Origin of the sequence: Amycolatopsis vancoresmycina, from assembly GCF_000716785.1 — a bacterium.
GTDB lineage: Bacteria > Actinomycetota > Actinomycetes > Mycobacteriales > Pseudonocardiaceae > Amycolatopsis > Amycolatopsis vancoresmycina.
Genome location: NZ_JNYY01000005.1, coordinates 277,709 through 652,363, shown reverse-complemented (window position 1 = coordinate 652,363; position 374,655 = coordinate 277,709). Strand labels below are relative to the sequence as shown.

Annotated in this window: 319 protein-coding genes, 4 tRNA genes and 1 pseudogene (1 of these 324 running past the window's edge); 235 read left to right on the top strand and 89 right to left on the bottom strand. The window is 71.3% G+C overall.

What is annotated here, in order from left to right; all coding sequences use genetic code 11:
* Positions 1 to 366 precede the first annotated feature (366 nt).
* From OO60_RS14900 to OO60_RS14885, 4 genes are all read left to right on the top strand, one after another.
* Entirely contained in the window at positions 367 to 1,281 is a 915-nt protein-coding gene (locus OO60_RS14900) for a redox-sensing transcriptional repressor Rex (protein ID WP_033261472.1), read from the top strand.
* Entirely contained in the window at positions 1,278 to 2,585 is a 1,308-nt protein-coding gene (locus OO60_RS14895) for a glutamyl-tRNA reductase (RefSeq protein WP_003081930.1), read from the top strand. Before OO60_RS14900 ends, OO60_RS14895 begins: the two co-directional genes overlap by 4 nt.
* 20 nt (positions 2,586 to 2,605) lie before the next feature.
* Positions 2,606 to 3,535: a hydroxymethylbilane synthase gene (gene hemC / locus OO60_RS14890; protein WP_003081928.1), complete on the top strand. Its 930-nt coding sequence runs from the start codon at positions 2,606 to 2,608 to the stop codon at positions 3,533 to 3,535.
* 79 nt (positions 3,536 to 3,614) lie between these two features.
* On the top strand, positions 3,615 to 5,147 hold the full coding sequence (locus OO60_RS14885; RefSeq protein WP_003081926.1) for a bifunctional uroporphyrinogen-III C-methyltransferase/uroporphyrinogen-III synthase: 1,533 nt from the start codon (positions 3,615 to 3,617) through the stop codon (positions 5,145 to 5,147).
* A gap of 39 nt (positions 5,148 to 5,186) precedes the next feature.
* Here OO60_RS14885 and OO60_RS14880 read toward each other — a convergent pair whose 3' ends face one another.
* Positions 5,187 to 5,507: a hypothetical protein gene (locus OO60_RS14880; RefSeq protein WP_003081924.1), complete on the bottom strand. Its 321-nt coding sequence runs from the start codon at positions 5,505 to 5,507 to the stop codon at positions 5,187 to 5,189.
* Between the two features lie 89 nt (positions 5,508 to 5,596).
* Here OO60_RS14880 and OO60_RS14875 point away from each other — a divergent pair, with 89 nt between their 5' ends.
* From OO60_RS14875 to OO60_RS14795, 17 genes are all read left to right on the top strand, one after another.
* Positions 5,597 to 6,460 (top strand): helix-turn-helix domain-containing protein, encoded by an 864-nt coding sequence (locus OO60_RS14875; protein ID WP_003081922.1) that lies wholly within the window; start codon positions 5,597 to 5,599, stop codon positions 6,458 to 6,460.
* Entirely contained in the window at positions 6,457 to 6,672 is a 216-nt protein-coding gene (locus tag OO60_RS14870) for a DUF397 domain-containing protein (RefSeq protein WP_003081920.1), read from the top strand. Before OO60_RS14875 ends, OO60_RS14870 begins: the two co-directional genes overlap by 4 nt.
* A 49-nt stretch (positions 6,673 to 6,721) precedes the next feature.
* On the top strand, positions 6,722 to 7,693 hold the full coding sequence (gene hemB, locus OO60_RS14865; RefSeq protein WP_003081918.1) for a porphobilinogen synthase: 972 nt from the start codon (positions 6,722 to 6,724) through the stop codon (positions 7,691 to 7,693).
* Between the two features lie 17 nt (positions 7,694 to 7,710).
* The gene (locus tag OO60_RS14860) at positions 7,711 to 8,247 is read left to right on the top strand and encodes a hypothetical protein (RefSeq protein WP_003081916.1); all 537 of its coding nucleotides are present in this window, start codon (positions 7,711 to 7,713) and stop codon (positions 8,245 to 8,247) included.
* Positions 8,244 to 8,684, top strand: a complete 441-nt coding sequence (locus OO60_RS14855; RefSeq protein ID WP_003081915.1) for a hypothetical protein — start codon at positions 8,244 to 8,246, stop codon at positions 8,682 to 8,684. The genes OO60_RS14860 and OO60_RS14855 overlap by 4 nt, the downstream gene beginning before the upstream one ends.
* A gap of 13 nt (positions 8,685 to 8,697) precedes the next feature.
* Positions 8,698 to 9,036, top strand: a complete 339-nt coding sequence (locus OO60_RS14850) for a hypothetical protein (RefSeq protein ID WP_003081914.1) — start codon at positions 8,698 to 8,700, stop codon at positions 9,034 to 9,036.
* A gap of 62 nt (positions 9,037 to 9,098) precedes the next feature.
* Complete coding sequence (locus OO60_RS14845) at positions 9,099 to 10,373, top strand: efflux RND transporter periplasmic adaptor subunit (RefSeq protein WP_003081913.1); 1,275 nt, start codon at positions 9,099 to 9,101, stop codon at positions 10,371 to 10,373.
* Positions 10,370 to 11,074 (top strand): ABC transporter ATP-binding protein, encoded by a 705-nt coding sequence (locus OO60_RS14840; protein ID WP_033261470.1) that lies wholly within the window; start codon positions 10,370 to 10,372, stop codon positions 11,072 to 11,074. Before OO60_RS14845 ends, OO60_RS14840 begins: the two co-directional genes overlap by 4 nt.
* Positions 11,071 to 12,273, top strand: a complete 1,203-nt coding sequence (locus OO60_RS14835; RefSeq protein ID WP_003081911.1) for an ABC transporter permease — start codon at positions 11,071 to 11,073, stop codon at positions 12,271 to 12,273. Before OO60_RS14840 ends, OO60_RS14835 begins: the two co-directional genes overlap by 4 nt.
* An 11-nt stretch (positions 12,274 to 12,284) precedes the next feature.
* Positions 12,285 to 12,797: a hypothetical protein gene (locus tag OO60_RS14830; RefSeq protein WP_003081910.1), complete on the top strand. Its 513-nt coding sequence runs from the start codon at positions 12,285 to 12,287 to the stop codon at positions 12,795 to 12,797.
* Between the two features lie 187 nt (positions 12,798 to 12,984).
* Complete coding sequence (gene hemL, locus OO60_RS14825; protein WP_003081909.1) at positions 12,985 to 14,286, top strand: glutamate-1-semialdehyde 2,1-aminomutase; 1,302 nt, start codon at positions 12,985 to 12,987, stop codon at positions 14,284 to 14,286.
* Positions 14,283 to 14,909: a histidine phosphatase family protein gene (locus tag OO60_RS14820; protein WP_003081908.1), complete on the top strand. Its 627-nt coding sequence runs from the start codon at positions 14,283 to 14,285 to the stop codon at positions 14,907 to 14,909. The genes hemL and OO60_RS14820 overlap by 4 nt, the downstream gene beginning before the upstream one ends.
* Positions 14,906 to 15,466: a TlpA family protein disulfide reductase gene (locus tag OO60_RS14815; RefSeq protein ID WP_003081907.1), complete on the top strand. Its 561-nt coding sequence runs from the start codon at positions 14,906 to 14,908 to the stop codon at positions 15,464 to 15,466. Before OO60_RS14820 ends, OO60_RS14815 begins: the two co-directional genes overlap by 4 nt.
* Before the next feature lie 163 nt (positions 15,467 to 15,629).
* A complete protein-coding gene (locus OO60_RS14810) occupies positions 15,630 to 16,403 on the top strand; it encodes a cytochrome c biogenesis CcdA family protein (protein WP_033261469.1) in 774 nt (257 codons plus the stop codon).
* Positions 16,400 to 17,992: a cytochrome c biogenesis protein ResB gene (resB, locus tag OO60_RS14805; protein WP_003081905.1), complete on the top strand. Its 1,593-nt coding sequence runs from the start codon at positions 16,400 to 16,402 to the stop codon at positions 17,990 to 17,992. The genes OO60_RS14810 and resB overlap by 4 nt, the downstream gene beginning before the upstream one ends.
* Positions 17,993 to 17,995: 3 nt before the next feature.
* Positions 17,996 to 18,964, top strand: coding sequence for a c-type cytochrome biogenesis protein CcsB (ccsB, locus tag OO60_RS14800; protein WP_003081902.1), 969 nt, complete (start codon positions 17,996 to 17,998; stop codon positions 18,962 to 18,964).
* Between the two features lie 77 nt (positions 18,965 to 19,041).
* Positions 19,042 to 20,358, top strand: coding sequence for a MinD/ParA family ATP-binding protein (locus OO60_RS14795; protein ID WP_003081900.1), 1,317 nt, complete (start codon positions 19,042 to 19,044; stop codon positions 20,356 to 20,358).
* A gap of 76 nt (positions 20,359 to 20,434) precedes the next feature.
* Here OO60_RS14795 and OO60_RS14790 read toward each other — a convergent pair whose 3' ends face one another.
* Both OO60_RS14790 and OO60_RS14785 read right to left on the bottom strand, forming a co-directional pair.
* Complete coding sequence (locus OO60_RS14790; RefSeq protein WP_003081898.1) at positions 20,435 to 20,620, bottom strand: hypothetical protein; 186 nt, start codon at positions 20,618 to 20,620, stop codon at positions 20,435 to 20,437.
* A gap of 146 nt (positions 20,621 to 20,766) precedes the next feature.
* Positions 20,767 to 20,979 carry a BldC family transcriptional regulator gene (locus OO60_RS14785; protein WP_003081896.1) on the bottom strand — a complete coding sequence of 71 codons (213 nt, stop codon included), beginning with the start codon at positions 20,977 to 20,979 and terminating at the stop codon, positions 20,767 to 20,769.
* 279 nt (positions 20,980 to 21,258) lie between these two features.
* On the opposite strand from OO60_RS14785, the gene OO60_RS14780 reads away from it, so the two are divergent.
* From OO60_RS14780 to cds1, 3 genes are read left to right on the top strand one after another with little or no spacing between them, the layout of a single operon-like run.
* Positions 21,259 to 21,732 (top strand): Lrp/AsnC family transcriptional regulator, encoded by a 474-nt coding sequence (locus OO60_RS14780; RefSeq protein ID WP_033261536.1) that lies wholly within the window; start codon positions 21,259 to 21,261, stop codon positions 21,730 to 21,732.
* A gap of 11 nt (positions 21,733 to 21,743) precedes the next feature.
* Positions 21,744 to 22,031: a DUF4229 domain-containing protein gene (locus OO60_RS14775; protein WP_003081885.1), complete on the top strand. Its 288-nt coding sequence runs from the start codon at positions 21,744 to 21,746 to the stop codon at positions 22,029 to 22,031.
* On the top strand, positions 22,028 to 23,107 hold the full coding sequence (gene cds1 / locus OO60_RS14770) for an L-cysteine desulfhydrase Cds1 (RefSeq protein WP_003081884.1): 1,080 nt from the start codon (positions 22,028 to 22,030) through the stop codon (positions 23,105 to 23,107). Before OO60_RS14775 ends, cds1 begins: the two co-directional genes overlap by 4 nt.
* Here cds1 and OO60_RS14765 read toward each other — a convergent pair.
* The 4 genes from OO60_RS14765 to OO60_RS14755 all read right to left on the bottom strand — a co-directional run bounded on the left by OO60_RS14765 (position 23,104) and on the right by OO60_RS14755 (position 26,264).
* Positions 23,104 to 23,976, bottom strand: coding sequence for a 1,4-dihydroxy-2-naphthoate polyprenyltransferase (locus OO60_RS14765; RefSeq protein WP_003081883.1), 873 nt, complete (start codon positions 23,974 to 23,976; stop codon positions 23,104 to 23,106). The genes cds1 and OO60_RS14765 overlap by 4 nt on opposite strands.
* A 49-nt stretch (positions 23,977 to 24,025) precedes the next feature.
* A complete protein-coding gene (locus OO60_RS47155; protein ID WP_003081882.1) occupies positions 24,026 to 24,163 on the bottom strand; it encodes a hypothetical protein in 138 nt (45 codons plus the stop codon).
* A gap of 66 nt (positions 24,164 to 24,229) precedes the next feature.
* Entirely contained in the window at positions 24,230 to 25,339 is a 1,110-nt protein-coding gene (gene menE / locus OO60_RS14760) for an o-succinylbenzoate--CoA ligase (RefSeq protein ID WP_155848893.1), read from the bottom strand.
* A gap of 1 nt (position 25,340) precedes the next feature.
* Positions 25,341 to 26,264, bottom strand: coding sequence for a 1,4-dihydroxy-2-naphthoyl-CoA synthase (locus tag OO60_RS14755; protein WP_003081878.1), 924 nt, complete (start codon positions 26,262 to 26,264; stop codon positions 25,341 to 25,343).
* A 51-nt stretch (positions 26,265 to 26,315) separates the two neighbouring features.
* On the opposite strand from OO60_RS14755, the gene menD reads away from it, so the two are divergent.
* The 3 genes from menD (at position 26,316) to OO60_RS14740 (ending at position 30,093) form a co-directional block, all read left to right on the top strand.
* The gene (gene menD, locus OO60_RS14750; RefSeq protein ID WP_003081877.1) at positions 26,316 to 27,992 is read left to right on the top strand and encodes a 2-succinyl-5-enolpyruvyl-6-hydroxy-3-cyclohexene-1-carboxylic-acid synthase; all 1,677 of its coding nucleotides are present in this window, start codon (positions 26,316 to 26,318) and stop codon (positions 27,990 to 27,992) included.
* Between the two features lie 120 nt (positions 27,993 to 28,112).
* On the top strand, positions 28,113 to 29,633 hold the full coding sequence (locus OO60_RS14745) for a M1 family metallopeptidase (protein ID WP_003081875.1): 1,521 nt from the start codon (positions 28,113 to 28,115) through the stop codon (positions 29,631 to 29,633).
* Positions 29,634 to 29,655: 22 nt separating this feature from the next.
* On the top strand, positions 29,656 to 30,093 hold the full coding sequence (locus OO60_RS14740) for a DUF3592 domain-containing protein (protein WP_033261468.1): 438 nt from the start codon (positions 29,656 to 29,658) through the stop codon (positions 30,091 to 30,093).
* 63 nt (positions 30,094 to 30,156) lie between these two features.
* On the opposite strand, the gene OO60_RS14735 is transcribed toward OO60_RS14740, so the two are convergent.
* Entirely contained in the window at positions 30,157 to 30,987 is an 831-nt protein-coding gene (locus OO60_RS14735) for an inositol monophosphatase family protein (RefSeq protein WP_003081871.1), read from the bottom strand.
* 177 nt (positions 30,988 to 31,164) lie between these two features.
* Between OO60_RS14735 and OO60_RS14730 the strand changes: the two genes are divergently transcribed.
* The 18 genes from OO60_RS14730 to nuoN all read left to right on the top strand — a co-directional run bounded on the left by OO60_RS14730 (position 31,165) and on the right by nuoN (position 51,631).
* The gene (locus OO60_RS14730; protein ID WP_276204574.1) at positions 31,165 to 32,235 is read left to right on the top strand and encodes a glycosyltransferase family 4 protein; all 1,071 of its coding nucleotides are present in this window, start codon (positions 31,165 to 31,167) and stop codon (positions 32,233 to 32,235) included.
* A gap of 2 nt (positions 32,236 to 32,237) precedes the next feature.
* Positions 32,238 to 33,341, top strand: coding sequence for a glycosyltransferase (locus OO60_RS14725; RefSeq protein ID WP_003081867.1), 1,104 nt, complete (start codon positions 32,238 to 32,240; stop codon positions 33,339 to 33,341).
* A 23-nt stretch (positions 33,342 to 33,364) separates the two neighbouring features.
* Positions 33,365 to 34,054 carry a class I SAM-dependent methyltransferase gene (locus OO60_RS14720; RefSeq protein WP_003081865.1) on the top strand — a complete coding sequence of 230 codons (690 nt, stop codon included), beginning with the start codon at positions 33,365 to 33,367 and terminating at the stop codon, positions 34,052 to 34,054.
* A 10-nt stretch (positions 34,055 to 34,064) separates the two neighbouring features.
* Positions 34,065 to 35,351 carry a geranylgeranyl reductase family protein gene (locus tag OO60_RS14715; protein ID WP_003081863.1) on the top strand — a complete coding sequence of 429 codons (1,287 nt, stop codon included), beginning with the start codon at positions 34,065 to 34,067 and terminating at the stop codon, positions 35,349 to 35,351.
* A gap of 467 nt (positions 35,352 to 35,818) precedes the next feature.
* Positions 35,819 to 36,238 carry an NADH-quinone oxidoreductase subunit A gene (locus OO60_RS14710; RefSeq protein ID WP_003081861.1) on the top strand — a complete coding sequence of 140 codons (420 nt, stop codon included), beginning with the start codon at positions 35,819 to 35,821 and terminating at the stop codon, positions 36,236 to 36,238.
* A gap of 4 nt (positions 36,239 to 36,242) precedes the next feature.
* On the top strand, positions 36,243 to 36,791 hold the full coding sequence (locus OO60_RS14705) for a NuoB/complex I 20 kDa subunit family protein (RefSeq protein WP_003081859.1): 549 nt from the start codon (positions 36,243 to 36,245) through the stop codon (positions 36,789 to 36,791).
* A gap of 4 nt (positions 36,792 to 36,795) precedes the next feature.
* Positions 36,796 to 37,545: an NADH-quinone oxidoreductase subunit C gene (locus tag OO60_RS14700; protein WP_003081857.1), complete on the top strand. Its 750-nt coding sequence runs from the start codon at positions 36,796 to 36,798 to the stop codon at positions 37,543 to 37,545.
* A gap of 61 nt (positions 37,546 to 37,606) precedes the next feature.
* On the top strand, positions 37,607 to 38,986 hold the full coding sequence (locus tag OO60_RS14695) for an NADH-quinone oxidoreductase subunit D (protein ID WP_003081856.1): 1,380 nt from the start codon (positions 37,607 to 37,609) through the stop codon (positions 38,984 to 38,986).
* Positions 38,983 to 39,840, top strand: a complete 858-nt coding sequence (nuoE, locus tag OO60_RS14690) for an NADH-quinone oxidoreductase subunit NuoE (RefSeq protein WP_003081854.1) — start codon at positions 38,983 to 38,985, stop codon at positions 39,838 to 39,840. Before OO60_RS14695 ends, nuoE begins: the two co-directional genes overlap by 4 nt.
* Positions 39,840 to 41,120, top strand: a complete 1,281-nt coding sequence (gene nuoF, locus OO60_RS14685) for an NADH-quinone oxidoreductase subunit NuoF (RefSeq protein ID WP_003081852.1) — start codon at positions 39,840 to 39,842, stop codon at positions 41,118 to 41,120. The genes nuoE and nuoF overlap by 1 nt, the downstream gene beginning before the upstream one ends.
* Positions 41,117 to 43,588, top strand: coding sequence for an NADH-quinone oxidoreductase subunit G (locus tag OO60_RS14680; RefSeq protein ID WP_003081850.1), 2,472 nt, complete (start codon positions 41,117 to 41,119; stop codon positions 43,586 to 43,588). The genes nuoF and OO60_RS14680 overlap by 4 nt, the downstream gene beginning before the upstream one ends.
* Positions 43,585 to 44,934, top strand: coding sequence for an NADH-quinone oxidoreductase subunit NuoH (gene nuoH / locus OO60_RS14675; RefSeq protein WP_003081848.1), 1,350 nt, complete (start codon positions 43,585 to 43,587; stop codon positions 44,932 to 44,934). The genes OO60_RS14680 and nuoH overlap by 4 nt, the downstream gene beginning before the upstream one ends.
* The gene (gene nuoI / locus OO60_RS14670; RefSeq protein ID WP_003081846.1) at positions 44,921 to 45,445 is read left to right on the top strand and encodes an NADH-quinone oxidoreductase subunit NuoI; all 525 of its coding nucleotides are present in this window, start codon (positions 44,921 to 44,923) and stop codon (positions 45,443 to 45,445) included. The genes nuoH and nuoI overlap by 14 nt, the downstream gene beginning before the upstream one ends.
* Positions 45,442 to 46,299: an NADH-quinone oxidoreductase subunit J gene (locus OO60_RS14665; protein ID WP_003081844.1), complete on the top strand. Its 858-nt coding sequence runs from the start codon at positions 45,442 to 45,444 to the stop codon at positions 46,297 to 46,299. The genes nuoI and OO60_RS14665 overlap by 4 nt, the downstream gene beginning before the upstream one ends.
* The gene (nuoK, locus tag OO60_RS14660) at positions 46,296 to 46,595 is read left to right on the top strand and encodes an NADH-quinone oxidoreductase subunit NuoK (protein ID WP_003081840.1); all 300 of its coding nucleotides are present in this window, start codon (positions 46,296 to 46,298) and stop codon (positions 46,593 to 46,595) included. The genes OO60_RS14665 and nuoK overlap by 4 nt, the downstream gene beginning before the upstream one ends.
* Before the next feature lie 10 nt (positions 46,596 to 46,605).
* On the top strand, positions 46,606 to 48,507 hold the full coding sequence (gene nuoL / locus OO60_RS14655) for an NADH-quinone oxidoreductase subunit L (RefSeq protein ID WP_003081831.1): 1,902 nt from the start codon (positions 46,606 to 46,608) through the stop codon (positions 48,505 to 48,507).
* Positions 48,507 to 50,057, top strand: coding sequence for an NADH-quinone oxidoreductase subunit M (locus OO60_RS14650; RefSeq protein WP_003081827.1), 1,551 nt, complete (start codon positions 48,507 to 48,509; stop codon positions 50,055 to 50,057). Before nuoL ends, OO60_RS14650 begins: the two co-directional genes overlap by 1 nt.
* 2 nt (positions 50,058 to 50,059) lie before the next feature.
* Positions 50,060 to 51,631 carry an NADH-quinone oxidoreductase subunit NuoN gene (gene nuoN / locus OO60_RS14645; protein WP_003081820.1) on the top strand — a complete coding sequence of 524 codons (1,572 nt, stop codon included), beginning with the start codon at positions 50,060 to 50,062 and terminating at the stop codon, positions 51,629 to 51,631.
* A gap of 33 nt (positions 51,632 to 51,664) precedes the next feature.
* On the opposite strand, the gene OO60_RS14640 is transcribed toward nuoN, so the two are convergent.
* From OO60_RS14640 to OO60_RS14630, 4 genes are read right to left on the bottom strand one after another with little or no spacing between them, the layout of a single operon-like run.
* Positions 51,665 to 52,339, bottom strand: coding sequence for an ESX secretion-associated protein EspG (locus OO60_RS14640; protein WP_003081818.1), 675 nt, complete (start codon positions 52,337 to 52,339; stop codon positions 51,665 to 51,667).
* Positions 52,339 to 53,592: a PPE domain-containing protein gene (locus OO60_RS46450; RefSeq protein ID WP_033261533.1), complete on the bottom strand. Its 1,254-nt coding sequence runs from the start codon at positions 53,590 to 53,592 to the stop codon at positions 52,339 to 52,341. Before OO60_RS46450 ends, OO60_RS14640 begins: the two co-directional genes overlap by 1 nt.
* Positions 53,592 to 54,209: a DUF3558 domain-containing protein gene (locus tag OO60_RS45835; protein WP_081655838.1), complete on the bottom strand. Its 618-nt coding sequence runs from the start codon at positions 54,207 to 54,209 to the stop codon at positions 53,592 to 53,594. The genes OO60_RS46450 and OO60_RS45835 overlap by 1 nt, the downstream gene beginning before the upstream one ends.
* On the bottom strand, positions 54,209 to 54,619 hold the full coding sequence (locus OO60_RS14630) for a hypothetical protein (protein WP_003081812.1): 411 nt from the start codon (positions 54,617 to 54,619) through the stop codon (positions 54,209 to 54,211). Before OO60_RS14630 ends, OO60_RS45835 begins: the two co-directional genes overlap by 1 nt.
* Before the next feature lie 225 nt (positions 54,620 to 54,844).
* Here OO60_RS14630 and OO60_RS46445 point away from each other — a divergent pair, with 225 nt between their 5' ends.
* The 3 genes from OO60_RS46445 to OO60_RS14615 all read left to right on the top strand — a co-directional run bounded on the left by OO60_RS46445 (position 54,845) and on the right by OO60_RS14615 (position 57,901).
* A complete protein-coding gene (locus OO60_RS46445; RefSeq protein WP_156081307.1) occupies positions 54,845 to 55,543 on the top strand; it encodes a hypothetical protein in 699 nt (232 codons plus the stop codon).
* 75 nt (positions 55,544 to 55,618) lie between these two features.
* Positions 55,619 to 56,671: a polyprenyl synthetase family protein gene (locus OO60_RS14620; RefSeq protein WP_003081807.1), complete on the top strand. Its 1,053-nt coding sequence runs from the start codon at positions 55,619 to 55,621 to the stop codon at positions 56,669 to 56,671.
* 24 nt (positions 56,672 to 56,695) lie between these two features.
* On the top strand, positions 56,696 to 57,901 hold the full coding sequence (locus OO60_RS14615) for a sunset domain-containing protein (protein ID WP_033261467.1): 1,206 nt from the start codon (positions 56,696 to 56,698) through the stop codon (positions 57,899 to 57,901).
* On the opposite strand, the gene OO60_RS14610 is transcribed toward OO60_RS14615, so the two are convergent.
* From OO60_RS14610 to OO60_RS14590, 5 genes are all read right to left on the bottom strand, one after another.
* Positions 57,894 to 58,235 carry a VOC family protein gene (locus OO60_RS14610; RefSeq protein ID WP_240490677.1) on the bottom strand — a complete coding sequence of 114 codons (342 nt, stop codon included), beginning with the start codon at positions 58,233 to 58,235 and terminating at the stop codon, positions 57,894 to 57,896. The two genes, OO60_RS14615 and OO60_RS14610, sit on opposite strands and share 8 nt — an antisense overlap.
* Before the next feature lie 95 nt (positions 58,236 to 58,330).
* A complete protein-coding gene (locus OO60_RS14605) occupies positions 58,331 to 59,395 on the bottom strand; it encodes a 2-oxoacid:ferredoxin oxidoreductase subunit beta (RefSeq protein ID WP_033261466.1) in 1,065 nt (354 codons plus the stop codon).
* Between the two features lie 34 nt (positions 59,396 to 59,429).
* Positions 59,430 to 61,355 carry a 2-oxoacid:acceptor oxidoreductase subunit alpha gene (locus OO60_RS14600; RefSeq protein ID WP_003079444.1) on the bottom strand — a complete coding sequence of 642 codons (1,926 nt, stop codon included), beginning with the start codon at positions 61,353 to 61,355 and terminating at the stop codon, positions 59,430 to 59,432.
* Between the two features lie 259 nt (positions 61,356 to 61,614).
* A complete protein-coding gene (locus OO60_RS14595) occupies positions 61,615 to 62,379 on the bottom strand; it encodes an enoyl-CoA hydratase (RefSeq protein ID WP_003079443.1) in 765 nt (254 codons plus the stop codon).
* A 23-nt stretch (positions 62,380 to 62,402) separates the two neighbouring features.
* Positions 62,403 to 62,849, bottom strand: coding sequence for an Lrp/AsnC family transcriptional regulator (locus OO60_RS14590; protein WP_033261465.1), 447 nt, complete (start codon positions 62,847 to 62,849; stop codon positions 62,403 to 62,405).
* A gap of 83 nt (positions 62,850 to 62,932) precedes the next feature.
* On the opposite strand from OO60_RS14590, the gene ddaH reads away from it, so the two are divergent.
* The 15 genes from ddaH to OO60_RS14515 all read left to right on the top strand — a co-directional run bounded on the left by ddaH (position 62,933) and on the right by OO60_RS14515 (position 83,337).
* Positions 62,933 to 63,760, top strand: a complete 828-nt coding sequence (gene ddaH, locus OO60_RS14585; protein WP_420835557.1) for a dimethylargininase — start codon at positions 62,933 to 62,935, stop codon at positions 63,758 to 63,760.
* Positions 63,761 to 63,841: 81 nt separating this feature from the next.
* Entirely contained in the window at positions 63,842 to 64,498 is a 657-nt protein-coding gene (locus OO60_RS14580; RefSeq protein WP_081655818.1) for a polysaccharide deacetylase family protein, read from the top strand.
* Between the two features lie 389 nt (positions 64,499 to 64,887).
* Positions 64,888 to 65,583: a glycoside hydrolase family 75 protein gene (locus OO60_RS14575; RefSeq protein WP_003079427.1), complete on the top strand. Its 696-nt coding sequence runs from the start codon at positions 64,888 to 64,890 to the stop codon at positions 65,581 to 65,583.
* A gap of 193 nt (positions 65,584 to 65,776) precedes the next feature.
* A complete protein-coding gene (locus tag OO60_RS14570; protein WP_003079424.1) occupies positions 65,777 to 67,087 on the top strand; it encodes a nucleotide sugar dehydrogenase in 1,311 nt (436 codons plus the stop codon).
* Positions 67,068 to 68,258, top strand: coding sequence for a glycosyltransferase family 4 protein (locus tag OO60_RS14565; RefSeq protein WP_003079406.1), 1,191 nt, complete (start codon positions 67,068 to 67,070; stop codon positions 68,256 to 68,258). The genes OO60_RS14570 and OO60_RS14565 overlap by 20 nt, the downstream gene beginning before the upstream one ends.
* A 109-nt stretch (positions 68,259 to 68,367) precedes the next feature.
* On the top strand, positions 68,368 to 69,726 hold the full coding sequence (locus OO60_RS14560; RefSeq protein ID WP_003079403.1) for a hypothetical protein: 1,359 nt from the start codon (positions 68,368 to 68,370) through the stop codon (positions 69,724 to 69,726).
* The gene (locus OO60_RS14555; protein WP_003079400.1) at positions 69,723 to 71,480 is read left to right on the top strand and encodes a Wzz/FepE/Etk N-terminal domain-containing protein; all 1,758 of its coding nucleotides are present in this window, start codon (positions 69,723 to 69,725) and stop codon (positions 71,478 to 71,480) included. Before OO60_RS14560 ends, OO60_RS14555 begins: the two co-directional genes overlap by 4 nt.
* Before the next feature lie 31 nt (positions 71,481 to 71,511).
* The gene (asnB, locus tag OO60_RS14550) at positions 71,512 to 73,422 is read left to right on the top strand and encodes an asparagine synthase (glutamine-hydrolyzing) (protein WP_003079396.1); all 1,911 of its coding nucleotides are present in this window, start codon (positions 71,512 to 71,514) and stop codon (positions 73,420 to 73,422) included.
* Positions 73,419 to 75,596, top strand: coding sequence for a bi-domain-containing oxidoreductase (locus OO60_RS14545; RefSeq protein ID WP_003079392.1), 2,178 nt, complete (start codon positions 73,419 to 73,421; stop codon positions 75,594 to 75,596). The genes asnB and OO60_RS14545 overlap by 4 nt, the downstream gene beginning before the upstream one ends.
* Before the next feature lie 196 nt (positions 75,597 to 75,792).
* A complete protein-coding gene (locus OO60_RS14540; RefSeq protein WP_003079387.1) occupies positions 75,793 to 77,886 on the top strand; it encodes a heparinase II/III family protein in 2,094 nt (697 codons plus the stop codon).
* Between the two features lie 9 nt (positions 77,887 to 77,895).
* Entirely contained in the window at positions 77,896 to 79,422 is a 1,527-nt protein-coding gene (locus OO60_RS14535; protein ID WP_033261464.1) for a right-handed parallel beta-helix repeat-containing protein, read from the top strand.
* 1 nt (position 79,423) lies between these two features.
* Positions 79,424 to 80,677 (top strand): hypothetical protein, encoded by a 1,254-nt coding sequence (locus tag OO60_RS14530; RefSeq protein ID WP_003079380.1) that lies wholly within the window; start codon positions 79,424 to 79,426, stop codon positions 80,675 to 80,677.
* Positions 80,674 to 81,843, top strand: coding sequence for a glycosyltransferase (locus OO60_RS14525; RefSeq protein WP_003079377.1), 1,170 nt, complete (start codon positions 80,674 to 80,676; stop codon positions 81,841 to 81,843). The genes OO60_RS14530 and OO60_RS14525 overlap by 4 nt, the downstream gene beginning before the upstream one ends.
* Positions 81,840 to 82,487: a phosphatase PAP2 family protein gene (locus OO60_RS14520; RefSeq protein ID WP_003079374.1), complete on the top strand. Its 648-nt coding sequence runs from the start codon at positions 81,840 to 81,842 to the stop codon at positions 82,485 to 82,487. Before OO60_RS14525 ends, OO60_RS14520 begins: the two co-directional genes overlap by 4 nt.
* A 235-nt stretch (positions 82,488 to 82,722) precedes the next feature.
* Positions 82,723 to 83,337, top strand: coding sequence for a maleylpyruvate isomerase family mycothiol-dependent enzyme (locus OO60_RS14515; RefSeq protein ID WP_003079371.1), 615 nt, complete (start codon positions 82,723 to 82,725; stop codon positions 83,335 to 83,337).
* A gap of 195 nt (positions 83,338 to 83,532) precedes the next feature.
* On the opposite strand, the gene OO60_RS14510 is transcribed toward OO60_RS14515, so the two are convergent.
* The 11 genes from OO60_RS14510 to OO60_RS14460 form a co-directional block, all read right to left on the bottom strand.
* On the bottom strand, positions 83,533 to 85,014 hold the full coding sequence (locus OO60_RS14510; protein ID WP_240490676.1) for a right-handed parallel beta-helix repeat-containing protein: 1,482 nt from the start codon (positions 85,012 to 85,014) through the stop codon (positions 83,533 to 83,535).
* Positions 85,015 to 85,107: 93 nt separating this feature from the next.
* Entirely contained in the window at positions 85,108 to 86,424 is a 1,317-nt protein-coding gene (locus OO60_RS14505; RefSeq protein ID WP_003079365.1) for a glutamate-1-semialdehyde 2,1-aminomutase, read from the bottom strand.
* Between the two features lie 8 nt (positions 86,425 to 86,432).
* Positions 86,433 to 86,981 (bottom strand): dTDP-4-dehydrorhamnose 3,5-epimerase, encoded by a 549-nt coding sequence (gene rfbC / locus OO60_RS14500; RefSeq protein WP_033261463.1) that lies wholly within the window; start codon positions 86,979 to 86,981, stop codon positions 86,433 to 86,435.
* Complete coding sequence (locus OO60_RS14495) at positions 86,978 to 88,162, bottom strand: polysaccharide pyruvyl transferase family protein (RefSeq protein WP_003079357.1); 1,185 nt, start codon at positions 88,160 to 88,162, stop codon at positions 86,978 to 86,980. Before OO60_RS14495 ends, rfbC begins: the two co-directional genes overlap by 4 nt.
* Positions 88,159 to 89,103, bottom strand: coding sequence for a glycosyltransferase family 2 protein (locus OO60_RS14490; protein WP_003079355.1), 945 nt, complete (start codon positions 89,101 to 89,103; stop codon positions 88,159 to 88,161). The genes OO60_RS14495 and OO60_RS14490 overlap by 4 nt, the downstream gene beginning before the upstream one ends.
* 7 nt (positions 89,104 to 89,110) lie before the next feature.
* The gene (locus tag OO60_RS14485; protein WP_033261462.1) at positions 89,111 to 90,436 is read right to left on the bottom strand and encodes an MATE family efflux transporter; all 1,326 of its coding nucleotides are present in this window, start codon (positions 90,434 to 90,436) and stop codon (positions 89,111 to 89,113) included.
* A gap of 5 nt (positions 90,437 to 90,441) precedes the next feature.
* Complete coding sequence (locus OO60_RS14480; protein ID WP_003079348.1) at positions 90,442 to 91,716, bottom strand: DUF4910 domain-containing protein; 1,275 nt, start codon at positions 91,714 to 91,716, stop codon at positions 90,442 to 90,444.
* Complete coding sequence (locus OO60_RS14475) at positions 91,716 to 92,735, bottom strand: NAD-dependent epimerase/dehydratase family protein (RefSeq protein ID WP_003079345.1); 1,020 nt, start codon at positions 92,733 to 92,735, stop codon at positions 91,716 to 91,718. The genes OO60_RS14480 and OO60_RS14475 overlap by 1 nt, the downstream gene beginning before the upstream one ends.
* Before the next feature lie 4 nt (positions 92,736 to 92,739).
* Positions 92,740 to 93,387, bottom strand: coding sequence for a PIG-L deacetylase family protein (locus tag OO60_RS14470; RefSeq protein WP_003079341.1), 648 nt, complete (start codon positions 93,385 to 93,387; stop codon positions 92,740 to 92,742).
* A complete protein-coding gene (locus tag OO60_RS14465) occupies positions 93,384 to 94,175 on the bottom strand; it encodes a sugar phosphate nucleotidyltransferase (protein ID WP_003079338.1) in 792 nt (263 codons plus the stop codon). Before OO60_RS14465 ends, OO60_RS14470 begins: the two co-directional genes overlap by 4 nt.
* A 1-nt stretch (position 94,176) precedes the next feature.
* Positions 94,177 to 95,409 (bottom strand): class I SAM-dependent methyltransferase, encoded by a 1,233-nt coding sequence (locus OO60_RS14460; protein WP_033261461.1) that lies wholly within the window; start codon positions 95,407 to 95,409, stop codon positions 94,177 to 94,179.
* Positions 95,410 to 95,607: 198 nt separating this feature from the next.
* On the opposite strand from OO60_RS14460, the gene OO60_RS14455 reads away from it, so the two are divergent.
* A complete protein-coding gene (locus OO60_RS14455) occupies positions 95,608 to 95,976 on the top strand; it encodes a YrdB family protein (RefSeq protein ID WP_003079334.1) in 369 nt (122 codons plus the stop codon).
* Positions 95,977 to 96,030: 54 nt separating this feature from the next.
* On the opposite strand, the gene OO60_RS14450 is transcribed toward OO60_RS14455, so the two are convergent.
* Together OO60_RS14450 and OO60_RS14445 are read right to left on the bottom strand one after the other, a co-directional pair.
* Positions 96,031 to 96,906 carry an LLM class F420-dependent oxidoreductase gene (locus OO60_RS14450; RefSeq protein WP_003079331.1) on the bottom strand — a complete coding sequence of 292 codons (876 nt, stop codon included), beginning with the start codon at positions 96,904 to 96,906 and terminating at the stop codon, positions 96,031 to 96,033.
* 40 nt (positions 96,907 to 96,946) lie between these two features.
* The gene (locus OO60_RS14445) at positions 96,947 to 97,915 is read right to left on the bottom strand and encodes a hypothetical protein (RefSeq protein ID WP_003079328.1); all 969 of its coding nucleotides are present in this window, start codon (positions 97,913 to 97,915) and stop codon (positions 96,947 to 96,949) included.
* Between the two features lie 134 nt (positions 97,916 to 98,049).
* Here OO60_RS14445 and htpX point away from each other — a divergent pair, with 134 nt between their 5' ends.
* From htpX to OO60_RS14430, 3 genes are all read left to right on the top strand, one after another.
* Complete coding sequence (gene htpX, locus OO60_RS14440) at positions 98,050 to 98,901, top strand: zinc metalloprotease HtpX (RefSeq protein ID WP_003079326.1); 852 nt, start codon at positions 98,050 to 98,052, stop codon at positions 98,899 to 98,901.
* A 74-nt stretch (positions 98,902 to 98,975) separates the two neighbouring features.
* Positions 98,976 to 99,986: an ArsR/SmtB family transcription factor gene (locus OO60_RS14435; RefSeq protein ID WP_003079324.1), complete on the top strand. Its 1,011-nt coding sequence runs from the start codon at positions 98,976 to 98,978 to the stop codon at positions 99,984 to 99,986.
* A 96-nt stretch (positions 99,987 to 100,082) separates the two neighbouring features.
* The gene (locus OO60_RS14430; RefSeq protein ID WP_003079321.1) at positions 100,083 to 100,574 is read left to right on the top strand and encodes a hypothetical protein; all 492 of its coding nucleotides are present in this window, start codon (positions 100,083 to 100,085) and stop codon (positions 100,572 to 100,574) included.
* 2 nt (positions 100,575 to 100,576) lie between these two features.
* Here OO60_RS14430 and rfbA read toward each other — a convergent pair whose 3' ends face one another.
* Both rfbA and OO60_RS14420 read right to left on the bottom strand, forming a co-directional pair.
* Positions 100,577 to 101,458 carry a glucose-1-phosphate thymidylyltransferase RfbA gene (gene rfbA / locus OO60_RS14425; protein ID WP_003079318.1) on the bottom strand — a complete coding sequence of 294 codons (882 nt, stop codon included), beginning with the start codon at positions 101,456 to 101,458 and terminating at the stop codon, positions 100,577 to 100,579.
* A 51-nt stretch (positions 101,459 to 101,509) separates the two neighbouring features.
* Complete coding sequence (locus OO60_RS14420; RefSeq protein WP_003079315.1) at positions 101,510 to 102,634, bottom strand: sialidase family protein; 1,125 nt, start codon at positions 102,632 to 102,634, stop codon at positions 101,510 to 101,512.
* Between the two features lie 146 nt (positions 102,635 to 102,780).
* Here OO60_RS14420 and OO60_RS14415 point away from each other — a divergent pair, with 146 nt between their 5' ends.
* Positions 102,781 to 103,443, top strand: a complete 663-nt coding sequence (locus tag OO60_RS14415) for a hypothetical protein (protein WP_003079313.1) — start codon at positions 102,781 to 102,783, stop codon at positions 103,441 to 103,443.
* Between the two features lie 38 nt (positions 103,444 to 103,481).
* Here the strand turns inward: OO60_RS14415 and OO60_RS14410 are convergent, their stop codons facing one another.
* Positions 103,482 to 103,973, bottom strand: coding sequence for a YajQ family cyclic di-GMP-binding protein (locus tag OO60_RS14410; protein WP_003079311.1), 492 nt, complete (start codon positions 103,971 to 103,973; stop codon positions 103,482 to 103,484).
* Positions 103,974 to 104,102: 129 nt separating this feature from the next.
* Here OO60_RS14410 and OO60_RS14405 point away from each other — a divergent pair.
* Positions 104,103 to 104,185: transfer RNA gene (locus OO60_RS14405), tRNA-Tyr, on the top strand.
* A 494-nt stretch (positions 104,186 to 104,679) separates the two neighbouring features.
* A complete protein-coding gene (locus OO60_RS14400; protein ID WP_033261460.1) occupies positions 104,680 to 105,510 on the top strand; it encodes a class I SAM-dependent methyltransferase in 831 nt (276 codons plus the stop codon).
* Positions 105,511 to 105,576: 66 nt separating this feature from the next.
* Here OO60_RS14400 and lon read toward each other — a convergent pair whose 3' ends face one another.
* The 3 genes from lon to OO60_RS14385 form a co-directional block, all read right to left on the bottom strand.
* Positions 105,577 to 107,982 (bottom strand): endopeptidase La, encoded by a 2,406-nt coding sequence (lon, locus tag OO60_RS14395; protein ID WP_003079303.1) that lies wholly within the window; start codon positions 107,980 to 107,982, stop codon positions 105,577 to 105,579.
* 100 nt (positions 107,983 to 108,082) lie between these two features.
* Positions 108,083 to 108,937 carry an SAM-dependent methyltransferase gene (locus tag OO60_RS14390; protein WP_003079300.1) on the bottom strand — a complete coding sequence of 285 codons (855 nt, stop codon included), beginning with the start codon at positions 108,935 to 108,937 and terminating at the stop codon, positions 108,083 to 108,085.
* Positions 108,938 to 109,008: 71 nt separating this feature from the next.
* Entirely contained in the window at positions 109,009 to 109,947 is a 939-nt protein-coding gene (locus OO60_RS14385) for a GNAT family N-acetyltransferase (protein WP_003079298.1), read from the bottom strand.
* A gap of 237 nt (positions 109,948 to 110,184) precedes the next feature.
* Between OO60_RS14385 and OO60_RS14380 the strand changes: the two genes are divergently transcribed.
* From OO60_RS14380 to OO60_RS14355, 6 genes are all read left to right on the top strand, one after another.
* Complete coding sequence (locus OO60_RS14380) at positions 110,185 to 112,824, top strand: putative bifunctional diguanylate cyclase/phosphodiesterase (protein ID WP_003079294.1); 2,640 nt, start codon at positions 110,185 to 110,187, stop codon at positions 112,822 to 112,824.
* Between the two features lie 80 nt (positions 112,825 to 112,904).
* Positions 112,905 to 112,977 (top strand) — tRNA-Thr (locus OO60_RS14375).
* A gap of 50 nt (positions 112,978 to 113,027) precedes the next feature.
* Positions 113,028 to 113,100 (top strand) — tRNA-Met (locus OO60_RS14370).
* 49 nt (positions 113,101 to 113,149) lie between these two features.
* Positions 113,150 to 113,314 carry a 50S ribosomal protein L33 gene (gene rpmG, locus OO60_RS14365; RefSeq protein ID WP_005152047.1) on the top strand — a complete coding sequence of 55 codons (165 nt, stop codon included), beginning with the start codon at positions 113,150 to 113,152 and terminating at the stop codon, positions 113,312 to 113,314.
* Positions 113,315 to 113,391: 77 nt separating this feature from the next.
* Entirely contained in the window at positions 113,392 to 113,841 is a 450-nt protein-coding gene (locus OO60_RS14360) for a MaoC family dehydratase N-terminal domain-containing protein (protein ID WP_033261459.1), read from the top strand.
* The gene (locus OO60_RS14355; protein ID WP_003079283.1) at positions 113,838 to 114,236 is read left to right on the top strand and encodes a MaoC family dehydratase; all 399 of its coding nucleotides are present in this window, start codon (positions 113,838 to 113,840) and stop codon (positions 114,234 to 114,236) included. The genes OO60_RS14360 and OO60_RS14355 overlap by 4 nt, the downstream gene beginning before the upstream one ends.
* A 78-nt stretch (positions 114,237 to 114,314) precedes the next feature.
* Here OO60_RS14355 and OO60_RS14350 read toward each other — a convergent pair whose 3' ends face one another.
* Both OO60_RS14350 and OO60_RS14345 read right to left on the bottom strand, forming a co-directional pair.
* Positions 114,315 to 115,220, bottom strand: coding sequence for an SGNH/GDSL hydrolase family protein (locus OO60_RS14350; RefSeq protein ID WP_003079280.1), 906 nt, complete (start codon positions 115,218 to 115,220; stop codon positions 114,315 to 114,317).
* A gap of 59 nt (positions 115,221 to 115,279) precedes the next feature.
* Complete coding sequence (locus tag OO60_RS14345; RefSeq protein ID WP_003079278.1) at positions 115,280 to 116,200, bottom strand: TIGR03619 family F420-dependent LLM class oxidoreductase; 921 nt, start codon at positions 116,198 to 116,200, stop codon at positions 115,280 to 115,282.
* Between the two features lie 206 nt (positions 116,201 to 116,406).
* Here OO60_RS14345 and OO60_RS14340 point away from each other — a divergent pair.
* The 6 genes from OO60_RS14340 (at position 116,407) to OO60_RS14315 (ending at position 119,986) form a co-directional block, all read left to right on the top strand.
* Positions 116,407 to 116,479: transfer RNA gene (locus OO60_RS14340), tRNA-Trp, on the top strand.
* Positions 116,480 to 116,505: 26 nt separating this feature from the next.
* A complete protein-coding gene (secE, locus tag OO60_RS14335; RefSeq protein WP_033261458.1) occupies positions 116,506 to 116,946 on the top strand; it encodes a preprotein translocase subunit SecE in 441 nt (146 codons plus the stop codon).
* 64 nt (positions 116,947 to 117,010) lie between these two features.
* Positions 117,011 to 117,832: a transcription termination/antitermination protein NusG gene (nusG, locus tag OO60_RS14330; protein ID WP_003079270.1), complete on the top strand. Its 822-nt coding sequence runs from the start codon at positions 117,011 to 117,013 to the stop codon at positions 117,830 to 117,832.
* A 75-nt stretch (positions 117,833 to 117,907) separates the two neighbouring features.
* On the top strand, positions 117,908 to 118,345 hold the full coding sequence (gene rplK / locus OO60_RS14325) for a 50S ribosomal protein L11 (protein WP_003079266.1): 438 nt from the start codon (positions 117,908 to 117,910) through the stop codon (positions 118,343 to 118,345).
* A gap of 77 nt (positions 118,346 to 118,422) precedes the next feature.
* Positions 118,423 to 119,142 (top strand): 50S ribosomal protein L1, encoded by a 720-nt coding sequence (gene rplA / locus OO60_RS14320; RefSeq protein ID WP_033261457.1) that lies wholly within the window; start codon positions 118,423 to 118,425, stop codon positions 119,140 to 119,142.
* Between the two features lie 70 nt (positions 119,143 to 119,212).
* Entirely contained in the window at positions 119,213 to 119,986 is a 774-nt protein-coding gene (locus OO60_RS14315) for an alpha/beta fold hydrolase (RefSeq protein WP_003079255.1), read from the top strand.
* A 1-nt stretch (position 119,987) separates the two neighbouring features.
* Here OO60_RS14315 and OO60_RS14310 read toward each other — a convergent pair whose 3' ends face one another.
* Positions 119,988 to 120,929: a hypothetical protein gene (locus tag OO60_RS14310; RefSeq protein ID WP_003079253.1), complete on the bottom strand. Its 942-nt coding sequence runs from the start codon at positions 120,927 to 120,929 to the stop codon at positions 119,988 to 119,990.
* A gap of 279 nt (positions 120,930 to 121,208) precedes the next feature.
* Between OO60_RS14310 and rplJ the strand changes: the two genes are divergently transcribed.
* The 33 genes and pseudogenes from rplJ (at position 121,209) to OO60_RS14155 (ending at position 196,832) form a co-directional block, all read left to right on the top strand.
* Complete coding sequence (gene rplJ / locus OO60_RS14305) at positions 121,209 to 121,763, top strand: 50S ribosomal protein L10 (protein ID WP_003079250.1); 555 nt, start codon at positions 121,209 to 121,211, stop codon at positions 121,761 to 121,763.
* Positions 121,764 to 121,812: 49 nt separating this feature from the next.
* A complete protein-coding gene (rplL, locus tag OO60_RS14300) occupies positions 121,813 to 122,199 on the top strand; it encodes a 50S ribosomal protein L7/L12 (protein WP_033261456.1) in 387 nt (128 codons plus the stop codon).
* Between the two features lie 113 nt (positions 122,200 to 122,312).
* On the top strand, positions 122,313 to 122,456 hold the full coding sequence (locus OO60_RS46440; RefSeq protein ID WP_156081306.1) for a hypothetical protein: 144 nt from the start codon (positions 122,313 to 122,315) through the stop codon (positions 122,454 to 122,456).
* Between the two features lie 287 nt (positions 122,457 to 122,743).
* Entirely contained in the window at positions 122,744 to 123,940 is a 1,197-nt protein-coding gene (locus OO60_RS14295; protein ID WP_003060271.1) for an ABC transporter ATP-binding protein, read from the top strand.
* 38 nt (positions 123,941 to 123,978) lie between these two features.
* Positions 123,979 to 124,731, top strand: a complete 753-nt coding sequence (locus OO60_RS14290) for an MlaE family ABC transporter permease (protein ID WP_003060268.1) — start codon at positions 123,979 to 123,981, stop codon at positions 124,729 to 124,731.
* A gap of 4 nt (positions 124,732 to 124,735) precedes the next feature.
* Entirely contained in the window at positions 124,736 to 125,572 is an 837-nt protein-coding gene (locus OO60_RS14285; protein ID WP_003060266.1) for an MlaE family ABC transporter permease, read from the top strand.
* Complete coding sequence (locus OO60_RS14280; RefSeq protein ID WP_003060263.1) at positions 125,569 to 126,894, top strand: MCE family protein; 1,326 nt, start codon at positions 125,569 to 125,571, stop codon at positions 126,892 to 126,894. The genes OO60_RS14285 and OO60_RS14280 overlap by 4 nt, the downstream gene beginning before the upstream one ends.
* On the top strand, positions 126,891 to 127,919 hold the full coding sequence (locus OO60_RS14275) for an MCE family protein (protein WP_003060260.1): 1,029 nt from the start codon (positions 126,891 to 126,893) through the stop codon (positions 127,917 to 127,919). The genes OO60_RS14280 and OO60_RS14275 overlap by 4 nt, the downstream gene beginning before the upstream one ends.
* Positions 127,916 to 128,902: an MCE family protein gene (locus tag OO60_RS14270; protein WP_003060257.1), complete on the top strand. Its 987-nt coding sequence runs from the start codon at positions 127,916 to 127,918 to the stop codon at positions 128,900 to 128,902. The genes OO60_RS14275 and OO60_RS14270 overlap by 4 nt, the downstream gene beginning before the upstream one ends.
* Complete coding sequence (locus OO60_RS14265) at positions 128,899 to 130,083, top strand: MCE family protein (protein ID WP_003060254.1); 1,185 nt, start codon at positions 128,899 to 128,901, stop codon at positions 130,081 to 130,083. The genes OO60_RS14270 and OO60_RS14265 overlap by 4 nt, the downstream gene beginning before the upstream one ends.
* A complete protein-coding gene (locus OO60_RS14260; protein WP_003060251.1) occupies positions 130,080 to 131,252 on the top strand; it encodes an MCE family protein in 1,173 nt (390 codons plus the stop codon). The genes OO60_RS14265 and OO60_RS14260 overlap by 4 nt, the downstream gene beginning before the upstream one ends.
* A complete protein-coding gene (locus tag OO60_RS14255) occupies positions 131,252 to 132,517 on the top strand; it encodes an MCE family protein (RefSeq protein WP_003060248.1) in 1,266 nt (421 codons plus the stop codon). The genes OO60_RS14260 and OO60_RS14255 overlap by 1 nt, the downstream gene beginning before the upstream one ends.
* 36 nt (positions 132,518 to 132,553) lie before the next feature.
* Entirely contained in the window at positions 132,554 to 133,114 is a 561-nt protein-coding gene (locus tag OO60_RS14250) for a hypothetical protein (RefSeq protein WP_003060245.1), read from the top strand.
* A gap of 171 nt (positions 133,115 to 133,285) precedes the next feature.
* Positions 133,286 to 134,224: a prolipoprotein diacylglyceryl transferase gene (locus OO60_RS14245; protein WP_003060242.1), complete on the top strand. Its 939-nt coding sequence runs from the start codon at positions 133,286 to 133,288 to the stop codon at positions 134,222 to 134,224.
* 62 nt (positions 134,225 to 134,286) lie between these two features.
* On the top strand, positions 134,287 to 135,279 hold the full coding sequence (locus OO60_RS14240; protein WP_240490590.1) for a Gfo/Idh/MocA family protein: 993 nt from the start codon (positions 134,287 to 134,289) through the stop codon (positions 135,277 to 135,279).
* Complete coding sequence (locus tag OO60_RS14235) at positions 135,276 to 136,043, top strand: Gfo/Idh/MocA family protein (protein ID WP_003060236.1); 768 nt, start codon at positions 135,276 to 135,278, stop codon at positions 136,041 to 136,043. Before OO60_RS14240 ends, OO60_RS14235 begins: the two co-directional genes overlap by 4 nt.
* 186 nt (positions 136,044 to 136,229) lie before the next feature.
* Positions 136,230 to 136,445, top strand: a complete 216-nt coding sequence (locus OO60_RS14230) for a DUF5988 family protein (RefSeq protein WP_033261526.1) — start codon at positions 136,230 to 136,232, stop codon at positions 136,443 to 136,445.
* A gap of 33 nt (positions 136,446 to 136,478) precedes the next feature.
* Positions 136,479 to 137,669: a cytochrome P450 gene (locus tag OO60_RS14225; RefSeq protein ID WP_003060232.1), complete on the top strand. Its 1,191-nt coding sequence runs from the start codon at positions 136,479 to 136,481 to the stop codon at positions 137,667 to 137,669.
* 41 nt (positions 137,670 to 137,710) lie between these two features.
* A complete protein-coding gene (locus OO60_RS14220; protein ID WP_003060229.1) occupies positions 137,711 to 151,963 on the top strand; it encodes a type I polyketide synthase in 14,253 nt (4,750 codons plus the stop codon).
* Between the two features lie 33 nt (positions 151,964 to 151,996).
* On the top strand, positions 151,997 to 167,164 hold the full coding sequence (locus OO60_RS14215) for a type I polyketide synthase (protein WP_033261454.1): 15,168 nt from the start codon (positions 151,997 to 151,999) through the stop codon (positions 167,162 to 167,164).
* Between the two features lie 12 nt (positions 167,165 to 167,176).
* Positions 167,177 to 172,597: pseudogene (locus OO60_RS14210) on the top strand (acyltransferase domain-containing protein); the annotation flags it as partial.
* A 28-nt stretch (positions 172,598 to 172,625) separates the two neighbouring features.
* Positions 172,626 to 178,100 carry a type I polyketide synthase gene (locus OO60_RS14205; protein ID WP_003102381.1) on the top strand — a complete coding sequence of 1,825 codons (5,475 nt, stop codon included), beginning with the start codon at positions 172,626 to 172,628 and terminating at the stop codon, positions 178,098 to 178,100.
* Between the two features lie 52 nt (positions 178,101 to 178,152).
* Positions 178,153 to 188,499, top strand: coding sequence for a type I polyketide synthase (locus OO60_RS14200; RefSeq protein ID WP_033261452.1), 10,347 nt, complete (start codon positions 178,153 to 178,155; stop codon positions 188,497 to 188,499).
* A 17-nt stretch (positions 188,500 to 188,516) separates the two neighbouring features.
* Complete coding sequence (locus OO60_RS14195) at positions 188,517 to 189,293, top strand: arylamine N-acetyltransferase (RefSeq protein ID WP_004559807.1); 777 nt, start codon at positions 188,517 to 188,519, stop codon at positions 189,291 to 189,293.
* A gap of 18 nt (positions 189,294 to 189,311) precedes the next feature.
* A complete protein-coding gene (locus OO60_RS14190) occupies positions 189,312 to 189,500 on the top strand; it encodes a hypothetical protein (RefSeq protein ID WP_004559806.1) in 189 nt (62 codons plus the stop codon).
* Positions 189,497 to 190,552: a 3-dehydroquinate synthase family protein gene (locus OO60_RS14185; protein WP_004559805.1), complete on the top strand. Its 1,056-nt coding sequence runs from the start codon at positions 189,497 to 189,499 to the stop codon at positions 190,550 to 190,552. The genes OO60_RS14190 and OO60_RS14185 overlap by 4 nt, the downstream gene beginning before the upstream one ends.
* Entirely contained in the window at positions 190,549 to 191,805 is a 1,257-nt protein-coding gene (locus OO60_RS14180) for a 3-deoxy-7-phosphoheptulonate synthase (protein WP_004559804.1), read from the top strand. The genes OO60_RS14185 and OO60_RS14180 overlap by 4 nt, the downstream gene beginning before the upstream one ends.
* On the top strand, positions 191,802 to 192,590 hold the full coding sequence (locus OO60_RS14175; RefSeq protein ID WP_033261524.1) for a shikimate dehydrogenase family protein: 789 nt from the start codon (positions 191,802 to 191,804) through the stop codon (positions 192,588 to 192,590). The genes OO60_RS14180 and OO60_RS14175 overlap by 4 nt, the downstream gene beginning before the upstream one ends.
* Before the next feature lie 84 nt (positions 192,591 to 192,674).
* Positions 192,675 to 192,881 carry a hypothetical protein gene (locus OO60_RS46435; RefSeq protein WP_155848838.1) on the top strand — a complete coding sequence of 69 codons (207 nt, stop codon included), beginning with the start codon at positions 192,675 to 192,677 and terminating at the stop codon, positions 192,879 to 192,881.
* Between the two features lie 42 nt (positions 192,882 to 192,923).
* Positions 192,924 to 194,084 (top strand): 3-amino-5-hydroxybenzoate synthase, encoded by a 1,161-nt coding sequence (gene rifK / locus OO60_RS14170; protein WP_003062304.1) that lies wholly within the window; start codon positions 192,924 to 192,926, stop codon positions 194,082 to 194,084.
* Positions 194,085 to 194,157: 73 nt separating this feature from the next.
* Positions 194,158 to 195,231, top strand: coding sequence for a Gfo/Idh/MocA family protein (locus OO60_RS14165; RefSeq protein WP_033261451.1), 1,074 nt, complete (start codon positions 194,158 to 194,160; stop codon positions 195,229 to 195,231).
* A gap of 12 nt (positions 195,232 to 195,243) precedes the next feature.
* A complete protein-coding gene (locus OO60_RS14160; RefSeq protein WP_003062302.1) occupies positions 195,244 to 195,942 on the top strand; it encodes an HAD-IA family hydrolase in 699 nt (232 codons plus the stop codon).
* Between the two features lie 5 nt (positions 195,943 to 195,947).
* On the top strand, positions 195,948 to 196,832 hold the full coding sequence (locus tag OO60_RS14155; protein WP_003062299.1) for an ROK family protein: 885 nt from the start codon (positions 195,948 to 195,950) through the stop codon (positions 196,830 to 196,832).
* Here OO60_RS14155 and OO60_RS14150 read toward each other — a convergent pair.
* Complete coding sequence (locus tag OO60_RS14150) at positions 196,822 to 198,018, bottom strand: cytochrome P450 (protein WP_003062297.1); 1,197 nt, start codon at positions 198,016 to 198,018, stop codon at positions 196,822 to 196,824. The genes OO60_RS14155 and OO60_RS14150 overlap by 11 nt on opposite strands.
* 157 nt (positions 198,019 to 198,175) lie before the next feature.
* On the opposite strand from OO60_RS14150, the gene OO60_RS14145 reads away from it, so the two are divergent.
* From OO60_RS14145 to OO60_RS14130, 4 genes are read left to right on the top strand one after another with little or no spacing between them, the layout of a single operon-like run.
* The gene (locus OO60_RS14145) at positions 198,176 to 201,388 is read left to right on the top strand and encodes a S41 family peptidase (protein ID WP_156081305.1); all 3,213 of its coding nucleotides are present in this window, start codon (positions 198,176 to 198,178) and stop codon (positions 201,386 to 201,388) included.
* Positions 201,388 to 202,149 carry an NAD-dependent epimerase/dehydratase family protein gene (locus tag OO60_RS14140; protein WP_004562644.1) on the top strand — a complete coding sequence of 254 codons (762 nt, stop codon included), beginning with the start codon at positions 201,388 to 201,390 and terminating at the stop codon, positions 202,147 to 202,149. The genes OO60_RS14145 and OO60_RS14140 overlap by 1 nt, the downstream gene beginning before the upstream one ends.
* Before the next feature lie 29 nt (positions 202,150 to 202,178).
* Positions 202,179 to 203,240 (top strand): aldo/keto reductase, encoded by a 1,062-nt coding sequence (locus OO60_RS14135; protein WP_004562643.1) that lies wholly within the window; start codon positions 202,179 to 202,181, stop codon positions 203,238 to 203,240.
* Between the two features lie 18 nt (positions 203,241 to 203,258).
* Complete coding sequence (locus tag OO60_RS14130; RefSeq protein ID WP_004562642.1) at positions 203,259 to 204,026, top strand: class I SAM-dependent methyltransferase; 768 nt, start codon at positions 203,259 to 203,261, stop codon at positions 204,024 to 204,026.
* A gap of 60 nt (positions 204,027 to 204,086) precedes the next feature.
* Here OO60_RS14130 and surE read toward each other — a convergent pair whose 3' ends face one another.
* Genes surE through OO60_RS14115 form a run of 3 tightly spaced genes read right to left on the bottom strand, consistent with a single transcriptional unit; the run spans position 204,087 to position 207,712 of the window.
* The gene (gene surE / locus OO60_RS14125) at positions 204,087 to 205,067 is read right to left on the bottom strand and encodes a 5'/3'-nucleotidase SurE (protein ID WP_004562641.1); all 981 of its coding nucleotides are present in this window, start codon (positions 205,065 to 205,067) and stop codon (positions 204,087 to 204,089) included.
* A gap of 25 nt (positions 205,068 to 205,092) precedes the next feature.
* Entirely contained in the window at positions 205,093 to 206,244 is a 1,152-nt protein-coding gene (locus OO60_RS14120; RefSeq protein WP_004562640.1) for a glycosyltransferase, read from the bottom strand.
* A gap of 43 nt (positions 206,245 to 206,287) precedes the next feature.
* A complete protein-coding gene (locus OO60_RS14115; RefSeq protein ID WP_004562638.1) occupies positions 206,288 to 207,712 on the bottom strand; it encodes an NDP-hexose 2,3-dehydratase family protein in 1,425 nt (474 codons plus the stop codon).
* Between the two features lie 232 nt (positions 207,713 to 207,944).
* On the opposite strand from OO60_RS14115, the gene OO60_RS14110 reads away from it, so the two are divergent.
* From OO60_RS14110 to OO60_RS14100, 3 genes are all read left to right on the top strand, one after another.
* On the top strand, positions 207,945 to 209,111 hold the full coding sequence (locus tag OO60_RS14110) for a cytochrome P450 (RefSeq protein WP_004562636.1): 1,167 nt from the start codon (positions 207,945 to 207,947) through the stop codon (positions 209,109 to 209,111).
* Positions 209,112 to 209,301: 190 nt separating this feature from the next.
* Positions 209,302 to 210,567 carry a cytochrome P450 family protein gene (locus OO60_RS14105; RefSeq protein WP_004562634.1) on the top strand — a complete coding sequence of 422 codons (1,266 nt, stop codon included), beginning with the start codon at positions 209,302 to 209,304 and terminating at the stop codon, positions 210,565 to 210,567.
* 106 nt (positions 210,568 to 210,673) lie between these two features.
* A complete protein-coding gene (locus tag OO60_RS14100) occupies positions 210,674 to 212,269 on the top strand; it encodes an acyl-CoA carboxylase subunit beta (RefSeq protein ID WP_004562633.1) in 1,596 nt (531 codons plus the stop codon).
* 69 nt (positions 212,270 to 212,338) lie between these two features.
* Here OO60_RS14100 and OO60_RS14095 read toward each other — a convergent pair whose 3' ends face one another.
* Positions 212,339 to 214,318: a multicopper oxidase family protein gene (locus OO60_RS14095; RefSeq protein ID WP_244885523.1), complete on the bottom strand. Its 1,980-nt coding sequence runs from the start codon at positions 214,316 to 214,318 to the stop codon at positions 212,339 to 212,341.
* Between the two features lie 225 nt (positions 214,319 to 214,543).
* On the opposite strand from OO60_RS14095, the gene OO60_RS14090 reads away from it, so the two are divergent.
* From OO60_RS14090 to OO60_RS14070, 5 genes are all read left to right on the top strand, one after another.
* Positions 214,544 to 216,313, top strand: a complete 1,770-nt coding sequence (locus OO60_RS14090) for an ABC transporter ATP-binding protein (RefSeq protein WP_051767685.1) — start codon at positions 214,544 to 214,546, stop codon at positions 216,311 to 216,313.
* The gene (locus tag OO60_RS14085) at positions 216,313 to 218,097 is read left to right on the top strand and encodes an ABC transporter ATP-binding protein (protein ID WP_003071800.1); all 1,785 of its coding nucleotides are present in this window, start codon (positions 216,313 to 216,315) and stop codon (positions 218,095 to 218,097) included. Before OO60_RS14090 ends, OO60_RS14085 begins: the two co-directional genes overlap by 1 nt.
* A gap of 69 nt (positions 218,098 to 218,166) precedes the next feature.
* A complete protein-coding gene (locus OO60_RS14080) occupies positions 218,167 to 219,744 on the top strand; it encodes a methylmalonyl-CoA mutase family protein (RefSeq protein WP_033261449.1) in 1,578 nt (525 codons plus the stop codon).
* Complete coding sequence (locus OO60_RS14075; protein ID WP_003071791.1) at positions 219,744 to 220,139, top strand: cobalamin B12-binding domain-containing protein; 396 nt, start codon at positions 219,744 to 219,746, stop codon at positions 220,137 to 220,139. Before OO60_RS14080 ends, OO60_RS14075 begins: the two co-directional genes overlap by 1 nt.
* A complete protein-coding gene (locus OO60_RS14070; RefSeq protein WP_003071788.1) occupies positions 220,136 to 221,170 on the top strand; it encodes a CaiB/BaiF CoA transferase family protein in 1,035 nt (344 codons plus the stop codon). The genes OO60_RS14075 and OO60_RS14070 overlap by 4 nt, the downstream gene beginning before the upstream one ends.
* Here OO60_RS14070 and mhpA read toward each other — a convergent pair.
* Genes mhpA through OO60_RS14050 form a run of 4 tightly spaced genes read right to left on the bottom strand, consistent with a single transcriptional unit; the run spans position 221,167 to position 225,890 of the window.
* A complete protein-coding gene (gene mhpA, locus OO60_RS14065; RefSeq protein ID WP_003071786.1) occupies positions 221,167 to 222,621 on the bottom strand; it encodes a bifunctional 3-(3-hydroxy-phenyl)propionate/3-hydroxycinnamic acid hydroxylase MhpA in 1,455 nt (484 codons plus the stop codon). The genes OO60_RS14070 and mhpA overlap by 4 nt on opposite strands.
* On the bottom strand, positions 222,618 to 223,823 hold the full coding sequence (locus OO60_RS14060) for a phthiocerol/phthiodiolone dimycocerosyl transferase family protein (RefSeq protein WP_033261516.1): 1,206 nt from the start codon (positions 223,821 to 223,823) through the stop codon (positions 222,618 to 222,620). Before OO60_RS14060 ends, mhpA begins: the two co-directional genes overlap by 4 nt.
* A gap of 17 nt (positions 223,824 to 223,840) precedes the next feature.
* On the bottom strand, positions 223,841 to 224,578 hold the full coding sequence (locus tag OO60_RS14055) for a thioesterase II family protein (RefSeq protein ID WP_003071782.1): 738 nt from the start codon (positions 224,576 to 224,578) through the stop codon (positions 223,841 to 223,843).
* Between the two features lie 43 nt (positions 224,579 to 224,621).
* A complete protein-coding gene (locus tag OO60_RS14050) occupies positions 224,622 to 225,890 on the bottom strand; it encodes a cytochrome P450 family protein (protein ID WP_003071780.1) in 1,269 nt (422 codons plus the stop codon).
* A gap of 198 nt (positions 225,891 to 226,088) precedes the next feature.
* Here OO60_RS14050 and OO60_RS14045 point away from each other — a divergent pair, with 198 nt between their 5' ends.
* A complete protein-coding gene (locus OO60_RS14045; RefSeq protein ID WP_003071778.1) occupies positions 226,089 to 226,784 on the top strand; it encodes a thiamine pyrophosphate-dependent enzyme in 696 nt (231 codons plus the stop codon).
* The gene (locus OO60_RS14040; protein ID WP_003071776.1) at positions 226,781 to 227,692 is read left to right on the top strand and encodes a transketolase family protein; all 912 of its coding nucleotides are present in this window, start codon (positions 226,781 to 226,783) and stop codon (positions 227,690 to 227,692) included. The genes OO60_RS14045 and OO60_RS14040 overlap by 4 nt, the downstream gene beginning before the upstream one ends.
* Positions 227,693 to 227,760: 68 nt before the next feature.
* On the opposite strand, the gene OO60_RS14035 is transcribed toward OO60_RS14040, so the two are convergent.
* The gene (locus OO60_RS14035; RefSeq protein ID WP_003071775.1) at positions 227,761 to 229,020 is read right to left on the bottom strand and encodes a cytochrome P450; all 1,260 of its coding nucleotides are present in this window, start codon (positions 229,018 to 229,020) and stop codon (positions 227,761 to 227,763) included.
* Between the two features lie 243 nt (positions 229,021 to 229,263).
* Here OO60_RS14035 and OO60_RS14030 point away from each other — a divergent pair, with 243 nt between their 5' ends.
* From OO60_RS14030 to OO60_RS14010, 5 genes are all read left to right on the top strand, one after another.
* Positions 229,264 to 229,713, top strand: coding sequence for a type II 3-dehydroquinate dehydratase (locus OO60_RS14030; protein WP_003071773.1), 450 nt, complete (start codon positions 229,264 to 229,266; stop codon positions 229,711 to 229,713).
* A 564-nt stretch (positions 229,714 to 230,277) separates the two neighbouring features.
* On the top strand, positions 230,278 to 231,492 hold the full coding sequence (locus tag OO60_RS14025) for a helix-turn-helix transcriptional regulator (RefSeq protein ID WP_003071771.1): 1,215 nt from the start codon (positions 230,278 to 230,280) through the stop codon (positions 231,490 to 231,492).
* Between the two features lie 790 nt (positions 231,493 to 232,282).
* Positions 232,283 to 235,786, top strand: coding sequence for a DNA-directed RNA polymerase subunit beta (gene rpoB, locus OO60_RS14020; RefSeq protein WP_003071769.1), 3,504 nt, complete (start codon positions 232,283 to 232,285; stop codon positions 235,784 to 235,786).
* Between the two features lie 93 nt (positions 235,787 to 235,879).
* Positions 235,880 to 239,791: a DNA-directed RNA polymerase subunit beta' gene (locus tag OO60_RS14015; protein ID WP_003071767.1), complete on the top strand. Its 3,912-nt coding sequence runs from the start codon at positions 235,880 to 235,882 to the stop codon at positions 239,789 to 239,791.
* A 159-nt stretch (positions 239,792 to 239,950) separates the two neighbouring features.
* Positions 239,951 to 241,654 carry an SdrD B-like domain-containing protein gene (locus OO60_RS14010; RefSeq protein WP_240490645.1) on the top strand — a complete coding sequence of 568 codons (1,704 nt, stop codon included), beginning with the start codon at positions 239,951 to 239,953 and terminating at the stop codon, positions 241,652 to 241,654.
* A 46-nt stretch (positions 241,655 to 241,700) separates the two neighbouring features.
* On the opposite strand, the gene OO60_RS14005 is transcribed toward OO60_RS14010, so the two are convergent.
* Positions 241,701 to 242,486 (bottom strand): M15 family metallopeptidase, encoded by a 786-nt coding sequence (locus OO60_RS14005; protein WP_003071761.1) that lies wholly within the window; start codon positions 242,484 to 242,486, stop codon positions 241,701 to 241,703.
* A 58-nt stretch (positions 242,487 to 242,544) separates the two neighbouring features.
* On the bottom strand, positions 242,545 to 243,045 hold the full coding sequence (locus OO60_RS14000) for an Lrp/AsnC family transcriptional regulator (RefSeq protein ID WP_003071759.1): 501 nt from the start codon (positions 243,043 to 243,045) through the stop codon (positions 242,545 to 242,547).
* A gap of 95 nt (positions 243,046 to 243,140) precedes the next feature.
* Here OO60_RS14000 and OO60_RS13995 point away from each other — a divergent pair, with 95 nt between their 5' ends.
* The 7 genes from OO60_RS13995 to OO60_RS13965 all read left to right on the top strand — a co-directional run bounded on the left by OO60_RS13995 (position 243,141) and on the right by OO60_RS13965 (position 249,688).
* The gene (locus tag OO60_RS13995) at positions 243,141 to 244,313 is read left to right on the top strand and encodes an MFS transporter (protein ID WP_033261447.1); all 1,173 of its coding nucleotides are present in this window, start codon (positions 243,141 to 243,143) and stop codon (positions 244,311 to 244,313) included.
* A 61-nt stretch (positions 244,314 to 244,374) separates the two neighbouring features.
* Entirely contained in the window at positions 244,375 to 245,016 is a 642-nt protein-coding gene (locus OO60_RS13990; RefSeq protein WP_240490839.1) for a zinc ribbon domain-containing protein, read from the top strand.
* Positions 245,017 to 245,313: 297 nt separating this feature from the next.
* A complete protein-coding gene (locus tag OO60_RS13985; protein ID WP_051767684.1) occupies positions 245,314 to 247,161 on the top strand; it encodes a hypothetical protein in 1,848 nt (615 codons plus the stop codon).
* Between the two features lie 67 nt (positions 247,162 to 247,228).
* Complete coding sequence (locus OO60_RS13980; RefSeq protein WP_033261446.1) at positions 247,229 to 248,932, top strand: hypothetical protein; 1,704 nt, start codon at positions 247,229 to 247,231, stop codon at positions 248,930 to 248,932.
* A 26-nt stretch (positions 248,933 to 248,958) separates the two neighbouring features.
* A complete protein-coding gene (locus tag OO60_RS13975) occupies positions 248,959 to 249,165 on the top strand; it encodes a hypothetical protein (RefSeq protein ID WP_003102128.1) in 207 nt (68 codons plus the stop codon).
* 12 nt (positions 249,166 to 249,177) lie between these two features.
* A complete protein-coding gene (locus OO60_RS13970; protein WP_003102126.1) occupies positions 249,178 to 249,405 on the top strand; it encodes a hypothetical protein in 228 nt (75 codons plus the stop codon).
* A 58-nt stretch (positions 249,406 to 249,463) separates the two neighbouring features.
* Positions 249,464 to 249,688 (top strand): hypothetical protein, encoded by a 225-nt coding sequence (locus OO60_RS13965; protein ID WP_003102124.1) that lies wholly within the window; start codon positions 249,464 to 249,466, stop codon positions 249,686 to 249,688.
* Here the strand turns inward: OO60_RS13965 and OO60_RS47760 are convergent.
* The 4 genes from OO60_RS47760 to OO60_RS13945 are packed head-to-tail and all read right to left on the bottom strand — an operon-like array spanning position 249,669 to position 252,378.
* Entirely contained in the window at positions 249,669 to 250,274 is a 606-nt protein-coding gene (locus OO60_RS47760; protein ID WP_003102123.1) for a hypothetical protein, read from the bottom strand. The two genes, OO60_RS13965 and OO60_RS47760, sit on opposite strands and share 20 nt — an antisense overlap.
* Positions 250,275 to 250,276: 2 nt before the next feature.
* Positions 250,277 to 251,503 carry a hypothetical protein gene (locus OO60_RS13955; RefSeq protein ID WP_003102122.1) on the bottom strand — a complete coding sequence of 409 codons (1,227 nt, stop codon included), beginning with the start codon at positions 251,501 to 251,503 and terminating at the stop codon, positions 250,277 to 250,279.
* A 9-nt stretch (positions 251,504 to 251,512) separates the two neighbouring features.
* Positions 251,513 to 251,845 (bottom strand): hypothetical protein, encoded by a 333-nt coding sequence (locus OO60_RS13950; RefSeq protein ID WP_003102120.1) that lies wholly within the window; start codon positions 251,843 to 251,845, stop codon positions 251,513 to 251,515.
* Positions 251,845 to 252,378: a YbaB/EbfC family nucleoid-associated protein gene (locus OO60_RS13945; RefSeq protein WP_003102119.1), complete on the bottom strand. Its 534-nt coding sequence runs from the start codon at positions 252,376 to 252,378 to the stop codon at positions 251,845 to 251,847. The genes OO60_RS13950 and OO60_RS13945 overlap by 1 nt, the downstream gene beginning before the upstream one ends.
* Positions 252,379 to 252,535: 157 nt before the next feature.
* Between OO60_RS13945 and OO60_RS47150 the strand changes: the two genes are divergently transcribed.
* From OO60_RS47150 to truA, 39 genes are all read left to right on the top strand, one after another.
* On the top strand, positions 252,536 to 252,691 hold the full coding sequence (locus OO60_RS47150) for a hypothetical protein (protein WP_003102117.1): 156 nt from the start codon (positions 252,536 to 252,538) through the stop codon (positions 252,689 to 252,691).
* A 717-nt stretch (positions 252,692 to 253,408) separates the two neighbouring features.
* Positions 253,409 to 253,783 carry a 30S ribosomal protein S12 gene (rpsL, locus tag OO60_RS13940; protein ID WP_003102113.1) on the top strand — a complete coding sequence of 125 codons (375 nt, stop codon included), beginning with the start codon at positions 253,409 to 253,411 and terminating at the stop codon, positions 253,781 to 253,783.
* Positions 253,783 to 254,253, top strand: a complete 471-nt coding sequence (rpsG, locus tag OO60_RS13935) for a 30S ribosomal protein S7 (RefSeq protein ID WP_003102106.1) — start codon at positions 253,783 to 253,785, stop codon at positions 254,251 to 254,253. Before rpsL ends, rpsG begins: the two co-directional genes overlap by 1 nt.
* Positions 254,254 to 254,316: 63 nt before the next feature.
* Positions 254,317 to 256,416: an elongation factor G gene (gene fusA / locus OO60_RS13930; protein WP_003102103.1), complete on the top strand. Its 2,100-nt coding sequence runs from the start codon at positions 254,317 to 254,319 to the stop codon at positions 256,414 to 256,416.
* Positions 256,417 to 256,546: 130 nt separating this feature from the next.
* Positions 256,547 to 257,740, top strand: coding sequence for an elongation factor Tu (gene tuf / locus OO60_RS13925; RefSeq protein ID WP_003102101.1), 1,194 nt, complete (start codon positions 256,547 to 256,549; stop codon positions 257,738 to 257,740).
* Between the two features lie 394 nt (positions 257,741 to 258,134).
* The gene (gene rpsJ / locus OO60_RS13920) at positions 258,135 to 258,440 is read left to right on the top strand and encodes a 30S ribosomal protein S10 (protein ID WP_003102098.1); all 306 of its coding nucleotides are present in this window, start codon (positions 258,135 to 258,137) and stop codon (positions 258,438 to 258,440) included.
* Between the two features lie 33 nt (positions 258,441 to 258,473).
* Positions 258,474 to 259,130 carry a 50S ribosomal protein L3 gene (gene rplC, locus OO60_RS13915; RefSeq protein WP_003102093.1) on the top strand — a complete coding sequence of 219 codons (657 nt, stop codon included), beginning with the start codon at positions 258,474 to 258,476 and terminating at the stop codon, positions 259,128 to 259,130.
* Positions 259,127 to 259,816, top strand: a complete 690-nt coding sequence (rplD, locus tag OO60_RS13910) for a 50S ribosomal protein L4 (protein ID WP_003102090.1) — start codon at positions 259,127 to 259,129, stop codon at positions 259,814 to 259,816. The genes rplC and rplD overlap by 4 nt, the downstream gene beginning before the upstream one ends.
* Positions 259,813 to 260,124: a 50S ribosomal protein L23 gene (gene rplW, locus OO60_RS13905; protein WP_003102087.1), complete on the top strand. Its 312-nt coding sequence runs from the start codon at positions 259,813 to 259,815 to the stop codon at positions 260,122 to 260,124. The genes rplD and rplW overlap by 4 nt, the downstream gene beginning before the upstream one ends.
* A gap of 15 nt (positions 260,125 to 260,139) precedes the next feature.
* Positions 260,140 to 260,976 (top strand): 50S ribosomal protein L2, encoded by an 837-nt coding sequence (rplB, locus tag OO60_RS13900; RefSeq protein ID WP_003102084.1) that lies wholly within the window; start codon positions 260,140 to 260,142, stop codon positions 260,974 to 260,976.
* A gap of 18 nt (positions 260,977 to 260,994) precedes the next feature.
* On the top strand, positions 260,995 to 261,276 hold the full coding sequence (gene rpsS, locus OO60_RS13895) for a 30S ribosomal protein S19 (protein ID WP_003102083.1): 282 nt from the start codon (positions 260,995 to 260,997) through the stop codon (positions 261,274 to 261,276).
* A 31-nt stretch (positions 261,277 to 261,307) separates the two neighbouring features.
* The gene (gene rplV / locus OO60_RS13890) at positions 261,308 to 261,724 is read left to right on the top strand and encodes a 50S ribosomal protein L22 (RefSeq protein ID WP_003102079.1); all 417 of its coding nucleotides are present in this window, start codon (positions 261,308 to 261,310) and stop codon (positions 261,722 to 261,724) included.
* The gene (rpsC, locus tag OO60_RS13885; protein ID WP_013222607.1) at positions 261,724 to 262,563 is read left to right on the top strand and encodes a 30S ribosomal protein S3; all 840 of its coding nucleotides are present in this window, start codon (positions 261,724 to 261,726) and stop codon (positions 262,561 to 262,563) included. Before rplV ends, rpsC begins: the two co-directional genes overlap by 1 nt.
* A 3-nt stretch (positions 262,564 to 262,566) precedes the next feature.
* Positions 262,567 to 262,986, top strand: a complete 420-nt coding sequence (gene rplP / locus OO60_RS13880) for a 50S ribosomal protein L16 (RefSeq protein ID WP_004558864.1) — start codon at positions 262,567 to 262,569, stop codon at positions 262,984 to 262,986.
* Positions 262,986 to 263,234: a 50S ribosomal protein L29 gene (rpmC, locus tag OO60_RS13875; protein WP_004558865.1), complete on the top strand. Its 249-nt coding sequence runs from the start codon at positions 262,986 to 262,988 to the stop codon at positions 263,232 to 263,234. Before rplP ends, rpmC begins: the two co-directional genes overlap by 1 nt.
* Entirely contained in the window at positions 263,231 to 263,509 is a 279-nt protein-coding gene (rpsQ, locus tag OO60_RS13870) for a 30S ribosomal protein S17 (RefSeq protein WP_004558866.1), read from the top strand. The genes rpmC and rpsQ overlap by 4 nt, the downstream gene beginning before the upstream one ends.
* A gap of 78 nt (positions 263,510 to 263,587) precedes the next feature.
* Positions 263,588 to 263,956 carry a 50S ribosomal protein L14 gene (gene rplN / locus OO60_RS13865; RefSeq protein ID WP_004558867.1) on the top strand — a complete coding sequence of 123 codons (369 nt, stop codon included), beginning with the start codon at positions 263,588 to 263,590 and terminating at the stop codon, positions 263,954 to 263,956.
* Positions 263,956 to 264,270: a 50S ribosomal protein L24 gene (rplX, locus tag OO60_RS13860; RefSeq protein WP_004558868.1), complete on the top strand. Its 315-nt coding sequence runs from the start codon at positions 263,956 to 263,958 to the stop codon at positions 264,268 to 264,270. The genes rplN and rplX overlap by 1 nt, the downstream gene beginning before the upstream one ends.
* A complete protein-coding gene (gene rplE / locus OO60_RS13855) occupies positions 264,270 to 264,833 on the top strand; it encodes a 50S ribosomal protein L5 (RefSeq protein ID WP_004558869.1) in 564 nt (187 codons plus the stop codon). Before rplX ends, rplE begins: the two co-directional genes overlap by 1 nt.
* 4 nt (positions 264,834 to 264,837) lie before the next feature.
* Entirely contained in the window at positions 264,838 to 265,023 is a 186-nt protein-coding gene (locus tag OO60_RS13850) for a type Z 30S ribosomal protein S14 (protein WP_004558870.1), read from the top strand.
* Positions 265,024 to 265,107: 84 nt separating this feature from the next.
* Entirely contained in the window at positions 265,108 to 265,506 is a 399-nt protein-coding gene (gene rpsH, locus OO60_RS13845) for a 30S ribosomal protein S8 (protein ID WP_004558871.1), read from the top strand.
* 16 nt (positions 265,507 to 265,522) lie between these two features.
* The gene (rplF, locus tag OO60_RS13840; protein WP_004558872.1) at positions 265,523 to 266,062 is read left to right on the top strand and encodes a 50S ribosomal protein L6; all 540 of its coding nucleotides are present in this window, start codon (positions 265,523 to 265,525) and stop codon (positions 266,060 to 266,062) included.
* A gap of 2 nt (positions 266,063 to 266,064) precedes the next feature.
* Complete coding sequence (rplR, locus tag OO60_RS13835) at positions 266,065 to 266,463, top strand: 50S ribosomal protein L18 (protein WP_004558873.1); 399 nt, start codon at positions 266,065 to 266,067, stop codon at positions 266,461 to 266,463.
* 34 nt (positions 266,464 to 266,497) lie between these two features.
* Positions 266,498 to 267,142: a 30S ribosomal protein S5 gene (rpsE, locus tag OO60_RS13830; RefSeq protein ID WP_004558874.1), complete on the top strand. Its 645-nt coding sequence runs from the start codon at positions 266,498 to 266,500 to the stop codon at positions 267,140 to 267,142.
* A 1-nt stretch (position 267,143) separates the two neighbouring features.
* Positions 267,144 to 267,329 (top strand): 50S ribosomal protein L30, encoded by a 186-nt coding sequence (gene rpmD, locus OO60_RS13825; protein WP_004558875.1) that lies wholly within the window; start codon positions 267,144 to 267,146, stop codon positions 267,327 to 267,329.
* The gene (gene rplO, locus OO60_RS13820; protein ID WP_004558876.1) at positions 267,326 to 267,772 is read left to right on the top strand and encodes a 50S ribosomal protein L15; all 447 of its coding nucleotides are present in this window, start codon (positions 267,326 to 267,328) and stop codon (positions 267,770 to 267,772) included. The genes rpmD and rplO overlap by 4 nt, the downstream gene beginning before the upstream one ends.
* Before the next feature lie 594 nt (positions 267,773 to 268,366).
* The gene (locus tag OO60_RS13815; protein ID WP_004558877.1) at positions 268,367 to 268,915 is read left to right on the top strand and encodes a hypothetical protein; all 549 of its coding nucleotides are present in this window, start codon (positions 268,367 to 268,369) and stop codon (positions 268,913 to 268,915) included.
* A 265-nt stretch (positions 268,916 to 269,180) separates the two neighbouring features.
* Positions 269,181 to 270,488 (top strand): preprotein translocase subunit SecY, encoded by a 1,308-nt coding sequence (gene secY / locus OO60_RS13810; RefSeq protein WP_004558878.1) that lies wholly within the window; start codon positions 269,181 to 269,183, stop codon positions 270,486 to 270,488.
* A complete protein-coding gene (locus OO60_RS13805; protein ID WP_004558879.1) occupies positions 270,485 to 271,039 on the top strand; it encodes an adenylate kinase in 555 nt (184 codons plus the stop codon). The genes secY and OO60_RS13805 overlap by 4 nt, the downstream gene beginning before the upstream one ends.
* 44 nt (positions 271,040 to 271,083) lie before the next feature.
* On the top strand, positions 271,084 to 271,860 hold the full coding sequence (map, locus tag OO60_RS13800; RefSeq protein WP_033261511.1) for a type I methionyl aminopeptidase: 777 nt from the start codon (positions 271,084 to 271,086) through the stop codon (positions 271,858 to 271,860).
* 304 nt (positions 271,861 to 272,164) lie between these two features.
* Positions 272,165 to 272,386, top strand: a complete 222-nt coding sequence (gene infA, locus OO60_RS13795; protein ID WP_004558881.1) for a translation initiation factor IF-1 — start codon at positions 272,165 to 272,167, stop codon at positions 272,384 to 272,386.
* A gap of 33 nt (positions 272,387 to 272,419) precedes the next feature.
* Positions 272,420 to 272,533 (top strand): 50S ribosomal protein L36, encoded by a 114-nt coding sequence (gene rpmJ, locus OO60_RS13790; protein WP_004558882.1) that lies wholly within the window; start codon positions 272,420 to 272,422, stop codon positions 272,531 to 272,533.
* A 206-nt stretch (positions 272,534 to 272,739) separates the two neighbouring features.
* Complete coding sequence (gene rpsM / locus OO60_RS13785; protein ID WP_004558883.1) at positions 272,740 to 273,120, top strand: 30S ribosomal protein S13; 381 nt, start codon at positions 272,740 to 272,742, stop codon at positions 273,118 to 273,120.
* A complete protein-coding gene (locus OO60_RS13780; protein ID WP_004558884.1) occupies positions 273,117 to 273,302 on the top strand; it encodes a hypothetical protein in 186 nt (61 codons plus the stop codon). The genes rpsM and OO60_RS13780 overlap by 4 nt, the downstream gene beginning before the upstream one ends.
* 18 nt (positions 273,303 to 273,320) lie before the next feature.
* Positions 273,321 to 273,728, top strand: a complete 408-nt coding sequence (gene rpsK, locus OO60_RS13775; RefSeq protein WP_004558885.1) for a 30S ribosomal protein S11 — start codon at positions 273,321 to 273,323, stop codon at positions 273,726 to 273,728.
* A 23-nt stretch (positions 273,729 to 273,751) separates the two neighbouring features.
* On the top strand, positions 273,752 to 274,357 hold the full coding sequence (rpsD, locus tag OO60_RS13770; protein ID WP_004558886.1) for a 30S ribosomal protein S4: 606 nt from the start codon (positions 273,752 to 273,754) through the stop codon (positions 274,355 to 274,357).
* A gap of 150 nt (positions 274,358 to 274,507) precedes the next feature.
* Positions 274,508 to 275,578 carry a DNA-directed RNA polymerase subunit alpha gene (locus OO60_RS13765; protein WP_004558887.1) on the top strand — a complete coding sequence of 357 codons (1,071 nt, stop codon included), beginning with the start codon at positions 274,508 to 274,510 and terminating at the stop codon, positions 275,576 to 275,578.
* 41 nt (positions 275,579 to 275,619) lie between these two features.
* Positions 275,620 to 276,168 carry a 50S ribosomal protein L17 gene (rplQ, locus tag OO60_RS13760; RefSeq protein ID WP_004558888.1) on the top strand — a complete coding sequence of 183 codons (549 nt, stop codon included), beginning with the start codon at positions 275,620 to 275,622 and terminating at the stop codon, positions 276,166 to 276,168.
* Positions 276,169 to 276,241: 73 nt separating this feature from the next.
* A complete protein-coding gene (truA, locus tag OO60_RS13755) occupies positions 276,242 to 277,072 on the top strand; it encodes a tRNA pseudouridine(38-40) synthase TruA (protein WP_081656002.1) in 831 nt (276 codons plus the stop codon).
* Between the two features lie 48 nt (positions 277,073 to 277,120).
* On the opposite strand, the gene OO60_RS13750 is transcribed toward truA, so the two are convergent.
* Both OO60_RS13750 and eccE read right to left on the bottom strand, forming a co-directional pair.
* Positions 277,121 to 277,840: a hypothetical protein gene (locus OO60_RS13750; RefSeq protein WP_004558890.1), complete on the bottom strand. Its 720-nt coding sequence runs from the start codon at positions 277,838 to 277,840 to the stop codon at positions 277,121 to 277,123.
* A complete protein-coding gene (eccE, locus tag OO60_RS13745) occupies positions 277,837 to 279,072 on the bottom strand; it encodes a type VII secretion protein EccE (protein WP_051767683.1) in 1,236 nt (411 codons plus the stop codon). Before eccE ends, OO60_RS13750 begins: the two co-directional genes overlap by 4 nt.
* Before the next feature lie 591 nt (positions 279,073 to 279,663).
* Here eccE and eccB point away from each other — a divergent pair.
* The 3 genes from eccB to OO60_RS13730 all read left to right on the top strand — a co-directional run bounded on the left by eccB (position 279,664) and on the right by OO60_RS13730 (position 282,681).
* Positions 279,664 to 281,304 carry a type VII secretion protein EccB gene (gene eccB / locus OO60_RS13740; RefSeq protein WP_081911197.1) on the top strand — a complete coding sequence of 547 codons (1,641 nt, stop codon included), beginning with the start codon at positions 279,664 to 279,666 and terminating at the stop codon, positions 281,302 to 281,304.
* A gap of 64 nt (positions 281,305 to 281,368) precedes the next feature.
* Entirely contained in the window at positions 281,369 to 281,683 is a 315-nt protein-coding gene (locus OO60_RS13735; protein WP_244885522.1) for a hypothetical protein, read from the top strand.
* A complete protein-coding gene (locus OO60_RS13730; RefSeq protein ID WP_004558896.1) occupies positions 281,680 to 282,681 on the top strand; it encodes a WXG100 family type VII secretion target in 1,002 nt (333 codons plus the stop codon). Before OO60_RS13735 ends, OO60_RS13730 begins: the two co-directional genes overlap by 4 nt.
* 176 nt (positions 282,682 to 282,857) lie before the next feature.
* On the opposite strand, the gene mycP is transcribed toward OO60_RS13730, so the two are convergent.
* Together mycP and eccD are read right to left on the bottom strand one after the other, a co-directional pair.
* Positions 282,858 to 284,453 (bottom strand): type VII secretion-associated serine protease mycosin, encoded by a 1,596-nt coding sequence (gene mycP, locus OO60_RS13725; protein WP_004558895.1) that lies wholly within the window; start codon positions 284,451 to 284,453, stop codon positions 282,858 to 282,860.
* Positions 284,454 to 284,473: 20 nt separating this feature from the next.
* Positions 284,474 to 285,838 carry a type VII secretion integral membrane protein EccD gene (eccD, locus tag OO60_RS13720; RefSeq protein WP_004558894.1) on the bottom strand — a complete coding sequence of 455 codons (1,365 nt, stop codon included), beginning with the start codon at positions 285,836 to 285,838 and terminating at the stop codon, positions 284,474 to 284,476.
* A gap of 313 nt (positions 285,839 to 286,151) precedes the next feature.
* Here eccD and OO60_RS13715 point away from each other — a divergent pair, with 313 nt between their 5' ends.
* From OO60_RS13715 to OO60_RS13695, 5 genes are all read left to right on the top strand, one after another.
* Complete coding sequence (locus OO60_RS13715) at positions 286,152 to 290,165, top strand: type VII secretion protein EccC (protein ID WP_033261442.1); 4,014 nt, start codon at positions 286,152 to 286,154, stop codon at positions 290,163 to 290,165.
* A 103-nt stretch (positions 290,166 to 290,268) separates the two neighbouring features.
* Complete coding sequence (locus OO60_RS13710; RefSeq protein WP_033261508.1) at positions 290,269 to 292,245, top strand: type VII secretion-associated protein; 1,977 nt, start codon at positions 290,269 to 290,271, stop codon at positions 292,243 to 292,245.
* Positions 292,246 to 292,259: 14 nt separating this feature from the next.
* Positions 292,260 to 292,598: a hypothetical protein gene (locus OO60_RS13705; RefSeq protein ID WP_033261441.1), complete on the top strand. Its 339-nt coding sequence runs from the start codon at positions 292,260 to 292,262 to the stop codon at positions 292,596 to 292,598.
* Positions 292,599 to 292,853: 255 nt separating this feature from the next.
* Entirely contained in the window at positions 292,854 to 293,180 is a 327-nt protein-coding gene (locus tag OO60_RS13700) for a WXG100 family type VII secretion target (protein ID WP_051767682.1), read from the top strand.
* Positions 293,181 to 293,239: 59 nt separating this feature from the next.
* Positions 293,240 to 293,533: a WXG100 family type VII secretion target gene (locus OO60_RS13695; protein WP_004559383.1), complete on the top strand. Its 294-nt coding sequence runs from the start codon at positions 293,240 to 293,242 to the stop codon at positions 293,531 to 293,533.
* Positions 293,534 to 293,617: 84 nt separating this feature from the next.
* Here the strand turns inward: OO60_RS13695 and OO60_RS13690 are convergent, their stop codons facing one another.
* Both OO60_RS13690 and OO60_RS13685 read right to left on the bottom strand, forming a co-directional pair.
* Entirely contained in the window at positions 293,618 to 294,361 is a 744-nt protein-coding gene (locus OO60_RS13690; protein ID WP_033261440.1) for a DUF4333 domain-containing protein, read from the bottom strand.
* A gap of 26 nt (positions 294,362 to 294,387) precedes the next feature.
* Entirely contained in the window at positions 294,388 to 295,281 is an 894-nt protein-coding gene (locus OO60_RS13685; protein WP_004560143.1) for a hypothetical protein, read from the bottom strand.
* A 258-nt stretch (positions 295,282 to 295,539) separates the two neighbouring features.
* On the opposite strand from OO60_RS13685, the gene rplM reads away from it, so the two are divergent.
* From rplM to glmM, 3 genes are all read left to right on the top strand, one after another.
* A complete protein-coding gene (gene rplM, locus OO60_RS13680) occupies positions 295,540 to 295,992 on the top strand; it encodes a 50S ribosomal protein L13 (RefSeq protein ID WP_004560141.1) in 453 nt (150 codons plus the stop codon).
* A 14-nt stretch (positions 295,993 to 296,006) separates the two neighbouring features.
* A complete protein-coding gene (gene rpsI / locus OO60_RS13675) occupies positions 296,007 to 296,507 on the top strand; it encodes a 30S ribosomal protein S9 (protein ID WP_004560139.1) in 501 nt (166 codons plus the stop codon).
* Between the two features lie 188 nt (positions 296,508 to 296,695).
* Entirely contained in the window at positions 296,696 to 298,030 is a 1,335-nt protein-coding gene (gene glmM / locus OO60_RS13670) for a phosphoglucosamine mutase (protein WP_004560136.1), read from the top strand.
* Positions 298,031 to 298,056: 26 nt separating this feature from the next.
* On the opposite strand, the gene OO60_RS13665 is transcribed toward glmM, so the two are convergent.
* On the bottom strand, positions 298,057 to 298,941 hold the full coding sequence (locus OO60_RS13665; protein ID WP_004560134.1) for a cytochrome P450 family protein: 885 nt from the start codon (positions 298,939 to 298,941) through the stop codon (positions 298,057 to 298,059).
* A 30-nt stretch (positions 298,942 to 298,971) separates the two neighbouring features.
* On the opposite strand from OO60_RS13665, the gene OO60_RS13660 reads away from it, so the two are divergent.
* The 5 genes from OO60_RS13660 (at position 298,972) to OO60_RS13640 (ending at position 304,228) form a co-directional block, all read left to right on the top strand.
* On the top strand, positions 298,972 to 300,498 hold the full coding sequence (locus tag OO60_RS13660) for a fatty acyl-AMP ligase (RefSeq protein ID WP_004560132.1): 1,527 nt from the start codon (positions 298,972 to 298,974) through the stop codon (positions 300,496 to 300,498).
* Complete coding sequence (locus tag OO60_RS13655; RefSeq protein ID WP_004560129.1) at positions 300,491 to 300,751, top strand: acyl carrier protein; 261 nt, start codon at positions 300,491 to 300,493, stop codon at positions 300,749 to 300,751. The genes OO60_RS13660 and OO60_RS13655 overlap by 8 nt, the downstream gene beginning before the upstream one ends.
* Before the next feature lie 153 nt (positions 300,752 to 300,904).
* Positions 300,905 to 301,219 (top strand): hypothetical protein, encoded by a 315-nt coding sequence (locus tag OO60_RS13650; protein WP_240490879.1) that lies wholly within the window; start codon positions 300,905 to 300,907, stop codon positions 301,217 to 301,219.
* Positions 301,219 to 303,750 (top strand): WXG100 family type VII secretion target, encoded by a 2,532-nt coding sequence (locus OO60_RS13645; RefSeq protein ID WP_004560125.1) that lies wholly within the window; start codon positions 301,219 to 301,221, stop codon positions 303,748 to 303,750. The genes OO60_RS13650 and OO60_RS13645 overlap by 1 nt, the downstream gene beginning before the upstream one ends.
* Before the next feature lie 19 nt (positions 303,751 to 303,769).
* Positions 303,770 to 304,228 (top strand): hypothetical protein, encoded by a 459-nt coding sequence (locus tag OO60_RS13640; RefSeq protein WP_004560122.1) that lies wholly within the window; start codon positions 303,770 to 303,772, stop codon positions 304,226 to 304,228.
* 7 nt (positions 304,229 to 304,235) lie between these two features.
* Here OO60_RS13640 and OO60_RS13635 read toward each other — a convergent pair whose 3' ends face one another.
* Positions 304,236 to 305,060 (bottom strand): dienelactone hydrolase family protein, encoded by an 825-nt coding sequence (locus tag OO60_RS13635; protein WP_004560121.1) that lies wholly within the window; start codon positions 305,058 to 305,060, stop codon positions 304,236 to 304,238.
* A 319-nt stretch (positions 305,061 to 305,379) separates the two neighbouring features.
* Between OO60_RS13635 and glmS the strand changes: the two genes are divergently transcribed.
* From glmS to tsaE, 8 genes are read left to right on the top strand one after another with little or no spacing between them, the layout of a single operon-like run.
* A complete protein-coding gene (gene glmS, locus OO60_RS13630; protein WP_004559947.1) occupies positions 305,380 to 307,242 on the top strand; it encodes a glutamine--fructose-6-phosphate transaminase (isomerizing) in 1,863 nt (620 codons plus the stop codon).
* 17 nt (positions 307,243 to 307,259) lie between these two features.
* The gene (locus tag OO60_RS13625) at positions 307,260 to 308,699 is read left to right on the top strand and encodes a bifunctional ADP-dependent NAD(P)H-hydrate dehydratase/NAD(P)H-hydrate epimerase (protein WP_004559946.1); all 1,440 of its coding nucleotides are present in this window, start codon (positions 307,260 to 307,262) and stop codon (positions 308,697 to 308,699) included.
* A 56-nt stretch (positions 308,700 to 308,755) separates the two neighbouring features.
* Positions 308,756 to 309,589 carry a DeoR/GlpR family DNA-binding transcription regulator gene (locus OO60_RS13620; RefSeq protein WP_004559945.1) on the top strand — a complete coding sequence of 278 codons (834 nt, stop codon included), beginning with the start codon at positions 308,756 to 308,758 and terminating at the stop codon, positions 309,587 to 309,589.
* Positions 309,579 to 311,009 carry a xylulokinase gene (xylB, locus tag OO60_RS13615; RefSeq protein WP_004559944.1) on the top strand — a complete coding sequence of 477 codons (1,431 nt, stop codon included), beginning with the start codon at positions 309,579 to 309,581 and terminating at the stop codon, positions 311,007 to 311,009. Before OO60_RS13620 ends, xylB begins: the two co-directional genes overlap by 11 nt.
* A 3-nt stretch (positions 311,010 to 311,012) precedes the next feature.
* Complete coding sequence (locus OO60_RS13610; RefSeq protein WP_004559943.1) at positions 311,013 to 312,101, top strand: ABC transporter ATP-binding protein; 1,089 nt, start codon at positions 311,013 to 311,015, stop codon at positions 312,099 to 312,101.
* Positions 312,102 to 312,130: 29 nt separating this feature from the next.
* Positions 312,131 to 313,246 (top strand): alanine racemase, encoded by a 1,116-nt coding sequence (alr, locus tag OO60_RS13605; protein ID WP_004559942.1) that lies wholly within the window; start codon positions 312,131 to 312,133, stop codon positions 313,244 to 313,246.
* Positions 313,243 to 314,340, top strand: coding sequence for an alpha/beta fold hydrolase (locus tag OO60_RS13600; RefSeq protein WP_004559940.1), 1,098 nt, complete (start codon positions 313,243 to 313,245; stop codon positions 314,338 to 314,340). Before alr ends, OO60_RS13600 begins: the two co-directional genes overlap by 4 nt.
* Positions 314,337 to 314,801 carry a tRNA (adenosine(37)-N6)-threonylcarbamoyltransferase complex ATPase subunit type 1 TsaE gene (tsaE, locus tag OO60_RS13595; protein WP_033261439.1) on the top strand — a complete coding sequence of 155 codons (465 nt, stop codon included), beginning with the start codon at positions 314,337 to 314,339 and terminating at the stop codon, positions 314,799 to 314,801. The genes OO60_RS13600 and tsaE overlap by 4 nt, the downstream gene beginning before the upstream one ends.
* A gap of 51 nt (positions 314,802 to 314,852) precedes the next feature.
* On the opposite strand, the gene OO60_RS13590 is transcribed toward tsaE, so the two are convergent.
* From OO60_RS13590 to OO60_RS13580, 3 genes are all read right to left on the bottom strand, one after another.
* The gene (locus tag OO60_RS13590; protein WP_004559938.1) at positions 314,853 to 315,815 is read right to left on the bottom strand and encodes a serine hydrolase; all 963 of its coding nucleotides are present in this window, start codon (positions 315,813 to 315,815) and stop codon (positions 314,853 to 314,855) included.
* Between the two features lie 78 nt (positions 315,816 to 315,893).
* The gene (locus OO60_RS13585; protein WP_004559937.1) at positions 315,894 to 317,225 is read right to left on the bottom strand and encodes a carboxyl transferase domain-containing protein; all 1,332 of its coding nucleotides are present in this window, start codon (positions 317,223 to 317,225) and stop codon (positions 315,894 to 315,896) included.
* Positions 317,218 to 318,642, bottom strand: coding sequence for an acyl-CoA synthetase (locus OO60_RS13580; protein WP_004559936.1), 1,425 nt, complete (start codon positions 318,640 to 318,642; stop codon positions 317,218 to 317,220). Before OO60_RS13580 ends, OO60_RS13585 begins: the two co-directional genes overlap by 8 nt.
* 99 nt (positions 318,643 to 318,741) lie before the next feature.
* Between OO60_RS13580 and tsaB the strand changes: the two genes are divergently transcribed.
* From tsaB to OO60_RS13560, 4 genes are all read left to right on the top strand, one after another.
* Complete coding sequence (gene tsaB / locus OO60_RS13575; protein WP_004559935.1) at positions 318,742 to 319,407, top strand: tRNA (adenosine(37)-N6)-threonylcarbamoyltransferase complex dimerization subunit type 1 TsaB; 666 nt, start codon at positions 318,742 to 318,744, stop codon at positions 319,405 to 319,407.
* The gene (gene rimI / locus OO60_RS13570) at positions 319,404 to 319,883 is read left to right on the top strand and encodes a ribosomal protein S18-alanine N-acetyltransferase (protein ID WP_004559934.1); all 480 of its coding nucleotides are present in this window, start codon (positions 319,404 to 319,406) and stop codon (positions 319,881 to 319,883) included. The genes tsaB and rimI overlap by 4 nt, the downstream gene beginning before the upstream one ends.
* A complete protein-coding gene (gene tsaD, locus OO60_RS13565; RefSeq protein ID WP_004559933.1) occupies positions 319,883 to 320,929 on the top strand; it encodes a tRNA (adenosine(37)-N6)-threonylcarbamoyltransferase complex transferase subunit TsaD in 1,047 nt (348 codons plus the stop codon). Before rimI ends, tsaD begins: the two co-directional genes overlap by 1 nt.
* 163 nt (positions 320,930 to 321,092) lie before the next feature.
* Positions 321,093 to 322,244, top strand: coding sequence for an IS481 family transposase (locus OO60_RS13560; RefSeq protein WP_004559932.1), 1,152 nt, complete (start codon positions 321,093 to 321,095; stop codon positions 322,242 to 322,244).
* A 75-nt stretch (positions 322,245 to 322,319) separates the two neighbouring features.
* On the opposite strand, the gene wecB is transcribed toward OO60_RS13560, so the two are convergent.
* The 3 genes from wecB to OO60_RS13545 form a co-directional block, all read right to left on the bottom strand.
* Positions 322,320 to 323,465 (bottom strand): non-hydrolyzing UDP-N-acetylglucosamine 2-epimerase, encoded by a 1,146-nt coding sequence (wecB, locus tag OO60_RS13555; protein ID WP_004559931.1) that lies wholly within the window; start codon positions 323,463 to 323,465, stop codon positions 322,320 to 322,322.
* Between the two features lie 97 nt (positions 323,466 to 323,562).
* A complete protein-coding gene (locus tag OO60_RS13550) occupies positions 323,563 to 323,742 on the bottom strand; it encodes an LPXTG cell wall anchor domain-containing protein (protein WP_004559930.1) in 180 nt (59 codons plus the stop codon).
* A gap of 11 nt (positions 323,743 to 323,753) precedes the next feature.
* Positions 323,754 to 324,524, bottom strand: a complete 771-nt coding sequence (locus OO60_RS13545) for a choice-of-anchor protein CoaP (RefSeq protein WP_004559929.1) — start codon at positions 324,522 to 324,524, stop codon at positions 323,754 to 323,756.
* A gap of 360 nt (positions 324,525 to 324,884) precedes the next feature.
* Here OO60_RS13545 and xrtP point away from each other — a divergent pair, with 360 nt between their 5' ends.
* Positions 324,885 to 325,394, top strand: coding sequence for an exosortase P (gene xrtP, locus OO60_RS13540; RefSeq protein WP_205624262.1), 510 nt, complete (start codon positions 324,885 to 324,887; stop codon positions 325,392 to 325,394).
* Positions 325,395 to 325,438: 44 nt separating this feature from the next.
* A complete protein-coding gene (locus tag OO60_RS13535; protein WP_051767695.1) occupies positions 325,439 to 326,767 on the top strand; it encodes an XrtP-associated glycosyltransferase in 1,329 nt (442 codons plus the stop codon).
* A 22-nt stretch (positions 326,768 to 326,789) separates the two neighbouring features.
* On the opposite strand, the gene OO60_RS13530 is transcribed toward OO60_RS13535, so the two are convergent.
* The 3 genes from OO60_RS13530 to OO60_RS13520 all read right to left on the bottom strand — a co-directional run bounded on the left by OO60_RS13530 (position 326,790) and on the right by OO60_RS13520 (position 329,531).
* Positions 326,790 to 328,655: an N-acetylmuramoyl-L-alanine amidase gene (locus OO60_RS13530; RefSeq protein ID WP_004559926.1), complete on the bottom strand. Its 1,866-nt coding sequence runs from the start codon at positions 328,653 to 328,655 to the stop codon at positions 326,790 to 326,792.
* Positions 328,656 to 328,743: 88 nt separating this feature from the next.
* The gene (locus OO60_RS13525) at positions 328,744 to 329,184 is read right to left on the bottom strand and encodes an arsenate reductase ArsC (protein ID WP_004559925.1); all 441 of its coding nucleotides are present in this window, start codon (positions 329,182 to 329,184) and stop codon (positions 328,744 to 328,746) included.
* Positions 329,181 to 329,531: an ArsR/SmtB family transcription factor gene (locus tag OO60_RS13520; protein ID WP_004559924.1), complete on the bottom strand. Its 351-nt coding sequence runs from the start codon at positions 329,529 to 329,531 to the stop codon at positions 329,181 to 329,183. The genes OO60_RS13525 and OO60_RS13520 overlap by 4 nt, the downstream gene beginning before the upstream one ends.
* 71 nt (positions 329,532 to 329,602) lie before the next feature.
* On the opposite strand from OO60_RS13520, the gene OO60_RS13515 reads away from it, so the two are divergent.
* The 3 genes from OO60_RS13515 to groL all read left to right on the top strand — a co-directional run bounded on the left by OO60_RS13515 (position 329,603) and on the right by groL (position 332,214).
* On the top strand, positions 329,603 to 330,016 hold the full coding sequence (locus OO60_RS13515) for an ArsI/CadI family heavy metal resistance metalloenzyme (RefSeq protein ID WP_004559923.1): 414 nt from the start codon (positions 329,603 to 329,605) through the stop codon (positions 330,014 to 330,016).
* A 198-nt stretch (positions 330,017 to 330,214) separates the two neighbouring features.
* Entirely contained in the window at positions 330,215 to 330,508 is a 294-nt protein-coding gene (groES, locus tag OO60_RS13510; protein ID WP_004559922.1) for a co-chaperone GroES, read from the top strand.
* A 92-nt stretch (positions 330,509 to 330,600) separates the two neighbouring features.
* A complete protein-coding gene (groL, locus tag OO60_RS13505) occupies positions 330,601 to 332,214 on the top strand; it encodes a chaperonin GroEL (protein WP_004559921.1) in 1,614 nt (537 codons plus the stop codon).
* A 136-nt stretch (positions 332,215 to 332,350) separates the two neighbouring features.
* Here the strand turns inward: groL and OO60_RS13500 are convergent, their stop codons facing one another.
* Positions 332,351 to 332,653 carry a WhiB family transcriptional regulator gene (locus OO60_RS13500; RefSeq protein ID WP_033261506.1) on the bottom strand — a complete coding sequence of 101 codons (303 nt, stop codon included), beginning with the start codon at positions 332,651 to 332,653 and terminating at the stop codon, positions 332,351 to 332,353.
* A 209-nt stretch (positions 332,654 to 332,862) separates the two neighbouring features.
* Here OO60_RS13500 and OO60_RS13495 point away from each other — a divergent pair, with 209 nt between their 5' ends.
* From OO60_RS13495 to OO60_RS13475, 5 genes are all read left to right on the top strand, one after another.
* On the top strand, positions 332,863 to 333,828 hold the full coding sequence (locus OO60_RS13495; protein WP_033261438.1) for a MerR family transcriptional regulator: 966 nt from the start codon (positions 332,863 to 332,865) through the stop codon (positions 333,826 to 333,828).
* 109 nt (positions 333,829 to 333,937) lie between these two features.
* A complete protein-coding gene (locus OO60_RS13490) occupies positions 333,938 to 334,966 on the top strand; it encodes a hypothetical protein (protein WP_033261437.1) in 1,029 nt (342 codons plus the stop codon).
* 131 nt (positions 334,967 to 335,097) lie between these two features.
* Complete coding sequence (locus tag OO60_RS13485) at positions 335,098 to 335,694, top strand: response regulator transcription factor (RefSeq protein WP_003073605.1); 597 nt, start codon at positions 335,098 to 335,100, stop codon at positions 335,692 to 335,694.
* Between the two features lie 386 nt (positions 335,695 to 336,080).
* The gene (locus OO60_RS13480) at positions 336,081 to 336,653 is read left to right on the top strand and encodes a sigma-70 family RNA polymerase sigma factor (protein ID WP_026468912.1); all 573 of its coding nucleotides are present in this window, start codon (positions 336,081 to 336,083) and stop codon (positions 336,651 to 336,653) included.
* Complete coding sequence (locus OO60_RS13475; protein ID WP_033261436.1) at positions 336,654 to 337,589, top strand: anti-sigma-D factor RsdA; 936 nt, start codon at positions 336,654 to 336,656, stop codon at positions 337,587 to 337,589.
* 215 nt (positions 337,590 to 337,804) lie between these two features.
* Here the strand turns inward: OO60_RS13475 and OO60_RS13470 are convergent, their stop codons facing one another.
* Positions 337,805 to 338,200: a DUF5319 domain-containing protein gene (locus OO60_RS13470; protein WP_003073549.1), complete on the bottom strand. Its 396-nt coding sequence runs from the start codon at positions 338,198 to 338,200 to the stop codon at positions 337,805 to 337,807.
* 129 nt (positions 338,201 to 338,329) lie between these two features.
* Here OO60_RS13470 and guaB point away from each other — a divergent pair, with 129 nt between their 5' ends.
* From guaB to OO60_RS13450, 4 genes are all read left to right on the top strand, one after another.
* Positions 338,330 to 339,841: an IMP dehydrogenase gene (gene guaB, locus OO60_RS13465; RefSeq protein ID WP_033261435.1), complete on the top strand. Its 1,512-nt coding sequence runs from the start codon at positions 338,330 to 338,332 to the stop codon at positions 339,839 to 339,841.
* Between the two features lie 69 nt (positions 339,842 to 339,910).
* The gene (locus OO60_RS13460) at positions 339,911 to 340,369 is read left to right on the top strand and encodes a DUF3574 domain-containing protein (protein WP_033261434.1); all 459 of its coding nucleotides are present in this window, start codon (positions 339,911 to 339,913) and stop codon (positions 340,367 to 340,369) included.
* A gap of 74 nt (positions 340,370 to 340,443) precedes the next feature.
* Positions 340,444 to 340,971 (top strand): hypothetical protein, encoded by a 528-nt coding sequence (locus OO60_RS13455; RefSeq protein ID WP_003073535.1) that lies wholly within the window; start codon positions 340,444 to 340,446, stop codon positions 340,969 to 340,971.
* A 77-nt stretch (positions 340,972 to 341,048) separates the two neighbouring features.
* The gene (locus OO60_RS13450) at positions 341,049 to 342,182 is read left to right on the top strand and encodes a GuaB3 family IMP dehydrogenase-related protein (protein ID WP_003073532.1); all 1,134 of its coding nucleotides are present in this window, start codon (positions 341,049 to 341,051) and stop codon (positions 342,180 to 342,182) included.
* On the opposite strand, the gene OO60_RS13445 is transcribed toward OO60_RS13450, so the two are convergent.
* Complete coding sequence (locus tag OO60_RS13445) at positions 342,166 to 342,360, bottom strand: DUF397 domain-containing protein (RefSeq protein ID WP_003073529.1); 195 nt, start codon at positions 342,358 to 342,360, stop codon at positions 342,166 to 342,168. The two genes, OO60_RS13450 and OO60_RS13445, sit on opposite strands and share 17 nt — an antisense overlap.
* Positions 342,361 to 342,515: 155 nt before the next feature.
* Here OO60_RS13445 and OO60_RS13440 point away from each other — a divergent pair, with 155 nt between their 5' ends.
* The 3 genes from OO60_RS13440 (at position 342,516) to OO60_RS13430 (ending at position 346,518) form a co-directional block, all read left to right on the top strand.
* Complete coding sequence (locus OO60_RS13440) at positions 342,516 to 344,225, top strand: GMC family oxidoreductase (RefSeq protein ID WP_033261433.1); 1,710 nt, start codon at positions 342,516 to 342,518, stop codon at positions 344,223 to 344,225.
* A gap of 10 nt (positions 344,226 to 344,235) precedes the next feature.
* On the top strand, positions 344,236 to 344,943 hold the full coding sequence (locus OO60_RS13435) for a maleylpyruvate isomerase family mycothiol-dependent enzyme (RefSeq protein WP_003073524.1): 708 nt from the start codon (positions 344,236 to 344,238) through the stop codon (positions 344,941 to 344,943).
* 72 nt (positions 344,944 to 345,015) lie between these two features.
* On the top strand, positions 345,016 to 346,518 hold the full coding sequence (locus tag OO60_RS13430) for an FAD-binding oxidoreductase (protein WP_003073521.1): 1,503 nt from the start codon (positions 345,016 to 345,018) through the stop codon (positions 346,516 to 346,518).
* Here OO60_RS13430 and OO60_RS13425 read toward each other — a convergent pair.
* From OO60_RS13425 to OO60_RS13415, 3 genes are all read right to left on the bottom strand, one after another.
* Positions 346,515 to 347,960 carry an aldehyde dehydrogenase family protein gene (locus OO60_RS13425; protein ID WP_003073519.1) on the bottom strand — a complete coding sequence of 482 codons (1,446 nt, stop codon included), beginning with the start codon at positions 347,958 to 347,960 and terminating at the stop codon, positions 346,515 to 346,517. The two genes, OO60_RS13430 and OO60_RS13425, sit on opposite strands and share 4 nt — an antisense overlap.
* 55 nt (positions 347,961 to 348,015) lie before the next feature.
* The gene (locus OO60_RS13420) at positions 348,016 to 349,050 is read right to left on the bottom strand and encodes a zinc-dependent alcohol dehydrogenase family protein (RefSeq protein ID WP_003073516.1); all 1,035 of its coding nucleotides are present in this window, start codon (positions 349,048 to 349,050) and stop codon (positions 348,016 to 348,018) included.
* Between the two features lie 129 nt (positions 349,051 to 349,179).
* The gene (locus tag OO60_RS13415) at positions 349,180 to 349,728 is read right to left on the bottom strand and encodes a DinB family protein (RefSeq protein WP_003073513.1); all 549 of its coding nucleotides are present in this window, start codon (positions 349,726 to 349,728) and stop codon (positions 349,180 to 349,182) included.
* 109 nt (positions 349,729 to 349,837) lie between these two features.
* Here OO60_RS13415 and guaA point away from each other — a divergent pair, with 109 nt between their 5' ends.
* Positions 349,838 to 351,394: a glutamine-hydrolyzing GMP synthase gene (guaA, locus tag OO60_RS13410; protein ID WP_003073509.1), complete on the top strand. Its 1,557-nt coding sequence runs from the start codon at positions 349,838 to 349,840 to the stop codon at positions 351,392 to 351,394.
* Positions 351,395 to 351,458: 64 nt separating this feature from the next.
* Here the strand turns inward: guaA and OO60_RS13405 are convergent, their stop codons facing one another.
* Together OO60_RS13405 and OO60_RS13400 are read right to left on the bottom strand one after the other, a co-directional pair.
* Positions 351,459 to 351,698, bottom strand: coding sequence for a hypothetical protein (locus tag OO60_RS13405; protein WP_003073507.1), 240 nt, complete (start codon positions 351,696 to 351,698; stop codon positions 351,459 to 351,461).
* On the bottom strand, positions 351,691 to 352,968 hold the full coding sequence (locus OO60_RS13400) for a PspC domain-containing protein (RefSeq protein ID WP_003073504.1): 1,278 nt from the start codon (positions 352,966 to 352,968) through the stop codon (positions 351,691 to 351,693). Before OO60_RS13400 ends, OO60_RS13405 begins: the two co-directional genes overlap by 8 nt.
* 110 nt (positions 352,969 to 353,078) lie before the next feature.
* Here OO60_RS13400 and OO60_RS13395 point away from each other — a divergent pair, with 110 nt between their 5' ends.
* On the top strand, positions 353,079 to 354,383 hold the full coding sequence (locus tag OO60_RS13395) for an ATP-binding protein (RefSeq protein WP_003073501.1): 1,305 nt from the start codon (positions 353,079 to 353,081) through the stop codon (positions 354,381 to 354,383).
* A 19-nt stretch (positions 354,384 to 354,402) separates the two neighbouring features.
* Positions 354,403 to 355,071, top strand: coding sequence for a response regulator (locus tag OO60_RS13390; RefSeq protein ID WP_476726792.1), 669 nt, complete (start codon positions 354,403 to 354,405; stop codon positions 355,069 to 355,071).
* On the opposite strand, the gene OO60_RS13385 is transcribed toward OO60_RS13390, so the two are convergent.
* Positions 355,068 to 355,973 carry a DMT family transporter gene (locus OO60_RS13385; protein ID WP_003073497.1) on the bottom strand — a complete coding sequence of 302 codons (906 nt, stop codon included), beginning with the start codon at positions 355,971 to 355,973 and terminating at the stop codon, positions 355,068 to 355,070. The genes OO60_RS13390 and OO60_RS13385 overlap by 4 nt on opposite strands.
* Positions 355,974 to 356,076: 103 nt before the next feature.
* On the opposite strand from OO60_RS13385, the gene OO60_RS13380 reads away from it, so the two are divergent.
* Positions 356,077 to 356,979 (top strand): LysR family transcriptional regulator, encoded by a 903-nt coding sequence (locus OO60_RS13380; RefSeq protein WP_003073494.1) that lies wholly within the window; start codon positions 356,077 to 356,079, stop codon positions 356,977 to 356,979.
* On the opposite strand, the gene OO60_RS13375 is transcribed toward OO60_RS13380, so the two are convergent.
* From OO60_RS13375 to OO60_RS13345, 7 genes are all read right to left on the bottom strand, one after another.
* Entirely contained in the window at positions 356,976 to 358,082 is a 1,107-nt protein-coding gene (locus tag OO60_RS13375; RefSeq protein WP_003073491.1) for a serine/threonine-protein kinase, read from the bottom strand. The two genes, OO60_RS13380 and OO60_RS13375, sit on opposite strands and share 4 nt — an antisense overlap.
* A gap of 13 nt (positions 358,083 to 358,095) precedes the next feature.
* A complete protein-coding gene (locus OO60_RS13370; RefSeq protein ID WP_003073488.1) occupies positions 358,096 to 359,724 on the bottom strand; it encodes a serine/threonine-protein kinase in 1,629 nt (542 codons plus the stop codon).
* Between the two features lie 215 nt (positions 359,725 to 359,939).
* A complete protein-coding gene (locus OO60_RS13365; RefSeq protein ID WP_003073485.1) occupies positions 359,940 to 360,800 on the bottom strand; it encodes a hypothetical protein in 861 nt (286 codons plus the stop codon).
* Positions 360,801 to 361,059: 259 nt separating this feature from the next.
* Positions 361,060 to 362,601: a hypothetical protein gene (locus OO60_RS13360; protein WP_244885521.1), complete on the bottom strand. Its 1,542-nt coding sequence runs from the start codon at positions 362,599 to 362,601 to the stop codon at positions 361,060 to 361,062.
* Between the two features lie 334 nt (positions 362,602 to 362,935).
* Positions 362,936 to 363,250: a hypothetical protein gene (locus OO60_RS13355; protein ID WP_033261432.1), complete on the bottom strand. Its 315-nt coding sequence runs from the start codon at positions 363,248 to 363,250 to the stop codon at positions 362,936 to 362,938.
* Between the two features lie 64 nt (positions 363,251 to 363,314).
* Positions 363,315 to 363,611 (bottom strand): chorismate mutase, encoded by a 297-nt coding sequence (locus OO60_RS13350; protein ID WP_013222709.1) that lies wholly within the window; start codon positions 363,609 to 363,611, stop codon positions 363,315 to 363,317.
* 161 nt (positions 363,612 to 363,772) lie between these two features.
* Complete coding sequence (locus OO60_RS13345) at positions 363,773 to 364,198, bottom strand: DUF1707 SHOCT-like domain-containing protein (RefSeq protein WP_003054987.1); 426 nt, start codon at positions 364,196 to 364,198, stop codon at positions 363,773 to 363,775.
* Between the two features lie 221 nt (positions 364,199 to 364,419).
* On the opposite strand from OO60_RS13345, the gene pcrA reads away from it, so the two are divergent.
* The gene (pcrA, locus tag OO60_RS13340) at positions 364,420 to 366,834 is read left to right on the top strand and encodes a DNA helicase PcrA (protein WP_033261431.1); all 2,415 of its coding nucleotides are present in this window, start codon (positions 364,420 to 364,422) and stop codon (positions 366,832 to 366,834) included.
* Positions 366,835 to 367,737: 903 nt separating this feature from the next.
* Here the strand turns inward: pcrA and OO60_RS13335 are convergent.
* Positions 367,738 to 368,418, bottom strand: a complete 681-nt coding sequence (locus OO60_RS13335; protein WP_003054990.1) for a M23 family metallopeptidase — start codon at positions 368,416 to 368,418, stop codon at positions 367,738 to 367,740.
* A 1,056-nt stretch (positions 368,419 to 369,474) separates the two neighbouring features.
* On the opposite strand from OO60_RS13335, the gene OO60_RS13330 reads away from it, so the two are divergent.
* The 5 genes from OO60_RS13330 to OO60_RS13310 all read left to right on the top strand — a co-directional run.
* Positions 369,475 to 371,310 (top strand): hypothetical protein, encoded by a 1,836-nt coding sequence (locus OO60_RS13330; protein WP_033261430.1) that lies wholly within the window; start codon positions 369,475 to 369,477, stop codon positions 371,308 to 371,310.
* A complete protein-coding gene (locus OO60_RS13325; protein WP_033261429.1) occupies positions 371,300 to 371,623 on the top strand; it encodes a hypothetical protein in 324 nt (107 codons plus the stop codon). The genes OO60_RS13330 and OO60_RS13325 overlap by 11 nt, the downstream gene beginning before the upstream one ends.
* A 117-nt stretch (positions 371,624 to 371,740) precedes the next feature.
* Complete coding sequence (gene sucC / locus OO60_RS13320) at positions 371,741 to 372,910, top strand: ADP-forming succinate--CoA ligase subunit beta (RefSeq protein ID WP_003091568.1); 1,170 nt, start codon at positions 371,741 to 371,743, stop codon at positions 372,908 to 372,910.
* 1 nt (position 372,911) lies between these two features.
* On the top strand, positions 372,912 to 373,802 hold the full coding sequence (gene sucD, locus OO60_RS13315; RefSeq protein WP_003091570.1) for a succinate--CoA ligase subunit alpha: 891 nt from the start codon (positions 372,912 to 372,914) through the stop codon (positions 373,800 to 373,802).
* A gap of 206 nt (positions 373,803 to 374,008) precedes the next feature.
* Positions 374,009 to 374,655, top strand: the 5' portion of a protein-coding gene (locus OO60_RS13310; RefSeq protein WP_003091572.1) for a DUF5336 domain-containing protein. Its footprint extends 133 nt past the window's final position; only the first 647 of its 780 coding nucleotides appear in the window; the start codon lies at positions 374,009 to 374,011; its stop codon lies beyond the right edge, outside the window.

Genomic DNA, 374,655 nt, shown 5'->3' with positions numbered 1-374,655 from the left:
CCCCCCGCCCCCCGCCGCCCTGCCCCGGATGTCGCGAATGACTCATTCGGGACCTCCGACGTCCCGAATGAGTCATTCGCGACATCCGGGCGGGGGTGGAGGGGTGGTGACCGGTCCGCCGGAGCCGGCGCGGGCCCGTGCCGGAAGCGGTTGGCGGGCAAGGATTCTGACGCCCCGTCATGATCGTGGGGCCGCCGGAACCGCCTCCGACCTGTGACTTTGTGCGTGCGTTCACAAGTGGTCTACCGTAGGGCCATCGCCCCCGGGGGCCCGGCATCGAACCGGACTCCGAGACCGGGGTCAAGACACAGTTCGGTACGGCCGTGGCGATGGCCGCCGGGTGCACAGCGGGCAGGAGACGACGGCGTGGTGACACAGCGGGGGAGGCGCGACGCGGCGGACTCCCCGGGCCGGGCACCGCGACGGCCCCGCCGTCCGGCCACGCCGGACGCCGACAACGCCCCGACCGCCGAAATGCCCGCGGTACCCGCCGGGGAGCCGGGCCGCAACGGGGATGCTCCCGAGGCCGTCCGGGCGAAGTCCATTCCCGAAGCCGCGGTCGCCCGGCTCGCCGTCTACCTCCGGGTTTTGTCCGGAATGTCCGAACAAGGCGCCACGACCGTTTCGAGTGAAGAGCTGTCGCAGGCCGCCGGGGTCAATTCCGCGAAACTGCGCAAGGACCTCTCCTACCTGGGCTCCTACGGCACCCGCGGCGTCGGCTACGAGGTCGGCGTCCTGGTCAGCCAGATCGAGCGCATCCTCGGCCTGACCCGGCAGCACAAGGTGGCCGTGGTCGGGATCGGCAACCTGGGCCACGCGCTGGCCAACTACGGCGGCTTCCCGGGGCGCGGCTTCCCGGTCGAGGCGCTGTTCGACCTGGACGCGGACCTGATCGGCGTGCCGGTCGGCGGGCTGCCGGTGTCGCACATGGACGACATCCCGCGGATCTGCGCCGAGCGGGGCATTTCGATCGGCGTGATCGCCACCCCGCCGACCGCCGCGCAATCGGTGTGTGACCGGCTGGTCGCGGGCGGTGTCCAGTGCATCCTCAACTTCGCGCCCGTCGTGCTGCAGGTTCCCGCTCACATTGAGGTCCGGAAAGTGGATTTGGCCGTGGAGCTGCAGATACTCTCGTTCCATGTGGCCCGCCGCGCGGACGACGCCGCCGGGAATCAGGGCAATTCCGGGTTACCCGGTGCGGTGGTGCCCGCCGAGAACGGCAACGGCAGGCGGAACGGTACGGGTCCGGACGGCGGACGGGGAATGGTGGTGCGCTCATGAGCGTGTTGGCGGTCGGTCTCTCGCATCGCAGCGCGGAGCTGAGCACGCTCGAGCGGGTCGCGGTCCCCGCGCCCGAGGTCGGCAAGGTCCTCGACGAGCTGCAGCAGGCCGAGCACGTCAGTGAGGTCATGCTCGTCTCGACCTGCAACCGGATCGAGGTCTACGCGGTCGTCGAGACCTTCCACGGCGGCCTCGACGACGTCAGCCGCGTGCTCTCCCGCCAGGCCGGGATGGAGCCGGCGGAGCTCTACGACAGCCTGTACGTGCACTACGCCGGTGCCGCCGTCGAGCACCTGTTCTCCGTCGCCTCGGGCCTGGACTCGATGGTCGTCGGCGAGACGCAGATCCTCGGCCAGGTCCGCTCCTCCTACGCCACCGCGCGCGAAGCCGGCACGGTCGGCCGCACGCTGCACGAGCTGATCCAGACCACCCTGCGCGTCGGCAAGCGCGTGCACACCGAGACCGGGCTCGACCAGCTCGGTGCCTCGGTCGTGTCCGAGGCGCTCGCCGCGGCCGGGGACGTCACCGGCAAGCACGCCGTCATCGTCGGCGCCGGCTCGATGGGCGCGCTGAGCGCGTCGCAGCTGCGCAAGGCCGGGATCGGCGAGATCACCGTGGCCAACCGCACCGACGCCCGCGCCCGCCGGCTGGCCGCGAACGTCACCGAGCAGGGCGTCCCGGCCCGTGCGATCCCGCTGTCCGGGGTCGCCGACGCCGTGCGCGACGCCGACGTCGTGATCTGCTGCACCGGCGCGCAGGACGCCGTCTTCGCACCTGGTCACGTGCTCCCGCGCGGCGGGCGCACCCTGGTCGTCTGCGACCTGGGCCTGCCGCGGGACGTCGACCCGGCGGTCGGCGAGCTGGCCGACGTCCGGGTCGTCGACCTGGCCACCATCCAGCGCCGGATGCGCGAGGCGGGCACGCCGACCACCGAACGCCAGACCGCCAAAGCGACCGGGATCGTCCTCGACGAGGTGCGCGACTACCTCGCCGGGCAGCGCAGCGCCGAGGTGACGCCGACGGTGACCGCGTTGCGCCGCCGCGCGGCCGAGGTCGTCGACGCCGAGCTGCTCCGGCTGGACAACCGGCTGCCGGAGCTGGACAGCGCGGTGCGCGAAGAGGTCGGCCGCACGGTCCGCCGGGTGGTCGACAAGCTGCTGCACGCGCCGACCGTGCGCGTCAAGCAGCTGGCCGCCGAGACGGCCGACACCGACTACGCGAACGCGTTGCGCGAACTGTTCTGCCTCGACCCGCAGGCGCCCGCCGCGGTGGCGAGCCCGAAGCCCCCTTCAGAGAAGAAGTAGTAGTGACCAGAGTCATTCGAATGGGTACGCGCGGATCGAAGCTCGCGCTCACCCAGACCGGGACCGTCGCCGACGCCCTGCGCGCCACCGGCGTCGAGGTCGAGATCGTCAAGGTGACCACGCCCGGCGACAAGTCGCTCGCGCCGATCGCCACGATCGGCGTCGGCGTGTTCACCTCCGCGCTGCGGGAAGCCTTGCTGCGCAACGAGGTCGACGTCATCGTCCACTCGTACAAGGACCTGCCGACGGCGCCGGAGCCGGGCATCACGCTGGCCGCCGTGCCGCCGCGCGAAGACCCGCGGGACGCGCTGATCGCGCGCGACGGGCTCACGCTGGGCGAGCTGCCGCCGGGTTCGACGGTGGGCACGGGCGCCGCGCGGCGCACCGCGCAGCTGCGTGCGCTGGGTCTCGGTTTGGAAATCGTGCCGATTCGCGGCAATATCGACACCCGCATGCGCAAGGTGACCGACGGCGAGCTCGATGCCGTGGTGCTGGCGCGTGCCGGACTGGCCAGGGTCGGTCTGGTCGAGGCGATCACCGAGACCCTCGACCCGATCCAGATGCTGCCCGCGCCCGCTCAGGGCGCGCTGGCGGTGGAGTGCCGGACCGCCGACGTGGACCTCGAGCAGCTGCTCCGGTCCACTTTGGACGACGAGGGCACGCGGGCCGCGGTGACGGCCGAGCGGGCCCTGCTGGCCGCGCTCGAGGCGGGGTGCAGCGCGCCGGTGGGCGCGCTCGCCGAGATCGTCGAAGATCTCGACGCCGAGGGCAAGGTCGTGGAACGGATTTCGCTGCGCGGCACCGCCGCCGCGGAAGGCGAGAACGGCGCGGTGGACATGGTCCGGGCCTCCGCGCTGGCCGACAAGGACCAGGCCGCCCAGCTGGGCAAGGACCTGGCCGCCGAGCTGCTGGACCTGGGAGCCGGGACGCTTTCCGGCTCCACCGAGTGACCTGGGCGTCACAACCCGCACGTAGGAGACCTGTGGCCGCGCGATCCGGCGTGGCCGCCGCAAGAGGAGAAACGCACAGATGACCCCCGCGCGAAAGACCACCGGGCGCGTAGCGTTCGTGGGCTCCGGGCCCGGCGACGCCGGCCTGCTCACGGTCCGTGCCCAGGAGCTGCTGACCAAGGCCGAGGTCGTGGTGACCGACCCCGACGTGCCCCAGGCCGTGCTGGCCATGGCCGCCGAGGGCGCCGAGGTCCGGCCCGCCGTCGGCGAGGCCGCCGAGGTCGCCAAGGACCTGACCACCGAGGCCAAGGCCGGCCGGCTGGTGCTGCGCCTGGTCGCGGGCGACCCGCTGACCACCCCGGCCGTGGTGGCCGAGGTGCAGGCGGTCGCGCGCACGAGCGCCGTGTTCGACGTCATCCCGGGTGTCTCCCCGGCCGCGGCCGTCCCGGCGTACGCGGGCGTCGCGCTGGGCGGCACGCACACCGAGGTCGACGTCCGCGGCGACGTCGACTGGGCGGCACTGGCCGCCGCGCCCGGCCCGCTGGTGCTGCACGCGACGTCGGCGCACCTGGCCGAAGCCGCGTCGGCGCTGACCGGCAACGGCGTCCCGGCGTCGACCCCGGTCGCGGTCACCGCGAACGGCACCATCAACACCCAGCGCACCCTCGACACCACGCTCGAGAAGGTCGCGAACGACGCCGGCGAGCTCGTCGGGCCGCTGATCGTCACGATCGGCCAGGCCGCCGGGCACCGCTCGAAGCTGTCGTGGTGGGAGTCGCGCGCGCTGTACGGCTGGAAGGTCCTGGTGCCGCGCACCAAGGAGCAGGCCGGCGAGATGGCCGAGCGCCTGCGCGGCCACGGCGCGACCTCGCACGAGGTCCCGACGATTTCGGTCGAGCCGCCCCGCAGCCCGGCGCAGATGGAGCGCTCGGTCAAGGGCCTGGTCGACGGCCGCTACCAGTGGATCGTCTTCACCTCCACCAACGCGGTCCGCGCGGTGTGGGAGAAGTTCGAGGAGTTCGGCCTGGACGCCCGCGCGTTCTCCGGCGTGAAGATCGCCTGCGTCGGCGAGTCGACGGCGGCGAAGGTGCGTTCGTTCGGCATCATCCCGGAGCTGATCCCCTCGGGTGAGCAGTCGTCCGAGGGCCTGCTGGCCGAGTTCCCGCCGTACGACGACGTGCTGGACCCGGTCGACCGCGTGCTGCTGCCGCGGGCGGACATCGCCACCGAGACGCTGTCGGCGGGCCTGCGTGAGCGCGGCTGGGAGATCGACGACGTGACGGCCTACCGGACCGTCCGGGCCGCCCCGCCGCCCGCCGAGACCCGCGAGATGATCAAGACCGGCGGCTTCGACGCGGTCTGCTTCACCTCGTCCTCGACCGTGCGGAACCTGGTCGGCATCGCCGGCAAGCCGCACACCCGCACGCTGGTCGCGTGCATCGGCCCGAAGACGGCCGAAACGGCGGTGGAGTTCGGCCTCCGGGTCGACGTCCAGCCGGAGAAGGCGGACGTCCCGCACCTGGTGGACGCGCTCGCCGAGCACGCGGCGCGCCTGCGTGCGGAAGGCGCCCTGCCGCCGCCGCGGAAGGCCAAGCGGGCCCGCCGCTCCTGATCGGTCGTGAAGGCCGCCCCGGTTCGCCCGGGGCGGCCTTCACGCTTCGCGGGGCAGCCAGACCAGCCGGGGGTGGACGTGCGGGCCGGCGCGGAATCCCCGCAGGGCGTGCTCCGGCGCGGTCAGGCTCATGCGGAGCCGGCCGCCGACGCTGATGACGTCGGCGCGGTCTTCGAACGCCAGCCCCCAGCCCGCGATCCTGGCGTCCACCCGCACGCCGTACTCCTGGACGACGGCGAACAGGCGGGGCGCTTCGGCGAGGGCCAGCTCGGTGACCAGGGTGGAAAACTCCGGTTCGCCGCACAACGGCGGGAGCTGCGAAGGATCGTCGATGTCGTGGAACTGTGTGAGCGGGGGCATGACGTCGAGGCTAGAGTGTTGAGTGAAAATTTTGAATTAACAGGCGGACATCCGATCGGGTGAACTCGGGAGTTCGCGGAGGGAGCAGCGTGGTCGAGACGGCAAGCCCGACCGTGTGGCGGCGCTGGCTGGCGTTCGAACTGGTCCGGCTCCGCAAGGAGGCCGGGCTGGAGCAGAAGGACGTGGCGAAGGCGCTGCGCTGCACGGTCGCCAAGGTCTCCTACTACGAGACCGCGGAGCGGCCGGTCGTCCTGCGCGATCTCGACGAGGTCCTGCTGCCGTTGTTCAAGGTGCCGAAGAGCCAGTGGCCGGACTACATCGACGCGGCGAAGCATTCGCGGACCAAGGGCTGGTGGGAGAGCTACTCCGAGATCGTGCCGAGCTGGTTCTCGCTCTACGTCGGCTTGGAGCAGGGCGCGAACCAGGTGCAGACCTACGCGGCCCAGGCTGTGCCGGGGTTGTTGCAGACCAGCGACTACGTGCATGCACTGCTTCGGCGCGGCACGACCGAACGCACCGACGACGAGATCGAGCAGATGGCGACCGTGCGGCTCGCCCGGCGAGCCGTCTTGGAGCGCGAGCCCGATCCCCTGCGGTTGTGGGCGGTGCTGGACGAGGCTGTCCTGCGTCGGCTGGTCGGTGGCCGGGAGGTCATGCGCGGCCAGCTGGAGCATCTGGTGAAGATGGCCGGCAAGCCGAAGATCACCATCCAGGTGCTGCCTTTCGACCGCGGTGCTCATCCCGGCGTGATCGGCCCCTTCACGGTGATAGGTTTCGCCTGGTCGGGTGATCCCGGTGTCGCGTATGTCGAGCACCGCGCCGGTGGGTTCTATCTCGAGCAGCCCCATGAGATCGAAGCGCACGAGGTTGCCTTCGCCCACCTCAGCGCACTGGCTCTGGCGCCGGACGAGTCGGTCACCTTCATCGAGCGGTTGGCAGAGGAGTATCGATGAGCTTTGAGGGTCTTGCCGATGTCGTGTGGCGCAAGTCGAGCTTCAGCGGGGATACCGGTGGCGAGTGTGTCGAGGTCGCGGCGCTGGGGGACGGTTCGGTGGCCGTGCGCAACAGCAAGGCGCCGGAGGCGGGCACGATCTTCTTCACCCGCGAGGAAATGGCCGCCTGGGTGCAGGGCTGCCGCGCGGGCGAGTTCGACGACCTGACCTGAGGCACCCTTGCGGAATCCCGGCGATCAGCGCCGGAGTAACTTGGTAAGGGTGTTCCCCGAGCATCGTCCCCGCAGGCTTCGCACCACCCCGGCCATGCGCAGGCTGGTGGGCGAAACGACGCTGCGGCCACGCCAGCTGATCCTCCCGATGTTCGTCGCCGAAGGGATCGACGCGCCGCGGCCGATCTCGAGCATGCCCGGCGTCGTCCAGCACACCCGTGACACGCTGCGGAAGGCCGCCGTCGACGCGGTCAACGCCGGTGTCGGCGGGCTGATGCTGTTCGGCATCCCCAAGACCCGGGACGCCGAGGGCTCCGGCGCGGTCGACGAAAAGGGCATCCTCAACGTCGCCCTGCGCGACCTGCGGCACGAACTCGGTGACGCCACCGTGCTGATGGCCGACACCTGCCTCGACGAGTTCACCGACCACGGCCACTGCGGCGTCCTCGACGCCGACGGCGGGGTCGACAACGACGCCACCCTGCGGATCTACGCGCAGATGGCGATCGCGCAGGTCGAAGCCGGGGCGCACGTGCTCGGGCCGTCCGGGATGATGGACGGCCAGATCGGCGTCATCCGCCGCGCGCTCGACGAGGTCGGGCACAAGGACGCGGCGATCCTCGCGTACGCCGCGAAGTACGCCAGCGCCTTCTACGGTCCCTTCCGCGAGGCCGTCGATTCGCAGCTCAAGGGCGACCGCAAGACCTACCAGCAGGACCCGGGCAACGCCCGCGAGGCGCTGCGCGAGATCGAGCTGGACCTCGCCGAGGGCGCGGACATGGTGATGGTCAAGCCCGCCCTGTCGTACCTGGACGTCATCAAGGCGGCCGCGGACATCTCCCCGGTCCCGGTGGCGGCCTACAACATCTCGGGCGAGTACGCGATGGTCGAGGCCGCGGCCGCGAACGGCTGGCTCGACCGCGAGCGGACCGTCCTCGAGGTGCTGACGTCCATCCGCCGCGCGGGCGCCGACATGATCCTCACCTACTGGGCCGCCGAAGCCGCTGCCTGGCTGGACTGACCCGTTAGTCTCTGCGCGTGGAAGACAAAGAGGACCTCACCGGTCTGACCGACGACGAACGGCGCAAGCTCGGCCGGTCGCCCGATCCGGTGCTGCCCGGTGCGAAGGCCCCGAAGGCGAAGCCGCCGCGTCCGGTGGCGGTGTCGTTCTGGCTGTGGCTCGCCGGCGGGGTGCTGCTGGTGCTCGGGTACGTGCAGCTGATGGTGGGCAAGTCGGCTGTCATCGACCGGTACGTCAAGGGGACCACCGACCCGAAGATCTCGCCGCAGATGATCGCGGACGGCGTCACGGCGATGCTGTGGTTCCTGCTCGTCGGGTCGGCCGTGTTCACGCTGCTGTTCCTGCTCTTCGCGTACAAGGCGCGTGAAGGCACCCGCTCGGCGCGGACGGTGCTCACCGTCCTGCCGATCGTGATGGTGCTGCTGATCTTCACGTTCGCGCCGGTGCTCACCTACCTCACGCTGGTCGCGGTGCTGCTGTTCGTCATCGCGCTGGTGCTGCTGTACCTGCCGTCGGTGAGCGGTTACTTCCCCAAGGTCGGCAAGAAGCTGTGAGGCTCTACGCCGAGTCCGGCGTGAGCTGGGCGGCGATCGGCTGGGGCCCGGTGTTCGCGCTGGTCGGCGCCCTCGCGGAGCTCGTCACGGGCGGGCCGGTGCACGTCGTCGGCTGGCTGCTGGTCGGGCTCGGGCTGTGCGTCATCACGATGCCGTGGGTGTACGCCCGGCGCCGGTTCCTGTCGCTGGAAGTGACGACCGAGCAGCTGCGGCAGGGCCGCGAGAAGGTGCCGGCCGCGGACATCGCGTCGGTGACGGACGTCGGGACGCCGGTGGGCGCCCGAGTCCTCGGGGGCGGCTGGTCGGTGCCGCGGAAGTACGACTCGCTGCCGGTGCAGCTGGCCGACGGCACGGTCGTGCTCGCCTGGGCGAAGGACGTCGAGGCGCTGCGGGACGCGCTGGACCGGCTCGTCCGGGCAACGCCGCGCGAAGCATGAGAAAATCGGCGCCGTGATCGACCTTCCGCAGCCCACCGGGGCCGAGCTCTGGCCGCCGGAAGAACCCGGCCCGCGCGCCCGGCTGCACAAGCCGTGGCGGACGCTCGTCGCCGTCGTGGAGGTGCTGCTCGCCGTGGCCGCCGGCTGGGCCGCCTACGCGTGCTGGCACAGCAGCGTCGCCACCGTCGTCACGCGCACCGATGACGGCGCCGTGCTCGAGTCGCACCGGTACTTCGGCGGACTGCTCGCCGCCGCCATCGGGCTCGGCACCGTGACCGCGTTGCTGCTGGTCGACGCGGTGCGTCAGCTGTCGCTCGCGATCCGTGCGCGCGGCCCCAAGCCCCGGGGCTGATACACAGCTGACGCACAGGGAACCAACAGTCAATTGCTAAGCAGCGGCACCAAGGTTGCCGCATGACGCGCGTGCGTGCCTCGAAGGCATGGGTGATCAACGGTGCTCTGGTCGTACTGCTGGCCGGGGCGGGATTCGGGATATACCAGGCATTCAGCCCGGCCCCGAGCTCGGCGCAGGCCCAGAGCCGCAGCACCCCGGTCCGCCGGGCGACGGTCACCGAGACGGTCTCCGCCGCCGGCACCCTCGCCAGCAGCTACACCGGCGCGGCGAACTTCGCGACGGCCGGCAAGGTCACCTCGATCGACGTGAAGGTCGGTGACGTCGTCAGCGCCGGGCAGAAGCTCGCCACCGTCGACGGCACGCAGGCGGCGAAGCAGCTTCAAGTCGCGAAGGCGAACCTCGCGGTCGCGCAGGACAGCCTGGACACCGCCGAGACGGCCGAGAACACCCCGGCCACCGGGCCGAACGCCCAGAACGCCCAGACCAGCGCCGCCAACAGCGTCACCTCGGCGCAGGCGAAGCTCGACCAGGCCCAGCTCGACGTCCAGACCGCGCAGCAGGCCCTCGACAACACCGTCCTGTACGCGCCGGGCGCCGGCACGGTCACCGCGATCAACGGCGCGGTCGGGCAGCAGTCCTCGAGCGGCTCGTCCGCCAGCTCCCAGACGTCGAGCAGCCAGGGCGGCCAAGGTTCGGCGAACTCGAGCGCTGCCGCGTCGAGCAGCAGCAGCTCCGGCAGCGGGTTCATCACCATCACCAACATGACCGGGCTGATCGTCAACACCTCGGTCGCCGAGATCGACGTCAGCAAGGTCAAGGCGGGCCAGAAGGCCACCGTCACGCTCAACGCGCTGCCGGACAAGCCGGTCCAGGCCACCGTATCGAGCGTCAACCTGACCCCGACCACGAGCGGCAGCGTCGTCTCCTACGGCGCCCAGCTGGCGCTGACGAGCCCGCCGGACGGGCTGCGGCCCGGCCAGTCGGCGAGCGTCGTGATCACCGTCGCCGAGGCGGACAACGCGCTGAGCGTGCCGGCCGCGGCGGTGCAGACCGCGGGCGGCACCAACCTCGTCACCGTGCAGGAGAACGGCCAGAACGTCACGCGCCCGGTGCAGGTCGGCCTGCGCGGCGAGTCGACGGTCCAGATCACCTCCGGGCTGACCGAGGGCGAGAACGTCGTGCTCACCGGGACGGCCACCGGGACCACCGGCGGGACCGGCCGCACCGGCGGGACGGGCGGCTTCCCTGGTACTGGGGGAACCGGCGGGTTCCCGGGCGGCGGCCAGCGCGGCACGGGCACCGGCGCCGGCGGCGGCTTCGGCGGGCGCGGATGAACCCGGTGATCGCGGTCTCCGGGCTGCGCAAGACCTACGGGGCCGGCGAGACGGCGGTGCACGCGCTGCGCGGCGTCGACCTCACCGTGTACCCCGGCGAGTACGTCGCGATCATGGGCGCCTCGGGCTCGGGCAAGTCGACGCTGCTGAACATGCTCGGCTGCCTGGACGTGCCGACGTCCGGCCGGTACCTGCTCGACGGGTTCGGTGTCGGAAAGCTGAACGAACGGCAATTGGCGTTGCTGCGCAACCGGAAGATCGGTTTCATCTTCCAGTCGTTCAACCTGGTGCCCCGCACCTCCGCTTTGTCCAATGTGGAGCTTCCCTTGGTCTACAGTGGACTACGGCGGTCCGAACGGCGGCGCCGGGCCTTGGCGGCGCTGGAGATGGTGGGCCTGTCCGACCGGGCCAAGCACCTGCCCAGCGAGCTGTCCGGTGGTCAGATCCAGCGCGTCGCGGTGGCGCGGGCGCTGGTCACCGGCCCGGCGATGCTGCTGGCCGACGAGCCGACCGGCAACCTCGACCGGCGCAGCACCGAGGACGTCCTCGGCGTGTTCGACCGGCTCAACTCCCTCGGCCGCACCATCGTCGTCATCACGCACGAAGACGAGGTCGCCGAGCACGCGCACCGCGTGGTCCGCGTCGACGACGGCCTGATCGTTTCGGACGAGGTCACGCGCGCGGTGGGGGCGGTCTCGTGAACCTCCTGGAAATCCTGCGCTTCGCCGTCCGCGGCCTGACGGCGAACAAGCTGCGCTCGGCCCTGACCACCCTCGGCATCACCATCGGCGTCGCCGCGGTGATCCTCCTGGTCGCAGTGGGCAACGGCGCGTCGGCGGCCATCGCGGCCAGCATCCAGGGCCTCGGCACCAACGTCGTCAACGTCTCCCCGGCGCGCGGCGGCGGGCAGGGCGCGACCGCCCGGCCGCTGACCGTCCAGGACGCGCACGCCCTCGTCGACCCCGTCGGCGCCCCGGACGTCAAGGCCGCGTCGCCGGTGGTGAACACGACGGCGACCGCGACCTACGGGCAGACGTCGTACGACATCTCCAGCGTCGCCGGCACCGAACCGGCGTACTTCACCACGACCAACCGCGAGCTCGCCCAGGGCCAGCTGTTCACCGCCGAAGACGTCACGGCCGCGCGGAAGGTCGTCGTGCTCGGCCCGACGACCGCGGAGTCGATCTTCGGCACCGCCGATCCGGTCGGCAAGAACCTGCTGCTCAACAGCATCCAGTTCACCGTGATCGGGGTGCTGCAGGCCAAGGGCAGCACCGGGCTGCAGAACGCCGACGACGTCGCCATCGCGCCGATCTCGGCCGTGCAGAACTCCCTCGCCGGGTACGGCAACCTCAGCCAGATCGCCGTCCAGGCCACCAGCGCCGACTCCGTCTCGCTGGCCCAGTCCGAGATCACCGCGATCCTCAACGCCCGCCACGGCATCCGGCTCGGCGGCACCCCAGACTACCAGATCCAGAACTCCGAACAGCTGCTCGCGACCCGGACGTCGGCGACCGAGACGTTCACCGTGCTGCTGGCCGCCGTCGCGGCGATCTCGCTGCTGGTCGGCGGGATCGGCGTCACCAACATCATGCTCGTCACGGTCACCGAGCGGATCCGCGAAATCGGCATCCGCAAGGCGATCGGCGCCCCGCGCTCGGCCATCCTCGGCCAGTTCCTCGCCGAAGCCACCATGCTCAGCCTGTTCGGCGGGCTGCTCGGCGTCGCCATCGGGGTGATCGGCAGCCGGTTCACGATTTCCGGGATCAAACCCGTCGTGGTGCCGTCCTCGATCCTGCTCGCCTTCGCGGTGTCCGCCCTGATCGGGCTGTTCTTCGGCAGCTTCCCGGCGAACCGGGCCGCCAAGCTCCGGCCCATCGACGCGCTGCGTCACGAATAAGGAGTCTTCGCATGTCTTCGTCCACCACGACCCCGCCGAACGCGGAGGACATCATCGCCAGCCCGGCGGTCGACGGTGACCTGAACGCCGAAATGCGGCACGCGGCGAAACCGTTTTCCCGCACGACGCTGGTGCTGGCCGGGCTGGTCGTGCTGGCGATCGCGTTCGGCGGCGGCGCTTGGACGCACGCGGCGTTCGGCTCGTCGACAGCGTCGACCCCCACCCGCCCGGCGGGTGGCACCCAGGGCGGCCAGCAGGCGGGCACCGGCCAGCAGGGCGGCGGGTTCCGCGGCGGCCGCGGCACCACGGGCACGGTCGACCGCGTCGACGGCACCACGGTGTACGTGAAGACCGCGCAGGGCACCGACGTCAAGGTGTCCACATCGGACGACACCACGGTCGGGGTCACCCAGCCGGGCAAACTGGCCGACCTCAAGCCGGGGGCCACCGTGGTCGTCCAGGGGCAGGCGGGCGACGACGGCACGGTGTCCGCCCAGGCCATCACCCAGCAGGCCGCGCGCTAGCGCGATGACCACGAAGGTTCACCGGGTCGGGGTCGTGAGTGGTAAGGCGGGTTCTAACCCGCCTTACCACTCACGACCAGCCGCGGCAGACCACCAGGGTTCCGGCGAACGTATCCGGTCACCGCACTAGGCGGTTCCCTCCCGGGCGGCGTCCGGTCAGCTAGCGGGGGTTTGCGAGACTGGACGGGTGAGCACTGGAACCGAGCAGTCCAAGGCGTGGTTCGACCGCGCGAAGACAGCCATCCCGGGCGGGGTGAACTCGCCGGTCCGGGCGTTCAACTCGGTCGGCGGCACCCCGCGGTTCATGGTCCGCGGCGAGGGCCCGCACCTGTGGGACGCCGACGGCAACCGCTACGTCGACCTGGTGTCGTCCTGGGGCCCGATGATCCTGGGCCACGCGCACCCGCACGTCGTCGAGGCGGCGCGCGCGGCGGCGACGTCCGGGCTCTCCTTCGGCACGCCGACGATCGGCGAGGTCGAGCTGGCCGAGGAGATCATCGGCCGGGTCGGGCCGGTCGAGCAGGTCCGGCTGGTCAACTCGGGCACCGAGGCCACGATGAGCGCGATCCGGCTGGCCAGGGGGTTCACCGGCCGGACGAAGATCGTCAAGTTCGCCGGGTGTTACCACGGTCACGTCGACGCGCTGCTCGCGCAGGCCGGCTCCGGCGTCGCGACGCTCGGGCTGCCGACGTCGCCGGGCGTCACCGGCGCCCAGGCCGCGGACACGCTGGTGCTGCCCTACAACGACCTCGACGCCGTCCGGAAGTCCTTTGTGGACAACCCGGGCGAGATCGCCGCGGTGATCACCGAGGCGGCGGCCGGGAACATGGGCGCGGTCGCGCCGGACGAGGGCTTCAACGCGGGCCTGCGCGAGCTCGCCCACGAGCACGGCGCACTGCTGATCATGGACGAGGTGATGACCGGGTTCCGCGTGTCGAGCGCGGGCTGGTTCGGCCTCGAAGGTGTGGCCGGCGACCTCTACACGTTCGGCAAGGTGATGTCCGGCGGCCTGCCGGCGGCGGCCTTCGGCGGCCGCGCCGACGTGATGGCCAAGCTCGCCCCGGGCGGGCCGGTCTACCAGGCCGGGACGCTCTCCGGGAACCCGGTGGCGGTGGCCACGGGCCTCGCAACGCTGCGCGCGGCCGACCACGCCGTGTACGCGGCTCTCGACGCCAACGCGAAGCGCCTCGGCAATCTCTTCCACGCCGCGCTGAGCGAAGCGGGGGTTGCGCACAACGTCCAGTACGCGGGCAACCTGGTAAGCGTGTTCTTCGGTGAGACGCCGGTTCGCGACTACGCGGGCGCGCAGGCGTCGGAGACGTGGCGCTTCCCGCCGTTCTTCCACGCGTTGCTGGACGGAGGCGTGTACGCGCCTCCGAGCGCGTACGAGGCGTGGTTCGTCAACGCGGCCATGGACGACGAAGCGTTCGCTGTGATCGAAGCGGCTCTGCCCGCTGCGGCGCGCGCGGCGGCTGGGGCCGTCCAGTGACCACCGTCGTCCACATGCTGCGTCACGGCGAAGTGCACAACCCCGCGAAGATCCTGTACGGCCGCCTGCCCGGCTACCGGCTCTCGGAGCGCGGGCAGCGGCAGGCGCTGACGGTCGCGGAGGCCGTCGCCGGGCACGACCTGGTGCACGTCGTCGCGTCGCCGCTGCAGCGGGCGCAGGAGACGGCGGCCCCGATCGCGGCCGCGCACCGCCTCGACATCGCGACCGACGAGGGCCTGATCGAGGCGGGCAACCAGTTCGAGGGCCTGCAGGTGGCAGTCGGCGACGGCGCGCTGCGGGAGCCGCGGCACTGGCCGAAGCTGGTGAACCCGTTCAAGCCGTCGTGGGGCGAGCCGTACATCGAGATCGCCCACCGGATGCTGGGCGCGGTCCACCGGGCGCGCTCCGCCGCGGAGGGTCATGAGGCGCTCTGCGTGTCCCACCAGCTGCCGATCTGGACGTTGCGGCGGTTCCTGGAGGGCAAGCGCCTGTGGCACGACCCCCGGCGTCGCCAATGCTCGCTGGCGTCGCTGACGTCCCTGGTGTTCGACGGCGACGAGCTGCGCGAGATCGTCTACAGCGAGCCCGCGGGGGCGACCGACCCGAAGGTGACCGGGGCATGAGGTTCCTGTGCGCGGTGCTCGCCGTGCTGGCGCTGGCCGGGTGCAGCGCGGGCAAGGACGCGGTGGTGCAGGGGAGCAGCTTCAACTTCGTGTCCCCGGGCGGCAAGATCGACATCACGTACGAGGCCGCGGACCGCCAGACGGCCCCGGTCCTGGCGGGCGACGACCTGATGAACGAGGGCAAGCAGCTCTCGCTGGCGGACTACCCGGGCAAGGTCGTGGTGCTCAACCTGTGGGGCCAGTGGTGCGGCCCGTGCCGCACGGAGGCCCCGGAGATGGAGACGGTGGCCCGCCAGGGAGTCCAGGTGGTGGGCATCGACGTCCGCGACCCGGCGCGCGAGGTGGCCCAGGACTTCGTGCGGGACAGGCAGCTGACGTACCCGTCGATCTACGACCCGGACGGGCGGGTGCTGCTGAAGCTGAGCGGGTACCCGCGGAACATCATCCCGTCGACGATCGTGCTGGACAAGCAGCATCGGGTGGCGGCGGTGTTCCTGCGGCAGGTGCTGGCGCAGGACCTGCTGCCGGTGGCGCATCGATTGGCCGCGGAAGCCTGATCGCCGAGGTTTTCTGCCGCGGCCGGTCGTGAGTGGTAAGGCGCGTTCTAACTCGCCTTACCACTCACGACGGCCGGGACCAAGGTCCTGAACTGCTGTGACCGAGGTCCTGTGAACCAGCCCCGGCGTTCTCACCAGGACCTCACTGCCTACCCTCAACGGAGTGAACTCCGTGACCGAGCTGGCGATCTCCGGACCGCTGCTGCTCGCGGCCGGGGTCGCCCTGCTGGCCGGGGCCGTCTCCTTCGCCTCGCCGTGCGTCGTGCCGCTCGTGCCCGGGTACCTCGCCTACCTCGCCGCGCTCGTCGGGGCCGATGCTCCCGCCGTCAAGGCCGATGAGGGGCGCAAGCAGGGCCGGTGGGCCGTTGTCGGGGCCGCCCTGCTCTTCGTTCTCGGGTTCACCGTCGTCTTCGTCGCCACCCTCGGCACGCTCGTCTGGCTCGCCGACACGCTGGTCCTCAACCAGAACCTCCTGCAGCGCCTCGGCGGCGTGCTGACCATCGCCATGGCCCTGGTGTTCCTCGGCTGGATCCCCGGCCTGCAGCGCGAGGTCCGCTCGCACCACGTCCCCCGGGGCGGGATCTGGAGCGCTCCGCTGCTCGGCGCGATCTTCGGGCTCGGGTGGACTCCGTGCATCGGCCCGACCCTGTCCGCCGTCATGACGCTGGCCAGCGCCACCGGGGGTGCCGAGGCCCGCGGGTACCTGCTGATCGCCGTCTACTGCCTCGGGCTCGGGGTGCCGTTCCTGCTCATCGCGCTCGGTGCCCGCTGGGCCGTGCGCGCCACCGACTGGGTTCGCCGGCACGGCCGGCAGGTGCAGGTCTTCGGCGGCGTGCTGCTGCTGGCCGTCGGAATCCTGCTGGTCACCGGCGTCTGGGGAGATCTGATGGGCTGGCTCCGCAACGAGCTCACCGGCAACCTGGAGCTGCCGCTGTGACGATCACGGAAGCGCCCCCGGAACCGCCGCACAACCGGCCCGCCAAGCGCACGCTCGCCTTCCTGCGCAACACCTGGCGCGGCCTGACGTCGATGCGGACCGCGCTCGTCCTGCTGTTCCTCCTCGCCCTGGCCGCGCTGCCCGGTGCGCTCCTGCCGCAGCGGAAGCTCAACGCACCCAAGGTCGACGAATACATCACCGCCCACGGCTGGTGGGGGACGCTGCTCGACAAGCTCGAGTTCTACGACGTCTACTCCAGCATCTGGTTCTCCGCCATCTACCTGCTGCTGATGGTCTCCCTCGTCGGCTGCCTCACGCCGCGCAGCTTCGAGTACGTCAAGGCGATGCGCGCCAAGCCCGTGCTGACCCCGCGCAACCTGGCCCGGATGCCGCACTACCGGCTCGGCCGCGGCAAGGCCGACGTCACCGCCGAGATTGCCGCCGTCCACAAGCAGCTGTCCGGCTGGCGGCGCGTCGAGCGCGAAGAGGCCGACGGCGTCCGCACGATCTCCGCCGAGCGGGGCTTCCTGCGCGAGACCGGCAACCTGCTTTTCCACTTCAGCATGCTCGGCCTGATCGTCTTCTTCGCCCTCGGCAAGCTCTACGGCTACGAAGGCCAGGTCATCGTCCAGGCCGACGGCAGCACCTTCTGCAACGCCGGCATCTACAACTACGACTCCTTCAACGCGGGCCTGCGGGTCGACGGCACCGACCTCAACCCGTTCTGCGTGAAGGTGAACGACTTCACCGCGCGCTACACCGCCTCCGGCCAGCCCGACTACTACCACTCGAACATCCAGTACCAGTCGGGCGAGGACCTGGCCACGAACACCTGGCGCCCGTACGGCCTCGAGGTCAACTCGCCGCTGCGCACCGCCGGCGACCGCGTCTACCTGCTCGGGCACGGCTACTCGCCGAAGTTCACCGTCACCTTCCCGGACGGCACGCAGCGCACCCAGAACACCCAGTGGCGCACCGTCGACCCGAGCACCATGCTCGCCGAGGGCGCGACGAAGTTCGACCAGCCCGGCATCACCGACGAGGTCCAGCGGCGGACCCGGCAGCTGGCCATCACCGGCCTGTTCGCCCCGACCGCGTTCCTGCACGGCAGCGTCCTGACGTCGTCGGCGCCCGAGGCGAACGACCCCGCCGTCGCCGTCGACGTCCTGCGCGGTGACCTCGGCCTCGACGCCGGGCGCGGCCAGTCCGTCTTCGAGGTCGACCAGTCGCTCGTCGCCGACGGCCGGCTGAAGAAGGTCGCCCGGCAGAACCTGAAGGTCGGCCAGGAGCTCAAGCTCGACGACGGCACGAAGGTCCGCTTCGACGGCGTCGGCCAGTGGGTCTCGATCCAGATCTCGCACGACCCGACGCAGGGGTTCGTGCTCGGGTTCGCCATCGCGATGTTCGTCGGGCTCGGCGCGTCCCTGCTGGTCAAGCGCCGCCGGCTGTGGGTGCGGGTGAAACCGGGGACGCCGGACCAGCCGGGTACCGTGATCGAGGTCGCCGGGCTGGCGCGCACCGACCAGGCCGGGTACGGCGAAGAGTTCCACCGGGTCAGTGAACGCCTGATCAGTGGGCAGAAGGGCTGAGGCATGCCGATCGACGAGACGCTGTCGACCTACAGCGACTGGCTGTACACCACCGCCGCGGCGATCTACGTCGTCGCGCTGATGTTCACCCTGATCGAGCAGGGGTTCGGCGCCAAGGGGCGGCTCGCCACCGAGCGCGCCAAGCTGCGGGCCCGTGAGCTGGTCGGCGCCGGCGGGCCGCCGGTCGAGGACGTCCCAGCCGCGCAGCGCGAGGTCGGCCGCCCGGAGCGGATCGGCCGGATGGGCGCGTCGCTGCTCGTGCTCGGCGCGCTGCTGCAGCTGACGGCGATCGTGCTGCGCGGGCTCGCCGTGCACCGCGCGCCGTGGGGCAACATGTACGAGTACGGCATGGCCGTCACCTTCATCACGGTGCTGACCTGGCTGATCGTGATGTGGAAGTTCCCGGTCCGGCACCTCACCGGCTTCCTGCTGCTGCCCGTCGTGATCCTGATGTTCATCAACGGCACGCTGCTGTACACGACGGCGGCGCCGGTGCAGCCCGCGCTGCAGTCGTACTGGCTGGTCATCCACGTCTCGGCGGCCATCATCGGCTCCGGCGTCTTCCTGGTCCCCGGCGTCGCCAGCGTGCTCTTCCTGTTCCGCTCGGCCCACGAGAAGGACCCCACGAAGTTCGCGCGGTTCGCCTCGAAGCTGCCCGCGGCCGACGTCCTCGACCGGATCGCCTACCGGACGACGATCTTCGCGTTCCCGATCTTCACCTTCGGCGTGCTCTGCGGCGCCGTCTGGGCCGAGTCGGCGTGGGGCCGGTTCTGGGGCTGGGACCCCAAGGAGACCTGCGCGTTCATCGCCTGGGTCGTCTACGCGGCCTACCTGCACTCGCGGGCGACGGCCGGCTGGCGCGGCGCCCGGGCCGCGGTCATCAACATCGTCGGGTTCGCCGCGATGATCTTCAACCTGTTCTTCGTGAACCTCGTCTCCGTCGGCCTGCACTCCTACGCCGGGGTGGGCTGAGCAGCCCGCGCATCCGCCGACTACCGTCGACATCGGGGGACTGATGTGACAGGCGGAGCGCGCGGAGGTTTTCACCGGTGACCGGACCCAGCGAAGAATCGGCTCCTGGCCACCCCGAACAGGCCGCTGCGCCAGCGCAGCCGGGCCTGTTCGCCGACGACCGGACGGACTCACACCCGCACCCCGACACGTCGGGGGCGTTCGACGTGCAGCCGACGCAGGCGGTGGCGCCGCCGCCCAACCCGGCGGTTTCGGGCCCGCACCAGGTGCCCAACCCCGCCGTGTCGGGGCCGCACCAGGTGCCGCAATACGGCTACGACCAGAACCTGCCGCCGCTGCAGCCGCAGTACGACCCGGCCCAGCAGTACCAGGCCCACGCCCAGTACCCGCAGCAGCCGCCGTCGTCCGGCCTGCCGCAGCCCCAGGGCGGCCGGCACGCGGCGCCGCCGCAGCCGGGGCACGGGCACGACCTGTCGACCGCGCACCTGGTCAAGCAGACCAAGCGGCCCCCGCAGTCCGGCTGGCGCAAGGCCCTGTACGTCGGCACCGGGAAGCTGCTCAACCCGGGGGAAAGCCCGGCGGACACCCGGCGCCGGGAGCTCATCGCCCGCGTCAACCAGCCGCTGCGCGGGTGCTACAAGATCGCGATGCTGTCGCTCAAGGGCGGTGTCGGCAAGACCACGGTGACCACGACGCTGGGCTCGACGTTCGCGTCCCTGCGCGGTGACCGCGTGGTCGCCGTCGACGCCAACCCGGACCGCGGCACGCTGTCGCAGAAGATCCCGCTGGAGACGACCGCGACCGTGCGGCACCTGCTGCGTGATGCGGCCCGCATCACGCGCTACAGCGACGTCCGGTCCTACACGTCACAGGGTTCGAGCCGGCTGGAGATCCTGGCCAGCGAGCAGGATCCAGCCGTGTCGGAGGCGTTCTCCGAGGACGACTACCGGCGCACGGTCAACCTGCTGGAGCACTTCTACAACATCGTGCTCACCGACTGCGGGACCGGCCTGATGCACTCGGCGATGAAGGGCGTCCTGGACGGCGCGGACGCGCTGGTCGTGGTCTCGTCCGGCTCGGTCGACGGCGCCCGCAGCGCCTCGGCGACGCTGGACTGGCTTGAGGCCCACGGCTACGGCGAGCTGGTCAAACGCTCGGTGGCGGTGATCAACTCGGTCCGGCCCAAGGGCGGCTCGGTCGACCTCGACAAGCTGTCGGCGCACTTCGGCGCTAAGGTCCGGGCGGTCTGCAAGGTGCCGTTCGACCCGCACCTGGAGGAAGGCGCGGAGATCGAGCTGGACCGCCTGTCCGGCGACACCCGCCTCGCCCTCCTGGAACTGGCGGCCACGGTCGCCGACGGCTTCGCCACCCCGCTCTCCCAGGGCTACCGCTGACCCGGCCTCGTGAGTGAGAAACAGTGTTAGAACACTGTTTCTCACTCACGAGGCTGTGGTGAAGGTAAAGGTGGGGTCAGCCGTCTTCGTCCCGGCGTTTGCGCTGCTGTTCGGCCAGCTGGCGCAGGAAGTCGGGGTCGTCGTCCGGGGCGAGGGGGGCCCGGCGTGGAGCCGACGTCACCCCGATCCGCTGGCCGGCGAACGACCGCCACAGGAGCAGGGCGACGACCAGCGCGCCGACCGCCGCGAGCAGAGCGAGCATGCCGGATCCTTCCGTATGGCTGCCTGTCCACCGAGGTTAACCCGTGCGGCCGTGTGGTGGGTCTGAAGCCGGGCCGGGAAAATGCCCGGGGGCCGCGCGGGACGGGGTTGGTTCCCGTACCCACACGGCCCCCGTGTGCGGATGGTTCAGGCGTTGCGCGCCGGTTCGCTGGCGTCGGTGGTCAGTTCGGCGAGGAGCTCGTTCACCTCGGACTCCCGGAACCGCCGGTGCCCGCCCGGGGTGCGGATCGAGCCGATCCGGCCCGCGGTCGCCCACCGCGTCACCGTCTTCGGGTCCACCCGGAAGAGCGCTGCCACCTCGCCAGGGGTGAGCAGGCGTCCGCCCATCGTCGCGGTCATTTTCCGCCTCCTTAACGAACTCACTGCTATACCGGAGGCGTCCGGGCCCTTCTGCCCGTCGCGCCGGGGTAGCCAACAAGGCAATCGTTGCACTTCACCCGTCGGGTACTCGAACGGTTGTCCACGAGTAAAGAGCCCTTAAAGGTCAAAACGGACAGATTGTTTACCCTCGGCAACTACCCTGCGGTGACCTGACGTGCGGAGACACCGCCGCGGCCGGTCAGCGGCCGCGAGGCGTGGTGCCAATGGGGGATTGTCCAACCGCATAGAGTGATCCTCGTGGATCAGTTGGACCGGAAGATCATCGCAGCGTTGCGCATCAACGGACGGGCCACTTACGCCGACCTCGGGCGAGCCGTCGGGCTGTCCGCGTCGTCGGTGCACGAACGGGTGGGCAAGCTGGAAGCCGCCGGCGTGATCACCGGCTACCACGCGGTCGTCGACCCGAGCTCGGTCGGCCTCGGCGTCACCGCTCTCGTCAGCATCCACCCGACCGACACCGCGACCGAGGACGACGTCGCCGCCGCCCTCGCCGAGCTCGACGAGGTCGAGAGCTGCTACGCGGTGGCCGGCGACGAGGCGTTCGTCGTCAAGGTGCGCGTGCCGACCGTCGACGAGCTGGAGCGGACGCTCGGCCGGCTCCGCCGCATCCCCGGCGTCGGGCGCACGAACACCACCGTGGTGCTCTCGACGCGCTTCGAGGGCCGCCCGAACAACGCGGGCCTGCAGAAGGACCGCCCGGGCGGGGCGTAGCCTGCGTTGATGTGAGCGACGTGAAAGCCGGCCACCTGCCCCGTGACCTGACGCTGTACCTGCTGGCACGGTTCGTGCTGGTCGGGGTGATCGCGTGGGCGCTGACCCTGGCCGGGGTGCCGCTGCTGGTCGCCCTGGTCATCGGCCTGGTCGTCGGGCTGCCGCTCGGCCTGCTGCTGTTCCGCCCGCTCAACGCCCGCGTGACCGCCGGGCTGGCGAAGCGCAACGAGAAGCGGGCCCGCGCCCGTGCCGAGCTGCGCGCGCAGCTGCGGGGCGACGCCACCGGGCAGTCCGAGTGAGCCGGCCGCACAGCCGCAGCTGGGTCCGCGAGGCCGTCCGGATCATCGAGGCCGACGCCAACCGCAGCGCGGACACCCACCTGCACGTCTTCCCGCTGCCCCCGGAGTGGGGCATCGACCTCTACCTCAAGGACGAGTCGGTGCACCCGACCGGCTCGCTCAAGCACCGGCTGGCCCGGTCGCTGTTCCTGTACGGCCTGGTCAACGGCCAGATCGGGCCGGACACCGTGCTCGTCGAGGCCTCCAGCGGGTCGACGGCGGTGTCCGAGGCCTACTTCGCCCGCATGCTCGGCCTGCGCTTCATCACCGTCGTGCCGCGGCGCACGTCGAAGGAGAAGGTCGCGCTCATCGAGTTCTACGGCGGCGAGTGCCACTTCGTCGACGAGGCCCCGGCGATGTACCCCGAGGCCGAGCGGCTCGCGGCCGAGTGCGGCGGCCACTACCTCGACCAGTTCACCTACGCCGAGCGCGCGACGGACTGGCGCGGCAACAACAACATCGCCGAGTCGGTGTTCGCGCAGATGCGCTCGGAGCGCCACCCGATCCCGCGGTGGATCGTCGTCGGCGCGGGCACCGGCGGCACGAGCGCGACCTTCGGCCGGTACGTGCGCTACAAGCGGCACACGACGAAGATCTGCGTGGTCGACCCGGAGAACTCGTCGTTCTACGGCGCCTGGGAGACCGGGGCGATGGACTACGCGACCGGCATGCCGTCGCGGATCGAGGGCATCGGGCGGCCGCGCTGCGAGCCGTCGTTCGTCCCCGGTGTCATCGACGAGATGTTCCGGATCCCCGACGCCGGCTCCCTGGCGGCGATCCGGCTGCTGCGCGAGCGGACCGGCCACTGGGCGGGCGGCTCGACCGGCACCAACCTCTACGGCGCGTTCCGGCTGATTTCCCGCATGGTCGAGGACGGCCAAGCGGGCAGCGTCGTGACGCTCCTCTGCGACGGCGGCGAGCGGTACGCGCACACGTACTACAACGACGAGTGGCTGGCGCAGCAGGGCCTGGACCTGGCGCCGCACACGGCGTTGTTCGAGGAGTTCCTGGCCACCGGGAAGTTCCCGGAGGTCTAGAGGTTCAGGCCGACCGCGGCCAGCACGGCCCAGGCGAGCATCGCGAGCCCGGTGTCGCGCAGGGCCGGGATGAGGGCGCGGCCGGTCGCGTTCCCCAGGATCGCCTTGACGGACTGCGGCAGCAGGGCCGCGCTCAGCACCGTGAGCGCGGCGAGCGAGTGCGTGGTGAACTGCAGCACGCCGCTGAGCACGTACGGCACCGCGATCAGCGCCAGGTACAGCCGCCGGGTGCCCTGGTCGCCGAGGCGGGTGGCCAGGGTGCGCTTGCCGGACTCGATGTCGGTCGGGATGTCACGCAGGTTGTTGGCCGTCAGGACCGCCGTCGAGAAGCAGCCGACCGCGATCGCGCACGCCAGCGCCGGCCAGCTGACCCGGCCCGCCTGGACGTACACCGTGCCGAGCACGCCGGCCAGGCCGAAGAACACGAACACGGCGATCTCGCCGAAGCCGTAGTAGCCGTAGGGCTTCTTGCCGCCGGTGTAGAACCACGCGCCGAGGATGCACAGCGCGCCCATGCCGAGCAGCCACCAATGGCCGCTGACGGCCACCAGGACCAGCCCCAGCACCCCGGCCAGGCCCAACGCGACCAGCGCCGCGGCCAGCACGGCCTGGGGGGCGGCGACCTTCGAACCGACCAGCCGCAGCGGGCCGACGCGGTTCTCGTCCGTGCCGCGGATGCCGTCGGAGTAGTCGTTGGCGTAGTTGACGCCGACGATCAGCGAGAGGGAGACCAGCAGCGCCAGCACCGAACGCCACCACGAGAACGCGTCCAGCGCGATCGCCGCGCCGACCCCCGCCACCACCGGCGCCACCGCGTTGGGCAGCGTCCGCGGCCGGGCCCCTTCGATCCACTCGCTCAAGCTCGCCATGGCGCCATTCAACGCCATGGTGATCAGCGGCGAGCGGGAACCCGGGAACTCAATCCGAGGTCGGCAGCTGCCAGACGAGCGAACCGCTGTTGGGGTCCACGCTGTCGGCGAGAGCCGCGCTGGCGGGCAGGAGGACGCCCAGCGTGACGGCGGTGGCGGCGAAGGCGATTCTGATCCAGCGCGTCATGGTGAGTAGCCAAGCGGGCGCACCCTGTGCGTGTCAACGAAGTACCGCCATTCAGCCGCGCAAACGCTACTGAAGACGGATTTTCACCGCCGCCCGGTCGATCTTTCCCGGTCCGCGCAGCGGCAGCTCCGTCGCGAATTCGATGCGCTTGGGGGCCGCCGCCGCGCCCAGCTCCGCCCGGACCGCCGCTCGCAGGTCGCCGTGCCCGCCGTCCGGGACGACCAGCGCGACCACGGCCTCGCCCCACTCCGGGTCCGGCAGGCCGACGACGCACGCGTCCCGCACGCCCGGCTGGGCGCACAGGCAGCGTTCGATCGCGTTCGCCGACACCTTCACGCCGCCCGTGTTGATCATGTCGTCGGCCCGGCCGAGCACCTCGATCCGGCCGTCGGCGTGCCGGACCCCGCGGTCGGACGTGGTGAACCAGCCGTCCCGGAACGCCTCCGCGGTCAGGTCCGGCTGCCGCCGGTAGCCGTGCGCGAGGACGTCCCCGGCGATCCGGATCCGGTCGCCCGAGACGTCGACGCGGACGCCGTCGAGGGGGACGCCGTCGTAGACGCAGCCGCTGGCCGTCTCGCTCATGCCGTACGCGGGCACGATCCGGACACCGGCGTCGGCGGCGCGGTCCCGCAGGCCCGCGGAGGTCGCCGCGGCGCCGACCACGATGGCGTCGAACGTCTTCGCCGCGGCCAGGCCCGCGCCGCCGTCGTCGAGCAGGCGGACCAGCTGGGTCGGCACCAGCGCCGTGTACCGCGGACTGCCGGTCAGCCGGGCCGCCGCGGCGGCGAAGTCGTCCGGGCGGAAGCCGGTGCCGGTCAGCAGCGCCGGTGCCGTCCCGGCCAGCAGCGACCGGACCAGCACCTGCAGGCCGCCGATGTAGTGCGCCGGGGTGGCCAGCAGCCAGTGGCCCGGGCCGCCGAGCCGCGCGTGCGTGGCCTCGGCGGACGCGGTCAGCGCGCGGGCCGACAGCAGCACGCCCTTGGGCGCGCCGGTCGAACCCGACGTGGCGATGACCACGGCGGTACCCGGCTCGGCGGGCTCGTCCGGCGCCATGGCGTCGCGCAGCGCGGGGTCGGTGAACGGCAGCACCGCCGGGCCGCCGCCCAGCGCGTCGGCGACGGCGTTCTGCAGGGTCTCGAGCGCCTCGGGCGAGCCGTCGAGGTGGACCGGGAGCAGCTCAGTAGTAATAGGGGACGTCCTTGAAATCGGGGTCGCGCTTCTCGAGGAACGCGTCACGGCCTTCGACGGCTTCGTCCTGCATGTACGCCAGGCGGGTGGTCTCGCCGGCGAACAGCTGCTGGCCGACCAGGCCGTCGTCGGTGAGGTTGAACGCGTACTTGAGCATCCGCTGGGCCGTCGGGGACTTGCGGGTGATCTCCCACGCCCAGGTCAGCGCCTCTTTTTCCAGGTCGGCGTGCGGGACGACGGCGTTCACCGCGCCCATGTGGTGCATCTGCTCGGCGGAGTACTCGCGACCGAGGAAGAAGATCTCGCGGGCGAACTTCTGCCCGACCATCTTCGCCAGGTACGCCGAGCCGTAGCCGCCGTCGAACGAGCCGACGTCGGCGTCGGTCTGCTTGAACTTCGCGTGCTCGGCCGAGGCGAGGGTGAGATCGCACACGACGTGCAGGGAGTGCCCGCCGCCCGCGGCCCAGCCCGGCACCACCGCGATCACCGGTTTCGGCAGGAACCGGATCAGCCGCTGGACCTCGAGGATGTGCAGCCGGCCGGCCCGCGCCGGGTCCACCGTGTCGGAGGTCTCCCCGCTCGCGTACTGATACCCGGAGCGTCCGCGAATACGCTGGTCACCACCGGAGCAGAACGCCCACCCGCCGTCCTTGGGCGACGGGCCGTTCCCGGTGAGCAGGACACAGCCGACGTCGGCGCTCATCCTGGCGTGGTCGAGGGCCCGGTAGAGCTCGTCGACGGTGTGCGGCCGGAAGGCGTTGCGGACCTCCGGGCGGTCGAACGCGATGCGCACGACGCGTTTGCCACCCCGGCTCTCGGCGGAGCGGTGGTAGGTGATGTCGGTGAAGGCGAAACCTTCGACCTCGGTCCACGCGGCGGGGTCGAACAGCTCGGAAACTCGGGCGTCATCCACGTTTGGGAGAATAGGACCTGTGGACATTTGCGATCAGTCTGGAGCCTGCCGGTGAACCCTTCCACCGCGCAGGCCAGGGTCATCGTCGACGAACTCGTCCGCAACACCGTTTCGCACGTCGTCCTCTGCCCGGGCTCCCGCAACGCGCCGCTGTCGATCGCGCTGTACGACGCGGCCGCGGCCGGGAAGCTGCAGCTCCACGTCCGCATCGACGAGCGCGGCGCCGCCTTCCTGGCGCTGGGCATCGCCGCCCGCACCGGCCGCCCGGTGGCCGTGCTGTGCACGTCCGGCACCGCGGCCGCGAACTTCCACCCGGCGGTCCTGGAGGCCGACCGGGCCGGCGTCCCGCTGATCGTGCTGACCGCCGACCGGCCGCCCGAGCTGCGCGCGGCCGGCGCGTCGCAGGTCATCGACCAGCACCAGCTCTACGGCGACGCCGTCCGCTACTTCGACGAGCTGGCCGTCGCTGAGCGGCGGGCCGGGCAGAACTCGTACTGGCGCAGCCAGATCTGCCGGGCCTGGAACGCCGCCTACGGCGAGTGGCGCTGCGGGCCGGTGCACCTGAACATCCCGTTCCGCGAGCCGCTCGTGCCGGACCTGGACGACGACGGCGAGTGGTACGAATCCCTCGACGGCCGCCCCGACGGGTCCCGCTGGACCGAGCTGCCGGACTTCGGCGCGCTGCCGTCGTTCGTGGTGCCGTCGGCGCGGCACGGCCTGGTCATCGCGTGTGACACCGGTGTGCAGGCGGCCAGCGAATGGGCCGAGCAGCACGGCTGGCCGGTGATCTCCGAGACCGGCGGGATCGGGCTGTCCGGCGGCACGGCGATCTCGTCCGGCGCGTGGCTGCTGGGCGTCGAGGAGTTCATCTCGAAGCACAAGCCGGAGCAGGTGCTCTGCCTGGGCCGTCCCACGGTGTTCCGGCAGATCCAAAAGGTGATCTCGGACGCCGACGTCGAGGTGCTGCTGGTGCGCCCGGACTCGGACTGGCCGGCGCCCGCGCACAACGTCCGGCAGGTCGGCCAGTGGTTCGACGAGCCGACCAAGCCCGCCGACCCGGAGTGGCTGGCGAGCTGGCGACGGGCCGACGAGGCGGCCGCCTCCGCGGTGGCGTCGACGCTGGCTTCGGAAGCGTGGCCATCGGGGCTGCGCGTGGCGACCGAGCTGGTGGACGCGCTGCCGCCGGACTCGCTGCTGGTCGTCGGCTCGTCCAACCCGACCCGGGACGTCGCGCTGGCCGGCCGGCTGCGCCCGGACGTCCTCGTGCACCGCAACCGCGGCGTCGCGGGCATCGACGGAACGGTGTCAACAGCCATCGGGGCCGCGTACGTGCACCGCGGTCCGTCGTACGCGCTGCTGGGCGACCTGACGTTCCTGCACGACGCGTCGGGGCTGCTGACCGGGCCCGCCGAGCAGCGGCCCGACCTGACGATCGTGGTGCTCAACGACGACGGCGGCGGCATCTTTTCGCTGCTCGAGCAGGGGGCGCCGGAGCACTCGGCGAGCTTCGAGCGGGTGTTCGGCACCCCGCACGGCGCCGACCTGGGCGCGCTGTGCGCGGGCTACCGCGTCCCGCACGTCGTCGCGGAGACGCTGACGGAGTTCCGGGCGGCGCTGGCGCCCGCGCCGGGGCTGCGGGTGGTCGAGGTGCGGGTGGACCGGTCGCGGCACCGCGACCTGCACGCCCGCCTGCGGGCGGCGGTGTCCGCGGCCGTGTCGGCCGCCTGATGTCAACCGCTTTCCGGGCGTAATCCCAGAAAGCAAGAAACCTCCCTTCGGCTGTTCCTGGGGTGTTGTCGGCTGGCTACGTTCGAGCGCGCTGATCCCACTCCTCCTGGAGGAAATCGAATGCGTGCAAGAACGCGTACCGGCCTCGGTGCGCTCGCGGCCGGCGTCGTCTCGGTGCTGCTGGCGGGCACCGCGAGCGCGGCGCCCGCGCCCGGCGCCCCCGGTGCCGGCGACCCGTACTACCCGAACGCGGGCAACGGCGGCACGGACGTGCTGCACTACGACATCCGGCTCACCTACCAGCCCGCGACCGACGTCCTGGCGGGCACGACGACCCTGCTGCTGACCGCGACGCAAGACCTCTCGCGGTTCGACCTGGACTTCGCGCTCAAGGCGTCGAGCGTCCGGGTGAACAACCGGCCGGCCCAGTTCACGAACCAGACCGGCAACGGCGAGCTCGTCATCACGCCGGCGCAGCCGCTGCTCAAGGGCCAGACCGCGACCGTCGTCGTCGCGTACTCGGACACGCCGTCGACCGAGACGGTGGACGGCCTCAACGCGTGGAAGAAGGGCGCTTTCGGCGCGCTCGGCATCGACGAGCCGCAGAGCTCGGCGTGGTGGTTCCCGGCCAACGACCACCCGACCGACAAGGCGACCTACGACGTCTCGATCGAGGCGCCGGACGACAACGCGGCCATCTCCAACGGCACCCTCGTCCGCAAGACGAAGAGCCGCGCGGGCTGGACCCGCTGGCAGTGGCGCAGCACGCACCCGCAGGCCACGTACCTGACGTCGTTCATCGTCGGCAAGTACGAGGTCGTCGAGTCGACCACGCCGGACGGCAAGCCGTTCATCACGGCCTACGGCGCCGACCTGGGCGACTCGCTGTACGCGGCGAAGGCCAGCGTCGAGCGGACGCCGGAGATCGACGAGTTCCTGGCGACCCAGTTCGGCCCGTACCCGTTCGAGGCCGAGGGCGGCGTCGTGACCAGCGGCATCGGCTTCTCCCTGGAGAACCAGACGCGCCCGACGTACGGCGTCCGCAACTTCCGCGCGGGCTCCAACACGACGCTGATCGCGCACGAGAACGCCCACCAGTGGTTCGGCGACAACGTCTCGCTGGGCCGGTGGAGCGACATCTGGCTGAACGAGGGCTTCGCGTCGTACGCGGAGTGGCTGTGGTCGGAGCACGAGGGCGAGGGCACGGTCGCGGAGCTGGCCCAGTACACGTACGACTCGAACCCGGCCGACGGCGACCTGTGGAAGCTGGTCCCGGCCGACCCCGGCGCGGACAACCAGTTCGACAACGCGGTGTACGACCGGGGCGCGCTGACGCTCCAGGCGTTGCGGACGGCGGTCGGTGACCAGGCGTTCTTCGCGATCCTGAAGACGTGGCAGGCCCAGCGGGCGGGCTCGAACGGGCGGATCCTGGACTTCATCGCGCTGGCGGAGAAGATCTCGGGCAAGCCGCTGCACGACCTGTTCCAGACGTGGCTGTACACGGCGGGCAAGCCGGCGGTGGGCCCGAACGGCGCCGCTGCTGCCGTTTCGCGGGTCGCGGCTCCGGCTGTCGCCAAGCCCCGGTCGTTCGACCAGATCCAGGCGAACCACCGGTTCCTCGCCGCCGGGCACGCGGGCTGAGCGGGACCGCTACGCTCGCGGCGTGAGCACGAGAAGTGAGCGGGTGAGGCGCGTCGGGTGGTGGGTCACCCTCGGCGCCGCCTCACTCCTCACGGTGATGTGCGTGTGCCTGCTGTTCGCGGCGATCCGCAACGACAGCGCGATCTCCTCGCAACTGGGCACGGCGACGGCGACCGTGGATTCGGTGGCCTTCGACCGGACGATCATCCACTTCGAGACGCCGGACGGGATCGTGCACAGCCCGGCGAACGGGGTGTTGTACCCGGATGGGCTGGCGGCCGGGCAGCTGGTGCGGATCGAGTACGACGCTTCGGACCCGGAGCTGGCGCGGGTCGCTGGGCGGTCGGCGACGCTGACTTTGCTGCCGTTGGGGAGTTTTGTGTTTTTCACCTGGCTGGTGGCGGGGCCGGTTCTGTGGTGGATCCGGCGGGTGAATCGGCGGGCTGCTGTTGCCGTTTGAGGGGCCTTTTGTGGGTTCCCGCTCCTCGTCTTCGACCCGCCGGTCAGGCTGTGGGCAACCCGATCAACCCGCCGTCTCCTGCCACCAGCCCAGTACCTCGTCCGCCACCCCCGGCGCCGCCACCAGCAGGCCGTCCGTCGGCAGCGCCGTGTCCTCGCCGTGCCGGTCCAGCACCACCGCCCCCGCCTCGATCGCCATCGCCACCGACCCGGCCACGTCCCACTCGTGGTAGCTGTGCAACACCGCCGCCGCCGCGTGGCCCAACGCCACCTGCGCGATCGACAACGCCGCCGAGCCCAGCACCCGTACCCCCGCATGCGCCGCCGCTGCTCGCTCGATGAACCCGCCCATCCCCGGCCATGGACCGCGCCGGGCGAACTCCGTGCACACCAATGCGCCCGCCGTCACGCAGCGGTCCTGCAGCTTCACCGGTTTGCCGTTCGCGCGGGCTCCCCGGCCTCGGGCCGCCGCGTAGATCTGGGCTCGGTACGGGTCCGCCACCACCCCCACCACCGGGCCCGCCGCGTCCACCAGCGCCAGGCTGTACGCGCACCACGGGACTCCGGCCACGTAGTTCGCCGTGCCGTCCACCGAGTCCACCACCCAGCGGTACTCGGCCACGTCCGCGCCGTGGTCGGCGCCGAACTCGTGGCCCACCACCGGGATGCCCGGGAACTCCGCCGTCAGCACTCGTCTGGTGTGGCGCTCCAAAATGCGATCCGTGTCGGTGACCCAGTCGAACGGCGAATCCAGGGTCGACGGGTGGGCGCCGCGGCCGGCGGTCGCGGTGATCACGTCGGTGGCGTCGTTGGCCAGCCGCCCGGCCACTTCGAGCGCCCTCGACAGCAGGCCGGGCTCGACGGGCCGCGGCGGCCGTGAGGACAAGAGGGTCATGCCTGCTTAGTCTGGGCCACCCTGGTTTCCGGCGGACGACCTTGAGATGACATGTCGTAGCCGATCTGTTCCGGCAGCGTTGGCCGCCGTGTCACGCGGTCGCCAGGATCGGGTGCGATCGTCCAGGACGTGCGAGTCGCCATAGTCACCGAAAGTTTCCTGCCCCAGGTGAACGGCGTGACCAACTCCGTCCTGCGGGTCGTCGAGCACCTGCGCGAACGCGCGCACGACGTGCTGATCATCGCTCCCGGCGCCGGCCCGGACTCCTACCGGGGCGCCCCGGTGGTCCGGATCCCCGCGCTCGACGTGCCCGGGGTGAACTCCCTGCCGATCGGGCTGCCCACGCGCACCGTGCTGAACGCGCTCACCGCGTTCGGCCCGGACGTCGTGCACCTGGCCTCGCCGTTCGTGGTCGGCGCGCGCGGGCTCGCCGCGGCGAGACGGCTGCGCGTCCCGTCGATCGCCGTCTACCAGACCGACATCGCCGGGTTCGCGGCCGCGTACGGCTTCGGCATCGCCGCCCGCGCCGCGTGGCGCTGGGTGCGGCGGCTGCACTCGCGCGCCGACCGGACGCTCGCCCCGTCGAGCGACTCGGTCGAGCAGCTCGAGCTGCACGGCGTCCCGCGCGTGCACCGGTGGGCCCGCGGGGTCGACATCGAGCGCTTCTCCCCGGAGCACGCGGACGCGGCGCTGCGGGCCGAGCTGGCGCCGGACGGCGAGCTGCTGGTCGGGTTCGTCGGCAGGCTGGCGCCCGAAAAGGAGGTCGACCGGCTGGCCGCGCTGGCCGGGGTGCCGGGGATCCGCGTGGTCGTCGTCGGCGACGGGCCCGAGCTGCCCGCGCTGAAGGAGCAGCTGCCCGGCGCGGCCTTCCTCGGCGCGAAGTACGGCGAAGAGCTCTCGAAGGCGTACGCGAGCTTCGACGTCTTCGTCCACACCGGCCCGCACGAGACGTTCTGCCAGGCGGTGCAGGAGGCGATGGCGTCCGGCCTGCCGGTGCTCGCGCCGGACGCGGGCGGCCCCAAGGACCTCGTCCTGCCCGGCCGCACCGGCTACCTGCTGCCCGCGGACCGCGAGCTGTTCGGGCCGGCGCTGGTCGCGAAGGTCGACGCGCTGCGCGACGCGGCGTTGCGGGCGAGGCTCGGCGAGAAGGCCCGCAAGGTCGTGCTCGGCCGGACCTGGCCGGCCGTCTGCCGCGAGCTGATGGGCCACTACGAAGCCGTGCAGGGCCGGGCCGCCCGCGCGGCCTGACCATGCACATCGTCCAGCTCGCCAACTTCTACGGGCCGCGCTCGGGCGGGCTGCGCACCGCGCTGCACCACCTCGGCGCCGGGTACGTCGCCAGCGGGCACGAGGTGACGCTGGTGGTGCCCGGCACCCGCTACGCCGACGAGGTCCTGCCGACCGGGGTGCGCCGGTTCTCGCTGCCCGCGCCGAAGCTCCCCGGCACGGGCGGGTACCGCGCGGTCGACCCGCACCGCGTCCGCGCGGTCCTGCGAAGACTCGAGCCCGACCGGCTGGAGGTGTCCGACCGGCTGACGCTGCGGGGCATGGGCGGCTGGGCGCGGCGCCACGGCGTCCCCAGCACGGTCATCTCCCACGAGCGCCTCGACCGGCTGCTGGAGCAGTTCCTCCTGCCCGAACCGGTGGCGCGCCGCGTCGCCGACGCCGCCAACCGGCGGATGGCCGCCAGCTACGACACCGTCGTCTGCACGACGGCGTTCGCGCGCGCGGAGTTCGACCGGATCGCCGCGCCGAACGTCCGCCGCGTGCCGCTCGGTGTCGACTTGGCGACCTTCCGGCCCGCCCGGCGCGACGACGGCTGGCGCACGGACCTGGCCTCCGGCGCGGACGCCCTGCTCGTCCACTGTGGACGGCTGTCGCCGGAGAAGCACGTGGAGCGCAGCGTGGACACCGTCGCTTCGCTGACCGAGGCCGGGGTGAAGGTCCGGCTGGTCGTGGCGGGCGACGGGCCCCGGCGGCGGGCGCTGGAACGCCGGGCGCGGGGGCTGCCGGTGACGTTCCTGGGGTTCCTCTCCGGCCGCGGTGACGTCGCGAGACTGCTGGCCAGCGCCGACGTCTCCCTGGCGCCGGGGCCGCACGAGACGTTCGGGCTGGCCGCGCTGGAAGCCCTCGCCTCGGGGACGCCGGTGGTGGTGTCGGCGTCGTCGGCGCTGCGGGAGATCGTGCGGCCCGGGTGTGGTGCGGCCGTGGACGACTACGCGCCCGCCTTCGCGAAAGCAGTGACCGGGCTCCTGGACAGTCCGGAGGAGGCCCGCCGGGCGGCGGCGCGAGCGCGGGCGGAGGAGTTCACCTGGCCCGCGGCGGTGGCGGGCATGCTGGCGACCTTCCACTGACCCCGCGGGACTAATCTCAGGTCATGTCACGCGCAAGCCTGGACAAGGACCCGCACGAAGTCGCCGCGATGTTCGACGGCGTCGCGTCCGGGTACGACCGGGCGAACTCGTTCATGACCTTCGGCTTCGACCGCCGCTGGCGCACGACGACCGCCCGCGTGCTCGACGCCCGCCGCGGCGAGAAGGTCCTGGACCTCGCCGCCGGCACCGGCGTGTCCACCGTCGAGTACGCCCGCGGGGGCGCCTGGTGCCTGGCCGCGGACTTCTCGTTCGGCATGCTGCACGCCGGGCTGCACCGGAACGTGCCGATGGTTGCGGCCGACGCGCTCAACCTGCCGTTCGCCGACGAGAGCTTCGACGCCGTGACGATCTCCCTCGCGCTGCGCAACTTCGTCGACCCGAAGGCCGCGCTCACCGAGATCGCCCGGGTGGTCAAACCCGGCGGCCGCCTGGTCATCTGCGAGGTCTCGACGCCGCCGTTCGCGCCCATCCGGTTCGTCCACCGGCGGTTCGTCCTCAAGCTGCTGACCTGGGTCGGCAGCCGGACGTCGTCGAACCCGGAGGCGTACAAGTACCTGGCCGAATCCATGCTCACCTGGCCCGACCAGCGCACCCTCGGCGAGATCATCGCGAGCGCCGGGTGGACCGACGTCGAGTGGTTGAACCTCACATTCGGGGTCGTGGCCATCCACCGCGCCCGAAAGCCTGCCTAAACTCGCGACTATGACGCGACGCACCGCAGACCAGGACGCCGAAGTCATCGTCGTCGGCGCCGGACCCGCTGGGTCCACCGTGGCCACCTACCTGGCCCGCGCGGGCGTCGACGTGCTGCTGCTGGAGAAGACCGAGTTCCCCCGCGAGAAGGTCTGCGGCGACGGCCTGACCCCGCGCGGCGTCAAGCAGCTCATCGACCTGGGCATCGACACCAGCGAGGACGCGGGCTGGGTGCACAGCCGCGGCCTGCGGATCCTCACCGGCGACCTCACGCTGGAGCTCGACTGGCCGGACCTGACGAGCTACCCGCCCTACGGCGTTTCCCGCACCCGCCACGACTTCGACGACCTCCTCGCGAAACTCGCGGTCAAGGCGGGCGCGCGGCTGTACGAGCGCACCACCGTCACCAGCGCCATCACCAACCCCAGCGGGCGCGTGGTCGGCGTCGAGGCGAAGGTCGGCCCGGAGAAGACGCCGGTGCACTACCGCGCGCCGCTCGTCCTGGCCTGCGACGGCGTGTCCGCGCGGCTCGCGCTGAGCGCCGGCATCCAGAAGAACGAGAAGCGCCCGATGGGCGTGGCCGTGCGGCAGTACTACAAGAGCCCGCGCCACGACGACCCGTTCATCGAGGGCCACCTGGAGCTGTGGGACAAGTCCGACCCGCGGAACCCGAAGCTGCTGCCCGGCTACGGCTGGGCGTTCCCGCTCGGCGACGGCACGGTCAACGTCGGCCTCGGCATGCTGTCGACGTCGGCCTCCTTCCGGAACACCGACTACCGCGCGCTGCTGCGCCAGTGGCTCGACGGGACGCCGGAGGAGTGGGGCTACCGCGAGGAGAACGCGATCGGCAAGGTGGGCGGCGCGGGGCTGCCGATGGGCTTCAACCGCACCCCGCACTACCGCGACGGCCTCCTGCTGCTCGGCGACGCGGGCGGCATGGTGAGCCCGTTCAACGGCGAAGGCATCTCGGCCGCGATGGAGTCCGCGCAGATCGCCGCGGAGGTCGTCGTGCAAGCGCTTGCGCGCCGCGAAGGGCCTTCGCGGGAGCGGGCGCTGGAGGCGTACCCGCGCGCGGTCGGCGAGCTCATGGGCGGGTACTACGCGCTGGGCAACGTCTTCGCGAAGATCATCGGCAAGCCGAAGATCATGCACGCGTGCACCAAGTACGGGCTGCGCATCAACAAGCTCCTGCCGCTGGTCTACAAGGGCCTGTCCGGCTGCTACGACGCCAAGGGCGGCGACGGCGTCGACCGGCTGATCGCGGCACTGGCGAAGGTCACGCCGAGCCCGCGCTGAGCGGATTTTCGAGAGCCCGGCACGGCTTCCGTGCCGGGCTCTTTCGCGCGCGGACACACGAGTGGCCTAACAAGTTGGCCGTGCGGTCAGTGGGATAGATCACAGGTCAGCGCCCGTTTTGTCCGGCCGAATCGCGATCTTGAAGGTCTTTCGCGCAGGTCGCGCGCGCGGTGTTGCCGACCCGTGACAACGATGGCGGCAGAACTTAGGCGACCCTTATAACACGGGGTACTAGGGACAAGAGTGTGAGTCGCGTCCTAGACTCCCTCCATGCTTTGTGAATCGCTTCACATCCGCGACGAGTGGCTTGTGAACTATTTCACAAGCTACCCCCGGCCCAGCCACGGGCCGTAAGGAGACCCTGACCCTCGGCGGTGTGACCCAGGTCCCTTAGGGTGCCGACGAGGCCCAGCGGTTCCCCACCACAAGCACAACCGCAGCGGCGCGGAAAGGATGGCGAAGACCCCGTGCTGACGTTGCTGACCCGGACCGACACGGTGCAGCTGGCCCAAGAGGCCCCGAGCCTGAAGCCCTACCTGCCCATCGTGATCTTGTTCGTCCTGGCGCTCGGGTTCGCCGTGCTGTCGGTCCTGCTCGGACCGCTCGTCGGCCCCAGCCGGTACAACAAGGCCAAGCTCTCCGCCTACGAATGCGGCATCGAGCCGTCACCGCAGCCGCTCGTCGGCGCCGGGCGGATGCCGGTCGCGTACTACATCACCGCGATGCTGTTCATCCTGTTCGACATCGAGATGGTCTTCCTCTACCCGTTCGCCGTGCAGGCGAACGCGCTGGGCACGTTCGGCCTGGTGGAGATCCTGCTGTTCATCGCGACGGTCGGCTTCGCGTACGCCTACGTGTGGCGGCGCGGCGGCCTGGATTGGAACTAGACCCATGGGCCTGGAAGAAAAACTCCCCAACGGCATCCTGCTGGCCAGCCTCGAAGGCCTCGTCAACTGGGCGCGCAAGAACTCGCTGTGGCCCGCCACCTTCGGCCTCGCCTGCTGCGCGATCGAGATGATGACGGTCGGCGGTTCCCGCTACGACATCGCCCGCTTCGGCATGGAGCGCTTCAGCGCGACGCCGCGGCAGGCCGACCTGATGATCGTCGCCGGCCGGGTCACGCAGAAGATGGCGCCGGTCCTGCGCCAGATCTACGACCAGATGGCCGAACCGCGCTGGGTGCTCGCGATGGGCGTCTGCGCCTCCTCCGGCGGCATGTTCAACAACTACGCCGTGGTCCAGGGCGTCGACCACATCGTGCCGGTCGACATGTACCTGCCCGGCTGCCCGCCGCGGCCGGAGATGCTGCTGGACGCGATCCTCAAGCTGCACGCCAAGATCCAGGACGAGCCGATCAACGCCCGCCGCGCCGCCATCCGCGCCGCGAGCGGGGAGCGCACCGAGCTCGTCGCGTCGTCGATCAAGTACGCGAAGAAGTAGAGCGATGACTGAGAACCCCCAACCCGGCGACGAGCAGTCCAGCGCCGAGCGAGCCGAGACCGGCCTCACGGCCGCGGGACCGGGCGCGGCCGAACCGGTCGTCACCGGCCGCGAACGCCAGGGCATGTTCGGTGTCCACGGCACCGGCGACACCTCCGGCTACGGCGGCGTCCGGCTCCCGGCCTACAGCCCGGCGCCGGCCGAACGCCCGTACGGCGGCTGGTTCGACCAGTTCGCCGACGAGTTCTACGCCGCGCTGGCCGAGCGCAAGATCCCCGCCGAGGCGATCCTGCAGACCACCGTCGACCGCGGCGAGATCACCTTCTACGTCGCCCGCGAGCACCTCCCGGCGATCGCGAAGACGCTGCGCGACGACGGCGGCCTCCGCTTCGAGCTGCTGTCCTCGGTGTCCGGTGTGGACTACGGCGTCGACGTCCCGCAGCGGCTGCACGCGGTCTACCACTTCACGTCGCTGACCTACCGGCGCCGGATCCGCCTCGAGGTCACCCTCGACGTCGAGGACGCGCACGTGCCGTCGCTGGTGGAGACGTACCCGACCGCCGACTGGCAGGAGCGGGAGACCTGGGACATGTTCGGGATCGTCTTCGACGGCCACCCGGCGCTGACCCGGATCCTGATGCCGGACGACTGGGACGGCCACCCCCAGCGCAAGGACTACCCGCTCGGCGGGATCCCGGTCGAATACAAGGGCGCGGAGATCCCGCCGCCGGACCAGCGGAGGTCGTACTCGTGAGCAGCTACGGCCGCCGGTCGCGGACATCCCGGCCAAGTCATAACCAGCGGAGGTCGTACTCGTGAGCACCGAGAACCTGTCCGACGTCACCACCGGGACGGACACGAGCGCGCCGGGGTCCGACAGCACCGACAACGCGAACTACGCCGATTCCCGCGACACCACCGAAGGCCGCGTCTACACGGTCTCCGGCGGCGACTGGGACGACGTCATCGCCGACGCCCAGCACGACGAGCGCATGGTCATCAACATGGGCCCGCAGCACCCGTCGACGCACGGCGTGCTCCGGCTCGTGCTGGAGATGGAGGGCGAGACCGTCACGCAGCTGCGGTCGGTCATCGGCTACCTGCACACCGGCATCGAGAAGAACTGCGAGTACCGGACCTGGACCCAGGGCGTCACCTTCGTGACGCGCATGGACTACCTGGCCCCGCTTTCGACGGAGATGGCGTACTGCCTCGGCGTCGAGAAGCTGCTGCAGATCGAGGCCCCGCGCCGCGCGCAGCTGCTGCGCGTGCTGCTGCTGGAGATCAACCGGATCGGCTCGCACCTGGTCTACATCGCCACCGGCGGCATGGAGCTCGGCGCCACCACCGCGATGACGCTCGGCTTCCGCGAGCGCGAAGAGGTGCTGCACCTGCTGGAGCACCTGACCGGCCTGCGGATGAACCACGCGTTCATCCGGCCCGGCGGCCTCGCGCAGGACATGCCGGCCGACTACCACGAGAAGGTCAGCGAATTCATCAAGACGATGAAGAAGCGCCTTCCGCTGTACGACAAGCTGTTCACCGGCCAGCCGATCTGGCGGAACAGGCTCAAGGGCGTGGGCTACCTGCCGGTCGACGCGTGCCTCGCGCTCGGCGTCACCGGGCCGGTGCTGCGGTCCGCCGGCCTGCCGTGGGACCTGCGCAAGACCGAGCCGTACTCCTGCTACGACGAGTTCGACTTCGACGTGCCGGTGGACAACGGCGCCGACTGCTGGTCGCGCTACCTGATCCGGGTGCACGAGATGCACGAGAGCCTCAAGATCATCGAGCAGTGCCTCGAGAAGCTCGAGCCGGGCCCGGTCATGGTCGAGGACAAGAAGGTGGCGTGGCCCGCGCAGCTGTCCATCGGCAGCGACGGCATGGGCAACTCCCTCGAGCACGTCAAGAAGATCATGGGCCAGTCGATGGAGTCCCTGATCCACCACTTCAAGCTGGTCACCGAGGGCTTCAAGGTGCCGGCCGGGCAGGTGTACACCTCGGTCGAGTCGCCGCGCGGCGAACTGGGCGCGCACCTGGTTTCCGACGGCGGCACCCGGCCGCTGCGGGTCCACGTGCGCGAACCGAGCTTCGTGAACCTGCAGTCGATGCCCGCCATGGCCGAGGGCGGCCTGGTCGCCGACGTGATCGCCGCCATCGCCTCGATCGACCCCGTCATGGGGGGAGTGGACCGATGACCACAGCAGTTCCCGAGCCGGGCCCGAACTACTCCGCGACGACGCACGCCGCGGCCGGCCCGGACACCGACGTCGTCGCCATCGCGCCGGATCCGGCAGTGGCTGCCGGGATCATCACCGAGACTCCGCTGGAAGACATCTTCGACGCGGACATCCACGCGAAGGCGCAGAACCTGATCGAGCGCTACCCGCAGTCCCGCTCGGCGCTGCTGCCGATGCTGCACCTCGTGCAGTCGGTGCAGGGGTACGTCAGCCAGGAAGGCATCGCGTTCTGCGCGAAGCAGCTCGACCTGTCCGACGCCGAGGTCAGCGCGGTCGCGACGTTCTACACGATGTACAAGCGCAAGCCGTGCGGCGAGCACCTCGTGAGCGTCTGCACCAACACGCTGTGCGCGGCCATGGGCGGCGACGCGATCTACAAGCGGCTCCAGACGCACCTCGGTTCCGAGTCGGAACCGCTGGGGCACAACGAGACCGCGGGCACGCCGAACGAGCCGGGCTCGATCACCCTCGAGCACGCCGAGTGCCTCGCGGCCTGCGACCTCGCGCCGGTCATCCAGGTCAACTACGAGTACTTCGACAACCAGACCGAGGACAAGGCCGTCGCGCTGGTCGACGCGCTGCAGGCGGGCAAGAAGCCGGCCCCGACGCGCGGTGCCCCGCTGACGAACTTCAAGGGCGCCGAGCTGCAGCTCGCCGGGTTCTTCCCGGAGGACGAAGCCGCGTACCGCCGGGACGTCGACGGCCCGTCGCAGGCCGTCGAGACGCTGCGGGGCGCGAAGCTCGCGCAGGACCGCGGCTGGGTCGCCCCGGTGGCGTCCGATGTCCCGCTGCCAGAAGTGGAGAAGAAGTAGTGGCTGACCCCATCACTCCGGTCCTCACCAAGCGCTGGCTGTCGCCGAACTCCTGGCAGATCGGGCAGTACGAGGCCCTCGAGGGCTACACCGCCGTCCGCAAGGCGCTGGCCGGGACGCCGGAGCAGCTCGTCCAGCTGGTCAAGGACTCCGGCCTGCGCGGCCGCGGCGGCGCGGGCTTCCCGGCCGGCATCAAGTGGTCCTTCATGCCGCCGAACTTCGACAAGCCGCACTACCTGGTGATCAACGCCGACGAGGGCGAGCCGGGTACCTGCAAGGACATCCCGCTGATGATGGCGGACCCGCACTCGCTCATCGAGGGCTGCATCATCGCCTCCTACGCGATGCGGTCCAACCACTGCTTCATCTACGTCCGCGGGGAAGCGCTCCACTGCATCCGCCGGCTCAACGCGGCCGTGCGCGAAGCCGAAGCGGCGGGCTACCTGGGCGAGAACATCCTCGGCTCCGGCTTCGACCTCAAGATCACCGTCCACGCGGGCGCGGGCGCGTACATCTGCGGCGAGGAAACCGCGCTGCTGGACTCGCTCGAAGGCCGCCGCGGCCAGCCGCGGCTCAAGCCGCCGTTCCCCGCGGCCGCCGGTCTCTACGCCGCGCCGACCACGGTCAACAACGTCGAGACCATCGCGAGCGCGCCGTTCATCGTCAACGGCGGGTCGAGCTGGTTCCGCGAGATGGGCCGCGAGAAGTCGCCCGGCCCGAAGATCTACTCGATCTCCGGCCACGTCGAGAAGCCCGGCCAGTACGAGTGCCCGCTCGGCACCACGCTGCGCGAGCTGCTCGACATGGCGGGCGGCATGAAGGACGGCATCCCGCTCAAGTTCTGGACCCCGGGCGGCTCGTCCACCCCGATGTTCACCGCCGAGCACCTCGACGTCCCCCTGGACTTCGAAGGCGCGGCGGAAGCCGGGTCGATGCTGGGCACCACCGCCGTCCAGGTCTTCAACGAGACCGTGTCGGTGCCGTGGGCCGTGATGAAGTGGACCCAGTTCTACGAGCACGAGTCCTGCGGCAAGTGCACGCCGTGCCGCGAAGGCACGTACTGGCTGGCGCAGATCCTCGAGCGGATGGTCGAGGGCCACGGCACCGAAGAGGACATCGACACCCTCCTCGACGTCTGCGACAACATCCTCGGCCGGTCGTTCTGCGCCCTCGGTGACGGCGCGGTGTCGCCGATCCAGAGCGGCATCAAGTACTTCCGGGACGAGTTCCTCGCCCTGTGTGAGTCGAACAAGCGTGAGCTGGTGGGAGCAGAGGCATGACGATCGCCCCCGACAAGCCCGAGACCACCGAGACGCCGGTCCCCGAAGGCCACGTCAAGCTGGTCATCGACGGCGAAGAGGTCATCGCCCCCAAGGGCGAGCTCCTCATCCGCACGGCCGAACGCCTCGGCACGGTCATCCCGCGGTTCTGCGACCACCCGCTCCTCGACCCGGCGGGCGCCTGCCGCCAGTGCCTGGTCGAGGTCGAGATGGGCGGCCGCCCGATGCCGAAGCCGCAGGCGTCCTGCACGATGACCGTCGCCGACGGCATGGTCGTCAAGACCCAGCTGACGTCGGCGGTCGCGGACAAGGCCCAGCAGGGTGTGATGGAGCTGCTGCTCATCAACCACCCACTGGACTGCCCGATCTGCGACAAGGGCGGCGAGTGCCCGCTGCAGAACCAGGCACTGGCCCACGGCCGCACCGACTCCCGGTTCGTCGACACCAAGCGGACGTTCCCGAAGCCGCTGCCGATCTCGACGCAGGTGCTGCTGGACCGCGAACGCTGCGTGCTCTGCCAGCGCTGCACCCGGTTCTCCCGCGAGATCGCCGGCGACCCGTTCATCGAGCTCCTCGAACGCGGCGCCCACCAGCAGATCGGCACCGCGGAGACGGCGGACGTGCTGGACCTGGCCTCGCGGACGACGTCCGGTCAGCCGTTCCAGTCCTACTTCTCCGGCAACGTCATCCAGATCTGCCCGGTCGGCGCGCTCACCAGCGCGGCCTACCGCTTCCGGTCGCGGCCGTTCGACCTGGTGTCCTCGCCGAGCGTCTGCGAGCACTGCTCGTCCGGCTGCGCCGAGCGCACCGACTTCCGCCGCGGCAAGGTCCAGCGCAAGCTGGCCGGCGACGACCCGGAAGTCAACGAAGAGTGGATCTGCGACAAGGGCCGGTTCGCCTTCCGCTACACCGGCGCCGACGACCGCATCCGCCGCCCGCTGGTCCGGAACAAGACGACCGGTGAGCTGGAAGAGGCGTCCTGGACCGACGCACTGCGTGCGGCGGCGGCGGGCCTGCTCGAAGCCCGCGCAGAAGGCGGCGTCGGCGTCCTGCCCGGTGGCCGGCTGACCGTCGAGGACGCCTACGCGTACTCGAAGTTCGCCCGGGTCGCCCTGCGCACCAACGACGTCGACTTCCGCGCCCGCCCGCACTCGGCCGAGGAACTCGCGTTCATCACCTCGCACGTCGTGGGCGTGACGCCGGAGTCCGGTGTCACCTTCGGCGAGATCGAGCGGGCCCGCACGGTCCTGTGCGTCGCCTTCGAACCCGAGGACGAAGCGCCGATCGTGTTCCTGCGGCTGCGCAAGGCGGCCCGCCGGAACCGCACCCGGGTCGTCCACTTGGGACAGTGGACGACGTCGTCGGTCCGCAAGACGTTCGGCGAACTCCTCGCCTGCGTCCCCGGCCAGGAAGCCGCGGCCGTCGAAGGCATCGCCAAGCACGCGCCGGACCTCGACGAGGCCCTGCGCGGCGAAGGCGCCGTGGTCCTGGTCGGCGAGCGCGCCGCCGCGATCCCCGGCCTGTTCGCCGCGCTGCACGACCTGGTCGAGCGCACCGGCGTCCGGCTCGCGTGGATCCCGCGCCGCGCCGGCGACCGGGGTGCCCTGGAGACCGGCTGCGTGCCGTCGCTCCTGCCCGGCGGCCGCCGGGTCGGCGACGACGCCGCCCGCGTCGCGGTCGAAAACGCCTGGGGCGTCCCGCTCCCGGCCACGCCGGGCCGCGACACGACCGACATCCTGCTGGCCACTTCGGCCCGCGAGCTCGGCGGCCTGGTCGTCGGCGGCGTCGACCCGTACGACCTGCCGGACCCGGACCTCGCGCTGCGCGCGCTGGACAGCGCCGGGTTCGTCGTCAGCCTCGAACTGCGGCACAGCGCGGTGACCGAGCGCGCGGACGTCGTGCTCCCGGTGGCGGCGTCGGACGAGAAGTCCGGCAGCTACCTCAACTGGGAGGGCCGCACCCGCCCGTTCGACACGACCATCGAAGGCACCGGCGCCCTGCCGGACTGCCGGGTGCTCGACACCCTGGCCGTCGAGATGGACGCGGACCTGTTCACGCAGACGCCGGCCGCCGCCCGCGGTGACTTCGAGAAGCTGGGCCAGGCTTCGGCGCTGCGCTGGAGCCACGTCGCCGCCGAGGTCGCGCCGCCCGCGACGCCGGGTGCCGGCCAGGTGGTCCTGTCGACCTGGCGCCAGCTGATCGACAACGGATCGCTGCAGGACGGCGAGCCGCACCTCAAGGGCACGCAGCGCACGCCGGTCGCGCGGCTCTCCGCCAAGACCGCCGAGGGGCTGGGCACGACCGTGCGGGTCAGCACCGAACGCGGTGCGATCACGCTGCCGGTGGAGATCGCCGACCTGCCCGACGGTGTCGTGTGGCTGCCGGGCAACTCGGACGGCTCGGCTGTGTTCAAGACGCTCGGTGCCGGGCACGGCGCCGTCGTGAACCTCGCTGGAGGTGGGCAATGACCCCGCTGCTGACCGAAGCTGCCGTCGGGAGCGTTCCCGACGCGGCGACGCGGGCGGCACTGCTGGCCGACGACCCGTTGTGGCTGATCCTGCTCAAGTGCGTGGTCATCCTGCTGATCGGGCCGATCCTGACGATCTTCCTGATCGTCTGGGAGCGCAAGGCGGTCGGCCGGATGCAGAACCGGCCCGGCCCCAACCGGGTCGGCCCGGGCGGTTACCTGCAGTCCCTGGCGGACGCGATCAAGCTGCCGTTCAAGGAACAGATCATCCCGGACACCGCAGACCGCAAGGTGTACTTCCTCGCCCCGGTCATGTGCGTGGTGCCGTCGCTGATCGCGCTGTCGGCCATCCCGTTCGGCCCGGTGGTGTCGATCTTCGGCGAGCGGACCGTGCTGCAGCTGCTGGACCTCCCGGTCAGCGCGCTGGTGATCCTGGCCTGCTCCTCGATCGGCGTCTACGGCATCGTGCTCGCCGGCTGGTCGTCCGGCTCGCCGTACCCGCTGCTCGGCGGCATGCGCAGCGCGGCGCAGGTGATCTCCTACGAGATCGCGATGGGCCTGTCGATCGTCGCGGTGATCCTGCAGGCCGGTTCGCTGAACCTGGCCGACATCGTCGGCGCGCAGCACAAGGTGTGGTTCCTCTACCTGGTCCCCAGCTTCGTGATCTACCTGATCTCGATGGTCGGCGAGACCAACCGGGCGCCGTTCGACCTTCCGGAGGCCGAATCGGAGCTGGTCGGCGGCTTCCACACCGAGTACAGCTCGATGAAGTTCGCGATGTTCTTCCTCGCCGAGTACGTCAACATGGTGATCGTCTCGGCGTTCGCGACGACGCTGTTCCTCGGCGGCTGGATGGCCCCGTGGCCGCTGTCGCTGATCGGGAACAACGTGCTGAACACCGGCTGGTGGCCGGTGCTGTGGTTCTTCGCGAAGATGTTCATCCTGCTCTTCGGGTTCATCTGGCTGCGCGGCACGCTGCCCCGCCTGCGCTACGACCAGTTCATGCGGCTGGGCTGGAAGGTCCTGGTCCCGCTGAACCTCGTGTGGATCATCATGGTGACCTTCGCGAAGGTCATCGCCTGGAACACCGCGACCATCATCATCGCCGCGGTCGCCATCTTCATCGTCGTCGCGCTGTTCTTCTACGTCCGCGCGTCGGGCCGGGAAGAGGAGAGCGAGTCCATCCCGGTGACCGGCGGCGGCTTCCCGGTTCCGCCGCTGGACCTCAAGGTTCCGCAGACCACCCCGCGTCAGAAGGCTTTGGCCAAGGCCGAGGCGAAGGCGGCCCGCCGCAAGCCGGCGGCCGTCGGTACCGCAAAGGAAGGAGCGCAAGATGGGGTTTCTTGATCCCGTCAAGGGCTTCGGCGTCACCTTCGGGATGATGTTCAAGAAGGTCGCCACCGAGGAGTACCCGGAGGCCGGCGCGCCGGCCGCACCGCGGTACCACGGACGGCACCAGCTGAACCGCCACCCGGACGGCCTCGAGAAGTGCGTCGGCTGCGAGCTGTGCGCGTGGGCGTGCCCGGCGGACGCGATCTTCGTCGAGGGCGGTGACAACACCGAGGAAGCCCGGTACTCGCCGGGCGAGCGGTACGGCGCGGACTACCAGATCAACTACCTGCGCTGCATCGGCTGCGGCCTCTGCATTGAGGCGTGCCCGACCCGGTCGCTGACAATGATCAACTTCTACGAGCTGGCCGACGACGATCGCCAGCGGCTGATCTACACGAAGGAGGACCTGCTCGCCCCGCTGCTGCCCGGCATGGAGCAGCCGCCGCACCCGATGCGGCTGGGGGAGAACGAGCAGGACTACTACGTGAACGGTCCCGAGCTGGCACGCGGGGAGGGCGTCAAGTGATCGCCGCAGTCCTGGCCGCCGCGCCCGACGCGTCGGCGGGTGTCTCCACCGGGGAGGCCATCGCGTTCTGGGTGCTCGGGCCGCTGTCCCTGCTCGGCGCGCTCGGCATGATCTTCTCCCGCAACGCCGTCCACTCGGCGCTGTGGCTGGTCCTGACGATGTTGAGCCTGGGCGCGCTGTACATGATCCAGTCGGCGCCGTTCCTCGGCTTCACGCAGATCATCGTCTACACCGGCGCGATCATGATGCTGTTCCTGTTCGTGCTGATGCTGGTCGGCCGCGAAAGCTCCGACTCCGTCGTCGAAGTCCTGCGTGGACAGCGGCTCGCCGCGACGGTGCTCGGGATCGGGATGGCCGCGCTGCTGGCCACCGGCATCTACCGGGCGCTGGAGAACGTCACCCCGGCCACGCCGCTCGACTCGACGACGTCGGCCGGCGGCGGCCCCAAGGGCCTCGGCAAGCTGATCTTCACCGACTACCTGTTCCCGTTCGAGCTGACGTCGGCGCTGCTCATCACCGCCGCGATCGGTGCGATGGTGCTGGCCTTCACCGACCGCCACGCCAAGGGCGGGAAGCTCACGCAGAAGGAGCTCGTGCTGCTGCGCTTCCGCGGCGAGCACGACCGGCCGTCGCCGCTGCCCGGCCCGGGTGTCTTCGCCACCGCCAACTCGGTGGCCACCCCGGCGCTGCTGCCGGACGGCTCGGTCGCCCCGGAGTCGCTGTCGGCGATCATCGAGTCCACCTCGGCGATCGAGCTGGCGAAGGAACGCAAGCTCGTCGCCGACGAGGGCCCGAAGCCGGACGCGCACGCGCTGGTCGGTTCCGAAGGCACTTCGGAAGGGGAGAAGGAATGACCCCGACGTACTACCTGCTGCTGTCGGCGCTGCTGTTCGCGCTCGGCGCGGTCGGCGTGCTGGTGCGGCGCAACGCGATCGTCGTGTTCATGTGCATCGAGCTGATGCTCAACGCGGTGAACCTGTCGCTGGTCACCTTCGCCCGGATCAACGGCGGGCTCGACGGCCAGATCATGGCGTTCTTCGTCATGGTCGTCGCGGCCGCCGAGGTCGTGGTCGGCCTGGCGATCATCATGGCCATCTTCCGCACCCGGCGCTCGGCCTCGGTCGACGACACCAACCTGCTGAAGTACTAGGAGACACCGAGTGACCGCATCATCGTGGCTGCTGGTGGCCCTTCCTGGCCTCGGCGCCCTGATCCTGCTGCTGGCGGGGAAGCGCGCCAAGGCGTGGGGGCATCTGCTCGGCTGTGCCACCGTCACCCTGGCTTTCATCTACGGGCTGATCCTGTTCTTCAGCGCCGACACCGGCACCACGACCGACACGAAGGTCTACTCGTGGATCCCGGTCGGCCAGCTGCAGATCGACTTCGGGCTGCGGATCGACGCGCTGTCGCTGACGTTCGTGCTGCTCATCACCGGCGTCGGCATGCTGATCCACTACTACTCGATCGGCTACATGGCCGACGACGAGGGCCGGTACCGCTTCTTCGCGTACCTCAACCTCTTCGTCGCGTCGATGCTGATCCTGGTGCTGGGCAACAGCTTCGTGACGCTGTACCTCGGCTGGGAGGGCGTGGGTCTCGCGTCCTACCTGCTCATCGGCTGGTACCAGGGCCGCCCGTCCGCCGCCACCGCGGCGAAGAAGGCGTTCCTGATGAACCGCGTCGGTGACGTCGGGCTCGCGCTGGCGATCTTCATCATGTTCAAGTACGCGGGCTCGACCGGCTACGCCGAAGTCTTCAAGGCGGTCGGCGACGGCAAGTTCTCCACCGGCGCGATCACCGCGATGGCGATCCTGCTCCTGCTGGGCGCCTGCGGTAAGTCCGGCCAGTTCCCGCTGCAGGCGTGGCTCCCGGACGCGATGGAGGGCCCGACCCCGGTGTCGGCCCTGATCCACGCGGCAACGATGGTCACGGCCGGTGTCTACCTGGTGGCCCGCTCCAAGGACATCTTCAACGCCACCGAAGACGGCCGCCTGATCGTCACCCTGGTCGGCACGGTGACCCTGTTGCTGGGGTGCATCATCGGGTGCGCGTACGACGACATCAAGAAGGTCCTCGCGTACTCGACGGTCAGCCAGATCGGCTACATGATGCTCGCCGTCGGCCTCGGGCCGATCGCGTACGCGCTGGGCATCATGCACCTGGTCGCGCACGGCTTCTTCAAGGCCGGGCTGTTCCTCGGGGCCGGGTCGGTGATGCACGGCATGAACGACGAGGTCGACATGCGGAAGTTCGGCGGCCTGCGCAAGCACATGCCGATCACCTTCATCACCTTCGGCCTCGGCTACCTGGCCCTGATCGGCATCCCGCCGCTGTCGGGCTTCTTCACCAAGGACGCGATCATCGAAGCGGCGTTCGGCCAGGGCGGCTGGCGCGGCTGGGTGATGGGCGGCGCGGCCCTGCTCGGCGCCGGGCTCACCGCGTTCTACATGACCCGCCTGATGGTGATGACGTTCTTCGGCAAGGAACGCTGGAAGGACCTCAAGAGCACCGACGGCCACGACTTCCACCCGCACGAGTCCAAGGCGGTCATGTGGGTCCCGATGGCGGTGCTGGCCGTCGGCTCGGTCGGCGCCGGTGCGTTCTTCGCCCTCGGTGACCGCTTCGCCCACTGGCTGACCCCGTCGGTCGGCGAGCTGGAGGAGGCGCACAACTCGCCGCTCGACGCCTCGGTGATCTCCATCGGTGCGATCGTGTTCTCGCTGCTGGGCGTGGCGATCGCGTACCTGATCTTCCGCCGGGACGTCCCGGTCGAGCGGCCGGAGCGGGTTTCGTTCGTCACCCGCGCGGCTCGCAAGGACCTGTACGGCAACGCCCTCAACGAGACGCTGGTCGCCCGCCCGGGCACCTGGCTCGCGCGGGCGCTGGTGTTCGTCGACAACCGCGGCGTCGACGGCGCGGTCAACGGCCTGGCCGCCGGCCTCGGCGGCGGGTCCGGCCGGCTGCGGCGGCTGCAGACCGGGTTCGTCCGGTCGTACGCGCTGTCGATGCTGGGCGGCACGTTCCTGCTTCTGGCGGCTCTCCTGCTGGTGAGGTTCTCCTGATGACCTGGTTGCTCATCCTCATCCTGGTGCCGCTCGCCGGCTCCCTGGTGCTGGCGTTCCTCAAGGGGAACGACCGCGCCGCGGTGCTGGCCGCGCTCGGGTTCTCCGTCCTCGAGTTCCTGCTGGTGATCCCGTTCTGGCTCAGTTACAACGCATCCGGGCCCCGGCTCCAGATGACGTCGAGCTTCGACTGGATCCCCAGCTTCGGCGTGCACATCGCGTTCGGCACCGACGGCATCGCGCTGATCATGATCGCGGTGATCGCGCTGCTGGTGCCGATCGTCGTCGGCGGGCTCGGCACGATGGACAAGCTCCCGGCGGGGCGCAGCGCGGGCGGGTTCCTGTCGCTGATCCTGCTGCAGGAGGCGCTGACGATCGGCGTGTTCGCCGCGACCGACGTCTTCCTGTTCTACGTGCTGTTCGAGATCATGCTGATCCCGATGTACTTCCTCATCGGCGGCTACGGCGGCGCGAACCGGCAGTACGCGGCGGTGAAGTTCTTCCTGTACTCGTTCCTCGGCGGCCTGATCATGCTGGCGTCGGCGATCGGGGCGTACTCGCTGGCGTCGGACAAGCTCGGCAAGGGCACGTTCGACTGGGCCACGCTGGTGACGGTGGTGCGCGACGCGCCGCTGTCCACGCAGATCTGGCTGTTCCTCGGGTTCTTCCTGGCCTTCGCGATCAAGGCGCCGCTGGTGCCGTTCCACACCTGGCTGCCGGACGCGGCGGGGGAGGCGCCGATCGGCGTCGCCGTCCTGCTGGTCGGCGTGCTGGACAAGGTCGGCACGTTCGGGTTCCTGCGCTACTGCCTGCCGATGTTCCCGGAAGCGAGCAAGACCCTGGCGCCGCTGGTCCTGGTGCTCTCGGTGATCGGTGTCCTTTATGGATCGATCCTCGCGGCGGGGCAGCGCGACATGAAGCGGTTCATCGCCTACGTGTCGATCGCCCACTTCGGGTTCATCTCGCTGGGCATCTTCTCGTTCAACGAGCAGGCGATGGTCGGCTCGGCGACGTACATGCTCAACCACAGCCTGGCGACCGGCATGCTGATCGTGGTGATCGGCCTGGTCGTCGCGCGCGGCGGGTCGACGCGGATCTCCGACTACGGCGGCATGGCGAAGGTGACGCCGTTGCTGGCCGGGCTGTTCCTGCTCGCCGGTCTGTCCACTTTGTCCCTGCCGGGCACCAACTCGTTCGTTTCCGAGTTCCTCGTGCTCATCGGGTCCTTTGTGGACCAGCCGGTGTACACGATCCTCGCCACGGTGGGCATGGTGCTGGCCGCGGCGTACGTCCTGTGGCTCTACCAGCGGGTCTTCCAGGGCCCGGTCCGCGGTGACGCGCTCGTGGGCGTCGGCGGGGGGCCGGGCACGGCGATCGCGCCGGAGCTGGGCGCGAAGAAGGCCATCCGCGACCTCGGCGGTAAGGAGATCGCGATCCTCGCGCCGCTGGTCGTGCTGATCATCGTTCTCGGCTTCTACCCGAAGCCGGTGCTCGACACAGTCACCCCGACGGTGCAGCAGACGCTGTCCGCGGTCCAGGGAGGCAAGTAGAAGTGCTCGACATCCTCCTGACCCAGGCACCGGAACCGCCGGTGCAGGTGCCGTCGGTCGACTACCCGGCGGTGCTGCCGGTGCTGATCGTGTTCGGCGCGGCGTGCGTCAGCGTGCTGGTCGAGGCGTTCGCGGCGAAGCGCTCGCGGTTCGGCATCCAGGTGGGCCTGAGCCTGGCGTCGATCGTCGCGGCGGGCGTCAGCCTGATCATCTACGCGACGGGCAGCGCGCCCGCGGGCGGCGTGACGACGTTCAGCGGCGCGATCTCGATCGACCGGCCGGCGCTGTTCCTCTGGGGCACGCTGCTGGCGCTGGCGGTCGGCGCGGTGCTGCTGATCTCCGACCGCGTGGTCGAGCCGGGCGGCGCGCTGGTCGCCCAGGCGGGCATCCGCCCGGGCACGGTCCAGGACCGCGCCCAGACGGCGACGGTGATGCAGACCGAGGTGTTCCCGCTGACGCTGTTCGCGCTCGGCGGCATGATGGCGTTCACCGCGGCGAACGACCTGCTGACGATGTTCATCGCGCTGGAAGTGCTGTCGCTGCCGCTGTACCTGATGTGCGGCCTGGCCCGGCGTCGTCGCCTGCTGTCCCAGGAAGCGGCGGTCAAGTACTTCCTGCTGGGCGCGTTCTCGTCGGCGTTCTTCCTGTACGGCCTGGCGCTGCTGTACGGCTACGCGAACTCGGTGAAGCTGGGCGAAATCGCCGCGGCGGCGGCCGGTTCGGACCGGTCGGACACGCTGCTGTTCGCCGGCCTGGGCCTCCTGGTGGTCGGCTTGCTGTTCAAGGGTTCGGTGGGCCCGTTCCACACGTGGACCCCGGACGTGTACCAGGGAGCCCCGACCCCGGTGACGGCGTTCATGGCGGCGTGCACGAAGGTGGCGGCGTTCGGCGGCATTCTGCGGGTGCTGTCGGTGGCGTTCTCATCGACGTCGTGGGAGTGGCGTGGGGTCCTGTGGGCCGTGGCGATCATCTCGATGGTGATCGGCGCGGTGCTGGGCCTGACGCAGACGGACGTCAAGCGCATGGTGGCGTATTCGTCGATCGCCCACGCGGGCTTCCTGCTGGTGGGCGCGATCGCGATGACCCGCGACGGGCTGTCCAGCACGCTGTTTTATCTTCTGGCGTACGGCTTCACGACGCTGGCGGCGTTCGGCGTGATCAGCCTGGTCCGTGATTCTTCGGGCGAGGCAACGCACCTGTCGGCGTGGGCGGGGCTGGCGAAGCGTTCCCCGTTGTTGGCGGGGGTGTTCACGTTCCTGCTGCTGGCTTTGGCGGGTATCCCGTTGACATCGGGTTTCGTGGGCAAGTTCGTGGTGTTCTCGGCGGCGTTGTCGGACGGAATGGCCCCGCTGGTGGTGGTGGCCCTGGTGTTCAGCGCGGTGGCGGCGTTCTTTTATCTCAGGGTGATCGTGTTGATGTACTTCTCGGAGCCGGCGGCCGACGGACCATCGGTATCGGTCCCGGGCTTCGGCACGGGAACGGCGATCTTCCTGGGCACGGCGGTGACGCTGGTGCTGGGCCTGGTCCCGGCGTTCGCCCTGTCATGGGCAGGTGCCGGCGGCTTCGCGTTCTGATTCGGTTTGTTTCCGGGCCGCCACCCCTTCAGCTCAGCGAGGGGTGGCGGCTTTCAGTTTTCGGGCGAGGAGTTCCGGGTCCCCCGGGAGGACGCTGATGTATCCGTCGGCGAGGGCGATCCCGACCCGGCCGTGCTGGAGGTCGAGGTAGTTGAGGGTGTTGGTTCCGGTTTGGAGCTGTCCGAGCCCGAAGTGAGGCTGCTTGAAGAGGGCGTCGAGCTCCTGCGCTTCGCGGCTGCCGGTTTCGTCGAAGATGTCGCTTTCCTTTTGGAAGTCCTGCTGGGGGACTGAGAAGGGCTTGATGTCGGCGGGTCGGCAGGGTGGGAGCTTCGAGACCAGGGCGTCGGCGGGGTGGGTGTCGGGGGAGACGCTCTCGAGTTCTATTTGCTCGCCGCGGCAGACGACGCTGATTGTCGAGCGGTCTCGGTTTGCTACGAGTACGCCGACTTGTTCGTTGGTGTCGCGTGCGTAGGCGACGAATTCTTCGGCGGGGTTGCCGATGAGGTGGAGTGCGTCTTCGAATTCGGGGGTGAAGCCGTCGCCTTGGGTGAAGCCGTATTGGCTGAGTTCTTCGAAGGCTTCCCGGTCGACTTGTTTTTTGGCTGACGGCGGGATGTAGCGCAGTCCTTTGGCGAGGACGGGGTGTGGGTCGCCGCTGCCGACGTTGCGCATGGCGGTGAGGAGGGTGGTGAGGGAGAAGGTGGCCATTACTTCTTCTCGCCGATCACGGGTGGCATTGGCTTTTCGGTGAAGCCGCCGAAGGTTTCGTCGGGATCGGGGTTTTGCAGGTAGGGGGCGCGTTTCTTCTCGCGGTCTTCGTCCTTGCCACGGCCGGCGGCGGGGGTGCCCATGGGGGCGATGTTGGTGCCGCGGGAGCCGGTGGTGCCGCGGGCGGGGGTGGCGCCGGGGAGGCGTTCCTCGGGGAGGCGGGTGCCGGAGGCGTTGCCGGGGGTGCGTGTTCCCGGTGGGGTGGTGCCTGGGCGGTTCGGTCCGGTCCCTGGCCCGGTTCCGGTCCCTGGCTCCGTTCCGGGGTAATACCCGCCGGTTCCGATTCCGGTTCCGGGCCCGAAGTCGCCGGAGAAGCTGCCGCTGCCGGGCCAGTTCGTGTTGCTACCACCGGTAGGCCCGAACACATATCCGCCCTGAGCGGCGGGTGGCGTGACGGGCTTGGGGATGTAGCTGTTGGCGTGGGTGGTCCCGGGGTCGCTCGGCGGATTCTGTACCTGGTGGTAGCTCGGGGGCCGGTACGCCGTCTGATCCGGGTTGTTCGTCTGCTGCTGCGTGGTGAGCTGCTTCTGGTCCTGCCCGGTGATCCGGTCCTGCCCGGGCCGCACGGTCTGCCGGTCCTGGGCGGGGACCTGGTTGTCGCGAGGGTTCCGGGCCCATTCCCCGGTATCGGTGGGCCCGGGCGTCGCCCGATCGGTCATGGAGACGGCGGCCCCGGAGTCGGCGAGCTGGGCGTACTGCGCGGGCATCCGTCCGCCGTTGTCGGTACTGGCGGCGTGATAGGCGCTGAAGGCATCGATGTTGCCTTGGCTATCGGCCTGCCACCCGGCAACCTTGGCGGAGTAAGAATCCCAGCCGCGCCCGGCAAGGACGTTCCGGACATCATCAATCCCCAGTTCGGGAGGCTGAGGCGGCACGGGCTTGACGGAGTGCTTGGCGGTCCCGAAGGCATCCATTTGAGCGCCAACGGCGGACTGAGCATTCCGAAGGTGAACAGCGTCGTCAGCAGCGGCTTGAACAAGGGGAAGAGTGGAATCGGCGGCGGCATCTCCGGCACGTCCTCGCCAGCCGGACATGGTTTTGGCGCGAAGGGCACTGATCCGCTGAGCCCGCTCAACCATCCGGTCGGTCAGCTGCATGGCCCCATCCTGCGCATCGGCCAGCGAACCGGTGCCTTCACCCCCGGTGATCTGCTCATAGATCTGCGCTGCCGTCAGCGGCCCCTCAGATGCCATCATTTCACCCCGCGGAGGTTGCTCAGGACATACGAAGCGACGCCACGGGCTGCTTCGCATGGATCCTTGTGGCCGATATTCTCTTCGGACTGGGTGACACCGATGTCCACAGTCTGCTTGTCACTTGTTCCGACTGCAATTTGGCACCCGCCTCGACTGGTCCGTTCGTCAGTGAGCCCATAGGCGGCCACCGGGTAACCATCGACAGGTTTCAGAGGGAGAAAGAACGAGTACTGAGCCTGGTAAACGCCGGTCAAACCGCGATCGTCAACGTTGTTGAAGATCACGAGTACTGCGGCTTGGGTAACTTGAGGCGGGTGGAAGCTGCAACTGGGGCCACCAGGAGCGTTCAGCTCCGCCTTCGGCGTTACGCCTGTCCCAAGGAGTTCACTCACTTGACTCGGAGTCAACGAGTCGCACGGTGCCTGTTTGAACCGACCGATGTCGATTGGTGTCTCGACCTTCGGTACACCTGGGCCGGGTAGGCCCTCGTCGGGAGCCGAAGTCACCGCCGAACTGGAGCTGGAACTCGAGGGCGATGCCGTTCCGACGGTGGACGTGGTACATGCGCCGAGAAGCAGTAATAATGCGCTCAGTGCAGCGACAACGCGACGCATCAGAGACTGCCTCCAGTTCGCTTCACTTCTGTGGCGCTCGACTCTTCGGCGGTCGCGTACTTGCCCAAGGCTGTCTTGAAGCGCTGCGCCATCGAGCGGCAATACCGTGCGCGTGCAACAAGCGTTTCGTACAAGGCGTCGCCAGATGCCCTCACCTGTTCAGCGTTGCCGCTGCTGGCGTACTCCGCGCCGGGGCCCTGGGCGCGCTGCAGCAGGGCGGCTCGCTGGAGATCGTCTTCGAACTCGTTCGCCAGGTCGTTCCACTCGTGCATCAGCTCACGCAGCGTCTCCTCGTCGTACTCGAAGCCCGCACCGCCGTCACCACCCCCATACGACCCGGAAACCCGCACCCCATCCGGCCCCGGCAGCACCCAATCCCCACCAGGCTCGTAAACCGGCCCCTCTATCATCTGCTCTCCCCTAGCTTGCAGTGTGCTCCACCCCGGGCACTCTGCGTATCCGACGCGGCAAACCCTACCAAAGTTCCCGCGCCGGAAAACCAAGGTCACGAGGGCCGCGGCGGTCCTCTCGGTGTTCTCCCAAGCCGCGGCCCTCGTGACGTCTACGGGGTTGGCGAACAGCTCGTTTCGCCCACGCGCACCGATCCGCTCAACCCCGATGCCGGCAGGAAATCGATGCGCAACATCGTCAATTCGATGCTTCCGTCGCCCGGCAGGGTCTGGACGTTGAACACCGCGTTCGCCAACGTCGTTCCGTCCGTTTTCCGGATCGGGGACACGTACGACGGCGGTACCGGGCTCGGGGGGTTCGGGATGCCCGACAGGCCGCCGTACGTCCAGTTCGCGTTCGTCTGCGTCTGCGTTGCTGTGCACGTCACCGTGTACGTCGACAGCTTCACCCTCGGGCCGCCCGCCGGTACCAAGGCCGACAGCTCGAAGTTCTTCCCCGCAGCCGTCGAGGTAGCCGAGGTCGTCGTTGTCGTGCACGACGACGTTCCGCCGCCGAACGTGATGCCCGGGCGGGACACCGCTTCGGCCGTTGCCGTCGTCGGGCCGTCGATCGAACACGCTGCTTGTGGCGGGATCGCGACCTTCGTGAACGACGCCGAGCCGATGTTCGCCACGCCCGGCTTCGGGTCCGCCGCCGCGGGGAACGCGGCCAAGCCCGTCACCACCACCGCCATGACGATCGCGCTGCGCATTCAGTGTCCTCCTCGGCCCGCGGAGCGCTGCCGGACGGCTGCTCCTCCTCGTCTGGATATCCGCCCGCCGGAGACGTCCGTTGCGCCCGGAATCTCCGATCACCCTTTCGAGGATCGGGAACCACCCGGGGCGGTGTCATGTTCGTCACCGTTTCCGCTGGACAGCGGGTAAACGACCGCGCGGGCGAGCCACTACGCTCAAGGGGCAACCCGACCGGTGCACGAGTAGAGCGGAGCCGACGTGTCTGTGCCTTCCCCAGCCCCCGGGGCGGGATCCCTCCCCGCTGCGCCGGGTGGCGCCCTCGACGACCTGCGGGCGTCGGTCGGCCTGCAGATCGGCGACGAAGCCCTGCTGCGCTCCATCGCCGGTGGGCTGGCCGAGGTCGAAAAACTCCTGCGGGACGTCGTCCGCAGCGATGTCCAGGCCGTCAACGACGCCGCCCTGCACCTGGTCGAGGCCGGGGGCAAACGCTTCCGTCCCCTCTTCACGCTGCTGTCCGCGCAGTTCGGGCCCAAGCAGGACGACCACGTCGTGATCGCCGCCGCCGCGGTCGAGTTGGTGCACCTCGCCACGCTCTACCACGACGACGTCATGGACGAGGCCGACATGCGGCGCGGCGCCGAGAGCGTCAACGCGCGCTGGGACAACACCATCGCCATCCTCACCGGCGACTTCCTCTTCGCGCACGCCTCGCGCCTGGTCGCCGACCTCGGCACCGACGCCGCGCGGATCATCGCCGAGACCTTCGGGGAGCTGGTCACCGGCCAGATGCGCGAGACCGTCGGCCCCGGTCCCGGCGATGACGCCGTCGCGCACTACCTCACCGTCATCGCGCAGAAGACCGGGTCGCTGATCGCCACCTCCGGGCGGTTCGGCGGCATGATGTCCGGCGCCGCCGAGGAGCACATCGAGGCGCTGCGCCGGTTCGGCGACATCATCGGCACCGCCTTCCAGATCTCCGACGACATCATCGACATCGCCTCGCCGTCCGACGAGCTCGGCAAGGCGCAGGGCACCGACCTGCGCGAAGGCGTCCGGACGCTGCCGATGCTGTACGCGCTGGCCGACCCGGGCACCGACCCGCGGCTGGTCGAGCTGCTGTCCGGCCCGATCGCCGACGACGCGCTCGTGCGGGAGGCGCTGGAGCTGCTGCGGGTCAGTAGCGGACTCGAACGCGCACGCGTCACCCTTTCCGACTACGCTCAGCGCGCGCGAGCCGAGCTCACCGCGCTGCCCGCGTCACCCGCCCGGGACGCCTGCGAGTCGGTGGCCGACTACCTGGTCGCGCGTACGCGCTGATGCACTAAACAGGGGCAGGAAAAGATGTCCATATTCGGACAGGTCTGGCTGTGGAGCCTGGCGGCGTTCTTCGTCGGGGCAGTCCTCACCTGGCTGGTGCTCGTGCTGCCGCTCCGCAAGAGCGTCCGCAAGCTGGAGAGCTCCCTGGCGCAGGCCCACGCCGACGCCGCGCGCACCCCCGCCAACGCGGGGACCGAGGCGTTCTCGCGGCCCGAGCCGCGCTTCGAGCCGGAGTCGCGCTTCGAGCCGGAGCCGACGCGCCAGGAGACCTCCTACCCCGGCACGCTGGTCGCCGCGCCGCCGATCCACCGCGACGACGTCCACGACGACATCGACGAGGACTTCGCCGAGCTGGACGCCCAGGTGCCGACGCGGGTGCCGCCGGAACCCGAGCCGGAGCCGCAGCTCGACGAGGACGACCCCTACCGGACCGCGGCCACCCAGTTCCTGACGCCGGTGGCCGAGCCGGAGCCGGCGGACCCCTACCACGCCCCGGCGACCGAGTACCTGGTTCCGGACGAGGAGCCCGAGCCCGTCTCCCCGGCCCTGTCGCAGCTCGACCCCGAGTCCTCGGCGGGCTCGCTGTTCCAGCCGCCGGGTGCGGAAGCGCCCGCGCCGGACTGGTTCGACCACGAGCCGCGGAGCGAGCGGTCGGCGTTCGAGGAGCCGGTCGAACGCACGCGCTACCTCGGCTCGGTGGGCAAGGACGAGCCCGAAGAAGAGGACGAGACACCGCAGTACGCGTTCGGCGGCGACATCGCCGACGACGAGCTCGACGTGCCGGCCGAGACCCCGGCCGAGGCGACCCAGGTGCTGCCGAAGCGGCAGCCGCGGGAGGCGGTGCGCGGCGGGTTCGACGCGCCCCAGCCGATCCAGCCGTCGATGCGCACGGTCGAGCGGCGCGAGCCCGACCTGTCCGGCGCGCACAGCGGCTCCCTGTTCGAGCCGTCGGTGCAGCCGAACCAGGCGGCCGCCGCGGTCGCCGCGCCCGAGCCGCCCCCCGCGCGGCAGGCGGCGGGCGACTCGGTGCCGCCCGGCCCGTTCGGCCCCGGTTCGGCGATGCCGCGCCCGGGCGGCGGGGCGCCGAGCGACAGCTTCGCCGTGAAGGCCAGCGTCACGGCGTTGCGCTACTGCACCGAGGATTCCGCGCAGTTCCCGAAGATGGTCGCGGAGGTGTGGTTCCGGACCGCCGAGGACGCCGAACGCGTCGGGTTCCGCCCCCTCAGCTGAGTTCCTGGAACAGGACGAGCGCGGCGCCGCCGGGATCGGTGACCACCACCAGGGAGCCGAACGGCAGGTCGGTGCGCTCGCGCACCAGGGTGCCGCCCAGCCGCACCGCCTTCGCCGCGGTGGCGTCCACATCGGACACCGCCGCGTAGGGCAGCCACTGGGGTGCCCGGTCGTCGCCAGGGGCCAGTTCGGTGAGGCCACCCCACGGCGCGCCGCCCGCCGTCAGCAGGGTGCCGTCCGCCTCCCAGCCGAGCAATTCGGCGAAGAACCGCTTGCTGCCCGCCGCGTCGGCCGTGCGGACGTCGAAGAACACGAAAGGTAAGTCAGGTCGCATGACCTGAAACTTAGGACACGTGTCCCAAGTCGCGCAACCCCGGAAACGCCGAAGGCCGCCATGCACCGGGCATGGCGGCCTTCGAAAAGCAGCGGTTACGCGACCGTCCAGGTGTCCTTGCCGCGCAGCAGGCCCTGCAGGTCCGGCTTGCGGGCCGCGCGGGCCTCCTCGACCTGGGCGCGGGCGCCGTCGTCGTACGTCGGGCGCTCGACCTGGCGGAGGATGCCGGTCGGGACGTGGTTGAGGTTCTGGTCGCCCAGCCGGGACAGCGCGAACGCGTACGACGTGTCCACGATCGACGGGTCGTGCACCACGATGTCGTCCTCGCCGATGTCGGCGACCTTGGCGACGTCCAGCCCGCCCCAGTCGCCGCGCTTGACGCCGAACTCCTGGTTCGGGCCGAAGCGGATCGGCTCGCCCGCGCGCAGCGGGATCAGCCGCGTGGCGGCCTCGTCGGCGTCCTTGAGGACGTCGAACGCGCCGTCGTTGAAGATCGGGCAGTTCTGGTAGATCTCGACCAGCGCCGAGCCGCGGTGCTGCGCCGCCGCCTGCAGGACCTCGGTCAGGCCCTTGCGGTCGGAGTCCAGCGCCCGGCCCACGAACGACGCCTCCGCGCCGATCGCCAGCGACAGCGGGTTGAACGGCGTGTCCACCGAACCCATCGGCGTCGACTTGGTGACCATGCCCTGGCCGGACGTCGGGGAGTACTGGCCCTTGGTCAGCCCGTAGATCCGGTTGTTGAACAGCAGGATCTTGATGTTCACGTTGCGGCGCAGCGCGTGGATCAGGTGGTTGCCGCCGATGGACAGCGCGTCGCCGTCACCGGTGACGACCCACACCGACAGGTCCGGGCGCGTCGTCGCGAGGCCGGTCGCGATCGACGGCGCGCGGCCGTGGATCGAGTGCATGCCGTAGGTGTTGAGGTAGTACGGGAAGCGCGACGAGCAGCCGATGCCCGAGATGAAGACGATGTTCTCGCGCTTGAGGCCGAGCGTCGGGAGGAACGACTGGACCGCGTTCAGCACGACGTAGTCGCCGCAGCCGGGGCACCAGCGGACTTCCTGGTCGGACTTGTAGTCCTTGGCCTTCTGCGGCTCGTCGGTGGTGGGCACAAGGTCCAGGCCACCGACGGTCGGGAGCCCGATATCGACTGTAGTCATGCCGCCTCCGCGGTGAAGAGTGCGTCGGCGGTGGTCATCGTGCCGCCTCCGTAGCAACGCTGGTGATGATCTCCGAGAAGACGTTCTGCAGTTCTTCGGCCATGAACGCCATCCCGGCGACCTTGGTGTGCGAGTGGACGTCGACCAGGTACTTCGCCCGCAGCAGCAGGGCGAGCTGGCCGAGGTTCATCTCCGGCACCACGACCTTGTCGTAGCTGCGCAGGATGTCGCCGAGGTTGGCCGGCAGCGGGTTGAGGTGCCGCAGGTGCGCCTGCGCGATCGGCAGGCCGAGCTTGCGCACGCGCCGGCAGGCCGCGCCGATCGGACCGTAGGACGAGCCCCAGCCCAGCGCCAGCACCCGGGCCTTGCCGCCGGACGGGTCGTCGACGACGAGGTCGGGGACGTCGATGCCGTCGACCTTCGCCTGCCGCAGCCGGACCATCTTCTCGTGGTTGGCCGGGTCGTAGGAGATGTGGCCGGTCTTGTCGGCCTTCTCCAGCCCGCCGATGCGGTGCTGCAGCCCGGGCGTGCCCGGGATGGCCCAGGCGCGGGCGAGCGTCTCGGGGTCGCGGACGTACGGCCAGAACTCGCCGGAGTCGTTGTCCGCGTTGGGTTCGGTGGCGAACTCGACGCGCAGGTCGGGCAGCTCGTCGACGTCCGGGATCAGCCACGGCTCGGAGCCGTTCGCGATGGCGCCGTCCGAGAGCAGCAGCACCGGCGTGCGGTACTTCAGCGCGATCCGGGTCGCCTCGACGGCCGCGTCGAAGCAGTCGGCGGGGGACAGCGGCGCGACGATCGGGACCGGCGATTCGCCGTTGCGGCCGAACATCGCCTGCAGCAGGTCCGCCTGCTCGGTCTTGGTCGGCAGGCCGGTGGACGGGCCGCCGCGCTGGACGTCGATGACGACCAGCGGCAGCTCCACCATCACGCCGAGGCCGACGGCTTCGGACTTCAGCGCGACACCGGGCCCGGACGTCGAGGTGACGCCGAGGGCGCCGCCGTAGGACGCGCCGAGCGCGGCGCCGATGCCGGCGATCTCGTCCTCGGCCTGGAAGGTGATGATGCCGAAGTTCTTGTGCTTGGACAGCTCGTGGAGGATGTCCGACGCCGGGGTGATCGGGTACGTGCCGAGCAGGATCTGCAGGCCGGAGCGCTGCCCGGCGGCCACGATCCCGTACGCCAGCGCGGTGTTGCCGGTGATCTGCCGGTAGGTGCCCTGGGTCAGCTTCGCCGGGGCGACCTGGAACGTCGTCGCGAACGACTCGGTGGTCTCGCCGTAGTTCCAGCCCGCGCGGAAGGCCAGGATGTTCGCCTCGGCGATGTCCGGCTTCTTGGCGAACTTCTCGCGCAGGAACCGCTCGGTGCCCTCGGTCGGCCGGTGGTACATCCACGACAGCAGGCCGAGCGCGAACATGTTCTTGCAGCGCTCGGCGTCCTTCTTGCCGAGGCCGGTGTCGGCGAGCGCGCCCTGCGTGAGCGTCGACATGGCGACGCGGTGCACCTGGTAGGGCGCGAGCGTGTCGTCGTCCAGCGGGTCCGTCGCGTAGCCGACCTTGGTCAGGTTCCGCTTGATGAACTCGTCGGTGTTCAGGATGATCGTGCCGCCGTGCGGGACGTCGCCGAGGTTCGCCTTGAGCGCGGCCGGGTTCATCGCCACCAGCACGTCCGGCCGGTCGCCGGGGGTGAGGATGTCGTAGTCGGCGAAGTGCACCTGGAAGCTCGAGACGCCGGGGATCGTGCCCTGCGGCGCGCGGATCTCGGCGGGGAAGTTCGGCATCGTCGACAGGTCGTTGCCGAACGCGGCGGCCTCGGACGTGAACCGGTCGCCGGTCAGCTGCATGCCGTCACCGGAGTCGCCCGCGAACCGGATGACCACCCGGTCCAGCTTGCTGACCTCGGTCGGCCTGGTTGCGGCGAGCGAGCCGTGACCAGCGCCGTTGCCGTTCGCACTCGTGCTCATGGGTCAGGGATTCCCTCTCTCCCGGCGGTACGGCTTCCGTTCGCCTGCCGGTGCCGCGGCTGCGCTCACCAGGTCTACTCCCGAGGTTAGCTCGCCCCCAACACCGATGTTGGTAGTGTCCCGGGTGTTGGGCGACCTCATCGGTGCTGTCTCATGTCTCTTCGCTGGTCCACCGAATACCTGTAACCGATGGTAACGGGTAGCCGCCGTGGTGCGTTGTGACGCGTGTCTCCCGTGACGGTAAGAGGCGCGGATCGAATCACGGCCGAGAACGGATCCGGGCCCGGATCAGGGAAAGCCGTTCGGCGAACTCCGGCGAGGCGAGCGACGCCAGCTGCGGCCGGATCTCGACGTCGACGGCGTCCGCGTGCTCGGCGAGGCTCGCGGTGGTGCGCAGACTGCGCTTGGTGGCGATCAACGCTTCGCGCGGCGCGGCGACGGCACTGTGCGCGAGGTCACGTGCGGCGGTCAGCAGTTCGTCATGTCCGCCGTCGACCACGCGCAGCGCCAGCCCGGCCCGCACCGCCGCCTCCGCGTCGAGGGGTTGCCCGAACAACGTCATGGCGGCGGCCTGCTGCGGGCCGGCGAGCCGCTGCGTCATCCAGGTCATCCCGCCGCCGGGGTGCAGGCCGAGCTCGAGGAACCGGGCGACGAACTTCGCCCGCGGCCCGGCCAGCCGCACGTCGGCGGCGAGGGCGAGGTTCAGCCCGGCCCCGACGGCCGCGCCCCCGACGGCGGCGATGGTCGGCAGCGCGCAGCGGGCCACGGCGAGGAAGCCTTCGTAGATGGCGCGCAAGCCGGCTTCGTCGGCCTCGGCCAGCGCGGACAGGTCGGCCCCGGCGCAGAAGGCGGGCGGGGTTCCGGTGACGACGACGGCGTGCACGGACTCGTCCCGTTCCGCGGCCGCGACGGCTTCGGCCAGCTGGGCGGAAAGGTCGAGGGTCAGCGCGTTGCGGCTGCCGGGCGCGTCGACGGTGAGGAGGGCGACGCCGCCGGCGTGCTCGCTGACGATGCTGTCGGTCATCGGCTCAGGGTGGCACGCCGCCCTCACTGCTCCGGCGTCGGCGGCCGTTCCAGCAGCCGCGAGAGCACCACGGTCGACACCGTCCGGTCCACGATCTCCAGCCCGCGCAGCCGCTCCAGCGCCGTCTCCAGGTGGTGGATGTCGGCCGCGCGCAGGTGGACGATCGCGTCCGCGGCGCCCGACACCGTGTACGCCGCCACCACCTCCGGGAGCGGCTCCAGCCGCGCGCGGATCCGGGCCGGCGTGATGTTGCCCTGGCACGTGACCTCGACGAACGCCTCCGTTCCCCAGCCCAGTGCCTCCGGGTCGACGACCGCCGTGAAGCCCCGCAGGATGCCCGTTTCGAGCAGCCGGTCGACCCGCCGCTTCACCGCCGGGGCCGACAGGCCGACCACCTTGCCGATCTCCGCGTAGCTGGAGCGCGCGTTCGCCACGAGACACGAAACGATTCGCTGGTCGATGGTGTTCACACGCAACATTTAGCACAGATACGCGCAGCGAACAGCGATTGATTGCGATATTAGGCGCCCCTTACCCTGCAGTCATGCAGGCGATGCGCGTACCGACCACCCGTCGATACCTCATGTGCTCCCCGCGCCACTTCGCGGTGGACTACGTGATCAACCCCTGGATGGACCCGACCCAGCCGGTCAGCGCCGACGTCGCCGTCGCGCAGTGGACCGAGCTGCGCGACACCTACCGCCGCCTCGGCCACACCGTCGAGGAGATCGAGCCCCAGCCCGGCCTGCCCGACATGGTCTTCGCCGCCAACTCCGGCACCGTCGTCGACGGGCGCGTGCTCGGCTCCCGGTTCCGCGCCCCACAGCGCGCCGCCGAAGCCGAGCACTTCCGCCGCTGGTTCGTCGAGCACGGCTACCGCGACATCACCATGCCGGAGAAGGTCAACGAGGCCGAAGGCGACTTCGCCTGGACCGGCGCGCTGCTGCTCGCCGGCACCGGCTTCCGCACCGACCCGGCCGCGCACGCCGAGGCGCAGGAGGTCCTCGGCGTCCCGGTCGTCTCGCTGCAGCTGGTCGACCCGCACTACTACCACCTCGACACGGCGCTGTTCGTGCTCGCCGAGGCGACCGACACGACCCGCGCGCAGATCGTCTACTACCCGGAGGCGTTCTCCGCGGGTTCGCGCCGCGTGCTGGAGCGGCTGTTCCCGGACGCCGTGCTCGCCACCCGCGAAGACGCGGAGTGTTTCGGCCTCAACGGCGTGTCCGACGGACGCAACGTCGTGCTGCCGGCGGAGGCCACCCGATTGGGTGAACTTCTGGCCGAGCGCGGTTACGAGCCGGTCTACGTCGACATCTCTGAGCTGCGGAAAGCCGGCGGCGGACCCAAGTGCTGCACGCTGGAGATCCGCAAAGGCTAAATAACGGCAAAAAACTGTAACTCACCCGTTTGCCAGTGCGATTAATCGAAGTAACAAATCGACTACTCGCAGTGGCAGGCGGTGGGAGTGGTGACAGTGATCCTCGCCATGCACGGAGCCGGGCGCCCGGCTCGCCAGCTCGACCCGGGCGAGGACGAGCGCTGGCTGACGGTCGACCAGCTCGAGGAGGTGCTCGACCGCGCGGCGGACCGCGAAGACGTCCACCTCACGTTCGACGACGGCAACGACTCCGACGTCGAGGTGGTGCTGCCGCGGCTGGTCGAGCGCGGGCTGACGGCGGAGTTCTTCCCCCTGGCCGGCCGGCTCGGGCAGCGCGGGTACCTCGACCGCGACGGCCTGTGCGAGCTCACCCGCGCGGGGATGGAGATCGGCTCGCACGGCTGGGAACCGCGTGACTGGCGCCGGCTCGACGACCGCCACGCCCGCCGCGAGCTGACCGACGCGCCGAAGCTGCTCGGCGACCTGTGCGGCCGCCCGGTCCGGCGGTACTCGCTGCCGTTCGGCGCGTACGACCGGAGGGTGCTGGCCCGCCTGCGGCAGGCGGGCGCGACGAGGGTGTACTCGAGCGACGGTGGAGCGGCCCGCCGTGACGGCTGGCTGCAGGCGAGGACGGAACTCCGCCACGACCTCGACGGCGAACGGCTTGACGGGGTGCTTTCGGCCGGGGCCCGGCGGGGGCACTGGGTGAACCGGTTGCTGCGGCGGCCTGCGCGGTAGGGATCGGGTCGCCCGGCATCGGACTGGGTGACCGGGTTGCCCCGGCGGCGTGGCCGAGCCGGGTGGCCGGAAGCGCTGGCGGGCCGCCGCCCAAAGGGCCGTCCGTGGCTGCTCGGCGGATCCGGCCGGGACGGCGGCCGCGGACCTGCCCCATCGCCTGTCCGTTGGATGCCGTTCGCCGGATCCGTCCGCGCCGGCCCCGTCCCGGCGAACGGGACACCCGCGAAACCCGTTCCGCCGACCCCGCCCCGATGAGCAGCCTTTTCGTCAAATCCGGCCACCTGATGGGAAATTCCCGCACCCCGAGGGCTTGAACGCGCTCTCGCCGGGGTGCATCCTGGTGCCCCGCCGCCGTAAGGAAAGTTTCCTAACTAAAGGGAGCACCAGGAATGCGGAAACTGATCCTGCTCGCGACTCTCGCGCTGGCCGCGGCCGTGATGCCGTCGGCCCTCGCGTCGGCGTCGCCGGCCCCGGCCGCTGCGCCGGCCACCGTGGATGCCGCCCCCACCGCGGCCCAGCTGCTCGCCAAGACCACCGGCTGCAAGCAGATCTCGAACGGCAAGTACAAGACCGACGAGGACGTCTCGAGCAAGACGGTCGCCATCTGCGACGCCAACGGCGCGGTCTTCTGGAAGGCCGACATGGACATCGACTGCGACGGCCAGCGCACCTCGCAGTGCAACGAAAACACCGACTGCTGCTACCAGGACGACACTGCGTTCCACCAGTCCGACGGCAAGCCCCTCAACGCCGCGAAGCTGCCCTACATCGTCGTGCCGAGCTCCAGCAGCATCTGGAAGTACTCCTCCTCCGGCCTCAAGGGCGGCGGCTCCTGCGCGGTGATCTACAACGGCAAGGTCGAGTACGCCGTCATCGGGGACACCGGCCCGACGCAGATCATCGGCGAAGCCTCCTACGCGACCGCGAAGGACCTCGGCATCAACCCCGACCCGTCCAACGGCGGCACCGACTCCGGTGTCACGTACATCTGCTTCAAGAACTCGACCGTTTCGCCGATCGAGAACCACTCCAACGCGGTGAGCAAGGGCCAGAGCCTCGCCACCACCTTCGTGAACAACAACTGACACCGATTCACCGTCCGGCGCCGGATCGTGGTTTCCGTCCACGGTCCGGCGCCGGATCGAGACGGTAATTTCACCTGAATCCCTTGCGCCTCACGGCCGTTTCACGCCGTCCCCCGTTCGCCGCGCCCGCGGTAACGATCCAGGGGTGCCCGCCGACCAACTTGAGGGTCGCGCGGAATAGCGGAGGTTTGGCGTGAAGATCAGTGTCTTCGGGCTCGGTTACGTCGGTTGTGTCTCCGCCGCGTGCCTGGCGGGGCAAGGGCACCGGGTGGTCGGCGTGGACGTCAACCCGGTGAAGATCGACCTCATCACCCAGGGCAACGCCCCGGTGGTCGAAGAGCGGATCGGCGAGCTCACCGCCGAGGTCGTCGCGAGCGGGGCGCTGAGAGCCACGACCGACGTCGCGGAGGCGGTCGCGGACAGCGAGATCTCGCTGGTCTGCGTCGGGACGCCGTCGGCGCCGAACGGCAGCCTGTCCACGGTCTACCTCGAGCGGGTCGCCGAGGAAATCGGCGAGGCGCTCGCGAAGAAGAGCGAACGGCACACCGTCGTCTTCCGCAGCACCATGCTGCCCGGCACCTGTCTCGACCTGCTGGTCCCGATCCTCGAAAAGGCCTCGGGCCGCACGGCCGGCGTCGATTTCGGCGTCGCGGTGAACCCCGAGTTCCTGCGCGAGGGCACCAGCGTCCGCGACTTCTTCGACCCGCCGAAGACGGTGATCGGTGAGATCGACGAAGCCAGCGGCGACGCCGTCGCGGCGCTCTACGAGGGCCTGCCCGGCCCGGTCTTCCGCGTGCCGATCCCGGTCGCGGAAATGACGAAGTACGCCGACAACTCCTTCCACGGCTTGAAGATCGGCTTCGCGAACGAGCTCGGCGCCGTCTGCCGCGCGCTGGGCCTCGACTCGCACCAGGTGATCGACGTCTTCCTCGCCGACACCAAGCTCAACATCAGCCCCGCCTACCTGAAGCCGGGCTTCGCCTTCGGCGGCTCGTGCCTGCCGAAGGACCTGCGCGGGCTCGTCTACGCCGCGCACCGCGCCGACGTCAGCGTGCCGATCCTGTCGCACGTGCTGGCGTCGAACTCCGAACACCTGCAGCGGGCGTTCGACCTGGTCGCGCGCACCGGCAAGCGCAAGGTCGGGCTGTTCGGGCTGTCGTTCAAGCCCGGCACCGACGACCTGCGCGAGTCGCCGCTGGTCGAGCTGGCCGAACGGCTGCTCGGCAAGGGCTACGACCTGAAGATCTACGACGCCAACGTCAGCCTCTCCCGGCTGATGGGCGCCAACCGCGAGTACATCGAGAGCCGGCTCCCGCACCTCGGCCAGCTGCTCGCCGGGACCGTCGAAGAGGTCGTGGACCACGCCGACGTCCTGCTCGTGGGCACCAAGGACCCGGACGTGCTGGCGGCCCTGCCGCACGGCCGGGCGATCGTCGACCTCGTCCGCCTGCCCGACGCCGCCGAGCGTCGCCTTGAAGAGGGATATGCCGGCCTTGCCTGGTAAAGCGCTCATCCTCGTCGAAAACCTCTCCGTCCCCTTCGACCGGCGGGTGTGGCAGGAGTCCACGACCCTGCGCGACGCCGGGTGGGAAGTCCACGTGATCTGCCCGCAGGGCACGAAACGCGACACCGAGGCCGAAGCCGTCGTCGACGGCGTCCACATCCACCGCTACCCGCTCACGGCGGCGACCGGCGGGCCCGCCGGCTACCTGCAGGAGTACGGCAGCGCGCTGTGGCACACGCTGCGGCTGGCCCGCAAGGTCGGCCCGGTCGACGTCGTCCACGCCTGCAACCCGCCGGACCTGCTCTACCTGGTCGCGAAGTACCTGAAGCGACAGGGCGCCCGGTTCATCTTCGACCAGCACGACCTGTGCCCCGAGCTGTACCTCTCGCGGTTCGACCGCGGGCAGGACCTGCTCTACCGCGGGGTCTGCGCCCTCGAACGCGCCACCTACCGCGCGGCCGACGTCGTCATCTCGACGAACGAGAGCTACAAGGAGGTCGCCCGGATCCGCGGCGGCAAGAAGCCCGAAGACGTCTTCGTGGTGCGCAGCGCGCCGGTCGTCGAGCGGTTCCACGAGGTGCCGGCCGAGCCCGAGCTCAAGAAGGGCAAGCCCTTCATGCTCGCCTACCTCGGCGTGATGGGCCCGCAGGACGGCGTCGACTACGCCCTGCGCGCGCTCGCGAAGCTGCGTGACGAGGTCGGGCGCACCGACTGGCACGCGGTGTTCGTCGGCTCCGGCGACGCGTTCGACGACATGGTGGCGCTCTCGGCGAAGCTGGGGCTGGCCAACCAGGTCGAGTTCACCGGCCGGATCTCCGACGAGGACCTGGTCCGCTACCTGTCGACGGCCGACGTCTGCCTGTCGCCGGACCCGCTCAACCCGCTCAACGACGTCTCCACGATGAACAAGGTCATGGAGTACATGGCGATGAGCAAGCCGATCGTTTCGTTCGAACTGCGCGAAGCGCGCGTTTCGGCCGGCGAGGCGGCGGTCTACGCGCCGGCGAACGACGAATCGGCGTTCGCGAAGCTCGTCGCCCAGCTGCTCGACGACCCCGAAGAGCGGGCCCGGATGGGTAAACTCGGCCAGGCCAGAGTGGCGGGTCCGCTCTCGTGGGAGAACTCGGCGAAGGCGCTCCTCGCTGCGTATGAGCACGCTGTGAAGTCTTGATCGCCGTTCGGTCAAGAACCCACCGAACGTGTAACCAATGCTCTCGGTCTTACGACGGATCGGGTAACCGGCCGATCAACTGAACCCGTTCGGCGTACCCGTCTCAGGAATGGAGATCCCGCCGTTGACTGACGACACGGTGCGCCTGGCCCTGGTCGGGCAGGTCCTGCGACGGCGATGGCGGCTGCTGGCCGCCCTCGCCGTCCTGGGCGCGCTGGTCGGCGCCGGAGCGTCGATCCTGTTCTCGCCCGGCTACAAGACCACCTCGGGTGTGCTGCTCCAGGGTCCGCGCCAGGCCGACGAGCTGCTGACCCAGGCCGAGATCGCGACCGCCTCGGTCGTCCTCGACCGCGCCGCCGCGGTGCTGCCGTGGCACCCCAGCGGCGCCGACCTGAAGAAGCAGGTCAGCGCGGCGGTGGCGCAGAGCAACGTCGTGACGATCACCGCCTCCGCCGACACCGCCGAGCACGCCCAGCAGCTCGCCGACCAGGTCGCGCAGCAGTACGTCAAGTACTCCACGCAGCTGGCCAGCAACTCCGCCGACGCCTCGGTGCAGCTCGCCCAGGAACAGCGGGAGTCGCTGCGCCAGCAGGTCAAGCTGACCACGGAGAAGATCAGCGACCTCGCCAAGAACGTCGGCGGGAACCTGACCGTCGAGAGCGTGCAGGTCCGCACCCAGCTCGAAGGCCTGAAGACGTCGCTGGAGCAGGCCATCAACGACCTCAACCAGGCCGACCTGGCCACCGGCATCGGCAACACCGTGGTGCTGGGGCCGTCCCAGCGCCCGACGTCGCCGGCGGCCCCGACGATGACGCAGTTCGTCGCCGGTGGCGCGGTGCTGTTCTTCCTCGTCGGCGTCTTCGGCCACCTGTTCACCGCCCGCGCCGACCGGCGCCTGCGGGGCGAGCCGGAGATCGCGTCGGCGCTCGGCGCGCCGATCCTCGCCGGGGTCGACGTCGAGACGCCCCAGGGCGACCGCCTCCCGGCGACCGGCCTGTTCGGCAAGGTGCGGCGGCTGCTCGGCGGCGACCGGCCGTGGGTGCTGCCGCCGGTCGCGACCTCGGCCGACGAGGTCAACCGCGACATCCGCTACCGCCGGGTGCTGGCCCGGCTGGCCACCGGCCCCGCCGACGTCCTGCTGCTGGTGGCCGACGACGACGAGACCGGCCGGCTGGCCGCCGGGCAGCTCACCGAGCTGGCCGACCGGCTGTCCGTGCCGCTGCGGATCTTCGAGTACTCGCCCGAGCGGCCGACGGTGCCGGACGCGACCGCCGGCTCCGGGGTGCTGGTCGTGCTCGCGTCCGGGACGCGCACGGCCTGGCAGCTCGTCCGGCTCGCCGAAGCCTGCACCGACGGCGGCCAGGAGATCGTCGGCGCGGTCCTCACCCACGCCGTCCGGCCGGCTGAGCCAGAGAAACCCGAACCTGCGGCGGAAGCCCCCGAGAAAGCCCTGGCAGGTTCGGCGTGACGACTACCCCCGAAACTCCGGCGGCGCCGCTGTTCGACCTCTCGCGGCTGTTCATCGCCATCCGCCGCCGCAAGCGCACCTGGCTCGCCACCGCGCTGCTCGGTCTCATCGCCGGTGCGGCGGTCGCGGTCGCGCTGCCGGCGCCGCCGACCGCGGTGGCCAAGGTGATCGTCGTCCACCAGGACGACTCGCCGACCGACAGCGGCACGCTGATGCGCACCGACGTCGCCGTGCTGCAGACGACCGCGATCGCCGAAGGCGCGCTGAAGAAGCTGCGCAGCACCGACACGCCCGAAAACTTCATGAAGAACTACGCGGGACTGGGCCTGACCAACAACGTCCTGCAGATCACCGTCAAGGCGAAGAGCAACGAAGAGGCCGTCGCGCAGGCGCAGGCGCTCGCCGACACGTTCATCGCCGACCACGTCAAGCGCAGCCAGGCGGCCGCGGCCGCCCAGTCGCAGGCCATCCTCGACCAGCGCAAGAACGCCCAGGACGAACTCGGCAAGGTCGAGCAGCAGATCGTCGAGGAGGAGGGCAAGGGCCGCCAGGCCAGCCAGCCCACCCTCGAGAACCTCTACAGCCGCCGCGCCGCCCTCACCGCGCAGATCTCCGACTTCACCTCGCGCGCCCAGCAGGCCGGCATCGGCAGCCCGCAGGTCGCCGCGGGCACCCAGATCGTCGACGCGCCCCGCGCGCTGCCCAAGGCGTTCCTCAAGACCACCGCGACCGACGCCGGTGTCGGCTTCGCGCTCGGCCTGTTCCTCGGGCTCGCGCTCGTCGCGGTCAGCGCGGTGTCGCGCGACCGGCCGGTGCTGCGCCGCGAAATCTCGACGAACCTCGGCGCGTCCGTGATCGCGCAGCTGCCGTCGAAGCTGCGCGGGCCGGCCCGGCTGTGGCGGCGCTCGCGCGCGGTGTCCGAACGCAAGCGCGTCGCCACGACGCTGGTCCGCCTGGTCAAGAAGGACCCGCGGCCGGTGTCGCTGCTCGAACTCGGCGCGCCCAAGGTCGTCGCCGCGCTCGCCCTCGACATGGCCGGGGAGCTCGCCGCCGACGGCGCTGTGAGTGTCATCGACGACCTGCCGGGGGAGGACGTCCGCAAGCTGGCGCAGGAGACCAAGAGCGAAGTCACCGTGGTGGGCGCCGGGGACGAGGCCGGCGAGCTGAGGATCGGCGTCGGCACGGTGTCGCCGGGCACGGCGTGGACCGACCTGGAGCACCTCGGCAAGGAGACCGTGCTGGTCGTCAAGGCCGGGCACGCGAACACGCTGTGGCTGCACACGGTCGCCCGGCAGCTCGCCGACCAGGGGATCCCGGTCATCGGCGTGGTGGTGGTCGACCCCGATCCGCGTGACAAGTCCGACGGCACGCTGTGGGACGGCCTGCACACGGCCCTGCGCGGCCGCGGCGGCGAAACGCCCGCCCCGGCTCCGGTCGAGCGCGAAGACCGGCTGGACGAGCTGGTCGCCCGCGTCGCCGAGCGCGTCGCCAAGACCGAACAGCCGACGCGCCGGTTCGCGCCGGTCCGGCCGGTGCTCCCGCCGGCGCTCGCCACCCCGAAGCCGCCGTCGTCCCCGCTGCCGGCCCCCGGCACCGTGAGCGTCCCGGACCACCTGAACGCACCGACGAAGAAGTTCGCCCCGGTCAAGCCCCCGAAGCGGCCGACGCCGTTCAAGCGCGACCACGGCGAACCGAGCCACAAGGGCGATCTCGACGCCGACCTCGAACCCGAAAAGAGCGCGGAGGTCTCCTGACCCGCGCATTGACCGAAGGGGAACGCACTCCATGTGCGGCATCGCAGGCACCTACCTCTGGCCGGACGGCGGGCCGCTCACCGACCGGCTGACCAAGACACTGGCCCACCGCGGCCCGGACGGCTCCGGCCGCTACGAGCACACGGTCGGCGCCGGTTCCGTGCACCTCGGCCACCGGCGGCTGTCGATCATCGACCTGTCGGAGACCGGCGCCCAGCCGATGGTCCTCGACGGGCTCGCGCTGAGTTACAACGGCGAGCTGTACAACGCGCCCGAGCTGCGCGCGGAACTCGAGTCCGCGGGCGTCCGCTTCCGGGGCACGTCGGACACCGAGGTGCTGCTGCAGGCGTGGCGGCGCTGGGGCACGGACTGCCTGCCGAAGCTGCGCGGGATGTTCGCCTTCGCGCTGTTCGAGGAGGGCACCGGCGAGCTGTTCCTGGTCCGCGACCAGCTGGGCATCAAGCCGCTGTTCTTCGTGCAGCGGAACGGCGGCGTCGTGTTCGCCTCCGAGCTGAAGGCGATCGCCGGTGAGCTCGGCGGGTCCCTGCAGATCGACAGCGGTGCGCTGATCGCGTCGCTGCTCTACTACTGGGTGCCGGACAGCCGCTGCGCCTACCAGGGCGCGGAGAAGCTGCCGCCGGGCACCTGGCTGCGGTGCCGTCCGGACGGCCAGGTCGACCGCGGCCGGTTCTGGTCGTTGCGGGAGGTCGCCGAAGAGGGCGCGGCCTTCGACGGCGAGGTCGACCTGCACTCCGTCATCGCGGAGTCGACGGCCAAGCACCTGCTTTCGGACGTCCCGGTGGCGACGTTCCTTTCCGGTGGCCTGGATTCGAGCTACCTGACGGCGCTGGCCGCGCGGTCGCAGCCGGGGATTTCGGCCTACACCATCGGGTTCCGGGCCGAGGACGCGAAGTTCGAGGCGATGCCGGACGACCTGAAGTACGCGCGGATCGTGGCGCAGCAGTTCGGCGTCGACCTGCACGAGATCGAGATCGCGCCGCAGGTGCTCGACCTGCTGCCGAAGATGACCTACCACCTCGACGAGCCGATCGGCGACCCGGCGGCGATCAACTCGTTCCTGATCTGTTCGGCCGCGCGCGAGGCCGGCGTCAAGGTGATGCTGTCCGGAATGGGCGCCGACGAGCTGTTCGCCGGGTACCGCAAGCACCTCGCGAACCTGATCGCGCTGCGCTACCACAAGGTGCCCGGCGCGGTCCGGCGGCCGGTCGAGTCCATTGTGGACCGCCTGCCGGTGGCGTCGGCAACGCGCGGGTACCGGTCGGTGCGGTTCGCCAAGCGGTTCCTGTCCTTCGCGGGCCTGCCCGAGGAGACGGCGTTCCGGCGCAGCTACACGATGTACGACCGCGCGGAGCTGCTGGCGCTGGTCAACCCGGACCTGGCGTCCTCGGTGGACGACGTGCTGACCGAGCACGCGGACACCTACCACGACCAGGCGCTGGACGACTTCGTCAACCGGATGTGCCTGGCCGACTCGCGGATGTTCCTGCCGGGGCTGAACCTGACCTACACCGACCGCTCGACGATGGCGGCGTCCACCGAGGTGCGGACGCCGTTCGTCGACGTCGAGGTCGTGCGGGCGGCGTTCAAGATCCCCGGGAACAAGAAGATCGTCGGCCGCGCCGGGAAGGTGGCGCTGAAGAACGCGGCGCTCAACATCCTGCCCAGCGAGATCGTGCACCGGCCGAAGGGCCTGTTCAGCGCGCCGCTGCGGGCGTGGATGAGCCGCGACCTGGCGCCCCTGGTGCGCGAAGTCGTCAACGAAGGGGTGCTCGTTTCGTCCGGCTTCCTGCAACGGGAGGCGTTGCAGCGCATGGTCGCCGAGGACGCCGCCGGTCAGGAAGACCGCGGCAAGCACCTCTGGCACGTCTTGACCCTCGAGTATTGGTACCGGAACGCGATGTCTGGAGCGGGAGCGAAGTGAAGCAGGTAGTCCAGAACTACAAGAGCGGTGAGCTGGCGCTCCTCGACGTGCCGGAACCGGCCTGCAAGCCGGGTGGCGTGCTGGTGCGGACGGTGTACTCGCTGATCTCGACCGGCACCGAGATGATGAAGGTGTCCGAGGCCAGCATGTCACTGGTGGGCAAGGCGAAGGCCCGGCCCGACCAGGTGGCGAAGGTGATGCAGAGCGTCGCCACGAACGGGCTGTCGGCGACCTACCGCAAGGTGACGTCCAAACTGGACTCCTACACCCCGCTCGGCTACTCGCTGTGCGGCATCGTGGAGCAGGTCGGCGACGGCATCACCGACGTGGCCGTGGGCGACCTCGTCGCGTGCGCGGGCAACGAGCACGCGCTGCACTCGGAGCTCAACTGGGTGCCCAAGAACCTCTACTCGCGCGTCCCGGCCGGCGTCGACCCGCGGCACGCGGCGTTCGGCACGGTCGGGTCGATCGCGATGCAGGGCGTCCGCCGCGGCGAACCGCAGATCGGCGACGTCGCCCTGGTCATCGGGCTCGGCCTGATCGGCCAGCTGGTCGTGCAGCTGCTGACCGCGTCCGGCGTGCGCGTGGTCGGCGTCGACCCGGACCCGGATCGCTGCAAGCTCGCCGAGAGCCTCGGCGCGCTGACCTGCGCGCACCCGGCGTCCGGCATCGTCGACACGGCGGTGGACGAGCTGACCCACGGTGCGGGCGTCGACCAGACGTACCTGGCGGCCGGCGGCAACACGAACGACCCGGTGGAGCTGGCTGCGAAGCTGTCGCGCGACCGCGGCCGGGTGATCGACATCGGCAAGTGCAAGCTCGACCTGCCGTGGAACGCCTACTACGAGAAGGAACTGGACGTCCGGTTCTCGCGCTCGTACGGCCCGGGCCGCTACGACCCGTCGTACGAGCTGGAGGGGCGTGACTACCCGATCGGCCAGGTCCGCTGGACCGAGCGCCGCAACCTCGAGTGCGTGCTGGACCTGATCGCGCGCGACCGGCTGGACGTCGAGCCGCTGATCACGCACGTCTCGGACTTCTCGGACGCCGTTTCGACGTACCAGTCGCTGAACGAAGGTGTGCTGAAGGCCGTCGCGGTCCTGTTCCGCTACCCGGACGCGGTCGCCCGGACGGAACCGGTGGTCACCTCGGCGCGGGTGGGGGTCGCGTCGTCTCCGGCCGCCGCGCTCCCGGCCGGCCAGCCGGTGCGCCTGGGCTTCATCGGGGCGGGCAACTACGCGTCGTCGATGTTGCTGCCGCACCTGGTCGAGCGCGACGACGTGCAGCTGAAGCACGTCGCGACGACGTCGGCGCTGTCCGGCGCCAACGCGCGCCGCAAGTTCGGCTTCGCCGCGGCGTCGACGGACATCGACAACGTCCTCGGCGACTCCTCGATCGACGCGGTGTTCGTCGTGACGCGCCACAGCTCGCACGCGGAGCTGACCCGGCAGGCGCTGCTGGCGGGCAAGACGGTGTTCGTCGAGAAGCCGCTGGCGTTGTCGCCTTCGGAGCTGCAGAAGGTGTTGGACGCGATCGAGGAGTCCGGCAACGACCGCCTGCAGGTCGGCTTCAACCGCCGCTTCGCCCCGCTGCTGCACGAAGCCCGCGAACAGTTCGGCCCGCGCGTCGGCCCGGCCACGGTGCGCTACCTGGTCAACGCGGGCCGCCTCGACCACGGCAGCTGGTACAACCAGACCGCCACGGAGGGCAGCCGCTTCGCGGGCGAGGGCGGCCACTTCATCGACACGGTGAGCTGGCTCCTCGACGCCGACCCGGTGTCGGTGTACGCCACCGGAGACGTCCAGGTGACCCTGGGCTACCCGGACGGTTCGACGGCGGTGATCACGTACGCCGAGACGGGCTCGTCGGGCTTCCCGAAGGAGACCCTGGACCTGACGGCGGACGGCAAGGTCCTGAAGTTCGACGACTTCGTCCGCGCATCGGTGTACTCGCGCAAGAAGTGGGCGAGCTCCCGCATCCCGAAGGGCCGCGACAAGGGCCAGGCGGCCGAGGTCAACGCGTTCCTGGAGGCGGTCCGAACGGGCGGCCCGATGCCGATCCCGGTGGCGTCCCTGGCCGCCACGACGTTGGCGACGCTGGCCGCGCAGACGAGCGTCGCGAACGCGGCCCCGGTGCGGATCGAGCTGCCGCGGAAGACGGGCGCCCCGGCATGACGAGCCGAGCAGGGCTGGTGCGGAAGGCAGGTGCCGGGCCGGTCGTGACGCCGACCTGGCCGGAGCCGTCGAGGAAGGCGGGCGCCGGGCCGGGCGCCTGGCGGGGCATCGCGCCGGTCCGGTCGTGGCCGATGGCTGGTGCCGGGTCGGTCGGGCCGGTTGTCTTGCCGGTCCGGCCGGTGCTGGGGAGCGCGGCATGATGGGGCCCGGCTGGTACCTGCGGCGGCTGTCCCGGATGGGGCCGGCGGAGGTCGTCGGGCGTGCGCGGCATGCCGTTGTCCAGCGGCAGTGGCGGACCTCCCTGCCCACTCCGCCCGACTGGCCTTCGCACCCGCGCTTCACCGCGGCGCTGCCCGCCGGGGTGCTGGGCAAGGTGTCCGGCGAGGCCGTTTCGCGCCTGCTGGCCACCGCCGACGAGCTGATGGCCGGCCGCGCCGAGTTCTTCGGTGTGGTCCGGTCCGACTTCGAGGCGCCGGACTGGTTCCTCGACCCGAAGACCGGCCGCAGCGCGCCTTCGGCCGTCTACGCGTTCGACGTGCCGTACCGGTCGGAGGACACGGTCGGGGACATCAAGCAGATCTGGGAGCCGTCGCGCCACCAGCACCTCACCGTGCTGGCGGCGGCCTACGCCCTGACCGGAACTCCGGCGTACGCCACGCGCGTCGCCGAGCACCTGCGGTCGTGGTGGGCGGCGAACCCGCCGTTGCAGGGCCCGCATTGGGTGAGCGGCATCGAGCTGGGCATCCGGCTGCTGTCGTGGGTCTGGACGCGCCGGCTGCTCGACGGCTGGCCCGGCGTCACGGAGCTGTTCGAGGAGAACCCCGACTTCCAGCTCCAGCTCTGGCACCACCAGAACTGGCTCGCGACCCTGCGCAGCCACGGATCGTCGGCGAACAACCACGTGATCGCGGAGGACGCCGGACTGCTCGCGGCGGCGTGCGCGTTCGGCTGGTTCCCGGAGTCGGCGGGCTGGCGCTCGGCGGCGATGCACTCGCTGGACGCCCAGCTGGCGCGCAACACCTTCGCCTCGGGCCTCAACGCCGAACTGGCGTCCGAGTACCACGGCCTGGTGCTGGAGCTCGGCCTGGCGGCGGCCGTCGAGGCCGACGCGGCGGGCACGCCGGTGCCGGAGTCGACGTGGGACGTCCTGCTCCGGATGACGGACGCCCTGGCGTCCATTGTGGACAACCGGCTGCGCCCGCCCCGCCAGGGCGACGCCGACGACGGCTTCGGCCTGATCGTCGACGGCACCTCGACCGACCGCTGGGCGTCGCTGCTGGCGTCGGGCGAAGTCCTGTTCGGACGGTTGAACTGGTGGCCTCCGGTGCCGGGCGACGACGTCCGCACGGCGCTGCTGGCGTCCCTGGCTTCGCGCACCCCGCGGATCTCCGGCGCCCGCCCCGGCCGCCGGCCGGCGCACCTGCGGGACGCGGGGATGACGATCCTGCGTTCGGACCGGCTGTGGGTCCGCTGCGACGGCGGCCCCCACGGCTTCCTGTCGATCGCGGCGCACGCCCACGCCGACGCGCTGTCGCTGGAGGTCCGCCACGACGGGGTCGACATCCTGGCCGACCCGGGCACGTTCTGCTACCACGGCGAGCCGCAGTGGCGCTCGTACTTCCGGTCGACGCTGGGCCACAACACGCTGGAACTGGGCGGACGCGACCAGTCGGTCTCGGGCGGCCCGTTCCTGTGGACCCGCCACGCGGAGACGCGGGTGCTCGACGTGCACACGCCGGACACCGGACCGTCCCGCTGGTCGGCGGCCCACGACGGGTACGCACCGGCCCTCCACCGCCGCACGGTCGAGCTCGACGGCGACGTGCTGAGGATCGTGGACGAGGTCCTGGGACAGGGCGACCCGGGTGGCGCGCGGCTGGCGTTCCACTTCGGCCCGGCCGTGACGGTGATGCTCGACGGCACCACGGCCCGGCTCCGCTGGGTCGCCGAGCCCGATCCCGCCGCCGGCGGCGGCAGCGGGTCCCCCCACAGCCGGCCCGGCGCCTCGGCCCCGCAGCGCACGCTCGAGGTCGTCGGCCGCGGACGCTCGGCCGCCGGAGCGGACGATCCGCTGGTCGGGCGGGTTTCCGGGTCGCTCAGCGCAACCGCAGGCGCCCTGCGCACCGCCGTCATGGAGTTGCCGGCCGGACTCTCGTGGACCGTGCACCGCGGCGACACCGAGCCGCCGCTCGGCTGGTACTCCGCGGGCTTCGGCCGCAAGGAACCGTCCACCACGCTTGTCGGCTCCGGGGCTCCCGGACCCCTCACCACCCTGCTCCGCTTCAGTTAGGACCCGCCCGTGACAGCCCGCCGCTTCCGACTCCGCCGTGCAGTTCCGCTGCTCGGCGTCCTGCTCACGGCTGTGGCGTGCTCGGGCGGGCCGGACTCCGAGACCGGCCCCGCCCAGGCCACGGCCGCGCCCAGCGGGTCGGTGGCCGCGGTGTGTGACAAGGAACCGGCCGGGCCCGCCACCGCCCCGGCGGGGGCGGTCGTGGTCGATCCGGCCGTGCCCGGCGACCTGGCGGCGAAGACGCGCTCGGCCGGCGCCGGCACGACCTTCTGGCTCAAGCCGGGCAAGCACATCCTCGGCGACGACCGGTACGACCAGGTGTCCCCGAAGGACGGTGACGTCTACCTCGGCGCACCCGGCGCGGTCCTCGACGGCCGGAAGATCAACCAGTACGCCTTCACCGGCCACGCGGTCAACGTCAAGATCAGCTACGTGACCGTGCAGGGCTTCGCCGCCCCGCGCGACGAAGGCGTCGTCAACCACGACTCCGGCGACGGCTGGGTGATCGAGCATTCGACCATCCAGGACAACGACGGCGCCGGGCTGATGGCCGGCGCGCGCCAGCAGGTGCGCGGGAACTGCCTGCGCCGCAACGGCCAGTACGGGATGAACGCCTACTCCGGCGGTTCGCCGCTCACCGCGCTGGTCGTCGAGGGCAACGAAATCGCCGGCAACAACACCGGCGACTGGGAAGCCAAGGTCGACGGCTGCGGCTGCAGCGGCGGGGTCAAGTTCTGGGCGGTGAACGGCGCCGACGTGCGCGGCAACTGGGTGCACGACAACCACGGCACCGGCCTGTGGGCCGACACCAACAACAACGACTTCCTCATCGAGGGCAACCTCATCGAGAACAACGACAGCGCCGCGCTCATCTACGAGATCAGCTACAACGCGATCATCCGCGACAACACGATCCGCAAGAACAACTGGGTCGACGGCCGCCGGAAAGCCGACAAGAGCGACAACTTCCCGACGCCGGCGATCTACATCTCCGAATCCGGCGGTGAGCCGCGGATCAAGGCCCGCACGGCGAAGATCGAGATCTCCCGGAACTACCTGGAGAACAACTGGTCCGGGATCACGCTGTGGGAGAACGCCGACCGGTTCTGCAACAGCCCGGCCAACACGTCCTCGGGCGACTGCACCCGGCTGGTGCCGTCCGTCAAGCAGTGCGCGGCCCCGGCGATCACCAGCGGCGCGCTCCTGGCCGACTGCCGCTGGCGGACCCAGCACGTCGACATCCACGACAACAAGTTCGTCCTCGACCAGGCCGTCGTGGGCTGCCAGGCGTCCTGCGGCCGGATGGGCCTGCTGTCGAACTTCGGCACCTACCCGGAGTGGTCGCCGTACCGGGGCGACAACGTCCAGGAAGCGATCACCTTCAAGCAGGACAACCACTGGCACGACAACAGCTACGCCGGCCCGTGGACGTTCATCGCCTACTCGGCCGACCGCGTCCTCGAGATCGGCGAATGGGAAGGCGCGCCGTACTCCCAGGACACCGGCAGCACGTACACCGCGCAGGCCGGGGGCTGACATGGCAGCGCACACCGGAACGGCCGGCATCCGCGGCGAAGCGACGCCCGAACCCGCGTCCTCGACGCCGAAGTGGGCGGGCCTGGCGTGGGCGCTGCTGATCCTCAACACCCTCGGGTCGACCGGCGCCAAGACGGTCATCCCGCTGCCGCGGTCGGTCAGCCAGCTGGTCACCATGGGCTCGCTGATGACCGCGTTCGTGATCGCGCTGGTGCTGAACAAGCACCTGCGGATCCGGCCGAGCGCGTACCTGCTGCTCCTGACGGCGCTGCTGGTGTCGAGCATCCTCTCCAGCGCCGACCTCCAGGAGGGCGCCGGCGCGTTGTTCCGGTGCTTCCGCCTGACGGTGTTCGTCTCGACGCTCTGGTTGCTGACCCGCTGGTGGGACGGTGGGTTCGCCTTCGTCCGCTACCACATCCGCACCTACGCGGTCGTGCTCGCCTCGGTGGCGATCGGCCTGGTGATCTCCCCGGGCAACGCCATGCCGGACATCTACGGCGGGCGGCTGTCGGGCGCGATCTGGCCGCTCACGCCGCCGCAGATCGGCCAGTACGCGGCCGTCATTTCCGGGCTCACGCTCCTCCTCTGGTTCGGTCGCCGCACGACGTGGCGCAGCGCGCTGGCCATCGTGGTACCGGTGGTGGGCCTGCTGATGCTCACGCACACGCGCACGGCAACGCTCGGCCTGATCGCCGGCCTCGCGGTGGCCTTCCTGTCGATGGTGCTGACCAGCGCCCGCGCGCGGAAGGTGTTCGCGTGGACGGTCGGTGTCGGCGGAGTCGCCGGCGTCGTGCTCGCGGGTGCGCTGCAGACGTGGTTTCTCCGCGGGCAGAGCGCGGACAACTTTTCCAGCCTGACCGGCCGCGCGAAGGTGTGGGACGCGCTGCTGGACGCACCGCGAACGCCGTTGGAGTACATCTTCGGCGTCGGGCTGACGGACAAGTCGTACGACGGCCTCCCGATCGACAACAGCTGGCTCGCGATCTACCACGAGCAGGGGTTCGTCGGCATCGCGCTGGTCGCGGGGTTCCTCCTCACGCTGGTCGTGGTGGCCGTGCTGCGGCCGCCGTCGCTGGCTCGCGCGTGCGCGATCTTCCTGATCACCTACTGTATTTCGGCCTCCTACACCGAAGCGGGTCTCGGTGACGCGTCGCCGTACCTGCTGCACCTGGCGGTCGCCGCGTCGCTGCTGGTCCGCGGGGTGCCGCAGTCCGACGAACAGGCATTCATCCCGGCGAAGGGGGCAGGCACGTGAAGGTGCTCGTGGTGCACAACCGCTACCGGTCCGAGCAGCCGAGCGGGGAGAACAACGTCGTCGACGCCGAGGTGACGCTGCTCGCCGAGGGCGGTCACCAGGTGTCGTTGTTCGAACGCCGCAGCGACGACATCGCGGCGATGCCGCTGCCCCGCAAGGCGGCGGTGCCGCTGATGGTGCCGTGGAACCCGGCGGTGCGGAAGGAGCTCGCCGCCCGGCTGCGGGCGTCGCGCCCGGACGTCGTGCACATCCACAACACGTTCCCGCTGCTGTCGCCATCGGTGGTCGCCGCGTGCGCGGACGCGGGGGTGCCCGCGGTGGCGACGCTGCACAACTACACGATGGTCTGCCCACCCGGCACGCTCCACCGCGACGGCCACATCTGCACCGAGTGCGTCGGCGGCTCACCGCTGCCGGCGGTGAAGCACGGCTGCTACCGCGGTTCGGCCGCGGCCACGGTCCCGATGGCGGCGAGCATGGTGGCGAACCGACGCCGGTGGTGGACGGGCGTGTCCCGGTTCTTCTGCATTTCGGCGGCGCAACGTGACCTCCTGGTGTCGGCCGGGATGCCCGGCGAGCGGATGGCGGTGAAGCACAACTTCGTCACCGATCCCGGCGTCCGCCGCACCGGCGACGGCAAGCACGTGCTGTTCCTCGGCCGCGTCACCGAGGAGAAGGGCGTCGGGCTGCTGATGCAGGCCTGGGACCGCCTCGGCGGCGCTCTCGGCGTACCGCTGGTCATCGCCGGCACCGGTCCGATGCAGGACGAGGTCGCGACCTGGGCCGCCGGGCGTTCGGACGTGTCGTACGTCGGCCTCCAGAACAAGGCGGAATGCCGGGCTCTGACCGCCGACGCGGTCGCGGTGGTCGCGCCGTCGACGTGGCTGGAGGCGTTCGGCCTGGTGGTGGTCGAGGCGATGGCCGCCGGAGTACCGACGGTGGCGGCGGCGCACGGCGCGTTCCCCGAGCTCGTCGACGACGGTGTCACCGGACTCCTGCACGCACCGAACGACCCGGCTTCGCTGGCGGAACGCCTGCGTGCGGTCGTCGGCGACCGCAACCGGGAGATGGGCGACGCGGCCCGGGTCCGGTACGAGAAGGACTTCACGCCGGCGGTGGGGCTGGACCGGCTGATCGCCGGGTACGAGGCGGCGATCGCCGGGTGAGGCAGCTGGTCCGGACGGCACCCGCGGCCCTGCCGCCGGTGCTGCGAACTCCGCTGGCGATGTCGGCGGCCCTGGCGACCGCGGTCGTCCTGGCGCTGGGCATCCTCCACTTCCACGACTCGGGCCTGACCGGGCTCGACGCGGCGATCCTGCCGTCGATCGACGGGGTCCAGCCGCCGTGGCGTTATGTCGCCTTGGTCTTCGACTTCGGCGGCGAGCCGGTGGGGTCGGTGATCCTGGTGGCCCTCCTCGCGGGGGTGTGCGTCCTGGCCAGACGGCTCCGGACGGCGGTGCTGACGGTGCTCGGCGTGGTGGTCACGGTGGCGGTGACAACGGTGCTGAAGCCGATCGTCGGCCGCAACATCCACGGCGAGTTCCTGTCGTACCCGAGCGGGCACACGGCCCTGGCCACGGCGCTCGCGCTGGTCGTCGGGCTGCTGCTGACCGACCGGCTGAGTCTCGGGCGTGGGGCCGCGGTGGTGCTCGTCCTGGGGTTGGCGGTGGTCGCCGGGGTGGCGATGGGGTGGGCTGAGGTGGCGTTGGGTGCGCACTACCCGACGGATGCGCTCGGCGGGTTCTGCGCTGCGTTGGCGACGGTGCCGGCGACCGCCTGGCTGCTGGATCGGGTCGCCGACCGCCTCTGACGATGGATAGGCAGGGCTGGCCGGCTCGGTGGGGCGGGGTGGCCGCGCGGGAGCTGATGGCCGGTGTGCAGGGGTGGTCGGTACCTGCAGCCGCGCCGGCCGGGGGAGCGGTTCGCGATGTCCCTCGGGGCGAGCGTGGGCCCGGTCGCGCGGCCGGGGAATCCTTGCCTGGCGGGTGTCGGTTGCTGCGCGGGCCGTTCGTCGGTGGGGTGACCTACCTTCGAAGGAGACCCGCATGATCCAGGACATGATCGCTGCCGAGCGGCGGGAGCTGGCCGCTCTCCTCGGTGCCTTGCCTCTGTCCGCTTGGGACTCGCTCACCCTCTGCGCCGGGTGGCGGGTGGCCGAGGTCGTCGCCCACATGACCATGCCCTTCCGGTTCTCCTCCGGGCGGTTCCTGCGGGAATTGCTCAAGTCCGGTGGCCGCTTCAACGTCATGGCCGACCGGGTGGCCCGGCGTGAGGCCGCCGAACTCTCGCGCGATGCGCTCGTCTCCTCGTTGCGGGACAACGCCGACCACCCCTGGCGGCCGCCGGGCGGTGGGGCCGTGGGGGCGCTGAGCCACGACGTGATCCACGGCCTGGACATCACGACCGCCCTGCGGCTCGATCGGCGGGTTCCGCCGGAGCGTCTGCAAGCCATCTTCGCCGCGATGAAACCGAAGCAGGTCAAGTACTTCGGTGCCGACCTCAACGGGATCACCTTGCGGGCCGACGATCTCGACTGGTCGTACGGCAGCGGCACACCGCTTACCGGTGCAGCGCAGGATCTTCTGCTTGTCCTTTCGAACCGGCGGTTGCCCGCCGGGCGTCTTCGTGGCGAGCCGAGTGCTCGCTTCACCGCGGCCTGAAGGGATCGCGGGGGATTCGGTGCTGTCATGTCTCCGACGGTACCGAACACCCGTGCGAACGCCATCGCTGAAAAGGGTGATGTGTTCGCTGTCCGAAATTCTCCGTTCGCGACTTTTTCCTTTGCTGCCAATGGAAGCGGCGCCCAAGAGGGCGAATCGCAGTGGAAACTGTCGGACCCCGCGGGCAAGCTCGAATCAGCAGCCGGCAGTTCCGCCGGTGAACGAAGAGCACTCGTCCTGCGAGTAGGGCTTTGCCTGCCAGCCCGCAGCGTCGACCGTCTTGGAGGTGTCATGCACGACGAACGCCCACGGCCCCGCGTACGAGTTGTCGTGCCAGCGGTTGCCCTGGTGGAAGGTGATGGCGTCCTCGACCACGGTTCCCTTGTAGGGCGACCAGTCCGGGAACGTCCCGTAGTTGGACAGCAGCGCCATCCGGCCGCACAGGCTCGTGCAGCCGATCCGGCCCGCGTCGAACCGGAAGGTGTTCCCGTGGATCTCCACCCGCTGCGTCTTCCAGCGGCAGTCGTCGTACACCGGGCTCTTCTCGATCTTGCCCGCGGCGCACGAAGACTTCGGCGCCGTCTTGGTGCAGTAGCCCGAAGACGTGTTCGCCGGGCTGTTGCAGAACCGGTCGGCGTTCTCCCACAACGTGATCCCGGCCCAGTTGTCCTCGAAGGTGTTCCCGGTGATGTCGACGGCCGACGTCCTGGCCGGCACGCGCGGCTCGCCGCCCGATTCCGACAGGTACACCGTCGCCACCGGGAAGTTGTCGCCGCGCGCCGCGAACGCGCGGCCCTGGACCAGGGTGTTGCCGCGGAACGTGTTGCCGCGCAGCACCAGGTTGTAGCTGATCTCGTAGAACAGCGCCTCGGCGTCGTTGGCCTCGAACAGGTTGTCCTCGACCAGGAAGTCGTTGTTGTTCGTGTCGGCCCACAGGCCGGCGCCGTGGTTGCCGTGGACCCAGTTGCCGCGGATGTCGGCGCCGTTGACCGCCCAGAACTTGGCGCCGCCGCTGCACCCGCACCCCGGCACCTTGGTCTCCCAGTCGCCGGTGTTGTTGCCGGTGATCTCGTTGCCCTCCAGCACGAGCCCGGTGATGCCGTCGCCCGCCTGGTACGCGTTGAGCCCGTACTGGCCGTTGTCGCGCAGGCAGCTGTGCCGCACGACCTGGCCGGCGCCGGCCATCAGCCCCGCGCCGGCGTTGTCCTCGATCGTGGTGTTCTCGATCAGCCAGCCGTTGCCGGAGTCGTGGTTGACCACGCCCTGGTCCTGCAGCGCGGCGAACCCGCGGATGGTGAGGCCGTGGAGCTCCACCTTGCTCGCCTGCTGGGTGAAGGCCGCGCGGTTGACGCCGCGGCCGTCGACGACCGCGCCCGGTGCGCCGAGGTAGACGTCGCCGTCCTTGGGGGCGACCTGGCCGTACTCGTCGCCGCCGAGCGTGTGGGTGCCGGGCTTGAGCCAGAACGTCGTGCCTGCCGGGTTGGCGGCCGTCTTGGCCGAGAGGTCGCTGTCGACGCCCGGGTCGACGATGACGGCTCCGGGGGGCGGTGCCTCGTACTCCGTGGGCTGGTGGCCGCACACCGGGCCCGGGCCGTCCGCGCCGCGCGCGAGCCCGGGGCTCACGACGGCGATCAGGAGCGAGCAAGCAGCGACCATTACCACACGAGATCTGCCCATGGCAGGAAGTTACGCACGAACGGGCCGGAAAACAGTCACCCTCAAGTGTCCTCATCGGACCCAACGGGTGATTCCGGCCCGTCCGTGCGGGGTTCAGGCGTGTTTGCGGAACACGGGCTGCACCGGGCGCCCGCCCATCCACGGCACCGGGTCGTTGGCGTCCAGGGCCTTCCGGTAGACCGTGCAGGCCTGCGCGACGACGTCGATGGTCTTGTCGATGTCCGCTTCGGTGAGGGCGGCACTGACCACGAAGGACGGTCCGAGCACCCCGCCGCCGATCAGCTCGCGCAGGAACAGCGTCCGGTACGGCTGCGACGGCCTGCCCTGTTCGTCGAGCGTGCCGAAGACGAGGTTGCTGGCCCGGCCGCGGACGACCACGTGGTCCCCGACGCCGATCCCGGCCGCCACCTCGCGGACACCGGTGGCGAGCCGGTCGCCGAGGGCGTGCAGGCGGCCGATCACGTCCTCTTCGCGGTACACGTCCATGACCGCCATCGCGGCGGCCAGCGAGTGGGTTTCCGCGCCGTGCGTGGTCGAGAGCAGGAAGACCCGCTCGCGGTCGGTGCGCAGGCCGCCGAGCTCCATCAGCTCCCGCTTGCCGGCCAGCGCGGAGACGGCGAAGCCGTTGCCGAGCGCCTTGCCGAACGTCGAGAGGTCGGGCGTGACGCCGTAGAGGCCCTGCGCGCCGTGGGCGGACCAGCGGAAGCCGGTGATCATCTCGTCGAATATCAGGACGACACCGTGGCGGGTGGTGAGCTCGCGCAGGCCCTGCAGGTACCCCGGCGGCGGTTCCACCGCCGCGGCCGCCTCCAGGATCATGCACGCGATCTCGCCGTCGTGGCGTTGCAGCAGCTCCTCCGCGGCCTTCAGGTCGCCGTACGGGAAGGACACCACCGCTTCCGTCGTCTCGTCCGGGATGCCCGCGTTCATCGGCGTGGTGCCGATGAACCAGTCGTCGGTCGAGAAGAACGCGTGGTCGGCGCACTTGGCGACGAGGTTGCGGCCGGTGGCGGCGCGGGCGAGCCGGACCGCGGCGGTCGTGGCGTCGGAGCCGTTCTTGGTGAACTTGACCATGTCGGCCGTCGGCACGTTCTCGAGGAACCGCTCGGCGGCCTCGGCCTCGATGATCGACGGCCGGATGAAGTTGCTGCCCTTCTCCAGCTCGCCGCGCACCGCTTCGACGACCCGCGGGTGCGCGTGGCCGAGGCTCACGGCTCTCAGGCCCGCGCCGTACTCCACGTACTCGTTGCCGTCGACGTCCCAGACGTGGCCGCCGCGGCCGTGCGAGATGACCGGGGCCATCCCTTCGGGATACTGATCCGAGCCCTTTGCGTAGGTGTGCGCACCCCCGGGGATGACCCGGTGCAGCCGCTCGTTCGCCTCTGTGGAGCGGGGCAGGTTCGTTCCCATGTCTTGGCTCACCTCGTTGGTTTCAACGCCTCTCCGAGAGTCGGCGCCCGTTCGTCCCGGTCGCTGACCATTGTGACCGACAGTGGCCACGAAATGTCCAATTCAGGGTCTTTGTACGAAATCGTAATGTCTTCTTCAGGATCGTGCGCTCGATCGATACGGTACGAAACATCAGAGGGATCCGTGAGTGACTGGAATCCGTGGGCACACCCCGCGGGGATGTACACGGACACCTGAGTGTCCCCCGAAAGTTCGAATGTTTTGATGTTCCGGAATGTCGGCGAATCCGGTCGGAGATCCACCACGACGTCGAAGATCGCGCCGTGTGAACACCGCACCAGCTTCGCTTCGCCGGCCCCGCCGCGCAGGTGCATCCCGCGGACGACACCCTTGCGGGACCGGGAAACGCTGTCCTGGACGAAGCCGTCCGGGTCGATGCCCACCGACGCGACGACGTCGCGGTCGAACGTCCGGCTGAAGAAGCCGCGCTGGTCCGCGTGCGGGGTGGGTTCGAACAGGTACGCACCGTCGATCTCGGGCACCGGAATCGCCTTCATCGCGCACCCCCGAAGAGGGCCGCCGAAAGGGCGGCGAACTGGTCCTTGAGCCGCTGTGCGTTCATCTGGTTCCGTTCCAGGAGCGTCTGGCGAAGTTCTGCCGAACGGCTCTCGAGTTCCGTGAATTGTTCGACGAGCCGGTCGAAGGCGACCGTCTTCGCCCGCTGGGTGAAGCCGTCGAGGCCCATCTCCGCCATGAGCACGTCGTTCTTCGGTGCGTACCCGATCGCCACGGTCGGTTTCGCGACCTTCAGGGCGCAGAGCACGTTGTGGTAGCGCGTGGCCACCACGCTGTCCACCGCGGCCATCTCCTGCATCAGCTCGTCCAGGGTCTCCGCCGAAGCCGCCGTCACCAGCGGGGAGTCGGTCTTCTCGATGATCTCGTCCACGACCTGCCGGTCGATCTGGTCGCCGATGAACAGCCGGACGGGTCTGCCCTGGTCAACGAGCCACGCGACGAAACGGTTCATCGTGTCCGCGTAGTGGCGGTAGATGCGGTCGGCCTCGGCCCGGTCGTCGTTGCCGCCGTAGTAGGCCATCACGCCGACGCCGACGGTGCCCGGCTTGCCGTCGGCGGCCGGAGTGGGGAGGGAGAACGCGAGGTCGGGGTAGACCTGGTCGGCACTCGTGTCGACGCCCATGGCGCGCATGGCGTCGCGCGAGATGTCGTCGCGGTAGGAGCGGTAGGCGGCGAGCCGGCCGGACCAGCGGACCAGGGTCCGCGTCGCCCGGGCGCTGATGTGGTTCGCGCCGACGCAGACGAGCGCCACCTTGGTGCCGAACAGGCGCCCGGTGGCGGAAAGGAGGAGGAGCGAATACGGGAAACCCCAGGGACGCAACGGAAGCGTCGCTTCGAGCACGCCCATGCCGGGCACGATGACGACGTCCTGCTTGCGGACCCAGGCCGCGGTGCGCGCGATGTCGACCAGCTTGCCGAAGCCCTTCAGGGCGATCGAGCGCAGGCCGGACGCCGTCTCGTACTCGGACTGGTTCCAGTGCAGCGGCGTCGCGTCGAGGCCGTACCGCTCGCGGACGAGCTCCGGGCCGCCGACCAGGGCGCCCAGCACCGCGTCCGGGTACTCGGCGCGCAGGTAGCCGAGCACGGCTTCGAGGGAACCGTCGTTGCCGAGGTTCCCCGAGCCGAGCAGCCCGAACACGCCGACGCGTGGCGCACGCTTCACGCGAGCCTGCCTTCCCGGCCGGCCACGATCTCGTTGACCGTGGCGACGTCGGAGGCGGTCGGTGCGCGGTCCTCGACGCGCTCGCCGTGGCCGGAGCGGGCCCGGTTCGTCAGCCAGGCGCCCAGGTGACCGAAGCACTCGCGCTTGTCGGCGGCCGAGATCGGTGCGCGCCGGATCAGGTCCGCGAACCCGTAGACGTACTCGCCGAGCAGGCGGACGGTGGGATTCCGGAGCCGGTTCGCGCGCCGCGGGTCCAGATTCGCGCACCGGCTCCGGATGGTCGGGTTGGCCCGTTCCGCGCGGCCGGGGTGGTCGCGGCGGAAGTAGAGCAGCTCGGGCACCTGGTGGAACGGGCCGTGCAGGGCCATCTCCGCCGAGTACGTGCGGTCGGCGTGGTGGTAGCTGTCGAGCGGCTTGACGCGGCGGAGGACGTCGGCGCGGATGACACCGTAGAAGTCGTCGCCGCCGGGCTCGAACAGGATGCTGCGGAAGCGGTCCGGCGCGTGCCGGGACGCGGTGTCCAGCGTGTACTGGAGGGGCTGGACGATGCGGCCGTCGCCGTCGATGATCGCCTGGTCGCAGTGGGCCAGGATGACGTCCGGGCGCTCGTCGAGGGCCTCGACGCACCGCTTGAGCAGGTCGCGGGCGTAGAGGTCGTCGTGGGAGACCCACTTGAAGAGCTCGGTGCGGGACACGTCGAACACGAAGTTGTGGTTCGGCGTCGCGCCGATGTTCTTCGGCTGGCGGACGTAGGTGATCCGCGAGTCCTTCTCGGCGTAGCGGCGGCAGATCTCGTCGGTGCCGTCCGTGGAGGCGTTGTCCGAGATGATCAGCTCGAAGTCCTCGAAGGTCTGGCCGAGCAGGGCGTCCAGCGACTCGGCGAGGTACTCCTCGCCGTTGTACACCGGGAGGCCGAGGCTCAGCCGCGGGACGGTGGTCATGGAGTCCTCATTCCTTGATCGGCTCTTTGATCGGCTCGAACACGACGGTGGGCTCGTCGGCGCCCGGCGGCACGTAGTCGCGCAGGCCGAGGCGCAGCTGGAACCACCAGACGACGGAGCCGCTGAGGGTCGCCGTCGCGACGCCCCACGCGGATCCGGCGGCGCCGCCGAGGAACGCGCCGGCGATGCCGAAGGTGACGTAGAACAGGGAGGCGACCAGCTGGGAGCGCAGGCTCCGCTTGGCCGCGCCGAGCGCGCGCAGGCCGGCGGCTGCGCCCGTGGCGAAGCTCGCGCCGACCACGGCCAGGGTGACCGGGAGGATCAGCGGGGACGACGAGTCCCACACCGAGCCCATCACCCAGCGGCCGGCGCGGTCGGGCACCAGGAACAGCAGGCCGAGGCCCCAGCACAGGGCGGCGCCCGCCTGGCCGCCGCCGAGGATCATGCAGAAGTGCTTCAGCCGGTGCGGCGCCCGCTGGAGCACCCGCGCGCCCTCGGCGACGGTGACCAGGGACAGCCCCATGAGCAGGGCCAGGAACGGCCCGAGGAGCTGCTCGGCCCCGCGGACCGCGCCGACGGCGGTGATCCCGGCGATGGCGCCGAGGCCGTACGCCCGCAGCTGCGAGGCGCCGCTGTTGCTGACGTTCTCGACGAGGTAGCGGACGCTCAGGTCGCGCTGCGTCCGGAGCCAGCCGACCATCTCCCGCGGGTGCGGGAGGATCCCGGTCTGGAACCAGCCGTACAGGGCCGCGACCGCGCCGGAGAGACCCCAGGCCAGCACGAACGCGACCACGGTGTGGATCTGCGCGGCGATGTACAGCGCCGGGAGCAGGGCCACCCCCCAGACGCAGTCGTTGACGAAGGCCCGCTTGCCCTGGCCGCGGGCGAAGAACGCGAACCGCCAGGCGTCCTGGAGCAGCAGGCCCGGCAGGACGACGGCGAGCGCGACGAACGCGCTGCCGAGCGGGCCGCCCGTGGCCAGCCCGCCGACCAGGCTGACCAGCCCGGTGGCGAAGCCGACGCCGATCGCGGTGCCGGACGCGCTCGCCACGCCCGTGCGCCACCGGTCCTCCGGCACGGCGCTGAACCGCACCATCAGCGGGTCCGTGGCCAGGCCGCGCGAGACGTTGAGCACCACGCCGTAGGTGACCCAGGCGAGGCTGAAGATGCCGAAGGCGAACGTGCCGAGTGAGCGGGCCACGTACAGGCCGACGGCGAAGTTGGTCAGGCTGGACACCGCCTGGTCGCCGAGGCCCCAGCTGAGGCGCCCGGCCATCGCGCGAACCGCGCCCGACCGGAAGATCGAGCGCGGTGCACGGCGGTGGTTGGCCACGTCGTTCACTCCTTGACCAAGCCGGCGTCGTGGAGCGCACGCGCCGCGACGTCGACGATGTCGAACGGCAGGCCGGCGCGCTCGGCGATGTCCAGGAGCGAGTGCGAACCGTCGGAGAGGTTGAGCACCCACAGCATCGCCATCTGGGCCTGCTTGGCGTCGCTGCGGCCGCCGAGGGAGTCGTACAGCCCGCGCTTGCCGAGCTGCGGCTCGCCGTACGGGCTGAGGTTGACGTACCGGCGGTTGCGGTCCAGGACGCCGAACGCGTCCCGGAGAGCGCCGAGCGTGTCCTCCATGGCCGCGGGCGAGACGAAACCCGGGTTGTCGGCCGAGGTGTGGTACTCGGGGTAGCCCGCGTACGGCGTGCGCGTCAGCGAGCCGACGCCCAGGTTGAAGCCCGGCGAGCAGAACTGGCGCTCGTCGTAGCCGTACGGCGAGAAGTCGACGACGCGGTGTTCGCGCGACCGGAGCACGTGCTGCATGACCCGGTCGATCTCGGCGTCGTCGCGGCGGGATTTCTTGTACGTCAACGGTCCCGGGTCGCCCGCGCACGCCAGCACCAGCCCGTGCCGCACCTTCTCGATCCGGGACGCGTTGCGGGCCAGCCAGGTGATCGAGCCGATCGTCCCCGGCATGAACAGGAAGCGGTAGGTGTAATACGGGTCGACGAGCTGCTGGGCCAGCGAAATCGCCACCGCGATGCCGGCCAGGTTGTCGTTCGCCAGCGACGGGTGGCACACGTGGCAGGACACGATGACCTCGTCGGTGACGCGCCCGGGGACGACGTGCTCGCCGTAGGTCAGCGAGCCGTCGGCCAGCGTCGAGTCGATGACGACGTCGTAGTCGCCGTCCGGGAGGGTGTCGAGCTTCTCCTGCGCGAGGCAGAATCCCCAGGCCGGGGCGTAGTAGCTGGTCCGGTAGGGCACCCAGGACGGCTGGTCCGGCAGCGTGTGCAGGTGCTCCCGCAGCTCGCTCAGTGACATCCGCTGCCGCACCGGGACGCTGTACCCGACGACGTGCAGGTTCAGCTCCTGGAAGTCGATCACGCGCTCACCGGACGGCGTAGCGACGTACGCGTCCCGGATGTTCCACTCCTGCGGGATCGTCCAGTCGAGCACCGCCGTGCCGGTCGGGACTTCGTGCCGCTCCAGCGGGATGTGCTCGCCGATGATGTCCAGGGTCTGCCGCACGCCGTCGCCGGTGATGCTGCGGCAGATCGGGTACAGCCGCTCGACCAGGGCGTGCAGTTCCGCCCCGGTCCGCAGCTGCGGGGCCGCCACTACCGCCGCCGGAGGGTGTCGTCGACGCGGCCGGCTTCGCCCTCGCTCTTCAGCCAGGCGAGCCGGGTGAACAGCTGCTGGAACGACTCGCGGGTGAGCCCGAACTTGCGGTAGGCCTCGATGAGCTCCACGGCGCCGTCCTTGACCGACCACTCGCAGGCGAAGCCCGGGATGGCTTCACGGAAGCGCGAGAAGTCGACGCGGTAGGAGCGCGGGTCGGCGCCCGCCTCGCCGGTGATGTTCAGCGTCGAGCCCGGCACGGCCTCGACGACCTCCTGGGCGATCTCGGCGACGGTGACGTTGTTGTCCTCGGTGCCGATGTTGAACGCCTTGTTGTGCACGGCCTCCTTGGGCGCCGTCAGGGCCGCCGTGAACGCGCGCGCGATGTCCTGGGCGTGCACCAGCGGCCGCCACGGCGTGCCGTCGGACAGGACCAGCACCTCGCCGGACAGGTGGGCGTGCGCGGTCAGGTTGTTCAGCACGATGTCGCCGCGCAGCCGCGGCGAGTAGCCGAACGCCGTCGCGTTGCGCATGTACACCGGCGTGAAGTCGTCGTCGGCCAGCTCGTGGACGTCGGCCTCGACGCGCACCTTCGACTCCGCGTACGGCGTCACCGGCCGCAGCGGGGCGTCCTCGTCGACCAGGTTGTCGCCGCCCGCGCCGTACACCGAGCAGGTCGACGCGTAGATGTACCGCTGCACGCCGGCGTCCTTCGCCAGCTTCGCGAGCTTCACCGACGCGTGGTGGTTGATGTCGTAGGTCAGCTCCGGTGCGAGCGAGCCCAGCGGGTCGTTCGACAGCGCGGCCAGGTGGATGACCGCGTCGAAGCCCTGAACGTGGGAAGCGTCCACGTCCCGCAGGTCGACGACGTGCCCGGCCGGGTCGGCGGGGGCGGGCCCGAGCAGGCAGTCCTCGAACAGCCCGGAGTCGAGGCCGACGACTTCGTGGCCGGCGGCGGCGAGCACCGGGGCCATCACCGTCCCCAGGTAGCCCTTGTGCCCCGTCAGCAACACCCGCATCGGATCAGCCCTTCAGATCTAGAGTGAGTTTTTTGACGAAAAACGCTTCGGCGTACTTCGCGGCGGCTTCGATCCCGCGGATCCGGGCCAGCCCGAGGAACGCCTCGCGGTCGTACCAGGGCCGGTGCCGCTGCGAGGCGTAGTGCTCCTGCAGCAGCCGGACCTTCTCTTCCGCGACGTCGTCGTCGAGCGGCTGGTACACCGACGGGCTGCCGAGGTCGCCGTCCCACTTGACGATCTCGTAGCCCAGCGCGAGGTGGTCGCGGAAGGCCGTCGGCACCAGCTTGGCCAGGCCGCGGTGGTCCTGGTGGGCGTCGTCGGTCCGGGGCGCCAGGATGACGTCCGGGTCGGTCCGCCGCCGCAGCTCCTCCAGCGCGTTCTTGGCCTCTTCCCAGTGCGCCGGGAAGCGCCCGTCCGGAAGCTTGAGCACCGTGACGTCGACCTGCGCGCCCGGGCAGAACGCCGCCAGCGCCGCCCGCTCCTCGTCCTCGCGGGGCGTGCCGCCGCCGGACAGGACCAGCGCGTCGACCCGCAGGCCGGGGCGCCCGGAACAGAGCGTCAGCAGCGTGCCGCCGGCGCCGATCGCGATGTCGTCGCAGTGGGCACCGAGCGCGACGACGCCGCCGAGCCGTCCCGGCCGCAGGCCGATCACGCGGTGCTCGCGACGGGCCGCTCCCAGAGCGCCCAAGGCTTCTCGCCGTGCGTGTACGCGTTGTCGAGAGCCGCGCGCTCCTTGACCGTGTCCGTCGGCTTCCAGAAGCCGCGGTACGGGTAGGCCAGCAGCCGCCCGCGCTTGGCCAGCTCGCCGCAGCCGTCGGCGACCAGGTCGCCGTTCTCCGGGATGTGGTCGAACACTTCCTGCCGCAGCACGAAGTACCCGCCGTTCTCCCACAGCGGCATTTCGCTGACCGCGGTGATCGAGCCGACCATGCCGCCCTCGTCCATTTCGACGCAGTGGAACGACGACTGCGGCGGCACGACCATCATCGACGCGCCCGCGTCGGTGTTGCGGAAGCGCTCGATCATGTCCGGCAGCGGGACGTCGGACAGCACGTCGGCGTAGTTCGCGAGGAACATCTCGTCGCCGTCGAGGTAGTCGCGGACGCGGCGCAGGCGCTCGCCGATCGGCGACTCGATGCCGGTCTGCACGAAGGTGATCGTCCAGTCGGCGATGTCGGTCGACAGCAGTTCCGCCTGCCCGTTGCGCAGGATGAAGTCGTTGGAAATGGTTTCCTGGTAGTTCAGGAAGAAGTTCTTGATGTGCGCCGCGCCGTAGCCGAGGCACAGGATGAATTCGGTGTGGCCGAAGTGCGCGTAGTAGCGCATCACGTGCCAGATGAGCGGTCTCGGACCGACCATCGCCATCGGCTTCGGGACGTCGTCGGCCGCGCCGTTGCGCATCCGCATCCCGTAGCCACCGCAGAACAGAACGACCTTCACTTCACTGCACCTCGACGATTTCCAGGTGGGGGATCGGGAACACGAGCTTGCCGCCCCACGCCCCGATGTAGGAGAGCTGTCCGGTCAGTTCCTCCCGGAGGTTCCACGGGAGGACGAGCACGTAGTCGGGCCGGTCGGCTTCGATCCGTTCCGGTGGCAGCACGGGGATGCGCGTCCCCGGGGTGAACCGGCCGTGCTTGTACGGATTGCGGTCGACCGTGTACTGCAGCAGGTCCGTCCGGATGCCGCAGTGGTTCAGCAGGGTGTTGCCCTTGCCCGGGGCGCCGTAGCCGACGACGGTCTTCCCGTCGTTGCGCGCCTCGATGAGGAACTTCAGCAGGTCCAGCCGCACGCGGGTGACGCGCTCGGCGAACTCGGTGTACCCGGACAGCTCGTGCAGCCCGGCGGACTTTTCGCGCTCCAGCACGTCGGTCATCCGCTCGCTGGGCTCGCCCGCCACCTCGGCCGGACGCGCCCAGAGCCGGATCGAACCGCCGTGCGTCGGCACGAGTTCGACGTCGACCACGGTCAGGCCGCCGGTCGCGAGGGCCCGGCGCGCGGATTCGACGGTGTAGTACTGGAAGTGCTCGTGGTAGATCGTGTCGTACTGGTTCTTCTCGATCAGCGTGAGCAGGTGCTGGACCTCGATGGAGACCCAGCCGTCGTCCGCGACCAAGGCGCGCAGGCCCTTGGTGAAGCCGAGGACGTCGGGGATGTGCGCGTAGACGTTGTTGGCGGCGACGAGGTCGGCCGGCCCGTGCTCTTCGCGCACCTTCAGGCCGGTTTCCTCGGAGAGGAAGGCCGTCAGGGTGGGCACGCCGGCGTCGCGCGCGGCCTGCCCGACGTTCACCGAAGGTTCCACGCCCAGACACCGGATACCGTGCCCGACGACGTGCTTGAGCAGGTACCCGTCGTTGCTGGCCACCTCGACGACGAACGACTTCTCGCCGAGCCCGAGCCGCTCGACCGCGCCGTCGACGAAGCGCTTCGCGTGCTCGACCCACGACGTCGAGAAGGACGAGAAGTACGCGTACTCGGTGAAGGTGTCGTCGGGGTCGATCAGCGGCGGGATCTGGGCCAGCCAGCAGTCGGTGCACACCCTCAGGTGGAGCGGGAAGGTGGCTTCCGGCTCGTCGAGCTGCTCGGCCGTCAGAAATCGCTCACATGGGGGAGTCGCGCCGAGGTCGACGACGCCGGCCGTGTTTGTCGAACCGCAGAGTCGACATGTGGTCATCTACCAGGCTCCTTGGCTCGCGGTCGCGATATGCACCTGACACGTCGACCGGCGCCGGAAGGTCGTTACAGCGACGCGGGAGCCGCTGGTGGACCGATTCGGAACCGCAACCTGAATGGCCTAAGTGTGGTAGGGATCACCATCTGTGCCCGGTCGTACCCGTAACGTCCACTGTGGACGCGGCCCTAGGCTGGCGGGATGACTTCGGAGCCGACTCCCCGCCTGAGCGGGGTCGCGGGCGTGGTGCTGACCGTCCGCTTCCTCACCGAGCTGGCGCTCCTGGGCGGATTGGCCCTGGCGGGCACCCAGCTCGGCAGCGGCGTGGCGCTGGCGGTCGTCGACGCCGTCCTGCTGCCGGTGGCCGCCGCCGCGCTCTGGGGCCTGTTCATCGCGCCGCGGGCCCGCCGCCGGCTCCCGGAACCGGCCCGCTTCCTGCTGGAGTTCGCGCTCTTCGCGGTGACCGGCGTGGTGCTCGCGCTGGTGGGCTGGTTGGTTGCGGGCATCGCGGTGGCCGTCGTGGGAATCGGCGTAGCGGCGCTGACCCGGGTGGTCGCGAAGGACGGCTGACCGCACCGGAGCCCTCCCCACCAGGCGGCAGGAAGGGCTCCGGCGAACGGGCGGTCAGGCGATCTTCTCGGCCGCCGGGATCACGTCGGTGGCGAACTTCTCCAGGATCGCCGGGTTGTGGACGTGCGGCACCATGCCCAGCGCCACGTGGATGCCCAGGCCGTTCAGCCGCTCCAGCTCGGTCACGAGCTCGCCGGCTTTCTCGCCGCGCTCGCCGATGTCGAGGATGTGGTAGACGGTCTTGGTGATCGAGTCGTAGTCGCGGCCCTCGTTCTCGCAGTGCTGCCGCAGCACGTCCAGCTTGCGTTCCAGCTCCGGGCCGTTGAACAGGTTGCACTGGTCGGCGTACTTGGCGACCAGCCGCAGCGTCTTCTTCTCGCCGCCGCCCCCGATCATGATCGGCGGCCGCGGCTTCGACAGCGCCTGCGGCACGTTCAGCAGCCGGGAAGCGTCGAAGTGCTTGCTCTTGAACGGCGCGTCGCCGTCGGCCCACATCTGCAGCACGTACTGGAGGTTCTCCTCCAGCAGCTCGAACCGCTCGCTCACGGAGGGGAAGGGGAAGCCGAGCCCGCGGGACTCCTCTTCGTTCCAGCCCGCGCCGATGCCGAGGATGGCCCGGCCGCCGGAGAGCACGTCGAGCGTCGTGATCGCCTTGGCCAGCAGGCCGGGGTGCCGGTAGAGGACGCCGGTGACGACGGTGAGCAGCTTGGCGCGCTCGGTGTGCGCCGCGATGAAGCCGAGGGTGGTGTACGCCTCGAGCATGTCGTTCTCGACCGGCCCGACGCCGCCGATCTGGAAGAAGTGGTCCATCACGGCGATGGAGTCGAAGCCGGCCTGGTCGCCCGCGCGGACGACGGCGGCCAGGTCGGCGCCCAGCGCGGAGGCGCCGTTCGGCCAGGTGAAGTCGGGGATCTGCAGTCCGAGTTCCATGCTTCCCGACCGTATACCTGGAGTCGCCCCAGCTGCGGGGTCAGAAGTCGCGGACCACGAAGACCCGGCCGTGCAGGGGGTCGGTGACCCACACCGCGCGCGTGCGCTGGTCGACGGCGACGTCGCCGGGGTTGACGCCCAGCGACAGCTCGCCGCTCAGCGCGCCCGCGGCGCCGTCGACGCGGGTGAGCCCGTTCTGGCCGCCGTTGGTGTACACCGTGTTCGTGCCCTGGTGCACGGCGAGGGCGGAGGATTCACTGCGCAGCAACACGGTCTTGCGCTCGGCGTGCGTCACCGAGTCCACAATGGACATGTGGTGGATGCCGGAGTTCGCGACGTAGACCGTGCCGCTCTCGTGGTGCACCGCGACGGCGGTCGGGTTGCGCCCGACCTTGGCCGACGCCACGAACTTGCCGGAGTCGATCGAGAACACCTCGACCGAGTCGGTGCTGGTGCTCGCGCAGTAGGCGAGCTTGCGGCCGGGGTCGACGCCGATCCCGGCGAGGCTCGGCTTCGGGCCCGGCACGAGCGCCGTCAGGGTGCAGCTGACGCCGTCGAGGACGGCGAGCGTTCCGGTGCCGCCGCTGACGGCGTAGACGCGGTCGGCCTCCTCGTCGACGGCCAGCGCCGACGCGCCGGCACCCGCGCCGACCACGCTCACCAGGTCGTGGGTGCGCCCGTCCAGCACCACCACGGTGCCCCCGGGCGGGTTCGCGACGTAGATCCGGCCGGCGGTCGCGTCGACGGCGACGTCGCCGGGCTCGCCGCCGACGTGGACGACGTCGACGACCGATGCGCTGCGCGGATCGAGCACGGCGAGCGTCCCGGCCTGGGGATCGGTGACGTACCCGAGCCCGGTGACCGGGTTCACCGCGACGGCGGCCGGCGCTCCGCCGACGTCGATGGACCGGACGTCCGACGCGTGCGCCGTCCCGGGCCGCACCAGGACCCCGGCACCCGCGGTGACCAGCGCGAACAGCGTCCTCCGGGGTAGCCGGCGACCTGGCATCGGCGCCTCCGCTCCTGATCAACTGCTCTTCCGAGGGTAACCCGCGCCATCCCCGCGTGAAGGAACTTCGCGTCGCCCGATCGCGTTGTTTCCACTGGGTAAACCACTGCGAAGGCGGACGGAGGCGAGCGCGCGTGCACGGGCACCAGAACGGACTCAAGACGGCGATGCTGCTCGGCCTGCTGTCGGCGATCATCATCGCGATCAGCGGGCTCTTCGGCCGCGGTGCCCTGGTCATCGGCCTGGTCATCGCGCTCGGGATGAACGCGTTCGCGTACTTCAATTCGGACAAGCTGGCGCTGCGCGCGATGCGGGCGCGGCCGGTGTCCGAGGTCGAGCAGCCCGTGATGTACCGGATCGTCCGCGAGCTCGCGCAGGTCGCCCGCCAGCCGATGCCGCAGCTCTACCTCAGCCCGACGGTCGCGCCCAACGCGTTCGCCACCGGCCGCAGCCCGCGCCACGCCGCCGTGTGCTGCACCACCGGCATCCTCGAGCTGCTGGACGAGCGCGAGCTGCGGGCCGTCCTCGGCCACGAGCTGTCCCACGTCTACAACCGCGACATCCTGATCTCGTGCGTCGCGGGCGCGCTGGCCAGCGTGATCAGCGTGCTCGCGAACATCGGCCTGTTCTTCGGCGGCAACAACCGCGACGGGAACCCGCTGCTCAGCCTGCTGCTGATCTTCGTCGGCCCGATCGCGGCGGCGGTCATCCGGATGGGCGTGAGCCGGTCGCGGGAGTACCAGGCCGACGCGTCCGGCGCCGAGCTGACCGGCGACCCGCTGGGCCTGGCGTCGGCGTTGCGGAAGCTGGAGGCCGGCACGCGGGCGCGTCCGCTGGTCGCCGAGCCGCAGCTGGTGTCGCAGTCGCACCTGATGATCGCGAACCCGTTCCGCCCCGGCGAGGGCCTGAGCAAGCTGTTCTCGACCCACCCGCCGATCGCCGACCGCATCGCGCGCCTCGAAGAGATGGCGCGCCGTCAGTTCTGACCCCGGCCGCGTAGCAATTCGGCGCTCGGCGGCGATTCCCCCACCGACGGTGGGATCGCTCAGGGGGAGAGCCGATGAACGTCGAAGGGTTGCTGCGCATCCATTTCACGTCCGAAGACCTGGGCCGGCTGCGGCTCGCGGGGGCCACGGACTGGTTGTGGGAAGTGGTGCTGAGCCTGCACGTGCTGCAGAACCGGCAGTCGGACCTGGTGTTCGGCCGCTGGCGGCAGCACTCGGCTTCGACGGTTTCGCCGGACCTCACCGGCTTTCTCAACGCGGTCAATCCCTGCGCCCGCTACTTCCCGGACTTCCTCACGCCGATGACCCGTACGGGGGATATCGCCGCCGGGATCGACGCGGTGCGGTGCACGCCACGGACGCAGTTTTCCGCTCAATTGACAGAATTGGCGAGGACGCGGGTGCTGCCGTCGAGTGTGCAGCTGCTTTCCACCGGCGACAAGGACGCGGTCGCGCACGTTTGCCGGGCGTTGCGCAGCTATTACGACGCCGCGATCGCCCCGTTCCGGCCGCGGATCGACCAGCGGCTGGCGGAGGTCCGCGCCGGGTACGCCCGGACCATGGCCACCGGCGGCAGCGAGGCGTTGCTGCGCTCACTCGGACCCGGCTGCGACTGGCGGCCGCCGGTGCTGCTGGCCCGCTACCCGCACGACGCCGACCTGCACCTCGACGGCCGGGGGCTGCTGCTCATCCCGTCCTTCTTCTGCGTCCGCACGCCCGTCACGCTCGTCGACCGCGAGCTGCCGCCGGTGCTGGTCCTGCCGGTCCCGCACGACCCTCGGTGGGTCTCCGGTGGCCCGTGCGCGGCGGGTGCCGGCACGCTCGGCGAGCTGCTGGGGGACACCCGGGCGCGCATCCTCGGCCTCGCCGGGACCGACGCGCTCGCCACCGGGGCCATCGCCGGGCGGCTGCGGATTTCGGCGCAGACCATCAGTTACCACACGCGGATCCTGCGTGACGCGGGGCTGATCGCCAGCCACCGCGAAGGCGCTTCGGTCGTACACCACCTCACGCCCATGGGCCTCGCGCTGCTGAACGGCCTGCCGGCCCCGGTCCGGCACTGGTGACGGACTACGAACCTGGTCGAAATGTCTGGTGCCGACCGGGTGCGTGGTGAGGATCGAGCTGTCCGGTTACGACACCTCGACGATGGGGAGAAGTCCATGGTGAAACATCGGCCGATCGCCGTGCTGCTCAGCCTGGCCGCCGGTCTGCTGCTGGCGGCAGGGCTGGTGGCGCCCGCTTCCGCGGCGACCCTCCGGAGCCAGGCCTGCACGATCGAAGCCACCGCCTACGTCCAGCAGGGGAACACGAACGTCGTCACGGCGGCGCGCACCACCTGCCGCACCGCCCAGGCGGCCCCCGATTCGGTGGCCGCGAACGTGCACGTCGGCTACGGGTGCCGGGACAGCAACTTCGAAGGCACCTGCTGGTGGTTCGACGTGGCGAGCCCCGGCTGCTCGGGCGGCCGGGTCTGGACGTGGAGCAGCATCGTCCAGAACAACGTCCTGTCGTCCTGGGAGGCGGTCGGGACCTGCAGCCACGGCATCCTCTACGACCTGCCCGGCCCCGGTGGCGCCAGCATCACCTGCTACACGTGCTACGGGCTCGGCAGCATGAACGACAAGACCTCGGCGCTGCGGGTCTACCCGTAACGCTAGGCCGAAGCTCCCGCCGCTACGGCGACTGCCTTGACGTAGTCGCCGTAGCCGGACTTCGCCAGCTTCTCGCCCAGCGCGTAGCACTCGTCGGCGCTGATGAACCCCATGCGCAGCGCGATTTCCTCGAGGCACGCGATGCGCACGCCGGTGCGGTGCTCCAGCACCTGCACGAACTGGCCGGCTTCGAGCAGCGAGTCGTGCGTGCCGGTGTCGAGCCACGCGAACCCGCGGCTGAGCTCGACCAGCGTCGCCCGGTCCTGGCGCAGGTAGGTGAGGTTGACGTCGGTGATCTCCAGCTCGCCGCGCGCCGACGGCTTCAGCGCGCGGGAGATGTCGACGACCTCGTTGTCGTAGAAGTACAGCCCGGTGATCGCCTTGTTGGAGCGCGGTTTCGCGGGCTTCTCCTCGATGGTGAGCAGCTTGCCCGACTCGTCGACCTCGCCGACGCCGTAGCGCTCGGGGTCCTTGACCGGGTAGCCGAACAGGACGCAGCCGTCGAGCTCGCGCACGGCCTGCTGCAGGCGGCCGGAGAAGCCCTGGCCGTAGAAGATGTTGTCGCCGAGGACGAGCGCCACGTCGTCGTCGCCGATGAAGTCCGCGCCGATCACGAACGCCTCGGCCAGGCCGTTGGGGCTGGCCTGCTCGGCGTAGGAGAACGAGACGCCGAACTGGCTGCCGTTGCCCAGCAGCCGGCGGAACATCGGCAGGTCGGTGGGGGTGGAGATGACGAGGATCTCGCGGATCCCGGCCAGCATCAGCACCGAGACCGGGTAGTAGACCATCGGCTTGTCGTAGACCGGCAGCAGCTGCTTCGACACCGCCTGGGTGATCGGGTGCAGGCGTGTCCCGCTGCCTCCGGCCAGCACGATGCCCTTCATGGACGGCCTCCCTCTCCTCGGCGAACTCGGGCCCCACCCTACGGGCCGCCGCTAGAAGCCGGATCCCTTACCGAAGTAGGCCTTGCACCCGGAATTGTCCTCCGTGGCGATTTCGAGCACGTTCCGGCCGTCGTCGACGGGCAGCAGCGTCGAGGAGTAGTTGGGGCAGAAGTTGTTGTAGATGCCGGTGATGTGCACCGGAGCGGGCAGTTCGTACCAGTCACCGCTGCCGAAATCGTCGTTGGCCAGCAGCACCTGCCCGTTCTGCGGCTGCGGCCGGCCCCGCGCGTCGGTGTAGATCTGCCCGACCATGACGATCCGCACACCGTTCGGGCCGCCGGGGAAGAGCGTGATGGTTTGCGCATGCTGGAAGTAGTTGCCGGAGGCCGTCTCGACGCGGGTGCCCGGGTCGGCGGGGTCGCCCCAGTTGGCGCCGTCGGCGGAGATCCGGAAGTACGGGTCGCAGTAGCGGTCGCGGTAGTTGCAGATCTCGTAGGCGAAGTAGTAGCGCCCGTCGGGCAGCCGCCGGACGATCGGCATGCCGGGCCGGACGCGGTCCGGCGGGATCGCCACGGTGAGCTGCTTGGTGCCCCAGGTCACCCCGTCGGTGGAGGCGACCCGGTTGAGGACCTGCGCGTACTTCGGCGCCTGCGTCTCGTCGGCGAAGTGAAGCCAGAGGGTGCCGCCGGCGTCGACGGTGAACTCGGGTTCCCAGATGCCGTCGATGTTGTGCGAGCGGGCGGCTTCGGACAGGAAGGTCCAGGAGTGCCCGCCGTCCTCGCTGGCCCAGACGCGGATCCCGACGCGGCGCTGCGGACCGGCGTCCTGCCGGTAGGACGCGGCCCACAGCAGCGTGCCGGCCCGCAGCTCGCCCACGCGTTCGGGCAGCTCGAAGACGGTCCCGCAGCACATCCCGGACCGCCCGTCGGGGTCCCGGATCTCCCCGATCCGGTGAAAGGATTCGCCTTCGTCGGTGCTTTCGAGCACCGGCGCGAACTTGCCGCCGGCGTCTTCGCTGGTCAGCGTGGCGATGATGCGGCCGGAGTGTTCGAGCCGGATCAGGCGCGGGTAGGCACCGAAGCCGGGGACGAGCAGCTGCCGCTCGGCCGCACGGGCGGGGGTGAGCAGGGAGGCGACCGCCGTGAGCGAAAGCACGACAGAGAGCAGGCGGCGCATCTCGACCCTCCTCGGTGACTGCGCGATTACAACACGCACGCACCGGGCGGACGGGGCCCCTTCCGGGCGCGTCCGGGTGACGTAACGCGGCGGCCACGGGTGTCGAAAGATCACTGGGGCCTGCTCGCGGCCCACGAGGGGGAAGAATGAAAATCCGGCTGGGCTGCCTGCTGCTCTTGGCGCTGACCTCGGCGTGCACGCCAACGACGACGGGCTACGGAACGATCGTCGCGGACCCGACGCACGCGATTCCGACACCGACGACAACGGCACCCCCGGCCCCACGGGACGTGCCGACGGAGACGCACACGGGCAAGGGCAGCGGCGAGTTCCAGACGAGCTGGCCCCCGGACCAGCTGGGTTTCTTCACGTTCGACTGCCCGAAGTGCCGCGACAACGTGATCATCGACACAGACGGCGGCGAGCACGGCCTGGTCAACGCCATCGGCGCGTACCAGGGCACGACGTGGATGAACACGGACCCGGACCGCCCGACGAAGAGGGTGACGGTCCACGCGGACGCGGCCTGGACGGCCACGATCGCGGACTACCGGAGCATCGCGACCGCGGAAACCGGCAAACCGTCCTCGGGCAAGGGCGACGCGGTCCTGAAGCTCCCGGCGGGGGTGACGCGCATCCAGTTCACGGCCAGAACGAAGGGCAACATCGCGATCTGGTGGATGTCACCGGACGACCGCGACCTGATCCTCAACCAGATCGGCGACGTCCAGGTGGAGCGCGACGTGACGGGCCCGGCGTACGTGATGGTGGAGGGCTACGAAGCAACCTGGACGTTGACGCCCGGTTGAGAAGGGAGAGCGGGCACCCGAAGATGCCCGCCCATCGATCACCGGTAGTTCGTGAACTGCAGGGCGATCTCGAAGTCCTTGCCCTTCAGCAGCGCGATGACGTCCTGCAGCTGGTCCTTCTTCTTCCCGGACACCCGCAGCTGATCGCCCTGGATCTGCGCCTGGACCCCCTTCGGGCCCTCGTCCCGGATGAACTTGGCGATCTGCTTCGCCTTGTCCGACGCGATCCCCTGCAGGATCTTCCCGCCGATCTTGTAGATCTTGCCCGACAGCGCCGGCTCACCCGCCTCGAACGCCTTCAGCGAGATGTTCCGCTTGATCAGCTTCTCCTTGAACACCTCGACCGCGGCCAGGGCGCGCTCCTCGGTCTCGGACTCGATCGTGAGCGCCTCCTCACCGGCCCAGTTGATCGTCGTGCCGGTGCCGCGGAAGTCGAACCGGGTGCCCAGCTCCTTGCTCGCCTGGTTGAGCGCGTTGTCCACCTCCTGGCGGTCGACCTTGCTCACGACATCGAAAGAGGGATCCGCCACGTGTCCTCACACCTCGTACTCGCTCGTCAGAGGCCACCCAGCCTAGCCCCTGCCACCCGACGGGTAACCCGGTTGACCCCCGCTCTACTCCGTTGGGTAAGCTTCTCCACGGCCGGTGAGACCGGCCTGGGCGGGTTACCCGAGTGGCCAAAGGGGACTGGCTGTAAACCAGTTGGCTTACGCCTACGGGGGTTCGAATCCCTCACCCGCCACGTTCGTTCGTAGGAGAGCCCTGTCTGCGGAATGCGCAGACGGGGCTCTCTTCCGTTGTGTCTTTTGGGGGTCGAACCCCCAAACCCCCGCCAGGGGGCTCCGCCCCCTGGACCCCCGGGTGTGGTCACCCGCCGCCCGAACGGCCCAGTCGGTTTACCCGTTCTGGTGCGGTCAATTCCAAGATTGGTTTCGGACCGTGACCGTGTCCATTTTCGACTGCCCGGAAGTGCTGCATTCGGATATGTGAACCTGGTGTCTTCCCTGTTCGTCGGCTATGTGTTATTTGGGAGATATCGTCCGGTGATCGGTGTGCTGTCCTGGTGAATCCGCGCCTTGGGGGACTCGGCTGGACGATTCGGGGGAATGTCCACTGCGCCTTTCGATGTGACTCCTGAAATTCACCTTGCCGGGGGTAACGCATTTCTTGAGCGACTCGACCCCAGTCTGGGGCACAGGCTTCCGGGGAAATTTCACCGAGCCGTTGGAGGAGCACATGTCCATTCCCGTGACGTTGCGACCGGCCCGTGAGGAGCTGGTCCGGGTGCAGTACGCCGAACCCGAACTCGTCGCCGGGTACGCGAACGACCACGCCGGATGGGGACCCACCGCGCGTTACCACCATTCGCGGCGCTACGCCATCGACCAGGTGCTGGCCGGCTGCCCCGGCGGCGACCTGCTCGACGTCGGCTGCGGGCCCGGGATGATGGTGCGCCACCTGCTCGACACCCGGCCCGGCGACTTCCGCATCACCGCGTGCGACCAGTCGCCCGCCATGATCGAAGCCGTCGCGGCGCGGGCCGGCGCCAACGTGAAGGTCTCCGTCGGTGACATCCAGGAGATGCCGTTCGGCGACCGGCAGTTCGACGTCGTCCTCGCGATGGGCGTCCTCGAATACACCGACGCCGTCCTGGCGCTGCACGAGATCGCCCGTGTCACGCGGCCCGGCGGGCTCGTCGTCACGACGATGCTCAACCCGAGAAGCCCCTACCGGCTCTTCGAATGGGGCGTCTTCTGGCCCGCCCGCCGCACCCTCGGCGCCCTGGAACGGCTCGTCGGCGTCCCGCCCTCGAGACGGCACGGGGCCCGGCGCACCGGGATCGTCGCGCTCACCCCGCGGCGCCTGCGGGAACTCCTGTGGCGCGCCGGCCTGCAACCGGAGGAGGTCATCGCCTACGACGTCACCGCGTCGGTGCCGCCGTTCGACCGGCTGGCCCGCCGCCGCGACCGCTCGTGGCGGGCGCACCCGGAGACGACGATCGCGCGCGGCGCCAAGCGCTGGCTGGGCACCGGCTACCTGGTCTCCGCCCGGAAGCTCCACGGATAAGGGGGAACGGCCGGTTTCCCTTGCGGGAGAGGGAAACCGGCCGTCCTGGGGTGGCTGCGTCCGGGGTTACGCAGCCTGGGAAACCGGCGTCGAAGCCGGGGTCAGAGCGAGGTCGAGGACCTCGCGGACGTTGGCCACCGCGTGCACGTCCAGCTGGGCCAGCACCTCGGCCGGGACGTCGTCGAGGTCCGGCTCGTTGCGCTGCGGGATGATCACCGTCTTCATCCCCGCCCGGTGCGCCGCCAGCAGCTTCTGCTTCACGCCGCCGATCGGGAGGACGCGCCCGGTCAGTGACACCTCGCCGGTCATCGCGACGTCGGCGCGGACCACGCGGCCCGACAGCAGGGACGCCAGCGCCGTCGTCATCGTGATGCCCGCCGACGGCCCGTCCTTCGGGACCGCGCCCGCCGGCACGTGGACGTGGATGCCGCGCTTGCGCAGGTCGCCCACCGGCAGCTCCAGCTCCGCGCCGTGCGACCGCAGGTAGGACAGCGCGATCTGCACCGACTCCTTCATCACGTCGCCGAGCTGGCCGGTCAGCTGCAGCCCGGACGCGCCGGACTCCTCGTCGGCCAGCGACGCCTCGATGTAGAGGACGTCACCGCCGGCGCCGGTCACCGCCAGGCCGGTCGCCACGCCCGGGGTCGCGGTCCGCTGGGTCGACGCGGGCAGCGACGACTCCGGCAGGTGCCGCGGACGGCCCAGGTAGGTCTCCAGGTCTCCGGCGTCGATCGACAGCGGCAGCGAAACCTCGTCCAGCGCCACCTTGGTCGCGACCTTCCGCAGGACCTTGGCGATCGTCCGGTTCGCGTCGCGCACGCCCGCCTCGCGGGTGTACTCGGCGGCGATCCGGCTGAACGCCGCGTCGGTCAAAACCACGTCCGAAGTGCCCAGGCCGGCGCGCTCCAGCTCGCGGGGGAGCAGGTGGTCGCGGGCGATGGTGACCTTCTCGTGCTCGGTGTAGCCGTCCAGCGTGACGAGCTCCATGCGGTCCAGCAGCGGGCCGGGGATGGTCTCCAGCGCGTTGGCCGTGGCCAGGAACACGACGTCGGACAGGTCGAGCTCGACCTCGAGGTAGTGGTCGCGGAACGTGTGGTTCTGCTCCGGGTCCAGCACTTCGAGCAGCGCCGCGGTCGGGTCGCCGCGGTAGTCGGCGCCGACCTTGTCGATCTCGTCGAGCAGCACGACCGGGTTCATCGAGCCGGCTTCCTTGATGGCGCGGACGACCCGGCCCGGCAGCGCGCCGACGTAGGTGCGGCGGTGACCACGGATCTCCGCCTCGTCACGGATGCCGCCCAGCGCCACGCGGACGAACTTGCGGCCCATGGCCTTGGCGACGGACTCTCCCAGCGACGTCTTGCCGACCCCGGGAGGGCCCGCGAGGGCGAGCACGGCACCGGAACGACGGCCGCCGACCGGGCCGAGACCCGATTCCGCACGGCGCTTCCGGACGGCCAAGTACTCGATGATGCGTTCCTTGACGTCGTCCAGGCCCGCGTGGTCGGCGTCGAGCACCGCCCGCGCGGCCGCGATGTCGTAGACGTCCTCGGTGCGCTCGTTCCAGGGCAGCTCCAGGACGGTGTCCAGCCAGGTGCGGATCCAGCCGCCCTCCGGCGACTGCTCGGACGTGCGGTCCAGCTTGTCCACTTCGGCCAGTGCGGCCTTCTTGACGGCGTCGGGCAGCTCGGCCGCCTCGACGCGGGCGCGGTAGTCCGTCTCGTCGGCGGTGCCGTCGAGCTCGCCGAGCTCCTTGCGGATCGCTTCGAGCTGGCGGCGCAGCAGGAACTCCTTCTGCTGCTTCTCCATGCCCTCGGCGACGTCCTTGCGGATCGTGTCGGTCACCTCGAGCTCGGCCAGGTGCTCCTTGCTCCACTCGAGGGCCTTCTCCAGGCGGGCACTGACGTCCAAAGTGGACAGCAGCTCGAGCTTCTGCTCGGTGGACAGGTACGGCGCGTTGCCGGACAGGTCGGCGACCGCGGAGGCGTCCTCGACCTGCTGGACGGCGTCGATCAGCTGCCAGCCGCCGCGCTGCTGCAGGATCGAGATGACGACGGCCTTGTACTCGGCCGCGAGCTGCGCGGTGCGGTCGTCCGTGGTCTCGGTGGCGTCCTCGGCGTGCACCCAGCGGGCGGCGCCGGGGCCGTCGGCGATCCGGCCGACGAGCGCGCGGCCGGTGCCGCGCAGCAGGACGGCGGCCTTCCCGCCGGGCACGCGGCCGATGCGCTCGACCGTGGCGACGGTGCCGAAGCCGGCGTATTCGCCGTGGGCGCGGGGGACGATGAGGACCTCGGCCTTCTTGGTGGCCGCGGAAGAGCGGATGCCGGGGAAGGACGCCTGGCTCGGCGTCTTGGCCTGGGCGGACTCCACCGCGGCCCGCGTCTCGGTGTCGCTCAGGTCGAGCGGGACGACCATGCCCGGCAGCACGACGTCGTCATCGAGCGGGAGCACGGGCAGGAGGCGGGTGTCGGACATGTGCACTCCTCGGTTAGTTGAGTCTGCCTAGCTCAACTCTCCGATGGGTGTGTTTGTTTCCGATGGTGCGTTCGCCCACAGCGATCAGGGAAACCGCAGGTCAGAGCCCTGGTTTCGCGGCGACGGCGCACCAGGCGAACGGCCGCGCCTCCGCCTCCAGTGCGTTGATCTTCCGGTCCGGCCGCCAGTCCGGCAGGTGCACGATGCCCGGCTCCAGGAGCCGCCAGTCGCCGAACAACGGCTCGATTTCTTCGCGGTTGCGCAACCAGACCGGGTTGCTCGTCTTGCGGTACTGCTCGACGAACCAGCGCAGCCCCTCCAGGTACTGGCCGCTGCCGTCGCCCTCGCTCATCTGCGAAATCGCCAGCCAGCTGCCCGGCGCGAGCGCGTCCCGGTACGCCGCCAGCAGGCCGTCCGGGTCGTCGTCAGGGCCGACGAAGTGCAGCACCGCCGCCATGATCAGGCAGACCGGCTGGGAGAAGTCGATGAGCCGCCGGGTCTCCTCGGCGCGCAGCACGGACTTCGCGTCCCGCATGTCGGCCTGCACGATGCCGGCCCAGTCGGTCGCCATGCCCTCTTCGAGGATGAGCGTCGCGTGGGCGACGGCGACCGGCTCGTAGTCGACGTATACGACCTTCGCGTCGTGGTCCTCGGGCAGCTCGGCCTCGACGACCTCGTGCACGTTGCCGGCCGTCGGCACGCCCGAGCCGAGGTCGATGAACTGCCGGATCCCGGCCCGCAGCGCCGCGCGCACCGCGCGGTTCATGAACTCGCGGTTCTGCTTGGACCCCGGGCGCACCAGCGGCCACTGCTGCTCCATGCGCCTGCCGAACTCGCGGTCCACGGCCCAGTTCTGGGTACCGCCCAGGTACCAGTCGTAGATCCGGGCCGCGGACGGCTTCTCGGTGTCGACACCCTCGGGCGCTCTCGGCGCGGAATCCCGCTGGTCGGTCACTTCTCGGCTCCCCTCACTGGCGGCGGGGCCAGCCTATAAGCCCTGGGCAGCGCCGGTAATCCTCCAGTAGTTCACCGAACAGCCGGTCGACGCTGCCAGTACGTCCACAGGGGGCGGTAGCCCTGGGCGTACCAGAACGGCGTCGACAGCGGGTTCGCCGCCGCGTGGTGCAGCAGGACGACGTCCGCGCCCTCCTCGTCGAGGACGTGGTGGGCGTGGGTGGCCAGCGCGGTGCCGACGCCGGAGGACCGCGCCGCCTCCGCCACGGCCAGCGACGACAGGTAGCCGACGCGCGAAGCGGCGACGCGGCCGCTGATCCAGCCCGTCTCGCCCGGGTGCTGGACGCTCACCATGCCGAGCGGGCGGCCGTACAGCTCGGCGATCCACAGCGGCGGCTCCGGCCGCTTCAGCTGCTCGGCGAGGTCCTTGGCCAGGATGTCCTCGACGCCGGTGCGCCAGTTCACCGTGCCGTACTGGGCGTCGTAGGAGTGCAGTTCCATGCCGAGCGCCACGGCGGTTTCGAGGTCATCGGGCTCGGCGCGGCGGATCTTGACGCCCGGCGTCCCGAGCGGGGTCGCCGGGACGAGCCGCTGGGCCGGCCGGACCGCGACCACCCGCAGCGGCGCGAACCCGTGGTGCAGCATCTCGCGCGCGCCGGCGGCGTCCCGGCTCGCGCGCGGCACGATCGCCGCCGTCTCCGTGTCACCCGGCTCGGCGACCGCGCGCAGATGTTCATCCCAACGGGTGAGGAGGGCGTCGAGGACGGCCGCCGGCTGCGGGCCGGCCAGCTGGAGGTCGAGGCGGTGCTCGGTCAGCGCGCGCCACGGGGCGTTGGGGGCGTCGCGGTCGACCTGGACGCGGGACGCCAGCCCGGACGCGGCGGAGTCGCCCGTCGCCACCTCCAGGACCACGGCGTTTTCCGCCGCCTCGAAGGGAGTCGAACCGGGGAGCAGGGAGTCCACCGCCGCGAGCCGCGCCGCGTGTTCGGTGGCAATCACGTCGCTGTGCATGGGCCCATTGAAGCGCTACCCGCGCCGCCGTGTGCAGGGGAACTCCCGGAGTTACGACACCTGCCGTTTCACCCCTTGGTCCACGCAGGTCAGCGCGTTCGAGGCATTGTTAACCCTGGGGTGATCTCTTACTGTCTCGAAAGGGACACGGGTACGCCCTACGGGGTACGGTATGGCCCTTGTCCACACCCGAAGTCACGGATCAGCACCGGTGGACAAGCCGGGAGGGAAGGTCGGATGCCGGACACCAACGCCCACGGCGACGCCGTCGCGCAGGCGCAGCCCGGGCCGGGAGCCGCTTCCGGGACACCACCCGTCTCCGCCGAAGCCCGCACCGACGAGCGCCGCTTCCGCGTGTACACCTTCGCCGTCCTGAGCCTCGGGCTCGTCGCCGCGTTCGCCGTCGGCTCGTGGCTGCCGTTCGAGTGGAACGACCGGCTGCTGTGGATCGGGCCGGTGCTCGCGGTCGCCTTCCTGCTCGCCGAACAGCTCGGCATCAACGTCGACGTCCGCAGCGGCATCTCCTGGACCATCTCCTTCACCGAGATCCCGCTCGTCATCGGCTTCTTCATTGCGCCGTTCGAGGTCGTGCTGGCCGCGCACCTGATCGCCGGGATCGGCACGCTGCTGGCCAGGAAGGTCGCCGGCCGCGTCCTCTACAACGCGGGCGCGTTCCTGCTCGAGATCACCGGCGCCTTCGCGGTCGCCGGGCTGGTCAAGCACGCCGTCGGGACCGGCGACAAGATCCCGTGGGTCGCCGCGCTGGCCGGCACCCTGACCGCGCCGCTCGTGAGCACGCTGCTCGCACTGGCCGCGGTCCGCGTGCTGCGCCGCCGGATGCGGGTCAGCACCGCGGTCCGGCTCACCGCGCGGATCCTGGTCGTCGGCTTCGTCAACGCGTCTGTCGGCCTCTCCGGCTACCTCGTCATCTCCAGCACGCCCAAGGCGTGGCCGCTGGTGCTCGCCGTCTTCCTCGGCCTCACCGCGCTGTACTGGGCGTACTCCGACCTGCTGCGCGAGCAGCGGGACATGGAGGCGCTCTCCGACGTCAGCCTGATGGTGGCCCGCTCCGGCCAGCAGGCCGCGGCCCGCCCGGCCAGCCGCGCGGACGAGCTCGTCGGCGGCGTCGACGTCCGCGAATGGGCGACGATCGCCGAGCGGATCAAGGACCAGCTCGCCGCCGGCCGGGTCGTGCTGAGACTCCGGCTGGAGCCGAAGGACACCATGCGGGTCGTGGTCGCCGGCGACGACCTGCCGCCCGCCGACCCGGCCGCCGACGACCCGCTGCTGCGCCTGCCCGGCGCGCACGTCCGGCACTTCCGGATCACCGAGGCCAACCCCGACGTCCGCGCGGCGCTGCTCGACCGCGGCGCGCAGGAGGCGCTCGTCGTGCCGCTGCGCAGCGCGAACCGGCTGCTCGGCGTGGTCGAGGCGCACGACCGGCTGTCCCGCTGGCGCGGCTTCGGCAAGTACGACGTCCAGCTGCTCGGCACGATGGCCAGCCACCTCGCGACGTCGCTGGACAACCGGCGCCTGCTGGCGACGCTGCGCCACGACGCCTACCACGACCCGCTCACCGGGCACCTCAACCGGCCGGGCTTCCGGCAGGTGGCGAAGGAGCCGCTGCGGGACTTCGCCAACGCCGTGGTGCTGCGGATCGACCTCGACGTCTTCTCGACGGTCAGCGACGCGCTCGGCTACGCCTGGGCCGACCGGATGGTCGTCGCGGCCGGCCGCCGCATCCGCGACGCGCTCGGCCCGGACGTCCCGCTGGCCCGGCTGGAAGGCGCGTCCTTCGCGGCGCTGCTCGTCGGCTGCCCGCCGGAGGACGCCCACCGCGCGGCCGAGCGGCTGCGCGAAGAGCTGTCGGCGCCGTATCCGGTCGACCGGCTGTCGGTCGAGGCGAACGCGATGATCGGCTACGCGACGACGTCCGCGGAAGAACCCGGCGACGTCGTCGACATCGAAGGCCTCTTGCAGCGTGCTGATGTGGCGGTGCGGGCCACGAAGGGCGGCGAAGAGGTGCGCGGCTACGTGCCGAGCATGGGCCAGATCTTCCTGCGCCGGTTCCAGATGGTGACGCAGTTCCGGCAGTCCCTCGAGGACGGCCAGGTCAGCGTGCACTACCAGCCGAAGATCACGCTGCCGAACCGGCAGGTGCAGGGCGTCGAGGCGCTGGTGCGCTGGGTGCACCCGGAGTTCGGCAGGCTCGGCCCGGACGAGTTCGTCCCGGCCATCGAGGCGGCCGGCCTGATCGGCGTCCTGACGGGATTCGTGCTCGGCGAGGCGCTCAAGCGCTGCCGGAAGTGGCTCGACGAGGGCCTGCGGATCTCGGTGGCGGTCAACCTGTCGGTGCGCAACCTGGCCGACGAGGACTTCCCGAACAAGGTCGCCCGCGAGCTGGAGCACCACGGCATCCCGCCGGAGCTGCTGACGTTCGAGCTGACCGAGTCCGGCGTGATGTCCGACCCGCAGAAGGCGCTGCCGATCCTGCGCGAGCTGCACTCGCTCGGCATCACGCTCGCCGTGGACGACTTCGGGACCGGGTACTCGTCGCTGGCCTACCTGCGGCAGCTGCCGGTCGACCAGGTCAAGATCGACAAGAGCTTCGTCCTCGGGATGGGCACGGACCTCGGCGACCTGGCGGTCGTGCGGTCGATCGTCGAGCTGGGCCACTCGCTCGGGCTGACGGTGGTGGCCGAGGGCGTCGAGGAGGACGTGGCGCGTGATCAGCTCGAGGCGATGGGGTGTGACGTCGCCCAGGGCTACCTGATCTCGCGGCCGCTGCCGGAGGACCGCCTGGAGGCGTGGCTGCAGGCCCGGACGGCGCGCTCGCCGGGGCGGCACTCGGAGACGGTGTTGACCCTCCTGACCTGAGGTTTCGTGGTTTGGGGACCCCGGTTGCACGGCCGGGTGAAGCCCCTTGCTAATCTTTCCAAGTCCTCGCGAGAGGCCAGGCCCCTTTAGCTCAGTCGGCAGAGCGTCTCCATGGTAAGGAGAAGGTCTACGGTTCGATTCCGTAAAGGGGCTCTCGACCTCAGCCGCGTCACGCCTGCGTGTCGCGGCTTGGGTCATGTAAGGGCGGTGTAGCTCAGTTGGCAGAGCAAGCGGCTCATAATCGCTGTGTCGCCGGTTCAAGTCCGGCCACCGCTACGCGGTAACGACGGGGCTGGCCCCCGGACCTGAGAGAGAAGGAAACGCTGTGGCTGCCACCGACGTGCGACCCAAGATCACGCTGGCGTGCGAAGAGTGCAAGCACCGCAACTACATCACCAAGAAGAACCGGCGCAACAACCCGGATCGCCTGGAGATGAAGAAGTTCTGCCCGAACTGCGGTACGCACCGGACTCACAAAGAGACCCGCTGAGTAGCGCGTTCTCACCAGCTTCGAAGGGCCGCCCCGGATCTCCCGGGGCGGCCCTTCGCTGTTGGTAGCCTCTCCGGGTGCCCTTGGACCAGTCGTTCACCGGGCGGAGCTATCCGCCGGAGACCAGTTACGAAGTGAGCCGGGAGAAGATCCGGGAGTTCGCCGACGCGATCGGCGACCCCAACCCGGTCTACCACGACCCGGAGGCGGCCCGCGCGGCGGGCCACCCGGACGTGATCGCCCCGCCGACGTTCCTCACGATCATCAACCTCGCCTCGATCAACGCGATCGTCGCCGACCCCGAACTGGGGCTCGACTACTCGCGGATGGTCCACGGCGACCAGGGCTTCACCCACACGCGCCCGGTGTTCGCCGGCGACGTGCTCGAGGTGACGACCCACATCGACGGGATCATGGCCCGCGCCGGCAACGACTTCATCAACCTGCGCGCCGACATCACCGACGCCGCGGGCCAGAAGGTCTGCACCACCCGCGCGCAGCTGGTGGTCCGAGGGGAGACCGCGTGAACACTGGTGACGAGCTGCCCGCCCTCGAGGTCCGGATCACCCGCGAGCAGCTGGTCCGCTACGCCGGGGCGGCGCTGGACTTCAACCCGATCCACTGGAACGAGGCGTTCGCCAAGGAGGTCGGCCTCCCGGACGTGATCGCGCACGGGATGCTGACGATGGCGGTGGCGGGCCGCGTGGTGACGGACTGGCTCGGCGACCCGGGCCGGCTCGTCGACTTCAGCGCCCGGTTCACCCGGCCGGTCGTGGTGCCGAACACGCCCGAGGGTGCCGTGGTGGAGGTGACCGGGAAGGTCGCGGACGTCAAGGACGACGGCATCGCGCGGATCGACCTGGTGGTGAAGTTCGACGGGAAGACCGTGCTGGGCAAGCCACAGGCCCTGGTCCGCACTTGACCTCCCGCCCGCCGGGTCGTGAGTGGTAAGGCGAGTTCTAACTCGCCTTACCACTCACGACCAGCCGCGGCAGGCTCGCTACGGGAGCTTCAGCAGGGACACCACCGCGTCGGCCATGCCTTGTTCGCCCCGCGCGTTCGGGTGCAGCGGGGCGGCCGGTGACGCCGGCAGCAGCCCTTCCACCCAGCGCTTGTCCGAGGCCGCACACACGTCGTGGCCCTTCCCCGGCGTTGCCGTGTCCGCGTAGCCCGCGCGGTGGGCGTCCGCCTGGTCCTCGAGCATCTTGTTCAGCTTCTCCAGCTCGCCGCGGAAGTACGCGATGTCGCCCGCGCCGAACGGGAGGGCGGGCCAGCAGCCGTCGCCGTCCGGGAGGACCGTCGGGTAGCCGACCACCACGACCTTCGCCTTCGGGGCCTTCGTGTGGATGCGGTCGAGGATCGCGCCGACCTTCGGGGCCGTCGCGTCGATGCGCTCGGCCAGCTGGTCGTGGCCGCCCGCGGTCAGGCGGTCCTTGCACGGCGAGCCGTTCGGGTGCGTGGTCGCGCAACCCGACGCGTACGAGAAGAACCCCACGTCGTTGCCGCCGATCCCGAGCGTAACCAGGGTCGTGTCCGCGGTCACCGCGTCCAGCTGGGGCGGGTTCGTGCCGTTGTCCGTCTTCTGGGCCGCCGTCAGGTGCGCTGTCGTCGCGCCGCCGCAGCTGACGTCGGCGAACGCGGCCGGCTTCAGCTTCGCCGAGACCAGGTGCGGGTAGTTGTCGTCCGACCGCTCGCAGCCCGCCGGCGTGCCCGCCTGGCGCCCGGTCCGTGGCGAGGACGTGTACGAATCGCCGAGGGCGACGTAGCGGCCGGAGCCGCCGCCGGTGTCCGCGCCGTCCGGGGGCGCCGACGACGAGCCGTGCTGCCACTTGTAGTACCCGTAGACCAGCAACCCGACCACGAGCACGACCACCAGGCAGCCGCCGCCACCGCTCTTCTTCGCCACTTCTTCGTTTCTACCGAAACCGGTCCCGCGGCGAGCTAGCCAATCCGGGTGACGCGGGGTCAGCTCGCGATGAGCTCCGCCGCGAGCTCCAGGGCGTGGTCGACATCCTTCGCGACGTAGTGCAGGTCGAGGAGCACCTCCGTGATGCCCGCTTCGCGCGCCACGTCGAGGCACGGCGGGACGTCGGCGACCGTGTCGACGCCGGTGCCCGGCCGCGGGTTGATCCGCAGCACGCGGCGCAGGGCGCCCGGGTCGCGGCCGGCCTTCTCCGCCGCTTCGAGCGCAACGGACCAGAGGCCGTCGAGGTACTGCTTCGGCATCCAGCCGGCCAGCCAGCCGTCCGCGCGGCGCCCCACCCTGGCCAGCGCCGCCGGCGAAAACCCGCCGAGCAGCACCGGCGGGCGGGGCTCCTGCGCCGGGCGCAGGCCGACCGTCGACGGCGCGATCCGCCACTGCGGGCCCGCGTGCTCCACCGGGTCGCCGGTCCACAGCGCGTCCAGCGCGTCGAGCAGGTCTTCGAGCCGCTTGCCCCGGCCGGCCCACGGCACGCCGGTGGCGAAGTACTCCTCGCGCAGCCAGCCGAGCCCGAAGCCGACGTCGAGGCGTCCCGCGCTGGCCAGGTCGAGCGAGGTCAGGGCCCTGGCCAGGAGCACCGGGGAATAGACCGGGCCGGTCAGGGCGCTCATCCCGAGGCGGGTCGTGCTCGTGACGGCGGCCGCGGCCGCCAGCGTCGTGAACGGGTCGGCGAAGCTCTCGAACTCCTTGGGGTACGGCTGCTCCGGCGTCCCGCCGCCCGGGTACAGGTCCGACGGCTCCAGGGGCGTCAGGATGCGGTCGCCCACCCAGAGCGACGCGTAGCCGAGGCCCTCGGCGGCGGCCGCGAAGCGCGGCACGGCGGCCGGGTCGGCGAGCGGGCCGTACTGCGGGAGCGCGAGCCCGAGCCGCGTCGGAGCCCCCGCCGGACGGGGGGTGGTCGTCATGGCGGACATCCTGGCATGATCAGGAGGTCGGCGGGGAGTTTTCCGCAGGCCGGCCGGGGTGCGGTGGTCGATCGGGGGGCGCGGTTGCGGGCCCCCGCGAGGCTTGCCGTAGACTTCGGGACTTGGAACGCACTACGGTCATCCCCGCCTGGATGGTGGGGACGGTCGAATGCGTCCTCCGGGGCTCCGAGCGATCGGGGCTCCACAGGGGTGTAGCTCAATTGGCAGAGCAGCGGTCTCCAAAACCGCAGGTTGCAGGTTCAAGTCCTGTCACCCCTGCGTAACGGAACTGGTGGAGCGGAGGAGTGGTCGTGAGCGACAGCGACGCCAGCGGCGGCGAGCAGGAGCAGGACGGCGCCGGGCAGAAGCCCGAGAGCCCGTCCCGTCCCGTCACAGCTGCCGCCCGGCGTGAGCGCCGTGCGACCGCTCGTCCGGCGGGGAAGTCCGCGGCACGTGCGGACGACAAGACCCGCCCGGCCGGGAAGTCGGGGGAGAAGACCGCCCCCGACGCCAAGGGCGCGCCGACTCCGAAGCGGGACCAGAAGCCGAAGAAGGCCTCCGTGTTCGCGCGGCTGGTGCGCTTCATCCGCGAGGTCTGGGCGGAGCTGCGCAAGGTCATCTGGCCGAACCGCAAGCAGATGGTCACCTACACCGCCGTCGTGCTGATCTTCGTGGTGTTCATGGTGGCCCTGGTGAGCGTCTTGGACTTCGCGTTCAAGAAGGGCATCGGCGCGATCTTCGGCTGACCCGCCGCCGAGCCGCGCGGGCCGGCCCGGCCGACCCGGCAATGATCAACTGAGAGGACGGAACGTGACCTCCGACAACGGCACAGCAGCCGGTCACGACCTGACCGAGCTTTCCGACGAGCAGGTGCACACGGCACTCGGTGACGAGGAGTCGGAACACCTCGAGCCCGTCGACGTGTCGGACTCCGAGGTCGACGACGACGCTTCCGATGACGGCGACGCTTCCGTCGACGTGGACGAGACCGAGGCCGAGCCCGCCGCGGACGACGAGGACCCGGTCGCCAAGCTGCGTTCCGAGCTGCTCGCCGCGCCCGGCGAGTGGTACGTCGTGCACTCGTACGCGGGTTACGAGAACAAGGTGAAGACCAACCTCGAGACCCGGACGCAGACCCTGGACGTCGAGGACTACATCTTCCAGATCGAGGTCCCGACCGAAGAGGTCACCGAGATCAAGAACGGCCAGCGCAAGCAGGTGCAGCGCAAGGTGCTGCCCGGCTACATCCTGGTCCGGATGGACCTGAACGACGCCTCGTGGAGCGCGGTGCGCAACACGCCGGGTGTCACCGGGTTCGTCGGCGCCACCTCGCGGCCGTCGCCGCTGACCGTGGACGAGGTGCTGAAGTTCCTCGCGCCGCAGGTCGAGAAGGAAGCCCCGGCCAAGGCCAGCAAGGGCGAAGCGGCCGCCACGGCGCCGCTCGGCGGCCCGGCCGTCGAGGTCGACTTCGAGGTCGGCGAGTCGGTCACGGTCATGGACGGCCCGTTCGCGACGCTGCCGGCGACGATCTCCGAGGTCAACGTCGACGGGCAGAAGCTGAAGGTCCTGGTGTCGATCTTCGGCCGGGAGACCCCGGTCGAGCTGTCGTTCAACCAGGTCTCCAAGATCTGACGGCCGGCCGTTCCGGCCGCAGTCCCCGCGTCCACGGCAGGTACGCGGGGAACGTAGTACAGGACAGGAAAAGAAATGCCACCCAAGAAGAAGAAGCTTGCGGCGATCATCAAGCTGCAGATCAAGGCGGGTGCGGCCAACCCCGCGCCGCCGGTCGGCCCCGCGCTGGGTCAGCACGGCGTCAACATCATGGAGTTCTGCAAGGCCTACAACGCCGCGACCGAGTCGCAGCGCGGGGACGTCGTCCCGGTCGAGATCTCCGTGTACGAGGACCGGTCGTTCGACTTCAAGCTGAAGACGCCGCCGGCCGCGCGACTGCTGCTCAAGGCCGCTGGTGTCGAGAAGGGCTCCGGCGAGCCGCACAAGACCAAGGTCGCCAAGGTCACCTGGGACCAGGTCCGCGAGATCGCCAAGACCAAGGAGACCGACCTCAACGCGCACGACATCGACCAGGCCGCGAAGATCATCGCCGGCACTGCTCGTTCGATGGGCATCACGGTCGTCGACGCCTGAGTCTCTGAAGTACCCGTGGGAGAGCCAGTGCTGGCTCGCACCACACTGATCCGTTTTCGAAGTTAAGGACAGAAGCAATGCCCAAGCACAGCAAGGCTTACCGCCAGGCTGCGGAGCTCGTCGACAAGGCGCGTCTGTACGCGCCGCTCGAGGCCGCGAAGCTGGCGAAGGAGACCTCCAAGACCAAGATGGACGCGACCGTCGAGGTCGCGATGCGTCTCGGTGTGGACCCCCGCAAGGCCGACCAGATGGTCCGCGGCACCGTGAACCTGCCGCACGGCACCGGTAAGACCGCCCGCGTCATCGTCTTCGCCGTCGGCGACAAGGCCGCCGAGGCCGAAGCCGCCGGCGCGGACGCGGTCGGCACCGACGAACTGATCGAGCGCATCCAGGGTGGCTGGCTCGACTTCGACGCCGCGATCGCGACGCCGGACCAGATGGCCAAGGTGGGCCGCATCGCCCGCATCCTCGGCCCGCGCGGCCTGATGCCGAACCCGAAGACCGGCACGGTGACCCCCGCGGTCGCGAAGGCCGTGCAGGACATCAAGGGCGGTAAGATCAACTTCCGCGTCGACAAGCAGGCCAACCTGCACCTGGTGATCGGCAAGGCTTCCTTCGACACGGAGAAGCTGGTCGAGAACTACGCGGCGGCGCTGGACGAGATCCTGCGTGCCAAGCCGTCGTCGGCGAAGGGCCGCTACCTGAAGAAGGTCACCTTCACCACGACGATGGGCCCGGGCATCCCGGTCGACCCGCTGCGGACCCGCAACCTCCTTTCCGAGGAAGCGGCAGTCTGAGGCTGAGATCACCAGAAAGGGCGTCCCCGCGTGCTGCGGGGGCGCCCTTTCTTCGTGTCTTATTGACAGCATGCCGACTTTCGCGTCGTTCGACGGCCTCCGGTTGAACTACACGGTGTGGGAGGGCGACGGCGCCCACCGCCCGGTGCTGCTGCAGCACGGGTTCGCCGCGGACACGAACGCGAACTGGATCTCGACCGGGGTCGTCGCGGCCCTGCGGTCGGCGGGCTTCACGGTGATTTCGCTGGACGCGCGCGGCCACGGCCGGTCCGAGAAGCCGCACGACGAGTCCCGCTACACGTCGGACAGCATGGCCCGGGACGTCTCGGCCTTGCTGGACGAGCTGCGCCTCGACGAGGTGTCGATGGTGGGCTACTCGATGGGCGCGATCATCGCGTTGACGGTGACGGCGGCGGACAAGCGGATCCGCTGCCTGGCCACGGGCGGTGTGGGCTCGGGGATCGTCGACTTCGGCGGGGTGGACCTGCGCGTGGTGAAGCCGGCGGACATCGCATCGGCGCTGCTGGCTGAGGACCCTTCCACGGTGCCTCCTTCGGGCGTGCCGTTCCGGTTGCTGGCCGACGCGACAGGTGGGGATCGTCAGGCGCTGGCGGCGGTCGCGCTGGCTTCGCGGGAGGGGCGCTTGGACCTGTCGTCGATCGGGGTGCCGACGCTGGTGCTGGCGGGCGAGCAGGACCAGCTGGCGGCGGAGCCGGAGAGGCTGGCGGCGGCGATCGCGGGGGCGCGGCTGGTCCGGATCCCGGGCGACCACATGACGGCGGTGATGTCACCGGCGTTCGCGGAGGCGCTGGTTTCGTTCCTCTCGGCGCCGCACCCGCGCTGAGTCAGCCGGTCGGGGCGGTGGTGGGTGTCCCGCTGCACTTCGCCGGGCCGGGCGCGTGGCCGGTGATGAGCCACTGGCCCAGTTCCACCTTGGACACCGTGAAGACCCCCAGTGCGGGGCCGCCGGTGATCGGGAACGAGCAGGAGTCGATCGTCACCACGTCGCCGGGCAGGGGTTCGGAGACGTACGACGGCACCGATTCGGCGTAGTCGTTGCGGTTCTTCGGCTGCACCTGCGCGTGGATCGCCTGGACCGCCTGCCGGCAGTCGTTCTGCCCGAGGTCCTGGGCGAACTTGCTCTGGATGTCGACGCCCTTCGTCGCGTCGTAGGCGAACCGGCCGCAGGCGTCATCGACGCTGCCCTGGGCGATGTCCTGGTACACGAAGCGAACGGCCTCGTACGGGTTCTTCGAGAACACGTGGTTCGTGTGGTACTTCCCGCCGCCCTCCTGGGCCAGCTGGGCCGAGGACTTGCCCGAGTCGCTCGGGAAGAAGTGGTTGTACAGCAACGTGGCGGCGATGCCCAGGATGACGATCGCCAGCACCCAGGCGAGGACCTTCTTGCCGAGCCAGGTGGCCCACTTCGGCGCGCGACGGCGTTCGGTGGGGACCAGCTGGTAGCCCGGCGGGATCATCGGCGGCTGGCCGCCCTGTTGGGGGACTGGCTGCGACGGCGGGGCTTGGACCACCCCTGCGTCCGCGACGGGCGCCGGCTGGTTGCCCTGCTGGGCCTGGGTGAACCGCAGGTAGTCCTGGAACTGCTGGAACTGGCGGAACTGCTCCAGCTCCGCCGGGTCCACCGGCGGCTGCGCGGCCGCGCCGGAGGGCTGCGGGAGGGCGGGGGCGGATGGCTGGGGCAGCGCCGGGGGGCCGCCCGTGGGCGTGTTCGGGCCCGCCGGTTCGATTTCCGAGCCCGGCTTTCCGTCATCGCGCTGCTCCGCCACGTGACTATGATGCCCCACTCCGCCGCGTAGGTGGGGGGTGGAGAAGGCTTGCCGACTTGACAAGGTATTCTTGACGACGTTCTACCGAAGACCGCTGGTTTTCCCCGCTCCAACGGGGAACGAAGGTCCCGCAGCACGCCGGGCGGCCCGCGCAGGAGGAACGAGGCCGGGCACCCAGGTGCCCGATGACGCCCCGCGCCTGCTTGCGCGAGGGCGTTTCGTCGTTTGGGGGGCTCCTCGAAAAGCCAGTGGACACACTAGCCAAGAGAGGAGGCGACCATGGCGAAGCCCGACAAGGTGGCGGCCGTCGCCGAGATCGCGGAGAGCTTCCGCACCAGCTCGGCCACCGTCGTTACCCAGTACACCGGCCTCTCCGTGTCCCAGCTGTCCCAGCTGCGCCGCGCTCTCGGCACCAGTGCCAAGTACCGGGTCGCGAAGAACACCCTCGTCAAGCGGGCGGCCGAGGACGCCGGTGTGCAGGGTCTCGAGGACCTGTTCGTCGGTGCCACCGCCATCGCCTTCGTCGAGGGTGAAGCGGTCGACGCCGCCAAGGCGCTTCGCGACTTCGCGAAGGACAACAACGCGCTTGTCATCAAGGGCGGCTACATGGACGGCAAGCCGCTGTCCGTGGACGAGATCAACCGGATCGCCGATCTCGACAGCCGTGAGGTCCTGCTCGCCAAGGCGGCGGGCGCGTTCAAGGCGAAGCTTTCCCAGGCCGCCGCGCTGTTCCAGGCGCCGGCGTCCCAGGTCGCCCGCCTGGCTGCCGCGCTGGAAGAAAAGCAGCGCGAAGCCGCCGGTACCGAAGCAGCCGAAGCACCCGCCGAGAGCTGAACCACCCCCACCCCGAACGTCTAGTTCGTTTTTCTGAGAGGAAGCCATCATGGCGAAGCTGAGCACCGCCGAGCTGATCGACGCCTTCAAGGAGCTGACCCTCCTCGAGCTGTCCGAGTTCGTGAAGGAGTTCGAGGAGACCTTCGACGTCACCGCCGCCGCGCCGGTCGCCGTCGCCGCCGCCGGCCCCGCCGGTGCCGCCCCGGCCGCCGTCGAGGAGCAGGACGAGTTCGACGTCGTCCTCGAGGGCGCCGGCGACAAGAAGATCCAGGTCATCAAGGTCGTCCGCGAGGTCGTCTCGGGCCTGGGCCTGAAGGAGGCCAAGGAGCTGGTCGAGGCCGCTCCCAAGGCCCTCCTGGAGAAGGTCGACAAGGAGGCCGCCGAGGCCGCCAAGGAGAAGCTCGAGGCCGCGGGCGCCAAGATCTCCATCAAGTGATTTCCGGCGCGCAAGCGCCCACCGCGAACGGGCGGGTACCCACCAGGGTGCCCGCCCGTTCCGTTTTGCCGGAAGTGCCCGGATGTTGCGGCAGCGCACCCGGCAGCGACTCGATGACCATGACCGACCCCGAACACCTCGAGCTCCTCGCCCGCCGGCTGACCGACCGCGAGCCGCGGCTCGCCCTGTCCGTGGCGGCCGTGGTCGCGCCCGTGCTGTTCCTCCTGGTCGTCGCCGCCTTCGCGGTGATCCCCTAGGGCCGGTGTCCGAATAGCCCCGGTCCCCTAAACAGCGGGATCCGGGGCCGCAAGAACTGCGCTGTTGCCCCGTTTGGGCTACCGTGCTGCCCATTGGCGATCACGGCGGGATGACGATGGGCCCGGGGCTGGCCAGAAAAGAAAACTGGTGAGTAACCTGTTCGCACTCAGCTCGTTGCACCTGGTTGACGCGGGTTCGTGGGCGCCACCGGCCCACATCCGCCGCCGGCGTGGGTGGCAGGGTGTGGCAGCGGGCGCAATGACGCGGAACAGCTCCTGGAGGTGCGATGGGTGCCGAGGTGGTCATCGAAGGTCTGACCAAGTCCTTCGGTAAGCAGGCCATCTGGCGGGACGTCACGTTGACGCTGCCCCCGGGCGAAGTGTCGGCGATGCTCGGACCGTCGGGAACCGGCAAGTCGGTGTTCCTCAAGTCGATGATCGGGCTGCTCAAGCCCGACCGCGGCCGCTGCGTGATCAACGGTGTCGACATCGTCACCTGCTCCGAGCACAAGCTCTACGAGATCCGGAAGCTCTTCGGCGTCCTCTTCCAGGACGGCGCGCTGTTCGGCTCGATGAACCTCTACGACAACGTCGCCTTCCCGCTGCGCGAGCACACGAAGAAGTCCGAGACGGAAATCCGCCGGATCGTCCTCGAAAAGCTCGACATGACCGGTCTGAACGGCGCCGACAAGAAGCTCCCGGGCGAGATCTCCGGCGGTATGCGCAAGCGCGCCGGCCTGGCCCGCGCCCTGGTGCTCGACCCCGAGATCATCCTGGTCGACGAGCCGGACTCCGGCCTCGACCCGGTCCGCACCACCTACATCTCACAGCTGTTCCTCGACGTCAACGCGCAGATCGACGCCACCTTCCTGATCGTCACGCACAACATCAACCTGGCCCGCACGGTCCCGGACAACCTGGGCATGCTCTTCCGCAAGGAACTGGTCATGTTCGGCCCGCGCGAGGTGCTGCTGACCAGCGAGGAGCCGGTCGTCAAGCAGTTCCTCAACGGCAAGATGCAGGGCCCGATCGGCATGTCCGAGGAGAAGGACAGCGCCCAGATCGCCGCCGAGCAGGCGATGTTCGACGCCGGCCACCACGCGGGCGGGGTCGAGGACGTCTCCGGCGTGCCGCCGCAGATGCAGCCGACGCCCGGCGTGCCCACCCGGATGGGGGCCGTCCGCCGGAAGGACCGCGTCATGGAGATCATGCACCGGCTGCCGCCGGCCGCGCAGGAGAGCATCATCGCCTCGCTGAGCCCCGAGGAGCAGCACCACTACGGCGTGCACCCGCGGCGGGTCGCGCAGGCCCAGCAGCAGGTGCAGCAGCAGGTCCCGGCCGGGATGCGGCCGCCGGGTGACGGCGTCCCGAACCAGCACCACGGCCAGCTGCCCGCCGACCAGGTCGCCCGCATCCCCGGCGGCCAGCCGCCCAGATCCGGCACGCACCGGATGCCACCGAACAACGGGCCAGGTGGCCGGTGAGCTCTCCCGCAACACAGGCGAAGATCCCCGGGATCGGCATGCTCCGCGAGACCGGGAACCTGTTCGCTCTCGGCCTGGACATCGTCCGCGGCCTGTTCCAGCGGCCCTTCCAGCTGCGGGAGTTCATCCAGCAGTCCTGGTTCATCGCGAGCGTGACCATCCTGCCGACGGCCCTGGTGGCCATCCCGTTCGGCGCGGTCATCTCGCTGCAGTTCGGCTCGCTCGCCCGCCAGCTGGGCGCGCAGTCCTACACCGGCGCGGGCTCCGTGCTCGCCACCGTGCAGCAGGCCAGTCCGCTGGTCACCGCGCTGCTGGTGGCGGGCGCGGGCGGCTCGGCCGTCTGCGCCGACATCGGCGCCCGGACCATCCGCGAAGAGATCGCCGCGATGGAGGTGCTCGGCGTCTCCGCGGTCCAGCGGCTGATCGTGCCGCGCACCCTCGCGATGATGCTGGTCGCGCTCCTGCTCAACGGCATGGTCAGCGTCATCGGCGTGCTCGGCGGCTACTTCTTCAACGTCGTGCTGCAGGGCGGGACGCCGGGTGCGTACCTGGCCAGCTTCTCGGCCCTCGCGCAGCTGCCCGACCTCTGGGTCGGTGAGATCAAGGCGCTGATCTTCGGGTTCATCGCCGCCGTCGTCGCGTCCTACCGGGGCCTGAACCCCTCCGGCGGCCCGAAGGGCGTCGGGGACGCGGTGAACCAGTCGGTGGTCATCACGTTCCTGCTGCTGTTCGTCGTGAACTTCGTGATCACCCTGATCTACCTGCAGATCGTGCCCGGAAAGCTGGACTAGCGCCATGACGTTCCTCCAGGGCGCGAAACGCGTCGCCAACCGTCCGTTGCAGACGCTGGACACCCTCGGTGACCAGATGTCGTTCTACGGCCGCGCTCTCCTGTGGACGCCGCGGACGCTGCGCCGCTACACCAAAGAGGTGCTCCGGCTGCTGGCGGAGGTGAGCTTCGGCTCCGGCTCGCTGGCGGTCATCGGCGGCACGGTCGGCGTGATGGTCGGCCTGACGCTGTTCACCGGTGTCCTCGTCGGCCTCCAGGGCTACTCGGCGCTGAACTCGATCGGGACGTCGGCCTTCACCGGCTTCCTGACCGCGTTCTTCAACACCCGCGAGATCGCGCCGCTGGTCGCCGGCCTCGCGCTGAGCGCCACCGTCGGCGCCGGGTTCACCGCCCAGCTGGGCGCGATGCGGATCTCCGAGGAGATCGACGCGCTGGAAGTCATGGGCGTGCCGAGCCTGCCGTACCTGGTGACGACGCGGATCATCGCCGGGTTCGTCGCGGTCATCCCGCTCTACATCATCGGCCTGCTGAGCTCGTACCTCGCGTCACGACTGGTCGTCATCTACATCTACAACCAGTCCGCGGGCACCTACGACCACTACTTCGACCTGTTCTTACCACCGCAGGACGTGCTGTATTCGTTCATCAAGGTGCTGCTGTTCAGCGTCCTGATCATCCTGTCGCACTGCTACTTCGGGTACCGGGCGACCGGCGGCCCGGCCGGTGTCGGCGTCGCGGTCGGCAAGGCCGTGCGGCTGTCGATCGTCACGGTGTCGATCATGAACTTCTTCATCGGGTTCGCCATCTGGGGAACCGACGTCACGGTAAGGATCGCGGGATGAGGGTGCTCCGGCGCAGGCTGCTCGGCCTGCTGCTCATCGCCGTGATGGTCGGCGGGGTGGCGCTGTCCATCGCGCTCTACGACAAGGCGTTCACGCCCGTCGTCACGGTCAAGCTGCAGGCCGACAAGATCGGCAACCAGCTGATCAAGCAGTCCGACGTCAAGGTGCGCGGGCTGATCGTCGGCTCGGTGCAGGACATCGTCGCCACCGACCACGGCGCCGAGCTCACGCTCGCCCTCAAGCCCGAGTCGGCGAAGCTGATCCCGGAGAACGTCTCGGCGCGGTTCCTGCCGAAGACGCTCTTCGGCGAGCGGTTCGTCTCGCTGGAAATCCCGAAGGACCCTTCGGCGAAGACCCTGGCCACCGGCGACGTCATCCCGCAGGACCGCACGTCCAGCGCGGTCGAGCTGGAGCAGGCGTTCTCCCACCTGATGCCGGTGCTGCAGGCGGTCCAGCCGCAGAAGCTGTCGGCGACGCTCACCGCGATCTCGACGGCGCTGTCCGGCCGCGGCGACCAGCTCGGCGACACGCTGTCGCAGCTGGGCACCTACATCGGCGAGCTGAACCCGCACGAGCCGGAGCTGCAGCACAACCTCAAGGCGCTCGCCGAGTTCTCCGACCACCTCAAGGACGCCGCCCCGGACCTGGTGCAGAGCCTGGACAACCTGAGCACGACGACCCGGACCGTGGTCGACGAGCGGCAGAACCTGGCCGACCTCTACGGCAGCCTCACGCAGGCGTCGGTGGACCTGCAGACGTTCCTGCAGAACAACAAGGACAACATCATCTCCCTCGTCGACACCGCCCGGCCGACGGCCGAGCTGCTGGCGAAGTACGCGCCGGAGTACCCCTGCGTGATCTCCCAGATGGCGAAGAACGTGCCGCTGATCGACCAGGCGCTGGGCGCGGGCACCAACCAGCCCGGCCTGCACGCCACGATCGAGATCATCGTGCCGCGCGCGCCCTACCAGGCCGGCAAGGAAGAGCCGCGGTTCGAGGACAAGCGCGGCCCGCGCTGCTACGACATCAAGGACATCCCGAAGCCGTTCCCGTCCGAGCCGCCGGACGGCGCGTTCAAGGACGGCACGCTGCACCAGGCCGCGCCGAAGAGCGTCGGCGAGGGCCTCAACCCGGCCAAGTTCAAGGCCGACGCGGCCGGCAACGGCGGGTCCGGCGGTGACCTGGCGTACTCGACGGCGGAACAGGGCTTCCTGGCCGACCTGCTCGGCCCGCAGCTGGGCATGACCGCGGCCGACGTCCCGGGCTGGAGCTCGCTGCTCGTCGGCCCGCTGTACCGGGGTGCGGAGGTGACGGTCAAGTGAGGGGCCTGCTCGCGCCGCTGATCAAGCTCGGCGTCTTCGTGGTGGTCACCGTGCTGTTCACGACCATCCTCGGGATCAGCATCGCCAACATCAACACCACCAGCACCAACGCCTACAACGCGCGGTTCACCGACGCCACGCTGCTGCTGCCCAACGACGACGTCCGGATCGCCGGCGTCCGGGTCGGGCAGGTCAAGGACGTCAAGATCGTCGACAAGCGCCAGGCCGAGGTCGAGTTCGAAGTGGACGCCGGGCGGACGCTGCCGGCCGGGGTGACCGCGCAGATCAAGTTCCGCAACCTGGTCGGCCAGCGGTACGTCTCGCTCGGCGAGGGCGACGACACCTCGGGCAAGACGCTGCAGCCCGGCGGCACCATCCCGCTGGAGCGGACCACACCGGCGCTGGACCTGACCGAGCTGTTCAACGGCTTCAAGCCGCTGTTCACCGCGCTCAACCCCGAGGACGTCAACAAGCTGTCCTACGAGGTCATCCAGGTCCTGCAGGGCGAAGGCGGCACCGTGGAGAGCCTGCTGTCGCACACGGCGTCGCTGGCCACCACGATCGCCGACAAGGACCAGGTGATCGGCGAGGTCATCGACAACCTCAACTCGGTGCTCGACACGGTCAACGCGCACACCCCGCAGCTCAACGACCTGATCGTGAAGCTGCAGCAGCTGGTGTCCGGGCTGGCCGCCGACCGCAAGCCGATCGGCGACGCGATCGAGAGCCTCGGCAACCTGGCCGAGACGACGTCCGGGCTGCTCGGCCAGGTTCGCGAGCCGCTGAAGAACGACATCAGCGCGCTCGGCAACCTCACCCAGCAGCTCAACAAGAACGAGCCGGAGCTGGAGCACTTCATCCAGTTCCTGCCGACCAAGGTGAGCACGCTGACCCGCACCGCGGACTACGGCTCCTGGTTCAACTTCTACGCCTGTGAGTTCTCCGGGAGCGTGAGCTTGCCGCCACTGATCAACGACGTCGCCCTGCCCCTGCTGCCGGCGAACCGGGCGAGGTGCCAGGGATGAAGTCCTTCCAGAAGCGCAACCCCGTGCCGATCGCGCTGGTCGGGATCGTCGTGCTGGCGCTCGGCTTCATCGCCGCGCTCAACTCCGACGACCTGCCGGTGATCGGCGGCGGCACCACCTACAGCGCCGAGTTCAGCGAGGCGTCCGGGCTGCAGAAGGACAACGACGTCCGGATCGCCGGGGTCAAGGTCGGCAAGGTCAGCGACATCGAGCTCGACGGTGCGTCGGTGAAGGTGTCGTTCAAGGTCAAGGACGCCTGGCTGGGCGACCGGACCAGCGCCGCGATCAAGATCAAGACGCTGCTCGGGCAGAAGTACCTGTCGCTGGACCCGCAGGGCGAAGCCGCGCTGAACCCGGGCACCGGCATCCCGCGGGACCGCACGATGGCGCCCTACGACGTGCTCGACGCCTTCCGCGGGCTGTCCCAGACCGTCGACAACATCGACACGAAGCAGCTGGCGCAGAGCTTCGACACGATCTCGCAGACGTTCGCGAACACGCCGCAGGACGTGAAGGGCGCGCTTTCGGGGTTGTCGAAGCTGTCGGACACGATCGCCTCGCGCGACCAGCAGCTGTCGAACCTGCTGGCCAACACCCGCGAGGTGTCGCAGACGCTGGTCGACCGCGACGCCGAGGTCCAGAAGCTGCTCACCGACGGCAACAAGCTGCTCGACGAGCTGTCGAAGCGCGAGGACGCGATCACCGCGCTGCTGAACGGCTCCCGCGAGCTCGCGACCCAGCTGCAGGGCCTGATCGACGACAACGGCAAGCAGCTCGACCCGGTGCTGACCCAGCTCGACCAGCTCACGTCGATGCTGCAGCGCAACCAGGACTCGCTGGCCGAGGGGCTCAAGAAGTTCGCGCCCTTCATCCGCGTCTTCACCAACACCATCGGCAACGGCCGCTGGTTCGACAACTACATCTGCGGCCTGCTGCTGCCGTCGATGGGCCCGATCAACGAAGAGGGGTGCTACACGAAATGAGTGACACCCGCTTCGGAGCGGCCTTGACCAGGGGCTTCACCATCGCGATCGTGCTCGCGCTCGTCGTCGCCGGCGGGATCTGGTGGACCCTCAAGGACGCCGGCCGCAACCACCTGACCGCGTACTTCGCCGGCGCTGTCGGCTTGTACGAGGGCAACAGCGTGCGGATGCTCGGCGTCGACATGGGCACGGTCACCAAGATCCAGCCCATGGGCAACCAGGTGAAGGTCGACTTCGAGTACGACCGCTCGGTGCCCGTCCCGGCGGACGCGAAGGCGCTCATCGTGGCGCCGTCGCTGGTGTCCGACCGCTACATCCAGCTGGCCCCGGCCTATACCGGCGGCCCGCGGATCTCCGACGGCGCGGTCATCGGCCTCGACCGCACCGAGGTTCCCCTCGAGGTCGACCAGCTGGCTTCCAGCCTGGCCAGGGTCAGCGAGACCCTCGGCCCGAACGGCGCCAACAAGTCCGGGTCGCTGTCGAACCTGCTGAACACCGCGGCAGCCAACGTCGACGGCAACGGCCAGGCCCTGCACGACACGATCACCAAGCTCGGCCAGGCGGCCGGGACGCTGGCCGGCAACAAGGACGACCTGTTCAACACCGTCCAGAACCTCGGCAAGTTCTCGCAGACGCTGGCCGACTCCGACAAGTCGGTCCGCAGCTTCGAGAGCCAGCTCGCCGACGTCAGCGGCTACCTGGCGTCCGAAAAGGACAATCTGGCCGCGACCGTGCAACAGCTGGGGACCACGCTCACCTCGGTGCAGACGTTCATCGACGCCAACCACGACCGGCTCAAGTCCAATGTGGACAAGCTGGCCGGGATCACCAAGGTGCTCGTCGACCAGCGCAGCTCGCTGGCCGAGATCCTGGACGTCGCCCCGGTCGGCCTGAGCAACCTGGTCAACACCTACAACGGCGCTTCGGGCACGCTCGACGCCCGGCCGAACCTCAACGAGCTGACCCAGCCGCCGCTGGTGATGATCTGCCGGCTGCTCAAGCAGGTCGGCACCAACAGCATCCCCGACGTGCTCGGCAACGCCTGCGAGAGCATCGCCGGCGTGGTCGACAAGGTGATCCCGCTGCCGTCCGTGGCGCAGACCGTGCAGGCCCTGCAGTCCGGTCAGCTGCCGCCGCTGCCGCTGCCCATCGCCGGGCAGCTCTACGGAGGTGGCCAGTGAAGAAGCTCCTGACCGTCGGGGCCCTCGCCACCGTGTCCGCGCTGACGCTCTCCGGCTGCGCGTTCAACGGCATCTACGACCTGCCGCTGCCCGGCGGCGCCGACCTCGGCGACCACCCGTACACGGTGAACGTCGAGTTCCGGGACGTGACCGACCTGACCCCGCAGGCCGGGGTGAAGGTCGACGAGGTGCCGGTCGGCCGGGTCGAGAACGTGGGCCTCACGAAGGACGGCTGGCACGCGCTGGTGACGTTGAAGGTCAACGGCGGCATCAAGCTGCCGGCCAACGCGATCGCCAACGTCAAGCAGTCCAGCCTCCTCGGCGAGAAGTACATCGAGCTGGCCTCGCCCGGCACCGACCAGGCCCAGGGCAAGCTCGCCGACAACGCGACCATCCCGCTGGCCCGCACCAACCGCAGCGTCGAGGTCGAAGAGCTGCTCGGCGCGCTGTCGCTGCTGCTCAACGGCGGTGGGATCGACCAGCTCAACACGATCACCAAGGAACTCAACAAGGCCACGTCCGGCCGCGAGCCGGACATCAAGGCGCTGCTGGACAACGCGAACCAGCTGGTGACGAACCTGGACCGGCAGTCGCAGAACATCACCCGGGCCATCGACGGGCTGAACCGGCTGTCCTCGACCCTGAACGACCAGAAGGACAAGCTGGTCGGCGCGGTCGACAACCTCGGGCCCGGGCTCGGCGTGCTGGAGCAGCAGCGGGGCCAGCTGGTCACGATGCTGCAGGCGCTGGACAACCTCTCCGGCGTCGCCACCGACACGGTCAACAAGTCGCAGAAGGACCTCGTCGCCGACCTGAAGGCGCTCACGCCGACGCTGCAGAAGCTGGGCGAGGCGGGCAACGACCTGCCGAAGGCGCTGCAGATCCTGCTGACGTTCCCGTTCAGCGACCAGGCCGTCAACGGCGTCAAGGGCGACTACTTCAACCTGTACGCGAAGGTGGACCTCAACCTGAAGACGATCGTCGAGAACCTGGGCAACAGCCGGCAGAACGCCCTGGCCGGGCAGCTGCCGCTGGCCGGGCTGACCGGCGGTGTCACGGGCACGCCGGCCAACCAGCCGCCGCCGCTGCCCATCCCGGGCGCCGGGCAGCAGTCGTCGAAGCCGGGCCTGGGCAACCTCTTCGGGCTCCTCTCGGGAGGTGCGGGCTGATGCTGATCCGCCGGACGAAGATCCAGCTGGTGGCCTTCGCGGTCATCTCCGTCGTCGCGATCGTGTACGCGCTGATCCGGTTCGCCGGGCTCGGCAGCGTGTTCGGCAACGACGGCTACACGGTGAAACTGCAGCTCAACGAGTCGGGTGGCATCTTCACCAACGCCGAAGTCACCTACCGCGGCTACAACATCGGCCGGGTCGGCGAAATGCGGCTCACCCCGACCGGGCTCGAGGCCGACCTGAACATCGACCCGTCGGCGCCGAAGGTGCCCGCGGACCTCGACGCCGTCGTCGCCAACCGGTCCGCGGTCGGCGAGCAGTACGTCGACCTCAAGCCGAAGGCCGACCAGGGCCCGTACCTGGCGGCGGGTTCGGTCATCCCGGCGTCGAAGACGACCACCCCGGTCAGCACCGACCGGCTCATCGGCGACCTCGACTCGCTCGCCGCGTCGGTCCCGGTCGACTCGCTGCGCACGGTCGTCGACGAGTCCTACGACGCCTTCCGCGGCACCGGCGGCGACCTGCAGAAGCTGCTGGACACCGCGCGCAGCTTCACCACCACCGCGCAGCAGTACCTGCCGCAGACGATCCAGCTGCTGGACGCCGGCGGCCAGGTGCTCGACACGCAGAACGCCGAGGCGAAGAACTTCGCGTCGTTCAGCAAGAGCCTCAACGAGCTCACCGGCACGCTGAAGAACTCCGACGGCGACCTGCGCAAGCTGATCGGCATCACGCCGCAGGTGGCCGCGCAGGTCAGCCAGGTGCTGCAGGAGTCGGGGCCGGGCCTGGGCGCGCTGACGGCGAACCTGCTCACCACGGCGAACCTGACCGTGACCCGGCTCGACGGCATCGAGCAGGGCCTGGTGACGTACCCGGCGCTGGCCGGCGCGGCGAGCAGCGTGGCGCCCGGCGACGGCACCGCGCACCTCGGCCTGGTGCTGAACCTGTTCAACCCGCCCTCCTGCACGAAGGGGTACCTGCCGTACTCGCAGTACCGCACCGGGAACGACCTCTCGGCGAAGCCGGCGAAGGAAGACGCGTACTGTGCCGAACCGAAGGGCAGCCCGATCAACGTCCGCGGGGCGCAGAACGCGCCGTACGGCGGGGTGCCGGTCGCGCCGTCGGACAGCGACGTCTCGGCCAACGCGAACCGGCCGGCCCAGGAGCTGGCCGACGAGCGGGACACCCGGGGCGTGCCGGGCATCGTCGGCAGCCCCGGCGTCAGCCTGACCAGCCTGGGCTCGCTGCTCGGCCTGTCCTGACGTGGATTTGATGACCGTTACCTACTCTGGAGTGTCATGAGCACGGACGAGCCGGCCACGGAGGCCTCCGCGGCGCCGCCGAAGGACCCCTCGCGGACCCTGGTGCTCGGCGCCGGGGCCCTGGCGCTGGCCGCCCTGATCGCCGCGGCGTTCTTCGGCATCCAGTGGTGGGCGGCGGCGGCCGACGACAACGCCGGCCTGGCGGCCTCCCGCGAGGCCGTCGTGAAGGCGGGCACCAACGCGCTGAAGGCGTACACCGAGGTCGACTACAACGACCTCGACGGCTTCTTCGCCCGGCAGAAGGCCGTGTCGGACGACAAGATGGCGCAGCAGATCGACCAGTCCGCGCCGACGTTCCGCAAGGCGCTCACCGACGCCAAGACGAAGGTCACCACGGACGTCCAGGACATCGCCGTCGAGGAACTGGACGACCACGAAGGCAAGGCCAGCTTCCTCGCCGCCATCGCCACGACCGTCACCCAGGGCGACAAGAGCAGCGCGAAGCCGCTGCGCCTCGAGGTGTCGATGACCCGGGTGGGCGACGATTGGAAGCTGTCCGGCATCGACAGCGTCCCGCTCGTCGCGGCCGGCCAGTGAGGCTTATTCTGGCTAGCCCGGCGCAACCCGCCCGCAGCCGCCTGACCAGCAGTTACCTAGCGCCGGGCGACGGCTGAATAAGCCTCACTAGCGTCACCTTAAGGAGCTGTAGTGCCCCCCTCCCGCCGCCAGCCGCCTCGCAGCACTCCGACGCCGTCGCGGCGTCCCCGCGTGGCCGGGCTGCGCAAGCCCTCGACGGACGAGACCGCCGCCGAGCGGACCGGGCAGCTGCCCGCCGTCCCGGCCAAGCCGCGGCCGCGTCCCCGGCCGGTGCCGCGCCCGGAGCCGCGGCCGGTCGACGAGCCCGCTTCGGGGCAGCTCGACACCTCGCCGGCCGAGGACACGCAGGTGTTCGCGGCGGTCGAGACCGAGGAGCCGCAGGTCGACGCGCTCACCGGCGAGCCGTCGGCGGACGAGGAGGAGGCTCCCGCGCGGCCGGCGCCGCGGCGGAAGCAGCGGGACACCGGGATCGCGAAGCCGACGGAGGAGTCCGAGGTCCCGGTCACGGACTCGGCGTCGGAGTCGGAAGAGCCCGCGAAGCCGAAGGGGGACCGGACCTACGTGGTCGCGGGCGCGCTGGTGCTCGTGGCGCTGATCCTGGGCGGCCTGGCGTACTGGTTCCACAGCAAGGAATCCGAGATCTCGTCGGCGACGAGCAACACGGCGCTGCTGGACGTGGCGAAGACGGCACAGGTCAAGGACGCGGTGTCGAAGGCGGCCGAGTCGCTGTTCTCCTACGACTTCAGCAACATCAAGAAGACCGAGGACGCGGCGAACGACCTGCTCGCCAACGACGACGTCAAGAACAAGTACAACTCGCTGATGGGCGAGGTGAAGCGGCTGGCCCCGCAGCAGAAGATGATCGTGACGTGCAAGGTGACGCGCGCGGCGGTGATCATGCTGAACGGCGACCTGGCGAAGGTGATGGTCTTCGTCGACCAGACGTCCACCCGCACGGACACGAAGAAGACCACCGCGGGGACCGCGCAGCTCCACCTGAACGCCCAGCTGCAGGGCGACAAGTGGAAGATCACCGACATGGACACCTACAACGCGCCGAAGGTGCCGGCGGCGTCGCAGGCGCCCGCTTCCCCGTCGCCGTCCAAGTAGGGGTTCCCGAACTACCCACGTTGGTTATGGCTCCGGCCCGCGGTGTGGGCGAGTCTCGGTACGTGACGACGTTGCGGCAGCTCGAGGTGGCTCTGATCGGGGCCGGGCTCATCGCCCGGCTGCACCTGGAGGCGTGGCTCGGCGCCGGAGCCGCCGTGCGCGTCTACGCCGACGACGGCCGCAGCGCCGAGCTCGCGAAGGAGTTCGGGGCCACCGCGGCCGGGTCGCTGGCCGAGGCCCTCGACGGCGCCGACGCCGTCGACATCTGCACCCCGACCGGCACGCACCACGAGATCGCCATGACCGCCATCGCCGCCGGAGTCGGCGTCGTGTGCGAGAAGCCGCTGACCGCGGACGCCGACGAGGCCGCCGAGATCGTCGCCGCGGCCGAGCGGGCCGGGGTCCGGCTCTACCCCGCGCACGACGTGCGGTTCGCCGAGCCCTACGCGCGGCTGCACGATCTCGTCGCGAGCGGGCGGCTCGGGGACGTCGCCGTCGGGCGGTTCTCCTTCTCCGCCTACCACCCGCGGCCGTGGACCGGGCGCGCCTCCGCTCGTTCGGGCGGCATCCTCACCGACCAGTTCCTGCACGGCGCCGACCTGGCCCACTGGGTGCTCGGGGACGTCGTCCGGGTGCACGCCTGCTACCAGGGTGAGATCGCCACGCCCGCGCCGGAAGGCGCCGTCGCCGCCGGCACCGTCGTGCTCACCCACGCCAGCGGGGCCGTCAGCCAGGTCGTCAGCCGGTGGACCGCCACGCCGAAGCCACCCGTGCGCGTCACCTACCACGTCACCGGGACCGGTGGGAGCGTCGCCTACGACTCCGAGTGGCCGCAGGAAGTCCGGGTCGTCGACGGCGAAACCACGAACTTCGGCTACTACGGGCCGTCGGTGTTCGCCACCGAGATGCGGGAGTTCGCGACCGCCTTCGCGGGCGGCCCCGAGCCGCGGATCGGCGCCCGGGACGCGCTGGCCGCCGTCCGGATCACCCAGGCCGCCGCCGAGTCCGCGTGGACCGGACGGGCCGTCGAACTTCCGGTGGAGGGAGCAGCGTGAAGGTCGCCATCCTGTCGTCCGCGCCCGAGGTCTACGCCGAGGGCCTGCGTGACCTGCCGGACGTCGAAGTCGTTGCCACGGCGGGCTGGGACGCGTTCGAGCCGGTTCTGCGGGCGGCCGAGGCGGGCGCCCGCGTGCTCTGCGAATACCCGTCGGCGGCCAAGGAAGCCGACCTGAAAGCCGTGGTCGACGCCGGTGGTGACCGGCTCACCTTCGCGTCCCCGGCCTGCCATGGCGAGGCGTTCGCCGTGGTGCGCAAGGGAATCGCGGACGGCGGTATCGGCGAACTGACGACGGTTCTCGGCTCCTTGGCCACCAGCGCGGAGGGTGGGGTGCTGGCTGCGGCCGCGCCGTACCTGCTCGACCTGGCGGACGCCGTCCTCGGCGAGCCCGCGCAGCAGGTGTACGCCCAGACCAACACCGTCCTCAATGGACACGGTGCGGAAAGCGCGGCGGTGCTCACCGTCCGGTACCGGAGCGGGAAGGTGGCTTCGTTCGACCTCCGCCGGGACCCGGCTGGGACGGATCGGCCTGCCGTCACCTTCATCGGGGACAAGGCGAGCGTGCAGTACGACGCCGGCCCGAAGCTGCTCGACGGCGTCGGCACCCTCGGTGGGGAGGACCTGCTTTCCCTGCTGCTGAAGGACTTCCTGAACGACGGGGACACACCCGGGCCGGACGGCGAGGCTGCGCTGCGGACGTTCCGGATCGTCCAGGCGGCCTACGAATCGGCGCAGACCGGGCAGCCCGTCGACCTGGCCTGACGACGGCTCCACGGGGGCTTCTTTCCTTTCCGGGGAAGGAAGTCCCCGTTTTCGTGCGCCCGCGTAGTGCCCCGGACCGCTCTACCAGAGTGAGGGATGCCGCCTGGTGGTGGCTCGCCTAGCCTGAATCGAGAATGAAGAGACCGGTCTGTGCTGGGAGAACCGGCGAAACAGGTGGAGGCCGCGATGAGTGTTACGCAGGTGAAAATCGCGTTGAGCGGTGGGCCGTCCGAACTGGCGGCGACGGAACGCAGTGTCCTGGCCTCCGCGCTGGACCGCACGCTCAAGATCCGCCACGGCGCCGGCTACGAGCATTTCGTGCACGGCGGGGAATTCCAGGCCGCCGACGGCTGCGAGATCGCGGTCTTCCGGTGGTCGCACCGGACGAAGATCGCCGAATAAAAAAGCACCGATCTCTCCTTTCGAAAGGTTTCCATGACCGAGGCAATTTCCTTCGAGGAGCCGTGGGCGCGGATTGACAAGTTCGACCCGCCCGCGATATTCGACACCCTCCGCGAAGAACGGCCGCTCGCGAAGATGGTTTATCCGGACGGGCACGTCGGCTGGATCGTTTCCAGCTACGAGCTGGTGCGCGAGGTGCTCAGCGACCCGCGGTTCAGCCACAGCTGCGAGGTCGGCCACTTCCCGGTGACGCACCAGGGTCAGGTGATCCCGACCCACCCGCTGATCCCCGGCATGTTCATCCACATGGACCCGCCGGAGCACACCCGCTACCGCAAGCTGCTGACCGGTGAGTTCACCGTCCGCCGCACGAGCCGGCTGATCCCGCGCGTCGAGGCCGTGGCCGCCGAGCAGATCGAGGTCATGCGCGCGAAGGGCGCACCGGCGGACCTGGTGCACGACTTCGCCAAGCCGCTGGTCCTGCGGATGCTGGGCGAGCTGGTCGGCCTGCCCTACGACGAGCGCGACCGGTACGTGCCCGCGGTGACCCTGCTGCACGACGCGGAAGCGGACCCGGCGGAGGCGGCGGAGGCCTACGGGCAGGCGCAGGCCTTCTTCGACGAGGTCATCGAGCGGCGCCGCGAGGAGCCCCAGGACGACCTCATCAGCTCGCTCGTCAATGAGGACCTGACGCTGGAGGAGCTGCGCAACATCGTCACCCTGCTGCTGTTCGCGGGGTACGAGACCACCGAGGGCGCGCTGTCCGTCGGCACGTTCGCGTTGCTGCACCACCAGGACCAGCTGGCGAAGCTGCGCGCGGAGCCCGCGAAGCTCGACGCCGCGATCGAGGAACTCCTCCGCTACATCACCGTCAACCAGTACCACACCTACCGGACCGCGCTGGAGGACCTGAAGCTCGACGGCGAGCTGATCAAGAAGGGCGACACGGTGACGGTGTCGCTGCCCGCCGCCAACCGCGACCCGGCCAAGTTCGGCTGCCCCGCGGAGCTGGACATCGAGCGTGACACCTCCGGGCACGTCGCCTTCGGGTTCGGCATCCACCAGTGCCTCGGCCAGAACCTCGCGCGCATCGAACTGCGGGCCGGGTTCACCGCGCTCCTGCGGGAGTTCCCCGGCCTCCGCCTGGCCGTCCCGGCCGACGAGGTTCCGCTGCGGCTGAAGGGTTCCGTCTTCTCGGTGGAGAAGCTCCCCCTCGCCTGGTGAGCGTTCTTCCCTCCGAAATGTCCGAAAGGATCTGCGGCACGGTGCGCACCGATCTCATCAAGCCACTTCACGTCGCACTCCTGGAGAACGCGACCCGTTTCCCCGACAAGGTCGCCTTCGCCGACGACCACCGGGCGGTCACCTACGGCGAGCTGGCGGCACGGACGCGCCGGCTCGCCGGGCACCTGGCCGCGCTGGGCGTGGCCCACGGCGACCGGGTGGCGATCTGCCTCGGCAACCGCGTGTCCACTGTGGAGAGTTACTTCGCGGTGCTGCGCGCAGGAGCCGTCGGCGTGCCGCTCAACCCGGGCGCGGCGACGGCCGAACTCGAGCACCCCCTGGAAGACAGCGGCGCGGTGGCCGTCATCACCGACGCCGCGCAGGCGGCGCGGCTGGCGTTCGCGCCGCACGTCCGGCTGCTGGTGACGGGCGACGACGTCCCGGCGGGGGCGCACGCGTACGACGAACTGGCGGTCACTGAACCGGCCACCCCCGCGCCGGACGACCTCGGGCTCGACGAACCGGCGTGGATGTTCTACACGTCGGGGACGACCGGGCGGCCCAAGGGTGTCCTGTCGACGCAGCGCAACTGCCTCTGGTCCGTCGCCTCCTGCTACGTGCCGTTCCCCGGCCTGTCCGATGCGGACCGGGTGCTGTGGCCGCTGCCGCTGTTCCACAGCCTTTCGCACATCGCCTGCGTGCTGTCGGCCACCGTCGTCGGCGCCACCGTCCGGATCGCGGACGGCAGCTCCGCCGACGACGTCATCCGGTTGCTGCGCGCGGAGGGCACGACGTTCCTGGCCGGGGTGCCCACGACGTACCACCACCTGGTGCGGGCCGCGCGGCAGAGCGGGTTCTCCGCACCGAGCCTGCGCATCGGCCTGGCCGGGGGAGCGGTCCTCGGCGCCGGGCTGCGCAGCGAGTTCGAGGAGACCTTCGGCGTCCCGCTGATCGACGCCTACGGCAGCACCGAGACCTGCGGCGCCATCACGATGAACCCGCCGGACGGCGCCCGCGTCGACGGGTCCTGCGGCTTGCCCGTGCCGGGCGTCGGGGTGCGGGTGGTCGATCCCGACACCGGGCTCGACGTGCCCGCCGGCCAGGAGGGCGAGGTCTGGGTCAAGGGGTCGAACGTCATGCTCGGCTACCACAACAGCCCGGAGGCGACCGCCGCCGCGATGCGCGACGGCTGGTTCCGCACCGGCGACCTGGCCCGCCGCGACGACGCCGGCTACTTCACCATCTGCGGCCGGATCAAGGAGCTCGTCATCCGGGGCGGGGCGAACATCCACCCCGGCGAGATCGAGGCGGTCCTGCGCACCGCCGACGGCGTCGCCGACGTGGCCGTCGCCGGAGCCCCGCACGACTCCCTGGGCGAGGTCCCGGTCGCCTACGTGATCCCCGGGCCGTCCGGGTTCGATCCCGCCGCCCTCGTCGAGCAGTGCCGCGAGCGGCTTTCGGCGTACAAGGTGCCGGAGCGGATCGTCGAGGTCGCCCACATCCCGCGGACCGCCTCCGGCAAGATCCGGCGCGGCCTGCTGGCCGACGAGCCGGGCGAGGTGCGGTACACCGCGGCCGAACACGAGGAAGAATCCCGGCAGGCCGACGAGGCCGTGGCCGCCGCCCTGCGCGCCCGGCTGTCCACTTTGGACGAGCGGGCGCAGCGGGAACTCCTGGAGGACCTCGTCCGTGCCGAGGCCGCCGACGTCCTCGGCGAGCCGGTCCCGGCCGATCGCGCCTTCCGCGACCTGGGCTTCACGTCGCTCGCCATCGTCGAACTGCGGAACCGGCTGACCGGCCGCACCGGCCGGTGGCTGCCCGCCGGCGCCGTCTTCGACCACCCGACACCGTCGGCGCTGGCCGCCCGCGTACGGGCCGAGCTGCTCGGCACGAGCCAGGACGTCACCGAGCCGGTGGTGGCGGCCGACCCCGGCGAGCCGATCGCGATCGTCGGGATGGCGTGCCGCCTGCCCGGCGGGATCGCCTCCCCCGAGGACCTGTGGCGGCTGGTGGCCGAGGGCGGCGACGCCGTTTCCGAGTTCCCCGGCGACCGCGGGTGGGACCTGGACGACCTGGTCGACCCGGACCGGGCGCGCCCCGGGACGTCGTACGTCGGCCACGGCGGGTTCCTGCACGACGCCGGGCTCTTCGACGCGGGCTTCTTCGGCATCTCGCCGCGGGAGGCCGTCGCCATGGACCCGCAGCAGCGGCTGCTGCTCGAGACGTCGTGGGAGGCCCTCGAAAACGCCGGTGTCGACCCGGTCGCGCTGAAGGGCACCGACACCGGGGTGTTCTCCGGGCTGATGAACCAGGGCTACGGCTCCGGCGCGGTCACCCCGGAGCTGGAGGGGTTCGTCACCACCGGGGTCGCGTCGAGCGTGGCGTCCGGCCGCGTTTCCTACGTGCTCGGGCTGGAAGGCCCGGCCGTCACCGTCGACACGGCGTGTTCGTCGTCGCTGGTCGCGATGCACCTGGCCGCGCAGGCGCTGCGGCAGGGCGAGTGCTCGATGGCACTGGCCGGCGGCGTCACGGTGATGGCGACACCGGGTTCGTTCGTCGAGTTCTCCCGGCAGCGGGCCCTGGCGCCCGACGGCCGGTGCAAGGCGTTCGCGTCGGCGGCCGACGGGACCGGCTGGGCCGAAGGCGTCGGCGTGGTCGTGCTCGAGCGGCTGTCGGTGGCGCGGGAACGCGGGCACCGGGTGCTCGCCGTGCTGCGCGGCAGCGCGGTCAACCAGGACGGCGCGTCCAACGGGCTCACCGCGCCGAACGGCCGGTCGCAGCAGCGGGTCATCCGCCGCGCGCTGGCCGCGGCCGGGCTGGCACCGTCCGATGTGGACGTCGTCGAGGCGCACGGGACCGGGACGACCCTCGGCGACCCGATCGAGGCGCAGGCCCTGCTCGCGACCTACGGCCAGGAGCGGGAGACGCCGTTGTGGCTGGGCTCGCTCAAGTCGAACATCGGCCACGCGCAGGCGGCGGCCGGGGTCGCCGGTGTCATCAAGATGGTGCAGGCGCTGCGGCACGAAGTCCTGCCCGCGACGCTGCATGTCGACAAACCGACAGCTGAAGTGGACTGGTCGGCCGGTGCGGTTTCGCTGCTGACCGAGGCCCGCGAGTGGCCGCGGACCGGCCGTCCGCGCCGGGCCGGGGTGTCCTCGTTCGGCGTCAGCGGCACCAACGCGCACCTGATTCTCGAGGAAGCCCCGGATGAGGGTCTGCCGCGGCTTGTCGTGAGTGGTAAGGCGAGTTCTAACTCGCCTTACCACTCACGACCGGGTGTGGTGCCGCTGGTGGTGTCGGCGCGGAGTGGGGCGGCGCTGGCCGGGCAGGCCGAGCGGCTGGCGGAGTTCCTCGAAGGGGACGTCTCGCTGACCGAGGTGGCCGCCGCGCTGGTGTCGCGCCGGGCGGTGCTGGACGAACGCGCGGTCGTCGTGGCCGGTTCGCGTGAGGAAGCCGTCGCCGGGCTGCGGGCGCTGAGCCCGGCCGGTTCGGGGACGCCGGGCAAGGTGGTGTGGGTGTTCCCGGGGCAGGGGACGCAATGGGCCGGGATGGGCCGGGAGCTGCTCGAAGCGTCGCCGGTGTTCGCCGAGCGGATCGAGGAGTGCGCGGCCGCGCTGGAGCCGTGGATCGACTGGTCGCTGCTCGACGTCCTGCGCGGTGAAGGCGAGCTGGACCGGGTGGACGTGCTGCAGCCCGCGTGTTTCGCGGTGATGGTCGGGCTGGCCGCGGTGTGGGAGTCCGTCGGCGTGCGCCCGGACGCCGTGGTGGGGCACTCGCAGGGTGAGATCGCGGCCGCGTGCGTGTCGGGTGCGCTGTCGCTGGAAGACGCGGCGAAGGTGGTGGCCCGGCGCAGCCAGGCCATCGCGGCGGAGCTGTCGGGCCGCGGCGGGATGGCGTCGGTCGCCCTGGGCGAGGACGACGTGGTGCCGCGGCTGGCCGGCGGGGTCGAGGTGGCCGCCGTCAACGGGCCGGCGTCCGTCGTCATCGCCGGGGACGCCCAGGCCCTCGACGAAACGCTGGAAGCGCTGTCCGCCGACGGGATCCGCGTGCGGCGGGTCGCCGTGGACTACGCCTCACACACCCGGCACGTCGAAGACATCGAGGCGACCCTCGCCGAGACCCTGGCCGGGATCCGCGCGCAGGCACCGGCCGTGCCGTTCTACTCGACCGTCACGAGCGGGTGGGTGCGGGACGCCGGTGTGCTGGACGGCGGGTACTGGTACCGCAACCTGCGCAACCAGGTCCGGTTCGGCGCGGCCGCGTCGGCCCTGCTCGAGCAGGGGCACACGGTTTTCGTCGAGGTCAGCGCGCACCCGGTGACGGTCCAGCCGCTCAGCGAGCTCACCGACGCGGTTGTCACCGGGACGCTGCGGCGCGACGACGGCGGCCTGCGTCGCCTGCTGACCTCGATGGGCGAGGTGTTCGCCGGCGGCGTCGACGTGGACTGGACCGCGGTCGTGCCGGCGGGCGGCTGGGTGGACCTGCCGACCTACGCCTTCGACCACCGGCACTACTGGCTCGAACCGGCCGAACCCGCGTCGGCCGGCGACCCGCTCCTGGGCACGATCGTCAGCACGCCCGGCTCGGACCGGCTCACCGCCGTGGCCCGGTGGACGCGCCGGACGCACCCCTGGGCCGTGGACGGCCTGGTGCCGAACGCGGCGCTGGTCGAGGCGGCCATCCGGCTCGGCGACCTCGCCGCCACGCCGTTCCTCGCCGAACTGACCATCGACACGCCCGTGCTGCTGCCGCCGCGCGGCCGGGACGTCCAGCTGATCGTCGGCGAACCCGGCGAGCGGGGACGTTCGATCGAGGTCTTTTCCCGCGAGGCCGACGAACCGTGGACGCGGCACGCCCACGGCACGCTTGCTCCCGCCGCCGCCGCGGTACCGGACCCGGCGGCGGCGGGAGACGCCATCGACGTCACCGTCGACGGGCTGCGGGACGCGGACCGGTACGGGATCCACCCCGCGCTGCTGGACGCCGCCGTCCGCACGATCGTCGGCGACCTGCTGCCGTCCGGCTGGACCGGGGTGTCCCTGCTGGCTTCCGGGGCCACGGCCGTCACGTGCACGCCGACGGCGACCGGCCTGCGGCTGACCGACCCGGCGGGGCAGCCCGTCCTGACCGTCGAATCCGTGCGGGGCACGTCGTCCGCCCCGCAACCGGCGGCCACCGACGCCCTCTTCCACGTCGGCTGGACGGAAATCCCGCTGCCCGCCGCCGAAACCGCGGACTTCGAGCCGTACGAAGCCACCTCGGTCGAGGCGACCCTGGCCAAGCTCCAGGACTGGCTGGCCGAGCCCGCGGAGACCCGGCTGGCCGTGCTCACCGGGGACTGCGAGAAGCCCGGCGTGGCCGAGATCTGGGGCTTGGTGCGCTCGGCGCAGTCGGAGCACCCGGGCCGGATCGTCCTGGCCGATCTCGACGACCGCGCCGCGCTGCCCGCCGTCGTGGCGACCGGCGAACCGCAGGTGCGGCTGCGCAACGGCGTCGCGTCGGTGCCCCGGCTGGCCCGGGTGGCGCCGCAGCGGGACGCGCGGCCGCTCGACCCCGAGGGCACCGTCCTGATCACCGGCGGCACCGGCACGCTCGGCGCGCTGACCGCCCGGCACCTCGTCACGGCCCACGGCGTCCGGCACCTGGTGCTGGTCAGCCGCCGCGGCGAGGCTCCCGAGCTGCAGGAAGAGCTCACCGCGCTGGGGGCGTCCGTCACCATCGCCGCCTGCGACGCGGCGGACCGGGCCCAGCTCGAAGCCGTCCTGCGGGCCATCCCGGCCGAGCACCCGCTCACCGCCGTCGTGCACACCGCCGGTGTCCTGGCCGACGGCGTCGTCACCGAGCTGACCCCGGACCGGATCGGCACCGCGCGGCGGCCGAAGGTGGACGCGGCCCTCCTGCTGGACGAGCTCACGCGGGACGCCGACCTCGCCGCGTTCGTGCTGTTCTCCTCGGCGGCGGGCGTACTGGGCAATCCCGGCCAGGCCGGGTACGCGGCCGCCAATGCCGGGCTGGACGCGCTGGCCCGCCGCAGGAACAGCGAAGGACGGCCCGCGGTGTCCATCGCCTGGGGCTACTGGTCGGCGGTCAGCGGGATGACCGAACACCTCGGCGCCGCCGACCTGCGGCGCAACCAGCGGATCGGGATGTCCGGCATCGAGGCCGGCGAGGGCATGGCCCTGCTGGACGCCGCCATCGGCACCGGCGGCGCCCTGGTCGCGGCCAAGTTCGACGTCGCCGCGCTGCGGGCGGCGGCGAAGGCCGGTGGCCCGGTTCCGCCGCTGCTGCGCGGCCTGGCCCCGCTGCCGCGCCGGACCGCGGCCAAGACCGCGTCCCTGACCGAGCGGCTGGCCGGGCTGGACGAGACCGGGCAGACCGACGCGCTGCTGGACCTGGTGCGGCGGCACGCCGCCGAGGTGCTCGGCCACGACGGCACCGCGTCCATCCACATCGGACGGACGTTCAAGGACGCCGGGTTCGACTCGCTGACCGCGGTCGAGCTGCGCAACCGCCTGGCCGCCGCGACCGGGCTCACCCTGTCCCCGGCGATGATCTTCGACTACCCGAAGCCCCCGGCGCTCGCGGAACACCTGCGCGCCAAGCTCGTCGGCGACCGGACACCGCGGAAGGCCGAGATCGGCACCGCCGCGGCCGACGAGCCGATCGCCATCGTGGCGATGGCCTGCCGCTTCCCCGGCGGCGTGCACAGCCCCGAGGACCTGTGGCGGCTGGTCGCCGACGGCGTCGACGCCGTCACCGAGTTCCCCGCCGACCGCGGCTGGGACACCGACCGCGTCTACCACGAAGACCCCGACCACGAAGGCACCACGTACGTCCGGCACGGCGCTTTCCTCGACGACGCCGCCGGGTTCGACGCCGCCTTCTTCGGCATCTCGCCCAACGAGGCACTGGCCATGGACCCGCAGCAGCGGCTCCTGCTGGAGACGTCCTGGGAGCTGTTCGAACGGGCCGCGATCGACCCGACCACCCTGGCCGGGCAGGACATCGGCGTCTTCGCCGGCGTCAACAGCCACGACTACAGCGTGCGGCTGCACCGGGCCACCGGGGTCGAGGGCTTCCGGCTCACCGGCGGTTCCGCGAGCGTGCTCTCCGGCCGCATCGCCTACCACTACGGCGTCGAAGGCCCGGCCGTCACGGTCGACACCGCGTGCTCGTCTTCGCTGGTGGCGCTGCACATGGCGGTCCAGGCCCTGCAGCGCGGCGAGTGCTCGATGGCCCTGGCCGGCGGCGTGATGGTGATGGGCACGGTCGAGACGTTCGTCGAGTTCTCCCGGCAGCGCGGGCTGGCCCCCGACGGCCGGTGCAAGGCGTTCGCCGACGCCGCGGACGGCACCGGCTGGTCCGAGGGCGTCGGGCTGCTCCTGGTGGAGCGGCTGTCCGAGGCGCGGCGGCGGGGGCACCAGGTGCTGGCCGTGGTCCGCGGGTCGGCGGTCAACTCCGACGGCGCGTCCAACGGCCTGACCGCGCCGAACGGCCCGTCCCAGCAGCGCGTGATCCGCAAGGCGCTGGCCGCCGCCGGACTGTCCACATCGGACGTCGACGCGGTGGAGGCGCACGGCACCGGCACGACCCTCGGCGACCCGATCGAAGCCGAGGCCCTGCTGGCCACCTACGGCCAGGACCGCGAGCGGCCGCTCCTGCTCGGGTCGGTGAAGTCGAACCTCGGGCACACGCAGGCCGCGGCGGGGGTCGCGGGCGTGATCAAGATGGTCATGGCCATGCGCCACGGCGTGCTGCCCAAGACGCTGCACGTCGACCGGCCGTCGTCCCACGTGGACTGGGCTTCCGGTGCGGTCGAGCTGCTGACCGAGGCCCGCGAATGGCCGGTCAACGGCCACCCGCGGCGGGCGGGCGTGTCGTCCTTCGGCATCGGCGGCACCAATGCGCACGTCGTCCTCGAAGAGGTTCCCCAGCCGGTCGCGGCGCCGCAGCCGGAGCCCGCCGAGTTCCTGGTGCCGGTGCTCCTCTCCGCGCGTTCGGCGGCCGGACTGCGCGGGCAGGCCGCGCGGCTCGCCGGCTTCCTCGACGCCGACGTCCGTGTCCCCGATGTCGCCCACGCACTGGCCACGACCCGGGCGCAGCTCGACCACCGGGCCGTCGTCCTGGCCGCCGACCGGGACCAGCTCCGCGCGGACCTCGCCGCGTTCGGCCCCGGGGTCGTGACCGGGACGCCGGTCGACGGCAAGCTGGCCGTCCTCTTCACCGGCCAGGGCAGCCAGTGGGCCGGGATGGGCCGCGAACTCGCCGAGACGTTCCCGGTGTTCCGCGACGCCTTCGAGGCCGCGTGCGACGCCGTGGACGCGCACCTGGGCGGCCGTCCGCTGCGCGAGGTCGTCTTCACCGATCGCGAGCTGCTCGACCAGACGATGTACACCCAGGGCGCGCTGTTCGCCGTGGAGACCGCGCTGTTCCGGCTCTTCGAGTCCTGGGGCGTGCGGCCGGATCTGCTGGCGGGCCACTCGATCGGCGAACTCGCCGCCGCGCACGTGTCCGGCGTGCTGGACCTGGCCGAAGCGGGCGAACTGGTCGCCGCGCGCGGCCGGCTGATGCAGGCCCTGCCCGCGGGCGGGGCGATGGTGGCCGTCCAGGCGACCGAGGACGAGGTCGCGCCCCTGCTCGGCGACACCGTCTGCGTGGCCGCGATCAACGGCCCGGACTCGGTCGTGCTGTCCGGCGCCGAGGACGCCGTGCTGGCCGCGGCGGCCGAGCTGGCGGGCCGCGGCCGCAAAACGAAGCGGCTGACCGTCAGCCACGCCTTCCACTCCCCGCTCATGGAACCGATGCTCGACGACTTCCGCGCGGTCGCGGAAAGCCTGACGTACCGGCCCGGTTCCGTGCCCGTGGTCTCGACGCTCACCGGCGAACTCGCGCCGCTCGACAGCCCGGACTACTGGGTCGATCAGGTGCGCAACGCGGTGCGGTTCGGCGACGCCGTCACCGAGCTGGCCGCCCAGGGCGCGACGACCTACCTCGAACTCGGCCCGGGCGGCGCCCTGGCCGCGATGGCCCTCGGCACGCTCGGCGGGCCGGAGCAGAGCTGCGTCGCCACGCTGCGCAAGAACGGCGTGGAGGTCCCCGACGTCCTCACCGCGCTCGCCGAGCTGCACGTCCGCGGCGTGGCCGTGGACTGGACGGCGGTGCTCGGCGAGCCGGGTGCGGCGGTCGGGACCGTCCTGCCCACCTACGCGTTCCAGCACGAGCGGTACTGGGTCGACACCGACGGAACGCCGGAGGTCACCCCGCCCGCCGCGCCGATCCTGGCCCAGCCGGTGGCGGACGTCCTCGAGCTGGTCCGGGAGAGCGCCGCGGTGGTGCTCGGGCACCGGGACACCGGCGCGTTCGACCTCGACCGGTCCTTCAAGGACCACGGGTTCGACTCCCTCAGCGCGATCAAGCTCCGCAACCGCCTGCGCGACTTCACCGGCGTCGACCTGCCCAGCACGCTGATCTTCGACTACCCGAACCCGGCCGTCCTCGCCGATCACCTGCGGGCCGAGCTCGCCGGCGAGCGCCCGGCCGCGCCGGTCACGGTGACGCGGGACGTCTCCGACGAGCCGATCGCGATCGTCGGCATGAGCACCCGGCTGCCGGGTGGCGCGGACAGCCCCGAAGAGCTGTGGAACCTGGTCGCGGAAGGCCGGGACGCGGTGTCCGGCTTCCCCGTCGACCGCGGCTGGGACCTGGACGGCCTCTACCACCCGGACCCGGCCCACGCCGGGACGAGCTACACGCGTTCGGGCGGCTTCCTGCACGACGCGGCCCAGTTCGACGCCGGGCTCTTCGGCATCTCGCCCCGCGAAGCCCTGGCCATGGACCCGCAGCAGCGGCTGCTGCTGGAGACGTCGTGGGAGGCCCTCGAACGCGCAGGCGTCGACCCGCTGTCCGCGCGCGGCAGCGACGTCGGCGTCTTCACCGGGATCGTCCACCACGACTACGTGACGCGGCTGCGCGAAGTGCCCGAAGACGTCCAGGGCTACACGATGACCGGCACGGCTTCGAGCGTCGCGTCCGGCCGGGTGGCCTACGTGTTCGGCTTCGAGGGCCCGGCGGTCACCGTCGATACGGCGTGCTCGTCGTCGCTGGTGGCCATCCACCTGGCGGCGCAGGCGCTGCGGCAGGGCGAGTGCTCGATGGCACTGGCCGGCGGCGCGACCGTGATGGCCAGCCCGGACGCCTTCCTGGAGTTCTCCCGCCAGCGCGGGCTTTCCGCCGACGGCCGGTGCAAGGCGTACGCGGAAGGCGCGGACGGCACGGGCTGGGCCGAGGGCGTCGGCGTGGTCGTCCTCGAACGGCTTTCGGTGGCCCGCGAACGCGGCCACCGGGTCCTCGCGGTGCTGCGCGGCAGCGCGGTCAACCAGGACGGCGCGTCCAACGGCCTGACGGCGCCGAACGGGCCGTCGCAGCAGCGGGTGATCCGCGGCGCGCTGGCTTCGGCCGGGCTGGCACCGTCCGATGTGGACGTCGTCGAAGGGCACGGGACCGGCACGGCGCTGGGGGACCCGATCGAGGTCCAGGCGCTGCTGGCCACCTACGGGCAGGAGCGGGACCAGCCGTTGTGGCTCGGCTCGCTGAAGTCGAACATCGGGCACACGCAGGCCGCCGCGGGCGTGGTGGGCGTGATCAAGATGGTCATGGCCATGCGCCACGGCGTCATGCCGGCCACCCTGCACGCCGACGAGCGCACCAGCCAGGTCGACTGGTCGGCGGGCGCGATCGAGGTGCTCACCGAGGCACGGGAGTGGCCGCGGACCGGCCGTCCGCGCCGGGCGGGCGTGTCCTCCTTCGGGGCCAGCGGCACCAACGCGCACCTGATTCTCGAGGAAGCCCCTGATCCGGGTCTGCCGCGGCTTGTCGTGAGTGGTAAGGCGAGTTCTAACTCGCCTTACCACTCACGACCGGGTGTGGTGCCGCTCGTGGTGTCCGCTCGCAGTGCCGGGTCGCTGGCCGGGCAGGCCGGGCGGCTGGGCGCGGTTCTTGAGGATGAGTCGTTGGCGGGGGTGGCCCGCTCGCTGGTGACGGGGCGCGCGACGCTGAACGAACGCGCGGTCGTCATCGCGGGCTCGGCCGGTGAGGCGCAGGCCGGGTTGCAGGCGCTGGCCCGTGGTGAGAATGCGCCCAGCCTCGTGACCGGGACCGCGGGCAAGCCCGGCAAGGTCGTGTGGGTGTTCCCCGGCCAGGGCTCGCAGTGGGCGGGCATGGGCCGGGAGCTCCTGGATTCGTCGCCGGTGTTCGCCGAGCGGATCAAGGACTGCGCCGCCGCGCTGGAGCAGTGGACCGGCTGGTCGCTGCTCGACGTGCTGCGCGGCGAGTCCGACCTTCTCGACCGGGTCGACGTCGTGCAGCCCGCGAGCTTCGCGATGATGGTCGGCCTCGCCGCGGTGTGGACCTCCCTGGGTGTGGTGCCGGACGCGGTCTTGGGCCACTCCCAGGGCGAGATCGCCGCCGCCTGCGTGTCCGGTGCGTTGTCGCTGGACGACGCGGCGAAGGTGGTCGCGTTGCGCAGCCAGGCCATCGCCGCCGAATTGGCCGGCCGCGGCGGCATGGCGTCGGTCGCGCTGAGCGAGGCAGATGCGGCCGCCCGGCTGACGCCGTGGGGGGACCGGGTCGAGGTGGCCGCGATCAACAGCCCGTCTTCGGTGGTGATCGCCGGGGACGCCGAGGCCCTCGACCAGGCCCTCGCCGCCCTGGAAGCCGACGGCGTCCGGGTGCGGCGGGTCGCGGTGGACTACGCCTCGCACACGCGGCACGTCGAGGCCATCGCCGAAACCCTGGACAAGGCCCTGGACGGCATCACCGCGCAGGCACCGGCGATCCCGTTCTACTCCACCGTCCTCGGCGCGTGGATCGAGGACGGCGTCGTCGACGGCGGCTACTGGTACCGGAACCTGCGGCAGCAGGTGCGGTTCGGCCCGTCGGTGGCCGACCTGGCCGGGCTGGGGCACACGGTGTTCGTCGAGATCAGCGCCCACCCGGTGCTGGCCCAGCCGCTGAACGAGATCAGCGACGACGCCGTGGTGACCGGGTCGCTGCGGCGCGACGACGGTGGTCTCCGGCGCCTGCTGACCTCGGCGGCCGAGCTGTACGTCCGCGGCGTGGCGGTGGACTGGGCCGCGACGCTGCCCGCGGCCGGTCCGGTCGACCTGCCGACGTACGCCTTCGACCGGCGGCACTTCTGGCTGCACGAAGCCGAAACCACGGAAGCCGCCGAAGGTGCGGACGGCGAGTTCTGGACCGCGGTCGAACAGTCCGATGTGGACAGCCTGGCCGAGCTGCTCGACCTGGTGCCGGAGCAGCGCGGGGCGCTCAGCACCGTCGTGCCCGTGCTGGCCGGGTGGCGCGACCGGCGCCGCGAACGCTCGACCGCCGAAAAGCTGCGGTACCAGGTCACCTGGCAGCCCCTGGAGCGCGAAGCCACCGGGGTGCCCGGCGGCCGCTGGCTGGCCGTCGTCCCGGCCGGCACCACCGACGCGCTCCTGGACGAACTGACCGGCCAGGGCCTCGACATCGTCCGGCTGGCGATCGAGGAACCTTCGCGGGAGCAGCTGGCCGGGCGGTTGCGGGAGGTCCTCGGGGAGCACGACCTCACCGGCGTGCTGTCGCTGCTCGCGCTCGACGGCGGCCCCGCGGACGCGACCGAGATCACCGCCTCGACGCTCGCGCTGGTCCAGGCCCTCGGCGACACGAACGCCGCCGCGCCCCTGTGGTGCCTCACCTCCGGCGCGGTGAACATCGGCATCCAGGACGCCGTCACCGCACCGGCCCAGGCGGCCGTGTGGGGCCTCGGCCGCGCCGTCGCGCTGGAGCGCCTCGACCGGTGGGGCGGCCTGGTCGACCTGCCCGCGGCGATCGACGCGCGCACGGCTCAGGCCCTGCTCGGTGTCCTGAACGGCGCCGGCGGGGAAGACCAGCTCGCGGTCCGGCGGTCGGGCGTGTACAGCAGGCGGCTGGTCCGCAAGCCGGTGCCGGAGTCCGCGACGGGCAAGTGGGAACCGCGGGGCACGGTCCTGGTCACCGGCGGGGCCGAAGGGCTCGGCAGGCACGCCTCGGTCTGGCTCGCGCAGTCCGGCGCCGAACGGCTCATCGTCACCGGCACCGACGGCATCGACGAACTGAAGGCCGAGCTGGCCGGGTTCGGCACCACGGTCCTGTCCTGCGCCGACACCGACCGGGACGCGATCGCGCGGCTGGTGGCGGACGCCGAGGTCACCGCCGTCGTGCACGCCGCGGACATCGCGCAGACCAGCTCCGTCGACGACACCGGTGTGGCCGACCTCGACGAGGTGTTCACCGCCAAGGTGACCACCGCGGTGTGGCTGGACCAGCTGTTCGAGGACACCCCGCTCGACGCCTTCGTCGTGTTCTCCTCGATCGCCGGCATCTGGGGCGGCGGCGGGCAGGGCCCGGCGGGTGCGGCGAACGCCGTCCTCGACGCCCTGGTCGAGTGGCGCCGGGCCCGCGGCCTCAAGGCGACGTCGATCGCCTGGGGCGCTCTCGACGAGATCGGCATCGGCATGGACGAGGCCGCCCTCGCCCAGCTGCGCCGCCGCGGTGTGCTCCCGATGGCGCCGCCGCTGGCGGTCACCGCGATGGTGCAGGCCGTCGCCGGCAACGAGAAGGCCGTGGCGGTGGCCGACATGGACTGGGGTGCCTTCATCCCCGCGTTCACGTCGGTCCGGCCCAGCCCGCTGTTCGCCGACCTGCCCGAGGCGAAGGCGATCCTGCAGGCCACCCAGGACGACGGTGAAGACGGCGACACGGCGTCGTCGCTCGCGGATTCGCTGCGGGCGGTCCCGGACGCCGAGCAGAACCGCATCCTGCTGAAGCTGGTCCGCGGGCACGCCTCGACGGTGCTCGGCCACAGCGGCGCCGAAGGCATCGGCCCGCGGCAGGCGTTCCAGGAGGTCGGCTTCGACTCACTGGCCGCGGTCAACCTCCGCAACAGCCTGCACGCGGCCACCGGGCTCAAGCTGCCCGCGACGCTGATCTTCGACTACCCAACCCCGGAGGCGCTGGTCGGCTACCTGCGCGTCGAGCTGCTCCGGGAAGCCGACGACGGCCTGGAGGGGCGGGAAGACGACCTCCGGCGGGTCCTCGCGGCCGTGCCGTTCGCCCGGTTCAAGGAAGCGGGCGTGCTGGAGGCCCTCCTCGGCCTGGCCGACGCGGAAGCCGGTCCGGAGCCGGAAGTCCCCGCACCGGCCACCGGCGACGCAGAACTGATCGACGCACTGGACATCTCCGGTCTCGTGCAACGGGCCCTCGGGCAGACGAGCTGACCGCCGATGGCGAACGAATCGTGGAGGAAGAACATGTCCGCGCCGAACGAGCAGATCGTTGACGCACTGCGCGCCTCGCTGAAGGAGAACGTCCGCCTCCAGCAGGAGAACGCCGCGCTCGCCGCGGCCGCGGCGGAGCCCATCGCGATCGTCTCCATGGCCTGCCGCTACGCCGGCGGGATCCGCGGCCCGGAGGACTTCTGGCGGGTCGTGTCGGAAGGCGCCGACGTCTACACGGAGTTCCCCGGCGACCGCGGCTGGGACGTCGAGGGCCTCTACCACCCGGACCCCGACAACCCCGGGACGACGTACGTGCGCGAGGGCGCCTTCCTGCACGACGCGGCCCAGTTCGACGCGGGCTTCTTCGGCATCTCGCCGCGCGAGGCCCTCGCCATGGACCCGCAGCAGCGGCAGCTCCTGGAGGTGTCCTGGGAGACCCTCGAGCGCGCCGGGATCGACCCGCATTCGGTGCGGGGCAGCGACATCGGCGTGTTCGCCGGGGTCGTGCACCAGGACTACGCCCCGGACCTCAGCGGCTTCGAAGGCTTCATGAGCCTGGAGCGGGCGCTGGGCACCGCGGGCGGGGTCGCCTCCGGCCGGGTCGCCTACACGCTCGGGCTCGAAGGTCCCGCCGTCACCGTCGACACCATGTGCTCGTCCTCGCTGGTGGCGATTCACCTTGCGTCGCAGGCCCTTCGCCGCGGTGAGTGCTCGATGGCCCTGGCCGGTGGCTCGACCGTGATGGCCACGCCCGGCGGGTTCGTCGGCTTCGCGCGGCAGCGGGCGCTGGCCTTCGACGGGCGCTGCAAGTCCTACGCCGCGGCCGCCGACGGCTCCGGCTGGGCCGAGGGCGTCGGCGTGGTGCTGCTGGAGCGGCTGTCGGTGGCGCGCGAGCGCGGGCACCAGGTCCTCGCCGTCATCCGCGGCAGCGCGGTCAACCAGGACGGCGCCTCGAACGGCCTCACCGCGCCGAACGGCCCCGCCCAGCAGCGCGTCATCCGCAAGGCACTGGCCGCCGCCGGGCTGTCACCGTCCGATGTGGACACCGTGGAGGGCCACGGCACCGGCACCGTCCTCGGCGACCCGATCGAGGTGCAGGCGCTGCTGGCCACCTACGGCCAGGGCCGCGACCCGCAGCAGCCGCTCCTGCTCGGCTCGGTGAAGTCGATCGTCGGGCACACCCAGGGCGCGTCCGGCGTGGCCGGCGTGATCAAGATGGTCCAGTCGCTCCGGCACGGGAAGCTCCCGGCGACGCTGCACGTGGACGCGCCCACCCCGCAGGTCGACTGGACGGCGGGCTCGATCGAGCTGCTGACCGAGACCCGCGAGTGGCCGCGCGGCGACCACCCCCGCCGCGGCGGCATCTCCTCGTTCGGCGCCAGCGGCACCAACGCCCACATGATCCTGGAGGAGGCCCCCGAAGACCTCGTGAGTGGTAAGGAGGGTTCTAACCCGCCTTACCACTCACGACAGTCCGTGGTGCCGCTCGTGGTGACGGCCGCTACCGAGGGTTCGCTGGCTGCTCAGGCGGGGCGGCTGGCGGAGGTCGGGGACGTTTCCCTGGCGGACATGGCCGGGACTCTGGTGTCCGGCCGCGCGACGCTCAGCGAGCGCGCGGTCGTCGTGGCGGACTCGCAGGAAGAAGCCGTGGCCGGGTTGCAGGCATTGGCCCGTGGGGAAAGCGCGCCCGGCGTGCTCACCGGCCGCGGCTCGGGTGCGCCGGGCAAGGTCGTCTGGGTGTTCCCCGGCCAGGGGACGCAGTGGGCCGGGATGGGCCGGGAACTGCTGGACTCGTCGGAGGTGTTCGCCGCGCGGATCGCCGAGTGCGAGACCGCGCTCGGGCGGTGGGTCGACTGGTCGCTGACCGACGTCCTGCGCGGCGACGCCGACCTGCTCGACCGGGTCGACGTCGTGCAGCCCGCGAGCTTCGCCGTGATGGTCGGGCTCGCCGCGGTGTGGGCGTCGCTCGGCGTCGAGCCCGAGGCCGTCGTGGGGCACTCGCAGGGCGAGATCGCGGCTGCGTGCGTGTCGGGGGCACTGTCTCTTGAGGACGCGGCGAAGGTGGTGGCCCTGCGCAGCCAGGCGATCGCCGCCCAGCTGGCCGGCCGCGGCGGCATGGCCTCCGTGGCGTTGAGCGAAGAAGACGCGGCCGCGCGGATCGAGCCGTGGGCGGGCCGGGTGGAAGTCGCGGCCGTCAACGGGCCCCGGTCGGTCGTGATCGCCGGGGACGCCGAAGCGCTGGACGAAGCCCTCGACGCGCTCGACGACCAGGGTGTCCGGATCCGGCGGGTGGCAGTGGACTACGCGTCCCACACCCGGCACGTCGAAGCCGCGCGCGACGCGCTGGCCGAGATGCTCGGCGGGATCCGCGCGCAGGCCCCGGAAATCCCGTTCTACTCGACCGTCACCGGCGAGTGGGTCGAAGACGCCGGGGTCCTCGACGGCGGCTACTGGTACCGCAACCTGCGCCGCCAGGTCCGGTTCGGCCCGGCGGTGGCCGGGCTGATCGAGCAGGGCCACCGGGTGTTCGTCGAGGTCAGCGCGCACCCCGTGCTGGTCCAGCCGATCAACGAGCTGGTCGACGGCACCGAAGCCGTCGTCACCGGGACGCTGCGGCGCGAGGACGGCGGCCTCCGGCGCCTGCTGGCCTCGGCGGCCGAGCTGTTCGTGCGCGGCGTGACCGTGGACTGGACCGGCGTGCTGCCGCCGTTCCGGCGCGCCGACCTGCCGACGTACGCCTTCGACCACCAGCACTACTGGCTGCAGCTCGGCGAATCGGCGAAGGACGCCGTGTCGCTCGGCCTCGTCGGCGCCGACCACCCGCTGCTGGGCGCGGTCGTGCCGCTGCCGCAGTCCGACGGCCTGGTCTTCACCTCCCGGCTGTCGCTGCAGTCGCACCCGTGGCTGGCCGGGCACGCGATCGGCGGGGTGGTGCTCATCCCGGGCACGGTCTACGTCGACCTCGCGCTGCGCGCCGGGGACGAGCTCGGCTTCGGCGTCCTGGAAGAGCTCGTCATCGAGGCACCGCTGGTGCTGGCCGAGCGCGGCGGCGTCCGCGTGCAGGTCGCGGTGAGCGGGCCGAACGAAACCGGCTCGCGCGCGGTGGACGTCTTCTCCATGCGGGAAGACGGCGACGAATGGGTCCGGCACGCCACCGGTCTCCTCGGCGAGTCGGCCTCGCGGGAGCCGGACCGCTTCGACTTCGCTGCCTGGCCGCCCGCCGGGGCGGAGCCGATCGACGTCGAGAACTTCTACTCCGACCTCACCGAGCGCGGCTACGCCTACAGCGGCGCGTTCCAGGGCATGCGGGCGGTGTGGCGGCGCGGCGAGGAGGTCTTCGCCGAGGTCGCGCTGCCCGACGACCACCGCGAGGACGCCGGCAAGTTCGGTCTCCACCCGGCGCTGCTGGACGCGGCCCTGCACACGAACGCCTTCGCCAACCCCGGCGACCAGCGCAGCGTGCTGCCGTTCGCGTGGAACGGCCTGGTCCTGCACGCCGTCGGCGCGTCGGCGCTGCGGGTGCGGGTCGCCCCGGGCGGCCCGGACGCGCTGACGTTCCAGGCCGCCGACGAGACCGGTGGCCTGGTCGTCACCATGGATTCGCTGGTGTCCCGCGAGGTCTCCGCCGAGCAGCTGGAAACGGCGGCGGGCGAGGAGCGCGACTCGCTGTTCCAGGTCGACTGGATCGACCTGCCCGCGGCCGAAAGCGTGGCCACGGACCACGCCGAGGTGCTCGAAGCCGTCGGCGGCGAGGCCATCGACCTGACCACCCGGGTGCTGGAAGCCGTGCAGGTGTGGCTCGAAGGCGCGGCAGAGGAAGCCCGGCTGGTCGTGGTGACCCGCGGCGCTGTCCGCGAGGTGACCGACCCCGCCGGAGCCGCCGTGTGGGGCCTGGTCCGGGCCGCCCAGGCGGAAAACCCCGGCCGGATCGTCCTCGTCGACACCGATGGCGAGCTGCCGCTGGGTGCCGTGCTGGGCACCGGCGAGCCGCAGATCGCCGTGCGCGGCGGCACGTTCTCCGTCCCGCGGCTGTCCCGAGCCACCGGCCGCGTGCCGGACGCGCCCGCGGTGTTCAGTCCGGACGGGACGGTCCTGCTCACCGGCGGCACCGGCTCGCTCGGCGCGCTCGTGGCCAAGCACCTGGTCGCCCGGCACGGTGTCCGGCGTCTGGTGCTCGCGAGCCGCCGTGGGGTGGCCGCCGAAGACCTGCTGACCGAGCTGGCCGAGCAGGGCGCGAGCGTGTCCGTGGTCGCCTGCGACGTCTCCGACCGGGACCAGGTGGCCGCGCTGCTGGCCGAGCACCGCCCGACCGGCATCGTGCACCTGGCGGGCCTGCTCGACGACGGCGTCATCGGGGCACTGAACCGGGAGCGGCTGGCCGGGGTGTTCGCCCCCAAAGTCACCGCCGCGAATCACCTCGACGAACTCGCCGGCGACCTCGACGCCTTCGTCGTGTTCTCCTCCGCGGCCGCGCTCATGGGCTCGGCCGGGCAGGGCAACTACGCGGCGGCGAACGCCTACCTCGACGGCCTGATGGCCCGGCGCCGCGCGGCGGGCCTGCCGGGCGTGTCGCTGGCGTGGGGCCTGTGGGAACAGGCCGACGGCCTGACCGCGCACCTGTCCGCCACCGACCAGGCCCGGATGAGCCGCGGCGGCGTGCTGGCCATGACACCCGCCGAAGCGCTGGACAGCTTCGACATCGGCCTGGCCGCCGAGCAGGCCCTGCTCGTGCCGATCAAGCTCGACCTGAAGACCCTGCGCGGCGCGGGGGAGGTCCCGCACCTGCTGCGCGGCCTGGTCCGCGCGAGCCGCCGGGTCGCGCGGACGGCCGCCGCGAGCGGCGGCGGGCTGGTCCACAAGCTCGCCGGGCTGTCCACGGCGGACCAGGACGGCGTCCTGCTCGGCATCATCCAGGCCGAGGCGGCCGCGGTGCTCGGCTTCAACGCCCCCGAGCTGGCCCAGGGCACCAAGGGGTTCAGCGACCTCGGCTTCGACTCGCTGACCGCGGTCGAGCTGCGCAACCGGCTCAGCGCGGCGACCGGGGTCAAGCTGCCCGCCACGCTCGTCTTCGACTACCCGACGCCGGTCGCGCTCGCCCGGCACCTGCGCGAGGAGCTGGGCGAGACGGTGGCGGGCACGCCCGCCGCGCCGGTCGCGGCCGCCGCGGACGCGGGTGAGCCGATCGCCATCGTCGGCATGGCCTGCCGCCTGCCGGGCGGGGTGATGAGCCCCGAGGACCTGTGGCGGATGGTCGCCGAGGGCCGCGACGGCATGTCGGCGTTCCCCGAGGACCGCGGCTGGGACCTGGACGGCCTGTTCGACTCCGACCCGGAACGCCCGGGCACCGCCTACATCCGCCAGGGCGGGTTCCTGCACGAGGCCGCGCTGTTCGACCCCGGCTTCTTCGGGATCTCGCCGCGCGAGGCACTGGCCATGGACCCGCAGCAGCGCCTGCTGCTGGAAGCGTCCTGGGAAGCACTGGAACGCGCGGGGATCGACCCGACGAAGACCCGCGGCGACGCCGTCGGCGTGTTCTCCGGCGTCTCGATCCACGACTACCTCGAGTCACTCGGCAACATGCCCGCGGAACTCGAAGGGTTCGTCACCACGGCCACCGCGGGCAGCGTGGCCTCGGGCCGGGTGTCCTACACCTTCGGGTTCGAGGGCCCGGCGGTCACCGTGGACACCGCGTGCTCGTCGTCGCTGGTGGCGATTCACCTTGCCGCACAGGCACTTCGGCAGGGCGAGTGCACGATGGCGCTCGCCGGCGGCGTCGCCGTGATGGGCTCGCCGATCGGCGTGATCGGCATGTCGCGGCAGCGCGGCATGGCCGAGGACGGCCGGGTCAAGGCGTTCGCGGACGGCGCCGACGGCACGGTCCTGTCCGAGGGCGTCGGCATCGTCGTCCTCGAACGGCTTTCCGTGGCCCGCGAGCGCGGCCACCAGGTGCTCGCCGTGCTCCGCGGCAGCGCGGTGAACCAGGACGGTGCGTCGAACGGCCTGACCGCGCCCAACGGGCCCTCGCAGCAGCGGGTGATCCGCAGCGCGCTGGCCACGGCCGGGCTGCAACCGTCCGATGTGGACGCTGTCGAGGCGCACGGCACCGGGACCGCGCTGGGCGACCCGATCGAGGCACAGGCCCTGCTCGCCACCTACGGCAAGAACCGCCAGACGCCGCTGTGGCTCGGGTCGCTGAAGTCGAACATCGGCCACACCCAGGCGGCCGCGGGGGTCGCCGCCGTCATCAAGATGGTCCAGGCGCTGCGGCACGACGCCCTGCCGCCCACCCTCCACGTGCAGGAACCCACCAAGCAGGTGGACTGGTCCGCGGGCGCGGTCGAGCTGCTGACCGAGGGCCGCGAGTGGGCGCGCAACGGCCACCCGCGCCGGGCCGGCGTCTCGTCGTTCGGCATCAGCGGCACCAACGCGCACCTCATCCTCGAAGAAGCCCCCGCCGGCGACGCTCCCGAGGCGGACGTGCCCGACGGCGTGGTGCCCGTGGTGGTGTCCGCGCGCAGCACCGGATCCCTGGCGGGCCAGGCCGCGCGGCTGGCGGAGTTCCTCGACGGGGACGTCTCGCTGACCCGCGTGGCGGGTGCCCTGCTGTCGACCCGCGCGACGCTGGCCGACCGAGCCGTCGTCGTGGCGGGCTCGGCCGAGGAAGCACGGACCTCGCTGACCGCGCTGGCCCGCGGCGAGAGCGCGCCCGGCCTGGTGACCGGCACCGCGGGCCTGCCGGGCAAGGCCGTCTGGGTGTTCCCCGGCCAGGGGACGCAGTGGGCGGGCATGGGCCGGGAGCTCCTGGACGCGTCGCCGGTGTTCGCCGAGCGGATCGAGGAGTGCGCGGCCGCGCTGCGGCCGTGGATCGAGTGGTCCCTGGTGGACGTCCTGCGCGGCGAAGGTGACCTTTCGCTGATCGAGCGGGTCGACGTGCTGCAGCCCGCGTGTTTCGCGGTGATGGTCGGTCTCGCCGCCGTATGGGCCTCGGTGGGCGTGGTACCGGACGCCGTCCTGGGGCACTCCCAGGGTGAGATCGCCGCGGCCTGCGTGTCGGGCGCCCTGTCCCTCGAGGACGCGGCGAAGGTGGTCGCGTTGCGGAGCCAGGCGATCGCGGCCGAGCTGTCCGGGCGCGGCGGCATGGCGTCGGTCCAGCTGAGCCACGACGAGGTCGCCGCCCGGCTCGCGCCGTGGAGCGGCCGGGTCGAGATCGCCGCGGTCAACGGCCCGTCGTCGGTGGTCATCGCGGGCGACGCCGAAGCGCTCACCGAGGCCGTCGACGCCCTCGGCGGCCGCCGGGTAGCGGTGGACTACGCGTCCCACACCCGGCACGTCGAGGACATCGGCGAGATCCTCGCCGAGACGCTGGCCGGGATCACCGCGCAGGCCCCGGTGGTGCCCTTCTACTCGACCGTCACTGGCGAGTGGATCACCGAAGCCGGGGTCGTCGACGGCGGCTACTGGTACCGGAACCTGCGCAACCAGGTCGGGTTCGGCCCGGCCATCGACGCGCTGCTCGAGCAGGGTCACGGGGTGTTCGTCGAGGTCAGTGCCCACCCGGTGCTGGTGCAGCCGCTCAGCGAACTCTCCGACGCGGTCGTCACCGGCACCCTGCGGCGCGGCGACGGCGGGGTGCGGCGGCTGCTGACCTCGATGGCCGAACTGTTCGTCCGGGGCGTCCCGGTCGACTGGGCCACGACGGCACCGCCCGCCCGCGTCGAACTGCCGACCTACGCCTTCGACCACCAGCACTTCTGGCTGAGCCCGCCCGCCGCGGCCGACGCGCCTTCACTGGGGCTGGCCGGGGCCGATCACCCGCTGCTGGGGGCCGTGGTGACGCTGCCGCAGTCCGGCGGCCTGGTGTTCACCTCGCGGCTGTCGGTGCGGACGCACCCGTGGCTGGCCGACGGCGTCCCGAGCACGGCCTTGGTGGAGCTGGCCGTGCGGGCCGGTGACGAAGCCGGCTGCCCGGTTCTCGACGACCTGGTCGTCGAAGCTCCGCTGGTGCTGCCGGAGACCGGTGGCTTGCGGGTGCAGGTCGTCGTGAGCGGCGAGCGCGCGGTCGAGGTGTATTCGCAGCGCGAAGGCGACGAAGACTGGACCCGGAACGCCACCGGGCACCTGTCCGCCACGGCTCCTGCGCACGAGCCGTTCGACTTCACCGCGTGGCCGCCCGCCGGGGCGCAGGAGGCCGACGGCGGCTGGCGGCGTGGCGAGGAGGTCTTCGCCGAGGTCGCGCTGCCCGGGGACCTGGACGCCGGCGCGTTCGGCATCCACCCCGTGCTGCTGGACGCCGCGGTGCGCCCGGTCCTCGCGGACGACGAGCAGCCGGCGGAGTGGCACGGCCTGGTCCTGCACGCCGCGGGTGCCTCGGCGCTGCGGGTGCGGCTGGTGCCCGGCGTCTCCCTCGAAGCGGCCGACGAAACGGGCGGCCTGGTCCTCACGGCCGGTCCGGTGGCGGCACGGGAACTCTCGGCCGCGCGAACCCGCGCCGGCTCGCTGTACCGCGTCGACTGGACCGAAGTGTCCATTGCGGACAGTGCGGTGCCGGAGCAGGTCGAGGTGCTCGAAGCCGCCGGCGAGGAGCCGCTGGACCTGACCGCGCGGGTGCTGGCCGCCGTGCAGACGTTCCTCGCCGACGCGCCGGAGGACGCCCGGCTGGTCGTGGTGACCCGCGGCGCCGTCCGCGACGTGACCGACCCGGCCGGGGCCGCCGTGTGGGGCCTGGTCCGGGCCGCGCAGGCGGAGAATCCCGACCGGATCGTGCTGCTCGACACCGACGGCGACGTGCCGCTCGGCGCGGTCCTGGCGGCCGACGAGCCGCAGATCGCCCTCCGTGGCGGCAAGTACTTCGTGCCCCGCATCGCCCGCGCGGAGCAGAGCGGCGATGCCGTGTTCCGCCCGGACGGGACGGTCCTGATCTCGGGCGCCGGTGCGCTCGGTGGCCTGGTGGCCCGGCGCCTGGTCGAGCGCCACGGCGTGCGGAAGCTCGTCCTGGCGAGCCGCCGGGGCCAGGAGGCCGATGGCGTGGCGGAGCTGGTCGCCGAGCTGGCCGCGGACGTCTCCGTCGTCGCCTGCGACGTCTCCGACCGCGCCCAGGTGGCCGCGCTGCTCGACGAGCACCGGCCGACCGCCGTGGTGCACACGGCCGGTGTCCTCGACGCGGGTGTCATCGGGACGCTGGACCGGGAGCGGCTGGCCCGGGTGTTCGCCCCGAAGGTCGAAGCCGTCCGGCATCTCGATGAGCTGACTCGCGACCGGGACCTCGACGCCTTCGTCGTCTACTCCTCGGTTTCCGCGGTGTTCATGGGCGCGGGCAGCGGCAGCTACGCCGCCGCGAACGCCTACCTGGACGGCCTGATGGCGAACCGCCGGGCGGCGGGCCTGCCGGGCCTGTCGCTGGCGTGGGGCCTGTGGGAGCAAAGCACCGGCATGGCCGCCAACACCGACGAGGCCACCCGCGCCCGGATGAGCCGCCGCGGCGGCCTGCAGATCATGACGCAGGCCGAGGGCATGGACCTGTTCGACGCGGCCCTCGGCTCGAGCGAGTCGCTGCTGGTGCCCGCGAAGCTGGACCTCCGCGCCGACGGGACCGTGCCGCACATGCTGCGCGGCCTGGTCCGGGCCAGGCGCGCCCAGGCCCGCACCGCGTCCACAACGGACAGCGGGCTGGCGGGACGGCTGGCCGGGCTGACCCCGGCGGACCAGCTCACCCTGCTCCTGGACCTCGTCCGGGCGCAGGTGGCGGCCGTGCTCGGGCACGCCGACGCGAGCGCGGTCCGCGTCGACACGGCGTTCAAGGACGCCGGGTTCGACTCGCTGACCGCGGTCGAGCTGCGCAACCGGATGCGGGCCGCCACCGGGCTCAAGCTGCCCGCGACGCTGGTCTTCGACTACCCGAACCCCCAGGCACTGGCCCGGCACCTGCGCGAGGAACTCGGTGGCGCGGCGGAGACGCCCGTGACCGCGGTGGCCGCGAAGGCCGACCTCGACGAACCGATCGCCATCGTCGGCATGGCCTGCCGCCTGCCCGGCGGGGTCACCGGCCCCGAAGACCTGTGGCGGCTGGTGTCCGAGGGCCGGGACGCGGTCTCGGGCTTCCCCACCGACCGCGGCTGGGACCTGGAGGGCATCTACGACCCGGACCCGGCCCGCCCGGGCAAGACCTACACCCGGCACGGCGGCTTCCTGCACGAAGCGGGCCTGTTCGACGCGGGCTTCTTCGGCATCTCGCCGCGTGAGGCCGTCGCCATGGACCCGCAGCAGCGCCTGCTGCTGGAGACGTCCTGGGAGGCGATGGAAGACGCCGGCGTCGACCCGCTTTCGCTCAAGGGCAACGACGTCGGGGTGTTCACCGGCATGTTCGGCCAGGGCTACGTCGCCCCGGGCGACAGCGTCGTCACGCCGGAGCTGGAGGGCTTCGCGGGCACCGGCGGGTCGTCGAGCGTGGCGTCCGGCCGCGTGTCGTACGTGTTCGGGTTCGAAGGCCCGGCGGTGACGATCGACTCGGCGTGCTCGTCCTCGCTGGTCGCGATGCACCTCGCCGCCCAGTCCCTGCGCCAGGGCGAATGCTCGATGGCGCTGGCCGGCGGCGCGACCGTGATGGCGAACCCCGGCGCGTTCGTCGAGTTCTCCCGGCAGCGCGGCCTCGCCGTCGACGGGCGCTGCAAGGCGTTCGCCGCGGCGGCCGACGGCACCGGCTGGGCCGAAGGCGTCGGCGTGGTCGTGCTGGAGCGGCTGTCGGTGGCTCGCGAACGCGGCCACCGGATCCTGGCCGTGCTGCGCGGCAGCGCGGTCAACCAGGACGGCGCGTCCAACGGCCTCACCGCCCCGAACGGGCCTTCGCAGCAGCGGGTGATCCGCCGGGCGCTGGGCAGCGCCGGGCTGGGACCGTCCGATGTGGACGCCGTCGAGGCGCACGGCACCGGGACCACCCTCGGCGACCCGATCGAGGCGCAGGCCCTGCTCGCCACCTACGGCAGGGGCCGTGAGACGCCGTTGTGGCTGGGGTCGCTGAAGTCGAACATCGGCCACGCGCAGGCCGCGGCGGGGGTCGCGGGCGTGATCAAGATGGTCCAGGCGCTCCGGCACGAAGTCCTGCCGCCCACGCTGCACGTCGACGAGCCGACCCCCGAAGTGGACTGGTCCGCCGGCGCGGTCGAGCTCCTGACGGAGGCCCGCGAGTGGCCGCGCAACGGCCGTCCGCGCCGGGCCGGCGTGTCCGCGTTCGGCGTCTCCGGCACGAACGCGCACCTCATCCTGGAAGAGGCCCCGGAAGACCTCGTGAGTGAAAAGGCGAGTTCTAACCCTCCTTACCACTCACGACAGTCTGTGGTGCCGGTGGTGGTGTCCGCGCGGAGCACGGCGTCGCTGGCCGGGCAGGCCGGTCGGCTCGCCGACGTGGTCGCGGGTGACGCGCCGCTGGCCGGGGTGGCCCGGGCGCTGGTGACGGACCGGGCCGCGCTGACCGAGCGCGCGGTCGTGGTCGCGGGCTCTCGCGAAGAGGCCGTGACGGGTCTGGAAGCGTTGGCTCGCGGGGAAGACACGGCTGCGGTGGTCACCGGCCGGGCGGGTGCGCCGGGCAAGCTCGTCTGGGTCTTCCCCGGCCAGGGCTCGCAGTGGGCGGGCATGGGACGGCAGCTCCTCGACGAGTCCCCGGTGTTCGCCGAGCGGGTCGCCGAATGCGCGGCCGCGCTCGAACCGTGGGTCGACTGGTCGCTGCTCGACGTGCTGCGTGGCGAATCCGATCTCCTGGACCGCGTCGACGTCGTGCAGCCCGCGAGCTTCGCGGTGATGGTCGGCCTCGCCGCGGTGTGGCAGTCGGCGGGCGTCCGGCCGGACGCCGTGGTGGGGCACTCGCAGGGCGAGATCGCCGCGGCCTGCGTGTCGGGGGCGTTGTCGCTGCCGGACGCGGCGAAGGTGGTCGCGCTGCGCAGCCAGGCCATCGCCACCCGGCTGGCCGGGCGCGGCGGCATGGCTTCCGTGGCGCTGAGCGAAGAAGAGGCGGCCGCGTGGCTGGCGCCGTGGGCCGACCGGGTCCAGGTGGCCGCGGTCAACAGCCCCACGTCCGTGGTGGTCGCCGGGGAGGCCAACGCGCTCGACGAGGTCGTCGAAGCGTTGTCCGGCCGGGAAGTGCGCGTCCGGCGGGTGGCTGTGGACTACGGGTCCCACACCAACCAGGTCGAAGCCATCGAGGACCTCCTGGCCGAGACCCTCGCCGGAATCGAGGCGCAGGCGCCGGCGGTGCCGTTCTTCTCCACCCTCACCGGCGACTGGATCACCGAAGCCGGGGTCGTCGACGGCGGTTACTGGTACCGGAACCTGCGCAACCGGGTCGGCTTCGGCCCGGCCGTTGCGAAGCTCGTCCGCCAGGGCCACGGCGTGTTCGTCGAGGTCAGCGCGCACCCGGTGCTGGTCCAGCCGCTCAGCGAGATCAGCGACGACGCGGTGGTGACCGGGTCGCTGCGCCGCGACGACGGTGGCCTGCGCCGCCTGCTGACGTCGATGGCCGAGCTGTTCGTGCGGGGCGTCCCGCTCGACTGGACCGCGGTCCTGCCGCCGGCCGCCCGGGTGGACCTGCCCAAGTACGCCTTCGACCACCGGCACTACTGGCTGCGGCCCGCCGAGTCCGCGACCGACGCGGCCTCGCTGGGCCAGGCGGCGGCCGACCACCCGCTGCTGGGCGCGGTCGTCGAGCTGCCGCAGTCCGACGGCCTGGTCTTCACCTCGCGGCTGTCGGTGCGGACGCACCCGTGGCTCGCCGACCACGCGGTCGGCGGCGTGGTCATCCTCCCCGGCGCCGGGCTGGCCGAGCTGGCCGTGCGGGCCGGCGACGAAGCCGGCTGCACCGCCCTCGACGAGCTGGTCATCGAGGCCCCGCTGGTCGTGCCCGCCCAGGGCGGCGTGCGGGTGCAGGTCGCGCTGGGCGGCCCGGACGACACCGGCTCGCGCACGGTGAACGTCTACTCCCGGCGCGACGGCGGCACGGGACCGTGGACCCGGCACGCCACCGGCCTGCTGTCCTCGGCCCCGGCCCCGGACACCGGGTTCGACTTCCACGCCTGGCCGCCCGCGGGCGCCGAGCGCGTCGACGTCGAGACGTTCTACACCGGCCTGGCCGAACGCGGGTACGGCTACGGGCCGGCGTTCCAGGGCCTGCGCGCGGTGTGGCGGCGGGACGGCGAAATCTTCGCCGAGGCCGCCCTCCCCGAGGACCTCGGCAAGGACGCGGGCCGGTTCGGCGTCCACCCGGCGCTGCTCGACGCGGCCCTGCAGGCCGCCACGGTCGGCGGCGGGGACGAGCCGGGCGAGCCGGTGCTCGCGTTCGCGTGGAACGGCCTGGTCCTGCACGCCGCGGGCGCTTCGGCGCTGCGGGTCCGGCTCGCGCCGAGCGGCCCGGACGCGCTGTCCGTCGAAGCCGCCGACGAGACCGGCGGGCTGGTCCTGACCATGGAATCGCTGGTGTCCCGGCCGGTTTCGGCCGGTCAGCTGGGTGCCGCGGCCGACGCGGGCCACGACGCGATGTTCCGCGTCGACTGGACCGAGCTGCCTTCGGTGCCCCGCGCGGAGATGCCCGCGTGGGCGCAGGTGGGCAGCGCCGACGACGTCGCGGCCCTCGCGGAGAAGACGGATGGGCCGCCGGTGGCGGTCGCCGAGGCCGACGGCGACACGGCGCTGGCCGTGAGCTCCCGGGTGCTGGAAATCGTGCAGACGTGGCTCGCCGCCGCCGCGCTCGAGGAATCGCGGCTGGTCGTGGCGACCCGCGGGGCGGTCCCGGCCGGCGGCGACCACACGGTGACCGGCCCGGCCGCGGCCGCGGTGTGGGGCCTGGTGCGCTCCGCACAGGCCGAGCACCCGGACCGGATCGTCCTGCTCGACACCGACGGCGACCTCGCGCCGGTCCTCGGGCCGGTGCTGGCCACCGGCGAGCCGCAGGTCGCGGTGCGCGGAACCACCTTCCACGTGCCCCGCCTGGCTCGCGCCGGCCGGACTTCGGCCGCGCCCGCGGTGTTCGGCCCGGACGGCACGGTCCTGGTCTCCGGCGCCGGTTCGCTGGGCACGCTGGTGGCCCGGCACTTGGTGACGCAGCACGGCGTGCGGAAGCTCGTGCTCGCCAGCCGCCGGGGTCCGGACGCCGACGGCGCCGCCGACCTGGTCGCCGAGCTGGCCGATGCGGACGTGTCCGTGGTGGCCTGCGACGTCTCCGACCGCGACCAGGTGGCCGCGCTGCTGGAGTCGCTGCCCGACCTGACCGGGGTGGTGCACACCGCCGGGGTCTTCGAGGACGGCGTGATCGACGCGCTGACCCCGGAACAGCTGTCGAACGTGTACGCGGCGAAGGTCGACGCGGTCCGCCACCTCGACGAGCTGACCCGCGACCGCGACCTCGGCGTGTTCGTCGTGTTCTCGTCCGTCGCCGGCGTGATGGGCGGCGGCGGCCAGGGCCCGTACGCGGCGGCCAACGCCTTCCTGGACGCGGCCATGGCCGGCCGCCGGGCCGCCGGCCTGCCGGGCCTGTCCCTGGCCTGGGGTCTCTGGGAACGCAGCAGCGGCATGGCCGCCCACCTCAGCGAGATCGACCACGCACGGGCGAGCCGCAACGGCGTGCTCGAACTGACCCGGGCCGAGGGCCTCGACCTGTTCGACCTCGCGCTGCGGACCGAAGAATCCCTGCTGGTGCCGATCAAGCTCGACCTGGCGGCGATGCGGTCCGGCCCGGTCGGGGTCCTGTTCCGCGGCCTGGTCCGGCCGAGCCGCACCCAGGCGCGCAAGGCGTCCACTGTGGACACCGGGCTGGCCGCCCGGCTGACCGGGCTCGACCCGGACGGCCGGGAGGAACTCCTGGTCGACCTGGTCCGCGGCCAGGTCGCGGTGGTGCTCGGCTACGACGGGCCGGAGGCGGTGCGCCCGGACACGGCGTTCAAGGACACCGGCTTCGACTCGCTGACGTCGGTGGAACTGCGCAACCGGCTGCGCGAGGCGACCGGCCTGAAACTGCCGGCCACGCTCGTCTTCGACTATCCGAACCCCCTCGCGGTGGCCCGCTACCTGGGCGCGCGGCTGGTCCCGGAAAGCAACGGGCACAACGGGAACGGGCACGACCGGCTGCGGCAGGCGCTCGTGGCCGAGGACGCGGGCGAGGAGCGGTCGATCGCCGAACTCGGTGTCGACGACCTCGTGCAACTGGCTTTCGGCGACGAGTGATTGGGGCAAGTGGTGAGTGCGTCGTATGAAAAGGTCGTCGAGGCGCTGCGGAAGTCCCTCGAAGAGGTCGGCACGCTGAAGAAGCGGAACCGGCGCTTGGAGGGCGCGTCCCGCGAGCCGATCGCCATCGTCGGGATGGCCTGCCGGCTGCCCGGCGGCATCGCCGGTCCCGCGGACCTGTGGCGGCTGGTGTCCGAAGGCGGCGACGCGGTTTCGGGGTTCCCCACCGACCGCGGCTGGGACCTGGACACCCTGTTCGACCCGGACCCGGACCACCCGGGCACGTCGTACGTCAGCCAGGGCGGCTTCGTGCACGACGCGGGGCTGTTCGACGCAGGGTTCTTCGGGATCTCGCCACGGGAAGCCCTCGCCATGGACCCGCAGCAGCGGCTGCTGCTGGAGACCTCGTGGGAGGCGTTCGAGAACGCCGCCGTCGACCCGACGACGCTGAAGGGCGCCGACGTCGGCGTGTTCGTCGGCGCGGCCCCGCAGGGGTACGGCTCCGGGCCGATCGGGCCGGAGATGCAGAGCTTCGCGGGCACCGGTGTGGCGTCGAGCGTCGCTTCGGGCCGGCTGTCCTACGTCTTCGGCTTCGAAGGACCCGCGGTCACGATCGACACGGCGTGCTCGTCGTCGCTGGTCACCATGCACCTCGCCGCGCAGGCGCTGCGGCAGGGCGACTGCTCGATGGCCATCGCCGGTGGCGCGATGGTCATGTCGAGCACCAACTCCTTCGTCGTGTTCTCCCGGCAGCGCGGGCTCGCGGCGGACGGCCGCTGCAAGGCGTTCGCGGACGCCGCCGACGGGATGGGCATGGCCGAGGGCGTCGGCCTGGTGGTCCTCGAACGGCTTTCGGTCGCCCGCGAGCGTGGCCATCGCGTGCTGGCGGTCCTGCGGGGCTCCGCGGTGAACCAGGACGGCGCGTCCAACGGCCTGACCGCCCCGAACGGGCCGTCGCAGCAGCGGGTGATCCACAGCGCGCTGGCGAACGCCGGGCTGGCACCGTCCGATGTGGACGTCGTCGAAGGCCACGGCACCGGGACCGCGCTGGGCGACCCGATCGAGGCACAGGCCCTGCTGGCGACCTACGGCCAGGAGCGGGAAACGCCGCTGTGGCTGGGCTCGCTGAAGTCGAACATCGGCCACGCGCAGGCGGCCGCGGGCGTCGCGAGCGTCATCAAGATGGTGCAGGCGCTGCGGCACGGCGTCCTGCCCGCCACCCTGCACGTCGACGCGCCTTCGTCGGCCGTGGACTGGTCCGAGGGCGCGGTCGAGCTGCTGACCAGCGCCCGCGACTGGCCACGGACGGACCGGCCGCGCCGGGCCGGCGTGTCCTCGTTCGGCGTCAGCGGCACGAACGCCCACCTGATCCTGGAGGAAGCCCCGCCCCAAGACCTCGTGAGTGAAAAGGAGGGTTCTAACCCGCTTTTTCACTCACGACCGGGGGTGGTGCCGCTGGTGGTTTCGGCGCGCAGTGCGGGGTCGCTGGCGGGGCAGGCCGAGCGGCTCGCCCGGTTCCTCGAGGAGTCCGGGGAGCCGCTCGCGGCGGTGGCCGGGGCGTTGGTGACCGGGCGGGCGGTTCTGGACGAGCGGGCCGTCGTGGTGGCGGAGTCGCGGGAAGAAGCCGTGACCGCCTTGCAGGCACTGGCCCGCGGGGAAGACACGGCCGCGGTGGTCACCGGCCGCGCGGGCGCGCCGCGCAAGGTGGTGTGGGTGTTCCCGGGCCAGGGCACGCAGTGGGCCGGGATGGGCCGTGAGCTGCTGGAAGCGTCGCCGGTGTTCGCCGCGCGGATCGAGGAGTGCGCGGCCGCACTGGACCCGTGGACCGACTGGTCGCTGCTCGACGTCCTGCGCGGCGAAGGCGACCTGGACCGGGTGGACGTGCTGCAGCCCGCGTGTTTCGCGGTGATGGTCGGGCTGGCCGCGGTCTGGGAAGCCGCCGGGGTCCGCCCGAGCGCCGTCGTCGGGCACTCGCAGGGCGAGATCGCCGCGGCCTGCGTGTCGGGCGCACTGTCTCTTGTGGACGCTGCCAAGGTGGTGGCCCTGCGCAGCCAGGCCATCGCGGCGCAGCTGTCCGGCCGGGGCGGGATGGCGTCGGTCGCGCTGAGCGAAGAAGAGGCGGCTGCCCGGCTTTCGCTGTGGGACGGCCGGGTCGAGGTGGCCGCGGTCAACGGGCCCGCCTCGGTCGTGATCGCCGGGGACGCCCAGGCCCTGAACGAATGCCTGGAAGTGCTGGCAGGCGACGGCGTCCGGGTCCGCCAGGTCGCGGTGGACTACGCCTCGCACACCCGGCACGTCGAGGACATCGAGGACACCCTCGCCGAGGCACTGGCCGGGATCGACGCGCAGGCGCCCCGGGTGCCGTTCCTCTCGACCGTCACCGGCGAGCGGATCACCGAAGCCGGTGAACTGGACGGCGATTACTGGTACCGGAACCTGCGCAACCAGGTCCGGTTCGGCCCGGCCATCGACGCGCTCCTCGAGCAGGGCCACGGGGTGTTCGTCGAGGTCAGCGCGCACCCGGTGCTGGTGCAGCCGATCAGCGAGGTCACCGACGCGGTCGTCACCGGCACCCTGCGCCGCGACGACGGCGGCCCGCGGCGGCTGCTCACGTCGATGGCCGGGCTGTTCGTCCGCGGCGTGGCCGTGGACTGGACCCCGGTGCTGCCCGGCGGCGCGGCGGCCGCCCGGGTCGACCTGCCCACCTACGCCTTCGACCACCAGCACTACTGGCTGCCCTCCACCGAGTCCGCGTCCGACGCGACGGCGCTGGGCCAGGCGCGGGCGGACCACCCGCTGCTGAGCGCGGCGGTGCGGCTGCCGCAGTCGGACGGCCTCGTCTTCACGTCGCTGCTTTCGCTGCGGACGCACCCGTGGCTGGCCGACCACGCGATCGGCGGCGTGGTGCTCTTCCCGGGCACCGGCCTGGTGGAACTGGCCGTCCGGGCCGGCGACGAGGTCGGCTGCCCGGTGCTCGAAGAGCTCGCGACGCAGACCCCGGTCGTCGTGCCCGAGCACGGCGGCGTGCGGATCCAGGTCGCGGTGGGCGGGTCCGGCGAGAACGGCTCCCGCACGGTCGAGATCTACTCCCAGCGCGAAGACGGCGGCGAAGAGTGGACGCGGCACGCCACCGGCGTCCTGGCCGCGACCCCCGTGAAGGCCGCGGGGTTCGACTTCACCGCGTGGCCGCCGCCGGACGCGCAACCGGTCGAGGTGGGGGACTTCTACGACGGCCTGATCGAGCGCGGGTACGCGTACGGGCCCGCGTTCCAGGGCGTCCGAAACGTGTGGCAGCGCGGTGAGGAGGTCTTCGCCGAGGTCGCCCTGCCCGAGGAACTGCGCGAAGACGCCGCCGCGTACGGCCTCCACCCCGCGCTGCTGGACGCGGCCCTGCAGACCGGCACCATCGCGGCCGCGGCGGCCGGGGAACCGGGCCGGTCGGTGATGCCGTTCGCGTGGACCGGGCTCGCGCTGCACGCCGTGGGCGCGCCGGCGCTGCGGGTCCGGCTCGTGGCGGGTCCGGAGTCGATGACCGTCGAGGCCGCCGACGAAACCGGCGGCCCGGTCCTGTCGATGGATTCCCTGGTGCTGCGGGAGGTGTCCACCGCTCAGCCGGCGGCCCGGACCGGATCGCTGTACGAGGTGGTCTGGACCGAGCTGCCGCCCGTCGCCGCCGGGCCGGCGCCGTCGTGGGCGGCGGTGGCCACCGCCGGCGACGTCACGGCCCTGGCCGACGTTCCCGCGGCCGTCGTGCTGGCGGCGGCCGGAGACGGCGACGCGCTGACGTTGACCTCGCGGGTCCTGGCGGTCGTGCAGGCGTGGCTGACGGCCGAACAGGACGAGTCCCGGCTGGTCGTCGTCACGCGGGGCGCGATGGCCGCCGGCGACGGCGTGGTGACCGACCCGGCCGCGTCGGCGGTGTGGGGCCTGGTGCGGGCCGCGCAGACCGAGAACCCGGACCGGATCGTGCTGCTGGACCTCGATCCCGCGGCCGGCGACGGCCCGGAAACCGTGCTGGGCGCGGTCCTGGCGACCGGCGAGCCGCAGATCGCGGTGCGCGGGACGACGTTCTCCGTGCCCCGCCTCGCCCGGGTCACCGTCCCGGCGGCGGACCCCCCGGCCGGGTTCGGCCCGGACTCGACCGTGCTGATCTCGGGCGCCGGGACGCTCGGCGCGCTCGCGGCCCGGCACCTGGTCGCCCGGCACGGCGTGCGCCGCCTGGTGCTCGCCAGCCGCCGGGGCCGGGAGGCCGGCGGGGTGGCGGAGCTGGTCACCGAGCTCACCGGGCTGGGCGCCGACGTCTCGGTGGCCGCCTGCGACGTCTCCGACCGCGAACAGACGGCGACCCTGCTCAAGGAGCACCGGCCGACCGCGGTCGTGCACACGGCCGGCGTGTTCGACGCCGGTGTCGTCGGGGCGCTGACCCCGGAGAAGCTGGCCAAGGTGTTCGCCCCGAAGGTCGACGCGGCGACCAACCTCGACGAGCTGACCCGGGACCTCGACCTCGACGCGTTCGTCGTGTACTCGTCCGCGTCGTCGATCTTCATGGGCGCGGGCAGCGGCGGCTACGCGGCCGCGAACAGTTTCCTCGACGGGCTGATGGCCCGGCGGCACGCGGCGGGCCTGCCGGGCCAGTCGCTGGCCTGGGGCCCGTGGCAGGAGCTCACCGGCATGGCCGACACCATCGACGACCTCACCCTGAGCCGGATGAGCCGTCGCGAGGGCCGCGGCGGTGTCGGCGGGCTCGGCGCCGAGGACGGCATGGAGCTGTTCGACGCCGCCCTCGGTTCGGGGCGCGCGCTGCTGGTGCCGGTCGAACTGGACCTGCGCGAAGCCCGGGCCGACGCGGCGACCGGGACCTCGGTGCCGCCGCTGCTGCGCGGGCTGGTCCGCCTCGGCAGGCAGCAGGCCAAGGCGGCGGCCGGCGGCGAAGACGGGCTCGTCGGACGGCTGGCCAAGCTCGCCCCGGTCCAGCAGGAAGCGCTGCTGCTGGACGTGGTGCGCACCCAGGTCGCGGTCGTGCTCGGGCATTCCGGCGCGGGTGCCGTCCGGGCGGACACGGCGTTCAAGGACTCCGGGTTCGACTCGCTGACGTCGGTGGAACTGCGCAACCGGCTGCGGGACGCGACCGGCCTCAAGCTGCCCGCGACGCTGGTGTTCGACCACCCGACCCCGCAGGCGCTCGCCCGGCACCTGCGCGACGAACTCGCCGTCGGCGAGGTGTCCGCCACCGACTCGGTGCTGGCCGGGCTCGCCGGCCTGGACGCGGTCATCGGAGCCGCCGACGCGGCGGCGCGGGACCGGATCACCGCGCGCCTCAAGGAGCTGCTGACCGCGGCGGAGACGGCGGGCCGCGACCCCGGCACGCCCGACGAGGATCTCGACACCGCCAGCGACGAGGAGCTGTTCGCGCTCGTCGACGGGCTCAACTGACAGAAAGCTTCCAGGGAGGAAGAGTCCAGTGGCTGATGAGACGCAACTCCGCGATTACCTGAAGCGGGCGATCGCGGACGCCCGCGACGCCCGCAAGCGGCTGCGCGAGGTCGAGGACGACGCCCGCGAGCCGATCGCCATCGTCTCCATGGCGTGCCGGTACCCCGGCGGGGTGTCCTCGCCCGAACAGCTGTGGCAGCTGGTGGCCGACGGGGTCGACGCCGTCGCCGACTTCCCCGCCGACCGCGGCTGGGACCTGGACAGCCTGTTCGACTCGGACCCCGACCGCGCCGGGACGTCCTACACCAGCCAGGGCGGCTTCCTCGAAGGTGCGGGCCTGTTCGACGCGGGGTTGTTCGGCATCTCGCCGCGCGAGGCCGTCACGATGGACCCGCAGCAGCGGCTGCTGCTGGAAACGTCCTGGGAGGCGCTCGAACGCGCGGGCGCCGATCCGTTTTCCCTGAAGGGTTCCTCGGTCGGTGTGTTCTCCGGCCTGTCGACCCAGGGCTACGGTGCCGGCGGCGGCGTGGTCCCGCCGGAGGCGGAGGGCTTCGCGGGCACGGGTGCGGCGACCTGCATCGCGTCCGGCCGCGTGTCGTACACCTTCGGGTTCGAGGGCCCGGCCGTCACGATCGACACCGGGTGCTCGTCGTCGCTGGTCGCCATGCACCTTGCCGTGCAAGCACTTCGGCAGGGTGATTGCTCGATGGCGCTGGCCGGCGGCGCGATGGTGATGGCGACGCCCGGCTCGTTCCGGTCGTTCTCGCGCCAGCGCGCGCTGGCCGCGGACGGCCGCTGCAAGGCGTACGCCGAGGGCGCGGACGGCACCGGCCTGGCCGAAGGCGTCGGCGTGGTCGTGCTGGAGCGGCTGTCGGTGGCGCGGGAACGCGGGCACCGGGTGCTGGCCGTGATCCGCGGCAGCGCGGTGAACCAGGACGGCGCGTCGAACGGCTTGACCGCCCCGAGCGGCCCGGCGCAGCAGCGGGTGATCCGCAGCGCGCTGGCGAACGCCGGGCTGGCACCGTCCGATGTGGACGTCGTCGAGGGTCACGGCACCGGCACGGCGCTGGGCGACCCGATCGAGGCGAACGCGCTGCTGGCCACGTACGGCAAGGACCGCGACCCGGCGAAGCCGCTGTGGCTGGGGTCGCTGAAGTCGAACATCGGCCACACGCAGGCCGCGGCGGGCGTCGGCGGCGTCATCAAGATGGTGCAGGCGCTGCGGCACGGCGTGCTGCCCCCGACCCTGCACGCGGACGAGCCCACCAAGGAAGTGGACTGGTCCGCGGGCGCGGTCGAGCTGCTGACCGAGGCCAGGGAGTGGCAGGCCGACGGCCGCCCGCGCCGGGCCGCGATCTCCTCGTTCGGGATCAGCGGGACCAACGCCCACCTGATCCTGGAAGAAGTCCCGGAGGCGGATCTGCCGCGGCTTGTCGTGAGTGAAAAGGAGGGTTCTAACTCGCCTTTCCACTCACGACCGGCTTTGGTGCCGCTGGTGGTTTCCGCGCGCACCTCGGGTTCTCTGGCTGGGCAGGCGGAGCGGCTGGCCGGGTTCCTGGAGCAGGCCGAGGTGCCGCTCGAGGACGTGGCCGGGGCGCTGGCCGCGGGCCGGGCGGTGCTGGACAAGCGGGGTGTCGTCGTGGCGGGCGATCGCGAGGAGGCGATTGCGGGCCTGCGGGAAATCGCGGCGGGCCACGGGGTCGTGGGCGACGGCGCCCGTGACGGCGGAGTCGTCTTCGTGTTCCCCGGGCAGGGCACCCAGTGGGTCGGCATGGGCCGGGAGCTCCTCGCGGAGTCGCCGGTGTTCGCGGCCCGGATGGCCGAGTGCGACGCGGAGATCGCGGCGCTGACCGGCTGGTCCGTGCTCGACGTCCTGCGCGCCGACGAGGGCCTGGAACGCATCGAGGTCCTGCAGCCGGTGCTGTTCGCGGTGATGGTGTCGCTGGCCGCGGTGTGGGAAGCGGCCGGGGTCCGGCCGGACGCCGTCGTGGGCCACTCGCAGGGCGAGGTCGCGGCCGCGCACATCGCGGGCGTGCTCAGCCTGGCCGACGCCGTGCGCGTGGTCGTGCTGCGCAGCGACCTGTTCGCGCGGCGGCTGGTCGGCCACGGCGCGATCGCGTCCGTGGCGCTGTCCGCCGACGACGTCCGGGACCGGCTCGCCGGGCACCCCGGGCTGGGCATCGCCGGGCGCAACGGGCCGGGCGCGTGCACCGTGGCCGGCGACGACGAGTCGCTGCAGCGGTTCCTGGCCGAGTGCGCCGCCGCCGACGTGCGGGCCCGGATCGTGCCCAGCACCGTCGGCTCGCACACCGCGCAGGTCGAGCCGCTGCGCGACGAGCTGCTGGACCTGCTGAAGGACGTGCGGCCCGAGCCGGGCACCGTGCCGTTCTACTCGACCGTCAAGCCCGGCGTGCTCGACGGCGAACGCCTGGACGCCACCTACTGGTACGAAAACTGCCGCCAGATGGTCGACCTGCACGGCGCGGTCGACGCGCTGCTGGACGACGGGCACCGGTTCTTCGTCGAGGTCAGCCCGCACCCGGTGATGGTGCAGCCGATCACCGGCATCGTCGACGACGCCGGTGTGGACGCCGTGGTGGGCGGCTCGGTCCGGCGCAACGACGGAGGCCTGCGGCGGCTGCTGACGTCGACGGCCGAGCTGTTCGTCCGCGGGGTCGCGGTGGACTGGCGCGGCCTGCTGCCCGCCGTCCCGCCCGGCCGCGTCGCCCTGCCGACCTACGCCTTCGACCAGGAGCACTACTGGCTGCAGGCCGCCGACGCGGACTCCGACGCCGTGTCACTGGGCCAGGCGGCGGCCGAGCACCCGATGCTGGGCGCGGTCGTGTCGCTGCCGCGGTCCGAGGAGATCGTGTTCACCTCGCGGCTGTCGGTGCGGACGCACCCGTGGCTGGCCGGCCACGCGATCGGCGGTGCCGTGGTCCTGCCCGGCAGCGGCCTGGTCGAGCTGGCCGTGCGCGCCGGTGACGAAGCCGGGTGCTCGGTCCTCGAGGACCTGACGATCGAGACGCCACTGGGCGTGCCCGAGAGCGGTGGCGTCCGGGTCCAGGTCGTGTTGGGCGCGCCGGACGAGCGCGGTGCCCGAAGCGTGGAGGTCTACGCCCTCGGCGACGAGGACGCCGACGTGTGGACCCGGCACGCCACCGGCACCCTGTCCGCGACGCCGGTCGCGGCCGCGGACTTCGACTTCACCGCGTGGCCGCCGCCGGGGGCGCAGCCGGTCGAGGTGGACCCCGGCCTGCTCTACGACGACCTGGCCGAGCGCGGGTACGCCTACGGCCCCGCGTTCCAGGGCCTGCGGGCGGTCTGGCGGCGAGAAGACGAGGTCTTCGCCGAGCTCGCGCTGCCCGAGGACCTGCGCGAGGACGCGGCCGCGTTCGGCGTCCACCCGGCGCTGCTCGACGCGGCCCTGCACGCGGCCGTGCTGACCGACGGCGGTGACCTGGACGAGCAGGCCCTGCGGCAGGCGACCGGGTGGCGTGGGCTGGTGCTGCACGCTGCGGGCGCTTCGGCGCTGCGCGTGCGGCTGGCGCCCGCCGGGCCGGACAGCGTCTCGCTGGAAGCGGCGGACGGCACCGGGGCCCCGGTGCTGTCCGCCGACGAGCTGGAGCTGCGGCCGGTGGATCGCCTCCCGGCGGCCCCGGCCCGTGCGGGCTCGCTGTTCGAAGTGGCCTGGACCCCGCTGTCCGCGCCCGCCGGACTGCCCGCCCCGCTGTGGGTTGAGGTGGCCGACGCGGAGCAGGTGACGGCGTTCGCCGAAGACGTGCCGCCGGGTGCGGTGGCGGTCCTCGAGGCGGTCGGTTCCGACGGCGCCGTGCTGGAACTGACGAGCCGGGTGCTGGCCGTCGTGCAGGCGTGGCTGGCCGCTCCGGACGCGGACTCGCGGCTGATCGTGGTGACCCGCGGTGCGGTCGCCGCGGGCGGCGGCCCGGTCACCGATCCGGTGGCGTCGGCGGCCTGGGGCCTGGTGCGGGCCGCCCAGTCCGAGAACCCGGACCGGATCGTGCTGCTGGACCTCGATTCCGCGGTGGCCGAAGGACTGGAGGCGGTACTGGGTGGCGTGCTGATGACCGGGGAGCCGCAGATCGCGGTGCGCGAGGGAACCCTGTCCGTGCCGCGGCTGGCGCGCGCCGGCGAGCAGCCGGAGCCGTCCGCGGTGTTCGGTCCGGAAGGGACAGTCCTCGTCTCCGGCGCCGGGGCGCTGGGCGGGCTGGTGGCCCGGCACCTCGTCGAGCGGCACGGTGTGCGCCACCTGGTGCTGGCCAGCCGGCGGGGTCTGGACGCCGAAGGCGCGAAGGACCTCGTCGCCGACCTCACCACCCTGGGCGCCGACGTCTCGATGGCGGCCTGCGACGTGTCCGACCGGGACCAGGTGGCGGCGCTGCTCGCCGCGGTGCCTGCCGAGCACCCGCTGACCGGCGTGGTGCACACGGCGGGCGTCCTCGACGACGGCGTGATCGGGACCCTGACCGAGGACAAGCTGGCCCGGGTGTTCGCCCCCAAGGTCGACGCGGTCCGGCACCTCGACGAGCTGACCCGGGGCATGGACCTCGGCGCGTTCGTCGTCTACTCGTCCGCCTCGGGCGTGCTCGGCGCCGCCGGGCAGGGCAACTACGCGGCGGCGAACGCGTTCCTGGACGGCCTGATGGCCCACCGGCGGGCGGCCGGCCTGCCCGGCCTCTCGCTGGCCTGGGGCCTGTGGGAGCTGGCCACCGAGATGATCGCCCACCTCGGCGGGGTCGACAAGGCGCGGATGAGCCGCGGCGGTGTCCTGCCGATCACCGCGACCGAAGGCATGGACCTGTTCGACGCAGCACTGGCGTCGGGACAGCCGCAGCTCGTGCCGGTCAAGCTGGACCTGCGTGAGGTCCGGGCCGGCGCGAAGCACGGTGGCGCGATCCCGCCGCTGCTGCGCGGACTGGTCCGGGCGGGCCGGCAGCAGGCGAAGGCGGCGTCGGCCGGTGACGGCGAGCTGGTCCAGCGGCTGGCCGGGCTGGCCGCCGCCGAGCAGGAGGCCCTGCTCGTGGACCTGGTCCGCGAACGGGCGGCGGCCGTGCTCGGGCACGGCGGGTCCGAGGGCGTGCCGGCCGAGATGGCGTTCAAGGACGCCGGGTTCGACTCGCTGACGTCGGTGGAGCTGCGCAACCGGCTGCGCGAAGGCACCGGCCTGAAGCTGCCCGCCACCCTGGTCTTCGACTACCCGACCCCGCTGGTCCTCGCCCGGCACCTGCGCGCCGAGCTCGGCGTCAGCGAGGACGCGCTTTCCCTGGTGCAGGCGAAGATCGAGGACGTCGAGTCGCTGCTCAGCGGCCTGAGCCTGGACGACTCCACGAAGGCGGGCATCACGCTCCGCCTGCAGGGCCTGGTCGCGATGTGCAACGGCGTGCTCGACCAGGACGGCACCGCCACGGCGGCCGACCACCTGGAAGCCGCCTCCGCCGACGAGGTCCTCGAATTCATCCACGACGAGCTCGGGCTCGTCTGACGCACCGGTTCGAGACGTCTGTCCCGGCAACCCCTCCGTGAGGAATCGAAGAATGGCTACGGACGAGAAACTCCTCAAATACCTCAAGCGCGTCACGGCCGAACTGCACGACCTGCGCAAGCAGGGCTCGCGGCACGCTGACGAGCCGCTCGCCATCGTGGGGATGGCGTGCCGGCTGCCGGGTGGGGTGGCCTCGCCCGAGGAATTCTGGCAACTGGTGGTCAACGGCGTCGACGCCCTGTCGGACTTCCCCGACGACCGGGGCTGGAACCTGGAGGGCTTCTTCGACCCGGACCCCGACCACCCGGGCACGTCCTACGCCAGCCAGGGCGGCTTCCTCGACGGGGCCGGGCAGTTCGACGCCGGCTTCTTCGGCATCTCGCCGCGCGAGGCGCTGATGATGGATCCGCAGCAGCGGATGCTGCTGGAAGCGTCGTGGGAGGCGTTCGAAGACGCGGGCGTCGACCCGGCCACGTTGAAGGGCACCGACGTCGGCGTCTTCTCCGGCCTGTTCACCCAGGGCTACGGGACCGGCGCCGGGACGATCCCGCCGGAACTGGAGGGCTACGCGGGCACGGGCAGCGCGTCGAGCGTGGCGTCCGGGCGCGTCTCCTACACCTTCGGCTTCGAAGGGCCCGCGGTCACGATCGACACGGCGTGCTCGTCGTCGCTGGTCGCGATCCACCTCGCCGCGCAGGCGCTGCGGCTCGGCGAGTGCTCGATGGCGCTGGCCGGCGGGGCGACGGTGATGCCGACGCCGGGCACGTTCGTGGCGTACTCGCGGCAGCGGGTGATGGCGGTGGACGGGCGCAGCAAGGCGTTCTCCTCGACGGCGGACGGCACCGGCTGGGCCGAGGGCGTCGGCGTGGTGCTGCTGGAACGGTTGTCGGTGGCGCGGGAACGCGGGCACCGGGTACTGGCCGTGTTGCGGGGTTCCGCGGTGAACCAGGACGGTGCTTCGAACGGCCTGACCGCGCCGAACGGGCCGTCGCAGCAGCGGGTGATCCGCAAGGCGCTGTCCGGGGCCGGGCTGTCACCGTCCGATGTGGACATCGTGGAGGCGCACGGCACGGGCACCGCGCTGGGCGACCCGATCGAGGCGCAGGCGCTGCTGGCCACCTACGGCAAGAACCGGGACCCCGAAAAGCCGTTGTGGCTGGGCTCGGTGAAGTCGAACGTCGGGCACACGCAGGCCGCGGCCGGGGTGGTCGGGCTGATCAAGATGGTGAAGGCGTTGGAACACGGCGTCATGCCGCCCACCCTGCACGTCGAAGAGCCGACGCCGCAGGTGGACTGGTCGGCCGGCGCGGTCGAGCTGCTGACCGCGGCGCGGGAGTGGCCGTCGGACGGCCGTCCGCGCCGGGCCGGGGTGTCGGCGTTCGGAATCAGCGGCACGAACGCCCACGTCATCATCGAGGAAGCCCCGCCCCAAGAGGTCGTGAGTGGTAAGGAGGGTTCTAACGCGCCTTACCACTCACGACCAAGCCGCGGCAGCCTCGACGACGGTGTGGTGCCGCTGGTTGTGTCGGCGAAGAATCCGAGTTCCGTGGCGGCGCAGGCCGGGCGGCTGGCGGTTCTGCTTTCGGGCGACGACGTGTCGTTGGCGCGGGTGGGCCGGGCGCTGGTTTCGAAGCGTGCCACCTTCGGCGAGCGCGCGGTCGTGGTGGCCGGTTCGGACGAGCAGGCCGTCGCCGGGCTGACCGCGTTGTCCGAGGGGGCGAGCGCGCCCGGTGTGGTGACCGGCAGCGCGGGTGCGCCGGGCAAGGTCGTGTGGGTCTTCCCCGGCCAGGGCTCGCACCGGTCCGGAATGGGCCGCCGGCTGTACGAGCGGTACCCGGTGTTCGCGGCCGCGCTCGACGAAGCCTGCGCGCAGCTGGACGAGCACCTGGCGGGCTGGGTCGACCACCCGGTCCGGGAAGTGGTGCTGGGCACCGCCGCCGGCAGCGCCGAGCTGCTCGACCTGACGGTGTTCACGCAGGCGGGGCTGTTCGCGATCGAGACGGCCCTGTTCCGGCTGGTCGAGTCGTGGGGCGTGCGGCCGGACCTGGTGGCCGGGCACTCGATCGGCGAGGTCGCCGCCGCGCACGCCGCGGGCGTGCTGTCGCTGCGGGACGCGGCGCGCCTGGTCGCGGCCCGGGGCCGGCTGATGCAGGCGCTGCCGCCGGGCGGGGTGATGGTCGCCGTCGCGGCGAGCGAGGACGAGGTCGCCGAGCTGCTCGGCGACGGCGTCGAACTCGCGGCGATCAACGGCCCGGCCGCCGTGGTGCTCTCGGGCGAGCACGACGCCGTCCTCGTCGCGGCCGACCGGATGCGCGAGCGCGGGCACAAGACCAAGCAGCTCACGGTGTCCCACGCCTTCCACTCGTCGCTGATGGAACCGATGCTGGCCACCTTCACCGCCGAGCTCGCCGGAATCGACTGGCAGGAGCCGGAAATCCCGGTGGTCTCCAACGTGACCGGCCGGCTGGCCGGACCCGGTGAGCTGACCGGCCCGCAGTACTGGGCCGAGCACGTGCGGCGGCCGGTCCGGTTCGCCGACGGCATCGCGGCCGCGGCCGGGCACGGCGGCACGCTGTTCGTCGAACTCGGCCCCGGCGCGGCCCTGAGCTCCCTGGTCGAGGAATCCGCCGGCGCCCCGTGCGTCGCGGCGCTGCGTGACGACCGCCCGGAAGACCAGACGCTGCTGGCGTCGGTCGCCGGGCTGTTCGTGCGCGGGGTGGCCGTCGACTGGGACGCCGTGCTGCCGGCGGCGGCCGGCTGGGTGGACCTGCCGACCTACGCCTTCGACCGGCGGAACTACTGGCTTTCCGGCACCGGCACGGCGACCGACGCGACATCGCTCGGGCAGGCCACGGCCGGGCACCCGATGCTCGGCGCGGTGGTGCGGCTGCCGCGCTTCGACGGCCTGGTGTTCACCTCGCGGCTGTCGCTGCGGACGCACCCCTGGCTCGCCGACCACGCCATCGGCGGGGCCGTGCTCGTCGCCGGGACCGGCCTGGTCGAGCTGGCCGTGCGGGCCGGTGACGAGGCCGGCTGCCCGGTGCTCGAGGAACTGGTGATCGAGGCCCCGCTGGTGGTCCTGGAGCAGGGCGGCGTGCGGGTGCAGGTCGCGGTGGGCGCGCCGGGGGAGACCGGCGTCCGCACCGTGGACGTCTACTCCCTGCGCGAGGACCAGGAGGGCGACGAAACCTGGACGCGGCACGCCACCGGCACCCTGACGCCGACCGCACCGGCCCCGCGCCCGGGGTACGACTTCACCGCGTGGCCGCCGCCCGGCGCGCAGCGGATCGAGGTCGGGGACTTCTACGCCGACCTGGCCGACCGCGGGTACGCGTACGGGCCGGTGTTCCAGGGCCTGCACACGGTCTGGCAGCGCGGCGACGAGGTCTTCGCCGAAGTCGCGCTGCCCGAGGACCGGCACGAGGAAGCTAGCCGGTTCGGCATCCACCCCGGCCTGCTGGACTCGGGGCTGCACGCGGGCATGCTCAAGGTCGCGGCCACCCCGGAGGACGAGCTCGGCCCGCCCGCGCTGCCCTTCGCGTGGAACGGCCTGGTGCTGCACGCTGCCGGTGCTTCGGCGCTGCGGGTGCGGCTGGCGTTCGGCGGCCCGAACACCGTGTCGCTGGAGGCCGCGGACGCGACCGGCGGTCTCGTCGTGACGGCGGACTCGCTGGTGTCCCGCCCGGTCGCCGTCGAGCAGCTGGACGCCACGCCTTCGGTGACGCGTGACGCGTTGTTCCGGGTGGTGTGGACCGAACTTTCCCCGGCCGCCGCCGAAGCCCCGGCCGTCGAGGTCTTCGAAGTACCCAGCGGTGCCGACGCCCTCGACGTGACGTCCCGGGTGCTGGAAGTCGTGCAGGAGTGGCTCGCGTCGACGCCTGGCGGCGACCCGCGGCTCGTGGTCGTTACCCGCGGTGCGGTGCCCGCCGGTGGCGGCGAGGTGCTCGACCCGGCCGCGGCCGCCGTGTGGGGCCTGGTCCGCTCCGCGCAGGCCGAGAACCCGGACCGGTTCGTGCTGCTGGACCTCGAGTCCGACACCGATGTGACGACGGTGCTCGGCGCGGTGCTGGCCACCGGCGAGCCGCAGGTCGCCGTCCGGGGCACCACGTTCACCGCACCCCGCCTCGCCCGGGCCGAAGCCACCGCGGCCGCCGCGCGGTTCGACCGGGATTCGACGGTCCTGGTGTCCGGCGTGGGCTCCCTCGGGGCCCTGGTGGCCCGGCACCTGGTCGCCCGGCACGACGTCCGGCGGCTGGTGCTCGCCAGCCGCCGCGGCCCGGACGCCGAGGGCGTGGCCGACCTGGTCGCCGAGCTCACCGGCGCGGGCGCGGCGGTCTCCGTCGTCGCGTGCGACCTGGCCGACCGCGACCAGGTCGCGGCCCTGCTCGAAACCCACCGCCCCACCGGGGTCGTGCACACCGCGGGTGTCCTGGACGACGGCGTGATCGAGGCGCTGACCCCGGAGCGGCTGGCGAAGGTGTTCGCGCCCAAGGTCGCCGCGGTCCGGCACCTGGACGAGCTGACCCGCGACGGCCAGGTCGGCACCTTCGCGATCTTCTCGTCGGCCTCGGGGGTCTTCGGCTCCGCGGGCCAGGGCAACTACGCCGCCGCCAACGCCTACCTCGACGCCGTGGTGGCGAACCGGCAGGCCGCCGGGCTCACGGGGACGTCGCTCGCCTGGGGCATGTGGCAGCAGGACGACGGGATGACCGCGCACCTCGGCCAGTCCGACCAGGCCCGCGCGAGCCGCAGCGGCGTCCTGGCCATCACGGCGACCGAGGGCATGGACCTGTTCGACGCCGCCGTGGGCTCCGGGCAGGCCCTGCTGGTGCCGCTCAAGCTCGACCTCAAGAGCACCCGGGCCGCCCGCGCGGACGTGCCGCCGCTGCTGCGCGGCCTGGTCCGCGCGGGACGGCAGCAGGCGCGCGCGGCCGCCACGAGCACCGGCGGCCTGACGCAGGACCTCGCCGGACGCACCCCGGCCGAGCAGGAGGCGCTGCTGCTCGACCTGGTCCGCGGGCAGGTCGCGCTCGTGCTCGGGCACACCGGACCCGAGAGCGTCCTGGAGCACACCGTCTTCTCGGACGCCGGGTTCGACTCGCTGACGGCGGTGGAACTGCGCAACCGGCTGCGGGAGACGACCGGGCTGAAACTCCCGGCGACGCTGGTGTTCGACTACCCGACCCCGGTGGCGCTCGCCCGCCACCTGCGTGACGAACTCGGCGACACCCTCACCGGCAGCGAACCGAACCGCGCGGCGCCGGTGGTGGCCGCGGCGGCGAACGAGCCGATCGCGATCGTCGGCATGGCGTGCCGGCTGCCCGGCGGGGTCGCCGACCCCGAAGACCTGTGGCGGCTGCTGGTCGACGGCCGCGAAGGACTGTCTCCGTTCCCCGAAGACCGGGGCTGGGACCTGGACAACCTGTTCGACGCGGATCCGGACAGCTCCGGCACGACGTACACCAGCCAGGGCGGCTTCCTCGAAGGCGCCGGGCTGTTCGACGCGGCCTTCTTCGGGATCTCGCCCCGCGAGGCCGTCGCCATGGACCCGCAGCAGCGGCTGCTGCTGGAGACGTCCTGGGAGGCGCTGGAGAGCGTGGGCATCGACCCGCACGCCTTGAAGGGCACCGACGTCGGCGTGTTCGCCGGGGTGTCCAACCAGGGCTACGGGATGGGCGCGGACGCGTCCGAAATGGAGGGTTACGCGAGCACGGCGGGCGCGTCGAGCGTCGTGTCGGGCCGGGTTTCGTACGTGTTCGGCTTCGAAGGCCCGGCGGTCACCATCGACACGGCGTGCTCCTCGTCCCTGGTGGCGATGCACCTGGCCGGGCAGTCGCTGCGGCAGGGCGAGTGCTCGATGGCGCTGGCCGGCGGCGTGACGGTGATGGGCACGCCCGGCACCTTCGTCGAGTTCTCGCGGCAGCGCGGGCTCGCCGGGGACGGGCGGTGCAAGGCGTACGCGGACGGCGCCGACGGCACCGGCTGGGCCGAGGGCGTCGGCATCGTGGTCCTGGAGCGGCTGTCGGTGGCGCGCGAGCGCGGCCACCGCGTCCTCGCTGTGCTGCGGGGTTCCGCGGTGAACCAGGACGGCGCTTCGAACGGCTTGACCGCGCCGAACGGGCCCTCGCAGCAGCGGGTGATCCGGCGGGCTCTTTCGGGGGCCGGGCTCTCACCGTCCGATGTGGACGTTGTCGAGGGCCACGGGACCGGGACGGCGCTCGGTGATCCGATCGAGGCGCAGGCCCTGATCGCCACCTACGGCAAGGATCGCGAGACGCCGCTGTGGCTGGGGTCGCTGAAGTCGAACTTCGGGCACACGCAGTCGGCCGCGGGTGTGGCGAGCGTGATCAAGATGGTGCAGGCGCTGCGGCACGGCCTGATGCCGCGCACCCTGCACGTGGACCGGCCGACCACGCAGGTGGACTGGTCCGCCGGTGCGGTCGAACTGCTCACCGAAGCGCGCGAGTGGCCGTCGAACGGCCGTCCGCGCCGGGCCGGCGTGTCCTCCTTCGGCATCAGCGGGACGAACGCCCACCTGATCATCGAGGAAGCCCCCGACCCGGGTCTGCCGCGGCTGGTCGTGAGTGGAAAGGCGAGTTCTAACTCGCCTTTCCACTCACGACCGGTGGTGCCGCTGGTGGTGACTGCACGCGGTGGCGGGTCGCTGGCGGGGCAGGCGGGCCGGCTGGTGGAGTTCGTCGGCGAGCCGCTCGACGCCGTTGCCGGGGCGCTCGCGAACGGGCGGGCCGTGTTCGGCGAGCGCGCGGTCGTCGTGGCGGAGTCCGCCGAGGAAGCGCGGGACAGCTTGTCGGCGCTCGCTCGTGGCGAAGACGCGCCCGGTCTAGTGACCGGCCGCGTCCCGGCTTCCGGGCGGCCGGGCAAGGTCGTGTGGGTGTTCCCGGGGCAGGGGACGCAGTGGGCCGGGATGGGCCGGGAGCTGCTGGATTCGTCGCCGGTGTTCGCCGAGCGGATCGCCGAGTGCGCGGCCGCGCTGGAGCCGTGGATCGACTGGTCCCTGCTCGACGTCCTGCGCGGCGAGGGTGACCTGGACCGCGTCGACGTCCTCCAGCCCGCGAGCTTCGCGATGATGGTGGGCCTGGCGGCGGTGTGGTCCGCGGCCGGCGTGGTGCCGGACGCGGTGCTCGGGCATTCCCAGGGTGAGATCGCCGCGGCCTGCGTGTCCGGCGCACTGTCCCTTGTGGACGCCGCCAAGGTGGTCGCCCTGCGCAGCCAGGCGATCGCCGCGAAGCTGTCCGGGCGCGGCGGCATGGCGTCGGTCGCCCTGAGCGAGGACGAAGCCGTCATGCGGCTGGTGCCCTGGGCGGGCTGGGTCGAGGTGGCCGCCGTCAACGGACCCTCGTCGGTGGTGATCGCCGGGGACGCCGAAGCCCTCGACGAAGCACTGGAATGCCTGGCGCGCCAGGGCGTCCGCGTCCGGCGGGTGGCCGTGGACTACGCCTCGCACACCTGGCACGTCGAAGACATCCGCGACACCCTGGCCGAGACGCTGGCCGGAATCGAAGCGCAGGCGCCGCTGGTGCCGTTCCGCTCGACCGTGACCGGCGAGTGGATCACCGAAGCCGGGGTCCTGGACGGCGGCTACTGGTACCGGAACCTGCGGCAGCAGGTCGGCTTCGGCCCGGCCGTGACCGAGCTGCTCGGCTCCGGCCACGGCGTGTTCGTCGAGGTCAGCGCCCACCCGGTGCTGGTCCAGCCGCTCAGCGAAATCAGCGACGACGCGGTGGTGGCCGGGTCGGTGCGGCGGGCCGACGGCGGGCCGCGGCGGCTGCTCACCTCGATGGCCGAGCTGTTCGTCCGCGGGGTCGCGGTCGACTGGAGCGGGTTCGTGCCCGCCCCGGCCGAGCCGGTGGACCTGCCGGCCTACGCCTTCGACCACCAGCACTACTGGCTCAGCCCGGCCGAGCCCGCCGCCGACGCCGTCTCGCTCGGCCTCGCCGGGGCCGACCACCCGCTGCTCGGCGCGGTCGTGCCGCTCCCGCAGTCCGACGGGCTCGTCTGCACCTCGCGGCTGTCCCTGCGGACGCACCCCTGGCTGGCCGACCACCTGGTCCGGGACGTCGTGATCGTGCCCGGCACCGGCCTGGTCGAGCTGGCCGTGCGGGCCGGTGACGAAGCCGGTTGCCCGGTGCTCGACGAGCTGGTCATCGAGGCGCCGCTCGTGGTGCCCCGCCGGGGCGGGGTGCGCGTGCAGGTCGCGCTGAGCGGGCCGGGCGAAGACGGTTCGCGCACGGTCGACGTCTACTCCCTGCGCGAGGACGCGGACACCTGGACGCGGCACGCGACCGGCGTGCTGGTCCCGGCGGGCCGGCGGACCGCCGCGTTCGACTTCACGGCCTGGCCGCCGCCCGGCGCGCAGCCGGTGGACATCGGCGGGGCCTACGACGTGCTCGCCGACGTCGGCTACGGGTACGGCCCGGTGTTCCGGGCCGTGCGGGCGGTGTGGCGGCGCGGAGACGAGACCTTCGCCGAGATCGCCCTGCCCGAAGACCACCGCGAGGAAGCCGCCCGGTTCGGCATCCACCCCGCGTTGCTGGACGCCGCCCTGCACTCGACGATGGTGGCCGCCGCCTCCGGCGATGCCGGGTCCTACGGCGACGAGGTGCGGCTGCCGTTCGCGTGGAACGGGCTGCGGCTGCACGCGGCCGGTGCTTCGGCGCTGCGGGTGCGGGTCGCCAAGGCCGAAGGGGACGACCTGTCCCTCGAAGCCGTCGACGAGACCGGCGGCCTGGTCGTCACCCTGGACGCGCTGATCGGCCGTCCGGTGACCGACGACCAGCTGGCCACGGCGGAGGGCAACGGCTCCCTGTTCCGCGTCGGCTGGACCCCGCTGTCCCGAGTGGACAGTGCGCGGCCGGTGCCGTCGTGGGTGCCGGTGGCCACCGCCGAAGACGTGGCGACCCTGGCCGACGACGTGCTGTCCGGCGTGATCGCCGCCCCCGAGGTGGCCGTCATGGAAGCCGGCGGCGACGGGCCGCTGGACCTCACCGTCCGGGTGCTCGACGTCGTGCAGTGCTGGCTCGCCGGCGGCGGCCTGGAGGGCGCGAAGCTGGCGATCGTGACCCGGGGCGCGGTGCCCGCCGGCGACGGCGTGGTCACCGACCCGGCCGCGTCCGCGGTGTGGGGCCTGGTCCGGGCCGCCCAGGCGGAGAACCCGGACCGGATCGTCCTCGTCGACACCGACGCCGACGTGACCCCGGCCCTGAGCGCGGTGCTGGACAGCGGGGAACCGCAGGTCGCCGTGCGCGGCACGACCCTGTCGATCCCGCGGCTGGCCCGCGTCGCCGCGCCGGGTGCGCCCGCGGCGTTCCCGGCCGACGGGACGGTGCTGGTCACCGGCGGTACCGGGTCGCTCGGCGGCCTGGCCGCCCGGCACCTCGTCGAGCGGCACGGCGTGCGGCAGCTGCTGCTGGTGAGCCGCCGCGGCCTCGACGCCGAAGGCGCGAAGGACCTGGTCACCGACCTCACCGGGCTGGGCGCGGACGTTTCGGTCGTCGCTTGCGACGTCGCCGACCGCGCCCAGGTGGCGGCGCTGCTCGACGAGCACCGGCCGACGGCCGTGGTGCACACGGCCGGCGTGCCGTCCGCCGGGGTGATCGGCACGGTGACCCCGGAGCAGCTGGCCGAGGTGTTCGCGGCCAAGGTCACCGCCGCCCGGCACCTGGACGAGCTCACCCGCGGCACGGACCTGCGGGCGTTCGTCGTCTACTCCTCGGTTTCGGCGGTGTTCATGGGCGCCGGCAGTGGCGGCTACGCGGCGGCGAACGCCTACCTGGACGGCCTGATGGCCGCCCGGCGCGCGGCGGGCCTGCCGGGCCAGTCGCTGGCGTGGGGCCTGTGGGACCAGACCTCCGGCGGCATGGCGGCCGGTTCCGACGAGGCCGCCCGCGCCCGGATGAACCGCCGGGGCGGGCTGGTGGCCATGCAGCCGGAAGAGGGCATGGAACTCTTCGACGCCGCCCTCGCCGCCGGAGCGGCGCAGCTCGTGCCCGCCCGGCTCGACCTTCGCGGGCTGCGGACCGCCGGTACGCCGGTGCCGCACCTGCTGCGCGGCCTGGTTCCGGCCGTCCGCCAGCAGGCCCGTGCTGCGTCCACTGTGGACAAGGGGCTGGCCGACCGGCTGGCCGGGCTGACCCCGGACCAGCGGGTCGCGGTCCTGCTCGACGCGGTGCGGACCCAGGTGGCCGGGGTGCTGGGCTTCAGCTCGGCCCACCAGATCGACGAGGACCAGGGGCTGTTCGAGATCGGCTTCGACTCCCTCACGGCCATCGAGCTCCGCAACCGCCTGCGCGCCATGACCGAACGGAAGATCGCGCCCAGCGTCGTCTTCGACCACCCGACGCCGAAGCTGCTCGCCGCGCACCTGCACGAACTCGTCTGAAAGAAAGGTGGTGAACCGTGTTCGACGTGAGTACCTACCTCCGGCGGATCGGCTGTGCCGGAGTCACCGGCAACGACCTGGAAACGCTGCGGCAGTTGCAGAAGAGCCACCTCATGACGATCCCGTACAGCAGCGTCGCCTACGGGCTGCGGGACGCGACCGACGTCGTCGACCTCGACGAGGACGCCGTCTTCGAAACCAGCATCGCGCAGGGGAAGGGCGGGGCCTGCTACCACCTGAACCGGCTGTTCCACCGGCTCCTGACCGAACTGGGCTACGACGTCTCGCCGCTCGCGGGCAGCACCACCGAAGGCCGCGAGACCTTCGGGACCGATGTCGAGCACATGTTCAACCTGGTCACCCTGGACGGCCGCGAATGGCTCGTCGACGTCGGCTACCCCGGCCCGACCTACCTCGAGCCGCTGCCGGTCGGCCCCGGGGTGCAGACCCAGTACAGCAGCCAGTTCCGGCTGGTGGAGAAGGAAGCCGGGTACGCGCTGCAACGCCGGGGCGCGGTCACCCGCTGGAGCGTCGTCTACACCTTCACGACGCAGCCCCGCCAGTGGAGCGACTGGAAGGAACTGGAGGACAACTTCCGGGCCCTGGTGGGGGACACCGCCCGCACCGACCTGCAGGAGGTCCTGTGCGGCCGGGCGTTCGAAAACGGCCAGGTGTTCCTGCGGCAGCGCCGGTACCTGACGGTCCGGGACGGCCGCGAGCAGGTGCGCACGATCACCGACGACGACGAGCACCGCGCGCTGATCGACCGCGTGCTGTCCGGCGAGCTCGGCTGAACCGGGGAAGGGAAGACGATGACGGAAAACGACGGCCTGCTGGCCCGGTTCGCCGGCCTGTGCAAGTCCGCCTACGCGCACCACTACATCCCGTACCTCAATTTCTTCTACGGCGGCGAATACCTCCACCACGGCAGCGAGCCGGTCGCCCGGATCGCCGACCTGCCGTACCGGACGCTGCCGGAGCCGCGGGAGAAGGCGCCGTGAGCACCACGATCCCGGTCCGCCTGAACGAGCGGTCCTACGACGTGCTGGTCGGCCCCGGGGTGCGGCACTCGCTGCCCGGGGTCGTCCGGCGGCTCGGCGCCCGGCGGGCCGCGGTCGTCTCGGCCCGCCCGCCCGACTGGGTGCCGGACACCGGCGTCGAGACGCTGCTGCTGCCGGCCCGCGACGGCGAGCAGGACAAGCGACTGTCCACTGTGGAGGACCTGTGCGGCGAGTTCGCGAGGTTCGGGCTGACCCGGTCCGACGTCGTCGTCTCCTGCGGCGGCGGCACGACCACGGACGTCGTCGGGCTCGCGGCCGCGCTGTACCACCGCGGGGTCGCCGTGGTCCACCTGCCCACGACGCTGCTGGCCCAGGTGGACGCCAGCGTCGGCGGGAAGACCGCGGTGAACCTGACGGCGGGCAAGAACCTCGTCGGCGCGTACTGGCAGCCCAGCGCGGTCCTGTGCGACACCGACTACCTGACCACCTTGCCGCGGCGGGAGGTGCTGAACGGCCTCGGCGAGATCGCTCGCTGCCACTTCATCGGCGCGCCGGGCCTGCGCGGGCGGTCGCTGCCGGAGCAGATCGCGGCCAGCGTCACGCTCAAGGCGGGGATCGTGGCGCAGGACGAGCGGGACACCGGGCTGCGGCACCTGCTCAACTACGGGCACACCCTCGGGCACGCGCTGGAGATCGCGACGGACTTCGCGCTGCGCCACGGCGAGGCCGTGGCCATCGGCACGGTGTTCGCGGGGCGGCTGGCGGGGGCGCTGGGCCGCATCGATCAGTCCCGGGTGGACGAACACCGGGCCGTCGTCGAGTACTACGGCCTGCCCACCGCGTTGCCCGACGGCGTCGATCCGGCGGTCCTGATCCGGCAGATGCACCGGGACAAGAAGGCGATCACCGGGCTCGCCTTCGTCCTGGACGGGCCCCGCGGCGCGGAGCTGGTGAGCGACGTGCCGCCGGAGCTGGTGGCGCGCGTCCTCGGCGAGCTGCCCCGTGAGCGGCTGACGGACCTGGTCGCGGCCACCGATGCGGCGCCGGCATGAGAAGACTGCTGCACGGACCTGCCGAGCCCGGCGGCCCGATCCACCGCCGCGCGGTGGACCGGGCGCTGGGCCGCAGGCTGGACGAGGCACTGGCCCGGCCCGCCGCGCAACAGCCGGACTGGCCGGACCCCGCGCGGGCGGCCCGGGTGGCCGGGCAGCTGCACGACGCCGAACCGGTCGTCGCACCGGCCGAGACGGCCCGGCTGGCGGCCCGGCTCGCGTCGGTCGCCCGCGGCGAGGCGTTCCTGCTGCAGGGCGGCGACTGCGCGGAAACGTTCGACGGCAACACCGAGAGCCACCTGCGGGGCAACCTGCGGCTGCTGGAGGAGATGGCGGACGTGCTCGCGGCCGCGGCCGGCCTGCCGGTCGTCAAGCTCGCCCGGATGGCCGGGCAGTACGCCAAGCCGCGGTCGAACACCGTCGACGCGCTGGGGCTGCCGGTCTACCGCGGCGACATCATCAACGCCCCGGAACCCACGGCCGAGGCCCGGACCCCGGACCCGCGCCGGATGCTGCGGGCCCACGCCAACGCGCTCGAGGCGATGGACCTGGTCCGCAAGTTCTGCGCGGACGACGTGCACGTCAGTCACGAAATGCTCCTGCTCGACTACGAACGGGCCGTGCTGTGGGCGGACGCGAGCGGTCCGGAACCCCGGTTGTCCAGCGGGCTGGCGCACTTCCTGTGGATCGGCGAGCGGACCCGCCAGCTCGACGGGGCCCACATCGCCTTCGCGGAGCTGCTGTCCAACCCGATCGGCCTCAAGCTCGGGCCGAGCGTGACGCCGGAACAGGCCGTCGAGTACGTGGAACGGCTCGACCCGCACCGCACGCCGGGCCGGCTGACGCTGGTCAGCCGGATGGGCCACGACCTGGTCCGCGACGTGCTCCCGCCGATCGTGGAGAAGGTCGCCGCGTCCGGGCACGAGGTGATCTGGCAGTGCGACCCGATGCACGGCAACACCCGCCGGTCGGGCAACGGGTTCAAGACCCGCCACCTCGACCACGTGCTCGACGAGCTCGCCGGCTTCTTCGAGGTCCACCGCGTGCTCGGCACCCACCCCGGCGGCGTCCACGTCGAGGTGACCGGCGAGGACGTGACCGAATGCCTCGGCGGTTCCCCGGGCGTCGCCGAAGCCGACCTGCCCGCCCGCTACCTGACCGCCTGCGACCCGCGGCTCAACGCCGGGCAGTCGGTGCAGCTCGCTCGTTCGGTCGCGGAACTGTTGTGCGGCAGGCGGGTGGAGGCCCGGTGATCAGCGGGGCCACCCGGCTGTACGTCGTCCTGGGCGATCCCGTCACCCAGGTCCGGTCGCCCGGGTTGCTGAACCCGCTGTTCGCCCGGCTGGACGTCGACGCCGTGCTCGTTCCGGTGCACGCGAAACCCGCGGACCTCGCCCGGGTCGTCGGCGGCCTGCAGGCCATCGGCAACCTCGACGGCATCTTCGTCACGGTGCCGCACAAGACGGCCGCCGCCGGGCTCGCCGCCCGCCGCAGCCCGATGGTCGAGATCACCGGCAGCGCCAACGCGCTCCGGCGGGAAGCGGACGGCAGCTGGTACGCGGAGAACTTCGACGGCCTCGGCTTCGTCGCCGGCCTCGTCGCCGCGGGCCACGACCCCAAGGGGCAACGGGTGGCGCTCGTCGGCGCCGGCGGGGCGGGCAGCGCGATCGCGGCCGCCCTGCTGGCCGCCGGGGCGGACCGGCTGGCGGTGTGCGACCCGGACACCGCGAAGCTGCACGCCCTCCGCGACCGCCTGGACGCGCACTGGCCGGGCCGGACCGCCACCTCGGCCGAGCCGGACACCGGCGGCGCCGGCCTCGTCGTGAACGCCACCCCGCTCGGCCTGGACCCCGGCGATCCGCTGCCGTTCCGGCCGCGCCTGCTGCCACCGGGCTGCGTGGTGGCCGACATCATCATGAAACCCGCGGAAACGCGGCTGCTGCGCGAAGCGGCGGAACTCGGTCATCCCGTCCATTACGGAATGCACATGCTCGACGGGCAACTGGACTCCTACCGGGCCTTTTTCGGGTGGCCGTGAACGGCCGGACTACTACCAGGCCGGGGGATGCGGCCCGGCCGGGCGCCGCCATATTTTGGGAACCGGGCGAAGATTCGGAGAAATATGGACGCGCGACAGCCTGCAGAACTCCCGCGGCCGGCTGACTACGTCGAAGCCGCGTGGAATGACCTGGTGAAACACCTTGAGCACGAGTTCGCGGACCGTCGCGGCACCGACCCGACACCGCCGTCGGCGAACGAAACGAACACGGTGGATCGCATCCTGCAATGCCTGATGGATTCCTACCGCGCTTTGTTCGGTCTTTGGTGAACAACAGCCTCAACTGGACCCACAGCGGAGAATCGGAGAGACATGAACGCGCGACAGGCACCGGTGTTCCCCCAGTGGCCGCACTACGACGAGGCCGAGCGGGAAGGCCTGATCCGGGCGCTGGAGCAGGGCCTGTGGTGGCGGATGGGCGGCGACGAGGTCAACTCCTTCGAGCGTGAGTTCGCCGAGCACCACGGCGCCGAGCACGCGCTCGCGGTCACCAACGGCACGCACGCGCTCGAGCTCGCCCTGCAGTGCATGGACGTCGGGCCGGGCACCGAGGTCATCGTCCCGGCCTTCACCTTCATCTCGTCGTCGCAGGCCGCCCAGCGGCTCGGCGCGGTGGCGGTCCCGGTCGACGTCGACCCGGACACCTACTGCATCGACGTCGCGGCCGCCGCCGACGCGATCACCCCGCGCACCAAGGTGATCATGCCGGTGCACATGGCCGGGCTGATGGCCGACATGGACGGGCTGGCGAAGCTCTCCGCCGACACCGGCGTGCAGATCCTGCAGGACGCCGCGCACGCGCACGGCGCCCAGTGGCAGGGCAAGCGGGTCGGCGAGCTGGGCACGGTCGCGACGTTCAGCTTCCAGAACGGCAAGCTGATGACCGCGGGCGAAGGCGGCGCCGTGCTCTTCCCGGAGAAGGAGATGCACGAGCGCGCGTTCCTGCGGCACAGCTGCGGCCGTCCGAAGAACGACACCCGGTACCTGCACCTGATCGCCGGCTCCAACATGCGGCTCAACGAGTTCTCGGCGTCCGTGCTGCGCGCGCAGCTGAGCCGGCTCGACGCCCAGATCGCCCTCCGCGACGAGCGCTGGGCCCTGCTGTCCCGGCTGCTCGCCGGGATCGACGGCGTCGTCCCGCAGGGCGACGACCCGCGCGCCGACCGGAACTCGCACTACATGGCGATGTTCCGCGTCCCCGGGATCACCGAGGAGCGGCGCAACGCGCTGGTCGGCCGGCTCGTCGAGGCGGGCCTGCCCGCGTTCGCCGGGTTCCGCGCGATCTACCGCACCGACGCGTTCTGGGAGATCGGCGCGCCGGACGAGAGCCTCGACGCGGTCGCGAAGCGCTGCCCCAACACCGAAGCCATCAGCGCGGACTGCGTGTGGCTGCACCACCGCACCCTGCTGGCCGGCGAGGCGGAAATGCACGCGACCGCCGAGATCATCGCCGAAGCGGTGGCGGCTGCATGAGCGAGCCTGCGAGCGAATCATTCAACACTGCGTTTGCCGCTCAGGCCGCGCCGAGCGTCAGCGAGGCGGGCGCATGAGCGTCCGGGTCGCCCTGGTCGGGCTCGGCTGGGCCGGCCGGGAACTGTGGCTGCCGCTGCTGCGCGAGCACGCGGACTTCGACGTGGTCGCCGCCGTCGACGCCGATCCGGCGTCGCGCGCGGCCTTCGCCAAGACGGCGGGCATCGCCGTCCACGCGGGTGTGGAAGCGCTCTCCGCGCGGGCGGTCGACCTGGCCGTCGTCGCCGTCCCCAACCACGTGCACGCCGAGGTGGCCGGTTCGCTGATGGCCACCGGCATCCCGGTCTTCCTGGAGAAGCCGGTGTGCCTGACCTCGGCCGAGGTCGACGTCCTGGCGGCGGCCGAGCGCAGCGGCGGGATGCTGCTGGCCGGCAGCGCCGCGCGGTTCCGCGGTGACGTCCGGACGCTGGCGCAGGTCGTGCCCGACCTCGGCGACGTCCGGCACGTCGACCTGGCCTGGGTCCGGTCGCGCGGCGTGCCGCGGTCCGGCTGGTTCACCCAGCGCGACAAGGCGGGCGGCGGGGTGCTGTTCGACCTCGGCTGGCACCTGCTCGACACGCTCGCGCACCTGCTCGGCCCGGGCCGGTTCACGCAGGTGACGGGGGCGACCTCGGACGACTTCGTCAACGTCGGTGCGTGGAGTGCGGCCTGGCGCAAGGACTCCACCGGCGCCGGCGCCGCCGACGTCGAGGACACCGCCCGCGGGTTCCTCGTCCGCGACGACGGCGTCTCCGTTTCGCTGCGGGCCAGCTGGGCCTCGCACGAGGCACGGGACGTCACCCTGATCCGCGTCGAAGGCAGCGCCGGCGTCGCGGAGCTGCGGTGCACGTTCGGCTTCAGCCCCAACCGCCAGCCCGAACCCGTGCTGACGCTGACCAGCGAGGGGACCACCACCCCGATCGCCCTGCCCGCCGAGCCGATCGGGACCGAGTACCGGCGCCAGCTGGACGGGCTCGCCGCGAGGCTGGCCGACCCCGGCAACCGCGGCGTCGCGGTCGCCGAGGCCCGGCCGATCGTCCGGATGATCGAAAACTTCTACGCCTCGGCCCGTTCGGCGCGCGATCCGCGCCCGGTGCCGGCGTACCAGTAGAGAGGGTGCTCCATGGCTTTCCCGATCGTCGACCGGCCCGGCACCGAGGCCGATCCCTCGGTGTCCGCCCGGCACGCGGTCATCTTCGACCTCGACGGGGTCGTCGTCGACAGCTTCGCGGTGATGAGTGAGGCCTTCGCCATCGCTTACGCCGAAGTCGTCGGGGACGGGCCGGCGCCGTTCGAGGAGTACCGGCGCCACCTCGGCCGGTACTTCCCCGACATCATGCGGATCATGGACCTGCCGCTGGCGATGGAGGAACCGTTCGTCCGCGAGAGCTACCGCCTCGCCGACCAGGTGACGGTTTTCGACGGTGTCGTCGAACTGCTGCTGACCCTCCGGACGCGGGGGCTGCGGCTCGCCATCGCGACCGGCAAGAGCGGTCCGCGGGCGCGTTCGCTGCTCGACAAGCTCGGTCTGCTCCCGTTCTTCGCGCACGTCATCGGCTCGGACGAGGTCGCCCGGCCGAAGCCGGCGCCGGACATGGTGCTCAAGGCCCTCGACCTGCTGGACGTCCCGGCCGAGCGGGCCATCATGGTCGGCGACGCGCCGACCGACCTGGCCAGCGCCCGGGACGCGGGCGTCGCTTCGGCCGCCGCGCTGTGGGCGCCCCCGGACGACATCGGCGAGCTGCTCGCGGCCGGTCCCGACGTGGTGCTGCAGCGGCCGGCCGACCTGCTCGCCATCTGCCCGGCGCTGTCGCTCCGCTGAAGCCCGTGTACCTCGGGATCGACGTCGGCGGCACGAAGGTCGCCTTCCGTGTCGAGACCGACGACGGACTCGTCGGCGAGACCGCGTTCGCGTGGGGGCCGCGGCACGGCGCCGCGGCGGACCTCGCCCAGCTCGCCGGGCACGTGGCCGGGCTGCGGCTCGGCGCGCCCCTGCGGGCGGTCGGGGTCGCCATGCCCGGCACGGTCTCGCCGGACGGCCGGGTCACCGCGTGGCCCAACCGTCCGGAATGGACCGGACTCGATCTGCATTCCTCGCTGCAAGAGCTGTTTCCCGAGGCGATCGTCGCCTGGGCGGACGACGGCGACCTCGGCGCGCTCGCCGAGGCACGGGCCGCGGACTGCGAGAACCTGCTCTACGTCGGCGTGGGCACCGGCATCGGCGGCGGCCTGGTGCTGCACGGCGAACCCTGCCCCGGGACGGCCCGCGGCTCGTTCGAGCTCGGCCACGTCGTGGTCGAGCTGGACGGCCCGCCCTGCGTGTGCGGCCGGTGCGGCTGCCTGCAGGCCATCGCCTCCGGACCGGCCACTTTGGACCGTGCCGCCCAGCTGCGGGGAGCGCCGGTGACGTTCGACGAGCTCCGCCAAGCCCTCGCTGACGAACAGCCGTGGGCCGTGAACGCGCTCCGCCGGACGGCTCGCGCGCTGGCCGCCGCGGTGACCGGCGTGCAGGAGCTGGTGCACCCGGACCGCGTGGTGCTCGGCGGCGGCTTCGCGGCGGGCGTTCCCGAGCTCGTCGGCCGGGTTTCCGAGCACCTCACCGAGTTCGCCCGGCCCGGTCAGCCGCCGCTGCCGGCGACACCGGCCGCGCTGGGAGGGCTGTCTTCCCTGCGCGGCGCGGTATCGCTGGCCCGCCTGATCGCTACCAGGTGACCGGCAGCTTGATCATGCCCTGCACGGCGTGACCCGGCCGGAAGGGGATCTCCGCGACCGCGGTCGCCAGGCGCAGGTCCGGCAGCCGCTCGAACAGCTGCTGCAGCGCGATCTCCTGGATGATCCGGGCCAGGTTCTGGCCGAGGCACTGGTGGGCGCCGAACCCGAACGCGATGTGGTTGCGGGTCGGGCGGTGCCAGTCCAGGACGTCCGGGTCTTCGCGGACGTCTTCGTTCCGGTTGAGCACCGACGTCAGGAAGATGATGCCGTCGTCCTTGCGGATGGTCACCCCGCCGATCTCGATGTCCTCCGTCGCCACCCGCGTGATGCCGTCGGTGATCGACGTGTAGCGCAGCAGCTCCTCACCGGCCGCGCCCCACAACGACGGGTCCGCGCGGAGCTCGGCGAGCCGCTCCGGGTTGTCCAGGAGCGTGAAGATGCCGAGCGAAAGCATGCTGGCCGTGGTCTCGAAGCCGGCGCCGAGGATGACGATCGTCAGGTCGACCAGGTCGGCGCGGGACACCTCGCCTTCGGGTGCTTCGACGAGGTCGCCGAACAGGCCCTCGTTCAGCTTGTGGCGGTTCTCGCCGGCCAGGGCGAGCAGGTACTCCCGCAGCTCGCCCATGGCGATCGCCGGGTTCTCGCCGGACAGCATCCGGGTCGTCCGCTGCTCGAAGTGGTCGTGGTCCTCGTACGGCACGCCCAGCAGGTGGCACATCACCATCGACGGCAGCGGCTGCGCGAAGTCGGTGACGAGGTCCGCGGGCGGGCCCTTCTCGACCATCGTGTCGAGCACCCGCCCGGCGATCTCGTGGATGCGCGGCCGCAGGGCGTTGATCCGCCGGTGCGTGAAGCTCGGGATCAGCCGCCCGCGCTGCACCTTGTGCACCGGGTCGTCCACACCGACCAGCGGCGGGGTGAGGCGGTTGCGGATGCGGCCGACCACCTCGGTCGTCGCGGGGAAGGCCGGGTTCCGGCGGTCGGTGGACAGCCGCGGGTCGGCCAGCAGCCGCCGCGCCTCGGTGTGGCCGGTGACGCCCCAGACCACCCGGCCGTCGTACAGCTCCAGCTGGGAGATCGGGCCGCGCCCGGCCGCGGCCCGGAACCCGGACGGCGGCTGGTACGGGCACGTCCGGTCCTCGGGGAAGGCGGCGATCTCGGTCACGGGTTCCTCGGTGGCGGTCATGGGCCGTCCCTTCCGGGCGGAAAAAGCCTGCTACGACGTCGTTTCGCGCCCACGTTAGGGAAGGACCGCGCCGCCGAGCATCCTGCAAGCTGGTAGGCGTGGGCGCTATCAGATCGGGGGATGCCCGCCCGATCACCGGTGCCCTAGCGTCCCGGGGGTGACTGCTGACACTTACCTGAGGCACCCCCACGTCGCCGGTGACGTGCTCACGTTCGTGGCCGAGGACCGGGTGTGGCTGACGTCGGTCGCGGACGCCCTCGCGGGCACCGCGACGGCGCGGTGCGTGGTCGAGGACGCCGGCCCGGGCGGCGCGCGCGTGTCGCTGCCGCGGCTGAACCCCTCGGCGACGCGGCTCGCGTGGACGTCGGTGACGGGTGGCAACACGGTGGCGTTGCGCGGCGGCTCGCGCGAGGTCTGGGTCACCGAGCTCGACGGCGGCCGGCCGCAGCAGTTGACGCACTGGGCCGACCGCAACACCGCGACCTGCGGCTGGCTGTCCGACACGGAGGTGCTGGCCCGGTCCGGCTACGGCCGCGCCGCCGACCGGCGCGCCTGGATGTTCGCCGTCCCCGTCGCGGGGCCGCCGCGCGAGGTGCCCTGCGGGCCCGCCGCGGAGCTCGCGGTGCGCGCCGACGGCGCCCAGCTGGTCGGCACGATGACGGTGTTCGAACCCGTCTACTGGAAGCGCTACCGCGGCGGCTGCGCCGGCAAGATCTGGTACTCCCCGGACGGCAAGACGTTCGAGCCGGTGCTGCGGTCACTCGGCGGCAACCTGACCAACCCGGTCTGGGCCGGTTCGCGGATGGCGTTCCTCTCCGACCACGAAGGCGTCGGCGCCCTCTACTCCGCGGAGATCGACGGTTCGGGCCTGCGCCGCCACGGCGACCTCGGCGAGTTCTACGCGCGCAATGCGACTTCGGACGGCAACCACGTCGTCTACGAGCAGTCCGGCCGCCTCTTCCTGCTGGCGCCCGGCAGCGACCAGCCGGTGCGGCTGCGGATCCGGCTCGCGGACGCGGGCCGCAACCGGCTCCCGCGCACCTGGTCCGGGTCGACGGCGGCCGGCTTCGCGCTCGACCCGGCGGGCCGGCACCTGGTCGCCGAGGTGCGCGGCACCCTGCACCTGCTCCCGGCCGAGGGCGGCGAGCCGCGGCCGGTCTTCGCCGTCCCGGGCGCGCGGGCGCGGCTGCCCGTCGTCACCGAGGACGCCACGACCGTCGTCTGCGTCAGCGACCAGGGTGGCGAGGAGGGCATCGACGTCCTCGCCCAGGACGGCTCCCCGGCCCGCCGGCTGGCGCACGGGGAGCTGGGCCGGGCCCGGGAACTCGTCGTCGCGCCGGACGGGCGGACGGCCGCGGTCGCCACGGACGTCCGGCTGCTGACCGTGGACCTGGCTTCCGGCGCGCTGACCGAACTGGTCCGCACCGACCAGGCCCACGGCCCCTGCTCCGGCCTGGCCTTTTCACCCGGCTCCGACCTGCTCGCCTGGGCGCAGCCGACGGTGTCCAAGGGCGGTGGCCGCAGCCGGATCCGGCTCGCCCGGCTGGCCGACGGCCAGGTCGCCGACGTCACCCGCGGCCGGTTCCAGGACGCCTCCCCGGCCTTCACCACCGACGGCCGGTACCTCGCCTTCCTGTCGGGCAGCACGCTCGACCCGACCGGCCCGAACCTCAACGGGCAGCTGCAGCAGGCCGGGTTCGTCCCGGGCGTGCGCCCGCACCTGGTGCCGCTCGACGGGCGGGCGCCGTCGCCGTTCGACGCGAGCTACGGCGGCTGGCTGGAGGACGCGCCGAGCGCGAGTGAGACCGTGACGGCCGACCTCGAGAACCTGCCCGAGCGCGTGGTGCCGTTCCCGGTCGAAGCAGGCACCTACGAGTCCCTGGTGGCGATCGAAGGCGGCGTGGCCTGGCTGGACCGGCCCTCCCACGGCGTCCTCGGGGAAGCGACCCGGCACGCGCCCGGCCCGCCGCCGATGCCGCGGCTGGTGGGCTACCGGATCGCGGACGGGAGCCGCCCGACGCTGCTGGAGAAGGCCGTGGGCCCGTACGCGGTCGCCGCGAACGGCGGCCGGCTCGCGTATCGGGCCGGTGGTGCCGTGCACGTCAAACCCCTCGGCGACGACGGGACCGAGCTGGTCGCCGACCTCGGCGCGATCCAGGTCGAGACCGACCCGGCCGCCGAGTGGGGCCAGATGTTCGACGAGTCGTGGCGGCTGGTGCGCGACCGGTACTGGCGCGCCGACGTCGACGGCGTCGACTGGCCGTCGATCGGCGCCCGCTACCGGAAGGTGCTGGACCGGATCGGCTGCAGCCACGACCTGTTCGACGTGATCATGGAGATGCACGGCGAGCTCAGCGTCTCCCACGTCGGCGTGTTCTTCATCGGCGGCCAGGGGCGGCCCGCGCCGCCGCCCGGCTACCTCGGCGCGGACCTGGCGCCGACGGCCGGGGACGGCTGGCGGATCGAGCGGCTGCTGACCGGCGACACGTCGTCGAGCATGCACCGCACCCCGCTCACCGGACCCGGCGTGACGGCCCGGCCCGGGGACGTCATCACCGCCGTCGACGGCGAGCCCGTCGACCCGGCGTACGGGCCGATGCCGCAGCTCGCCGGGAAGGCGGGCCGCCCGGTCAAGCTGAGCCTGCGCCGGGACGACACCGAGTTCCGCCTCACCGTCGTGCCGACGCCGCACGAATCCCGGCTGCGCCACCACGACCTGACCGTCCGCCGCCGGGCCCGGGTGGCCGAGCGGACCGGCGGGCGCGTCGGCTACCTGCGGATCATCGACATGGTCGCGGCCGGGTGGGCCGACCTCAACCGCGACCTGGGCGAGGAACTCGAGCGGACCGGGCTGATCCTGGACCTGCGCGGCAACCACGGCGGCGACCTCCACCCGCTGCTGGACCTGCTGACCCGGCGGGTCACCGGCTGGCACCGGCCGCGGTTCGCCCAGCCCTACACCTGGCCGTACGACACCGTCCGCGGCCCGGTGGTGGTGGTCGTCGACGAGTTCACCACCTGCGGCCCGGAAAACCTCGTCGTCTCGCTGCAGTTGCTGGGCGCGGCAACGCTCGTCGGCACCCGCACGCACGGCTCGATGACCGGCTCGATCCCGGCCGACCAGGCCCTCCTCGACGGTTCGCGGGTCTCCCAGCCGACGGTGTCGAAGTGGTGGGACGGGCCGGGCTGGCTGGACGGCCACGGCGTCACGCCCGACGTCGAGGTGGAGATCACGCCGCAGGACTGGGCCGCCGACCGCGATCCGCAGCTGGACACCGCGATCGACCTCGTCCTCGGCTCCCTGGACCGCACCGGCTACCCGGTGCCGCCGGAGCTCGGCCCGCCCACCCGCGGCCGGCTGGAGCGTTGATGGAGGTCATCGGCAGCGGCTTCCTCGCCCGCAACTTCGCGGCCCTCGCGGACTCCCACCCGGGAGTCGTGCTCGCCGCGTTCGGCGTGTCGGTCGCTTCCGGGATCCCCGAAGCGGATTTCGCCCGGGAAGCCATACGCTTGTACGAGCTGATCGACCGCTGCGAGCGGCGGCAGGAGAAACTCGTGTTCTTCTCCACCGCGTCGGCGGCCATGTACGCGGTGCCCGGGGAACTGGGCCGGGAGGACGGGCCGGTCTTCCCCTCGACCGCCTACGGACGGCACAACCTGGCGCTGGAAGCGGTCCTCGCCGCCTCTCGCGCCGACTACCTGGCCCTCCGGCTGGCCCACGTCGTCGGCCCGGCGCAGCACGCGCGGATGCTGGTGCCCGCCCTGGTGCGGCAGATCGAGTCGGGCGCGGTCCGGCTCTACCGCGGTGCGCGGCGGGACCTCATCGACGTCGACGACCTGGTCGACGTCGTGGACAAGCTGCTCGCCACCGGCGCGAGCCGGACCGTCGTCAACGTCGCCACCGGCACGGCCACGCCGATCGAACGGATCGTGGACCACCTCGAAGCCGGGCTCGGGATCCGGGCCGAGCGCGAGTACGTCAGCGAGGTGGCGAGCCAGCCGGTGTCGGTCGCCCGGCTGCGCCGGCTCGTGCCGGAGTCCGCCCGGCTCGGCGGCGACGGCTACTGCCGCCGCGTGCTGGGCAAGTACTTCCGGGAGTACGCCGGCCGCGCGCCGGCCGCGACCGGCTGACCGCACCGCCGACACCGAGGGAACCCTTCATGACATTCGCCGTCGAAGCCAAGCCTCGTGAAACCCTCCTGGACCGGCTCGGCACGCCGGCCGAGCCCGACCGGTTCTACACGCAGCTGGGCCGGACCGGGCTGCGCGTCAGCCGGCTCGCGCTGGGCACGGTGAACTTCGGCGGCCGGGTCGAGGAGCTGGAGTCCCACCGCCTGATGGACCACGCGCTGGCCCAGGGCATCAACTTCGTGGACACCGCGAACATGTACGGCTGGCGTGTCTACAAAGGATACACCGAAGAGGTCATCGGGCGGTGGCTGGCGGCGAGCCCGTCGCGGCGCGACGACGTCGTCCTGGCCACCAAGGTCGGCAACGAAATGGGCCCCGGCCCCAACGAACGCGGCCTGTCCGCGCGGCACATCGTCGCCGCGTGCGAGGCGTCGCTGCGGCGGCTGGGCACCGACTGGATCGACCTGTACCAGATGCACCTCGCCGACCACACGAGCAGCTGGGACGAGGTGTGGCAGGCGATGGAGCAGCTCGTCGGCCAGGGCAAGGTCCGGTACGCCGGCTCGTCCAACTTCGCCGGCTGGAACCTCGCGGCGGCCCAGGAAACGGCCCGGCACCGCCACTTCCTCGGCGTGGTGGCCGAACAGTGCGGGTACAACCTGGTGACCCGGTTCCCGGAGCTGGAGGTGCTGCCCGCGGCGCAGGCGTACGGGATCGCGGTGTTCGCCTGGTCCCCGCTGCACGGCGGCCTGCTCAGCGGCGTCCTCCGGAAGCTGGCCGAGGGCACCGCGGTGAAGTCCGCGCAGGGCCGTGCGGTGCCGGCGCTGGAGGAGTGGCGCGACACCATCGCCGAATACGAACGGTTCTGCCGCGAGATCGGCCGCGAACCGGCCGACGTCGGGCTCGCGTGGGTGCTGGGCCGGCCCGGCGTCACCGGGGCGGTCATCGGCCCCCGCACGGAAGACCACATCGACGGCGCGATCGGCGCACTGGGCGCGCCCCTGTCCGAGGCGGAGACCGCCCGGCTCGACGCCCTGTTCCCCCCGGCCGGGCGGGGCGGGCCCGCGCCGCAAGCCTGGATGTCGACCTGACACCTGAGAGGAAAGCTGATGTCGCAACACAAGAACCCGGGAATCCTCCCGCACGAGTCGCCGGTGGAGAAGGAGGTCCGGGAGCGGCTCACGAAGCTGCTGACCGAGACGCCGATGCCGCCGGTGTACCTGATCGACAACCTCCCGGTGTACCTGCGGCGCCACCAGCTGGCGGACCTGCTGACGATGGACGCGCTCTACCGCGAGCTGGTCGACCTCCCCGGCGTGATCATGGAGTTCGGCGTCCTGCACGGCCGCCACCTGGCCACCCTGGCGGCCCTGCGCGGCATCCACGAGCCGTACAACTCCTTCCGCCGCATCATCGGGTTCGACACGTTCACCGGTTTCCCGGACCTGAACGAGATCGACGAGGTCAGCCCGAGCGCGGCGGTCGGCCGGTTCGCGGTGCCCGAGGACGAGGTGGACCACCTGCGCGAGGTCCTGGCGGCGCACGAGGCGGGCGACCCGGTGTCGCACGTCCAGCGCACGTTCGTGGTGCAGGGTGACGTCCGGGAGACGGTGCCGCAGTACCTGGCGGAGAACCCCGAGACGGTGATCGGCATGGCGTTCTTCGACCTCGACCTGTACGAGCCGACGCGTGACGTCTTCGAGGCGATCCGCCCGCACCTGACGAAGGGCAGCATCCTGGCGTTCGACGAGCTGGGGCACCCGCGCTGGCCGGGCGTCACCAAGGCGCTGCGGGAGACGCTGGGGCTGGAGAACCTGAAGCTGCGGCAGCTGCCGCACCGCGAGCAGCCGGTGATCTACGCCAAGTGGGGCGAATAGCCTACCGAGCAACGAAAAGGGGCGCGCCGCTCGCGGCGCGCCCCTTTTCGGCGTAAACCCTCAGCGGTGCCGGGTCAGCGATCCCGTGAACGTCCGGTTCACATCCACCGCCGAAACACTCACATACCCGTCCAGCAACGCCTTCGTGTCACTACCCGGCTCGAGCACCGGCGGCGGCGTCACCGCGTTGTACCCGACCTGGTAGGTCCCGTCGCCCGTCGGCGTGTACGCGATCCGCCCCTGCACCACGCGGCCCACCGAAGTCCAGCGCACCGGCGACGGACCCGCGCCGGGCTGGACGTCCGGCTGGTTCACGTTCACCAAAGCCATGTCCTTCACGAACGTCCACGTCCGCGGCGAAGCGAGCAGCCGGACCACGACGTCCGCCGCGGCCTTGTACGTGTCGTTCGACGGCGGGGGCGAGACCTGCGTGCCGGCGCTGACCGCCACCGCGGGCACCCCGCGCTCGACCGCGACCGTGGCCGCGCCGATCGTGCCGGAGCCGTTGACCGCGATGTCCGTGTTGGGCCCCGAGTTGATGCCCGAGACGACCAGGTCCGGGCCGTTCGTCCAGCCGAGGCGCTGCGGAAGCACGCCGGTCAGGGCGATGTCGACCGAATCCGCCGGGGTCACCGACGGGCTGTCCGCCGCACACGGGCTCGTCGCCTGGCACGCGCCCAGCACCAGCCCGTGGCCGGGCGCGTTCGCGCAGTCGGCGGCGAACTCGGCGGGCACCGCCAGTGGCGGGGCCACGGCGACGAAGGGCGCGCCCGACACCGCCCGGCTCTTCCCGCTCTGCTGCCCCCACGGCCCGACGACGGCGACGTCGGCTCCGGCCTGGCACAGGGCCTGGCGGAGCACGTAGATCCCGCGCCCGTCGGATCCGTTGGCCTTCGCGGCCTGCACGCCGTCGTCGTTGACCAGCACGACCTTCTTGCCGGCCAGGGAAACCCCGTCTTCGCGCGCGCTGGCCTGGGCCGGCACCGCGACCGCCGTCACCACCGCCGCGGCGATCGCGACCCGCAGAACTTTGGACAGCATCGTCCTCCTCTTCCGATTCTTCCGCTCAGTTGTGTGCGTGGACGAGCCATTCGATGCGCCGGACCACTTCGGACGGCAGGGGCAGCGCGGCGATTTCCCGGGCCAGCCCGGCCGCGGCCGCAGCGTAGCGGGGATCCGAGATGATCTGCTGGCACTTTTCGGCAATCGCCTCGGTGGTGGCCTGCTCGTGCGTGAGCATCACCGCCGCGCCCGCTTCGACGAGCCGGCGGGCCATGTCCATCTGGCGGAACTGCCCGGCGTCGGGCAGCAGCACCTGCGGCACGCCGAAGCTCAGCGCCGTCATCATCGTGCTGCCGCCGCTCTGGTGCACCAGGACGTCACAGGTGGGGGCGAGGATGTCGAGCGGGATCCAGCCCACCTCGACGTTCTTGTCGTCCAGCCGCTCCCGCAGCGTGGGGACGGCCTCCTCGGGCACCGCCACCGCCGCCTCCACGTCGAGCGTGGTGACGTTCTTGACGATGCCCTGGACGAAGTCGTACTGGTGGTAGTCGGCGACGCCGGTCCCGACCGTGATGCCGACCCGGGTGTCCGCGCCCTTGGTGTACATCCACGGTTCCAGGCGGCACTGCGAGTTGCCCGCGATCCACCGCATCATCTGCCCGTGCTTCGACCCCGGCTCCCGCAGGCTCGGCGGCATGACCTCGACCAGCAGGTCGGGCTCGGGCAGCGCGGCCAGGCCCAGGTCCGCCAGTTCCTTCTGCAGCTGGGCGGTCGCCCCGGCGTCGAACAGCTTCGGGTCGTGGATGTCCCACGCCTGCCGCACGTACGGGACGCCGAGCCGGGCGGCCAGCAGCGGCGCGCCGTAGGCCAGCATGCCGCCGATGACGACATCCGGGCGCCAGCTCTCGCCGAATTCCACCAGGCTGTCCATCGGCAGGGTTTCGATCACCGCGAACAGCCGGCCCGCCCAGTGCTCGCGCTCGACGGCGTCGGCCGGCACCTCCGCCAGCCCGTGTTCGGCGCGGATCTGTTCCCGGGTCAGGTTCGGCTGCATGACCGGCACCGCGGGCAGCCCGGCCGCGGCGATCGCCGGGACGACGTCGTCGGCGGCCGCGGTCACCATCACCTGGTGCCCCGCGTCGCGCAGGGCCGTGGCGAGCGAAACGTGGGCGAAGAACGTCGACGGGGTGATCCCGGCGAGCACGATGACCTTCAAGTGTCCTCCTGGCTCCGATCCGTCCTGAGTGGACGGTGGCTGTTCACCACAGCGTGTGCAGGCCCGTCAGCAGGCTGCGCGCTTCGACGTTGAAGTAGTTGCTGTACCGCACCAGGTTCGTGGCCTGCTGCGCGGTCATCCAGATGAAGTCCGGCGGCACCTCGACCGGGAAGTCGTCGCCCACCTCGGCGACCACGTAGCGGTTCTCCGCGTGGTGGAAGCGCCCGCCCTCCTCCGAGTGCACGACGTCGTGCTTGATCGCTTCGGGCGGGGCGTCCAGCACCTGCCGCAGGTACCGCGGCGGCTCCGCGCCCTCGTAGTTCTCCGGCGTGCAGTGCACGGTCGGGGCCATCTCGATGACGTCGAACGTGCCGGCCTGGGTGCGGGCCTGGACGAGGACGTGCAGCACGCCCCCGATCCGCTTGGCCAGGAAGGCCAGCAGCCCGCGGCCGACCGGCGCCAGCATCGGCTGCGTCCAGTGCGCCACCTCGCGGTTGCTCGCCTGGACGTCGACGCCGATCACCGAGAAGAACCGGCCCTTGTCGTGGCTGATGTGCTTGTCCGTGGAGTACCAGCCGTCCACCTGGTTGAGCGGGATCCGCTGCTGGTCGAGGGTGTGCTTGGTCTTGGCCTCGGTGAACCAGCTCAGCACCGACGGCAGTTCGTGCAGCGCGCCCTTGCGCTCGGCTAGCGACCGCAGGAGCGCGCCGCGGAACGAGTCCTCGTCGAGGATCGACGGCCGGTCGACCGGCGCGGCGAACGGGATGCCCGAGAGCACCGTCCGCGAGTCCATGTTGACCAGGTTGTCCACGTGCAGCAGCTCGTGCAGCTGCGCCAGGGTCAGCCAGCAGAAGTCCTCGAGCACCGGGATGTCGTCGGTGACCTCGATGACCATGTTGCGGTTGCGCTTGTGCAGGAACCACGCGCCCTGCTCGGACTGCAGCACGTCGACCAGCACCCGGCCGCGCCAGGGCGCCGTGAAGTACTCCAGGTATGGGATGGGCTTGCCCTTGTGCACCCGGGTGTAGTTGCTGCGGGTCGCCTGCAGGGTGGGGGAGAGCTGGGTCAGGTTGACGTTGCCCGGCTCCATCTTGGCCTGCATCAGGCAGTGCAGGACGCCGTTGAACTCCTTGACGAGGATGCCGAGGATGCCGGTCTCCGGCTGCCGGATGATCGGCTGGGTCCAGTGCGCGTGCTCGCCGTGGTCGGTGTGCACCGCGAGGCCTTCGACCGCGAAGAACCGGCCGCTGTCGTGGACGAGGTTGCCGCTGCCGGGCTGGAACCGCCAGCCGGCCAGCTCCTCGAACGGGACCTGGGTGACCTGGTAGCTGTTGGCCGCCTGGCGTTCGGCGAACCACTCGTGGAACGCCGGGGTCGGCACCACCACGCGGTCGTGCGTGTTGGCCGACTCGGTGAACCGGCGCAGCAGGTCGTCGTCGGTCGTGGTCAGCAGCCCGGCAGTGGACATCGGCGCGCGCCCTCTTTTCCTTCGACCGTGGGAACAAGCCGCTGTCGGCCGCATGAGTCGTCCCGGATTCGTCCGTAGGCTAGGGCGGCGGCCGCCGGCCGGACATCCCCCGTTCTGATAGCGGAACCCGGTTGCGGAGAGCGAACGACCAGCCTGAGGGATTCCGCCGTCACCCGTGCTCCCGGTAAGTAACTGACTGGCCGAGCAGAACCGCGCAAACCTAGGGAGACCGGTGTTCGAGACACACGAGCAGCACGTCTGGATGCGCGGGGAAGTGCCGCCCGCGAAGGTCCGGTACGACGAGGAAACGCGGATCCACCACGTGTACGGGTACGACGACGCGCTGGCGGTCATGATGGATCCGGCGACGTTCTCCAGCAATTCCCAGCGCCTGATGCCGACCAAGTTCAAGTTCGCGACGGAACTGACCGACGGCAACATGGTCCGGCTCGACCCGCCGGAGCACACCCAGCTCCGCAGCATCGTCAACCGCGGCTTCACCCCGCGGATGATCGACAACCTGGACGGGCGCATCGAGTCGCTGACCCACGAGCTGCTCGACGAAGCCGAAGACGGCGACCGGATGGACCTGGTGGAGGCGCTCGCGTATCCGCTGCCGGTGATCGTGATCGCCGAGATGCTCGGCGTGCCCGGGTCGGACCGGGTCTGGTTCAAGCAGCTGATGACCAAGCACCTCAACAGCGACAAGGACGCGCTGGAGGACGTGGCGGCCGCGATGGAGCAGCGGGTCGCCGACATCCAGCAGCTGCGGGCGTACCTGGCCGAGCACACCGCCGAACGCCGTCGCACCCCGCGCGAGGACCTGCTCACCGCGCTGGTCCAGGCCGAGGTGGACGGCGACCGGCTGACCGACGCCCAGGTGGTCAACTTCGCCAACCTGCTGCTGATCGCCGGGCACGTGACGACCGCGTCGATGCTCGCCAACACCGTGCTGGCGCTGGACATCAACCCGGTGCAGGCCAAGCGGATCCGCGAGGACCGCGAGCTGGTGCCGGGCGCGATCGAGGAGTCGCTGCGGATGTACCCGCCGTTCCAGCGCATCATCCGCGCGACCATGGTGGACACGGAACTCAGCGGGCACAAGATCCCGAAGGACCGGCTGGTTTCGGTGTGGATCGGTGCGGCCAACCGCGAGGAACGCATTTTCGCCGACCCGCACAGCTTCGACCCGACCCGCGACTACAAGCTGCACCTTTCGTGGGGCCACGGCGTGCACTTCTGCCTGGGGACGCCGTTGAGCCGGCTGGAAGGCCGGATCGCGCAGAACATCCTGTTCGACCGCTACCCGGAACTGCGCACCGACCCGGAACGGCCGCCGGTTTCCCAGCCGTCGCCCGATTTCACCGGCCTGCAGTCGCTGCCGGTCATCCTTCGCTAGCCCCGGTCGTGAGTGAGAAACAGTGTTAGAACACTGTTTCTCACTCACGACCGCCGGGGCAAGCCGTCGCCGGGCCTATCAGGTTGGGGGATGTTCGCCGGGGGCCGTCTCCCTATGTTCGAAAACGGGCCTCGGCGCGTTCCGGCCCCGGGCCGGCGAATCGCCCGCATTCCGACTCGAGGAGAGGTTCATGACCAGCACCGCCGAGACTTCGGCCGAAAAGGTGGATCTGTTCGCCCCCGACGTGATCGCCGACCCGTGGGGTGCGCACGCCAAGGTGCGGGAGGCACCGACCCTGCAGATCGGCGGGTTCATGGGCGGGCCGCCGATGTTCCTGGCCGCCCGCTACGAGCACGTGAAGAGCGTCCTCACCGATCCGCGGTTCCTCACCAACCCGCCCGAGGACGCGGACATCGAGGACATCCGCAACGGCGTGTTCCAGCACCTGGAAATGCCGGAGGAGCTCATCCCCTGGCTGAAGAACCTCATCAACGCCTCCGACGGCGACGACCACGCCCGGCTGCGCAAGCTGGTCTCCTACGCGCTCACCAACCACCGGGTGAGCAAGTTCCGGCCCCGCGTCGAGGAAATCGCCGCGAAGCTGCTCGACGACCTGGTCGAGGCGACCAAGGACGGTTCGCCGATCGACCTCGTCCAGGCGTACTGCTACCCGCTGCCGATCCAGGTGATCTGCGAGCTGGTCGGCGTCGACGTCGAGGACCGGCCGATCTGGAAGACCTGGAGCGACGCGATGGCGACGCTCGACGGCAAGACGCTCCCGGGCGCGGTGCGCGCGGCCCTCGCCGGCGCCCGCTCGCTCATCGCGCGCCGCCGGGCCGAGCCGAAGGACGACCTGGTCACCGCGCTCGTCCAGGCGCAGACGAACAACCCGGAGATCGTCACCGACGACGAGCTGGTCGGGATCCTGTTCAGCCTGGTCACCGCCGGGCACCAGACGACGACGTACCTGATCGGCAACTCGGTGCTCGCCCTGCTGGAGCACTCCGACCAGCTCGCGCGGCTCAAGGCCGACCCGTCGATGTGGGCGCAGGCCGTGCGCGAGCTGCAGCGCCTCGGCCCGATCCAGTTCGGGCAGCCGCGGTTCGGCACCGAAGACATCGAGCTGGGCGGGGTGCTGATCCCGCGCGGGATGCCGGTCGTGCCGATGATCATGGGCGCGAACAGCGACCCGCGGAAGTTCCCCGAGCCGGAGAAGCTGATCGTCGACCGGCTGAGCGTCGGCAGCGAGAGCCACCTCGGCTTCGGCAAGGGCATCCACCGGTGCCTGGGCCAGCACGTCGCCTACCTGGAGGCGGAGGTGGCGCTGCGCGGCCTGTTCACCCGGTTCCCCGACCTGTCGCTGGCGGTGCCGCGCGACGAGGTCCCGTGGATCCTGCGGCCCGGGTTCACCCGGACCAAGGACCTCCCGGTGCTGCTGGGCAAGCCGTCGTCCTGAACCCGCGGTGTCGCGAATGACTCATTCGGGACGTCCGGCGTCCCGAATGAGTCATTCGCGACCTTTGGGGGGCCCGTCGGCACGCGCACCGACCTGAGGAGTCACCATGGAATCCGGACCGGGCGCCGGCTTCGCCGCGCCGACCACCACCGCCGACCGGCTCAAGGAACTGCGCCGCCGCACCGAAGAAGTCGTGGCGCACGGCTCCGTCCGCGCGGCCGAACGCCAGCACCCCCGCGGCCGGCTGACCGCGCGGGAACGCATCGACCTGCTGCTCGACCCCGGTACGTTCGTGGAGCTCGACAGTTTCGTCCGGCACCGCTCGACCAACTTCGGCCTGGAGCACAACCGCCCGCTCGGCGACGGCGTCGTCACCGGGTACGGCGAGGTGGACGGCCGGCCGGTCTGCGTGTACAGCCAGGACGCCAGCGTGTTCGGCGGCTCGCTGGGCGAGGCGCACGGCAGCAAGATCGTCAAGGTGATGGACCTGGCGGTGAAGACCGGGCGGCCGATCGTCGGCATCAACGACGGGGCAGGCGGCCGGTTGCAGGAAGGCGTGGTCGCGCAGGCGATCTACGGCGAGATCTTCCGCCGCAACGTCCGCACGTCGGGCATCGTCCCGCAGATTTCGCTCATCCTCGGGTCCTGCGCGGGCGGTGCGTGCTACTCGCCCGCGCTGACCGACTTCGTCGTGATGGTCGACGGCAACTCGCACATGTTCCTCACCGGTCCGGACGTCATCCGCGGCGCGACCGGGGAGCAGGTGGGCATGGAGGAGCTGAGCGGCGGCCTGACCAACAACACCCGGTCGGGCAACGCGCACTACCTCGGGTCGAGCGACGAGGACGCGATCGGGTACGTCCAGCAGCTGCTGTCGTACCTGCCGTCCAACAACCTCGCCGACCCGCCCACGTTCGCGCCCGGCCGGGTGTCCGCCGGCGCCGCCGACCTCGACACCCTGGTCCCGAACCTGGCGACGCAGCCCTACGACATGCGGGAAGTCCTGCGCGCGGTGGTCGACGAGGGCGAGCTCGACGAGGTGCAGGAGCTGTACGCGCCGAACGTCATCGTCGGCTTCGCCCGGATCGAGGGGCAGAGCGTCGGGATCGTGGCCAACCAGCCGCTGCAGCTGGCCGGCTGCCTCGACATCAACGCGTCCGAAAAGGCCGCCCGGTTCGTGCGCACCTGCGACGCGTTCAACGTCCCGGTGGTCACCTTCGTCGACGTCCCCGGCTTCCTGCCCGGCACCGAGCAGGAGTGGAACGGCATCATCCGGCGGGGCGCGAAGCTCATCTACGCCTACGCCGAAGCGTCGATCCCACTGGTCACCGTGGTGATCCGCAAGGCGTACGGCGGCGCGTACGACGTCATGGGGTCCAAGCACCTCGGGGCCGACCTGAACTTCGCCTGGCCCACCGCGCAGATCGCGGTCATGGGCGCGAGCAACGCGACCGACGTGCTGTACCGCAAGACGATCGCCGAGGCGGCCCGCCAGTCCGCCGACGTGGAGGCGCTGCGCGCCAAGCTGGCCAAGGAGTACGAGGAAACCCTGCTGACGCCGTACCTGGCGGCCGAGCACGGGTACGTCGACGCCGTCATCGAGCCGTCGCAGACCCGCGAGTACGTCGCCACCGCGCTGAAGAGCCTCCGGGGCAAGCGAGAGCTGCGGCTCCCGCGCAAGCACGGCAACATCCCCCTCTGACATGTGGCCGGGGCTCGTGAGTGGTAAGGCGGGTTCTAACTCGCCTTACCACTCACGAGGGTCAGGCCGTCAGTGGCCGCTGTGCCCCGTCATCGGCTGTCCACTGTGGACATCGATGTGCGGGTGCATGTGGAACCGGGCGATCTCCGGCGGGTGGACGACGAACGGGCGCATCATGCCCATGTCCTCGTGCTCGAGGATGTGGCAGTGGTACATGAACTCGCCGCTGGCGCCGTCGAACTGGCCGGCCACGGTGATCCACTCGCCCTGCCGCGCCTGGAAGGTGTCCTTCCAGCCCTCTTCCCACTTCTCGATCGCCGGCCCCGCGTTCGGCGCCGGCAGCGGCCGTGAGGTGCCGCCCACCGGGACGTTGAACGCCGTCAGGTCGGTCCACGTCGTCCGCGACAGCAGCTGCAGCCGCGTCATGTGGATGTGCATCGGGTGCGGCGACCCGCCCAGCTGCAGGAAGTGCCACACCGCCCACCGGCCGCGGTTGATGAAGATCGTCCGCGTGTCGTCGAACAGGCCGGCGACCTTCTTGAACGACCGCACGTTCCCGGTGGCCGGGTCGGTGAGCTGGATGATCCCGGTCGCCGGGAACACCGCCGGCAGCTCGGCCGGGTCGGTGATCTCCCGCAGCTCCCACATCGTCGGGTCCGGTTCCCCGGCCACGGTCCCCGGCAGCAGCGCCACGTAGACCTCGTCGTGGTCCGCCGGGACCGTGGTGCCCGGCGCGAGCCGCACGTAGGACTTCGACAGCTTCGGGGGCACCACGACCGCCCGGGCCCGGGACGCGACCCGGAACTCCATGATGTCCGGTTCGCCGACGCTGCCGGTGTTGGACAGCCGCAGGCGCTGGCCCGGGAACTTGCTGAAGTCGACGAGCAGGTCGACGCGTTCGGCCGGGCTGATGGTCAGGCCGCCCGCCGGCATCGCGACCGGCGCGGGCAGCAGACCCGCGTCGGTGCCCGCGATCTTGATCGCGTCGTTGTGCAGGACGCCCGCCTCGTCGATCAGGTCGAGGCGGAAGAACCGCGAGTTGGCCGCGTTGAGCACCCGGAAGCGGTACAGGTCCCCGGTCACGTCGAGGTGCGGCCAGATGACGCCGTTCACCAGCTGGAAGGGGCCGGTGACCGGAGCCGTCGTGCCGGACGCCGGGACGTACGGCAGCTTGTACAGCAGCTGGCCGGTGAGCGCGCCGGTGGCCGGGTCGGTGTCGAGGTTGCGGTCGCTGATGATCAGCGGGATCTCCCGCTCGCCCCGCGGCAGCCCGGCCGCGTCCTCTTCGGCGTCGCGGATCAGGTACATGCCCGCCAGGCCGGAGTAGACGGTGAACCGCGTGACGGCCATCGCGTGGTCGTGGTACCAGAGCGAAGTCGCCGCCTGGCGGTTCGGGTACTCGGTCAGCTGCGCGTCCCCGGTCGGCACGCCGTTGTGCGCCCAGCCGTCGTTGTGGGCGGCCGTCACCGCGCCGTGCAGGTGGACCACGTTCCACGGCGGGATGTCGGCGACGCCGTCGTAGAGGGAAACGCCCGACGGCAGGCTGCCGTCCGGATTGCGGTAGCCGGGTGTGTAGGCGGGTGACGGTTTCGCGAACGGCACGCGCGCCGCCACCAGGGGAATTTTGCCGGTCAGTTCGTTGCTCCACGCGACGCGCGTGCGTTTGCCGCTTCGCACCTCGATGGTCGGGCCGGGAAACGACCCTTCGAAGGTCCACAGTGCCGTTTCGGGCAGCTGGGAATGCAGTTTCACCCGCGCGTTCGTCATCCGCACGGTGATCAGGTCCTGCTGCGGCCGCAGCACCGGCGGGATCCGCAGCGGGTCGAGGAACTTGGTCAAGCCGAAATTCGGGGCCCCAGGCCCGAGCGGCTGGGCCGGAGGGGCCGCCGCCGCTTCGGGTGCGCCCGAGCCGAACAGGCTCGGGCCGAACATGTTCACGCCCACCACCAGACCCGCCGAACCGAGCATGGCGGAGGTGAGGAACGTGCGGCGGCCGACGGACTCGTCGGGCTCACCGTCCACATCATCCAACGGATAAGCATCGTTCACGCGGGCATCATCAGCCACCGGATGCCCGGTTTGCCAGGGTAATAGGGGTCCGGGCCGCGGAACTACTCATGTTGGTAGTGGCCCCGCGCCGCGGCGTCCGAAATCCTGGCGGGGCGCGTTGCATCGCACGCTGACTGGAGGGCTTTTCGTGCCGACGGCTCTGTTCCCGGCCTTGCTGTACACGGGGGCGGAATACACCGCCGTGAACCTGGCTAGGGTGGCGCCATGACCGCACCCGCCGAACCGGCGTCGCCGCCGTCTTCGTTGCTGGCCCTCCTGAAACCGCGGCTGGGCCGCTACCGCCGCCAGCTGACCACCATCGTCGTGCTGCAGATCGCGCAGGCCGTGGCGTTGCTGTACTTGCCGACGCTCAACGCCGACGTCGTGGACTACGGCGTGCTGACCGGCAACACCGGCTACATCCTCGGGCACGGCGGGATCATGCTGGCCGCCACGCTGGCGCAGATCGCCTGCGCGGGCGGCGCGGTGTTCCTGGGCGCGCGGGTCGCGATGGGACTCGGGGCGGACCTGCGGACCGCGCTGTTCGACCGCGTGTCGGGCTTTTCCGCGCGGGAAATGGCCCGGTTCGGTCCCTCGTCGCTGCTGACCCGCAGCACCAACGACGTCCAGCAGGTGCAGCTGATCCTCTACACCACGCTGGCGATGCTGCTGACCGCGCCGTTCGTCGGGATCGGCGGGATCGTGCTGGCCGTGCGGCAGGACGCACCGTCCTCACTGGTCCTGCTGGTGGCGGTGCCGGTCGGCGCGCTGACGATCGGCCTGCTCATCCGGCAGATGGTGCCGGCGTCCCGGCTGCTGCAGCGGTTCGTGGACGCGGTCAACCGCGTGATGCGCGAGCAGATCACCGGCATCCGGGTGATCCGGGCGTTCGTCCGCGACGAGAACGAGCGGCTCCGGTTCGCCGAGGCGAACACCGACCTGATGGGCGTGGGCATCCGGCTGGGCCGGGTGCAGGCGTTCTTCGGTGCGACTTCGCTGTTCATCTCCAACGTGGCCGCGGTCGCGGTGCTGGCGATCGGCGGCCACCGGGTCGTCGAAGGCGGCCTGCAGCTGGGTTCGCTGATCGCGTTCCTGACCTACCTGACGCTGACGCTGGGCGCGGTGACGCAGGGGCTGAGCGTCTTCATGATGGCGCCGCGGGCGAAGGTGAGTGCCGGCCGGATCACCGAGGTGCTGGTCACCGAGCCGAGCATCGCCGAGCCGGCCACGCCGGTCACCGTCGAGCACTGGCGCGGGGACCTGGAACTCGACGGCGTCACGTTCGGCTACCCGGGCGCCGAGGTGCCGGTCCTGCGCGGGGTGAGCCTGGCCGCCCGGCCCGGCCGGACCACCGCGATCATCGGCTCGACCGGCAGCGGCAAGACGACCCTGATCAACGTGATGGCCCGGCTGCTCGAAGTCGACGAGGGTGCGGTGCGCATCGACGGCGCCGACGTCCGCGAGGTGGCCAGGCGCGATCTGTCCGAATTGGTCGGGTTGGTGCCGCAGCGGGCCTACCTGTTCGCCGGGACGGTCGCGGACAACCTGCGCTACGGCAACCCGGCCGCCGACGAAGCGCAGCTGTGGCACGCGCTGGAGGTCGCGCAGGCCGCCGAGTTCGTCCGGGCCATGCCCGAGGGGCTCGACACGGTGATCGGGCAGGGCGGCAGCACGGTGTCCGGCGGGCAGCGGCAGCGGCTGGCGATCGCCAGGGTGCTGCTGGCCCGGCCGCGGGTCTACCTGTTCGACGACGCGTTTTCCGCACTGGACAACGCGACCGAGGTGGCGGTGCGCAGCGCGCTGGCCCGCGAGATCGGGGACGCCACCCAGGTGATCGTCGCCCAGCGCGTGTCCACCATCCGCGCAGCGGAGACGATCGTGGTGCTCGAAGCCGGCCGGGTCGAGGCCACCGGCACCCACGAGGAACTGCTGGCCACCAGCGCCACCTACGCGCAGATCGTCGACTCGCAGCTCACCGTCGGGGAGGCGGCCTGATGACCACCGCAAAACCGGCGGCCGGCCGCGGCACCGCACTGCGGCTGCTCGGCACGATGCGCCCGGACTGGGCGCGGATCAGCGCCATGGCCCTGCTGGCCATCGTCAGCAACGCCACCCTGGTGATCATCCCGTCCCTGCTCGGCGACGCCACCGACGCCATCGTGGACGGCATCCGTGGCGGCGGCGTCGATTTCGCCGCGGTCAACCGGTTCCTGCTGTGGGCCGCCGTGCTGGCCGTGCTGTCCGGGACGAGCACCGTCGCCCAGGGCCGGCTGACCGCGACCGTCGTGCAGCGGATGGCGTTCCGGCTGCGCGAACGCACCAACGTGACGCTGTCGCGGCTGCCGCTGTCCTATTTCGACACGCAGTCCCGCGGCGACCTGCTGTCCCGCACCACGAACGACATCGACAACGTGTCGCAGTCGGTGCAGCAGACGGCCAGCCTGCTGCTGACGTCGGTGTTCCTGTTCATCGGGTCGCTGGTGATGATGCTCCGCATCTCGCTGCTGCTGACCGTGGTCGCGCTGGTCGTGCTCCCGGTGACGGTGTGGGCCGCCAAGGCGCTCGCCCGCCGCGCCAAACCGCAGTTCGCGCAGCAGTGGAAGGCCACCGGCGCCCTCGGCGGCCACCTGGAGGACGTCTACACCGGGCACGACCTGGTCACCGCGTTCGGGCGCTGGGGACAGGCGCGGGAGAAGTTCACCGCGTACAACGACGACGTGCGCACGGCGGCTGCCGGGGCGCAGTTCCGCGCCGGGCTGGTCGCGCCGGCACTGACCTTCCTCGGCAACGTCGGGTTCGTGCTGATCGCGGTGGTCGGCGGGGTGCGCGTCGCGGGCGGGGCGCTGACGATCGGCTCGCTGCAGGCGTTCATCCAGTACGTCCTGCGGTTCAACCAGCCGATCTCGCTGATCGCGTCGCTGATCGGCCCGATCCAGTCGGCGCTCGCCTCGGCCGAGCGCGTGTTCGAGCTGCACGACGCCGACCCCCAGCGGCCCGACCCGGAGCACCCCCAGCGGCCGGCCACCATCACCGGCCGGGTCGTGTTCACCGACGTCTCGTTCCGCTACGTCCCGGACCGCCCGCTGATCGACGACCTGTCCCTGACCGTCCAACCAGGACAGACGGTGGCGATCGTCGGGCCCACCGGAGCGGGCAAGACGACGCTGGTCAACCTGCTGCTGCGGTTCTACGACACGGACGCGGGCACGATCGCGGTCGACGGAGTGGACATCACCGACATGACCCGCGACGACCTCCGCCGCCGGATCGGCATGGTGCTGCAGGACACCTGGCTCTACGGCGGCACGATCGCCGACAACATCGCCTACGGCCGCCCGGCCGCCACCCGCGAGGAAGTCGTGGCGGCGGCGACGGCGGTGCACGCGGACCACCTGATCCGGACGTTGCCCGAGGGCTACGACACGGTCCTCGACTCGGAGGCCGACGGCCTGTCGGCGGGGGAGCGCCAGCTGATCACGATCGCCCGCGCGTTCCTGGTCGAGCCGGCGATCCTGGTGCTCGACGAGGCGACGAGCGCGGTGGACACCCGCACGGAGATGCTGGTCCAGCAGGGCCTGGCGGCGTTGCGCGAGGGCCGGACGAGCTTCGTGATCGCCCACCGCCTGTCCACGATCCGCGACGCGGACGTCATCCTGGTGATGGAGGCGGGCAGCATCGTGGAGCAGGGCAGCCACGCGGAGCTGATCGAGGCGGGCGGGGCGTATGCGCGGTTGCACGCGGCGCAGTTCACGGCGAGCCCGGCGGCGTCCGAAGCCTGACGGCGTTCAGCCGGAACTACCAACGATTGGTATGGGGCTGCCGGTCCGTTTTCCCTAGCGTGGTGATCGATGAGCGACAGCATGCGCACCCCGTCCGGCATCCCGGTGCGGGCGGTCTACGGGCCGGCGGACCGGCAGGCCGATCCGCCCGATCCCGGCGCGTTCCCGTTCACCCGCGGGAACTTCGCCACCGGCTACCGCAAGAAGCTGTGGACCTTCCGGCAGTACTCCGGGTTCGGCACGGCCGAGGAGTCGAACCGCCGGTACCGCTACCTGCTGGACCAGGGCGGCACCGGCCTGTCCGTCGCCCTCGACCTGCCCACGCAGTGCGGGTACGACTCCGACGATCCGGAGGTGAGCGAGGAGGTCGGCCGGGTCGGGGTGGCCGTCGACACGCTCGCCGACGCCGAGATCCTGTTCGCGGGCATCCCCTTGGACCGGATCAGCACCAGCTTCACCATCAACGGCACCGCCGCCATCCTGCTGGCCTTCTACGTCGCCGCCGCCGAACGGGCCGGGGTCTCGCGGGAAAAGCTCACCGGCACCATCCAGAACGACATCCTCAAGGAGTACGCCTCCCGCGGCACCTGGATCTGGCCGCCGGAGCCGTCGCTGCGGCTGATCGCCGACACCATCGAGTTCTGCGCGGCCGAGGTGCCGAAGTTCAACGCCATTTCCGTGGCCGGCGCGCACTTCCGGGACGCCGGGGCGACCGCGGTCCAGGAGCTGGCCTTCACCCTCGCCGACGGTGTCACCTACTGCGACACCGTGCTGGCCCGCGGCCGGATGACGATCGACGAGTTCGCCCCGCAGATCTCCTTCTTCTTCTACACCCACGGCGACTTCTTCGAGGAGATCGCCAAGTACCGGGCCGGACGGCGGCGCTGGGCGACGATCGTCCGCGAGCGGTACGGCGCCAAGACGGACAAGGCCGCGATGTTCCGGTTCGGCTGCGTCGCCGGTGGCGCCTCGCTGTACGCGCCGCAAGCGCGCAACAACGCGGTCCGCGTCGCCTACGAGGCCATGGCGTCCGTGCTCGGCGGTGTCCAGTCGATGTTCACCGCCGCCTGGGACGAGCCGTTCGCGCTGCCCAGCGAGGAGTCCGCGACGCTCGCCCTGCGGACGCAGCAGATCCTCGCGCACGAGACCGGCGTGGCCCGGGTCGTGGACCCGCTCGGCGGCTCCTACTTCGTCGAGGCGCTCACCGACGCCACCGAGGAACGCGTCATCGAAATCATGGCGGACCTCGACGCGCACGGCGGCATGGTCCAGGCCATCGAGGACGGCTACCTCCAGGGCCTGATCGCCGACGAGGCCTACCGGCTGCACCGGGACGTCGAGGCGGGCGAGCGCCCGGTGGTCGGGGTCAACCGGTTCATGTCGGCCGAAGAACCGCCCGAGATCTCGATGTACGAACTCGACGCCGAAGGCCGGGAACTGCAGCTGAAGCGCCTGGCGCGGGTGAAGGCGGAGCGGGACGGCACGGCCGTGCGCGCGACCCTCGCCGCGCTGGCGAAGACCGCGGAAGGCGACGGGAACCTGATGGGACCGCTGATCGACTGCGCCAACGCCTACTGCACGGTCGGCGAGATCGTCGCCGAGCTCAAGAAGGTCTGGGGCGAGTTCCGGCAGCCGGTGGTGTTCTGATGCCGGCCCGGGTGCTGATCGCCAAGCCAGGCCTGGACGGCCACGACCGCGGCGCGAAGATCGTCGCCCGCACGCTGCGGGACGCCGGGTTCGAGGTGATCTTCACCGGGATCCGCAAGCGGATCGAGGAGATCGTGACGATGGCGCTGCAGGAGGACGTCGCCGTGGTGGGCTTGAGCATCCTCTCCGGCGCGCACCTGTCCCTGACCACCCGCACGGTCGACGCGCTGCGGGCCGCCGGCGCCGGGGACATCGCGGTGATCGTCGGCGGCACGATCCCGCCGTCGGACGTGCCCAAACTGGAGGCGGCGGGCGCGGCCGCGGTCTTCCCGACCGGGACGGCGCTGGACGTGCTGGTGGCCGAGATCGGCAAGCTGACGGCGAGCCCGCGGTGACCGGCGGCCCGCTCGCGGGCATCCGCGTGCTCGAAGCCGGGCACATCCTCGCGGGCCCGTACGCCACGATGCTCCTCGCCGACCTGGGCGCCGAGGTCATCAAGATCGAGCCGCCGTCCGGGGACCTGTCGCGGCAGGTGAGCGACGCCTACTTCGCCAGCATCAACCGGAACAAGCGCAGCCTCTGCCTCGACCTCACCACCGCGGACGGCCGCCGTCGCCTCGGCGAGCTGGTCGCCGGGTCGCACGCCCTGCTGGTCAACCTGAAGCCGTCGGTGATCCACCGGCTCGGCCTCACCTACGAGTCGCTGCGGCGGTGGAACGAGCGGATCGTCTGCGTCGCGATCACCGGCTACGGCCTGGACGCCGGCGACGAGCCCGCCTTCGACTACGTGGTCCAGGCGGCGACCGGGGTCGCCGCGCTCACCGGCGACCCCGCCGGGCCGCCGACCCTGCCGGGCTATTCGGCGGCCGACAACTCCGCCGGGCTGGCCGCCGCGCTCGGCCTGCTCGCCCAGATCGTGTCCGGCCGCGGCGGCCAGGTCGAGGTGACGCTGCGGGACGTCATGCTGTCCCAGCTCAACTACCGCGCCTCGGCCTACCTCAACGAGGGCACCGAGCCGCGCCGCCTGCCGTCCGGCGCGCACTCGTTCTACGTGCCCGCCCAGCTCTTCGCCACGGCCGAGGGCCACCTGGCGCTGTTCGTCACGCACGACGGGTTCTGGAAGTCGTTCGCCGCGGAGGCGGGCATCGACGGCTTCGAGACGATGGCCGAGCGCGTCGCCCGGCGGGACGAGGTCCTGGAAGTGGTGTCCGGCGTCCTCGCGACCGACACGGCGAAATCGTGGGAAGCCCGGCTGCGTCCGCTCGGCGTCCCGGCGTCGGCGGTGCGGACGCTGCCCGAGGCGCTGGCCGCGACCCCGGAGGCGATCGTGCACGCGGGGGACTTCCGGCTGGTCGGCAGCCCGGTCCGGATCGCCGGGTACGAGCCGGAGCACCGGCCGCCACCCCGGCTCGGCGAATACGCCTAACGCGCGGGAACCGGGGCCTGCAGCAGGTTCCGAAGCTCGTTCACCAGGTCCTCGAGCCCCTGCGGCCCGCTCGCGGTCCCGAAAACGTGGTAGTCCGGCCGCACCAGCACCGAAGTCGCCCCGTACCGCGCCAAGAACGGCCGGAGCACGTCGTCAGGCTGCACTACCTGGGTACCGAGCGAGGCGAGGAACGACGAGTCGTGCTCCTCGGTGGTGATCAGCACGAAACCCGGTCCGACGCCCGGCCCGTGCGGCACCACCACCCCCGCTCCCGGGCTTTCGTGCAGCAGCCCGCCCGTCAGCGGCGAAGCCGGTTCGGGACGGCCCGCCGGCTTCCCGCGGCGGTTCGCCAGCACCGTTTCGTCCCGCTCGGCGGCCGCCGCCGGGTCCGTCACGCAGATCACCCGGCCCAGCTGGACCGACGCCAGGATCGCTTCCTTCGCCGCCTCCCGGCGTTCCTCGCCATACGAGTCCACAATGGACTCATCGGCCAGGCCGCCGAGCACCAGGTCCAGCTTCCACGCCAGGTTCGTGACGTCGCGGATGCCGGAGCACATGCCCTGGCCCGCGAACGGCGGCATCAGGTGCGCCGCGTCGCCGGCGAGCAGGACGTGCCCCACCCGCCACCGGTCGGCCCACCGCGCCTGGAAGATGTACGTCGTGCTGCGCAGCAGCGTCGCCGTTTCCGGGGTGACGCCGAACGGCGCCATCAGCCGCCACGCCGTCTCGTCCTTGTTCAGCTCCGCCGCGCTTTCTCCGGGCAGCCGCATGAACTCCCAGCGACGGCGGCCCGGTCCGCTGCCGACGAGCGTCGTCGGCCGGGCCGGGTCGCAGATCTGGACGTTCGTCGGCACGAACTCGCGCGGCTCGTTCAGCCGGACATCGCAAAGCAGCCATTCGTACGAGAAGCCCAGGTCGGTCACCGGCACGTCGAGGTGCTCGCGGACGAAGCTGTTGGCGCCGTCGCAACCCACCACCCACCGGGCCGAGATCGTCCGCGGTACCTCGTCCTCGTCGACGGCGGTCACCTCGACGTGCGATTCGCCGTCGGCGATGGCCACCACCTCGTGCCCGCGCAGGACCGTGATCCCGGGGAGGGCCTTCGCCCGGGCCGCGAGCAGCTCCTCGAGGGCGGGCTGGTGCATCGTGTTCGCGTCCGGCCAGCCGTACCGGCCGGTGGTCGAGAAGGCGATGTCCAGCAGCGTCCGGCCGTCGGCGGTCTGCCACTGGTAGCCGTTGGCCGGCGCGGTGATCGCGCCGAGGTCGCCGCCGATGCCGGTGGCGGCCAGCAGCCGGGCGGTTTCGCCGTCGAAGCTGGTCGCCCGGGGCAGCTTGTACGGCCGCGGACGGCGTTCGAGCACCGTCACCCGGCGGCCGCGCTGCGCCAGCAGCACCGACAGGGTCGCGCCGATCGGGCCGTTGCCGACGATGACGACGTCCGCGTCCGTCACGGGAGCTCGTTCCGGAGCACGTGGTTCACCCGCTCGCGGACGCAGGCGACGCGGTCCGGCAGCGACGGATCGCCCTCGGGCCACACCAGGTCGATCCCGACCCGGCCGCCGAACGTGCTCATGACGTAGCCGCCGAGGGCGAGGGTCTCGCGCATCCGGGACGCGGAGTGCAGGTTGGTCAGCCGCAGGCCGGCCGGGGTGCGCATCGGCGGCGCCACCCCCCAGTTCATGATGCTGACCACGGCGAGCGCGAGCTTCGGGTCCCACGGCTTCGCGGCGGCCGGCCGCGAGAACATGTCCAGGATGCTGCGCTGCACGGACCCGTCGGCCAGCCCGGCCCGCAGCTGGTCGCCGATCGCGCGGCCGATCACCACGGCGTCGGGCGCCATCCCGTCGGACACCTTGAACCCGACCCCGCCGAGCACGTTCGTGCCCTCGGTCGCGCCGACCGGGGGCGTCAGCCGGCTGCGGAGGTTCACCGAGTACCGGTAGACCAGGTCGGTCAGCGGCATGTCCCGGAGTTCGGCCTCGGCGAGCAGGATCGCGCCGGACACCAGACCGTTGATCGTCACCTTTTCGCGGTGGCCGAGGTCGGCCAGCGCCGCCGTTTCGGCCTCGCTCAGGCGGTGCTGGACGACGTGCCGGACGACCGGGTCCGCGGGGGACACCGCCGGCGGCGGCCCGGCGGGCGGGGGACCGTCGGCGTGGATGCCCCGCTCGGCCAGCAGGTCCTCCAGCGACCGCGGGTACGGCTGCCGGGGCAGGTCGAAGGACACGCCTTCGACGATGTCGGTGTAGCACGACCAGAGTGTCGAGAGGATCGCGGTGGCGTGGTGCGCGTCCCCGACGCTGTGCTGAAGCGCCAGGCAGACACTGGCTTCGTCGCCGTCGCGGACGACGTTGAGCGCGCTCAACGCCCGGCTCTGGTCGAGATCCAGCCCGTCCAGCGGCCGGCCGGGATCGCCGTCGGCGAACCGGATCTCCGGCCGCGAGTCCGACTCGGTGAGCACGACGCCGTCTTCGCCGGCTTCCACCCGGGCCGCGAGGTGCGGGTAGGCGCGGTACACCGCTTCGAACGCGGTGGTCAGCGCTTCGGGGTCCAGCCGGCCGGTCGCGCGCACGGTGTAACCGATGTACGCCTCCTTGACGGCGTGGATCCGTTCGCTGGGCGCCAACGCCCGCCGGACACCAGCTCGCGTCACGGGTTCCTCCAGAGCGGTCACGGCCGGCTCAGTGCGGCGCCGGCCAGTTTTTCGGTCATCGTCGCGATCATCGGGGCGGCCTGGTCGACGAGGAAGAAGTGGCCGCCCGGCAGGACGTGCAGGTCGGCGGGCCCGGTCGTGTGCTCCGCCCAGGCGCGGGCCTCGTCGACGGACACCCGCGGATCGCGGTCGCCGGTGAACGCCGTGACCGGGCAGGCCAGCCGCCGTCCCGGCTCGTTCCGGTACTTCTCCACCGCCCGGTAGTCGCTGCGGATGGCGGGCAGGATCATCGCCAGCAGCTCGGGGTCGGCCAGCATGGCCGCGTCGGAACCGCCCAGCTTCCGCAGCTCGGCCACGAGCCGCTCGTCCGACACCCCGCGAAGGTCGTCGTCGCGGTAGCGCGACGGGGCCCGGCGGCCGGACGCGAAAAGGTGCACCGGCGCAGGCAGCCCGGCATCGGACATCCGCAGGGCGATTTCGTAGCCGATGAGCGCGCCCATGCTGTGCCCGAACAGCGCCAGCGGCCGGTCGTCGAACGGGCGCAGCACGGCGAGGATCCGCTCCGCCAGCCCGCCGATGCTGTCGACGGGCGGTTCGTGGCGCCGGTCCTGGCGCCCCGGGTACTGGACCGCCAGCACCTCCACCGCGGGCGCGAGGGCCTTGGCCAGCGGGAAGAAGAAGCTGGCCGAGCCGCCGGCGTGCGGCAGGCACACCAGGCGGACCCGGGCATCCGGGGCCCGCTCGAAACGGCGCAACCACTTCTCGGCGTCTGGTCGGAGCACGAGCGGCCTTTCGCGGTCAGGCGAGGTTCAGGGGGAGGGTCTTGGTCCGGGTGAACGCGGGCCGCAGGATCCACGGGAGCTCGTCCCGCGGCACGGCCAGCGACAGGTTCGGGAACCGGGTGAACAGCGCGTGCAGCGCCACCTCCGCTTCCTGGTAGGCCAGGTGCTGGCCCAGGCAGCGGTGGATGCCCTTGCCGAAGGACAGGTGCATCTCGTTGGCGACGGTCAGCCGGTCGACGATCAGCTTGTCCGGCTCCGGGAACTTGCGCGGGTCGGTGTTGGCCGCCAGCAGCAGCGGCGCCACCGGCGCGCCCCGCGGGATCGTGACGCCGCCCAGCTCGATGTCCTCCGACGGGAACCGCACCTGCGTGAACTGCAGCGGCCCCAGCCGCTGCAGCTCGCGCACCGCCTGCGCCCACAGCGACGGGTCGGCCTTCAGCCGCGCCAGCTGCTCGGGGTGTTCGAGCAGGAAGAGCACGGAGTTGCCGATCAGGTACGTCGTCGTCTGGTGCCCGGCGGTGACCAGGCTGAACAGGATGCCGACGATCTCGTCGTCGGAGACGCGCGAGGGGTCTTCGGCCTGCGCCTGCACGAGCGCGGTGACCAGGTCGTCCTTCGGTTCGACGCGACGGCGGGCCATCAGCTCCCGCGAGAGGGCGATGCACTTGCGCAGCGCGGGCGGGATGTTGGGGGCGTCCATGGTCGCCATCGCGTTGCCCCAGGCGTGCCAGGCGGCGCGGTCCTCCTCGTCGATGCCGACGAGCTCGCAGATCACCGTGACCGGCAGCGGGAAGCAGAACTCCTCGACCAGGTCGACCGGCGACCCGTCGGCGCTCTGCGCGACCATCTTGTCGATCAGGTCCTCGGTGATCTTCTCGACGCGGGACCGCAGCGCGTTGACGCGGCGCGCGGTCAGCAGGTACGAGACCAGCTTGCGCAGCCGCGTGTGCTCCTCGCCGTCGGCGGAGTTGAGCTTGTTGGCCATCCACGGGATGAGGTCTTCGGGGAAGTTCATCCGCTTGAAGATGCCGTCGCGGATGTCCGCCATCGGCGAGTCCGCCGGCGGGTTCGTGAGGAACCGCGGGTCGGTGAGCACCTGCAGCACGTCGTCGTAGCGGGTGGCCAGCCACATGTCCGGCCCGCCCATCATGGTGCCGAGGTTCAGCGTCCCGTGCCCGGCCAAGGGTTCTTCGCGCAACCGCGCGTACCAGCCGAACGGGTCGGCGACGACCTCCGGCGACAACAGGTCGACCGGTTCGGCCTTCGGCCCGGCAGTGGCGGTCATGGACCTCCCCTTTCCTGGTGGCGGACGTTCGGAGCGTAGGAAAGCGGCGGCCGGTCGAACATCCCCCAACCTGACAGTGCTCATAGTGTCCTTTGTGGACTCTGGAGGTCCGGTGCTATCAGGTCGGGGGATGTCCGGGCCCCGGCGTGCGACCTAGCCTGCGGAAGACTCGTGCCCGCTGCGACCGAGGAAGCGCGAATGCTGACGACAGAAGAGACGATAAAAGGCCTGTTCGCCAGGTTGACCGGGGACGACAAGCACCTGGCGGCCGCGACATCCACGCTGGACGTCCTCTGGGTGCTCTACGACCGCGTGCTGAACGTGTCGCCGGAGAACATCGACGACCCCGGCCGGGACCGGTTCTACCTGTCCAAGGGCCACGGGCCGATGGCCTACTACACGATGCTCGCCGCGAAGGGCTTCATCGAACCGGAAACCCTGGACACCTGGCGGACGTTCGGCTCGCCGCTCGGCATGCACCCGGACCGCAACCTGGCGCCCGGCGTCGAGATCAGCGCCGGTTCGCTCGGCCACGGCCTCCCGCTCGGCGTCGGCACCGCCCTCGCGCTGCGCGCGCAGGGGCACTACGACGCCCGCGTGTTCGTGCTGCTGGGCGACGGCGAGTTCGACGAAGGCAGCAACCACGAGACGATGGCGATCGCCGGCCGCCTCGGGCTGGACCGCCTCACCGCGATCGTCATCGACAACAAGACGGCGAGCCTCGGCTGGCCGGGCGGGATCGCCGCCCGCTTCGCCGGCGAGGACTGGCGGGCGTCCACGGTGAACGGCCGTGACCACGACGCCCTGTACGAGGCACTCACCAGGGAGCCCGACGGGCGGCCGCAGGTCGTCGTGGCGGAGATCCTCCCGTTCGCGGAAGGGGGCGCGGCATGACCGCCCAGCTGACCAGGAAGCAGATGCGGACCGTCTGGGCCGAGACCGTGGTCGAGTCGCTCGACGCGGACCCCCGGCTGGTCGTGCTGACCGCGGACATCTCGTCGTGGTTCTTCTGGGAAGCCAAGAAGGAGCACCCGGACCGGGTGGTCAACCTCGGCATCCGGGAGCAGGCGATGATCGACATCGCCGGCGGGTTCGCGCTGGCCGGGATGCGGCCGATGGTGCACACCTACGGGCCGTTCCTGATCGAGCGGCCGTTCGAGCAGATCAAGATCGGCCTCGGCCACCAGGACGTCGGCGCGGTGCTGGTCAGCGTCGGCGCCTCCTACGACGACCCGTCGTGGGGTCGCACCCACCAGGCCCCCGGCGACGTGGCGCTGCTCGACACCCTGCCGGGCTGGACCGTGCACGTGCCGGGCCACGAGGACGAGGTCGCCCCGCTGCTGCGCCAGGCCATCGCCGGCGACGGGCGGGTCTACGTCCGGCTGTCCGAGCGCGCCAACAGCGAGGCCGTGCCGGTGTCCGACGGCTTCACCGTGCTCCGGCGGGGCAGCCGCGGCGTGGTGCTGGCGGTGGGCCCGGTGCTGGACCAGGTGCTCGCGGCGACCGAGACGCTGGACGTCACCGTGCTGTACACGTCGACGATCCGCCCGTTCGACCACGCCGGCCTGCGCGACGCCGTGGCCGGGGCCCGGCCGGACGTGGTGCTGGTCGAGCCGTACCTGCGCGGCACCTCGGCGTTCGAGGTGGGCGAGGCCCTCGCCGACGTCCCGCACCGGCTGCGGTCGTTCGGCACCTGGCGCGACCGCGAGGCCCGCGTCTACGGCACGGCCGAGGAGCACGACCGGCTGCTGGGCGTGGACGCCGAGAGCCTGGCCGCGTCGATCGGCGACTTCATCAGCTGACCGCACGCCGAAAGGGCCGGTCCGGGGAACTCCCGGACCGGCCCTTTTCGGCACACACTATTAATAGGTCAGGGGGCGTCCCAGACGACCGGCAGGGTGTGCACGCCGAAGGTCAGCATGTCGTTGCGCAAGGTGACCTCTTCCGGCGCCACGGCGAGCCGGAGGCCGGGCAGCCGGCGCAGCAGCTCGGGGTAGCCGATCTGCAGCTCCATCCGGGCCAGCTGCTGGCCGAGGCACTGGTGCACGCCGTGGCCGAAGGCCAGGTGCGGCCCGCGGGCCCGGGTCACGTCCAGCTCCTGCGCGTCCGGCCGGTGCTGCGCGTTCCGGTTGGTGGCCAGCACCGAGACGACCACGGTCGAGCCGGCCGGGATCTGCTCGCCGAAGAACTCCAGGTCCTCGGTCGCGAACCGGAAGAGCCCCGGGTTGATCACCGACAGGTAGCGCAGCATCTCTTCGACGGCGTCCTCGGTGCGGGACGGGTCGTCGCGCAGCGCGGCGAGCTGGTCCGGGCGCTGCAGCAGCACGAAGATGCCCAGCCCCAGCATGCTCGCCGTGGTGTCGTAGCCGGCCAGCAGCAGCAGGTTGGCGATGTTGACGAGCTCGTCGTCGGTGAGCGCGGGATCGGCCCCGGCGTGGTGGATCAGGCCGGAGAGCAGGTCGTCGGCGGGGTTCGCGCGCTTCTCGTCGATCAGCCGCTGGATGAAGGCGCGCAGCGCCTCGAAGTTCTCCATCCCCTCCTTGACCGGCAGGTCCATCCGCAGCAGCATTTTGGCCCGCTCCTGGAACTCCCCGCGGTCGGCGTAGGGCACCCCGAGCAGCTCGCAGATCATCAGGGAGGGGACCGGGAAGGCGAAGTCGGCCATCAGGTCGGCGGTGGTGCCCTTGGCCAGCATGGCGTCCAGCTGCCCGGCGACGATCTCCTCGATCCGGGCACCGAGCTCGCGGATCCGGCGGACGGTGAACTGCCCGGTCAGCAGCTTGCGGTACCGGGTGTGCTCGGGCGGGTCCATGTTGATGAACGACCCGGCCCGCGCCTTGTCGTTGCGCAGCCGGTCCCGGACCTCTTCGGGCAGCTCCTTGAACCGGGGGTGGTAGCTGAACCGGTCGGAGGAGAAGCGCGGGTCCGACAGCACCGCGCGGGCCTCATCGAACCCGGACACCAGCCAGAACGGGTCACCGCCGGCCAGCTGCGCCTTGGCGATCGGGCCCTGCCCCGCCGCGGCCACCAGTGCGGCAGGCACGGTGAACGGGTCCTCGCGCCGGACGTACTGCTCGGGAAGGGGCGAGCGCATCGATTCGTTGCCGGTCTCGGTCACCTTGGTCGTCACTGCGGCGGAACTCCATTCCCGGTCTCGCGCGGGCCGGACGGGGGGCGACGCCGGGCAGGCGGCGATCCCGCGACCGGCCTGGTCAAGTCGGAGCCTAGGTCGGCGAACGCGGGCCGGGCATCCCTCGGTCTGATAGGTCTGCGTGGCGGGGGAGGCGCGACTATCAAGGTAAGGGTGGTCCGGGGTGACCGGCGCCGACAGCATGGGGTGGTCCGACTGGCCCATGGCTGAGCGAGGTGTCCCGTGAGCGTCGTCCTTCTCCTGAACGGTCCGAATCTGGGTGTGCTGGGCCGGCGCGAGCCCGAGATCTACGGCACCGACACGCTCGCCGACATCGAGAAGGCCGTCGCCGAAGAGGTGAGCGCCCGCGGGTGGGAAGTCGTGTCGATCCAGCGCGAGGGCGAGGGCGAGCTGGTCAGCGCGATCCACGAGCACCACGGCGCCACGGTGGGCGCCATCGTGAACCCGGGTGCCCTGATGATCGCCGGCTGGAGCCTGCGTGACGCGCTGGCGAGCTACGAGCCGCCGTGGATCGAGGTGCACCTGAGCAACGTGTGGGCACGCGAGCAGTTCCGGCACGAATCGGTCATCGCGCCCTTGGCCAGCGGCGTGGTGGTCGGTTTGGGGGCCTTCGGGTACCGCCTGGCGGCGCAGGCGCTGCTGCATCTGGTCGCGGGCAATCCGGCTCGGTGAGTCTTTCGCGGTAGCGCGTCCCCCGGCTGGCTCAGAGTGCGAGGCGGGCCAATACGACATAGCGCCTGAAGATGGTTGGTTGACTACTAACCGAATACGCCCCTAGGCCAGTAGGCTGATTCGAACACCTCCACGGAAGAGAATCTTGTTGTCGCGCAAGGGGAACCGAACGTAGAGAGCATTCCGGAAGACTGTGACTGTAGTCACAGTGGTGCCAGGGAAGGCTCGTGGCGAAGCTATCGTGAGCGAAGCAAACAGGTTAATTGTTCACAAGCCAACTGGGAGGTGGCTGTGGCGCGCTCATTTTCGTCCTGCTTGCGCGCCCCTGAATGTTGATCATCCGGTGCGCCGTGCACAGCGATTTGACGCGGTGCGCATTAATCTGGCTCGACTGGGCGGCTCTCTGCGGCCAATGCCGTCCGCAGCCGGTGGGATGAAATTCGCGGCAGCACGGCGCGCCGCAAGATCGATTCTGCTTCGTCTATTTTCTGGGGATGGCCGATGTTGGACGTATCAACCTTGCATGTGCCGAGAAATCCATTCACCGGATTCGGCGACGATTTGATGCAGCGATCCTGTGACACCGCGGGATTCCTTCGCAGGTCCGCCTCTTCGTGGTTCGACGGGCGGCTCGACCGGGGCCTGGAGTGCGCCAAAGCGGCGGCCGCGGGCCGCCGCCAGGACGCGCCCGAGCTCTACGACCTGGCCCAGTTCTGGTATGTCGGGCTGCTCATCAAGGCGCGGGAGCTCGAATCGGGCCGCCGGGTGCTCGACGCGGTCGAGGCGACCAGGAGCGGGGCGCCGTCGGAGCGCATGACCGCGGTTTCGCACAACGTCCGGGGCAGCCTGCTGTTCGCCATGGGCAGCGTCGACGGGGCGATGGCCGAGATCAGCACGGGTCTGCGGATCGCCGAAGGGTGCGGCGACCGGTCCCTGCGGCCACCCAGTTACGTCGTGCTGGCGCTGGGCGCACTGCGCCGGGCGGACATGCGGGCGTGCCGTCACTTCGTGGACAAACTGGCGGACGAGGCGCTGCTCGGGTACTTCGGGCAGGCACCGGGCGCGTGGGTGGCCGCGCAGGCCGTGGAGGCCCGCAGCGGGGTGGAGAGCGCGGCGAGCCTCATCGCCGGCATCGTCACGAACCCCGTGGTGCTCCGGCAGCTCCTGGTCTCGGAGCCGGCGGCGGCGTCCTGGCTGGTTCGCGTCTGCGGCAAACTGGGTGCGGACGACCTCGCGAAGATCGCGGTGGACGCGGCCACCGCGGTGGCCGCCGAGCAACCGGAATTCGACGTCATCCGGGGATCGGCCCGGCACGCGGCCGGTTTGCTGGAAAAGGACGCCGTCAAATTGCGCGAAGCGGCCGAAATCCACCCCGACCGGTGGTGTGCGGCCTCCGCGCGCGAAGACCTGGCGAGCTTGCTGGCCGCCCGCTCTTCGGAACGGGACCGGACGATTCGCATTCTCGAATCGGTGTTGGACACGTATGCGGCGGTGAGCGCCACCCGCGACGCGGCCCGGGTGGTGAACAAACTCCGCGAATACGGCGTACGGCGGCGTACGGCGCGAAACGTCGAATGCGAAGGAGTGGTACCGCACGGACTGACGAGCACGGAGTTCGCGGTGGCCGAACTGGTGAGCCAGGGCAACACCAACAACGAGGTCGGCAGGCAGCTGTTCATTTCCCGGCACACCGTGGCGTTCCACCTGAAGAAGGTCTTCCAGAAGATGAACATCACGTCACGAGTCGAGCTGGCGGCCGCGTGGAAGATGGTTTCCTGACGCGGTGACCGAGCGGTCACACCTGGTGACGGTTCGATGTGGTGTCCGGTGGGAACACTGAGGCACCGGCGTCGTGCAGGGCAGCGCAGCCCGCGACGCCGGTGACGCGTTCGGTGCGCGCCGCTGCCCCGGTGCCGTGGCAGTGGTGGTCACCGGCGCACCCCGGGAGCCGGGGTGCGAGGTCGTGCCGTCCGGCTCCGGCAAGCCGCTCCTTGTGTACTGCGCGCTCGTCGCGGTCCACCTCCGGCGTGCTCCGCCGCGGGCGCCGGACCAACCGATCCACCGGCCGTCCCCGACCCGAAAACCCGTCCACCCCGCGCGGCACCGGTTCCACACCGTGGCCTGCGCCATACCCCCGCTCCGCCGCAAAACCCCTGCTAGAGACCCTCGAGGTGGCGTTACCGACCAGTAGCTGGAATGATATTCGGCCGCTCACGCTCCGCTGAACCTCTTCCACGCTGCGCCAACCGGCGGGACCCCCGTGTGGCATCTTGACTGGAAGCGCCGGTGGGGTCACGCTTACTCCCGACGGCGAAACCGGGGCCCTTGCGGGAGGGACCACCGGGTCGCCCGGAGGCATACCTGAAGACGTTGCGAAGCAGGCTGGGCCCCATCGGGAGCGCCCCCTGGACAAGCCGCGACGTTCGGGCTAGACTGCCTCTTTGCGCTGCCCTCTTTCAGGCTGCCCGGAGCCGGTAGTTAGGATAGTGGGCACACGGCACCCTTGACAGTCGCTGATAGCTGTTGCTATGGCGGCCGTCACCGCTCATTGTCCCCGGAAGGACGCATCTTGGCAGTCTCTCCCGCGAACCAGGCCACTGCTGCGACCAACTCGGCTGAATCTCGCTCGGAGGCCACGGGAATCCCCGGCGCGCCCAAGCGGGTTTCCTTCGCAAAGATTCGCGAACCCCTGAACACCCCCAACCTGCTCGACGTCCAGATCCAGTCGTTCCAGTGGTTCACCGGGGACGAAGCGTGGTTCCAGCGCCGTGTCGAGGAGGGTGAGGAGAACCCGGTCGGCGGCCTCGAAGAGGTCCTCAACGAGATCTCGCCGATCGAAGACTTCTCCGGCTCGATGTCCCTGTCCTTCTCCGCCCCGCGCTTCGACGAGGTCAAGGCCTCGATCGAGGAGTGCAAGGACAAGGACATGACGTACGCGGCCCCGCTGTTCGTCACGGCGGAGTTCGTCAACAACAACACGGGCGAGATCAAGAGCCAGACGGTCTTCCTGGGCGACTTCCCGGTGATGACCGACAAGGGCACCTTCGTCATCAACGGCACCGAGCGTGTCGTGGTGTCCCAGCTGGTCCGCTCCCCGGGCGTGTACTACTCGAAGGACATCGACAAGACCTCCGACAAGGACGTCTTCAGCGTCCGGGTCATCCCGAGCCGGGGTGCCTGGCTGGAGTTCGACGTCGACAAGCGCGACACCGTCGGCGTCCGCATCGACCGCAAGCGCCGCCAGCCGGTCACCGTGCTGCTGAAGGCGCTCGGCTGGACCACCGAGGCGATCCGCGAGCGCTTCTCCTTCTCGGAGACCCTGCTCGCCACCCTCGAGAAGGACCACACCGCCGGCACCGACGAGGCGCTGCTCGACATCTACCGCAAGCTCCGCCCGGGCGAACCGCCCACGAAGGAGAGCGCGCAGACCCTGCTGGAGAACCTGTTCTTCAAGGCGAAGCGCTACGACCTGGCCAAGGTCGGCCGGTACAAGGTCAACAAGAAGCTGGGCCTGTCGACGCCGATCGACAACGGGACGCTGACCGAAGAGGACATCGTCACGATCATCGAGTACCTGGTCCGGCTGCACGCCGGCGAGGACAAGATGGACGCGGCGAACGGGACCGAGATCCCGGTCGAGACCGACGACATCGACCACTTCGGCAACCGCCGCATCCGCACCGTCGGCGAGCTGATCCAGAACCAGATCCGGGTCGGCCTGTCGCGCACCGAGCGCGTCGTCCGCGAGCGCATGACCACGCAGGACGTCGAGGCGATCACCCCGCAGACCCTGATCAACATCCGCCCGATCGGCGCGGCGATCAAGGAGTTCTTCGGCACCTCGCAGCTGTCGCAGTTCATGCAGCAGACGAACCCGATCGACGGCCTGACCCACAAGCGCCGCCTCAACGCGCTGGGCCCGGGTGGTCTGTCGCGTGAGCGCGCCGGCATGGAGGTCCGGGACGTCCACCCGTCGCACTACGGCCGGATGTGCCCGATCGAGACGCCGGAAGGCCCGAACATCGGCCTGATCGGCTCGCTCTGCTCCTACGCGCGGGTCAACCCGTTCGGCTTCATCGAGACGCCGTACCGCAAGGTCGTCGAGGGCCGGGTCACCGACCAGATCGACTACCTGACCGCGGACGAGGAAGACCGGTACGTCAAGGCGCAGGCGAACGCCCCGATCGAGGACGACGGCACGTTCGTCGAAGACCGGGTCATGGCGCGGCGCAAGGGCGGCGAGGTCGAGCTGATCGACCCGCTCGACATCGACTACATGGACGTGTCGCCGCGGCAGATGGTGTCGATCGCGACGGCGATGATCCCGTTCCTCGAGCACGACGACGCGAACCGCGCGCTGATGGGCGCGAACATGCAGCGTCAGGCCGTGCCGCTGCTCCGCAGCCAGGCGCCGTACGTCGGCACCGGCGTGGAGCTGCGCGCCGCGATCGACTCGGGCGACATGCTGGTCGCCGAGCAGTCGGGCGTGGTCGAGGAGCTCTCGGCCGACCTGATCACGGTCATGCACGACGACGGGACGCGGAAGGCCTACAGCCTGTACAAGTTCCGCCGCTCGAACCACGGCACCTGCTTCAACCACCGCCCGATCGTCAACGAGGGCGACCGGGTCGAAGCAGGCCAGGTCATCGCCGACGGCCCGTCCACCGAAAACGGTGAGGTCGCGCTCGGCAAGAACCTGCTGGTCGCGGTCATGCCGTGGGAGGGCCACAACTACGAGGACGCGATCATCCTCTCCGAGCGCCTGGTGCAGGACGACGTGCTGACGTCGATCCACATCGAGGAGCACGAGATCGACGCCCGCGACACGAAGCTGGGCGCCGAGGAGATCACCCGGGACATCCCGAACGTCTCCGAAGAGGTCCTGGCCGACCTCGACGAGCGCGGCATCATCCGGATCGGTGCCGAGGTCCGCGACGGCGACATCCTGGTCGGCAAGGTCACGCCGAAGGGCGAGACCGAGCTGACGCCGGAAGAGCGCCTGCTCCGCGCGATCTTCGGTGAGAAGGCCCGCGAAGTCCGCGACACCTCGCTGAAGGTGCCGCACGGCGAGACCGGCAAGGTCATCGGCATCCGGGTGTTCTCCCGCGAGGACGACGACGAGCTGCCGCCCGGTGTCAACGAGCTGGTCCGCGTCTACGTGGCCCAGAAGCGCAAGATCCAGCCGGGCGACAAGCTCGCCGGCCGGCACGGCAACAAGGGTGTCATCGGCAAGATCCTGCCGGTCGAGGACATGCCGTTCATGGAGGACGGCACCCCGGTCGACATCATCCTGAACACCCACGGTGTGCCGCGACGGATGAACATCGGCCAGATCCTCGAGCTGCACCTCGGCTGGCTGGCCTCGCAGGGCTGGACGATCGAGGGCGACCCGGACTGGGCGAAGAACCTTTCGCCCGAGCTCCGCGACGTCGCGCCGGGCACGAACACCGCCACCCCGGTGTTCGACGGCGCGAAGGAGGAGGAGCTCACCGGGCTGCTCAGCAGCACGAAGCCGAACCGCGACGGCGAGCGGATGGTGAAGGAGAACGGGAAGGCCAACCTGTTCGACGGCCGCTCCGGCGAGCCGTACCCGTACCCGGTGTCGGTCGGCTACATGTACATCCTGAAGCTGCACCACCTGGTCGACGACAAGATCCACGCCCGCTCCACCGGTCCGTACTCGATGATCACGCAGCAGCCGCTGGGTGGTAAGGCGCAGTTCGGTGGCCAGCGCTTCGGTGAGATGGAGTGCTGGGCGATGCAGGCGTACGGCGCCGCCTACACGCTGCAGGAGCTGCTGACGATCAAGTCGGACGACGTGGTCGGCCGCGTCAAGGTGTACGAGGCCATCGTCAAGGGCGAGAACATCCCCGAGCCGGGCATCCCGGAGTCGTTCAAGGTGCTCCTCAAGGAGCTCCAGTCGCTGTGCCTCAACGTCGAGGTGCTCTCCAGCGACGGCGCGGCGATCGAGATGCGCGACTCCGACGACGAGGACCTCGAGCGCGCCGCGGCCAACCTCGGCATCAACCTGTCCCGCAACGAGTCGCCCTCGGTGGACGACGTCGTGCACTGATCGCGAGCTGAGCGAGGGGGACCGGCCTCCCGCAGGGCCCCCTCGCTCGCCCGCCAACCCCTCTAGCCGAAACAACCCCAAGGGGATCTAGACGTGCTGGACGTCAACTTCTTCGATGAGCTCCGCATTGGTCTCGCCACGGCCGACGACATCCGTCAGTGGTCGTACGGCGAGGTCAAGAAGCCGGAGACCATCAACTACCGGACGCTCAAGCCCGAGAAGGACGGCCTCTTCTGCGAGAAGATCTTCGGCCCGACCCGGGACTGGGAGTGCTACTGCGGCAAGTACAAGCGCGTCCGCTTCAAGGGCATCATCTGTGAGCGCTGCGGCGTCGAGGTGACCCGCGCCAAGGTGCGCCGCGAGCGGATGGGCCACATCGAGCTGGCCGCCCCGGTCACCCACATCTGGTACTTCAAGGGTGTTCCCTCGCGCCTCGGCTACCTGCTGGACCTGGCGCCGAAGGACCTCGAGAAGATCATCTACTTCGCGGCTTACGTCATCACCGGCGTGAACACGGAGCTGCGGCACAACGACCTGCCGACCCTCGAGAACGAGATCGGCGTCGAGCGCAAGAACCTCGAGACCAAGCGTGACGCGGACATCGAGGCGCGCGCGCAGAAGCTCGAAGCCGACCTGGCCGCGCTGGAGGCGGAGGGCGCCAAGTCCGACGTCCGCCGCAAGGTCAAGGAGGGCGGCGAGCGCGAGATGCGCCAGCTGCGCGACCGCGCCGGCCGCGAGCTGGACCGCCTCGAGGAGGTCTGGACGACCTTCACGAAGCTCGACACCCGCCAGCTGATCGCCGACGAGCTGCTCTACCGCGAGCTCGTCGACCGCTACGGCGAGTACTTCACCGGCGGCATGGGCGCGGAGGCCATCCAGAAGCTGGCCACCGAGTTCGACGTCAGCGCCGAGGCCGACAACCTGCGCGACACCATCCGCAACGGCAAGGGGCAGAAGAAGCTCCGCGCGCTGAAGCGGCTCAAGGTCGTCGCGGCCTTCCAGGCCACCGGCAACGACCCGCGCGGCATGGTGCTCGACGCCGTCCCGGTGATCCCGCCGGACCTGCGCCCGATGGTGCAGCTGGACGGCGGCCGCTTCGCGACCTCCGACCTGAACGACCTGTACCGCCGGGTGATCAACCGGAACAACCGCCTCAAGCGGCTGATCGACCTCGGCGCGCCCGAGATCATCGTCAACAACGAGAAGCGGATGCTGCAGGAGGCCGTCGACGCGCTGTTCGACAACGGCCGCCGCGGGCGTCCGGTCACCGGCCCGGGCAACCGGCCGCTGAAGTCGCTGTCCGACCTGCTCAAGGGCAAGCAGGGCCGGTTCCGCCAGAACCTGCTCGGCAAGCGCGTCGACTACTCGGGCCGTTCGGTCATCATCGTCGGCCCGCAGCTGAAGCTGCACCAGTGCGGCCTGCCGAAGGACATGGCGCTCGAGCTGTTCAAGCCGTTCGTCATGAAGCGGCTGGTCGACCTGAACCACGCGCAGAACATCAAGTCCGCCAAGCGGATGGTGGAGCGCTCGCGGCCGCAGGTGTGGGACGTGCTGGAAGAGGTCATCACCGGCCACCCGGTGATGCTGAACCGCGCGCCGACCCTGCACCGCCTCGGCATCCAGGCCTTCGAGCCGCAACTGGTCGAGGGCAAGGCCATCCAGCTGCACCCGCTGGTCTGCGAGGCGTTCAACGCGGACTTCGACGGTGACCAGATGGCGGTGCACCTGCCGCTGTCGGCCGAGGCGCAGGCCGAGGCCCGGATCCTGATGCTGTCGGCGAACAACATCCTGTCGCCGGCGTCGGGCCGTCCGCTCGCCATGCCGCGGCTGGACATGGTGACGGGTCTGTTCCACCTGACCCGCCTCACCGAGACGGCCGAGGGCGCGGGCAACGCGTACTCGTCGCCGGCCGAGGCCATCATGGCCTTCGACCGCAAGGCGCTGAGCCTGCACGCCCCGGTCAAGATCCGCATCACCGACCGGCAGCCGGCCAAGGCCGACGAGCCGCGGCTCGCGGAGAAGGGCTGGGAGCCGGGCAAGGCGTGGCTGGCCGAGACGACCCTGGGCCGCGTGCTGTTCAACGAGCTGCTGCCGGCGGACTACCCGTTCATCAACGAGCCGATGCCGAAGAAGCGGCAGGCCGCGATCGTGAACGACCTCGCCGAGCGGTACTCGATGACCCAGGTCGCGCAGACCCTGGACCGCCTGAAGGACGCCGGGTTCTACTGGGCGACCCGTTCGGGCGTCACCGTCGCCATCTCGGACGTGCTCACCCCGGTGGGCAAGAAGGCCATCCTCGACGAGTACGAGGGCAAGGCCTCCCAGGTGGAGAAGCGCTACCAGCGCGGTCAGCTGTCGCACGCCGAGCGCAACAACGAGCTCGTCAAGGTGTGGACGCAGGCCACCGAAGAGGTCCACAAGATCATGGAGACGGCGCTGCCGGACGACAACCCGATCGCCATGATCGTGAAGTCGGGCGCCGCCGGTAACATGACGCAGGTCCGGTCGCTGGCCGGGATGCGTGGCCTGGTGTCGAACCCGAAGGGTGAGTACATCCCGCGTCCGATCAAGGCCAACTTCCGTGAGGGCCTGTCGGTGGCGGAGTACTTCATCGCGACGCACGGTGCCCGGAAGGGTCTGGCGGACACGGCGCTGCGGACCGCCGACTCGGGTTACCTGACCCGGCGTCTGGTGGACGTCTCGCAGGACGTCATCGTCCGCGAGATCGACTGCGGCACCACCCGCGGCATCATGATGCCGATCGGCGAGGACATCGGCGAGGGCAAGGTCCTGCGCGACCAGCACGTCGAGACCTCCGTGTACGCGCGGAACCTCGCGACGGACGCGGTGGACGCCAAGGGCAACGTCGTGCTCAACGCCGGCGACGACCTGGGCGACCCGGCCATCGAGAAGCTGCTCGGCAGCGGGATCTCGAAGGTCAAGGTCCGCTCGGTGCTGACCTGCGAGTCGGCCGTCGGTATCTGCGCGACCTGCTACGGCCGCTCGATGGCGACCGGTCAGCTCGTCGACGTCGGCGAGGCGGTGGGTATCGTCGCCGCCCAGTCGATCGGTGAGCCGGGTACGCAGCTGACGATGCGTACGTTCCACCAGGGTGGTGTCGCCGGTGACGACATCACGACCGGTCTGCCCCGTGTCCAGGAGCTGTTCGAGGCTCGGGTGCCGAAGGGCAAGGCGCCGATCGCCGACGTCGATGGCCGCGTGCGCATCGAGGAGAGCGAGCGGTTCTGGAAGATCACGCTGATCCCGGACGACGGCGGCGAAGAGATCGTCTTCGACAAGCTGTCCAAGCGTCAGCGGCTCGCGAACACCCCGAACGGCCCGCTCGGCGACGGCGACCACGTGCACGTCGGCCAGCAGCTGCTCGAAGGCACGCCGGACCCGCACGAGGTGCTGCGGGTCATGGGGCCGCGTGAGGCGCAGATCCACCTGGTGGACGAGGTCCAGAAGGTGTACCGGGCGCAGGGTGTGTCGATCCACGACAAGCACATCGAGGTCATCGTCCGGCAGATGCTGCGCCGGGTGACGATCATCGACTCCGGGGCCACGGACTTCCTGCCGGGCGAGCTGCCCGAGCGGACCAAGTTCGAGGCGACGAACCGGGCCGCGGTCGCCGAGGGCGGCGAGCCGGCTTCGGGCCGTCCGGTGCTGATGGGCATCACGAAGGCGTCGCTGACCACGGACTCGTGGCTGTCGGCGGCGTCGTTCCAGGAGACCACGCGAGTCCTGACCGACGCGGCCATCAACGGCCGCTCGGACAAGCTCGTGGGCCTCAAGGAGAACGTGATCATCGGTAAGCTGATCCCGGCCGGTACGGGCATCAACAAGTACCGCAACATCCAGGTGCAGCCGACCGAGGAGGCCCGGGTCGCGGCGTACGCGATCCCGTCCTACGACGACGGCTACTACACCCCGGACGTGTTCGGTACGGGCACCGGTGCCGCGGTCCCGCTGGACGACTACGACTTCGGCCGCGACTTCCGCTGACGAGGTTTGTGACGAGAAAGGCCCCCGCCGGGTTTCCGGCGGGGGCCTTTCCCGTTTTCGCAAACGGCTATTCACCCCGTCCGTACTTCGCTACAGTTACCCGGTTCACGCGGTTCGGGGGCTTTGCGCGTATCAACGGGTAATCAGGGGTGACTGTTCGTGAACAAAATCGTAAGAGCGCGCTGGTTCGCCACGCTCGCGACCGCAGCCGTGCTGACCGGCGGGTTCGCCGGCCCGGCGGCCGCGGAGCCGGCGCCGGAGTCCGGCGCACCGGCCACGTCGGCGGCGCCGTCCACATCGGAGGCGCCGGCGAGTTCGACGGCACCGGAGCCGAGTTCCACCCAGCCGGAGAGCAAGCCCGCGGTGCAGCCGCGGGCCGAGCGGGCGCAGGTCGCGGTCTCGGTCGTCTTCGACAAGGACTCCTACCGGACCGACGAGGACATCCACTTCACCGTCAAGCTGACGAACACCGGCGAGACGACGGCGGCCGGCCTGACGATGTACCAGATGGTGATCGACTCGACCGACGTGCAGGTGCTGTACGGCGGCTGGGGTCAGCTCCAGAACAAGCCGGGCGTCACCCTCGAACCCGGGCAGTCGTTCGAGGTGGCGGTTTCGGCGCAGGTCCGGGACCTCGAGGCGACCACCGCGGCCGTGCGCGGCATCGTGTTCGACGGAAGCGGGAACAGCGCCGGGCCGCAGTTCGGGTTCAGCGTTCCGGTGACCAAAGCGGCCGGGCACGCGACCGGCACGGTGTACGGAGACAAGAACGGCAACGGGGTTCTCGACGCCGGCGAGCAGCTGGCCGGCATCAAGGTCACGCTGCGGTACACCCACGGGACGGGTACCTACTCCGCGACGACCGGCGCCGACGGCAAGTTCGCGCTCGACGTCCCGGCCGCGGAGTACTACGTCGGCGGCGACGTGGTCGACGGCTGGCTGTTCCCGTGGCGGACCGTCCGGATCGGATCGGACACCGACCTGCTCTTCCGCGGGGCGCCGCCGTTGAACGGCGCGCTGAAGGCGACGATGGCCTTCACCCAGGACACCTACGCGGTCGGAGACCTCGCGCACGTCACCGTGACGCTGGCCAACTCCGGCCCGATCCCGCTCACCGGCATCGTGGCCGAATGCAACCGCGTCGGCAGCGACCACGTCCTGAGCGGCCGCGGCCCGGGGTGGGGCGAGCTCGCCGCGGGCGGCGTGACGATCGAGCCGGGGCAGACCCGCACGTTCGACGTGTCCGAAACGGTGCCGAAGGCCGCCTTCAACCGTGGCTACGTCCTCGCCGCGTGTGACTTCGGCTATCCCGAGGTCGACATCGAAAACCACGCGCAGGCCGAGGACCGGGCGGCGGTGCCGGGGGCCAAGGGAACCGTCGTGGGCGACGTGAAGCAGGGGCAGCAGGGCGTCGCCGGGGTCAAGGTCGTCCTGGTGTCCGACCAGCACTGCCCGGTCACCGGTGAGCAGACGACCGACGCGAACGGGCACTTCGAGTTCCACGACGTGGTGCCCGGACCCGAGTACCGGCTGTACCTCTTGCCGCCGGCGGGCCTGAAGGTCAAGTACGAGAACCCGACCTCCATCGACGTCTGGGGCTCGGGCGAGTCCCGCGTCGGGATCGACGTGGAGCAGGGCGACGCACCGCTGCCGTCGGTGCCGGTCAACCCCGCGGACTGCACAGCCGGCGCCCCGACGTCGACGACCGGTGCGGCCGGCGGAACCGGTGGTGGCGGCCAGAGCGGTGGCTCCGGCCTGGCCAGCACCGGCGTCGACGCGATCGGCCTCGGCGCGCTCGCACTGCTCGCCCTCGCACTCGGCGGTGGCCTGGTGTTCGGCGCCCGGCGCCGCCGCGCGGCCTGACGATCGGCACTGAGCGCCCCTGGTCCACAGTGGACCGGGGGCGCTTTCAGCGCAGGCTGCCGCGGGACACCGGGAAGTCGAAGTAGGTGTCCGGGAACGGTTCGTCGTTCAGCGTGTAGTGCCACCACTCCTCCGGCAGGTTCCGGAAGCCCGCCGCGGCCATCGTGGACCGCAGCAGGTCGCGGTGCTGCCGGGCCGCGCCGGTGATCGCCGGGTTGTCGGTGTGGGCCAGCGGGTCGAAGCAGTCGTAGCCGGTGCCCATGTCGACGGTGTTGTCCGGGAACCGTTGCTCCCGCGGCGCGAAGCACGCCTCGAGCGGCTCACCCGGGACGTACGGCCGCTGGAACCGCGGCGGGATCCGCACCAGCGTGAGGTCCATCGTGCTGCCACGGCTGTGCCCGGACTTCTCGGCGATGTACCCGTCGGCGAAGAGCCGGTTCTTTTCGACGTCCGGGTAGAACTCCGCCTTCATCTTCTCGTCGGCGAGGTCCTTCGCCCACCGCACGAAGTGGTCGACGGCCCGCTGCGGCCGGTAGCAGTCGTACACCTTGAGCGTGTAGCCCAGCCGGACCAGCTGCGCCTGCGCCTTCCGCAGCCCGTCGGCGGCCTGCCAGGTCAGGATGCACAGCGGCTGCCGGTACCCGTCGATGCGGCGGCCGACGAAGTTGTGCCGCGTGTCGTAGCGGATGTCCTGCAGGATCGACGGCGCGACATCGGCCAGCGCGACGAACGCGCGGGACGCGGTCGCTTGCGCGGGCGTGGGCACGGCGAGGCCGCCCAAAGCGGCGAGGGTGACGGCGAGCGCGCGCACCCGGCGAGTGAAGATCGGCATCCCTCTCGTCTATCAGCTCGGCCCCGGGCAAACAGCCGCTTTCCGGGCGGCTCTTCGGTCAGGACCACCCTTCGGACGTCGTCGCGCGGAGGAAGTCGTCCGACGGCGGTTGCACGGGCCGTCCCTCGAACTGCGTCGACAGCACCACCGACGACCGCAGCTCGCCGTGCTTGCCCAGCCGTTCCAGCAGCCCCTCGAAGTGCTCGAGCGACGCCGCCCGGATCTTCAGCATCGTGCAGTGGTCGCCGCTCAGCCGGTGGATCTCCACGACCTCCGGGTAGTCCTCGGACTTCGATGTCTTCAGCAGGCAGCTGCTCAGCGCGCAGCGCATCTCGACGAACGCCTGCAGCGGCTGGCCCGCGCGCCGCGCGTCGACCTGCGCGCGGTAGCCGGTGATCACCCCGGTCTCCTCCAGCCGCCGGACCCGCTCGGCCACCGCGGGGGCCGACAGGTTGATCCGGCGCCCGAGTTCCTTGAACGAAAGCCGCCCGTCGGCCTGCAGGAGGTCCAGCAGCCGCCAGTCGACGTCGTCCAGCGGCTTTTCCGAACGGAAGGTCATGGGCCGCATTTTCCTTCCGTTGCGCGGGGATGGCGACCGATATTCCGTGCTTCGGCCCTTCGAACGGCGGCTGGAAATCCCTAACGTTGCTGGTCATGGGGATTTCGACGGCGACCGGCCGGGCCCGGTCCACGGGGGTGTTGTTCGCCGGCGTCGCGTTGCTGAACACGGCCACGGTCGGCCTGGGCACGGCGGCCACGCTGATCGTCGCGGCCGGCAGCGGTGCGGTCTGGAGCGGGCTGCCGAGCGTGGCGAACGTGCTCGGCACCGCGGCGGGCGCGCTCGGCGCCGGGACGCTGCTGCCGGTCCACGGCAGCCGCCGCGTGCTGACCGGCGGCTACGGTGTCGCCGCGGCCGGTGCGCTGGTGGCGTTCGCCGGTGCGCTGGCGACCTCGGTCGTGCCGCTGCTGCTCGGCATCCTGCTGGTCGGCCTGGGCAACGGCGGCGCGCAGCTCTCGCGGTACCTGGCCGCTGACCTGTACCCCGAGGACCGCCGGGGCCGTGCGCTGTCGATGGTCGTCTGGGGCGGGACCGTCGGCGCGCTCGCCGGGCCGGCGCTGATGGCCCCGGCGGCGAGCGCCGCGGCCGGCTTCGGCTGGCCGTCGCTGTCCGGCCCGGCCGCGGTGGCGGTCCTGGCCACGGCGGGCGCCGCGCTGGCGGCGGTGTTCCTCCCGCGGCACGTGCCCGTGCCGCGGAAGCCGGCCGCTCGCGGCCCGGTGCGCTCGGCCAGTGTCGCGCGGCCGCTGGTCGCGATGGTCGCCGCGCAGCTGACGATGGGGGCGGTGATGACGATGACGCCGGTGCAGCTGCAGGAGCACGGGCACGGCCTCGGCGTCGTCGGCTGGGTGCTGAGCGCGCACCTGTTCGGGATGTTCGCGCTGGCCCCGCTGTCCGGCCGGATCGCCGACCGCTGGGGTCCGCACGTCACGATCAACGCCGGCCTCGGCGTCCTCGCCCTGGCGACGGCGACCGCGCTTGCGGCGCCGACGGCCCACACGTCCGGCCTGCCGATCGCGCTGTTCCTCCTGGGCTACGGCTGGAACCTCGTGTTCGTCGGCGGTAGCGCGCAGCTCAGCCGCAACCTTGCCCCGGAGACGCGCAGCCGGGTGCGGGGCACCGTCGACGCGGTCGTCTGGGCGGCCTCCGCGCTGGCCGGGCTGGGTTCCGGGGCGCTGTTCGCCGGCGGCGGGTACGCGCTGGTCGCGGTGGTCGGCGGCGTGCTGGCCCTGCTCCCGCTGGGCTTCTCCGTCGCCCGTGACGGCCGGTAGCCGGGTCGTTGTCGGCAAATCTCTCGTCATGGCGACCGCGGCCGACCGGCCAGAATGGGCCGTGGCTGACTCTGTGCCCTTCACGGACAACTTCTCGGACCTCTCGAACACGCAGGGGTACCAGTTCGAGTTCCGCTGCGAACGCTGCGGCAACGGCTTCCGCTCCGCCTTCCAGCGCGACAACGTCGAGACCGGCCGAAGCGTGCTTCGCGCCGTCGGCTCGTTCTTCGGCGGAACCCTGCGGGACCTGAGCAATTCGGCCGACCAGTGGCGCTACGACCGCGCGACGAACTCCCCGGCCAAGGACCGCGCGCTCGCGGCGGCGGTCGAGGAGATCACCCCGAGCTTCCGCCAGTGCCGCGGCTGCGGCGACTGGATGTGCCACGACCAGTGCTGGAACGAGGAGATCGGCCAGTGCCTGCGCTGCTCGCCGAGCGTGGCGGAGGAGATCTCGCGCGCCCAGGCGTCGGCCCAGCGCGACCAGATCTGGGAGAAGGCCCGCGAGAAGGACTGGACGTCGAACCTGGACATCGACACCCGCGCGAAGGTCACCTGCCCGGGCTGCGGCCTGAAGGCGGACGGCGGCAAGTTCTGTTCTTCCTGCGGAACGTCGCTGGCGCTGAAGGTCACCTGCGGCGGCTGCGGCAGCGAGAGCAACAAGCCGGGCGCGATGTTCTGCTCGGACTGCGGCGCCAAACTCTGAGCCCACATAACGAATTCATAACTCGCAGCCCCGGCGTTCAGGCGCCGGGGCTGCGCCGTTGTGACCAACCGTGACACCGCCGGTTGGTCCAGCGTGGCCCGCTCACTCGTTCGGTGCAGCGGTGCCCGTCAACTCGGCTCACTTCGTGGGAGATTAACCCTTTCGGGGTGAATCTCATTCTTTGATCACGGCTGGTCTGTTCGCCCGCTTGGCGCGAATATCCCGTTCGGATTCGCTGACGTCAGCATTCCGTTGTGTCCCAACGGTTTCCGTCCGTGCGAAAGAACAGGGAGAACCATGCGACCCACTCCGTTGCGCCCGGGCCGGTGGCGAAAGGTGGTGACCGGCGCCGCCGCGCTCGCCCTCGCGGCCGGCGCGGTCACGTACACCGGTTCGGCCACCGGCGCCTACGCCGACGTCCAGACCGTCACCGACGCGAAGACCGCGTCCGACGGCAAGCAGTACTGGGTGCAGAACCACCTGGTGACGAAGGACCTCGCGCGTGCGGAGAGCGGCACGCCGAAGAAGTGGCTGCTCGTCTGGGCCGGTGACGAGAACATCGCCGACACGCTGGTCAAGGACGTCAAGAACCTGCCGGGCACGCTCGGCGGTGGTCTCAACAAGATCAAGAACGCCCTTCCCGGGCCCGACTTCCTCGCCGTCATCGACGCCACTCAGGGGTCGCCGACCTACGGCAAGGTGGTCAACACCGCCACCGTCGGCCCGCTCGTCGAGAACGAGCCGCACCACATGCAGTACGTGTGGCACAAGGGCGACACCATCTACGCCGGGGCGCTGTTCGCCGCGGCGACGTACGCCTTCGACGTCAGTGCGCTGCCGCAGCTCAAGCTCAAGGGTGTCAGCCTGCCGACGAACACCCTCGGCGGCAGCGTCCCGGACGCCTACTGGGTGCTGAAGGACGGCACCGCGTACGGCACGTACATGGGTGGCCCGGTCGTGCCCGGCCCGCACGCCTATGCCGACGGCTCCACGCAGGTCGGCAACGGCTTCGCGGGCAGCCCCGGCGAGGTCGTCCACTTCGGACAGAACGCGCAGGTGCTTTCGGAGTCCCCGGCGGCCACCCCGCAGGGCGACAACCAGAAGCTGTGCGACAACCTGCCGCAGCTGGGCAAGCCGACCTGCGCCAACCCGCACGGCATCCAGGCCCGCGAGGACCTGAACACGCTCGTCACCAGCGACTACGCCGAGCCGCGCAACATCATCCTCGACCCGGTGAAGCAGCCGTCGCCGTACCTGCGCCGGCCGACCGTGCGGACCTGGGACATCGCCGACCGCAACCACCCGAAGCTGAAGTCGGTGTCCTACCTGCAGGACGGTCCGCGTGCCGACCCCGCCGACCCGCTGCACGCCGAGAGCCGCGCGGTCATGGAAACGACCGTGACCAACCTGCCGGGCCACAAGGGCGCCTTCGCCCAGACCATGCAGGGCGGCGCGGTGTTCTACACGCCGGACATCACCGCGGCCGAGCCGCACTGGATCGAGGTGTTCGACGACGGCGCCGCCAACAAGGCGATCTACGCGAACAACGACTCGAACGGCGCCAGCTCCAACGGCGGCTGGATCCAGACCAGCCCGGACGACAAGTACCTCTACCGCGCGATCGTCGGGCGGCAGAAGGGCACCCTCTCGGCCGACGACCCGGGCACCACCGGTGGCGTCTACGTGCTCGACATCCAGAAGCTGGTCAACGCGGGCGACCGGATCGAGGACATCCAGGGCCGGGTCGACACCAAGGCGAAGGCGCAGCAGGGCGGGGGCGGCGACCTGCCGGTCGTCGTCGGCGCGGCCCCGATCAACCCCGGCACGCCGGGCGCGGGCCCGCACTGGGGCGCCTACGACAACCTCGTGCTGGGCGACGACGGCTTCTACCACGAAACCACGGCACCGCAGCACCTCGCCGTGTCGAACTACTTCGTCGCGCGGTCCGGTTTGGACGGTGACCACAAGGTCAACCTGCTGAACCTCGGCCCGGACGGGAAGGTCTCGGTCGACCAGAACTTCCGGGACGAGTTCACCGGCCAGGTCGGCATCAACTTCAACCGCAAGTCGTGGCCGCACGGAGCTTTCGGCAACGCCAAGCCGCACTCCGAGCTGTTCGTGGCCGCGGACGCGGACGTCAGGTAACCCCTCGTGAGTGGTAAGGCGGGTTCTAACCCGCCTTACCACTCACGACCCCGAGCTGGGAGTCTTGATGGAACACGACCACTCCGTGCCAACCGGGGCGTCCACAGTGGACGTCCTTGCGCTCGGGCTCCGGCTGGCCCTGCTGCTGGTCACGGCGTTCCTCGCGGGCGGCGGGCTGCTGCGGCCGCTGGGCGAGCTGACGCGGAAGCGGAAGCTCACGCTGTTCGGCCTCGGCGGGCTGTCGGCGCTGCTCGCCGTCGCTTCGGCGTTCGCGGTCGACCTCAACGCTGTCGCGCTCGCCGGGCACGTCGTGCTCGCGGTCGCGGTGCCGCTGCTGCTGCGGTGGCCGCGGGGCGGGCGCTGGGCGTCGGTCGCGTTGCTGGCGCTGGTCGTCCTCGAGACCTCGCTCGGCGGCACGGGCGTCGGCTTCGCGCTCGACTCGGTGTTCGCCGCCGGGGCGGCCGTGTGGTTCGGCTTCGCGCTGTTCGGCCCGGTGGCGACGGCGGCGGTCCGGCCCGGGCCGCTCGCGATCACCCTCGGCGGCCTGTTCGTCGTCGCCGGCGCGACGCGGTTCGGGCTGTCCGGCCTCGGGTTCGACCGGCGGCTGGGCACGACGGTCTCCGGGGTCGTGGTGGTGGCCGTGGTGGTGTTGCCGCTGGTGGTGGGCGGGCTCGCGGTGGTGCTGCGGGCCCGCGCCTACCGCTTCGGCGCGGCCGGGGTGGCGCTCGCGTTCGTCGCCTGGAGCGCGCTCGGCGCGCTTCCGGCGCCCCCGCCGCTGCCCGTACCGGGCGTGCCGCTCCTGGCCGAGGAGCCGGGGTTCCCGGTGCTGGTCAGCCCGCAGCGGCCGGGGCACAACGTCGTCCACTTCCCGGCGAGCGCGGGCGGCGACCTCGCCGCCGGCGTGCGCGGCGGGCCGACCACCAAGGCCGTCGCCCGGCCCGGCGCCGAGGGCACCTGGGCCGACGTCGACCTGCCGCCCGGCCGCAGCGACCTGGAGATCCGCCGCGGCGGCACGACGACGGTGGTCGAGGTCGATGCGGGCACCGCACCCGGCCCGGCGATCGCCGGCGCGGACGCGCCGGAATGCGCGTCGGCGGCACTCGGCGGCCTGGTCGCCGGCCGCGCCGACGTGCTGACGGCGTGCCCGTCCGACGCGCTGGCGCCGGAAGACGGGGGAGCGCTGGTCAAGCTGGTCGAGTTCCTGGCCGGCCGGAAACCCTCGGCCGTCACGCTGGTCTCGGACGACTCACCGCGCGGTGTCGCGGCCGCGAAGCTGGTCCGCGAAACCGCGGCCCGCACCGGCTTGGCGGTGCGGCCGGACGCCGGGCCCGACACCGCCCTCGTCGTCGTCTCCGGCTGGGGTCCCGGCTACACGGTGATTACGCGGGCGGCCGAGCGGCAGCGCCGGGAACCCACCCACCAGTACGGGCTGTACCTGGCGCCGTGGCTGCTGAACGGGCCGATCGTCAACGCCGTGGCCAGCGCCTCGCTGCCGCTGCGGTTCGACCCGCGGGAGGCGACGGCGGTCGGGTACGCCGTGGCCGTCGGCAACCGCTTCGGCGGCGAAAGCCCGACCCTCGGCGGCTTCCGGAACTGGCTCGGCGCGGACCGCCCGGCGGGCGACGTGCAGGTCTACGCCGCCGCCCAGGTCAACGCCATGCCGATGTACCCCACCGAACCCCACGCCACCGGAATGGTGCTGGACCGCGACTACGCGGGCCAGTGGGTCCCCGACGGAACCATCGTGCCGATCACGGCGGTTCTCCGCTGAAACCCCTGCTGCGAAAGGAAAGAAGCATGAAACGTCTCGCTGCCCGCGTGCTGCTGCCGCTGGCCGCGGCCGCGGCGCTGACCGGACTGACCGGCGGCGTCGCCGGTGCCGACCCGGTCCAGGGTCCGGTCTGGCTGGTCCCCGGCGCCGACCTCGGCGGGGTGCTGGGCCCGCTCGGTCAGCCGGTCGGCCTGCTCGCGCCCGTGTTCGACCTCATCACCGCCGTCTCCTGAAAGGTGCGCACCATGAAGAAGAACCTCGCCCGCGCGGCCGGCGCCGCGGTCCTCGCCGGAGCGGCCCTGTTCGCCGCGACGGCCCCGGCGCTCGCCGACACCCCCGGTGTCGTCGTGGTCGACGAGCCGGACACCAGCGGGCTGACCAACATCTGGACGTTCGCGCCGCTCGGCGTCCCGGTGCTCGGCCTGATCCAGTCGGTCAACGGCGTACCGGGCAAGCTCCTGCCCTCCTTCTGACCCCCCGGCGCGGTTCCGCTGTCCGGCGGAACCGCGCCGCCCCGGGCACCATGGAGGCATGACGCCCGTCACGAAGCGCCTCACGGTGGTCGCCGTCGTGCTGATCACCGCGGGGGCCGTCCTGCTGTCGGTGGGGGCGATCGGCTTCCGGGCCACGTCCGACCAGCCCGACGCCAACATCGGCGCCGGGTTCGCCCTCCTCGCCGGGCCCTACGTCGTCGGTCTCGGACTGGTGTTCGCGATCTCGGCGGTCCTCACGCACCTCACGACGCGCCGCCGCTGACGTTCCACAGCGTCGCCGGCAAGTGGTCGGCCAGGTCCGCGAGGTACTGCGCCTCGGCGGTGACGTTCTGCCGCGTGGCGCAGCCCGGCCCCCAGATCCGCGCGGCGCCGTTCTCGACGACGACCTCCCGCTGCCCGAACCGCGGGTTCGCCGCGAGCCACCGCGCCAGCTCGGCGTCGAGCGGCGAGTCCGGTGGCAACGTCGGCATCGACACCGGCCGGCCCGGGACGATCCGCAGCTCCGGGCCCGGCGGCACGCGCACCTGGGTGACGTGGAGGTCGCGGAAGTAGACGTGGTCGTCGAAGTGCCGGTACGACTCGCGCGTGTCGATCGCGAGCACCGGCCGGTCGCCGAGGCGGAACTCGACCCAGGGATCGCTCGGAGCGCTCGTCAGCGGCCGCCCGGTCGGGTGAACCACGCCGAAGGTGGGGGAGCCGCTGCCGAAGGTGCCGCCCCGTTCGGCCGCGAACGCCTTGAACCAGTGACCCTCGCGGTTCGCGGTGGCCCGCCGCTGCGACCGCCACCAGATCGCGACGGCGACCGCGGCCACCACCACGAGCACGCCGATCGTGAAGAGCGTCTGCATCGTCAGAAGTCCAGGTCCTCGCGGGTTTCCCCGACGGACTGGTCCCGGCCCGTCCCGTCGTAGTCGCTCGTCTTCTTGGCGTTCTTGACGTGGCTGGTGACCTTGCCGAGGTGGTCGTTGACCGTCTTGGCCGGGTTGTCGCCGGGGTCGGCCGGGTGGTATCCGAGCACGCCCTTGACCGCCGCCTCGCCACCCTTCTTCAGTGCTTCGGTGGCGCCCGCCTTCAGCATCGTTTTCCGGTAGTCGACCTTGCCGGCGGCGTCGAGGACGGGGTTCTCGAAGGCTTTCGCCCAGCGCTTGCCGATCAGGCCCTTGTCGCCGGCGGCCTTCTGGAGCAGGTCCTTGCCCTCGTTCTCCTCGGCGATCTTCGTCAGCGACTTGCCCAGCGTCGTCGAGGCGAACTTCTGCTGCAGCGTCCGGAGCCAGTCGAGCACCTTCTGCAGCAGCTCGCGCAGCTTGTTCACCTTCTGGGTGGTCTTCGCGGTCGTCTGGGCCGCCTTGACCTCGGTCACCGGGGCGGCGGCGGACAGCGAAGCCCCGCAGGTCGGCACGGCGGCGGCCAGCGCGGGCACCCACAGCAGGATCAGCCAGGTCACGAACTCCGTGAGGATGGCCTTGATCAGGTCCTCGGCGAAGCTCATCAGCATGCTGTTCAGCTGCAGCATCCGGGCCAGGTCGCCGGACTTGCCCGCGACGCCTTCGATGCCGTGCGCGAACTCGCCCAGCGCGGCCTTCGCCGCGTTGCTCGCGTCGCCCTCCCAGTCCTTCAGCGACTCGTCGGCGACCTCGGCGAAGTTCTTGGCCAGCTGGTCGAGCCCGGTGGCGATGGCGCCGAAGTTCTCCGCGGCGATGCCCAGCGCGGGCCCGTCGCCGCTGACGAAGTGGATCGCGTCCTGGATCGGCTGGACGGCGTTGACCAGGAAGTTCAGCCCCTGCCCGACCAGCCAGCCGAGCGGGTCGGTGGCTATGTCGGTGATGGTGCTGGAGCTCGACTGGATGAAACCGGCGGTGTCGGTGGCGATCGTGCCCAGCGCGAGCGTGATGTCGGCGCCGTCGGGGTGCGGCGCGAAGACCGCCTTCGTCACCGAGACCGCGTCCTTGCCGACGGTGACGGCGCCGCCGACGAACGGCGTCGCCTTCACCGCGTTGCCGGTGTTGACGCCGAGCACGGTCTTCGGGTCAGCCGACTTGACGGTGATCCCGCCCGCGACGTCCTCGACCTCGGTCATGGGTCCCCCTCAGTGCTTTTCCGGGCCGTCGAGCAGCACCTCGACCTGGCCGAAGAAGGTCTTGTGGTCGTCTTCGACGCCTTGGTAGACGTTCGCCGCGTCGGTCAGCTTCGCCTGCGCTGAGGCCAGCCCGTCCGCGATGGACGCCAGCAGGGACTGCAGCTCGCGCAGGGTGTCGTCGTAGCCGCCCTTGGTGAAGACGCCGACCACGCCCCACGACTTGCCGCCGACGTCGGACCGGCTCACCTGCTCGGTGATCTTCGCGCCCTGCTCGCGGTATTTGCCCAGGTCACCGACGTACTTGTGCAGCGCGTCCACCTGGACGCGGTAACCGCCGCCCATCAGTCCTCCTCGTCGAACAGGTTCCGCAGGAATCGATCGCCCGCCGACGGGCCCGTGGCGGGCGGCGACGGCGGCGGATCGGCCGGGCGCAGCACCCGCTGCTCCGAGAAGTCCTCGGGCGCCCGCTCGTCCGGCAGCTTCGCCCGCAGTTCTTCGACGGTGGTCCCGAACGCGACGGCCTGCGTCTCCAGGACCTGGTCGACGAGGCCGAGGTCGTCGCCCATGTTCTCCTCGACGATCACGGCCTGCCGCCGCGCGGCCTCGCCGACGGCTTCCCGGAGCGTGGCCAGCAGCGTCGCCGACAGCGCTTGGGGCCCCTTGGCGAGCGCGGCCTCGGTGAACCGGACGTCCAGGACGGCCCCGCCGGGCCCGGTGACGACGGTGACACCCCCGTCCGGCGACGCCGCGCTCGCCCGCAGCCCGGTCAGCTGCTGCTGCATGGCGCCGAGCCCGGCGAACCGGTCGTCGGCGCTGCGCACCCCCGCCTGAAACCGTTCGAACTCGGCCACCAGGTGCTCGAACTCGGCCGTCATGCCCTGTTCCTCCCGCTGCGTTGTCGACCCATCGTGACGCCTCGACCGCACTGTGACGCACGGAACGTCCGATCCGATCCCACTGCATCACCCGACCGGGTAATGGGTAGGTTTCGGCCGGAGAGGGAAGCAGGGGACAACGCGCGAGGAGTGTGTGATGACCAGCACCGAAGGGGCCGGCGGCCCGGCCGAGGAACCGAAGTCGACGGGCAGCCACGCGGCCCCGGAGGGGGCGGGCGTCCACCCGCTGATCGACCTGTCCCGCGACCCCAACCCGGGCAAGCCGGACCACGCGAAGCCCGACGAGGACTGACCCCGCGCGCGTCGCGAATGACTCATTCGGGACGCCCGACGTCGCGAATGACTCATTCGCGACCTTCGGGGGCGCGGCCGGCTTGCCTGGAGCCCTTCGGCGCCGCGGGTGGCCGGTCCGGAGCCGCGCGCCGCGGGTGGCTGGCCAGGAGCCGCGCGCCGCGGGTGGGCTGGTCCGGAGCAGCGCGTCGCGAATGACTCATTCGGGACCTCCGACGTCGCGAATGAGTCATTCGCGACATCCGAATGCCCGCCAGGGTTGGCCGGCGGCCGAGACCGGCCCGAGCCGCTGGGGAATGCGCCGTACCCCCGTGGCGTTGGAAGTGCCGCGAGGAGTCCCGCGCCGGTGAAGCCGTTGCGCCGCCGGCCGCCCGTGCCGGGGGTCGGCCCCGCCACCCGAGGCGTGGGAATGTCCCGCAGCCCGGGGGCGTTGAGAGGTACGCTGGAGGTTCGTCGACCTACAGACCCCCCGCCGCGCTCCTCCCGGACCCGGGCGGGTATCTTTGGAGACCGTGCCCGGCATGCGTCGGGCCGCTCCGCGTGCCGTGCGCATGGGCGGGGTGCTCAGGCACCTGGTCACCGGCTTCGGCAGGTCGGGGTTCCGACGGAAATCCCTCCGGGAAGTTACCGGTCGCGAGACCGTGACGCGGGCCGACACGCCCGACCGCGGGGGCCGGTGAAGACACGAAGAAGCAGATCACGACAGGAAGCTGGTCCATTGCCCACGATCCAGCAGCTGGTCCGCAAGGGCCGCCAGGACAAGGCTGCCAAGCAGAAGACGGCGGCCCTCAAGGGGAGCCCGCAGCGGCGCGGCGTGTGCACTCGCGTGTACACCACGACCCCCAAGAAGCCGAACTCGGCGCTGCGCAAGGTCGCGCGTGTGAAGCTGACCAGCGGCATCGAGGTCACCGCCTACATCCCCGGTGAGGGCCACAACCTGCAGGAGCACTCGATGGTGCTCGTGCGCGGTGGTCGTGTGAAGGACCTTCCGGGTGTCCGTTACAAGATCATCCGCGGTTCGCTCGACACCCAGGGTGTCAAGAACCGCAAGCAGGCGCGCAGCCGGTACGGCGCGAAGAAGGAGAAGAGCTAATGCCCCGCAAGGGTCCGGCCCCGAAGCGGCCGCTGATCTCCGACCCCGTCTACGCCTCCCCGCTGGTCACCCAGCTGGTGAACAAGGTGCTGAAGGACGGGAAGCGGTCCCTGGCCGAGCGCATCGTGTACGGCGCGCTCGAAGGCGCTCGCGAGAAGACCGGCACCGACCCGGTCGTCACGCTGAAGCGCGCCCTCGACAACGTGAAGCCCACCATCGAGGTGAAGAGCCGCCGCGTCGGTGGTGCCACCTACCAGGTGCCGATCGAGGTCAAGCCGGGCCGCTCCACCACGCTGGCCCTGCGCTGGCTGGTCTCCTTCTCGCAGGCCCGCCGCGAGAAGACGATGATCGAGCGCCTGCAGAACGAACTGCTGGACGCTTCCAACGGCCTCGGTGCCTCCGTGAAGCGTCGCGAAGACACGCACAAGATGGCCGAGTCCAACCGGGCCTTCGCGCACTACCGCTGGTGATGACCGCCCGGCTGTCGACCAAGCCATGCCGGGCCCCAAGCTTGAGAACAGGGGAACACTCTCGTGGCACGTGAAGTGCTGACCGACCTGAACAAGGTCCGCAACATCGGCATCATGGCCCACATCGACGCCGGCAAGACGACGACCACCGAGCGGATCCTGTTCTACACCGGGGTCAACTACAAGATCGGTGAAGTCCACGACGGCGCCGCCACCATGGACTGGATGGAGGAGGAGCAGAAGCGGGGTATCACCATCACCTCGGCTGCCACCACCACCTTCTGGGACGACCACCAGATCAACCTGATCGACACCCCCGGGCACGTCGACTTCACCGTCGAGGTGGAGCGCAACCTGCGGGTGCTCGACGGCGCGGTCGCCGTCTTCGACGGCAAGGAAGGTGTCGAGCCGCAGTCCGAGCAGGTCTGGCGGCAGGCGGACAAGTACGACGTCCCGCGCATCTGCTTCGTCAACAAGATGGACAAGCTGGGTGCGGACTACTACTACACCCTGCGCACCATCGAGGAGCGCCTCGGCGTCAAGCCGCTGGCGATCCAGCTGCCCATCGGCGCCGAGAACGACTTCGAAGGCGTCGTCGACCTGGTCCGGATGAAGGCCCTGGTCTGGCGCGGCGAGGTGCAGAAGGGCGAGGACTACACCGTCGAGGAGATCCCGGCCGACCTGGCCGACCGGGCCGCGGAGTACCGCGAGAAGCTGATCGAGACCGTCGCCGAGACCGACGACGCCCTGATGGAGAAGTTCCTCGAGGGCGAAGAGCTGTCCGAGGCGGAGATCAAGGCGGGCATCCGCAAGATCGTGATCACCCGCTCGGCGTTCCCGGTCCTGGCCGGTTCCGCGTTCAAGAACAAGGGCGTGCAGCCCATGCTCGACGCGGTCATCGACTACCTGCCGTCGCCGCTGGACGTCCCGGCCGTCGAGGGCCTGCTGCCCGACGGCGAGACCGTGGCGACCCGCAAGGCGTCGGTCGACGAGCCGTTCGCCGCGCTCGCGTTCAAGATCGCCGCGCACCCGTTCTTCGGCAAGCTGACCTACATCCGGGTCTACTCGGGCAAGGTCGCTTCCGGCGCGCAGGTCATCAACGCGACCAAGGAGCGCAAGGAGCGCATCGGGAAGATCTTCCAGATGCACTCCAACAAGGAGAACCCGGTCGACGACGCCCAGGTCGGCCACATCTACGCGGTCATCGGGCTGAAGGACACCACCACGGGTGACACCCTGGCGGACCCGCAGAACCCGATCGTGCTGGAGTCGATGACGTTCCCCGAGCCGGTCATCCGGGTCGCGATCGAACCGAAGACGAAGGCCGACCAGGAGAAGCTGTCCCTGGCGATCCAGAAGCTGGCCGAAGAGGACCCGACGTTCCAGGTCAAGCTGGACGAGGACACCGGCCAGACGATCATCGCGGGCATGGGCGAGCTGCACCTCGAGGTGCTGGTGAACCGGATGAAGTCCGACTACAAGGTCGAGGCGAACATCGGCAAGCCGCAGGTCGCCTACCGTGAGACGATCAAGAAGACGGTCGAGAAGCTCGACTACGTCCACAAGAAGCAGACCGGTGGTTCCGGCCAGTTCGCGAAGGTCATCGTGAAGCTGGAGCCGCTCGAGCGCACCGACGGCGCGCTCTACGAGTTCGACAACAAGGTGACCGGTGGTCGCGTGCCGCGGGAGTACATCCCGTCGGTGGACGCGGGCGCGCAGGACGCGATGCAGTACGGCGTCCTGGCCGGCTACCCGCTCGTCGGGTTGAAGTTCACCCTGTTGGACGGTGCTTACCACGAGGTCGACTCTTCGGAGATGGCGTTCAAGATCGCCGGTTCCATGGCGATGAAGGAAGCCGCGAAGAAGGCCGGCCCGGTGATCCTGGAGCCGATGATGGCGGTCGAGGTGACCACGCCCGAGGACTACATGGGCGACGTCATCGGTGACCTCAACTCCCGCCGTGGTCAGATCCAGGCCATGGAGGAGCGGTCCGGTACCCGCGTCGTGAAGGCGCTGGTTCCGCTGTCGGAGATGTTCGGCTACGTCGGCGACCTGCGGTCCCGCACCCAGGGCCGGGCGAACTACTCCATGGTGTTCGACTCCTACGCCGAGGTTCCCGCGAACGTCGCGAAGGAAATCATCGCGAAGGCGACGGGGGAATAACTCCCCCCAGCGCTCGCGGGCATTAAGGGACTCTCCTGAACGTCCGCAGCACCGACGAAGGAACAATCGTGGGGCGGCAGCCACGCCGCCCCACGAGCACAAAGCGAAATCAGTCCAGGAGGACATTCCAGTGGCGAAGGCGAAATTCGAGCGGACCAAGCCGCACGTCAACATCGGCACCATCGGCCACGTTGACCACGGCAAGACGACTCTGACCGCGGCCATCACCAAGGTGCTGCACGACAAGTACCCGGAGCTGAACGAGTCGCGGGCGTTCGACCAGATCGACAACGCGCCGGAAGAGAAGCAGCGCGGCATCACGATCAACATCTCGCACGTCGAGTACCAGACCGAGAAGCGTCACTACGCGCACGTGGACGCCCCCGGTCACGCGGACTACATCAAGAACATGATCACCGGTGCCGCCCAGATGGACGGCGCGATCCTGGTCGTGGCCGCCACCGACGGCCCGATGCCGCAGACCCGTGAGCACGTGCTGCTCGCCCGCCAGGTCGGCGTGCCCTACATCGTGGTCGCGCTGAACAAGGCCGACATGGTCGACGACGAGGAGATCCTCGAGCTCGTCGAGCTGGAGGTCCGCGAGCTGCTGTCCTCGCAGGAGTTCCCGGGCGACGACGCGCCGGTCGTGCGCGTCTCCGGCCTGAAGGCCCTCGAGGGCGACGAGAAGTGGTCCGAGGCCGTTCTCGAGCTGATGACCGCCGTCGACGACAACGTGCCGGACCCGGTGCGCGAGCTCGACAAGCCGTTCCTGATGCCGATCGAGGACGTCTTCACCATCACCGGTCGTGGCACCGTGGTGACCGGTCGCGTCGAGCGCGGCCAGATCAACGTCAACGAAGAGGTCGAGATCGTGGGTATCCGCGAGAAGTCGACCAAGACCACCGTCACCGGTGTCGAGATGTTCCGCAAGCTGCTCGACTCGGGCCAGGCGGGCGACAACGTCGGCCTGCTGGTCCGCGGTATCAAGCGCGAGGACGTCGAGCGCGGCCAGGTCGTCGTGAAGCCGGGCACCACCACCCCGCACACCGACTTCGAGGGCCGGGTCTACATCCTGTCGAAGGACGAGGGTGGCCGTCACACCCCGTTCTTCAACAACTACCGCCCGCAGTTCTACTTCCGCACCACCGACGTGACCGGCGTCGTGACCCTCCCCGAGGGCACCGAGATGGTCATGCCGGGCGACAACACCGACATCTCGGTCCAGCTGATCCAGCCGGTCGCGATGGACGAGGGTCTGCGCTTCGCCATCCGCGAGGGTGGCCGGACCGTCGGCGCGGGCCAGGTCACCAAGATCAACAAGTGATTTCGACGCCCCACCCGGGGGCAATACACCCCCGGGTTCGGGGCGTCAAATCACGTGTGCGACACTATTCAGGTTGCTCGTCCTGGGGCGGCCGATCCCTTCGAGGGTCCGGCCGCTCCGGTGCGAGTGGCCACGGTCCGCCGAGCTCTTCCTTCGGGTTGCAGGCGAGCGGGCAAAGGCAGTGAGACGGTCAGCCGGCTCATAGCCTCCTCACGTTGAGGAAGACCAGGCAAGACGACGATCCCGCGGGATCCGTCTGTGCGTCGGGCGCGACACGCCCGACCGCGTGGACCGGGGACAGGGCCGTTGAACTGCGGAAACCCAGCCAGGGTGGCGACATCCGGGCGGGGTTTGTGAGATAGCGGCACGAGACGACAAGGAACGAGCAGCCACCATGGCGGGACAGAAGATCCGCATCCGGCTCAAGGCCTACGACCACGAGGCGATCGACACCTCGGCGCGCAAGATCGTGGAGACGGTCACGCGCACCGGCGCCCGGGTTGTCGGGCCGGTGCCGCTGCCCACCGAGAAGAACGTTTACTGCGTCATCCGCTCGCCGCACAAGTACAAGGACTCGCGCGAGCACTTCGAGATGCGCACGCACAAGCGTCTGATCGACATCCTCGACCCGACGCCGAAGACGGTCGACGCGCTCATGCGCATCGACCTGCCGGCGAGCGTCGACGTCAACATCCAGTAAGCGTTGGGCGAGCGGCGGAGATAAGAGACTCACATGTCTGACAGGCAGATGAAGGGCATCCTGGGCACCAAGCTCGGCATGACCCAGGTCTTCGACGAGCAGAACCGGGTTGTCCCGGTCACCGTCGTGAAGGCCGGTCCGAACGTGGTCACCCAGGTTCGGACCCAGGACAAGGACGGCTACGCGGCCGTGCAGCTGGCGTTCGGCGCGGTCGACCCGCGCAAGGTGAACAAGCCGCGCACCGGCCACTTCGACAAGGCGGGCGTGACCCCGCGCCGGTTCCTCGCCGAGCTGCGCACCACCGACGCCGAGACCTACGAGGTCGGCCAGGAGATCACCGCCGAGGTGTTCGCCGCCGGCGTCGAGGTCGACGTGACCGGGACCAGCAAGGGCAAGGGCTACGCGGGTGTCATGAAGCGCCACGGCTTCAAGGGCCAGGGCGCGAGCCACGGTGCCCAGGCCGTGCACCGCAAGCCGGGTTCGATCGGTGGCTGCGCCACCCCCGGCCGCGTCTTCAAGGGCCTGCGGATGGCGGGCCGGATGGGCAACGACCGGGTCACCACGCAGAACCTGACCGTGCACGCCGTGCGTGCCGAGGACGGCCTGCTGCTGATCAAGGGCGCTGTGCCCGGTCCCAAGGGCGGCCTGCTGTTCGTGCGCAGCGCCGCGAAGGGTGGTAACTCCGAATGACAAGCGTCGAGCTGAAGACCCCGGCCGGTAAAGCCGACGGCACGGTCGATCTCCCCGCGGAGATCTTCGACGTGCAGGCCAATGTCGCGCTGATGCACCAGGTCGTGGTGGCCCAGCAGGCCGCCGCGCGCCAGGGCACGCACGACACGAAGACCCGTGGTGAGGTTCGCGGTGGCGGCAAGAAGCCGTACCGCCAGAAGGGCACCGGCCGTGCCCGCCAGGGTTCGACCCGCGCGCCGCAGTTCGCCGGCGGTGGCGTCGTCCACGGCCCCACGCCGCGTGACTACTCGCAGCGCACCCCGAAGAAGATGAAGGCCGCCGCCCTGCGTGGCGCCCTCTCCGACCGGGCCCGCGCCGGCCAGCTGCACGTCGTCACCGAGCTGGTGACCGGCGAGAAGCCGTCGACCAAGGCCGCCAAGACCGTGCTCGCCGCCGTGACGGCCGCGAAGCGCGTGCTCGTGGTGCTGGACCGGGCCGACGAGCTGAGCTGGGTTTCGCTGCGGAACCTGCCCGAGGTGCACATCCTCTGGGCGGACCAGCTCAACACCTACGACGTGCTGGTCAACGACGACGTCGTGTTCACCAAGGCCGCGTACGACGCGTTCGTCGCCGGCCCCGCCCGCGGCAAGACCGTCAAGGCTTCCGCGCGGTCGGGCGAGGTCACGGAAGGGAGTGACGAGAAGTGAGTTCGGTCGCCATTCCGGACCCCCGCGACATCCTGCTCGCGCCGGTCATCTCCGAGAAGTCCTACGGGCTGCTCGAGGACCACAAGTACACGTTCATCGTCCGCCCGGACGCCAACAAGACCCAGATCAAGATCGCGGTCGAGAAGGTGTTCGGCGTCAAGGTGGTCAGCGTCAACACGGCCAACCGCCAGGGCAAGCGGAAGCGGACTCGCGCCGGCTTCGGCAAGCGCAAGGACACCAAGCGCGCCATCGTGACTCTTTCGCCCGAGAGCAAGGCGATCGAGATCTTCGGCGGACCCACCGCGTAAAGGACTGAGCTGACAATGGGCATCCGCAAGTACAAGCCGACGACCCCGGGTCGTCGCGGTTCGAGCGTCTCGGACTTCGCCGAGATCACCCGCTCCACCCCGGAGAAGTCGCTGCTTCGTCCGCTGAGCGGTTCGGGCGGTCGCAACTCGTCCGGCAAGATCACCACCCGGCACAAGGGTGGCGGCCACAAGCGCGCCTACCGCGTCATCGACTTCCGTCGCAATGACAAGGACGGCATCCCCGCCAAGGTCGCGCACATCGAGTACGACCCCAACCGGTCCGCTCGCATCGCGCTGCTGCACTACGCCGACGGCGAGAAGCGCTACATCATCGCGCCGGAGAAGCTGAAGCAGGGCGACACCGTCGAGAACGGCCCCCGGGCCGACATCAAGCCGGGCAACAACCTGCCGCTGCGCAACATCCCGGTCGGCACCGTGATCCACGCGATCGAGCTCCGCCCCGGTGGCGGCGCGAAGATGGCGCGGTCCGCGGGCGCGAAGGTGCAGCTCGTCGCCAAGGACGGGCCGTACGCCCAGCTGCGTCTCCCCTCGGGCGAGATCCGCAACGTGGACGTGCGCAACCGCGCCACGGTCGGCGAGGTCGGCAACTCCGAGCACGCCAACATCAACTGGGGCAAGGCCGGCCGCAACCGCTGGCGCGGCAAGCGCCCCACGGTCCGCGGTGTCGTCATGAACCCGGTCGACCACCCGCACGGTGGTGGTGAGGGCAAGACCTCCGGTGGTCGCCACCCGGTCAACCCGAACGGTAAGCCCGAGGGCCGCACGCGTCGCCGCAAGGCGTCCGACGCCCTCATCGTCCGCCGCCGTCGCACCGGCAAGAACAAGCGCTGAGCAGGGAGGTAGAAGCACATGCCACGCAGCCTTAAGAAGGGCCCGTTCGTGGACGACCACCTGCTCAAGAAGGTGGACGCGCTGAACGAATCGGGCAAGAAGACGGTCATCAAGACCTGGTCGCGCCGCTCGACGATCATCCCGGACTTCCTGGGTCACACGATCGCCGTGCACGACGGGCGCAAGCACGTCCCGGTGTTCGTCACCGAGGCCATGGTGGGTCACAAGCTGGGCGAGTTCGCCCCGACGCGGACCTTCAAGGGCCACATCAAGGACGACCGCAAGTCGCGCCGCCGCTGAGCGGGCACGAGAAGAGACAAGGGAAGTAGCGATGAACGCCCAGAACGACGCGACGACCGAGGCCCTGCCTACGGCGTACGCGCGGGCTCGCTTCGTCCGGGACTCGCCGACCAAGGTGCGCCGGGTGATCGAGCTCATCAAGGGACGTAGCGCCGCCGACGCCTTGGCCGTGCTCCGGTTCGCCCCCCAGGCGGCCAGCGAGCCGGTCGCGAAGGTGCTTGCCAGCGCTGTGGCCAACGCCGAGAACAACCTTCAGCTGGACCCGGAGACGCTCTGGGTCAAGAACGCGTACGCCGACGAGGGCCCGACCCTCAAGCGCATCCGCCCGCGGGCCCAGGGCCGCGCGTACCGGATCCGCAAGCGGACCAGCCACATCACCGTCGAGGTGGAGTCGCGTCCGGCCGTCGCGCAGAAGGCTCAGAGCAAGAAGAAGGCAGGTGGCCGGTAGTGGGCCAGAAGATCAACCCGCACGGTTTCCGCCTGGGTATCACCACGGACTGGAAGTCGCGCTGGTACGCCGACAAGCAGTACGCCGAGTACGTGGCCGAGGACGTCAAGATCCGCAAGCTCCTCGCCACCGGCATGGAGCGCGCGGGCATCTCCAAGGTCGAGATCGAGCGCACCCGTGACCGCGTCCGCGTGGACATCCACACCGCCCGGCCGGGCATCGTCATCGGCCGCCGCGGCGCGGAGGCCGACCGGATCCGCGGCGCGCTGGAGAAGCTGACCAAGAAGCAGGTCCAGCTGAACATCCTCGAGGTCAAGAACCCCGAGGCCGACGCCCAGCTGGTCGCCCAGGCGGTCGCGGAGCAGCTCTCCAACCGCGTGGCGTTCCGCCGCGCGATGCGGAAGGCGATCCAGACCTCCATGCGCTCGCCGCAGGTCAAGGGCATCCGCGTGCAGTGCGGCGGTCGTCTCGGCGGTGCCGAGATGTCCCGCTCAGAGCACTACCGCGATGGCCGCGTCCCGCTGCACACGCTGCGCGCCGACATCGACTACGGCTTCTTCGAGGCCAAGACGACGTTCGGTCGCATCGGCGTCAAGGTGTGGATCTACAAGGGTGAGCTCGTCGGTGGCCTGAAGGCCCGCGAGGCCCGCGACGCCGCCGAGCGCGCGCCGCGCGGTGGCCGCGACCGCGACCGCAGCGACCGGCCGTCCCGCCCGCGTCGTTCCGGCGCCTCGGGCACGACCGCCACCTCGACCGAAGCCGGTCGGGCGGCCGCCGCCGCCACGACCGAGGCCCCGGCGGCCCCGGCCACCGAGACCGCAGAAAAGACGGAGGGCTGAGACGTGCTCATCCCGCGCAGGGTCAAGCACCGGAAGCAGCACTCCCCGAAGCGCCACGGCGCCGCCAAGGGTGGCACGAAGGTCAGCTTCGGCGAGTACGGCATCCAGGCGCTTGAGCACAGCTACGTGACGAACCGGCAGATCGAGTCCGCTCGTATCGCCATGACCCGTCACATCAAGCGTGGTGGCAAGGTGTGGACGACCATCTACCCGGACCGCCCGCTGACCAAGAAGCCGGCCGAAACCCGGATGGGTTCCGGTAAGGGTTCGCCCGAGTGGTGGATCGCCAACGTGAAGCCGGGCCGCGTGATGTTCGAGATCTCGTTCCCGAACGAGGAGACGGCTCGCGAGGCGCTGCGCCGCGCGATCCACAAGCTGCCCATGAAGTGCCGCATCGTGACCCGTGAAGGTGGTGAGTTCTGATGGCGAAGGCAGGTGCCGCCCAGGCATCGGAGCTGCGTGAGCTCACCGCGGAAGAGCTCGTCCTGCGTCTGAAGGAGTACAAGGAGGAGCTGTTCAACCTCCGCTTCCAGATGGCGACCGGGCAGCTCGACAACAACCGCCGTCTGCGCACCGTCCGCACGGACATCGCGCGGATCTACACGGTCATGCGCGAGCGCGAACTCGGCCTGTCCGTTGCCCCCGACGCCGAGAGTGAAGGTGCCGCATGAGCGAGCCCACCACCGAGACGCCGGCCCGGAACGACCGCAAGGTCCGCGAGGGCTACGTCGTCTCGGACAAGATGAACAAGACGATCGTGGTCGAGCTCGAGGACCGCAAGAAGCACCCCCGTTACTCGAAGGTCGTCCGCACCACCTCCAAGGTGAAGGTGCACGACGAGAACAACGAGGCGGGCGTGGGCGACCGGGTCACCCTGATGGAGACCCGCCCGCTGTCGGCATCGAAGCGGTGGCGCCTGGTGCAGATCGTGGAGAAGGCCAAGTAAGCAGGGCTCTTCGGAGTTCTTAGTTCCGCAAGGCTCGCGGGTCCCCCGCGAGAACCGGCGCGACATACAGGAGTAGACGTGATCCAGCAGGAGTCGCGGCTTCGGGTAGCCGACAACACGGGTGCGAAGGAAATCCTCTGCATCCGGGTTCTCGGTGGCTCCGGGCGGCGCTACGCCGGCATCGGCGACATCATCGTCGCCACCGTGAAGGACGCCATCCCGGCCGCCGGGGTGAAGAAGGGCGACGTCGTCAAGGCCGTCATCGTCCGCACGGTCAAGGAGCGCCGTCGTCCGGACGGTTCCTACATCCGGTTCGACGAGAACGCCGCCGTGCTCATCAAGAACGACAACGAGCCCCGCGGCACCCGCATCTTCGGCCCGGTGGGCCGCGAGCTGCGCGACCGAAAGTTCATGAAGATCATTTCGCTCGCGCCGGAGGTGCTGTGATGAAGGTGAAGAAGGGCGACACGGTCGTCGTCATCGCCGGCAAGGACAAGGGCGCCAAGGGCAAGGTCATCCAGGCTTACCCGGAGCGCGAGCGCGTGCTGGTCGAGGGCGTGAACCGGATCAAGAAGCACACGCGGATCAGCCAGACCCAGCGCGGCGCGCAGTCCGGCGGCATCGTCACGCAGGAGGCGCCCATCCACGTCTCGAACGTGATGGTCGTCGACTCGGACGGCAAGCCGTCCCGGGTGGGTTACCGCATCGGCGAGGACGGCAAGAAGGTCCGGATCTCGCGCCGGAACGGTAAGGACATCTGATGACCACCGCAGAGAAGACCTCGCCGCGCCTCAAGGTGCGCTACCGCGAGGAAATCAAGGGCCAGCTGCAGGCTGAGTTCTCCTTCGCCAACGTCCACCAGATCCCGGGCGTCGTGAAGGTCGTCGTGAACATGGGCGTCGGCGACGCCGCCCGCGACAGCAAGCTGATCGAGGGCGCGGTCCGCGACCTCGCCGCGATCACCGGCCAGAAGCCGGAGGTCCGGAAGGCCCGCAAGTCCATCGCGCAGTTCAAGCTGCGCGAGGGCCAGCCGATCGGCGCGCGCGTCACGCTGCGCGGCGACCGGATGTGGGAGTTCCTCGACCGGCTGCTGACCATCGCGCTGCCGCGTATCCGCGACTTCCGCGGGCTTTCGCCGAAGCAGTTCGACGGCCACGGCAACTACACGTTCGGTCTCAACGAGCAGTCGATGTTCCACGAGATCGACCCCGACTCCATCGACCGCCCCCGCGGCATGGACGTCACCGTCGTCACGACCGCCACGAACGACGACGAGGGCCGGGCGCTGCTGCGCAAGCTCGGCTTCCCGTTCAAGGAGAACTGAGCCGATGGCCAAGAAAGCACTGGTCCACAAGGCCGCGAAGAAGCCGAAGTTCGCCGTGCGCGCCTACACCCGCTGCCAGCGGTGCGGCCGCCCGCACGCCGTGTTCCGCAAGTTCGGGCTCTGCCGGATCTGCCTTCGCGAGATGGCGCACGCGGGCGAGCTGCCCGGCGTCCGCAAGTCCAGCTGGTAAGAGCTTCTTTTTAACTCCAGATTCGCCACAGGCCCCGCTCCTTCTGGGAGCGGGGAACCAGGCGAGAAAGGTTGACAGGTCACCATGACGATGACCGACCCCATCGCAGACTTCTTGACGCGTCTGCGCAACGCGAACTCGGCGTACCACGACGAGGTCAAGCTCCCGCACTCGAAGCTCAAGGCGAACATCGCCGAGATCCTCAAGCGCGAGGGCTACATCGCGGGTTACCACGACGAGCCGGGCGAGAAGCACAAGAACCTCGTCGTCGAGCTCAAGTACGGCCCCAACCGTGAGCGGAGCATCGCCGGCCTGCGGCGCGTCTCCAAGCCCGGTCTGCGGGTCTACGCAAAGTCCACCGAACTGCCGTCGGTCCTCGGCGGTCTGGGCATCGCGATCATTTCGACGTCCGGCGGCCTGCAGACGGACCGGCAGGCCAAGCGCAACAGCGTGGGCGGCGAAGTCCTCGCCTACGTCTGGTAAGGGAAGGGGAACAGGCATGTCACGCATCGGAAAGCTGCCGGTCGCCGTCCCTTCCGGGGTCGAGGTGACCATCGACGGTCAGCTGATCAAGGTCAAGGGGCCGAAGGGCACCCTCGAGCACACCGTCGCCGAGCCGATCACCGTCGAGCGCGACGAGGACGGCACGCTGCTGGTGAAGCGCCCGGACGACGAGCGCACCTCCAAGGCGCTGCACGGGCTCACCCGCACGCTGGTGAACAACCTCGTCGTCGGCGTCACCGCCGGCTACGAGAAGAAGATGGAAATTCACGGCGTGGGTTACCGCGTGCAGGCCAAGGGCGCGGACCTCGAGTTCGCCCTGGGCTACTCGCACCCGGTCAAGATCGAGGCCCCGGAGGGCATCACCTTCAAGGTGGAGACCCCGACCCGGTTCTCGGTCTCGGGCATCGACAAGCAGAAGGTCGGCCAGATCTCGGCCGTCATCCGCAAGCTGCGTCGCCCGGACCCGTACAAGGGCAAGGGCCTGCGCTACGAGGGTGAGAAGATCCGCCGCAAGGTCGGAAAGACGGGTAAGTGATCATGAGCGACACGACTACGAAGCGCAAGCCGGTGGGCAAGGACATCTCGACCCGCCGCCGCGTCGCGAAGGCCCGTCGGCACTTCCGGCTCCGCAAGAAGGTCTCGGGCACCGAGCAGCGCCCGCGCCTGGTCGTCAAGCGGTCCTCGCGGCACATCGCCGTGCAGGTGATCGACGACCTGGCCGGCCACACGCTGGTGTCGGCGTCCACCCTCGAGGCGGACGTCCGGGCGGTCGACGGCGACAAGAAGGCCAAGGCCGCCAAGGTCGGGGCCCTCGTCGCCGAGCGGGCCAAGAACGCCGGGATCTCGGCTGTGGTGTTCGACCGTGGGGGCAACGCCTACCACGGCCGCATCGCCGCGCTCGCCGACGCCGCCCGTGAGGCGGGGTTGGAGTTCTGACGATGCAGAAGCTTGTTAACGGAAGGAAAGCCTGATGCCGGGACGTACACGGCAATTCGGCGGCGGCCAGGGTGGACCCGGCGGGCAGGGCGGCAACGACCGCGGTGACCGTCGCGACCGCCGCGACCGGCGCGACAGCGGCCGTGGCGGGGCGGCCCAGGACAAGACCCCGCACCTCGAGAAGGTCGTGACGATCAACCGCGTCGCCAAGGTCGTCAAGGGTGGTCGTCGCTTCAGCTTCACCGCCCTGGTGGTCGTCGGCGACGGCGACGGTCAGGTCGGCGTCGGCTACGGCAAGGCCAAGGAAGTTCCCGCGGCCATCGCCAAGGGCGTCGAGGAAGCGAAGAAGAACTTCTTCCGCGTTCCCCGCGTCGGCGGCACCATCCCGCACCCGATCCAGGGTGAGGAGGCCGCCGGTGTCGTGCTGCTCCGTCCGGCGTCCGCCGGTACCGGCGTCATCGCCGGTGGCCCGGTGCGCGCGGTGCTGGAGTGCGCGGGTGTCCACGACGTGCTGTCGAAGTCGCTCGGCTCCGACAACGCGATCAACATCGTGCACGCGACCGTGGCGGCCCTGAAGGGCCTGCAGCGTCCCGAAGAGGTCGCGGCCCGCCGCGGTCTCCCGCTCGAGGACGTCGCTCCGGCCCGGATGCTGCGCCAGCGCGCGGGCCAGGGGGTCTGACATGGCTCAGCTCAAGGTCACCCAGGTCAAGAGCAAGATCGGCACGAAGCACGCTCACCGCGAGTCGCTGCGCACCCTCGGGCTGCGCAAGATCCGCCAGAGCGTCGTGCGTGAAGACACCCCCCAGGTGCGCGGCCTGATCCACACCGTCCGCCACCTGGTGGAGGTCGAGGAGGTTCAGGCATGACGGCCATCAAGATCCACCACCTGCGTCCGGCTCCGGGCGCCAAGCGCGACAAGATCCGCGTGGGCCGTGGTGAGGGTTCGAAGGGCAAGACGGCCGGCCGCGGTACGAAGGGCACCAAGGCCCGGAAGAACGTGCCGGCCCGGTTCGAGGGTGGGCAGATGCCCATCCAGATGCGGCTCCCGAAGCTCCGCGGCTTCAAGAACCGCTTCCGCACCGAGTACCAGCCGGTGAACGTGGGCGACATCGCCCGCGTCTTCCCGGACGGCGGCAAGATCGGCGCCGAAGAGCTCGCCCAGGCCGGCCTGGTCCGCAAGGGCAAGCTGGTCAAGGTCCTCGGCAACGGCGACGTGAACGGCGTCAAGCTGGACGTCACGGCGGACGCGTTCTCGGGTTCGGCCAAGGAGAAGCTCGAAGCGGCCGGTGGCTCCGCCACCGCCAACTGAAGTTCGCAGTAACCGGAAGGCCCGCCTGGTCCGCCAGGCGGGCCTTCCGGCGTCCGGGGTGCAGTTGGCCGGCCGGATTCCTTGCCGCGGCGGGGGAGCCCGACGCAGGATCAAGAGGTGGACAGACCGTCGCAGAAGCCACCCGATCAGGTGGGATCGCCGCCCGACGCCGCGGAGTCGCCGCTGAGCTTCCCCGTGGAGGCCCCACGGCCCGCGGGTCCGGAGCCGGGTGCCGGGGCGCGGGATTCTGTCGATGTGCCGCAGCCTGGTGAGCCGTTGAGCTTTCCCGTGGAGGTTCCGAGGGCTGTGGGTCCGGAGCCGGGCGCTGTCGACGTGCCGCAGCCTGGTGAGCCGCTGAGCTTCCCCGTCGAGGCCCCACGTCCCGCAGGTCCCGAGCCGGGAGCGGGCGCACCACCGCAGCCCGAGCCGCCCGCACCCCTCCAGCCCGCCGCGCAGCTCCCGTTCCCCGTCGCGCACCTCCCCGGTACCCCCGCCGCCCCTCCACCGGCCCCTGAGCCGCCGCAAACCGCCTCCCCGGCTCCCAACCCCGTCCCGCGTCTCCTCCCGCCCCTCCTCGCCCTCGTCGCCGCTCTCATGACCGCCCTCGGGGCCTTCCTGCCCCTCTTCCGGATCCGGCAGAGCTTCGGCCCGGTCCAGCGGTTCCTCGACGCCCAGCTGACCGTCACCGAAACCGCGTGGGGCAGCTCCTTCGACGTGCCCGGCCAGGAGGTCGCCGAGCAGACCGGCTCGCCCGTCGGCGTCCCGCTGCTCCTCGCCGTCGCGGTGCTGGTCGCCGGGGCTCTCCTCGCCTTCCTGCGGCCGGACCGCGGGCGGTGGGTGGTCGCCGGCGGGGCCGTCTTCGCCGCCGGGGTGGTCGTCACCGTCGGCATGGACGGCATCGGGTGGTCCGTCTCCACCGGCGGCGAGAACCTCGACGTCACCCTCGCCCCCGGGATGTGGCTGCTGATCGGCGGGGTCGTCGCCGCGGCGGCCGCCGCGGTGCTGGCCTGCCTCCCCGGCCGGCGGCCCGGCTGGGCCGATCCGGCCGTCGCCTACGCCGACACCCCCACGCCACCCTCAGGCGTCGCGATCACCGTCCTGCCGCCCGACGAGCCGGAAGAGCCCGCCGACCGGGGTCCCTGACGGTCGGCACTTGATCCACATCTGTCAAGCAATACCGCCAAGACGGCGATGTGGATCAACCCGCCGGAGCAACCTTGGTACGGAAAACCCACACGGACTGCGGACACGCCCGGTGAAGCTGTTAGAGTCGGCGACACGCTTCGGGACGAGTGTGCCCCGAAGCGTTCCTGGCTTGCGTGCCAGTAGTGCTGTGTTCCTGCCGGCCCCGTGCCGGCCAAGCCGATCGTCGGTTAGGACAGCCGACGACGCCGAGGAGGTCCCCCGCGTGCTCAGCGCCTTCCGCTCGGCTCTCGCGACGCCGGATCTACGCAAGAAGATCCTGTTCACGCTAGCCATCGTCGCGGTTTACCGAATCGGTGCGACCATTCCGGCGCCCGGCATCTCGTACGGTGCCGTACAGGCTTGTAGCTCCCAGGCGCAGCAGGAGGGCGTCTACCAGCTGCTGAACCTGTTCAGCGGTGGTGCGCTGCTGCAGCTGTCGCTCTTCTCGACCGGCATCATGCCGTACATCACGGCGAGCATCATCATCCAGCTGCTCACCGTGGTCATCCCGCGGTTCGAGGAGCTGAAGAAGGAAGGGCAGTCCGGCCAGGGCAAGCTGACCCAGTACACCCGGTACCTGACGGTCGCGCTGGCGATCCTGCAGGCCACCGGTGTGGTCGCGCTCGCGGACCGCAAGCAGCTCTTCCCCGACTGCCAGTCGCCGATCATCCCGGACAACAGCGTCTACTCGCTGGCCATCATCGTCATCACGATGACCGCGGGCACCGCCGTCATGATGTGGCTGGGCGAGCTGATCACCGAGCGCGGCGTCGGCAACGGCATGTCGGTCCTGATCTTCCTGAACATCGCGGCCCGCATCCCGGTCGAGGGCGGCAACATCCTCAGCAACGCTGGTGGCCTCGGCCTGGCGATCGTCTGCGTCTTCGGCCTGGTGATCATCGCCAGCGTCATCTTCGTCGAGCAGGGGCAGCGCCGGATCCCGGTGCAGTACGCCAAGCGCATGATCGGCCGCCGGATGTACGGCGGCACGTCGACGTACCTGCCGATCAAGGTCAACCAGGCCGGTGTCATCCCGGTCATCTTCGCGTCGTCCCTGCTGTACCTGCCGGACCTGATCAGCCGCCTCGTCGGCGACCAGAACAGCAACTCCGGCTGGCAGGTCTTCATCAAGAACTACATCGTGAACCAGTCCAGCTGGGTGCACATCGCGCTGTACTTCGGCCTGATCATCTTCTTCACGTACTTCTACATCACGATCACGTTCAACGTGGACGAGCGTGCGGAAGAGATGAAGAAGTTCGGTGGCTTCATCCCGGGCATCCGCCCCGGCCGCCCGACCGCCGAGTACCTCAGCTTCGTCCTCGGCCGGATCACCCTGCCGGGCTCGCTGTACCTGGGCATCATCGCGATCCTTCCGAACTTCTTCCTGTCGGTGACCGGGAGCGGGAACAACCAGAACTTCCCGTTCGGTGGCACGGCTGTGCTGATCATGGTCGGTGTCGGCCTCGACACCGTGAAGCAGATCGAAAGCCAGCTGATGCAGCGCAACTACGAAGGGTTCTTGAAGTGACGCGCCTGGTTCTCGTCGGCCCGCCCGGTGCGGGCAAGGGCACGCAGGCGGTGGCCCTGTCCGAGCAGCTGCGCATCCCGCACATCTCCACCGGTGACCTGTTCCGCGCGCACGTCGGCCAGGAGACCCCGCTGGGGCAGGAGGCGAAGCGCTACCTGGACTCGGGTGAGCTCGTGCCCGACTCGGTGACCAACGAAATGGTCCGCGAGCGGCTCGCCGAGCCGGACGCCAAGATCGGCTTCCTGCTCGACGGCTTCCCCCGCAACACGAAGCAGGCCGAGGTCCTCGGCGAGATCCTGGGCGACTCGGACGTCTCGCTCGACGCGGTGATCCAGCTGCAGGTCCCGGAGGACGTCGTCGTGGCCCGGCTCATGTCGCGCGGCCGCGCGGACGACACCGAAGAGGTCATCCGCCGCCGTCAGCAGATCTACGTCTCGGACACCGCGCCGCTGCTGGAGTACTACGCCGACATCCTGCGGACCGTCGACGGCGTCGGCAGCGTCGACGAGATCTCCGGGCGGGTACTGGCCGCCCTGCGCGACCGCACGTGAACCTCGGAGGGCTGCGTGTTCTGCAAGTGCTCCGGCGCGGGCGCATGATCGAGGTCAAGACCCCGGACGAGCTGCAGGCGATGCGGGCGGCCGGCCTGGTCGTCGCCCGCACGCTCGCCGCGGTCCGCGCCGCGGCGAAGCCGGGGGTCAGCACCGCCGAGCTCGACGAGCTGGCCGAGCAGACGATCCGGGACGCCGGCGCGGTGCCGTCGTTCAAGGGCTACCACGGCTTCCCGGCGTCGATCTGCGCGTCGGTGAACGAGCAGATCGTCCACGGCATCCCGGCGAAGACCCAGGTGCTGGCCGACGGCGACATCATCTCCGTCGACTGCGGCGCGATCCTCGACGGCTGGCACGGCGACTCCGCCGTCACGCTGGCCATCGGCGGGGTCGCCGACGCCGACCTCGCGCTGTCCGCGGCGACCGAGGCGGCGATGTGGGCCGGCATCGAGGCGGTCACCCCCGGCGGCCGGCTGACCGACATCTCCTTCGCCGTCCAGTCCGCCGCTGAGCGCGCGGGCCGCGACGACGGCATCGAGTACGGGATGATCGTCGAGTACGGCGGCCACGGCATCGGCCGCCAGATGCACATGGACCCGTTCCTGCCGAACGTCGGCAAGCCGGGCAAGGGCCCGCGGCTCAAGCCGGGTATGGCCCTGGCGATCGAGCCGATGCTGACCGGCGGTGGCGGCGAGACCCGCGAGCTGGACGACGGCTGGACGGTCGTCACGGCCGACGGCTCCCGCGCGGCCCACTGGGAGCACACGGTGGCGATCACCGAAGACGGCCCCTGGGTGCTCACCGCCCCAGAAGACTCCTGACCTGCGCAAACACCCTCGTGAGTGGTAAGGCGGGTTAGAACCCTCCTTACCACTCACGACCGGTGTCGCCCGTTCGCTTACCATGGTCACCCCCGGTTTGGGGGTCGCGACACGACATGCGTACACTGTCAAGTCGGCGCACTTATCGCGCCCGGATCCTGCGCGCTCGTGAATTCACGGTCTTGGGAGCCGGGCACCAGTGTGCCACGCAACACCCCAACCGGCACTAGTGCTCAGGTTGATCACGGGTGTGGCGACAGACGCTGCTGACAAGGCAGAGTTCGACAAAGGAAATGCGGAGGACATGGCGAAGAAAGACGGGGCCATCGAGGTCGAAGGCCGCGTAGTCGAGCCGCTCCCCAACGCGATGTTCCGCGTCGAGTTGGAGAACGGCCACAAGGTCCTGGCTCACATCAGCGGCAAGATGCGGCAGCACTACATCCGCATCCTGCCCGAGGACAGGGTTGTCGTGGAGCTTTCGCCCTACGACCTCTCTCGTGGTCGCATCGTCTACCGCTACAAGTGATCACGAAGAGCGGCTAACAGGAGAGCAGAAGACGTGAAGGTCCAGCCGAGCGTCAAGAAGATCTGCGACAAGTGCAAGGTGATCCGCCGTCACGGCCGGATCATGGTGATCTGCGAGAACCTGCGGCACAAGCAGCGGCAGGGCTGATCATCCAGCACTCGACCAGAGTGGATTGACGGCTACACAACCTCCCCGCACCTGCCGGTTCACGTGAGTGAACCGGTTCACCCCCGGACTTCAGGCCGGGGCTGGGACACCCGAGGCGCAAGCCGAGGGCACGACAGGCGAGTCGGTCCCGGAACCGGACGGGGAGCAGACCTGGAGATGAATTCAATGAAGGAGCATCAGCGCCAATGGCACGACTCGCTGGCGTAGACCTCCCCCGCGAAAAGCGGTTGGAGATCGCGCTTACCTACATCTACGGCATCGGCCGTACCCGCTCGAAGCAGCTCATCAAGGCTGCCGAGCTCAACGCGGACACCCGCGTCAAGGACCTCAGCGATGACGACCTCGCGAAGCTGCGTACGTACATCGAAGAGAACTTCAAGGTCGAGGGTGACCTTCGCCGTGAGGTGAACGCCGACATCCGTCGGAAGATCGAGATCGGGTGCTACGAGGGCCTTCGCTGGCGCCGCGGACTTCCCGTCCGTGGTCAGCGCACCAAGACGAACGCCCGCACCCGCAAGGGTCCGAAGAAGACGGTCGCCGGCAAGAAGAAGGCTGGCAAGAAGTGAGCGTCCAGGGCAAGAAGGTCGTGCAGATGGGTGGCGTTCACCGCCGCGGCTCGGCTTGTGTCTCGCCCAAGGCGCTCTACGCCCGCCCGATGGCGCTCCGCAACCTGTACACCGACGCCGGTTCGATCATCCGGCGCGGCCAGGCCGAAGCGGTCGCCGCTCACCAAGAGAACGCGCGCTAACAGGAGAACCCTCAGAACATGCCACCGAAGTCTCGTACTGCGGCCGGGGCCAAGAAGGTCCGCCGCAAGGAAAAGAAGAATGTCGCGCACGGTCACGCGCACATCAAGAGCACCTTCAACAACACCATCGTCTCGATCACGGACCCGACCGGTGCCGTGATCGCGTGGGCGTCGAGTGGGCACGTGGGCTTCAAGGGCTCGCGCAAGTCCACCCCGTTCGCCGCGCAGATGGCCGCCGAGAACGCTGCCCGCAAGGCCGCCGAGCACGGCATGAAGAAGGTCGACGTCTTCGTGAAGGGCCCGGGTTCGGGCCGCGAGACGGCGATCCGCTCGCTGCAGGCGGCCGGCCTCGAGGTCGGCACCATCCAGGACGTGACCCCGCAGCCTCACAACGGCTGCCGCCCGCCCAAGCGGCGCCGGGTCTGAGGAACGGGGAGGAGTAAGAAGAAATGGCTCGTTACACCGGCCCCGCGACGCGTATTTCGCGTCGCCTCAAGGTTGACCTCATCGGCGGCGACCAGGCTTTCGAGCGTCGCCCCTACCCGCCGGGCCAGCACGGCCGCGGGCGCATCAAGGAGTCCGAGTACCTCCTGCAGTCGCAGGAGAAGCAGAAGGCTCGCTACACCTACGGCGTTCTCGAGCGTCAGTTCGTCCGGTACTACAAGGAAGCCGTCCGGCGTCCGGGCAAGACCGGTGAGAACCTGCTGCAGATCCTCGAGTCCCGCCTGGACAACGTGATCTACCGCGCCGGCATCGCCCGCACGCGCCGCCAGGCGCGCCAGCTGGTGAGCCACGGCCACTTCCTGGTCAACGGCGTCAAGGTCAACGTTCCCTCGTTCCAGGTCTCGAAGTGGGACATCATCGACGTGCGGCCGAAGTCGTTCGCGATGCTGCCCTTCGTCGTGGCCAAGGAGTCCTTCGGCGACCGCCCGATCCCGGCGTGGCTGCAGGTCGTCCAGTCCAACCTCCGCGTGCTGGTCCACCAGCTCCCGGAGCGTGCGCAGATCGACGTTCCGGTTCAGGAACAGCTGATCGTCGAGCTCTACTCCAAGTAGTTTTTAGATTTGGGGTCTGGGGCTTGCCCCAGAAAGCAGAGTAGTCCGGCCCTGGCTGGAGTACGGGCGGCGGCGCAACAGGTGCGCCGCCGCCGCGCCATCCCTTCGACGTCATATGGCGGGCGTCGTCTGGAAAGGAATTAGGAAGAAATGCTGATTTCCCAGCGGCCGGCTCTCGGCGAAGAGACGGTCAACGAGACCCGCTCCCGGTTCACCATCGAACCGCTGGAGCCCGGCTTCGGCTACACGCTCGGCAACTCGCTGCGTCGTACGCTGCTGTCGTCCATCCCGGGCGCGGCCGTGACGAGCATCCGCATCGACGGCGTGCTGCACGAGTTCACCACCGTTCCCGGGGTGAAGGAAGACGTCACCGACATCATCCTGAACCTCAAGGAGCTCGTGGTGTCCTCGGAAGAGGACGAGCCGGTCACCATGTACCTGCGCAAGCAGGGCCCGGGTGAGGTCACGGCGGCCGACATCGTGCCGCCGGCGGGTGTCACCGTGCACAACCCGGATCTGCACATCGCGTCGCTGAACGGCAAGGGCAAGCTCGAGATCGAGCTCGTCGTCGAGCGCGGCCGCGGTTACGTTCCGGCCCTGCAGAACAAGCAGGCGGGCGCGGAGATCGGCCGGATCCCGGTCGACTCGATCTACTCGCCGGTGCTCAAGGTGACCTACAAGGTCGAGGCCACCCGTGTCGAGCAGCGCACCGACTTCGACAAGCTGATCCTGGACGTCGAGACCAAGCCGTCGATCACGCCGCGCGACGCGGTCGCGTCGGCCGGCAAGACGCTGGTGGAGCTGTTCGGTCTCGCCCGCGAGCTGAACGTCGACGCCGAGGGCATCGAGATCGGCCCGTCGCCGCAGGAGGCGGACACCATCGCCGCCTACGCGATGCCGATCGAGGACCTGGACCTCACCGTCCGGTCGTACAACTGCCTCAAGCGCGAGGGCATCCACACGGTGGGCGAGCTCGTCTCGCGCAGCGAGGCGGACCTGCTCGACATCCGCAACTTCGGCGCCAAGTCGATCGACGAGGTCAAGCTCAAGCTCGTCGGCCTCGGCCTCGCGCTGAAGGACAGCCCGCCCGGGTTCGACCCGACCGCGGCGGCCGCCAGCTACGACGGTGAAGGCTGGTCGGAGGGTGTCGGTGGCATCGCCGACGGGATTTCGGACGGCCACGACGATGGCCAGGACTACGCAGAGACCGAGCAGCTCTGAGGCCGTGTGCCTGGACGCTGTGAGCTGAACTAGGAGAACCAATGCCCACCCCTACCAAGGGAGCCCGGCTCGGCGGGTCGTCCGCGCACGAGCGGCTGATCCTGGCCAACTTGGCCACGCAGCTGTTCGAGCACGGCAAGATCACGACCACCGAGGCGAAGGCCCGCCGGGTCCGCCCGCTGGCCGAGAAGCTGATCACGAAGGCGAAGCGGGGCGACCTGCACAACCGTCGTCAGGTGCAGAAGGTCGTCCGTGACAAGGACGTCGTGCACAAGCTGTTCGCGGAGATCGGTCCGCACTTCGCGGAGCGCGCGGGTGGCTACACCCGGATCACCAAGACGATGCCGCGCAAGGGCGACAACGCCGCCATGGCCGTCATCGAGCTGGTGGCCGAGAAGACGGTGACTTCGGAAGCCGAGCGTGCTCGCAAGACGAAGTTCGCGAAGGACGAGAAGGCCGCCGCCCCGGTGGCCGAGGAGACCACCGAGGCGCCCGCCGCCGAGGAGGCTCCGGCCGAGGACACCGCCGCTGCTGCCGAGACCGAAGCCCCGGCTTCGGACGACGCGGACGCGGACGCCAAGAAGGACTGACGTCCTGACGGCCGATTCGACACCGGACGAGCCCGCCACTCCCCTCGGGGAGGGCGGGCTCGTTCGTCTGCGCCTGGACGTCTCCTACGACGGCACGGACTTCTCGGGCTGGGCCCGCCAGCCGGGCCGCCGGACGGTCCAGGGGCTGCTGGAGGAGGCGCTGCAGAAGCAGCCGCCGGGAGCCGCGGTCCCGAAGTCCGTCGTCGTGGCGGGCCGCACGGACGCCGGCGTCCACGCGACCGGCCAGGTGGTGCACGTCGACGTGGTGCCCCTGTCTGCGCCTTCCGGCCGGATTCCCGTGTCGGCGGAGGGCATCCCGGACCTGACGCGGATGGCGGGCCGCTGGAACCGCCTCCTGCCGGGTGACGTCCGGGTGTTGGGCGCCCGGATCGCCCCCGAGGGGTTCGACGCCCGGTTCTCGGCGATCCGCCGTCACTACCGCTACCGGGTCTCCGACGCGCCCTGGGGGGTGGACCCGTTGCGCCGCAACGACACCCTCGCCTGGAACCGTCCACTGTCGACGGACGCGATGAACGCGGCGGCGGCGGAACTGCTGGGCTTGCACGACTTCGCGGCGTACTGCAAGCAGCGCGAGACGGGCACGACGATCCGCGAGCTGCAGCGCCTGGAGTGGGAGCGGGTGGACGACCACCTGCTGGAGGTCCGCGTCTCGGCGGACGCGTTCTGCCATTCGATGGTCCGCAGCCTGGTGGGGGTCCTGCTCCTGGTCGGCGACGGCCGCCGCTCCGACGCTTGGCCGTCGAAGGTCCTGGAGAGCGGCATCCGCGACAGCGCGGTGGCCCCGGCCCACGGCCTCACCCTCACCGCGGTCGACTACCCCCCGGACACCGAACTCGCCGCCCGCGCCGCCCAAACCCGCAACATCCGCACCACCCCGTCGTGAGTGAGAAACAGTGTTAGAACACTGTTTCTCACTCACGAGGGGTGAGGGTCAGTCGCCGCGGCGGACCGGGCCCAGGAGCTGTTGTTCCTTGCTCGTCGTGACCAGGCGCAGGGGGCGCCAGAGGTTGCGGCCCAGAGCCACCACCTGGTCGTCCTTCAGCATCGTCAGCTGGCGCATCATCTGCGGCGGCAGGTTCCAGATCCGGCCCGCCAGCTCGGCCTGGCCGGCCGGGAGGCGCTGCATCAGCACCAGGTCCGCCGCGTTGGCCGTCATGCCCGCCTGCGGGTGCAGGTACGGCAGCACGTACACCGTCGTCTGCCACGGCGAGCGGGGCGGGAACAGGTCCTGCGGCGTCGGGCCGCCGTCCGTCACCACGAGCAGCGGCGCGTCCTCCGACGGCCGGGGCAGCTCGACCGGCGAGAGCCGGCGGATCTGCACCAGCGGCGACGGCCGCCCGTCGCGGCTGCCGGCCGCCCGTGACAGCACCTGCCACTCCGTCGGGCGCCCGGTGGCCACCACGACCCACGCGCCGACGGCCATCGCGCGCAGGGCGACCTGGCGGGCCAGGTACAGCCCGCCCACCAGCACGATGCGCGTCGGCGTCGAGCGCAGCGCCGAGATCGTCAGCGGCTCGCCCTTCAGGCCCGAGCCGAGCACGATGCCGCCGCGGTCGCCCGACGGGCTGATCGCGTCGAGCATCGCGGGGTCCACCGTGAACTCCGGCGCCACCCCGCTGTTCTGCCCGGCGTCGCGGACGCGGGAGCTCATGCCGTACCTCCGATCGGCAACGTCGCGGCGAACGCGGAGACCTGCAGGCCGCGCAGCGGGGTCAGGTCCACCCCCAGCCGCTCGGACAGCCCGTGCAGCCGCTGGTCGGCGGCGTCGAGCTCACGCGGGTTGCGGGCGCTCAGCCGGACCACGCCGCGCAGCCCGATCTTGCCTTCGTCGGACGCCGGCGAGATCGACATCGCCAGCGTCGCCGACAGCGCGCGGACGCTCGTCAGCGCGTTCAGGCTGCTGCTGACCTTGCCCTTCGGCCAGCCGGTGATGGCGTAGCTCGCGTGCCCGATCCCGGCCGCCGTCACGCCGGACCAGCGTTCCTGCAGCGTCACCTTGGCGGGCGAACCGGCCACGGCGGTCAGCTCGGCGGCCGAGATGCTCGCCCGCAGCAGCTCGTCGGGGTCGAGCGGCCGCGTGGGCACGCCCTGGGACTCCAAGGCGTTCCGGACGCGGGACAGCGCGCCGATCAGCGCGCGGTGGGCGCCGACCACGCCGCCGCCGCGTTCCCGGATCGCCGCCGGGCAGCGCCGCGGGTCGAGCCGGATCGCCACCCACGTCGTTCGCCGCGCCGCCGCGGGCAGCGGGCCCAGCACCTCCATGTAGGAGCTGAGCGCCGGCGAGTCCGACGGCAGCGCCGCGCTGCCCGGGTAGCAGTGCCAGATCATCTGGATGGAGTCGAGGACCACGCCGCGGTCCTCGAGGCAGGGGGCGAGCGCCGACAGCGGCAGGCTCGGGGCCCCGTCGGCCTGGGTGATCAACGCCGGTGCCGGCTCGACGAGCAGCACCGCCGTCCACGTGCCGTCGTTCCAGGCGAGCCCGACCTGCTGGCGTTCGTGGTCGACGCCGTGCGCGACGACGAGGTCGGGCACGGCGAGGCGCAGCAGGTTCACGCGGGCGTCGTCGGGGCCGGTCACCGTGGTCTCTTCGGCGGCCAGCTCCTCGACGGTGCTCGGCGGCAGCGGGTTCGCGACCCGGTCGTGCGAGCGGAAGGAGTAGCGCAGCGTCAGGCCGACCCACTGGGTGAACCAGCGGCCGCGCCAGCGCAGCAGCGCGACGATGAGGGCGAAGCCGACGATGCCGACGCCGATCCACTTCAGCTTCATGTCGATGGCGAGCAGCACCAGGCCGATCGCGAGGCCGACTTCGAGCACGACGAGGTTGGCCACGGGCAGCGGGCCGAGGGTGACACCGGAGGAGCGGCGCCGCGCGGGCGGCGCCATCCGGGTCGCGCCGCCGGCCGGGGGAGCGGCCGGGCTGCTGTCGTCGGGCCCCTGCGGGCCGCCGGAGCCGCCGCCGGGTCCGCCCGGGCCGCCAGGCCCACCAGGACCACCAGGCCCACCGGGGCCACCAGGACCGCCGCCGCCGGGACCGCCGGGACCGCCGGGCACGGGACCGCCGGGCCCATTAGGACGTCCGCCCGGGCCGGGTACGGGGCCGCCGGGACCGCGCGGGGGCATTCCGGGTGCGCCGGGGACGGCGTGTGGTCCGCTCGGGCTTCCAGCCGGGCCACCGGGAACGCCACCGGGGCCGCCGGGTCCGCCCGGCACCCCGCCCGGACCACCGGGTCTGCCCGGCCGCGGCGGCGGGCCCGGCTGGCGTCCGGGCGGCGGGGGCCCGGGCGGGCCGGGCGGGCGTGGCGGGTTGGTGACGGACATCGCCGCTTTCTCTTCCCCTCGTGCTTGCTGCATACCCGGAAGCCGGGTCCCGGGGTGCCCGACCCTAGCCTGAGTTGGTAGAAACCCCACACCAGACGGTCCCCGTACGGCTATCCTGCGGAACCGTACCGCGACGGGGAGAGCTGTAGGTCGAGAATGCCATCAACACCCACGACTAAGTCTCAGGTCCAGGCGTACCAGTTCGTCCTGCGGCGGATGCAGTCGGCGCTGGTCCGGCGGGACGCGGTGATGCTGCACGACCCGATGCGCACCCACACGCGGGCCACGATCGTCGGTGTCGTGCTGGGGGCGCTGGGCATGATCGTGTTCGTCGTCTGGGGGCTGCTCAGCCCGGCGCCTTCGGTGCCGGCGGCCGGGAACATCGTGATCGGCGAGCAGTCCGGCACGGTGTACGTCGTCACGGGCAACCCGAAGAAGCTGATCCCGACCTTCAACCTCGCTTCGGCGCGGCTTCTCCTGCTGGCGCAGTCGAAGCAGCCCGGCGGCGGCACCGGTGGCGCGACCGCGGCGCCCGCCCAGCCCGCCGCGGCGGGCGCGGCGAGTGTGAAGAATCCCACGGTCGTTTCCGACGAGCAGCTGAAGGACATTCCCCGCGACAAACTGACCGGTATTCCGGACGGCCCGCAGCTGATCCCGACGGATTCCCAGCGGATTTCCGCGAATTGGGCCGTCTGCGACCAGGTGCAGCTCGATCCGTCGCTGCCGAACCCCGACACCGGCCGGACCAACACCTACGTCTTCGGCGGCGTCGCGCCCGGCGGCCTCGGCGCCGAGCTGGGCGAGAACGAGGCGCTGCTGGCGAAGGCCGACAACGGCAAGACCTACCTCGTCTACCGGCTGCCCAGCTCGCGGAACCGGCCGAACGCCAACACCGTGCGCGCCGAGATCGACGTCGACAACCCGAACGACGCCGTCCGGACGGCGCTGCAGCTGCCGCCGGCGCCGCGGAAGATCACGCAGGGGCTGCTGAACGCGATCCCCGAGGTCGCGAAGCTGAGCCCGCCGAAGATCGCGAACGGCCAGACCCCGGCGGACTTCGACGGCCTGACGGTCGGCGACGTCTTCGCGACGCAGCAGGCCGGCGAGACGACGCTGAACTACTGGGCGATCACCCGCAGCGGCATCCAGCGCGTGTCGAACGCGGTGGCCGACATCATCCGCGTGGCGAAGAACGGCAGCTCCGGCAAGATCCAGACGCTCGGCCTCGACAAGCTCGCCGGGGTGCACGTCATGCAGCCCGCGGATCCCGACTACATCCCGGTCGACGACTTCCCGCGCTCGGTGCCGACGGTCCTCGACGCGACGAAGAACTCGTCGGTCGCGTGCCTGGGCTGGTCGCTGGTCGGGTCCGGCCCGGACCAGGACGGGCACACCTCGGTGTACGTCGACACGCAGCTGCCCGGCCAGAAGAGCGCCGGCGACCGGTTCACCCCGATGACGGTGACCACGCCGGGCCCGAACCGGGTGCCGCTCAACGGTTTCTACCTGAAGCCCGGCTTCGCCGCGGTGGTCCAGTCGGCCACCGGCAAGGCCAGCTTCGGCAAGGGGCAGATCCAGCTGATCTCCGACCGCGGCGTCCGCTACAGCGTCCCGGACGCCCAGACCGCGGACGCGATCGGCCTGAACAACCGGCAGCCCGCGCCCGAGTCGATCATCGGGCTGCTGCCGACCGGGGCGTCGCTGAACACCCAGGACGTGCTGCGGCAGTTCGACTCGGTGCCGATCGACCCGAACGCGGGCACGTACCCGACGGCGGCCGCGCAGCCGGGGAACTGAGCGGAACCGCCGGGCCCCGGCGGGCGTCCCACGCTCGAGAGTGGGGTTGGCGAGCGGAGGTGCCGTGGCCGGTTTGAGGATGGACGCCGTCGTGGTCGCCGGGTACGCCGTGACGGCCGAGGCCGCCGCGGACGACCTGGACGCGGCGGCGGCCGAGGTCGGCGGCGACGTCACCGACGAGTCCTACGGGACACTGGGGGCGCAGATCGGCCTCGGCGCGTCCTACGGCCGGGCCGCGGGCGCGTTGCGGCGGCAGCTGGCCGACGGCGCGGAGGCGCTGCGGTCGGCCGCGGAGGCGCTGCGGCAGGTGACGGTCCGGCACGGCGGCCAGGACGCCGAAGCCGCCGAACTGATCAAGCGCGCCGGGCGGCTCGGATGACGGCCGTGGCCCCCGGCGGCGAGGACCTCACCGCGGCCGCCGAGCCCTACCTGGGGTACCTGTCGGACCTCGCGCAGCAGCTCGGCCTGATCGACCCCGTCGAGACGTACTTCCGCCCGCTGCTCGGCCGCTGGGCCGACCTCGGCGCCGAAGCGGACCGGCTGCGCGAGGCGGCCTCGGCCGCAGCCGACGTCTCCACCCGCCTCGACGACCAGCTCGGCCGCCTCGACGCGGGCTGGGAAGGCCGCGACGCGGACGCGTTCGTGACGTACATGCGCGAGATCGGCGCGGCGGGCGGCGACCTCCAGGAGGCGCTCACCACCCTGGCGGCTGCGCTCGACGAGCTGGTGACGACGCTGCGCCACATCGTCGTGGACCTGGTGGAAGTGCTGGTGGACGCGGCGGAGCTGACATCGGAGACGATGCTCCTCCCGAGCGGCGGCACCAAGCGGGCGCGGGCGCAGCTGCAGGAGACGCAGGACTCGGCGAAGGCGCTGTTCGAGACGGCCCGCGACGTGCTGGAGGCGTTCGACCGCCTCTGCGACGGCGTCGACGATCCCGACGCGGCGTCCCGCACCATCGAGATCCGCCACCGCTACCCGCAGGAGAAGTTCAAGCTCCACGACGACGCGCTGAACGACGCAGCCTCGGCCGATGCTCCGGCCGACGAGGTCATGACGCCGTCTTCGGCGAGCGGCCCGGCGGAAGGCCGCCACACGGGCGCGGGAACCGTCGACCCCGCCCAGCCCGCCGACGCACCGCCTGCCCCGCCCGCGGCGGACGACCACCCCAGCTCGTCGTCGGGAATGCCGATGATGCCGATGATGGGCTTCGGCGCCATCGGCATGGGCGGCGGCCAGGGCCGCCGCGCGTCCAAAACCCGCCCGGTCACGAAGCCGTCGGAGCTGCTGGGCGAGCCCGGCCTGGTCGCACCCCCGGTCATCGGCGAAGACGAGAACCCGCCGCCGAAGAAACCCCCAGCCCCACCCGCGAAGTAACCCGGCCCCCAACGGGCATCACGCGGGCTTGCAGAGGCATCGCGCGTGTCTGAAGGGGCTTTACACGTGTCTGGAGGGGCATCTCGTGTGATGCCCGCCCAATCACGCGTGATGCCCCTCCGATCACGGGTGATGCCCGCTCAATCACGCGAGATGCCCGGCTGATCACGGGTGGGTCAGCGGCGGCGGGTGTCCGTCTCCGCCGGGCGGTTGCGGCGGATCGTGTGCATCACGAACAGCGTGATCAGCAACGCCAGCACGCCGCCCGCGGTGCCGGCCAGTGCCACGATCACCGGGGTCGAACTGTGGTCGTTGGCCGGGGGGAGCTGGGCCAGCTGCGGGGCCGGGATCGGGGCCTGGTTGCCCACCTCCGACGGCAGGACCTGCGTCAGGGCCGCCACCGGGTCGACCACGCCGGCGCCGACGAAGTTGTCGCGGCCGCCCGGGGCCGCCGGGTGCTGGGCCGTCTCCTTGATCCGGTTGATGATGCCCTTGGCGTCGAGCTGCGGGTACTTCGCCTTCACCAGCGCCGCCAAGCCCGCGACGTACGGCGCCGCGAAGCTCGTGCCCTGGATTTCGCTGGCCTTGTCGCCGTTTTCGAACGTCAGGTTCGCCAGGCTGCCGGAGCCCTCGGCCGGGTCGAGGGAGATGATCTTCGTGCCGGGGGCCGCGACGCCGACCCACGGGCCGTGCACGCTGAACTGCGCCACGCCGCCGGTCTCGTCGATCGCGCCGACCGACAGGACGTCGTCCGCGAACCACGGCGGCGTCACGATCGTCTTCGGCTTGCGCGCGTCCGGCTGGTCGTTCTGCGGGCAGGTGTCCGTCGCGTTGCCGGCCGCCGCGACGACCACGATGCCCGCCTGCGCCGCGAGGTGCACGGCCGCCTGGACCTGCTGCTCGCCTTCGGTGATCGAGCCGGTGGCCGGGCGGCAGTTGTCGACCGACATGTTGATCACGTCGGCCTCGTGCCGGTCGGCGATGCCGCGGATGATCTCGGCCAGCGTCTTCAGCGTGCCCGCGGTGCCCGCCTTCTCCAGCTGGCGGCCGCCGTTGGACTGCCCGGGCGAGGTCCGGTCGCCTTCCCCGCTGCCGCCGCCACCGCCCGGCGGCGGGCTGGTGCTCGACGACGGCGTGCCCCCGGTGCTGCTCGCCGGCGGCGTCGAGGTCGACGTGTCCGGCTCGTAGTTCTCGCTGAGCTGGCGGTAGGACACGATCGTGGCGTCCGGCGCGACGCCGACGAACCCGACCTCGGGGTTGTCCGGCTTCGCCCCGATGATCCCGGCGACCTCGGTGCCGTGGCCGTCGCAGTCCTCGAGCCCCGGCTGCTGGCCCTTCGTCGGCGTGGCCACGTAGTCGCCGCCGGACTTGAGCCGGTCCTGGAACCACGGGTGCTTCGTCACGCCGGTGTCGATCACCGCGACCTTGACGCCGCCGCCGGCGCTGCCGGTGGCCGCCTTGACGATGTCCTGCGCCTTGGAGATCTGCAGGTACTCCTGGCCCCACGGGCGGTTCTTGATCTCGATGTTCTGGCCGAGGGTGCTGCGCTGCACGCAGCCCTTCGTCTGCTTGTACTTCTTGTCGGGCTGGCCCGAGTCCGGGATCAGCTTGCCCATGTCGACCGGCGGGGGCGTCGCGAAGTAGCCGTCCGCCGGCGCGGCCTGCGCCCACGCCGGCACCGCGAGCGTCAGCGGCGACAGGAGGCCGATCGTGCCGGCCAGCAGGGCCGTCGTGGTCCGCCGGGTGGCGCCGGGACGCCGTGCTGCTGCCATCGGAGATTCACCCGATCCGGTCACTTGAAGTTCAGGTGCCGCAGGGTGGTGTAGAGGTCCATCACACCCAGGGCGAGGGGCAGCACCGAGGCGATGCAGACCGCTTCGATGATTTCCACGGTGCGCCGCAGCGGCGGCGAGAACCGCTGGTTCGGGAAGATCACGCCGACCACGAGCGCCCCGGCGGCCAGCAGGATCAGCACACCGAAGACGTAGAGCAGGCGGTACTGCGCGCCGGCCGAGACGAGCCAGCCGACGGCGATCCCGGTGGCCGAGACCAGGCCGGTGGTGAGCAGCGCGATCGCCTGGCTGCCGTTGGCGTACGCGCGGGCGCGCAGCAGCAGGACGAGCGTCGCGACGACGCCGAGGATGATCCCGAACGCGCCGGGCGCGGTGGCGGCGATGATCGCGGCCACCGCGACGGTGGCCCCGCAGCCGACCATCAGGCCGGTCATGTAGTTGTGCGCCACCGCCGTGCGGCGCTCGATCGCCCGGTAGTCGGGGAAGCCGGAGTCTTCCTTCAGCTCTTCGGCGTTGCTCGGGACGTGCGGCAGCGGCAGCTTCGCGAGCCAGATCGTGGCCCGCGGCAGGATCGAGATGCAGGCGAGGGCGACCGCGACCGTGCCGGCCGCGATCCCGGCCGCGGGGTGCGCGACCAGCGTGCCGAACAGGAAGGCCAGGCCGCCGAACGTGCCCGCGGTGGCCGCCGCGATGAACGTCGTGATGCCGGCCCCGATCACCATGATGCAGACCGAGGCGACGATGATCACCAGCACCGCGCCGAGCAGCAGGTTCGCCCGCATCGACAGGCCGGGCACGATGTAGAAGCCGCTGACGAAGGCCAGCGGCAGGCCGCCCGCCGCGGCGATCAGCACGCCGGTCTGCTCCGCCTGGTAGCCCTTGGCGAGCGTCGCGCCGACCGCGACGCACGCGACGGCACCGATGCCGCCGGCGATGGCCGCGCCCAGCGCGCTGCCGCCGTAGAGCGAGCCGCTCATGAACAGCGCGACGGCGGCGGCGAACAGCGCCAGCCCGCCGGCGATGTGCCCGAACCGGTTCGCGGTCTCCTTGGTCCACGGGCGGAAGCTGTCGGGGGAGGACTCCGCGATGGCGTCGACGACGTCGTCGTACAACGGCGGCGGCGGGTTCTCGTTGCGCTTGCGCAGCTGCAGGAGCTCGCCGTCGACCACGCCGAGCGAAGCCAGCGTCCGGCTGGGGTCGAGCGGGGCGTCGCCGAGCTTCGCCAGCGCCCAGCCGCCGTGCCGGGCGCCGCCGTCGGGCGAGGTCTCCTTGGCCATGTCCAGGAGCATCGGCAGGAGGTCGGCCACCGCGACGTCGGCGGGCAGCGCGACGTCGATCCGCGTGGAGGGCGCGACGACCGTCACCCTGCTGAAAACTGTCGTGCCCGTAGCCACTGCACTGCCCCCGCTCTGATGAGACGTCTCCCGGGGGAACTTATACCGAAGCACCCCGCGGGCAGCACCGAACGTCCGAAAATCACCGTCGGCCGCAGCTCACCGGCCCGAGGACGCCGTTACTGTCGGTGGCCCGTCGTACACTCGCGAGGCGAGGTCGTCACGGGTTCACGAGGTGTTCCGGCATCCGCCGGAATTCGCCCGCGGCGTTCGATAGGTTGTTCCGCGCACCTTGCACCCAACGCGGTGGCCGCCATCGTCGAGTTTGAAGAGGGGTCCTTCGATGAGCACGCTGCAGTTCAAGAAGTCGCCGCGGCTGGCGGCACCGCGGCCGCCGGGCGGTGAGGTGCACCTCGAGCCGCCGCCCGAGGTGCCCCGGGTCATCCCCGGCAACATCGTGATGAAGGCGCTGCCGATCGTGATGATCTTCGCGTCGATCGGGATGATGGTCTTCATGTTCACCGCCAGCGGGCGGAACCCGATGATGATGGCCATGGGCGGCATGATGGTCGTCGGGACGCTCGGGATGATGGCGGGCGGTGGCGGCAAGGGCGGCGGCGCCAAGCGCGCCGAGATGGACGAAGACCGCAAGGACTACCTGCGTTACCTGGGCCAGATGCGCGACCGCGCCCGCGAGGCGATGGTCGACCAGCGCGCCGCACTGGAATGGGTCCACCCCGACCCGCAGTCCCTCTGGTCGCTGGCCGCCAGCCGCCGCATGTGGGAGCGCCGCCAGAACGACCAGGACTTCCTGCACCTGCGCGTCGGGCGCAGCTCGCACCGCCTCGCCACGCGGCTGGTCCCGCCGCAGACCGGGCCGGTCGACGAGCTGGAGCCGATCGCCACCCTCGCGCTGCGCCGGTTCGTGCGCGCGCACTCGATCGTGCCGGACCTGCCGACCCAGATCACCCTCCGCGGGTTCGCCGCGGTCAGCATGCAGGGCGAGCGCGCGCTGACCCGCGGCCTCACCCGCGCGATGCTCGCGCAGCTGGTTTCCTTCCACAGCCCCGACGACGTGCTGATCGCGGTCGCCACCGCGGGCCGCGCGAAGGAGGAGTGGGAGTGGGCGAAGTGGCTGCCGCACGTCCAGCACCCCACGCTGTCGGACGGCATCGGCCAGCTCCGCATGATGGCCGGTTCGCTGGCCCAGATCGAAGACTGGCTCGACGAAGAACTGCGTGACCGCCAGCGTTTCTCCCGCAACGCCACGCCGGCGCCGGACCAGCCGCACGTCGTCATCATCATCGACGACGCCGAGGTCACCCGCGAAGAACAGATCGTCCTGGAGGAGGGGCTGGTCGGCGTCACGCTGATCGACCTGTCCGACTCCCTCGGCAACCTCGCCGCCCGCCGCGGCCTCCGGCTGGTCGTGGAGCCCGACAGGCTGGGCGCGCGCAGCGCCGGCGGTGTCGAGTGGTTCGGCCGCCCGGACACCCTCAGCCTGGTCGAGACCGAGTCGCTGGCCCGGCTCATTTCGCCCTACCGCGTCGGCGGTGCCGCCGGCCAGGACGTCGGTGACGAAGAGCCGCTGCTGTCCAACCCGTCGCTGCTGGAGCTGCTCGGCATCCCGGGCGACCCGATGACGTTCGACGTCCAGCAGGCGTGGCGGCCGCGGCCGATCCGGGACCGCTACCGCGTGCCGTTCGGCGTCGGCGAGTACGGCCAGCCGGTCGAGCTGGACATCAAGGAAGCCGCCGCCGAAGGCATGGGCCCGCACGGCCTGTGCATCGGCGCGACCGGTTCCGGCAAGTCCGAGTTCCTCCGCACCCTGGTGCTGGGCCTGCTGGCCACGCACTCGTCGTCCACGCTCAACTTCGTCCTGGTGGACTTCAAGGGTGGCGCGACGTTCCTGGGCCTGGACAAGGCCCCGCACGTCTCCGCGGTCATCACCAACCTCGCGGACGAGGTCACGCTGGTCGACCGGATGAAGGACGCGCTGGCCGGCGAGATGAACCGCCGCCAGGAAGCGCTGAAGAACGGCGGCAACTTCAAGAACGTCTGGGAATACGAGAAAGCGCGCGAGAACGGCGCCGACCTCGACCCGCTGCCCGCGCTGTTCATCGTCTGTGACGAGTTCTCCGAGCTGCTGAGCGCGAAGCCGGACTTCATCGACCTGTTCGTCGCCATCGGCCGGCTGGGCCGGTCGCTGCAGATGCACATGCTGCTCGCCTCGCAGCGCCTCGAAGAAGGCAAGCTGCGCGGCCTGGACTCGCACCTGTCGTACCGGATCGGCCTCAAGACGTTCTCGGCCGCGGAATCCCGCGCCGCGATCGGCGTGCCGGACGCGTTCGAGCTGCCGTCGGTCCCCGGTGGCGGGTACCTCAAGTACGACACGTCGACGCTGGTGCGGTTCAAGGCGTCCTACGTCTCGGGCCCGTACCGGCCGGCCGGGTTGAAGGCGGCCGGTCCGGCGGCGACCGTGGTCCGCGCGGACAAGCGGCCGCAGCTGTTCGTCCCGGACTTCGTCGAGCTGCCCAAGGAGCCGGAGCCGCAGCAGGTCGAGGCCGCCCCGGTGGCCGCGGCGCCGCAGTCGGAGGAGGCGGTCGAACCCAGCGAGCTGGACGTCATCGTGTCGCGGCTGGTGGGCCAGGGCCCGCCGGCGCACGAGGTGTGGCTGCCGCCGCTGAAGGACCCGAACTCGCTCGACACCCTGCTGCCCAACCTGAACCCGACCGACGACCGCGGCCTGTCCCCGGTGGGCTTCTTCGGCAACGGGCGGCTGCAGGTGCCGCTCGGCATCATCGACCGGCCGTACGAGCAGCGGCGTGACCCGCTGTGGGCGGACTTCTCCGGCGCGGCCGGGCACGGCGTGATCGTCGGCGGTCCGCAGACCGGCAAGTCGACGATGCTGCGCACGCTGATCATGTCGATGGCGCTGACGCACACGCCGGAGGAAGCGCAGTTCTACTGCCTCGACCTCGGTGGTGGCACCCTGGCCGGGCTCGCGGACCTGCCGCACGTCGGCGGGGTCGCGGTGGCCCGGCGCGAGCCGGACAAGGCCCGCCGGATCGTGGCCGAGCTGACCACCCTGCTCACCGAGCGCGAAGGCCGGTTCGGGGCGATGGGCATCGACTCGATGACCGAGTTCCGCAACCGCAAGCGCCGCGGCGAGATCCGGCCGGAGCAGGACCCGTTCGGCGACGCGTTCCTGATCGTGGACAACTGGCGGGCCCTGCGCGACGACTTCGAAGAGCTCGAGGCCACGATCACCCGGCTCGCCACGCAGGGTCTGTCCTACGGCGTGCACGTGGTCATCGCGGCCAACCGGTGGGCCGACATCCGCCCGGCGATCAAGGACATGATCGGCACCCGGTTCGAGCTGCGCCTCGGTGACCCGACCGAGTCGGACATCGACCGCCGCATCGCGGTGAACGTGCCGGCCGGGCGGCCGGGCCGCGGCATGACCCGCGAAAAGCTGCACATGCTGGGCGGCCTGCCGCGGATCGACGGTTCCAGCGACCCGGAGACGATCGCGGCCGGCGTGGCCGACGCGGTGGCGAAGATCAAGGGCGCCTGGCGCGGCCGGGTCGCGCCGCAGGTCCGCCTGCTGCCGGAGCTGATCACCTACGAAGAGGTGCTCAAGCTCGACTCCGCGCGGGACTCCAAGCTGATCCCGATCGGCGTCAACGAAGAGGACCTGCAGCCGATCTACCTCGACTTCAACGCCGAGCCGCACTTCTACGCGTTCGCGGACGGCGAGTCGGGCAAGACGAACCTGCTGCGGCAGATCGCCCGGGGCATCTCCGAGCGGTACACCGCCAAGGAAGGGCTCATCCTGCTGGTCGACTACCGGCGCACGATGCTCGGGTTCGTCCAGGGCGACTCGCTGCTCGGGTACGCGGTTTCGGCGGCACAGCTGGAAAGCATGATCAACGACGTCTTCAACTCGATGACCCGGCGCCTGCCGGGCCCGGACGTCACGCAGGAGCAGCTGAAGACGCGGTCGTGGTGGAAGGGCCCGGAGCTGTTCATCCTGGTCGACGACTACGACCTGGTGGCGACGTCGAGCACCAACCCGCTGCGGAAGATCTCCGACTTCCTGCCGCAGGCCAAGGACGTCGGCCTGCACTTGGTGGTCGTGCGGCGCACCGGTGGCGCGAGCAAGGCGATGTACGACCCGATCATCGGCAAGCTCAAGGAGATCGCGGCGCCGGGCATGGTGATGAACGGCTCGCGGGACGAGGGCGCGCTGGTCGGCAACATCAAGCCGTCCGCGATGCCGCCGGGCCGGGGCAACATGCTCACCCGCAAGTTCGGCAAGCAGCTCATCCAGGTCTCGTGGATCCAGCCCGACTGAACACGACGACGGGGCGCCCCGGTGCGGGAGGTAGGTTCCTCCCCATCGAGGCGTTCCGCGGGCGGGGCGCGGGGGAGCGCGACGAAATGTGCGGGAGCTGCTGGTGACGGTCCGGGTTGCGGTGGACTTCGGGACCTCGAGCACCTGCGTCGTCGCCTCGGTGAACGGGCGCGAGCCGCAGGTCGTGGTGATCGACGGCCAGCCGCTGATGTCCTCGGCGGTGTACGCGGCGGCGGACGGCACGCTGTTCGTCGGCCAGGAGGCCGAGCGGCAGGCGGCCGTCGACCCGTCGCGGTACGAGCCGAACCCGAAGCGCCGGATCGACGAGGGCGAGCTGCTGCTCGGCGAGTCCGTCCTGCGGGTCACCGACGTCGTGCACGCGGTGCTGGGCCGCGCGGTGGCCGAGGCGCGCCGGCTGGCCGGTGAGGCCGAGGTCGACCTGCTGGTGCTGACCCACCCGGCGGACTGGGGCGCGATCCGCACCCGGCTGCTGCGGCAGGCCGCGGGCGGGCTGGCGCGCGAGGTCGCGCTGGTGCCGGAGCCGGTCGCGGCGGCGGTGTACCACGCGGCGACGTTCGCGCCGCAGGAAGTGACGAACGACCGCACCGTGGAGTTCAGCGGCCGCCCCGGCGACGCGCTTGCCGTGCTCGACCTCGGCGGCGGCACGGTCGACGTCAGCGTGGTGCGGCGGCTGCCGCCGGACACCGGGCGGGACCGCGCCGGCCGTCCGCAGCGCGGCGGCTTCCAGGTGCTCGCCACCCGCGGCGACCCCGGTTTCGGTGGCGCGGACATCGACCAGGCGCTGCTGGAGCACATCGGTTCCCTGGTGGCCGCGGCGGACCCGGACGCGTGGCGCCAGCTCGTCGAAGGGCGCGAGCTGGTGGACCGGCGCCGCCGCCGCGTGCTGCGCCAGGACGTGCGGGGCGCGAAGGAGACGCTGTCGCGGCACGCCTACACCGACGTGCCGATGCCGCCGCCGTTCGCCGACGCGCACGTGACCCGGGAGGACCTCGAACGGCTGATCGCGGCGCCGCTGGGCCGGGCCGTCGAGCTGACGGTCGCCGCGATCGGCGACGCCGGCCTGCGGCCGAAGCAGCTCACGGCGATCTTCCTGGTCGGCGGGTCCAGCCGGATCCCGATGATCTCGCGGCTGGTGCACGAACGCACCGGCGTCGTGCCGACGAGCCTCGACCAGCCCGAGACGGTGGTCGCGCGCGGCGCGCTGCGGGCGGTGCTGGTGGACCCGGACCGCACCGGCGCGCTGCCCGGCGAAGCGATGGCGCGGCTGGGCGCGGCGGCGGCCGGCCCGGCGGCCCAGCGCACGGAGGTCGTCCGGCCCGGCGACGTCGCCCCGCGCCCGGCCCCGCCGCGCACGCCGCCCGCACCGGGCGGGTTCCCGCCGAACGCGAACCGCCCGGCACCGCCGCCCGGCCGTCCGGCGGCCCGCCCGTGGACGCCGCCCGCCGGCCAGCCCGCCCAGCCGGGCCCGAAGTCCGGGGTCCGGCCGGCACCCGAACCGGCCGGGAAGAGCCGCCGGAAGCTGTGGGGCGCCGCCGCGGTCGCGGTGGTCGTCGTGGCCGCGCTCGTCGTCGCCGGGATCTTCGTGTTCCGCGGCTCGGGGGACCAGGGCGAGACCGGCCGGACGCTCTCGCAGTACAACTTCAAGTTCGTCGCGCCACTGGACTGGGTGCAGACCGACGACCGGGTCGCCGAGCGGCAGGTCGTCATCCACCCGCAGGAGTCCCCGGGCGGCAACGACCTCCTGGTCGCGCAGGAGTACGTGATGGACTACGACGCGACCGCGGACCCGCAGAAGCTCGTCGACGAGCTCAAGCGCAGCGCGGACGGCGACCCCACCCGCTGGAGCGCGTTCGACCCGAACCTGGCCTACGCCGGCAAGACGGTGATCGGCTACCACGAGAGCAAGCCGGACCGGCCCGACCTCCAGGTCGACTGGTACGTCGTGGCGAAGGGCCGGATCCGGGTGCACGTCGGCTGCCAGTACGCCACGGCCGGGCTGCGGAGCCGGGTCGGTACCGCGTGCGCGCAGGCCGTGCGCACCGTCGAAATCCTCAACTGAGAGGCGGGCACGCGGTGCCGTCCGGAGAGTTCGAAAGCGCCGCGGCGTCCTTCCGGCGGGCCGGCCAGGACGCGGTGACGCACGCGCGGCGGGTCGCCGGGACCGCGAAGGCGCGGAACCAGCGTCACCACAGCGAAAACGCCGACCTCCTGAAGCAGAGCGGCCGCGGCGCGAAGTCTGGCGACCCGACACCGGGCACGCTGCGCGCGGCCGCCGAACGGTTCCGCCGCGCGCGCGGGCTGGCGGTTCCCGATCCGGTTCCTTCGCGTTCGCAATCTCCCGCGCGAGCCCCTCGATCGGGTGACGACGACGAAGACTTTTCCCAGATGCGAATTCTGCAGCGCGATCAGTGAAACCGCGCCGCGGTCGCTGTGCGCGTGCTAATCCCGCTGGTAGCGAACGCATTTCCGGGTGACGCCCCACCGGTTCGGGGACACCTCCGGATACCCGCGGCGATCGGTTCCCGGCGCGGGCGTTAACGCAAGCAACTACTTCCGGGCAAACCACGACAAGGGGGAACCGGACATGGCAGTGTCTGCGTCGTAGGGCCGTACGAACGAACAAGCTTGGTTGCGGCCAAACTCCACATCACAGAAGGGGGTCCCGACATGAGCGGTGGGCCTGGTTTTCAAGGGACAGTTGCCCAGTTCACCGACGCCGAAGGCAAGGTGACCGAGGTCCGGGCGCAGATGGACCAGAACCTCGCGACCCTGCGCGACCGCATCGAGGCTACCCGCGCCGGCTGGCAGGGTGAGGCGAAGAAGGCGTTCGACCACGTGATGATGCGGTTCGACGACGACGCCCGCGGCATGGCGCAGGCGCTGCAGCGCATCGGTGAGCTGCTCCGCGAGGCCGGTTCGAAGTACGAGCGTTCCGAGCAGCAGCAGCAGGAGATCCTCAGCGCCGTCAACGCGGGCTTCGACCAGCTCGGCTGAGTGCCACCCCGATCTTTCCCGAACACCCCTGAACTTCCTCCGCACAAAAGGAGCTCATCATGCCCGATGCCCCCGGCATTCTCGTCAATTACGCCACCATCCGCGCGGCCGCCGACGACTGCACCCAGACCGGCGGCGAGCTGCAGACCGCCTTCGACCGCCTGAAGGACGACCTCAAGCCGCTGGTCACCACGTGGACCGGTTCCGCGAAGGAGCAGTACGACGCGGCGCAGCGCACCTGGGACCAGAAGTTCGAGGACCTGAAGCAGGTTCTGGCGCAGATCGCCGCCGCCCTGCCGCAGATCGCCGACGGCTACCAGGCCACGGACAACGCCGTCGAAGGCCTGTTCTGAGCCGCTAGCCCCGGAAACCACGGCGGGCCCGCACTCCGGTGCGGGGCCCGCCGTTTTCTGTTGCGGGGCAAGGGATCGCGAACCTCAGTGCGGCGCGCCGACCTCGTACTCCGGCCGGTCGTTGAGCACCCGCACGGTCACCTTCTTCTGCTGCCCGCCGATCGTCACCGTGCAGTCGAACGTCGTCCCGTTCTGCGCCGCTTCGTTCGACGGGCACTGGGCGTTCTTCACGTCCGGCTCGCCGTAGTTCTCGTTCAGGACCTTCACCACACCGTCCTCAAGGGACTGCTGGTCCAGCACATCCCCGCGGAACACCCCCGCCATCCACGCCGCACCGCCGCCGAGCCCGAGGACCAGGAGCGCCGCCACCGCGATCAGCGCCGGCTTCTTCGACCGCGGCTTCTTCTCCGGCGTGAACGCGCCCAGGCCGCCGTACTGCGCTTGCTGGAACCCCTGGAACCCGCCGCCGTACTGCGGCTGGCCGTGGCCGGGCGTAGGCGGCGCCTGCTGCGGCGACGGCTGGGACGGTGGCTGCCACGGCCCGCCGCCCTGCCCCGGTTGCCACGGGCCGCTGCCCTGCCCCGGCTGCCACGGCCCGGAGAACGAGCCCGACGGCCCCGGGGGCCACGGGCCGGTGGCCGACCCGGCCGCCGCTGGCCCCGCCGCCGGCCCGGCCGCCGGGTCCGCGGTCTGCTGCCACTGCCCGGGGTGCGGGCCGGTCGCCTGCTGCTCCGGCTGCCACGCGCCAGGCTGCGGCGCCTGCCCGGCGCTGCCCGGTGGGTTCGACGGCGGCTGCCACCACTGCTGCGGGTCGGGCTGCTGGGTCATCGGAGATCACCTCGGGTCGTGGTCACTCAGCTGCCCTGCGCTTCGCCGAGCCTGCGGTAGAAGTCGTCCATCGCCGCCCGGTCCGGCAGCACCGTGATCTGGCTCGCGTCCGGCAGCTTGGGCATGTCCTGCAGGCTCGCCTTGCCGGTGAACCGGAACTCGTACTTGAGCTCGATCTGGTGCCCGTCGCCGGCGAACTTGGCCTCCATCACGAAGGAGGCGAGGCTGCCGTCCGGGTTCAGCGTGATCGTCGCGGGGACCGCCGCCTTCTTCAGCTCCGGCCCGACCTGGCCGGTGATGCTCGGCGGCAGGATCTCGACCTTGTCCTTGACGAAGATCCCGAACGGCACGTTCACGGTCAGCGCGGTCTTGCCGTCGCCGAGGCTCTTCGCCCCGCGGACCGCCCGCTTGTCGGCCTCGTACGCCTCCACCGTCGAGTCCGCCATCCGGCACGGCGTCAGCACCCCGCCCCAGGCGCACGGCAAGACCAAGCCGCCCTCCGGCTTCGGCATCGACACCCACGCCGTCGGCGAGACGCCCTTCTGCACGTACATCGGGCCGAGGTAGGTGTACTCGACCGCGCCGTCCGCCGGCGTGTACGTGTCGATGATCTCGTCCGGGTTCTTCTGCGACCGGTGCCGCACCGCGCGGCTCTCCGGGCTGCCGGTGCGCGCCGACGTCACGGTGCTGTGGATCCACTTGTCGTCGAACTTGAAGTAGGCGTCCAGCGAGTTGGTCACGTCGCGCGAGCCGGTGATGGCGTCCGACAGCTTGCCGATGACCTGCTCGAACTTGGCCCCGACGTAGTCCGCCGCGTCGTCGCCCTTCGGCAGGGCGGTGCCCGCCTTCGCCGTGCCGCAGGCGCTGACCAGGGCCAGCACGGCGCCCAGGACGAAGATCGCCGTCGGTCGTCTGCTCATGCCGTCCCCTGCTCGCCTGGTCGTGGATGGCCCCATCCTCGCCTGCCGCGGCGGCGCGTGCAGGCGCTTCGGCGGGAAAATTCCGGTAGAGTCCCCGCTGCGCCCGGGCCGCTCGGAGCCTAATATGGGCGCTTCCACCACCCCCGATGCGCGGGTGCGGTGACCGTGGGGGTATCTTCATATGTCGTTGTGCGCTGCGGCGCGTAAGCGCTAGGCCCGCACAGAACCCACACGCAATGTTGACGACGAGGTAGACCCTTGCCCACGTACAGCCCCAAGCCCGGCGACGTCACTCGTGCCTGGCACGTGATCGACGCCGAGGATGTCGTGCTCGGACGGCTGGCGACCGAGGTCGCCACGCTGCTGCGCGGCAAGCACAAGCCGACCTACGCCCCGCACGTGGACACCGGTGACTTCGTCATCATCGTCAACGCCGAGAAGGTCGCGCTCACCGGAAACAAGCGCGAGCAGAAGTTCGCGTACCGGCACAGCGGTTACCCGGGCGGTCTGCGGAAGCGCTCGTTCGGCGAGCTGCTGGACACCAAGCCCGAGCACCTTGTCGAGAAGGTCGTCAAGGGCATGCTGCCGAAGAACAAGCTCGGCCGCGCCCAGGCGAAGAAGCTGAAGGTGTACGCCGGCCCGCAGCACCCGCACGCCGCGCAGCAGCCGCAGGCGCGCGAGATCACCAAGATCGCGCAGGTCGCGCAGTGAGTGAGGAACAGTCTGTGACCAGCACCGAGACCGAGACCCCCGAGGTCGTCGAGGCCACCGAGGCGACCGAGACCGGCGCCGTCGCGACCAGCGAGACCCCCGCCGCGCCGCGTCCGTCGCGTGCCGCCGGTGGCAACGCCCAGACCGTCGGCCGCCGCAAGGAGGCCGTCGTCCGCGTGCGGGTCGTCCCGGGCACCGGTGAGTTCAAGCTCAACGGCCGCACCCTCGAGGAGTACTTCCCGAACAAGGTGCACCAGCAGCTCATCCGCGAGCCGCTGGTCACGGTCGAGAAGCCGGACTCGTTCGACATCTTCGCCAACCTCAAGGGCGGCGGCGTCTCCGGCCAGGCCGGTGCGCTGCGCCTGGCGATCGCCCGCGCGCTCGTCGAGGTCGACGCCGACGACCGCCCGGCCCTCAAGAAGGCCGGCTTCCTGACCCGTGACGCGCGCGCCACGGAGCGGAAGAAGTACGGCCTCAAGAAGGCCCGCAAGGCCCCGCAGTACAGCAAGCGCTGATCGCGCCCTTGGCGCAACCCACCGGAGCGCCCATCCGTCCTCGGATGGGCGCTCCGGCGTTTTTCACGGGATGATGTGTTGTTTCCGCCGGTCGGAGCGACATTCAGGGGTGGGGGAAAGCGACCCGGAAGGGTCGCTAGGTTGTCGTGGTGGTCACGCGGTCGTGACCGCGCAGAGGAGGTCGATCGATGGCACGCCTGTTCGGGACCGACGGGGTCCGTGGCCTGGCCAACGCCGAGCTGACGCCGGAGCTCGCGCTGGCGCTGGCGGCCAGCGCCGCCCGCGTGCTCGCCGCGCACGACCGTTCGCACCGGCCGGTCGCCGTCGTCGGCCGCGACCCGCGGGCCAGCGGCGAGATGCTCGAAGCCGCGGTCGTCGCGGGCCTCACGTCCGCGGGGGCCGACGTCCTGCGCGTCGGCGTGCTGCCGACGCCGGCCGTCGCCTACCTGGTCGGCTCGCTCGAGGCCGACCTCGGCGTGATGATCTCCGCGTCGCACAACCCGATGCCCGACAACGGCATCAAGCTCTTCGCCGCGGGCGGCCACAAGCTCCCCGACGGCATCGAGGACGAGATCGAAGCCGGGCTCGCGGACGGCAAGGTCCGCCCGACCGGCGCCGGTGTGGGCCGCGTCACCGACGTCGAGGACGCCCTCGATCGTTACGCCGGCCACCTGGTCGAAGCGACGCCGCACCCGCTCGCCGGGCTGAAGGTCGTCGTCGACTGCGCGAACGGGGCGTCGTCGGCCGCCGCGCCCGAGATCTACCGCCGGGCGGGCGCCGAGGTCGTCGCGCTGTTCGCCGACCCGGACGGCGTCAACATCAACGAGCACTGCGGCTCGAACCACCCGGAGAAGCTGCGCAAGGCCGTCGTCGAGCACGGCGCGGACCTCGGCATCGCCCACGACGGCGACGCCGACCGCTGCGTGGCCGTCGACTCCGCCGGCGAGCTGGTGGACGGCGACCAGATCATGGCGGTCCTGGCGCTGGCCCTGGCCGAGGCGGGCGAGCTGGCCAAGGACACGCTGGTCGCCACCGTGATGAGCAACCTGGGCCTGCACCTGGCCATGAAGGCCCACGGCATCAACGTCGTGACGACCGCGGTCGGCGACCGGTACGTCCTCGAGGAGCTGCGCGCGAGCGGGTTCGCCCTCGGCGGCGAGCAGTCCGGCCACGTCGTGCTCCCGGCCCACGCCACGACCGGCGACGGCCTGCTGACCGCGCTCCGCCTGATGAGCCGCATGGCCGCGACGGGCAAGTCGCTGGCCGACCTGGCGGCCGTGATGAACCGGCTGCCGCAGGTCCTGGTGAACGTCCCGGTCGCGGACAAGACGGCGGTCGCCCACTCCGCGGAGGTCCGTGACGCGGTCGGCGCGGTCGAGGCCGAACTGGGCGAGGAGGGCCGGGTGCTGCTGCGCCCGTCCGGCACCGAGCAGCTGGTCCGCGTGATGGTCGAGGCCCCGGCGCAGGCAACGGCCCAGGCCGCGGCCGACCGCCTGGCCGGCGTCGTCTCCGCCGTCTCCTGACTCGGTCGTGAGTGGTAAGGCGGGTTCTAACCCGCCTTACCACTCACGACAACTTGCGCCGAGTCCAGGCCGTGGAAGACCGCGTGGGTCTTCCAACGCACGTCCCGCACTTCGCACCCGCCGCCGAGGTGCTTCGCCAGCGCGGTGAGCGCGATCTCGGCTTCGGCCAGCGCGACCCCGGAGCCCGGGCACGCGTGGCGGCCGAGGCCGAAGGGCAGGCCGTCGGCCAGGGAGATCGCCACCGGGCCGTCCGGGCCGAACCGCAGCACGTACCGGGCCGGGCAGACCGCCGCCACCAGCTCGCGCACGGTCCGCGGGCCCGAGGTCGCGAGTTCCAGGCCCGCGCAGGCCAGGAAGTTCAGCGAGTTCTCGTAGACCGCGTGCGCCAGCACCACGGCGTTGATCACCAGCTCGTCCTCGTCGAGCCGGCCCGCCGCGTGGGCCTTCCGCAACGCCGTCAGCCCGCCCGGCCCGGCCGGGGTCCGGCTCAGCTGCACCGCCAGCCGGAACGCCGACGCCTGCCCGGCCCGGTCCGCGCCGCCGAAGACGTCGAGGTTCGCCGTCGTCGCTTCGAGGTGGTCCAGGAAGACGTCGTCGAGGGGCACGCCGAGCACCGCCGACGTCACCGCGCCCGCCACCGGCCGTGCGAAGTCGCGCACCAGGTCGAAGGACATCCCCAGCCCGGCCACCGTTGCCTCGATCGCCGCCTGCAGGGCAGCCGGGAACGGCTCCAGCCCGGCGATGATCTCCCGCAGCACCGCCCGCACGCGGGTGTGGTCGTCGCCGTCCCGCAGCAGGACGCTGGGGGAGCCGCCGCCGGGATCCGACGTCAGCCCGGCCGACCGCAGGGCCCGCGCACACGCGTCCCGGCCGGAGACCACCGCGATGCCGTGCCGTTCGAACTCGTCCATCGCTTCGACACGGTAGGGCAGGATGGGGCCGTGCCGCCCGCAGCCGTCCCGGATGACGTCCTGACCACGCCGTTCACGGACTACCTGCTCCGCAACGCGCGCGAAGACCGGCCCGCGTTCACCTGCCGCACCTTCCCCGGCCCGGCCGACCACACGCTGACCTGGCCGCAGCTGCTCGCCCGCGTCCGCGGGGTCGCCCGCGAGCTGCGGCGGGTCACCCGGCCGGGCGACCGGGTGGCGATCGCCGCCCGGCAGGACCTCGGCTACGTCACCGCCTTCCTCGGGACGCTCTACGCGGGCCGCATCGCGGTGCCGCTGTCCGTCCCGACCGGCCGCACGAACCGCGCCCGGCTCGAGGCGGCCTTCGCGGACGCCACCCCGGCGGTGTGCCTCACCTCCGAAGACTTCGCGGACCGGGTTCCGGTGGCCGCGCGAGCCCTCGAGGACATCGAGCCCGATGACGCCGAGCCGCCCGCCACCGTGGCGATGAGCGATCCGGCGTACCTGCAGTACACGTCCGGCTCGACGCGCCGCCCGGCCGGCGCGGTGATCTCGCACCGCGCGCTGGTCGCCAGCTGCTGGCAGACCACGCAGTGCTATCGCGCCGACGCGTCGACGCCGCTGGTGGGCTGGGTGCCGTTCTTCCACGACATGGGCCTGGTCCTGCTCCTCGCCACCCCCGTCTTCCTCGGCTCGCGGTCGGTCTTCTGCACGCCGATGGAGTTCGTGCGCGACCCGCTGCGCTGGATCCGGCTGCTGGCGGAGCACCCGGGCGCGGTCACGGCCGCGCCGAACTTCGCCTTCGACCTGGCCGCCGAGGCGGCGGGGGAGCTGGCCGACGTCGACCTCTCGCACGTCAACTCGCTGCTCAACGGCAGCGAGCCGGTCCGCGCGGACACCGTCGAGAACTTCGCGCGCGCCTTCGCGCCCTTCGGGCTGCCGCGGGCCGCCCACAAGCCGTGCTACGGGCTCGCCGAGGCGACGGTATTCGTCACCAGCGCCGGCGACGAAGGCGCGACGATCACCACGTTCGACGGCAAGCCGCACGTGTCGGTGGGCAAGCCGTACGGCCAGCGGATCCGCATTGTCGACAAGGAGATCCAGGTGTCGGGCCCGAACCTCGCCGACGGCTACTGGGGCCGCGACGACGTGCTGGCCCCGGATGGCTGGCTGCGCACCGGCGATCTCGGGTTCGTCCACGAAGGACAGCTCTACGTCACCGGCCGCCTCAAGGACCTGATCATCGTCGACGGCCGCAACCACCACCCGCAGGACATCGAAGCCACCGTGGAGGCCGCGCACCCGAGCGTCCGGCGTGCCGCCGCGTTCGGCGTGCGGGACGGCCGCGGCGAAGGCGTCGCGGTCGTGGCCGGCTGCTCCGCTCCCGGCGAGGAAGTCGAGACGGCGGTGCGGCGGGCCGTCTCGGCGGGACACGACCTGCCGCTGCGCGCCCTGTGGCTGGTGCGGCCGGGCGAGGTGCCGCGGACGTCCAGCGGCAAGGTGGCCCGCGCCGCGGCCCGGGAACGCTGGTGGGGCGAGAATGGGCGCCATGACTGACCCGGGGGCCTACGTCGAGGAGATCCGGCGGATCATCGCCTTCGCGCTGGAGATCCCGCCGGAGCGGCTCGCCGACACCACGCCGTTCGACGACCTCGGCATGACGTCCCGGCAGCGAATCCAGCTGCTGGCCCGGGCCGAGGTCACCTACGGCGTCTCGGTCGACATCGACGAGCTCGACCGGCTGGTCGACATCCGCGGCGTCGCCGAGGTGATCGCCGAGGCGGTCGCGGCGCAGCGCCCCCGGGCGTAGCTCCCGGGCGGGTGCACTTCGCGGAAGCCCAGGTCCGCCGCCCGGCCGGACGCTAGACTCTGTGTGCATCTGCGACGGCACCGAACGGGGTCCGGGCGCGTCACAGTCCCGGAACGTGAGCCAGGGACTGTGGGATCGAAGGGGGCAGCGACCATGCCGGACGGGTATGCAGCGAGTTCGGAGGCGATGACGCGGGCGCAGATCCGCCTGGCGGACGTCGCCGACGACCCGGCGGCCGAAGCCAAGAAGGTCGCGCCGACCGAGATCGTCGCCGCGGACTTCGGCCGCGTGCACCAGGAAAGCTTCGGCAAGTACAAGGCCGGGATGGACGAGATCGGCGCGGGACTGACCGGGCTGTCGAACGCCCTGCTGAACCTGGGCAGCGGAATCGGGACCGCCGGCGGCAAGTACACGGCCCAGGAAGCGAACGCCGGGGCGACCGCGAACCAGGCCGGGGGTAACCGCTGATGGCTGACTGGGCCGAAATCAAGAAGGTCCTCGATGACCCGAACGTGTCCATGGACACGAAGACGAAGCTCATGGAGGAGTACGACCGCAACACCTTCAACTTCAACGACGAAGAAGAAGAGTACGCGAAGAAGTACATCGAGAACTATTCCGACGGCGGTGGCGGGTACGACGTCTTCGACTCGGACGACACCGACGAGATCGTCTCGGAGGCGAAGCAGGAGTCGGCGGCCAAGAACCAGGAACACCAGCGCCAGACCGCCGAACGCGACCAGGCGAAGAAGAACCTCGACGGAATCGCCGCGCCGACGCTGGGGGCCGGCGCGAAGAGTTCCGACGAACAGCTCGACCAGGGCAATGTGGCGGTCGACCTGCTCGCGAAGTGGACCGACGAGGTCTGGAACCAGATCAAGGGCGGCGAGGGCGAAAAGAAGAACTCGCAGACCGACCTCAAGGACAAGTTCCACGAGAACCGCGGGATCCAGTACCAGAAGTTCCTGAGCGACGCCGACGACCTCGGCAAGGCGCACAAGGTCGTCGAGGACACCCTCACCAAGAGCGACACCGAGCTGCAGACCCTCTTCGGCGAGTGGAAGGGCAAGGGCGCCAACGCGGCGGAGATCAAGTACGACGAGACGCTCAAGCCGCACGCCAAGGAGCTGTCGCAGCAGATCGACGGGGCGGCGAAGCTGATCCCGGAGACCGTCTCGCAGGTCTACACCGCGGTGAAGAAGAAGGTCGACGAGGTCCTGCAGCTGCACCGCCCGGTGATCGCCGAGGCGGACATCCCGATGGCCAAGGACGTCCTCAAGATCGCCAACGGCGACACCGGGGAGTTCGACGACTTCATGAAGGTCGCCGGCTGGATCGACGCCGTCAACGCGAAGAACGGCAATCCGTCGAACCTCGCCGAGCGCCTGCAGAACGACGACTGCGGCTTCAACGACGAAAACAAGGAATACGGCCGGAACGTCTGCCGCTACTGGCGGGACGGCGCTTTCTCGACCGAGTACAAGAGCCTGATCACCGCGTTCGACGGGTCGTGCAAGGCGGCCAAGCAGACCATCGACCAGCAGTTCGGCGCGCTGGCGCGGTACATGGACGGCTACCGCAACCAGCTGACCGAAGCCAAGAACACCGGGAACACGGGCAATACCGGGAACACCGGCAACACCGGCAACACCGGGAACACGGGCAACACCGGGAATACCGGCAGCACCGGGACCGGCAGCACGGGGAGCACCGGGACGGGCAGCACCGGGACCGGGGGCGGCGGCACGACGACGCCGTCGGCGGCCGAGCCGCCCAAGGCCGAGGAGCCGCCGAAGCCGGACGAAGGCAAGAACCCGATCACCGGGAAGCCGCTGGAGGTCGACCCGGCGACCGGGCAGCCGTACCCGATCGACCCGAAGACCGGCGAGGCCATCAAGGACCTCGACGACACCGACACGGTGTCGGTCAAGAAGGGCGACAACACGATCTCGATGTCCGAGCCCGACAAGGAGGGCAAGCAGGACATCTCCGTGGACGACGGCCACGGCCACAAGAAGGACTACCACCTCGACTGGGGTGACGACGACAAGGCCGAGGCGGGCAAGGACGGCGCGGGCAAGGACGGCGACAAGGCGTCCTTCGGCCCGCAGGGCAGCCAGGCGGTCAAGGAGGGCCAGCCCGGCGCGGACGGCAGCTACAAGCCGGGCCCGGACGGCAAGATCCACATCCAGGACGGCAACCTCAAGATCACCGCCGAGCGGCCGGAGGGCCCGGACGGGCCGACGATCGTGACCGTCGACGACGGCAAGGGCGAGCCGACCACGTACACGCTGGACGAGAAGGACGACCCGAAGGCCGCCGACCTCAAGGGCGACGGCCTCAAGGCGGACGGCAAGCCGGTGCCCGACGGCCCGGCCGGTTCGGACGTCCGGCACGACCCGAACGCCGAGTCCCCGCTGACGAAGGACCCGGCGCCGGCCACCCCCGACCCGGGCTTCACGCGCAGCGAAGGCGTGTCGGGCTTCACCGCACCCGGTGGCTTCGAGGGCGACCTCGGCGGCAGCGCCGGAGCCGAGCCCGCGGTGGCCACGGCCGACGTGGGCGTGGGCGCTGGCGGCGGCGCCGGTTCCGGGGACGCGACCACGACGGCCGGCGCGAGCGACTTCGGCTCCGCCGTCACCGGCGGCGGGTCGCCGGACTTCGCGGGCGCTGTGTCGCTCGACCCGGGCGTCCAGACCGGCAGCGACGCCTCGCTGCCGATGTCCGACGGCGGCGGCGGGCTCGGCGCCACGCCGGTCGACCCCGGCCTGCACCAGGCGGCCGCGAGCTCGTCGAGCGCGAGCGCGATGTCGGGCATGGGCGGCATGGGCATGATGGGCGGCATGGGCGGCGCCCCGGGCGGCGGTGGCGGCGACCAGCAGCGCGGGCCCAGCCAGTACCGCATCGAGGGTGGCGTGTTCGAGACGTCCGGCGCGAAGGGCCGGATCAGCGGCTCGCTGGACGACGAGGGTGACCGTTCGATCCGGTACGACCGGTGACGAGGGCCGAGGAGGGCCGATGAGCAGCGCCGAAGACCGGTATCGCGCGGCGATCTCGACGATGGAAGCCGCCGCCCGCGAGCAGGACGAGCAGCGCGGGCTGCGCGAACGCCGGCTCGCCGAGGCCCAGCAGCAGGCCCGCGAGGGCATGCGGCAGGAGCTGGCCGCGGCGCAGAAGTACGCCGAGCACATGGACGAGCTCAACAAGCGCAAGCAGAGCGCGGGCGGCTGGGCGACGGAGAAGACGCTGGCCGACAAGTCCCGCGAGTCGCTGATGGAGTTCGGCGTCCACGACGAGGAAGCGGACACCGGCTACACGAACTACCCGACGCCGAGCTACGGCACCCCGGCGGTTTCACCCCACCCGGAGCCGGCCCCGGAACCGCCGGCGGCGGCCCCCGAGCCGCCGCGGCGCGGGCGGCACGCGCGTCAGCCCGACGACGAGGACGACTTCTCCAGCACGAGCTGGCTGGTCTGAGGCCGGCTCAGCGGGCGGGCTCTTCCTCACGCTCGATCGGGGCGCGCTTGACGTCCGCCTCGAGCAGGGGCCGGTACTTGTCGGTGCCGGTCAGGTGGGTGAGGAAGAACGCGGTGAACAGGGCGCGCGTGAGCTGCTGAGTCTTGCGGTGCGGCTTGCCGTGCATGATCAGCTGCGACCAGTGCCTGCCCTCGGTGACGCCCAGGTGGGACGCCTTGCCGAGGAAGCGCAGCTGGACGTCGTCGCCGCCCCAGGCCCCGGCGATGGCCTCGGCGTGCGCGACGGACGGCGCGACCAGGTCCTCCTCCGCGGCCAGGTGCAGGCCGGGCACGGTGATGGTCTTCGCGGCCTCGGACGCCGGCGGAAGGGTCTGCGCGGCGGTGATGGTGGCGACGGCCTTGATCCGCGGCTTCTCGCTCTGCGCGTCCTGAGCGGCGGCGAGGACGGCGGAGCCACCGCCGGCCGAGTGCCCGGCGAGGCCCAGCTTGGCGGGGTCGACGCTGATGCCGTCCGGCCCGAGCCGCACGGTGGTGACGACGTCGAGGGTGGTCAGGAGGTCGGCGGCGAGCAGCCGGTGCGACGGCAGCGGCCCCCGCTGCGTGGCCGGCGCGGCGGCGACGATGCCCCAGCTGGCGAGGTGCCGCAGCAGCTGCCGGTACCGATCGGGCGGCTGCAACCACCCGTGCCCGAAGGCGACGGCCGGCAGCCCGAGCCCGGCCCGGGGCGTGTAGACGACGCCCGGCAGCCCGACCAGGGCGAGATCGCCCCGCAGGACCTCGTGCGGACCGGGGTGCGTCAACTCCGCGAGCAGCTGCTTGGGCTTGCTGGCCATGGCCGGAACCCTACTGTGCGCGCCCGCCCCCGGCTCGCCCGCGCCCCGGCGCGCCGCCCGCGGCATCCAGCCGCCCGCGGGGGCGCCCCCCGTTTTCCACGTTACCGGCAGGCACCGACAGTTTCGGCTGCCCAAGCCGTCCGACCGTCCAGGCACGCGGGCCGACCGGCCGGGTACGCGAGCCGACCTTCCAGGTGCGCGAGCCGACCGTCCGAGTGCACCGCATTGGTTTGAACCACCCAGTCGGGTGTTCGCCCTGGTTGGAGGCGGTTCACGGACCCCGTCAACCCGCCGAATGTCCCTCGTTAGGCTGGTGTGCGTGTGTGGAATCGTGGGATATGTCGGGCACCGCCCGGCTCTGGACGTCGTCCTCGGCGGGCTCCGGCGCATGGAGTACCGCGGTTACGACTCGGCCGGTGTCGCGGTCCTCGACGGTGCCGGTGCGCTGACCGTCGAGCGCAAGGCGGGCCGGCTGGCCAACCTGGAAGGCCGGCTCGACGAGGTCGGCCGGGAGCGCTTCGGCGGCACCGCCGGCATGGGGCACACCCGCTGGGCCACTCACGGTGCCCCCATCGACCGGAACTCGCACCCGCACCGCGACGCCTCCCAGCGCGTCGCCGTCGTGCACAACGGCATCATCGAAAACTTCGCCACCCTCCGCGCCGAGCTCGAGGCCGACGGGGTCGAGATGGCCAGCGACACCGACACCGAGACCGCCGCCCACCTGGTGGCCCGCGCGTACACCGAAGGCGACACCAAGGGCGACTTCACCGCCAGCGTCGCCGCCGTCTGCCGCCGGCTCGAAGGTGCGTTCACCCTGGTCGTGACGCACGCCGACCACCCGGACACGATCGTGGCCGCGCGCCGGTCGTCGCCGCTGGTCGTCGGGGTCGGCGAAGGCGAGCACTTCGTCGCCTCCGATGTCGCCGCCTTCATCGAGCACACCCGCGAGGCCGTCGAACTCGGCCAGGACCAGCTCGTCGTCATCACCCGCGAGGGCTACGACGTCCTGGACTTCCACGGCGACGCCGCCCAGGCCAAGCCGTTCACCGTGGACTGGGACCTCTCCGCCGCCGAGAAGGGCGGCCACGAGTACTTCATGCTCAAGGAGATCGAGGAGCAGCCCGAAGCGCTGGCGAACACGCTGCGCGGGCACTTCGAGTCCGGCCGGATCATCCTCGACGAGCAGCGCATCTCCGACCAGGACCTCCGCGACGTCGACAAGGTCTTCGTCGTCGCCTGCGGTTCGGCCTACCACTCCGGCCTGGTCGCGAAGTACGCCATCGAGCACTGGACGCGCCTGCCGGTCGAGGTCGAGCTGGCGTCCGAGTTCCGCTACCGCGACCCGGTCCTCGACCGCGACACGCTGGTCGTCGCCGTGTCCCAGTCCGGCGAGACGGCGGACACGCTCGAAGCCGTCCGGCACGCGCGGGAGCAGAAGGCCCGCGTCCTCGCCGTCTGCAACACCAACGGCGCGCAGATCCCGCGCGAGTCCGACGCCGTCCTCTACACCCACGCCGGGCCCGAGATCGGCGTCGCCTCGACCAAGGCGTTCCTCGCCCAGATCGCGGCCAACTACCTGGTCGGCCTGGCGCTGGCGCAGGCCCGCGGCACGAAGTACCCGGACGAGGTCGCCCGCGAGTTCGCCGAGCTGGAGGCCATGCCCGCGGCCGTCCAGAAGGTACTGTCCACTGTGGACCAGGTGCGGGACCTCGGCCGCCGGATCGCCGACTCCAAGGCCGTCCTCTTCCTCGGCCGCCACGTCGGCTTCCCGGTCGCCCTCGAAGGCGCGTTGAAGCTCAAGGAACTCGCGTACATGCACGCCGAGGGCTTCGCCGCCGGCGAGCTCAAGCACGGCCCGATCGCGCTGATCGAGGACGGCCTGCCGGTCGTCGTCGTGATGCCGTCGCCCAAGGGCCGCGCGGTGCTGCACTCGAAGCTCGTGTCGAACATCAGCGAGATCCAGGCCCGCGGCGCCCGCACGATCGTGATCGCCGAAGAGGGTGACGAGACCGTCCGGCCGTTCGCCGACGAGCTCATCGAGGTCCCCGCGGTGCCGACGCTGCTGCAGCCGCTGGTCTCCACCGTGCCGCTGCAGGTGCTGGCCGCGGAGATCGCCCGCACCCGCGGGTACGACGTCGACAAGCCGCGTAACCTGGCGAAGTCCGTCACAGTCGAGTAATCGCGGGAGGCCCCGCCGTGCAGGGAATCTGGACCACGGAACGGATTCGCGAGGCGGAGGGGCGGGCGTTCGCCGTCACGCCGGAAGGCGAGCTGATGCGGCGGGCGTCCTTCGGGCTCTCGGTGCAGATCGCGGACTTCCTCGAGGATCACACCGGCAGCGTTTCCGGCCGCCGGGTGGTGCTGCTCGTCGGCTCCGGCGACAACGGCGGTGACGCGCTCTGGGCCGGAGCGTTCCTGCGCCGCCGCGGAGTGGCCGTCACGGCGATCCTGCTCAACCCCGCGAAGGCACACGCGAAGGGTCTGCAGGCGCTCAAGCGGGCAGGCGGCCGCGCGGTGCCCGCCGCGGACGGTCCACAGTGGATCGCGAAGGCCGACGTCGTGGTCGACGGGATCGTCGGCATCTCCGCGAGCGGCTCGCTGCGGCCCGACGCCGCCCGGCTCGTCGAGCTGGTCGAGGCCCCGATCGTCGCGGTCGACCTGCCCAGCGGCGTCGACCCGGACACCGGCGCGGTCGACGGCCCGGCCGTGCAGGCCGCCAAAACCGTCACGTTCGGCGCGCTCAAGCCGGTGCACGCGCTCGCGCCCGTCCACTGCGGCGAGGTCGTCCTCGTCGACATCGGCCTCGAGTTGTCGGACCCCGACCTCCGGCGCCTCGACATCGTGGACGTTGCCGCGGCCTGGCCGGTGCCCGGCCCGGACGACGACAAGTACAGCCAGGGCGTGGTCGGCATCGCGGCGGGCTCGGCAACCTACCCGGGTGCGGCGGTGCTCGCCGCGGGCTCGGCGGTCCGCGCGACCTCGGGCCTGGTGCGCTACGCGGGCCACGCGGCCGACGTCGTCCGCGGGCAGTGGCCGGAGATCATCGCGACCGGCACGGTCGCGGACGCCGGCCGGGTGCAGGCGTGGTCGGTCGGCCCCGGCATCGGCACCGGCTCCGAGGGCCGTGACGTGCTGCGGTACGTCCTCGGCCAGGGCGTCCCGGTGTGCGCGGACGCCGACGCGACGACGATCATCGCGAAGAACCCGGACGTCCTCGACGCCCGCGACCCGGACACGCCGCTCGTCCTGACCCCGCACGCGGGCGAGTACGAGCGCCTGATGGGCCACAAGCCGGGTCCGGACCGCGTGACGGCCGCACGTGAAGCGGCGAAGAAGTACGACGCGGTGGTCCTGCTGAAAGGTCACTGCACGGTGATCGCGGCCCCGGACGGCCGCGTCGCGATCAACACGCCCCGGGGAGCCTGGCTGGCGACGGCGGGCTCGGGTGACGTCCTGTCCGGCCTGGTCGGCGCCCTGCTGGCGGCCGGGTTGGACCCCTGGCTGGCCGCGGCCGCCGCCGCGAACGTGCACTCGCTGGCGGGGGCGATCGCCGCCCAGAACGCTCCGACCTCGGCCTCCGGGCTGGTCCACGCCATCCCCGAAGCCATCCGGTCGATCCGCTCGCTCACGTCCTGAGAAGACTTATCGAGTTCTCTGTTAACTTCGCGCACCAAATCTGGTAAGAATGCCGTGTGAGCGGCGGCACAGCACCCGGAGACCGGAAGACCCGGCCCTCCGACGCTGCCGTCGAGCAGCGGCGGCAGGACATCCTCGACCACGTCATCGAGCAGGGTGAAGCCCGGATCGACGACCTGACGACGAGGTTCAAGGTCAGCCTGATGACCATGCACCGCGACCTCGACGACCTGGCCGAACGCCGGCTCCTCCGCAAGCTGCGCGGCAAGGTCGAGGCCTACCCCGCGCTCACCATCGAGACGGCCGCCCGCTTCCGCGACACGCTCCACCACGGCGAGAAGGAAGCGCTCGGCGACGCCGCCGCGAACCACGTCCAGCCCGGCCAGACCGTCTTCGTCGACGACTCGACCACCCTCCTCCCGCTGGTCCGGCGGCTGGCCGAGATCGACGCCCTCACCGTCGTCACCAACTCGCTGCACGCCGCCCGGCTGCTCGGGCCGAAGGTCGACGTCGTGCTCGCCGGCGGCCGCTACAGCCACGAGTACGACTCCTGTGCCGGCCCCGAGGTCATCAACCTGCTCGACAGCATCCGCGCCGACGTCTCGTTCGTCTCGGTCACCGCGGTCGCCGTCGGGCGGCTCTTCCACCCGGACCGCGACTACGCCGAGCTCAAGAAGGCCGCCCTCAAGGTCGCGAACCACAACGTCCTGGTCGTCGACCACTCGAAGTTCGGCCGCACCGCCACCTACGCCCACGGCGACGTCGGCGACTACGACCTGCTGATCACCGGCCAGGCCACACCCACCGAGGAGATCGAGGCCGCGCTCAACGCGGGCACCGCGATCGAGATCGTCGAACACGTCGCAGAGGGGCAGCCCTATGACAGCTGAGCTGGTCGCCGGCATCGACTCGTCCACGCAGTCGACCAAGGTCGTCGTGTGCGACGCCGAAACCGGCGAAATCGTCCGCACCGGCCGCGCGCCGCACCCCGAGGGCACCGAGGTCGCTCCCGCCGCCTGGTGGGACGCCTTCCGGGAGGCGGCGAACGGCCTGCTCGACGGCGTCCGGGCGATCGGCGTCGGCGGGCAGCAGCACGGCATGGTCACCCTCGACGAAGCCGGCGAGGTCGTCCGGCCCGCGCTGCTCTGGAACGACACCCGGTCCGCGCAGGCGGCGCTCGACCTCATCGACGAGCTCGGCGGGCCGTCGGCCTGGGCGAAGGCCGTCGGCTCGGTACCGGTCGCAAGCTTCACCGTGACGAAGCTGCGCTGGCTGGCCGAAAACGAGCCGAAGCTCGCCGACCGCGTGGCGCGCGTGCTGCTCCCGCACGACTGGCTGACCTGGAAGCTCACCGGCGGCGACCCGGTCACCGACCGCGGCGACGCGTCCGGCACCGGCTACTTCTCGCCGTCCGACAACGCCTACCGTCTCGACGTCCTCAGCCACGCCTTCGGCGGCCGGACGCCGGAGCTGCCGACCGTGCTCGGCCCGGCCGACGCCGCCGGCCACACCCCCGACGGCGTGCTCGTCTCGGCCGGCACCGGCGACAACATGGCCGCCGCGCTCGGGCTGGAGCTCAAGCCCGGTGACGCCGTCGTCTCGCTCGGCACCAGCGGCACCGTGTTCGGCGTCGCCGAGACCGGCGCGGCCGACGTCAGCGGCGAGGTCGCCGGGTTCGCCGACGCCACCGGCCGCTTCCTCCCGCTCGCCTGCACCCTCAACGCCGCCCGCGTCCTCACCGCGACGGCCGCGATGCTCGGCGCGACGCTCAGCGAGTTCGACCGCCTCGCCCTGACCGCCGAACCCGGCGCCGGCGGGCTGACCTTCCTGCCCTACCTGGACGGCGAGCGCACCCCGAACCTGCCCGGCGCCACCGGCTCGTTGTCCGGGCTGACCAGGGACAACATGACCCCGGAGAACCTCGCCCGCAGTGCGGTCGAAGGCATGCTCTGCGGCCTGGCCGCCGGCCTCGACGCGGTCCGCGCGCACGGCCTCGACGTGCAGCGCGTGCTGCTGATCGGCGGTGGCGCGCAGTCGCGGGCCGTCCGCGCGGTCGCGCCGCTGGTCTTCGGCGTGCCCGTGCAGCTGCCCGAAGTCGCCGAGTACGTCGCGCTCGGCGCGGCGCGGCAGGCGGCGTGGGCCCTGGCTTCCAGTGCGGAACCCCCGTCCTGGCAGGAGAACCAGAAGCTCCGGCTCGAGCTGGACGAGCCGACCGAGGCGCAGCGCGCCGAGGGCCACCGGATCCAGCAACGCCACCTCGAAGCCCGCGAAGCGGCGTACGGGGTCCGGCGGAATCTCGGAGAGGACTGACCGATGGCTTCCATCACCTACGACAAGGCGACCCGCCGCTACCCGGGTGCCGAGCGGCCCGCGGTCGACGCGCTGGACCTGCAGATCGAGGACGGCGAGTTCCTCGTGCTGGTCGGCCCGTCCGGCTGCGGCAAGTCGACCAGCCTGCGCATGCTCGCCGGCCTGGAGGACATCGACGACGGCGCCGTCTGGATCGGCGACCGCGACGTCACCCAGCTGCCGCCGCGCTCGCGCGACATCGCGATGGTGTTCCAGAACTACGCGCTGTACCCGCACATGACGGTCGCGCAGAACATGGGCTTCGCGCTGAAGATCGCCGGCCGCCCCGCGTCGGAGATCAAGCAGAAGGTCCTCGAGGCGGCGAAGCTGCTGGACATCGAGCAGTACCTCGACCGCAAGCCGAAGGCGCTCTCCGGTGGTCAGCGCCAGCGTGTCGCGATGGGCCGCGCGATCGTCCGCGAGCCGCAGGTCTTCCTGATGGACGAGCCGCTGTCGAACCTCGACGCGAAGCTGCGTGTCTCGACCCGTACGCAGATCGCCGCGCTGCAGCGCCGCCTCGGCGTCACGACGGTGTACGTCACGCACGACCAGGTCGAGGCCATGACGATGGGTGACCGCGTCGCGGTGCTCTCGGACGGCCTGCTCATGCAGTGCGACACCCCGCGCGCGTTGTACGACAAGCCCGCAAACGCTTTCGTCGCCGGGTTCATCGGCTCGCCGGCGATGAACCTCGTCACCGCGAAGCTGACGGCGGACGGCGCCGAGGTCGGTGGCGCGCGCGTGCCGCTGACCCGCGAGACCATCGCGGCGGCCGACGGCGACACCGTGACCCTCGGCTTCCGGCCGGAGGCCCTCGAGGTCGCCACCGGTGAAGGCACCCTGCCGATCAAGGTGGAGCTGGTCGAGGAGCTCGGCTCGGACGCCTACGTCTACGGCAAGCTCGCCGAGACCGACGCGGCCGACAACAAGTCGAACGTCGTCGCCCGGGTCGACCCGCGCACGCCGCCGGCCATGGGCGACACGCTCAACCTGCGGATCCGCCCCGACGAGCTGCACGTGTTCTCCGCCACGTCCGGGCTGCGCCTGCCCTGACCTCGGGTCATGGGAAACTGGAGGGCGCCATGACCTCCAGTTTCCCCCGCGCCCAGGTCGACATCGACCTCGACGCGATCCGCCACAACCTCACCCTGCTGGGCGCCCGCGCGCCCGGTTCCCAGGTGATGGCCGTGGTCAAAGCCGACGCCTACGGCCACGGCGCGCTGCCGGTGGCGCGCGCCGCGGTCGAGGCCGGGGCGTCCTGGCTGGGCACGTGTTCGCTCGGCGAGGCCCTCGCTCTCCGCGAAGCCGGCATCGAGACCCGGCTGTTCAGCTGGCTGGACACCCCGGACGTCGACTTCGCCGCCGGGATCGAGGCCGGCGTCGACCTCGCGGCCAGCTCGCTGGGTGAGCTTCGCCGCATCGCCGCGGCCGCGAAACCGGGTACCCGGGCGCGTGTGCACCTCAAAATCGACACCGGGCTCTCCCGCAACGGCTGCCCGCCGTCCGCCTGGGCCGAGCTGGTCGACGCGGCGGCCGCCGAACCGCGGGTCGAGGTCGTCGCGATCTGGTCCCACCTCGCGTGCGCCGACGAACCGGACCACCCGGCCACCGACGAGCAGGCCAAGCGCTTCGCCGAGGCGTACGACACCGCCCGTTCCGCCGGGCTCGACCCGATGCGGCACCTGGCGAACTCCGCGGCCCTGCTCACCCGCCCGGACCTGCACTTCGACGTCGTCCGGCCCGGCATCGCGATGTACGGGCTCAACCCGGTCCCGCAGGCCGAAGACCTGCGGCCGGCCATGACGTTCCGGTCGGCGGTCGCGCTGGTCAAGCGGATCGAGGCCGGGGAATCGGTGTCCTACGGGCACACCTGGACCGCGTCGCGGGACACGAACCTGGCGCTGGTCCCGGCCGGGTACGCCGACGGCGTCCCGCGGTCGCTGTCCGGCCGGATGGACGTCTGGCTCGGCGGGCGGCGGCGGCCGGTCGCCGGGCGGGTCTGCATGGACCAGCTCGTGGTCGACTGCGGTGACTACACCCCGGCCGTCGGCGACGAGGTCGTCCTGTTCGGCGCCGGCACGCACGGCGAGCCGACCGCCCGGGAATGGGCCGGCAAGCTGGGGACCATCGACTACGAGATCGTGACGTCGATGTACCGGCCGCGGGTCCGGCGCCGGTATCTGGGGGAACGCTCGTGACACCTTCACGACGACTGCTGGCCATCGCCGGCGGGGTCGGGGCCGTGGCCACCGGGACCGCCGCCGCCATCGCCGTCGCCGCGCAACAGCGGCGGCACAGTGAGGATCCGTACGTGGACGAGCCGCTGGGGGAGCTGAAGCCCGACCGTACGTCGACGGTCGCGGCCGAGGACGGCACGCCGCTTTCGGTCGAGGAAATCGACCCGGAAGACGGCGGCGAACCGGAACTGACCGTCGTGGGGGTGCACGGCTTCGCGCTTTCGCGGCGCTGCTGGCACTTCCAGCGCCGCGACCTCGCGTCGCTGCGGCTGCCGCGCGTGCGTCAGGTGTACTACGACCACCGCAGCCACGGCCTCTCAGGCGCGGCTTCGGCCGAGACGTCGACGATCGAGCAGCTGGCCCGCGACCTGGACTGCGTGCTGCGGTCCGTGGTGCCGGACGGCCCCATCGTGCTGATGGGGCACTCCATGGGCGGCATGGTCATCATGGAGCTGGCCGCCGAGTTCCCTTCGCTCTTCGAAGACCGCGTGTGCGGGGTTGCCTTCATCGCGACCGCGGCGGGCGAAGTCGGGGCACGCGGGTTGCCGCGTTCGCTGCTCTCGAAGTACAACCCGCTGACGCGCGCGGCGGGCGGCCTCGCGGGGTGGCAGCCGGGGTTGGTGGAGTTCGTCCGCGCGGCCGGCGGGCAGCTGACGCGGCAGGCCGTGCGCCGGCTGGCGTTCGGCAGTCGTGACGTCGCACCCCGGCTCGTCGACTTCATGCTCGAGATGCTCGAAGTGACGCCGGTGCGCGGGCTCGTCAACTTCGTCGACACGCTCGGCAGTCACAACCGCTACGCGGCGCTGGCCGGGTTGAAGCACGCCGAAGTGCTGGTCATCGGCGGCGATTCGGACCGGTTCACGCCGTTCGCGCACGCCGAGCGGATCGCGGCCGAGCTGCCCGACGCGGAGCTGGTGCGCGTCCGCGGCGCCGGCCACATGGTCCAGCTCGAGCAGCCCGAGCTGGTGAACAGCCATCTGATCGATCTTCTGCAACGCTGTTCCGGTGTGGACGGCGAATCCTCGTCCCGGCGAACCTGGTGGTGGCAGCGTTGAGTTTCGTGTTCCCGACCCCCGAAGAGACCATGGACTTCGGGCGCGCCCTCGGCCGCGCGTTGCGCGCGGGTGACCTGGTCTTGCTGGCCGGGCCGCTCGGCGCGGGCAAGACGACGCTGACCCGCGGCATCGCGGACGGCCTCGGTGTCGGCGGCCGGGTGAGTTCGCCGACGTTCGTGCTGGCTCGGGTGCATCCGGCTGGTACTTCGGGCGTGCCGTTGGTGCACGTCGACGCGTACCGGCTGGGCGGCGATCTCTCGCAGCTGGATGACCTCGACCTGGACACGGACCTCGAGCGCTCGGCGATCGTGGTCGAGTGGGGCGAGGGTTCGGCGGAACGGCTGTCTTCGGACTACCTGGTGGTGCGCCTGGACCGCCGTGAGGACGACGTCCGCGAGATCACGCTGGAACCGCACGGCACGTGGGCCGACCGCACTCCGGACCTCGCCCAAGCGTCGTGAGTGGTAAGGCGCGTTAGAACCCGCCTTACCACTCACGACCTCGGTAGCTGCTCAGCCGCCGTTGTACTGCTGGTAGGTCGGTGCTCGGAATGTCCTGGTGCCCGCGCCTGCGATCTTGTCCACCGCTCGCAGGAATTTCGGCCCCATCTTCGCCGCGGCCTGCCGGACCGGGTGCGTTGCTCCGAAGTCCTCCGGGTTCGGCTGGCCGTGCGCGAACATCGAGTAGATCAACACCGGCTTGCCCGCTGCGTCGAACATGATGCCCGCTTCGTTGCGGCCGTCGTTCAGCCAGCCCGCCTTCGTTGCGATCCTTGCCCGGTCGATCGATGACATCTCGCGCCGGATGCCGTCGGTGAACGCCACCTGCGACCGCAGGATCGACAGCAGGTAGTCCGTCGACGCCGGGCTCAGCAGGGTGCCTGCGACCAGGGCCTTCAGCAGGTCGTGGGTCTCGCGCGGGGTGGTCTGGCCGAGGAAGTAGCGGTTCGGGTTCGCCACCGGCGTCACCTGGGTCTTGGGGAAGCCCTTGGCCACCAGGATCTGGTTGATCTCGGCCGCCGGGACCACGAGCCCCGCCAGGCGGACGCACGTGTCGTCCGAAACCGTGAGGAACAGCGACAGGACGTGGCCCAGTGTGAACGCGCTCGGGTACGCCTTGTCCAGGATGATGATGCCGTCGCCACCCGGTACGACGATGCTCTCCGGTACCTGGACCTGCTGGTCCAGCGTGAGCAGGCCGCGGTCGATCTTGTCCATCAGGGTGACCGCGACGGCCACCTTGTTGACGCTGTACGCCTCGACGACCTCGTCGGACGCCACGTCGACGGCCACCCCGTCGGCCACGCTGATGTAGGAGTTCCAGACGCCGCCCGCCTCGGCGGCCGCGGTGTCGTAGACGCGCTGCACTTTCTGCCTGGCCCGGTCCGGTGTGGCCGGGCTGGCCTCGATGTCTGCTTCCTGCGCGTACGCGGGAGAGCCGGCCAGAACGCTTCCGGCGGCGATGGCGGTCCCCAAACCGAACGCCGCTCGCCTGTTGAGTCGATACCCCATCGCAAGATCCAACCACGGACCTCGTGAGTGAGAAACAGTGTTCTAACGCTGTTTCTCACTCACGACCGCGCGGGCGACGCCCAGATCCACCAGGTCCTGGGGACGCAGGTGCAGCTGGTTGGCGATGTCCGGCACCTCCGACGCCGGGCGCTTGAGGATCGCCGCCGCGGCTTCCGGGGACGTCACCGAGAAGTACGCGTCCGGTGTCACCCACGTCGATCCCGCCGCGGCGAACGCCAGTGCGCCGCCCGAGCCGCCTTCGCCGATCACCAGTGTTGTCACCGGGACCGACGCCGTCGCCACCGCCTCGAACAGCTCCGCGATCGCGCCGCCCGCGCCCGCCTGCTCGGCCGCCGCGTCGTTCGCCGCGCCCGGGGTGTCGACCAGCGTCAGCACCGGGATGCCGAGCCGGGACGCCAGCCGGACCAGGCGGGCCGCCGTCCGGAAGCCCGAGGGCAACGTCGGCGTGCCGCACTGGGCCGCGTACGCGATCGTCCGGCCGTCGCGCCAGCCGAAGCCGCACGCGACGCCGGGGTCCGCGCCGCCCACGCGGTCGCCGCTGATGTCTTCCCGCCAGTCGAAGTACGCGTCGAGGTACTCCGCGGCCCGGGCCCGCTCCGGCGAGCGCGCCGCCTGGACCGCCTCCCAGCCGGTCGAAGGCAGCGAAGCGGCCCGCAACGCCGAAGGCGGGGGAGCCGCCGCCGACGAACGCGCGGTCAGCAGCCGCAGCCACCGCTCCAGCGTCACGCCGAGTGCGTCCGGCTCGACCACGGCGTCGACCTGACCCCAGGCGAAATGCGCCTCCGCGGTGTACGCCTCCGGCGAGCCCGGCGGCCGCACCCGCGAGCCCGCGAAGCCGACCTGCGCCTCCGGCAGCGCGAGGACGACGTCGGCGCCCGCGCCGAGCGTCGCCCAGCCGCCGCCGGTCGTCGGGTCGCGCAGCACCGCGAGCTGCGGGATGCCCACCGACCGCGTCAGCGCCGACGCCCGCGCCACCCGCTGCAGCTGCATCAGCGCCCGCATGCCCTGCTGCATGCGGCTGCCGCCGGTCGCGACCAGCGACACCACCGGCAGCCGCGCGTCGCGGGCGTGCGCGAACGCCGCTTCGATCCGGTCGCCGGTCCGCTGCCCGAGCGACCCGCCGAGGAAGCCGAACTCGAACGCGATCAGCACGGCTTCGACGTCGCCGATCTTGGCCGTGCCGCAGACGACCGACTCTTGCTCGCCGGTGCGTGCTTCCGCGGCGGACCGCGCTTCCCGGTAGCCCGGCCAGCCGATCGGGCCGTCGGCGGGCTCCTCACGCAGCGGCGTGGCGAACTCCGTGAAGCCGTTCGCGATCGCGCCGACGACCTCGCGCGCCGGCAGCCTAGGCACCGAGCGCCCGCTTCATGACCTTGCCCATGTCGTTGCGCGGCAACGCATCCAGGAACCGGACGACCCGCGGGCGCTTGTGCGGCGCCAGCAGCCTGGCCACGTGGTCGGCCAGTTCGGTCTCCGAAGGTGGCGGCCCGGCAGGCACGATCCACGCCACGATCCGCTCGCCGAGGTCGTCGTCCGGCTCACCGGTGACGGCCGCTTCGGCGACGCGCGGGTGTTCGAGCAGCGCGTTCTCGATCTCGCCCGCGCCGATCTTGTACCCGCCGCTCTTGATCAGGTCGGTCGCCTTGCGCCCGACGATCTGGACGTACCCGTCGGCGTCGCGGGTGGCCATGTCGCCGGTGCGGAACCAGCCGTCGTCGAACGCCGCCGCGGTCGCGTCCGGCCGGTTCAGGTACCCGGTGAACATGTTCGGGCCGCGGACCTGGATCTCGCCGACGGTTTCGACGTCGTCGATCACTTCGCCGGCGTCGCCCACCAGCCTGAGGTCCACCCCGCGCAACGGGACGCCGACCGTGCCGGGTTTGCGCTCGCCGTCCGCGCGGACGCTCGTGTTCATCAGCGTCTCGGTCATGCCGTAGCGCTCCACGACCTGCTGGCCGGTCGCCGCGGTGATCCGCTGGTGGTCGTGCACCGGCAGCGCCGCCGACCCGGAGACGAGCAGCCGGGCCCGCTTGAGCGCGTCGGCCAGCGCCGGATCGGAGCCGACCTCGCCGGCGATGCGGTGGTACATCGTCGGCACGCCGAACAGCATGGTCGCGCCGGCGTCGAGTTCCCGGGCGACGCCCTCGGTCGAGAACCGGCCGAGGTGGCGGACCGAGCCGCCGCGGCGCAGCGGGCCGAGGATGCCGAGGATCAGGCCGTGCACGTGGAACAACGGCAGCGCGTGCACCAGCACGTCGGCGGCGGTCCACGCCCAGGCGTCCTCCAGGGCGTCCAACGTGGTCGCGAGGGCGCGGCGGGGGAGCACGACGCCCTTCGGCGGGCCGGTGGTGCCCGAGGTGTAGACGATCAGCGCCGGGCTTTCGGGGTCGGCCTCCGGCGGGATCGGCGCGCCCTCGCCGGTGAGCGGGATGTCGCGGCGCGGCAGGGCGGCGAGCCCGGCGGGCAGCTCCGCGCCCGGCTCGGCCAGGACGAGGGCCGGTTCGCTGTCGGCGAGGATGTGCGCCAGCTCGCGTTCGCCGATCTTCGGGTTGAGCGGCACCGCCGGCACCCCGGCGAGCAGCGCGGCGACGACCGCGACGCTCGTGTGCACGGTCGGCGTCGCCCACACCGCCACCCGGCCGGGCGGCAGCTCGCGGGCGAGGCCGCCGGCGACGGCGGCGAGGGCGTCGTAGGACAGGGCGTGGTCGCCGAAGCGCAAGGCTTCCTTCGCGGCACCGGCGACGATCGTGGGGAACAACGGGTCGGGCACCGCGGGGACCTCCCAGTGTCGGACTCGAAACGCACGTTACCGTGCTGATCGGTCCCCTGCAGCAAGCAGGCGAAGACGCTGGTCGTAGGCTGGGACACCGTGTTGGTACTGGCGATCGATACCTCGACCCCGGCGGTGACCGCCGGCGTCGTCGCGCTCGACGGCGATGCGGTCGTGACCCGCGGTGACCGCGTCACGGTGGACCCCCGCGCCCACGGCGAGCTGATCATGCCGCACGCCTTGGCCGCCGCCGAAGCCGCCGGCGTGACGCTGAAGGACCTCGACGCGATCGTCGCCGGCGTCGGCCCCGGGCCGTTCACCGGCCTGCGCGCCGGAATGGCCACCGCGGCCGCGCTCGGCCACGCCCTCGGCCTCCCGGTGCACCCGGTCTGCAGCCTCGACGCGCTGGCCGCCGACGTCACCAGCGGTGGCAGCCCGTTCCTCGTGATGACCGACGCCCGTCGCCGCGAGGTCTACTGGGCGGCCTACGACGCCGAGGGGCGGCGCACCGACGGCCCGCAGGTCCAGCGGCCCGCCGACGTCGAGACCGACGTCAAGGCGGCGGCCGGGGACGGCGCGCTCCTCTACGCCGCCGCGCTCGACGTCCAGCCGATCGAACCGCGGTTCCCGTCGCCGGCCGGGCTGGTCAAGGCGGCTCGGCGTGCCCTGCTCGCTTCGGAGCCGCCGGCCCCGCTGACGCCGTTGTACCTGCGGCGTCCCGACGCCGTCGAGCCCGCCGCGCCGAAACGGGTGACCACCCCGTGAGACTCGGGCCGCTGCGCCGCATGGACATCGCCCGGTGCGTGGAAATCGAGCAGATCCTCTTCCCGGGCGACGACCCGTGGAGCGCCCGCGCCTTCCACTCCGAACTGGACGCGGGCAACTTCTACCTCGCCGCGCGCCCGGACGAAGGCGACGAACTGCTCGGGTACGCCGGGCTGGCCGTCGTCGGGCGCCGCCGCGGCGAGTACGAGGCGACCGTGCACACCATCGGCGTCGCGCCGGAACACCAGGGCCAGGGCATCGGCAAGGCGCTGCTGCAGGCGCTTTTGGTGCGGGCCGACGAGTTCGAGGCGCCGGTCTTCCTCGAGGTCCGCACGGACAACACGACGGCGCTCGCCCTGTACGAGCGCCACGGCTTCGAACGGCTCGGCATCCGGAAGCGCTACTACCAGCCTTCCGGCGCCGACGCGTACACGATGGTCCGCCCGGCGCGGACGCGGGACGGGGTGGCGGGCTGATGGCACGCATCATCATGGGTATCGAGAGCTCGTGCGACGAGACCGGCGTCGGCTTGGTCCGCCTGCACGACGACGGCACGGTCGAGCTGCTGGCGGACGAGGTCGCGTCCAGCGTCGAGCAGCACGCTCGGTTCGGTGGCGTGGTGCCCGAGGTCGCCAGCCGGGCGCACCTGGAGGCGATGGTCCCGACCACTCAGCGTGCGTTCGCCACGGCCGGGTTGTCGATGTCCGATGTGGACGCCATCGCCGTGACGGCGGGGCCGGGTCTGGCTGGTGCGCTGCTCGTTGGTGTCTCGGCGGCGAAGGCGTACGCGACGGCGCTGGACGTGCCGCTGTACGGCGTCAACCACCTGGCCGGGCACATCGCGGTCGACACCCTGCAGCACGGGCCGTTGCCTACGCCGTGCCTGGCGCTGCTGGTTTCGGGTGGACACACGCAGCTGCTGCGCGTCGACGACATCGCGTCGTCGATCGTCGAGCTTGGGTCCACTGTGGACGATGCGGCCGGGGAGGCGTACGACAAGGTCGCGCGGGTGCTCGGGCTGCCTTATCCGGGTGGGCCGCCGATCGACAAGGCGGCGCAGAACGGCGACTCGGCCGCGATCGCGTTCCCCCGCGGCATGACCGGCCCGCGCGACGCCGCGTTCGATTTTTCCTTCTCGGGCTTGAAGACCGCGGTCGCCCGGTGGGTCGAAGGGGCGGCCCGGCGCGGCGAGGGGATCCCGGTGGACGACGTCGCGGCGTCGTTCCAGGAGGCGGTCGTGGACGTGCTGACGGCGAAGGCGATCCGCGCGGCGAAGGAGCAGGGCATCACCACCATGGTGATTTCCGGTGGGGTGGCGGCTAATTCGCGGCTCAAGGAGCTGGCGGGGGAGCGTTGTGCGGCGGCGGGCATCGAGCTGCGCGTCCCGAAACCCCGCCTGTGCACGGACAACGGCGCGATGATCGCGGCGCTGGGCGCGCACGTGGTGGCGGCGAAGCGCCCGACCGCACCACTGGACTTCAGCGCGAACCCGGCCCTGCCGGTGAACGTGGTGTCCCTCTAGCTGCCGGGTCGTGAGTGGTAAGGAGGGTTAGAACCCTCTGTTGAGTCTCAGGACATCGCCGACAGTTGATGTCTCAGGACATCGCGGACACTGACCGGCCTGTCAGTGTGATGACCAGCAGTTTTGTGGTGATCATGCAGCGATGGGCAGAGCAGGGTTTTCGATGGATCCTGAGTTCGTCGCCGCGGTCGCCCGGACCGCTCACGGCGAGAAGATCAACGTGGCATGGTTCTGCCACGAACACGGCCTATCCCGCGACACCTTCTACAAATACCTCAACCGGTTCCGGGCCGAGGGCACCGACGGGTTCACCCGCCGCAGCACCGCCCCGCACCACCACCCGAGCGCACTGGGCCCGGAGGTGGCCGAGGCGGTGCTGCGAGCCCGCAAAGAACTCGCCGAGGCCGGCCTCGACAACGGCCCAATCTCCATCCGCTGGCGCCTGGAAGACACCGGCATCACCCCCGTGCCCTCCCGCGCCTCGATCCACCGGATCCTGCGCGCCCACGGCCAGATCACCCCCCAGCCCCGCAAGAAACCGAAAACGCGGCGGCGGTTCGAATACGCCGACCCCAACGGCTGCTGGCAGATCGACGGCATGGAGCACTACCTCGCCGACGGCACCAAGGTCTGCATCATCCAGATCCTCGACGACCACTCCCGCCTCGACGTCGGCACCTACGCCGCGGACGGGGAAACCACCACCGCCACCTGGGCCGCCCTGCAACAGGCCTTCGCCGGGCACGGCCTGCCCGTCAGGCTGCTCTCGGACAACGGGCTGGCCTTCACCGGCCGACACCGCGGCCGGATGGTGGAGCTGGAACGCCGCCTCGCCGCCCTCGGGATCACCAGCATCGCCGCCACTCCGCACCACCCGCAGACCTGCGGGAAGAACGAACGCGTCCACCGGACCCTGCAGAAATGGCTCGCCGCGCGGCCGCCCGCCGACACCCTCGCCCAGCTGCAGCAACTGCTCGAGGAGTACCGGCAGATCTACAACCATCGCCGCCATCAAAGCCTCGGTGGTGACACGCCTTGGCAGCGTTACCACGCCCGGCCGAAAGCCATCCCCGCCACCAGCCCGCGCCGGCCCAGCGGTGTCACCACCCGGCCGGTCTCGGCCACCGGCGTGCTCGCCTTCTCCGGCTGCTCCATCGTCCTCGGCCGCCGATGGGCCGGGCACACCGCCACCGTCTACTGGCAAGGCGACCGCGTCACCGTCATGATCGGCGACACGGTCGCCCGCCAGCTCACACTAGACCGATCGGTACGCTACCAACGCCTCACCAACCACACACTGTCCGCGAACTCCTGAGACAGATCTGTCCGTGAGGTCCTGAGACATGACAGAGGGTTAGAACCCTCCTTACCACTCACGACAAGTCTGGGCCTACGAAGCCGCTGCTGGGGCCACTGCCCGGACGCCCAGCAGTTCCTCGATCGCCGCGACCGCCAGTACCGCCGCGTTCCCTTCTCCGTATGGGTTTCCGGCCTGCGCCGGGTGCAGCTCGCCGCTCAGGAGGCGGGCTGCCAGGTCTGCTATTCGCTCGGTGTTCGTGCCTGCCAGCCATGCCGAGCCCGCCTCGACCGCCTCCTGGCGCTCGGTCACGTCGCGCAGGACCACCACCGGGGTGCCGAACGTCGGGGCCTCCTCCTGGATCCCGCCCGAGTCCGTCAGCACCAGGGATGCCAGGCGCAGCGCCCGGATCAGGTCCGGGTACTCCAGCGGGTCCGTCACCGTCACCCGGGGCAGGCCGCCCAGTGCCGCCTCCACCTGGGTGCGGACCTGGGGGTTCGGGTGGGCCGGGAACAGCACCTGGATGTCCGGGTGCTCGGCCACGATCAGCTGTACCGCCGCCAGGGTCCGCTCCAGTGGCTCACCCCAGGACTCGCGGCGGTGGGACGTCACCAGCACCAGCCGTTCGCCGGCCTCCGCGATCTCCATCTCCAGCAACGCCAGCGCCGTGTCGCGGGCCGGGAGGTCGCGGGCCGCGATGGCCAGCGCCGCGTCGACCACCGTGTTGCCCGTGACCGCGATCTGCCGGCGCGCCACGCCTTCTGAGCGCAACGCCGCCGCCGCGCCGAGCGTCGGGGTCAGGTGCAGGGCTGCCAGGCGCGACACCATCTGGCGGGCGCCCTCCTCCGGGAACGGGGCCGTGAGGTCGTTCGTGCGCAGGCCGGCCTCCAGGTGGACCACCGGGATGCCCAGCCAGAACGCCGCCAGCGCGCCCGCGAGCGTCGTCGTCGTGTCGCCCTGGACGACCAGTGCGGCCGGGGCGTGGCGGCGCAGCGTTTCGTCGAGCGCGGGCAGCAGGCTCGCCACCAGTTCGGCCTGGCCGCCGGTGATGCGCGGGGGCACGTCCAGCCACACGTCCGCCGTCAGGCCGAACGGTTCCAGCGCCTGCTCGACCATCCCCGCGTGCTGGCCGCTGTGGACCAGGACCGGGCGCAGCACCGGGTGCGCCGCCAGCGCCAGCGCCAACGGCGCGAGCTTGACGGCTTCGGGCCGCGTTCCGGCCAGCAACATCACTTCCACCCCGGGCCGCCCCTTCTCCGCATCACCCAGTATCCGGCAAATTTCCGCCGACGGGGGCCGCCGGCGTGCGAGGGGCACACGCCGGCGGCCCGGTTTCTCACTCCCGCGCCCGGGAGAGACGGCGGTTGCGGCGGTGGACGGCGATCAGCGCGACGGTCCCGAGCAGGACCAGGAGCACGCCGACGGCCAGCCACCACCCGACATCGGCACCGGTGGCGGCGAGGGTGCCCACCCCGCCACCGGCCACCCCGATTCCGGCGCCCGGCATCCGGTACATCCCGACCTCGCTCAGGCCTGCGCCGAACGGCGGCGGAGGACGCGGGTGCCGACCGGCACCGCGATGGCGCCGAGCAGCCCGAGCCCGATCCACAGGCCCGCACCCGACGCCAGCGGCATCGGCGGCGCGGCCGGGCCGCAGGTCGCCGACGACACGACGACGTCGCCCGAGCCGAGCGCGTTCAGGCCCTCGCCGAGCAGCTTCACGTGGACGGCGTTGACCGTGAGGCTGCCGTCGGGGTTCTTGACCTGCTCGTTCAGGATGATCGTGGCGACGTTCAGCGTGCCGAGGCCGACCTTGATCTGCGTGTTCGCCGCCGGGGCCGCGTCGACCGCGCCGACGCTGCCGAGGTCGGCGCCGACCAGTTTCGTGCTGCCTTCGACGCCCTTCTGCGTCGCGGTGCAGACGGCCTCGACGAGCTTGATGCCGACGTTGCCGAGCGCCGCCTTCAGCAGGGGCAGGGTGACGTCGGCGGTGCTCGCCTTCGCCGTCACCGCACCGGAATTGTCGTCGCGCTTGGCCTCGGCGTTGATCGCGCCGGCCTTGAGGATGCCGGTGAGGTCGACCTTCGCCAGGCTGCTGCTCGTCGGGCCGGCGGTGTTCGCGGCCGCGAACGGGCCCGCCTTCACCGCGTCCTGGCCGAGCAGCTTGACGTCGACCTTGACGCCGTAGGCGGATCCGTCGCCGGGGGCCGCCGAAGCGGGGGCCGCGCCGGCGAGCACGACGCTCGCCACGACCGCGGCGAGCAGCCCGCCACGGCGCACGAGGGAGCTCTTCTTCAAGGGGTCCTCCGAAATTCGCTGGATTCATCGGGGGGTGCGTGACGGCGGCGCGGATCGAACTCGCTTGCCTCGACTCGCCACGCGGATCGACTATCGCGAAGACCGCGCCGAATAGCACACAATATTTCCCGAATCACCGGATCGGGTAAAGCTGGACGCGGTTTCCGCAGGTCGTTCCGACGTCACCTGGATGGCGTAACAAGTTCGCGAGTGTGTCAGCCGAATGGGACGGCGTTTCCACCCCTCCGAGTGGAAACGTCCGGCGCAGGTGTTCTACGCTCGCCCGTGCCCCGCAACTTGCGTCGGAAAATCGGCACCGAGAGGAACGTCGTGGCGGTAGCGAGCGCTCCGAACTCAGGAATGACAAGGTTTCCGCTGGTGGTGGCGTTGAGTGCGCTGGCCGCCGCGGGGGTCGTGGTGGTGCTGGCCGAGCGGCTCTACCGCGAGCTGGAAGTGCGGCTCGCCGGCGCAATACTCGACGTGATCACTACATCGGGTGTTTATGTGTCACCCGATCGGGAGTCCGTTTACTTTGGGTTGACAAGTGCTACTCCGTTCGGGTTGAGAATGACGCCGGAATGCTCTTCGGCGTTCCTTTTGCTCCCGCTGCTCGTTGTGACGATGGTCATGCTGTACTTCCGCCCGTCGAATGCGCGGCGGCTCTTCTTTTCGCTCGGCATTTCGGCACTCGTCGTCGTGCTGGTGAATCAGCTGCGCATTTTCACGATCGTCGGGCTCGTGCACGGCCTCGGCACCGACGAGGGCTACTACTGGGGCCACACGCTGCTCGGCTCGATGGTCAGCGTGTTCGGCGGCGCGGTCTCGATCGTCCTGTTCGTCCGGCTCGCCACCCGGAAGAAGAAGCCGTGAACGTCAAGGTCCTGCTGGCGATCACGCAGGCGTTCGCGCTCACCATGAGCGTGGCGTTCCTCGTGTACGTCGTCGTGATCGTGGTGCCGTACCTGCGCCGCCGGCCCGGCCCGGCCGGCGACCCGGCCGAGTTCACCTGGCACTTCTTCGTGCCGTGCCGCGACGAGCAGACGGTCATCCGCGAGACGATCCGCTACCTGCGCACCACGTTCCGCCGGGCGCACGTCTGGGTCGTCGACGACGACTCCGAGGACCGCACGGCACGGGTCGTCCGGATGCTGTGGCGGCGGCACGGCGGCTACGACCCGTACCTGCACCTGGTGCCGCGTACACGCCCCGAAGCCCGGACCGGCAAGGGCGACGCGCTCAACGCGGCCTACCGCGCCCTGACCGACTGGATGGGCCCGGACGCGAGCCGCGACGACGTCGTCGTGGTGGTCGTCGACGCCGACGGCCGCCCGGCGCCGAACTGCCTGGCGGTCTGCGCGGCGGACCACCTCTTCGGCGACCCGGAGGTCGGCGCGGTCCAGCTGGACGTCCGGATGAGCAACGCCGGGACCCCGCCGCCGTCGCGCAACCCGGCCGGCCGTTGGTTCGGGCTGAAGCTCGCGCAGCTGCAGGACCTGGAGTTCCGGACGGCGATCGCGGCGATCCAGACCTCCCGCGGCCTCACCGGCACGATCTCGATGGGCGGCAACGGCCAGTTCACCCGCCTCACCGCGCTCGATTCGATCGCGGGCGAGGCCGGGCAGCCGTGGCGCGGCTCGCTGCTGGAGGACTTCGAACTCGGCGTCCACCTGCTCACGGCGGGCTGGCGCACCGGGTTCACCCCGGATTCCCACGTGGCGCAGGAAGGGCTGTACAGCCTGCGGCGGTTCCTCGTGCAGCGCACGCGGTGGGGCCAGGGCACCATGCAGTGCGCCCGGTACCTGCGGCGGATCTGGGATTCGCCGCACGTCAGCACGCTCGGCGCGGCGGAGATGACGTACTACCTGGCCCAGCCGTGGCTGCAGCTGCTGGGTTCGCTGCTGTACCCGATCCCGTTCGTGCTGCTGGTGCTCGGCACGGCGGGCGACCCGGCGCAGGTGTGGACGTGGTTCACCGGCGGCGCCTGGATCCTGTTCGCCATCTACGGGTCGTTCGGGCTGCTGCCGTTCCTCGTCTGGGGCCCGATCTACCAGCTGAAGTGCCTGCGCAGCCGGAACGTCCTGCGCGGGCTGGGGATGGGCCTCGCCTACGCGGCCTACATCTACACGTTCTACGTGACGTCGTGGCGCGCGCTGTTCCGGCTGGTCCGCGGGCGCAACGGCTGGGCGAAGACGCGCCGCAACACCGAACGGGCGAACGGGGTGGAGGTCGCGCTCGACGCGTGAGCGCGACCGCCACCCCGGCCGGTCAGAACGCGGGGAGGAACCGGACGTCGTCCGCCTTGACGAAGGCGATCCGGTGCCCGAACTGGATCTGGACGTACTTCAGCTTGCCCTTCACCACCACGTGGTCGGCGACGTCGAAGGTGGTCGCCCAGTAGTACTCCGACCCGACCACACCGCCCGACGAGTACTTCTGGCCGGCGGAAAGCGGGTAGGGCAGCGGGGTGATGGCCTGCACGGTCACGCCGGCCGGGTAGGCCTCCGGCTCGGGGTAGGCGCGGCCGTACACCGGCACGGACGCGAGGCCGGCCTTCGGCGTCACGACCCAGCCGAACGCGGGCTTCGCGACCCGGGCGTTGCGCGGGTTGTGGAACCAGCCCTTCTGCCCGAGGTACCAGATCGCCGTCCAGTCGCCCCGCACTTCGGCGACGGCGTACTGCTGCCCGGTCGCGACGCGGCTGCCGACGTCGGCAACGTCCATTGTGGACGCCGTGCCCTTCGGGTGCAGCCCGATGTCGACCAGCAGCGGCGACGTCTCACTGGGCTCCGAGTGCAGCACGACGGCTTCCGAGCCCCGCGGCGTGCACGGCGTTCCGGGGCTGTCGCAGCCGGTGAACGCGGGCTGGTTCTTCGCGAAGTCCGGGTCGATGGTGACCAGCGACGAGCCGGGCAGCCCGAACCCGCCGAGCGGCGCGCCCAGCAGGTCGAAGTAGTGCGACCAGTCCCAGTAGGGGCCCGGGTCCCAGTGCATGCCGGCGATCGTCGACGGGACCGTGCCGGGGACGTTGTCGTGCCCGATGATGTGCGCCCGGTCGAGCGGGATGCCGTACTTGCGCGCGAGGTAGCCGACGAGCTTCGCGCTCGAGCGGTACATGGCCTCGGTGTACCAGGTGCCCTTCGCGGCGAAGCCCTCGTGCTCGATGCCGATCGACTTCGCGTTGACGTACCAGTTCCCGGCGTGCCACGCGACGTCCTTTGTCGGCACGTGCTGCGCGATCAGGCCGTCGTTGGAGCGGATCGTGTAGTGCCAGCTGACGTACGTCGGGTCCTGGGCGAGCTGCAGGACGCTGGCCCAGTAGCCCTCGGTGTCGTGGATGACGATGTGGTCGATCTTCTGGCTCTCGGGCCGGTTCGCGAGGTCGTGGTTGCCGTAGTCGTTGCCCGGCAGTTCCTGGTAGGGCGCCGGGACGGACTCGCAGGTGACCCGCCGCGGGCACTCGACGTTCGCGGGGTTCGCGTCGGCGTGCTGCGGAATGACGAGGTCCGGCGTGGCGGCGAGGGTGACCTGCTGGCCGTCGTCGGTGGTCCGGGCGGTGCCGGCCTTGACGGTCTCGAAGACCTCGTCGGCGAAGGTCTGCGCGGCAGCCTGGTCGGCCGAGCCGCTGTAGCGCGCGACGGCGTGGTACCAGTCGCCGTCGGTGTGGTACTTCGCGAGCAGGGCGGCGCCGCCGCGGATGTTCTGCGCCGGATCGGTGCGCAGCGTTTCCGCATCGGTGTGGAGCAGCTGCGCGGCCTCGTCGACGGTCTGCAACGCGGGCGGCGGGGCAGCGGGCCCGGCCTGCGGGAGCCGGGCCGGCCGGGCGTCGTCGCCGCGGGGGTCTTCGGTGCCTTCGTCGTGGTGGCTGGTGGCCACCCCGGCCGCGCGGAGGTCGGTGAGGTGCATGGGGCCGTACCCGGCCGAGGTGCTGGGGGTGCCGGCGTTGGCGTCCCAGCGCGATTCGAGGTAGGAGACGCCGAGGAGGATGTTCTCCGGGACACCGAACTCGCTCGCCGCGGCGGTGAAGTCGCGTTGGCGCTGGGAGGTGGTGTCGGCGTGCGCCGGAGTGGCGAGGCCGGTCAGGAGGGCGACGGCGGCGGCTGCGGCCGCCGTTCTCGGGATGGGGCGGGACATGGGCATGAACCCCCAGGGTGCAGGTGCCAGAGGTGAGAACCTAACCAGAAACTCACGCCGGGGGTAAGGCCGGTTCGGTGGATCCCTTTCAGTGCTCCCCGCTGCTCCTCGGCGCTGCTGGGGCGGGCCTGGCGCTGGTGAGTTCGGCGAGGAGGGCCCGGACCCGGCGGTCGATCTCGTCACGGATCGGCCGGATCCGCTCGGCCGCAAGCCCCGCGGGGTCGTCGAGCTGCCAGTCGAGGTACCGCTTGCCGGGGAAGACCGGGCAGGCGTCGCCGCAGCCCATCGTGATCACCACGTCGGCCGCCTCGACCGCGCCGGTCGTCAGGCGCTTGGGGAACTCGCGGGAGACGTCGATCCCCAGCTCGGCCATGACCGCGACCACCGCCGGGTTGACCTCGCTCGACGGCGCCGACCCGGCCGAGCGGACGGTGACGCGGCCGGCGGCGTGGTGGTGCAGCAGGGCCGCGGCCATCTGGGACCGGCCGGCGTTGTGGACGCAGACGAACAGCACCTCCGGGGCGTTCACGCGACGACCGCGTCGCCGGGGGCCAGCACGGCCGAAAGGTGGGCCAGGGCTTCGGGGTGGACGCGGTAGTAGACCCAGGTCCCGCGCCGCTCGCCGGTGATCAGGCCGGACTCGCGCAGCACCTTCAGGTGGTGGGAGATCGTCGGGCCGGTCAGGTCGAAGGCGTCGGTCAGGTCGCACACGCACGCCTCGCCGCCGGTGTGGGAGGCGATCAGCGACAGCAGCCGCAGGCGGACCGGGTCGGCCATCGCCTTGAACCGCTTCGCCAGCTCGGTGGCCTGCACCTCGGTCAGGGGGTCGCGGGCCAGCGGGGAGCAGCACTTGGCGATCGGCAGCTGTTTCGACACCCCTCTATCTTGACATCCATCTATCCAGTGGGCAAACCTGCTTAGACAAACGTCTATTCAAGGAGGCCACGATGTCACGGGTACAGCTCGCGCTGCGGGTGGGCGACCTCGAAGGCTCGGTCGAGTTCTACTCGAAGCTGCTCGGCGCGGAACCGGCCAAGCGCCGTCCGGGCTACGCCAACTTCGCCATCGCCGAGCCCGCGCTCAAGCTCGTGCTGCTCGCGGGGGAGCCGGGCCAGGCGACGGTGCTGGACCACCTCGGCGTCGAGGTCGAGTCGGCCGCCCAGGTCGGCGAGGCGAGCAGGCGGCTCACCGGCGAGGGCCTGGAGACGCTGACCGAGGACGACACCACCTGCTGCTACGCCGTCCAGGACAAGGTGTGGGTGCACGGCCCCGGCGGGGAACCGTGGGAGGTCTACACGGTGAAGGCCGACTCGCCGACGTTCGGCGCGGCGGGCGCCCGGCCCGAGGGCTGCTGCTCCTGACCGCGGGCGCATAACGGCCGGTCAGGCGAGGTCGGGTGGCTTTTCGGCACGCCGGGTGGACCCTCCTTGCGAGACTGGCACTCACGTGGATAGAGTGCTAATCGCACGGCCCGACAGCCCCGGCACCCGCGACGGCGGGGGTGGTAGAGCCGTAACCACATCCTGCCAACGCTTTCGACGACCGTGGAGGTCAACCCGGTGAGCGTGAACATCAAGCCGCTCGAGGACAAGATCGTTGTCCAGACGAGTGAGGCCGAGGAGACGACCGCTTCCGGCCTCGTCATCCCCGACACCGCCAAGGAGAAGCCCCAGGAGGGCAAGGTTCTGGCCGTGGGCCCGGGCCGGATCGACGACAAGGGCAACCGCGTCCCGCTGGACGTGAACGTCGGCGACGTCGTCATCTACTCCAAGTACGGCGGCACCGAGGTCAAGTACAACGGCGAGGACTACCTCATCCTGTCCGCCCGCGACGTGCTGGCCGTCATCAACTGACGTCCGCTCGCAGCGCATGACGCCCCGGGCCCCTGCAGAACGCCGGGGAGCGGGGCGTTCTTGCGTCCAGAGAAAGGTAAGCGGAACACGCTATGCCCAAGCAGATCAGTTTCGACGAGGACGCTCGTCGCGCGCTGGAGCGCGGGGTGAACAAGCTCGCCGACGCCGTCAAGGTCACCCTCGGCCCGCGCGGTCGCCACGTCGTGCTCGACAAGAAGTTCGGCGGCCCGACCATCACCCTCGACGGTGTCACCGTCGCCCGTGAGGTCGAGCTCGACGACCCGTTCGAGAACCTCGGCGCGCAGCTCGCCAAGAGCGTCGCCACCAAGACCAACGACGTCGCCGGCGACGGCACCACCACCGCGACCGTGCTCGCGCAGTCGCTGGTGAAGGTCGGCCTGCGCAACGTCGCGGCCGGCGCGAACCCGACCTCGATCGGCCGCGGCATCGAGGCCGCCGCGGAGAAGGTCATCGAGGTCCTCAAGGCCAAGGCCACCCCGGTCAAGGGCCGCGAGAACATCGCCCAGGTCGGCACCGTGACCTCCCGTGACGCCAACATCGGCGCCCTGCTCGGCGAAGCCGTCGAGAAGGTCGGCGAGGACGGCGTCATCACCATCGAGGAGTCGTCGACCCTGGCGACCGAGCTGGTGATCACCGAGGGCGTCCAGTTCGACAAGGGCTTCCTCTCGGCGCACTTCGCGACCAACCCGGAGGAGCAGAAGGCGATCCTCGAGGACGCCTACGTGCTGCTGCACCGCGAGAAGATCTCGGCGCTGGCCGACCTGCTCCCGGTGCTGGAGAAGGTCGTCGAGGCCAAGAAGCCGCTGCTGATCATCGCCGAGGACGTCGACGGCGAGGCGCTGTCCACCCTCGTGGTGAACTCGCTGCGCAAGACGATCACCGCCGTCGCGGTCAAGGCGCCGTTCTTCGGCGACCGCCGCAAGGCGTTCCTGGACGACCTCGCGGTCGTCACCGGCGGCGAGGTCATCTCCGCGGAGATCGGCCGCAAGCTGTCCGACGTCGACCTCGGCGCGCTGGGCAAGGCCCGCCGCATCGTCGTCACCAAGGACGACACCACGATCGTCGACGGCGACGGCGCCAAGGACGCGATCGCCGGCCGGGTCGCGCAGATCCGCAAGGAGATCGAGACCACGGACTCCGACTGGGACCGCGAGAAGCTGCAGGAGCGGCTCGCGAAGCTCGGCGGCGGCGTGGCGGTCATCAAGGTCGGCGCGGCCACCGAGACCGAGCTGAACGAGCGCAAGCACCGCATCGAGGACGCCGTGGCTTCGACCAAGGCGGCCGTCGAGGAGGGCATCCTGCCCGGCGGCGGTTCGGCGCTGGTGCACGCGGTCAAGGAGCTCGAGGGCGGCCTCGGCCTGACCGGTGACGAAGCCACCGGCGTCCGGATCGTCAAGGACGCGCTGGTGGCCCCGCTGTTCTGGATCGCGACCAACGCGGGCCACGAGGGCGCGGTCATCGTCAACAAGGTCCAGGAGCAGGGCTGGGGCCAGGGCTTCAACGCCGCCACCGGCGAGCTCACCGACCTGCTGGCCGCCGGCATCGTCGACCCGGTCAAGGTGACCCGGTCCGCGGTGGCGAACGCCGCCTCGATCGCGCGCCTCGTGCTGACGACGGAGTCGTCGGTCGTCGAGAAGCCGGCCGAGGAAGAGCCCGCCGCGGCGGGCCACGGCCACTCGCACTGACGCAGTTCCACGAAGACGGGGCGGTACCTCTCGCGAGGTGCCGCCCCGTTTTTCCTGCCTTCGAACGGCACGGAGGGCGGCACCCCACCCGGTGCCGCCCTCCGATGTCTGTGGTTGTGTCCAGCCTGTGGCGCGCTCAGCCGCCGGACATGCTGAGCGCGCGTTTGTCCGACTTGATGATGTGCTCCCGCTCGGACTCCGAGAGCCCGCCCCAGATGCCGTACGGCTCGTGCACCGCCAGCGCGTGGCTGCGGCACATCTCCAAGACCGGGCAGCTCAGGCAGACGGCCTTCGCTCTGGCTTCCCGTCGTGCCCGCGCCGGGCCGCGCTCGCCGTCCGGGTGAAAGAAGGACGCGCTGTCCATCCCCCGGCACGACCCTTCGAGCTGCCAGTCCCACATGTCGGCGTTGGGTCCTGGGAGCCTGCGCGTGTCTGCCATCCTGACCGCCTCCGTCATTCGGTCGATGCCGCTAGCTGCTCTGCTGTGGTGTCGATACTCCATTCGGTGCAACGGCGGTAACGTTAGAAGCGCGCCAATAGTTGTTCAAGCGATTCGGTTCGATTCAGCCGTTAGGCATCCCCCGGATGTGTGAGCAGGGCTTTCGCCTCCGGTTGCCGACTGCGCTGGGTGCCTGGATATTGAGGCTCGTGGGAGCTGGGTCGGGCACCGAAGAACCCACCCTGCCGGTGGCCTCGGTCGCCCGCCGGCTCGGGGTCGCGCCGTCCACCCTCCGAACCTGGGACCGCCGCTACGGACTGGGCCCCAGCAGGCACACCGACGGCCGCCACCGCCGCTACGGCACCTCCGACATCGGCCGCCTCGAACTGATGCAGCGCGCGCTCCTCAGCGGCGCGTCGACGGCCGAGGCGGCGCGCTACGCCCTGGAGCAGATCCCGCGTTCCGGGCCACCGCAGCCGGAGGAGCCCGCCTCGCCGTCCGAGTCCGCGGTCGGGGACGACGGCCACGAGGTCCGGTCCCGCCTGGCCCGCCGCCTGAGCACGGCGGCGCTGGCCATGGACGTCGGCGCGGTCCAGCGGATGCTCGCGGACACCATCGCCGAGCTCGGCGTGCTCCCGGCGTGGACCGGCGTGGTCGAGCCGGTGCTGTCGGCCCTCGGGGCCCGGTGGCGCGGCGCGAGCGCGGGGGCGGAGGTCGAGTACCTGCTTGCGGAGTGCGTGTTCGCCGCGCTCGTGCGGGCGACGCCGGTGCTCGACGAGCCGCGCAACACCCGCCCGGTGCTGCTCGGCTGCGTGCCGGACGAGCGCGACTCGATGCCGATGTACGCGCTGGCGGCGTCCCTGGCCGGACGGCGGATCGGCGCGCAGCTGTTCGGCGTGCCGCTGCCGGCCGAGGTGCTGGCGGTGGCGGTCCGCCGCAGCGCACCGGCGGCGGTGGTGCTGTGGGCGCACGGCCGAGGGGTCGCCGACACCCGGCTGTTCGCGAGGGTCTCCCGCGGCCGCCAGCGCAGCCGCCTGTTCGCCTGCGGCCCGGGCTGGGACCCGGCGGGGCTCCCGGACAAGGTGGAGCTGCTGACGGACCTCCCGTCCGCGGCGGACCGCATCGAGCACGTCCTGGTCGGCACCCGCCACCAGCTCCCCGAACGTCGCGAATGACTCATTCGGGACGTCCGAGGTCCGCAATGAGTCATTCGCGACCTCCGGCGCGGGCGGGGTGACGGTAGTTCGATCAGTTTTTGTCGGACCCACCCGCTAGAAAGGACGGGTGCACGAACCCGCCCTGAGGGCCGCCGCGTTCGGGAGCGACCCGCTGCCCGCGCCGGCCGTCGTGCGCGGGGCCGCCCGCCCGCGGGAACGGCTGCTCGCCGCCATCGTCCTCGGCGCTCAGGGCCGCTACGCCGCCGCGGCCACCCTCCTCGACGCCCTTCGGCTCGAGCGCGACCCGGTGACGGCCTCGCTCGCCGCCAGCACCCTCGCGTCCCACCGGCGGCAGCTGGGCGGGCACGCCTTGGCCCGCGCGCTCGACGGCGAGGCCTTCGCCAAGGTCGCTCTGCTGGGCGCCGGGCCCGACCCCACCGGTCCCGGAGCCGGTCGCGCCGCCACCGGCGAGGCGTTCGTCAAGGTCGCTCCGCTGGGCACCGCGTCTGCCCCTGCCGGTCTCGGAACCAGTCGCGCCCCCATCGGCGAGGCCTTCACCGAGGCCGCTCCGCGTGCCGCGTCAGACCCGCTCGGCCCCGAAACCGATCCCGACGGCCTCGACGCCGCCGGCGCCCGAGCCGACGCCCTGCTCGGCCTGGCCGCCGACAACCTCGCCCTCGGCCGCCTCGCCGCCGCCAGGCGGCTCGCCGAGCAGGCCGCCGCCGCCGACAGCCGGTGGCGGGCGCGGGTCCGGGGTGGCTGGGTCGGCGCCGAAATCGCTCTCGCCGCAGGTCACGGCGCCGCCGCCGTGCCGCACGCCGAGCGCGCTTTGGAAACCGCGCTCGCGCGGGGTGCTCGGCGGCACGTCGTGAAATCCCGGATTGTGCTGGCCGTGGCCCTGCTGGCGGCCGGGGCTCCCGATCACCGGGAGATTTCGGACGACCTTGTCGGAAATGCAATGGCCGCCGCGGAGGAATGCGAACTGCTTTCACTTTCGTGGCCGGCGGCGCTCGTCGCGGCCGACCTGCGCCCAGGACACGCCGAGGAGTATCGATTCAGAGTGGCGCAGGTGTTGCACGCAGTGTTACGAAGCGCAGATCCTTGCGGGAGGAGGGTTGCGGGGGAATCACCATGGGTCCCCGTCCCGGGTGGTTGAGCCGTCGGAATGGGGTGTTCCGGCATCCGGGCTAAGAAGTTTCAAAAAAAGCCACCGGATCGTGTCAAGGTTCGGGCTAAAGCGTCCGATAGGGGAAGAGGAATGTCACCCGGCTGCAGGAAGGAAACCCCGTGACGACGGTCTTGATCTGCGACGACCGACGCAGTGTCCGTGAAGGGCTCACCCGAGTGATGTCCGCGGTCCCTGGGGTCAGTCGCATCGACTGCGTAGCGCACGGTGACGAGCTGCTGGCCCGGTACTCCCGTCAGCCCGTCGACGTCGTGCTGGTCGGAACGCAACGCGCGGTTCCGACGGGTGTCGAAGCCACCCGGCGGCTCGTCTCGGCCAACCCCCAGGCGAACGTCATCGTCTTCGGCGCCCCGGACGACGCGGGCAGCATCGCCGCCGCGATCGCCGGCGGTGCCCGCGGCTACCTCCGCTGGGACGCGTCCCGGCCGGAGCTGGTCGCCGCGCTGGCCCACACCCTGGCGAGCACCTCGGTGCCCGCGCCCCGTCAGCCGTCCGACCCGGGCGTCCAGCTGACCGAGCGCGAGCTTCAGGTGCTCCGCGGGATGAGCCAGGGCAAGAGCAACGGCCAGATCGGCCGCGAGCTCTACCTGTCCGAGGACACGGTCAAGACCCACGCCCGGCGGCTGTTCCGCAAGCTCGGCGTGCGCGACCGCGCGCAGGCCGTCGCCCACGGCTTCCGCCGCGGCCTGGTCAGCTGACCTGCTGCTCTCCCCGTTCCTGACACGGCCGGTTCACAGGTGACGACGGGCCAGGGCGCACCCGCCCTGGCCCGTACCTGTGTGGTCCCCATCACATTCCGGCGCCCGTCAGGGCCGCCCGGCGGCTGATCACCGCCGGCACCCGTCCCTCCGACGGTTCTCGTACCCGCACCGCCGTCCCGTCGTTGAAACCGACGATGCCGGCCACGGGTCTGCACGACAATCCGTATTCACGCGGCTACGCACGCCGCGGCGCGCCGGGGAGTACCGCGCGCGCCGCACCGGACCGGGCCGCAGGTACGGTAGCGGTCTCCGGCGCGCGGTGGAGGCGACCACGGGCCGGGTTCTTTGCCCACCTACACGTAACACTGGGACTGTTGTCTGCGATGGCCAATGTGGGGGATGGACTGGATGAGCCGGTCGCCGCTGCTGTCGAGGGAGATCCCCAGGCAGTGGAGCGGCTGCTGGCTGCTATCCGTCCACTGGTAGTGCGGTATTGCCGCGCCCGGGTTGGCAGGCAGGAGCGATCCTTCGCTTCGGCGGACGACGTTGCGCAGGAGGTGTGTCTCGCGGTGCTAACGGCATTGCCCTCGTACCGCGACCAAGGCCGCCCGTTTCTGGCTTTCGTCTACGGGATCGCCCAGCACAAGGTGGCCGACGCGCACCGCGCGGCGGCACGCAACCGAGCCGAACCGGTGGCCGAGATCCCCGACGAGGTCGAGGGCGGGGTCGGTCCCGAGCAGCGGGCGCTGCAAGGTGAGCTGAACGAGCGGATGTCCCAGTTGTTGCAGGTGCTGCCGGACAAGCAGCGGGAGATCGTGGTGCTGCGCGTGGTCGTCGGCCTGTCGGCGGAGGAGACCGCGGATGCGGTGGGCTCCACCCCCGGCGCCGTCCGCGTCGCCCAGCACCGCGCCCTCGCGCGGCTGAGAAAGGTCCTGGCCGCGGAGGAGGTGATCTGAGTGACCGGTCACGAGAAGAGATTCGAGCCGGACGACGTCTTCGGCAGTGGCCTGACGGCGTCGGAGGCGGAGTTCGCCGCCGACCTGTCGGCCGTGCAGGCCGACGACGCGCTGCTCGATGCGCTCGGCGGGTCCGACCCGGCGCTGGCCGACGGTCTCGGCGACCAGGAGCTCAATGCGTTGCTGGTGGCTTGGCGAAGAGACATCGACAGCGAGCCCCTGGCCGAGCTCGTCGACGTCGACACCGCCGTGCGCACCGTCAGCACCGCCGCGCTGGCGAAGCGGCACGCCGCGGGCGGACGCCGCCGCAGGCTGCTCGTCCCGGTCGCCGTCGCCGCCGCCGTGCTGGCGATCGCGTTCACCGGCACCGGGCTGGCCGCGCGCTCCGCGCAACCCGGCGACACGCTGTGGGGCCTCGCCAAGGTCCTGTACTCCGACCACACCCGCTCGGTCGAGGCGGCCGCGACGGCCAAGCTCGACCTCGAGAAGGCCAACCTCGCCATCGCCGGCGGCAACCTCGACGCCGCCCGCCAGGCCCTCCAGGACGCCCAGGCCGCGCTGTCGCAGGTCACCGACGAGGAGAACCGCGACCAGCTGATGGAGCAGCACCGGCAGCTCGCCGCCCAGCTCCAGAACCCCGAGGCGCCGGTGCAGGGCCCGATCCAGACCTCGGTCCCGCCGGCTTCGCCGGGCGCGCCGACGAGCCAGGCCGCGCCGGCCGGGTCGGCGTCGTCCCTCCCGGGCAGCGGCAGCGGCACGACGAGCCTGCCGGGCAGTGCGACCCCGACCCCGACGCCCCCGCCGCCGACCACGACCCCGCCACCGACCACCACCCCGCCGCCGCCGACCACGACCGGCGCAACCGGGAACGAGCCGGGCACGCCCCGCAGTGAGTCCGCGGGCGGCGCACCGCAGGGTGTCGGCGAGACGACGTAGCACGGCCGCCGCGAGTACGGCTCCGGGAACTGACGGTGCGCCAACAGGCATCTCACGTGACCGGAGGGGCATCACCCGTGTCTGGAGGGGCATGTCGTGTGATGCCCGCCTGATCACGCGAGATGCCCGCTCAATCACGCGAGATGCCCGCCTGATCACGTGAAAAAGCCCTGGTGAGCAAACTCACCAGGGCTTTTTCGTGGTCTCGTGGGCGCTCAGTAGGCGCTTTCGTTCGCCGTCACGCCGTCGGCGAAGCCTCGGCAGTAGTCCCAGCTGACGTAGTCGCCGGGGTTCGGGTCGTAGGCCGGCTCGTGCGGGCGCATCCGGCCGTCGGCCAGGAGCTGCTCCAGGCTGGCGCGCAGCAGGTGCCAGTCGTGGTAGTGCGGTTCGTCGCATTCGCCGCAGTCGACGACGATCCCGCGGACCCCGCGGGGCTCGAGCAGGGCCTGGTAGACGGCCAGATCCGAAAGGTCGGCCAGCAGTTCGGTGCGTTCGGAGTCGCTGATCGGCTCGTCCAGCCGGTCCTCCGGGTCGCCGAAGGCGCGGGCCGGGTCGTCCGGGTCGTCCGCGAACGGGTCTGGGGGCAGGACATCGTGCGCCACGGCCTGCACGGTACCGGGCGGCCCCGCCGGCTCGCCCACCGCCCGGGGCGGGCGGCGCGCGGTGGATATCATGAGGGGAAGGCTCCGAGTCGCCACAGCGACACGCTCATCCCGCGCCAGGAAGGCCCTTCACCCGCTATGACCAGCGACGGCACCACCGCCCCCGTTCCGGCCAAGTTCGCCATGCTCGGCCTGACCTTCGACGACGTGCTGCTGCTGCCGGCCGAATCGGACGTCGTCCCCAGCGCCGTCGACACGAGCTCCCGGCTGACCCGGAACATCACCCTCGGCGTCCCGCTGGTGTCCGCGGCCATGGACACCGTCACCGAAGCCCGGATGGCCATCGCCATGGCCCGCCAGGGCGGCATCGGCGTCCTCCAGCGCAACCTGCCGATCGACGAGCAGGCCGCCGCGGTCGAGGTCGTCAAGCGGTCCGAGGCCGGCATGGTCACCGACCCGGTCACGTGCGCGCCGGACGCGACGCTGGCCGAGGTCGACGCCCTGTGCGCCAAGTTCCGCATCTCCGGCGTGCCGGTCACCGACGCCGCCGGGACGCTGGTCGGCATCATCACCAATCGCGACATGCGGTTCGAGGTGGACCACAGCCGCCCGGTGTCCGAGGTGATGACGAAGCCGCCGCTGGTCACCGCGCAGGTCGGCGTCTCGGCGGACGCCGCGCTCGGCCTGCTGCGCCGGCACAAGATCGAGAAGCTGCCGATCGTCGACGGCGCGGGCAAGCTCCGCGGCCTGATCACGGTCAAGGACTTCGTCAAGACCGAGCAGTACCCGAAGGCGACGAAGGACCCGGACGGCCGCCTCATCGTCGGCGCCGCGGTCGGCGTCGGGCCGGACGGCCACCAGCGCGCGATGGCGCTGGCCGACGCGGGCGTCGACGTGCTGATGGTCGACACCGCCCACGGGCACTCCCGCGCGGTCGTCGAGACGGTCGCGCTGCTGAAGAAGGAGCTGGGCGACTCGGTCGACATCGTCGGCGGCAACGTCGCGACCCGGGCCGGCGCCCAGGCGCTGGTCGACGCGGGCGCGGACGGCATCAAGGTCGGCGTCGGCCCCGGCTCCATCTGCACCACGCGGATCGTGGCGGGTGTCGGCGTGCCGCAGATCTCGGCGATCTACGAGGCCGACCAGGCGGCGCGCCCGGCGGGCATCCCGGTGATCGGCGACGGCGGCATCCAGTACTCCGGCGACATCGCGAAGGCCATCGCGGCCGGCGCGTCCACGGTGATGCTGGGCAGCCTGCTCGCCGGCACCGCCGAGTCGCCGGGCGACCTGATCCTGGTCAACGGCAAGCAGTTCAAGGTCTACCGCGGCATGGGCTCGCTGGGCGCGATGCAGTCCCGCGGCCAGGGCAAGTCGTACTCGAAGGACCGCTACGCCCAGGACGACGTGCTCAACGAGGACAAGCTGGTCCCGGAGGGCATCGAGGGCCGCATCCCGTTCCGCGGGCCGCTGGCCAACGTCGTGCACCAGCTGGTCGGCGGCCTGCGCGCCGGCATGGGCTACGCCGGTGCCGAGACGATCGCCCAGCTGCAGGAGGCGCAGCTGGTCCGGATCACCGCGGCCGGGCTCAAGGAGAGCCACCCGCACGACATCACGATGACCGTCGAGGCCCCGAACTACACCACCCGCTAGTCCGCCCCTTCGTTCGTTCCGCCCTCGGTCACGGGCCGCCAGAATCGGCCCGTGACCAGGGAGGGACGAATGTCGATTTCTCGGCGAACGGTCGCTGCGGTGGCCGCGGCGGCAGTACTCGGTCTCGGCGGCGGCCTCACCGCGGCCGCCGCCGACGCCCCGGCCGGTACGGCACAGGCACAGGCACAGGCGCAGTCGCCCGGGGACGTCTGGAAGCGCACCGAGCTGTTCTTCGGCACCGGCAAGCCGGACGGCACCGAGGTGACCGACCGGGAGTTCGCTGCGTTCTCCGACCGGGAGATCACGCCGGCGTTCCCGGACGGCTTCACCCGCCTCGACGGCAGCGGCCAGTGGCGCGGCGGGTCCGGCGCGATCGTCCGGGAGCACACCCACGTGATCGTGCTGCTGTACCCGTTCGGCAACCGCGACGCCGAACGGCAGATCGAGGAACTCCGCGCCGACTACAAGAAGCAGTTCCAGCAGGAGTCGGTCCTGCGTTCGGACTCCGTGGAGCGCGTGTCATTCTGAGTTACGGTGACCTAGCGTGCTTACGGTGATCGGCCTATCGCCTTGCGTGGCTGTCGTGGTGTGCACTAGGACACATGACGGTCGACCGCGCCACCCGCGTGCTGCGCAAGGTGTTCTTCACGGCCGTCGCGCTCGTGTCGCTGTTCCTCGGCGGCGTGGTCTGCCTGATGTGCCAGGTCCTGGCCGGCCGCGACGCACCGACGTACCGCGTCGAGGGGCACGTGACGGCCCACGAGCGCGGCGCGCTCCCGGTCGGCGGGAACGAGGACGCGGTGAGCCACTCCATCGCGGTCGACGCCGGCGGCAGGCAGTACCGCGTCACCGCGGTGGACTCCGGCCTCGACCTGCCGCCCGGCCAGCCGGTGACGCTCGACGTGTCGACGGCGGACGGCGGCATCGCCTACCTGCACGCCGGCGGCGGCGTGGTCGACCTGCGCTCCGGCGTGGTGCGGCCGGTGCTGCTGATCATCGCCAGCCTGCTGGCCTTGGGCGCGGTGTACTTCGGCGCGGTCCGGCTGAACGTCTACCCGCCGGTGGCGACCTGGCTGGCCCTCACGCTGGGGGCAATGCTGGCGCCCGTCGCCGTGTTTGTGCGGGTGTAGACCCCCGTGCGCGGGTCACCCACGCGGCCTAGCGACAATGGGGCACGGCAGATTGTCGTCGGCGGAGGAGGCTTCACGTGCGGGACCTGGTCGAGATCGGGATGGGCCGCACCGCGCGGCGGGCGTATGACCTCGACGACGTCGAGATCGTGCCGTCGCGGCGGACTCGGTCGTCCTCGGTGGTGTCCACCGCTTGGCAGATCGACGCGTACCGGTTCGACCTGCCGCTCGTCACGCACCCGACCGACGCGATCGTCTCGCCCGGCACCGCGGTCGCCGTCGGCGAGCTCGGCGGGCTGGGCGTCCTCAACGCCGAAGGGCTCTGGGCGCGGCACGCGAACGTCGAAGACGCCATCTTCCAGCTGGTCCGCGCGGCCGAGGACCTCGAGGACCCGACCGCGGTCGGCCGCGTGCTGCAGGAGCTGCACGCCGCGCCGATCCGGCTCGACCTGCTCACCGAGGCGATCAAGACGGTCCGCGAATCGGGTGTCACGGTGGCCGCGCGCGTCAGCCCGCAGCACGCCGCCGAGCTGACGCCCGACCTGATCGCGGCCGGCGTCGAGATCCTCGTCGTGCAGGGCACGATCATCTCCGCCGAGCACGTGCAGCGCGACGCCGAGCCGCTGAACCTCAAGGAGTTCATCGGCCGCCTGGACGTGCCGGTGATCGCCGGCGGCGTCAGCGACTACCGCACGGCGATGCACCTGATGCGCACCGGCGCCGCCGGCGTCATCGTCGGCCACGGCTACACCCCGGGCGTGACCAGCACCGACCGCGTGCTCGGCATCGGCGTCCCGATGGCCACCGCGATCATCGACGCCGCGGCCGCCCGCCGCGACTACCTCGACGAGACCGGCGGCCGGTACGTCCACGTGCTCGCCGACGGCGGCATGACGGTGTCGGGTGACATCGCCAAGGCCATCGCCTGCGGCGCGGACGCCGTCATGCTCGGCTCCCCGCTGGCCGCCGCGTCGGACGCGCCCGGGCAGGGCCTGTACTGGACGGCGGCGGCCGCGCACCCGTCGCTGCCGCGCTCGCGCGTGGCGGCCGGGCCGGACTACGCCGTGGACCTCAAGACCCTGCTGTTCGGGCCGTCGTCCGACGCGGAAGGCGTGGTGAACCTCTTCGGGGCGCTTCGCCGGGCGATGGCGAAGACGGGCTATTCGGACCTCAAGGAGTTCCAGCGGGTGGGGCTCACCGTTCGCCGGTGAGCTGCGCGAGGAACGCCGCGAAGGCGTGCGGGGAGTAGACGAGCACCGAGCGGGGGGCCGCCTGCTTGGTGTCCCGCACCCCGACGAGACCGGGTGCGGTGCCGACCTCGACGCACGCGTTCTCCTCGAAGTGGCTGTGGCTCGACTTGCGCCACCCGGTGAGCGTTCGTGGGCTCATCGTGGTGCCTCCTGGAAGTGGTGTCCCGCCCAGCGGTGAATCGCCGACGTGGACATCGGGCACCTTGGTAGGTACCCACCGTTGTCATCGGACAAGCGTGACTGGCCGGTAACTTACCTCTGGTCAGAACCTGGACCCCGGGTTACGCTCAAGGTGTGACTGCCAGTAACACCACCACCAGCGCGGGTGACCCCGACTACGACGTCGTCGTGGTGGGGTCGGGGTTCGGCGGCAGCGTCGCGGCGCTGCGGCTCACCGAGAAGGGCTACCGGGTCGCCGTCGTCGAAGCGGGCCGCCGGTTCGCCGACGACGAGTTCGCGAAGACGTCGTGGGACCTCAAGCGCTACCTGTGGGCGCCGCAAGTCGGCTGCTACGGCATCCAGCGCATCCACATGCTCAACGACGTCATGGTGCTGGCCGGCGCCGGGGTCGGCGGCGGTTCGCTGGTCTACGCGAACACGCTGTACCGGCCGCTGAAGCCGTTCTACCGCGACCGGCAGTGGGCGCACATCACCGACTGGGAGGCCGAGCTCGCGCCGCACTACGACCAGGCGAGCCGGATGCTGGGCGTCGTCACGAACCCGACCATGACGCCGTCGGACGTCGTGATGCGCGACGTCGCGAAGGACATGGGCGTCGCCGATTCGTTCCACCCGACGCCCGTCGGCGTCTACTTCGGCAAGCCGGGGGAGAGGGCGGCGGACCCGTACTTCGGCGGGGCGGGCCCCGAGCGCACCGGCTGCACCGAGTGCGGCTCGTGCATGACCGGCTGCCGGGTCGGCGCGAAGAACACGCTGGTCAAGAACTACCTGTACCTCGCGGAGCAGGACGGCGCGAAGGTCATCCCGCTGACGACGGTGACGTCGGTGCGGCCGATCGACGGCGGTTACGAGGTTTCGCTGAAGAAGACCGGGACCACCTCGAAGCGGTTCCGGACGACGATCACGGCCGGGAAGGTCGTCTTCGCCGCGGGCACGTGGGGCACCCAGAACCTGCTGCACAAGCTGAAGGACACCGGCACGCTGCCGCGCCTGTCCCGCCGGCTCGGCGAGCTGACCCGGACGAACTCCGAGGCGATCATCGGCGCGGCCCGCACCGACGTCGACGAGAGCCGGAACTTCAGCCGCGGGGTCGCGATCACGTCGTCGATCCACCCGGACGAGAACACCCACATCGAGCCGGTCCGGTACGGCAAGGGCAGCAACGCGATGAGCCTGCTGCAGACGATCGCGACGGACGGCGCCTCGCCGGTGCCGCGCTGGCGGCAGGCCGTCACGTTCATGGTGAAGCACCCGGTCCAGGCGGCGAAGCTGCTCAACGGCTACCGCTGGTCCGAGCGCACGGTGATCCTGCTGGTGATGCAGAGCCTGGACAACTCGATCACGACGTACACCCGCCGCGGGTTGTTCGGGCGCCGCAAGTACACGTCCAAGCAGGGCCACGGCGAGCCCAACCCGAGCTTCATCCCGGCGGGCCACGAGGCGAACGAGCGCACGGCGGACCGCATCGGCGGCATCGCGGGCGGCACGTGGGGCGAGATCTTCGACATCCCCCTGACGGCCCACTTCATCGGCGGCGTCCCGATCGGTGCCACGGCCGAGGAAGGCGTGATCGACCCGTACCACCGCGTGTTCGGCTACCCGGGCCTGTCGGTGGTGGACGGCGCGGCGATCACGGCCAACCTTGGCGTGAACCCGTCCCTGACGATCACGGCCCAGGCCGAGCGCGCGTTCTCGTTTTGGCCGAACAAGGGCGAGGAGGACCAGCGGCCCCCGCAGGACGCGGGGTACGTGCGGTTGGAGGCGATCGCGCCGAAGAACCCGGCGGTCCCGGCGGACGCCCCGGCAGCCCTGCGGCGGTCCTAGACTCGGGGCCGTGACGGCATCCGAGAAGGCACACGCCCTGCTCGACGGGGTCAGGAAGCTCGACGACGAATGGGCGCGGGCCATCGGCAGCCTCGGTGAACCCGAGCTGCGCGCCCCCAGCGCCCTGCCCGACTGGTCGCGGGCCCACGTGCTCGCGCACGTCGCCCGCAACGCCGATGGCCTGCGCAACCTGCTGACCTGGGCGAACACCGGCGTCGAGACCCCGATGTACCCGAGCGCCGAGGCGCGGGAACGGGACATCGAAACCGGCGCCCGGCACGCGGCCGCCGACCTCCTCGCCGACTTCGTCGCTTCGGCCGGGCGGTTCGAGCAGTACGCCGCCGGGATGCCCGAGGACGCCTGGGCGCGCGAAGCCCGCAACCGGCAGGGGCAGCCCGTCACCGGGGTTGTCGTCGCGCGGATGCGGTTGTCCGAACTGACCATCCACCTCGCCGATCTCGGCCGCGGCTACGACCTCGACCGCGTGCTCGGGCTGCTCGGGCCGCTCGCCGAGGACGTCGTCCAGCACGCCGTCATCTCGCGCGGGGCGCACCTGCCCGCCCTGCGGCTGGTCGCCGACGGCTTCGAATGGACGATGGGCACCGCGCCGAAGACCACCGTGCGCGGGTCGGCCGGGGCGCTGCTGGCGTGGCTCAGCGGGCGCTCCGACGGGGCCGCCCTCGACGGTGCCGTGCCCCGGCTGCCGGCCTGGGCGTGACCGGTCCGCTCCGCCCGGTGAACGCCTTGCGCCCGCTCTACACTGGGCGTTCCCGGCACCGAGGAGTCCGCTGTGGACAGTGAGCACGACCAGGGGCGGCCCGGCGTCCCCCGGAGGGCGTTCCTGCGGATCGCGGGGGTCTCCGCGGCCGGCGCCGTCGCCGCCGCGTGCGGGCCGGAGACGCCGTCGGTGCCGGTTGCCTCGACCGATCCGGCCGTCACGTCGTCCGTGCCGCCCGCCAGCAGGCTGCCGACCGGTCCGCCGAACTGGGACGACCTGCGCAGCCAGCTGACCGGCAGCCTGGTGCGGCCGGGCGCCGCGGGGTACCCGGCCGCCAAGCACGGGTTCAACCAGCTCTTCGACGGCAACAACCCGGTCGCCGTGGCGACCGCGGCGACCGTCGAGGACGTCCAAGCCTGCCTGAAGGCCGCCGCCGGGCGGGTGACCATCGCCGCGCGCAGCGGCGGCCACAGCTACGCCGGCTACTCGGTGCCCGAGGGCGGGCTGGTCGTCGACGTGGCCGCCCTGAACAAGGTCGACGTCCAGGGCAGCAAGGCCGTGATCGGCGCCGGCGCCAAGCTGGGGGACGTCTACGCCGCATTGGCGCAGGCCGGGCGCGCGCTGCCCGCCGGGTCCTGCCCGACGGTCGGGATCGCCGGGCTCACCCTCGGCGGCGGCATCGGCGTGCTCGCCCGCAAGTACGGCCTGACCTGCGACCACCTGAGCTCCGCGCGGGTCGTCACGGCCGACGGCCGGGCGCTCACCGCGTCCGCGGACTCCGAACCGGACCTGTTCTGGGCCCTGCGCGGCGGGGGCGGCGGCAACTTCGGCATCGTCACCGAGTTCACCTTCGACACCGACCCGGCGCCGGACCTCACGGTGTTCACCCTGCGCTTCCCGGCCGGCTCCGCCACCGGCGTGTTCGCCGCGTGGCAGCAGTGGATCGCCGCGATGCCGCCGGAGCTGTGGGCGAACCTCGTGCTCTCGGGCGGGTCACCGGTCCAGTGCCGCGTCGCCGGCTGCTACGTCGGCGGCGCCGCGGGGTTGACCACGCTGCTGAACAACCTGACCACCAACGCCGGCGTGCGCCCCACGCAGCGGGTGGTGAAGAGCCTGGACTACCTGGCCGCCATGAAGTTCTTCGCGGGCAGTTCGGCCCGCCAGTCGTTCGTCGCGTCGTCGCGGATCATCACCACGCCGGTCGACGCCGCGAAGGTCGTCGCGGTCGCCGACGGCCGGTCGGGCATGGACCTGCTCATCGACGGCCTCGGCGGCGCGGTCGCCGGCCCGGCCAAGGACGCCACCGCGTTCTGGCACCGCGACGCGCTGGCCAGCGTGCAGGTCTACGCGCCGGCGACGGCGAAGACCCGGACGAAGGTCGCGCAGTCGGTCGGCGAAGCCGTCGCCGGGCTCGCCGCGGCGGGCGCGGGCGGCGGGTACGTCAACTACATCGACCCGGCCCTGCCCGACTGGAAGGCCGCCTACTACGGCGACAACGCGAAACGCCTCGTGGACGTCTCGCGGAAGTACGACCCGCAGAACGTCTTCCGGTTCGGGCAGGGCGTCGTCAGTTAGAGGTCGATGCCGGTGAAGACCGTGACGCGCTCTTCGGTCAGGTCGTGCATCGCGGCGAGCACGCCTTCGCGGCCGACGCCGGAGCCCTTGACGCCGCCGTAGGGCATCTGGTCGGCGCGGTAGGACGGGACGTCGCCGATGATCACGCCGCCGACCTCGAGTTCGGCCGCCGCGTGGAAGGCCAGCTGGACGTCGGTGGTGAACACCCCGGCCTGCAGGCCGTACGCGGATTCGTTGACCGCGCGGAAGGCGTCGTCCACACCGTCCACAATGGACACCGCGAGCACCGGGCCGAAGATCTCCTCGTTCCACGCCCTGGTGTCCGGCGGGACGTCGGAAAGCAGCGTCGGGGCGACGGTCGCGCCCTCGCGCGTGCCGCCGGTGAGCACCTTCGCGCCCGCCGCGACGGCTTCGTCGATCCACGCGACGATCCGCTCGGCGGCGGCCTCGTCGACCACCGGGCCGACGTCGGTGTTGCGGTCGTACGGGTCGCCGGTCCGCTGCGCCTCGACGGCTTCCACCAGCGCGGGCACGAACTCCTCGGCCACGGCGGCGTCCACGATCACCCGCTGCACCGCGATGCAGGACTGGCCGGCCTGGTAGTTGCCGAAGGTGGCGATCCGGTGCGCCGCGCCTTCGGGGTCGGGCCAGTCGCGCAGCACGACGGCCGCCGCGTTGCCGCCGAGTTCGAGCACGACGTGCTTGCGCGGCGCGGCGTCCTTGAGCGACCAGCCGACCGGGCCGGAGCCGGTGAACGACACGACCGGCAGCCGCGGGTCGGCGACCAGGGCCTGCGTCTCCTCGTTTCCCAGCGGCAGCACGGAAAACGCGCCCTCCGGCAGGTCCGTCTCGGCCAGGATCTCGCCGAGGATCAGCGCCGACAGCGGCGTCCGCGGCGCCGGCTTGACGATGATCGGCGCGCCGATCGCCAGCGACGGCGCCACCTTGTGCGCCACCAGGTTGAGCGGGAAGTTGAACGGCGCGATGCCGAGCACCGGTCCGCGCGGGACGCGGCGGGTCAGCGCCAGCCGCGCCTCGCCCGCGGGGTCGGTGTCGAGGCGCTGGACCTCGCCGGTGAAGCGGCGGGCCTCCTCGGCGGCGATCCGGAACACCGACACCGCGCGCTTGACCTCCGCCTCGGCCCACTTGAGCGGTTTGCCGTTTTCGGCGGTGATCACCTCGGCGATCTCCTCGGCCCGCGCGGCGAGCACGCGCGAAACGTGGTCGAGCGCGCCCGCCCGCAGGTGCGCGGGGGTGCGCCGGAACTCCTTGGCGACCGACGCGGCGGCCGAGACCGCGCGTTCGACCTGGTCCGGCCCCGGCACGGCGACCGTGGCGACCTCGCTGCCGTCGTACGGGTGGTGCACGACGAGGGTGGTGGCGCCCGCCTCGGGGCGGCCGGCGATCCAGGCGGGGCGCGGCTCGGGGGTGATCATGTCCATGCGTACCAACGTAATGCGGGCGGGGGCGCGAACGGGTGACCCCCACCCGGACGGGTCACGGCTTGATGAGCACCTTCAGCGCTTCGCGGTCCGCCATCGCGCGGTAGCCGTCCGGCACGCCTTCGACGTCGATGGTGCGGTCGAAGACCTTGCCCGGCTGGACCTTGCCGTCCAGGACGTCCGGCAGCAGCTCGGGGATGTAGTGCCGCGCCGGGGCGACCCCGCCGGTGACGGTGACGTTGCGCCGGAACACGCCCACCCCGATCGGCCCCTCTTCGTACTGCGGCAGGCCGACCCGGCTCACCGCGCCGCCCGCGCGGACGACGCCGATGCCCATCTCGAACGCGCCCCGGGTGCCGACGCACTCGAGCACGGCGTGCGTGCCCCGGCCGCCCGTCAGCTCGCGCACCTTCTCGATGCCTTCCTCGCCGCGTTCGGCGACGACGTCGGTCGCGCCGAACTCGCGGCCGAGGTCGGTCCGCGCCCGGTGGCGTCCCATGAGGACGATCCGCTCGGCGCCCAGGCGCTTCGCCGCCAGCACGGCGGACAGCCCGACAGCGCCGTCGCCGATGACCGTGACGTTCTGGCCTTCGCGCACTTGCGCCTTCACCGCGGCGTGGTGCCCGGTGGAGAAGACGTCCGACAGCGTCAGCATCGACGCGAGCAGGTCTTCGTCCTCCGTGTGCGGCAGCTTGACCAGCGTGCCGTCGGCCTGCGGCACGCGGACCGCTTCGCCTTGGCCGCCGTCGACCCCCGGGGCGCCCCAGCCGCCGCCGTGCAGGCAGGAGGTCTGGAGCCCTTCGCGGCAGAACTCGCAGGTGTTGTCCGACCAGACGAACGGCGCCACGGCGAGATCACCCTTCGCGAGGGTGGTGACCTCGGCACCGGCTTCCTCGACGATCCCGAGGAACTCGTGCCCGATCCGGCGGCCGTGCTCGCTCGGCTCCATGCCGGCGTACGGCCAGAGGTCGCTGCCGCAGATGCAGGACCGCACGACCCGCAGGACGACATCGGTCGGCTCGGCCAGTTTCGGGTCGGGAACGGTCTCGACCCGCACGTCGCCGGCACCGTAGATGACTGTCGCTCGCATACTGGGGCCTTCCCTGGGCTGAACGGGACAAACGGCGGGGCGCCCCCGGATTCTCGGTCATGCCGCCGCCCGCCGCACCTCCTCCCGCGGGTCGTGAGTGGTAAGGCGGGTTCTAACTCGCCTTACCACTCACGACCGGCTGCGGTAGAGGTCGCGCAGCAGGAGGACTTCGGCGCAGTGGTGGATCAGCTCGCGGTGGATGTGCAGCACGAGTGTCGCCATCGGGTACTCCGCGTACGGGCCCTCCGCCGGTCCGCACGGCCGCGCCAAACCCTCCTCGTCCAGCGACTGCACCCCGGCGATCCACTGCCCGTAGAACTTCTCGAGCTCCGACAGCGCTTCGGCCGCCGTGCCCGGATAGGGGTAGCTGTCGTAGCCGACCGGCGCGCCGCCGAAGTGGGACCCGATCCGCGCGCCCAGCACGCCGACCAGGACGTGGCCGAGCCGCCAGGCGATCGTCGTGACCGGCGGTGGCGTCGGTTCGGGGTAGGCCCAGTCGATCGTGAACGGCCCCGAGCCGGGCTCGTCGGCCGACTTCCGCGGCCGGACCGTCCAGCAGCCGGGGACCGGCTCCCAGAAGTACTCGTCGTCGGTGAGGCCGTCGAGCTTCGGGCGCGTGTGCACCTCCCAGTGGAAGGCGAGCTGGTCGGTCAGTTCCTTGGTCCAGTTCACAGCCATACCGGGCACCGTAGGGCCGATCGCGGACAGGGACGGCCCTGAATCCCGGGTGACCCGGCCCACCTGGGACGATGGTGGGGAATCCCGCTTCTCGCCAGGAGGTCGCCAGGTGCCCAACCCCACCGGTCCGGTTCTCGTCGTGGACTTCGGGGCGCAGTACGCGCAGCTGATCGCCCGGCGCGTCCGCGAGGCACAGATCTACTCGGAGGTCGTGCCGCACAGCGCGTCCACCGAGGAGATCCTCGCGAAGAACCCCGCGGCCATCATCCTTTCCGGTGGTCCTTCGAGCGTGTACGCCGAAGGCGCGCCGGGCATGGACCCGAAGCTCACCGAAGCCGGCGTGCCGATGTTCGGCATCTGCTACGGCCACCAGCTGCTGGCCAGCGCGCTCGGCGGGGTCGTCGAGCCGACCGGGGTCCGCGAGTTCGGGCGCACCGAGGTCCGCGTCACCGGCGACGGCGGTGTCCTGCACGCCGGCCTGCCCGCGCACCAGCCCGCGTGGATGAGCCACAACGACAGCGTCACCAAGGCCCCCGAGGGCGCGGTCGTCACCGCTTCTTCGGACGGCGCCGCGGTCGCCGGCTTCGAAGACGTCGAGCGGCGCTTCGCCGGCGTCCAGTACCACCCGGAGGTCGCGCACTCGCCGCACGGCCAGGAGGTGCTGCGCCGGTTCCTGCACGACATCGCGGGCATCAAGCCGCAGTGGACGACGTCGTCGATCGTCGAAGACCAGGTCAAGCGGATCGGCGACCAGATCGGCGACGGCCGGGCGATCTGCGGCCTGTCCGGCGGCGTCGACTCCGCCGTGGCGGCCGCGCTGGTCCAGCGGGCCATCGGGGACCGGCTGACCTGCGTGTTCGTCGACCACGGCCTGCTGCGCGCGGGGGAGCGGACGCAGGTCGAGCGCGACTTCGTCGCCGCCACCGGCGTCAACCTGGTCACCATCGACGCGCGCGAGCGGTTCCTCGACGCGCTGGCCGGCGTCACCGACCCGGAGCAGAAGCGCAAGATCATCGGCCGCGAGTTCATCCGCGTGTTCGAGCAGGCCGAGCGCGACCTCAAGGCCGAGGGCGACTACAAGTTCCTGGTCCAGGGGACGCTGTACCCGGACGTCGTCGAGTCCGGCGGCGGCGAGGGCACGGCGAACATCAAGAGCCACCACAACGTCGGCGGCCTGCCGGAGGACCTCGAGTTCGAGCTGGTCGAGCCGCTGCGGCTGCTGTTCAAGGACGAGGTCCGCCGGGTCGGCCTGGAGCTGGGCCTGCCCGAGACGATCGTGCAGCGCCAGCCGTTCCCCGGTCCCGGCCTGGGCATCCGCATCATCGGCGCGGTCGACCAGGAGCGTCTGGACACGCTGCGGGCCGCGGACCTGATCGCCCGCGAGGAGCTGACGGCAGCCGGGCTGGACCGCAGCATCTGGCAATGCCCGGTGGTGCTGCTCGCCGACGTCCGCAGCGTCGGCGTCCAGGGCGACGGCCGGACGTACGGGCACCCGGTGGTGCTGCGGCCGGTGTCGTCGGAGGACGCGATGACCGCGGACTGGACGCGCCTGCCCTACGACGTCCTGGAGCGGATCTCCACGCGGATCACCAACGAGGTCGCGGAGGTCAACCGGGTGGTGCTGGACGTGACGTCCAAGCCGCCGGGCACCATCGAGTGGGAGTGAGCCTCCCGTAGACAAGGCTCGAGGCCCCGGCGTGGGATCCGGGGCCTCGAGGGATTTCGGGCGGTCAGCGCCGCCGCTTGCCGAACGACGCGGCGAGCAGCAGCACGCCGACGAACACCGCACCGCCGGCGATCACCCAGCGGAAGTCGAACGAGGGCAGCCAGCTCGCGCCGTCCGAGAGGACGTACGCCGACACCAGCAGCGTCGCGACGCCGACGATCAGGGTGAAGGCGTCCACGCCGCCGCGCCGGGCGGGCTGGGTGTCGGCCGGGTTGTCGTAGGCGTAAGGGTTCTGGTCAGCCACGCCGCACCTCCACGTTGCCCACACTGTTCGACACGTGCAGGGTGATCTTCTGGCCGCCGACGCCGTCGGGGCCGTTGTCCGTACCGGTCAGCGCGGGCTGGCTGATGCCGTCGGTCGAGCGGCCGAAGCACGACGCCTCGCCCGCCCCGGTGCGGCAGTCGAAGGTGACGTCCGCGTTCGCCGGCACGGTGACCGTGGTGTCGCCGGCGCCGTTGGACACGTTCGTCGAGTACGGCGCTCCTTCGGGCAGCTCGGTCAGGTCGAGCCGGATGTCGCCGGCCGCGTGCTGGTAGAGCGGCTTCAGCTCGGTCGACGTCTGCGGCGTCTCCCGGATGTCGCCGACGCCGCCGCGGACCTCGAAGTTCTTGAACGGCGCCGTCGTGAGGACCATGCCGACGATCGCCAGCGGCACCGCGAGCCCGATCAGGCCGCGCCCGCCCCCGGCGAACGCGCCGGCGACCAGGCCGATGCCGACCACGCCGAGCACCAGGCCGATGATGTGCTGCGCGTCGAACCAGGTGGCACCGTTGAGCCCGGCCAGCACCGCGCCACCGGCGGTCACCACGGCGAGGGCGAACGTGGCCGAGCCGACCTTCGACCGCGGGCCACGCTGCGAACCGTGGTGCCGCGGCCGCGGCGGCGCTGCGGGCGGGGGCTCCGGGGCGGGCGTCGCGTCGGGCAGGTCCCAGCCGGCCGGGTCGGCGGCCAGCGGGTCCCAGCCGCGGGCCGGCGTCGGCGCCTCGGCGGTGTCGGTCATGGTGAAGGCTCCGTTTCCGGTGAAGGCCGGGTGGGACGTCCGCACGGCGACGGGCGCGGGCCGGTTCAGGTGGCCGCGGCTGCGGTGCAGCAGGTAGAGCGCGGCGGCGATGAGCGCGCAGCTGATGAGGCCGCCGCCGTCGAACCACGAGCCGGTGATCGACCCCCCGGTGCTGACGACGGTGAGCACGAGCAGCACGACGGCGAAGGCGGGCGACACCGACGACCGGCCGCGCCCGATCAGCCCCTCGAAGCCGGAGACCTCGTCGCTCTCCCCGGGGAAGAACAGCCACCCCAGCAGGTAGAAGGGCACCCCGAAGCCGCCGAAGATCGTCGTCACGACGAGGGCGATCCGCACGACGACGGGATCGACCCCGTACCGGTACCCGATGGCGGCGGCCACGCCCGCGAGCTTGCGCCCGGCGTGCGGCCGCCGCGGCCGGCTGGCCCAGAAGTCCTTCACGGTCTCCTCGAAGCCGTTCAGGACCCCCGGCTTCTCGCTCGCACCACTCATACCGAGAAGCATGCGGCACCGAGGCCGGCCGGACATCCGGGATGGTCCCTGAGGTTTCCCCTGGCTCTCCGGATCAGGGGTTTCCCGGATGGAACCGCATCCGCGTGCGTGTGACCATGGACGGCGTGCAGGAGTCCCTCGACCACGTCACCGCCGAGCAGGCGATCACGCCCGCGGACCCGAGCAGGCCCAAGATGTTCCGGCGCCGGTCCGGGCGGGCCATCGCCGGGGTCGCCGGGGGGCTCGCCGATCACCTCGGCGTGCCGGTCCTCTGGGTGCGGACGGTGTTCGCGCTGCTCGCCGCGCTCAACGGCGCCGGGCTGCTCGCCTACGGCCTCCTCTGGGTGTTCGTCCAGCAGCAGTCCGAAGAAGCCGCGGAAGCGCCGAAGCCGAAGGAACGCCAACAGGCGTTCGGCCTGATCGCGCTGGGCGTCGGGCTCGCGGTCGCCAGCGGGACGCTCACCGGGTTCATCAGCGGCTGGGTCGCCGTGCCGCTGGCCGTCGCCATGATCGGTCTCGCGGTCGTCTGGCGGGAGGCCGACGAGTCGCAGCGCCGTCGCTGGCGCGTCGGGGCGAAGGACGGCTTCGCGGGCGCCTTCCTCGGCGGGGGTGGCTGGTCGGCCGCCATCCGGGTCGTCGCCGGTGTCGCGCTGGTGATCACCGGCATCACCGTCGTCGTGCTGCGCAGCGGCACCCTCGACCAGGTCCAGTTCGCGCTCATCGCGGTCCTCGCGACGCTGATCGGCGTCGCCGTGCTGACCGTGCCGTTCTGGCTGCGGCTGGTCCGGGACCTTTCCGACGAGCGCAAGGCCCGCATCCGCACCGACGAACGCGCCGAGATCGCCGCCCACCTGCACGACTCGGTCCTGCAAACCCTCGCGCTGATCCAGAAGCAGAGCGAGCAGCCCCGCGAGGTCGCGCGGCTGGCCCGCAGCCAGGAGCGTGAGTTGCGCGGCTGGCTCTACGGCGCAGGCGGCTACGGCAAGCCCTCGGAGAAGCCCGAAGAATCGACGGGCCAGCTCTCCGAAGCCCTCGCCACGGCGTGCGGCGAGGTCGAGGACACCTTCGCCATCTCGGTCGGGCAGGTCGTCGTCGGCGACGCCGAGCTGGACGAATCGCTGGCCGCGCTCGTCCAGGCCGCCCGCGAGGCCATCGTCAACGCCGCCAAGCACGCCGGGGTCGACGAGGTCAGCGTCTACGCCGAGGTCGAGCCGACGTCGGTCACCGTGTTCGTCCGCGACCGCGGGAAGGGCTTCGACCCCGACCTCGTCCCGGACGACCGCCACGGGCTCGCCGACTCGATCCGCGGCCGGATGACCCGGCACGGCGGCACGTGCAAGGTCCGGACCGCGCCGGGGGAAGGCACCGAGGTGCAGCTCGCCATGCCGGTGAAAGCGGGCAAGGGAGCGGCGTGAGGCGGCTATGCTCGACGACGTGACGGACAGCCAGCGCGAACCGGTCAAGGTGTTCCTCGTCGACGACCACGCGCTGTTCCGCGCGGGCGTGCGCACCGAGCTCGACTCGATCACCGACGAGGTCCGCGTCGTCGGCGAGGCCGGCTCGGTCGCCGAGGCGGTCGCCGGGATCGCCCGGACGAAGCCGCAGGTGGTACTGCTCGACGTGCACATGCCCGACGGCGGCGGCGCCGAGGTGCTGCGCCGCGTCCGCCCCGAGCTGCCGGACGTCGTGTTCCTGGCCCTCTCGGTTTCCGATGCGGCCGAGGACGTGATCGCGGTCATCCGCGCCGGCGCGCGCGGGTACGTCACGAAGACGATCTCGTCGAAGGAGCTGGTCCGCGCGGTGGTCCGCGTCGCGGACGGCGACGCGGTGTTCTCCCCGCGGCTGGCCGGGTTCGTGCTGGACGCGTTCGCCGACCGCCCGGGTTCGGCGCCGATCAACGACCCCGAGCTGGACCTGCTGACCCCACGCGAGCGCGACGTCCTGCGGCTGCTGGCCCGCGGGTACGCCTACAAGGAGATCGCGTCCGAGCTGTTCATCTCGGTGAAGACGGTCGAGACGCACGTGTCGAGCGTGCTGCGGAAGACCCAGCTGTCGAACCGCTACGAGCTCTCCCGCTGGGCCTCCGACCGCCGCCTCGTCTAAACCCGTTCCAGCGCCGGCTCCACGGCCGGCACGCGCTTCGGGATCCGCGTCAGCGCCACGCCGCCGAGTACGACCACCATGCCCGCGATCACCCGCAGGTGCAGCTGCTCGCCCAGGAACACCGCGCCGAGCAGCACGGACACCACCGGCAGCAGGTAGCCGACCACGGACGCCGCCACCGCGCCTTCGCTCGCCAGCAGCTGGTAGTTCAGCGCGAACGCGATGCCCGTCGACCCGATGCCGAGGACCAGGACCGAGAGCAGCGGCCCCGCGGACACGTGGACCGGCGTGAACCCGCCCGCCGGCAGGGCCAGCACCAGCATCCCGCTGGCCAGCAGCATCTGGCCCGCCGAAGTCGCGTACGGCGACAGCGAGGGGTCCGACAGGTACTTGCCTTCGTAGACGAACGCGAAGCCGTAGCTGGCCGCGGCCGCGAGGCACGCCAGCGCGCCCCAGCTCAGCAGGCCCGATGCCTGCCACGGCGCGAAGATCAGCAGGATACCGCCGAGGCCGACGACCAGCCCGGCCAGCCGCGCCCCGGTCATCCGCGACGACGTCCCCATCAGCGGCGCGGCGAGCAGCACCCACAACGGCGTCGTCGAGTTCAGCACGCCGGTGATCCCCGAATCGACCGTCGTCTCGCCGATCGCGAACAGCAGGAACGGCAGCGCGTTGTGGAAGAACGCCGCGACGGCCAGGTGGCCCCACATCCGGCGGCCGCGCGGCAGCCGCGCCCGATGCAGCCGGCACAGCACCAGCAGCATGGCCGCGCCGAGCACCAGCCGCGCCAGCACGAGCTGGACCGGCGAGAACATCCCCAGCCCCAGCTTGATCCAGAAGAAACTCGAGCCCCACATGAGCGCCAGCGCGGCGATCCTGAGCAGGGTCTTCGTTTCGCCCACCCCAGTCCTCCTTCGATACCAGCGCCAGCTTCACCCGCGGCAGACGTAAGGACAAGCGAAAATAACTGCAGGGACACTTAAGCTGAGCTGTACGATCAGCGGCATGCTCGACGTCCGCCGCATGCAGGTCCTCCGCGCCGTGATCACCAGCGGGTCGATCACCGCCGCGGCCCGCAACCTCGGGTACACGCCGTCCGCGATCAGCCAGCAGCTGTCCGCGCTGGAGCGCGAAGCCGGCACCGAGCTGCTCGAACGCGTCGGCCGCGGCGTCCGGCCGACACCAGCGGGCGCGCTGCTGTCCGAACACGCCGAGACGCTCAGCGCCGAGCTCGCCAAGGCCGAAGCGGCGTTGACCGAGCTCAAGGAGGGCCGCACCGGCCGCGTCGCGATCCGCTACTTCGCGACGGCGGGCGCGTCGCTCGTCCCGCCCGCCATCGCCGCCGTCCGGCGTGAGCACCCCGGCGTGCACCTGGACCTCAAGCTGGTCGAGCTCGACGACCCGATCCTGGACGTCGAATCGGGCGACGCGGACGTCGCCATCACGGTCTTCCCGCGCAAGACCCCGCCGGGCAAGGGGGTCGAGCTGGTGCACCTGCTCGACGACCCGTACCGGGCGGTGCTGCCGAAGGCCCACCCGCTGGCCCGCAAGCGCGTGCTGGACCTGACGGAGTTCGCCGAGGAGCCCTGGGTCGGCGTCGACGGCCTGCCCGGCGTCTGCCGCGACATCCTGCAGGGCGCCTGCGCGTCCGCCGGCTTCGCCCCGAACATCGTGGTCGAGTCCGAGGACTACCAGACGGCCCAGGGTTTCGTCGCGGCCGGCATCGGCGTCGGCCTGATCCCCGAGCTGGGGCTCGGCGCCCAGCACCCCGGGGTGGTGGTCCGCCGGATCCGGCACCCGGAGCCGGTGCGCGCGATCCACGCCGCGGTGGCGTCGCGGGCGTGGGGTCACCCGGCGGTCCGCACGCTGCTGGAAGCCATGCGCGCGGCGACCGCCAAAGTGGCTTAGACGAAGAACAGCTCCGACACCAGGATGCCGACCAGCACGGCCGCGAGGATCGCGGCCACGGTGATCAGCGCCTTCTTCGACACCGGCAGGTTCCACGCCTGGTCCTGGCCCTGAACCGCGGGCTGGGCGCCCGGCGCGAGCGGCGGCGCGTACTGCGTCGGCGGCGGAACCGGCTGCATCCGCTGCGTCTGCTCCGCCGCGGAGAAGCCGGGCGCGGAGACCGGGAGCTGCTGCTGGAACTGCGGTCCCGACGGCGGCATCGGCGGCCCCGCGGGCGCCAGCCCCGGGTTGAAGGGCGGGGGCGGCGGTGGCGGCATCCCGGGCGCGGTCGGCGGGATGAACGCCGTTTCGCGGCCTTCGGTGATGGCCTTCATCGAGTTGACGGTGTCCGCCATCGTCGGCCGGGTCGTCGGGTCCGGGCGCAGCATCTTGCGCAGCGCCTCGGTGAGGACGCCGGAGTTCTGCGGCGGGCGCTCGGACGACTGGCCGTCGTCCCCGAACGGTGGCACGCCCTCCACCGACGTGTAGAGCGTCGCGCCGAGGGAGAAGACGTCGGCGGCCGGTGTGGGCGGCAGCCCCCGCGCGACCTCGGGCGCGACGTACGCCGCGTGCGGCCCGCCACCGCTGATGCCGATGTCGGTGAGCTTCACGCCGCCGTCGTCGGCCAGGAGCACCGTGCCCGGTTCCAGGGTGCGGTGCACGAACCCGGCCGCGTGGATGGCCGCCAGCGCGTTGCCGAGCTGGATGCCGAGCTGCGCCGCCTGGTCGGGGGTCAGCCTGCCGTGCTCGGCGAGGAACGTCGCCATGCTGCGCGACGGGATGTACTCCATCACCAGCCAGACGTCCTGGCCGTCGGGCAGCACGTCGAACACCTTGATCGCGCACGGGTGCTCGATGCGCGCCGCGTCCTTGCCCTCCTGCATGGCGGCCGCGCGCGCCTGCTCGGCGCGGTCGCCCGCGCCGACCGGCAGGTACATCCGCTTCATCGCGACGGTCCGGAACAGCCGCGTGTCGAACGCCAGCCAGACGATGCCGGCGCGGCCGCGGCCGATCGGCTGGTCCAGCCGGAACCGGCCGCCGACGATGGTTCCTTCAGAACTCAAAACTGACCTCGGGTCACGGCGTCGAAGGAGTGGTTGGCGTCACCGGCGTGGTCGTCGGCGGAGCTTCACTACTGGTTTCCGGCGGGGTCGTCTTCGGGGTGGTCTTCGGCGTAGTGGACGTCGGCGGTTCGGAGCTCCGCGAGGTCGTCGCCTTCTTCGACGACGAGCTCGACTCCGTCGCCGGAGGCGGCACGTCCGCCGTGCTGAACGGCGTGTCCGTCGTGGACGGCACCGACTCCGACGTCGCGGCGGGCGACGGCTTGGTGCTGGAGATCTGCGTGGCCGGGGCCTCCGGGTTGTTCGGGCTCAGCAGCCACACGACGAGCGCGACCAGGCCCACCACCACGACCCCGCCGATGATCGCCGGGCGCTTCCACGCGCCGGGCTTGCCCTCGTCCTCGTCGACCGGGCTCATCTGCGGGCGCGACCGCGCCGGGGGCGGCGGGGCGGGCTCGTCGTCGTAATCGTCGTAGTCGTCCTCGTAGCCGCCCTGCTCGTGCGGCGGCACCGGCACGGCGCGGGTCGCGGCCAGGCCGGGCGGCACGCCTCCGGCGGCGTGGTGGTCGTCCTCGCGGTAGTGGCCGTACCCGTCGTAGTCGTCCTCCGGGTAGCCGGTGGCCTCCGGGTAGTCGTCCTCGTCGTAGTACGGCACGGCCTGCGTCGGAGCTGCGCCGCCGCCGCCGAGCAGCGTGCCCGAGTGGCCGGCCGGGATCTCGTCGAACATCTGGGTGGCGTTCGGGTCCGCGACGGCGGCCGCGCCGAGGACGCCGGCGGACGGCGCCAGCATGGTCTCGTCCGCCGGGCCGCCGAGCGGGGTCTCGCCGCGCGCGACGGCCGCGAGCAGCTCCTCGCACTCTTCGGCGGTCGGCCGGTGCTCGACGTCCGGGTGCAGCAGCACGGCCAGCACGCTGGCCAGCGGCCCGGACTGGCGCGGCGGGTTGATCTGCCCGGCCGCGACCGCGTGCAGCAGGCTCAGCGTGTTCTCGGACAGCCCGAACGGCGGCTGGCCCTCGCACGCCGCGTACAGCGTGGAGCCGAGCGAGAAGACGTCGGACTCCGGACCGGGCTCGCCGCCGATGGCCACCTCGGGGGCCAGGTAGGCGGGCGTGCCGGCGATCATCCCGGTCTTGGTGACCGTGACGTCGTCCTTGGCCCGGGAGATGCCGAAGTCGGTGATCTTCACGACGCCGTTACCGCCGAGCAGGATGTTGCCCGGCTTGATGTCGCGGTGCACGATGCCGACCGCGTGCGCCTCGCGCAGCGCCGCGGCGACCTGGGCGCCGATGCGCGCCACCTCGGTCGGCGGCAGCGTGCGGCGTTCCTGCAGCACGGCGGCCAGGCTGGTGGAGTTGAGGTACTCCATGATCAGGCACGGCTGCCCGTTGTCGTCGGTGACGACGTCGAACACCGAGATCGCGTTGGGGTGGTGCAGGCGGGCCGCGATCCGGCCCTCGCGCATCGTCCGCTGCCGGGCGTCCTCGGCGTCGTGCTCGTCCAGGTGGGGCTGGAGCAGGAGCTGCTTGATGGCCACGGTGCGGCCCAGGACCTCGTCGTGCGCCTGCCAGACGGCCCCCATCGCGCCCGTGCCGATCCGGCCGACGATGCGGTACCGATCGGCGACCAGACGACCCTCGTCGCTCACGCGACCTCCCTTTGGGCTCCGACTTCACCAGGGCGTGAGGATCGGTGCCTGGTGACGCGGCCACGTGTACGCCGCTTCGCTGGAGCGTATGCACATGTCGTGGGCTGCGTGCCGGCTTCACGGAGACCGGCCCGTGACAAGGCTAGGCGCTCACTCTGCGCACACGAATCCGGTACGGGCACTTGAACCACGGGTGAAGGGGTGATCGCCGAGGGCTACATGTACTGGGCCGAGACGAGCTCGGCTTCGGTGATCAGCCCACCGGTGTCGGCGACCCGGAACAGCTGGGTGACCCGCACCAGTGCGCCGTCCGGCCGGTGCAGCGTGGCGACCGCGAGGATCGAGCCGTCCGGCTTGATCTGCGTGTCGGCCTCCTGGACGTCGATGGCGTCCATCGCGCTCCACGTGCGGACCAGCTCACCCGCCGAGCCGCCGGCCAGCGAAGGGCTCAGCAGTGCCAGCGCGCCCGCCGAGTTCCGCGCGATGGCGGCGTAGAAGTCCTTGACGGCCTGGATCTTGCGGCTCGCGCTGCGCGCGTCGGCCGCCGTGTCCGGGATCGAGGTGGCCGGGGCGGGCGCCGCCTGGGCTCGCGGGGTGCCGCTCGCCGTCCGGTCGTCCGCGGGCTGGTCGTCGGCGTGCGTGCCGGGCGCTGTCGTCCCGCGCTGCTCCGGCGCGCCGCCACCGGCCTGGTGCTGCGGCACGGCGAGGCCGCCGAGCTCGGCGGCGCCGGTGAACCCGGCGGGCGTGGACTGGCCGCCCGCGGAGACGGCGCGGTGCGAGCTGGTCAGCATCGGCGCGGCGATCACCGCACCGGCGACGAGCGCACCCGCGCCGACGAGCCCGGCCAGCTTCGCGCGGCGGGCGAGCCGGCTTTCCGGTTCCCCGGCGTCGTCGGCCTGCTCCGGCTCGCGGGCCGGCTCGGTCCGCCGCGGCAGGAACCGCTGCGGGTCGCGGACGACCTGCTCGAGGTGGTCGCGGTCGGCGTCGGCGACGCCGTCCAGGATCTCGGCCGGGATGATGTCCTCGACGCGGACGGCGTGCGGTGACTCACGCCGTGTGCGCTGCCGATCAAGCACGAAAGTCCTCGCTCTGGGGTTCCGGGGACGGGCGTCCGCCGTTCGGCCGGTGCCCGTTGGTCCGGTTGGCCGGTTCGTGGCCGGCTCCGGATCCGCTAGTCGTCAGGTAACCCTGTGCGGACGGCGACCACCAGGCTCTGTCGCCGGAATGCCGTCGCGATACGACGAGCGGCAGCTTATGTCACCCACCCGGACCAGGCATAACCGCTCGGCGCACCGCACGTGCATCAGAACGGGCGAACGGCACGTGCAGGCGTGGCTACTGACCGTCAGCGGTGATCTTGTCGCCGTCGCCGAAGGTCAGGGTGCGCTGCTCGACCGTCTTGGTCCCGTCGGTGTGGGTGACCTCGACGGTGTTGACGGTGACGCCGCGCTGCTGGTCGATGCTGACCTTCTTGACTTCGAAGTACGCGATGCCCTCGTAGCGGCGGGCGAGGGCCTGCGGGCCCTGGTCGTGCAGCTCGCCGGTGGTCACCGAAGACGCCGCGGCGGGGTCGGTGGTGACGGTGTTGAAGAACTTTTCCGAGTTGTCCCCCATGGTCTGGGCGTCCGGCGGGAAGGAGTACCACCACGGCGGCTTGACCGGGGTCTCCCGCTGGGCGGGCGTGACGGGCGGCTTCCGCGGCGTCCGGTCGGCGGTGGCGGGCCCGGTCGTCGCGGTGGACGGCGCCTCGGTGCTCCCGGCGGGCGGGGGAGCGACGCCGTCGACCGGCCCGGCCCCGCCGCCACCGCTGGTCTTCCCGGGAGCGCTCGCGGAGGAGGAGGCGGCGGTTTCCGGCCCGGCGGCGGAACCGCCCTCGGTGGGCGCCCGGTGCCCGGAGGTGGGATCGGCAACGGCCGGCGCGCCCTGGTAGCCGGGCCACGCGCCCTGCACGGCCTGGTCGACGGGAGGTTTCCCGACGAGGAAGGACCCGGCGCACAGCAGCCCGACGACGACGGCCCCGGAGGCGCCGGTGGCGAACCAGGCGGCCTTCCGCCAGGTCTTGGGCGGCGTGACGGAGGCGGGCACGGACCCGATGGTGAAGCCGCCGAGCCCGTCGATCGGCGGAGCGGAGTAGATGCGGGCGTCGTCTTCGTCGACGTCCACCCCGCGCGGCGCGGGGGAGGCGAGCGAGACCCGGGTCCGCCGGGCGGCCTGGTCGGAGGGGGATTCGACGGGCGCCTCGGCCGGGTCGTCTTCGAAGTCTTCGTCCAGGTCCTCGAAGGCATCGAGGGGAAGGCTCCCGCGCACGGCCGGGAAGAGCGGAGCGGGCCGCCCGTCCCGCGGCTGCGGCAGGGACGGCAGCGGGAGGCAGCCGGACAGCACCGGTTCGGCGGCGGCGGGACCGTCGGTGTGGCGCCGGCTGAGCGGGAGCGACCCGGACAGCGCCGGATCAGCCGCGCCACGGTCGGTGGGCCGGATGGAGTGGGACTGCGTGATCGGGCCGGCCGACCCGGACAGCGCGGGATCGGCCGCCAGATCACCGGTGTGCCGCATGGTCTGCGGCACCGGGTCGGCCGCCGGCCGGGCCGCGTACTGCGGCGCGAGCGACCCCGTCAGCACCGGATCGGCCACCGCCGCGTCGCCGGTGTACGGCACGGAATAGTCCTGAGGGCACGAGCCTGCGGCCGCACCACCGCGGTGTTCGGCCTGCGGCGGGACCCCGCCCACCGGCGGCTCGGTCACCCGGCCCGCCGCGTGGTGCCGCACCGGGCGGTGCTGCGGGAGCGGCGGCGTCCAGCTCTCCGCGCCGCCGCGCCGGTGCCGTCCGGGGTGCGCGGGCGCTGTCGCGCGTCCGGGGAACTCCGTTCCTTGGCTCATGTGGGCTCGACCACCCGGCGGAGCACTCCTGACGCCATCCGGCGGCCGGAAGACCCGATCGGAGCACCCTCACGCGCGGAATCTCGTTCGGAATCCTGCGCAAATGCACGCGCACGCAACAGTGGGCGCGCGGGGCCAGTGCCCCCGCGCGTCCTACGGGCGTTGCCCGACCCAGACGCAAGGGTCCTCACGCCGTCAACCCTAGGAGCATCCGGCGGAGAAAGTCGCCCCCAAACCTGCAAGTTGCAGAGGTTTCACTCGGTCGGGCGCGACCGAACGGGCGATGGTCACGCTGCGAAGTTTCACGCAGGGAAATCGGCCCTGATCAGGCCGTTCAGCCTCCCGAACGGTAACGCTCCCGCGTGGACTGCAGCGCCTTCGTCGCCACGACGCCGCTACCCGCGGCGACGATGATCGCGAAGATGTCCAGCGTCGGTCCCCCGGCCGTGAGCAACCAGGCGAACAGCGAAGCCGCGGTCGTACCCCCGGCAACGGCCCACCGGCTGCGGACGTACTGCGCGACCGGAGCGCCCCCGGCGCGCTTACCCGCCGCGTTGTTGAGCAACGCCAGATACCCCACATGGCCCAGCGCGGCCAGCACGCTCGCGAGCGCGACGATGACGGCGATGAGGTTCACGAGCCAGTCCATGTCCCCAGTCTGCCTGCACCGGGGCCGCGGGTGCCTCGGGGAAGACCCGGAATTCGGGCAACCGTTACCGGCCGAGCCGCCCGCGCCCCAGGTTCAGCAGCGCCATGGCCAGCTGCCTGCCGTCCGGGCCGAGTTCGCGGTAGCGCGCCAGCACGTCCATCTCGCGGTTGTAGACGATGCGCGTGCCGCCGGCGGCCATCCGCGCGGCGCCGATCGTCTTGGACACCTCGACCCGGCGTTTCACCAGCCGCAGGATCTCCTTGTCCAGCCAGTCGATCTCCTCGCGCAGCGACGCGATGTCGTCGCCCGCGGGGGTGTGCTCGGCGGGCTGGCCGTCGGCGTTCGTGGCGTGTGCGTTCATCGGGACCTCTTTCTCGAAGCCCGGACCCGGTCCCAGGGACGGCGACAGCCCCGGGTCCGCGGACTCCGGGGCTGGCGTGATGGCGGTTCGGGCACTACGCGATCACGGGAGCCGGAGTCCGGGTCCCGTAAAAAAATCGCTCAGCGTGGTGCCGCACCCGGTCAGTATGGCACAGCGGCACCGGGCCGCTCCCGGAACGCGCGCACCCGAGCATGAACCAAGAGGCTCACCGCGAGCCAGAACATCGGGAAGCCCGGCCAGAAGAACCCGGCGCCCAGCACGACCCACCGGACGATCATCACGGCCGCGATGGTCACCGCGACGGCGAGGTGCAGCCGCAGCGCGGGGTGCCGCCGCAGCGCGTCTCGGGTGAGCGGGAAGCCGGGCCGCGGCGGCGCCGGCCGCGGCAGGTCGGCGGTGAGCGCGGTGAGTTCGTCGGTGAACCGCGCGGCGTAGACGTGGGTGAGGCGCTCTTCGACCTCGTCGAGGGTGAGCCGGCCTTCGGAACCGGCGTGCTGGACGGCGGTGGCGACGCGTTCGCGATCGGCGTCGGCGGCCCGGATGCGGGCGGGGTGGGTGTCTTCCATGTCCGCCGATGCTCCGCGCGCCGGGCCGGTGGCGCGTCGGACGGCAGGCGACACCTGCCACTACGCCCGCCGCAGTAGCCACGCCCGCCCCGGCCTCGTGAGTGAGAAACAGTGTTCTAACCCTGTTTCTCACTCACGACTGGCTGCGGGAGACCTCGGATCCGGCCGCGTCGGCACGCTTCTGCCGGATCCCCGCCCACCCGGGGTAGCGTGGACGCACGATGGACACCCTCTTCGATCTCCCCGCCGCGACCCCTGTGCGCAAGCCCGCCGCCGGCGGGCAGGCCGAGCTGCTCGACGACCTCAACCCCGCCCAGCGCGAAGCCGTCACCCACGCCGGTGGCCCGCTGCTGGTGGTGGCGGGCGCGGGCTCGGGCAAGACGCGGGTGCTGACCCGCCGGATCGCGTACCTGCTCGGGCAGCGCCGCGTGCACCCCGGCGAAATCATGGCGATCACGTTCACCAACAAGGCCGCCGCGGAAATGCGCGAGCGCGTCGCCGCGCTCGTCGGGCGCCGGGCGAACGCGATGTGGGTGTCGACGTTCCACTCGATGTGCGTGCGGATCCTGCGCCGTGAAGCCAAAACGCTGGACATGTCGTCGAGCTTCTCCATCTACGACTCCGACGACACCAAGCGGCTGATCACCCTGGTGGCCCGGGACCTCGACATCGACCCGAAGCGGTACGCCGCCCGCACCCTCGCCGTGCACATTTCGAACCTGAAGAACGAGCTCACCGACCCGGAGACGGCGGCGGCGAACGCGGGCAACGACCTCGAGCGCCGCGTCGCCGAGGTCTACGGCGAGTACCAGCGGCGGCTCAACCAGGCCAACGCCTTCGACTTCGACGACCTCATCATGCGCACGGTCTCGCTGCTGCAGGCGTTCCCGGACGTGGCCGAGTACTACCGGCGGCGGTTCCGGCACGTGCTGGTCGACGAGTACCAGGACACGAACCACGCGCAGTACACGCTGGTCCGCGAGCTGGCCGGGACGGCGCCGAACGAAGCCGGTGTCGAGCCGGCCGAGCTGGTCGTGGTCGGTGACGCGGACCAGTCGATCTACGCCTTCCGCGGCGCGACGATCCGCAACATCGAGGAGTTCGAGCGGGACTTCCCGAACGCGCACACCATCCTGCTGGAGCAGAACTACCGCTCCACGCAGACGATCCTGTCCGCGGCCAACGCCGTCATCGAGCGGAACCCGAACCGCCGCGCCAAGCGGCTGTGGACGGATTCGGGCGACGGCGAGAAGATCGTCGGCTACGTCGCCGACAACGACCACGACGAAGCCGCGTTCGTCGCGGGCGAGATCGACGCGCTGGCGGAGAAGGGCGAAGCCGACTACTCCGACGTCGCCGTCTTCTACCGCACCAACAACCAGTCCCGCGTCTTCGAAGAGATCTTCATCCGGCTCGGCCTGCCGTACAAGGTCGTCGGCGGCGTGCGGTTCTACGAGCGGCGCGAAGTCCGCGACATGATCGCGTACCTGCGCGTGCTGGCGAACCCGGAGGACACGGTCAGCCTGCGGCGCGTGCTGAACGTGCCCAAGCGCGGCATCGGCGACCGCGCCGAAGCCGTCGTGGCGACGCACGCCGAGCGCGAGCGGATCTCCTTCGCGCAGGCGCTGCGGGACGCCGTCGAAGGCAAGGTGCCGCTGCTGAACCCGCGCTCGGTCAAGGCGATCGGCGGGTTCGTGGCCCTGCTCGACGAGCTGGGCGTGCTGATCTCGGAGGGCGCCGAGGTCCACGACGTGCTGGAAGCGGTGCTGGAGAAGACCGGCTACCGCGTCGAGCTCGAGGAGTCGGACGACCCGCAGGACCACACGCGCGTGGAGAACCTGGACGAGCTCGTCACGGTGGCGCGGGAGTTCACCGAGATCACCGCCGAGGTCGTCGCGGACGAGAACGCCGAACTGGTCGTGGAGGACGGCGTCCCGGCGCCGGGCTCGCTGCCGGCGTTCCTCGAGCGCGTGTCGCTGGTCGCGGACGCCGACTCGGTGCCCTCGCCCGACGGCGGCGAAGAAGGCGATGGCGGCGCGGGCGTGGTCACGCTGATGACCGTCCACACCGCGAAGGGCCTGGAGTACCCGGTGGTGTTCTGCACCGGCTGGGAGGACGGCGTCTTCCCGCACATGCGGGCGCTGGGCGACCCGACGGAACTGGCGGAGGAGCGGCGGCTCGCGTACGTCGCGATCACGCGGGCCCGGAAGCGGCTGTACGTTTCGCGCGCGATCACGCGCTCGGCGTGGGGCCAGCCGTCGATGAACCCGGCTTCGCGGTTCCTCGACGAGCTCCCGCCGGACCTGGTCGACTGGCGGCGGCTGGAGCCGTCCAGCAGCGGCTTCGGCTCGTTCGGCTCCGGCTCGCGCGGCACGCCGCGGGCGGCGACCACCTGGGGCGGCCGGCGGTCGTCTTCGCCGTCGTCGTCGGGCACGCCGTCGTTCGGCAAGGGCTGGAAGGACACGGTGGCGCTGAAGCTGGACGTCGGCGACCGCGTCAGCCACGACAAGTACGGCCTCGGCACGGTGATCTCCTGCGACGGCGTCGGCCCGCGCGCCACGGCCACGATCGACTTCGGCGCGGCGGGCAAGGTCCGCCTGATGCTGATCGGCAGCGTGCCGATGGTGAAGCTCTAGGCCCACCCGGTCGAGTGAATCCGGCGCCGATCCCACCGATCGCCACCGGAATCGTCGGACCCACCCGGTACAACTGACCCTGCGATCGAACAAAGGTTCGACGGAGGGGGTAGTGTGGTGTGGACGCGGTGCTGTTTGGGCTTCTCGCCGAAGGGGTACGAAATTACCTGCGGGGAGTCCTGGAGACGATGGTTCCGGATCGGGGTCGGGAGCCGTCGGGGGCTTCGGGAACCCCTCCGCTCGCGGGAGCGGAGGCGTGCCGGCTGGCCGCCGCCTGGCGAGCGCTGCTCAGGCAGCACGAGCTCGGCGCGGACGGGCGTTGTGTCACCTGCGGCCGGGGACGCCGCTGGACGACCAGGGCCCGGAGCGCCGCGCGTGTCCGCTCCGCGGGGGGCGCGGTGCACTGGGGCTGGCTGCCGGTCCGGCGGCCGGCGGAGCTGTGCACGGTGTGGCAGGTTGCGGTGGCTTACTTCATCCGCCGGTTACCGGGCGGACAGCGGTAGCCGGTTTCGGGCGCTGAGCGGCCTGTGGGCGGCTCTTCACGGCCTCTGTGCGGTTCTGGGTGTCCGGCGGGTTCTGCTGCGGCGCAGGGCGTTGTCGGCGGCGAGTTCCCGCGGAGAAGTGGTCGCCTCGGAGCGGCTCGGTGGCGTCCCGTGGTGTTCGCCGGGGCGCGAAGGGTCACCCGATGTGGGTGTTTGCGTCCGGCCCTCAGCGGTGAACCCTGATCTTGTGACCGGTACCAGCTCGCGAGCGGCTCGGCGGAGCGTGCGCCTTCGGCGTTCTTCGCCGGTGGTGGCTGCCCGGGTGGTGACTGCCCGCCGCGTCCCGGCCGGAGCGGGGATCCGCTCTACGGCCGGGTTTCCGCTGCCGGGCGTGCCGGCTCGGGGGCGTACTCGGGGTGGATCAGATGACGATGCCGCGCGCGGCCAGCCAGGGCCGGGGGTCGATCTTCTTGGTGCCGTTCTGCCACACCTCGAAGTGCAGGTGCGGGCCGGTGCTCTGGCCGCGGTTGCCGATCTCGGCGATCTGCTGGCCGCACTTGACCTTCTGGCCCTCCTTGACGGAGAAGCTGTTCATGTGGCCGTAGACCTGGATCGTGCCGTCGTCGAGCTGCACTCGCACCCAGAGGCCGAAACCGCTGGCGGGGCCGGCCTCGATCACGGTGCCGTCGGAGGCGGCGTAGATCGGGGTGCCGATGGCGTTGGCGATGTCGATGCCGAGGTGGCTCGTGCCCCACCGGGCACCGAAGCCCGAGGTGAAGGTGCCGTGCGCGGGCAGGCAGGTCTTGGGCCGAGCGGCTTCTTCGGCGGCCTTCTTGGCGGCGTCGGCTTCGCGCTGCTCACGGGCCTGCGTGACAGAGGCGCTGTCAGCGAGCTTCGCGGCTTCGGCGGAGGCGTCGACGGCGTGGCCGGTCGGCAGGAGTTCCGGGGCGCCCCCGGAGCCCGCACCTCCCGCGGTCAGCGAAGCGCTGGCGTCCTGGCTGTTGGCCAGGGGGGTGAAGGCGGCGTCGGAATCGGTGACCGTCTTGAGGGTCGAACCCGCAGCAGCGGCAGCGAACGCACCAGCCGCAACAGCGGCAACCACGACACGGCCGCGAAGGGCCGAAGAGGGCGGGGCGATGCGGTGCGCACCCCGGACACGAACGACCGCACCTTCCAGTGCGTCCTTCAATGCCGGGGAAGGAGCTTGGCCGCCGGGGGAGCGGTGTGAAGCCAAGACAGGGCCTTCCATCGTCGGGGAGCCGGGTCGAGGACTGCGGGCGGGGGAACCCGGTGAGCCAACCTCGGGGGTGGTTTGCTCGGCGTCCTACTTCGTGACCTGACTGTAATGGGGACCCCGGGACAGTAACGAAGGGGTACCGCTGTCGGCAAGATGTGCCCCCGCTGTCGGCCGATCGGGTGGAGTCGGCAAGCCGCTCACCTGTGGAAATCACCCAAAGTTAGAGGGGGTTTACGGCGTTCGGTGTGACTTCCCTTACAGGGTTCAGGGTCCGTGAAGGCCTATCGAGAGCCCGGAAACGGTCTCGGGAGGGGTCACGGCCGGGAATAAGAGATTGCGACAGGAGGTTGAGGCGCTTTCGACGACTCGCGCCCGTCGGCGGGTCCGGAAGGGCCCGAACTTGCTAGCGTCGCGGGCAATATGCCCCCACGCTCAGAGCCCCCCACCGGAAGCACCCCCGGCCCCCCGGAAGACCCGGCCCCCGGCAAGCCCACGCCGAAGTCCGGGATCGGCCAAGCTGCGCAGGAGCCCACCGAGCAATTCCCCGCCGCGGCCCCCTCCGGCGAGCCCACGCCGCAGTTCGGCATCGGCCGGGCCGCGCAGAGCTCTGCTGAGCCGCCGCACCGGGAGCCGGCTGGCGCGGGTGGCTCCGGCGAGCCGACCCCGAAGTCCGGCATCGGCGAGGCCGCGCAGAGCTCTGCTGAGCCGCCGCACCGGGAGCCGGTCGGCGCGGGTGATTCCGGCGAGCCGACCCCGAAGTCCGGCATCGGCCGGGCCGCGCAGAGCCCCGCCGAGCCCCCGCCACGAGAGCCGGCCAGCGCGGCTAGCTCCGGCGAGCCGCTGCGATCCGACCCTGCCGGCGCGCCTCGCTCCGCGCCTGCTGCCGCCGAGCCACCTCCGAGCGAGCCTTCCGCTGCGAGCATGCGTGGCTCCGCCGACCCAGCCCAGCCCGAGCCTGCCGCCGCAAAGGTGGCCTCGTGCAGGGCCACCTCGAATCCCCCCGGCAAGGTCCGCACCGCCAACCCGCCGCAGTCCGCCCCTCCCACCGACCCCGCACCCTGGGCCGACGACACCGAAACCCGCCCCGCGCTCGCCCTGGCCATCCTCGGCGCCCTAGCCCTCACCGCCGGTGCCATCGTCCCGGTCTCCCCAGCCGCCGGCCCCGGCTTCACCGCCTGGCCCTGGCTAGCCCTCCTCGCCCTCGGCCCCGTCGCCGTCGCCGGCTGGCTCGCCTCCCGGAAACCCGCCCTCGCCGGTGGCCTGATCCTCGGCCTCGCCGCCCTCGCTCCCGGGCGGCTCGTGCTCGACCTGCAGTTCGCCGTCAACGGGCCGCTCACCATCCGGCCTGAGCTCTACCTCCCCGACCGGTTCCTCGGCAGCTCCGCCGTCGGTGCCGGGTTCTGGCTGCTCGTCGCCGGGCACGTCCTCACCCTCGGTGCCGGCGTTCTCGCCTGGCGGGCCCTCCGCAGCCACGACGAACCCGAACGCCGGCGCTGGCGGCTGCTCGTCCCGCTGCTCGCCGTCGTCGCCGCCGTCGGGCTGCTCACCGCTCCCGTGCACTCCGAAAACGGCTTCCTCCTCGCCCGCGCCGCCTTCGAAGGGCCGTGGCCCGCCCTCGGCGGCTACCTGCTGCTCGCCGCCGCCCTGTCGCTCGCCGCCGTTCTCGCACTGGCCGCTCCCTCCGAGGACGTTGCCCGCGGTGCGCTCGGCGGGCTGGCCGCCGGGGCCTTCGGCGTTGCCCTGCCGCCCGTGCTCGCCGGGCTCTTCCGGGACGACCTGGACGTCACCTGGGGACCCGTGCTCGCCCTCGCCGCCACGGCGGTCGTCGCCGGGCTCGCGACCACGAAACTCACCGAAAAAGCCGAACCGGACCTGGCGGGCCACGCAACACTGCCCGGCCTCTTCTGGTGGCGGCTCACCACCGGCCTCCTCGGCCTGGCCACCGCGCTCGCCGCGCTCATCGGCGCCTTCGCGCCGCAGGTCGCCGTCACCGCGCTGAACCCGGGCGCCGCCGCGCCCGTCAGCGCCGCCGCCGACAGTCCCGCCCGGTGGTTCCTGCTCGCCGCCGCGCTCGTGCTCGCCGTGCTCGCCGGCGGGGTGCTCGTGCCGAAGGCCGCCGCCGTCGCGCGGCCCGTGCTCGGGGTTGCCTGGGCCGGGATCGTGCTCGCCGGCACCGCCGTCCTCAACACCGCGCTCACCGCCACCCAGGCCGGCAACCTCGCCGGCTTCGGCGGCGCGGCCGCCCCCGTCTTCACCTACGACCTCGGGGCCGGCGCCGCCTGGACCTTCGCCGCGCTCGTGCTCGCCGTCCTGGCCGCGCTCGCCGCCGCCGGGACCGGGGTCGTCGAACGCGAAGACGCGGGAGACGGAACACCCCCGAGCAAGAACCTCACCCTCGTCACGGCCGGCGCGGTGCTGGCCGTCGCCGCCTTCGGGCTGCCCGTCTTCGGCCTTCCCGGTTACGTCGCCCCCGGCCTCTGGTCCCGCTTCGACACCCCGTCGTGGGGACTGCTGACCGCCGCCGTGGTCGTCGTCGGGGCCGCCGCGCTCGCGACGCGGTCGCGGCCCAAGCCGGCCGCCGCCCTGCTCGCCGGTGCTGCCCTGCTCACCGCGCTGCACGCCGCGGAGCTGCCGCTCGTCGGCGGTGCGCTCGGCGGCGCGAGCCCGGCCACCGGATTCTGGCTCGCCCTCGCCGCCACGGCCGCGTTGCTCGCCGCCGCCGTCCTGGCAGCCGCCGGGGGACGTCGTGGGGCGTGACCGGCCCCGGGTGCTGCTCGTCGAGTTCGCGCGGCCCGACCCGGCCGCCGTCGCCTGGGCGCGGCGGCTGCGCGACGACGGCGCCGAGGTCGTCCACGCCGGCCCACTGGACACCGCCGAGCAGATCCTCCGCACCGCCGAACAGGAGGACCCGGACGCGGTCGGCGTGCTCGGCGCCGCGCCGCCCGAGGGCCTCGAAGCCGCGCTCGGGGACGTCGTCCTCTTCACCGCCGAGACCGCCGCGAAAACGCTGGAATCCCTCTCCGGTGGGCGGTCTCACACCACTGGAGCACCGTCTGACCGCGCACGGTGACCGACTTCACCAGGTGCGGAGTCCCCTGCGTCTGCGCAGGTCGCTAACCTCGACAGGTCCGACAGCGCGGTCCGGCAACGGACCACCACAGTGGCGTGTCGTCAGGAGACTGGAGTAGTGGACCTCTACGAGTACCAGGCGAGGGATCTCTTCGCCGCCCACGGAGTACCGGTTCTGCCGGGGGCCGTGGCTAGCAACCCCGAAGAAGCCAAGACCGCCGCGGAGCAGATCGGCACCCAGGTCGTCGTCAAGGCGCAGGTGAAGGTCGGCGGGCGTGGCAAGGCGGGCGGCGTCAAGCTGGCCCAGACGCCGGACGAGGCGAAGGAGAAGGCGGAAGCCATCCTCGGCCTCGACATCAAGGGCCACATCACGCGCCGCGTGCTCGTGGCGGAAGCCTCGGACATCGCGTCCGAGTACTACTTCTCCTTCCTGCTGGACCGGGCGAACCGCACCTTCCTGGCGATGGCCTCGTCCGAAGGCGGCATGGAGATCGAGCAGCTCGCGGTCGAGCGCCCCGAAGCGCTCGCCAAGATCCCCGTCGACGCGATCGCCGGCGTGGACAAGGCGAAGGCGCTCGAGATCCTGAAGGCCGGCAACTTCCCGGCCGAGATCATCGACGAGGCCGCCGACGTCGTCGTGAAGCTCTGGGAGACCTTCGTCTCCGAGGACGCCACCCTGGTCGAGGTCAACCCGCTGGTCCGCGACCCGCAGGACAAGATCATCGCCCTCGACGGCAAGGTCACCCTCGACGAGAACGCCTCCTTCCGCCAGCCGGGCCACGAAGCCCTGGTGGACAAGGACGCCGAGAACCCCCTCGAAGCCAAGGCCAAGGCCAAGGACCTCAACTATGTCAAGCTCGACGGCGAGGTCGGCATCATCGGCAACGGCGCCGGCCTGGTCATGTCCACTTTGGACGTCGTGGCCTACGCGGGCGAGAAGCACGGCGGCGTGAAGCCGGCCAACTTCCTCGACATCGGCGGCGGCGCGTCGGCCGAGGTCATGGCGGCCGGCCTGGACGTCATCCTCAACGACACCGACGTGAAGAGCGTCTTCGTCAACGTCTTCGGCGGCATCACCGCCTGCGACGCGGTGGCGAACGGCATCGTCGAGGCCCTGAAGATCCTGGGCGACGAGGCCACCAAGCCGCTGGTCGTCCGCCTGGACGGCAACAACGTCGTGGAGGGTCGCAAGATCCTGGCCGACGCGAACCACCCGCTGGTCACCGTGGTGGACACAATGGACAACGCGGCCGACAAGGCTGCCGAGCTCGCCGCGGCAGGTGCGTGAGATGTCGATCTTCCTCAACGAGAACAGCAAGGTCATCGTCCAGGGGCTCACCGGCTCCGAGGGCATGAAGCACGCGACCAAGATGCTGAAGTCGGGCACGAACATCGTGGGCGGCGTCAACGCCCGCAAGGCCGGCCAGACCGTCACCATCGAGGGCAAGGACCTCACCGTGTTCGGCACGGTCGAGGAGGCCATCAAGGAGACCGGCGCCGACGTCTCGGTCATCTTCGTGCCGCCGAAGTTCGCCAAGGACGCGGTCGTCGAGGCCATCGACGCCGAGATCCCGCTCGCCGTGGTCATCACCGAGGGCATCCCGGTGCACGACTCGGCCTACTTCTGGGCGCACGCGGTCGCGAAGGGCAACAAGACCCGGATCATCGGCCCGAACTGCCCCGGCGTGATCAGCCCGGGCAAGTCGAACGCCGGCATCATCCCGGCCGACATCACCAAGGCCGGCGAGATCGGCCTCGTGTCGAAGTCGGGCACGCTGACCTACCAGATGATGTACGAGCTGCGGGACATCGGCTTCTCGACCGCGGTCGGCATCGGCGGTGACCCGATCATCGGCACCACGCACATCGACGCCCTCGAGGCGTTCGAGGCCGACCCCGAGACCAAGGTCATCGTGATGATCGGCGAGATCGGCGGCGACGCCGAAGAGCGCGCCGCGGCCTACATCAAGGAGAACGTGACGAAGCCGGTCGTCGGTTACGTCGCGGGCTTCACCGCGCCCGAGGGCAAGACCATGGGCCACGCGGGCGCCATCGTGTCGGGCTCCTCCGGCACGGCCGCCGCCAAGAAGGAGGCCCTCGAGGCCGCCGGCGTCAAGGTCGGCAAGACCCCGAGCGAGACCGCCGTCCTGGCGCGTGAGCTGTACAACAACCTCGGCTGATTCCGAGAAGTAACTCCTGGTGAGGCCGGGCACTCGACGAGTGCCCGGCCTTTCCTCGTTCCCGGATGAAACCGCGCGAGGGATTCATGCGTCTGGTGGGCTGACGGCCTTCGAGTGCGCTAGCGTTCTGCGCACACAAGCCGCCTCGTCTTTCCCCGGGCGCCCGCGCGCCCGCCAGGGCCGGTGAACCGACAGGAGTGCATCCGATGACCTTCCCCAGCGGTGGGCCTGGCTACCCCCAGCAGGGTGGCGGCCAGCAGCCCCCCGGACCGCCGTCCAGCGGCTTCCCCGCGCAGCAGCCGCACTCGCACCAGGCACCGGCCGGCGCCGCGGGCCTGCCGCAGAACCTGCCGGTGCTGCTCGCCCTGGTCGTCGCCGTCTTCGGCCTCGTGCAGTACTTCCTCGGCTTCTCGGACAACGCCGACGTCGGCCTCGCGACGACGTTCCTGCTGGGCGCCGGTCTGCTCGCCGGGCTGCACGTGCTGCCGAAGGGCCCGAAGACGCTGCCGTTCGCGGCGCTGTTCAGCGTCCTCGGCGCGCTCGGTGCCCTCGACGCGCTGGTCGCGCTGCCCACCACCCCGGGCATCGTCACCGTCATCCTGATCCTCGGCATCCTGCAGATGATCGTCGCGGTCGGCGCGCTGCTGATCGAGCACGACGTGATCAAGCCGCCGTCGCCGAAGCCGGCCGCGCCGTCCTACGGCGGCCAGTACGGCCAGCCGGGCCAGTCCGGCCAGCAGCAGTACGGCCAGCCCGGCCAGCAGTTCGGGCAGCCGGGCCACGGGCCGGGGCCGGTCGCCGCCACCGGTGAGCCGTCGGCGCCCTTCTCGCAGCCGGGCCAGTACGGTTCGCC

Bases quoted from the DNA above. Each gene is read 5' to 3' on its own strand.
- OO60_RS14895 (WP_003081930.1), top strand. From the start codon at position 1,278: ATGAGCGTGTTGGCGGTCGGTCTCTCGCATCGCAGCGCGGAGCTGAGC.
- hemC (WP_003081928.1), top strand. From the start codon at position 2,606: ATGGGTACGCGCGGATCGAAGCTCGCGCTCACCCAGACCGGGACCGTC.
- OO60_RS14885 (WP_003081926.1), top strand. From the start codon at position 3,615: ATGACCCCCGCGCGAAAGACCACCGGGCGCGTAGCGTTCGTGGGCTCC.
- OO60_RS14880 (WP_003081924.1), bottom strand. From the start codon at position 5,507: ATGCCCCCGCTCACACAGTTCCACGACATCGACGATCCTTCGCAGCTC.
- OO60_RS14870 (WP_003081920.1), top strand. From the start codon at position 6,457: ATGAGCTTTGAGGGTCTTGCCGATGTCGTGTGGCGCAAGTCGAGCTTC.
- OO60_RS14845 (WP_003081913.1), top strand. From the start codon at position 9,099: ATGACGCGCGTGCGTGCCTCGAAGGCATGGGTGATCAACGGTGCTCTG.
- OO60_RS14840 (WP_033261470.1), top strand. From the start codon at position 10,370: ATGAACCCGGTGATCGCGGTCTCCGGGCTGCGCAAGACCTACGGGGCC.
- OO60_RS14830 (WP_003081910.1), top strand. From the start codon at position 12,285: ATGTCTTCGTCCACCACGACCCCGCCGAACGCGGAGGACATCATCGCC.
- OO60_RS14815 (WP_003081907.1), top strand. From the start codon at position 14,906: ATGAGGTTCCTGTGCGCGGTGCTCGCCGTGCTGGCGCTGGCCGGGTGC.
- ccsB (WP_003081902.1), top strand. From the start codon at position 17,996: ATGCCGATCGACGAGACGCTGTCGACCTACAGCGACTGGCTGTACACC.
- OO60_RS14790 (WP_003081898.1), bottom strand. From the start codon at position 20,620: ATGCTCGCTCTGCTCGCGGCGGTCGGCGCGCTGGTCGTCGCCCTGCTC.
- OO60_RS14785 (WP_003081896.1), bottom strand. From the start codon at position 20,979: ATGACCGCGACGATGGGCGGACGCCTGCTCACCCCTGGCGAGGTGGCA.
- OO60_RS14765 (WP_003081883.1), bottom strand. From the start codon at position 23,976: ATGGCGAGCTTGAGCGAGTGGATCGAAGGGGCCCGGCCGCGGACGCTG.
- OO60_RS47155 (WP_003081882.1), bottom strand. From the start codon at position 24,163: ATGACGCGCTGGATCAGAATCGCCTTCGCCGCCACCGCCGTCACGCTG.
- OO60_RS14745 (WP_003081875.1), top strand. From the start codon at position 28,113: ATGCGTGCAAGAACGCGTACCGGCCTCGGTGCGCTCGCGGCCGGCGTC.
- OO60_RS14735 (WP_003081871.1), bottom strand. From the start codon at position 30,987: ATGACCCTCTTGTCCTCACGGCCGCCGCGGCCCGTCGAGCCCGGCCTG.
- OO60_RS14725 (WP_003081867.1), top strand. From the start codon at position 32,238: ATGCACATCGTCCAGCTCGCCAACTTCTACGGGCCGCGCTCGGGCGGG.
- OO60_RS14720 (WP_003081865.1), top strand. From the start codon at position 33,365: ATGTCACGCGCAAGCCTGGACAAGGACCCGCACGAAGTCGCCGCGATG.
- OO60_RS14715 (WP_003081863.1), top strand. From the start codon at position 34,065: ATGACGCGACGCACCGCAGACCAGGACGCCGAAGTCATCGTCGTCGGC.
- OO60_RS14705 (WP_003081859.1), top strand. From the start codon at position 36,243: ATGGGCCTGGAAGAAAAACTCCCCAACGGCATCCTGCTGGCCAGCCTC.
- OO60_RS14700 (WP_003081857.1), top strand. From the start codon at position 36,796: ATGACTGAGAACCCCCAACCCGGCGACGAGCAGTCCAGCGCCGAGCGA.
- nuoE (WP_003081854.1), top strand. From the start codon at position 38,983: ATGACCACAGCAGTTCCCGAGCCGGGCCCGAACTACTCCGCGACGACG.
- OO60_RS14680 (WP_003081850.1), top strand. From the start codon at position 41,117: ATGACGATCGCCCCCGACAAGCCCGAGACCACCGAGACGCCGGTCCCC.
- nuoH (WP_003081848.1), top strand. From the start codon at position 43,585: ATGACCCCGCTGCTGACCGAAGCTGCCGTCGGGAGCGTTCCCGACGCG.
- nuoI (WP_003081846.1), top strand. From the start codon at position 44,921: ATGGGGTTTCTTGATCCCGTCAAGGGCTTCGGCGTCACCTTCGGGATG.
- nuoK (WP_003081840.1), top strand. From the start codon at position 46,296: ATGACCCCGACGTACTACCTGCTGCTGTCGGCGCTGCTGTTCGCGCTC.
- OO60_RS14650 (WP_003081827.1), top strand. From the start codon at position 48,507: ATGACCTGGTTGCTCATCCTCATCCTGGTGCCGCTCGCCGGCTCCCTG.
- OO60_RS14640 (WP_003081818.1), bottom strand. From the start codon at position 52,339: ATGGCCACCTTCTCCCTCACCACCCTCCTCACCGCCATGCGCAACGTC.
- OO60_RS46450 (WP_033261533.1), bottom strand. From the start codon at position 53,592: ATGGCATCTGAGGGGCCGCTGACGGCAGCGCAGATCTATGAGCAGATC.
- OO60_RS45835 (WP_081655838.1), bottom strand. From the start codon at position 54,209: ATGCGTCGCGTTGTCGCTGCACTGAGCGCATTATTACTGCTTCTCGGC.
- OO60_RS14630 (WP_003081812.1), bottom strand. From the start codon at position 54,619: ATGATAGAGGGGCCGGTTTACGAGCCTGGTGGGGATTGGGTGCTGCCG.
- OO60_RS46445 (WP_156081307.1), top strand. From the start codon at position 54,845: ATGCGCAACATCGTCAATTCGATGCTTCCGTCGCCCGGCAGGGTCTGG.
- OO60_RS14615 (WP_033261467.1), top strand. From the start codon at position 56,696: ATGTCCATATTCGGACAGGTCTGGCTGTGGAGCCTGGCGGCGTTCTTC.
- OO60_RS14610 (WP_240490677.1), bottom strand. From the start codon at position 58,235: ATGCGACCTGACTTACCTTTCGTGTTCTTCGACGTCCGCACGGCCGAC.
- OO60_RS14605 (WP_033261466.1), bottom strand. From the start codon at position 59,395: ATGACTACAGTCGATATCGGGCTCCCGACCGTCGGTGGCCTGGACCTT.
- OO60_RS14600 (WP_003079444.1), bottom strand. From the start codon at position 61,355: ATGAGCACGAGTGCGAACGGCAACGGCGCTGGTCACGGCTCGCTCGCC.
- OO60_RS14595 (WP_003079443.1), bottom strand. From the start codon at position 62,379: ATGACCGACAGCATCGTCAGCGAGCACGCCGGCGGCGTCGCCCTCCTC.
- ddaH (WP_420835557.1), top strand. From the start codon at position 62,933: ATGCGCGTACCGACCACCCGTCGATACCTCATGTGCTCCCCGCGCCAC.
- OO60_RS14575 (WP_003079427.1), top strand. From the start codon at position 64,888: ATGCGGAAACTGATCCTGCTCGCGACTCTCGCGCTGGCCGCGGCCGTG.
- OO60_RS14565 (WP_003079406.1), top strand. From the start codon at position 67,068: ATGCCGGCCTTGCCTGGTAAAGCGCTCATCCTCGTCGAAAACCTCTCC.
- OO60_RS14560 (WP_003079403.1), top strand. From the start codon at position 68,368: ATGGAGATCCCGCCGTTGACTGACGACACGGTGCGCCTGGCCCTGGTC.
- asnB (WP_003079396.1), top strand. From the start codon at position 71,512: ATGTGCGGCATCGCAGGCACCTACCTCTGGCCGGACGGCGGGCCGCTC.
- OO60_RS14540 (WP_003079387.1), top strand. From the start codon at position 75,793: ATGATGGGGCCCGGCTGGTACCTGCGGCGGCTGTCCCGGATGGGGCCG.
- OO60_RS14530 (WP_003079380.1), top strand. From the start codon at position 79,424: ATGGCAGCGCACACCGGAACGGCCGGCATCCGCGGCGAAGCGACGCCC.
- OO60_RS14515 (WP_003079371.1), top strand. From the start codon at position 82,723: ATGATCCAGGACATGATCGCTGCCGAGCGGCGGGAGCTGGCCGCTCTC.
- OO60_RS14510 (WP_240490676.1), bottom strand. From the start codon at position 85,014: ATGGGCAGATCTCGTGTGGTAATGGTCGCTGCTTGCTCGCTCCTGATC.
- OO60_RS14505 (WP_003079365.1), bottom strand. From the start codon at position 86,424: ATGGGAACGAACCTGCCCCGCTCCACAGAGGCGAACGAGCGGCTGCAC.
- rfbC (WP_033261463.1), bottom strand. From the start codon at position 86,981: ATGAAGGCGATTCCGGTGCCCGAGATCGACGGTGCGTACCTGTTCGAA.
- OO60_RS14490 (WP_003079355.1), bottom strand. From the start codon at position 89,103: ATGACCACCGTCCCGCGGCTGAGCCTCGGCCTCCCGGTGTACAACGGC.
- OO60_RS14475 (WP_003079345.1), bottom strand. From the start codon at position 92,735: ATGCGGGTGTTGCTGACGGGGCACAAGGGCTACCTGGGGACGGTGATG.
- OO60_RS14460 (WP_033261461.1), bottom strand. From the start codon at position 95,409: ATGACCACATGTCGACTCTGCGGTTCGACAAACACGGCCGGCGTCGTC.
- OO60_RS14455 (WP_003079334.1), top strand. From the start codon at position 95,608: ATGACTTCGGAGCCGACTCCCCGCCTGAGCGGGGTCGCGGGCGTGGTG.
- OO60_RS14450 (WP_003079331.1), bottom strand. From the start codon at position 96,906: ATGGAACTCGGACTGCAGATCCCCGACTTCACCTGGCCGAACGGCGCC.
- OO60_RS14445 (WP_003079328.1), bottom strand. From the start codon at position 97,915: ATGCCAGGTCGCCGGCTACCCCGGAGGACGCTGTTCGCGCTGGTCACC.
- OO60_RS14435 (WP_003079324.1), top strand. From the start codon at position 98,976: ATGAACGTCGAAGGGTTGCTGCGCATCCATTTCACGTCCGAAGACCTG.
- OO60_RS14430 (WP_003079321.1), top strand. From the start codon at position 100,083: ATGGTGAAACATCGGCCGATCGCCGTGCTGCTCAGCCTGGCCGCCGGT.
- rfbA (WP_003079318.1), bottom strand. From the start codon at position 101,458: ATGAAGGGCATCGTGCTGGCCGGAGGCAGCGGGACACGCCTGCACCCG.
- OO60_RS14420 (WP_003079315.1), bottom strand. From the start codon at position 102,634: ATGCGCCGCCTGCTCTCTGTCGTGCTTTCGCTCACGGCGGTCGCCTCC.
- OO60_RS14415 (WP_003079313.1), top strand. From the start codon at position 102,781: ATGAAAATCCGGCTGGGCTGCCTGCTGCTCTTGGCGCTGACCTCGGCG.
- OO60_RS14400 (WP_033261460.1), top strand. From the start codon at position 104,680: ATGTCCATTCCCGTGACGTTGCGACCGGCCCGTGAGGAGCTGGTCCGG.
- lon (WP_003079303.1), bottom strand. From the start codon at position 107,982: ATGTCCGACACCCGCCTCCTGCCCGTGCTCCCGCTCGATGACGACGTC.
- OO60_RS14385 (WP_003079298.1), bottom strand. From the start codon at position 109,947: ATGCACAGCGACGTGATTGCCACCGAACACGCGGCGCGGCTCGCGGCG.
- OO60_RS14380 (WP_003079294.1), top strand. From the start codon at position 110,185: ATGCCGGACACCAACGCCCACGGCGACGCCGTCGCGCAGGCGCAGCCC.
- OO60_RS14345 (WP_003079278.1), bottom strand. From the start codon at position 116,200: ATGACGACCACCCCCCGTCCGGCGGGGGCTCCGACGCGGCTCGGGCTC.
- rplK (WP_003079266.1), top strand. From the start codon at position 117,908: ATGCCACCCAAGAAGAAGAAGCTTGCGGCGATCATCAAGCTGCAGATC.
- rplA (WP_033261457.1), top strand. From the start codon at position 118,423: ATGCCCAAGCACAGCAAGGCTTACCGCCAGGCTGCGGAGCTCGTCGAC.
- OO60_RS14315 (WP_003079255.1), top strand. From the start codon at position 119,213: ATGCCGACTTTCGCGTCGTTCGACGGCCTCCGGTTGAACTACACGGTG.
- rplJ (WP_003079250.1), top strand. From the start codon at position 121,209: ATGGCGAAGCCCGACAAGGTGGCGGCCGTCGCCGAGATCGCGGAGAGC.
- rplL (WP_033261456.1), top strand. From the start codon at position 121,813: ATGGCGAAGCTGAGCACCGCCGAGCTGATCGACGCCTTCAAGGAGCTG.
- OO60_RS46440 (WP_156081306.1), top strand. From the start codon at position 122,313: ATGACCATGACCGACCCCGAACACCTCGAGCTCCTCGCCCGCCGGCTG.
- OO60_RS14295 (WP_003060271.1), top strand. From the start codon at position 122,744: ATGGGTGCCGAGGTGGTCATCGAAGGTCTGACCAAGTCCTTCGGTAAG.
- OO60_RS14290 (WP_003060268.1), top strand. From the start codon at position 123,979: ATGCTCCGCGAGACCGGGAACCTGTTCGCTCTCGGCCTGGACATCGTC.
- OO60_RS14285 (WP_003060266.1), top strand. From the start codon at position 124,736: ATGACGTTCCTCCAGGGCGCGAAACGCGTCGCCAACCGTCCGTTGCAG.
- OO60_RS14280 (WP_003060263.1), top strand. From the start codon at position 125,569: ATGAGGGTGCTCCGGCGCAGGCTGCTCGGCCTGCTGCTCATCGCCGTG.
- OO60_RS14270 (WP_003060257.1), top strand. From the start codon at position 127,916: ATGAAGTCCTTCCAGAAGCGCAACCCCGTGCCGATCGCGCTGGTCGGG.
- OO60_RS14265 (WP_003060254.1), top strand. From the start codon at position 128,899: ATGAGTGACACCCGCTTCGGAGCGGCCTTGACCAGGGGCTTCACCATC.
- OO60_RS14255 (WP_003060248.1), top strand. From the start codon at position 131,252: ATGCTGATCCGCCGGACGAAGATCCAGCTGGTGGCCTTCGCGGTCATC.
- OO60_RS14250 (WP_003060245.1), top strand. From the start codon at position 132,554: ATGAGCACGGACGAGCCGGCCACGGAGGCCTCCGCGGCGCCGCCGAAG.
- OO60_RS14230 (WP_033261526.1), top strand. From the start codon at position 136,230: ATGAGTGTTACGCAGGTGAAAATCGCGTTGAGCGGTGGGCCGTCCGAA.
- OO60_RS14225 (WP_003060232.1), top strand. From the start codon at position 136,479: ATGACCGAGGCAATTTCCTTCGAGGAGCCGTGGGCGCGGATTGACAAG.
- OO60_RS14215 (WP_033261454.1), top strand. From the start codon at position 151,997: ATGTCCGCGCCGAACGAGCAGATCGTTGACGCACTGCGCGCCTCGCTG.
- OO60_RS14200 (WP_033261452.1), top strand. From the start codon at position 178,153: ATGGCTACGGACGAGAAACTCCTCAAATACCTCAAGCGCGTCACGGCC.
- OO60_RS14190 (WP_004559806.1), top strand. From the start codon at position 189,312: ATGACGGAAAACGACGGCCTGCTGGCCCGGTTCGCCGGCCTGTGCAAG.
- OO60_RS14180 (WP_004559804.1), top strand. From the start codon at position 190,549: ATGAGAAGACTGCTGCACGGACCTGCCGAGCCCGGCGGCCCGATCCAC.
- OO60_RS46435 (WP_155848838.1), top strand. From the start codon at position 192,675: ATGGACGCGCGACAGCCTGCAGAACTCCCGCGGCCGGCTGACTACGTC.
- rifK (WP_003062304.1), top strand. From the start codon at position 192,924: ATGAACGCGCGACAGGCACCGGTGTTCCCCCAGTGGCCGCACTACGAC.
- OO60_RS14165 (WP_033261451.1), top strand. From the start codon at position 194,158: ATGAGCGTCCGGGTCGCCCTGGTCGGGCTCGGCTGGGCCGGCCGGGAA.
- OO60_RS14160 (WP_003062302.1), top strand. From the start codon at position 195,244: ATGGCTTTCCCGATCGTCGACCGGCCCGGCACCGAGGCCGATCCCTCG.
- OO60_RS14150 (WP_003062297.1), bottom strand. From the start codon at position 198,018: ATGACCGCCACCGAGGAACCCGTGACCGAGATCGCCGCCTTCCCCGAG.
- OO60_RS14140 (WP_004562644.1), top strand. From the start codon at position 201,388: ATGGAGGTCATCGGCAGCGGCTTCCTCGCCCGCAACTTCGCGGCCCTC.
- OO60_RS14135 (WP_004562643.1), top strand. From the start codon at position 202,179: ATGACATTCGCCGTCGAAGCCAAGCCTCGTGAAACCCTCCTGGACCGG.
- OO60_RS14130 (WP_004562642.1), top strand. From the start codon at position 203,259: ATGTCGCAACACAAGAACCCGGGAATCCTCCCGCACGAGTCGCCGGTG.
- surE (WP_004562641.1), bottom strand. From the start codon at position 205,067: ATGCTGTCCAAAGTTCTGCGGGTCGCGATCGCCGCGGCGGTGGTGACG.
- OO60_RS14115 (WP_004562638.1), bottom strand. From the start codon at position 207,712: ATGTCCACTGCCGGGCTGCTGACCACGACCGACGACGACCTGCTGCGC.
- OO60_RS14105 (WP_004562634.1), top strand. From the start codon at position 209,302: ATGACCAGCACCGCCGAGACTTCGGCCGAAAAGGTGGATCTGTTCGCC.
- OO60_RS14100 (WP_004562633.1), top strand. From the start codon at position 210,674: ATGGAATCCGGACCGGGCGCCGGCTTCGCCGCGCCGACCACCACCGCC.
- OO60_RS14090 (WP_051767685.1), top strand. From the start codon at position 214,544: ATGACCGCACCCGCCGAACCGGCGTCGCCGCCGTCTTCGTTGCTGGCC.
- OO60_RS14085 (WP_003071800.1), top strand. From the start codon at position 216,313: ATGACCACCGCAAAACCGGCGGCCGGCCGCGGCACCGCACTGCGGCTG.
- OO60_RS14080 (WP_033261449.1), top strand. From the start codon at position 218,167: ATGAGCGACAGCATGCGCACCCCGTCCGGCATCCCGGTGCGGGCGGTC.
- OO60_RS14075 (WP_003071791.1), top strand. From the start codon at position 219,744: ATGCCGGCCCGGGTGCTGATCGCCAAGCCAGGCCTGGACGGCCACGAC.
- OO60_RS14050 (WP_003071780.1), bottom strand. From the start codon at position 225,890: ATGACCGCCACTGCCGGGCCGAAGGCCGAACCGGTCGACCTGTTGTCG.
- OO60_RS14045 (WP_003071778.1), top strand. From the start codon at position 226,089: ATGCTGACGACAGAAGAGACGATAAAAGGCCTGTTCGCCAGGTTGACC.
- OO60_RS14040 (WP_003071776.1), top strand. From the start codon at position 226,781: ATGACCGCCCAGCTGACCAGGAAGCAGATGCGGACCGTCTGGGCCGAG.
- OO60_RS14025 (WP_003071771.1), top strand. From the start codon at position 230,278: ATGCAGCGATCCTGTGACACCGCGGGATTCCTTCGCAGGTCCGCCTCT.
- OO60_RS14005 (WP_003071761.1), bottom strand. From the start codon at position 242,486: ATGCCGATCTTCACTCGCCGGGTGCGCGCGCTCGCCGTCACCCTCGCC.
- OO60_RS14000 (WP_003071759.1), bottom strand. From the start codon at position 243,045: ATGACCTTCCGTTCGGAAAAGCCGCTGGACGACGTCGACTGGCGGCTG.
- OO60_RS13995 (WP_033261447.1), top strand. From the start codon at position 243,141: ATGGGGATTTCGACGGCGACCGGCCGGGCCCGGTCCACGGGGGTGTTG.
- OO60_RS13985 (WP_051767684.1), top strand. From the start codon at position 245,314: ATGCGACCCACTCCGTTGCGCCCGGGCCGGTGGCGAAAGGTGGTGACC.
- OO60_RS13980 (WP_033261446.1), top strand. From the start codon at position 247,229: ATGGAACACGACCACTCCGTGCCAACCGGGGCGTCCACAGTGGACGTC.
- OO60_RS13975 (WP_003102128.1), top strand. From the start codon at position 248,959: ATGAAACGTCTCGCTGCCCGCGTGCTGCTGCCGCTGGCCGCGGCCGCG.
- OO60_RS13970 (WP_003102126.1), top strand. From the start codon at position 249,178: ATGAAGAAGAACCTCGCCCGCGCGGCCGGCGCCGCGGTCCTCGCCGGA.
- OO60_RS13965 (WP_003102124.1), top strand. From the start codon at position 249,464: ATGACGCCCGTCACGAAGCGCCTCACGGTGGTCGCCGTCGTGCTGATC.
- OO60_RS47760 (WP_003102123.1), bottom strand. From the start codon at position 250,274: ATGCAGACGCTCTTCACGATCGGCGTGCTCGTGGTGGTGGCCGCGGTC.
- OO60_RS13955 (WP_003102122.1), bottom strand. From the start codon at position 251,503: ATGACCGAGGTCGAGGACGTCGCGGGCGGGATCACCGTCAAGTCGGCT.
- OO60_RS13950 (WP_003102120.1), bottom strand. From the start codon at position 251,845: ATGGGCGGCGGTTACCGCGTCCAGGTGGACGCGCTGCACAAGTACGTC.
- OO60_RS13945 (WP_003102119.1), bottom strand. From the start codon at position 252,378: ATGACGGCCGAGTTCGAGCACCTGGTGGCCGAGTTCGAACGGTTTCAG.
- OO60_RS47150 (WP_003102117.1), top strand. From the start codon at position 252,536: ATGACCAGCACCGAAGGGGCCGGCGGCCCGGCCGAGGAACCGAAGTCG.
- rpsG (WP_003102106.1), top strand. From the start codon at position 253,783: ATGCCCCGCAAGGGTCCGGCCCCGAAGCGGCCGCTGATCTCCGACCCC.
- rpsJ (WP_003102098.1), top strand. From the start codon at position 258,135: ATGGCGGGACAGAAGATCCGCATCCGGCTCAAGGCCTACGACCACGAG.
- rplC (WP_003102093.1), top strand. From the start codon at position 258,474: ATGTCTGACAGGCAGATGAAGGGCATCCTGGGCACCAAGCTCGGCATG.
- rplD (WP_003102090.1), top strand. From the start codon at position 259,127: ATGACAAGCGTCGAGCTGAAGACCCCGGCCGGTAAAGCCGACGGCACG.
- rplB (WP_003102084.1), top strand. From the start codon at position 260,140: ATGGGCATCCGCAAGTACAAGCCGACGACCCCGGGTCGTCGCGGTTCG.
- rpsS (WP_003102083.1), top strand. From the start codon at position 260,995: ATGCCACGCAGCCTTAAGAAGGGCCCGTTCGTGGACGACCACCTGCTC.
- rplV (WP_003102079.1), top strand. From the start codon at position 261,308: ATGAACGCCCAGAACGACGCGACGACCGAGGCCCTGCCTACGGCGTAC.
- rpmC (WP_004558865.1), top strand. From the start codon at position 262,986: ATGGCGAAGGCAGGTGCCGCCCAGGCATCGGAGCTGCGTGAGCTCACC.
- rpsQ (WP_004558866.1), top strand. From the start codon at position 263,231: ATGAGCGAGCCCACCACCGAGACGCCGGCCCGGAACGACCGCAAGGTC.
- rplX (WP_004558868.1), top strand. From the start codon at position 263,956: ATGAAGGTGAAGAAGGGCGACACGGTCGTCGTCATCGCCGGCAAGGAC.
- rplE (WP_004558869.1), top strand. From the start codon at position 264,270: ATGACCACCGCAGAGAAGACCTCGCCGCGCCTCAAGGTGCGCTACCGC.
- OO60_RS13850 (WP_004558870.1), top strand. From the start codon at position 264,838: ATGGCCAAGAAAGCACTGGTCCACAAGGCCGCGAAGAAGCCGAAGTTC.
- rpsH (WP_004558871.1), top strand. From the start codon at position 265,108: ATGACGATGACCGACCCCATCGCAGACTTCTTGACGCGTCTGCGCAAC.
- rplF (WP_004558872.1), top strand. From the start codon at position 265,523: ATGTCACGCATCGGAAAGCTGCCGGTCGCCGTCCCTTCCGGGGTCGAG.
- rplR (WP_004558873.1), top strand. From the start codon at position 266,065: ATGAGCGACACGACTACGAAGCGCAAGCCGGTGGGCAAGGACATCTCG.
- rpsE (WP_004558874.1), top strand. From the start codon at position 266,498: ATGCCGGGACGTACACGGCAATTCGGCGGCGGCCAGGGTGGACCCGGC.
- rpmD (WP_004558875.1), top strand. From the start codon at position 267,144: ATGGCTCAGCTCAAGGTCACCCAGGTCAAGAGCAAGATCGGCACGAAG.
- rplO (WP_004558876.1), top strand. From the start codon at position 267,326: ATGACGGCCATCAAGATCCACCACCTGCGTCCGGCTCCGGGCGCCAAG.
- OO60_RS13815 (WP_004558877.1), top strand. From the start codon at position 268,367: ATGACCGCCCTCGGGGCCTTCCTGCCCCTCTTCCGGATCCGGCAGAGC.
- map (WP_033261511.1), top strand. From the start codon at position 271,084: ATGATCGAGGTCAAGACCCCGGACGAGCTGCAGGCGATGCGGGCGGCC.
- infA (WP_004558881.1), top strand. From the start codon at position 272,165: ATGGCGAAGAAAGACGGGGCCATCGAGGTCGAAGGCCGCGTAGTCGAG.
- rpsM (WP_004558883.1), top strand. From the start codon at position 272,740: ATGGCACGACTCGCTGGCGTAGACCTCCCCCGCGAAAAGCGGTTGGAG.
- rpsK (WP_004558885.1), top strand. From the start codon at position 273,321: ATGCCACCGAAGTCTCGTACTGCGGCCGGGGCCAAGAAGGTCCGCCGC.
- rpsD (WP_004558886.1), top strand. From the start codon at position 273,752: ATGGCTCGTTACACCGGCCCCGCGACGCGTATTTCGCGTCGCCTCAAG.
- OO60_RS13765 (WP_004558887.1), top strand. From the start codon at position 274,508: ATGCTGATTTCCCAGCGGCCGGCTCTCGGCGAAGAGACGGTCAACGAG.
- rplQ (WP_004558888.1), top strand. From the start codon at position 275,620: ATGCCCACCCCTACCAAGGGAGCCCGGCTCGGCGGGTCGTCCGCGCAC.
- OO60_RS13750 (WP_004558890.1), bottom strand. From the start codon at position 277,840: ATGAGCTCCCGCGTCCGCGACGCCGGGCAGAACAGCGGGGTGGCGCCG.
- eccE (WP_051767683.1), bottom strand. From the start codon at position 279,072: ATGGCGCCGCCCGCGCGGCGCCGCTCCTCCGGTGTCACCCTCGGCCCG.
- eccB (WP_081911197.1), top strand. From the start codon at position 279,664: ATGCCATCAACACCCACGACTAAGTCTCAGGTCCAGGCGTACCAGTTC.
- OO60_RS13730 (WP_004558896.1), top strand. From the start codon at position 281,680: ATGACGGCCGTGGCCCCCGGCGGCGAGGACCTCACCGCGGCCGCCGAG.
- mycP (WP_004558895.1), bottom strand. From the start codon at position 284,453: ATGGCAGCAGCACGGCGTCCCGGCGCCACCCGGCGGACCACGACGGCC.
- OO60_RS13715 (WP_033261442.1), top strand. From the start codon at position 286,152: ATGAGCACGCTGCAGTTCAAGAAGTCGCCGCGGCTGGCGGCACCGCGG.
- OO60_RS13700 (WP_051767682.1), top strand. From the start codon at position 292,854: ATGAGCGGTGGGCCTGGTTTTCAAGGGACAGTTGCCCAGTTCACCGAC.
- OO60_RS13695 (WP_004559383.1), top strand. From the start codon at position 293,240: ATGCCCGATGCCCCCGGCATTCTCGTCAATTACGCCACCATCCGCGCG.
- OO60_RS13690 (WP_033261440.1), bottom strand. From the start codon at position 294,361: ATGACCCAGCAGCCCGACCCGCAGCAGTGGTGGCAGCCGCCGTCGAAC.
- OO60_RS13685 (WP_004560143.1), bottom strand. From the start codon at position 295,281: ATGAGCAGACGACCGACGGCGATCTTCGTCCTGGGCGCCGTGCTGGCC.
- glmM (WP_004560136.1), top strand. From the start codon at position 296,696: ATGGCACGCCTGTTCGGGACCGACGGGGTCCGTGGCCTGGCCAACGCC.
- OO60_RS13665 (WP_004560134.1), bottom strand. From the start codon at position 298,941: ATGGACGAGTTCGAACGGCACGGCATCGCGGTGGTCTCCGGCCGGGAC.
- OO60_RS13655 (WP_004560129.1), top strand. From the start codon at position 300,491: ATGACTGACCCGGGGGCCTACGTCGAGGAGATCCGGCGGATCATCGCC.
- OO60_RS13650 (WP_240490879.1), top strand. From the start codon at position 300,905: ATGCCGGACGGGTATGCAGCGAGTTCGGAGGCGATGACGCGGGCGCAG.
- OO60_RS13645 (WP_004560125.1), top strand. From the start codon at position 301,219: ATGGCTGACTGGGCCGAAATCAAGAAGGTCCTCGATGACCCGAACGTG.
- OO60_RS13640 (WP_004560122.1), top strand. From the start codon at position 303,770: ATGAGCAGCGCCGAAGACCGGTATCGCGCGGCGATCTCGACGATGGAA.
- OO60_RS13635 (WP_004560121.1), bottom strand. From the start codon at position 305,060: ATGGCCAGCAAGCCCAAGCAGCTGCTCGCGGAGTTGACGCACCCCGGT.
- xylB (WP_004559944.1), top strand. From the start codon at position 309,579: ATGACAGCTGAGCTGGTCGCCGGCATCGACTCGTCCACGCAGTCGACC.
- OO60_RS13610 (WP_004559943.1), top strand. From the start codon at position 311,013: ATGGCTTCCATCACCTACGACAAGGCGACCCGCCGCTACCCGGGTGCC.
- alr (WP_004559942.1), top strand. From the start codon at position 312,131: ATGACCTCCAGTTTCCCCCGCGCCCAGGTCGACATCGACCTCGACGCG.
- tsaD (WP_004559933.1), top strand. From the start codon at position 319,883: ATGGCACGCATCATCATGGGTATCGAGAGCTCGTGCGACGAGACCGGC.
- OO60_RS13560 (WP_004559932.1), top strand. From the start codon at position 321,093: ATGGATCCTGAGTTCGTCGCCGCGGTCGCCCGGACCGCTCACGGCGAG.
- OO60_RS13550 (WP_004559930.1), bottom strand. From the start codon at position 323,742: ATGTACCGGATGCCGGGCGCCGGAATCGGGGTGGCCGGTGGCGGGGTG.
- xrtP (WP_205624262.1), top strand. From the start codon at position 324,885: ATGACAAGGTTTCCGCTGGTGGTGGCGTTGAGTGCGCTGGCCGCCGCG.
- OO60_RS13535 (WP_051767695.1), top strand. From the start codon at position 325,439: ATGAGCGTGGCGTTCCTCGTGTACGTCGTCGTGATCGTGGTGCCGTAC.
- OO60_RS13530 (WP_004559926.1), bottom strand. From the start codon at position 328,655: ATGTCCCGCCCCATCCCGAGAACGGCGGCCGCAGCCGCCGCCGTCGCC.
- OO60_RS13515 (WP_004559923.1), top strand. From the start codon at position 329,603: ATGTCACGGGTACAGCTCGCGCTGCGGGTGGGCGACCTCGAAGGCTCG.
- groL (WP_004559921.1), top strand. From the start codon at position 330,601: ATGCCCAAGCAGATCAGTTTCGACGAGGACGCTCGTCGCGCGCTGGAG.
- OO60_RS13500 (WP_033261506.1), bottom strand. From the start codon at position 332,653: ATGGCAGACACGCGCAGGCTCCCAGGACCCAACGCCGACATGTGGGAC.
- OO60_RS13480 (WP_026468912.1), top strand. From the start codon at position 336,081: ATGGCCAATGTGGGGGATGGACTGGATGAGCCGGTCGCCGCTGCTGTC.
- guaB (WP_033261435.1), top strand. From the start codon at position 338,330: ATGACCAGCGACGGCACCACCGCCCCCGTTCCGGCCAAGTTCGCCATG.
- OO60_RS13460 (WP_033261434.1), top strand. From the start codon at position 339,911: ATGTCGATTTCTCGGCGAACGGTCGCTGCGGTGGCCGCGGCGGCAGTA.
- OO60_RS13455 (WP_003073535.1), top strand. From the start codon at position 340,444: ATGACGGTCGACCGCGCCACCCGCGTGCTGCGCAAGGTGTTCTTCACG.
- OO60_RS13445 (WP_003073529.1), bottom strand. From the start codon at position 342,360: ATGAGCCCACGAACGCTCACCGGGTGGCGCAAGTCGAGCCACAGCCAC.
- OO60_RS13425 (WP_003073519.1), bottom strand. From the start codon at position 347,960: ATGGACATGATCACCCCCGAGCCGCGCCCCGCCTGGATCGCCGGCCGC.
- OO60_RS13420 (WP_003073516.1), bottom strand. From the start codon at position 349,050: ATGCGAGCGACAGTCATCTACGGTGCCGGCGACGTGCGGGTCGAGACC.
- OO60_RS13415 (WP_003073513.1), bottom strand. From the start codon at position 349,728: ATGGCTGTGAACTGGACCAAGGAACTGACCGACCAGCTCGCCTTCCAC.
- OO60_RS13400 (WP_003073504.1), bottom strand. From the start codon at position 352,968: ATGAGTGGTGCGAGCGAGAAGCCGGGGGTCCTGAACGGCTTCGAGGAG.
- OO60_RS13380 (WP_003073494.1), top strand. From the start codon at position 356,077: ATGCTCGACGTCCGCCGCATGCAGGTCCTCCGCGCCGTGATCACCAGC.
- OO60_RS13360 (WP_244885521.1), bottom strand. From the start codon at position 362,601: ATGAGCCAAGGAACGGAGTTCCCCGGACGCGCGACAGCGCCCGCGCAC.
- OO60_RS13355 (WP_033261432.1), bottom strand. From the start codon at position 363,250: ATGGACTGGCTCGTGAACCTCATCGCCGTCATCGTCGCGCTCGCGAGC.
- OO60_RS13350 (WP_013222709.1), bottom strand. From the start codon at position 363,611: ATGAACGCACACGCCACGAACGCCGACGGCCAGCCCGCCGAGCACACC.
- OO60_RS13345 (WP_003054987.1), bottom strand. From the start codon at position 364,198: ATGGAAGACACCCACCCCGCCCGCATCCGGGCCGCCGACGCCGATCGC.
- pcrA (WP_033261431.1), top strand. From the start codon at position 364,420: ATGGACACCCTCTTCGATCTCCCCGCCGCGACCCCTGTGCGCAAGCCC.
- OO60_RS13330 (WP_033261430.1), top strand. From the start codon at position 369,475: ATGCGTGGCTCCGCCGACCCAGCCCAGCCCGAGCCTGCCGCCGCAAAG.
- sucD (WP_003091570.1), top strand. From the start codon at position 372,912: ATGTCGATCTTCCTCAACGAGAACAGCAAGGTCATCGTCCAGGGGCTC.